The sequence below is a fragment of the Streptomyces sp. NPDC111520 genome (assembly GCF_055635295.1).
The window spans coordinates 265,690-616,313 of record NZ_JBVKBW010000005.1 but is presented as its reverse complement, the minus strand read 5'-3'; the positions used below and the strand labels follow the sequence as shown (position 1 = coordinate 616,313).

The window sequence follows — 350,624 nt, the reverse complement described above, 5'->3', positions numbered from 1 at the left end:
CATCGCGCAGGTGACGACGGCGGTCGCCAACGGCGACCTGTCGCAGAAGGTCACGGTGGACGTCTCCGGCGAGATGCTGGAGCTGAAGAACACCGTCAACACGATGGTGGACCAGCTGTCGGCCTTCGGTGCCGAGGTGACCCGGGTGGCGCGTGAGGTAGGCGTCGAGGGCGAGCTGGGCGGCCAGGCGCAGGTGCCGGGTGCGGCGGGTCTGTGGAAGGACCTCACCGATTCGGTGAACACCGCGTTCCGCAACCTGACCGGCCAGGTCCGCAACATCGCGCAGGTGACGACGGCGGTCGCCAACGGCGACCTGTCGCAGAAGGTCACGGTGGACGTCTCCGGCGAGATGCTGGAGCTGAAGAACACCGTGAACCGCATGGTGGACCAGCTGTCCTCGTTCGCCGGACAGGTCACGCGCATGGCCCGGGACGTGGGCACGGAGGGCCGCCTCGGCGGTCAGGCCCGGGTCGACGGCGTCAGCGGCGTGTGGAAGGAGCTGACGGACTCCGTCAACTTCATGGCGGGCAACCTCACCTCGCAGGTGCGCCAGATCGCCCAGGTGACGACGGCGGTGGCCCGCGGTGACCTCTCCCAGAAGGTCGACGTCGACGCGCGCGGCGAGATCCTGGAGCTGAAGAACACCATCAACACGATGGTCGACCAGCTGTCCTCGTTCGCCGAGCAGGTGACCCGGGTGGCCCGCGAGGTGGGCACCGAGGGCCGGCTCGGCGGCCAGGCGCAGGTGCCGGGCGTCGCCGGCGTGTGGCGGGACCTCACCGACTCCGTGAACGGCATGGCGGGCAACCTGACCGCCCAGGTCCGCAACATCGCCCAGGTGGCGACCGCGGTGGCCCGCGGTGACCTCTCCCAGAAGATCGACGTCGACGCGCGCGGCGAGATCCTGGAGCTCAAGAACGTCCTCAACACGATGGTCGACCAGCTGTCGTCCTTCGCCGAGCAGGTGACCCGGGTGGCCCGCGAGGTGGGCACCGAGGGCATCCTGGGCGGCCAGGCCGAGGTGAAGGGCGTGTCGGGCACCTGGAAGGACCTCACGCAGTCCGTCAACTTCATGGCGAACAACCTCACCATGCAGGTCCGCAACATCGCCGAGGTCACCACCGCGGTCGCCCAGGGCGACCTGTCCAAGAAGATCACCGTCGACGCCAAGGGCGAGATCCTCGCCCTGGTCACCACCGTCAACACGATGGTCGACCAGCTCTCCGCCTTCGGTGACGAGGTGACCCGGGTGGCCCGCGAGGTGGGCACCGAGGGTCAGCTGGGCGGCCAGGCGCGGGTGCGCGACGTCTCCGGCATCTGGAAGGACCTCACCGACAACGTCAACCTGATGGCCAACAACCTGACCAGCCAGGTGCGTTCGATCTCCTCCGTCGCCACCGCCGTCGCCAACGGCGACCTCACCAAGAAGATCACCGTCGAGGCGCGCGGCGAGGTCGCCCAGCTCGCCGAGACCATCAACACGATGGTCGACACGCTCTCCGCCTTCGGTGACGAGGTGACCCGGGTGGCCCGCGAGGTGGGCACCGACGGCATCCTCGGCGGCCAGGCCCGCGTGCCGGGCGTGTCCGGCTCGTGGAAGGACCTGACCGAGTCGGTGAACAACATGGCCTCCAACCTGACCGGCCAGGTCCGCAACATCGCCATGGTCACCACCGCGGTGGCCCGCGGCGACCTGTCCAAGAAGATCGACGTCGACGCGCACGGCGAGATCCTGGAGCTGAAGACGACCATCAACACGATGGTCGACCAGCTGTCGGCCTTCGGTGACCAGGTGACCCGGGTGGCCCGCGAGGTGGGCACCGAGGGCCGCCTGGGCGGCCAGGCGCGCGTGCCGGGCGTCTCGGGCATCTGGAAGGACCTCACCGAATCGGTGAACCTGATGGCGAACAACCTGACCCGTCAGGTGCGCAACATCGCCCAGGTGGCCACCGCGGTGACCCGCGGCGACCTCAACATCCGTACGGACGTGGACGCGGCGGGCGAGATCCTGGAGCTCCAGGACTACATCAACACCATGATCGTCAGGCTCCGCGAGACCACGCTCGCCAACAAGGAGCAGGACTGGCTCAAGGGCAACCTCGCCCGCATCTCCGGTCTGATGCAGGGCCGCCGCGACCTCAACGACGTGGCGGCGCTCATCATGAGCGAGCTGACCCCGGTGGTCTCCGCCCAGCACGGCGCCTTCTTCATCGCGGAGGAGCCCTCCGGCGGGGAGGAGATCGACGAGGGCTACGAGCTGCGGCTGAGCGGCTCGTACGGCTTCTCCAAGCGGACGATGCCGACCGTCTTCCTGCCCGGTGAGGGCCTGATCGGCACGGCCGCGGTCGAGAAGCGCTCCATCCTGGTGGAGGACGTGCCGCCGGGTTACCTGAGGATCTCCTCCGGCCTCGGCGAGGCGCCGCCGGCCCACGTCATCGTGCTTCCGGTGGTGTTCGAGGACCGGGTGCTGGGCGTGATGGAGCTGGCCTCCTTCCAGCCGCTCACGCAGATCCAGAAGGACTTCCTCGGCCAGATCACCGACATGATCGCGGTCAGCGTGAACACCATCAGCGTGAACACCAAGACCGAGTACCTGCTGGAGCAGTCGCAGGAGCTGACCGAGCAGCTGCGGGAGCGGTCGGCGGAGCTGGAGAGTCGGCAGAAGCAGCTGGAGATCTCCAACACGGAGCTGGAGGAGAAGGCGGAGCTGCTGGCCCGCCAGAACCGGGACATCGAGGTGAAGAACACCGAGATCGAGGAGGCCCGGCAGGTCCTGGAGGAGCGCGCCGAGCAGCTGGCGGTCTCGATGCGCTACAAGTCCGAGTTCCTGGCCAACATGTCGCACGAGCTGCGCACCCCGCTCAACTCGCTGCTCATCCTGGCCAAGCTGCTCGCGGACAACGCCGAGGGCAACCTCTCCCCGAAGCAGGTCGAGTTCGCCGAGACGATCCACGGCGCCGGCTCGGACCTGCTGCAGCTCATCAACGACATCCTGGACCTGTCCAAGGTCGAGGCGGGCAAGATGGACGTCAGCCCGACCCGCATCGCCCTCGTGCAGCTGGTCGACTACGTGGAGGCCACCTTCCGCCCGCTCACCGCGGAGAAGGGCCTGGACTTCTCGGTGCGGGTCTCCCCGGAGCTGCCCGCCACGCTCCACACCGACGAGCAGCGGCTGCTGCAGGTGCTGCGCAACCTGCTGTCGAACGCGGTGAAGTTCACCGACAGCGGCTCCGTCGAGCTGGTCATCCGGCCGGCCGGTCCCGACGTGCCGCAGGCGATCCGGGAGCAGTTGCTGGAGTCCGGCTCGCTGCGGGGCGCGGACGAGCCGCTGATCGCCTTCTCGGTGACCGACACGGGCATCGGCATCGCCGCGAGCAAGATGCGGGTCATCTTCGAGGCGTTCAAGCAGGCGGACGGCACCACCAGCCGCAAGTACGGCGGTACGGGCCTGGGCCTGTCCATCAGCCGGGAGATCGCCCGGCTGCTCGGCGGCGAGATCCATGCCGACAGCCAGCCCGGCCGCGGCTCGACCTTCACCCTCTACCTGCCGCTCAACACCACGGAACTGCCGCCCCAGGGCTACCCGCAGCTCCCCGGCGGCGAGGCCGCGGAACTCGAAGGGGCGCCGCCCGAGCCGCTGCACGCCCCCGCCCACGGCCACGTCGCCGTACGCGGGCGGGGCGCGGGCAGCAGCCTGGCGCGGCTGCGCCGGCGTTCGGCGGCGCAGCGGCCCGCGGCGGCCCCGGGGCCGGTCGAGCGCACCGCGCTGCCCGAGTCGTGGGTGGAGGGCGCGCACAGCGACGCGTACACCGGCTTCGCGGGCGGGTTCAGCGGTGAGAAGGTGCTCATCGTCGACGACGACATCCGCAACGTCTTCGCCCTGACCAGCGTGCTGGAACAGCACGGGCTGACCGTGCTGTACGCCGAGAACGGCCGGGAGGGGATCGAGGTCCTGGAGCAGCACGACGACGTCGCGGTGGTCCTGATGGACATCATGATGCCCGAGATGGACGGTTACGCGACCACGGCGGCGATCCGCAGGATGCCCCAGTTCGCCGGGTTGCCGATCATCGCGCTGACGGCGAAGGCGATGAAGGGCGACCGGGAGAAGAGCATCGAGTCCGGGGCGTCCGACTACGTGGCCAAGCCGGTGGACACCGACCACCTCCTCGCGGTGATGGAGCAGTGGATGCAGTCCAGGTGACGCCGCGTCGGCGCCACGTTGGGTGACCGACGGGGCAACGGACGGTGAATGTCCATGACTCGGCGTGTGTGAAGAGGTGTGGGAGTGCGGGATTCTGGGAACCTTCTGGTCTCCGCTTGCGTTTCTGCTACGTGCACAGTGACATGGCGGTGACAGGGTGTGGCGGACAGCGGGGTGCGGCTACCATGACCGGCACAAGGACGGGCGGCACTCAGGAGTCGTCCATGGGGGCGGCGACCGGTGCAGTGCCGGGGCGAGGAGGGCGGGCCATGGTGCAGAAGGCCAAGATCCTCCTGGTCGATGACCGGCCGGAGAATCTGCTGGCGCTGGAGGCCATCCTCTCCGCGCTCGATCAGACCCTGGTGCGGGCATCGTCCGGGGAGGAAGCGCTCAAGGCGCTGCTCACCGACGACTTCGCGGTGATCCTGCTCGACGTCCAGATGCCGGGCATGGACGGCTTCGAGACCGCCGCGCACATCAAGCGGCGCGAGCGCACCCGCGACATCCCGATCATCTTCCTGACCGCCATCAACCACGGGCCGCACCACACCTTCCGCGGTTACGCGGCCGGCGCGGTGGACTACATCTCCAAGCCCTTCGACCCGTGGGTGCTGCGCGCGAAGGTCTCGGTCTTCGTCGAGCTCTACATGAAGAACTGCCAGTTGCGCGAGCAGGCCGCCCTGCTCCGGCTGCAGCTGGAACAGGGCGCCCGCTCCGGCGGCAACGGCGCCAAGGAGCCCGTCGGCCTGCTCGCCGAGCTCTCCGCGCGGCTCGCCGCCGTGGAGGAGCAGGCGGAGGCGCTGTCCAAGCAGCTGGACGAGTCCGCGGACGCCGCGGCGGTGGCCACCGCCGCGCACCTGGAGCGCAAGCTGACCGGGCTGCGCCGCGCGCTGGACGCGCTGGAGCCGGGCACGGGCGGCGGCGACAAGAAGATTCCCCCGCAAGAGTGAAGCGTGTGCGCCAGTTGATGCAGGGTCATCCTTGGCGCACCAGGGGCACGACACGAATGGCGGTATGCGTGGCCACACGTGTCGTGTGCGGGGCGGAACGGTAACCTCACCACCATGGCCTCACGTACGTCCGGCACCGCCAAGAAGGCTGCCGCCAAACCTGCGGCCAAGCCCGCGGCGAAGAAGGCCCCCGCGAAGAAGGCGGCGGCGGCCAAGAAGCCGCCTGCCAAGGCGGCGGCGGCCAAACCCGCGCCGAAGGCCGCGCCGTCCCCGACCGGGGGCGTCTACCGGCTCGCACGGGCGGTGTGGCTCGGCCTGGCGCACACCGTGGGCGCCCTCTTCCGCGGCGTCGGGCGCGGCGCGCGCGGGCTCGACCCGGCGCACCGCAAGGACGGGCTGGCGCTGCTGCTGCTCGGCCTCGCGCTGGTCGTGGCCACCGGTACCTGGTCGGACCTGCGCGGTCCGGTGGGCGACCTCGTCGAAATACTGATCACCGGGCTGTTCGGACGGCTGGACCTGCTCGTGCCGTTCCTCGTCGGGGCCATCGTGTGGCGGTTGATGCGCCATCCGCAGAAGTCCGAGGCCAACGGACGCATCGTCATCGGCCTGACCACCCTCAGCGTCGGCGTGCTGGGGCTGGTGCACATCGGCTGCGGTGCCCCCGGCCGCAGCCAGGGCGCCGACGCGATCCGCGACGCCGGCGGTCTGATCGGCTGGGCGGCGTCCGCGCCGCTGGACTACACCGTCGGCGCGCCGCTCGCGGTGGCGCTGCTGGCGCTGCTCACCTTCTTCGGGCTGCTGGTCACCACCGCGACCCCGGTCAACTCCATTCCCCGGCGGCTGCGCGAACTCGGCATCCGGCTGGGCCTGGTGGAGGAGGAGGGCACCACGCCGGCGGAGGACGACGCCGTGCCCTTCAGCGACCTGCTGGAGGAGGAGACCGGCTCCCGGGACGGCGGGGAGGGGTCGCGCCGCCGCTCCTCCAGGCGCCGCCAGGAGCGGACGGACCTGCCCGATCTCACGCCCGGCGACGGCCTGGACGCGGTCGGCCTCGCCTACGGTGTCGCCGCCGACCTCGACGGTGCCCTCACCTACGGTGTGCCCGGCTCCTCGGTCGTGGCGGACCTCGTCAGCCAGTCCCTGCCGCAACGCCGGGACACCGCGGAGGAAGGCGCCGGCGAGGACACCGCGGGCCCCTCCGTGCCCGACCTCACCAAGGCCGCCGCGCCCGAGCAGGGCGCGCCGCTGCCGCCGCGCGCCGAGCAACTCCAGTTGTCCGGCGACATCACCTACGGCCTGCCCTCCCTGGACCTGCTGGAGCGCGGCGGTCCCGGGCGCACCCGAAGCGCCGCCAACGACGCCGTGGTCGAGTCGCTGACGAGCGTCTTCTCCCAGTTCAAGGTGGACGCCCGGGTCACCGGGTTCACCCGCGGCCCGACGGTGACGCGTTACGAGGTGGAACTCGGCCAGGCCGTCAAGGTCGAGCGGATCACGGCGCTGGCCAAGAACATCGCCTACGCCGTGGCCAGTCCGGACGTGCGGATCATCAGCCCGATCCCCGGCAAGTCGGCGGTCGGCATCGAGATCCCCAACAGCGACCGGGAGATGGTCAACCTCGGCGACGTGCTGCGCTCGGCGGACGCCGCCGGCGAGGAGCACCCGATGACGGTGGGCCTCGGCAAGGACGTCGAGGGCGGCTACGTCATGGCCAACCTCGCGCGCATGCCGCACATCCTCGTCGCGGGGGCCACCGGGTCCGGCAAGTCGTCCTGCATCAACTGCCTGATCACCTCGATCCTGGCGCGTGCCACGCCCGACGAGGTGCGGATGGTCCTGGTGGACCCCAAGCGCGTCGAGCTGACCGCGTACGAGGGCATCCCGCACCTCATCACCCCGATCATCACCAACCCCAAGCGGGCGGCCGAGGCGCTGCAGTGGGTCGTGCGCGAGATGGACCTGCGCTACGACGACCTGGCCGCCTACGGCTTCCGGCACATCGACGACTTCAACGCGGCCGTGCGCAGCGGCAAGGCGAAGCCGCCGGAGGGCAGTGAGCGCGAGCTCTCCCCGTACCCCTACCTGCTGGTGATCGTGGACGAGCTCGCCGACCTGATGATGGTCGCGCCGCGGGACGTGGAGGACGCGATCGTCCGCATCACCCAGCTCGCCCGGGCCGCCGGCATCCACCTGGTGCTCGCCACCCAGCGGCCCAGCGTGGACGTCGTCACGGGTCTCATCAAGGCCAACGTGCCCTCCCGGCTGGCCTTCGCGACCTCCTCCCTCGCCGACAGCCGGGTCATCCTCGACCAGGCCGGCGCCGAGAAGCTGATCGGAAAGGGCGACGGGCTGTTCCTGCCCATGGGCGCGAACAAGCCGGTGCGCATGCAGGGCGCCTTCGTCACCGAGGACGAGATCCACGCCCTCGTCGCCCACTGCAAGGCGCAGTTGACGCCCGCCTACCGCGACGACGTGGTCGTCGGCTCGGGGCCGAAGAAGGAGATCGACGAGGAGATCGGCGACGACCTGGACCTGTTGTGCCAGGCCGCGGAACTCGTCGTCTCCACGCAATTCGGCTCGACTTCGATGCTCCAGCGCAAACTGCGTGTCGGCTTCGCGAAAGCGGGCAGGCTCATGGACCTGATGGAATCGCGCGGGATCGTCGGCCCCAGCGAGGGGTCTAAGGCCCGCGACGTACTGGTCAAGCCGGACGAGATGGACGGAGTGCTCGCCGTGCTCCGCGGCGAGGCCGGTTCGTAGCCATTCCGTGGCTCACTCGTAAGTGGGCTGGACGCAACCGTTGCTCCCGCCCGGACGTCAAGTTAGTGCAGGGGGAAGGCGTATGGCCGACTGTCATCGGCGCCGGGAGAGACGGCAATCCTGATGGCGGACAAACAACGCCCGCCCGCTTGCCCGTCCTTTTGCACACCCCCCTAGACTGAGTCTCCAGCAGGTGGCTACACGCTCGAAAGGCGCCCCCGTGTCCATCGGCAACCCGCCCCCCGACGACCGGATCCCGGTCGGTCGTGCCCTCGCCCAGGCCCGCGTCGCCGCGGGCCTGACCGTCGACGAGGTCAGCAACACCACGCGTGTGCGCGCGCCCATCGTGCACGCGATCGAGCAGGACGATTTCTCCCGCTGCGGCGGCGACGTGTACGCCCGCGGCCACATCCGGGCGATCGCACGCGCCGTGGGCCTCGATCCCGAGGCCCTGATCGAGCAGTTCTCGGCGGAGCACGGCAGTGCGCCCGCCCCGACCCCCGTGGCGCCGCTGTACGAGGCGGAGCGGATGCGTTCCGAGCCGCGTCGCCCCAACTGGACCGCCGCCATGGTGGCGGCGATCGTCGCCGTCGTCGGCTTCGTCGGATTCACCCTCTTCAGCGGGGGCGAGGACGGCGGCAAGGAGCCGGTGGCGGGCAAGCCGAGCGCGGCGAGCCCGGCGGCCACCCCGTCCGGTGACCGCACGAGCACCGCGCCGAGGCCCGAGGAGTCCGACAGCGCGATCGCGGCCGCCCCGGCGGACAAGGTCACCGTCAAGCTCACCGCCCCCGACGCCAAGAGCTGGATCCAGGCGGTGGACAGCAACGGAAGGCAGCTCTTCCAGGGCAGCCTGGAGGCGGGCGACTCCAAGACCTTCACCGACAAGAGCAAGATCAACCTGATCATCGGCAACGCGGGCGCGGTCAACCTCTTCGTCAACGGCAAGGACCTCGGCCCGGCGGGTGACCCCGGTCAGGTCCAGCGCCTCACCTTCACCCCCGGCGACCCGGAAGCAGGGTGACGCCCGGTTCCACGGGCGCGCACGGCACGGCGGCGCCCGGCGCGGGACACCAGTCCCCGCGCCGGGCGCCGCTGCGCGTCGGAGCCCCGTCAGGGACAAAGTAGGCTGAGCCTATGTCCGAACCCCGTACCGTCGCTCTTGTCACGCTCGGCTGCGCCCGTAACGAGGTGGATTCCGAGGAGCTCGCCGGCCGTCTGGCGGCGGACGGGTGGCAGCTCGTCGAGGACGCCGCCGTCGCAGACGTGGCCGTCGTGAACACCTGTGGCTTCGTCGAGGCCGCCAAGAAGGACTCCGTCGACGCCCTGCTGGAGGCCAACGACCTCAAGGGCCGGGGGCGCACCCAGGCCGTCGTCGCGGTCGGCTGCATGGCCGAGCGCTACGGCAAGGAGCTGGCCGAGGCCCTGCCCGAGGCCGACGGCGTGCTCGGCTTCGACGACTACGCGAACATCTCCGACCGCCTGCAGACGATCCTCTCCGGCGGCGTCCACGCCTCGCACACCCCGCGTGACCGCCGCAAGCTGCTGCCGATCAGCCCGGCCGCCCGGCAGGCCGCCGGCGAGGTCGCGCTGCCCGGCCACGCGCAGACCGCCGAGGAGCCCGCTCCCGCCCCCGAGGACCTGCCCGAGGGCGTCGCCCCCGCCTCGGGGCCGCGTGCCCCGCTCCGCCGCCGTCTGGACAGCAGTCCGGTCGCCTCGGTGAAGCTCGCCTCCGGCTGCGACCGCCGCTGCTCCTTCTGCGCCATCCCGTCCTTCCGGGGGTCGTTCATCTCCCGCCGCCCCTCGGACGTCCTCGGCGAGACCCGCTGGCTGGCCGAGCAGGGCGTCAAGGAGGTCATGCTGGTCAGCGAGAACAACACCTCGTACGGCAAGGACCTCGGCGACATCCGGCTGCTGGAGACGCTGCTGCCGGAACTGGCCGCCGTCGACGGCATCGAGCGGATCCGGGTCAGCTACCTGCAGCCGGCAGAGATGCGCCCGGGCCTGATCGACGTGCTGACCTCGACGCCGAAGGTCGCCCCGTACTTCGACCTGTCCTTCCAGCACTCCGCCCCCGGGGTGCTGCGCGCGATGCGCCGCTTCGGCGACACCGGGCGCTTCCTGGAGCTGCTGGACACCATCCGCTCCAAGGCGCCGGAGGCCGGGGTCCGCTCCAACTTCATCGTCGGCTTCCCGGGCGAGTCCGAGGCGGACCTGGAGGAGCTGGAGCGCTTCCTCGGCGCCGCAAGACTGGACGCCATCGGCGTCTTCGGCTACTCCGACGAGGAGGGCACGGAGGCGGCCGGCTACGAGGACAAGCTCGACGAGGACGTGGTCGCCGAGCGGCTGGCCCGGGTGTCCCGGCTGGCCGAGGAGCTGACCGCGCAGCGTGCCGAGGAGCGGCTGGGCTCGACGGTGCAGGTGCTCGTCGAGTCCGTCGACGAGGAGGAGGGGGCGGTCGGCCGGGGCGCCCACCAGGCGCCGGAGACCGACGGCCAGGTCGTCCTGACCTCCCACGCGGGCCTGGCGCCCGGTACGTTCGTCGCGGCGAAGGTGGTGGACACCGAAGGCGTCGACCTCGTCGCGGAGCCGCTCGGCACGACGGAGGAGGCGCGCAGATGACGGGAGTCCCGGCGTCCGCCGCCGGCGACCACCGGTCCGCACCCGCCGTCCCGGCGACCGCGGTCCGGCGGCCGTCGCTGTGGAACATCGCCAACGTCCTGACGATGGTGCGGCTGCTGCTGGTGCCGGGCTTCGTCGCGCTGCTGGTGCACGAGGACGGCCACGACCCGGCCTGGCGCTCCTTCGCGTGGGCCGCGTTCGCCATCGCCATGATCACCGACCTCTTCGACGGCGAGCTGGCCCGCCGCTACGGGCTGGTCACCGACTTCGGCAAGATCGCCGACCCGATCGCCGACAAGGCGATCATGGGTGCGGCGCTGATCGGGCTGTCCACCCTCGGGGACCTGCCGTGGTGGGTCACCGCGGTGATCCTCTTCCGTGAGCTGGGCATCACCCTGATGCGGTTCTGGGTGATCCGCTGGGGTGTCATCCCGGCCAGCCGCGGCGGCAAGCTGAAGACGCTCACCCAGGGCGTCGCCGTCGGCATGTACATCCTGGTCCTCACCGGGCCGCTGGCGACGCTGCGGGCGGTGCTGATGGGCGCCGCGGTGGTGCTCACGGTCGTGACGGGCCTGGACTACGTGCGCCAGGCGGTCGTCATGCGCCGGGCCGGGCTCGCGGCGCAGCGCACGGCCGCCGCGCGCCGGGCGGACGGGACTGCGGACGGGACTGAGGGGGAGCCCGCGGACGACGTCCCGCCGGCGCTCCCGGAGGAGCAGGGACAGGGCGCGTGAACGCCGCCGCCGAGGTCCTGGGACTGCTGGAGACGCGGCAGGAGTGGCTCGCCGTCGCCGAGTCGCTGACCGGCGGCCTGGTGGCGGCGGAGCTGACCTCGGTACCGGGCGCCTCCCGGTCCTTCCGCGGCTCGGTCACCGCCTACGCCACTGAGCTCAAGCGGGACGTGCTGGGCGTGGACGGCACGCTGCTGGCCGAACGCGGAGCCGTCGACCCGGACGTCGCGCGGGGGATGGCGGAGGGCGTGCGGCGCGTGCTGCGCGCCGACTGGGGGCTCGCCACCACCGGTGTCGCGGGCCCCGACCCACAGGACGGGCAGCCGGTGGGGACGGTCTTCGTGGCGGTCGCCGGGCCGACCGGCTCGTGGTGCGAGAGACTGCAGTTGAACGGCGACCGTGCCGCCATCCGTACCACCACCGTGAACGCCGTTCTGACCCTCTTGCAGCAGACGCTTCTGACGGGCCGGGGAACACCCGGCGAATCCCCGGCGGCGAAGGGTAGGGAAGACAGCGGGGGGCAGGGATGTTTGCAGCCCTGAGTGAACACGTCATCGCTCCCCGCACGGCCGGTGTCGGAGGCGGTACGGTGGGGCAAGAAGGTTGCGAATTCGCGGTCCGAGGAGGGAGCCACCGATGATTCTGCTCCGTCGCCTGCTCGGTGACGTGCTGCGTCGGCAGCGCCAGCGTCAGGGCCGCACCCTGCGTGAGGTCTCCTCATCCGCCCGGGTCTCCCTGGGCTATCTGTCGGAGGTCGAACGAGGGCAGAAGGAGGCTTCCTCCGAACTGCTCTCCGCGATCTGTGACGCCTTGGACGTCCCGATGTCCGAGGTGATGCGGGAGGTCAGCGACGATCTGGCGCTTGCCGAACTCGCCGAGTCGGCTGCTGTCGAGTCGGCAGCCGCGCCTATGCGGCCGCTGCTGGGCGCGGTTCCGTCCGTACCGTCCGGTCCGGACGAGCGGGTCACCATCAAGGCGCCGAAGGCGCCCACCGAGGCCGTGGACGTCGTCGCGGCCTGAGCGACACCAAGCAGTTCCCCACCGTGGCCCCGGCCGGTGCGCGAACCGGCCGGGGCCACGGCGTGTCCGCGTGCGGGCTGCGTGGGGGCTGCTGTCGGTCTGCGGCCGGTCCGCGGTCGGTGTGCGTACCCGTCTGCGTTCCGGTCCGCGTTTGGCCCGCTGATCCGGGGAAGGCGCCCTTGTGGCGGGGCCGCCGTGGAGGTGGTCCCGCGACACCAGGCAATTCCCGAGGAGGAGCAGCATGACCGTCGTGAAGAGCACGCTGCCCGAGGCCGACCGCAAGATCGTGGGCGAGGCCCTGCAGCACACCCTCAGCGACCTCATCGACCTGTCGCTCGTCGCCAAGCAGGTGCACTGGAACGTGGTCGGGGCACGGTTCCGGTCGGTCCACCTCCAGCTCGACGACGTGGTCACCACCGCGCGGACCTACGCCGACACCGTCGCGGAACGGGCGGCCGCGATCGGGGTGACGCCGGACGGGCGCGCCGGGACGGTGTCCAAGAGCAGCAGGATCGACGAGGTGCCGGACGGCTGGATCAAGGACGAGAAGGTGGTCGCGGTCATGATCGCCGGGCTCGACGCCGTCATCCGGCGGGTGCGCGAGGGGATCGTGGCGACGGAGAAGCCCGATCCCGTGAGCCAGGACATCCTGATCGGCCTCGCCGCCGAGCTCGAGAAGCACCACTGGATGTTCCAGGCCGAGAACGTCTAGGCGGTCGGGTCCGTCGGCTCCGTCGGGTCTGGCGGGTCCGTCCGTGCCCCGGTGTCCGTCGCCGTGGGTTGCCCTCGGGCCGCGGAATGTCGCAGGTAGTAGCCGTACGTGTACTCCTTCCGGGTGAACGTCGTGCGGGGTGGGGCGGCGGAGGTCTAGAGATCTTGTGGGCAGGGGATCGCACCTGTGTACGGGGAAAGCCCGGGATTGGGTCCCTGGTGATTCCCGCCGCAACCTCGGGGCTCCGAAGGAGGCGGCCATGCTTGTTCTCCGCCTGTTTCACGAGCTGTGGGCCCGGCGGCCGGTCCGCTGGGCGATCGCTTTGGTCGCGGGTGTGGTGTGGTGGTGGGCCCTGGTGAGGCTCGTCGTCCAGCCCGCGCAGGCAGGCTCCTTCGAGGGCCTGGTCGTCGCCGGGGGCTGGGGACTGAGCATCGTCCCCCTGCACACGGCGCGGTGGTCACGGGGATCGTCATCCGCCCGCTCCGCCCGCGGGGCGGCCGTCCGTGAGGTTGAGGGCCCGGTGCCGGGAGGGCTGCCGGGAAGACTCCCAGGACCCCGAAGTCAGTCACTACCAGGGCATGACGACGCCCCCGTTGGGGCGCAGGATCTGGCCGGTCGTGAAGGCTGAGGCGTCGGAGGCCAGGAAGAGCACGGTGTGCGCCACGTCCAGCGGGTCGCCCACGCGGCCCAGGGGCGCGGCGCGCACCAGCGCCTCCTCGGCGCGGGCCTGGGCACGCTCGTCGAAGCGGCCGTCCGGGCCGGTGCCGTAGTGGCTCGTCATCGGCGTGCGGACGAAGCCGGGCGCCACGGCGTTGGCCCGGACCCCGCGGGGCCCCAGCTCCGTGGCCAGGGTCCGGGTGAGCTGGACGACGGCGGCCTTGGAGACGCTGTAGCAGAGCAGCCCGCGGGCGCCGGTGTCGATGGCGCCGGAGGCCATGGTGACGATGCTGCCGGCACCGCGCTCCGCCATCGGGCGGGCGGCCTCGCGGGCGCAGTGCAGTACCCCCTTGAAGTTCACCGACAGCACCCGGTCCAGGTCGGCGTCGTCGGTCTCCAGGACGGTGCTGGAGTGCATGACGCCGGCGATGGCCGCCAGTACGTCCAGCCGGCCGTGGGCGGCCACCGTGGCCGCGACGGCCTCCGCCACCTGCGCGCGGTCGGTGACGTCCACGGTGCGGGCCTCCGCCGCGCCGCCGGCCTTCACGGCCAGCTCGGCGGTGTGCCGGACGCCGGGCCCGTCCACGTCCGCGCAGACGACGGTGGCCCCGGCCTGGGCCAGCAGCAGCGCCGAGGCCCTGCCGATCCCGCCGGCGGCGCCGGTGACCAGGGCGGTGCGCCCGGTGAGGTCGTACGCCGGTACGGTCATGCGGCGACGGTACGACCGGATCTGACGGCCCGTCAATCAGTATGACCGTGGCCCCGGGGCGGGCGCGGGCGCGGGTGCGGGACCGCGCTGGCAGCGCGGGCACCAGTACGTCACCCGGGTCTGGCCGGTCGGCCCCAGTTCGGCGGCGCGGATCGCCGTCCCGCAGCGCAGGCACTCGTGCCGGCCGCGGCCGTACACCCAGTGCGTCCGGCCGCGCCGGGTGTCGCCGGTGGTGATGTGGCCGTGCCGGGTCTTGTTGGCCTGCAGCAGTTTCCTGGCGAGCTCGACCATCCGCTCGGGCTCGGCGACCTCGCCGACCGGCATCCAGGGCGTGACGCCGCGCAGGAAGCACAACTCGCATTTGTAGACGTTGCCTATGCCGGCGAGATTGCGCTGGTCCAGCAGCGCGTCCCCGACCGGCCGCGCCGGGTCGGCGGTCAGCCGGCGCAGCGCCTCCTGCGGATCCCAGTCCGGGCCGAGCAGATCCGGGCCGAGGTGGCCGACCGCCCGGTCCTCCTCGGTGGTGCGCAGCAGCTCCAGGACGGGCAGCCGGTAACCGACCGCGACCCGCTCGGCGTTGGCGAGGACCGCCCTGACCTGGTGGTCGGGGCCGCCCCGCCAGCGCTCACCCGGCGCGTACAACTGCCAGGAACCGTCCATGCGCAGGTGCGAGTGGAGGCTCAGCCCGCCCTCGACCCGGATCAGCAGGTGCTTGCCGCGGGCCACGACCTCCTCCACACGGCGTCCCGACAGGTCGGCCGTCGCCAGCCGGGGCACGCGCAGATCGGCCCGGAGCAGCACGTGCCCCGCCAGCGCCCAGTGCAGCCGGTGCGCGGCCAGCCAGATCGTGTCGCCCTCGGGCACGGATCCCCCTGTTCCTGTCTGTGGTTCCCGGTCAGGCCCGCAGCCGTAGGCCGCGGGGTGTCGCGTGGAAGCCGGCCGCCTCCAGGGCGCGGCCGAGCACCGAGGTGAGAGCGGACTCGCCGTTGGTGCGCTCCACCGTGAGCCGGCCGAGCGCGCCGTCCCGTACGGCCAGGGCGAGCGCGTCGGCGGCCGCCTGCAACCGCTCCGCGTCCGCGCCGCCGCCTCCCCCTCCGTCGCCCTCCGCCCCGGACGGGCCGGGCCAGGCCAGCAGCGTCTTGCCGCCGCGTTCCACGTACAGCGTGAGCTCCCCGTCGACCAGGACGACCAGGGCCCCCGCCTTGCGTCCCGGCCGGTGGGTCACCCCCGCGGGCTGCTCGGGCCAGGGCAGGGCGGCACCGTAGGCGTTGGCCGGGTCGGCGGCGGCCAGCACCACGGTGCGGGCCTTGTCGTGCCGGGCGTCCTCGCGATCCCGCGCGTTGCTGATGGCCCGCAGGCGGTCCACGGCCCCGTCCATCGCGAACTGGGCCGCGCCCAGGCCCTCCACGACGTAGCCGCGGCGCGCCTGGCCGGTCTCCTCGAAGGCCGACAGCACGCGGTACGCGGCCGAGAAGCCGCCCTCCACGCCCTCGGCGGCCACCGCGCCCCGGGTGACGACGCCGTGCCGGTCGAGCAGGGTGTGGGTGAGCGCGTGCGCCCGGTGCGTCGCGTCGGACTCCACGGCCGGCACCAGGGACCAGCGACCGGCGGTCGTCGGCGGGCCGCCCCGCGAGGCCGTCACCCGGGGCGCGGGGCGGCCGGTACGCGCCGTGAAGGCGCCGTAGCGGCCGCGGGGCACCGCGCGCGGCGCCCGGTGCGCGGTGGAGCCCGCCGTACGGCCGGAGCCGAGCAGGGCGCGCAGCGGTGCGAGGGTGTCGTTGGTCAGCCGGCCCGACCAGGCCAGTTCCCAGACCACCTCGGCGAGTTCCGGATCGGACAGCTCGTGCCCGGCGGCGCGGACCTGTTCGGAGAGCTGCCGGAAGAACAGTCCGTAGCCGCCGGAGAGCCCGTCCAGGACGGCGTGGTGCACCGGGGAGAGCTCCAGGGGCTGCGGCTGGGGCAGCAGCAGGGGGGCGGTGTCGGCGAGGTACAGCGCCAGCCAGCCGTCCTTGCCCTGCAGGGCGCCGGCCCCGGCCCACACGATCTCGCCCGCCGAGGTGAGCTCGTCCAGCATCGCCGGGGTGTAGTCCGCCACGCGGGCCGGCAGGACGAGCTTCTCCAGGGCCGAGGCGGGCACCGCGGCGCCCTGGAGCTGCTCCACGGCCCGCACCAGGCCGTCGACGCCGCGCAGGCCGTGCGTGCCCACGTGCTGCCACTGCGGCAGGAAGGTGGCCAGGGTGGTCGGCGGCACGGGTTCCAGTTCGTGCCGCAGCGCCGCCAGCGAGCGCCGCCGCAGCCGCCGCAGCACGCCGGCGTCGCACCACTCGTGGCCCGCGCCGCCCGGCCGGAACTCACCCTGGACGACCCGGCCGGACGCGGCGAGCCGGTGCAGGGTGCCGTCGGCGACGGCGGTGCCCAGACCGAAGCGGTGGGCGGCCTCGGCCGAGGTGAACGGGCCGTGGGTACGGGCGTAGCGGGCCAGCAGATCCGCCAGGGGGTCCTTGACGGGCTCGGTGAAGGCCTCCGGCACCCCGACGGGCAGCGCGGTGCCGAGCGCGTCCCGCAGCCGCCCGGCGTCCTCCACGGCGGCCCAGCGGTCGGCGCCCGCGACACGGACCCTGATCGCCCGGCGCGCGCCCTCCAGCCCGGCCGCCCAGCCCGGCTCCGCTCCCCGCGCCGCCAGCTCGGCGTCGTCCAGCGGGCCCAGCACCCGCAGCAGGTCGGCGACGCCCTCGGGGCCCTTGATCCGCCGGTCCTCGGTGAGCCACTGCAGCTCGCTCTCCAGCTCCACCATGACGTCGGCGTCGAGCAGTTCGCGCAGCTCGGCCTGGCCCAGCAGCTCCGCGAGCAGCCGGGAGTCCAGCGAGAGCGCCGCGGCGCGCCGCTCGGCCAGCGGCGAGTCGCCCTCGTACAGGAACTGCGCGACGTAACCGAAGAGCAGCGACTTGGCGAACGGCGACGGCTCGGGCGTCGTCACCTCGACCAGCCGCACCTTGCGGGACTCGATGTCGCCCATCAGCTCGACCAGCCCGGGGACGTCGAAGACGTCCTGCAGGCACTCGCGGACGGCCTCCAGCACGATCGGGAACGAACCGAACTCCGAGGCCACCTGGAGCAACTGCGCGGCCCGCTGGCGCTGCTGCCACAGCGGGGTGCGCCGGCCCGGGTCGCGGCGGGGCAGCAGCAGCGCCCGGGCCGCGCACTCCCGGAAGCGGGACGCGAACAGCGCGGAACCGCCGACCTGGTCGGTGACCAGCTGCTCCACCTCGCCCTTGTCGAAGGCGACGTCCGCGGCACCGACCGGTGACTGCTCCGTGTCGTACTCGGCGCCCTGCCGGGCCGGGTCCACGTCCAGCAGGTCAAGGCCCATCAGGTCCGCGTCCGGCAGGCGCAGCACGATGCCGTCGTCGGCGTGCATCACCTGCGCGTCGAAGCCGTACCGCTCACCGAGCCGGGCGCCCAGCGCGAGCGCCCACGGAGCGTGGACCTGGGCGCCGAAGGGGGAGTGGACGACCACCCGCCAGTCGCCCAGCTCGTCGCGGAAGCGCTCCACCACGATGGTGCGGTCGTCGGGTACGTGGCCGCAGGCCTTGCGCTGTTCCTCCAGGTAGGCCAGCACATTGTCGACCGCCCACGGGTCGAGGCCCGCCGCGGCCAGCCGTGCCCGGCCCTTCTCCGGCGCCAGGGCGGCGACCTCGCGCAGGAAGGCGCCGAGCGCGCGGCCCAGCTCCAGCGGACGGCCCAGCTGGTCGCCCTTCCAGAACGGCAGCCGCCCCGGCACCCCCGGGGCGGGCGAGACCAGCACCCGGTCGCGGGTGATGTCCTCGATCCGCCACGAGGTCGTGCCCAGGGTGAAGACGTCGCCCACCCGGGACTCGTAGACCATCTCCTCGTCCAGCTCACCGACCCGGCCGCCGCCCTTCTTCGGGTCGGCGCCGGCCAGGAACACCCCGAACAGCCCGCGGTCGGGGATCGTGCCGCCCGAGGTGACCGCCAGACGCTGCGCGCCCGGCCGGCCCGACACGGTGTTCGCCACCCGGTCCCACACCACGCGCGGGCGCAGCTCGGCGAAGGCGTCGGACGGGTAGCGCCCGGCCAGCATGTCCAGCACCGCGGTGAACGCCGAGTGCGGCAGCGCCGCGAAGGGCGCGGCCCGGCGCACCACCGCCAGCAGTTCGTCGACGTCCCACGTGTCCAGCGCCGTCATCGCGACCAGTTGCTGCGCCAGGACGTCCAGGGGGTTGGCCGGGACGCGCAGCGCCTCGATGGCGCCCTCCCGCATCCGCTCCGTGACGACAGCCGACTGCACCAGGTCGCCGCGGTACTTGGGGAAGACCACGCCCGTCGAGACCGCCCCCACCTGATGCCCGGCCCGGCCCACCCGCTGCAGCCCGGACGCCACCGACGGCGGCGACTCCACCTGCACGACCAGGTCGACCGCACCCATGTCGATGCCCAGCTCCAGGCTGGACGTGGCGACGACGGCCGGCAGCCGCCCGGCCTTGAGGTCCTCCTCGACCAGGGCGCGCTGCTCCTTGGAGACCGAGCCGTGGTGCGCCCTGGCCAGCACCGGCGGCGCCCCCTGCGCCGCACCGGACTGCGCCATGATCTCCGCGGGCGGCGCCCCCTCGGGCAGGGGCTCGCCGGTGGCCCGCGCGTACGCGATCTCGTTGAGCCGGTTGCACAACCGCTCGGCCAGGCGGCGCGAGTTGGCGAAGACGATGGTGGAGCGGTGGTCCTGCACCAGGTCGGCGATGCGTTCCTCGACGTGCGGCCAGATCGACGGCCGCGGGTCGTCGCCCTCGGTGGCAGGCGAGCCGCCGAGCTCGCCCAGGTCCTCGACGGGGACGACCACCGACAGGTCGAACTCCTTCTGCGACGGCGGCTGGACGACCGTCACCTTGCGCTGCGGCGACAGGAAGCGCGCCACCTCGTCCACCGGGCGGACCGTCGCCGACAGGCCGATCCGCCGCGCGGGGCGCTCCAGCAACTCGTCCAGCCGCTCCAGCGACAGCGCCAGATGCGCGCCCCGCTTCGTCCCGGCGACGGCGTGCACCTCGTCCAGGATCACGGTCTCGACGCCGCGCAACGACTCCCTCGTCGAGGAGGTCAGCATCAGGAACAGCGACTCGGGGGTCGTGATCAGGATGTCCGGCGGGCGGGTCGCGAGCGCGCGCCGCTCGGCGGCCGGGGTGTCGCCCGAGCGGATCCCCACCCGCACCTCCGGCTCCGGCAGCCCCAGCCGTACGGACTCGTGTCGCAGACCCGTCAGCGGGCTGCGCAGGTTCCGCTCCACGTCGACGGCGAGGGCCTTCAGCGGCGACACGTACAGCACGCGGCAGCGGCGCTTGGCCTCGGCGGGCGGTGGCGTCGACGCCAGCCGGTCCAGGGCGGCGAGGAACGCCGCGAGCGTCTTCCCGGAGCCGGTGGGGGCCACCACGAGCACGTCCGACCCGCCGGCGATCGCCCGCCACGCCCCCGCCTGGGCGGCGGTGGGCGCGTTGAAGGCCCCCGTGAACCACGCACGCGTGGCGGGGGCGAACGCGTCGAGGGCCCCCGCGGGATCCTGCTCCTGCGGGGTGCCTCCGGTGCTCCGTCGCGACATGCCATCCATCCTGCCTCGCCGCACTGACAAACCGCCCCCACTCCGTGCCGGCACCGGCTTTCCGGGCGGGACCGGAGGGGACGGGCGGGGGACGGCGCAGAATGGTGCGATGGGGTCGGACGAGCGGGCGCGGTTCTGGAGGCATCCGGGGTTGCCGGACGTCGACCTCCTGCGGGCGCGCTACGTGCGCAAGACCTTCGTCCGGCACACGCACGAGTCCTTTGTGATCGCCGGCATCACCAGGGGCGTCGAGGCCTTCCACCACCACGGCAGGATCGAGCGGGCGGGACCGGGGGCGGTGGCGCTGATCAACCCCGACACCGCGCACACCGGGCACGCCGGGGTGCCCGAGGGGTGGACGTACAGCGTGCTCTACCCGGGGGCGGACGTCGTGGCCTCCGTCGCGGCGGAGACGACGGCGGTCCGCGGGACGGCGGGCTTCGCCGTGGCCGTCGCCGAGGACCCGTACGCCGTGCACCTGGTCACCCAGGTGCTGCGGGCCACCGACCAGGGCAACGCGCTCGCCGCCGACACCATGATGCGGCTCGCCATCGCGCGGCTGCTGCGCGGCCACGGGGGAGCGCTGCCGGAGCGCGTCCCGCTCACCGCGGGCGCCCGCAACGCCGAGCGCGCCCGGCAGATCCTGGAGGCGCGCCTCACCGACCCACCGCCGCTGGCCGAGCTCGCGGCCGGGCTCGGCACCAGCCCCTTCGCGCTGCTGCGCGGCTTCCGCGACCTGTACGGCATGCCGCCGCACGCCTGGCTCACCGACGCCCGGGTGCGCCGCGCCCGGCGTCTGCTGGACGACGGGACGGCTCCGGCCGAGGCCGCGGTGGCCGTGGGCTTCACCGACCAGCCCCATCTGAACCGCCACTTCACGCGGATCGTGGGGGTGCCGCCGGGCGCGTACCAGCGGGAGCGCAAGAACGTACAAGACGGCGCCGAGGGCGCGGCCTAGCGTCGGACGGGTGACCGCAGCACCCCTGGAAGCCGGAGAGCACCGGCAGCAGCCTCCACCGTCCTCCGCCAGACCGCGTTCCGCGGTGGTCCGCGACGCCCTGGGCGTGGGCGTGGCCGTCGGCCTGTCCGGCTTCGCCTTCGGGGTGACCTCGGCCGGGGCCGGGCTGAGCCTTCTGCAGACCTGCGCGCTCAGCCTGCTGGTGTTCACCGGCGCCTCCCAGTTCGCGCTCGTGGGCGCCCTGGGCGCGGGCGGCAGCCCCCTGGCGGCCGCGGCCGGTGCGTTCTTCCTGGGGGTGCGCAACGCCTTCTACGGGCTGCGGCTGTCCGGGCTGCTGCGCCTGCCGCGCGCCGTGCGGCCCCTGGCGGCGCAATGGGTGATCGACGAGACCTCCGCCGTCGCCCTGGCGCAGCCCGACCGGGCGAGCGCCCGCCTGGGCTTCACGGTCACCGGCGCCAGCCTCTACGTGCTGTGGAACCTGACCACGTTCCTGGGCGCGCTGGGCGCCGCCGCTCTGGGCGACCCGGCGGACTGGGGGCTGGACGCGGCCGGACCCGCGGTCTTCCTCGCGCTGCTCGCGCCGATGCTGCGCGGCCGCCGCGAGCGGGCCACGGCGGCGCTCGCCGTGCCGCTCGCCCTGCTGTGCCTGCCCCTGCTGCCCGCGGGGGTGCCCGTCCTGGTCGCCGCCCTGGCCGCGCCCCTCGTCCTGGCCGTGACCCGCCGCAAGGAGGCCGACCGTTGAGCACGTGGATCGCCGTCGGCGTCACGGCCCTGGGCTGCTACGCCGTCAAGCTGCTGGGCCTGTCCGTCCCCGCCGGCTTCCTGGAGCGTCCCGTCGTACGCAGGCTGGCGGCGCTGCTGCCCATCGCCCTGCTGGCCGCCCTCACCGCACTGCAGACCTTCGGGGACGGCCGCGCCCTGGTGCTCGACGCGCGCGCCGCGGGCCTGGCCGCGGCGGGCGTCGCCCTGCTGCTGCGCGCCCCGTTCCTGGTGGTCGTCGCCGTGGCCGTCGTGGTGACCGGAGCGCTGCGGACCGTCACCGGGTGACGGGTTAATGTGACCCGTCACAACACATGCGGCAAGTGGGGGTGGGACGATGGCGGCCGACGCCCTGCCGGTCCTCTCCGACGCGGCCCGGGCCCTGGCGGCGCGCTGCGAGCACAAGGTGAACGAGATCGCCCGCTCCATGACGACGCGTGCCTTCGCCGACCTCCCCGGCTACGCCGAGCTGCCGGCCGACGTCAAGGACGGGGAACTCGCCGCCACCGCACGCCACGGCCTGCGGCTCTTCCTGCGCCGGGTCGTCCACGGCACCCCCGCGGAACGGCCGGAGCGGGGCGACTTCGACCGCTTCAGGGAACGCGCCGCGCAGCGCGCCGAGGAGGGGCTGCCCCTGCACCTGGTGCTGCGCAGCCACCTGCGCGGCACCGCGGTGCTGTGGCGGGCGCTGCGCGAGGTGGCCCGGCCGGGCGAGGAGGCCGCGCTCGCCGAACTCGCCGACCTCCTCATCGGCCTCCAGGAGGGCATCGTCGGCGCCGTCTCCGAGACGTACCTGGACGAGCAGAGCACGCTCGCCGCCGAACGCCGTGAGGAACGCCGCGCCCTGGTGCGGGCGCTGCTCGACGGCACCCTGCCGCCGGAACGGTTCCCCGCCGGGCGGCTGGGCCTGGCGGACGGCGCCCTGGTGCTGGCCCTCCACTTCCCGCCCGAGGACAGCGCCGGCCGTCCCCCGGGCGCCGCGCACCGCAGGCCCCGCCGCGCCCAGGCCGCGCTCGACCGCGCCTTCGGCACCGAGGTCCCGGCCCTGCTCGACGATACCGGCGGCCACGCCGTCGTCCCCGGCCACCGGGCGCCGCCGGGCGGCGACGAAGCGCTGCTCGCCCCGTTGCGCCGCGCCTGCTCCCCGGACGTACGGCTGGCCGCCGTGACGGCCGACCGGCCGGCGGACATCCCCGGCGCGGCCCGCACGGCCTCGGAGGTGCTGCGGGTGGCCCGCGCGGGCGGGCTGCCGCCGGCGCTGCACCGGCTCGACGACGTGCTGCTGGAGTACCACCTCTCCCGGCGCGACGAGAGCAGCGGGCGCATAGCCGCCCTGCTCGACCCGATTGCGGACCGCCAGGACCTGGTCGAGACGCTGCGGACCTACCTCGGCAGCCGACAGGAACGCCGCAGCACTGCCAGGCAGTTGGGGCTGCACCCCAACACCGTCGACAACCGGCTCGCCCGGATCTGCGAACTCACCGGGCTCGACCTCGCCGCGCCGCACGGTACGGCCCTGGCGCTGGCCGCGCTGCTGCTGCGCGACGCCGCCGGGTGAGCGACCTCAGGCCAGGCGCCCGTACGCCCGCAGGGTGAGCAGCGCGTCGAGGGTGACGAGGGGCCGCCACTCGAGCAGCGTCCCGGGGGCCCACGCGGGCCGGCGGGCGGGCCAGCCGCCGTCGTCCCGCTGCGTGTCCGCCAGGAAGTCCAGCGCGCGGTCCATCTCGGCGTCCGTGAACCACTCTCGCGCCGGGGAGTCCGGGGTGCGCGCGTAGTCGTACGCGAAGCGGTGCTCGCCGTCGGGGGACTCGGACGGCGGCGTCCGCTCCCCGTACCGTCCGGGGTCCAGCACGACGAGCCGCTGCTCGCGCACGATCCGCCCCAGCCGTGCCGCGGCCTCCCGGGCCCGCGCGCGGTCGGGCGCGTGGTCCAGGAACGCCATCGCGGCCACGGCCTCGCCGGGATGCGTCTTGTCGAGCGTCTCGATCGCCGCCCAGCAGAAGTCCGTGGCCCGGAACAGCCAGGCGTGCCACACCTCGTTGCGGTGCAGGGCGCCCACCACGGGCCCGGTGGCCAGCAGGTCGCCGGGCGGGCTGTCCACCACCGGCAGCCAGGGGGCGACCGGGAAGCCGCGCAGCGAGGTGTGGAGCGCGGGCAGGGCTCCCTCCGGGGTCGAGACGGCCGTCACGTAGCGGCAGATCCGCTCGGCGCGCTGACCGGCGCACCTGCCGATCTCGTCGAGCACGCGCAGCGCGTGGGCCACGTGCAGGGGCTGGCTGACCGTCCCGCGCAGATCGGGGTCGAGGGCGTGGCCGTAGCCGTCGTCGGCGTTGCGGTACGCGGACAGCGCGGTCTCCACCGCGTCCGCCGGGCCGTTCCGGAAGTGGTACGCGAACCTGCGCTGCTCGAGCACGCGTGCGGTCAACCACACGAAATGCTCGGCGCGTTCTAGCGGGGTTGCTGGCATGTGCGCACAGTAGGCCTCCGTAAGCGCTCTGCACACAGAAGTGCGCAGGGAGCACCCTGGCGTGCGACCACGCGCCCCCCGGTACGGGTCACGAGCCGCCGGGAGTTGACGGCCCCCGGCGCATCCGGCACCCAATGCGCCGGAAAACGCGGCGGCGGGGAGATCCGGACCCCGGCGCACCCCCGTCGTGACGATGCGCGCGCGGGCCCACCGGGGGGTTGAATGGGAGGGGGCCCCATGACATCGGACGACCGGGTGACTGCACACACCGACCTGGACCACCGCGGCTCGCCGCACGACGGCAGCTGCGCCCTGTTCGTCGTCGACGGGCACGGTGACGTCCTCATGTGCACCGGGTCGGTGCGCGGGCTGACCGGACGGTCCCCCGACACGGTGTGCGGGCGCCCGGTGGCCGCACTCCTGGTGACGCCCGAGGCGTGGGCCCGGCACGTTCCTGCCACGGGCGTCGCCGAGACGGAGTGCGACGCCGAGCTGCGGCACGGCGACGGCACGGCGGTCCCCGTGCGGCTGCGGGTGCAGGCGACGGCCGCGGGCGGCGGCCCGGCCGGGGGCCTGCTGGTGACCGCCACGCGCCGCGCGGTGGCCGAACGCCGCAAGGAGGACGAGGCCTTGATCAGGGCCCTCTTCCTGCAGCGGCACGTGGGCCTCGCGATCCACGACCTGACGCTGGAGACCACCCGCTTCAACCTCGTCCCCGGCATCGACCTGCCCTCTCGAGCCGGCCCACCCATCGATCCCGTGGATTGGCGCATCGAGGACGTGCTGATCCCCAAGGACGCGGCCGCACTCCGGGAACAGCTCCGGCACGTCGCCGAGACCGGGGAGCCGCTCGTGGACTGGGTGCACAGCGCCCGGCGCCAGGAGGCGCCCGACGTGAAGCGGGTGGCGTCCTTCTCCGCCTTCCGGCTGCACGGCGCGAACGACCGGCCCGTCGGGGTCGCCGTCATCTTCACCGACGTCACCCAGGAGCAGGCCGCCCGCCAGCGCATGGAGTTGATGCACGCCGCCGCGGAGCGCATCGGCCGCAGTCTGGACGTCGCCAGGGTCGCGCAGGAGCTCGTGGACGTGCTGGTCTCCCACCGCTTCGCCGACCTGGCCGCGGTGGACCTGACCCACACCGTGCTGATCGGCCAGGAGCCCGGCGAGTTCCGGCTCGGCGCCCCCTTCCGCAGGGTCGCGGTGGCCTCCACCGACGGCTCGTGGCCCGCCGAGATCCACCCCCGGGGCGCCGGTTTCCGGCTGCGCAGCCTGGAGAGCGACCACCTGCGCCGGGGCGCCGCCGTCTTCAGGTCGGACCTGACCTCCTGGCGCGAGGGCCTGGCCGGGGACCTGGAACGCAGCCGGCTGCTGCTGCCCGACGCGGCGGCGTCCTTCCTCAGCGTGCCGCTGATCGCCCGCGGCCTGGTGCTCGGCGTCCTGATGATGTGGCGGACCGCCGACCTCCCGCCGTACGGCACGGGTGACGCCGGACTCGCCGAGGAGCTGGCCTCACGGGCCTCCCTGGGCCTGGACAACGCCCGCCGCTACACGCGGGAGCACCGCACCGTGGAGGCGCTGCAGCGCAGCCTGCTCCCGCCGTCGATCACCGAGACCAGCGGGGTGCTGACCGCGGGCAGCTACGTGCCGGCGGGCACGACCGAGGCGGTCGGCGGCGCCTGGTTCGACGTGATCCCGCTGTCCTCCAGCCGGCTGGCGCTGGTCAGCGGTGACGTCACCGGCCACGGCCTGAACGCCGCGGCCACCATGGGGAGGCTGCGCACGGCGGTGCAGACCCTGGCCGACCTCGATCTGCCGCCCGGCGAGCTCCTGGCCCACATGGACGACCTCGTCGTCAGGCTCGGCGACGTCGCCCCGCCGCACGGCGAGGAGGAGGACGGCTCCGCGCGCGGCGGCGCGGTCGGCGCCACCTGCCTGTACTGCGTCTACGACCCCGTCGAGGGCCGCTGCGAGATGGCGAGCGCCGGGCACCCCCCGCCGGTGTACGCCGCGCCCGGCGCCCCCGCCCAGGTGATCGGGCTCAAGCCCGGGCCCGCGCTGGGCGTGGACAGCCTGCCCTTCGAGCCGGTCGGCTTCGCGGTGCCCCCGGCGAGCGTGCTCGCGTTCTTCAACGAACCGCTCATCTCGCACCCCGACGGCTCCGCGCGGGAACGGCTGGGGCGGCTGTGCTCGGTGCTGGCGGCGGACCCCACCGGGACGCGCACCCCCACCCGCACCGGCCGCGCGATCCTGGAGGAACTCCTCGCCGAGCCGCCCGGCGACGACGTCACGCTGCTGGTGGCCCGTATGCGCCCGCTGCCGCCGGGGTCCGTCGCCACCTGGGAGTTCCCCGCCGATCCCGCCGTCGTGGTGCGAGCCAGGACCGCGGTGGAGAGCCAGCTGCAGATCTGGGACCTCAAGCACCTGTCGTTCACGACCGAACTCATCACCAGCGAGCTGGTCACCAACGCGATCCGCTACGGCGGCGCCCCGGTCGGCCTGCGCCTGATCCGCGACGACACCCTGGTCTGCGAGGTCTCCGACCCGAGCCAGACCCAGCCCCGGCTGCGCCGCGCCCGGCTGTCCGACGAGGGCGGCCGCGGGCTGTTCCTCGTCGCCCAGCTCTCCAGCCGCTGGGGCAGCCGCTACACCGCGGGCGGGAAGACCATCTGGGCCGAGCAGCCGCTGTCCGAGCCCTGAGGCCCGTGTCAGGCGTCCGGGCCGCCCGGGTCGCCGGTTCGGGTGGTTCCCACCGAAGCTGGGAGGACGACCGTAGGCGGCGTCCGTCCGGTGCCCCTCCGGGCGCACGCCGACGGAGGTGGTTTCAGTGGCGCACGGCGGCCCACCCGCCCCCATGGGCGAAGCGGAGGCGGCGATCCTGCGCGCCCTGTTCACCCAGTCGCCGGTGGGGCTGCACGTCCTCGACCCGGACCTGCGTGTCGTCCGCGTCAACATGGGCACTCCGGCCATGCGCGGGGTGCGGCCGGAGGACCTCCTCGGGCGCTATTTCCGCGACGCCTATCCCGTCGTCTCGCCCGACGACGTGGAGATACGCGTCCGCCGCGTGCTGGAGACGGGAGTGCCCCTGATCGAGGACGTCGTCAGGACACGCGCGGTCACCGGGAACGGCGCGGAGCACTCCTACTCGGTGTCCGTCTTCCGTCTGGAGGACCCGGACGGGACGGTCCTCGGCGTCGCGCTCGCCGTCGTCGACGTGACCGAACGGGAGAAGGGCCGGGCCCGGCTGCGCGTGCTGAACAGGGTGCGCGACCGGGTGGGCCGCACCCTGGACGTGGTGGTGACCTGCGAGGAGCTCGTCGGCGCCCTGGTGCCGGCCTTCGCCGACATCGTGGTGGTGGAGGTCGTCGACGACGTGGTGCGCGGTGACGACCCGCCGCTGTCGCCGCTGCCCCGGGGGACCCCGCTGCGGCGGGCCGCGTTCGGCAGCAGCGCGGGGGCGGGGCAGCCCCAGGCGTACCCGGTCGGAGACGTGCGGAGCCTGCCCGACCCGACCCCGTACACCCAGGCGCTGTCCGACCTGCGGCCCCGGGTGCTGCGGCTGCACACCGGACTGCCGTGGCTGGCCACCGACCCCGCCCGCGCCGAGGCGATCCGCGCCTCGGGGGCGCGGACGCTGCTCACGGTGCCGCTGACGCTGCGCGGCACCGTGCTCGGGCTGATCAGCCTCTACCGCACCGAGCGGCTGGAGCCCTTCACGGAGGACGACGTCGAGATCGCCCTGCAACTGGCCGACCACACCGCCCTGTGCGTCGACAACGCCCGCCGCTACACCCGGGAGCACACCGTCGCGGCGACGGTGCAGCGCCAACTGCTGCCCCGGCGCTCGGTGTCGCACACCGCGCTGGAGACCGCCTACCTGTCGACGGCGCGGGAGAGCGCCGCCGGGTCCTGGTACGACACCATCCCGCTGTCCAGCGCCCGCACCGCGCTGGTCGTCGGGGACGTCGCCGGGCAGGGCATCCACGCCACCGCCGGCATGGGCCAGTTGCGCACCGTGATCCGCTCGCTGAGCGCGTTCGACCTGGGGCCCGACGAACTGCTGGCCCGGCTCAACGACATCACGACCCACCTCGCCGCCGAGCGCGCCACCCTGCCGGCGGCCGACCCGCTGCACCGGGAGGCGCTCACCGCGGCCTGCGTGTACGCCGTGTACGACCCGCTGACCCGCCGGTGCACCATGGCCCGCGCCGGGCACCTGGCCCCGGTGATCGTACGGCCGGACGGCAGCGCGCGGATCGCGGAGATCCCGGACGGACCGCGGCTGGGCACCGTCGGCGGCGCGCCGTTCGCCGCCGCGGAACTGGACATCCCCGAGGGCAGCGTCCTGGCCTTCACCAGCTCCCCGGTGCTGTCCCTGCACCTGGCCGGCGGTTCCACCCCTCTCAAGGGCGTCCCGCCGGGGCGGGGACGCCCGCTCCAGGAACTCTGCGACGAGATCATGTACACCCTCCCCGTCGGCATCGACCGGGGCGTGCCCATGCTCCTGCTGGCCCGCACCCACCCCTTCCCGCCGGACCGCGTCGCCGCCTGGCCGCTCGGCGACGGCCTCACGGCGGTCGCCACCGCGCGCAGGCTCGTCCGCGACCGGCTCGCCGTGTGGGGGGCGGACGAGGACACCGCCTTCAACACCGAGCTGATCGTCAGCGAACTGGTCACCAACGCCCTCCGCTACGGCAGTCCACCGATGCGGCTGCGCGTCATCAACGACCGCATGCTGACCTGCGAGGTGCAGGACGCCAGCCCCGCCGCCCCGCACCTGCTGCACGCGCGCACCGTGGACGAGGGCGGCCGCGGGCTGTTCATCATCGCCCAGCTCGCCGACATGTGGGGCACGCGGTACGCGGAGGACGGCAAGACCATCTGGACCGAGCAGGCCCTCCCACCGCCACGGGTCTGAGGACCCCGCCGGCGCACCCGTTCAGGCGAACGGTCCCGGTCCGTTTGACGCACCGTCCGGGGCGGCGGAACGTGGCGGGTACCCCCCGCTCCCAGAAAGGCCGGACGGCGATGGCGGACACCCGGACCAAGCGCATAGCGAAGTTCATCGAGCCGCTGCGTGTCGAGCCGGGGTCCACCGTGGACCTGGCCAGGGACTTCGACCCCCGGTACAAGGGCAGCCTCAGGAAGCGGGACGGCGCCGGCCTGCTGAGCACCGGCGTGTCGCTGCTGGCCGAGTACCAGGCACGGCTGGCCGCCCAGGACACCTACGGGGTGCTGCTCTGCCTCCAGGCACTCGACGCGGGCGGCAAGGACGGCACCATCCGCCACGTCATGAGCGGGGTGAACCCGCAGGGAGTGCGGGTCAGCAGCTTCAAGGTGCCGTCCTCGGAGGAGCTCGACCACGACTACCTGTGGCGCTACGCGCAGCGGTTGCCCGAGCGGGGCGAGATCGCCATCTTCAACCGCTCCCACTACGAGGAGGTCCTCGTCGTCCGGGTGCACCCCGAGGTGCTCCGGCGGCAGAAGCTGCCGGAGCGGCCCAAGGGGGCCGGCATCTGGGAGCGCCGCTACCGGGAGATCAACGACTGGGAGCGCTACCTGACCGACAACGGCTTCAAGGTCGTGAAGGTCTTCCTCAACCTCTCCAAGGAGGAGCAGCGCACCCGCTTCCTGAAGCGGATCGACCTCCCCGAGAAGAACTGGAAGTTCTCCGCCGCCGACGTGCGTGAGCGCCGCCACTGGGACGAGTACCAGGAGGCGTTCTCCGAGATGCTGTCGGCCACCAGCACCAAGCACGCCCCCTGGTACGTCGTCCCGGCGGACCGGAAGTGGTTCGCGCGGATCTGCGCGGCGGCGGTGCTCGTCCACACGCTGATGGAGATCGACCCCCAGTACCCCACGCTCGGTGACGAGGCGCGGCGCGACCTGCTCACCGTCCGGCGGGAGTTGGAGGCCGAGGCCCCCGAAGGGGCGGCGGCCGACCCGTACGCGGCCCGGCGGCGGACGAAGGACGCGCGGCGCCCCTGACCCGGGGGCCGCCGGACGGCGACGGCCGGACGCCGTGACCGGATCGGAGGCATGAAGATGACGGTGCAGCCCACCCCGGAGGGGGAACGGCCCGCGTCCAGCGAAGGCTGGTACGCGCGGTCCCCGCAGGACGTCGCCATGGCGTTCGGGGTCGACCCGGCCGCCGGCCTGCCGGCGGCACGGGTGACCGAACTGCTCGCCGTCCACGGCCCGAACGCGCTGCCCGAGGAGAAGCCGCCGCCCGCCTGGCGGCGCTTCCTCGACCAGTACCGCAGCTACATGCAGATCATCCTGGTCGCCGCGGCCGTCGTCTCCTTCCTGATCGCACAGTGGAGCACCGGCATCCTCCTCGTCCTGCTCACCCTGCTCAACGCCGTCGTCGGGCTGCGCCAGGAGGGCAAGGCCGAGAGCGCCATGAACGCCCTCAAGTCGATGATGAAGGCGACCGCCCGGGTACGGCGCGACGGCACCGAGTCGCAGGTCCCGGCCGAGGGCGTCGTCGTGGGCGACGTCGTGCTCCTCGCCGCGGGCGACCAGGTCCCGGCCGACGGGCGGATCGTCCGGGCCAACGCCCTCCAGATCGACGAGTCCGCGCTGACCGGCGAGAGCGTCCCCGCCGCCAAGGACGCCGGCACCCTGCCCGCCGGCGCCGCCCCCGTCGGGCCCGGCGACCAGACCAACATGGCCTTCATGAACACCCCCGTCACGCACGGGAGCGGCGTCATGGTCGTCACCGGCACGGGCGCCGGCACGGAGCTGGGCAAGATCTCCGGGATGCTGTCGGCCACCGCCAAGGAGCAGTCGCCGCTGACCAAGGAGCTGGACGACCTCACCCTGTGGATCGCCGCGGCCGCGGGCCTGACGATGATCGTGATGTTCGCCCTCGGCCGGGCCCGCGGCCAGGAGTGGGACGCGCTCTTCGTCAGCGCCGTGTCCCTGGCCATCGCCGCCATCCCCGAGGCACTGCCCACGGTGACCCAGGTGATCCTCTCGGTCGGCAGCCTCAACCTGGCCCGGCGCAACGCGATCGTGAAGGAACTGCCCTCGGTCGAGACCCTGGGCTTCACCTCGGCCATCAATTCCGACAAGACCGGCACCCTGACGATGAACCAGATGACGGCCGTCGAGGTGATCAGCCCCACCGACCGCTACACCGTCTCCGGCACCGGCTACGGCCTGGCGGGCCGGATCCACCACGCCGCGGGCTCCTCCGCGGGCATCGAGGACGCGATCCTGCCGTACGTGGTGGCCAGTGACGCGAAGCTGGTGGACGGAACGGTGGTCGGCGACCCCACCGAGGGCGCACTGCTCGTCCTCGGCCACAAGGCCGGGCTGGACGTCGAGGCGACGCGGGAACGGCTGCCGCGGCTGGCCACCCTGCCCTTCGACCCCGACTACAAGCTGATGGCCACCTTCCACTCCGCCACCGACGCCTCGGGCCGCCCCATGGTGCGGTGCTTCGTCAAGGGTGCGGCGCCCGCGGTGATGGCGCGCGCCGCGACCGCCCTGTCCGCCGGAACGATCGTCCCCTGGGACGACGAGCTCAACCGGCGCGCCCATGGTGCCGTCGAACGGATGGGCGGCGAGGGACGCCGCGTCATGGCCGCCGCCACGCGCGACCTGGATCCCGCCGCGTTCGACCCCGCGGGCGATCTCCTCGCCCTCGTCACCGACCTGCGGATGACCAGCCTCGTCGGCATGATCGACCCGCCCCGTGACGAGTCCCGCGACGCCGTGGCCGACGCCCAGGCCGCCCACATCAGGGTCCGCATGGTCACCGGCGACGACGTCACCACCGGCGCGGCCATCGCCCGGCAGCTCGGCATCCCCGGCGAGGCGGTGCTCGGCGCCGACTTCGCAGCGCTGCCGGAGGAGGAGCGGCTCGCCCGGATCGACGGCATCGGCGTGGTCGGACGGGTCGCGCCCGAGCACAAGGTGCTGCTCGCGGACACCCTGAAGAAGAAGGGCGAGGTGGTGGCGATGACCGGCGACGGCGTCAACGACGCCCCCGCCATCAAGGCCGCGGACATCGGCATCGCGATGGGCAGCGGCACCGACGTCGCCAAGAACGCCGGCCGCATGATCCTCTCCGACGACAACTTCGCCACGATCATCCACGCGGTGGAGGAGGGCCGGAAGCTCTACGACAACCTCACCAAGTACATCCGCTTCGTCCTCCTGCTGCTGGTCGCCTTCGTGCTGACCTTCCTCGGCGCCACCCTGTTCAACATCGCCGCCGGCGAGCCCTTCACCCCGGCCCAGGTGCTGTGGGTGCACTTCGTCGTCAACGCACCCTTCGGCTTCGCCCTCGGGTTCGACCGGGAGAGCCCCGGACTGATGCGCCGCACGCCCCGGCCCCGCGGGCAGTCCGTGCTGACCGGGCCCGTGCTGGTCACGGTGGGGCTGAGCGGGCTGGCGATCACCGTCGTCCTGCTGGCGCTGATCAAGGTGGGGGAGAGCCACTTCCACAGCGCCGCCGTGGGCAACTCGATGGCCTTCACCGCCTTCGCGCTCTGCCTGGTCGTGGCCGCGTTCGAGTGCCGCAGCGAGACGGCGTCCGTCCTCACCACGACCACCTTCGACAGCAAGCAGATGAACTGGGCGGCGCTGTCGGAGTTCGTCCTCGCCGTGCTGGTCACCCAGGTGGACGGCTTCCGGCGGATCCTGGGCACCACCGAGATCGACCTGCGGCAGTTCGGCTGGGCCCTGCTGTCCGCCGTCGTCCTGCTGCTCCTGTGGGAGCTCGGGAAGCTGATCGCACGCCGGGCGCGGGCCGCGTCCCGCGCCCGCACGACGCCGCTTCAGCTGCCCGCGGCGGGCAGTTCCAGCCTCAGCTCGTAGCCGCCGTCCGCCGTGGGACCCGAGGTGACGGTGCCGCCGAGCAGCGCGGCGCGCTGCCGCAGGCCGACGAGCCCGTAGTGGGCGCTGGGCAGCGGGAGCGCGGGCCGGGTGGGGGCGGTGTTGGTGACCGTCACCCGGACCTTGCCGCCCTGGTGGCGGATCCGGACCCGCGCCGAGGCCCCGGGCGCGTGCTTGCGCACGTTGGTCAGCGCCTCCTGGACGGTGCGGTAGACCGCGCGCTGCACCGTCGGCGGCAGCCCGTCCGGCAGGTCCGGCTGCAGCTCCGCCTCGATGCCGCTGCCGCTCACCAGCCGTTCCAGGTCGGCGAGGGAGGGCTGCGGGGTGAGCTCGGTGGGCCGCCCGCCGGCGGCGCGCAGCACGCTGACCATGTGCCGCAGCTCGTCCAGGGTCTGCACGCTCAGCCGCCTGATGGTCGCCGCGGCCTCCTTGACCTCGGCGTCCTGCGTGCCGACCTGCAGCGCCCCGGCCCGTACGGCGATCAGGCTGACCTGGTGGGACACCACGTCGTGCATCTCCCGCGCGAGCTGGGCGCGCTCCTTGGCCAGCACGGTCTGCGCGGTGAGCAGCCGCTCGTGGTCGCGGGCCTCCGAGATCTCGGCGAGCCGCAGCGACAGGTCCCGCCGGGCCTGGACCAGCTGGCCCAGGAAGACCGGGGCGGCGGCCGTCGCCGCCGTGTAGCTCAGCGTGATCAGCGTCGAGGGCTCGGACAGGTCGAACTTCGGCGCCGGCCACGGGGCCATGTCCGCGATCGTGAAGGCCAGCGCGCACCCCGCCAGCAGCCACCGGCGCCGGGTGAACGAGGCGAGCGTGTAGAGCGCGGCCAGGGTGGCGAAGGCCGCGTCCGAGACCAGCACGGCGGGCAGCGCCAGCACGAAGGTGGTCAGCGGCAGGCGCCGGCGCAGCATCAGCGCGACCGCGCCCCCGAGGGCGCAGCCCAGGCGCTCCGGCTCCGCGGGGTCGACGTTCACCCAGATGTCGAACAGCGCGACCGCCACGACGACGAGGTCCACCACCGGAGGCGACGGACGCCGGAACCTCATCCGTCCTCACCGTCCTGTGGCCGCTTGAGCAGCCCCGCGCGCTCCGCGAGCAGCGCGGCCTGCACCCGGCTGCCCACCTGCAGCTTGGTCAGGATGGCGCTCACATGGTCCTTCACGGTGCCCGTCCCCAGGTGCATCCGCCCCGCGATGTCCGCGTTCGACAGGCCCTCGGCGACCAGCAGCAGGACGGCGCGCTCGCGGTCGGTCAGCCGGGCCACGCCGCGGGTCGCCGACTCGTGCGGGCCTGCGCCCAGGTACCCGTCGACGACCGTCCGGGTGACCTTGGACGACAGCACCGCGCCGCCGTCGGCCAGGGTCCGCACCAGGAACGGCAGTTCCTCGGGGTCGGTGTCCTTCAGCAGGAAGCCGGCCGCGCCCGAGCGGAGCGCGGTGGCCACGTACTCGTCCATGTCGAAGGTCGTCAGCATCGCCACCACCGGAGGCTGCGGCAGCCGGCGGAGCCCGGCCAGGACGGTCAGCCCGTCCACGTCGGGCATCCGGATGTCCAGCAGGACGACGTCGGGCTGGGACTCCTGCGCGGTGCGGATCGCCTGCCCGCCGGGCACGGCGGCGACGACCTCGATGTCGTCCGCCGCGTCGAGGATGCGCTGGAAGCCCGTACGGATCAGGGCCTCGTCGTCGACCACCAATACCCGGATCACGCGTGCTCCACTCACCACCGGACCCCTGTCCGATTCCTACCACGCCGCGGGCGGTCCGGCGGGGACCCGGGCCGCGTCCGGCCAGGTGACGGGGGAGCGGGGGTCAGGAGGCGGAGGCGGTTCCGGACGACTGCCGGATGGGGCGCCGCGGGCGGTCTGCACAACCCTGGAGCAATGACCAACGTAACACCGGGCGCCCCGCGGGAAGCGGCGCGCGCGGTGGGGCAGGGCCCGACCACGGGCCGTCTGGTGGGACTCGACCTCGCCCGCGGACTGGCGGTGCTCGGCATGTACGCGTCGCACGTGGGTCCCGATCCTCCCGGCGGCGGGCCCGTGGGCTGGGCGGCGGAGATGTCCCGCGGCCGCTCCTCGGCGCTGTTCGCGCTGCTCGCCGGATTCACGCTGGTCATCCTCACCGGCCGGCCCGAGCCGCGGACCGGACGGGCCGGACGGCAGGCCGCCGGCCGGGTGCTCATCCGCTCCGCCGTCCTGGTGGCCCTGGGCGGGGTGCTCACGGCCCTCGACACCTCGGTGAACGTGATCCTCGCCTACTACGGCCTGGCCCTCGCTCTCGCGCTCCCGCTGAGACGGCTGCGGAGCGCACGCGACCTGGCGCTCGTCGCGCTCGTGGCCGCGCTCGTGCTGCCGCAGGTGCTGTACCCGCTGCGCGTGGCGGCCTACGGCGGGGGATGGGCCGACGTCCTCGCCGACCACGACCCGGTGGCCGTGGTCAGCGGCGGGGACGGCCTCCTCGACCTGCTCGTCACCGGCGACTACCCGGTGCTCACCTGGCTGCCGTTCATCGTCGCCGGCATGGCGGTCGCCCGGCTCGACCTCGGCCGCCCCGGCGTACGCGCCAGGCTCGCCGGGTACGGCGGCGTCCTCACCGCGGCCGGCTACGGCGGGTCGTGGCTCGCCCTGCACCTGGTGCCGGGTGCGCTCGGCGCGGTGGGGGCCGCCACGGACGGGGGTCCGGCCGGGGCCGCCTGGTGGTCCGACGCCGTCGGCTCCCCCGGGTACGCCACACCGGCCTGGCTGCTCGTGGCCGCGCCGCACAGCCAGACGACCTTCTCGATCCTGGGCAACACCGGCGTCGCCCTCCTGGTGCTCGCCGGCTGCCTCGCCCTCGTCGACCGCTCGGCGGGCCTGCGGTGTCTGGCCGCGCCCGTCATCGCCGTCGGCTCGGTCTCGCTGACCGCGTACGCCGGGCACATCGTGGCCCTCAGCGCGTTCGACCTCGACGACCAGGACCGGTCCTACACCGGCGCCGTCGCGCTCTGGCTCTGCTTCACGGCGACGGCCGTGCTCGCCGCCCTCCTGTGGACCCGCGTCTTCCGGCGCGGCCCCCTTGAGTACGTGCTCCACTCCGTCACCCTGCCCGCCCGTCTCATCAACTGACGCCGTCCGGGGTTCGAGGGCAGGCATCCGCTCGGCGGGCGTCAGTGGTGGAGGGCCGCCTTGGCGCGTTCCAGGGCGACGCGGACCGCCGCGGAGAGGGTCTCGATGTCGTACGCACGGTAGTGGCGGCGGCCGTTGATGAAGAAGGTCGGTGTGCCCGACACGTGGCTCAGGTCCGCGGACTCGGCGTCCTCGGCGACGCGGACCGCGACGGAGCGGGTCTCCATGTCGTGCCGGAAGCGGTCCATGTCGAGCCCCACCGCCACGGCCAGCCGCTCCAGTCCGCGGACGTCCAGCGCCTGGGGGTGGGCGAAGATCTGGTCGTGCATCTCCCAGAAACGGTCCTGCTCGGCCGCGGCCTCCGCGGCGCGGGCGGTCTGGACGGCGTGCGGGTGCACGTCGGCGAGCGGCAGGTGGCGCCACACGTACCGGACGTCGCCGAAGTCGGCGAGCAGGTCGCGGATGACGGGCTCCGCCTCGCCGCAGTAGGGGCACTCGAAGTCCCCGTACTCGACGACGGTCACCAGGGCGTCGTGCGGGCCGCGGATGTGGTCGCGCTCCGGGTCCACGGGGACGGCCAGGTCCTCCAGTTGCTGCGCCTTGCCGAGCAGCGCCCGCCGCCGCACCGCCCGGGGCAGCCGGGACAGCACGAGCGTCACGCACCAGGTGAGCAGGAAGGAGAGGAGCACCGCGGTGAGGATGCCGACCTTCGCCTCGGCGAGCCGTCCGCCCTGGAACGCGCGGGCCGCGATGAGCAGCGCGATGGTGAAGCCGATGCCGGAGATGGTGCCGCCGGCCGTCACCGCGCCCCAGCCGACCGGCGGGCGCAGCCGGCCGCGGCTGAGCCGTGTGGTCAGCGCCGAGGCGCCCACGACGCCGAGGGGTTTGCCCACCACATAGGCGACGACGATGCCCAAGGTGACGGGAGAGGCGAACGCGGCCGTCAACTGCCGCGCGTCGAGGGTGATGCCCGCATTGGCCAGGGCGAAGGCGGGGACGATCAGATAGCTGGTCCAGGGGCGGAACAGCTCCTGCAGCCTCGAGTTGAGCGACACCGACAGTGCCAGGCCGCGCCGGGCCGTGCGTTCCAGCGCGGGTGTCGGCTGCTCCCTGAAGCGCAGGTAGAGCGTGCTCGCCCGGCGCAGGTCGGCGCCGCGCGCCGGATGGTCGCAGGCCATGAGACCGAGCGCCAGCCCGGTGACGACCGGGTCCACCCCGGAGCCCAGCAGCGCGAACCACACGGCCACGCCGGTCAGCGCGTAGGCGGCGCCGCGGAACTCGCCGCAGGCCCGGACGATGCACGTGGACGCGCCGAGCCCGACGACGAAGATGCCGATGGCGACGAGCAGTTCGGGCCAGGAGATGCCGCTGGTGTAGGCGAACGCGATGACGGCCAGCGCGATGAAGTCGTCGACGACCGACGCGGTCAGGATGAACGCCCGCGTGGCCGCCGGGAGTCTGCGGCCCAGCAGGGCGTACAGCCCGAGGGCGAAGGCGGTGTCCGTGGAGATCACCGTGCCCCAGCCGCGCGCGTCGGGCGTGCCGTGGGTGAAGGCGAGGTAGAGGCCGAGCGGTACGAGCATCCCGGCCAGTCCGGCCGTGGTCGGCAGGGTGATCCGGGTCCGTTCGCGGAACTCCCCGAGGTCGAACTCCCGGCGGGCCTCCAGGCCGACGATGAAGAAGAACAGCGTCATCAGCCCGCTGTTGATCCACTCCCGCAGGTCCAGCGACACCCCCTGCGAGCCCAGGGTGAACGACAGACGGGTGTGCCACACCGACTCGTAGTTCTCCGGCGCCAGGTTGGCCCAGGCCAGGGCGATGACCGTGGCCGCCAGCAGGAAGCCGGCGCCCGCCGTCTCGGTGCGCAGGAAACTCAGGCGCGGAGTGGTCACGCCGGGGCGGCGCGGAGTCTGCCCCGTTGCTTGCAGTGACGAGAACGCACCCACCCGCACATCGTGGCACGACCCCGCGGCGGCGGCCTGTCGCGCGGCCTCCCGGGCGGACCGCCGGTCGGCCCGGAGTGCCGCCACCCTACGCACGGTGACCGCTCCGGCCGTCGCGGGCCCGGCGGTTGGCGCCCCGGCGCGGGACGTCCGAGACTGCAAGGAGACGACTTCTTCCCGTACGGCCGGACACGTGCCCACGACCTCGTGGCAGCGGGCCGCTGGGTGCGCACGGTCGTGGACCCTCAGGGGATCACATGGTGGACAAACCCGCCGACGTCCGTCGGCGTGATCAGGACGAGGCCCCGACCACCGGGGGTGATCGTGCCGGTCCCCGGACCGGCACGGAGAGGATCCTCGCGGAGACCCTGGCCGGTGTCGTCCACGCCGGACAGGTCCGCGTCGACAGCCACTTCGTCGACAGCCATTTCTTCGACGACCTGGGCGCCGACTCGCTGGTGATGGCGCACTTCTGCGCGCGGTTGAGGAAGCGGCCGGACGCCCCCTCGGTGTCGATGAAGGAGATCTACCGCCATCCCACCGTCCGCAGCCTGGCCGCCGCCCTGGACGAGGCCCCTCCGGCCTTCTCCGCGGCTCCCGCGCCCGCCCCTTCCGCGCCCGCGCCGGGGCCGGCGGCGGGACCACCGTCCGGCACCCCGCACTACATGCTCTGCGGGGTGCTGCAGCTCGCCTTCTTCGTGGCGTACTCCTTCGGCGCCGCCCTGGTGCTCACCAAGGGCGTGGACTGGATCGCCGGCGCCTCGGGCCTGGTCGACACCTACCTGCGGGCGATCGCCTTCGGCGCCGTCACCTTCGCCGCGGTGTGCGTGCTCCCCATCGTCGCCAAGTGGGTGCTCGTCGGCCGGTGGCGGCCCCGGCGGATCCGCATCTGGAGCATGGACTACCTGCGCTTCTGGTGCGTCAAGACGCTCATCAGGTCGGACCCGCTGGTCTTCTTCCACGGATCGCCGCTGTACACGCTCTACCTGCGCGCGCTCGGCGCCAGGATCGGGCGGCGGGTCACCGTCCTGTCACGGCGCGTGCCGGTCTGCACCGACCTGCTCACCATCGGCGACGACACGGTCATCCGCAAGGACGTGTTCTTCTCCTGCTACCGCGCCGAGTCGGGGGTGATCCGGACCGGCCCCGTCACGCTCGGCAGGGACGTCCTCGTCGGCGAGGTGACGGTGATCGACATCGACACGGTCATGGGCGACGGGACCCAGCTCGGGCACGCGTCATCGCTCCACGCCGGTCAGCGCGTGCCCGACGGCGAGCACTGGCACGGGTCCCCGGCCCAGCCGGCCGACGTCGACTACCGGGCCGTCGGCCCCGCCCGCTGCGGCGCGGCGCGCAGGGCGGGCTACACGCTCTCGCAGCTGCTCGGAGCGGTCCTGGTCTACGTGCCGCTGGCCGTCGCCAGCACGGTGCTGCTGTTCGCCGCCGTGCCGCAGTTCGCCTCGCTCCTGGAGCCGGGCCCCAGGGCGCTGACGACCTGGGCGTTCTACTCCGACGCCCTGGTCACCTCGGTCGCCCTGTTCTTCGGCGCGGTGGTGCTCGGCCTGCTGTTCACGGTGACGGTCCCGCGCGTGCTGAACCGGGCCGTCAGACCGGACACGGTCTACCCCCTGTTCGGCTTCCGGTACGGGATGCACCGGACCATCGGCTTCGTCACCAACCGGCGCTTCTTCAAGACCCTGTTCGGCGACAGCTCGGCCATCGTCCACTACCTCGGCGGCCTGGGCTACAGGCTCTCGCGGGTGGAGCAGACCGGGTCCAACTTCGGCACGATCATGAAGCAGGACAACCCGTTCCTCAGCACCGTCGGCCGGGGGACGATGGTGGCCGACGGACTGTCGATCATCAACGCCGACTTCTCCAGCTCGTCCTTCTGCGTCTCGCGGGTCACCATCGGGCCGCACAACTTCGTCGGGAACTACGTCGCCTACCCCTCACAGGGCAGGACGGGGGACAACTGCCTCCTGGCGACCAAGGTCATGGTCCCGGTGGACGGGAAGGTGCGGCAGGACGTCGGCCTGCTGGGCTCGCCCAGCTTCGAGATCCCGCGGTCCGTCCTGCGCGACAGCAAGTTCGACCACCTCAAGGACGGCGAGACCTTCCGGAGCCGACTGGCGGCCAAGAACAAGCACAACGTCGCCACCATGGCGCTGCATCTGCTCGTGCGATGGGTGTTCTTCTTCTGGGTAGCACTCGTGGTGTCGGTGGCCGCGGACCTGTACGCCGCGCTCGGGGTGTCGGTGATCGCGCTCGCCAACCTCCTCACGCTCGCCTTCACGGTCGCCGACATGGTGCTGTCCGAACGCATCGCCACCGGTTTCCGGGGACTGAGGCCGCTGTACTGCTCGATCTACGAGCGTCCCTTCTGGCGCCACGAGCGGTACTGGAAGGTCACCAGCGTGAGCGAGGCGATCATGGTCTTCAACGGCACGCCCTTCAAGGGCGTCGTCTGGCGCTGGCTCGGCGTCCGGGTGGGACGGCGCGTCTTCGACGACGGCTGCTACTTCCCGGAGCGCTCCCTGGTCAGCATCGGGGACGAGTGCGTCCTCAACGAGGGCAGCCGGATCCAGTGCCACTCGCAGGAGGACGGCACCTTCAAGTCCGACCACACCGCCCTCGGGGCCGGCTGCACCATCGGTGTCGGCGCCCTCGTCCACTACGGCGTGACGATGGGCGACGGGACGGTCCTCGCGCCCGACTCCTTCCTGATGAAGGGCGAGGAGATGCCGGACGGCGCCCACTGGGCCGGCAACCCCGCACGCGAGATGCCGGACGAGCTGCCGGTGCCCCCGGCGCACCGCGACACCACACCCACCGCCCGGACCGGCTGAGCGCCCCGCCCCCGCCCGGGCCCGCCCGCGCCGACCCTGCTGCCGCCGGGGCGTGTTCCGTGACCGTGCGGCCACTGCGGTGGCAGGTGCGTCCGATCGGGCCAACACTGGTGGGGTACGGGCAATTCGACTACGGCGGGCGCCACTCAGCCGTTGTGTGCCCGCCGGACGGGTGGGCAAGGTGACGACTTCCCCCTTCGGGTCCGGCGACCCGTTCTCCGACCTCTTCAACCGCTTCTTCGGGATGAGCCCGGCGGCATCGCCGCCCGCCGTCCAGCGCGTCCCCATCGGGCGCCTGCTCAGCGACTCCTCGAACGAACTGCTGGCGGCCGCCGCGAGCCGGGCGGCCGCGGACGGCGCCGACCTCGACACCGAGCACCTGCTCTGGGCGGCCACCCGCGTGGCCGCGGGCCGGCAGTTGCTGGAACAGGCGGGGGTGGACCCCGACCGGCTGGCCGAGGACGTGGCCGCGGTCCTGCCCTCGGGCACCGGGAGCGGGGAGCCCGCGCTCACCCCGGCCGTCAAACGCGCCCTGCTCGCCGCGCACGCGCGCTCCCAGGCATCCGGCGCCTCCTACATCGGCCCGGAGCACATCCTCGCCGCGCTCGCCGACGACCCGCACTCCGGCCTGGAGATGCGCTCCGAGGGCGGCGATCCCACGGCCCTCGCGGGCAAGGCCGGCGGCAGCCGGTCGGCGCCGACCGACACCCCGACGCTCGACGAGTACGGCCGCGACCTCACCGAGGAGGCGCGCGGCGGACGGCTGGACCCGGTGGTCGGCCGCGGCGAGGAGATCGAGCAGACCGTCGAGGTGCTCTCCCGGCGGACGAAGAACAACCCAGTGCTCATCGGGGACCCGGGCGTCGGCAAGACCGCCATCGTCGAGGGACTCGCACAGCGGATCGTGGCCGGGGAGGTGCCCAGGTCCCTGCGGGATCGCCGGGTGGTCGGGCTGGACCTGGCCGGACTCGTGGCCGGCTCCAAGTACCGCGGCGAGTTCGAGGAACGCCTGAAGAAGGTGATCGACGAGGTCACCGCCGCGAAGAGCAGCGTCATCCTGTTCATCGACGAACTCCACACCGTCGTCGGCGCCGGGGCGGGCGGCGAGGGTGCCATGGACGCGGGGAACATCCTCAAACCCGCCCTGGCCCGCGGTGATCTGAGCGTCGTCGGCGCCACCACCATCGACGAGTACCGCAAGTACATCGAGAAGGACGCCGCCCTCGAGCGGCGCTTCCAGCCGGTGATGGTGCCCGAGCCCTCCGTCGACGAGACGGTCGAGATCCTGCGCGGGCTCCGCGACGCCTACGAGGCGCACCACCAGGTGCGTTACACCGACGAGGCGCTGGACGCCGCGGCCGCCCTGTCCGACCGCTACATCAGCGACCGTTTCCTGCCCGACAAGGCGATCGACCTCATGGACCAGGCCGGGGCCCGCGTGGGCCTGCGCTCCCTCGGCGGCCCGGGCCCGTCCGACGAGCTGGAGGAGCGCCTGACCAAGCTCCGCCGCGAGAAGGACGAGGCCGTCAGCACCGAGGACTTCGAGCGCGCCGGCAGCCTCAAGGAGCGCATCCGGGACCTGGAGCACGAACGCGCCGCGATGGCCGCGCAGCGGGAGCAGACGCCCGGCGTCACCGCCGAGGACATCGCCGAGGTGCTGTCCGCGCGCACCGGCATCCCGGTCTCCCAGCTGACCGAGACCGAGCGCGAGCGGCTGATGAAGCTGGAGGAGGCCCTCCACAAGCGGGTGATCGGCCAGGACGAGGCGGTCGACGCCGTCGCCCAGGCCGTGCGCCGCGGACGCGCGGGCATGGGCGACCCCGACCGGCCCACCGGCAGCTTCCTCTTCCTCGGCCCGACCGGCGTCGGCAAGACGGAACTCGCCAAGGCCCTCGCCGAACTGCTCTTCGGCGACCCCGAGCGCATGATCCGCTTCGACATGAGCGAGTTCCAGGAGAAGCACACCGTCTCCCGGCTCGTCGGCTCCCCGCCCGGCTACGTGGGGTACGAGGAGGCCGGACAGCTCACCGAGGCGGTCCGCCGCAAGCCGTACAGCGTCGTGCTGTTCGACGAGGTCGAGAAGGCCCACCCGGACGTCTTCAACCTGCTGCTGCAGGTCCTGGACGACGGGCGCCTGACGGACGCCCAGGGACGCACCGTGGACTTCCGGAACACCGTGGTCATCATGACCAGCAACATCGCCTCCAAGCACATCCTCGACCACGAAGGGGCGATCGACGACATCAGGGACGACCTGATGGCCGAGCTCCACGCCCACTTCCGGCCCGAGTTCCTCAACCGCATCGACGAGATCATCGTCTTCCACGCGCTGACCCGGCCGGACCTCGTGCAGATCGTCGACCTCCTGCTGGAGCGCAGCCGCCGCAGGCTCCACGCCCAGCAGGTCGGCCTCGAGGTGACGCAGGCGGCCAAGGAGTGGCTGGCCGACCGGGGCTACCAACCGGAGTTCGGCGCACGGCCGCTCCGCCGCACCATCCAGACCGAACTCGACAACAGGCTCTCCAACATGCTGCTCGACGGCACCCTCAACGCCGGGGACACCGTCGTCGCCGACGTCAAGGACGGGCAGTTGTCCCTCTCCCTCAAGGAGGGCGAGGCGCGGGAGCCGGCCGACGGGGCGGCGCCGTCGGATAGCTGACCCCGGCTCACCGAGCAGCACACGGGCGGGCATCCGCCCCCGGTCCGCGCCCACCCCGCAACCGTACGGGGCGGGCGCCAGGAGGAGACGGAAATGACCGGTCACATGTACCTCGCCTACGACTACCCGGTCCTGGGCGCGTTCTGGACGATGATGTGGATCTTCCTGTGGGTCCTGTGGATCTTCCTCATCGTCCGCGTCGTGATGGACGTCTTCCGCGACGACAGCATGAACGGATGGGCCAAGGCGGCCTGGCTGCTCTTCGTGCTCGTCCTCCCCTTCGTCGGCATCCTGGCGTACCTCCTCTTCCGCGGCTCGGGCATGGGCAAGCGCGAGGCGGAGCAGATGCACGCCCGCCAGAAGGCTTTCGACGACTACGTCCGCGAGACCGCGGGCGGCACCGGAACGGCGGCGGGCGGGGTCGACGCGCTCGCCAAGCTCTCGGAGCTGAAGGCGAAGGGCGACCTGACGGAGGAGGAGTTCCAGCGGTTCAAGGAGAAGGTCCTGCACTGAGCCGTCCTCGTCGCGCGGCGGCGCACGCCGCCGCGCGCAGCGCCGGGAGACACCATGAACGCACCGTACGGACACGCCCCGACGCAGGGGCCGGCCGACCCCGAGGAGGTGCTCGGCAAACTGGGCGGCTCCTGGGGGTGGTCGCTGGGCTTCGCCCTCGCGACGCTCGCCGCCGGGGTGATCGTGCTGGTCTGGCCGGACGAGACGCTGCACGTGCTGGCGGTCGTCATCGGCCTCTACCTGCTGGCCACGGGGGTGTTCCGCTTCGTCACGGCGTTCTCCCGGCCGGACGGCGGCAGCAGGGTGACGGCGGTCGTCGTCGCCGTCGTCGCCGTGCTCGCCGGGGTGCTCTGCCTGCGGCACCCGCTGCAGACCGCGGCCGTGCTCTCCCTCGTCCTCGGCGCGTACTGGCTGGTGTCCGGGCTGCTCGTCGGGTTCGTCGCCGTCACGGGGCGGGACATTGCGCACCGCGGCATGGCGTTCGCCGTGGCCGCGCTCGGGGTCGTCGCCGGTGTCGTCGTGCTCGCCTTCCCGGTGCAGTCGGCGGTGGCGCTCGCCCGCCTGATCGGGCTGTGGCTCGTCCTGCTCGGCCTCGCCGAGGTGGCGGCGGCGCTCGCACTGCGCTCGCTCGCCGCACGGCCGGCGCCGCCGCGCCCGCCCGGCTGATCAGGGCCCGGTGCCGTCAGGGCCCGGTGCCGCCGTCGGCCTGCGCCGGCGCCGGGGTCCGCAGCGTCTGCTCGGCCCAGATGGTCTTGCCCTCGGCGTGGTAGCGGGTGCCCCACTGGTCCGCGCAGCGGGAGATGATGAACAGGCCGCGGCCGCTCTCGTCCAGGGTGCGGGCGTGCTTGAGATGGGGCGCGCTCGCGCCCCCGTCGCTGACCTCGCAGGTCAGCGTGGCGTCCAGGACGAGCCGCAGTTGCAGGGGCGGCGCCCCGTACCGCACCGCGTTGCCGACCAGTTCGCTGACGATCAGCTCCGTGGTGAAGGCCGTCTCCTCGTCGACCCCCCACTGCGCCAGCCGGCGCCGCGCCATCGACCGTGCGATGGGCGCCGCCTCCGTGTCGCTCGGCAGCGGGCAGGTCAGCACCCGGTCGCCGGGGAACCCCCGGGTGCGGGCGAGCAGCATGAGCAGGTCCCCGGGCCGGCTGCCGTCGTTGACGGCGTACGCGAAGGCGTCGCTGAGCTCCTGCAACGGACCCCGGCCGTAGCGCTCCAGCAGGCCGTGCAGCGTCCCGGAGCGCGGGTGCAGCAGGTCCGTCAGCGAGGAGGTGCCGAACAGCAGGGTGGTGCGGTCGGGCAGGGTGACCGTGGTCGCGGTGAAGGGGGCGTTGCCCGACTCGGCCAGCAGCGGTCCGGGGGAGACGGGCAGCGCCTCGATCGCGCCGTCGGGGAAGACGGCGACCGGCTGCGGGTGCCCCGCGAGGGCGATGGTGCAGGTGAGGTCGAGCGGGTCGTAGACGGCGATGACGCACTCCGCGGTCAGCGGCTCGCGGTGCAGCGGGTCCCCGGCAGGGAGCGCCGCCCGTTCCTCCGCGAGCCGGGTCGCCGTGTCGCTCAGCCGTGCCAGCAGTTCCTCGGGCTGCAGGTCGAGCGCGGCGAGGGAGTGGATGACCGTCCGCAACTGCCCCATGGTGGTGGCGGCCTCGACGCCCCGCCCCTTGACGTCACCGGCGACCAGGGCCGTTCGTGCGCCGGGCAGGGGGATCACGTCGAACCACGCCCCGCCGCCCTCCACGCCCGGGAGGTGGAGGTGGGACGTCTCCAGCGCGATCCGCGGCGACGGCCGCTGCGGCAGCAGCCGGCGCTGCACGGTCGCGGCGATGGTGCGCTCGCGGGTGAAGCGCCGGGCGTTCTCGATGCACAGCGCCGCGTGGGTGCACACGTCCAGCGCCAGCCTCACGTCGTCCTCGTCGAAGAGGTCCTCGTCGTCGTGCCGGTAGAAGCTGACCAGGCCCAGCGCCTCACCGCGCACCGCCAGCGGCGCCACGATCAGGGAGTGCACGTTCTGCCGGCGGATCGCGTCGGCGCGGGCCGGGTCCGCCGCCAGCCACATGCTGTCCTCGTCCACCGGGACGAGCCGCGGCTTCAGATCGGCCAGCACACGGGCGAACGGGGTGCCGTACGGCAGGTGCCGGACGTCGCCCACCGGGTACGCCGACACCTTGCCGCGGTAGGCGGCCCTGCGCAGCGGCACGTCCCGGTCGACGGGGACCAGTGGCGGCACCTCGCCCCGCACGACGTCCTCCACGACCTCCACCACCACGATGCCGGCGAACGCCGGGACCACCGCCTCCGCCAGTTCCTCGCAGACCGCCACCACGTCCAGCCGCTGGCCCACCCGTTCGCGCACCGAGTCCAGCACGGCCATCCGCCGGCGGCTCGTCTGCCGCTCGGTGACGTCGGAGGCCGCGGCCACCAGTCCCAGCACCTCGCCGTGCGGGCCCTCCAGACGGAAGACGGAGGAGAGGTACATGCGCCGGTGCGCCCGCCCCTCGCCCAGCGCGCCGCGCACCAGGCGGTTGAGCACCGGTTCCCCCGTCTCCAGCACCCGCCGGGCGACCTCCTCCTCCGTCACCGGGTCGTCCAGCTGGAACACCTCGCCGAAGGGCCGTCCCGGGCTCAGCGGCGTGTCGTGCAGCGCCCGCGTCGCGCTGTTCATCCGCACCAGGCGCAGCTGGTCGTCGAGGACGTGCAGACCCACCGGGGCCTGCGTGAACATCACCTTCAGCAGCGCGGCGTCCCGCTCACCCAGGGTGTCGCCGCCGCCCGCGCGCACCTCCCACACCACGGAGGCGCCGCGTAGGAGCGGCCGGACGAGCAGCTCGCCGCGGGCCAGGGCGGAACCGGGCTCGCGCACGAGGTCGGCGACGGGACGTCCCACGGCGCCCTCGGCGGGCAGGCCGAACAACTCCTCGGCCCCCGGCCGCCACTCCACCACCCGCCCGTCCTCGTCGACGAGCAGGAGCACGTCACCGCCACCCGCCATCCGCACACACCTCCCACCTCACCCTCCTCCACCCCACCAGCCCCCGCACCCCGGCGTTTTCCCCGGGGGACGGCCCGCGGCCGGGTCCGCGTCACGAGGTGAGGAGCCGCTCGTCGGACGGTGCGGGGGAGGGCGAGGGGAACCCGTCGCCGTACCGCACCGCGATCATGGCGATGTCGTCGTCGAGCTTGACGGCGCCGCCGCCCACGTGCAGGGAGAGCCCGTCGAGCACGTGCTGGAGCAGCTCCTCCGGGCGGGAGCCCGGCCAGGCGGCCACGTGCGCCCCCAGGTCGTAGAACTGCCCGGCGTCGTTGCGGGCCTCGATGGCCCCGTCGGTGTAGAGCAGCAGCGTCGCCTCGTGGCCGAAGGGGAAGGTGTCGACGACGTAGTCGTCGGCGTTCAGGCTGCCCAGGCCGAGCGGGGGAGCGGGCACGGCCGGCGACAGCAGCAGGGTGTCGGAACGCTGCGCCATGTAGGGCGGGGGGTGTCCGCAGTTGACCATGTGGATCTCGGCGCAGTCGTCGGGGACCTCCAGGACCAGCGCGGTGATGAACCGTTCCACGGCGTCGCTGTCGGTCCGCCCGGTCTCCTCGAAGTGGCCGCGCACCGCGTGCTCCAGGTCGGCCACCAGCTCCGGGAGCGAGCCGAACTTGCGGGCGGCCCCCCGGAACGCCCCGAGCAGGGCCTCCGCGTCCTCGACCGCCGGCAGCCCCTTGCCCTTGACGTCCCCGATCAGGAAGCGCACCCCCGCGGCGCTCCTGGCCACCGCGTACAGGTCCCCGCCGATCTGCGCGTACGGATGGGAGGCGTGGTACGTCGCCCGTACGAGCAACGGCCCGATGCGCGGGGGCAACGGGCGCAGCAGGACACGCTGGATGGTGTCGGACACGATCCGCACCTCCATCAGCTCCCGGACGCTGCGGTCACGGATGCTGCGGGAGGCGATGACGAAGGCCGAGACGAGGAGGATCTCCAGCTGGTGCACGGCAGGTATGGAGGTGCCGAGCAGGTCGTCGTGCACGTCCAGCACGAAGGCGGCGACACAGGACAGCGCGGCGCTCAGGGTCGTCGTCCCCGGTCCCGCCAGCACGGCCGTGGTGGCGGGGACCACCACCATCAGCGAGGCGAGGTGCTCGGTGGGCGGCAGGATGAAGCCGGTGACGACGATGGAGCCGATCATGAACAGCGCCAGCGCCAGCGGCCCGTGGCCCTGGGTCACCTGCGTCACCCAGGAGGGGCCGGTACCGGAGCCGGGCGGAGCCGCCCGCCGCCCGGGCAGCCGCCGCAGGCGGTGCGTGAGACTGTCCTTCATCGCGGCTCCGGGTCCCCGCCGGGGCCTGGAGCCGGAGCACGAAGGTCGTCCTCCAGCGCTGCCGATCGCATACACCGAATGTACGCCCGCCAAACATCTCGGGTCATCACGGTGCTTAATGGCGCCATTCGGAAAAAGCGGACGAAACGCGGAAGGGCGACGGGCGGTCGGCCCGCGGAGGGGGCCGGGGCGACCGGGTGACGCCCGCCCTGGAAACGGCGTCCGGTGGCGCCGGCCCGGACGCCGGCCCGTGAGCGGCCCGTACGCGGGCCCGTGAGCGCCCGCTGAACCGTCAGCCCGTGAAGGCCTCGACCAGGGTCCAGGCGGCCAGGCCCGCCATGCAGACGCCGCCGACCCGCTGGATGGTCTTCAGCGGGACCTTCTTGGCGATGAACCGGCCCACCACCAGCGCGAGGGCGGAGACCGCCATCAAGGCGGCGGCCGAGCCGATCGCGGTCGGCAGCCAGCCGTTGGTGGCGGCCAGGTTGGCGGTGGTGATCTGCGTGAGGTCGCCCCACTCGCTGATGAACACGGCCGTGAAGGCGGTGGAGTACACCGGCCAGAAGCCGGTCACGGTCCTGCCGGCCTCGTCGTGGTCGTCGTCGCCCCCGCCCCGCAGCAGCACCACGGCGCCGAAGGCGAACAGGGCGGCCGAGACCAGCTTCACCGCCATGTTCGGCAGCATGCCGATCAGGCTGCCGGCGCCGACAGCGATGGCCACGTGCACGATGAAGGCGGTCGAGGTGCCGAACCAGACGTACAGCGGCCGCATGCGCGTGCCCATCGCCAGGGAGGCGAACATCGTCTTGTCCGGGAGCTCGGCGAGGAAGATCAGCCCGAAGGCGGTGACGAGCGCCAGGGGGTCGAAGGTCATTCCGGTGCTTTCTGCTGGGGCCGGACCGCGGACTCGACGGCACCCAGGGGGCGACGGGGAAGCGCCAACGGCCCGGCACGACGGAGCGGCCCGCACGGAGGCGCGGACCACGTCTTGCCTTGGCCGAAGGTCTCGTCCACCCCCGCACCAGGTGCGGCGGCCCGGTGGCCGGGACGTCCACGGACGTCCAGTGTGTCGACCAACCGGTATTGCGGGACTACTCCCCTTCGCTTCACCCAGTGTACCCAACGCTCCGGTCGGCCCCGGGCGGCGGGCGGGTGCGCCGGTGTGCGACGCCCGCACGTTCGGCCCGCGGCGCGGGATACTGGGCGCATGAAGCTGACGGTGTTCTGGGAACGGATGCGCGCGCACTTCGGGGAGGCGTACGCCGACTCCTTCGCGCGCGACCACGTGATGTCCGAGCTCGGCGGCCGGACCGTGCACCAGGCACTGGACGCGGGCTGGGCGACCAAGGACGTGTGGCGGGCGGTGTGCGCGGCCGTCGACGTTCCGGCCTCACGCCGCTGAGCACGGGTGAGACTGGGGCCGTGGCGGGAAGCGACGAGACGATAGCCGGGGCGACCGAGGGGCATCGGTCGCCGGGGGATCCCGGGGAACCGGGAAACGGAACGGGTACGGGGGAGGGGGCGGGGGGTTCGGCGATGCCGCGCTGGCTGCCGAAGGCGATGGTGCTGGCGATCGCGCTGCTGGCCGCCTTCCAGCTGGCGAACTGGGCGTTCCACCAGGTCATCGGATTGCTGGTGAACATCCTGCTGGCCTTCTTCGGCGCGCTGGCGATCGAGCCGGCGGTGGACTGGATGGCCGCGCGCGGCATGCGCAGGGGGTGGGCGACCGGGCTGGTGTTCCTGGTCGTGCTCGCCGCTGGCGGCATCTTCGTGGTGCTGCTCGGCTCCCTGCTGGTGGACCAGATCACCTCGATCGGCCGCAACCTGCCGGAGTACGTCGACGACGTGGTGGTGTGGGTCAACCAGACCTTCGGCACCGACCTGTCCGTCGGCAAGCTGCAGGAGAACGTGCTGCACTCCGACTGGCTGCGCAACTACGTGCAGCGGCAGGCGGGCAACGTGTGGGGGCTGTCGGCGACCGTCCTCGGCGGGGTCTTCCAGTTGCTGACGATCGGCCTGTTCACCTTCTACTTCGCCGCCGACGGGCCCCGGATGCGCCGCGCGGTGTGCTCGGTGCTGCCGCCGGCCCGGCAGGCCGAGGTGCTGCGGGCGTGGGAGATCGCGGTGGCCAAGACCGGCGGCTACCTGTACTCGCGGGCGCTGATGGCGCTGATCTCGGCGGTCGCCCACTACGTGCTGTTCGTGGTCATCGGAGTGCCGTACGCGCCGGCGCTGGCGGTCTGGGTCGGCGTGGTCTCGCAGTTCGTGCCGACGGTCGGCACGTACCTGGCGGGGGCCCTGCCGATGCTGATCGCGTTCACGCAGGACCCGTGGGACGCGGTGTGGGTGCTGGGCTTCGTCGTGGTCTACCAGCAGTTCGAGAACTACGTGCTGCAGCCGCGGATCACCGCGCGCACCGTCGACATCCACCCCGCGGTGGCCTTCGGGTCGGTGATCGCCGGCACCGCGCTGCTGGGGGCGGTGGGCGCGCTGGTGGCGATCCCGGCGACGGCGACGCTGCAGGGCTTCCTCGGGGCGTACGTGAAGCGGTACGCGGTCACGGACCCGCGGGCGCACGGACCGCAGCGCCGGCAGCTGCTCCGGTGGCGGTGGCGCCGGGACGGCGGGGGCAGTGGGGAAGGCGGGGACGGCGGGGACGGCCGGGGTGGTGCGGGCGACGGGGGAGCCTGAGGTTCGCGGGTCGCTTGACACGAAAATCGAACATCCATTCTCATGGATGTCGCGGGCCCGGTTCCCCGGGGGTTCCCACGGACTCCCATGGGGTTGTCCACAGGCCCGGGCGGCGTCGGGACGCATTGTCAGTGGCAGGCAGTAGCGTCATGGACGTGAAGCGAACGACTCAGACACCCAGGGTGGAACCCATGGCAGGAACCGACCGCGAGAAGGCGCTCGACGCCGCGCTCGCACAGATTGAACGGCAGTTCGGCAAGGGTGCCGTCATGCGCCTCGGCGACCGGCCGAACGAGCCCATCGAGGTCATCTCGACGGGATCCACCGCCCTGGACGTCGCGCTCGGCGTCGGCGGTCTCCCGCGCGGCCGCGTGGTGGAGGTGTACGGCCCGGAGTCCTCCGGCAAGACGACCCTGACCCTGCACGCGGTGGCCAACGCCCAGCGGGCCGGCGGCAAGGTCGCCTTCGTGGACGCCGAGCACGCCCTCGACCCCGACTACGCCAAGCGCCTCGGCGTGGACGTGGACTCCCTGCTGCTGTCCCAGCCGGACAACGGTGAGCAGGCCCTCGAGATCACCGACATGCTGATCCGCTCCGGCGCGCTGGACCTCATCGTGATCGACTCCGTGGCGGCCCTCGTGCCGCGGGCCGAGATCGAGGGCGAGATGGGCGACTCCCACGTGGGTCTGCAGGCCCGTCTGATGAGCCAGGCGCTGCGCAAGATCACCGGTGCGCTCAGCCAGTCCAAGACCACCGCGATCTTCATCAACCAGCTCCGCGAGAAGGTCGGCGTGATGTTCGGCTCCCCGGAGACCACCACCGGTGGCCGGGCGCTGAAGTTCTACGCCTCCGTGCGTCTGGACATCCGCCGCATCGAGACCCTCAAGGACGGCACGGACGCGGTCGGCAACCGCACCCGCGTCAAGGTCGTCAAGAACAAGGTCGCGCCGCCGTTCAAGCAGGCCGAGTTCGACATCCTCTACGGCCAGGGCATCAGCCGCGAGGGCGGCCTGATCGACATGGGCGTGGACCACGGCTTCATCCGCAAGTCCGGTGCCTGGTACACCTACGAGGGCGACCAGCTCGGCCAGGGCAAGGAGAACGCGCGCAACTTCCTGCGCGACAACCCCGACCTCGCCGACGAGATCGAGAAGAAGATCAAGGAGAAGCTCGGCATCGGCGTCCGGCCCGAGCCCGCGGGCGAGCAGCCCACCGATGACGCGGCCGCTCCCGCGGCGGTGACCGACCCGGCCAAGGCCGAGGCCGCGACCGTTCCGGCGCCCAAGGCCGCCAAGGCGACCAAGGCCGCGGCCGCCAAGGCCTGACGGTGGCGTCCGGGCACAAGGATCGTGGCGGCTCTTTCTTGTCGAGGGCCGAGCAAGAGCCGCCACCTGACCCCGTGGAGCAGGCGCGGGCGCTCTGCCTGCGCCTGCTCACCGGGACCCCTCGCACCCGCAAGCAGCTCGCCGACGCCATGCGCCGCCGGGAGATCCCGGAGGAAGCGGCGGAGCACGTGCTGGAGCGGTTCGAGGACGTCGGGCTGATCGACGACCAGGCGTTCGCCAACGCCTGGGTGGAGTCCCGGCACCACGGCCGTGGTCTCGCCCGGCGTGCCCTCGCCCGGGAACTGCGCACCCGGGGGGTGGACGCCGAGGCGATCGGCCAGGCCGTGGGGCAGCTCGACGCGGAGCAGGAGGAGGAGACGGCCCGCGCCCTCGTCGACCGCAAACTCCGGGCCACCCGCGGCCTGGAGAGGGAGAAGCGGATCCGCCGGCTCGCCGGGATGCTCGCCCGCAAGGGGTACGCGGAGGGGCTCGCCCTCAGGGTGGTGCGCCGCGCCCTGGAGGAGGAGGGCGAGGACCCGGAGTCGCTCGAGTACTACCTGCCCGACTGAACCTCCGTTGAGGTTCCTTGACCGTGCCTCTGAGTCGACCTAGCCTCACAACGGGTGAGGGATCGCGTCCTCAGAGATACGGGAGTTGGTGCCATGGGCATCGCGCTGGGGACCGAATCCGTGTTCACGGCCGTGGCCGTGGCGGTCACCGTGGTCGTCGCCGTCACCGCGGGCGTGCTGCTCCAGCGGCTCCGCGCCGGACGCGAACAGCTCAGGGCCGCGGCCGAGCGTGAGGCCCGGGAGATCCGGTCCGCCGCCAAGGAGGAAGTCCGCGAGATCCGGGCCGACTTGGAGCGGCGTGAGCAGCGGCTCGCCGACCGGGAGTCCCGCATCGACGCCGAGTCGGAGCAACTCCACCGGCGCCGCCGCGAACTGGCGGAGGAACGCGAGGAACTGGAGCGCCGCCGCGCCGAGCTCAACCGGCTGGAGGAGGAGCGGCGCGAGGTCCTGGAGCGCGTCGCCGCCTACACCGCCGCCGAGGCCCGCGCCGACCTCGTGCGGTCCGCCGAGCAACAGGCCAAGCGTGAGGCGGCGGTGATCGTCCGCGACATCGAGCGGGCGGCCCGCGACCGCGGCGAGGAACGCGCCCGGCGGATCGTCGCCGGGGCCATCCAGCGGGTGGCCACCGAGCAGACCGCCGAGTCCGTGGTCTCGGTGCTGCAGCTGCCGGGCGACGAGATGAAGGGGCGCATCATCGGCCGCGAGGGCCGCAACATCCGTGCCTTCGAGGCCGTCACCGGGGTCAACCTCATCATCGACGACACACCCGAGGCGGTGCTGCTCTCCTGCTTCGACCCGGTGCGCCGCGAGGTCGCCCGGCTTGCCCTCGACGCGCTCGTCACCGACGGCCGCATCCACCCGCACCGCATCGAGGAGGTCTACGAGCGCAAGCAGGCCGAGGTCGAGCAACTGTGCGTGCACCACGGCGAGGACGCCCTCACCGAGATCGGCATCACCGACATGCACCCCGAACTGGTCACGCTGCTCGGGCGGTTGCGCTACCGCACCTCCTACGGTCAGAACGTGCTCGGCCACCTCCTGGAGTCCGCCCACATCGCCGGCATGATGGCCGCCGAGCTCGGCATCGACCCGGCGGTGGCGAAGCGCGGCACGCTGCTGCACGACATCGGCAAGGCCCTCACGCACGAGGTCGAGGGCAGCCACGCCCTCATCGGCGCGGACCTGGCACGACGGCACGGCGAGTGCGAGGACGTCGTCCACTCCATCGAGGCCCATCACAACGAGGTCGACCCGCGGACCGTCGAGGCGGTCCTGACCCAGGCCGCCGACGGGATCTCCGGGGGCCGTCCCGGCGCACGCCGCGAGTCCCTGGAGAGCTACGTCCGCCGGCTCAAGCGACTGGAGCAGATCGCCGCCGCGCACGCGGGCGTCGCCAAGGTCTTCGCCATGCAGGCCGGACGCGAGATCCGGGTGATGGTGCGCCCGGAGGACGTGGACGACATCCAGGCGCAGGTCATCGCCCACGACGTGGCCAAGCAGGTCGAGGAGGAACTCACCTACCCGGGCCAGATCCGCATCACGGTCGTCCGGGAGTCCCGTGCGACGGAGTTCGCCCGCTGAGGCGTCCCCGCCCGACGGCCCGCACGGGACCGGCGGCCACAGCCGTGCGCCCGCTCCGGACCACCGCCCGGCCCCGGCCGGTCAGTGGGGGACGCGGTCCTGGACGGGGCTCGGGGGGCCGCCGCGGGCGAGGTCGGCGTAGGCGTACAGCTCGGTCGGACGGCAGCCGGTCATCACGGTCACCAGGTGGCCGTCCGGGCGGATCAGCAGCACGCTGTGCGCCGTCGACCCCGGATAGGCCTCCGTGACCAGCAGTTCCGCCCGGGTGGGCAGCGCCGCCACCGCCTTGGCCAGCCGCGGCATCAGGCCCGCGGTGAGCCAGTGGCGGCTCTCCCAGACGCCGGTGCCCGGCGCGACCAGGACGACCAGCAGGTCACGCCCGAGGCGCTCGTACAGACGCGCCCGGGAACCGTCCAGCGCCGTGACCGGCACGTCGACCACCGCACCGCCCGGGGGAGTGGCGCAGGACCCGAGCAGCGGCGACGGCGCGGCCGCCGAGGAGGCCGAGGCGGCGGCGCCCGCCCCGCGGGGCGCGGGGAGCGCGAGCGGTGAGCGGGTGTAGACCGGGGGCGCGCCGAGCGGGCCCCGGCCGAGGTGGCCGTCGGTGAGCAGTTCGGCGTACCGCCGGGCGGAGCCCGACAGCACGGAACGTCGTACGGTGTGCCAGACACCGCTGGCCCGCAGCAGCGGCAACACCTGGTCGGTGGCCCGCAGCCGCGCGCCCACCGCGCCGCGCCGCTCGGCCTGGTAGCTGTCGAGCAGGGTGTCCGAGGCCCCGTGGTGCCAGGCAAGGGAGAGCTTCCAGGCGAGGTTGTCGGCGTCGCGCAGGCCCTCCTCCAGGCCCTGCGCGCCCAGCGCGCCCATGAGGTGCGCCGCGTCGCCGGCGAGGAAGACGCGTCCGGCCCGCCAGCGCCGGGCCAGCCGCTGGTGCACCGGGTACTCGGCGGAGCCCAGCAGCTCGTACGGAGGAACGCTTCCGCACCAGGCCGTGAGGGTGCCGCGGATGCGCGAGACGAGCTCGTCGGAGGTGAGCGGCTCACCGCGCGCGGGAAGCAGCCAGTCCAGCCGCCACACTCCGTCCGGCAGCGGACGGGCCGTCACCTCCGGGCCCGCGCCCGGCCCTGGGGGCTCGCGGTGCAGCAGTGCCACGCCCTCGTCGGGCAGCGCGACCCGCAGGGCGGCCACGGCGTGCCGGTCGACCGCCGTGCGGCCGGGGAAGCGCACGCCCAGCAGCTTGCGCACGGTGGACCGCGGGCCGTCGCAGCCGATCAGATGACTCCCGCGCCACCAGGTGGCGTTGGCGCCCTTGGTGCGGACGCTGACGCCGCGCTCGTCCTGCTCGACGGCGTCGACGCGCGCCCCGGGGACGATCCGCGCCAGCGCCTGCTCGGCCAGGGCCGCGCGCAGTCCGTGTTCCAGGCGCTCCTGCCCGATGTGCAGCGGGGAGGGCCCCTGGCCGCCGGAGGCCGGGTCGCCGAACTCCACCCGGACGGTCTCCTGGCGGCGGCGCAGCGTCCGCCACGCGTCCCAGGTGGCGCCGGCCTCGTAGAGACGCCGGTGCCCCAGCCGGACCAGCAGTCCGGCGGTCTCGGGACTGAGGACGGCCGTGCGTTCCGCGGGTAGCGAGGGCGCGTGGTCGTGCTCGTCCAGCACGATGCTCGGCACGTCGTGCCGGGCCAGGCAGAGCGCGAGGGCGAGCCCGACCGGACCCGCCCCCGCGATGATCACCGGGTCCACTGCGCGGTCCCGGGAAGTTGCTCAGTCACATTGCGTATGCAACCTACTGCGCGTGCGTGCGTCAAGTGACGACACCTGCCGCGCGGTGGTGCGCCTGGCGCACCGTCACTCCGCCGCGGCCTCCACCGCCTTGATGTCACCGGCCTTCGGCGGCGCGCCCTTGCGGCTGCGGCGGCCCTGGCGCTCGATCCAGTTGGCCAGGGCGCTGAGCGCCAGGCACATCAGGATGTAGATCGGCGCCACGATGATGATCATCGGGATGAAGGGGAAGCCCGCGCTGTTCTTCGCGATGAGGTTGCCGGTGTAGAGCAGCTCCTCGTACGTGATGATGTAGCCGAGCGAGGTGTCCTTCAGGGTGACCACCAGCTGGCTGATGATCGACGGCAGCATCGCCCGGACCGCCTGGGGGATGAGCACGAAGACCATGACCTGCGTCTTGCGCAGGCCGATGGCGTAGGCGGCCTCGCGCTGCCCCTTCGGCACGGCGTTGATGCCGGCCCGGAAGATCTCGGCCTGCACCGAACCGTTGTAGAGGGTCAGCCCGATCACCAGCGCCCACAGCGGGGCCGAGGTGAAGACACCCACGTACAACGCGAAGATCATGATCAGCAGCGGCATCGCGCGGAAGAACTCCACGACGACGGTCGCCACCCAGCGCACCGGGGCGTGGTCCGACAGCCGGCCCGCCGCCAGCGCCGCGCCCAGCACCAGTGAGAAGACCGCGGAGAGCGCGAAGGCCTTCAGCGTGGCGAGCAGGCCGTCGACGATGCGCTGCTGGATGTCGGTGTACTGGAAGGGTTCCCAGAGGTACGCGGCGAACTGCCCGGAATCGTCGAGCCGCCGGTAGACGAACCACAGCAGGGCGAGGATCGCCAGGGCGGCGACCGCGCCGACGACCAGGTTGCGGACCTTGGCCCGGGGGCCGGGTGCGTCGAAGAGGACGTTCGCGCTCATCGGGCCACCGCCAGCCGGTTCTCGAGCAGTCGGAAGACCGCGCTGATGAGGAGGGTGATGATCAGGTAGGCGACCGCCACCCAGATGAAGATCGCGAAGATGTTGTAGCCCTTCTCACCGAGCGTCTTCTGCACGCTGAACAGCTCGAAGACGCTGAAGCCACCGGCGATCGCGGAGTTCTTGGTGAGCGCGATCAGCAGGCTGCCGATGGGCGGCAGCACGGTCCGGGTGGCCTGCGGCAGGATGATCAGCCGCAGGGTCTGGGTGAAGGTCATCCCGAGGCTGCGGGCGGCCTCGGCCTGCCCGAGCGGGACGGTGTTGATGCCCGAGCGCACGGCCTCGCAGATGAACGCCGAGGTGTAGCAGCTCAGGGCGAGCACGGCGAGCCGGAAGAAGCTCCAGGTGTTCAGCCCCAGGCGGGGCAGCACCAGCGCCGCGATGAAGAAGAGCAGGGTCAGCGGGGTGTTGCGCAGCAGTGTCACCCAGACCGTGCCGAAGGCGCGCAGCGGCGGCACCGGGGACACCCGGAACGCGGCCATGATCACCCCGAGCACCAGGGCGATCGCCCCGCTGAGCGCGGTCAGCTCCACCGTGCCGAGGAACCCCTCGCGGAAGAGCGCGAAGTTGTCCAGCAGTACGTTCATCGATTCTCCGAAAGGGGCGCGCCGGCGGCCGCTCCTGGCCGCCGGCGCATCAGGCTCGGGCCGTGCCGGGGAGGGAGGACGGGACCCGGGTCAGGCCGGGTCCCGGCCGCTTCAGGACTGGAGCTGCGGGATCTCGGCGCTCACGCCGGACTTGCCGAGCGTGGCGTCGTACGCCTTCTTCCAGTCGCCGTTGTCCTCGTGGTTCTTCAGGGCGTTGGTGAGGGCGTCCTGGAAGACCTTGTCGTCCTTGGCCAGGCCGACGCCGTAGGGCTCCTCGGAGAACGGCTTGCCGACGACCTCGAGGTTGGCCGGGTCCTGCGCGGCGTAGCCCTTGAGGATGGCGTCGTCCGTGGTCACCGCGTCCACCTGGCCGGAGGCGAGGTTCTGCACGCACAGGGAGTACGAGTCGTACTCGACCGGCTCGGCGCCGTAGCCGCCGTCCTTGATGCGCTGGATGGAGGTGGAGCCGGTCGCCGAGCAGACCTTCTTGCCCTTGAGGTCGTCCGTGCTCTTGATGTTGCTGCCCTTCTTGACCAGGAGGTCCTGGCCCGCGACGAAGTACGGGCCGGCGAAGGAGACGGACTTCTTGCGCTCGTCGTTGATCGTGTACGTGCCGACGTAGTAGTCGACCTGGCCACCGGACAGGGCGGTCTCGCGGTTGGCCGACTGGATCGTCTTGAACTCGATCTTGCTCTCGTCGAAGCCGAGGTCGGCGGCGATCATCTTGGCGATCTCGATGTCGAAGCCGGAGTACTTCTTGCTGCCCGGGTCCTGGTAGCCCAGGTTCGGCTGGTCGGCCTTGACGCCGACCACGAGCTTGCCGTTCTTCTTGACCCGGTCCCAGGTCTTGGACCCGGCCAGGTCCACCCCGGTCTTGACGGTGTAGGTGGGCAGCTCGGCGGCGGCCGCGCTGCTGGAGCCGCTCTTGTCGGGGGTGCTCGAGGAGGAGGGCGAGCCCTCCTTGCCGCACGCGGTGGCGGTCGCGGTGAGGGCCAGGACGGCCAGACCGGCGGCGGCAGTGGTACGGAACCTCATGGTGATCATCCTTAGGGTCGCAGAACCGTCGGTGTCGGTCTCAGTGGTGAAGGATCTTCGAGAGGAAGTCCTTGGCCCGGTCGCTCCGGGGGTTGCTGAAGAACTGGTCGGGCGTCGCCTGCTCGACGATCCGCCCGTCCGCCATGAAGACGACGCGGTTGGCGGCGGAGCGGGCGAAGCCCATCTCGTGGGTGACGACCACCATCGTCATCCCGTCGCGTGCGAGCTGCTGCATGACCTCCAGCACCTCGTTGATCATCTCCGGGTCGAGCGCCGAGGTCGGCTCGTCGAAGAGCATGACCTTCGGCTCCATGGCCAGTGCGCGGGCGATCGCCACGCGCTGCTGCTGGCCTCCGGAGAGCTGGGCCGGGTACTTGTCCGCCTGGCTGCCCACGCCCACCCGGTCCAGCAGGGCGCGGGCGCGGTCCTCGGCGGCCTTCTTCCCTGCCTTGCGCACCTTGACCTGGCCGAGCGTGACGTTCTCCAGGACCGTCTTGTGCGCGAAGAGGTTGAAGGACTGGAAGACCATGCCGACGTCGGCGCGCAGCCGGGCCAGCTCCCTGCCCTCCTGGGGCAGCGGCTTCCCGTCGATCGTGATCAGGCCCGAGTCGATCGTCTCCAGGCGGTTGACCGCCCGGCACAGCGTCGACTTGCCCGACCCCGAGGGGCCGATGACGACCACCACCTCGCCGCGGCCGATCGTGAGGTTGATGTCCTGGAGCACGTGCAGCGCGCCGAAGTGCTTGTTCACGTCCTTCAGTACGACCAGGTCGTCGGGCGCCGTCACGGCGTCCTCGGTCACCGGCACTTCGGTCATCGGCGTGTGCTCCATCCTCGTCGGTTGACCAGACCTTGGCGATCACCCTATTGACGCCCGGCAAACGGAGTCAGCACATCTGAGGGGAACTTGAGCATCACGATCCGGTCACCGACTGGAACAAATCCGGCACTGTGGGTGAGCCCGGCCGGTTGTGCAGCGTACCGGCTCCGTAACAGTCGCCACACAGGGCCGGGCGGCGCTTGACGCGCACGTGGCCCATCGGCGTGTATTCGATGGTGGAGCATGAAGGCGAAAGACGTCGAGCGCCGGGTCGCGGGAGGTGAACGGATGAGACTGCTGCTCGTGGAGGACGACCACCGGGTCGCCGCCGCGTTGTCGGCCGTACTGGCCAAGCACGGGCTGCAGGTCACCCATGCCCGCAGCGGCGAGGAGGCGCTGCACGCGCTGCTGCCCGACCACGGGCCCGGCTTCGACGTGGTCCTGCTGGACCTCGGCCTGCCCGACCAGGACGGCTTCGAGGTGTGCAGCCGCATCCGGCTGCGCACCGCCATCCCCGTGATCATGGTGACCGCCCGTGCCGACGTGCGGTCCCGGATCCACGGACTCAACCTCGGTGCCGACGACTACGTGGTGAAGCCGTACGACACCGGGGAGCTGCTCGCCCGCATCCACGCCGTCTGCCGCCGCAAGGCGCAGGAGGCGCCCGCGGGTCCGGAGGCGGAGGGCGCGGAGACGCCGGACGTGATCGTGCTCGGCCCGGTCCGGGTGGAGCCGGCCACCCGCAAGGTGACGGTCGGCGACGAGCCCGTGGCGCTGACCCGCAAGGAGTTCGACCTGCTCGCGATGCTCGCGCAGCGGCCCGGAGTGGTCTTCCGCCGTGAGCAGATCATCAGCGAGGTGTGGCGGACGAGTTGGGAGGGGACCGGGCGCACCCTCGAGGTGCACGTGGCGTCCCTGCGGTCCAAACTGCGTCTGCCCTCCCTGATCGAGACCGTCCGCGGGGTCGGCTACCGCCTCGTCGTCCCCTCCGGCTAGGAGGCCGTTCCCCCGTGCATGCCCGGCTGCTGCCGCTGCTCATCGTGCTGATGGCCGGTGTGCTGCTGGCCCTCGGCTTCCCGCTCGCCGCCAGCCTGGCCGCCACCCAGCAGCAGCGGGTCGTCGTCGACCGCATCGACGACACCGCGCGCTTCGCCGCGCTCGCGCAGTACGTCAGCACCGACGGCGGCGGCGAACGGGAGAGCACGCTGCGGGCCGAGATGCTGCAGTACCACGAGGTGTACGGCATCAGGGCCGGCGTCTTCGACCGCGACGGCAAGCCGGTCACCTCGGCCCCGGCCGGCTGGACGCTGCCCACCGGCGGCGAGGCGTACAACGCGTACAGCGAGGCACTCGCCGGGCGGCGCAGCCACGACCCCAAGCAGATCTGGCCCTGGCAGCACCGCTCCCTGCCGGTCGCCTCCCCGGTCGTCCGGGACGGCGACGTCGTCGCGGTGGTGCTCACCGACTCGCCGACCGGCGCGATGCGCTCGCGCATCCTGCGCGGCTGGCTGCTGCTCGCGGCCGGCGAACTGGCCGCCATGATCGTGGCCGTCATGGCCTCGTTCCGGCTCACCGGCTGGGTGCTGCGCCCCGTCCGGGTGCTGGACCGGGTCACCCACGACATCGCCACCGGCCGGATGAAGTCCCGCGTGGCGGTCTCCGGCGGGCCGCCGGAACTGCGTCGCCTTGCCCGGTCGTTCAACGAGATGGCGGACAACGTCGAGGAAGTCCTCGACCAGCAGCGGGCCTTCGTCGCCGACGCCTCCCACCAGCTGCGCAACCCGCTGTCCGCGCTGCTGCTGCGGATCGAGCTGCTCGGCCTGGAACTGCCCGACGGGCACGAGGAGATCGCCTCGGTCCGGGAGGAGGGCAAGCGGCTCGCCTCGGTCCTGGACGACCTGCTGGGCCTGGCCACCGCCGAGCACGCGGAGGCCAACCTCGCCCTCACCGACATCGCCGCCCTCGCCGCGGAACGCGTCGAGGCGTGGCGGCCGGTCGCCGAGCGCGACGGCGTGGAACTCTCCTACGCCGGCGCCGCCGCCGTGACCGGCTGGGCGGACCCGGTGGCGCTGTCCAGCGCCCTCGACGCGGTGATCGACAACGCCGTGAAGTTCACGCCGGACGGTGAGGGCGTCACCGTCACCACCGCGCTGCGGGGCCGCCCCGGTGCCATCGACGTCACCGTCGCCGACGGCGGCCCGGGCCTCACCGAGGACGAACTCGCCCGGATCGGCGACCGCTTCTGGCGCAGCCCGCGGCACCAGAACGTGGACGGCTCGGGCCTCGGGCTGTCCATCGCGCGGGTGCTGCTGGCCCAGGGCGGCGGCAGCATCGCCTACGCCCCGAACGAGCCGCACGGGCTGCGGGTCACCCTCACGGTGCCGCGAACGGCTCCCTGAGCCCGGGACCGGCCTGGCGGGCCAGCGGGTTGGACCCGATCGAGTTGTGGATGCTGAAGTTGACCGCGTCCGAGCGGTAGCGGTCGTCCGACCACTCCACCGGCCGGCCCTTCTGCGTGGTGGTCACCCGGCGCACCCGCAGCAGCGGGCTGCCGCGCCGCACGCCCAGCAGTCCGCTGTCCCGGGTGCCGGCCGCGACCGCGTCGATCAGGTGCTCGCCGTAGGCGAAGACCAGGCCCATGTCGTCGTAGAGCCGCTGGGTGACGGACTCGCAGTCCGGCTCTATGCGCAGCACCGCGGGGGCGATCCAGTCGGCGTAGACCGTGCGCTCCACCAGGACGCGCTCGCCGTCGAGTCCGCGTACCCGCAGCACGTACAGCACGTCCGTGCCCGCGCGCAGGTGCAGGCGCGTGGCGTCCTCCGCGGTGGCCGGCCGGGTCTCGGTGCGGACCACGGTGCCGGAGGCGGCACGGCCCATGGCCCGCGCCCACTGCGCGAAGCTGCGCAGTTCCGCGAAGCTCTGGCTGCGTCGGCTGGCCAGCACGACGCGGCGGGCCCCCTGACGGGAGCCGATCAGCCCCTCCGCGGTCAGTGCGGCGACCGCCTGGCGCACCGTGCCGCGGGAGACGCCGTACCGGGCGGCCAGTTCGGTCTCCGGGGGGAGCAGGGCACCGACCGTGTACTCCTCGTCGTCGATGGCCCGCCGGAGCTCCTCGGCGATCTCCTCGTGCCGCGCCGCCACCGCGTCCCCTTCCGTTCATGCACCGTCTGCGCACAACTTTGCCCAGCGTAGACGAGCTTGCCGCCGATCGCGCGAAGGGGTCGGCCGCTTGCCGGGCTCTTCACGAGGCCCTTGGCCGAAAAGGGACGACTGCCCTCTGCAGGCTTGCCGGGGTTTTCCCGCCGTTTACGGAAAGGCCATTGACGCACGGCCTACTGAAGGCCAACTTGTTCGGACAAGTTGAAGCGCTCCCCGACCTCCCTGCCTTTCAGCACCCACTTCCCTCCAGGAGACCTCCGTGCCCGCGTCCCTCCCGAAGGCGGCCGCACTCGCCGCCGGCCTCGCCGTGACCGCGCTGGCTCTCAGCGCCTGCGGCTCGGCCCCCACCACGCAGACCGCCGCCGACGGCAAGAACGGCAAGAGCGCGGCCACCGCGACCTCCGCCGAGGAATTCGGCGGCATGGACGCCCTGGTCGCCGCCGCCAAGAAGGAGGGCACGCTCAACGCGATCGCCCTGCCCCGCGACTGGGCCAACTACGGCGCGCTGATCGACGGCTTCACCAAGAAGTACGGGATCAAGATCCAGAACGAGACCCCGGACGCCGCCAGCCAGGACGAGATCAACGCCGTCACCTCCCGCAAGGGCCAGGACCGCGCCCCCGACGTCCTCGACCTCGGCGCGTCCTTCGCGATCAGCGGTGCCCAGCAGGGCCTGTTCGCCTCCTACAAGGTCGCCTCCTACGACGACATCCCGGCCGCCCAGAAGGACGCCCAGGCCCGCTGGTACAACGACTACGGCGGCTACGTCTCCATCGGCTGCGACGCCAAGCGCGTCAAGAACTGCCCGACCACCTTCGCCGACCTCCTCAAGCCCGAGTACAAGGGCCAGGTCGCGATGAACGGCAACCCGACCAAGTCCGGCTCCGCGTTCGGCGGCGTCTACGCGGCGGCGCTGGCCAACGGCGGCTCCTTCGACGACATCCAGCCCGGCATCGACTTCTTCGGCAAGCTGAAGAAGAACGGCAACTACAACCCCGTCGAGTCCACCCCGGCCACGGTCGAGAAGGGTGAGACCCCGATCAGCATCGACTGGGACTACCTCAACGCCGGCTACGCCGAGGAGTTCGCCAGCAAGAGCGTGGACTGGAAGGTCTCCGTCCCGAGCGACGGCCAGTACGCCCAGTACTACGCGCAGGCGATCAACAAGGACGCCCCGCACCCGGCGGCCGCCCGCCTGTGGCAGGAGTACCTCTACAGCGCCGAGGGCCAGAACCTGTGGCTCGCCGGCTTCGCCCGCCCCGTCCTGATGCCCGCCATGGACAAGGCCGGCACCCTGGACAAGACCGCCGCCGCCAAGCTCCCCCCGGTCGCCGGCACCCCGTCCTTCCCGACGGACGACCAGCAGAACAAGGCCAAGGAAGTCCTGGCCCAGGGCTGGGGCAAGGCCGTCTCCGGATGACCGACCCGATGACCGCCACCACGGCGCCCGTCGCCGCCGCCGCCGGGGCCACCGCCCCGGCGCGGCGGCGCCCGGCCGGCTGGCTCGCGGTGCTCCCGCTGCTCGTCTTCGTGGCGATCAGCTTCGGGGCCCCCGCGGTCGCCATGGTCAACGGCGCCTTCACCGTCAAGGACCCCGCGAGCGGGACCTCCTCGTACACCACGGCCAACCTGACGGCCTCCTTGCAGGGCGCGTACCTGACCGCCCTGTGGGGCAGCGTGAAGCTCTCCGGGCTCTCCGCCGCCATCGGCGCGGTGCTCGGGTTGCTGCTCGCCCAGGCCGTGGTGACCTCGCGGTTCCGCGCGCTGCGCGAAGCCGTGCTGACCGCGTCCGGCGTGCTCGCCAACTTCGGCGGGGTGCCGCTGGCCTTCGCCTTCGTGGCGACCCTGGGCAACGCCGGTGTCCTCACCCGCCACCTGGGTCTCGACGAACACGGCTGGAGCCTCTACAGCTTCTGGGGCCTGGTCATCGTCTACCTCTACTTCCTCATCCCCCTCATGGTGCTCACCGTGACCCCGGCGCTGGAGGGGCTGCGCGTCCAGTGGCGCGAGGCCGCCCAGAACAACGGCGCCACCGCCGGCCAGTACTGGCGGCACGTCGCCCTGCCCGTGCTGGCCCCCTCGCTCCTCGGTGGCCTGGTCCTGCTCTTCGGCAGCGCCTTCGCCGCCTACGCCACCGCTGCGGCGATGGTCGGCAGCTCGGTGCCGCTGATCACCCTGCAGATCGCCGACGCCATCTCCGGCAACGTCCTGGTCGGACAGGAGAACGTGGCGCTCGCCCTGAGCCTCGACATGATCGTCGTCGCCGGCCTGGTCATGGCGGTCTACCTGCCCCTGCAACGACGGAGCGCGCGATGGCTGGTCTGACGGGCACACGGATCCGGCCCTGGCGCGGTGTCGTCCTCGCCGGTGCCGGCCTCTACTTCCTGGTGCCGCTGGCCGCCTCGGTGCTCTTCACCGTGGACGTCCCCGGCAAGGGCGTCACCTTCGACGCGTACGGGCAGATCCTCAAGGCGGAGGGCTTCACCTCCAGCCTGCTGCTCTCCCTGGAGCTCGCGGCCGCCACCATCGCGGTCGTCCTGCTGCTGATGGTCCCCGCCATGGTCGCGCTGCGCCTGTCCGCGCCCCGGCTGCGCCCGCTGGTCGAGGTGATCTGCTCGCTGCCGCTGGTGGTGCCGCCGATCGCGCTGGTCGCCGGCGTCAGCAGTGTGCTGCGCTGGGGCCCCGAGCACCTGGCCAGCACGCCGTTCTTCCAGACCTTCGTGGCCATCCAGAACCCGTCCTTCCCGGTCGTCCTGGTGCTCACGTACGTCGTCATGGCGCTGCCCTTCGTGTTCCGGGCCCTGGACGCCGGGCTGCGGGCGGTGGACGTCCGCACCCTCGTCGAGGCCGCCCGGTCCTGCGGGGCGAACTGGCCGGCCGCGCTGGTCCGGGTGGTGCTGCCGAACCTGCGCGGGGCGCTGCTCAACGCCTCCTTCCTCACCCTCGCCCTGGTGCTCGGCGAGTTCACCGTCGCACAGCTGCTGGGCTTCCAGCCCTTCGCGGTGTGGATCGTCACGGTCAGCGGCTCGCAGGCCCAGCTGTCGGTGGCCGTCTCGGTGCTCAGCCTGCTGGTCACCTGGCTGCTGCTGCTCGTCCTGGCCGCCGTCGGCGGACGCCGCCCCACCTCACGTACCGCCTCCCGGAAGTGACCGAGACATGACCGACACCGTCCCCGCCCCGGCCGACGCCGCGCCCATCGTGCCCGGCGGTGCCACCGTCGAGTTCCGGGCGCTGCGCCGTGCCTTCGGCGCCACCACCGCCCTGGACGGGCTGGACCTGACCGTCCGGCCCGGCGAACTCCTCGCCCTGCTCGGCCCGTCCGGCTGCGGCAAGACCACCGCGCTGCGGATGCTCGCCGGCTTCGAGCACCCCGACTCCGGTCAGGTGCTGGTCGACGGCAAGGACGTCACCAAGACCCCCGCGCACCGCCGTGACGCGGGCATGGTCTTCCAGTCCTACAGCCTCTTCCCGCACCTGAGCGCCGCCGACAACGTGGCCTTCGGGCTGCGCATGCGCAAGGTCGGCGCCGCCGAGCGGCGCAGTCGCGCCGCCGAACTGCTGGAACTCGTCGGCCTGCCGTCCCAGGGGGACCGCTACCCCCACCAGCTCTCCGGCGGCCAGCAGCAGCGCGTGGCCCTCGCCCGCGCCCTGGCGCTGCGGCCGCGCGTACTGCTCCTGGACGAGCCGCTGAGCGCGCTGGACGCCAAGGTGCGCACCACCCTGCGCGAGGAGATCCGCCGCCTGCAGCGCGAACTCGGCATCACCACCCTGTTCGTGACGCACGACCAGGAGGAGGCGCTGTCCATGGCGGACCGCGTCGCCGTGATGAACGCCGGGCGGATGGAGCAGTGCGCCGCCCCCGCCGAGCTGTACGACCGGCCCGCCACCGCCTTCGTCGCCGAGTTCGTCGGCACCAACAGCCGCCTGCCGGGCCGGCTCTCCGACGGCGGTCAGGTCGAGGTCCTCGGCCGGCGGCTCCCCACCCAGGGCGACGTGCCCGCGGGCACCGAGGTGGACGTCCTGGTCCGCCCCGAAGCGGTACGCGTCCACGCCGACCCCACCGGCGACGCACGCGTCGTGGCGACCGCCTTCCTGGGCGCCGTCACCCGGCTGACCGTGCAACTGGCCGACGGCACCCGCGTCAAGGCCGACCTCGCCAGCGCCGAGGCCGCCGCCCTGCCCCCGGGCGCCACCGTCACCGTGTCCCTGCCCGACCGGCCCGTCCTGGTCACCGCGCGCGCCGCCTGACCCCTCCCGCACCTCCATCCCCCCACACCCCCGATGAAAGAGAGCCCCGTGACCCACCCACCGCACCACCCGCTCCAGGCTGTCCTGTTCGACATGGACGGCACGCTCGTCGAGACCGAGCAACTGTGGTGGGAGGCGGTCGCCGAGGTGGCCGCCGGGCTGGGGCACGTGCTCGGCGACGCGGACGTGACCGAGGTCCTCGGCCGCGCCGTCGAGCACACCGCCACCCACCTGGTGACCACCACCGGGACGGCGACCGGCGCCGACGAGGTGGCCGCCGTCCTGCACCGGGAGTTCGCCGCGCGGGTCCGCGCCCGCACGGTGCCCCGTCCCGGCGCGCTGGAACTGCTCGACGAACTCGCCCGGCACGACATCCCCATCGCGCTGGTCTCGGCGTCCCCGCGCGAGGTCGTCGACGTCGTGCTGGCGGTGCTCGGCCGCGAGCGCTTCGTCGTCTCCCTCACCGCCGACGACACCCCCCGCACCAAGCCGGCCCCCGACCCCTACCTGGCCGCTGCCCGCGCCCTCGGCGTGGACCCGGGCGCCTGTGTCGCCGTCGAGGACACCCCGACCGGCGTCGCCTCCGCCGAGGCCGCCGGCTGCCGGGTGCTCGCCGTGCCGTCCCTGGCGCCCATCGCCCCCGGCGCCGGCCGCGCCGTGCTCGACAGCCTCGAACGGGCCGACGTGGCCCTGCTGCGGGCCCTGGTCGCGCAACCGCCGTCCTTCCTCGTGCCCGCCTTCACCAGCCGCCGCGCCCGCGTCGGGGAGCCGTTCCGGGTCACCGTCGCCGGGCTGCTGCGCGGCGCCCCCGTCACCTGCGCCAAGGCCGCCGGCCCCGGCTGGGCCCGGGTCTCCGCCGACGGCACCGTCACCGGCACCCCCGACGTCGCCGGCGACGTGGAGGTCGCCGTCACCGCCACGGACGCCGAGGGGCGCTCGGCCACCGTCACGGTGCGCGTGCCGGTCGCGGCGGCGGGCGAGCCCATGGTGCGGCGGCTGCGCGTCATGAGCTGGAACCTGTGGCTCGGCGGCAGCCGCGTCGACGACCACCGGGACAAGCAGCTGCGCGTGCTGCTGGACGCCGACGTGGACGTCGTCGGCCTCCAGGAGACGCGCACGCACTCCGCGAAGGAACTCGCCGAGGCACTGGGCTGGGAGCACCACCAGGCGGGCGACAACCTCGGCGTCATCAGCCGCTACCCGGTCGTCTCCCGCCACGGCCTTCCCGCGAGCCCGTTCTACGGCGGCCTCGGCGCCACCGTCCGGCTCGACGAGGGCCGCGACGTCACGCTGTGGAGCGCGCACCTCAACTACACCCCGTACGGCCCCTACGACGCCCTCCACGACGGCCGGCCGGTCGAGGTGCTGGTCGAGCACGAGGCCGCCTCGGGACGCCTGGAGCAGATCCGGGACATCCTGGACGACATGGCCGCCGACCTCGCCGCCCGCGACACCACCCCGGTCGTCCTGGTCGGCGACTTCAACGTCCCCTCCCACCTGGACTGGACCGCCGAGGCGGCGCCCCTGCACGGCGGCTACGGACCCGTGCCCTGGCCCGTCACCCTCGCCGCCGAGGCCCGCGGACTGCGCGACTCCTACCGCGAGGCCCACCCGGACCCCGTGCGCGACCCGGGCACCACCTGGTCACCGGTCAACCCGGAGCCGGAGCCGCAGGACCGGATCGACTACGTCCTGTACGCCGGCCAGGCCCTGCGGGTGCTGGACTCCGCGACCCTGGTCACGGGCGATCCCCGTCCCGAACCGCACGTCGCGGGCAACGACTGGCCCTCCGACCACGCCGCCGTCGTCACCACGTTCGCCGTGTCCTGAACGGTCTCGGCGGAACGTCCGGGCCCGCGCGACCTCATCGGTCGCGCGGGCCTATTCGCACTCGCTCATCTCGTCCGGTCTCGGGCGCTGGTCGGCCACGTCCTGGGAGGCCAGCGGCTTGAGGTGCTTGACGTAGGAGGTGCGCCAGGCCCCGGAGGAGATCTCCTCCTTGATGGCGTCGCATATGGCGTGCTTCAGCTCGGGCTCGTTCTTCTGCAGCCCCACGCCGTACTCCTCCGTGCCGAACGGCACACCCAGCAGCCGCAGTTGCTGGGTGTGCTGGGCGCGGTAGCCGGCCAGGATGATGTCGTCGGTCGACACGGCGTCGACCTTGCCCGCGAGCAGTTCCTTGACGCAGAGCCCGTACGAGGCCTGCTGCTCGGTCTTTATCTGCGGGTACTCCCTGCGGAGCCGTTCCGCGGGCGTCGAGTCCGTGACGGTGCAGACCTCGCGGCCGAACAGGTCCTGCACGCTGTGGACGGGGGCGTCCGTGCGCACGAGGAAGTCCTGGCCGGCCTGGTAGTAGGGGCCCGCGAAGTCGACGTCCTTCTTGCGCGCCTCCGTTATCGAATAGCTGGCCACTATGTAGTCGACGTACCCGGCTCGCAGGAAGTACTCGCGGGACTGGGTGTCCACGACCGTGAACTGCACCTTCTTGAAGCCCAGATGCCTGGCGATGGCCCGTGCCAGGTCGATGTCGAAGCCCGTGTAGCCGTCCTCCGCGCCGCTGGAGGCCTCGCTGAGGCCCGGCTGGTCCTTCTTGACGCCCACGACGAGGTAGCCGCGCTCACGCGCCGTCCTGATGGTCGGCGAGCCGGACAGGTCCGGCCCGTCGTCCCGCATCCGGTCCACGGCGAACCACCCGCCGGCGGCGAGGACGGCCAGGCCCACCCCGCCCGCCAGGAGCGCCCGCCAGCGGCGACGCGGCGTCCGCCGCGCGGGCTCCTGCACCGGGGGCGGGTCGACGCCCGGCTCGGTCGTGCGCGGCTCCGGTACGGCGCCCGCGTCCGTCCGCGTGGCGTCCGGGTCGTAGTCCGGGTGGACGGCCACCGGGAACTGCGGGGTCTCCTGCGCCACGTGCTGCAGCAACTGCTCGGCGCGCTCCGCCGACAGCCGCGCCCCCGGCTCCTTGACCAGCAGCCCGTCGATCAGCGGGCGCAGCGGCCCCGCGTGCGCCGTCGGCGGCGGCTCGGCCGTGCGGACGGCCTCCAGCACCTCGTACGGCGTCGGGCCGCGGAAGGGGGCCCGGCCCTCGACCATCTCGTACAGAGTGACGCCCAGCGACCACAGGTCGGCGGCGGGCGTCGGCGTCAGCCGGTTGGCGAGCTCGGGCGCCAGGTACTGCGGGGTGCCGACCGTCTCGTGCAGCCGCGTCACCTGGGCGGCGCCCTCGAAGGTCGCGATCCCGAAGTCCATGAGCACCGCCCGCCCGTCCCGGCGGAACAGGATGTTGTGCGGCTTCACGTCGCGGTGCAGCACCCCGGCCGCGTGCACCGCGCGCAGCCCGCGCAGCACCTCCAGGCCGATCTGCGCCGCCTGCAGCGCCGGGATCCGGCCCCGCTCGCGCAACTGGTCCGCCAGGGAGTGCGGGTTGACCTGCTCCATGACGATCCAGACCTGGCCGTCGGCCTCGATCACGTCGTGCACGGCGACCACGTGCTCGTGCCCGATCCGGGCGATGGCCTGCGCCTCGCGGCGCGCCCGCTCCACCCACTGGGCCTGCGTCTCCGGGTCCAGCGCGCCTCGGAACAGCAGTTCCTTGACGGCGACCTGACGGCTCAGCCGGTTGTCGTACGCCTCCCACACCACGCCCATGCCGCCGCGCCCCAGTTGCCGGCGCAGCTCGTAGCGGCCGTCGACGAGGGTGTGCGGCATCCCCCCAGAACTCATGCGTGTGCCCCCATCGGTACGTGGTCCGCTACAGGTTAGGGGGCTCTGACGGGGATGAACATCGTCCTCGGGGCGCGGGACGATCACATGTCGGGCGGAATGGTCCGTACCGGCCCGGCGGAGCCTAGGGCTTCACCGAACGGTAGTAGCGCTCGGCGCCCGCGTGCAGCCGCAGCGGGTCGGTGAAGACCGCCGTCCGCAGGTCCATCAACTGGGCGGCGTGCACCTCCTGCCCGATCCGGTCGCGGCTGTCGATCACGGTGCGGGTGAGCCGGTCCACCAGCCCGGTGTCCGTCCGGTCGGTGGTGATCAGCAGGTTGGCCACGGCGATCGTCTGCACCGCGCGCCCGCCCTGGACCATCGGGTAGGCGTCCGCGGGCATGACCGCCTGCCGGTAGTACGCCGACTCCTCGCTCCCGGAGTGCAGCCGGGCCACCAGGTCGCCGAGCTGGACCAGTCTGACGTCGGTGGTCTCCGCCAGGTTCGCGATGGTCCTGGTCGGCAGTCCGCCCGACCAGAAGAACGCGTCCAGCTCCCCCCGGCGCAGCATCTCCGGCGCCCGGTCGATGCCCACCGTCCTGCGCCGCACGTCACCGGGCTCCCCGAGGTCCGCGGCCGCCAGCAGCCGCTGCGCTATCAGGTTCACCCCGGAGCTGGGCTGGCCGATCCCCACCCGCAGCCCGCGCAGGTCCTTCGCCGACCGCACGGGGGAGTCGGCGGGCACCACGAGCTGCATGTAGTCGTCGTACAGCCGGGCGCAGGCACGCAGCCGCCCCGCCCCCGGGCCGTCGTAGTCGGCGACGGCGTCGGCCGCAGCGATGGCGAAGTCGGCCTTGCCGGTCGCCACCCTCCGGACGTTGTCCACCGACCCCTCGGACCGCACCAGGCGCACCGGCACCCCGGGCAGGTCCGTGTGCAGGTAGGGCTGGAGCCGCTTCCCGTACGTGTCGTATACCCCGTTGCGCACGCCGGTGGCGAAGTCGACCCTGTCCTTGGGGTACGAGGGCCCGTCGGAGGGCAGCACCCACCACAGCAGCAGCGCGACCGCCGCCGCCACCGCCAGCACGGCCTGCACGGCCCGGCGTCTGCCGATTCGGGGGAGCTCCATCCCCGTGATGGTGCCAGGCCCGCCGCCGCCGTGGCCAGCACCCGGCCCCGGGCCCCGGCTCCACCGCGCCCCGGCTCCCGCAGGTGCCTCTCCCGCCCCACGGGGAAGACTCCTGCTGGGGCGCACCCTCCGGAGGGAGGCCCGCATGGCAGGCCCGGTGACCTGGACGGCGGGCGACCTGGTCGTCCACCGCGTCGACGAGACCACGCTGCCCCCGGGGACCGGACGGCGGCTGCTGCCCGCCGCCACGCCGCAGGTCGTGGCGGGCACGCCGTGGCTGCGGGGCTTCGCCGCCGCCGACGGCACGCTCCGCCTGGCGACCCACACCTTCGCCGTGGTGGCCGGCGGCCTGCGCGTCCTGGTGGACACCGGGATCGGCAACGGCAAGACCCGCGCCGACCCCGCGTGGGACCGCCTCGCCACCGACTACCCGCGGCGCCTGGCGGAGGCCGGTTTCCCGCCGCACTCGGTGGACCTGGTGATCCTCACCCACCTGCACACCGACCACGTCGGCTGGAACACGCGTGACGACGAGGGCACCTGGGTACCGGCCTTCCCCCACGCCCGCCACCTGGTCTCCCGCGCCGAATGGGAGCACTGGTCCGGCGCGGACCTGGACGAGGACCACCGGCAGGTGTTCCGCGACTCGGTGCTGCCGGTCCGCGACGCGGGACTGCTCGACCTGGCCGACGTCACCGCGGGTCCCGTGGAGGCGGCTCCCGGGATCCGCCTGCTGCCGGTGCCCGGGCACACCCCGGGGCAGGTCGCGGTCGAACTGCGCGGCGGCGGCCGGGCGGCACTGGTCACCGGCGACAGCTTCCACCACCCCGTGCAGATCGCCCACCCCGGGATCACCAGCACCGCCGACACCGACCCGGCTCTGGCCGTACGGACCCGCCGCGCGCTGCTCGGCGCCCTCGCGGGTACGGACACGCTGCTGCTGGGCACCCACTTCCCGCCGCCCACCGCCGGCACCGTCGTGACGTGGGAGGACGGCCACCGCCTCCTGCCCGAGCCGCCGGACACCTGACGCGGCGTACGCCGCCTGGTGCCGTCCGGACCCGCCGGGGGCCTCCGCGCGGGGGCGGGCGGGGGCACGGGCGCGCGTGGGGCGCCCTTACCCTGGATGGGTGCAGCGTGAAGAGCAGGGTGTGAAGAGCTACGAGATCCGCACCTACGGGTGCCAGATGAACGTCCACGACTCCGAGCGGCTGGCAGGCCTCCTGGAGGCGGCCGGCTACGTTCGTGCGCCCAAGGGCGAGGACGGCACGGTGGCAGCCGATGTTGTCGTCTTCAACACCTGCGCGGTCCGGGAGAACGCCGACAACCGCCTGTACGGCAACCTCGGCCGCCTGGCGCCGCAGAAGGCCGCCCGGCCCGGCATGCAGATCGCCGTGGGCGGCTGCCTCGCGCAGAAGGACCGGGACACGATCGTCAAGAAGGCCCCCTGGGTCGACGTCGTCTTCGGCACCCACAACATCGGCAGCCTGCCGGCGCTGCTGGAGCGCGCCCGGATCGCCGAAGAGGCGCAGGTCGAGATCGCGGAGTCACTGGAGACCTTCCCGTCCACGCTGCCGACCCGGCGCGAGTCGGCGTACGCGGCGTGGGTGTCGATCTCGGTCGGCTGCAACAACACCTGCACCTTCTGCATCGTCCCCGCGCTGCGCGGCAAGGAGAAGGACCGCCGCCCCGGCGACATCCTCGCCGAGGTCGAGGCGCTGGTCGCCGAGGGCGTCGTCGAGGTCACCCTGCTCGGCCAGAACGTCAACGCCTACGGCTCGGACATCGGCGACCGCGAGGCCTTCAGCAAGCTGCTGCGCGCCTGCGGGAGGATCGACGGCCTGGAGCGCGTCCGCTTCACCTCGCCCCACCCGCGCGACTTCACCGACGACGTGATCGCGGCCATGGCCGAGACCCCGAACGTGATGCACCAGCTGCACATGCCGCTGCAGTCCGGCTCCGACACCGTGCTGCGCGCGATGCGCCGCTCGTACCGGCAGGACCGCTACCTCGGCATCATCGAGAAGGTGCGCGCCGCCATGCCGGACGCCGCCATCTCCACCGACATCATCGTGGGCTTCCCCGGCGAGACCGAGGAGGACTTCGAGCAGACGCTGCACGTGGTGCGCGAGGCCCGCTTCGCGCAGGCCTACACATTCCAGTACTCCAAGCGCCCGGGCACGCCCGCCGCCGAGATGGACGGGCAGGTGCCGAAGGCCGTCGTCCAGGAGCGCTACGAGCGGCTGGTCGCGCTGCAGGAGGAGATCTCCTGGGAGGAGAACAAGAAGCAGGTCGGCCGCACCCTGGAGGTGCTGGTCGCCGAGGGCGAGGGCCGCAAGGACGACGCCACGCGGCGCCTGTCCGGCCGCGCCCCCGACAACCGCCTGGTGCACTTCGCGCCGCCCGCCGAGCCGGTCCGCCCCGGTGACGTCGTGACGGCGCAGATCAGCTACGCCGCCCCGCACCACCTGCTGGCGGAGAGCCCGGCGTTCGGCGTCCGCCGCACCGCGGCGGGCGACGCCTGGGAGCGGCGCACCTCTGCCGCCGCGGCCAAGCCCGCAGGTGTCATGCTGGGCCTGCCGACGATCGGCGCGCCCGCGCCGGCACCGGTGGCGGTCGCCCCGGGATGCGGCTGCGACTGACGGGACGGGGACACCGCGGGGGACGCGGGGACCGTGGGACGAGGGGGGACACGCAATGGCTCGTTGGGGGCTCTTCGCCGAGGAGACCGTGGGCAGCGGCGACGCCAGGCGCTGGGAGTTCGAGCTCCTCGGCCACGCCGACGGCACACGTGAGGACGCGTTGCGCAAGCTGGAGGAGGCGGCGCTCGCCTACCGTCCCAGCAAGCCCTTCAGCGTGCGCCGCAGCTGGCTGTACCGCTCGGGGGAGGGCTACGTCCAGGTCAACGAGGGTGTGACCACGACGTACATCTGCCGCTTCACGGTGGCCGAGCTGGTCCACGACAGCAAGGACCCGAAGGTCGCCGCCACGGCCGAGCCCTGGGACCGCGTGCCCGAGGGCTTCTGAGACGGCGGACGGTAGGGTTCCGATCATGCTGGTCGCCGCCGCCGTATGCCCCTGTCCGCCGCTGCTCGTGCCCGACGTCGCGTCGGGTGCGGCGCCAGAACTGGACCCGCTGCGCGCCGCCTGCGCGGACGCGCTGGCCGTGCCGGCCGCCGCGCGCCCCGATCTGCTGGTCGTGGTGGGCGCCGCCGAATCCGCCCACGTCTGGGAGGGCGGCGGCACGGGCTCGCTGCGCCCCTACGGCGTGAACCTGGCGGTGCGGCTCGGCGACGGCGGCGACCCCGAGCCCCTCGCCCCCTCGCTCACGCTCGCGGCCTGGCTCCTGGAACGCTCGGGCTCCACCGCGCCGCTGCACGCCTGCGGCGTGCCCGTGCAGGCGCCGGCGGCCCGGATGCTGGAGCTGGGGCGGGGCTTGGCGGAGCTGGCCGACCGGGTGGCGCTGCTGGTCATGGGCGACGGCAGCACCTGCCGGACGCTCAAGGCGCCCGGATACCTCGACGAGCGCGCAGAGCCCTTCGACGCCTCCGTCGCCCGCGCCCTGGGCGCCGCCGACACCGAGGCGCTGGCGGCCCTGGACGTGCCGCTGGCGGCCGAACTGGGGGCGGCGGGTCGCGCCCCCTGGCAGGTGCTCGCCGGCGCCGCCGAGGGCGCCGGGCTCGGCGGCGCGCTGCTGTACGACGAGGCGCCGTACGGCGTCGGTTACTTCGTGGCGGCCTGGTCGTAGCCGCGGCGGGCCCCGGGGCCCGGGGCCGGCCTCAGGGCGTGTCCTTGGGGCCGCTCTCCTTCAGGTGCTCCATGGCGTCCTTGGTCTTGTCCACACCCTTGTGGATCTTTCCGCTGTACTTGTGCTTGGTCTTCTCGTCGACCGTGCGCGCGACCTTGTCCAGCCGGGAGCCGATCGCCTCGCCGTGCTGCTCCATGAAGTCGCCGGCCTTGGCGCCGGCCCTGGCCCTGGCGTGCTCGGCCTTGGCCTTCAGCGTGTCCTTGAGGCTCATGCGTCACCGTCTCCCGTGGATGCCTTTGCCGGAAATGACCCTTTTCCCGTAAAGATCTTACTCGTCCACAGGTAAAACCGCCCCGCCGGAATTTGCGAAACTGTGCACGTGAGAATTGACGTCCCCCATGTGATCGCGGTGGTCGGCCCCACCGCGGCCGGCAAGTCCGACCTCGGAGTCGCCCTCGCCCAGGCCCTCGGCGGCGAGGTGATCAACGCGGATTCCATGCAGCTCTACCGCGGCATGGACATCGGCACCGCCAAGCTCACCGAGGACGAGCGGCAGGGCGTGCCGCACCACCTGCTCGACATGTGGGACGTCACCCAGGCCGCCAGCGTCGCCGAGTACCAGCGCCTCGCCCGCGCCGAGATCGACCGGCTGCTGGCTGCCGGGCGCACCCCCGTGCTCGTCGGCGGCTCGGGGCTCTACGTGCGCGCCGCCATCGACGCCCTGGAGTTCCCCGGCACCGACCCGCAGGTGCGCGCCCGGCTGGAGGCGGAGCTCGACTCGCTCGGTTCCGGCCCGCTGCACGCCCGCCTGGCCGCCGTGGACCCGGAGGCGGCCCGCGCGATCCTGCCCAGCAACGGCCGGCGGATCGTCCGCGCCCTGGAGGTCGTGGAGATCACCGGCCGCCCCTTCACGGCGAACCTGCCCGGTCACGACTCCGTGTACGACACCGTCCAGATCGGCGTCGACGTCCCGCGCCCGGAACTCGACGAGCGGATCACGCTGCGGGTCGACCGCATGTGGGAGGCCGGGCTGGTCGGCGAGGTGGCCGCCCTCGAGACGGCCGGCCTGCGCGAGGGGCGTACGGCCTCCCGGGCCCTCGGCTACCAGCAGGTGCTGGCCGCGCTGGCCGGGGAGTGCACCGACGCCGAGGCGCGCGCGGAGACCGTCCGGGCCACCAAGCGCTTCGCGCGCCGCCAGGACTCGTGGTTCCGCCGGGACGGCCGGGTGCACTGGCTCGCGGGCCGCGGCCAGGAACTCACCGGCCAGGCACTCGCCCTCCTCGGGCCCGCCCGGTCGGGCGGTCACAGCCTGATCACCTGAGGCGCCGCGCGGTCGGCGGGGCCGGGCGGGCGTGCGCTCCTCGGCGGTACGGCCGCCCCCGGCCCAAGGGGGAAGCACGGGCCCGGAGTTGACGGGAGGGGGCGGCGGGGACGGCCCCGAGGGCCGCAGAACATGTGATCCCATGGACGCATGGCGGAGGAAGTCACGTTCTTGGGCCCGTTGGAACTGACCGGCGGCATCTGGGGCGTCGGGGACGCCACACGCCCGGGCACCCATTGGGTGGAGTTCCGCCCGGACGGCCTCCACCAGGACCACGCACTGCGCTTCGACCGGCACGCGCGCCGGTACCGGTCCGTGGACGCCGTACGGCTGGACCGGATGCTGCGGCACCTCGTCGACGTCGGGAGGCTGCCGCTCCTCGGCGATCCGGAATGGGTGGGCCGTGCCGTGGCGGGCCTGGCCGGCGGGAAGCAGAGCTGGTGCACCGCTGCACTGCGGCGGGTGGTGGCGGAGGCCGTGACGGCGGGCGGACCCGGCCGCGCCTGACCGATCCCTCCCGCCGGGGCCCTGTCCGCGCCTGCCGGTCCGCTGCGGCACGCGGGCGACCGGCCGCGACGACGAGCGGCCGCTCCCCGGATGTCCCGGTCGCCGGGGACCCGCGACGCAGGACGGAGACGGCCGCGTAGATCAACAAGCGCAGGCCGGTGCCGAGCCCCGTCGGATCGGCCGGGCGGGGCGGTCACAGCCTGATCACGTGATGGCATCGGGACGCCCCAGCGGCACTTGACGCCTCTTCGAGCGTGCCATCATCGAGCATCGGAGCTACGGTGTCGGACTTCTTGGGAGGGCGCGTGGCGATGGAAGCCGGCCCTCGCAACGGACCGCAGCCGGACCGCGGCGAGCGCGCCTCCGGCGAGGAGCTCGAGTCCCGTGACCGGCTCGTGGTCGACGGCCCCCTCGATGACCCGCTGGACGAGCAGGCCCTCGCCGAGGAGGAGCAGTCCTTCCGCGAGCTGCGTCCCGAGCGGCGCCTGCGCGCCTGGCAGATCGCCCCCATCGTCGCCCTCGGTGTGCTGGGCTCGCTGATGTTCGCCTTCCCGCTGGCCTTCGAGACCGGTGACGGCGGTGCCGTCGTCGCGATGCTCGGCCTCCTGCTCGGCTGCTGCTCCGCGGGCTGGGGGATCATGGCCGCCCGCCGGGTCGGCTACACCTGGCCGGGTCTGCCGGCCCGCGGTTCCGGCCGCCGTCCGGACTGGCGTTTCGTGGCGCTGTACGCGGCGATCACCGTGGTGCTGGCGCTGCTCGCCTTCTGGCGGGTCGCCCGTCTGCGCTGACCCGTAGACTCGGCGCATGACCAGCGCAGCACCGCAGGGCCTGCCCTTCCTCAAGGGGCACGGCACGGAGAACGACTTCGTGATCATCCCCGACCCCGACGGGGTGCTCGACCTGACCCCGGTGGCTGTCGCGCGCATGTGCGACCGCCGCGCCGGGATCGGCGGCGACGGGGTGCTGCGCGTCGTGCGCTCGGCGAAGCACCCGGAGGCCGCCACCATGGCCGCGGAGGCCGAGTGGTTCATGGACTACCGCAACGGTGACGGCAGCGTCGCGGAGATGTGCGGCAACGGCGTACGAGTCTTCGCGCACTACCTCCTGCGCGCCGGGCTCACCGACGCCGGCGACGTCGCCGTGGCGACCCGCGCCGGCGTACGCCGGGTGCACATCGACAAGGACGGCGACATCACGGTCGACATGGGCCGTGCCGCCCTCCCCGCCGGCGAGGTCGAGGTGGCGGCCGGCGAGCGCAGCTGGCCCGCCCGCAACGTGAACATGGGCAACCCGCACGCCGTCGCCTTCGTCGACGACCTCGCCGACGCCGGCAAGCTGCTGGACGCCCCGCGGTGGGCACCCGCGGCGGCCTACCCGCACGGTGTGAACGTGGAGTTCGTCGTCGACCGCGGTGACCGGCACGTCGCCATGCGGGTGCACGAGCGCGGCTCCGGCGAGACCCGCTCCTGCGGCACCGGTGCCTGCGCCGTCATGGTCGCCGCGGCCCGGCGCGACGGCCGCGACCCGGCCGTCACCGGGCGCCCCGAGACGTACCGGGTCGACCTGCCGGGCGGGACCCTGGTGATCACCGAACGTCCCGACGGCACCGTCGAGATGACCGGGCCGGCGGTGATCGTCGCCGAAGGCGTCATCGATCCCGCCTGGCTCGGCGACCGCGGCTGAGGATACCCGCTCCGAGGACCTGGTATTCGCTCGAACGGGTGATGCCGATCACGCTGGGCGAGAGCGTGGCAGCGGCACGTGATGGGCTCGGTAGCATCAAGCACCGGCACGGAAGCCATCCCGCCGGTGGGTGACGCTGCCGGAGGTGCCGCATGAGACCGGACAACGCAGTGGAGACCGCCCCGGGCGCCGCAGGACGCAGGCGCATCCCCCGGGCCGCGGATCTGCGCCGGATGGGACGTGCGGCCCTGCTGGGCGCGGGCGGCCGCGCCGGCCGCATGCCGGAGTCCATCGAGCACATCGCCAAGGTGCACCGCACCCGGCACCCCGGCGCGGACCTCGCCATCCTGCGCCAGGCATACGTGCTCGCCGAGTCCTCGCACCGCGGGCAGATGCGCAAGAGCGGCGAGCCGTACATCACGCACCCGCTCGCGGTGACCCTGATCCTCGCCGAACTCGGCGCGGAGACCACGACGTTGACCGCCTCGCTGCTCCACGACACCGTCGAGGACACCGAGGTGACGCTCGATCAGGTCCGGGAGGAGTTCGGCGAGGAGGTGCGCTTCCTCGTCGACGGCGTCACCAAGCTGGAGAAGGTGGACTACGGCGCCGCCGCCGAGCCGGAGACCTTCCGCAAGATGCTCGTCGCCACCGGCAACGACGTCCGCGTGATGTCCATCAAGCTCGCCGACCGGCTGCACAACATGCGCACCCTCGGCGTCATGCGCCCCGAGAAGCAGGCCCGCATCGCCAAGGTCACCCGGGACGTGCTGATCCCGCTCGCCGAACGCCTCGGCGTCCAGGCGCTGAAGACCGAGCTGGAGGACCTGGTCTTCGCCATCCTCCACCCCGAGGACTACCTCCGCACCACCGAACTGATCCTGGAGCACGCCGCCCTGCCCGATCCGCTGGGCGCCGTCGCGGACGACGTCCGCAAGGTGCTCCGCGAGGCCGGCATCGGCTCCGAGGTCGAGGTGCGGCCCCGGCACGTGGTCTCCGTGCACCGGGTCAGGCTCAAGCGCGGCGGCGCGCTGCCCGGGGGCAGCGACTTCGGGCGGGTGCTGATCCAGGTCGCCGAGGACGCCGACTGCTACGCCGTCCTCGGCGAACTGCACACCTGCTTCACCCCGGTCATCGCGGAGTTCAAGGACTTCATCGCGGCACCCAAGTTCAACCTCTACCAGTCGCTGCACACCGCCATCCGCGACGGCGAGGGACGCGTCGCCGAAGTCCTCATCCGCACCCGGCAGATGCACCACGTCGCCGAGGCCGGCGTCATCGCGCTCGGCAACCCGTACGTCACCGCCGAGACCGCGGACTGCGACGAGGGCGAGCGCGTCGACCCCACGCGCCCCGGCTGGCTCGCCCGGCTGCTGGAGTGGCAGCGCGAGGCTCCTGACCCGGACTTCTTCTGGAGCACCCTGCGCGACGAGCTCGCCCAGGACCGCGAGATCACCGTCTTCTCCGCCGACGGCGGCACCGTGGGTCTGCCCGACGGCGCCACCTGTACCGACGCCGCGTACGCGTTGCACGGCGAGGGCGCCCACTCCTGCGTCGGGGTACGCGTCAACGGGCGGCTCGCGCCCCTCGGCACCGTCCTGCGGGACGGCGACACCGTCCAGCTCCTGATGGCCGGGGCCGGGGCCGGGACGGGCGAAGGGGACGGGAACGGCTACGGCCCCTCGCCCGAGTGGCTGGAGCACGCCCGCACCCCGGCCGCCCGCATCGCCATCGCCCGCTGGCTGGAGGCCAACCCGGGGGCCACCGCCGAGGAGGAGCCGGCCGCCCCCGCGGTCCGTGCCGCCGCCACGGCCGCCCGCAGGGCCGCGGAACCGCTCGCGGACACCGACCCGCCCGGCGCCGCCGTGCGCATGGCCCGCTGCTGCACCCCCGTGCCGCCCGACGGGATCACGGGCTTCCCCATCCGCGGCGGCACCGTCGCCGTGCACCGCGGCGAGTGCCCCGTCGCCGCGCGCATGGCCGCCTCGGGCCGTACCACGGTCGCCGTCCACTGGCGCTCCGACGCCCCCGTCACCGGCCACCGGGCCACCCTCTACGCCGAGGCGCTGGGCCGGCCCCGGCTGCTCGCCGACCTCACCGAGGTGATCGCCACCGAGGGCGTCGCCATCGTCTACGCCGCCGTGGAGCCGCCGCAGGAGCACCGCGTACGCCACACCTACACCGTCGAACTCCCCGACCCGGGCGCGCTGCCCGCGCTCATGCGCGCCATGCGCGCCGTACCCGGGGTGTACGACGTGTACCGCGCCCAGGAGACCGTGGCCGCCGCGCAGCCGTAGAGGAGTACCCGATCGGGTGGGGTACTGACGCGCCGCCGCCGGGCGGGCACGGTGCGCTGATAGCGGTATCCCATGATCGGATCCATTGCGCGCCGTGCCACCGTCACCGCGGCGGCCGTGGTGGCGCTCACCGCGGCCGCACTGCCCGGCGACACGACGCCCGCGGGGCTCGGTGACCGGCTCTACCCGGAACTGGGAAACCCCGGGTACGACGTCTACGACTACGACATCTCGTTCACCTACCGCGGCAACGACCGGCCCCTGGACGCCGTGACCCGGGTCGACGCCCTCGCCACGGACACCCTCGACCGCTTCCACCTCGACTTCCGCGGCGACGTCCGCTCCGTCGAGGTCAACGGCCGCCGGGCGGCGTTCCGCACCCTGCGCGAGGAGCTGGTCGTCACCCCCGCCGTCCCCGTCCCCCGCGGCGACCGCTTGCGGGTGACCGTCGTCCACACCAGCGACCCCGCCGCCAAGGGCGACACCGGCTGGATCCGCACCAAGGACGGCCTGGCCATGGCCAACCAGGCCGCCGCCGCCCACACCGTCTTCCCCTGCAACGACCACCCCTCGGACAAGGCCCGCTTCGCCTTCCACGTCACCGCGCCGAACGACCTCACCGTCGTCGCCAACGGCCTGCCCGAGACGGCGGTCCGCAAGGGCCCGGTGACGACCTGGAACTACCGCACCGTCCACGTGATGGCCACCGAGCTCGCCCAGGTCTCCGTCGGCCGCTCCGCCGTCCTGCGCCGCACCGGCCCCGGCGGCCTCCCGCTGCGCGACGTCCTCCCCCACGCCGACCCCGACCGGGCGGCCCTGGAGAAGCGCCTGGCGATGACCGCCGGGCAGATCGCGTGGATGGAGCGGCAGGTCGGCCCGTTCCCCTTCGAGACGTACGGCATCCTCAGCGCCGACACCGTCACCGGCTTCGAGCTGGAGACCCAGACCCTCTCGCTCTTCGAGCGGCGGGTGCTGCTGGGCCGGGAGGCCGACGCGGCGCCGGTGATGGTGCACGAACTGGCCCACCAATGGTTCGGCGACAGCGTCTCGCCCGCCACCTGGTCCGACCTGTGGCTCAACGAGGGGCATGCCACCTGGTACCAGTGGCGCTACGCCGCCGAGCACTACCGCGAGCTCACCCTGGAGCAGCTCGCCCAAGCCGCCTACGGCGCCGACGCGCGCCTGCGCCGCGACGGCGGCCCGGCCGCCGCCCCCAAACCGCCCGGCGCCGACGGCAAGCTCGGCATCTTCCGCGGCAACGTCTACTTCGGTGGGGCGCTCGTGCTGTACGCGCTGCGGCAGGAGATGGGCGCCGACGCCTTCCAGCGCCTGGAACGGGCCTGGGTCGCCCGCCACCGTGACGGCGTCGCCTCCACCCGGGACTTCATCGCCCTCGCCTCCGAGGTCGCCGGCCGCGACCTGGGCGGCTTCCTGAGTGCCTGGCTCTACGGGCCCACCACGCCCCCGATGCCCGGCCACCCCGACTGGAAGCGCTCCGTGCCCGCCAAACCGGTGCACGGTGACGCACACCGGCGCGAGGCGGGGAAAGTCGCGTGACCCGGCGGTGAAGGGCGTGCGACCATCTACCTACGGCGACGACACGCCCGGGCCGGGGAATCCTCCGGCACCGAGCGGCGTTGTTCCCTGACGAGGGGCCCGGTGCCCCCCGTCCCCGTCGACCATCCGAGCAAAGGATCCAATGACCTCCTCTTCCTCCTCTTCTTCTGCTTCTTCTGCCCGCAGCCGCCAGCGCCTCCCCGAGAGCCTTCGGGCCGACGCCCTGATGGAAGAGGACGTCGCCTGGAGTCACGAGATCGACGGAGAGCGTGACGGCGACCAGTTCGACCGCTCCGAGCGTGCGTCGCTGCGACGGGTCGTCGGCCTCTCCACCGAGCTCGAGGACATCACCGAGGTCGAGTACCGCCAGCTCCGCCTGGAGCGGGTCGTGCTCGTCGGCGTCTGGACGGACGGCACGGTGCAGGACGCGGAGAACTCCCTCGCGGAGCTCGCCGCCCTCGCCGAGACCGCGGGCGCCCTCGTCCTGGACGGTGTCATCCAGCGCCGCGACAAGCCGGACCCGGCCACCTACATCGGTTCCGGCAAGGCCCAGGAGCTGCGCGACATCGTCATGGAGAGCGGTGCCGACACCGTCGTCTGCGACGGTGAGCTCAGCCCCGGTCAGCTCATCCACCTCGAGGACGTCGTCAAGGTCAAGGTCGTCGACCGCACCGCCCTGATCCTCGACATCTTCGCCCAGCACGCCAAGAGCCGTGAGGGCAAGGCGCAGGTCTCGCTCGCGCAGATGCAGTACATGCTGCCGCGGCTGCGGGGCTGGGGCCAGTCGCTCTCCCGGCAGATGGGTGGCGGTGGCTCGGGCTCCTCGGGCGGCGGCATGGCCACCCGTGGTCCCGGTGAGACCAAGATCGAGACGGACCGGCGGCGCATCCGCGAGAAGATGGCCAAGATGCGCCGTGAGATCGCGGAGATGAAGACCAGCCGCGACCTCAAGCGCCAGGAGCGCAAGCGCCACAAGGTGCCCTCGGTGGCGATCGCCGGCTACACCAACGCCGGCAAGTCCTCGCTCCTCAACCGGCTCACCGGAGCGGGCGTCCTGGTGGAGAACGCGCTGTTCGCCACCCTGGACCCGACCGTGCGCCGGGCGGAGACCCCGGGCGGCCGGCTCTACACCCTGGCCGACACCGTCGGCTTTGTGCGGCACCTGCCGCACCACCTGGTCGAGGCGTTCCGCTCCACCATGGAGGAGGTCGCCGAGGCCGACCTCATCCTGCACGTGGTGGACGGCTCGCACCCCAACCCGGACGAGCAGCTCGCCGCCGTGCGCGAGGTCTTCCGCGACGTCGGCGCGCTCGACGTGCCGGAGATCGTGGTGATCAACAAGGCGGACGCCGCCGACCCGGTGCTGCTGCAGTCCCTGCTGCGCCGCGAGAAGCACTCCATCGCCGTCTCCGCCCGCACCGGGCGGGGCATCGCGGAGCTGCTGGCCATGATCGACGACGAGCTGCCGAGGCCCGCCGTCGAGATCGAGGCCCTGGTGCCGTACACGCGCGGCGCGCTCGTCGCCCGCGTCCACGCGGACGGCGAGGTGCTCTCCGAGGAGCACACCGGCGAGGGCACCCTGCTCAAGGCGCGGGTGCACGACGAGCTCGCGGCGGAGCTCGAACCGTTCGCCCTGGCCGCGCGCCACTAGGCCGGATCACGGTACGCACCATGAGGGCCCGCCCCCGGCCGGGGGCGGGCCCTCATGGCGTCCGGCGGCCCGGTCAGCCGCGGACGGCGTCGAAGACCTCCTCGGCCTCGGAACCCAGGTGCGGACCCGCCAGCCAGCGGGGGCTGTCCTGCGGACCGATGGAGGTGTTGCTGACCAGCGCGAGCCCGCCGCCGGGCTCCCGGGCGAACCAGCCGCCGCCGGAGGAGCCCGCCGTCATGGTGCAGCCGAGCCAGTGCATCGTCGGCGCCCCCCTGTCCAGGGCGAGGCGGACCGGATCGCCCGAGCAGTGGTACTGCTGGTAGCCGAAGCCGTCGAAGGGGGCCGCGGCCGGGTAGCCGCGGATGTCCATGGAGTCGATGGCGGCCGAGGTGGGCGCGTCGAACCAGACCGGCGCCGAGGCCCCGACCGTCTCCTCCAGCGAGGTGCCGGAGTCGGGGTTGGTCACCTTCAGCACCGCGAAGTCGTAGGGGTAGGCGGAACTGGTCTCCGAGGACTCCCCGCCCCCGTCGATCCACTGCTGGGAGGTCCCCGCCTTCGTCGCCCACCACGTGCCGTAGGGCGCGAGCTGCTCCTTGCCGGCGCTCCGCAGCGCGGCGCCGGTCAGGCCCGCGTCGTTGAAGGACGGCACGAAGACGATGTTGCGGTACCAGCCGCCCCGGGCGCCCGCGTGCACGCAGTGCCCGGCCGTCCAGACCAGGTTGCTGCGGCCCGGGTTCGCCGGGTCGCTCACCACGGTCGCCGAGCAGACCGCCTGGCCGTCGGGCATGTCGAAGAGCAGCTTGCCCGTGGCCGGGGACGCCTCGTGGTACGGGGTCGGCAGTTGCTGCGCCCGGATCGCGGCCGGCTCCGGGTCGGTGGTGCCGTCGTCCGCCTGTCCGAGGTCGGGCCGTTGCTCGTCGTCCGGGGTCCCGTCGGCGTTGCGGAGCCGGTCGGCGTCCCAGAGGTCCTTGATGATCGGGTTGATGAAGTCGGCCGCGTCGCGCAGCCACTTGTCCTTGTCCCAGTCCTTCCAGCCGCCGTTCTTCAGCGCGTCGGCCCACTTGTCCAGGTCGTCGAGGCTGGTGGGGAGGGCGGTCGGCAGTCGGAGGCCGCCGTCGCCCGCCGTAGCGGTGGGCGTGGGGCTCGGCTTGGCGTCGGCGTTGTCGTCGGACGGGCCGCAGGCCGTCGCGGTCACGGCGAGCAGTGCCGCGGCGACGGCGGCCGCGGCCAACCGGCTTATCGGTGCCATGGGTTGTGGTCCCCCTGTTGTCAACACGTCGTCAACAGTCGTCTGCCCGCTCGAGGGCGACCCCGCACCATGCCCTCACGGGGAGGACGGCGCCGGCCCCACCGACGGTTCCTCGCCACGATCTCCGCCCCAGGCAGTTGCCGGTCAGCGCGTACGTCGTTGGTAGCTCCGGGGACGCAAGCGCCGACACCGAGGAGTGAGCACGTGACCGCCATGCCGAGCGCGAGGAGCCGACCGGCGGTGCACGAGGGCGGACGCGTGGACACCGAGGGCATCCTGCGCCGCCAGTCGTCACGCGAGTCCGCCGCCCGCACGTACGCCCGCTGGCTGCCCGTCGTCCCCGTGCGCGCCCGCGGCATGACCATCGAGGGCGCCGACGGCCGCCGTTACCTCGACTGCCTCTCCGGCGCCGGCACCCTGGCCCTCGGGCACAACCACCCCGTCGTCCTCGAGGCCGTCCGCGCCGTCCTCGACTCCGGCGCCCCGCTCCACGTGCTGGACCTCGCCACCCCCGTCAAGGACGCCTTCACCACGGCCCTCTTCGAGACCCTGCCGCCCGAACTCGCCTACCGCGGACGCGTCCAGTTCTGCGGCCCCGCCGGCACCGACGCCGTCGAGGCCGCCCTCAAACTCGTCCGCGCCGCCACCGGCCGCGACGGACTGCTCGCCTTCTCCGGCGGCTACCACGGCATGACCGCCGGCGCCCTCGCCGCCACGGGCGACACCGCCGTCCGCGGCGCGGCCGCCGCCGACGCGCGGATCACCCGGCTCCCGTACCCGTACGACTACCGCTGCCCGTTCGGCGTCGGCGGGGAGCACGGCGCCGAACTCGCCGCCCGCCTGACGGAGAACCTGCTCGACGACCCCAAGGGCGGCGTCCAGCCCCCGGCGGGGATGCTCCTCGAACCCGTCCAGGGCGAGGGCGGCGTCATCCCCGCCCCCGACGACTGGCTGCGGCGCATGCGCGAACTCACCGCGGCGCGCGGCATCCCCCTCATCGCCGACGAGGTCCAGACCGGCGTGGGGCGCACCGGCGCCTTCTGGGCCGTCGAGCACAGCGGTGTCGTCCCCGACGTGATGGTGCTGTCCAAGGCGATCGGCGGCAGCCTCCCGCTCGCCGTCATCGTCTACCGCGAGGAACTCGACGTCTGGCGGCCCGGCGCCCACGCCGGGACCTTCCGCGGCAACCAGCTCGCCATGGCCGCGGGCACCGCCACGCTCGCCTACGTGCGCCGCAACGGCCTCGCCGAGCGTGCCGCGCTGCTCGGGGCCCGCATGCTCTCGCGCCTGCGGGCGCTGGCGGCGGAGCACCCGTGCGTGGGCGACGTCCGCGGCCGCGGACTCATGCTCGGCGTCGAACTCGTCGACCCGGACGCGGCCGTCGGCCCCGGGGGCGTCCCCCCGACCGCACCGCGCCTGGCCGCGGCCGTCCGGCGGGCCGCCCTGGACCGCGGGCTCATCGTCGAACTCGGCGGCCGCGACGGCAGCGTGATCCGGCTGCTTCCCCCGCTGACGATCACCGAAGAACAGTCAGAAGCCGTCCTCGACCGTCTCGCCGACGCCCTCGTCGCGGCGACCGCGGTCCCGGCGTGACCTCGTGCCCACCGGCCCCGCCCCGGAGCGGACGCCACCGGGCGCCGACCCCCCACGGAGCGAAGCGATGACCGTACGTCCCGGCGAAGAGGCCACCGTGGCCGTCCCCCAGCAGCGCGCCGCCGTGGCCGAACCGCCGGGCCGCAGCGAGCCGGCGGCCCCCGCGGAACCCGCGGAGCCGCCCGTCGCCCCGGCCGGCGCCGACCCGCTGGAGCAGGCGGACCCGTGGGCCGCCGCCGACGCCGCGGGCACGGAGGCGCTGCTGCGCTGCTGGGTCCGCGAGAAGGGGCTGCCGCCGGAGCCTGACGGCCGCACCCTGCGCGTCCCGCTGCCGGCGAGCGGTGCCGAACTCCTGGTCCCGGTACGCCACTGGTCGGCCGTCGGCCACCACCGCTTCGGCGTGCCGCGGCCCGCCTCCGCAGGCGCCCCGCTGGACGCCGTCACCCTCGCCGCGCTGCTGGCCCGCGAGGCCGCCACGACCGGCCCGGACGGTCCCGGCCTCGTCGCGCGCGTCGCCGACTCCGTACGCCAGACCGCCGCGTTCCTCACCGGGCGCCGCGCCCGCCCCGCCGCCCCCCACGGCACCCACCCCTTCCTCGACGCCGAGCAGGCCCTCGTCCTCGGCCACCCGCTGCACCCCGCGCCCAAGGGCCGGGAAGGACTCACCGAGGCCGAGGCCGCGGTGTACGCCCCGGAGCTGCGCGGTTCCTTCGCCCTGCACTGGCTGTCCGTGCACCCCTCGCTCCTGGCCGCCGACTCCGCCTGGACCGAACGCGGCCGCCCCGTCCCCGCCGGGCACCTGCTGGCGGCCCTCGCCGGACCGGAGCTCACCCGGCGGCTCCCCGCGGGCACCGTGCCCCTGCCGCTGCACCCCTGGCAGGCCCGCGAGGTCGCCCACCGCCCGGGGGTGCGCGCCCTGCTGGAGGCCGGACTCCTCCACGACCTCGGTGCCGCCGGCGAGCCCTGGCACCCCACGTCCTCACTGCGCACCGTCTACCGGCCCGGTGCTCCCGCGATGCTCAAGCTCTCGCTGGCCCTGCGGATCACCAACTCCCGCCGTGAGAACCTCCGCAAGGAGCTGCACCGGGGCGTCGAGGTGCACCGGCTGCTCCGGGCCGGCCTCGCCGCGCGCTGGCACGCCGTCCACCCCGGGTTCGACATCGTCCGCGACCCCGCCTGGCTGGCCGTCGGCACCCCCGAGGGCGTCCCCGTGCCCGGCCTCGACGTCGTCCTGCGGCACAACCCCTTCGGCCCCCGCGACGAGGTGCGCTGCCTCGCCGGCATCACGGCCCCCCGCCCCGCGCCGGACGGCGGCGGCGCCCTGCGCTCAGGGCTCGCGGAACTGCTGGGCCGGCTCGCGTCCCGCACCGGACGACCCGTCGCCGCCGTCGCCACCGAGTGGTTCCTGCGCTACCTCGACGCCGTGGTCCGGCCCGTCCTGTGGCTCGACGGCGAGGCGGGCATCGCCCTGGAGGCCCACCAGCAGAACACCCTGGTCGTCCTCGACGCCGGCGGCTGGCCGGCGGGCGGCCGGTACCGCGACAACCAGGGCTACTACTTCCGCGAGTCCGCGCGCGCCGGCCTCACGGCCCTGCTGCCCGGAGCCGGCGAGGACAGCGACACCTTCGTGGCGGATGCCGTCGCCGACGAGCGCTTCGCCTACTACCTCGGGGTCAACAACGTCCTCGGCCTGGTCGGCGCCCTCGGCTCCCAGCGGCTCGCCGACGAACGCGTGCTCCTCGCCGCCCTCCGCCGCTTCCTGGAGCGGGCCGCCCGCACCGGCCGCTCGGGACTGCCCGCGCGGCTGCTGGAGGAACCCCTGCTGCGCTGCAAGGCCAACCTCCTCACCCGGCTGCACGGCATGGACGAGCTGGCGGGCCCGGTCGACACCCAGTCCGTCTACGTCACCGTCCCCAACCCCCTCACCGCCTGACGAGAGGAGGCCGCGACCACCGTGGCGACCGCCGAACCCACCCCCGCCCCCGCAGCCCCGCCCGGGAACGCCGACGACACCCTCGACCTGGAACTTCCCCCCGAGATCCGCGCCCTCTTCGACGAGGACGTCACCGCCGACGACCGCGCCGGCGGCCCGACCCCCCTCGACGACCTCCTCGACGGCGTCGCCGACTGGGGCCCGGTCGGCACCCCCGCGGGCACCTTCCAGCTCGTCCCCGTACGGCCCGAACGCGACCTCCCCGTCATCGCCCACTGGATGAACGACCCCGCCGTGGCGGAGTTCTGGGAACTCGCGGGCCGGCCCGAGGTCGCCGAGCGGCACCTGCGCGCCCAGCTCGACGGCGACGGCCGCAGCATGCCCTGCGTCGGGGTCCTCGACGGGGTGCCCATGAGCTACTGGGAGGTCTACCGCGCCGACCTCGACCCGCTGGCCCGCTACTACCCGGCCCGCCCCCACGACACCGGCCTCCACCTGCTCATCGGCCCCGTCGCCGACCGGGCCCGCGGACTCGGCGGCACCCTGCTGCGGGCGGTCGCCGACCACGCCCTGCGCCGGCGCCCCCGCTGCACCCGGGTGGTCGCCGAGCCGGACCTGCGCAACACCCCGTCCGTCGCCGCCTTCCTCACCGCGGGCTTCCGCTTCTCGGCGGAGGTCGAGCTGCCCGGCAAACGGGCCGCGCTGCTCGTCCGTGACCGCGCGCTGCGTCACCTCCTGTGACCCGCCGGTCCCGCGGGGGGACCGGCGGACGTCCGGCGGCGACCGCGCTGTCGGTCCCGCCCCGTAGGCTGGACCCCCTATGACACAGCCCGCGAAGCCCGCCCTCACCGACCTCCTCCACGCCGCCGTCAGCGCGGTCGGCGGGGTGGAGCGGCCCGGCCAGGTCGCCATGGCCGAAGCCGTCGCCGAAGCCGTCGACAACGGCTCCCACCTGCTCGTCCAGGCCGGCACCGGAACCGGCAAGTCGCTCGGCTACCTGGTGCCCGCACTGGCCCACGGCGAGCGCGTGGTGGTCGCCACGGCGACCCTGGCCCTGCAGCGCCAGCTCGTCGAACGCGACCTGCCGCGCACCGTCACCGCGCTGCATCCCCTGCTGCGCCGCGAGCCGCAGTTCGCGATGCTCAAGGGCCGCTCCAACTACCTGTGCCTGCACCGGCTCCACGAGGGCGTGCCGCAGGACGAGGGTGACGGGCTCTTCGACCAGTTCGAGGCCGCCGCCCCCACCAGCAAGCTCGGCCAGGACCTGTTGCGGCTGCGCGACTGGTCGGACGAGACGGAGAGCGGCGACCGCGACGACCTGACCCCCGGCGTCTCCGACCGCGCCTGGCAGCAGATCTCGGTGACCTCCCGGGAATGCCTGGGCGCCTCGCGCTGCGCCTACGGCGCCGAGTGCTTCGCGGAGGCGGCGCGCGAGCGCGCCAAGCTGGCCGACGTCGTCGTCACCAACCACGCGCTGCTGGCCATCGACGCACTGGAGGGCGCGCCCGTCCTGCCCTCCCACGAGGTGCTCGTGGTCGACGAGGCCCACGAACTGGTCTCGCGCGTCACCGGCGTCGCCACCGGCGAACTCACCCCCGGCCGGGTCAACCGCACGGTGAAGCTCGCGTCCAAGCTGGTCAACGAGAAGGCCGCCGACGCCCTGATGAGCGCGTCGGAGGGCTTCGAACGGTTGATGGAACTCGCCCTCCCCGGGCGCCTCGAAGAGCTGCCCGAGGATCTGCGCTACGCCCTGATGGCACTGCGCGACGCCTGCCGCCAGGTCATCACCTCGCTCGGCGAGACCCGTGACCGCTCGGTGCAGGACGAGGACGCCGTCCGGAAGATGGCGCTGGCCGCCACCGAGAACGTCCACGAGGTCGCCGAGCGCATCGTCGAGGGCTCCGAGTACGACGTCGTCTGGTACGAGCGCCACGACCGCTTCGGCGCCTCGCTGCGGGTCGCCCCGCTCAGCGTCTCCGGGCTGCTGCGGGAGAAGCTGTTCACCGAGCGCTCCGTCGTCCTGACCTCCGCCACGCTCCGGCTCGGCGCCGACTTCAACGGGGTCGCGGCCTCGCTCGGACTGGCCCCGGAGGGCACCGTGGCCGCCGAGGGGGAGGAGGAGCCGCCCGAATGGAAGGGCCTCGACGTCGGCTCGCCGTTCGACTACCCCAAGCAGGGCATCCTCTACGTCGCCCGCCACCTGTCGCAGCCCGGCCGGGACAGCGGCCGGGAGGACATGCTGGACGAGCTCGCCGAGCTGATCGAGGCCGCCGGCGGTCGCACCCTCGGGCTGTTCTCGTCCATGCGTGCGGCCCAGTCCGCCGCCGAGACGCTGCGCGGCCGGATCGACCACCCGATCCTGCTGCAGGGCGAGGAGACCCTCGGCGAGCTGATCCGACGCTTCGCCGCGGACGCCCGGACCTGCCTGTTCGGCACCCTCTCGCTCTGGCAGGGCGTGGACGTGCCCGGGCCGAACTGCCAGTTGGTGGTCATGGACCGGATCCCGTTCCCCCGGCCCGACGACCCGCTGATGAGCGCACGCCAGAAGGCGGTGGAGGAGAAGGGCGGCAACGGCTTCATGGCGGTCGCGGCCACGCACGCGGCGCTGCTGATGGCGCAGGGTGCCGGCCGGCTGGTGCGCGCCTCCGGTGACCGCGGGGTCGTCGCGGTCCTCGACCCCCGGCTGGTCACGGCGCGCTACGGCGGCTTCATCAAGGCCTCCATGCCGGACTTCTGGCAGACGACCGACCGCAACCAGGTCCGCCGCTCGCTGGCCGCCATCGACGCGGCCGCCTCGGCGGCCGAGTGACACCACCGGGGCCGTCCCCGAGGACCGGCCCCCGGAACACACCCCCGGCAGACGTTCCCGGAACACAACAGGGCCCCGGAACCGGCGCAGAGGTCCCGGGGCCCGGTCACGGGCGGGTCCTGGCTCAGACCCGGCGCAGCACCGCCACGACCTTGCCGAGGATGGTCGCCTCGTCACCGGGGATGGGCTGGTACGCGGCGTTGTGCGGCATCAGCCACACGTGCCCGTCCTCGCGCTTGAAGCGCTTGACCGTGGCCTCTCCCTCGATCATCGCCGCGACGATGTCGCCGTTCTCCGCGACCGGCTGACGGCGCACGGTCACCCAGTCGCCGTCACAGATGGCTGCCTCGATCATCGAGTCGCCGACGACCTTGAGGACGAACAGCTCGCCGTCACCCACCAGCTGGCGGGGGAGCGGGAACACGTCCTCCACGGACTCCTCGGCGAGGATGGGGCCACCGGCGGCGATCCGGCCCACCAGGGGCACGTACGACGCGGACGGCTTGCCCGCGGTGTCCGTGGGCTGTGCCTGCGCGGAGTCCGAGGCGCGCACCTCGTACGCGCGGGGCCGGTGCGGGTCGCGCCGGAGGAATCCCTTGCGCTCCAGGGCCATGAGCTGATGGGCGACCGACGACGTGCTCGACAGCCCGACGGCCTGACCGATCTCACGCATGGACGGCGGGTATCCGCGCCGCTGGACGGAATCCCGGATCACCTCGATGACGCGCCTTTGGCGGTCGGTGAGTCCGGAGCTGTCCGCCCGGATTCCTGGAGGTCGTCCGGGTAGCGCTCGCGCGGGCTTTGGCGTCTCGTCGTTCATCGCTTCCATCGGGCGTACCCGGTCCTGGGGGCGGTCATGGGCGGTCAATGCGGCGCTGTCGGCGGTGGTGGTCACGGCGGCCCCTCTCGAGATGTTCTCCCTAGTAGGACAACGGTAGTTGCTTTCGAAAGGTTGCGCCAAACACACGTTCGAGTGAATTTGCACAGATCTACTGACGCGAGCAAGGTGTAGATGGTATTGATCGAATATGAATTCGAATTCACCGTGCATTCGGGATCCGAACGCCGTTTCCCCGGGCGGGTATTGCGGTGCCGCCCCCGTTCCCCTCGCCCGTCTCCATGATGCGCGAGCCGTGACGATCCGTACACCCAGTGTGTCACTCGCGCCCCGGCTCCCCCGGGAGGCGCCGCGTCGCGTAGGCTCCCGTCCCGTCGGCGGGCCGCGACACGCGGTCCGTGCGATGGGCGCATTTGGCCACCACGGCACCAGATCTAGTGGTTGGATGGAGTGCAGCCCCCACAAGTAGTGGTCCCCGGGTCATCAAGCCCTCCTGGATCGCCTATGCTTGTGGCTGCTTCGCGGGGCCGTCACCGGCCCCTCGGGCTCAGAAGTCGTGCGCTCACCGTGGGTGAGGGAGGGAGAGGGAAACGATGCACTGCCCCTTCTGCCGACACCCCGACAGCCGCGTCGTCGACAGCCGGACCACCGACGACGGCACCTCTATCCGCCGTCGCCGGCAGTGCCCCGACTGCGGCCGCCGGTTCACCACCGTGGAGACGGCCTCGCTGATGGTGATCAAGCGCAGCGGGGTCACCGAACCCTTCAGCCGGAACAAGGTCATCGCCGGGGTGCGCAAGGCCTGCCAGGGTCGGCCCGTCACCGAGGACGCCCTCGCCCAGCTCGGGCAGCGCGTCGAGGAGGCGGTCCGCGCCACGGGCAGCGCCGAGCTGTCGACCCACGACGTCGGACTGGCCATACTCGGCCCGCTGAAGGACCTGGACCTGGTCGCCTACCTGCGGTTCGCCTCGGTCTACCGGGCCTTCGACTCGCTCGAGGACTTCGAGGCGGCGATCGCGGAGCTGCGCGACCAGGGGCCGCCGGGCGACACCGGAGGGCGGGGCCGGGACGGAGCCGTCCCCACCGCCGCCCTCGCCGCGGAATAGCGGCGGCGCACCGGCACCGGACTTGCCGGGCACCTGGGGGTGTACCGGCCGTGAGACACATCGACGCGGGAAGACCGCGGCGCTTCAGGGCGTTTTACCTGTAATGCCTGTAATGGGAGGCGGCACATGACAGAGACGACGAGCGGCCCGGCACGGGGTTCCCGCGCCAAGGCCGGCAAGGCGGCCGCGGCGGCCCCGGCCGCCAAGGGCCTGCGCATCGAGCGCATCCACACCACCCCGGGGACGCACCCCTACGACGAGGTGGTCTGGGAACGCCGTGACGTCGTCATGACCAACTGGCGCGACGGCTCGATCAACTTCGAGCAGCGCGGCGTGGAGTTCCCCGACTTCTGGTCGGTGAACGCGGTCAACATCGTCACCAGCAAGTACTTCCGCGGCGCCGTCGGCTCCCCGCAGCGCGAGAGCAGCCTCCGCCAGCTCATCGACCGCGTCGTGACGACGTACCGCAAGGGCGGCGAGGACCACGGCTACTTCGCGTCGGCCGCCGACGCGGAGATCTTCGAGCACGAGCTCACCTGGGCCCTGCTCCACCAGGTCTTCAGCTTCAACTCCCCCGTCTGGTTCAACGTCGGCACCGCCCAGCCGCAGCAGGTCTCGGCGTGCTTCATCCTCTCGGTCGACGACTCCATGGAGTCCATCCTCGACTGGTACAAGGAAGAGGGGATGATCTTCAAGGGCGGTTCCGGCGCGGGCCTGAACCTCTCCCGCATCCGCTCCTCCAAGGAGCTGCTCTCCTCCGGCGGCAACGCCTCCGGCCCGGTCTCCTTCATGCGCGGCGCCGACGCCTCCGCCGGCACCATCAAGTCCGGCGGTGCCACCCGCCGCGCGGCCAAGATGGTCGTCCTGGACGTCGACCACCCGGACGTCGAGGCCTTCATCGAGACCAAGGTGAAGGAGGAGGAGAAGATCCGCGCCCTGCGCGACGCGGGCTTCGACATGGACCTGGGCGGCGACGACATCACGTCCGTCCAGTACCAGAACGCCAACAACTCCGTCCGCGTGAACGAAGAGTTCATGAAGGCGTACGAGAACGGCGAGAAGTTCGGCCTGCGCGCCCGGATGACCGGCGAGGTCATCGAGGAGGTCGACGCCAAGGCCCTCTTCCGCAGGCTGGCCGAGGCCGCCTGGGCCTGCGCCGACCCCGGCATCCAGTACGACGACGTCATCAACCACTGGCACACCACGCCGGAGACCGGCCGCATCACCGCGTCCAACCCCTGCAGCGAGTACATGCACCTGGACAACTCGTCCTGCAACCTCGCCTCGCTCAACCTGATGAAGTTCCTCGACGACGACGGCAAGGGCAGCCAGCGCTTCGACGCCGTGCGCTTCGCCAAGACCGTCGAACTCGTCATCACCGCGATGGACATCTCCATCTCCTTCGCGGACTTCCCCACGCAGAAGATCGGCGAGACCACCCGCGCCTTCCGCCAGCTGGGCATCGGCTACGCCAACCTCGGCGCGCTGCTCATGGCGACCGGCCACGCCTACGACTCCGAGGGCGGCCGTGCGCTCGCCGGTGCCATCACCTCCCTGATGACCGGCACCTCCTACAAGCGTTCCGCGGAGCTCGCCGCGGTCGTCGGCCCGTACGACGGCTACGCCCGCAACGCCACCGCCCACAAGCGCGTCATGAAGCAGCACTCCGACGCCAACGCGGTCGCCACGCGGATGGACGACCTGGACACCCCCGTGTGGGCCGCGGCCACCGAGGCCTGGCAGGACGTCCTGCACCTCGGCGAGAAGAACGGATTCCGCAACGCGCAGGCCTCCCTGCTGGCACCGACCGGCACCATCGGCCTGATGATGGACTGCGACACCACCGGCATCGAGCCGGACCTCGCCCTGGTCAAGTTCAAGAAGCTGGTCGGCGGCGGCTCCATGCAGATCGTGAACAACACGGTCCCGCAGGCCCTGCACCGCCTCGGCTACCAGCAGGAGCAGATCGAGGCGGTCGTCGCCCACATCTCCGAGCACGGCAGCGTCCTCGACGCGCCCGGCTTGAAGCCCGAGCACTACGAGGTCTTCGACTGCGCCATGGGCGAGCGCTCCATCGCGCCGATGGGCCACGTCCGGATGATGGCCGCGACCCAGCCGTTCCTGTCCGGTGCCATCTCCAAGACGGTCAACATGCCGGAGTCGGCGACCGTCGAGGAGATCGAGGAGATCTACTACGAGGGCTGGAAGCTCGGCCTGAAGGCGCTCGCGATCTACCGCGACAACTGCAAGGTCGGCCAGCCGCTCTCCGCCAAGACGAAGGCGGACGAGAAGAAGGCCGAGGCGACGCCGGCCGCCGCCCCCGCAGCGGTCGAGAAGGTCGTCGAGTACCGCCCGGTCCGCCGCCGGCTCCCCAAGGGCCGCCCGGGGATCACCACCTCCTTCACGGTGGGCGGCGCCGAGGGCTACATGACCGCCAACTCCTACCCGGACGACGGTCTCGGCGAGGTCTTCCTGAAGATGTCCAAGCAGGGCTCGACCCTCGCGGGCATGATGGACGCCTTCTCCATCGCCGTCTCGGTGGGCCTGCAGTACGGCGTGCCGCTGGAGACCTACGTCTCGAAGTTCACCAACATGCGCTTCGAGCCGGCCGGCCTCACGGACGACCCGGACGTGCGGATGGCGCAGTCGATCGTCGACTACATCTTCCGCCGCCTGGCGTTGGACTTCCTGCCCTTCGAGACCCGTTCCGCCCTCGGCATCCACTCCGCCGAGGAGCGCCAGCGCCACCTGGACACGGGTTCCTACGAGCCCGCCGCCGAGGAGGTCGACGTCGAGGGCCTGGCGCAGTCCGCCCCGCGCCAGACCGAGGCGCCCAAGCCGGCGGCCACCGTCGTGCCCGAGGTCGAGGCGGTCGCGGTGGCCCCGGCCCCGAAGACCGCGCACAACTCGACGGAGCTGCTGGAGATCCAGCTCGGCCTGAACGCCGACGCCCCGCTCTGCTTCTCCTGCGGCACCAAGATGCGCCGCGCGGGCAGCTGCTACCTCTGCGAGGGCTGCGGCTCCACCAGCGGCTGCAGCTGACCTGAGGCCGCCGGCCTGATCCGGCCGTCGTCCCCCCGCGTGTCCCCCCGAAGCGCTCCGCTCCGGGGGGACACGCTGCGTTGCGGGCCTTCTCCCTGCGTTCCGGAGGTCCGGGCGCCGCCGAAGCCGGCGCGCACCTTCTCTTCCGGTCCTTCCGGGCCCGCATAGGGTCGAGGGGACCGCTGTCGCATTCCCGTGAGGTGAGGCGTTTCCCCTCCCGCGGCGATCGGCGCCTTCTTCCCCGTACGCCAAGGAGTTCCCCCGTTGTCCACCGATCCCCTCGCCGGCACCGTCGCGTCGCTGATCCCGGCGGCACGGGAGGAACTCGCGGAGCTCGTCGCGTTCAGGTCGGTCGCGGACCCGGCCCTCGCGCCCCCCGAGGAATGCCACAAGGCCAGCGCGATCGGACTCCGCGGACCCGGGGCACGGATCCACTCCGTGGACGAAAGCGTGTCCGCCGGCGAATTGCGGCGCCCGGCCGTCGCCGCAGCCCATTTCATGCGCCATTCCGCGGGAACGGTCGACCGCGAACAGCGGGGCGGTGCGGGTCATGGCGGTGCGGGTCATCGGAAGTGACGTGCCCTTCCCGGGGAAGCGTTGTTGCCTTTGAGCCGCCGCGCCGTTCCCCGGTCCGTCGTCGATCCGCGTGCCGCCGCCCGTCCGGCGCCCTGCGCGACTCACCCGCCCTTTGGAGCACCCGGTGCGGAAAGCACTCGTGTCCGCCGTACTCGCCACCGCCGGACTCGGCGTGTTCGTCGTCGGGCAGCCGAGGGGCTCCGACGCGCACGGGGCGGTGGGGGGCGCCGCCTCCGCGGCGGGTCTGCGGGTCGGCGCCGTCTGCTCGTCGGGCATCGGTTACGCCACCGAGGTCTCCTGCGGGCTGGGCGAACTCGGGGACGTGCGCTTCCGGTGCCCCGAGGACACCTCGACCGGCCCCTGCCCGCGAACCCGCACCGTCACCCTGGAGAACACAGGCCGCGCGTCCCTGCGGCTCGTCACCATCAGCGGCTCGGCGCCGGGCGAGCGGCACGAGACGGTCTCCGGCCTCCTGCGTCCCGGGGCCCGGACGGCCCTGGGACCGCGGGCCGGCGACGCGTACCTCTACGACATCGTTCTGCGCTTCGACGCGGGCCCGGCCCGGGCGCGGGTCGTCGCCCTGACCTGAGCCCGGCCCGGCGACGGGCCCCGACCACGGATGACCTAGGAGTATCGCGCGATGTCCGACCTCGGACGCCTGGTGGCGGGCAGGTACCGGCTGGTCGAGCGGATCGGCCGTGGCGGGATGGGCACGGTCTGGCGGGCCGAGGACGAGCTGCTGGGGCGCGCGGTGGCGGTGAAGCGCCTGCACCCGCCGCAGCCGCACCTGCACGAGGACGAGCTGGAGACGCTGTTCGAGCGGACCCGGCGGGAGGCGCGCAGCGCGGCGCGGATCAGCCATCCCAACGTGGTGGTGGTGCACGACGTGGTGGACGACGAGGGTCTGCCGGTGATCGTGATGGAGTACGTGCCGTCGACGACGCTGGGGGATGTGCTGAAGGAGCGGGTTCCGGTGGTGCCGGGGGAGGCGGCGCGGATCGGGCGGGCGATGGTGGCGGCGTTGCGGGCGGCGCATGCGGCGGGGGTGTTGCACCGGGATGTGAAGCCGGGCGATGTGCTGCTGGCGGAGTCGGGCCGGGTGGTGCTGACGGAGGGCGCTTCGGTGACCGCGCCCGTCCCCGCCCCTGTGTCCGCCTCCTCGCCCGGGCCGCGTGCCCGCGGGCGGCGTGCCCCGCTGTGGGCCGCCGCCTTCCTGGTGCCCGCCCTCGCCGGGGGTGGGGTGTACGCCGCGGCGTTCCTGCGCGACGTGGACCGTACAGGGGCGGGCCCGTCCCCTTCCGCGTCCTCGTCCGCCGCGAGCACGCCGGACACGTCCCCCGCGGCCTCCGCCACGACCCGTCCTTCCGTACCGCCGACGCCCGCCCACACCCCGCCCCCGGTCCCCGAGGGCTACCACCTCGCCGAGGAACGGGAGCGCGGCTTCTCCGTCCCTGTGCCGGACGGCTGGAAGCGTCAGGTGAGCGACGACGGGCGGCAGTTCGTCCACGTCGACCCGACGGGGCTCGTGGGCCTGCGGGTCGCCGCGCTCGACTTCGCGGGCCCCAGTCCGCTCCGGCACTTCGAGGACGCCGAGGCACAGACGGTCCCGGACCTGCGCGCCTACGAGCGGCTGCGGATGCAGAGCACCCACTGGCGCGGGAAGCCCGCCGCGACATGGGAGTTCACCTTCCAGGGGAGCGCCCGCGGTTTCCGGGCGATCGACCTCGGCTTCGGGGAGCCCGGCGGGCAGGAGTTCACGGTCTACCTCTCCGCGCCGTCGGACCGCTGGGCCTCCTACCGGGCCGTCTTCGACAACGCCGTCGACGGGTTCCGGCAGGACACTCCCTGAGGCCTCAGCCGTCCGACGGCTCGCCGTCGTGCCCCGTGGCGACGCCGACCCGGCCGGGTCCAGCCGGCACCGAGGGCACGGCCTCCTGCGCGGCGCGGGCCGCCGGACGGCGGTCGCGACGGACGTCCCCGGCGACGAGGGCGACCACGGCCGCGGAACCGACGAGCTCCAGCAGGTCCTGGGAGGTGTCCACCAGGGTCTGCGCCGCCGCGCCCACCGCGTACGCCCACAGCTCGGTGAACGCCGAGGGCATCATGAACAGCGCCAGGCCCACGGAGAACCCGGTCGCGACGGGACGGCGCCGGGCGGCGAAGAGCATTCCGGCCCCGCACAGCACCGTCAGGCAGGCCCACTGGTACGGGGCGGAGACGCCGAGGACCGCTCGTCCCGTCCCCTTGCCCACGAGCAGGTCACCGAGCGTGCCGGGGCCCACCTGGAAGGCCGTCACCGCGTTCCTGCCGATGTAGAAGACGTTCAGCAGGGCGAGGAGCAGCCCCGAGGTGGTGGCCGTGACCTTCACCGGCCGTATCGCGCCGGCGGCCGACGCCTGCGTGGCGGCGGCCTCGTACTCCATCCGCCGGGCCAGGTACAGCAGCGCCCCGAGGACGAGGGCGAGCACCACCGCGAGCGCGGCGGTGCCCCCGACGACGCTCACCGAGGGGCCGCTCAGGCCGCCGAACCAGGGGTCGGAGGGGGAGTCGAGGAGGACGTACCAGACCGTGGGGAGGCGGAAGCCGAGCGTCGCCGCGCACGAGGCGACCAGGAGTCCGCCGGCGCCCCGGGTCCGGTCGAGCGCCGCGAGGCCGGCCGCGAGCTGCAGTGCCGCGAGACCCAGGTCCAGCGAGGTCGTCGCCGCGAGGCCTGGCGCGCTGCCGGTCGTCCACAGCGACCACGCGCCGGGCAGACCGCGAGCGGCGACGTCGTACAGGAGCCAGGAAGCCGTCTGGACGAACAGCGCGAGGCTGAGCACGGCCAGGGCGAGGCGTACCTGGCGGATCGACACAGCCGGATCCATCGTGTGCTGTCCCCTTCGACGTCCATCTGAACCGGGCGCTGATGCAAGCATTTTGAGGGATGCTCAGGCAAGTTACCGCCGTGATTCGATCGAATTGGCGCTCCCCTTCCATTCCTGGCACGGGCATTCCATTTTCCGGCCGGCGGGCGCCGCGGCGACGGCCGCCGGACGCGGACCGACGGCGATGGAATGCGGGTGCCGCGCCCTCGTCACGCGGAGTGCCGGTCCTGGCGCGGCCGTACTATTTCCGGGGACGCCGCATGGGCGACAATGCCGTGGGCCGTGCCTCGCTCCCGGGGCGGGCCGTGGGCGGCGATCCCGGTCGTGGGCGACCGGTGGGCAATGGGGCCCGGATGTCGCGTTCGCCGCAAGGGGAAAAGGAATTGCCTCAAGGGTTTCGATGACCGACCGTGGGTGGCCGTACAGGGCCGGATCCGGGGCTGGATAACGTTGTCATCCGGGTCGCGGCCTCGGTACGCACACCCGGCCGAGAGGGTGCAGGTGAAAGATCAGCGATTGGCGGGAACGGTGGACTGCGCGCAGCATCGCGGGGGCTCCATAGATTATCGGGCCGACATGAGTTTGACGGCCGAACAGGCGCAGGCTTCGGAACGGCACTTCCGGGAGTGGGAGCGCGGCCCGTTCTCGCACCTCATCCGTCTTTCCGTCCCCCATTTCGCCGTTCCCCGCGGATTCCGTTTCGTCGCGAACGGTCATCTCATCGACGGGCTGCTTTCCGCCCGGGTCTACTGCGATTCGCTGACCGGGGTGTCGGGGAACAACCTGGACCAGGACCCGATCGTCGCCGATCTGGTGACCTCGGGCTGGATCGAGTTCCAGGACGGGAAGAAGCGGCATTCCGTCAAGCCCGGGCAGCTATGCATTCGCGACACGAAGGCCTCCTGGGAGTTCTCGTGCGCGCCGGCGACGACCGCGCACGTCGTCTCGATCCCGCGGCACCTCGTGGTCCCCCGGATCGGGTCGCCCCGGGTGCTCGGTCAGGCGTACCTGTCGGACGCCGACGTCCCCGAGGTCCGCTTCCTGCTCAACTTCCTGGACGCGATCAGGAGGAGCAGCGACGACCTCGAGGGGTCGCCGGCCGCGCGGGACATGGCCCGGGAGGCCTCGGCCACACTCTTCTCCCGGATGATCTCCGAACGGCCGGGTCCGGGACTCGGCGACCACCCGCAGGCCGTCGTGGTCGCCGCCAGGAACGTCATCGAGCAGAACCTCGAGAGCGGCGAACTGTCGCCCCCGATGGTCGCCCGCAGCGTCGGGGTGTCCCTCCGGACCCTGCACCGGTGCTTCTCGGCGTCGAACGACTCCGTCATGTCGTTCGCCCGGCGCCGCCGTCTGCAGAAGGCGCACGACGAACTCCTGGTCCGCGGCAGCACGACCGGGATGTCCGAGGTCGCGGCACGCTGGCACTTCTCCGACGCCAGCCACTTCATCAGGCACTTCAAGTCGGTGTACGGGGCCACCCCGGCCGCCTACCTCCGCAGCCACAGGAAGGCGGGTTCCCCGTGACCCCCGTGCACGATCCGCTAGGGCCCATCGCGGCCGCCTACGCCGACCTCGTGGAGGCCCTGGCGACGGTCGCCACCGGGCACGCCCGAAGGGGCCGGGGCGACGCCGTGCTGGCCGTCTCGGGGGCGCCGGTCGCCTCCCTCAACGGCGTGTTCAGCCCCAGCCCCGAACCGCTCGCGGACGACCTTGCCGCGCTGGCGGAGTCCGAGCGGTGGGAGGTCCCGTGGAGCATCCAGGTCCGCGGGGTACCGGGACGGCTCGTCACCCAGGAGGCGGCACGGCACGGCCTCACCGACCTCCACCGCAGCCCGCTCATGGTCAGGTGGCCCGACCACGGCGTGCCGCCGCGGACGCCCGCGGAGTCCCTCGAGGTGCGGGCGCTGGACGCCGCCGAGCTCGGCCTGTACGCCGAGGTCATGGCGGAGGGCTTCGGGGTGCCGCGCGAGGTGTTCGGGCTGTTCGCGGATCCGGCGATGGGCCGGCTGGACGGGGTCACGTTCTACCTGGCGGAAGCCGGCGGCGTGCCGGTCGGGACGGGCATGACGGCGGTCCGCGGTGACCTCAACGGGATCTTCAACGTCTCCACGCTCCCGGGCCACCGGCGCCGCGGCTACGGGCGGGCGGTCACCATGGAGCTGGTCCGCGCGGGCTGTGCCGCCGGCGCCTCCACGGCCTACCTGTACGCGAGCGCGATGGGCGAGGCCGTGTACGCGTCGGCGGGCTTCCGCACCGAGGAGTACCTGTCGATGTTCTCGGCCCCGTCGCAGGAGTGAGGGACGGCGGTCCGGGCCCGCGGAGCCCCGCGGGCCCGGACCCCGCGGGGTCCGGGCCCGGCAGGTCGTCCTCAGGCCTGCGCGGCGGCGTCCGCTGCACGCCGCGGTCGCAGCATCACCAGCGCGAGCACGAAGGCCGCCGCGAGGAGGGCCGCCCCGGTGCCGAAGGCGAGGCGGAAGCCCCCGGTGAGGGCGGACGCCTCCTCGTGCCCCGCGGCCACGAGGTCCTGGGCGCGGGAGCCGGCGAGGGTGGACAGCACGGCGACCCCGAGGGCCCCGCCCACCTGCTGGGTGGTGTTGAACAGGCCCGAGGCGACGCCCGCGTCACGCGGCCCCGCACCCGACATGCCGAGCACGGTCAGCGCCGAGACGGCGAGGCCGAAGCCGGCCGCGAGCAGCATCGTGGGCAGCAGGTCGGCGGCGTAGCCGGCGTGCACCGGCAGCCGGGTGAGCAGGCCGAGCGCGACCACCAGCAGGGCGAGCCCCGCGAGCAGGACGCGGCGCTCGCCGAAGCGCGCGCTGAGCCGGGCGGACAGGAGCAGCGAGACGGCACCGATGGACACGGCGGCGGGCAGCATGGCCAGTCCCGTGGCCGCGGCACCGTAGCCCCGGACGTCCTGCAGGTAGAGCGCCACGAGGATCTGGAACCCGAAGAGCGCGGAGACCATCAGCACCTGGACGAGATTGGCTCCGGAGACCTCCCGCGAGCGGAACATGCGCAGCGGCAGCAGCGGGGCCGCCGCCGTCGCCTGCCGGAGCACGAAGCCCGCGAGGAGCGCGACGGACAGGGCGGCGAGACCGAGGGTGCGGCCGGAGGCCCAGCCGTGGCCACCGGTCTGGACGATCGTGTAGACGCCGGTCATCAGGCCGGTCGTGACGAGGAACGCGCCGAGCGCGTCGGCGCCCCGGGCGGCGGGCCGCGCGGGGTCGGGCTCCAGCACGCGGACGGCCAGCAGCGCCGCGGCCGCCCCGATGGGCAGGTTGATGAAGAAGATCCAGTGCCAGCTGACGGCCTGGGTGAGCACGCCGCCGAGCACCTGCCCGATCGATGCCCCGGCGGCGCCGACGAAGCTGAACCCGCCGATGGCCCGGCCGCGTTCGCGGGGTTCGGGGAAGAGCGTGACGAGCAGGCCGAGGCTGACGGCCGAGGTCATCGCGCCGCCGACGCCCTGGAGGAAGCGCGCCGCGATGAGCACGACCTGGTCGCCGGCGACGCCGCACAGGAACGAGGCGGCGGTGAAGACGGCCAGTCCCGCGACGAACATCCGCTTGCGTCCGAGGAGGTCGCCGAGCCGTCCGGACAGCAGGAGCAGCCCGCCGAAGGCGATCATGTAGGCGTTGACCGTCCAGGTCAGGTCGGCGGGGGAGAAGCGCAGGTCGCGCTGGATGGCGGGGAGCGCGACGGTGACGATGCTGCCGTCCAGCACGATCATCAGCATCCCGGCGCACAGGACCGCGAGGGCCGGCCCGCGGGAGCGGTGGCCGGGGGCGGCTTCCCCGGTTGCCTTGGTTGCCGTGGGCGCCGCGGTTGCGGCCGTGGGCGAGGTGCGTGCGCGTAAGGGCTGCGAGGTGCGTGCGCGTAAAGGCATGGCGTCGTCTCCTGGTCGTCGGGACACCCAGGTATGACGCTAGCAGATTGTTTTGTTGCGGACTATCTCTTTCGGTCTTGCTTTCCGGGGCCCGGTCAGTACGACTGGCCGGTCCTGGGGCCCGGCGAGGACGGCGGCACCGTGGGCGGTCAGCTTGCCCGCGGCCGCCTCGACGTCGTCGACCCGCAGGACGAGCATCGACGCGTCCTGCGCGGGGGCGTGCGCGGGAAGGGCGTCGGTGCCGATGGCCCTGGCGAGCGTGGCGCGGGAGAAGAGCGTGAGAGCCGCCTCACCGCCCAGGTCCCAGTTGGCGTAACCGGCCTGCGGGATCACTTGACGGGTTCCGTACCGAGCAGGTCGCGCAGGGCGGCGGTCCAGAAGCGGACGGCGGTGTCGAAGTCCTCGACGAGCAGGCGCGGGTACAGGGTGTCCATGTCGTGATCGTATTCCGCTCCCTTTCAGGGGAGTTGCTCCTCCGATGGGGCGGAAGCCCCGCCGGCGGGCCGTAGGATGGCGCGGTGCTGGTGAAGTGGATTCGCTGCGGAATCGTCGATCGCGCCGGATTCGAGCGCGGGCAGCGGAAATGGGCCAACGGGCTCATGGGCGAGCCGGGGTTCCGGGGGCAGGGCGGCGGCTGGAGCCGCAGTCAGCCGGGTGTCGCGCACCTCTTCGCGTTCTGGGAGGACCGCGACTACTACGAGGCCTTCATGGCCGGTGCGCACGACCGCCTCGCGGCCGCCCAGGCCGGCACCTACGAGAGCCTCGGCGTCAAGCTCTTCGAGCACCGCCTGGACGTCAAGGTCGGCTTCCGGCCCCGCTTCGCCGACGGCGACCTGCTGCGCCTGGCGCACTGCAAGGTGCGTCCGGACCGCGTCGAGCACTTCGTGCTGATGCAGGAGAAGGTCTGGAACCCGGCCATGGCCGGCTCCCCGGGGATGCTGCGCGGGGTCTTCGCGCAGGGCCCCGAGTCCGACTTCCTGGTGCTGTCGATGTGGGACTCGGCCTCCGAGCACGCCAAGTACCGGGACGGTTCCATCCTGCGACTGTCCGAACGGGCGGATCTCGACGCCGACGTGCTCACCGTCGCCGGGGACGTCGTCGACCTGGAACAGGCCTGGTCGATATGACGCCACGGCGACCGGGGACCGTCCCTGGCGCCGCCCGCCTCAGCCTTCCCCGCCCCGCGCGGACGGACGGGTGATCACCGAGAAGTACGCGCCGTGCGGGTCGTCGAGCACGGCGACCCGTCCGACGTGCTCCAGGTCGAACGGCGGCACGGAGACGCTGCCCCCGAGCTCGGTGGCGCGGGCGGCGGCCGCGTCGGTGTCGGCGACGGAGAAGTAGTGCATCCAGTGCTGGGGTATCTCCGGCGGCCAGGCGTCGTTCATCAGCAGGATGCCGCCGAACTTCCTTCCCGCGCCCTCCACTTCGAGCTCGGTGTAGGAGCTGTCCCCGCCGAACGGATGGGTCTCGCCCGTCCAGCCGAACACCTCGCGGTAGAAGGCGCGGGAGCCGTCCACGTCCCGGGTGTTGAGCTCGATCCAGCACAGCGCGCCCGGCTCGTCGAGCAGGCCCGCCCCGCTGAACCGGCCCGGCTGCCATGCGGCGAACTCCGCGCCGTGCGGGTCCGTGAACTGTGCGAAGCCGCCCTGGTCGAAGACCGTCATCGGCGGTACGCACACCGAGCCGCCCGCGGCCTCGACCGCCTTGGCGGTGTCGGTCACGTCGTTCGTGGCCATGTAGGTGATCCACCGCGGCCGGTCGCCCTCGGCCATCACCGGGCCGACGGCCGCCACGTGCTCGCCGCGCAGGCTGAAGAAGGTGTATCCGCCGGCCTCCGGGGGACCCGCCTGGGAGTCCCAGCCGAACAGGCCGCCGTAGAACGCGCGGGAGGCCTCGATGTCGGGACTGCTCAGATCGGTCCAGCAGGGTGTGCCGGGAACGAACGACGTGGTCTTCATGGCGGCCTCCAACCGTGGCGCGCGAACGCGCCCCCCTCTTCATGCTGAGTCTGCGGTACGCCACTGACAATCGGGGGAGACGGCGGCCGGGCGGCGGGCGGAGCGGGTGCCCGCCGCGACCCTGCTCGCGCGTACGAATTACAGTGAGGCCATGGCCCGACCGCGTCGCATAGTGCTCATCAGGCACGGAGAGTCCCAGGGCAATGCCGACGACACGATCTACGAGCGGGTGCCCGACCACGCGCTGACCCTCACCACCAGGGGCGAGGAGCAGGCCCGCGCGGCGGGCCGGGAGCTGCGCGAGCTGTTCGGCGAGGAGCGCGTGCAGGCCTTCGTCTCGCCATATCGCCGGACGCATCAGACCTTCCACCTGCTCGGCCTCGACCCGTGCCGTACCCGGGCCAAGGAGGAGCCCCGGCTGCGCGAGCAGGACTGGGGGAACTACCAGGACGCCGAGGACGTGCAGCGGCAGCGCAAGGCCAGGGACGCCTACGGCCACTTCTTCTACCGCTTCGCCCAGGGCGAGTCCGGGGCGGACGTCTACGACCGCGTCGGGTCCTTCCTGGAGACGCTCTACCGCGCCTTCGACAAGCCCGAGTTCCCGCCGAACGTCCTGCTCGTCACCCACGGGCTCACCATGCGGCTGTTCTGCATGCGGTGGTTCCACTGGACCGTCGACGAGTTCGAGTGCCTGTCGAACCCCGACAACGGCGAGACACGGATGCTGCTCGCCGAGCCCGACGGCCGGTACGGGCTCGACCGGCCCTTCTCCCGCTGGCGGACCACCGACTCCGACCTGGCGCGATATCACGGGTGAGATTGCGCACAGGACGATTGACCCGGGTGGCACCGGATGTCAGAGTTCTCCCGCCATGACCGCTGACCCGCTTGACCTCCCACGCCGCCGCGCCCTGTCCAGCCTGCGCGGTCTCGCCCTGGGCGACGCCCTCGGCTCCCAGTTCTTCGTGCCGGCCCACTACCCGGCCCTGCAGGGCCGCACGCTGCCGCCGGGAACCTGGCAGTGGACGGACGACACCGAGATGGCGTGCTCGGTCGTCGCGGTCCTGGACTCGCGCGGCACGATCGACCAGGACGCCCTGGCCGCCTCCTTCGCGGCGCACCACGACTTCGACCGCGGTTACGGGCCCGGCGTGAACCGGATGCTGCGGCTGATCCGGCAGGAGGGAGCCGACTGGCGCACGCTGGCCGCCGAGATGTTCAACGGCCAGGGTTCCTGGGGCAACGGCGCCGCCATGCGCGTGGCGCCCCTGGGCGCCTGGTACGCGGGCGAGCCGGAGAAGGCCGCCGAGCAGGCCGAACTGTCGGCGTACACCACCCACCAGCACCGCGAGGCCGTCGTGGGGGCGATGGCCGTGGCCGCCGCCGCCGCGCTCGCCGCGGACCCGGCCGGCCCCGGCGCCCCCGCCGACCTCATCACGCGCGTCGTGGCGCTGCTGCCGCGCAGCGCCGTGCACGCCGGGCTGCGCCGCGCCGTCGACATGCTCGACTACGACGACGTCGCCACCGTCGCGGCCGTGCTCGGCAACGGCCGGCGCACCAGCGCCCACGACACGGTCCCCTTCGCCCTGTGGTCCGCCGCCCGCGGCCTCGGCGACTACGAGGGCGCCTTCTGGACCACCGCCCGCGCCGGCGGGGACGTGGACACCACCTGCGCCATCGTGGGCGGGATCATCGCCGCCGGGGCCGGTGGCGAGCCCCCGCGCGAGTGGCTGGAGCGCTGCGAGGCCCTCCCGGAGTGGCTGCCCGCCGGCTGACCGTCCGCCGGTCCCGCCCCCGAGGTCCCAACCCCCTGCATTGTCACGGGCCTGTCACAGACTCGTTCGTGCGGCCCGCACCGCGTTCGCGCGGCCGGCCGGCGCGCCTAGCCTGTCGGCCACGCCGTCCGGCCGATCTTCACCGGACGGCAGTCGAGTATCCGGTCCCGCGTGCCGCCTCCGGCCGCCGTGCGACCGGCGGGGAGGGGTTCTCATGTCCGACACGCCGTCCGACGCCGCACCGGCGGCGCAGGCGTCCGCACCGCCACACCCGCAGGCACCACCGCGGAAGAACGGTCCACCCGCCCCTCCGGCGGCGCCGTACGCGCGTCCCTGGACGCCGCCACCACCGCCCCCGCCCCCGGCCTGGGTGGTCGCGAGCCGGCCGCGGACCCCGCGTGCCGTGCGGCCCGCCGCGCTGTGGGCGGCGCTGCTCACCGGCGTGCTGACCTCGGCCCTGCTGCGCGGCGGCCTGGGGATCAATCTGCTGCTGGTCACCGTTCCCGCCGTGGCCGCGGCCGCGGTCGCCGCCCGCGACCACGGACGGCGGCTGCGGCCCTGGTCGGCTCTGTGGGCGGTGGCCGGCCTGACGCTGCTGCTCGTCCCGGCGCTGCGGGACGCCTGGTGGCCGTCGTTCCTGGCCGTCGTCGCCGCCGCCTTCCTGGGCTCACTGGCGCTGCACGGCGGCCGCCGCTGGCCGGGCGTCCTGCTCGGCGGTACCGGCCTGTGGTTCGCTCCGGCGTCCTCGATCGGCTGGGCGCTGCGCGGGCTGCGGGAGCGGGCCGGGCGCGGCCGGAGCCGACTGGTGCCGATGCTGAAGACCGTCGGCGTGACCGCCGTGCTCCTGGTCGTCTTCGGCGCGCTCTTCGCGGGGGCCGACGCGGCGTTCGCCGACCTGCTGTCCGACCTCATGCCGGACGTGACCGTCACCGACGCGCCGCTGCGCGTCCTGCTCCTCGCCGTGGGCACGCTGTTCGCGCTCTGCGCCGCGTGGACCGCCGCGGCACCGCGCCGCTGGGACCGCATCGAGGTCACGCCGGGACGCGCCCGCCGGCGCGCCGAGTGGGCGCTCCCGCTGGTCGTCCTCGCCGGGCTGTTCGCCGCCTTCAACGCCGTCCAGCTGGCGGTGCTCTTCGGCGGCTACGAGAAGGTGCTCGCCAAGACCGGCCTGACCTACGCGGAGTACGCGCGGCAGGGCTTCTGGCAACTGCTCGTCGTCACCCTGCTCACCATCGCGGTGATCGGCCTCGCGCTGCGCTGGGCGCCGCGCGGCACCGACCACGACCGCCTGCTCGTGCGCTCCGTGCTCGGCACGATCTGCGTGCTGACCCTGGTCGTGGTCGCGTCCGCGCTGCGCCGCATGGACCTCTACGTGGACGCGTACGGGCTGACCCGGCTGCGGATCTCGGTGGCGGGTGTGGAGCTGTGGCTCGGGCTGCTGATCGTCCTGGTCATGGCGGCCGGGGTGTTCGGCGCGCGCTGGCTCCCGCGTGCCGTGGTGGTGAGCGCCGCGGCGTCCGTCCTGGCCTTCGGGCTGGTCTCGCCCGACGCGCTCATCGCCGGCCAGCAGGTGAGCCGCTTCGAGAGCAGCGGCAAGATCGACCTGGCCTATCTGCGGAACCTCTCCGCGGACGCCGTCCCGGAGCTGGACCGGCTGCCGGAGCCGCAGCGCTCCTGTGCCCTGGAGAAGATCGCCGAGCACCTCTACGAGGACGGCACCGAGGCCTGGTACACCACCAGCCTGGACGAGGTCCGGGCCCGGTCCCTGCTCGACGGGCGCCCGCCGCTGACCGCCGACCAGCCGTGCCGCGAGGCGGGTCTGGACGGGTTCTCCGTCGACTGGCGCGACCCCGCGTACCCGTGACGCGAACGCCGTGTGCCGCCGCCCCGGCCTCCCCTCGGGCCGGGCGGCGGCGCCGGTGTCAGGCCGCGGGCACGCCCGCGCCGCCGCTGAGCGCCTCCAGGTCGCTCCTGCGGACCCGGATCACGAACACCGCGGTGACGAGCGCCAGCGCGACCAGCCCCACGCCCGCGTAGAAGGCGGTCGAGATGCCGTGCGCCAGCACCTCGTGGCCCCACGGCGGCGGCAGTTCGTGCGTCCGCCGGAAGGCTTCCTGCTGCTCGGGCGTGGCGCGCGCGAGGAAGTCCGGGAGGAGACCGGTGGCCTTGTCGCGGCTCGCGGTGCCGAACACCGTCACCAGGATGGACAGCCCGAGCGAACCGCCGACCTGCTGCATCGCGTTGAGCAGCCCGGAGGCGGCCCCCGCCTCGTGCTGGGCGACGCCGGAGACGGCCGTCAGGGTCAGCGTCACGAAGTTGAGGCCCATCCCGAAACCGAAGAGCAGCATCGGGCCGAGGACGCCGCCCACGTAGCTGCTGCCGGGGTCGATCAGCGTCAGCCACGCCATCCCGGAACCGGTCAGCGCCGAGCCGGCGACGAGGAACGGCTTCGGCCCCAGCACCGGCAGGAAGCGGGTCGACAGCCCGGCCCCGGTCACGATCGCGGCCGTGACCGGCAGGAAGGCGAAGCCCGCCGCTATGGGGCTGTAGCCGAGCACGTTCTGCACGAAGAGGACGATGAAGAAGAACATGCCGAACATGGCGGCGGCCAGGCTCAGCATCATCAGGTAGGTGCCCGAGCGGTTGCGGTCGGCGAACATCCGCAGCGGGGTGATCGGTTCCCGGGCCCGCCGCTCGACGACCACGAAGGCGCCCAGCAGCAGGACCGCGGCCGCGAACGAGGAGACGGTGAGGGTGTCCCGCCACCCCGAGTGCGCGGCGCGGATGAAGCCGTAGACGAGCGAGGCCATGCCGAGCGTCGAGGTGACGGCCCCGGTGACGTCGAACCGCCCCGGGTGCCGCTGCGACTCGCCGATGAAGCGTGGCGCCAGGAACGCGATCAGCAGGCCGATCGGCACGTTGACGAAGAACACCCAGCGCCAGTCGAGCCAGTCGGTGAGCATGCCGCCCGCCAGCAGCCCCACGGCACCGCCGCCCGCGGAGACCGCGGCGAACACGCCGAAGGCCCGGTTGCGTGCCGGGCCCTCGGGGAAGTTGGTGGTGATGAGCGCGAGCGAGGTCGGCGAGGCTATCGCGCCGCCGACGCCTTGCAGCGAGCGTGCGGCGAGCAGTTGCCAGGGCTCCTGCGCGAAGCCTCCGAGGAGGGAGGCGAAGGAGAACAGCAGGATGCCGGAGACGAACACCCTGCGCCGTCCCAGGATGTCGCCCGCGCGCCCGCCGAGCAGCAGCAGACCGCCGAAGGTGAGCGTGTAGGCGTTGAGCACCCAGGACAGATCGGTGGTGGAGAAGGAGAGCGCGTCCTGGATGTGCGGGAGCGCGATGTTCACAATGGTGGCGTCCAGCACGACCATGAGCTGGCAGGCCGCGATCACCGCGAGTGCGATGCCCGGCCTGCCATCACGTCGCGCGGCTCCGGGCTTTCGTGGTGAGGTGAGTTGCCCAGTCGTCACGAGGTCCCCCAGTCGGTGACTTAGTGAACGGTCGCGTTCACTGTGTACGACAGTAGGGTGACGGTTGTAGTGAACGCAAGCGTTCACTAGCGAGCGATTGAGAAGGTGGCATGGCCATGTCGCAGGGAGCGGGCACCCGCCGTCGCGGGCCCGTCCTGGAGCGGGCGATCCTCGGGGCCGCCCTGGAGCAGCTGAGCACGGTGGGCTGGCGAGGGCTGACCATGGAGGGCGTCGCCGCCGGCGCGCAGACCGGCAAGGCGGCCGTCTACCGCCGCTGGCCGTCCAAGCAGGCACTCGTCGCGGACGCCCTGCAGACGGCCTTCCCCGAGGTCCCCGACGTCCCGGACCTCGGCGGCCTGCGGGAGGACCTGGTCTTCCTCGTGCTGCGGATGCGCGAGGCGATGTACTCGCGCGGCGGGCTGGCCCTGCGCTCGGTGATCGACGAGTGCGACCAGGAGGCCGCCCACTGCTTCGTCCGGCTGATCATGGAAGGGGTCGTCGAACCCACCAAACAGCGCATCCTCGACGTGGTCCGGCGCGGCATCGAACGCGGGGAGGTACGGCCCGACGCCACCGGCGACATCGTCGCCGACGTCGTGCCCGCGCTCATGATGTACCGGTCGAAGATCGGCGGCCGGGAGATCACCGAGGAGGACCTGACCGAGGTCGTCGACCAGGTGATGCTGCCCCTGCTGCGCCCCTGACGCCGTCGCCGGGTGCTTCCGTCGCCGGGTGCTTCCGTCGCCGGGTGCTTCCGGCGCGGCCACGTCGGGCCGCGTCGGGGCCGCGGCCCGGCGCGGACACCGCCCGGTCGCGGGCGGAGGCGGTTCCCGTGCGCGCTGCGCGGACCTGCTCCGGGACGGCCCAACACGGGAGCGTAGGCTAAGCCTTGCCATGGTCCACGAACCCCCCACCCACACCGTCGAGCGCTCGCTGCGCGCGACCCTCGGCGCCAAGGTCATCGCGGGCGTCGACGAGGTCGGACGGGGCGCCTGGGCCGGGCCCGTCACGGTGTGCGCGGCCGTCACCGGTCTACGACGGCCCCCCGACGGCCTCACCGACTCCAAGCTGCTCACCGTCAAGCGCCGCAGCGCACTCGCCGGTGTGCTCACCGGATGGGTGAACTCCTTCGCGCTCGGCCACGCCTCCCCGGAGGAGATCGACGCGATGGGGATGACCGCCGCGCTGCGGCTCGCCGCCACGCGCGCCCTGGACGCCCTGCCCGTGCGGCCGGACGCGGTGATACTCGACGGCAAGCACGACTACCTCGGCGGCCCCTGGCGCGTGCGCACGGTCATCAAGGGCGACGTCTCCTGCGTGGCCGTGGCGGCCGCGTCCGTGATCGCCAAGGTGCGGCGGGACGCGATGATGGCGGAACTGGGCGTCGACTATGCTCCGTTCGGCTTCGAGGCCAATGCCGGGTACCCTTCGCCGGTGCACCGGGCGGCACTGGAGGAGCTGGGGCCCACCCCGTTCCACCGGCTGTCCTGGGCATACCTCGACGCGCTGCCGCGTTGGCAGCACTTGAAGAAGGTCCGGGAGACCGTGGAGGCGGGGGATACGGGTGAGCAACTCGGGTTCGACTTCTGAGCCGAGTTGTGACCTACCCGCCGCTGCGTTGTTCCGGTGCATTTGATAGACATCAGCACATGCCTCTCACCCCCGAGGAGCCTCAGATTCACGAGAGTGTCCCGGGTCCCCGCGTAGCCCCGGCCGCCGGCCGGCCCGCGCCGACCCCCCGCCCCGTACCGGGCTCCGGCCCGCGTCCCGCGCCTCCGCGCCCCGCGCCGCCGCGTGGCGCTCCGGCGGCGAACGCCCGTCCCGGCCGTCCCGGTCCGGCCCGCGGGCCCGTCGTACCCCCGCAGCAGCGCTCGCCGCGGGACTCCGAGGCCGTCGCCTCTCCCGCCGCCGACACGTCGGCGCAGCTCCAGCTCATCCCCGCCTCGGTGGACGGCGCCCTCGACGCCGCCGACGAGGCCGTCGACCTGCTGCTGGACAGCGGGCGCGCGCCGGGTGAGGTCCTGGTGCTCACCACCGGCGAGGAGCACCCCTGGGCGGCCCACGAGCTGAGCTTCGGCGAGGCGTCGTACTGGGCCCAGCAGGACGCCGGTGACGACGTGTTCTACGCCGCCCACGACGCCGAGCGCGCCAAGGGCCGGCCCGTGGTGGTCGTGGCCGTCAACGGCGGCTCCGACGAGACCGTCGCGAGCATCCTGCCCTCCGCGCTGGCGCGGGCCGGAAAGCTGCTGATCGTCTGCGGCGACCCGCAGCGGATCAACGCGCTGCTCGGTGTCAACGCCTGATCAGCGCGCCGCCGCGCGGCGCAGGGGCGGCGTCCCGCTGGGACGCAGGCTCGCTGCGCCGCGGCTCGTGGCCGCCGACCAGGAGGCCGCGTTCGGGGTCCGTCCGGCGCGGTCCTCGCCCTGCACCCGCCAGCCGTCGTCGGTCACGGTGATGTACGACCCGGGGCGCAGTCCGTAGAGCGAGCAGGCGTCCCGCAGACCCCACATCCAGGCACCGTCCACCTCGGTCCAACCCGCTCCGCCGTCGCGGCAGACGAGCAGGACCGCGGTGCGGACCGGCCTGCGCCGACGCAGGTCGTCGGCGGTGATCCGGCGCAGGTGGACGAGGATCGCGTTGCGCCGCTCCCAGCCGTCGACGACGTGGGGGCGCTGTGCGAAGGACGCGCTGGCCGTCAGCCGTTCGTCCGGGGAGTAGACCGCGACCACGGCGGTGCCCGGTGCCGGGAGGTGCCGCTCGTGGAGGTCGGTGACCACCTCGCGCGGGTTGATCAGCAGGGGGACGCCCGCGGCCGTCCATTCGGCGGGCTCGAGGCTGCGATGGCGTCCGGCACGGCGGGAGGCATTCACGGAAGCGGTTTCCGGAGCGAAGCCGATGGCCACGGTCCTCCCTTCGGGTATGCGTCCGCGACCGGGCGTGCGCGGGCATGCCGGTCGTAGGGCTCCAAGAGCCGATGCGGGGATCCAGGTTCAATTGTTCCTGTCGCACACGCGGGCGGCAACGGTCATTTTGTCGACCTGTCTGTTATCTGACCGTCCGCCGCTTAGATCCCTTCTCTGTCTCACATGGTGACTACCGGTCAGCCCTGCAGGGCCAGGACCAGCGGAAACACCGCCGTAACACCGGCACGGCGCAACAGCCGCGCGGCGACGGCCACCGTCCACCCCGTCTCGGTGAAGTCGTCGACCAGCAGGACCGGTCCCGCGGCCTCGGCGAGGGCGTCGGAAAGGGCCGGCGGAAGCGTGAACGCCCCGTGCAGCGCCCGCAGTCGCTGTGCGCTGTTGCTGCGCGGCACCCGGGAGGGCTCCAGCTCACCGCTGTGCGCCACCTCGCCGAGCAGCGGCATGCGGCCGATCTCGGCGATGCGTGCGCCGAGCGACGCGATGAGCTGCGGCCGGGTGTGCGAGGCGACGGTGACGACACCGACGGGCCGCTGCGGGGCGTCGGGCGCACCGCTCGCCCAGCCGCCCGGGCCCTTCGCCCAGTCGGCCAGCACCTGCACCACGGCCTGTGCCACGTCGTCCGGAACGGGCCCGTCCGCCGCGTTCTCGGCGAAGAGCGGGCGCAGCCGGTTGCCCCAGCCGATGTCGGAGAGCCGTCCCAGGGCCCGGCCGGTGGCGGCCTGTTCGCCTGCCGGGATCTTCCCCTTCAGGTCGATGCCGATCGCGGGCAGGCCCGTCGGCCACATGCGGCGGGGCTCCACCTCGACCCCGGGGCGCCCGAGGGCGGCCCGCGCCGCCTCCAGGGCCTCGCGGGAGACCTCCGCGGTGAACCGGGGCCCGGCGCAGTTGTCGCAGCGGCCGCAGGGGGCGGCCTCCTCGTCGTCGAGCTGACGGCGCAGGTACTCCATGCGGCACATCGACGTCGTGGCGTACTCGCGCATCGCCTGCTGCTCGGCCTTGCGCTGCCGGTCGACCCACGCGTACCGCTCGGTGTCGTACGTCCAGGGCGTGCCCGTGGCCGTCCAGCCGCCACGCACCCGGTGCACGGCGCCGTCCACGTCGAGCACCTTGAGCATGGTCTCCAGCCGGTTGCGGCGCAGGTCCACCCGCGTCTCCAGCGCGGGGACCGACATCGGGCCCCCGGCGGCGGCGAGGGTCTCCAGGGTGCGCCGCACCTGCTCCTCGCGGGGGAAGGCGAGCGAGGCGAAGTAGCGCCAGATCGCCTCGTCCTCGGGCCCGGGGAGCAGCAGCACCTCTGCGTGGTCGACACCGCGCCCGGCGCGGCCGACCTGCTGGTAGTAGGCGATGGGGGAGGAGGGCGAGCCCAGGTGCACCACGAATCCCAGGTCCGGCTTGTCGAAGCCCATGCCCAGCGCCGAGGTGGCGACCAGCGCCTTGACCTCGTTGTTCAGCAGCGCGGATTCGGCGGCCCGGCGGTCGGCGTCCTCGGTGCGCCCCGAGTAGGCCGCGACCCGGTGACCGCGCTGCCGGAGGAAGGCGGTGACCTCCTCCGCCGCCGCCACCGTCAGGGTGTAGACGATGCCCGAGCCCGGGAGGTCGCCGATGTGATCGGCGAGCCAGGCGAGGCGGTGCGCGGCGTCGGGCATGCCCAGCACCCCGAGCGACAGGCTCTCGCGTTCCAGCGGCCCGCGCAGCACCAGGGCGCCCTCGTGGTCGCCGGTGCCCAACTGCTCGGCGACGTCGGCCGTCACGCGCGCGTTGGCCGTGGCGGTCGTCGCCAGCACCGGGACACCCGGGGTGAGGTCGGCGAGCATCGTCCGCAGCCGGCGGTAGTCGGGCCGGAAGTCGTGGCCCCAGTCGGAGATGCAGTGGGCCTCGTCGACGACGAGCAGGCCCGTGGTGGAGGCCAGTTTGGGCAGCACCTGGTCCCGGAAGTCCGGGTTGTTGAGCCGCTCCGGGCTCACCAGCAGGACGTCGACCTCCCCCGAGGCGACCTCGGCCTGCACCGTGTCCCATTCCTCGGGGTTGGCCGAGTTGATTGTGCGGGCACGGATGCCGGCGCGGTCGGCGGCGTCGATCTGGTTCCGCATCAGCGCCAGCAGCGGGGAGACGATCACCGTGGGACCGCTGCCCCGCTCGCGCAGCAGCGCGGTGGCCACGAAGTACACGGCCGACTTGCCCCAGCCCGTGCGCTGCACCACCAGGGCCCGGCGGCCGTGCGCGACCAGCGCCTCGACGGCGCGCCACTGGTCTTCGCGCAGGCGTGCGGTGCCCGTCGGGTCCCCGACGAGCCGGCTGAGGATCGTGTCGGCGGCGGTGCGCAGTGCGGTGGTCATGCCCCCATGCAACCCGATGGCACCGACACGGCGCCAACCGTACGGAGGCGACCTGTGGATAACTCGCCCCCGATGAATGTGATGATATGCGCGAGTTATCCACAGGTTTTGGAGGGGTCTGGCGGAGATCCATGGCGTGCGGGACCTTCGGATCATGACTCAGCCCACCGAATCCCCCCGTCCCTCGGACGACCCGAAGGTCACGCTGCGCAGCCCGGCCGAACTCGCCGCCGCGCTCCCCTACCTGTGCGGCTTCCACCCCGACGACAGCATTCTGATGATCGCCCTGCACGGCGAGCGCGGCCGCTTCGGCGGCCGGGCCCGGCTCGGGATCCCCCGGGACGCCGCCGAGTGGCCCGGCGCCTCCCAGCAGTTGGCGGAGTGCCTGGTGAACGGCAGCGAGCAGCGCGGCGCACGGCCGGACGCGATCGTGCTCTTCCTCGTCCAAGAACCCGCTCCCGGCGAGGAACCCCACCAGGTCATGGAACGGCTGCGCCCGCTGGCGCAGCGGCTGCGGATCGCCTGCGGCACGCTCGACGTGCCCGTCGTCGAGGCGCTGTGCGTCTCCTCCGGCCGCTGGTGGTCCTACTGCTGCCCGGAATCGGAGCGGTTCCCGCGCGAGGGCATCGGCATCACGCAGTCCGGAGACTCCGTGATGGCCGCGGCAGCCGCCTACGCGGGCCTGCGGGTCACCGGCTCCCTCAAGGAGATGGAGGAACGCCTCACCCCGCCACCGCCGGGCGCGCCGGCGTCCGCTGCCCGCGCGGACGCCCTGGACGCGGCGGCCGCCGCACTCGTCCCGCGCATGCTGGAGCGGGACGACTCCGACGAGGTGCGGCGCACCACCCTGCGCCTGCTGCGGGAGGCGCTCGACCGCTTCCGGGCCACCACGCCCGTGGGGGACGGGCCGGAGGCCGACAGCAACGACGACGCGCTGCTGGACGACGACGAGGCCGCGTCGATGATCCTCGGGCTGCAGGACCGCGCCACCCGCGACGAGGCGGCCGAGTGGATGGACCCGCCGCACACCGACCCCGCGGTGCGCCTGTGGCGGGCGCTCGCCCGGCGCTGCGTCGAGCCCTACCACGAGCACGCCGCGGCGCCCCTGACCCTCGCCGGATGGGTGGCCTGGTCCGCCGGGGACGAGGCCACCGCCCGCGTGGCCTTCGGCCGCGCCCTGGACCTCGCCCCCGACTACACCTTCGCCCGGCTGCTCCACGCCGCCGTCAACAACGGCCTCTCACCGGAGCCGCTCCGCCGCTACCTGCGCCGGCAGAGCGTCGCGCGCGCCCGCCGGGCAGCGTTGTTCACAGCTCGCCGCGGGCCAGCCGGATCAGCCGGTCGAGGACCCGGCCGCCGCTCACCCGGAGCCCGTCGTGCTCGTACTCGTCGGTGACCCACGTGCGAAGGCCGTGGACGGAGCGCGCGGTGGCCAGGGAGTCGGCCGTGTCCACGTACATGTCGTCGTGGTAGACGGCCGCGGCCACCGGGACCTCGTTGCGCGCCAGCTGAGCCGGGTCGTACAGGTCGGACCACTGCTCGTGCTGCGCCAGGTGGTGCGCCGTCTCGCGCAGCGGTGCCAGCGCCGGATCCGTGGCGAACATCCAGGGGTAGATCATCTCGCCGGTGAGCAGCACCGGCGCGTCGTCCGCCAGCGGCTTGTCGACGTCGAACTGCGGGAATTCGGCCCGGACCGATTCGGCGGCCCAGCCGGTGGCCCGCGGCGAGACCGACTGCTGGCCGTAGATCGACTCGTGCAGCACCGCGTAGAGCGGATTGCCGGCGAACGACAGATGGCCCTGGACCTCGGAGAGGAAGGAGTCGGAGAGCTGGAGGCCGGAACCCCCGGTCACGAAGGCGTCCTCGAGCAGGTAGTGCAGCGTGTGCGAGCCGGTGCCGGTGCCGAGAAGTATCCCGGTGGCCTGGAAGGCCTCCGCGGTCAGCAGACCCCCGTCCGGGAGCCTGACCTCGCGCTCGCGCAGGTGCCGTACGACCGCGCGGACCGTCTCGACGTCCTCCGGGTAACGCGCGTAGTGCGCCGCGGTCTTCCGCTCCACGCGGGGATAGGCGGCCCGGTAGACGTCCTCGGCCGTGCTGCGCAGGCCCGCGAGCCCGCCGGTCACGAAGGCCTCGCGGACGCCCTCGGGGGCGAACGACAGATAGGTGAGCGTGCAGAACCCGCCGTAACTCTGGCCGAGCAGGCTCCACTGCTCGTCCTCGCCGAGCAGCTCGCGGCGGATGAACTCGCAGTCGCGGACGATCGAGTCGGCCCGGAAGTGCTCCAGGTAGCGGGCCTGTGCCGAGGCGTCCCCGCGCAGCGGCAGGGTCTGCCGGTTCGCCGGGGTGGAACGGCCGGTGCCCCGCTGGTCGAGCAGCAGCACCCGGTAGTCGTCCAGCGCACGGGTGAGCCAGCCGTCGCGGCCCAGCGGCCGCGGCGACCGGCCGCCCGGCCCGCCCTGGAGGAACAGCAGCCACGGCAGCGGATCTCGTTCCTTACCGGCGGCCACGACCTCCCGTGCGTACACCTCGATCCGCTCACCGCCGGGGTCCGCGTGGTCGAGCGGCACCTGGAAGGTGTGGTCGGTGATGACGGTTCCCGGCTGGCGGTAGACGGCCATGGCTCTCTTTCCGGTGATACGGACGGCTTCCCGATCAGGAACGGTAGACGGCGCGTGACCCGAATGCCCACACGGCCGTTCTCGTGGGTAGTGGCGGCAGCGCCCGAGCGACCGATCCGACGTGGAGGTGGCATGAGCCCGCAGCCGGTCAACCGGCCGCCCCGGCAGGACCGGGGGCCGCAGCCGGTGCACGACGCCGTGATGTGCGTCGCAGCCCCGGCCCTCGCGGTCTCGCCGGAGCACGGACAACTGGACGGAGGCGGCCTCGCCGGCTTCTACCAGGGCGGCCGCCGGGTACTGGCCCGTTGCGAGCTGCGCGTCGCGGGGGTGCACCCGGTTCCCGTGCAGGGCGGGCTCGTCACGGCGGGGCGGGCGCGGTTCACCTCCGTCGCCCGCGTCCCCGGCGACACCGCGCCCGACCCGGCCCTCACCGTCGAGAGGCTGCGGACGGCGGGGGGCACCGAGCGCATCACCGTGCACAACACCGGATCCCGCGCCCTGCGTATCCCGTTCGAGGTGGCGCTGGCGACCGACCTCGCCGAACTGGCGGCCATCGCGGCCGGATCCTCCGGGCCGGAGCTGCAGTCCAGCGTGTGCGACGCGGGACTGCAGTGGTCGGCGGAGGGCCTGCGGGCCCGGGTCACCGCCGTACCGGCACCCGAGAGCGCCATGGCCTCCGCCGGGCTGCTGTGCTGGGAGCTGGCGCTGCCGCCCGGTGCCTCCCGCACGATCGAACTGCGCGCGACGCTGGAACCCGCCGTGGCCGGCGTCAACGGTGGATCCGCCCCGGCGGTCCCCGTGCCCTGGTCGGCCCCGGAGATCCGCGGCGGCGACGGCCGGGCGGAGACGCTGCTGCGCGCCGCCCTTGACGACCTGCGGGCGTTGCTGCTGCGTGACCCCGGGCACCCGTTGGACGTCCATGTGGCGGCCGGTGCCCCGTGGCGGCTCGGTCCCGCCCCGGCCGACGCGCTGTGGGCGGCCCGCATGCTGCTCCCGCTGGGCACCCGCCTGGCAGCCGGCACCCTGCGGGCCTTCGCCCGCCGCCAGGACCCGGAGACCGGCGGCCTGCCGGGCCCGCTGCGCCATGCCGGCCCGCATCTGCCGCCGACCTGTTCGGGGGTGGAGGCGGGGCTGCTTTTCGTCACGCTGCTCGCCGAGGCACGCCGCTGGGGTCTTCCGGAGCGGGACACCGAACAACTGCTGCCGGCCGTCGAGCGGAGCCTGTGGTGGCTGCGTTCGGTCGCGGGCGAGGGCGGATTCGTCCCCGACCCCGCGCCGGGCGGGCCGCTGCGCTGCGACGTGCAGGCCCATGCCCACCGGGCCATGCTGCACGGCGCCGATCTGCTCCAGGCCCACGGACGACCGGGCGCGGAGGAGTGGCGGGAGCGGGCCGAGGCCCTGCGCCGGAGGTTCCGGGAGGAGTTCTGGCTGGACGACCCCGCCGGCGGGAGCCCGGCCGCCGCGCTCACCCCCGACGGCAGACCGGTGCCGCATCTGGGCTCGGCCGCCGCCCACCTGCTCGACACCGGCCTGTCGGGCGGCTGCGAACTCGCTCCCGGCCTGCTCGACAAGGTGCAGACCGAACAGCTCGCCCGTCTCCTCGCGGCACCGGAGCTCGACTCGGGGTGGGGGCTGCGGACCCTGTCGGCCAGGGCTCCCGGCCACAACCCCTTCGGCCACCGCGGCGGAGCGGTACGGGTGCACGAGACGGCCGTCGCGGTCGCCGGACTGGCGGCGGCCGGCCACGAGCGCGAGGCCGGGGCACTGCTGCTGGGCGTGCTGGACGCGGCAGCCGCGTTCGGGTACCGGCTGCCTGAGATGTACGCGGGGGAGCAGCGCGACGACTCGCGCCGTCCCGCCCCGCACCCGACGGCCTCCCGGCCCGCCGCGGTGGCCGCCGCGGGCGCCGTCCACCTGCTGATGGCGCTCGCCGGGATCCGCCCCGACGCCCCCGAACGCATGGTGGCCGTACGCCCGCTTGCCGCCGCCCCGCTCGGCGATCTCCACCTCGCCGGGCTGCGGGTGGCCGAGGAGCCCTTCGCCCTGCGGATCGGGGCGTCCGCCACAGCCGTGATCGAGGAGGCGGCCCCCGGGCTCCAGCTCGGTGCCTGAACCCGCCGGGCGGCGGCAGCGGCCGGGCCGCCGCCCTGACGTCGGACAACAGGCCGAGAGCGAGTCGCGTCATCCCGTCAACCCGCTGTTTATCGTCAGGCAGACGACTATGATCGCGGGCATGGCGCCCTACGACCCGTCAGCTTTCCCGCCCTTCGCCGTCACTGTCGATCTCGTCGTGCTCACAGTGCGCAGCCACGCCCTGTGCGCCCTCGCGGTCCGCCGCGGTGAACCGCCCTACCAGGGCCGGTGGGCGCTGCCCGGCGGCTTCGTACGCGGCGACGAAGACCTCTCCGGGGCGGCGGCCCGCGAGCTGGAGGAGGAGACCGGTCTGCGCGCGGGCAGCGGGGTCCACCTCGAGCAGCTGGCCACCTACGGCGACCCCAAGCGCGATCCGCGGATGCGCGTGGTGAGCGTCGCCCACCTGGTGCTCGCCCCGGACCTGCCCGCGCCCCGCGCCGGGGGCGACGCGCGCAGCGCCCGCTGGGCCCCGGTCGAGGAGTTGCTGCGCAACGGGGAGGAGGGCGCCCTCGCCTTCGACCACGCGCGCATCCTGGCCGACGGAGTGGAGCGCGCCCGTTCCAAGCTCGAGTACTCGGCGCTGGCCACCGCCTTCTGCCCGCCCGAGTTCACCGTCGGCGAGCTCCGCCGGGTCTACGAGGCGGTGTGGGGCGTCGCCCTGGATCCGCGCAACTTCCACCGCAAGGTGACGGGGACGGTCGGCTTCCTCGTCCCCTCCGGCGGTACGACGACCCGTCAGGGCGGCCGCCCCGCACAGCTGTTCCGCGCGGGTGGCGCAACCATCCTGAATCCGCCCATGTTGCGACCAGAGGTGTAAATTCCGGGCCAATTGCGCGTTATGGTGCAAGGGTGATCCAGGCCATCGGATTGACCAGTGCGTCCCGGGGTGAAGAGCCCCCTGCCGTCGACGACCTCACCTTCGACGCCCGCCCCGGCGAGATCACCGTCCTGCTCGGCGACAGCGGCGCGGGCAAGTCCACCGTCCTGCGGCTGATGCTCGAACTCGAACCGGGCCGCGGGATCACGCTGTTCGGCGGGCGCCCGTTGCACCGCCACACCCATCCGGCGAACGCGGTGGGCGTACTCCTCGGCGACGTCCCCGGCCATCCCTCCAGGACCGCGCGCGGCCACCTGCGCATGCTCGCCGCCGCGGCCGGGGCCCCGGCCGAACGCGCCGACCACGTCCTGGAGATCGTGGGCCTGGGCGAGACGGCCGGACGCCGGCTGTCGACCTTCTCCCTCGGCATGGACCGCCGCCTGGGCGTCGCCGCGGCCCTGCTCGGGGATCCGCCCGCGCTGCTCCTGGACGACCCCGCCCAGGGGCTTTCACCGCACGACACCGCCTGGTTGTACGGCCTGCTCAAGGCGTACGCGGCCCGCGGCGGCGCCGTCGTGGTCACCTGCGCCGACGCCAAGGTGGCGGGCCGGCTCGGGGACCGCGTCGTCACCCTGGACAAGGGCCGCCTCGTCGCCGACCAGTCCGCCCACGAGTTCGGCCGCCGCCGGCTGCGCCCCTACGTGGCGGTCCAGTCGCCCCAGGCCGAACGCCTGGGCCTGCTGCTGACCGACGACGGGACCGAGATCACCCACGAGAGCGGCAGCCGCATCCGCGTGCACGGCCGGACCACCGCCCAGGTCGGTGAGGCCGCCTTCCGGAACGGCATCCTCCTGCACCGCCTCGCGGACGAGGTCGCCGACACCGGCGCCCCGGAAGCACCCCACGGCGACCGGCCCGCCGCACCCCTGGCGGTCGCGCGCGCCGCCGTGCCGCCCGCCGGTCCCGCCCGGCCCGTGCGCTACGAACTGCGCCGTCTCACGGGCGTCCGCGGCCCCTGGCTGATCGCGCTGGTCTCCGTCCTGGTCTCGGGGCTGGCCACCCTGACCCTGCTGCGCACCGGGCACCACGCCTTCTCCCTGCGCCTGCTGACCGGCTGGTCGCACTCCCTGCCGCTGCCGCCCGCCGCGTTGGGCGGCGGGCTCCTCGGGGCCCTCGCCTACGGCCAGGAGTTCCGCTACCCCGCTCTGGCACCCGCGCACGCGCCCGTGCCGCGCCAACTCCGCCTGCTGCTGACCAAGCTCGTCGTCAACGGCTGCGCGGCGGCGCTGATCTCCCTCCTGGGAGCGGCCCTCGGCCTCGTGGCGATGCACCTCGAACCCCCGGCGGGCGGGCTGCCCTCGCCGTTCGCGCCGGCCTCCGCCGCGGCGGCGTCGGCGGGTCTCGCGCTCGTCTGCTGCTGGGCCGGTGTGCTGGCGGCCGGGGTGTTCCGCACCACGGCGCTCGGGCTGGCCGGTGTTCTGGCGATTCCCCTGCTGATCGCCCCGGTGGTGCGCCGGGCGGCCTCCGCCCCAGCGATCGACGTGACGCGTCTGGCGACCCAACCGGTCCGCTATTCCTTCGCTTTGTCGCTCTTCGCTCTCTTGTGTGCCTATGTGGCAACGGTCTTGCGCCGGAGAAACCCCATTTCCTTCCGATAAAGCGTCAATTATCAGGTGATGAGTGCTCACCCTTTCGTGTGCTTTTCAGGAAAGCCCTCAAGGCCTCGCGCGCCATCGCCGACAAATGATGCGTGAGTACCCTTGCGCACACCATGATGACCGCGGCCCGCCCCGCCGACCCGAGTCTCGGCGGCGGGGACATCGACCGCTATCCGTACGCCGACGCGCCCGCCGGCCTCGACCGCCCGGGCGGCGCACCGTCCTGGGACGGCGGCGAAGCCGACATGGGCCGTGTCGGCCGTCGCGCCGGCGGGAGCCGTGGCCGCGGGCTGCACGGCCAACTCGTCCAGCAACTCGGCCAGATGATCGTCTCCGGCGATCTCGGTGCCGACCGCCCGCTCGTCCCCGAGGAGATCGGCCAGCGTTTCGAGGTCTCCCGCACCGTCGTCCGCGAATCGCTGCGGGTGCTGGAGGCCAAGGGCCTCGTCAGCGCCCGGCCCAACGTCGGCACCCGGGTCCGCCCGGTCAGCGACTGGAACCTGCTCGACCCCGACATCATCGAATGGCGGGCCTTCGGCCCGCAGCGCGACGACCAGCGTCGCGAGCTGTTCGAACTGCGCTGGACCATCGAGCCCCTGGCCGCCCGCCTCGCGGCGGGTCACGGACGCGAGGACGTCCAGCAGCGGCTCATCGACATGACCGACATCATGGCCCACGCCGCGGGGCAGGGCGACGGCCTCACCTTCGCCCGGGCGGACGCCGAGTTCCACGCCCTGCTGCTGCAGGTCGCGGGCAACCGGATGCTGGAGCACCTGTCCGGCATCGTCTCCGCCGCCCTGCAGGTCTCCGGCGGCCCCGTCACCGGCTGCGAGCGCCCCGGTGAGCACTCGGTGGCCCTGCACACGCGGGTCGTCGAGGCGCTGGCCGCCTCCGACGGTGCCGAGGCGGAGACCGCCATGCGCCAGCTGCTCGCCGTCCACCCCGACGCGGGTCCCGGCGGCCCGGCGGACCACGTCGTCCCCGCCCCCCGCGAGCACTGACCCGCCCCGAGCAGCACGAGACGGCACAGACTTCCGCCGCCGGCCCACGCCCTCCGGGCCCGGCGGCGGAGCCGTCCGTCATGTTTGGCGCCCGTATCCGACCGGGCATGGTCGTGGCGTGCACGGGAAGTGTCCTGCTATCGACGCTTTGGCGCCGATCCGGGGTGTGACTCGGACCACGTACGGCCGGGCGTAACGCTCTCGGCGGCAGCGCGATGAGCTTAGAGGTGGCGGCCGTGCGTGGAATATCCGCGACGAACATGACGCTGAGTTGCAGCGCGGTTCCCACCGTAGTCGTTTTCCATCGTTCCGAGAGGTTGTTCGTGTCGGCCAGCACATCCCGTACGCTCCCGCCGGAGATCGCCGAGTCCGAGTCTCTGATGGCGCTCATCGAGCGGGGTAAGGCTCAGGGTCAGATCGCCGGCGACGACGTGCGCCGAGCCTTCGAAGCGGACCAGATCCCGGCAACCCAGTGGAAGAACGTTCTGCGCAGCCTCAACCAGGTCCTCGACGAGGAGGGTGTGACGCTGATGGTGAGTGCCGCCGAGGCGCCCAAGCGCACCCGTAAGAGCGTCGCAGCCAAGAGCCCGGCGAAGCGTACTGCCACCAAGACCGTCGCCACCAAGGCCGCCCCGGTCAAGAAGACCGTCGCTGCCAAGGCCGCCGCGGCCCCCGCCCCCACCGTGGCGGCGGAGTCCGTGGGGGATCCGGAGGACGAGGCCGTGGCACCCGCGAAGAAGGCCGTCGCCAAGAAGACTGCGGCGAAGAAGACCACCGCGACCGCCAAGAAGACCGCCGCCAAGAAGACCACCGCGACCAAGGCCAAGAAGGACGACGAGCTCGTCGAGGGCGAGGAGCTCCTCGAGGACGTCGCCCCCGGCAAGGACGAGGACGTCCCGGCCGCCGAGGCCGAGGCGGAGAGCTTCGTCCTGTCCGACGACGACGAGGACGACGCGCCCGCGCAGCAGGTCGCCGCGGCCGGCGCCACCGCCGACCCGGTGAAGGACTACCTCAAGCAGATCGGCAAGGTCCCGCTGCTCAACGCCGAGCAGGAGGTGGAGCTCGCCAAGCGCATCGAGGCCGGTCTGTTCGCCGAGGACAAGCTGGCCCAGGCCGACAAGCTCGCCCCCAAGCTCAAGCGCGAGCTGGAGATCATCGCCGAGGACGGCCGCTGGGCCAAGAACCACCTCCTGGAGGCCAACCTCCGTCTGGTGGTCTCGCTGGCCAAGCGCTACACCGGGCGCGGCATGCTCTTCCTGGACCTGATCCAGGAGGGCAACCTCGGTCTGATCCGTGCCGTCGAGAAGTTCGACTACACCAAGGGCTTCAAGTTCTCGACGTACGCGACCTGGTGGATCCGCCAGGCGATCACCCGCGCGATGGCCGACCAGGCCCGCACCATCCGCATCCCGGTGCACATGGTCGAGGTCATCAACAAGCTGGCCCGCGTCCAGCGCCAGATGCTCCAGGACCTGGGCCGCGAGCCCACCCCGGAGGAGCTGGCCAAGGAACTCGACATGACCCCCGAGAAGGTCATCGAGGTCCAGAAGTACGGCCGCGAGCCCATCTCGCTGCACACCCCGCTCGGCGAGGACGGCGACAGCGAGTTCGGTGACCTCATCGAGGACTCCGAGGCGGTCGTGCCGGCCGACGCGGTCAGCTTCACGCTGCTGCAGGAGCAGCTGCACTCGGTGCTCGACACGCTCAGTGAGCGCGAGGCGGGCGTGGTCTCCATGCGCTTCGGCCTCACCGACGGCCAGCCGAAGACGCTGGACGAGATCGGCAAGGTGTACGGGGTCACCCGTGAGCGCATCCGCCAGATCGAGTCCAAGACCATGTCCAAGCTGCGTCACCCGTCGCGTTCCCAGGTGCTGCGCGACTACCTGGACTGATCAGGACGGAAGCCCGGACGGGCCCGCGACCGCCACGGCGGTCGCGGGCCCGTCGGCCTTTCCGGACAGTTCTCCGGATGCGGCCCCGGTCCCGTCAGGTCACTGTGGGTGCTCAGGGGAATCCGGACGGTGAGGAGAATGCATGCGTTCCTCGATCCGCACGCTGGTCGGCGGGCTCATAGCCGGGTCCGCGCTCGCGCTGTCGCTACCCGCCTCCGCCACGGCGGCCGCGGCCGCGGTGGGGTACGCACCCGGCGCCCCGGGCGCCGACAACGGTGTCATAGGCGGCACGCCGGTCACTACGGAGCAGTACCCGTGGGCGGTGGTCCTGTCGAGCCGCTCCCGCTACGGAGCGGGCCGCTCGGGGCAGTTCTGCGGCGGCGCGCTCGTCGGGCCGAACACCGTGGTCAGCGCGGCGCACTGCTTCAGCCCGACCGCGCTGGGCGGGTACTGGAACCAGGTGCCCGACCTGCGCATCATCGCCGGGCGGACGGACCTCGCCGGCTCGGCCGGCAGGGAGGTGGCGGTCCGCAAGGTCTGGGTCAACCCCGCGTACGACCCCACGACGAACAGCGGTGACGTGGCGGTCGTCACGACCGCGGAGCCGTTCCCCGCGGGGAGCGCGATACGCATGGCGACACCGGGGGACGTGAACTCCTACGAAGCGGGCACGCCGGCGCAGGTCTTCGGCTGGGGGGACACGGCGGGACTGGGGGCCTACTCGAACGTCCTGATGGCCGCGAACGTCTCGGTGCTCGCCGACTCGGTCTGTGAGCAGGCCTATCCGGGCAGTGCGGAAGGCAAGTACCGGAGGGGCGACATGGTCTGCGCCGGCGACCTTGCCGGCGGGCACGATTCGTGCCAGGGGGACAGCGGCGGTCCGCTGGTGGCGGAGGGGCGGCTGATAGGGCTCGTGTCCTGGGGCGCCGGATGCGCCCAGGCGGGGCATCCCGGTGTGTACACCCGGGTCTCGACGCTGGCGGGACTGGTCGGCCTGCACTCTTCGTGACGTGCGGCGGACAAGCCGACGGGCGGCCTCCCTCGCGGGGGGCCGCCCGTCGTGAGCTCGTCGCAGTGCTACGCGTCAGCGTTCGTCATCGGCCGCGACGGTCGGGGTGGCGGTGAGCCGACCGGTCTCGTCCTGTATTTCCGCAGCGATCTTCTTCAATTCGGGCTCGAACTTACGCCCGTGGTGCGCGCAGAAGAGCAGCTCGCCGCCACTGATGAGTACAACGCGCAGGTAGGCCTGGGCGCCGCAACGGTCGCAGCGGTCCGCCGCAGTCAGCGGGCTCGCGGGGGTCAGAACAGTAGTCACGTCGCCTCTTCTCTAGCTCGACGAGCTGTCGTACCAGGGTCAACATCCAACCAGGCCGAAACTGTTCCCGCTCAGGTCTTTTCCTTGGAAACCGTTGTTGTAGCGGCCGGATGCTACCGATTGGCGGCGAATGATCCTCTGGCGTCTTATCTGTCGGCTTCGGGTCGTTCTGGCAGATCTGGTCAGATTGTTCGGTTATGTCCCCCCGGCCCTGCGGCCGGTTGTTGAGGAGGACGTGCCCCGAGCCTAAATGGTTCATGCCTCCAGGGGAACGTGACATGTGTATCACTCAAACGAGGGATCGAACATGTCTTCGAAAACGGGCTAGCATGGTGCCCAGACCGGGTCGCGGCGAAACGGCCGCGCGCGACCTCGGTACCCTCTCACCGATACGGCTGAAGAACTTCATGAGGAGACGTTCGCGTGACCGCCGAAACATCCGTGCCGTCCACCGCGTTGCTGACCGGTGCAGATCGTGACGGCTCCAACTACACCGCGCGACACCTGCTCGTACTCGAGGGCCTCGAAGCGGTCCGCAAGCGTCCCGGCATGTACATCGGTTCCACCGACAGCCGCGGTCTCATGCACTGCCTCTGGGAGATCATCGACAACTCGGTGGACGAGGCCCTCGGCGGGCACTGCGACCACATCGAGGTCGTCCTCCACGCCGACGCCTCCGTCGAGGTGCGGGACAACGGCCGCGGCATCCCCGTGGACGTCGAGCCCAAGACCGGCCTGTCCGGCGTCGAGGTCGTCATGACCAAGCTGCACGCCGGCGGCAAGTTCGGCGGCGGCTCCTACGCGGCCTCCGGCGGTCTGCACGGCGTCGGCGCCTCCGTCGTCAACGCGCTCTCCGCCCGGCTGGACGTCGAGGTCGACCGCGGCGGCCACACGCACGCGATCAGCTTCCGCCGCGGCGTCCCCGGCGGCTTCGCCAAGGCCGGTCCCGAGGCGCCCTTCGAGCCGGGCAACGGGTTGGACAAGGTCAAGAAGGTGCCGCGGGCCCGCACCGGTACGCGCGTGCGCTACTGGGCGGACCGTCAGATCTTCCTCAAGGACGCCAAGCTCTCCCTGGAGACGCTCCACCAGCGGGCCCGTCAGACCGCGTTCCTCGTCCCCGGGCTCACGATCGTCGTCCGCGACGAGCGCCCCGACAACGGCTCGGAGGACGGGAAGCCGGTCGAGGACACCTTCCACTTCGACGGCGGCATCAGCGAGTTCGCCGAGTACCTCACGCCGGACAAGCCGATCTGCGACGTACTGCGGCTGACCGGCAGCGGCACCTTCAAGGAGACCGTCCCGGTCCTCGACGACCGCGGCCACATGACCCCCACCGAGGTCACCCGGGAGCTCGGGGTCGACGTCGCGCTGCGCTGGGGCACCGGCTACGACAGCACGCTGCGCTCCTTCGTGAACATCATCGCCACCCCCAAGGGCGGCACCCACGTGCGCGGCTTCGAGGGCGCCGTCACCAGGACGTTCAACGAGGTGCTGCGCGCCACCAAGCTGCTGCGCGTCGCCGAGGACGACATCGCCAAGGACGACGCCCTGGAGGGCCTGACGGCGATCGTCACCGTCCGGCTCGCCGAGCCGCAGTTCGAGGGCCAGACCAAGGAGGTGCTGGGCACCTCCGCGGCCAACCGCATCGTGGCCAACGTGGTGTCGCGCGAGCTCAAGGCCTTCCTGACCTCCACCAAGCGGGACGACAAGCAGCAGGCCCGTGCCGTCCTGGAGAAGGCCGTCGCCGCGGCCCGCACCCGGATCGCCGCCCGGCAGCACAAGGAGGCCCAGCGCCGCAAGACCGCGCTGGAGTCCTCGTCGCTGCCGGCGAAGCTGGCCGACTGCCGCAGCGACGACGTCGACCGCAGCGAGCTCTTCATCGTCGAGGGCGACTCGGCGCTGGGTACGGCCAAGCTCGCGCGCAACTCGGAGTTCCAGGCGCTGCTCCCGATCCGGGGCAAGATCCTCAACGTCCAGAAGTCCTCGGTCTCGGACATGCTGAAGAACGCCGAGTGCGGCGCCATCATCCAGGTCATAGGAGCGGGTTCGGGCCGCACCTTCGACATCGACCAGGCCCGCTACGGCAAGATCATCATGATGACGGACGCCGATGTCGACGGCAGCCACATCCGCTGTCTGCTGCTGACGCTCTTCCAGCGCTACATGCGGCCCATGGTCGAGGCGGGCCGGGTCTTCGCCGCCGTGCCGCCGCTGCACCGGGTCGAGCTCAGCAACCCGCGCAAGGGCCAGGACAAGTACGTCTACACGTACTCCGACCGGGAGCTGCGCGAGACGCTGCTGGAGTTCGAGCGCAAGGGCATCCGCTACAAGGAGTCCATCCAGCGCTACAAGGGCCTCGGTGAGATGGACGCCGACCAGCTGGCCGAGACCACGATGGACCCGCGCCACCGCACCCTGCGCCGGATCAACATCAGCGACCTGGAGGGCGCGGAGCTCGCCTTCGACCTGCTGATGGGCAACGAGGTCGCGCCGCGCCGCGAGTTCATCGCCAACTCCGCCGCCACGCTGGACCGTTCGCGGATCGACGCCTGACGCACCGGGCCCCGTCGCCGGAGCTCTCCACGGTCACCCGCCCGTGGAGGGCTCCGGCGCCTCCCCACCCCCAGGAGTGGGGCACCGTCACCCGATGAGGTGAAGGTTTCTGCTTGGAGGCTCCCGGGTCTTCCCGCAATGTCCATGCTTGGGCGCACGGCCGATCGGCCCGTGAAGCGAGGAGAGTTCGTGAAAGAGCACGACCGGGCGGAAACCGGAGGGCTGCGGGTGGACGACCCCTGGTACGACGTCCTGGCCGCGGGGGAGTGGGAGGGCCCCGAACCCACGGCCGTCTCCCTCCCGTCGCAGGCCCGCCCGGCCGACGACCACGCCGGGGTCTACCGGGAGGTGCAGGCCAGCGGCCCCTTCCAGGAGGTGCGTTCCCGGTACCGGCGGTTCGCCTTCCCGGCGGCCGCCGCCTTCCTCACCTGGTACCTGCTCTACGTCGTCCTGGCGACGGCCGCACCGCGGCTGATGGCCCGGCCACTGGTCGGCGAGCTCAACGTGGCCATGGCCCTCGGCCTCGCCCAGTTCGCCACGACCTTCATCCTGACCTGGGCCTACGCCCGGCACGCCCGGCTGCGCCGGGACCGGGCCGCCCTCGACCTGCGCTGGGACACCCAGGAGCGGATGCGGTGACCGGCAACCACCAGGGCCTGGCGCTGGTCCTCTTCACGGTCTTCGTCTCCGTCACCCTCGCGATCACCGCCTGGGCGGGCCGGAGGCGCAGCTCGTCCGTGGAGTTCTTCGCCGGCGGCCGTCTCTTCTCCCCCCTGGAGAACGGATTCGCCATCGCGGGCGACTACATGTCCGCCGCCTCCTTCCTCGGCATCTCCGGGCTCATCGCGCTCTTCGGCTACGACGGCATGCTCTACTCCGTCGGCTTCCTCGTCGCCTGGCTGCTGGTGCTGCTGCTCGTCGCCGAACTGGTCCGCAACTGCGGCCGCTACACCCTCGCCGACGTCCTGACCGCCCGCATGCGCCGGCGCCCGGTCCGGATCGCGGCGGGCACCTCCTCGGTCATCGTCTCCGTGCTCTACCTCGTCGCGCAGATGGTCGGCGCCGGAAGCCTGGTCTCCCTGCTGCTCGGCGGTCAGGGATCGGCCGCCCGCACCTGGACCGTCATCGGCGTCGGCGCACTCATGGTCTTCTACGTGGCCTTCGGCGGCATGCGTGCCACGACCTGGATCCAGATCGTCAAGACCGTGCTCCTCATGGGGGGCACCGTCACCCTCACCGTCCTCGTGCTCCTGCGCTTCCACGGCGACCTCGGGGCCCTGCTGCGCTCGGCCGCCGACGGCAGCGGCCACGGGCGGGAGTTCCTCGGCCCCGGCCTGCTGTACGGGCAGAGCTGGACGGACCGGCTCGACTTCATCAGTCTCGGCCTCGCCCTCGTCCTGGGCACCGCCGGGCTGCCACACATCCTGTCGCGCTTCTACACCGTGCCCACGGCACGGTCGGCACGGCGGTCGGTGGTCTGGGCGATCGGCCTCATCGGCGGCTTCTACCTGATGACGATCGTGCTGGGCTTCGGCGCCGCGGCGCTGGTCGGCTCCCACACCGTGAGCGCCTCCAACGCCGCCGGGAACACGGCGGTGCCGCTGCTCGCCCTCGATCTGGGCGGGGGAGCGGGCTCGACGGGTGGAACGGTGCTGTTCGCGGTCGTCGGGGCGGTCGCCTTCGCCACGATCCTGGCCGTCGTCGCCGGGATCACCCTCGCCTCGTCCGCCTCGGTCGCGCACGACCTCCATGCGACGCTGCGCCGCCGGAGCACCGAGCGGGGCCGCAAGCGCCGGGAGAACCATGACGTCCGGGTGGCCCGGGTGGCCGCGGTCGGCATCGGCGGTGTGGCCATCGCGCTGAGCCTGTTCGCACAGGGCCAGAACGTGGCCTTCCTCGTCGGGCTCGCCTTCGCGGTGGCGGCGTCCGCCAACCTGCCCGCGCTACTGTTCACGCTGTTCTGGCGGAGGTTCACGACCCGCGGCACGGTGTGGGCCATCTACGGCGGGCTGGTCCCGGCGGTCGCACTGGTGGTGCTGTCCCCGGTGGTGTCGGGCAGCCCGCAGTCGCTCTTCCCGGGCGTGGACTTCCAGTACTTCCCGCTGGAGAACCCGGGCCTGGTGTCCATCCCGCTGGGCTTCGCGGCGGGCTGGCTGGGCACGGTCCTGTCGCGCGAGCGCGCCGACGAGGACAAGTTCGCCGAGGTCGAGGTCCGTTCGCTCACCGGGGCCGGGGCGGTGTGACACCCGTTCCGCCGTGCGGAACGTTCTGATTGCCGCGGGCCGACGGCGTCTCCACGCTGTGCGGCATGCCATCGAGCCGTCTGCGTTGGTTGCTGCGCGACGAGACGGGCGTGGCAGCGGTCCTGGTCCTGCCGGTGCCCGTCGTGGGCCCTCGCCGAGCCCGACGTTCTGACCCGGTCGAACCTGACCTGGACCGCCCACCGTGCTTGCCACGTGGGCCTGATGGCGGCCAGCACGATCTTCGCCCTCGCCGTGCGTGACCGTTGGTGTGGTTTGCATGCGTGACGGCTGGTCCCTGTGCACGGCGGCCGACGCCGTTCTGGTGCTGTCGGCGCTCCTCGGGGCGGGCAACGCGATCACCGCGACGTACGTGGGGCTGCCGATTTTCATCGTCCCCCTCGCCACCGCCATGCTGTTCCGCGGCATCGCCCTGGCCGAGGGCCGGCAGGTCAGCAGGATGACTCCGGAGCACGCCTTCTTCCGGGCGCCGGCGGTGACGGGCACCCCTCGTGCGGACGCGGATCAAGGCCATGGCGCTGTCCGGGACGGCCGCGGGTCCGGCGGCCGTCCTGGCCCTGGCGTTCTTCATCTCCGGGGACCCGGCGATCGGCCAGGGGTACGAACTCGCCGCCTTCGCCGCCGACAGCGCCCTGCGCCGTGTACACGGCCGCCAAGCACGCTCAGGTCGGGCTGATGCGCGGCGCGGCACGCGAGTGCGCCGCCGGCGGCATCCGCGTCGACACCCTCCACCCGGGCTCCACCGACGTCCCGTTCGTGCGGCGCATCGAGACCGCCGCCACCGGGCAGCCTTCCGAACATGCGGCCGGGGCGTTCGACGCGATGACCCCCCTGGGCCGGCACGCGGCACCCGAGGAGTTCGCCCGCATCGTGCTCCACCTCGCGGGCGACGACGCGAGCTTCACCACCGGAGCCACCGTCGTGGTCGACGGCGGCATGACCGTACGAGAGGCGTCCCCGCCATGACGACCGCGCTGAAGGCCCTGCTGGAGATCCTCGCCGACGAAGGGGTGGACCGGGTCTTCGGAAACCCGGGCACCACCGAACTGCCCTTCCTGGAGGCGCTGTCCGGGCCGGGGCCGGTGCCCGGGTACGTGCTCGGTGTCCAGGAGGGCTCGGTCGTCGCGATGGCCGACGGGTACGCCCGTGCCACCCGGCGTCCCGCCTTCGCCAGCCTGCACATCGCCGCGGGCACGGCCAACGGCCTGATCGGGATGCTCAACGCCCGGCGTTCCCGTACCCCGCTGGTCGTCATGGCAGGCCAGCAGGACCGGCGGCACCTGCTCCAGGACCCCATGCTCGCCGGGGACCTGGTCGCCCTCGCCTCCGGAGCGGCCAAACGGGCGGAGGAGGTGCACCGGCCCGAGGACCTGCCGCTGGTGTTGCGGCGCGCCTTCGCGCTGGCCCGGCAGCCGCCGCAGGGGCCGGTGTTCCTCTCCGTGCCCATGGACGTGCTGGAGGACGCCTCGCCCGTGGAGGTCCCGGCGCGCTCACCGCTCGCGCCGCCCGGACCGGCCGGGGGACTCGACCGGGCGGCGGCCCTGCTCGCCGCCGCCGAACGGCCCGCGGTCGTCGCCGGTGACGGGGTCGGCAGGGACGGCGCCGTGGCGGCGCTGGTCCGGGTCGCCGAGGCGCTCGGCGCCGTCACGTACCACCAGCCGATGAACGACCACCTGGACTTCCCCGGCTCCCACCCGCTCTACGCCGGGCCGCTGCCGCCCGTCAACGCCCGCATCCACGAGCGGCTGAAGGGCCACGACGCACTGCTCATCGCCGGCTGCCGCGCCTTCACCCCGCACCACTACAGCCCCGGCCCGCCCGTCCCGGAGCACCTGACGGTGGTCCAGATCGACGCCGACCCCGCCGAGCCGGGCCGCAACTTCCCCGTGAGCCTCGGCCTCACGGGCCCGTTGGAGTCCTCGCTCGCCGCGCTCGCCGGCCACGTGGCCCGGCTGGTCCCCGAGGACACCGCACGCGAGCGGGCACGGGAGGCGGGCGCACGGCACTCGGAGGCGCGGGAACGGCTCGCGCGGCGCGCCCGGTCGGCGCGGGGCAGCTCACCGGTCGACCCGCTCGCCGCAGCGCACGCCCTGGCCGGCGCGCTGCCGGAGGAGGCGGTGCTCGTCGAGGAGTCGATCACCGTCGGGGTGCACCTGCGCGGTGTGCTGCACAGGGACCGGCCGGGCGGCTTCGTCCACACCGTCGGCGGAGGCCTCGGCTGGGGCATCGGCGCGGCCGTCGGCCACCGGCTCGGTGCGCCGGAACGCCCGGTGGTGGCCGTGCTGGGGGACGGCTGCGCCATGTTCGGGCTGCAGGGGCTGTGGAGCGCGGCACACCACCGGGTGCCGGTGCTGTTCGTCGTGATGGCCAACGGCCAGTACCGCACCCTGAAGGAGACCCTCGACACCCGGGGCGGCAGCCCCGCCGTCCCCCACCCCGGCCTCGACCTCGGCGAGCTCGATTGGCGCCTCGCGGCACGCTTCTTCGGCATCCCCGCGGTGCGCGTGGCCGGTACGGAGGAACTGGCGGAGACCGTGGCGGCGGTGCGCGGGCTCGACGGCCCGCTGCTGGTCGAGGTCCCCTTGCGCGGGCACGCGTGAACGCCGGCGACGCTAGCCGGTCCGAGAGCCGTTCGACGCCGGCCCGCGGGGCCGCGCGGCTCGACGCCTTCGCCGCGGGCGAGGACGGGATCCCGTTCGGCGAACTCGCCGCCCGCACCGGCCTGCCCGAGTCCACGGTGCACCGACTGCTCGCCGAACCGGCCGCCGTCGGCCTCGTCGAGCGCGGGGTCGGACGGCTACCGGCTCGGCCTCGCCCTCTTCGAACCGGGCCGGCGGGTGCCGCACCGGCCGCCGCTCGATGCAGATCATCTCCCAGGTCGGCGGCCGCATCTCCGCGTACGGGACGCCGCAGGTGCCGGCCGCGGTGGTCGGCGTCTCAGCCGTCGTCGCCGTCTCCGTCACCGCGGCCACGCGGGGGCTGCGGCCCGACCCGTGTCGCGCCCGTGGTGTGCGCTGCGGCGCGAGCGCTGGCCGTGGACTCGCCCGTCGGTGAGCGGTGAACGGGCTCAGCCGGTCCGCGCCCACGCGTAGCGGTGCTCGGGGCGGCCGGTGTCGCCGTACTTGAGGGTGAGGCTGATCCGGCCCTCGCGCTCGAGGAACTTGAGGTAGCGCTGCGCGGTGGAGCGGCTGATGCCGGCGCGTTCGGCGACCTCGTGGGCGGAGAGCGGGCGCGCGGCCTCGGTGAGTACCGTGCGTACCAGGTCGGCGGTGGGCGCCGAGTGGCCCTTGGGCAGCTCCGCCGGGGCCGCACCGGTGGTGCGCAGCGCGCCGAAGATGCGGTCCACCTGCTCCTGGCCTGCCTCGCCGCGGCCCCCGACGCCGTCGAGCGTGCGGCGCAGCGCCGCGTAGGCGTCCAGCTTGCCCCGCAGCCCGGCGAAGCTGAACGGCTTGACCAGGTACTGCAGCGCGCCGGAGCGCATCGCCGCCTGCACGGTCGCAACGTCGCGGGCGGCCGTCACCATGATGACGTCCGCGCTGTGGCCGAACTGCCGCATGCGCCGCACCAGGGTGAGGCCGGTCTCGTCCGGGAGGTAGTGGTCCAGCAGGACGAGGTCGACGTGCGTGCGCTCCAGCGTCGCCAGCGCATGGGCCGCGGTGTGGGCGCGGGCGGTCACCCGGAAACCGGGCACCTTGGCGACGTACGCCGCGTTGATCTCGGCGACGCGGAAGTCGTCGTCCACGACCATGACGTCGATCACCGGGCTCCCCCCAGGGACGCGGCGGACTCGGCGGATGCCGTGGGCGCGGAGGGTGCGGTGGACGCCGTCGTGGTGAGTTCGGTCCCCGCCAGCGCCTCCGGCAGGACGACGGTGAAGACCGCGCCGCCGCCCGCGCGGGCGGTGACCCGGGCCATGCCGCCGTAGCGTTCGGCGAGCCGCCGTACGAGCGCGAGGCCGAGCCCGCGGCCGCGGTGGGCCGGGGACCGCTTCGTCGTCCAGCCCTCGGCGAAGATCCGCTCGCGCGCCTCGGGCGGCACCCCGGGACCGTCGTCGGACACCCGCAGCACGACCGTCGTCCCCTCCGCGCGCAGTTCCACCTCGACGAGCGAACGGGCCGCGTCCAGGGCGTTGTCGATGAGGTTGCCGAGCACGGTGACCAGGTCGCGGGGGTCCACGACCCGGTCGGGCAGCAAGGTGCCGGGGGAGACCGAAAGAGCCGCGCCCCGCTCGGCGGCGATCGCCGACTTGCCGACGAGCAGGGCGGACACCAGCGGGTCCCTGACCCGTTCGGCGACCTGTTCCGCGGAGGCCCGCTGGGCGTCGGCGACCTCGCCGACGAAGTCCACCGCTGCGTCGTACAGGCCGAGTTCGAGCAGCCCGAGCAGGGTGTGCAGCCGGTTGGCGTGCTCGTGGTCCTGGGCGCGCAGCGCGTCCAGCAGGCCGTGCGTGCTGTCCAGCTCCCGGCCCAGCCGTTCCAGTTCGGTGCGGTCGCGCAGGGTGGCCACCGCCCCGCCGTCCCCGGTCGGCATGCGGTTGGCGACGAGCACCCGCGCCCCGCTGACGGTGAGCAGGTCGGTGCCCGCGACCCGGCCGGCCAGCACGTCGGTCGTCCGCCCGGGTGGCAGCACCGCGTCCAGCGCCCGCCCCTCGGCGTCCGGGCCGAGGCCCAGCAGCCGCTGCGCCTCGTCGTTGAGCAGCCGCACCCTGCCGTGGGCGTCCAGGGCGATGACACCCTCCCGGATGCCGTGCAGCATCGCCTCGCGCTCGTCGAGCAGCGCGGAGATGTCGGCGAAGGCCAGCCCGTGCGTCCGGCGCTGCAGCCGCCGCGACACCAGCAGCGCCGCCAGCACCCCGACGCCGAGCGCGGCGCCCGCGTACAGCAGCAGCACGGGAACGGTCGCCAGGAGCCGTTCGCGCACGCTGTCGTACGCGATGCCGACCGACACCGCGCCCACAATGTGCCCGCCGTCGTCGCGCAGCGGCACCTTGGCGCGCGCGGAGCGGCCGAGGGTGCCCCGGTCGATCTGCATGATCTCCCGGCCCGAGAGGGCCACGCTGGGGTCGGTGGAGACGTGCCGGCCGATCTGGGTGACGTCCGTGTGCGACCAGCGCACGCCCCGGGTGTCCATGACGACGATGTACAGGGCGCCGGTGGCACGGCGGATCCGCTCGGCCTCCTCCTGCACGGGCCCGGTGACGCTGGGCCGGGTGCCGAGCAGGTCGCGGGCGAGCCCCGGGGTCGCGGCGGTGGTCTGCGCGATGGACAGCGCCTGCCGCATCGCCTGCTGGTCCAGCTGCGAGCTGAGCGGCGCCAGGAACAGCCCGGTGGCCAGGGTGATCACGCCGGTGGTGAGGACCACCTGGACGAGCAGCACCTGCGCGAAGACACGGCGGGGCCAGCGGATGCGCATGTACGTCACCCCTGTCCTCCCCGGTGTTCCGCGTCCTTGCGGAACCCGCTCGTCCGTTCGCCCGGCTGTGAACGCAACGTAGACGCGGCCGGCACCCGCTGCCCAGCCCCCGTGGCCCTTTCGTTGCCGGAGCGCGAGCAAAACGAGCAGAACAGCGGGTTGTGGGCACAAGGCGGAGTTGTGACCGCAAGGGTGCCGCCGTGACCCGGCCCGCACCTACCGTCCCGGCGCATGAGCACACACACCAGCCCCGCCATCGAACTGCGGGGTGCGAGCAAGGCGTTCCGGACCCCGTCCGGGGCCCTCCACACCGCCGTCCGCGACCTCGACCTGACCATCGGGCGTGGGGAGTTCGTGGCCGTCGTGGGCCCCACGGGCTGCGGCAAGTCCACGACGCTGACCCTGGTCAGCGGGCTGGAGGAGCCCACCGAGGGCGAGGTGCTGGTCGCCGGTGAGCCGGTGCGCGGCATCGGCGGCAAGGTCGGCTTCGTCTTCCAGCAGGACGCCGTCTTCCCCTGGCGGACCGTGCTGTCCAACGTCATGGCCGGCCCGCGCTTCCGCGGCGTGCCCAAGGCCGAGGCGAGGGAACGGGCCCGCGAGTGGCTCGCCCGCGTCGGCCTGTCCGCCTTCGAGGACCGCTACCCGCACCAGCTGTCGGGCGGCCAGCGCAAGCGCGTCGCGCTCGCCGCGACCTTCGTCAACGACCCCGAGATCCTGCTCATGGACGAGCCCTTCTCCGCGCTCGACGTGCAGACCCGCGCGCTGATGTCGGACGAACTGCTGGAGCTGTGGTCCGGCACGGGCGCCTCGGTCGTCTTCGTCACCCACGACCTGGAGGAGTCCATCGCGCTCGCCGACAAGGTCGTCGTCATGACCGCCGGGCCGGCCACGGTCAAGGAGGTCTTCGAGATCGACCTGCCGCGCCCGCGCCGGGTCGAGTCCGTGCGGCTGGAGCCGCGGTTCATCGAGATCTACCGGGAGATCTGGGCCTCGCTCGGCGAAGAGGTCCGCATCACCCGCGAGAGGGGTGCGGCCGATGTCGCCTGAGACCGTGGCGGCCCCCTCGGCCGCGGCCGTCAAGGACCCCGCGGGCGGCGACCGCGCCCGCTCGCGCGCCCGTGCCGCCCGCAACCGCGGCTACCTCGTCCAGGGCAGCCGCGTGCTGCTCCTGGTCGCCGTCCTCGGGCTGTGGGAGTGGCTGGCCAGGGCCGGGGCCGTCGACCCCTTCCACTTCTCGATGCCCTCCCGGATCTGGGAGCAGATCCGCACCTGGGCCGTGGACGGCACCGCGCAGGGCTCGTTGTGGGAGCAGATCTGGTACACGCTCTACGAGGCCCTGCTCGGCTGGGCCATCGGCGTCGTCGCGGGCGTGGTGCTCGGCATCGCCCTCGGGCGGGTCCGCTTCCTCGCCGACGTGCTCGGGCCGTACATCAAGGTGCTCAACGCGCTGCCGCGCATCGTGCTCGCCCCGATCTTCCTGATCTGGTTCGGACTCGGCCCTGCCTCCAAGGTGGCCTCGGCGGTCGTCCTGGTCTTCTTCCCGGTCTTCTTCAACGCCTTCCAGGGCGCCCGCGAGGTCGACCGCGACCTGGTCGCCAACTCCCGCATCCTGGGCGCCCGCGACCGCCAGGTCACCCTCCAGGTCGTCGTACCCTCGGCCACCTCGTGGATCTTCACCAGCCTCCACGTGAGCTTCGGCTTCGCCCTCATCGGCGCGATCGTCGGCGAGTACATCGGCGCCACCAAGGGCCTCGGGCTGCTGGTCGCCGCCTCGCAGGGCACCTTCAACTCCGCCGGCGTGTATGCCGCGATGGCCATCCTCGCGGTCGTCGCGCTGCTCGCCGAGGGCCTGCTGACCTTCCTGGAGAAGCGGCTCTTCCGCTGGAAGCCGGCCGAGGCCGGCTCCGCCCGCTGACCCCGCCACCGCCTCCCGCCCACCCCCTCCACAAGGACGTGAACCAGATGCGCACGCCCCTCAAGGCCGCGGCCGCCCTCGCCGCCTCCACCCTCGCCCTGACCGCGCTCACCGCCTGCGGCGGCGACTCCACCGCCTCCGGCTCCGGGGGCGATGGCGACAAGGTCAAGATCATGGTGGGCGGCCTGGACAAGGTCATCTACCTGCCCGCGATGCTCACCGAGCGGCTCGGCTACTTCGAGGCCGAGGGCCTGGACGTCGAACTGCTCACCGAACCGGCCGGCGTGCAGGCCGAGACCGCGCTCGTCTCCGGCGACGTGCAGGGCACCGTCGGCTTCTACGACCACACGCTCGACCTCCAGGTGAAGGGCAAGCAGGTGGAGTCCGTGGTGCAGTTCTCGCAGGCGCCTGGCGAGGTGGAGATCGTCTCCAACGCGGCGGCCGGCGAGCTGAAGGGCGCCGCGGACTTCAAGGGCAGGAAGCTGGGCGTCACCGGCATCGGCTCGTCCACGGACTTCCTCACCAAGTACCTCGCCGTCAGCAACGGCGTGAAGACCAGCGAGTTCACCCCGGTTGCGGTCGGTGCCGGCCAGACCTTCATCTCCGCGATGGAACAGGGCTCGATCCAGGGCGGCATGACCACGGACCCGACCGTGGCGACGATCCTGGACAAGGGTCTCGGCAAGGTGCTCATCGACATGCGCACGCCGGAGGGCTCGCGGCAGGCGCTCGGCGGGCTCTACCCGTCCTCCAGCCTGTACATGCAGACGGAGTGGGTCGACGGGCACAAGGAGACGGTGCAGAAGCTCGCCAACGCCTTTGTGAAGACGCTGCGCTGGATGTCCACGCACAGCGCCGCGGAGATCGCCGCGAAGATGCCCGCCGACTACGCGCAGGGCGGCGGGCAGGACCTCTACGTCAAGGCGATCGAGAGCACGCTGCCGATGTTCACCAAGGACGGCGTGATGCCCGAGGGCGGACCGGAGACGGTGGAGCGGGTCCTCAAGGCGTTCAACCCCAACCTGCAGAACACCAAGGTGGACCTGGGCAAGACCTACACGACGGAGTTCGTCAAGAGCGCCGGCTGAATGCCGCTGATCTCCATCCGCAGCGGCGCCCCCAGGGCCGCCCCGCAGCTCTCGGGCCGGGGCGGCTCCGCCGCGACCGGCGTCACCTCGACGTCCCAGGCCCGGCCGTCGAGGTGCCGCACGCGGGTGCCGTGCTCACCCTCCACGGTCAGTGCCTCGGCGCGCAGTTCGCCGGTCAGGCGCCGCACGGCCAGTTCGGCGGCCTGGCCCGGACGCTCCCAGGCGGAACGCCCGCGGCAGCCCTCCAGCACCATGTCGCCCTCGCGGGCGGCCGTCAGCACCTGCCGGGCCAGCTCGGCGTCGACGCGGCCGTAGGCGTAGCCGTACGGCAGCACCAGCATCGTCGGTGAGAACCGGTGCCCGCCCAGGTGGGTCACCTCCCACACCTCGCCGAGCCCCGAGGCGGCCAGCTCCGCGGCGAGGGGCCGGCCCTTGAGGGCGCAGCAGCGGTCCCGCTTGCCGTTGGTGCAGACGAGGGCGAGCGGGTCGCCCTCGTACGGCATCCCGAAGCCGCGGTGGTCGCCGCGGCCCAGTGCCCCGAAGTCCAGGCCCAGCAGCGTGCCCGGTTCCTCCACGACGGCCTCCCGCACCCATGTGCCGCCCGGCACGGTGTGCGCCACGTACGCCGTGCGTCGCCGCAGGTCGCGCCGGTCCGCGTGCCGCCCGGGCCGCCGGATCAGCCCGACCCGCACCCCGGTCCCGGCCGCCGCCCGCTCCAGCGCCCTGCCCACCCGCGGGTCCAGATGGCTCCCGGTCAGCGCCTTGGGACCCCAGGGGCCGGGCTGCTCGAGCAGCAGCCAGGTCCGCGCGGTGGCGGCCGTCGCGGCGACGGGCTCCGACAGCGAGCTGGACGCGGAGGTGCAGGTGCTCATGAAGGTAAGCCTAACCTTCCGCATCACCCCCGGCTCTCCAGCCCCACCTGTCGGCGCCGGGAAGGGTCGTGAATCCTGCCATTCAGGACCGGCGGTCGCTGTATTGGGGCAGGTTGGGGACGAGGCGCCGCTTGTGTCCCGGCTGTCCCGGCGGCATGACGGTACCTCCCGGGTCCCGATGGACTTGCGCAAGAGCGCAAACCACTTGCATGTCATGTCGTATGCTTGCGCGCATGACGCGACGGCTTGCCGAAGTAGCGAAGAAGGTCGGGGTCAGTGAGGCCACCGTCAGCCGTGTGCTGAACGGGAAGCCGGGGGTGTCGGAGGGCACCCGGCAGGCGGTGCTCACGGCGCTCGACGTGCTGGGGTACGAGCGGCCGACGCAGCTGCGGGGGAACCGTGCCCGGCTGGTCGGGCTGGTGCTGCCGGAGCTGCAGAACCCGATCTTCCCTGCCTTCGCCGACATCGTGGGCGCGGCCCTCGCCCAGCAGGGCCTGACCCCGGTGCTGTGCACCCAGACCGCGGGCGGGGTGTCGGAGGCGGACTACGTCTCGCTCCTGCTCCAGCAGCACGTCTCCGGCGTGGTCTTCGCCGGTGGCCTGTACGCGCAGGCGGACGCGCCGCACGACCACTACCGCCTGCTGGCGGAGCGGAACCTGCCGGTGGTGCTGATCAACGCCGCCATCGAGGACCTGGGCTTCCCCAGGGTGTCGTGCGACGACGCGGTCGCCGTGGAGCAGGCCTGGCGGCACCTGTCCTCGCTCGGCCACGAGCGGATCGGCCTGCTGCTCGGGCCCACCGATCACATGCCGTCGCGGCGCAAGCTGACCGCGGCGCGGGCCGCCGCGGCGGCGGGCGGCGGGTCGCTGCCGGACGAGCACGTCGGGCGGGCGATGTTCACGCTGGAGGGCGGCCAGGCCGCGGCCGCCAAGCTCTGGGAGCGGGGGGTCACCGGGATCATCTGCGCCAACGACCCCATGGCTCTGGGCGCGGTGCGGGCGGCGCGCCGGCTGGGGCTGTCCGTGCCCGGTGACGTGTCCGTGGTCGGCTACGACGACTCCGCGTTCATGACCTGCACCGACCCGCCGCTGACCACGGTGCGCCAGCCCATCGAGGCGATGGGCCGCACCGCCGTCGAGCTGCTCGCGCTGAAGATCGCGGGCAAGCAGGTGGCCTCCGACGAGCTGCTGTACGAGCCGGAGCTGGTCGTCCGGGGGACGACGGGGCCCGTGCGCGGCTGACGGCCGCACGCCCACCGGACCGGGCGGTTCCGACGACGTCGGAACCGCCCGGTCCGCGTTTGCGGCCTCGGGCTTCGTGCTCCGTCCCCGGCGTTCGCGGCTTCGTTGCCGAGCTGCGCAAGGCGGTCAATGTTTTGCGAAATCTGCGCGAGATATTGCGGTCATCTGTTTGTGGTGCTTGAGTGTGCGACGCCCCCGCTGCGTGTGGTCGGGGGTCTTCCACGCTCATGCCCGAAGGGGACCACCGATGAGAAGCTCCTGGTTCCGCCCCGCCCGCCGTGCCACCGCGGCCACGCTCGTCTCCGCGCTGGCCCTGGCCGCCCTGACCGCCTGCGGTACCAGCAGCAGCGCGGACAACGACAACAACGCGGGCGGCGGTTCGTCCGACCCCACCGCCCCGCTGGACCCCAAGGCCAAGGTCACGCTGACCATCGACTGCATGCCGCCGGCCGCGAAGAAGGCGGAGCTCAAGGAGTGGAAGGAGGACGTCGCCACCTTCAACAAGCAGTACCCGAACGTGACGATCGACGGTAAGTCGACGCCCGGTCAGTGCGAGGAGCCGGCGCGCTTCACGGCCGCGCTGAAGGCCAAGTCGCAACCGGACGTGTTCTACACGTACTTCACCGACCTGCAGCAGGTGCTCGACAACGACGGCGCCGCCGACATCAGCGCGTACGTCACCGACAAGACCGTCCCGGCGCTCGCGGACATCGACTCCAACGTGCTCGACGTGCTGAAGAAGGACGGCAAGCTCTACGGCCTGCCCACCAGCAACTACCGCATGGGCCTGCTGATCAACCGCAAGCTCTTCGGCCAGGCCGGCCTCGACCCCAACAAGCCCCCGGCCACCTGGGACGAGGTGCGCACCGCGGCGAAGGCCATCGCGGGCGTCGGCAAGGGCGTGTCGGGCTACGGCGAGTACAGCGCGCAGAACACCGGCGGCTGGCACTACACCGCGACGATGTACGGCCTGGGCGGCGACGTCGTGTCCGCCGACGGCACCAAGGCGGCCTTCAACACCGACCTCGGCAAGGAGATCGTGCAGAACCTGCACGACATGCGCTGGACCGACAACAGCATGGGCCAGACCCAGCTGCTGAAGTGGGGCGACCTGCAGAAGCAGATGGCCACCGACAAGCTCGGCATGTTCCTGGCCGCGCCCGACGACATCACGTACATGGTCCAGCAGCTCGGCGCCGACTACGCCAACTTCGGCATGGGCCCGATCCCCGGCGGCAAGGCCACCCTCTTCGGCGGCAACGACTACATGATCAAGAAGGGCAGCTCGCCCGACAAGATCAAGGCCGCCATCGCCTGGCTGAACTTCAAGACCCTCACCCCCGGCAAGGGCCAGTTCGACTACGCCCGCAGCAAGACGGACGGCCTCCCCGTCGGCCTGCCGCAGCCGGCCTTCTTCACCGGCGCCAGCAAGACGAAGGACGACCAGCTGAAGGCCGCCAGCGCCACCATGCCGGTCGAGAACTTCCGCGCCTTCATGGACAACCCGGTCCCCGGCAAGGCCGAGCCGCCGAAGGCGCAGGAGATCTACAAGGTCCTGGACAACGTGATGTCCGGCGTCCTGACGAACAAGAACGCGGACGCCGCCAAGCTGCTGTCCACCGCGGAGACCCAGGTCAACCAGGTCCTCGCCAACCAGTAGCCCAGGCCCCCTCGGCCCCCGGCACCCAGGAGCGACGATGTCGGCCCCCAGCGCCCCCACCCTGCCCGCCAGCACTCCCGCGAAGAGCCGGTCGCGCCGTACGGTGCGCCGCCCCGCCCCGGACGGCCGACGTCCGGGGCGGGCCGGCCGCGCCCTGCGCCGCAACCTCACCGCGCACGCGTTCCTGATCGGCGCCGTGCTGTGCTTCGCGTTCTTCTCGTGGTACCCGATGGTGCGGGAGTTCCTGCTGGCCTTCCAGAAGACCGAGGGCGGGCAGGCCACCTGGGTCGGCTGGTCCAACCTGAACTACGTCTTCCACGACCCCGCGTTCTGGCAGGCCTGGCGCAACACCCTGCTCTTCACCGGCCTGGCCCTGCTGCTCGGTTTCGCGGTGCCCTTCTTCGTGGCACTGCTGCTCAACGAGATGCGGCACACGCGGGGTTATCTGCGGCTGCTGGTGTACCTGCCGGTCATGCTGCCGCCGGTGGCCTCGGTGCTGCTCTTCAAGAACTTCTACAACCCCGAGTACGGCCTGTTCAACCGCATCCTGGAGACGCTGCACCTGCCCACCCAGCAGTGGCTGCAGTCCACCGACACCGCCATGCTCTCGGTGGTCATCGCCTCCACCTGGATGAACATGGGCGGCGCCACCCTGATCTACCTGGCCGCCCTCCAGGGCATCCCCGGCGAGCTGTACGAGGCCGCCGAGCTCGACGGCGCCGGACTGCTGCGCAAGATCTGGCACGTGACGATCCCGCAGACCCGGCTCATCCTGTCGCTGATGCTGCTGATGCAGATCATCGCCACGATGCAGGTCTTCACCGAACCCTTCCTGCTGACCGGCGGCTCGGGTCCGGAGGGGTCCACGACCACCGTCGTCTACCTGATCTACCAGTACGCCTTCAGCTTCAACAACTACGGCGGTGCCGCGGCGCTCGGCCTGGTGCTGCTCGTACTGCTGGCGATCTTCTCCGCCGGCTACGTGCGGCTCAGCCGCGCCGCGGACGAGTAGGACGGGACACACCGATGAGCAGCAGCACCCGAACGCTGATATCGCCGACGCAGCTGGCGAGCCGCCGCGGCAAGATCGTCTACCGGACCGTCCTCGCCCTGGTTCTGGTCGCCTTCACGCTCGTCTTCCTCGGCCCGCTGTACTGGATGGCCTCCAACGGCCTGAAGTCCACCCAGGAGTTCGCGCAGATCCCGCCCACCGCCTTCCCGCACGCGATCCAGCCCGAGAACTACAAGAGCGCGTGGGACGTGATGGACCTGTCCCACCTGCTGCTCAACACCCTGTGGTACGCCTTCGGGGCGCTCGCCTTCCAACTCCTGTTCGACGTGGCGGCCGCCTACTCGCTGTCCAAACTCCGTCCGGTGCTCGGCAACGTGATCCTGGGGATGATGCTCGCCACGCTGATGATCCCGGCCACTGTCCTGGTCGTACCGCAGTACCTGACGGTGTACGACGTGCCGATCTTTGAGCGCAACCTGCTCAACTCGCCCTGGGTGATCTGGCTGCCGTCGGTCACCAACGCCTTCAACATCTTCCTGCTGAAGCGGTTCTTCGACTCGGTCCCGCAGGAACTGCTGGACGCCTCCGCCATCGACGGAGCCTCCCCGCTGCGCACCCTGTGGTCGATCGTCCTGCCGATCTCCCGCCCGATCCTCGGAGTGGTCTCCATCTTCGCGATCGTCGGGGTCTGGAAGGACTTCCTCTGGCCGATGCTCACCCTGCCCGACCCGACGAAGCAGACGCTCAACGTCGGCATCTACTCGCTCGCCAGCGGGGTGCCGGAGAACTGGCTGCTCGCGGCCATCGCGATGGCCTCGGTGCCCACCCTGCTGATCTTCCTGATCTTCCAGCGCAACATCATGAGCGGCCTCACCGCCGGCGGCCTCAAGGGCTGAGACCCGGCCCCGGCGGTCTCCGGCCGCACCCGTCCAGTACCACGCCGCCCGCCACGGGGCGGGCGGCGCGGTCCCAGCTGCCCGAAAGGACCAGTCACGTGGCAGACACCCACCCGGCCGAGGCCACCGACGCGTGGTGGCGCGGCGCCGCCATCTACCAGGTGTACGCACGCAGCTTCGCCGACGGAGACGCGGACGGCACCGGCGACCTCGCCGGGGTGCGGTCCAGACTGCCGTACCTGGCCGCGCTGGGCGTGGACGCGCTCTGGTTCAGCCCCTGGTACCCCTCGCCGATGGCCGACGGCGGCTACGACGTCGCCGACTACCGCGCCATCGACCCGGCGTTCGGCACCCTGGCCGACGCCGAGAAGCTGATCGCCGAGGCGCGCGCCCTCGGCATCCGCACCATCGTCGACATCGTCCCCAACCACGTCTCCGACCGGCACGTCTGGTTCCGGGCGGCGCTCGAGGCCGGGCCGGGCAGCGCCGAGCGCAAGCTGTTCCACTTCCGCACCGGCCGCGGCGAGGACGGTGAACTGCCGCCCAACGGCTGGCGTTCGCAGTTCGGCGGCTCCGCCTGGACCCGGCTCCCGGACGGCGACTGGTACCTGCACCTGTTCGCCCCGGAGCAGCCGGACCTCAACTGGGCCCACCCCGCGGTGCAGCGGGAGCACGAGGACGTCCTGCGCTTCTGGTTCGACCGCGGCGTGGCCGGCGTGCGCATCGACTCGGCCGCCATGGTCGCCAAGGACCCGGACCTGCCCGACTTCGTGGAGGGCACCGACCCGCACCCCTACATCGACCGCGACGAGCTGCACGACATCTACCGCTCGTGGCGCGCCGTCGCCGACTCCTACGACGGGGTGCTGATCGGCGAGGTGTGGCTGCCGGACACCGAGCGCTTCGCCCGCTACCTGCGGCCCGACGAGCTGCACACCGCCTTCAACTTCGACTTCCTGGCCTGCCCCTGGGAACCGGAGCGGCTACGTGCCTCCATCGACGGGACGCTCGCCGCGCACGCCCCGGTCGGGGCGCCGGCGACCTGGGTGCTGGCCAACCACGACGTCACCCGTACCGTCACCCGGTACGGACGACGCGACACCGGCTTCGCCTTCGCCACCAAGGCCCACGGCATCCCCACGGACCTGGAGCTGGGCACCCGTCGTGCCCGCGCCGCCGCCCTGCTCACCCTGGCCCTGCCCGGCTCGGTCTACCTCTACCAGGGCGAGGAACTGGGGCTGCCCGAGGTCGAGGACATCCCGGCCGAACTGCTGCAGGACCCGATGTACTTCCGCTCCGGCGGCACCGACCCGGGCCGTGACGGCTGCCGGGTGCCGCTGCCCTGGTCGGGCGACGCGCCGCCGTACGGCTTCGGGGGCGACCGGCCCTGGCTGCCGCAGCCGGCGGACTGGGCGCGCTGCACCGCCGAGACGCAGGAGACGGACGCCGGCTCGATGCTGAGCCTGTACCGGACGGCGCTGCGGCTGCGCCGCGCCGAACCCGGCCTCGGCGAGGGCCCGATGGCATGGCTCGACGGTCCCGGCGACGTGCTCGCCTTCCGCCGCGAGGGCGGCTTCGCCTGCGTGCTCAACCTGTCCGCGGACGCCGTCGGGCTCCCCGCGCACCGGCAGCTCCTGCTGGCCAGCGGACCGCTCGCCGACGACGGCCGGCTGCCCCGGGACACCTGCGTGTGGCTGCGCCTGGACGAACCGGCCTGATCCGGCGGGACGGCGGCGTACGCGCCCTGACACCGCGTACGCCGAGGGGCGCGGCACCCGCACCGGGTGCCGCGCCCCTCACCGCTTCGGGCCGGCCGGTCAGACCGGTCCGGCGACCACCGAGACGCGCTTGGTGAGGGCCACGCCGGAGCCGTCCCGGCGCGGGTCCTTGGGCGGGAGGTCGGCCGGCGCGCCCGTGGAGGTGGCGGCCCGGGCAGGGGTGCCACCGGCCCAGGCGAGCAGCAGCATGTCCTCGCCCTTCAGGAAGCGCTGGCAGCGCACACCGCCGGTCGCCCGTCCCTTGCGCGGGTACTGGTCGAACGGCGTGAGCTTGGCCGTGCCCTCCTCGGCCCCGGCGAGTGCCTCGCGGGTCCCGGCGAGGGTGAACACCACGGCGTCGGCCGAGGGGTCGACCGCGGTGAAGGAGATCACCTTGGCGCCGTCCGTCAGCTTGATGCCGGCCATGCCGCCGGCCGGGCGGCCCTGCGGCCGCACCTGGCCCGCGGGGTAGCGCAGCAGCTGGGCGTCGTCGGTGATGAAGACCAGGTCCTCCTCGCCGGTGCGCAGCTCGACGCCGCCGACGATGCGGTCGCCCTCCCGGAGCGCGATGACCTCCAGGTCGTCCTTGTTGGCCGGGTAGTCCGGCACGACGCGCTTGACCACGCCCTGCTCGGTACCGAGCGCGAGGCCCGGGGAGGACTCGTCGAGCGTGGTCAGACAGACCACCTGCTCGTCCGCCTCCAGCGACAGGAACTCGGCGAGCGGCGCCCCGCCCGCCAGGTTCGGCGCGCCGGAGGGCTCCGGCAGGATCGGCAGGTCGATCACGGCGATCCGCAGCAGGCGCCCGGTGGAGGTGACCACGCCGATGTCGGCCCGTGCCGTCGTCGGGATCGCCGAGACGATCACGTCGTGCTTGACCCGCTTGCCGTCGAGCGGCGCCAGGGCCTCCCCGTTCGCCGTACGGGCCAGCAGCCCGGTGGAGGAGAGCAGCACGCGGCACGGGTCGTCGGCGACCTCCAGCGGCACGGCCGCGACGGGCGCCGCGCCCGGCTCCATCAGCAGGGTGCGGCGTTCGGTGGCGTACTTCTTGGCGACCGCCGCCAGCTCCGCGCCGACCAGCTTGCGCAGCTCGGCGTCGGACTCCAGGATCGCGGTCAGCTCCTCGATCTCCGCGGTGAGCCTGTCCCGCTCGGACTCCAGTTCCATCCGGTCGAAGCGGGTCAGCCGGCGCAGCGGGGTGTCGAGGATGTACTGGGTCTGGATGTCCGACAGCGCGAAGCGCTCGATCAGGCGCTCCTTGGCCTGGGCGGCGTTGTCGCTGGAGCGGATGATCGAGATGACCTCGTCGATGTCGACCAGGGCGACGAGCAGGCCCTCCACCAGGTGGAGGCGGTCGCGGCGCTTGCCGCGGCGGAACTCGCTGCGCCGCCGGACGACCTCGAAGCGGTGGTCGAGGTAGACCTCCAGCAGTTCCTTCAGGCCCAGCGTGAGCGGCTGGCCGTCGACCAGCGCCACGTTGTTGATGCCGAAGGACTCCTCCATGGGGGTCAGCTTGTAGAGCTGCTCCAGGACGGCCTCGGGGTGGAAGCCGTTCTTGATCTCGATCACCAGCCGCAGGCCGTGCTCGCGGTCGGTCAGGTCCTTGACGTCCGCGATGCCCTGCAGCTTCTTGGAGCCGACCAGGTCCTTGATCTTGGAGATGACCTTCTCCGGGCCGACCGTGAACGGCAGCTCGGTCACCACCAGGCCCTTGCGGCGGGCCGTCACGTCCTCCACGGACACCGTGGCGCGGATCTTGAAGGTGCCGCGGCCGGTCTCGTACGCGTCCCGGATGCCGTCCAGGCCCACGATCCGGCCGCCGGTCGGCAAGTCCGGGCCGGGGACGTGGCGCATCAGCGTCTCGAGGTCCGCGTTCGGGTGGCGGATCAGGTGGCGGGCGGCGGCGATGACCTCGCCGAGGTTGTGCGGCGGCATGTTGGTCGCCATGCCGACCGCGATGCCGGAGGCGCCGTTGACCAGCAGGTTCGGGTAGGCGGCCGGCAGGGCCACCGGCTCCCGCTCCTGGCCGTCGTAGTTCGGCGTGAAGTCGACGGTGTCCTCGTCGATCGACTCCACCATCAGCATCGCGGCGGGGGTCGTACGGCACTCCGTGTAACGCATCGCGGCCGGAGGGTCGTCGTTGCCGAGCGAGCCGAAGTTGCCGTGGCCGTCCACCAGCGGCACGCGCATCGAGAACGGCTGCGCCATGCGCACCAGCGCGTCGTAGATCGAGGCGTCGCCGTGCGGGTGGAGCTTGCCCATCACCTCGCCGACGACGCGGGCGCACTTCACGTAGCCGCGCTCAGGGCGCAGCCCCATCTCGTTCATCTGGTACACGATCCGGCGGTGCACCGGCTTGAGCCCGTCGCGGGCGTCGGGGAGCGCACGCGAGTAGATGACCGAGTAGGCGTACTCGAGGAAGGACCCCTGCATCTCGTCGACGACGTCGATGTCGAGGATGCGCTCCTCGAAATCGTCCGGCGGCGGGGTCTTCGTGGTGCGGCGGGCCATCAGGGCGCTGCTCCTTCGGCTGGACCTCATCGGATAAGGACACGGGACTGACGCGGACCATTGTGGACCGCCCCACCGACAGCCCGGACCACCCCCCGGCTCATACGTGGCGGTGACGGGAACTTCGCGGGCCGTTTGTCCGCTGCCTAGAGTGGCAGGTCTCAGCACAAAACAACGAGTACGCGACCGGAAGGACAGCTTGCCCATGGGTCACACGGCCACGCCGGAGGCAGATTCCGGCGGCCTCACCGCGACCGAGCACCGCCTGGCCAACGGCCTGCGCGTCGTGCTCTCCGAGGACCACCTCACCCCGGTCGCCGCGGTCTGCCTCTGGTACGACGTCGGTTCCCGCCACGAGGTGAAGGGCCGTACCGGACTCGCCCACCTCTTCGAGCACTTGATGTTCCAGGGTTCGGAGAACGTCAAGGGCAACGGCCACTTCGAACTGGTCCAGTCCGCCGGCGGCTCCCTCAACGGCACCACCAGCTTCGAGCGCACCAACTACTTCGAGACCATGCCGGCCCACCAGTTGGAGCTCGCGCTCTGGCTGGAGGCCGACCGCATGGGCAGCCTGCTGTCCGCGCTGGACCTGGAGAGCCTGGACAACCAGCGCGACGTGGTCAAGAACGAGCGCCGTCAGCGTTACGACAACGTCCCGTACGGAACCGCCTTCGAGCGCCTGACGGCGATGGCGTACCCGGACGGCCACCCGTACCACCACACCCCCATCGGTTCGATGGCGGACCTGGACGCCGCCTCCCTGGAGGACGCGCGCGCCTTCTTCCGGACGTACTACGCGCCGAACAACGCCGTCCTCTCGGTCGTCGGCGACATCGACCCGGAGCAGACGCTGGCCTGGATCGAGAAGTACTTCGGCACCATCCCGTCCCACGACGGCAAGCCGGCGCCCCGGGACGGTTCACTCCCGGGGGTGATGGGCGGGCAGCTCCGCGAGGTCGTCGAGGAGGACGTCCCCTCGCGCGCGCTGATGGCGGCGTACCGGCTGCCGCACGACGGCACCCGGGAGGCCGACGCCGCGGACCTGGCGCTGACCGTCCTCGGCGGCGGTGAGTCCTCGCGGCTGCACAACCGCCTGGTACGCCGGGACCGCAGCGCCGTCGCGGCCGGGTTCGGGCTGCTGAGGCTGGCCGGGGCGCCGTCGCTCGGCTGGCTCGACGTGAAGACGTCCAGCGGCGTCGAGGTGCCCGCCGTCGAGGCGGCCGTCGACGAGGAACTGGCCCGCTTCGCCGAAGAGGGCCCGACGCCCGAGGAGATGGAGCGAGCCCAGGCCCAGCTCGAGCGCGAGTGGCTGGACCGGCTCGCCACCGTCGGCGGCCGCGCCGACGAACTGTGCCGCTACGCCGTGCTGTTCGGCGACCCGCAGCTGGCGCTGACGGCCGTCAGGCGCATCCTGGACATCACCGCCGACGAGGTGCGCGCGGTCGCCGCGGCCACCCTGCGGCCCGACAACCGCGCCGCGCTGGTCTACGAGCCCACCGGCTCCGCGGCCGCCGCGGGCGAGGACTCCGACGAGGACGAGGAGGGCGCGGACCAGTGACCGACGTCCACACCACCATGACGTTCCACCCGCAGCCCCGGCCGGGGCAGCCCAAGCCCTGGGACTTCCCGGCCCCCGAGCGCTCCACGCTGCCGAGCGGGCTTACGGTGCTGCGCAGCCGGCGGCCCGGCCAGAAGGTCGTCGCCGTGGAGGTGCTGCTCGCGGCGCCGCTCGACGCCGAGCCCGAGGGCCTCGACGGCGTCGCCACGATCATGGCGCGGGCGCTGTCGGAGGGCACCGACAAGCACAGCGCGGAGGAGTTCGCCGCCGAGCTCGAGCGGTGCGGGGCCACCCTCGACGCCCACGCCGACCACGCCGGGGTCCGGGTCTCCCTGGAGGTCCCCGTCTCCCGGCTCGACAAGGCCCTCGGCCTGCTCGCCGACGCGCTGCGCGCCCCGGCGTTCCCGGACGGCGAGGTCGAGCGGCTGGTGAACAACCGCCTCGACGAGATCCCGCACGAGCTGGCCAACCCGGCCCGGCGCGCCGCCATGGCGCTGTCCAAGGAGCTCTTCGCCGCCGAGCTGCGCTGCTCCCGGCCGCGCCAGGGCACCGAGGAGACGGTCGCGCGCATCGACGCGGAGGCCGTCCGCGCCTTCTACGACACGCACGTGCGCCCGTCCACCTCCACGGTCGTCGTGGTCGGCGACCTCGCCGGCATCGATCTGGACGCGCTGCTGGCGGGCACGCTGGGGGAGTGGAGCGGCAAGCCCGGCGAGCGCCGCCCGCTGCCGGCGATCACCGCGGACGACACCGGACGCGTCGTGATCGTCGACCGGCCCGGGTCGGTACAGACCCAGGTGCTCATCGGACGCGCCGGGGCGGACCGCCACGATCCCGTCTGGGCCGCCCAGGTGCTCGGCACGTACTGCCTCGGCGGCACGCTGACCTCGCGCCTGGACCGCGTCCTGCGCGAGGAGAAGGGCTACACCTACGGCGTGCGGGCCTTCGGGCAGGTGCTGCTCTCCACTCCCGAGGGCACCGGGGCCTCCCTGCTGGGCATCAGCGGATCCGTGGCGACCGACGTCACCGCGCCCGCGCTGGCCGACACCTGGCAGGTGCTGCGCACCCTGGCGGCGGAGGGGCTCACCGACGAGGAGCGCGACGCCGCCGTGCAGAACCTGGTGGGCGTCGCCCCACTGCGCTACGAGACCGCGTCGGCGGTGGCCGGCACCTTCGCCGACCAGGTCGAGCAGTCCCTGCCGGACGACTTCCAGGCGCGGCTCTACGAGCGCCTGGCCGTCACCGGCACGGTCGAGGCGACGGCGGCGGCCGTCAACGCGTTCCCCCTCGACCGGCTCGTGGTCGTCCTCGTCGGCGACGCCTCCGTCATCGCGGACCCGATCCGCGAGCTGGGCATCGGCCCGGTCGAGGTCGTCACGGGCGGCTGACCGTTATCGCACACCGCGGCCCCGGGCGCCCTCGCGGCACCCGGGGCCGCGGTGTGCGGGTGGCCGGGGACGGCCGCGCCGGTGGTCCGTGACGCCGGTCACCCGGTCCGCACCGCGTCCCCACCCCTCCTCGCCGCCGCAGCGCGGGGGCCTTCCGCGGGCGCGCGGACCGCCGCGGAGCTGCGGCGTCGCGGTATTGCGGACGGTTGCGACCGGTTGGCGGCCGGTGTGGCATCCCGCACATATTGCCGGATTTTTTTGGAACGGGAAGCAACGCCTGGTTAACGTCCTCGGGTTGCCCGGCGGAAGCAGCCGCCTCCCGCGGCACCGGAGCAACGATCGCCGAGTCCCCGTCGGGCGTGAGCCTGGGGAGCCGGGGACCCACACGAGAAGTCCCTGGGGTGAATCGGGCGGCGTGCCGTCGCCCGTAGGAGACCTTCCTGCTCCGAACCCGTCAGCTAACCCGGTAGGCGAGAAGGAAGGAAAGGATCTCCGCCTGCCCATGGCGTCGTTCTCGATACGTTCCACCCTGGCCGGCGCCGCCGCGCTGACCACCGTCACCACCGGCGCGTTCGTCGTGCCCGCCGCGGCTGCCGACGCCGGCACCGCGGGGTCCGCCTTCGCCCGTTGCGCGGCCGTCGCCGACGACCTCGCCACGCACCTCGCCGACCAGGCCTCGGCCCAGCACCGGGCCGCCGTCGTCGCCCAGAAGCGCCATGACGCCAAGGTCGCCAAGGCCAGGCGCGCCGCCCGTGAGCGTGCCGCCGAGGAGGCCGCCGCCAAGGCGGCCAAGGCCAAGGCGGCGCGGAGCGGCACCGCGCACGCGTCGCGGAGCGCCGCGGCCGGCCGGGGCACGCTCGGTGGCTGGACGCTGCCGGTCGCCGGTTCCATCGGCACGCCGTACCACGCGACCAGCAGCCTGTGGTCCTCCGGCTACCACACCGGCGTCGACTTCGTGGCCTCCGTCGGCACCCCGGTGCACGCCGCCGGTGCGGGCACCGTCGTCGAGGCCGGCTGGGGCGGCTCGTACGGCAACAACATCGTGATCCGCCACGCGGACGGCATGTACACCCAGTACGGCCACCTGTCCTCGCTGGGCGTGTCCGTGGGTCAGACCGTCTCCGCGGGCCAGCGGATCGGCCTGTCGGGCGCCACCGGCAACGTGACCGGGCCGCACCTGCACTTCGAGGCCCGTACGGCCCCGTCCTACGGCTCCGACGTGGACCCGCTGGCGTACCTGCGCTCCAAGGGCGTCCGCGTCTGAGCGACCATCCGACCATTCCCCTCCCCCCACCCGAAGGCCCCGGTCCCCCCGCCGGGGCCTTCGGCATGCCGGCGTTTCCCGGCCGCGGGTGTGTCCGAAAACGCTCCATGAATTCAGGACGCCCGTCGGAATCGACGCCGCGCTGGAATAGAGTCGCGGCAGAAACGCCGGCTCCTCCGTTGCGCGCGGATCAAAAGGACGGCCGTCGGCGCGCACCGGAAGGAATCTGCGATGTGGGGTCGGACGTGAACGGGAGCGGCGCTGCGGGCCGCCGGATTTCCGCCGCAGCCGTGTGCGCGGCGATCCGTGACGACATCGTCAGCGGGTTCTTCGCGCCGGGCAGCCGGCTGACCGAGGAGCAGTTGGCCAAGCGCTACGGGGTGTCCCGGGTCCCGGTGCGCGAGGCGCTGCGCACCCTGGAGTCCGAGGGCTTCGTGCGCACCCGCCGGCACGCCGGGGCGTCCGTCGCCGAGCCCACCGACCAGGAGGCCGCCGACCTGCTGGACATCCGTGCCCTGCTGGAGCCGCTGGGCGCCGCCCGGGCGGCGCAGCGGCGCACCGAGGCCCATGTGAAGGTGCTGCGCGGACTCGTCCGGCTGGGCCAGGAGCGTTCACTGCGGCGCCAGTCGTCGGACCTGCCCGCCCTGGACGGCTGGTTCCACGAGACGCTGGCCCAGGCGTCCGGCAGCCCGACTCTGGTGGCGCTGCTGACCCAGCTGCGGCACAAGATCGCCTGGGTGTACGCGGTGGACACCCCGGACCGCGCCGTGGAGTCCTGGGCGGAGCACGGGGCGGTCGTCGACGCGGTGGCGCGCGGTGACGCGGAGCGGGCCCGGCGGCTGACGGCGGACCATGTGGAGCGGGCGACGGCGGCACACCGGTTGCGCCGTCCGCAGAGCACGGGGCGCGGCGCCGCGGCGCGGTGAGGAATCCGAAACACGCCGTACACATGTCGAGTGGCCGGGTTTAACAGAAGTGCCGTATACAAAGCGGGGAATGGTGTGCGGAGGTATTTCCGCGTTCCCCGCGCAGTGCGCCGCCGGGAATTCCCCCGGAATGACGGAGGGGCGGGTCCCGAACGAAATCCGGCCGGATTTCGTTCGGGACCCGCCCCTTTTGCCGTACCGCGCTGCCGCGCGTGTGTCAGACGGTCTCGGGGAGCTCGTCCAGCCCCTCGGAGACGAGCTTGGCGAGGCTGTCCAGAGCGGCGTCCGCGCCCTCGGCGTCGGAGGCGAGCACGACCTCCTCGCCGCCGGCCACACCCAGGCTCAGCACGGCGAGCATCGAGGCGGCGTTGACGGGGGCGCCGTCCGCCTTCGCGATGGTGACGGGCACACCCACGGCGGTGGCGGCGCGGACGAAGATCGAAGCGGGACGTGCGTGCAGGCCCTCGGCCCAGCCGATGGTGACGCGGCGCTCAGCCATGGTGTTGCCCTTCGGGATCGTTCCTAAGGAGGTCTAGACCAGTCTGCCATGCCTCGGACACCGGTCCGTCCCCACATCGTCGCACCGGTTCCGCGGCGGGCGGCGGCCCGTACGCTGGGGCCATGACGACGCCGTCCGACGCAGAGCGCGACTACCCGGTCCACTGGGAGGCGGACGTGGTCCTGCGCGACGGCGGGATCGCCCACGTCCGGCCCATCGCGCCGGACGACGCGGGACGGCTGGTGAGCTTCTACGAGAAGGTCTCCGACGAGTCCAAGTACTACCGCTTCTTCGCGCCCTACCCCCGGCTCTCCGACCGGGACGTGCACCGCTTCACCCACCACGACTACCGCGACCGCGTCGGCCTGGCGGCCCTGGTCGGGGGCGAGTTCATCGCGACCGTCCGCTACGACCGCACCGACGACCGCGAGGCCGAGGTCGCCTTCCTGGTCCAGGACGCGCACCAGGGCCGCGGCGTGGCCTCCGCCCTGATGGAGCACGTCGCCGCGGTGGCGCAGGAGCGCGGCATCCGCCGCTTCATCGCCGAGGTGCTGCCCGCCAACCGAAAGATGATCAAGGTCTTCACCGACGCGGGCTACACCCAGCAGCGCAGCTTCACCGACGGCGTCGTCCGGCTCGAGTTCGACCTGGAGCCCACCGAGCGGTCCCTCGCCGTCATGCGTGCCCGCGAGCAGCGCGCCGAGGCCCGTTCCGTCCAGCGGCTGCTCGCCCCCGCCTCGGTCGCCGTCATCGGCACCGGACGCCGCCCGGGCGGCGTCGGCCGCGGCATCCTGCGGAACATCCTCGCGGGCGGCTACACCGGGCGCGTCCACGCCGTGAACCGCTCCTTCCCCGAGGACCGGCACACCCTCGAACCCGAGGGCGTCCCCGCGCACCGCTCCGTCGCCGAGATCCCCGACGGCGTCGACCTCGCCGTGATCGCGGTACCCGCCGACGAGGTCGCCGAGGCCGTCGACGCGTGCGGCCGGCACGGCGTCCTCGGCCTGCTGGTGATCTCCTCCGGATACGCCGAGTCCGGCGCCGAGGGCCGCCGCAGGCAGCGCGACCTGGTACGGCTGGCGCTCGCCCACGGCATGCGGGTCATCGGCCCCAACGCGTTCGGCATCCTCAACTCCGCCGAGGACGTCCGGCTCAACGCCTCCCTGTCGCCCGAGACCCCGGACGCCGGCCGGCTCGGGCTGTTCACCCAGTCCGGGGCCATCGGCATCGCCCTGCTGTCCGGGCTGCGCCGCCGCGGCGCCGGGCTGTCGTCCTTCGTCTCGGCGGGCAACCGGGCGGACGTCTCCGGCAACGACATCCTGCAGTTCTGGTACGACGACCCGGCCACCGACGTCGCCCTGCTCTACCTCGAAACCCTCGGCAACCCGCGGAAGTTCTACCGCCTCGCCCGGCGCACCGCCGCTGTCAAACCGGTCGTCGTGGTCAAGGGCGCCCGGCATTCGGCGGCCGCCCCGCCCGGACACGCCGTGCCCCCCGCCCGCATCCCCGACGGCACCGTCTCCGCCCTGCTGCAGCAGGCCGGCGTCATCCGCACCGACACCGTCACCGAGCTCCTCGACACCGGGCTGCTGCTGTCGTGCCGGCCGCTGCCCGCCGGACCCCGCGTCGCGATCCTCGGCAACTCCGAGTCCCTCGGGCTGATCACCTACGACGCCTGCCTCACCGCGGGCCTGGAACCCGGCCTCCCCCTCGACCTCACCACCGCCGCCGGACCGGAGGACTTCCGGGCCGCCCTCGCCGCGGCCCTCGCCGACCCCGCCCACGACGCCGTCGTCGTCACCGCCATCCCGCGCGTCGGCTCCGAGCTCGCCGAGGTCCCCGCCGGCAGCGACGACCCCGCGCTGGCCGAGGCCCTGCACGCCGCCGCGGACGGGCCCGGCGCCGGCAAGCCCGTCGTGATCGTCCACACCGCGCTGGAGGCCCTGGCCACCCGCCTCGCGGCCGTCCGCATCCCCGCCTACGGGGCCGCCGACCGCGCCGTGAAGGCCCTGGCCCGGGCCGCCGCCTACGCCCGGTGGCGCAGGGACGCCCAGGAACCGGGCAGGGTGCCGGAGTTCGAGGACGTCGACGAGGCGGGTGCCTGCCAGGACGTCACCCGGCTGCTCGACGCCGCCGGGGAGCCCGCCGCCGTCAGCCGGGGCGTCACCCTCGACGACCGCGCGGCAGCCGGCCTGCTGGGCCGCTACGGCATCACGGTGCGGCCCACCCTGCCCGCCCCCGGGATCGACGCGGCCCTGGAGGCGGCCCGCCGGCTCGGCTACCCGGTCGCCCTCAAGACCACCGCACCCCACCTGCGGCACCGCGCCGACCTCGGCGGCGTACGCCTGGACATCGCCGACCCCGACGACCTCAGCCGCGCCTTCGGGGAGCTGACCGCACGGCTGGGCAAGCCCGAGGAGCTGCACCTGGTCGTCCAGGCCATGGCACCGCGCGGGGTCGACACGGTCGTGCGCGCCACCGTCGACCCGGCCGCGGGCGCCGTGCTCTCCTTCGGCATCGCCGGGGCCCCTTCCGAGCTCCTGGACGACATGGGGCACCGGCTGGTCCCGGCCACCGACCGGGACGTCGCCGAGCTGGTCCGCTCCATCAAGGCGGCCCCGCTGCTGTTCGGCTGGCGCGGCGCGGAGCCGGTGGACACCGGGGCCCTGGAGGAACTGCTGCTGCGGGTGTCGCTGCTGGTCGACGACCTGCCCGAGGTGGTCTCCGTCGACCTCGAACCGGTCGTGGTGGCCCCCGCGGGCCTCACCGTGCTCGGCGCCTCCGTCCGCCTCGCGCGCCCCCCGGCCCGCACGGACCTCGGACCCCGCGCACTGTCGTCCTTCTGAACACGTGCTCCGCACTAGGATGGTCGCCATGGCGAAGACCGGTACGACGACCCAGGGGCTGCGCGCGGCGATCGAGCGCAGCGGCTACTACCCCGCCCTCGTGGCAGAGGCCGTGGAGGCCTCCGTCGGTGGGGAGCCGGTCGCGTCGTACCTGGTCCACCAGGAGACCACCTTCGACGCGAACGAGGTCCGCCGGCACGTCACCGTCCTGGTCCTGACCAGCACCCGCTTCATCGTCAGCCACACCGACGAGCAGAGCGCCGACGACACCTCCCCGAGCCCCTACGCCACCACTTCCACCGAGTCGGTCAAGCTCGAGCGGATCTCGTCGGTCGTGTTGAGCCGGGTCGTCGCCAACCCCGAGTCGTACACCCCCGGCACCCTGCCCCGCGAGGTCGTGCTCACCATCGGCTGGGGCGCGGTCAGCCGCATCGACCTGGAGCCCGCCGCCTGCGGCGACCCCAACTGCGAGGCCGACCACGGCTACACCGGCTCCTCCACCGCCGACGACCTCAGCCTGCGGGTCAGCGAGGCGGGCGACGGCCCGGAGACCGTCCGCCAGGCCCTCGCCTTCGCGCAGGCGCTCTCCGAGGCGACCGCGAGCACCGCGAGCGCGGCCTCCTGATGGTCCATCCCGCCCCGTCCTACGAACCGCTGGACCCGTACGCCGCCCCCGCCCCGCGCTACGGCACCGGCTCGCTGAGCGACCTGCTGCCCGCGGTCGCCGCCGGGCTCGGCATCACGGGCGTCCCGCCGACGGCGCTCGACCTCGCGCCCGCGGACCGGGTCTGCGTGTTCCTCGTCGACGGCATGGGGTGGGAGCTGATCCGCCGGCATCCGGACGAGGCGCCGTTCCTCACCTCCCTGATGGCCGGCTCCGCCACCGGCAGCGGCCGGCCGATCACCGCGGGCTTCCCCTCCACCACCGCGACCTCGCTCGCCTCCGTCGGCACCGGCCTGCCGCCCGGCGCGCACGGCCTGGCCGGCTACACCGTGCTGAACCCGGACACCGGCGAGCTGATGAACCAGCTGCGCTGGCAGCCGTGGACCTCCCCGGCCGAGTGGCAGCCGCACCCCACCGTCTTCCGGCTGGCCCAGGAGGCCGGCGTGGAGACCTGCCAGGTCACCTCGCCCACCTTCGAGCACACCCCGCTGACCAAGATCGCCCTCAGCGGCGGCACCTTCCACGGGCGGCTCACCGGCGAGGAGCGCATGGACCTCACTGCCGAGCGGCTCGCCGCGTCCGACCGCGCGCTGGTCTACACGTACTACAGCGAGCTGGACTCCATGGGCCACCGGCACGGCGTCGACTCCGACGCCTGGCGCGGCCAGCTGATGATGGCCGACCGGCTCGCCCAGCGGCTCGCCGAGCAGCTCCCGCCGCGCAGCGCCCTCTACGTCACCGCCGACCACGGCATGATCGACATCCCCTTCGACCCCGAGTCGCGGATCGACTTCGACGAGGACTGGGAGCTGCGCGCCGGCGTCGCCGTCCTCGGCGGCGAGGCCCGGGCCCGCCACGTGTACGCCGTGCCCGGCGCCGCCGGCGACGTCCACGCGGTCTGGAGCGAGGTGCTCGGCGAGCAGATGTGGGTGGCCTCCCGCGAAGAGGCGATCGCCGCGGGCTGGTTCGGCCCCGTCGTGGAGGACCGGGTGCGCGGCCGCATCGGCGACGTCGTCGCCGTCGCCCGCGACGACATCGCGATCGTCGCCACCCGCTCCGAGCCGGGGGAGTCCACCATGGTCGGTCTGCACGGTTCGATGACCCCCGTGGAGCAGTTGGTGCCGCTGCTCGAGGTCCGCACCTGACGCGGCGCCGACCGCTCGCACAGCCCCCCTCGCACCACCCACCGCCCCGCCCCGAAAGGCCGCCGCCTCCTCATGCCTGAGCTCGTGTTCTTCTCCGGAACGATGGACTGCGGGAAGAGCACCCTCGCCCTGCAGATCGAGCACAACCGCTCGGCACGCGGCCTGCAGGGCCTGATCTTCACCCGCAACGACCGCGCAGGCGAGGGCGTCCTGTCCTCCCGGCTGGGCCTGGAGACCAAGGCCGTCGAGGCCACCGACGACTTCGACTTCTACGGCTACCTCGTCACGCACCTGTCCGGCGGCGCCCGCGCCGACTACGTCATCGTCGACGAGGCCCAGTTCTTCACCCCCGGCCAGATCGACCAGCTCGCGCGCATCGTCGACGACCTGCGGCTGGACGTCTTCGCCTTCGGGATCACCACCGACTTCCGCACCAAGCTCTTCCCCGGCTCCCAGCGGCTGATGGAGATGGCCGACCGGATAGAGGTGCTCCAGGTCGAGGCCCTGTGCTGGTGCGGCGCCCGCGCCACGCACAACGCCCGTACGGTGGGCGGGAAGATGGTCGTCGAGGGCGAGCAGGTCGTCGTCGGCGACGTCAACCGCCCGGGCACGGAGATCGGCTACGAGGTGCTCTGCCGCCGCCACCACATCCGGCGGATGACCGCGGCCGCGGCGCGTGCGGCGGCGATCTCGCCGGACGTCCTGCCGGTCGACTAGCTCCCGCTGCTCCCGCCGCCCTGCTGCGGCCGGGAGCGGATCACGGTGAAGACGGCGCCCTCGGGGTCCGCCACGGTCGCCAGCCGGCCGTGCTCGGAGTCGCGCGGGGTGCGGAGGACGCTGCCGCCCAGGTCCAGCACACGGCGCGCGGCGGCGTCGGTGTCGGCGACCTCGAAGTACGTCATCCAGTGCGCCCCGCGGTCGCGCGGCAGGGCCCGGCCGACGCCGTGGACACCGGCGACCGGACGGCCGGCGAGGTGGAGCGTCAGGTAGTCGAAGTCGGTGGAGACGACCGCGTCGGTCTCAAGACCGAAGACCACCGAGTAGAACGTACCGACCAGCGAGGTGTCGCGGGTGACCAGCTCGTTCCACACCGGTGCGCCCGGCTCGCCGGTGACCTCGGTCCCGCGGTGCCGCTTGGCCTGCCACACCCCGAACACCGCGCCCATCGGGTCCGACGCGACGGCCAGCCGTCCCGCGTCGTCCGCGTCGAGCGGGCCGACGCCCACCGTGCCGCCGCAGGTCCGGATCAGCTCGGCGGTCTTGTCGGCGTCGTCCGCGGCGAAGTAGGTCGTCCAGGCGACCGGCAGGTGCCGGTCCCCGGGCAGCTCGCCGATGCCGGCCACGCTCCTGCCGCCCAGCGTGGCGCGGACGTACGGGCCCAGGGAATGCGGACCGGGGTGGAACTCCCAGCCGAACAGCCGGCTGTAGAACTCCTGCGTGGCCTCGACGCTGTGGGCCAGCAGGCTGACCCAGCACGGGGTGCCGTGCGGGTGGCGGTTCCCTACCTCGGTCATCAATTCTCTCCTGGGGAGCAACGCTCGGGCTTGCAGGGGAAGTGCCACAGCGATGCTCGCACCACCGGGTGTGCCGCGGAACGGGGCCGTGCCGCGGGTTTCCCGCGCCGGGTGACCACAATGGGCTTATGCATCCTGTCATTACCGTAACCGAATTGGCCGCATTGCCGAAGGGCTCCCCGGGAGGCGCCGTCCTTCTGGACGTCCGCTGGCAACTGGGCGGCCCGCCCGGCCGTCCCGCCTACGAGGCCGGTCACCTGCCCGGCGCGCACTACGTCGACCTGGACACCGAGCTCGCCGGGACGCCCGGCGCGGCCGGCCGCCATCCCCTGCCGGACCTCGCGGTGTTCACCGCCGCCATGCGCCGCGCCGGCGTCGGCCCGGACCGCGACGTGGTGGTCTACGACGGGGGACTCGGCTGGGGCGCGGCGCGCGCGTGGTGGCTGCTGCGGTGGGCCGGCCACGAGCGGGTGCGCGTCCTGGACGGCGGGCTCGCGGCGTGGACGGCGGCGGGGCTGCCCCTGGAGACGGACGTCCCCGCCGACGAGGAGGGCGACTTCACCGCCACGCCGGGCGCGCTCGCCGTGCTGACCGCCGACGAGGCGGCGGCGCTGGCCCGCCGCGGTGTCCTGCTGGACGCCCGGGCGGCGGAGCGCTACCGGGGCGACACCGAGCCCATCGACCCCGTCGCCGGTCACATCCCCGGCGCGGTCAACGCCCCGACCACGGAGAACGTCGTCCCGGGCACCGGTGTCTTCCGCGCCGCCGGCGAACTGGCGGCGCGCTTCGGCGAGGCCGGCGCCACGCCGGAGACCGAGGTCGGGGTCTACTGCGGCTCCGGTGTCTCCGGCGCCCACGAGGTGCTGGCCCTGGCGATCGCCGGCATCCCCGCGGCGCTCTACGTCGGTTCCTGGAGCGAGTGGTCCACGGCGGGCCGCGACGTCGCGACCGGGCCGCAACCGGGCTGACGCGGCGCCGGCGCCCGGCCCGTCCGGAGGAGGGCGTGAGGACGGCGCGGAGGACGATACCGGGGCACCCCCTGCGGGGCGCCGTGCCCCGGTCAGTCCTGCTTCTTGCGCCGGCTCCCGAAGACGATCTCGTCCCAGCTCGGTACCGTCGCCCGCCGCCCCGGCCGCACCCCGTCCGCCTCGGCCTGGCGGTCGGTGGACCCGACCAGCCGGTCGCGGTGGGCGCCGACCGAACGCGGCATCAGGACGTCGGCGTACGCGGAGCCCGCGCCGGCGCTCGCGGCGGGGGCCGGCGGTGCCTCCTCCTCGGCGGGCGCCTCGGGGGCGTCCTCCGCGACCGACGCCGCGGCCGGCGTGTCGGGCGTGGTGGAGGGCGGGCCCGCCTGGGCGGGCACCACCATGTCGCCGCGGAAGCTGGGGACCGCCTCCAGGAGGCTGGTCAGGGAGTCGCGCTCCTCCTCCGCCCGCTCCTCGGCCGTGCGTTCGGCCCGCTCGGGCCGGTCCAGCGCGCGGTCGCGCGGCAGCCGTGCGATCCGCGGGACGAAGGGGTAGCTCGGCTCCTGCGCGGGCTCCTGGGTGGTCTCCCCGATGAGGGCGCGCGCCTCGTCGTCCACGGCCTGCACGAGCCGGCGCGGCGGGTCGTACGTCCAGCTCGCCGAATGCGGCTCACCGGCCACCCGGTAGACGAGGAGCACCTCCCAGGTGCCGTCGTCGCGGCGCCAGGAGTCCCACAGGACGCTGTCCTTCTCGGCGCCGCGCAGCAGCAGCCGTTCGGCGACGGCCTCACCGAGCTGCGGACCGGTGCTCTCGCCCTGCCGCCGCACCGCGGTCTTGCGGGCCCGCTCGGCCATGAAGGCGCGCTCCGCGAGGACGGGGCCCTCGAAGCGCCGGACGCGTTCCACCGGGATCCCGGCGAGCTGGGCGACCTCCTCCGCGGTGGCACCGGCTCGTATCCGCGCCTGGATGTCGCGCGGGCGCAGATGGCTCTCGACCTCGATCTCGATCTGGCCGAGCCGCGCGCGGTCGTTGCGGATGGCGGCACGCAGGCGTTCGTCGATCGGAAGGGTGTACTCCGTGCTGTCGGCAGCCTTGAGCACCAGTCGTGTGCCGTCGTTGCTGACAGCCACGACACGCAGTTCGGGCACGGTTACCTCCCGGGTGGTGCCTGCCGACGTCACGTGCGTCGCTGCTCCCGATGGACGAGTGTGACCTGCCCGGGTGCAGCCTGCCACAACCTTGCTGAGTTTCCCGGCGTGTCGGGCATGTGCCGTGACGCGCCGTTATGGCACGGTTACCTATTTGCAACGCTGAGTGACCGAACGAACCACTCGGCGTCACGTGTCTCCGGTTCGATCGACGGCACCCCGGGACGAGTGCGCCGTCTCCCCCCGGAGCCAGGATTTGTCACAGTACTCCATTTGGGCCACGTCGGTGGGGCGCCGCGCCGTCGAACTTCGCGCACGCCAAGGGAGTTGGGGCGGGATCTTTACAAAAACCCCACAAGTGGAACTATTCGCCCAGCACCCGCCGCAGGTAGTCGTTCCGGAACAACCGGTCCGGGTCGAGCCGGTCGCGCAGGGCGGTGAACTCCGCGAAGCGGGGGTATGCCTTCGCGAAGTAGTCCGCGTCCCGGGTGTGGATCTTCCCCCAGTGCGGCCGCCCCTGATGGTCGGTCATGATCTGCTCGACCGCCGTGAAGTACTCCTGGTACCGGCTGCCGCGGTACATGTGCACCGCGACGTAGGCGGTGTCCCGGCCCGAGGCCGTCGACAGGGCGATGTCGTCCGCCGGGGCGACCCGCACCTCCACGGGGAAGCTGATCCTGAAGCCCGAGGACTCCACCATCGACTTGAGTTCGCGCAGCACCTCCGCCGCGGCCTCGCGCGGCACCGCGTACTCCATCTCCACGAAACGCACACGTCGCGGGTGGGTGAACACCTTGTACGGGACGTCGGTGTAGCTGCGGGCCGACAGCGCCCGGCTGGAGACCTGCGCGATGCCCGGGATGAGGGAGGGGGCCGCCCGGCCCACGGCGCAGGCCGCCTGGAAGACCCCGTTGGAGAGCAACTCGTCGTCGATCCAGCCGCGTACCCCGGGGACCGGTGCCGCGGGACCCTGGCTGCGGTTGTTCCGCTTGGTGTTGCAGCCGTCGGTGTGCGGGAACCAGTAGAACTCGAAGTGCTCGTTCTCCTCGACCAGTTGGTCGAACTCGGCGACCACCCGGTCGAAGCGCATGGGCTCCTCCCGCGCGGTGAGCAGGAAGAGCGGTTCCACCGCGAAGGTGATCGCGCTGACCACGCCGAGCGCGCCGAGCCCGATCCGGGCGGCGGCGAACACCTCGGGGTTCTCCTGCGCCGAGCAGGTGAGCAGTGATCCGTCGGCGAGCACCAGCTCCAGCGCCGTGATCTGGGCGGCTATGGAGCCCGAGTCACGGCCCGTGCCGTGCGTGCCGGTGCTGGTCGCGCCGGCCGCCGTCTGCTCCATGATGTCGCCCATGTTCGTCAGCGACAGGCCCTCGGCGGCGAGCATCGCGTTGAGGTGCTTGAGCTGGACGCCCGCCTCCACCGTGATCGTGCCGGCCTCGCGGTCGATGCCCCGCACCGCGGTCATCCGCTCGGGCCGGATCAGCACGCCCGAGGTCGCCGCCGTCGAGGTGAAGGAGTGCCCGGTGCCCACGGCCTTGGCGGGGAGCCCGTCGGCGGCCGCCCTGCGGAGCGCGGCCGCCAGTTCGTCGGCCGAGGCGGGCGACTCGGTCCGCGCGGGCAGGGCCCGTACGTTGCCCGCCCAGTTACGCCATGTGGTCTTCCCGGTGGTTCTGTTCGTCGTAGCCATGCGCACGCGTCCCCTCCAGCTCCGGCGCCGGCTCCAGCCGGCGGTACCCCAGGAAGGCCGCCACCACGGCGAGCGCCGCGGCGGAGGCGGGTACCGCGAACGCGGCCCGGGCCCCCGCCGCGTCGATCACCCACCCGGCCAGAGAGGCGCCCAGCGCCACGCCGACCGCGAGTCCCGTGCTCGTCCACGTCATGCCCTCGGTCAGCTTCGCGCGCGGTACCAACTGCTCGACGAGGGCCATGGTGGTGACCATCGTCGGTGCGATGGACAGGCCCGCGACGAACAGCGCCACGGCCAGGAACGGCAAGTTCCCGACCAGTAGTGGCGGGATCATACTCACGCCCATGGCCGCCACGCCCAGCAGGAAGCGGCGGGAGGCCGTTCCGGCCGGCTTCATCAGGCCGAAAAGCACCCCCGCGAGGCAGGAACCCGCCGCGTACACCGCCAGCACCACGCTCGCCGCGGCCTTGTGGCCCTGCTCCTCGGCGAAGGCCACGGTGGTCACGTCCACGGCGCCGAAGATCGCCCCGGTCGCGACGAAGATCAGCACGAGGACCTGCAGCCCGCGGGAGCGCAGCGCGGAGCCCGGGGTGTGCTGCTCGCGCGGATGCGGCGCCGGCTCGGTGGCGCGCTGCGCGGTCAGCAGCCACGCCCCGGCCGCCAGGAAGAGCACCGCCAGCAGCGGCCCCGCCTCCGGGAACCAGATCGTGCACAGCCCGATCGACAGGATCGGGCCCACGATGAAGCAGACCTCGTCGACGACGGACTCGAAGGAGTAGGCGGTGTGCAGCAGCGCTGGCGATCCCCGGTGGATCATGGCCCAGCGCGCCCGGACCATGGCGCCCAGGCTCGGCGTCGTCCCCGCCAGCGCGACGCACACGAAGAGCGTCCAGTCCGGGGCCCCGGCTCGTACGCACACCAGCAGCGCCGCCACCGCCAGCACCGTGACCGCGGTGGCCGGGCGCAGCACCCGGCGCTGGCCGTAGCGGTCGACCAGGCGGGACACCTGGGGGCCCAGCGCCGCCGCGGCAAGCGCCAGGGTGGCGGCGAGCCCGCCCGCGATCCCGTAGCGGCCGGTGACCTGGGACATCATCGTCACGATGCCGATGCCGAGCATGGACAGCGGCATCCGGCCGATGAAACCCGCCGCCGAGAAACCCCTGGTCCCGGGAGTGGAGAAGATCGCGCGATAGGGACTGGACACAGGCGCTCCACGGCTTCGTCGCCGACGTCTCAAGGGGCGGGAGTAAGGAATGTGACTGCCCCACACAGCTTACAAAGGGAGCGCAAGCGGTTTTCGCCGGTTCCCCTGCCGTCACCGCCGGGTGGCAGGATCGGAACATGTCCGATCACACCGAGGCCGGCGCCGCTCCGTACGACGCACTGCTCCTGCTGTCCTTCGGGGGCCCCGAGGGGCCCGACGACGTCGTCCCCTTCCTGGAGAACGTCACGCGCGGCCGTGGCATCCCCCGCGAGCGCCTGAAGGAGGTGGGGCAGCACTACTTCCTGTTCGGCGGGGTCAGTCCGATCAACGCGCAGAACCGCGAACTGCTGCAGGCGCTGCGCAAGGACTTCGCCGAGCACGGCCTCGACCTGCCGGTCTACTGGGGCAACCGCAACTGGGCGCCCTACCTGACCGACACCCTGCGAGAGCTGGCCGGGGACGGCCACCGCAGGGTGCTGGTCCTGGCCACCAGCGCGTACGCCTCGTACTCGGGCTGCCGGCAGTACCGCGAGAACCTCGCCGACTCCCTGGCCGCCCTGGAGGCCGAGGGCCGTGAGGTGCCCCGCGTGGACAAGCTGCGGCACTACTTCAACCACCCCGGCTTCGTCCGGCCCATGGCCGATGCGGTGCTAACCGCGCTCGCCACGCTGCCCGAGGACGTCCGCGACGGGGCGCACCTGGCGTTCACCACCCATTCGATCCCCACCGCGGCCGCCGACACCTCCGGCCGGCCCGAGGACCACACCCGGGACGGAGCCGGCGGCGCCTACGTCGCCGAGCACCTCGACACGGCCCGGGTGATCGCCGACGCGGTGCGCGAGGCCACCGGCACCGACCGCCCGTGGAAGCTCGTCTACCAGTCCCGCAGCGGCGCCCCGCACATCCCGTGGCTGGAGCCCGACATCTGCGACCACCTGGAGGAGCTGCACGCCTCCGGCGTCCCGGCCGCCGTCATGGTGCCGATCGGCTTCGTCTCCGACCACATGGAGGTCAGGTACGACCTCGACACCGAGGCGACCGCCAAGGCCGCGGAACTGGGCCTGCCCGTCGCCCGCGCCGCCACCGTGGGCGCCGACCCGCGGTTCGCCGCCGCCGTCCGCGAGCTGGTGCTGGAGCGCGCCGCCACCGAGCGGGGCCTGGCCCCCGAGCGCTGCGCGCTGGGCGCCCTCGGGCCCAGCCACGACGTGTGCCCGGTGGGCTGCTGCCCGGCGCGCAGCCCCCGGCCCGCAGCCGCCGGCGCCGAGTGACCGACCGACCCGAACGCACGAGGAGTGCCGTGACCGACCACCTCAAGGACGAACTCCTGGCCGTGGCCCTCGAGGCCGCCCGCAGGGCCGGTGAGCTGCTGCGCGACGGCCGGCCCGCCGACCTCGGCGTGGCCGCCACCAAGAGCAGCCCCATCGACGTCGTCACCGAGATGGACATCGCCGCGGAGAAGCTGATCGCCTCCTTCATCACCGAGCGCCGCCCCGACGACGGCCTCCTCGGCGAGGAGGGCGTCAGCGTCCCGGGCAGCAGCGGCGTCCGGTGGGTGATCGACCCGCTGGACGGCACCGTGAACTACCTGTACGGCCTGCCGTCGTGGGCCGTGAGCATCGCGGCCGAGCTGGACGGCGAGACGCTCGTCGGGGTCGTCGAGGCCCCGATGCGCGCCGAGAGCTACCGCGCGGTGCTGGGGCGGGGCGCCTGGGTCAACGACCGGCAGGCGGCCGTCCGCCCGGCGCCGCCGCTCGACCAGGCGCTGGTCGGCACCGGCTTCGGCTACCTGAAGGAGCGCCGGGAGGGCCAAGCGAGGGTACTGCGCGAGCTGGTGCCGCAGGTGCGGGACATCCGCCGTGGCGGATCCGCCGCCATCGACCTGTGCGACGTGGGCTGCGGCCGCCTCAACGCCTACTACGAGCGCGGCCTCAACCCGTGGGACTACGCGGCGGGCGCCCTGTTCGCCCGCGAGGCCGGCGCCCTGACCGGCGGCCGTCCGGGAGTGCCGGAGTCCACGGAGCTCACCGTCGCGGCCCCGCCGGGGCTCTTCGAGCCCCTGCAGCGGCGGCTCGACGAACTCGGCGCCTGGCACGACTGAGGTCCGCCACCGCCCCCTCCCCGCGAAGGCCCGCCGCCCGGCACGGATCCGGCGGCGGGCACGCGAACGCCCCGGCACCCGTGCAGGTGTCCGGGGCGCGGCGTTCGGCTGTGCCGCCCGGGGGATCTCAGGCGATCTTGGGCAGCACCTGGACGCCGTGCTCGGCGGCGAGGCGGCGCAGGTCGGCCAGTTCCGCCTCCTCGACCTCGGCCAGGAAGTCGTCCCCGTCCTCGCGGGCGCGCAGAAGGTCGGATTCGGTGCTGTGTATGCGCTGCAGGATTCCAGTGGTGAATGCGTCCATCAGGTGGCGCCCCCTCGTCGTCGTGGGTTGACACAGGGATATTCGTCTTCGTGCGATGTGCGGGGTCGTGCACAGGTCTTGTCGGGGGACCCCTCGGACCGCACAGCGGCTATTGCCACGGGAGTTGCGGACGCCCTGCGGGCGTGATCGGGGGTGTGCAGTCGTCCTCCCCAGGCCCGCCGGAGGGGAAACCTCCGGGACGCGGAGAATTCGGCGCCGGGTCCTCTTACCCCTGTTTTACGGCCGTCCGGTGCAGGATGGAGGGGCGTTCGGCCTGCGCGGGCGGGCCGTGCACGGCTCTTTGAGACACGGCTCTTCGAGAAGTGCCTAGGGAAGGAACAGCGCCTTGCGCGTACTGGTCGTCGAGGACGAGCAACTGCTCGCCGATGCGGTAGCCACCGGACTGCGCCGTGAGGCCATGGCCGTCGACGTCGTCTACGACGGCGGTGCCGCCCTGGAGCGGATCGGGGTCAACGACTACGACGTCGTGGTCCTCGACCGCGACCTGCCGGTCGTCCACGGGGACGACGTGTGCCGCAAGCTCGTGGAACTCGGTCTGCCGGCCCGCGTGCTGATGCTGACCGCCGCCGGCGACGTCAGCGACCGCGTGGAGGGGCTGGAGCTGGGCGCCGACGACTACCTCCCCAAGCCCTTCGCCTTCACCGAGCTGACCGCCCGCGTACGGGCCCTCGGGCGCCGTACGACCGCGCCGCTGCCGCCCGTGCTGGAGCGCTCCGGGATCAAGCTGGACCCCAACCGCCGCGAGGTCACCCGGGAAGGCCGGCAGGTGCAGCTGGCGCCCAAGGAGTTCGCGGTGCTGGAGGTGCTGCTGCGCAGCGAGGGGGCCGTGGTCTCCGCGGAGCAGTTGCTGGAGAAGGCCTGGGACGAGAACACCGACCCCTTCACCAACGTCGTGCGGGTCACGGTGATGACCCTGCGCCGCAAGCTCGGCGAGCCCGCGGTGATCGTCACCGTCCCGGGCTCCGGATACCGGATCTGACCCGCCGTGCCCGCGCCCTCGTCGTCGCCGACGACCCCGCCAACGTCGCAGGCCATCCCGCCCAGGCCCACCTGGGACCCGAAACCGGCCGCCCGGCCGATGCCGCTGCTGCGTCCCACGATCCGGATAAGGCTCACCCTGCTCTACGGCGGCATGTTCCTGATCGCCGGGGTGATACTGCTGTGGATCATCTACATGCTGGCCGCCCAGGCCATCCGCCAGGGCACCGAGGCGCAGTTCCACGTCGAGGCGGGCCGGCTGTCGCTCACCGGGCTGTGTCCGGAGCTGCCCACCGGCCCGACCAACCCGGACGCCTTCAACAAGGCCTACGTCCACTGCCTGGCCGTGCAGCGCGAGACCGCGCTGAACGTCCTGCTGAAGCGCTCCCTCTTCGCGCTCGTCGGCCTCGCGGTGCTCGCCTTCGCCTTCGGCTACCTGCTGGCCGGCCGGGTGCTGGCGCCGCTGGGCCGGATCACCCGCACCGCGCGCGGCGTGGTCAGCTCCGACCTGACCCAGCGGATCCACCTGACCGGCCCGGACGACGAGCTCAAGGAGCTCGCCGACACCTTCGACGACATGCTGGAGCGCCTGGAGCGGTCCTTCGACGCCCAGCGCCGCTTCGTCTCCAACGCCTCCCACGAGCTGAGAACGCCGCTGGCGATCACCCGCACGCTGCTGGAGGTCCAGCTCGCCGACCCCGACGCCTCACCGGACATGGAGCAGCTGGGCAAGAACCTGCTCGCCACCAACACGCGCAGCGAACAGCTGGTGGAGGGTCTGCTGCTGCTCGCCCGCAGCGACAACGAGATCGTCGACCGCAAGCCGGTGGACCTCGCTGAGGCGGCCACCCAGGCGCTGGAACAGACCCGCGCCGAGGCCGACGCCAAGGGCGTGGAGCTGCGCGCCGCGCTGGGCGAGGCCGTCGTGCAGGGCAACGGGGTGCTGCTGGAGCGCATCGCGCTGAACCTGGTGCAGAACGCGGTCCGGTACAACGTCGCCGAGGCGGGCCGGGTGGAGGTCACCACGGGCGTCGAAGCGGGCTCCGCGGTCCTGACGGTCGCCAACACGGGACCTGTCGTCCCCGCGTACGAGATCGACAACCTGTTCGAGCCCTTCCGCCGGCTGGGCACCGAGCGCACCGGCAGTGACAAGGGCGTGGGCCTTGGCCTCTCGATCGCCAAGTCCGTCGCCCGGGCCCACGGAGGCACGATCTCCGCGGTCCCGCGCGAGGGAGGTGGCCTGGTCATGCGGGTTGTCATCCCCGTGTGACCCGTCACACGACACCCCCGGGGGCGTGTTCGCTTTGCGCTGAATTTTGCGGTCTGCGCGCCTCGGGGGCATGCTGTGAGCGATCACACATACGATTCCGGCCTCGGGTACTCTGCGTGATTGCGACCTCCGGGAAAAGACCGGAAAAATCCATGTTTCCGCAGGTCATGATCACGGGAAGTACACGTGGAGGCGCGAGCAAGGTGCGACAAGTGGGCCGTTTCCGGTCATCACCGGCAGCGGATGGGATCACCTCTTCGGGGGTGCGGTTGGGTGTCGATTGAGTAACGGCACTTGATGTAAGGCAAAATCTCCGCTTCGGGCCGGGCACAAGACCGGCCTCCCATGCGTTACGAGCGCTGGAGACACCGCAGACACCCAGAGGGGGAGAGCGATACATGGCTACTGATTACGACACCCCACGCAAGACCGACGATGACGTCAACGAGGACAGCATCGAGGAACTGAAGGCCAGGCGGAACGACAAGTCGACCTCCACGGTCGACGTGGACGAGTACGACCAGGCCGAGTCCCTGGAGCTGCCCGGAGCCGACCTCTCCAACGAGGAGCTGTCGGTCCGGGTGCTGCCCCGGCAGGCGGACGAGTTCACCTGCATGAGCTGCTTCCTCGTGCACCACCGCAGCCAGCTGGCCACGGAGAAGAACGGCAACCCGATCTGCCGCGACTGCGCGGCCTGACGGGCAGCCGGACCGTGGCGAGCGACGACGAGCGAGGCCATGAGGCCTCGCTCGCGGGCGCATCGGAGGGACCGGCGGGCGATCCCGTCCCGTTCCGTCCCCCCGGCCGTGCCGCACGGGCACGGGCACGCGCCAAGGCGGCGCTGAACACCTTCGTCGACGGGCTCGTCGAGACGGCCCCGAGGGTCCCCGTGCGGGACCTGGAGACGCTTCGCCGGCAGTTCCCCGGGCTCGGGCCCGAGGAGCTGGCCGACAAGCTGGTGAACGCCGCCACGGTGGGCACCGCGACGGTCGGCGCCGGCATCGGCGCCGCCGCCATGCTGCCGACCCCGCCGGCCATGCCGGCGGAGCTGGCCTCCGAGACGCTCGGGGTCGCCCTGGTCGAGTACAAGCTCATCGCCGAACTGCACGAGGTCTACGGGCTGCGCGCCCCGGGCACGCTGCGGCAGCGGTCGATGATGTACCTGGCCGAGTGGACCGAGCGGCGCGGCATCGACTTCTCCAAGCCGTCCACCCTGAACATCGCCCTCGGCGGCAGGATGAAGCGGGAGCTGCGCCAGCAGCTGCTGAAGCGCACCATGCGCAACCTGCCGACGCTGACCCCGTTCATGGTCGGCGCGGCCGTCGGTGCCGTGATGAACCGGCGCGACACCAAGAAGCTCGCGGAACAGATCCGCAAGGACCTGCGCCTGCGCCAGGTGCCCTGGGGCCTGCTGTCCGCGGAGGAGGAACCCCCGCCCGCCCTCGGGCCCGGCGGCTGAGCCGCCAGGCCCCGGGCGCCCCGTGCCGGAGCGATCAGGCGCGCACGTCCCGCAGGGCCGCGGCCAGGCGCTCGGGGGAGCGGGTCGACAGGTACAGGTACGGCGTCGGGTCGTCCGGGTCGCTGACCTCGACCTTCAGCGCCGTCGGCACGTAGGCGCGCAGCAGCATGAAGGCCCGCGGATCGGCCTTGTGCGACCGCCAGGCCAGCGCCTCGTCCCGGTCCAGCACGGTGGCCTCGCCGAGCGCCGTCACCGGGATCTTCGCGTCCCCGGCCACCAGCGAGCCGGCGACCACCCGCAGCCGCGGGGAGCCGTAAGCGCTGACCAGGGCCGCCCCGACGGCCGTGCCGCCGACGAGCCCGCCGAGCAGCGCCAGGGGCCCGAGGGGCAGCAGGATCAGCGCCAGCGAGACGCCCGCGCCGACGGCGAGGCCCCACCACGAACGCGGCGCGGTCAGCCGCTCCTCATAGCTCATGACGGTCATGACACCCAGCTTGTCATGCCGCCCTGTCAGCGCCCGCCCCGGGACCGCAGCCTCGTGAGCGCGTGCGCGGCGCGCGGGGGACGCCGCAGTCCCGTGGCGACCTGCTTGGCCCAGTCGGTCGCGGCCGTCGGCAGGGCGGCGTCCAGGACCGCGGAGGACCGGGCGTCGGTGCCCACCAGGTAGCGGGGGAGCGGACGCGGCGCCGAGAGCGCCTTCAGGACGGTGCGCGCCACCGGACGCGGCGAGGGCAGCTCCCGCTTGATCATCTCCTCCGCGGCCTCGTACTGGTGCCGGTAGGCCGAGTTGCGGCGCTGCGGCAGCCGGCTCGCGCCGCGCTGCCAGATGTCCGTGCCGTACGGGCCAGGCTCCACCAGGACGACCTTGACCCCGAACGGGGCCGCCTCCATCCGCAGCGCGTCCGTCATCGCCTCCAGGCCCTGCTTGCTGGCGCAGTACCAGCCGAGCAGCGGCATCGAGACCCGCCCGGAGATCGACGAGATGTTGACGATCCGCCCCGCCCGCCGGGCCCGCATCGTGGGCAGCACCAGCCGGGCGATGCGCGCCGGGGCCACCAGGTTGGTCTCCAGCTGCTGCCGCACCTGCTCGTCGTCCACGTCCTCGATCGCACCGGGCTGGGCGATCCCCGCGTTGTTCACCACCGCCCAGGGGCCGCCGTCCGTCATCGTGGCGATCTCGGTGAACGCCCGGACGGAGGAGGTCGCGTCCGTGACGTCCAGCAGCACGGTGCGCACCGACGCGCCGGTGCGCCCGACCGCCTCCCGCAACGCCTCCGCCTTCTCCTCGCTGCGTACCGTCCCGATGACGTCGAAGCCGGCGTGGGCCAGTTCGAGGGTGGTGGCGAGGCCGATCCCGCACCCGGCTCCTGTGACGACGACGGACCTGGGGGTCATGTGGTGCTCCAAGGGAGGGTGCTCCGGTGATGGGCGGGCCGCGGGGCCGGAAGGACAACGGCCGGGCGGCGGGAAACGATCCCGCAGGAGGGTAGGGTCTCCCGCGTGAGTGGAGCTACGACCGACGCAGGCCCGGACCGTCCGGGCCTGACACCGCCGCGCGACGCCGTCGCGCCGGAGCGGCACCCCGACGCCCCCGCCCCCGGTGAACCGCTGGGCGCGCACTACGACCACTGCTTCGGCTGTGGCGGGGCGCAGCCGCACGGCCTGCACCTGGAGGCCACGGCCGGGGAGGGCGTCAGCGTGACCGCCGAGTTCACCGTCCAGGCCGCCCACCAGGGCGCGCCGGGCCTGGCGCACGGTGGTGTGCTGGCCACGGCCCTCGACGAGACGCTCGGCTCACTCGCCTGGCTGCTGCGCACCATCGCCGTGACCGGCCGCCTCGAGACCGACTTCGTGCAGCCCGTGCCGGTCGGCGCCACCCTCCACCTGGAGGCCCGCTGCACCGCCGTGGCCGGGCGCAAGATCTACTCCACCGCGGTCGGCCGGATCGGCGGCCCGGACGGCCCCGTCGCGGTCCGCGCGGACGCGCTGTTCATCGAGGTCAAGCTGGAGCACTTCACCGACAACGGCCGCCCCGAGGAGATCCGCGCCGCGATGGCGGACCCCGACCAGGTCAAGGTCGCGCGCGCCTTCGAGGTGAACCCGTGACCGGCGGTCCTCGCCCCCCGGTCGACGTCCTCATCCACCGTTTGCACGAGGGCGTCCCGATTCCTTCGTACGGGCACCCGGGCGACGCCGGGGCCGACCTCGTCACCACCGAGGCGGCCGAACTGGCCCCTGGCGAGCGCACCGTACTGCCCACGGGGGTGTCGATCGCGCTGCCGGACGGCTACGCCGCCTTCGTGCACCCCCGCTCGGGCCTCGCCGCGAGGTGCGGAGTGGCCCTCGTGAATGCCCCGGGAACGGTTGATGCCGGGTACCGTGGGGAGATCAAGGTGATCGTGGTCAACCTGGACCCGCGCGAGAGCGTACGGTTCGCAGAAGGGGACCGGATCGCCCAACTGGTCGTCCAGCAGGTCGAGCGGGTCCGCTTCCACGAGGTGGCGGAGCTGCCCGGCTCCGCACGGGCGGCGGGGGGCTTCGGCTCCACGGGGGGTCATGCCGCGGTGGATGGCTCGCCGGTCGGTCCGTCCGGCAATGGATACGCATCGGTCATCGCTGACCGGGAAGGACAGTGACGTGTTCCGTCGTCGTCGCAAGGAGCGCGGAGACGCCCTCGACGAGCTCGAGGCCGAGAGCCCTGACGAGCTGGCCGAAGACGCCGAGGAGTCGGACGACTCCATGGAGTCCCGTCGGTACAACCTTCCGCCCGCCCCCAGGCCGGACGGTCCGTGGGACGTGAGCGAGGTCAGGGACCCGGCCGAGGGCCGGGTCGACCTGGGCGGCCTCTTCGTGCCCGGTGTCCAGGGCATGGAACTGCGCGTCGAGGTGGCCGGGGAGTCCATCGTCGCCGCGACCGTGGTGCTGCGCGAGAGCGCCGTCCAGTTGCAGGGCTTCGCCGCCCCGAAGTCGGAGGGCATCTGGGGCGAGGTCCGCGACGAGATCGCGTCCGGCATCACCAAGCAGGGCGGCATCGTCGACGAGGTCGAGGGCCCGCTGGGCTGGGAACTGCGCGCGCAGGTCCCGGTGCAGCTGCCCAACGGCGCCAACGGCGTGCAGGTCGTGCGCTTCGTCGGCTGTGACGGCCCGCGCTGGTTCCTGCGGGGCGTCATCTCCGGGCAGGGCGCCGTCCAGCCCGAGACCGCCGGTCTGCTGGAGCAGATCTTCCGCGACACCGTGGTCGTCCGCGGGGAGTCGCCGATGGCACCGCGCGACCCGATCGTGCTGAAGCTGCCCAACGACGCCCAGATGGTGCCCGAGGGCATCGCCCAGGAAGAGGCCGGCCGCTTCTCGGACGGCATCGACCCCATGCGCCGCGGACCGGAGATCACCGAGGTGCACTGAGCCCGGGGGCCCAGCGCCCCGGCCACGCCCGACGCCCGTGGGCCGACCTGTGAGAACAGGTCGGCCCACGGGCGTTTTCGCAGGTCAACGGGGGTGAACGTCAAATGCCCGTCAAGGCGCCGCAAGGGCCCGTATGGAAGCCGTCAACGGTGTCCGCGCACGGCGGGAACGGAGGTTTCCTGGGCTTGGTCGACGTTCCGTCAAGAGCTGGGAGCACACGATGGACGACCTGGCCTTCCTGCTCGTCACACTCGCGGTCTTCGCGCTGATCGCGCTCATCGCCAAGGGGGTGGCGAAGCTGTGAGCGCCGAGAACATCACCGGTCTCGTCGTCGCCGCCGGCCTGCTGGTCTACCTGATCGTGGCGCTCGTGCGGCCCGAGAGGTTCTGAGGTACGGCCATGGGCCCCGTCACCGCCGACGTGCTCCAGGTCACCGCCCTCGTCGTGGCCCTGGCCCTGGTGTACCGACCCCTCGGCGACTACATGGCCGCTGTCTACGCCTCCGACCGGCACCTGCGCGTCGAGCGGCTGGTCTACCGCTGTCTCGGCGCCGACCCCGACGCCGAGATGCGCTGGCCGTCCTACCTCAGGGCGGTGCTGGCCTTCTCCTTCGTGGGCGTGCTGTTCCTCTACCTGCTGCTGCGGGTGCAGAACCACCTCCCACTGTCCCTGGGCTTCGCGGCCATCACCCCCGACCAGGCGTTCAACACCGCGGCCTCGTTCGTGACCAACACGAACTGGCAGTCGTACATGGGCGAGAACGCCATGGGCCACGTCGCCCAGACCGCGGGCCTCGCCGTGCAGAACTTCGTCTCGGCGGCGGTCGGCATGGCCGTGGCCGTGGCGCTCGTCCGCGGCTTCGTCCGGTCCCGGACCGGTGAGCTGGGCAACTTCTGGACCGACATGGTCCGCGGCACCGTCCGCATCCTGCTGCCCATGGCGTTCGTCGCCGCGATCGTGCTGGTGGGCTTCGGGGCGATCCAGAACTTCGCCGGCTGGCACGAGATCACCACCCTCGCCGGCGGGCACCAGACGCTGACCGGCGGCGCGGTGGCCTCCCAGGAGGCCATCAAGGAGCTCGGCACCAACGGCGGCGGCTTCTACAACGCCAACTCCGCGCACCCCTTCGAGAACCCGGACGCGTTCACCAACCTCTTCGAGATCTTCCTGATCCTGGTGATCCCGTTCTCGCTGACCCGCACCTTCGGGAAGATGGCCGGCAACCTGAAGCAGGGCTACACGCTCCTGGCCGCGATGGGGCTGATCTGGGTCGGCTTCGTGACGCTGATGACGTGGGTCGAGACGGTGCACCCCGGCTCGGCGAACCAGATCGCGGGTGCCGCGCTGGAGGGCAAGGAGCAGCGCTTCGGCGTGGGCGCGTCGTCGCTGTTCGCGGTGAGCACCACCTTGACCTCGACCGGCGCGGTGGACTCCTTCCACTCGTCCTTCACCGGTCTCGGCGGAGGCATCGCCCTGCTCGGGATGATGCTGGGCGAGATCGCCCCGGGCGGCGTCGGCTCCGGCCTCTACGGCATCCTGATCATGGCGATCATCGCGGTGTTCATCGCGGGCCTGATGGTCGGCCGCACCCCGGAGTACCTGGGCAAGAAGATCGGCACCCGCGAGATCAAGCTCGCCGCCCTGTACATCCTGGTCACCCCCGCCGTCGTGCTGGTCTTCACGGCCCTGGCGATGGCCCTGCCGACCCCGCCGCACTCCATTCTCAACAGCGGGCCGCACGGCTTCTCCGAAGTGCTGTACGCCTACACCTCCGCCGGCAACAACAACGGCTCCGCCTTCGCGGGCCTGAGCGCCAACACGCGGTGGTACAACACCACGCTCGGCCTCGCGATGCTCCTCGGCCGCTTCGTGCCGATGGTCTTCGTCCTGGCCCTCGCCGGCTCGCTCGCCCGCCAGCAGCCGGTGCCCGCCACCGCCGGCACCCTGCGCACCGAGAAACCGCTCTTCGCGAGCCTGCTCGTCGGCGCGATCCTGATCATCACGGGCCTGACGTACTTCCCGGCGCTCGCCCTCGGCCCGCTCGCGGAGGGCCTGTCATGAGGCGTACGACCACCCCTGCCGCCCGTCCCGCGGAGGAAACCATGTCCACCGGCACACCCGTGCGCGCTCCCGGGGGAGGACCGGCACCGCACGCCCCGGACGCGGGCCCCCGCGCCCGTGTCTCGGGCGGCCTCTTCGACCCGGCGCAACTGCTGCGGTCCCTCCCGGACGCACTGCGCAAGCTCGACCCCCGGGTGATGGTCAAGTCGCCCGTCATGTTCGTCGTCCTGATCGGCTCGGTGCTCACCACCGTGCTGGCGGGGCTCTCCCCGGCCGACTGGTTCGGCTGGGCGATCACCGCGTGGCTCTGGCTCACCGTGGTCTTCGCCAACCTGGCGGAGGCCGTCGCCGAGGGCCGCGGCAAGGCGCAGGCCGACACCCTGCGCCGGGCCAAGACCGACACCGTGGCCCGCCGGCTCACGGACGGCGCCGAGGAGCACGTGCCCGGCACCGCGCTGCGCGTCGGCGACCGCGTGGTCTGCGAGGCGGGCGACGTCATCCCCGGTGACGGCGACGTCGTCGAGGGGGTCGCCTCGGTCGACGAGTCGGCGATCACGGGGGAGTCGGCGCCGGTCATCCGGGAGTCCGGCGGTGACCGCAGCGCGGTGACGGGTGGCACGAAGGTGCTGTCGGACCGGATCGTCGTGCGCATCACGACCAGGCCCGGTGAGACCTTCATCGACCGGATGATCGCGCTGGTGGAGGGCGCGGCCCGGCAGAAGACGCCCAACGAGATCGCGCTGAACATCCTGCTGGCCTCGCTGACCATCGTCTTCCTGCTCGCCGTCGTCACCCTGCAGCCCTTCGCCATCTACGCGGGCGCCCGGCAGTCGCTGATCGTCCTCGTGGCGCTGCTGGTCTGCCTCATCCCGACGACGATCGGCGCCCTGCTGTCGGCGATCGGCATCGCGGGCATGGACCGCCTGGTGCAGCGCAACGTGCTGGCCATGTCCGGCCGTGCCGTCGAGGCCGCCGGAGACGTGTCCACGCTGCTGCTCGACAAGACCGGCACCATCACCCTCGGCAACCGCCGGGCCGCGGAGTTCGTGCCGGTCGGCGGGACCGGTGAGGCGGAGCTGGCCGACGCCGCGCAGCTGTCGTCGCTGGCCGACGAGACGCCCGAGGGCCGTTCCGTGGTCGTCCTGGCCAAGGAGATGTACGGGCTGCGCGAGCGTCGCGAAGGGGAGCTGGGCAACGCCGAGTTCGTGCCCTTCACGGCGCAGACCCGCATGTCCGGCGTCGACGCCGACGGCCGCCAGGTCCGCAAGGGTGCGGCCGGCGCGATCGCCGCCTGGGTCACCGGTCACGGCGGCACCGTCGTCCCCGACGCACAGCACGCGGTCGACACGATCGCCGCGGCCGGCGGCACCCCGCTGCTCGTCGCGGTCAAGGACGCGCACGGCGCCCGGGTGCTCGGCGTGATCCACCTCAAGGACGTCGTCAAGGAGGGTATGCGGGAGCGGTTCGACGAGTTGCGGCGGATGGGCATCCGTACGGTCATGATCACGGGTGACAACCCGCTGACGGCCAAGGCGATCGCCGACGAGGCGGGGGTCGACGACTTCCTGGCGGAGGCGACGCCCGAGGACAAGATGGCGCTGATCAAGCGGGAGCAGGCGGGCGGCAAGCTCGTCGCGATGACCGGTGACGGCACCAACGACGCCCCGGCGCTGGCCCAGGCCGACGTGGGCGTGGCCATGAACACCGGCACCTCGGCCGCCAAGGAGGCCGGGAACATGGTGGACCTGGACTCCGACCCCACCAAGCTGATCGAGATCGTGGAGATCGGCAAGCAGCTGCTCATCACCCGCGGCGCGCTGACCACCTTCTCCATCGCCAACGACGTCGCGAAGTACTTCGCGATCATCCCCGCGATGTTCGCGGTCGTGTACCCGGGCCTGGACAGGCTCAACATCATGCAGCTGTCCTCGCCGCAGTCGGCGATCCTGTCCGCGGTCGTCTTCAACGCGCTGATCATCGTCGCCCTGGTGCCGCTCGCGCTGCGCGGCGTGCGCTACCGGCCGACCGGCGCGGGCCGGATGCTCCGCCGCAACCTCGGGATCTACGGACTCGGCGGCCTGGTCGCCCCGTTCCTCGGCATCAAGCTGATCGACATGCTCATCTCCCTGATCCCCGGCATCCACTGACGCGAGGCGTGCACAACCATGAACACTCCCGTACGCAACTCGGCCCGGCTGCTCTGGAGCGCCCTGCGCGCGTTGCTGGTGCTGACCGTCGTCCTCGGCGTCGCCTACCCGCTCGCGGTGTGGGGGGTGGCGCAGACGGCCTTCCACGACCAGGCCAACGGGTCGGAGGTGAAGGTCGGGGGCAAGGTCGTCGGCTCCGCGCTGATCGGCCAGAACTTCACCACCGGCAAGGACTTCGCCCCCGACCCCACATGGTTCCAGCCGCGTCCCTCGGCAGCTGACGCGGGCGCGGGCGCCGGGCCGTACGACCCGACGTACACCGGGGCCTCCAACCTCGCGGTCACCGGCAAGCCCCTCACCGACCTGGTGAAGGAGCGCAAGAAGGAGGTCGCCGCCTTCAACGGCGTCCCGCAGTCCGCGGTCCCCGCGGACGCGGTCACGGCCTCCGGCTCCGGCCTGGACCCGGACATCTCCCCGGCGTACGCGGACATCCAGACCGCACGCGTCGCCAAGGCCAACGGCCTGAGCACCGCCCGCGTCGCCCGGCTGGTGGCGGAGCACACGGACGGACGGCAGTTCGGCATCCTCGGCGAGCCGACGGTCAACGTCCTGGAACTCAACATCGCCCTGAAGCAACTGGCCGGCTGACCCGCCGCCCCGCCTTGCCCCTGGCTCCCCGAGCAGGGGCGATGCCGACCGATTTTCGGTCGCTGACCAGTGAAGATGCCGACATGCGCGGCTCGCTGCGGCGGGGCCCGACCGCGGTCGCCCCTCCGCTGTGCCGTCGGCTCGTGACGGCCTCGGGCATCCGTCGCCCTGAGCGGGGGGCGTCAAAGAGGCGTCAAGCGCCGGGGGCCCGCCGTCAGAGGGCCGCCAACGGTGGGCCCGGAAGCGGCCGGCGGGGAGAGGGTGGAGGCACGGAGGGAGGCCTGCGCAGGCCGCTCGGCGGTGCGGAGGGGGGCGGCGGAATGACGCACACCGTCACCGCTGAGCAGCGGCGGCAGGCGCCATCCCGGTCCGGGCCCGGAAGGCGGTGGGGATCCGGGCCGGGGAGACGGCACCGCGTCGCGCGAAGGCCTCCCTTCCGTGTGGGGGATCACCGGGGTGGCCGTGCCGCACGTTGACGGCGTCGCCGCACGGCCGCCCCGGGACCGTCGCCCTTGACCGCCGTACTGGCGAGTGCGCGCCGGACAGCCTCCGGAACGTGCGGCTCACGGGTCCTGCCCGGCAGACGGGCCGACCGGGCCGTCGTCGACCTGTACCGCCCCGTCCCGAGGGCGACACATTCCGGACCCCAGTGCCCCGCGAGGCCGCCGCCTGCCGCCGCCGCGCACGACACCTCTCCGCCCCGGCGAGGCAGGCGTCAAGGACGCGTCAACGTGTTCCCCGGGGGAACACGGCGCCCGATTTGTCCGCTGCTGGGACCATAGGATTCTTAGTGTCGGACGCGCCCGGAAGGGGCACGCCACGAGGCGGAACGTGGAGCCATGGCACGCGGGACTTTGCGGATATACCTGGGGGCGGCCCCGGGAGTGGGCAAGACCTACGCGATGCTCTCCGAGGCCCACCGGCGCATGGAGCGGGGGACCGACGTCGTCGTCGCCTTCGTCGAGCACCACGACCGCGCCCGGACCGAGGTCATGCTGCACGGCCTGGAGGTCGTGCGGCGCAAGGAGATCGGGTACCGGGACACCGTCTTCACCGAGATGGACGTGGACGAGGTGCTCGCGCGCCGCCCCGAGGTCGCCCTCGTCGACGAGATGGCGCACACCAACATCCCCGGCAGCCGCAACGAGAAGCGCTGGCAGGACATCGAGGAACTGCTCCAGGCCGGCATCAACGTCATATCGACGGTGAACATCCAGCACCTGGAGTCGCTCGGCGACGTCGTCGAGTCGATCACCGGTGTGCGCCAGCGCGAGACCGTGCCCGACGAGGTCGTCCGGCGGGCCGACCAGATCGAGCTGGTCGACATGTCGCCGCAGGCGCTGCGCCGGCGCATGGCGCACGGCAACATCTACGCCTCGGACAAGGTCGACGCGGCCCTGTCCAACTACTTCCGGCCCGGCAACCTCACCGCGCTGCGCGAGCTGGCCCTGCTGTGGGTGGCCGACCGGGCCGACGAGTACCTGCGGCAGTACCGCACCGACCACCGGATCTCCGCCACCTGGCAGGCCCGCGAGCGCATCGTGGTCGGTCTCACCGGCGGCCCTGAGGGGCGGACGCTGATCCGGCGCGCCGCGCGGATGGCCGCCAAGGGGGCGGGCGGGGAGATCCTCGCCGTCCACATCGCGCGCAGCGACGGCCTGACGGCCGGCTCGCCCAAGGAGCTCGCCGTCCAGCGCACCCTCGTCGAGGACCTCGGGGGCTCCTTCCACCACGTCGTCGGCGACGACGTCCCCGGCGCGCTGCTGGACTTCGCACGCGGCGTCAACGCCACCCAGGTCGTGCTCGGCACCAGCCGCCGCCCCGCGTGGCAGTACGTCTTCGGGCCCGGTGTCGGCACGACCGTGGCCCGCGAGTCCGGCCCCGACCTCGACGTGCACATCGTCACCCACGAGCACGCCGCCAAGGGCCGCGGACTGCCCGTGGCGCGTGGCGCGCAGCTCGGCCGCTCCCGGGTGATCGCCGGCTGGCTGACCGGGGTGCTCGGCCCCGCGCTGCTCTGCCTTGTCCTCACCCAGCTGCACCCCTCCCTGGGCATTGCCACCGACATGCTGCTGTTCATGACCCTGACGGTCGCGGCGGCCCTCATCGGCGGCCTCTACCCGGCACTGGTCTCGGCGGTCGGCGGCTCCCTGCTGCTGAACTACTTCTTCGCCCCGCCCCTGCACACCTTCACCATCGCCCAGCCCGAGAACCTGATCGCCATCGTGATCTTCGTGGTGGTCGGCGTCGCGGTGGCCTCCGTGGTGGACCTGGCCGCACGCCGTACCCACCAGGCCGCCAGACTCCAGTCCGAGGCCGAGATCCTGTCGTACCTGGCCGGCAGCGTGCTGCGCGGCGAGCACTCCCTCGACGCCCTGCTGGAGCGGGTCCGGGAGACCTTCGGCATGGAGGCCGTGTCCCTGCTGGAACGGGCCAGCGAGCACGACGCGTGGACCTGCGCCGCCGGCGTCGGCAACCGGCAGTGCCTGCGTCCCGAGGACGCGGACGTGGAGGTGCCGGTCAGCGACAACCTCTCCCTCGCCCTCGTCGGCCGGGTGCTGCCCGCCTCCGACCGCCGGGTGCTGTCCGCCTTCGCGGCCCAGGCCGCCGGCGTCCTGGACCGGCAGCGGCTGGAGGACGAGGCCGCCAGGGCCCACAAACTCGCCGAGGGCAACCGCATCCGCACCGCGCTGCTCGCCGCCGTCTCCCACGACCTGCGCACGCCCCTGGCCGCCATCAAGGCGGCCGTCAGCTCGCTGCGCTCCGACGACGTCGCCTGGTCCGAGGAGGACGAGGCCGAGCTGCTGGAGGCCATCGAGGAGGGCGCGGACCGGCTCGACAACCTGGTCGGCAACCTCCTCGACATGTCGCGCCTGCAGACCGGCACCGTCACCCCGCTGATCCGCGAGGTGGACCTCGACGAGGTCGTCCCCAAGGCCCTGCGCGGCGTCCCGGACGGCAGCGTCGCCCTGGACGTCCCGGAGACCCTCCCGATGGTCTCCGTCGACCCCGGGCTCCTGGAGCGCAGCGTCGCCAACATCGTCGAGAACGCCGTCAAGTACAGCCCGGCCGGCACCCAGGTGCTGGTCGCCGCGAGCGCGCTGGGCGCCCACGTCGACCTGCGCGTCGTCGACCGCGGCCCCGGTGTCCCCGACGCCGCCAAGGAACGGATCTTCGAGCCGTTCCAGCGGTACGGCGACGCCCCCCGCGGCAACGGGGTGGGCCTCGGCCTCGCCGTGGCCCGCGGCTTCGCCGACGCCATGGGCGCCACCCTGCAGCCCGAGGACACCCCGGGAGGCGGTCTGACGATGGTGCTCACCCTCCCGGCCGCGCCCGGCAGCGCTCCCGCCGCCCCGGACCTCCCGGCCGAGGCGACGACCTGACCGTGCCCGCACCGCACCCCCGCTCCACCCCCCTCACCGTGAAGGAAAGGCAGGCTCCATGAACCGGGTGCTCGTGGTCGACGACGAGCCGCAGATCGTGCGCGCTCTCGTGATCAACCTGCGGGCCCGCAAGTACGAGGTCGACGCCGCCCACGACGGCGCGACCGCGCTGCAGCTCGCCGCCGCCCGTCACCCCGACGTCATCGTGCTCGACCTGGGCCTGCCCGACATGGACGGCGTCGAAGTGATCCGCGGGTTGCGCGGCTGGACCCGGGTGCCGATCATCGTGCTCTCCGCCCGCCAGGCCTCCGACGAGAAGGTCGAGGCCCTCGACGCGGGCGCCGACGACTACGTCACCAAGCCCTTCGGCATGGACGAGCTGCTGGCCCGGCTGCGGGCCGCCGTCCGCCGCGCCACGCCCGGCGGCCCCGAGGACGGCGCCGCGACGGTGGAGACCGAGTCCTTCACCGTCGACCTCGCGGCCAAGAAGGTCAACCGCGACGGCGCCGACGTCCGGCTCACCCCCACCGAGTGGCACCTGCTGGAGGTCCTGGTCCGCAACACCGGCCGCCTGGTCAGCCAGAAGCAGCTGCTCCAGGAGGTCTGGGGCCCGTCCTACGGCACCGAGAGCAACTACCTGCGGGTCTACATGGCCCAGTTGCGGCGCAAGCTCGAGGCCGACCCCGCACACCCGCGGCACTTCATCACCGAGCCCGGCATGGGGTACCGCTTCGAGACGTGATCGGTGATCCGTTCACCCGGGCCCGGTACCCTTCCAGGTATGAGTGGTACCACCCGTTCGGACCGGCCGGCCGGCCGCTTCCGCAGGATGCTCGACCGACTGTCCAGTTCCCAGGAGGAACTGCACTCCGACGAGCTGCGGCAGGACACCGCGGACGTCGGGTGCACCCGGATCTGCGACTGCTCCGACCGCGACATAGTGACCGTCACCGGTACACTACGCGCTGTCACCCTGCGGCCGCGGGCCGGAGTGCCCGCCCTGGAGGCCGAGTTGTTCGACGGTTCCGCACCGCTGGACGTGGTGTGGCTCGGCCGGCGCAGCATCGTCGGCATCGAGCCGGGCCGCAGGATCATCGCGTCGGGGCGGATCTCCATGAACCGCGGCCGTCCGGTGCTGTTCAATCCCAAGTACGAGTTGCGTCCGGTCGGACAGGAGTAGCCGGTGGCGTCGATCGACAAGCGGACCGGGGCACAGCCCACGACCGGGGCCGGACAAGGGCCGGAGCACGACGCGGCCGCCTCCAAGGCGGCCGCCGACCACGCGCTCCTGGAGGCCTTCGGCGGCGTCTGGGGCATGATCGACACGACGGTGCCCGGCCTCGTCTTCGTCCTGTTCTACACGATCAACCGGGACATCCACACCTCGGCGATCGCCGCACTGGGCCTCTCCCTGGTGCTGGCGCTGGCCCGCCTGGTGCGCCGGCAGACGCTCAAGCACGCCTTCAGCGGCGTCTTCGGCGTCGCCTTCGGCGCGGTGTTCGCGATGATGTCCGGCGACGCGAAGAACTTCTACCTGCCGGGCATGCTCTACACCCTCGGGCTCGCGGTCGCCTACGTGGTCTCCGCCCTGGCGAAGTACCCGCTGATCGGACTGCTGCTGGGCCCGATCCTCAAGGAGAACCTGTCCTGGCGGACCCGGAACCCGGGCCGGCTCGTCGCGTACACCAAGGCCACCTGGGCCTGGGGCATCATCCTGCTCGTCAAGTCGGCGATCCTCTTCCCGCTCTACTTCTGGGGGAACGCCACCCAGCTCGGCTGGGTCAAGGTCGCCCTCGGCATCCCGCCGTTCCTGCTCTGCGTCTACCTGACCTGGATCTTCCTGGCGAAGGCGCCGCCGCCGATCGACGTGATCGCGGAGATGGAGGAGGCCGAGCGGGCCGAGAAGGCGGAGCACGCCGCCAAGGAGGCCGCCGGCAACTGACCCCGGCGCCCCGCGCCGCCGGCGAACGCATGAGGGGCGGCCGGAACCCACGGGTTCCGGCCGCCCCTCGTCGTACGTCCCGCTACGCCCCGGCCTCGCCGCTGCGCACCGAGAGCAGGTCCTCCAGCTGCTCCTCGCGGTGCGGGGCCGCGACGAACAGCAGCTCGTCGCCCGCCTCCAGCGCGTCGTCCTTGGACGGGGTGAGCACACGGTGGCCACGGATGATCGTGACCAGCGAGGTGTCCTCCGGCCAGGAGACCTCCCCGACCCGGGTGCCCACCAGCGCGGCCTCCTCGGGGAGGGTCAGCTCGACCAGGTTGGCGTCGCCCTGGCTGAAGCGCATCAGCCGGACGAGGTCGCCGACGCTCACCGCCTCCTCCACCAGGGCCGACATCAGACGCGGGGTGGAGACGGCCACGTCCACGCCCCAGGCCTCGTTGAACAGCCACTCGTTCTTGGGGTTGTTCACCCGGGCGACGACGCGCGGGACGCCGTACTCCGTCTTGGCCAGCAGTGACACGACCAGGTTGACCTTGTCGTCACCGGTCGCCGCGATCACCACGTTGCAGCGCTGCAGCGCCGCCTCGTCCAGCGAGGTGATCTCGCAGGCGTCGGCCAGCAGCCACTCCGCCTGGGGGACCCGCTCCACCGAGATGGACGTCGGGTTCTTGTCGATCAGCAGGACCTCGTGGCCGTTCTCCAGCAGCTCGCCCGCGATCGAGCGGCCGACCGCCCCGGCCCCGGCAATGGCGACCCTCACAGCGCTACCTCGTTCTTCCCCGGGGCTGCCGCCCGGGAGGGGCCCCCATCTCCGCCCGCGCGGCGAAGTCGCGCGTCGTCCGTCGTGTGCGGCCCGTCGGCCGTGCGTGCGCCGCTCACCGGTGGGCCTCCTCGGGCCCCTTGGCGAACGCGGCCTCGACCTGCTCGACCTCGCCCGTGCGCATCATCACGTGCACCAGGTCGCCTTCCTGCAGGACGGTCTCCGAGGTGGGGAGCATCGCCTCGCCCAGCCGGGTGAGGAACGCCACGCGCACGCCGGTCTCCTCCTGGAGCCTGCTGATCTTGTGCCCCACCCACGCGGTGTCCGTGTGCACCTCGGCGAGCTGCACACCCCCGCTCGGGTCGCGCCACAGCGGCTCCGCGCCGGACGGCAGCAGACGGCGCAACATCTGGTCGGCCGTCCACCGGACGGTGGCGACGGTGGGGATGCCCAGACGCTGGTAGACCTCGGCACGCCGGGGGTCGTAGATGCGGGCGGCGACGTTCTCGATCCCGAACATCTCCCGGGCCACCCGGGCCGCGATGATGTTGGAATTGTCACCACTGCTGACGGCCGCGAACGCGCCCGCCTCCTCGATGCCGGCCTCGCGCAGCGTGTCCTGGTCGAACCCGACCCCGGTCACGCGGCGCCCGCTGAACCCGGAGCCCAGGCGCCGGAACGCCGTCGGGTCCTGGTCGATCACGGCCACTGTATGACCTTGCTGCTCAAGGGAGTGCGCGAGAGTGGAACCCACTCGCCCACACCCCATAATCACGACGTGCACGACCGTCCTTCCGGCTGCCAACAATTCCGGGCCGATCCCTCTCAGGGTCTCAGACCGCGCCCAAAGCTACACACGCACGTAACCCCTCGATAGGTGGGCGGGGGATCGGAAATCTTGACGATCCTCTAACATCGCGGGGTGTCCAAACTGACCGACCTTCCGAAACGGATCCTGATCGGGCGGGCGCTCCGCAGCGACAGGCTCGGAGAGACGCTCCTCCCCAAGAGGCTGGCGCTCCCCGTCTTCGCCTCCGACCCGCTGTCCTCCGTGGCGTACGCGCCCGGAGAGGTGCTCCTGGTCCTGTCGATCGCGGGAGTGTCGGCCTACCACTTCAGCCCCTGGATCGCGGTCGCGGTCGTCGTGCTGATGTTCACCGTCGTCGCCTCGTACCGGCAGAACGTGCACGCCTACCCCTCCGGCGGCGGCGACTACGAGGTCGCGACGACCAACCTCGGGCCGCGCGCCGGGCTCACCGTCGCCAGCGCCCTGCTGGTCGACTACGTCCTCACCGTGGCCGTGTCGGTCGCCTCCGGCGTGGAGAACCTGGGCTCGGCCGTGCCGTTCTTCGTCGAGCACAAGGTGCTGGGCGCCATCGGCATGATCGTCCTGCTGATGCTGATGAACCTGCGCGGCGTGCGCGAGTCGGGCACGATCTTCGCCATCCCCACCTACGCCTTCGTCTTCGGCGTCTTCTGCATGCTGGTCTGGGGCATCATCCGGATCGCGCTGGGCGACCAGATGCACGCGCCGACCGCCGGCTACACCATCAAGGCCGAGCACACCGGACTGGCGAGCTTCGCGCTCGTCTTCCTCCTCCTGCGGGCCTTCTCCTCCGGCTGCGCCGCGCTCACCGGAGTCGAGGCGATCAGCAACGGCGTGCCCGCCTTCCGCAAGCCGAAGTCGAAGAACGCCGCGACGACCCTCGCGCTGATGGGCGTCCTCGCCGTCACCATGTTCTGCGGCATCATCGCGCTCGCCCTCAACACCAACGTGCGCATGGCCGAGAACCCGGCCGCCGACCTGCTGGTGAACGGCAAGCCGGTGGGCCCCGGCTACACCCAGGACCCGGTGATCGCGCAGGTCGCCTCCGCGGTCTTCGGCGACGGGTCGATCCCCTTCATCTTCCTCGCCGGCGCCACCGCGCTCGTCCTGTTCCTCGCGGCCAACACCGCGTACAACGGCTTCCCCGTGCTCGGCTCGATCCTCGCCCAGGACCGCTACCTGCCGCGCCAGCTGCACACCCGCGGCGACCGGCTGGCCTTCAGCAACGGCATCGTGCTGCTCGCCGCCTTCGCCTGCGTGCTGGTCTACATCTACGGCGCCGACTCGACCCGGCTGATCCAGCTCTACATCGTCGGCGTCTTCGTCTCCTTCACGCTCAGCCAGATCGGCATGGTCCGGCACTGGAACCGGCACCTGGCCACCGAGACCGACCCGGCCGTGCGCCGCCACATGGTCCGCTCCCGCGCCATCAACACCTTCGGCGCCTTCTTCACCGGGCTCGTCCTCGTCGTCGTGCTGCTGACCAAGTTCACGCACGGCGCCTGGGTCGCGGTCCTCGGCATGGTCCTCTTCTACGGCATGATGACGGCCATCCGCCGCCACTACGACCGCGTCTCCAGCGAGCTCGCGGCCGCCGAGGAGCGCAGCGAGGAGGAGGTCAAGCCCTCCCGCGTGCACTCCATCGTCCTGGTCTCCAAGGTGCACAAGCCCACGCTGCGGGCCCTGTCGTACGCCAGGCTCTTCCGGTCGGACACGCTGGAGGCGCTCAGCATCAACGTGGACCCGGCCGACACCAAGGCCCTGCAGGCCGAGTGGCACCGGCGCGGCATCGACGTACCGCTGAAGGTGCTGGACTCCCCGTACCGCGAGATCACCCGGCCGATCATCGACTACGTCAAGGGCCTGCGCCGCAGCAGCCCGCGCGACGTCGTCTCGATCTTCATCCCGGAGTACGTGGTCGGGCACTGGTACGAGCACCTGCTGCACAACCAGAGCGCACTGCGGCTCAAGGGCCGGCTGCTGTTCACCCCCGGCGTGATGGTCACCTCCGTGCCCTGGCAGCTGGAGTCCTCCGAGCGCGCCAAGCAGCGGGCCCGCAAGGGCGCCGAGTGGAACGCGCCGGGCTCCGTGCGGCGCGGCGAGGTGGGCCCGGCCAAGCGGCCCCGGGAGGCCGGCAGCCGGCGGTGAACCGGGGACGGCGGCGGGCCGTAGACTGGTCAGCTGCTCGCTCTTCGCCGTCCCTTCGCCGTCCCCGTGACCCCTCGTGATCCAGGAGCCCTCCCCGCCATGCAGCACCGTACGAAGGCCCCTGAGGCCGACGCCCTTGTCGGCGAGCGCTACGAGGTCGAGGTCGGCCCGGTCGCGCACGGCGGCCACTGCATCGCGCGGACGGTCCTGCCGGGCCACGACCGCCCGCAGGTGATCTTCGTCCGGCACGCGCTGCCCGGTGAGAAGGTCGTCGCCGAGATCACCGAGGGCGGCCCGGACTCGCGCTTCCTGCGCGCCGACGCCGTGGAGGTCCTGGAGGCCTCCCCCGACCGCGTCGAGGCGCCCTGCCCGTTCTCCGGTCCCGGCAAGTGCGGCGGCTGCGACTGGCAGCACGCCGCCCCCGGTGCGCAGCGTCGGCTCAAGGTGCAGGTGATCACCGAGCAGTTGCAGCGGCTCGCCCACCTCACCCCCGAGGAGGCCGGCTGGGACGGCACCGTCGAGCCCGCCCCCGGCGACAAGGTCGCCAAGGGCGAGGTCCCGGCCTGGCGCACCCGCGTCCAGTACGCCGTCGACGCCGAGGGCCACGCGGGCCTGCGCCGCCACCGCTCGCACGAGGTGGAGCGCGTGGACCACTGCCTGATCGCCGCCCCCGGCGTCTCCGAGCTGGGCGTCGAGTCCCGCGACTGGTCCGGCATCGCCACGGTCGAGGCCATCGCGGCCACCGGCTCCTCCGACCGCCAGGTGATCCTCACCCCCCGTCCCGGTGCCCGGCTGCCCATCGTCGAGCTGGACCGTCCGGTCTCCGTGCTGCGCGTCGACGAGCAGGGCGGCGTCCACCGGGTGCACGGCCGTGGATTCGTGCGCGAGCGTGCGATCGACCGCACCTGGCGGGTCGGCTCCGGCGGCTTCTGGCAGGTCCACCCCATGGCCGCCGGACTCCTGGTCGAGGCCGTGATGCAGGGTCTCATGCCGCGCAAGGGCGAGACCGCGCTGGACCTCTACTGCGGCGTGGGCCTGTTCGCGGGCGCGCTGGCCGAGCGGGTCGGCGAGACCGGTGCCGTCCTCGGCATCGAGTCCGGCAAGCGCGCCGTGGAGGACGCCCGGCACAACCTCGGCGACTTCGACCGCGTCCGCATCGAGCAGGGCAAGGTCGAGTCCGTGCTGCCCCGCACCGGGATCACCGAGGCGGACCTCGTCGTCCTCGACCCGCCCCGCACCGGCGCCGGACGCGCCACCGTGGAGCACGTCGCCTCCCTCGGCCCCCGCCGCATCGCCTACGTCGCCTGCGACCCCGCCGCGCTCGCCCGCGACCTCGGCTACTTCGCCACGGCCGGGTACGCGCCGCGGCGGATGCGCGCGTTCGACCTCTTCCCGATGACGCACCACGTGGAGTGCGTGGCGATCCTGGAGCCGGCGAAGCAGGGCGACTGACCCGCGCCCGGCGGGGGACCGACAGGCACTAGAGGTACGCCGTGATCACCGTCACCGAGACGAGCGCACCGGCGGCGTCGCGGCCGAGCCACACCGGCCACGTCCCGTCGCCGCCCGTGCAGAACGCCACCAGGTCGCTTCCGGTCGTCTCGTCGACGGCACGCAGGTGGCCCTCGCCGATGGACTCGCAGGAGACGTCGTCCTGCTCCTCGTAGTGGCGACGGACCTTCCCGGACAGCGTCTCCCAGGCGCCGGCGTCCGCGAAGCCGCCGGTCGCCGTGTCGGTGCCGAAGCCGTAGGCGTGGCCGTCGAGGAGCAGCCGGGGGTCCTCGCCCTCGCCCAGCGCCAACTCCCAGCTGACGGCGGGCTTTTCGCGTATGACGAGGCGCACGGCCGGCTCCTCGGTGACCGGGAACCGTTCCCCGCCGTACTCGCCCTCGCCGACGACCACGGCGGTCTCCAGCGCGTACGCGCCGGGGGGTATGCGCTCGACGAGTTCCCTGGGCTCCCTCGCGAGCGGGTCGCAGACGGCCAGGCGCCCGGTCGGGACCCGCAGCATGGCGATGTGCCGCGGTTCGGCCGTCACCATCTCCTCCCAGGGCTCCACGGGGAAGGGAGTGCCGGGCCGGAACAGGTCGTCGAACGGCACGTCCATGCGCAGGGGCTTCGGAGGGCGCCACAACGACGCGGGCTCTTCGCCGCCGGCGCCGCCGGCCGCGGCGTCCCCCGGTCCGGGCTCCTCCGCCGGCCGGGGCGTACCGGAGGCCCGAACGCCGAACCCGGCCCGGTCGAACCACCGTTGCTCCTCCGGCACATCGGCCGCGGTGTGGGACGAACCGCCGCTTCGGCCGCGTTCCTCCACCACCTGCCTGCCGCTGCGGCCGGGGACGAGCTCCAGCGTGAGCCGCCACGCGTCGGGCGCCAGATCCGGCTGCTCCGGTGAGGCGTACCGCCGCTCCACGTACCGCCGCAGGAACAGCCGGTCGTCCTCCAGCAGCCGCAGGTCGACCTCGTGGGTGCGCCGGCCCGACTCGTCGTGGACCCACCGCCCGACGAAGAGGTCACGCCACGCGACGAGGTGCACCTCCGCGGGGACCGCGCGCCCCGGGACCCGGTGCAGCACCACGTACGGGTCACCGGCGGTGTCCCGCTCCGCCGCCTCCGCCCGCGTCAGCGGTCGGAAGGCCCGGCGGGCGTCGGCGTCCCAGCCCTCGGCGTAGGAAACCGTCACCAAGTCCTCGTCCACGGCCCGCCCCTTCCGACCGGTCCCCGTCACCCGCGGGCGAACCGCACAGGTGTCGATCACATTTCGGACAGCGTAATCCCCGCCTGTGACAACGGCCTTGCCGCGCGCTTCGTGGGCACCGCCGGCGCGGTACGATCGCGCATGGCGTGATGGAAGTCAGCGCCTGTGCAGCACCGTGCGGATCGGGTCCGCGTGCCCCCGCCGGTCCGGCCGCGCGTGCGAGCACTGCCCCGCCGGGTGCGCCCGCTCTCGGGACCTCCAGAGTGCGTCCTTCCGACAGTGCGTGACCGGCCGGCGTCGACCCGCACTGCCCGCACGAGCCCCGCCGGTCCGTCGTTGACCGGTGCGCAGGCTTCTCTCCTGGAGACGACGTGAAGATCCTTCCCGAGATTTCCCGCACCCTCAGCGAGTACCTCCTCATCCCCGGCCTGACCACGGAAGACTGCACGCCGGACACGGTGGATCTCGGGGCGCCGCTGGTGCGTCACCGGGTCGGTGAGGAGCCGCGGATCAAGGTCGCCACCCCCATGGTGAGCGCCATCATGCAGGCGGTGTCGTCGCCGGGGCTGGCGGTGGCGCTCGCGCAGGTCGGCGGGCTGTCGTTCATCCACCAGAACCAGCAGATCGAGGACCAGGCCGCGGACGTGCTGGCGGTGAAGCGCCACAAGGCCGGCTTCCGGACCGGCGACGTCACCGTCGCGCCGAACACGCCGCTCGGGGAGGTCGCCCGGCTGCTCGCCGACACGGAGCAGGGCGTCGCCGTGGTGACGGAGGACGGGGAGGCGGACGGCGGGTTCCTGGGCATCATCAGCCTCGACGACTTCCACCTGGAGCGGCACGGGGCCGACGAGCCCGCCGCCCACCGGATGCGCGGCCGGGACGTACTGGTCACCGCGCCGGCCTCGGTCTCGCTCTCCGAGGCGAACGAGCTGATCTGGCAGCACCACTTGGACGTCCTGCCGGTGGTCGAGGGCGACCGGCTCGTCTCCCTGGTCCTCAAGCGGGACTACCAGGCCCACAAGACGTACCACCGCGCGAGCGTGGACGGCGAGAAGCGCCTGCGGGTGGGCGCCGGCATCAACTCCCGTGACTTCAAGGACCGCATCCCCGCCCTGGTGGAGGCCGGTGCGGACGTGCTGTGCCTGGACTCCTCCGACGGCTACTCCGTCTACCAGGCGAGGACCCTGGAATTCGCCCGGGAGACGTACGGAGGGGACGTCTTCGTCGGCGCGGGCAACGTCGTCGACGGCCGTGCCTTCCGCTATCTCGCCGACGCGGGCGCGGCGTTCGTGAAGGTCGGGATCGGAGGCGGTGCCATCTGCACCACCCGGGAGCAGAAGGGGATCGGCCGCGGGCAGGCCTCCGCACTGCTGGACGTGGTCCAGGAGCGCGACGCCTACGCCGCGGAGACCGGGGTGCACGTCCCGCTGTGCTGCGACGGGGGCCTGCTCAACGACTCGCACATGGCGATGGCGCTGGCGATGGGGGCGGACTTCATCATGCTCGGCCGCTACTTCGCCCGGCTCGACGAGAGCCCGTCGCGGAAGCTGCAGATCGGCGGCCAGTGGTACAAGGAGTACTGGGGCGAGGGCTCGCGGCGGGCGCAGAACGCGGCCCGCTACGGGCAGCGCGGGCAGATGGCCTTCGAGGAGGGCGTCGACGGCTACGTGCCCTACGCCGGCAGCCTGTACGACAACGTGGAGCGGACCCGGGCCAAGATCACCTCGACGATGATCAGTTGCGGGTCGGTCAACCTCCGTGACTTCCACCGCGACGCGGTGCTCGTCCCGGTGTCCGCGGAGTCCTTCAAGCAGACCGGGGCCGAGGTGCAGTTGCGCCGGCCCACCGTCGCCTCGGGAGAGTGATCCGGCGGGGCCGGGCGGGGTTCCGGTGCCGTGCGGCACCCCGCCCGGCCCCCGAAGCGGGGGGCGGGCGAGGGCTGGCCTGAAGCTCTGAACGGTGCTTCACTTGTTGGCATGGCCTACCGGAAGACGCCCGCGGTGCAGGACCGCCTGGCCGCCGCCAGGGAGCACCTGGTGGCGCGGGCCACGGCCGTCGTCGCCGAGGTGGGCTGGGCGAACGCGTCCGTCACGGCGGTGGCGGCCGCGGCCGGCATGTCGGTGGGCACCGTGTACCAGCACTTCCCCTCCAAGGGCGCGCTCGCGGTCGAGGTGTTCCGCCGGGCCTCGGGCCGTGAGGTCGAGGTGCTCGGGGAGGTGCTGCGCGACGGCGGCGGCGATCCGGTGCGGCGGCTGACCCTAGGCGTCACCGTCTTCGCCCGTCGCGCGATGGAGAACCGGGGGCTGGCCCACGCCCTGCTCGCGGCCCCCGCGGAACCCGCGGTCGGCGCGGAGCGGCTGGACTTCCGGCGCCGCTACCGTGCCGTATTCGCCGAGGTGGTCCGCGAGGGGATCGCCGCCGGACTGCTGCCCGCCCAGGACCCCGAGGTCACCGCGGCCGCGCTGACCGGGGCCATCGGCGAGGTCCTGGTGGACCCGCTGTCCGTCCCCGCCGACGACGTCGCCGCCGACCACCTCGTCACCGAGCTGGTGGCGGTGTCCCTGCGCTGCGCGGGCGCCGCGCCCGCCGTCCGCATCCCCACGACCACGAAGGGCCCGACGCCATGACCGCGAGCGCAGATGCCGCGCCCCGCAGCGACCCCGCCGGTCGCACGCACGAGGTGACCAACCAGGCCCCGCCGCTGGTCGGCCACGACGTCGCCGAAGACGCCGTGCTGCTGGAGGGCCTGCGCCGCGAGGGCGCCGGATGGTACGCAGACGACCTGCACCGCCTCGGGCGGCTGGCCGGTTCCGAGCAGGTGCAGCGCTGGGCGGAGGAGGCCAACCGCTACGAGCCGGTGCTGCGCACCCACGACCGGTACGGCAACCGTGTCGACGAGGTGGACTTCCACCCCTCCTACCACGCGCTCATGGAGGTCGCCCTCACCGAGGGCCTCGCCGGAGCGCCCTGGGCCGACGAGCGGCCCGGCGCGCACGTGGCCCGCGCGGCCGGCTTCATGGTGTGGAGCACCGCGGAGGCCGGCCACGGCTGCCCGGTGTCCATGACCTACGCCGTCGTCCCGGCGCTGCGCGCCGCACCCGACCTGGCGGCGGTGTACGAGCCGCTGCTCACCAGCCGCGTCTACGACCCGGGGCTGCGCGCGCCCGCCGGCAAGCGCGGGCTGCTCGCCGGCATGGGGATGACCGAGAAGCAGGGCGGCACCGATGTGCGGGCCAACACCACCACCGCCACCGAGCGGCCGGACGGCACCTGGCGGCTGCGCGGGCACAAGTGGTTCACCAGCGCGCCCATGAACGACCTGTTCCTCGTGCTGGCCCAGGCCCCCGCGGGGCTGTCCTGCTTCCTGGTGCCCCGGGTCCTGCCGGACGGCAGCCGCAACACCTTCCGCATCCAGCGGCTGAAGGACAAGCTCGGCAACCGCAGCAACGCCAGCAGCGAGCCGGAGTTCGACGACACCGTGGCCTGGCTGGTCGGTGCCGAGGGCCAAGGGGTGCGGACCATCATCGAGATGGTCACCATGACCCGGCTGGACTGCATCCTCGGCTCCGCCTCCGGCACCCGCGCCGCACTCGCCCAGGCGGCCCACCACGTCCGGCACCGCTCGGTGTTCGGGGCGCGGCTGATCGACCAGCCCCTGATGCGCAACGTCATCGCCGACCTCGCCCTGGAGTCCGAGGCCGCCACCACCCTCGCGCTGCGCGTCGCCGGAGCCGTCGACCGGGCCCGGGGTGGGGACGAAGGGGAGCGGGCGTTCCTGCGCCTGGCCACCGCCGTCGGCAAGTACTGGGTGTGCAAGCGGCAGCCCGCCGCTGTCGCGGAGGCCCTGGAGTGCCTGGGCGGCAACGGCTACGACGAGGCGTCCGGCATGCCCCGGCTCTACCGCGAGGCTCCCCTGAACGGCATCTGGGAGGGCTCCGGCAACGTCAACGCCCTGGACGTGCTGCGCGCCCTCGCCCGTGAGCCGGAGTCGCTGGAGGCCTTCCGCGCCGAGGTGGAGGCCGCCACGGGCGGCGACGCCCGCTTGGACGACGCCTGGCGCCGGGTACGCGGCGAGCTGGTGCTCACCGAGGACGCCCCGCTGCGCGCCCGCCGCCTGGTCGAGCGCCTGGCGCTGGTCCTGCAGGGCTCGCTGCTCGTCCGCCACGCGCCGCCCGCCGTCGCGGACGCCTTCTGCGCCTCCCGCCTGGCCGGCGACCGGGGCCTGGCCTTCGGCACCCTCCCCGCGGGGACCGACCTGGCCGCGGTCATCGAACGCGCGCCCGGCGCGGCGGGCTGAACGGGCCGGGCGTCCGCGGCCGCCCACGGCGGCCCGCGGCGGCCGCGGAGCCGTGCGGGTCAGGCCGTGCCGCTGATGCTCTCGGCCTCGATCACGAACAGCACACGTACCTGGTCACGGCCGCCGTACCAGGGGTAGGGCGCGCCGGTGTACTTGTGCGCGAGCTTCTCGATGTGGTCCTCCGCGCCCTCCGTGACCACCTCGCGCACCCGCCCGCGGACCTGGAAGTAGCGGGAGGGGTCCTCCGGATCGGAGACGGCGACGGCCACCCGCGGGTCCCGTGCGATGTTCCGCGTCTTCACGTGGCCGCGCACACTGTTGACGAGCACGTGCTCGCCGTCGGTGTCGACCCACGTCTGGGTCAGTTGCGGCGAGCCGTCCGGCATGGTGGTCGCCAGGAAGCACAGGCTCGGGCGGTGCAGGAGGTCGAGCAGGTCGGCGGGCAGTTTCATGATCGTCCCTCGGTCGGCTGGGCGCAGCCTACGCCCCTCGCCGACGGGCCCGGCGACCGGTGTCCGGCGCGAGAAAACCCGGCCCGGGGGTCACGATGGGTGCGACGGGCGCTACGCGCCGCAACCCCTCACACAGCGGACGGGCAATGAACTCCATGCGCGTGGCCCAGGTCTCCGAACCGGGCGGAGAATTCGAGATCGTCGAGCGCGAGTTGCCGGAGCCCGCGCCCGGCCACGTCCGTATCGCGGTGGAGGCCTCGGGCGTCTGCCGCAGCGACGCCGGCTTCGTGCACAACGCCTTCCCCCACATCACCTTCCCCCTGGTGGTGGGCCACGAGGTCGCCGGACGCATCGACGCCCTCGGTGAGGGCGTGCGGCACTGGACGGTGGGCGATCGCGTGGGGGTCGGCTGGTTCGGCGGTCACTGCGGGCACTGCCGGCCCTGCCGCGAGGGCGACTTCGTCGACTGCCGGAACCTCCAGGTGCCCGGCTGGGCGTACGAGGGCGGCTACGCCACCCACATGGTCGCCCCCGTCAACGCGCTGGCGCACGTCCCCGACGCGCTGACCGCGGTCGACGCTGCTCCGCTCGGCTGCGCGGGCGTCACCACGTACAACGCCCTCAGGAAGAGCTCCGCCCGGCCCGGTGACCTCGTCGCGGTGATCGGCATCGGCGGTCTCGGGCACCTGGCGGTGCAGTACGCGGCCAAGTCCGGCTACGAGACGGTCGCCGTCGCGCGCGGCGAGGACAAGCGGGAGCTGGCACGGCAACTCGGCGCCCACCACTACGTCGACAGCTCGGCGAGCGACATCGTCAAGGAGCTGCAGGCACTCGGCGGGGCCAAGGTCGTGCTCGCCACCGCCTCCAATTCGCAGGCCATGGCGGCGGGCGTCGAGGGGCTCCGGACCCGGGGCGAACTGATCGTGGTCGGCATCGCCCCCGACCCCATGCCGATCACGCCGGCGCAGCTGATCCTGACCTCCCGCACCGTCGTCGGCCACCCGTCGGGGACCTCGCGCGACGTCGAGCACACCATGGACTTCAGCGCGCTCGCCGGGATCCGCCCGATGACCGAGACGGTGCCGCTGGAGGAGGTCAACGAGGCCTTCGCCCGCATGATGTCCGGCGCCGCGCGCTTCCGCATGGTGCTCGTCCCCTGAGCCGTGCCGGCGCCGCCGGCCGGGGTCCGGTTGCCCCCGGCCGCCGTCTGCCCGCCCTGACCGGCGGCGAGGGCGCCCTGGAGTACGCCTTCGACCACTACCGGGAGGTCCGCGGCGAACCCCCGGTGCCGCCCGGGTACCGGCGCGGCTGAGCGGTCCGGGGCACCACGCGCGGCCTCCGCGTTGTGGTGCCCCGGGCCATGTCGCGGGCGTCGCGGCGCTCCTACCGTCCGGCGCATGACCTCACTCAGAGCCGCATTCCAACGGGGCCGCCCGCGTGCCGCCCTGCTCGCCGTCCTCGTGGCGCTCCTCGCCGCGCTCGTCCCCGTCCGACCCGCCCACGCCGCCGGGACGATCGAGGAGGTGACCGGCTTCGGCGGCAACCCGGGCGGGCTGCGGATGTACCGCTACGTCCCCGCCGGGCTGCCGCAGGGCAGGCCCGTCGTCGTCGCCCTCCACGGCTGCACCCAGAACGCCCAGGGATACGGCACCCAGAGCGGCTGGACCGCGCTGGCGGACCGCTGGGGCTTCTCCGTGGTGCTGCCCGGGCAGACCGCGGCCAACAACCTCAGCCAGTGCTTCAACTGGTTCCAGACCGGCGACATCGCGCGCGGCCAGGGCGAGGCCGCCTCCATCCGGCAGATGACCGCCCGCCAGGTCGCCGACACCGGTGCCGATCCGTCGCGGGTGTACGTCACCGGGCTCTCCGCGGGCGGCGCCATGACCGCGGTGATGATGGCGGCCTACCCCGACGTCTACGCCGCGGGCGGCGTGGTCGCCGGCCTGCCGTACGGCTGCGCGCAGGCGGCGGGCTCGCCGTACGTGTGCATGTACGTCGGCGCGACCCAGACGCCCGGGCAGTGGGGCGACCGGGTCGCCGCCGCCTTCCCCGGGTACACGGGTCCGTGGCCGCGGCTGACCGTCTTCCAGGGCACCGCCGACTACACGGTCAAGCCCGTCAACATGGACGACCTCGTACGGCAGTGGACGGACGTGCACGGCACCGACCAGACCGCCGACGCCTCCGACACCGTCGCGGGCTTCCCGCACCGGACGTACAGGGACGCCTCCGGCGCCGCGGTCGTCGAGACGTACAGCATCACGGGCATGGGCCACGGCCAGCCCGTCGACCCGGGCAGCGGGGCGGCCCAGTGCGGCACGGCCGCGGCCTACATGCTGGACGTCAACCTGTGCGCGGCGTACCGGCTCGGGACGGGCTGGGGCCTGGGCTGAGTCCGGCGCGGCGGCGCCGGCCGGTACCCGGGCGGCGCCGGGCAGCGGTGGTGACGGGGCGCACGCCGGCCCCGCCCCGTCACTCCGCGGCCATCGCCGCCAGGCGGGTCACGGTGTTCCAGTTGCGGGCGGTGGCCGTCAGCCCCAGGTGCTTCTCCCACAGCGCGTGGGAGAGCCGGGTCTTCTGCACCCCGCCGGGGCAGTGCACGTAGATCTCGCGCTCGCCCGGGCGGAACTCGTCGGGCGCGAAGCCGGCCGGGTCCAGGCCGGCGATCCGGTCGGGCTCGACCGGCCCCGACAGGAAGGTGACCAGGAAGCGCGCGGGGTCGACGCCCGTCATGTCGAAGGGGTTGCGCTCGACGACCCCCGCGAGTCCGGCCGCCTCACGGACGAGGCACGGTACCTTCCGCCCGTCGAACGCGGCGGCGATCCCCGCCTCCAGCGCCTCCGCGAGCTTCCCGGGATCGTCCCGCTCGTGTTCGAACAGGGCGTTGCCGCTCCGCAGATGGGTGCGCACGGACGTGCCGCCGATCTCCTCCAGCAGCCGGCGCAGGTCCTGCATCGGGAGCATGGTCGTCGGCCCGACGTTGATCCCGCGCAGGAGCGCCACGTATCCGGTCACCCCGCCACATTAACCGTCGCCTCGCCGGGCTTACCCACTTTCGGAGGACCGCCGGCCCGGCGGAACGGTTCGGCACCGCGCGCCGCCGCTACGTTCGCGTCCATGAGCACGAAGCGTGACCGGCCGGTCGTCACCGAACTGCGGCTCTCCGCCTTCAAGTCGCACCGCGGCGCGAGCTTCCCGCTCGGGCCGCTCACCCTGCTGGCGGGAGCGAGCGGCACCGGCAAGTCCAGTGTCCTGGAGGGGCTGGGGCTGCTCGGCCGGCTGGCCGCCGGCGAGGAACTGTCCATGGCGTTCGAGGGCGTACGCGGGGGAGTGGCGGCCTGCGTGCCCCACGCGGCCAAGCCCGACGCGGAGGGCCGCCGAGGCTTCCGCATCGGCTGCACGGTCGACGGCGCGATCGGTCCCGTCGTACTCGACGTGGCCGTGCAGACCGAACCGGAACTGCGCATCGTCGGCGAGCGGTTGACCGGCGGCGGGGAGACCCTGCTCGCCACCGCGCTGCGCGACCCGGGACGGCGTACGGTCCAGGCGGCCTGGCACACGGCCGGGCTCGTCCCGGTGACCCGGGCCCCGCTTCCCGACGACCGGCTGGCCACCTCCCTGCTGCCGCTGCGCGTGGCGGGCACCACGGAAGGGCAGCGGCTGGTCCTCGCCGCCGCCGAGCAGGTGGTGCTCGCACTGCGCGGGGTGTTCCCCGTCGACCCCCGTCCGCACACGATGCGGGAGCCGGCGCGCGTCGCGGACGGCCTGCTGCGCGGCAGCTGCGACAACCTCTCGGCGGTGCTGCGGCGCACCCAGGGCGAGTGCCGTACGCGGCACGCGGCGCTGGTCGGTGCGCTGCGGGCGGTGTGCAGCCCGCCCGTCGAGGGCCTGACGGTGATCCCCGCCGGAGAGCCGGGGACGGGGGCCTACGCGGAGTCCGTGGTGGCGGCCGTCGACCGGGGGCCGCTGGGGCTCGTGCCGGTGGACCGGCTCGGCGACGGGGAGTTGCGCTTCCTCGCGCTGGCGCTGGTGCTGCTGACCGGTCCCGGCGTGCTGGAGGTGGACACCAGCGGGGAGGTGCCGGACGCCGTGCAGGTCCTCACCGTGCTCGCGGACGGCCTCGACACCGGCCTGGACCGGGCGCAGTCGCGGCAGTTGCTGGCGCTGGCCGCGCTGGTCGCCGAACGCGGCCACATCAGGCTGCTCGGCACGGTGCACGATTCCGCCGTCGCCGACGGCGCGGAGGGGCTGACCCTGCTGCGCCTGGGGAGCGCCGCGGCCGACCGGGAACGGGTGCCGGCGCAGGGCACCGGCCCGGAGGCGCCGGCCCCTGTGGCCCCGCCGGCCGGGCAGACCCCGCCGCAGCACGCGGCGGCGATGGGGTAGACCTGCGGGTGTGACCGAGGATCTGCACGCGCTGCAGCGCAGGCTGGCCGCCTTCGCGGCCGCACGCCGCTGGGAGCCGTACCACACGCCCAAGAACCTGGCCGTGGCCCTGAGCGTCGAGGCGTCCGAGCTGCTGGAGATCTTCCAGTGGCTCACGCCCGAACAGGCGGCCGGGGTCATGGAGGACCCCGACAGTGCGCACCGGGTGCGGGACGAGGTGGCGGACGTGCTCGCCTACCTGCTGCAGTTCTGCGAAGTGCTCGGTGTGGACGTGCTCGAGGCCCTGTCCGCGAAGATCGACCGCAACGAGCTGCGCTTCCCGCTGCCGGGCGCCGGGGACTGACCCCCCCCGCACGCCGGCGGGCCGAGGGCCGTCGCGCAGGCCTCCGCACGCGGTTCACACGGACAGGTGACCGCGTTGTCCACAGGCGGGAACCGGCCACTTCCCCATCGCGTCACGATCGGTCACTCTGAGTGAGGAACGATCGACGGGGCGAAGACGGGGCGGAGGTGCGTCGTGATGGACGCGGTACGGCTGATCCGGGCCACGCGGGAGGCGCTGAGGGGCGGCGGGACCGAACGTGAGCTGATGGCGGAGGCCTGGCAGGTGCAGGCGCTGACGGAGGCCATCGGCAGCCATCTCGCGCTCCACGGGGCGCCCGAGCTGCGCACACCCGGCTTCTCCGTCTGCGAGGCGGGCGGCCGGGCGTGCGGCGCCACGGGACCTCCGGGGGTGCCGTCCGGGCCGCTGCGCGCGTCCCTGCTCACCGGAGTGCGCGAACCGGCCGGGACCTTGCGTGAGCTGCGCGAACTGCTGTCGGAGCTGGGCATGGCCCTGGTCTCGGTGGCCTGCACCGCCGAGAGCGAGACGGAGTACTGGCAGTGCATCGAGGCGGTCGACGCCGCCGACGAGTCCAAGGACCGGGTGGGTGTGCTCCTGCGCGCGGTCGAGGCACGGCAGCGGGAGGGCGCATGAGGACCAAGCCGACGCAACGGAAGCGGAGTTGGCGGATTGCCGCCGCCCCGGGCCCGCGAGGGGGCCACACAGGGCGGCTTGCCGGTCGATCCGGAGCCGGGAGGTGCAGGATGGAGTCATGGATCTTCGAATCTTCACCGAGCCCCAGCAGGGGGCCTCGTACGACACTCTGCTCTCCGTCGCCAAGGCGACCGAGGAGCTCGGGTTTGACGCCTTCTTCCGCTCCGACCACTACCTCAAGATGGGCGACGTCGACGGTGTGCCGGGGCCGACCGACGCGTGGATCACCCTGGCCGGCCTCGCCCGCGAGACCAAGCGGATCCGGCTCGGCACCCTGATGACGGCGGCCACCTTCCGGCTGCCCGGTGTGCTCGCCATCCAGGTCGCGCAGGTGGACCAGATGTCGGGCGGCCGCGTCGAGCTGGGCCTGGGCGCCGGGTGGTACGCGGAGGAGCACGCCGCCTACGGCATCCCCTTCCCGAAGGAGAAGTTCGCCAGGTTCGAGGAGCAGCTCGCCATCGTCACCGGGCTGTGGGGCACCCCGGTGGGGGAGACCTTCGACTTCAAGGGCACGCACTACACGGTCGAGAACTCCCCGGCCCTGCCCAAGCCCGCCCAGGCGAAGGTCCCCGTCCTCATCGGCGGCAGCGGAGCCAGGCGTACCCCGCGGCTCGCCGCCCGCTACGCGGACGAGTTCAACCTGCCGTTCGGCTCGCTGGAGGACACCGCCACGCAGTTCGCCCGCGTGCGGGAGGCCGCCGAGGAGCACGGCCGGGGCAAGGACGAGATCGTCTACTCCAACGCCCTCATCGCGTGCGTCGGCAAGGACGACGCCGAGGTCGCCCGCAGGGCCGCGGCCATCGGCCGTGAGGTCGACGAGCTCAAGGCCAACGGCCTCGCGGGTTCTCCCGCCGAGGTCGTCGACAAGATCGGCCGCTACGGCGAGCTCGGCGCCACCCGTTTCTACCTGCAGATCCTGGACCTGAGCGACCTCGGGCACCTGGAACTGATCGCCTCCCAGGTCCAGTCGCAGCTCGGCTGAGCCCGGCACACCACACGAGGAGCACCCGCGATGCCCGCACCCGCCCGGCCCCTGGCACAGGCCCTCGCCGAGGGCACCGTCGTCCTCGACGGCGGGCTGTCCAACCAGCTCGCCGACCAGGGCTGCGACCTGGGCGACGCGCTCTGGTCCGCACGGCTGCTCGCCGACGCGCCGGAGCAGATCGAGGCGGCCCACACCGCCTACCTGCGCGCGGGCGCGCGGGTGCTCATCACCGCCAGTTACCAGGCCACCTACGAGGGCTTCGCCGCGCGCGGCATCGGACGGGAGGAGGCGACCGCCCTGCTGCGGCGCAGCGTCGCCCTCGCCCGCTCCGCCGCCCGCGACCGAGACGACGTGTGGGTGGCGGCCTCCGTCGGACCGTACGGCGCGATGCTCGCGGACGGCAGCGAGTACCGGGGCCGCTACGGGCTGGGCGTCGCGGAACTGGAGCGCTTCCACCGGCCCAGGATCGAGACGCTGGCCGGTGCCGGCCCGGACGTCCTCGCGCTGGAGACCGTGCCGGACACCGACGAGGCGGAGGCGATGCTGAGGATCGTCGAGGGCCTCGGGGTGCCGGTCTGGCTGAGCTACACCGTCGCGGGCGGGGGGACCCGGGCCGGGCAGCCGCTGGAGGAGGCCTTCCGGATCGCGGCGGACACGGAGGCGGTGATCGCCGTCGGCGTGAACTGCTGCGACCCGGCGGACGCCGCCCGCGCCGTGGAGACGGCGGCGGCGACCGTGGACCTGCCCGTGGTCGTCTACCCCAACAGCGGTGAGGCCTGGGACGAACGGGCCCGCGCCTGGCGCGGCGGTCCGGCCTTCGACCCGGCCCTGGCCTCCGGGTGGCAACGGGCCGGTGCCCGGCTCATCGGGGGATGCTGCCGGGTCGGTCCCGCGCAGATATCCGCCCTCGCCCGCTCGCTCGCCGCGGGGCCGGGGAAATCCGCTGTTCGGGGCGGTGGCGGTCAGGCGATACTCAGGCGGTGTTCCTGACGATAACGACCACCGGCAGTGGCGGCGTGCCCGCCACGGACCTCGGCTTCCTGCTGCACAAGCATCCGGACAAGGCCCAGGTCTTCTCGACCTCCTACGGCGACGCCCACGTCTTCTACCCCCTGGCGTCCGAGCAACGGTGCACCGCAGCGCTGCTGCTGGAGGTGGATCCGGTGGCGCTGGTCCGGCGCGGCAAGGGCAAGGGCCGGGGCGGAGCTCCCGACTCGGCGCTCGGCCAGTACGTCAACGACCGGCCGTACGCCGCCTCCTCACTGCTGGCGGTCGCCCTCCGTACGGTGTTCGCCAGCGCCCTGAGGGGCGTCTGCGACGCGCGTCCCGAGCGTGCGGCGCAGCCCCTGCCGCTGCGGATCGAGATCCCCGCCGTGCCCGCGCGCGGTGGCGCCGCGCTCGTCCACCGGCTCTTCGAGCCGCTGGGCTGGACGGTAGAGGCCGAACCGGTCGCGCTGGACGAGCAGTTCCCCGCCTGGGGCGACTCGCGCTACGTGCGGCTGGCCCTCGAGGGCGAGCTGCGGCTGTCCGCGGCCCTGCGGCACCTGTACGTGCTGCTCCCGGTCCTGGACGACGCCAAGCACTACTGGGTCTCGCCCGACGAGGTCGACAAGCTGCTGCGCATGGGCGACGGATGGCTCGCCGACCACCCGGAGCAGCGGCTGATCACCAGCCGTTACCTGGCCCGCCGCTGGTCGCTGACCCGGCAGGCCATGGAGCGGCTGGAGCTGGCCCGGCTCGCCGAGGCCGACGACAGCGAGGCCGAGGAACTGGACAACGCCGTCGACGAGGAGGTGGACACCGAGGAGAAGCCGCTGCCGCTGGCGGTGCAGCGCCGCGAGGCGATCCTGGCGGAGCTGCGCGGCGCCGGCGCCAACCGGGTCCTCGACCTCGGCTGCGGACAGGGCCAGCTGGTCGGCGCCCTGCTCAAGGACGTCCGCTTCACCGAGGTCCTCGGCGTCGACGTGTCGTCCCGAGCCCTGGGCGAGGCGGCGCGGCGGCTGCGGCTGGACCGCATGGGCGAGCGGCAGTCCTCCCGCGTCCGGCTGGTGCAGGGTTCCCTGACGTACACCGACGCCCGGCTCAAGGGCTGGGACGCCGCGGTGCTCAGCGAGGTCGTCGAGCACCTCGACCTGCCCCGGCTGCCCGCCCTGGAGTACGCCGTCTTCGGCTCGGCACGCCCCGCGACGGTGGTCGTGACCACGCCGAACGTCGAGTACAACGTGCGCTGGGAGACGCTGCCCGCCGGGCACGTGCGGCACGCGGACCACCGCTTCGAGTGGACCCGCGAGGAGTTCCGCTCGTGGGCCGGGCAGGTCGCCGGACGGCACGGCTACGACGTCCGCTTCGTCCCCGTCGGCCCCGACGACCCCGAGGTCGGCCCACCCACCCAGATGGCCGTCTTCACCCTGACCGCCACGGCCATGACATCCACCACGCCCACCACGACCACCACGACCACCACGTCCACCACCACGACCGCGAAGGAGGTCACGTCCGCATGACCGGCAAGCGCACCCTCCCGGTGACCGACCTGTCCCTCGTCGTCCTGGTCGGCACCACCGGCTCCGGCAAGTCGACGTTCGCCCGGCGCCACTTCAAGCCCACCGAGGTGATCTCCTCGGACTTCTGCCGCGGCCTCGTCAGCGACGACGAGAACGACCAGGCCGCCACCGGTGACGCCTTCGACGTGCTGCACTACATCGCGGGCAAGCGGCTCGCCGCCGGCCGGCTCACCGTCGTCGACGCCACCAGCGTGCAGCAGGAGAGCCGCCGCCAGTTGCTGCGGCTCGCCCGCGAGCACGACGTGCTGCCCATCGCGATCGTCCTCGACGTCCCCGAGCAGGTCTGCATCGAGCGGAACGCCTCCCGCCCCGACCGCGCGCACCTGCCCCGGCACGTCGTGCAGCGCCAGCAGCGCGAGCTGCGCCGCTCGCTGCGGCAGCTGGAGCGCGAGGGCTTCCGCAAGGTGCACATCCTGCGCGGCGCCGAGGAGGTCGACGCGGCCGAGGTCGTGCTGGAACGCCGCTACAACGACAAGCGCGAGCTCACCGGCCCGTTCGACATCATCGGCGACATCCACGGCTGCAGCTCCGAGCTGGAGACCCTGCTCGGCAAGCTGGGCTACGTCGACGGCGCGCACCCCGAGGGCCGCACCGCCGTCTTCGTCGGCGACCTCGTCGACCGCGGCCCCGACAGCCCCGGCGTGCTGCGCCGCGTCATGGCCATGGTCGCCTCCGGCGACGCCCTGTGCGTGCCCGGCAACCACGAGAACAAGCTGGGCCGCTGGCTCAGGGGCAAGCAGGTCCAGCACACCCACGGCCTCGCCGAGACCATCGAGCAGCTGGAGCAGGAGGACGAGAAGGACCCCGCCTTCCGGGAGCAGGTGCGCGAGTTCATCGGCGGACTCGTCAGCCACTACGTGCTCGACGGCGGCAAGCTGGTCGTCTGCCACGCCGGCCTGCCCGAGAAGTACCACGGCCGCACCTCCGGCCGGGTCCGCTCGCACGCCCTGTACGGCGACACCACCGGCGAGACCGACGAGTTCGGCCTGCCCGTGCGCTACCCGTGGGCCGAGGACTACCGCGGCCGCGCCGCCGTCGTCTACGGCCACACGCCGGTGCCGAGCACCTCGTGGATCAACAACACGATCTGCCTGGACACCGGCGCCGTCTTCGGCGGCCGGCTGACGGCACTGCGCTGGCCCGAGCGCGAGATCGTCGACGTGCCCGCCGAGCGGGTCTGGTACGAACCGGCCAAGCCGCTGGCGAGCGAGGCCCCCGGCGGCCACGACGGGCGGCCGCTCGACCTCGCCGACGTCAGCGGCCGCCGTGTCGTGGAGACCGTGCACCACGGCAGGGTCGCCGTCCGCGAGGAGAACGCGGCCGCCGCGCTGGAGGTGATGAGCCGCTTCGCGGTCGACCCGAGGCTGCTGATGTACCTGCCGCCGACGATGTCGCCGTGCGCGACCTCGCAGCTGGAGGGTTACCTGGAGCACCCGCACGAGGCGTTCGCCGCCTACCAGGCGGACGGCGTCGGCCAGGTGCTCTGCGAGGAGAAGCACATGGGCTCCCGGGCCGTGGCGCTGGTGTGCCGCGACGCGGAGGCCGCCGGCGAGCGTTTCGGGGTGACCGGCGGCGTGACGGGCTCCCTGCACACCCGCACGGGCCGTCCGTTCTTCGACGACCCGGCCGTCACCGAGCAGGTCCTGGAGCGGCTGCGGGCCTCCGTCACCGCCGCCGGGCTGTGGGAGGAGCTCGGCACGGACTGGCTGCTGCTCGACGCCGAGCTGATGCCCTGGTCGCTGAAGGCCTCCGGCCTGCTGCGCAAGCAGTACGCCGCGGTGGGCGCCGCCTCCGGCGCGGTCTTCCCCGGCGCGCTCGCCGCCCTGGAGTCCGCCGTCGCGCGGGGCACCGACGTGGCGGCCCTGCTGGAACGGCAGCGCGGGCGGTCCGCGGACGCGGCCGCCTTCACCGAGGCCTACCGGCGCTACTGCTGGACGACGGAGGGCCTGGACGGGGTCCGTCTGGCGCCCTTCCAGATCCTGGCCGCCCAGGGCCGCAGTCTCGCCGCGCTCCCGCACGACGAGCAGCTGGCGCTGATCGACCGTCTGGTGGCGAACGACCCGACGGGGCTGCTCCAGGAGACCCGCAGGCTGGTGGTCGACACCGGCGACGAGGAGTCGGTGGCGGCCGGCACGCGGTGGTGGCTGGAGATGACGGAGGCCGGCGGCGAGGGCATGGTCGTCAAGCCGCTCGGGGCGCTGGTGCGCACCGAGGACGGCAACCGGCTGGTCCAGCCCGGCGTGAAGTGCCGGGGCCGGGAGTACCTGCGGATCATCTACGGTCCCGAGTACACCCGGCCGGACCAGCTGGTCAGGCTCCGTTCCCGGGCCCTGGGCCACAAGCGCTCCCTCGCGCTGCGCGAGTACGCGCTGGGCCTGGAGGCGCTGGACCGGCTCGCCGGCGGCGAGCCCCTGTGGCGCGTCCACGAGGCGGTCTTCGCCGTCCTGGCCCTGGAGTCCGAGCCGGTGGACCCCCGCCTGTGACGGATGAGGGGCGGGCACCCGCGTGCCCGCCCCTCCCTGGCGGTAAACCCCTGCCAAGTGGGAATGTCTAGCTCCATGGCATTCCATGTGGACTCCGAGGCCGGGCGGCTGCACCGCGTCATCCTCCACCGCCCCGACCTGGAGCTGAAAAGGCTCACGCCGTCGAACAAGGACGCCCTGCTCTTCGACGACGTCCTGTGGGTGCGCCGGGCGCGCGCCGAGCACGACGGCTTCGCCGACGTGCTGCGCGACCGGGGCGTGGCCGTGCACCTCTTCGGTGACCTGCTGCGGGAGACGCTGGACCTGCCCGAGGCGCGGCGCATGGTGCTGGACCGGGTGTTCGACGAGAAGGAGTACGGCCCGGTGGTCACCGACCACCTGCGCGCCGCCTTCGACGAGCTGTCCGCGGCCGAGCTGACCGAGGCGCTGGTCGGCGGCATGACCAAGCGGGAGTTCCTGGGCCGGTTCGCCGAGCCCACCTCGGTCCGCTTCCACGTGATGGACCTGGACGACTTCCTGGTCGACCCGCTGCCCAACCACATCTTCACCCGGGACACCTCGGCCTGGGTCTACGACGGGGTCAGCATCAACGCGATGCGCTGGCCGGCCCGCTGGCACGAGACGATCCACTACGAGGCGATCTACCGCCACCACCCGCTCTTCGCGGGCGGCTCCTTCCACGTGTGGTCCGAGGGGCAGGCGGCCTACCCGTCCACCATCGAGGGCGGCGACGTCCTGGTGATCGGCAACGGCGCCGTCCTCATCGGCATGAGCGAGCGCACCACCCCGCAGGCCGTGGAGATGCTGGCCCAGCGGCTGTTCAACGCGGGCTCGGCGACCACGATCGTGGCCCTGGACATGCCCAAGCGCCGTGCCTTCATGCACCTGGACACCGTGATGACCATGGTCGACGGCGACACCTTCACCAAGTACGCGGGCCTGGGGATGCTGCGCTCGTACACCATCGAGCCCGGCGCGGGTGAGCGTGACCTCAAGGTCACCGACCACCCGCCGGAGCACATGCACCGGGCGATCGCCGCGGCCCTCGGCCTGGACGACATCCGCGTGCTCACCGCGACGCAGGACGTCCACTCCGCCGAGCGTGAGCAGTGGGACGACGGCTGCAACGTCCTCGCCCTGGAGCCGGGCGTCGTCCTGGCCTACGAGCGCAACGTCACCACCAACACCTTCCTGCGCAAGCGCGGCATCGAGGTCATAGAGATCCCCGGGAGCGAGCTGGGGCGCGGCCGCGGCGGCCCGCGCTGCATGAGCTGCCCCATCGAGCGGGACCCTGTCTGACGGACGGACGGGGGGCCGGCGGACGGAGGGGGCCGGGACGGGGACGGACGGCCGGGACCGGGGGGCGCTGGGGCCTGTATAAGGATGCGTCGATTCGTATAGACTTCCATGGTCCCGGCGCACTCATGTTCGGCACCCGGCCGACCCCGACCTAGGAGCCCCCATGGCCATCGACCTCACGGGCCGCCACTTCCTCAAGGAGCTGGACTTCGCCCCCGAGGAGTTCCGCGGGCTGGTGGAGCTGGCCGCCGAACTGAAGGCGGCCAAGAAGGCGGGCGCCGAGGTCCGGCGGCTCACGGGCCGGAACATCGCCCTGATCTTCGCCAAGACCTCCACCCGGACCCGGTGCGCCTTCGAGGTCGCCGCGGCCGACCAGGGCGCCTCCACCACCTACCTGGACCCGGCCGGCTCCCAGCTCGGCCACAAGGAGTCGGTGAAGGACACCGCCCGGGTGCTCGGCCGGATGTTCGACGGCATCGAGTACCGCGGAACGGGCCAGGAGGTCGTCGAGGAACTGGCCGCCCACGCCGGGGTGCCGGTGTGGAACGGCCTCACCGACCAGTGGCACCCGACCCAGATGCTCGCCGACGTGCTCACCATGGCCGAGCACTCCGCCGCCCCGCTGGAGGAGACCGCGTACGCCTACCTCGGCGACGCCCGCTCCAACATGGGCAACTCGCTGCTGGTCACCGGCGCCCTCCTCGGCATGGACGTACGCATCGTCGCCCCCGAGCAACTGTGGCCGGACGACTCCGTCGTCGCCGAGGCCCGGCGCCTGGCCGAGGCGAGCGGCGCCCGCGTCACCCTCACCGAGGACGTCACCGAGGGCGTCGCCGGCGCCCGGTTCGTCCACACCGACGTCTGGGTGTCGATGGGCGAGCCCGCCGAGGTCTGGGACGAGCGGATCGCGCTGCTGAAGCCGTACGCCGTGACCGCGGACGTGCTGCGGGCCACCGGCCTCGCCGACGCGAAGTTCATGCACTGCCTGCCCGCCTTCCACGACCTCGGCACGACCCTGGCCCGGGAGATCCACGAACGGCACGGGCTGACTTCGCTGGAGGTCACCGACGAGGTCTTCGAATCGGCGCGGTCCATCGTCTTCGACCAGGCCGAGAACCGGATGCACACCATCAAGGCCGTGCTCGTCGCCACGCTGGGAGGCGCGTGAGGCGCCGCACGTATCGCGCACTCGTGACGGCGGTCACGAAGGAGTGATAACTTCGCGGTGTTGGCAAGCCTGCCTCCCCCGTGAAGGAGGACGTGCCCCATGAGCCCCTACCGAGGCTCCGCAGGCCGTACCGAGGAATGGCGGCACCTGCGGGTCGAGCGCGCGGACGGCGTCGTCACCGTCACCCTCGACCGCCCCGACAAGCTCAACGCGCTCACCTTCGGCGCCTACGCCGACCTGCGCGACCTGCTCACCGAACTGCCGCACCACGGTGACACCCGCGTGCTGGTGCTCGCCGGGGCGGGCCGCGGCTTCTGCTCCGGCGGGGACGTCGACGAGATCATCGGCGCCACCCTCGCCATGGGCGCCGGTCAGCTCCTGGACTTCACGCGCATGACCGGACAGGTCGTCCGTGCCATCCGCGAGGCCCCCTTCCCCGTCGTCGCCGCGGTCCACGGCGTCGCGGCGGGCGCCGGCTCCGTCATCGCGCTCGCCTCCGACTTCCGGATCGTCGAGCGCTCGGCCCGCTTCGCCTTCCTCTTCACCAAGGTCGGCCTCGCCGGCGCCGACATGGGCGCCGCCTACCTGCTGCCGCGCATCGTCGGGCTCGGCCACGCCACCCGGCTGCTGATGCTCGGCGACACCCTGGGCGCCGAGGAGGCCGACCGCATCGGCCTCGTCAGCGAACTCGTCGGCGACGGCACGGCGGACGCGAGCGCCGCCGCCCTCGCCAAACGCCTGGCCGCAGGCCCCGCGCTGGCGTACGCGCAGACCAAGGCGCTGCTCACCGCGGAGCTCGACATGCCGCTCGCCGCCGCCGTGGAGATGGACGCCGCGACCCAGGCGCTCCTGATGACCAGCGAGGACTACGCCGAGTTCCACGCGGCGTTCACCGGGAAGCGCAGCCCCAACTGGAAGGGCCGGTAGCCGTGCGGGTGGCCATCATCGGCGGCGGCCCCGGCGGGCTCTACGCCGCCGCGCTGCTCAAGCGAATCGACCCGGAACGCGAGGTCACCGTCTGGGAGCGCGGCGCGCCCGAGGACACCTTCGGCTTCGGCGTCGTGCTCTCCGACGAGACGCTCGGCGGCATCGAGCACGCCGACCCGGTCGTCTTCCGCGCCCTGCAACGGGAGTTCACCCGCTGGGACGACATCGACGTGCACCACCGCGGGCGTGCCGTCACCTCCGGCGGCCACGGCTTCGCGGCGGTGGACCGGCGCACGCTGCTGGCGATCCTCCACGACCGCTGCCGCGACCTCGGCGTGCGCGTCCGCACCCGCGAACTCGCCCCGGCCGCCGAACGGCTGGCCCGCGACCACGACCTCGTCGTCGCCGCCGACGGCGCGGGCAGCGCCACCCGCGGCGCCCACGCCGCCGTCTTCCGGCCCATCCTCACCGGGCACCGCTGCCGCTACATCTGGCTCGCCACCGACCTCGCCCTGGACGCCTTCCGCTTCGAGATCGCCGAGACCGAACACGGCGTGATGCAGGCCCACGGCTACCCGTTCCGGCCGGACGGGAGCACGTTCATCGTCGAGATGCACGAGGACGTCTGGCGGCGCGCCGGCCTGGACCGGCTGGACGAGGCCGAGTCGATCGCCCGCTGCGAGAAGATCTTCGCCGACGCCCTGCACGGCCACAATCTGCGCGGCAACGGCTCCCGGTGGATCGCCTTCACCACCGTCGTCAACGAGCGCTGGCGCCACGGGAACATCGTGCTGCTCGGCGACGCGGCCCACACCGCGCACTTCTCCATCGGCTCCGGCACCAAGCTCGCCATGGAGGACGCCCTCGCCCTCGCCGCCTGCCTGCACGAACAGCCCGGCGTGCCCGAGGCGCTCGCCGCCTACGAGGCCGAGCGCAAGCCCGTGGTCGCCAGCACGCAGCGCGCCGCGCGGGCCAGCCTGGAGTGGTTCGAGCACCTGGAGCAGTACGCCGCCCAGCCGCCCCGGCAGTTCGCCTTCAACCTGCTCACCCGCAGCCGCCGGGTCACCCACGACAACCTTCGGCTGCGCGACGCGGACTTCACCGCCTCGGTGGAGCGGGAGTTCGGCACCGGTCCCGACACCCCGCCCATGTTCACCCCCTTCACCCTGCGCGGCCTGACGCTGCGCAACCGGGTCGTCGTCTCGCCGATGGACATGTACTCCGCCACCGACGGCACCCCCGGCGACTTCCACCTCGTCCACCTCGGCGCCCGCGCCCTCGGCGGCGCGGGCCTGGTCATGACCGAGATGGTCTGCGTCAGCCCGGAGGGCCGGATCACCCCCGGCTGTGCGGGACTGTGGAACGACGGGCACGAGGCCGCCTGGCGCCGTGTCGCCGACTTCGTGCACGCCCGGCCCGGCGCCGCACTCGGCCTCCAGCTCGGCCACAGCGGCCGCAAGGGCTCCACCCGGCTGATGTGGGAGGGCATCGACCAGCCGCTCCCCGAGGGCAACTGGCCGCTCGCGGCTCCCTCCCCGCTGCCGTACCACCCCCACGTCAGCCAGGTCCCGCACACCCTGGACACCGCCGGGCTCGCCGCGATCCGCGAGCAGTTCGCCGCCTCCGCCGCGCGCGGTGCCCGCGCCGGGTTCGACCTGCTGGAACTGCACTGCGCCCACGGCTACCTGCTGTCGTCCTTCCTCTCGCCGCTCACCAACCGGCGCACCGACGCCTACGGCCGCGACCTGGCCGGACGACTCCGCTTCCCGCTGGAGGTCTTCGACGCCGTCCGCGAGGTCTGGCCCGACGACCGCCCGATGACCGTCCGCATCTCCGCCACCGACTGGGCCGAGGGCGGCACGACCGCCGACGACGCGGTGGAGATCGCCAGGGCCTTCGCCGCCCGCGGCGCCGACGCCATCGACGTCTCCACCGGCCAGGTGGTCCCCGACGAGGCCCCCGACTTCGGCCGCTCCTACCAGACCCCCTACGCCGACCGGATCCGCAACGAACTCGGCGTGCCCGTCATCGCGGTCGGCGCCATCTCCTCCTGGGACGACGTCAACTCCCTGATCCTCGCCGGCCGCGCCGACCTGTGCGCGCTGGCCCGCCCCCACCTCTACGACCCCAACTGGACGCTGCACGCCGCGGCGGAACAGGGCTACTCCGGCCCCGGCGCCCCCTGGCCCCTCCCGTACCAGGCCGGCAGCCGCCGCCCGCCCACGGGCCGCACCGACGCACCCCGGCCCCGGCTCACGCTGGACGTGTGAGGCGCCCCTGGGCGCGGGTCAGCGGAAGGCGGAGGTGTCGAGGGTGAACGCGAACGGCTCCGGGAGGTCGAGCTCCTTGCCGAACAGCACGCGGACGTCCTGCCGGTAGTCCTCGGCGTCCGGCTCGCCGTACAAGGTGACCGTGCCCTCGGTGCGGTCCACCAGCAGGTAGAAGGGGATGCCGGCGGCCGCGTAGCCGCGTCGTCGCGGGCCGCGGTCCCTGGCCGGACGCGCCGTCGTCACCCGGACCGCCATCACCACGCCGGCCGGGTCGGCCCAGGGCGGCTGTCCGCGGAAGTGCCCCTTCGGGGCGACGACGGCGTCGGGGACGAAGCGCCCCAGCGGGCTGACCAGACCCTTGGTGAACGCGACGTACAGATCGGCGGCGGACTCCGCGACGACCGCACGGGCCAGCCGGGCCACCGCGTCCTGGTGGTCGCCGTCGGGTGGCGGCGCGACGACGATCTCCCCGTCGATCAGCTCCGCGCGGTAGCCCTCGGGCAGGGTGAGTTCGAGGAACGCCGCGAGTACGGCCGCCTCGCCCGCCGTGGCGGGGCTCTGCCCGGGCGGAGCCGTCATGTGCGTTCCCCCGGATCGCCGTACGGGCCTGCGTCCTGCCGACGATCACCCGGGGAGGCCGGTCACGCCGCGGGGTCGGCGGAGTACGCGAACTCCGCGCCCGCGTCGCGCAGCCGGGCGTGCAGGCCCTCGAAGACCGCCGCCGCGCGGCCGCCGGGCCAGCCGGAGGGGAGGAGGGCGGGCGGCAGGCCCGGGTCGGCGTAGGGGAGCCGGCGCCAGGAGTCGAGGGCGCGCAGGTAGTCCGCGAAGGCCTCCTGCGGCGGGGTCGTACGGCGGGCCGCCCAGGCGCGCAGCACGGGCTCGTGGGCGTCGAGGAAGGCGAGGTGGCGCTTGGCGACGGCGTCCAGGTCCCACCAGCGGCGCACGGCCGCGACGGTCGGCTCGAAGCCGTCGTGGGTGCCGGTGAAGAGGTCGACGTAGCCCTCCAGGCCGAGCCGGCGCAGGGTGTGCCCGGCCTCCTCGTGGAGGCGGGCGGGCGCGATCCACACGCCTGGCGCGGCCGTTCCGAAGCCCAGGCGGGCCAGGCGGGAGCGGAGCAGGTGCCGCTTGTTGCGCTCGCTCTCCGGTACGGAGAAGACGGCGAGCACCCACTGCCGGTCCTCCGTTGCGCCGGCCGGGTGACCGTAGATGCGCCGGTCGCCGTCGGCGAGCAACTGCCGGGCGTCCTCGGACAGCGCGTAGCCGGCGGCGCCGCCGACCCGGTCGGGCTCCAGCAGGCCGCGGCGCTTGAGCCGGGAGACCGCCGAGCGCACCGACTGCGGGTCCACGTCGACGGCGCCCATCAGCCGGATCAGCCCGGCGACGGGTATCCGCCCGTCCCAGCCGTCGGCCCGGCCGTAGGCGCCGAAGAAGGTCAGGATCAGTGAACTGGGGGTGTGCTCGGTCACGCGATCACTGTAGGTCGCGCAGCCGGAAGCGCTGCAGCTTCCCCGTGGGCGTGCGGGGCAGGGCGTCAAGGAAGACGACCTCGCGCGGGCACTTGTAGCTCGCGATCTCCTCCCGGGTGAAGGAACGCAGCGACTCGACCGTGTGCTCGTCGCGCGGCGGGCCGTCCCGCAGCACGACGAAGGCCCGTACGATCTGGCCGCGCTGCTCGTCCGGCACGCCGATGACCGCCGCCTCCCGCACGTCGGGGTGGCGCAGCAGCGCCTCCTCGACCTCGGGGCCCGCGATGTTGTACCCCGACGAGATGATCATGTCGTCGGCGCGGGCCACGTAGCGGAAGTAGCCGTCGGCCTCGCGCACATAGGTGTCGCCGGTGATGTTCCAGCCGTCCCGCACGTACTCCCGCTGCCGCTCGTCGGCCAGGTAGCGGCAGCCCGTGGGGCCGCGCACCGCCAGCAGCCCCGGTTCGCCGTCCGGTACGGGGGAGAGCGTCAGGGGGTCGACGACCCGGGCCCGGTAGCCCGGCACCGGCAGGCCCGTGGTGCCCGGGCGGATCAGGTCGTCGGCGGCGGAGATGAAGATGTGCAGCAGCTCCGTCGCCCCTATGCCGTTGATGATCCGCAGCCCCGTCGACTCGTACCAGGCGTGCCAGGTCGACTCGGGCAGGTTCTCGCCCGCCGACACGCAGCGGCGCAGCGAGGACAGGTCCCTGGAGCCGTGCGAGGCGAGTATGGCCCGGTACGCGGTGGGCGCGGTGAACAGCACCGTCACCCCGTGCTCCGCGACGGCCCGGGCGAGCTGCTCGGGCCCGGCCTGCTCCAGGAGCAGCGCCGACGCCCCCACGCGCAGTGGGAAGACGACCAGGCCGCCCAGCCCGAAGGTGAAGCCCAGCGGCGGGCTGCCGGCGAACACGTCCGCCGGGGTGGGGCGCAGTATGTGCGCTGAGAAGGTGTCGGCGATCGCCAGCACGTCCCGGTGGAAGTGCATGCAGCCCTTGGGCCGTCCGGTCGTGCCGGAGGTGAAGGCGATCAGCGCGACGTCGTCCGACGAGGTCTCCACCGCGGCGAAGGAGTCCGGCCGGCCGGCCGCGAGCCGCAGCAGGTCGTCCGGCGCCTCGCCGCCGTAGGTGGCGACGCGCAGCCCGGGCGCCTCGCACTTGGCGAGGTCGTCGAGCGCGCGGATGTCGCACAGCGCGTGCCGCACGGAGGCGATCTCGCAGATCGTCGCCAGTTCGTGCGGGCGGTGCGCCGCGAGCACCGTCACCGCGACCGCGCCCGCCTTCATGACGGCGAACCAGCAGGCCACCAGCCACGGTGTGGTGGGCCCGCGCAGCAGCACGCGGTTGCCGGACACCACCCCGAGGTCGTCGGTCAGCACGTGCGCGATGCGGTCGGAGGCGGCACGCAGGTCGGCGTACGACCAGACCTCACCGTCCGGCGTCCGCAGGCAGGGCGCCTCGGGCCGTCCGGCGGCGAGGAGTTCGGTACCGCAGTTGAGCCGGCCCGGATAGGCCAGCTCGGGGAGGTCTTGGGTCAGGACGGGCCACTGGTCACGCGGCGGGAGGTGATCCCGCGGGAAAGTGTCCACGTGTGCTGACGGCAGCAGGTCCATGGCGGGTTCGCCCCTCGTTGGGCCCTGGTTGCGGACGGATTCAGCGTAACGTGTTTGTGACGGCAGTCAACGGTACGCGATACGGGAGGTGCCGCGTGGCATCGTTCGCGCTCGACCCGGAACAACTCAAGTGGTGTGCGCAGGTGCGCGATTGGGCCGCCGAACGGCTCCGGCCGCTGGCGGCGGCCGGTGAACCCGGGCGGGTCAACCGCCCGCTGCTCGCCGCCCTCGGCGAACTCGGCCTGCTGGCCCGCCTCTTCCCCGGCACCGCCCTCGAGCTGTGCCTGCTGAGGGAGTCCCTGGCCCGCGAGTGCACCGAGGCCGAGACCGCGCTCGCCCTGCAGGGGCTGGGCGCCCACCCCCTGCTGGAGTCCCCGGAACTGGCCGCCCGCTGGATCCCGCGGGTCGTCTCCGGAGAGGCCGTCGCGGCCTTCGCGCTCACCGAACCGGGCGCCGGCTCCGACGCCGCCGCCCTCGAACTGGCGGCGGAGCCCGCACCCGGCGGCGGCTGGCGGCTCACCGGCGAGAAGTGCTGGATCTCCAACGCCCCCGAGGCCGACCTCTACACGGTCTTCGCCCGGACCACCCCCGGCGCCGGTGCCCGCGGCGTCACCGCCTTCGCGGTCCCCGCCGACCGCCCGGGCCTGGCCGGCGAACCCCTCGACATGCTCTCCCCGCACCCCATCGGGCGGCTGCGCCTCGACGCCGTACCGGTCGGCGAGCAGGACGTGATCGGCGAGGTCGACCGGGGCTTCCGGGTCGCCATGACCACCCTCAACCGCTTCCGGCCGAGCGTCGGCGCCTTCGCGGTCGGCATGGCGCAGGCCGCCCTCGACGCGGCCACCGCCCACGCCGCCTCCCGTACCGCCTTCGGCGCGCCCCTGAAGGAGCTCCAGGCCGTCTCGCACACCCTCGCCGAGATGGCCACCCGCACCGAGGCCGCCCGCCTGCTGGTCTACGCCGCCGCCGAGGCCTACGACTCCGGCGCCGCGGGGACCGCCCGCAGCTCCGCCATGGCCAAGCTCTTCGCCACCGAGACCGCCCAGTACGCGGTCGACTCCGCCGTCCAGATCCACGGGGCCCGCGCCCTGGAGCGCGGCCACCTCCTCGAGCACCTCTACCGCGAGGTCCGCGCACCGCGTATCTACGAAGGCGCCACCGAAGTCCAGCGGTCGATCATCGCCAAGGAGCTCTTCGCATGACCCTCAACCGGATCAACCCGCCCGAGCTCTCCCCGCCCACCGGTTTCAGCCATGCCGTCACCGCCACCGGCCGCACCCTCGTCCTCCTCGCGGGCCAGACCGCGCTGGACTCCGAGGGCAAGGTCGTCGGGGACACGCTCCCCGCCCAGTTCGAGCACGCGTTGATCAACCTGCTCACCGCCCTCCAGGCCGCCGGCGGCACCCCCGCCGACCTCGCCCGGCTCACCGTCCACACCACGGACGTCGCCGCCTACCGCGACCACGCCCCCGAACTCGGCCGCATCTGGCGCGCCCTGGCCGGCCGCGACTACCCGGCGATGGCGGTCATCGGCATCACCCGCCTGTGGGACGAGGAGGCCATGGTCGAACTCGACGGGCTCGCCATGCTGACCTGATGCACAGTCAGGAGATGTCCGGACTGCGGGGCCCGGACCCTGCGCGCGGCCGTGCGTTCCGGCGCGGCGCCGTGCCGGCGCGGACGGGGCGTTGTGCCGGGCCCGCGCCCCAGCGGCGGGGGTGGACGTCCGCCCGGCCCCCGAAGGCCCCCGCGGGGCCGTCACTTCGGGGTGCCGAGCGCCGCACGTCTGCGCCGCAGGAAGTCGCGTTCGGCCCGGTTCTCGGTGCGGGCGGCCGCGGCGTCGTAGGCCTGCGCGGCCTCGGCCGTACGGCCCAGGCGGCGCAGCAGGTCGGCGCGGACGGCGTGGAACGCGGGGTAGCCCGCCAGGGGGAGGCCGTCGACGGCGGCGAGCGCCGTGGCGGGGCCCTCGACCTCGGCGAGGGCGACGGCGCGGTTGAGGGTGACCACGGGGCCCGGTGCCAGGGCCGTCAACCGGTCGTAGAGGGCGAGGACCTGCCGCCAGTCCGTCGCGGCGGCGGACGGGGCGTCGCTGTGCACGGCGCTGATCGCCGCCTGGACCTGGTACGGCCCGGGCCGGCCCCGACGCAGGCAGCGGCGGACCAGTTCCTGCCCCTCCGCGACCAGGTCCCGGTCCCACAGGGCGCGGTCCTGCTCGGCCAGCGGCACCGCGGCGCCGTCCGGGCCGGTACGGGCCGGGCGGCGCGACTGGGCCAGCAGCATCAGGGCGAGCAGCCCCAGCGCCTCGGGCTCGTCGGGCATGAGCCCGGCCAGCAGCCGGCCCAGGCGGATCGCCTCGGCGCACAGCTCCTCGCGGACCAGCCGGTCCCCGGAACCGGGCAGGTAGCCCTCGTTGAAGACCAGGTACACCACCGCCAGCACCGCGCCGAGCCGTTCCGGCAGGTCGGCCTCGTCCGGGACGCGGTACGGGATCCGGGCGTCGCGGATCTTGCCCTTCGCCCTGACCAGCCGCTGCGCCATGGTGCTCTCCGGGACGAGGAAGGCCCGGGCGATCTCGGCGGTGGTCAGGCCGCCCAGCAGCCGGAGCGTCAGCGCCACGCGCGCGGCCGGGGCCAGCGCGGGATGGCAGCAGGTGAAGAGCAGACGGAGCCGTTCGTCCCGCACGGGGCCCTCCTCGCCGCTTCCGTGGACGTCGTGGACGTCGCCGGCGTCCTGCGGCAGGGCCGCCCGGGCCTGCCGGTCCGCGCGGGACGCCTCGCGGCGCAGCCGGTCGATCGCGCGGTTGCGGGCGGTGGTGACGATCCAGCCGGCCGGGCTCGGCGGCGGGCCCGTCCGCGGCCACCGCTCCACGGCCGTGGTGAAGGCCTCCTGGACCGCCTCCTCCGCGAGGTCGATGTCGCCGAAGCGGCGGACCAGGACGGCGACCGCGCGCCCGTACTCCTCGCGGAAGATCCGTTCGACCTCGGGCGCGCCCGGCTCCGGCACGCCGGCCGTCAGTCCTCGACCTCGTGCGCGAAGGGCCGGACCTCGATGGGCAGCGTGGTCACCCGGGCCAGCCTGCGGCCCCACTCCAGCGCGGCGTCGAGATCGGCCGCCTTCACGATCGTGAAGCCGCCGAGGTACTCCTTGCTCTCCAGGAACGGCCCGTCGGTGACGAGCACGTCCCCGTCCCGCGGCCGCAGCACCGTGGCGGTGTCCGGGGCGTTCAGCCCCGCCCCGAAGACCCAGGCCCCGGCCTCCTTCATCTCCCGGTTGAGGACGTCGAGTTCGGCCATGATCCGGGCCAGGGCCTCGGGCGGCGGTGGGGTCCCCTCGGGCTGGTACACGCTGAGCAGGTAGTGCTTCATGTCGGCCGTCCTCGCTCTCCGGGCCGGTCCTGCGCCGGCGTTCCACCCTCTACACGAACGGCGACCGCCCGGATCGACACCCCGCGCCCCCGGTTCCGGGGGAGGGGGCGCCGAGGGCGGTCGCCACGTTCGTACCACGGGTGTCAGCCCTGGCGGTGTGAGGACACCTCCTCGCCGACCCGGGAGAGGATCGCGACCGCCTGGTCCAGGCCCGCCTCGCGGCAGCGGGTGATCGCGGCGCGCAGCCGTGCGAGGGCCGCGTCCGGTCGCTGCAGTCCGTTCGCCTCGACCAGGGCGGCGACCCGGACGGCCTCGGCGCGCGGCGCCTCGCCCCGCGGCCCGCCCTCGTCGTGGGCGGCGATCGCCCGCTCCAGTTCGGCGAGCGCCTCGGCGAAGCGCCCGGCGCCGGCGTACGCCCGGCCGCGCTGGTAGTGCGTGGCGCCGGTCTCGTACCAGAGGGCGATGTCCTCGTCCTCGCCGGGCACGGCCGCCAGCAGCTCGTCCGCCTCGCGCAGGTGGCCCAGTGCCTTCTCCAGGCCCTCGGCGCCCTCGGCCGACACCGCGTGCGCCGCGAAGTCCCGCATCATCTCCGCCACGGCGTGCGGGTTCGGGCCCTTCCCGTGCGAGGCGACCGCGCGGTCGTAGGCGGAGCGCGCCGCCTCCTCACGGCCGGCCGCCAGCAGGGCGGTGGCGGCCTCGGCTGCGGCGAGCGTGTGCGTGACCTGCTCCTCCCACGACTCGACGGCGTCGGCCAGCAGCAGGAACTGCTCGGCGCTCGCGCGGTGCTCCGCCAGCTCCCGCAGGCCCCGCGCCAGCAGCAACCGGGCCTGGGCCAGGGCGCGTTCGTCCATGCCGGCCGCGGCCTCGTCCGTGACCAGCGACTCCAGCACGGCGACGGCGTCCGCCGGGCGGTCGGCGCGCACGAGGACGTCCGCCAGCTCCACCCGCATCTCGGCGGCGCCGGCGGCCTCGCCCTCGCGGTCCAGCCGCGCCGCGCCGTCGGACAGGTGACGTACGGCGGCGCCCAGGTTGCCCGCGTGGTCGGCGGCGTGGCCGAGCAGCGCGTAGGTGCGCGCCACCGGGAACGCGGTGTCGCCGTGGGCGCGGGCCGAGGCCAGCGCGCCGTGGAACTGCTCCATCGCGTCCTCGGGGCGGTGCTGCTGCAGCAGCACCTGGCCGAGCAGCCCCCGCGGACGCGTCGCACGCCAGGGGGTCCCGGCCGCCTCCACGACCCGCAGCACGCTCCGCAGCTCCTGCTCGGCGCGGTCCAGGTCACCGGTGCGGGCCGCGAGGTCGGCCGCGTACACGCGGGTGTTGACCGTGCGCTCCGGCGCGCCGAGCCGCTCCGACTCGGCCACGGCCTCGGCGACGGCGCTCTCGAAGCGCTCGCGCAGCTCCGCCGGGACGTCCGGCAGCGCGGCCATCGTTTCGGTGTGCGCGAGGTAGGCACGGCACTGCAGCACGACGAACCAGGCACGCAGGACCCCGGGGGTGGCGGTGCTCGCGTCCACCAGCGCACGGGCCTCGGCGAGCACCGCGTCCAGCTCCGCCCGGCCCTCGTCGGCCTCCGGGCCGGGCTCCACGCCGACCGATGCCAGCCGTGCCCGGGCGGTCAGCACGCGCTCGGGCATGCCGGCCACGGCGAACAGCTCCCGTGCCTCGGTGAGCGCGGCCCTGACCGCCGCCTTGTCCTCGTCCTCCATGGCCGCGAAGGCGCGGTGCTCGGCCAGTTCGCCCCGCAGCCGCTCCTCCGGGCCCAGCCGCGGGTCGTGGACGTGGTCCCCGGCCCCGGCGCGCTCGGCGACCAGGCGCCACAGCTCCTCGTCACCGGGACGGCCCGCGTCGGCCAGCTCGCGTGCCCTCTCCACCAGTTCGACGAAGTCCTCGGGCACCTCCCGGGCGGGCACGGCCTGGGCAGGTGCCGTCACCGCGGGCGTGCCCTCCGGGGACGGCACGGTCGCGGTGCGCAGACCCAGCGGCAGCGGCTCGGCGAGCGGTGGGCGCCGGTCCAGCCGGGCCCGGCGTCGCTCGCCCACGGTGCCGGTGCCGTTGCGCCGGTCGAAGGCCGCGGCCAGGGTGTCGCCCTGCTCGTGGACGTGGTCCAGCAGCTCGCGCGCCGTCCAGGTGCGCCCCAGCGGTCCGGCGACGGGGGTCGTGTCGTACCCCTGGTCGACCAGGCGCCGGGCGAGGACCTCGACGCCGGTCAGGAAACCGAGCAGCGACAGCGGGGCCCCGGCGGTGTCGAAGAGCGCGCGGTTCTCGGCGAGGATCTCCAGTGCCCGGCCCTCGTTGCCGGACAGCGCGCAGAACTCGACGTGCAGGCCTGCCTCCTCGGCCATCCCGACGCGGCCCCGGACGTGCCGGTAGCCGGTCAGGTGGTGGGAACGGGCCTCGTCGGTGCGGCCGAGGCGCAGCAGCGGCAGCAGGGCGTGGGCCTGGGTGACCCAGGGCTCCTCCTCGCAGCTCTGGACGCCGCCGAGGACCGGTTCCCAGGTGCGCAGCGCCCCTTCCTCGTCGCCCGCGGCCAGGTGGTGCAGGCCCTGGTGCCTCGTCTCGCAGGCCAGGCAGTCACTGAGCGGCTCCCGGCGCCGGGTCACCCACAGGTCCCAGGCCGTCTCGACGTCCGCGCCGGTGTGTGCGGCGATGCGGTGCCGCATCGCCGCCACCGGCTGCCGGCCCTCACCGGCGGCGCGGTAGCGCTCGCCCATCTGGGAGACCCACCCGTCGACCGCGGCCAGCGGGACGTCCGGCACCTGGAGCAGCGAGGTCGTCACCCACTTGTGGCGCCACAGCACCTGGCGGGCCTCCCACTCGCTGAAGGAGCCGGGCACCTCCTCCCACAGCTTCAGGATCCGGGCGAAGACCACCGGGGACTTGCGATGCTCGGCGGCGTACTCGTACGCCGACATGAGTTCGAGCAGCGCCGTGACGAGGACGTCCTTCTCCTCGAACTGCTCGGCCGCCTCGACCAGTTCCTCGGCGGTCACGGTGCGGGGCGTTCCGTAGGGGCGCTCGTTGTTCTCGCGGAGCGCCTCGAACACGGCCTCGGGGGTGTCCAGCATCAGTGCTCCTTGGCGTCCGGCCCGGACGCGGGGGTGTCCTGGTCGTGCATGGCGTGGGTGAGCAGGCCGATGAAGGCCCGGTTGAGCAGCGCGCTCTCCGAGGACTTCAGCGGCCTCCGGGTGAGCAGCAGCGCCTGCCCGTACAGGGCCTCGGCCGTGGTGAGCGCGAGCCCCCGCTCGGTGATGCCGGCGGCCCGGCGCACCAGCGGGTTGAGGTGGTTGAGGACGAGCTGGGCCCGCGGGGCCTCCGTGCGCAGCGAGCCCAGGATGTCCGCCCACAGCCCGTCGCTGCCCTCCGCGAGGCCGGCCCGGGTGCGCTCGTGGCGTGCCTCGCGGCTGTCCAGGAGCAGCGCGGGCGCCGTGACCGGCTGGAAGGCCCGCAGCACGACGTCGCAGTCGTACTGGCCGACGACCTCACGGGCGACCGCGAGGAACGCGGCGCCGGCGAGTTCGGCGGCCGAGTCGACGGGGTCGAGGTGGGCCGTCACGGTGGCCGGGTCCAGGTCGGTGACCGTGGTCCCGGGACGGATCTCCGGCAGCCGGTGCACCAGGTCCCGGTCGTAGGTGTAGCCGCCGTTGACGACGCCGAGACCCGCCGCCGCGGCGATCGGGGCGACCTGCCGGAACTCGTCGACGTTGCGGGTCACCAGCACCGTGGGGTGGGCGCGGGCGAACTCCTCCAGCGTGACGTTGCCGTCCGTGGTCTCGAAGGGCAGCCACGGCAGCAGCATCCGCAGCAGCGCGTCGTCGTAGCGGGCCAGCGCCTTGACGGCCAGGTGGTGGCTGTCGATGAAGCGCTGCAGCAGCACCGGGTCGCTGGCGGCGAGCCCGGTCAGCCAGTCGCGGATGCGGGCGCCGAGGGCGTCACGGACGGCGGCCAGCGTCTCGTCCTCGTACAGCGCCTCGCGTGAGGCCGTCGGGCGCAGGCTGGTGACGTCCACGACGCAGCGGACGAAGAAGGCCCACTCCGGGAGGAGTTCGGCGGCCCGGTCCGAGAGCAGCATGCCCTTGAGGTGCACCCGGTGCCCGGCCCGCTCCGACGGGTTGACGGCGGTCGGCAGCACGTAGGCCACACCGCGCAGCCCGGCGACGGGCAGGTCGAGGTCGATGGTGTCGAGCGGGGTGAAGCCGAACGTCGCGCGGCAGTACTCGGCGAGCGCCTCGGCGCGGGCCAGCGGGGAACCGTGGCGGCGCTCCCACGGCGGGGTCTCGTTGACGGCGGTGCTCTCACCGCGCGGATCGACGACGGTGACCTCGTGCCGCAGCAGGCTGCCGTAGTGCCGGGCCAGCTGGGTCACCCGCTCGGGCTCCGTCCACTCGCGGGCGTCCGCCCGCGGGGTCAGCGTCACCCGGGTGCCCGGCTCGGGCAGCGCGTCGGCGGGGAGGGTGCGGATGGTGTAGCTGCCGTCCGAGCGGCCGCGCCACTCGACGGCCGGGGCGCCGACCACGACCGCCGGGCGGCTGACGACCGTGATCTCGTCGGCCACCACGAAGCAGGCCAGCAGCCCGATGCCGAACTGGCCGATGAAGTCGCCGCGGGCGGCCTCGATCTCCCCGTCGGCGGCGCGCTTGGAGCTGCGCCCGATGGTGGCGAGGAAGGTGTGCACGTCGGCCTCACTCAGGCCGACACCGGTGTCGGTGATGGTGAGCGTGTCACCGGTGCGCACGGTGATCCGGGCCGGTGCGCCCGGCTGGACCGCCTGCCGGGCGGTGATCGCGTCGACGGCGTTCTGCAGCAGCTCGCGCAGGTACACGCGGGGGCTGGAGTAGAGGTGGTGGGAGAGCAGGTCGACCAGGCCGCGCAGGTCGACCTGGAACGTGTGCGCTGACGGGGACTGGGACACCGAAGGGGCCTTCCGGGCGGTGCGCGGACGGGGAACGGGGCACGGGACGGCTTGGGTCCGCCCTGGGACGGTCAGGGACGCCCCGAGCGGGACCGCAGCGTGCGGTAGGCCGCGACGGGGTCGCCACCGTTGAGGTACTCCCACGGGAACTTGGTGACGAGCCCGCCGGTGGCGGCGAAGGCCTCGGCGGCCGCCTTCTTCTCGCCGGCCAGTGCGAAGGCCATGGCGAAGACGTTGAGCGTCGCGACCGGGTCGATGGCGCCCTGGTAGGCCGGGTTGCGGTAGGAGCGGTCCGCGGCCTCGTACAGCTCCTTCTCGACCTGGAGGCGAAGCATGTACGCGGTGTCGGCGCCGGGGTCCAGGTCGCCCCAGTGCTCCAGGTGCGCGATCGCGACCAGCACCCCCAGCTCGCTGCCCTCCGGGGCGGCGAGCATGGACTCCCGGGCGAAGGCGTGCATCTCCTCGTGCGAACCGCCCCACTTGCGGCACACCTGCTGCAACCGCTGCTGGTGCGCCCCCAGGTGCAGCGGGGAGCGCCGTACGGTGGCCTCGAAACGCAGCCGCGCGAGGTCCGGGCCGACCTGCAGCCCCCGTCCGCTCATCTGCAGGAAGTACCAGGGGGACGCCCACCCGGGTTCGAGCTCCGCGGCCCGGTACAGCAGGTCCTCGGCCACCGCGAGGCGTTCGTGGAACACCTGGAACTGCTCGCGCGAGACGTGCTGGGCGCGCAGCCCGGTCCGGGCCTCCCAGGCCCAGGTCACCTGGCGGGCACCCGCCACCAACTGCGCGAGCCCGGAGTCCGGCTCGGCCTCGACGACGGCGGGCATCCAGCCCTCCCAGCCGTCGACGTCCACCGTGTTCGCCACGAGCCAGCTGCGCTGGCGGTCGTCGTCCACCGCCGAGAGCCGCTCGCGGATCGCCGGCCAGTCCGCGGCGGCGGCGGCCGCGCGCAGGGCCGCGAGCCCCGGGTTCCCCCGTGCCGGGTCGAGCTTGGGCGACGGGCGTGGCGCCCACCGCCTCAGTGAGAACGCGGAGCTGCTCCGCGCCCTTGCGTCCACCGTCCCGTCTGCGGGACCACGTCGGACCGCCACCATGAAGACCCCCTCCTGGCCTGGCCGTTCCTCCCCCGAGGGCCATGATCCGCGGCCCGGAGCATGACTATCACGGCCACCTTGCGGGGGAGTAGCCGGTTTCCCTGCCAGGAGGGGCTGGAGGGGTCAGATGTCGCGGAACGTCTCGATCTGCGCCCCGATGGAGTTGAGCCGCTCGGCCAGCTCCTCGTAGCCGCGGTTGATCACGTACACGTTCCGCAGCACCGAGGTGCCCTCGGCGGCGAGCATCGCCAGCAGCGTCACCACGGCGGGCCGCAGCGCCGGCGGGCACATCATCTCGGCGGTGCGCCAGCGGGTCGGGCCCTCGACCAGCACCCGGTGCGGGTCCAGCAGCTTGACGTTGGCGCCGAGCCGGGTCAGTTCGGTGAGGTAGATGGCGCGGTTGTCGTAGACCCAGTCGTGGATCAGCGTCGAGCCCTGGGCCGTGGCGGCGATGGCCGCGAAGAAGGGCACGTTGTCGATGTTGAGGCCCGGGAAGGGCATCGGGTGGATCTTGTCGATGGGGGAGCGCAGCTTGGAGGGGCGCACGGTGAGGTCGATCAGCCGGGTGCGGCCGTTGTCGGCGGGGTACTCGGCCGAGCGCTCGTGGTCCAGCCCCATCTCCTCCAGGACCGCGAGCTCGATCTCCAGGAACTCCACCGGCACCCGGCGGATGGTCAGCTCGGACTCGGTGACCACGGCCGCGGCCAGCAGGCTCATGGCCTCCACCGGGTCCTCGGAGGGCGCGTAGTCCACGTCCCGGTCGATCTCCTTGACGCCGTGCACGGTCAGCGTGGTGGTGCCGATGCCGTCCACCCGCACCCCCAGCTCCTCCAGGAAGAAGCACAGGTCCTGGACCATGTAGTTCGAGCTGGCGTTGCGGATGACGGTCACGCCTTCGTGCCGGGCGGCCGCCAGGAGCGCGTTCTCGGTCACGGTGTCGCCGCGCTCGGTCAGCACGATCGGCCGCCGCGGGGCCACCGAGGGGGCGACCCGGGCGTGGTACATCCCGCTGGTCGCGGTCACGTCCAGCCCGAAGTGCCGCAGGGCGGTCATGTGCGGCTGGACGGTACGGGTGCCGAGGTCGCAGCCGCCCGCGTACGGGATGCGGAAGCGGTCGGTGCGGTGCATCAGCGGGCCGAGGAACATGATCACGCTGCGGGTGCGGCGGGCGGCGTCGGTGTCCATGGAGTCCAACTCCAGGCGCGCGGGCGGGACGACCTCCAGGTCGTTGCCGTCGTTGATCCAGCGGGTGCGCACGCCGATGCTGTTCAGCACCTCCAGGATGCGGTAGACCTCCTCGATCCGCGCGACGCGGCGCAGGGTGGTCCGCCCGGAGTTCAGCAGGGTGGCGCACAGCAGCGCCACGCACGCGTTCTTGCTGGTCTTGACGTCGATGGAGCCGGAGAGCCGGCGGCCGCCGACCACCCGCAGGTGCATGGGGCCCGCGTAGCCGAGGGAGACGATCTCGCTGTCGAGCGCTTCACCGATTCGGGCGATCATCTCAAGGCTGATGTTCTGGTTCCCGCGTTCAATACGGTTCACCGCGCTCTGACTGGTCCCCAGTGCCTCCGCCAGTTGCGCCTGGGTCCAGCCCCGGTGCTGGCGGGCGTCACGGATGAGCTTGCCGATGCGTGCGAGGTAGTCGTCTCCCATGGGGAGAGACTATCTCACATATGAGATGTCAACCCGAGCTCCAGGTCCAGGAGGTACCGCTTGCGCTCCAGCCCGCCCCCGTACCCGGTGAGGCTGCCGGACGCCCCGACCACCCGGTGGCAGGGCACGATGATGCCGACCGGGTTCCTCCCGTTGGCGAGCCCGACGGCGCGCGAGGCGCCGGGGCTGCCGAGCTCCTCGGCCAGCTGACCGTACGTCACGACCGTGCCGTACGGGATGGCCCGCAGGCCCGCCCAGACGCGCCGCTGGAAGGGGGTGCCGTGCAGGTCCAGCGGCAGGTCGAAGGCGGTCAACCCGCCCGTGAAGTAGGCGTGCAGCTGTTCGGTGGCACGCGCGAACGGGGACCCGGCCCGGTCGCGGCGCTCGCCGAAGGACTCCTCGGTCGGCCGGTGCCGCTGCGCGGTCATGTAGAGACCCGACAGGACGCCGTCCGTCGCGACCAGGGTGAGCGGCCCGACCGGGCTGTCGATCAGGGCGTGTGTGCGAAGGGACATGAGTGCTCCTCAGGCCGGGTCGGCGGGCAGGACGTTCACGGGGTGGTCGCCGGTGGCCCACAGGTGCTGGACGGCGTACGCGCGCCACGGCCGCCAGGCGGCCGCGCGCCGGACGAGGGCCGCGGGTGTGGCCGGGAGGCCCAGTTTTCCCGCGGTCAGCCGTACACCCAAATCGGTGGCGGGGAAGGCGTCCGGGTCGCCCAGCGCCCTCATCGCGAGCACTTCGACCGACCACGGCCCGAGGCCCGGGAGCGCCGCGAGCTGCCGCCGCGCCTTCTCCCAGTCGCTGCCGACGTCCAGGTCGAGGCCGCCTTCGGTGAGCGCGGCGACCAGGGCGGTCAGCGTGGCCCGACGGGTGCGCGGCATCGCCAGGGACTCCGGGTCCAGGCCGGTGAGCGCCCACGGGGAGGGGAAGAGACGGGTCAGCCCGCCCGCGGGGTCGGCGACGGGCTCGCCGTGCGCCGCCACCAGCCGGCCGGCCAGCGTACGCGCCGCGGCGGTCGACACCTGCTGCCCGAGCACCACTCGCACCGCGAACTCGGGGCCGTCCACCGTGCGCGGCACCCGGCGCCCGGGGGCCTTGTCCACGTACGGGGCGAGCAGCGGGTCCTCCCGGAGCAGCGCGTCGACGGCGACCGGGTCGGCGTCCAGGTCGAGCAGCCACCGGCAGCGGCTGATCGCGTGCGACAGGTCCCGCCAGTCGGTGAGGGAGAGCCGGCAGGCGACGTGGTCGGGCTCCGGCCGCAGGGCCACGACGCCGTGGCCGTGCGGGAGCCGCAGCGTGCGCCGGTAGGCGCCCTCCCGCCACTCCTCCACACCCGGTACGCCGGTCGCGGCCAGGTGCCCGAAGAGGTTGCCGGGGCACAGCGGCGCCCGGAAGGGCAGCCGCAGCGTCAGCGAGCCCGAGACGCCGTCGGCGGGGACGGGGTGCCGTCCCCGTGCCGCCCGGGTCCGCAGCTCGCTCGGGGTGAGGGCGAAGACCTCGCGCACGGTCTCGTTGAAGGCGCGGATGCTGCTGAACCCGGCGGCGAAGGCGACGTCGCCCATGGGCAGCGCCGAGGTCTCGATCAGCAGCCGGGCCGTCTGCGCCCGCTGCGCCCGGGCGAGGGCGAGCGGTCCCGCCCCGAGCTCGGCCCGCAGCTGGCGCTCGACCTGCCGGGTGCTGTAGCCGAGGCGCGCCGCCAGACCCGGCACGCCGTCCCGGTCGACGACCCCGTCGGCGATCAGGCGCATGGCGCGTGCCACCAGGTCCGCCCGCTCGTTCCAGCGCGGGGAACCGGGGGCGGCGTCGGGCCGGCAGCGCTTGCAGGCGCGGAAGCCGGCCTGCTGGGCGGCGGCCGCACTCGGGTAGAAGCTCATGTTCTGCGGCTTGGGCGGCACCGCGGGGCAGCCGGGCCGGCAGTAGATGCGCGTGGTCAGCACCGCGGTGAAGAACCACCCGTCGAAACGGGAGTCCTTCGACTGCACGGCGCGCACACAGCGCTCGAAGTCCTCATGCACATCCCCCAGCATCCGCGGCCCGCGCGGGCCGCGGCTAGCGAGAATCCGACATGGACGTACGGGGCGGCGGCCCCTACACGTACGTGTCGGAAATCCGCCGGACCCCGCACCCCGGCGGTGCTGGACTTCTCTGCGTGACCAGCGAACTCAAGGCCAAGGCCGAACTCCTCCACTCCCTCCACGTCCCCGGGCGCCCGCTGCTGCTGGCCAACGCCTGGGACGCCGCGAGCGCCCGCGTCGCCGAGCGCGCCGGGGCAGCCGCCGTCGCCACCACCAGTTCCGGCGTCTCCTGGACCCTGGGCACCGCGGACGGCGACCACGTCGACCCCCGCCTCGCGCTGGAGCTGACCGCGCGGGTCGCGGCGGCCGTCTCCGTCCCGGTCAGCGCCGACGTCGAGGGCGGCTACGCGGCTGACCCCGAGGGCGTCGCGGAGACGGTGCGGGCCGTGCTGGCGGCGGGCGCGGTCGGCATCAACATCGAGGACTCCCACGACGGCGGCCCGGCCCCGCTGCGCGCCGTGGACGAGCAGGCCGCCCGCATCGCCGCCGCCCGCCGTGCGGCCGACGAGGCGGGGGTGCCGCTGTTCGTCCACGCCCGCACCGACACCTTCCTGCGGGGCGCCGGCGACCTGGGGGAGACCCTGGAGCGCGCCGCCGGCTACGTCGCGGCGGGCGCCGACGGCGTCTTCGTGCCCGGCGTCACCGACCCGGCCGTCGTCGCCGCCCTGGCCGAGGGCATCGACGCCCCGCTCGGCATCCTCGCCGGCCCCGGAGCGCCGCCGGTGTCCGTACTGGCCGCGGCCGGCGCCGCGCGCGTCAGCCTCGGCAGCGCCGTAGCCGAGGCCGCCTACGCCCTCGTCGACCGCGCGGCCCGCGAACTGCTCGCCACCGGCACGTACGCCGCCGTCGCGGGCGGCATCCCCTGGGGCGAGCTCAACGCCCTGATGCTCGCGGAGGGCTGACGGCGAGGCCCGCCACGGAACGGCTCCGCCCGGCCGTCCGGCCCCCGGCCCGTGCTCTCCACCCCCGGCGGAATGCCCGGGGGGCGAAGAGCACGGGCCTCACGCGTTCCTCATGGGGTGGACATCGCTCCGCCCCGTGCCGGTCCTCGCCCCGGTGCAGGCTTCAGCCGCTCTCACGGCTCGGCGCCGGCCCAGGGCCCTGCGGCCGGCGGCGTGGCACGCCCGTCCCGGCGGGGAGGGCGTGATGCCGCACACAGGCGGCCCAGCGCATGACCCGGCAGCGGTGATGTATTAGAGTTATCTCGACATCGAGATATCTGCCAAGGCGCACCGCTGCCGCCAGTGGTAAGGCTCGCCTTACTTAGCCTTACCTTAGCGGATCGGCCAGGGGTCGAAGCGGCAGCATTGCGGTGGTACGCGCAAAGTTACGAAGGAGACTGTCGTGTCGGCGAACAGCTTCGACGCCCGCAGCACCCTGCAGGTGGGCGACGAGTCGTACGAGATCTTCCGGCTGGACAAGGTCGAAGGCGCCGCGCGCCTCCCTTACAGCCTGAAGGTGCTGCTGGAGAACCTGCTCCGCACCGAGGACGGCGCGAACATCACCGCCGACCACATCCGCGCGCTCGGCGGCTGGGACTCCCAGGCCCAGCCGAGCCAGGAGATCCAGTTCACGCCGGCCCGTGTGATCATGCAGGACTTCACCGGTGTGCCGTGCGTGGTCGACCTCGCCACCATGCGCGAGGCCGTCAAGGAACTGGGCGGCGACCCGTCCCGCATCAACCCGCTGGCCCCGGCCGAGCTGGTCATCGACCACTCCGTGATCGCCGACAAGTTCGGCACCCCGGACTCCTTCGCGCAGAACGTGGAGCTGGAGTACGGCCGCAACAAGGAGCGCTACCAGTTCCTGCGCTGGGGCCAGACCGCGTTCGACGAGTTCAAGGTCGTCCCGCCGGGCACCGGCATCGTCCACCAGGTCAACATCGAGCACCTGGCCCGCACGGTGATGGTCCGGAACGGCCAGGCGTACCCCGACACCCTCGTCGGCACCGACTCGCACACCACCATGGTCAACGGTCTCGGCGTCCTGGGCTGGGGCGTCGGCGGCATCGAGGCCGAGGCCGCGATGCTCGGCCAGCCGGTCTCCATGCTGATCCCGCGCGTCGTGGGCTTCAAGCTGACCGGCGAGCTCCCCGCCGGCACCACCGCGACCGACCTCGTGCTGACCATCACCGAGATGCTGCGCAAGCACGGTGTCGTCGGCAAGTTCGTCGAGTTCTACGGCGAGGGCGTCGCGGCCACCTCGCTCGCCAACCGCGCCACCATCGGCAACATGTCGCCGGAGTTCGGTTCCACCGCGGCGATCTTCCCGATCGATGCGGAGACCATTAACTACCTGAAGCTGACCGGCCGTTCGGAGCAGCAGCTCGCGCTCGTCGAGGCGTACGCCAAGGAGCAGGGCCTGTGGCTGGACCCGGCCGCCGAGCCGGACTTCTCCGAGAAGCTGGAGCTCGACCTCTCCACGGTCGTCCCCTCCATCGCCGGCCCGAAGCGCCCGCAGGACCGCATCGTCCTCGCCAACGCCGCCGAGCAGTTCAAGAGCGACGTGCGCAACTACGTGGACGACGCCGACGAGGCGGGCAAGGAGTCCTTCCCGGCCTCCGACGCCCCGGCCGCCACCAACGGCGTCCCGACCCGCCCGACCGTGGTCACCGCCCCCGACGGCTCGACCTACGAGATCGACCACGGCGCCGTCACCGTCGCCGCGATCACCTCCTGCACCAACACCTCGAACCCGTACGTGATGGTCGCCGCCGCGCTGGTGGCCAAGAAGGCGGTCGAGAAGGGCCTGAGCCGCAAGCCGTGGGTGAAGACCACCCTCGCCCCGGGCTCCAAGGTCGTCATGGACTACTACGACCGCGCGGGCCTCACCCCGTACCTCGACAAGATGGGCTTCAACCTCGTCGGGTACGGCTGCACCACCTGCATCGGCAACTCCGGCCCGCTGCCGGACGAGGTCTCCAAGGCCGTCAACGACCACGACCTGGCGGTCACTTCGGTCCTGTCGGGCAACCGCAACTTCGAGGGCCGGATCAACCCGGACGTCAAGATGAACTACCTGGCGTCCCCGCCGCTGGTCGTCGCGTACGCCATCGCCGGCTCGATGAAGGTGGACATCACCCGGGACGCCATCGGCACCGACACCGAAGGCAAGCCGGTCTACCTCCAGGACATCTGGCCCTCCGAGCAGGAGGTCAACGAGGTCGTCGCCTCCGCGATCGGCCAGGACATGTTCAGCACCTCCTACCAGGACGTCTTCGCCGGCGACGCCCAGTGGCAGTCGCTGCCGATCCCGACCGGCAACACCTTCGAGTGGGACCCGCAGTCCACCTACGTCCGCAAGCCCCCGTACTTCGAGGGCATGGCCATGGAGCCGGCCCCGGTCACCGACATCGCCGGTGCCCGCGTGCTGGCCAAGCTGGGCGACTCGGTCACCACCGACCACATCTCCCCGGCGGGCGCGATCAAGGCCGACACCCCGGCCGGCACGTACCTCACCGAGCACGGTGTGGAGCGCCGGGACTTCAACTCCTACGGCTCCCGCCGCGGCAACCACGAGGTCATGATCCGCGGTACGTTCGCCAACATCCGCCTGCGCAACCAGATCGCGCCGGGCACCGAGGGCGGCTTCACCCGCGACTTCACGCAGGAGGGCGGCCCGGTCTCGTTCATCTACGACGCGTCGCAGAACTACCAGGCCGCCGGTACCCCGCTGGTCGTCCTGGCGGGCAAGGAGTACGGCTCCGGCTCGTCCCGCGACTGGGCCGCGAAGGGCACCGCGCTGCTGGGCGTCAAGGCGGTCATCGCCGAGTCGTACGAGCGCATCCACCGCTCGAACCTGATCGGCATGGGCGTGCTGCCGCTGCAGTTCCCCGAGGGCGCCTCGGCGGACTCCCTGGGCCTGACCGGTGAGGAGACCTTCTCGTTCTCCGGCGTCACCGAGCTCAACGACGGCACCACCCCGCGCACCGTCAAGGTGACGACCGACACCGGCGTCGAGTTCGACGCCGTGGTCCGCATCGACACCCCCGGTGAGGCGGACTACTACCGCAACGGCGGCATCATGCAGTACGTCCTGCGCTCCCTGATCCGCAAGTAAGGATCACGGCCGCCGGGCACGACGAACGGGCCCGCACCCCTGCCGGGGGTGCGGGCCCGTTCGCGTTACCGGCAGGTCTCAACTAGGGAAAGCTGTCCGTCAAAAGCGCGCATGACCTTGCCCACCTCGCGGGAAGTGGACTATACCTGTCGGCGTCCAGGAGGCCCGCTGAACGCGGGCTTGCGCGGGGGGAACGACGGGTGCGTGGCCCGTGCACAGATTCAACTCCGCACCGCATGGGTCCTGGGGAAGGTGAGGACTTGAGCATGAGATCCGACGTCAACCGGCGCGATCTGATCAAGCGGGCTGCAGCTGTGGGCCTGTTGGCCGCTCCCGCCGCGGGTCTGCTGAGTGCCTGTGCGTCCAGCGGCAGCGGCAACGACAAGGGCACGGCGAAGGGCGAGAAGTCCAAGGACAACCCGTTCGGTGTGGCCAACGACGCCCCTCTGGACGTCGTGATCTTCAAGGGCGGCTACGGCGACGCGTACGCCATCGAGTTCGAGAAGATCTACAAGAAGAGGTTCTCCGGGTCGAAGGTCAGCCACCTCGGCACCCAGGAGATCACCGGCAAGCTCCAGCCCCGCTTCAACGCCGGCAACCCGCCGGACGTCGTCGACGACTCCGGTGCCCAGCAGATCAAGCTGGACGTGCTCTACAAGAGCGGCCAGCTCACCGACCTCACCCCGCTGCTCGACGCGCCCTACATCGACGACCCGAGCAAGAAGATCAGGGACGTCCTGCAGCCCGGCACCGTCGAGATCGGCAGCTTCGACGACGGCAAGATGTACCAGCTCTCCTACATCTACACCGTGTGGGGCCTGTGGTACTCCGGCAAGCTCTTCAAGGAGAAGGGCTGGACCGCGCCGAAGACCTGGGCCGACTTCATGTCCCTCTCCGAGGAGATCAAGAAGTCGGGCATGGCCCCCTTCTGCCACCAGGGCAAGTACCCGTACTACATCAACATCGTGGTCATGGACCTGATCGCCAAGCACGGCGGTGCCGAGCTGGTGAAGCGGATCGACAGCCTCGACCCGACCGTGTGGGACGAGGACGCCGCCAAGGTGGCCGTCGAGTCGGTCTACCAGATCGCCGACAAGGGCTACCTGCTCCCCGGCACCAACGGCATGACCCACATCGAGTCCCAGACCGCCTGGAACGAGGGCAAGGCCGCCTTCATCCCCTGCGGTTCGTGGCTGGAGAACGAGCAGCTGAAGGCCACCCCCTCGGACTTCGAGATGACCTTCCTGCCGATCCCCTCGCTGGACGGCGACAAGCTGCCCTTCGAGTCGATCCGGGCCGGCGCCGGTGAGCCCTTCATCGTCCCGAAGAAGGCCAAGAACCAGGCCGGCGGCCTGGAGTTCCTGCGGATCATGCTCACCAAGGAAGCGTCGAGCAAGTTCGCCCAGACGGCCAACTCGCTGACCGTGCTCAAGGACGGCGTCGGCTCCGACGTCCAGCTGCGCCCGGGCACCAAGTCCACCGTCACGGCGCTCGCGGCGGCCGGCAGCAACGTCTTCAACTACAACTACATCAACACGCAGAGCGCCTTCGACACGGACGTGCAGAACGCCAGCGCCGAGTTGATGGCCAAGCGCATCAAGCCCGCCGACTGGCTCAAGCGGGTCAAGGCGGCGGCCGAGAAGGCCAAGAAGGGCTCTTAGTTCAGACCGGCCCTTGCGCACCGGGGCCCCGGTGCCCCCTGATGGTCCGGGGGGCGTTCGGGGCCCCGGTGCGACGGTCTACCCGATGGCAGGAGCAGCGCCATGCGTTACCGCAAGTACCCGTTCATCGCGGGATTCCTCTTCCTTCCGGTCGTGCTCTACGTCGTCTTCGTGATCTGGCCGTACCTCCAGACGTTCGGGTATTCCCTGACGGACTGGTCCGGGCAGTCCCAGGAGATGAACTTCGTCGGCCTGGAGAACTACACGAAGCTCTTCGGGGACCACGTATTCCTGCAGGCGCTCCAGCACAACGTGCTGCTGCTGGTGTTCCTGCCGGTGATCACGATCCTGCTGGCGCTCTTCTTCGCCTTCATGCTCAACGTGGGTGGCCGCGGCGGCACCACGGGCGTCCGGGGAGTACGCGGATCGGCCTTCTACAAGGTCGTCTTCTTCTTCCCCCAGGTGCTTTCCGTCGCCATTCTCGTGGTGCTCTTCCAGGCGGTGTACCGCAGTGACGGAAGCGGCCTCCTGAACGGCGTCCTGATCAAACTGCACCTCCAGGACCCGAACGCCCCGGTCGAATGGCTGAACAGCCCCAACCTGGTGATGTGGTGCCTGCTCGGCGTGCAGATCTGGGCCGGTGTCGGTTTCTACCTGGTGCTCTTCTCGGCGGCCATGCAGTCCGTTCCGAAGGACATCTACGAGGCCGCGCTGCTGGACGGCGCGGGCCGCCTGCAGACCTTCTTCAAGGTGACGCTCCCGCTGCTGTGGGACAGCGTGCAGACGGCGTGGGTGTACCTCGCGATCGCCGCGATGGACTTCTTCGTACTGGCCTCGGTCCTCACCCCGGGATCGAATTTCGGCGGCGGTCCCGACTACCACGGTGAGGTCATGGCGACCTACCTGATGCGCAACTTCCTCACCTTCGGGAAGAGCGGCTACGCCTGCGCCATGGGCGTCGTCATCCTCTTCCTCACCCTGATCCTTTCCGCCATCGCGCTGCGGGTCTCCCGCCGCGACCGCATCGAGTACTGAGCGGGGAGCGCATCCCATGGCCACTCCCATCAAGCAGCCGACCCCGGTCCCGGTCTTCAAGGGCCGGCCCACCGTCATCGGCAGCAAGAAGACGGACCGGGAACGTTCCGCCGACGGCGGCACGACCCTCAACGTGTTCTCCCACGGATTCCTGGTCCTGTGGGGCGTGATGATCGTCCTGCCGCTGGCGTGGATCGTCCTCGGCTCCTTCAAGAACAACACGGAGATCGGCGCGAGCGCCTGGTCCTGGCCCTCGCAGTGGTCGTTCGACGCGTTCTCCCGGGCCTGGGAGAAGGGCATCGGCGACTTCTTCGTGAACACCGTGATCGTGCTGGTGTTCTCGGTGCCGCTGACCATGCTGCTGGGCTCGATGACGGCGTACGTGCTGGCGCGCTACGAGTTCCCCGGCAACCGGATCATCTTCTACCTGTTCGTCGGCGGGGCGATGTTCCCGGTGTACCTCGCCCTGGTGCCGCTGTTCTTCATGGTCAGCAACCTGGGCATGCTCAACACCTACCAGGGCCTGATCCTGGTCTACGTCGCCTATTCGCTGCCCTTCACCGTCTTCTTCATGCATTCCTTCTTCAGGACCCTGCCCACGGCGGTGCACGAGGCGGCCATGATCGACGGCTGCTCCCATTCCCGGGCCTTCTTCCAGGTCATGCTCCCGATGGCGAAGCCGGGCCTGATCAGCGTGGGCATATTCAACGTGCTGGGGCAGTGGAACCAGTACATCCTGCCGATGACCCTCATGCAGCAGCAGTCCAGCAGCGACCCGGACCGCTCGATGCTGGCCCAGGGCCTGGTCAACCTGGCGCAGCAGCAGGGGTACTCCGGTGACTACCCGGCGCTCTTCGCGGGCATGACCATCGCGATGCTGCCGGTGCTCGTGGTCTACCTCTCCTTCCAGCGGCAGGTGCAGGCGGGTCTGACGGCCGGCACCTTGAAGTAACGGGAAGGTCACTCCACGTCTCCGTCGTCCGGTCGTCCGGACGACGGAGCGGAAGCGGTCCCGCCGTATGCGGGGCCGCTTCTGGATTTTTAGGGCATACCGCCAGCGGTCTGGTTCTGCCCCTTGACGGGAAGCGAGCCTAAAGGCTTGCTTAGAGTTCACATGTTGTAGACGACGGGGTCTCATCGGCGTGGCTCCCGTCCGGTTCGGCAGGAGTGGAATGGTCGTGGAGACTCCGGGATCCCAGTCGTCGCTGCACCGGGCCAACCTCGAGCGGGTGGTCCGGGCCGTACGCCTCGCGGGTTCGCTGACGCAGGCGGAGATCGCCCGTACGACGGGGCTGTCCGCCGCGACGGTCTCCAACATCGTCCGCGAGTTGCGCGACAACGGGACCGTACAGGTCACCCCCACCTCCTCGGGAGGGCGCAGGGCCCGCGCGGTGGCGCTGTCGGGCGACGCGGGCGTCGTCGTCGGCGTCGACTTCGGGCACTCCCACCTGCGGGTCGCGGTCGGCAACCTGGCCCACCAGGTGCTCGCCGAGCAGTCCGAGCCGATCGACGTGGACGCCTCGGCCTCCGAGGGCTTCGACCGGGCCGAGCAGCTGGTCGCGCGGCTGATCGAGTCCAGCGGCATCGACGCCGACAAGGTGATCGGCGTCGGCCTCGGCGTCCCGGGCCCGATCGACGTGGAGACCGGCGCGCTGGGGTCCACCGCCATCCTGCCGGGGTGGGGCGGCATCAACCCGCGCCAGGAACTCGCCGAGCGGCTGCGCATGCCGGTCCAGGTGGACAACGACGCCAACCTCGGCGCCCTCGGCGAGCTGGTCTGGGGCGGCGGCCGCGGCGTGAAGGACCTGGCGTACATCAAGGTGGCCAGCGGCGTGGGCGCCGGGCTGGTGATCGACGGCCGCATCTACCGCGGCCCCGGCGGCACCGCCGGCGAGATCGGCCACATCACGCTGGACGAGTCCGGTCCGGTCTGCCGCTGCGGCAACCGCGGTTGCCTGGAGACCTTCACCGCCGCCCGGTACGTGCTGGACCTGCTGCGTGGCAGCCACGGCCCCGACCTCACCCTGGCGCGCATGGTGCAGCTGGGCCGCGAGGGCGACCCGGGCTGCCGCCGGGTCATCGCGGACGTCGGCCGGCACATCGGCATGGGCGTCGCCAGCCTCGCCAACCTCTTGAACCCGAGCCGCGTGGTGCTCGGCGGTGACCTCGCGGAGGCGGGGGAGCTGGTCCTGGCGCCGATAAGGGAGTCCGTGGCGCGGTACGCGATCCCCAGCGCCGCCCGCCGCCTCTCGGTCGTAGCGGGGGGCCTGGGGGCCCGCGCGGAGGTGCTGGGCGCGCTGGCGCTGGCCCTCAGCGAGGTAGGGGATTCGTCCCTTTTGGATGCTAATGTTCCGGCAGCGGTTGCTGTGCCGTAGAGATCACTCTGCGTTCATCTAGATAACGAAACGCACCGTTGCCATCTCGTTAAGTATTTACTTCTTGACGTCAAGGCTGTAGCCGAGTTGACTCACGCTCACCTCGGCCGCAGTCTCTTGCGGCCCTGTCAGGGAGGCAACCCCACATGAACGCAATGATGCGTCGCGTCGTGATCGGCACCGCGGCCGTCTCCATGGCCCTTTCCGTTGCTGCGTGCGGCAAGGCCGGCGACGACAAGGCGGACGGCGGCAGCAGCAGCACCGGCAGCAAGAGCAAGACCATCGGTCTGCTGCTTCCCGACAGCGTCACCGCGCGTTACGACAAGTTCGACAAGCCGCTGTTCGAGGCGAAGGTCAAGGAGCTGTGCGCCGACTGCGACGTACAGTACGCGAACGCCGCGGGTGACTCCGGCAAGCAGGCCCAGCAGGTCTCCACCATGATCACCAAGGGTGTCAAGGTGATCGTGATCAGCGCGCAGGACGCCGCTGCCATCAAGACCTCGGTCCAGTCCGCCGTCGACAAGGGCATCAAGGTCATCGCCTACGACCGCCTCGCCCAGGGTCCGGTCTCCGCGTACGTCTCCTTCGACAACGAGAAGGTCGGCGAGCTGCAGGGCCAGGCGCTCCTCGACTCGCTCGGCGCCAAGGCCAAGCCGTCGGCGAACGTCGTCATGATCAACGGTGACGACGCCGACCCGAACGCCGCGATGTTCAAGGCGGGCGCCCACAAGGTGCTCGACGGCAAGGTCAAGATCGCCTACGAGCAGAGCGGTCTGTGGAAGGACACCGTCGCCAACCAGAAGATGACGGCGGCCATCACGCAGCTCAAGGCCAAGAACATCGCGGGCGTCTACGCCGCCAACGACGGCATGGCCGGCGGCATCGCCACCGCCCTCAAGGGCGCCGGCATCAGCGGCATCCCGCTGACCGGTCAGGACGCCGAACTCGCGGGCATCCAGCGGATCATCGCGGGCACGCAGTCCAGCACGGTCTACAAGGCGTTCAAGCCCGAGGCCGACGCCGCCGCCCAGCTCGCGGTCAACCTGATCGAGGGCAAGGACATCGCGTCCCTGGCCACGACCTCGCTGACCAGCGGCTCCGGTGACAAGGTCCCGTCGCAGCTGCTGACCCCGGTCTCCGTGACCAAGGCCAACGTCAACGACACGGTCATCGCGGACAAGCTGTACTCCGTCGCCGAGATCTGCACGGCCGAGTTCGCCGACGCCTGCAAGGCCGCCGGCATCCAGTAACACGGCAGGTCCTCCCTCCGGAGGCCGCCACGCGAACCTGTCCGGTGCCCGCCCCGTCCAACAGACCCCGCTGACGGGGCGGGCGCCGGACAGACAGTTCGCTTCCGTTCATGTAAAGCTGTGCAGTTTGCACAAAACTCCGCGCCCCTCCAAGCGCGGCATCCCCGCCGGTCAGGCGGCGAAGGAGATGGTTCACGTGTCCGCTACGCCCGTGCTGGCGTTGCGCGGAGTCTCCAAGCGATTCGGTGCAGTCCAGGCACTCACCGATGTCGACCTGGAGGTCCACGCCGGTGAGGTCGTCGCGCTCGTCGGCGACAACGGCGCAGGTAAGTCGACCCTGGTCAAGACGATCGCGGGTGTCCACCCCATCGATGAAGGCGTCATCGAGTGGGAGGGCAAGCCGGTCAGCATCAACAAGCCGCACGACGCCCAGGGCTTCGGAATCGCGACGGTCTACCAGGACCTCGCGCTCTGCGACAACCTCGACGTCGTCGCCAACCTCTACCTCGGCCGCGAGATCAAGCGTGCCAGCGTGATCGACGAGGTCACCATGGAGGCGCGGTCCAGGGAGCTGCTGAGCACCCTGTCGATCCGCATCCCCAGCGTGCGCATCCCGATCGCCAGCCTCTCGGGTGGTCAGCGACAGGTCGTGGCCATCGCGCGCGCCCTGATCGGCGACCCCAAGCTGGTCATCCTCGACGAGCCGACCGCCGCCCTCGGCGTGGAGCAGACGGCCCAGGTGCTCGACCTGGTGGAGCGGCTGCGTCAGCGCGGCCTCGCCGTCATCCTCATCAGCCACAACATGGTGGACGTCAAGGCCGTCGCCGACAAGGTGGCGGTACTGCGGCTCGGTCGGAACAACGGCGTGTTCGACGTCAAGAGCACGTCCCAGGAAGAAATCATCTCCGCGATCACGGGCGCCACGGACAACGCCGTGACCCGCCGTCAGGCGCGGCGCACGGAGGATGCAAAGTGAGCGACACGTCGAAGACCGTAAAGCAGGACGCGGCGGCAGCGGTCGAGGACGCGTCCTCGGCTGCGGTGCCCGTGGTCGACCCGCGTCTGCTCGTCCGTGAAGAGGGCTTCAAGGGCTACATCACGGAGTTCAAGCGCAAGGTGCGCGGCGGTGAGCTCGGCTCGCTGCCGGTCATCATCGGCCTGATCATCATCTGGACCGTCTTCCAGACCCAGTCCAGCAACTTCCTGACCGCCGGCAACCTGGCCAACATCGGCTTCTTCCTGGCGGCCACCGGCATGCTCGCCGTCGGCCTGGTCTTCGTGCTGCTGCTCGGCGAGATCGACCTGTCGGTGGGCTCGGTCAGCGGTCTGGCGTCCTCGCTCTTCGCGATCCTGGCGACCACCCACGGGATGAACCCGTGGCTCGCCCTGATCCTGACGATCCTGACCGGCATCCTCATCGGTGCCCTGCACGGCTGGTTCTTCGCGAAGATCGGCGTCCCCGCGTTCGTCGTCACCCTCGCCGGCTTCCTCGGCTGGAACGGCCTGATGCTGCAGCTGCTCGGCGACAGCGGAAGCCTCTCCATCCAGGACACGGGCCCGCTGCACATCCTGGGCCAGCAGTCCTTCTTCCTCGACCAGGACATCGCCGGCGCCTACCTGCTGGCGGGCCTCGGCACGGTGGCCATGCTCGCCGGATCGCTCATCGAGCAGCGCCGCCGTCGCGCGGCCGGCGTCCCGTTCCGGCCCACCAGCGAGATCGCGCTCCGCGTCGGCGCCCTCGCGGTGGTCTCGTTCGTCGTCGCCTACGTGCTGAACCAGGCGAGCGGTGTCCCCAACGCGCTGGTCATCTTCCTGGCGGCCCTGGTCATCACCGACTTCGTGCTCCGCCGCACCTCCTACGGCCGCAAGATCTTCGCGGTCGGCGGTGGCATCGAGGCGGCCCGCCGGGCCGGCATCAACGTCGCCATGATCCGCATCTCCGTGTTCGCCATCTCCGGTGCGTTCGCGGCGATCGGCGGTCTGTTCTTCGCCGCCCAGACCTACACCGCCTCGCTCGGCGCGGGTGGCGGCAACTACCTGATGCTGGCCATCGCGGCCGCGGTCATCGGCGGCACCAGCCTCTTCGGCGGCCGCGGCACCGTCTGGTCCGCCCTGCTCGGCATGCTGGTCATCCAGTCCATCCAGACCGGCCTGGACCTGCTCAACATGAACACCGCACTGCAGTACATGATCACCGCCGCGGTGCTCCTCGCCGCCGTGGTCATCGACTCGGTGTCCCGCAAGAGCCAGAAGGCCGCCGGCCGCGGCTGACGGTTCTCATCGCACCAGTGGCGTGACGTGCCCGGCGCAGGGAAGATCATCCCAGCGCCGGGCACAGGTGTGTGCGGAGCTGGAAACGCGAACACATACACTCGGGTAACCGGCAAGCGACAACAAGGAGGCACGGGTGGCGCTGCTGACCCGTATCAAGGGACCGCGCGACCTCGACCGGCTCAGCCCGGAGCAGCTGGTCGAGCTGGCAGGCGAGATCCGTACCTTCCTGGTCGACGAGGTCTCCAAGACGGGCGGGCACCTGGGGCCGAACCTCGGTGTCGTCGAACTCACCGTCGCCCTCCACCGCGTCTTCGACTCGCCGAAGGACAAGGTGCTGTGGGACACCGGACACCAGTCCTACGTCCACAAGCTGCTCACCGGCCGTCAGGACTTCTCCAAGCTCAAGGGCAAGGGCGGCCTGTCCGGCTACCCCTCGCGCGCCGAGTCCGAGCACGACGTCATCGAGAACAGCCACGCCTCCACGGTGCTGGGCTGGGCCGACGGCCTGGCCAAGGCCAACGAGCAGCTCGGCAAGCGCGACCACACCGTCGCCGTCATCGGTGACGGTGCCCTGACGGGCGGCATGGCCTGGGAGGCGCTGAACAACATCGCCGCCGCCAAGGACCGCCCGCTGGTCATCGTCGTCAACGACAACGAGCGCTCCTACGCGCCCACCATCGGCGGCCTCGCCAACCACCTCGCCACGCTGCGCACCACCGACGGCTACGAGCGCTTCCTCACCCGCACCAAGGAGCTGCTGGAGCGCACCCCCGTCATCGGCCAGCCGCTGTACGAGACCCTGCACGGCGCCAAGAAGGGCTTCAAGGACTTCATCGCCCCGCAGGGCATGTTCGAGGACCTGGGCCTGAAGTACGTCGGCCCGATCGACGGCCACGACATCGGCGCCCTGGAGTCCGCGCTGCAGCGCGCCAAGCGCTTCGGCGGCCCGGTCATCGTCCACTGCCTGACGGAGAAGGGCCGCGGCTACACCCCCGCCCTGGAGGACGAGGCCGACCGCTTCCACGCCGTCGGCAAGATCCACCCCGACACCGGCCTGCCCATCGCCGCCTCGGGCGCGGACTGGACCTCGGTCTTCGCCGAGGAGATGGTCAAGCTCGGCAAGGAGCGCAAGGACATCGTCGCCATCACGGCCGCGATGCTCCAGCCCGTCGGTCTCGACAAGTTCGCCAAGGCCTTCCCGGACCGCGTCTACGACGTCGGCATCGCCGAGCAGCACGCCGCCGTGTCGGCGGCGGGCCTGGCCACCGGCGGCCTGCACCCGGTGGTCGCCGTCTACGCGACCTTCCTCAACCGGGCCTTCGACCAGGTGCTGATGGACGTCGCGCTCCACAAGTGCGGCGTCACCTTCGTCCTGGACCGCGCCGGCATCACCGGCACCGACGGCGCCTCGCACAACGGCATGTGGGACCTGTCGATCCTCCAGGTCGTCCCCGGCCTGCGGATCGCCGCCCCCCGCGACGCCGACCAGGTGCGCGCCCAGCTGCGCGAGGCCGTGGCCGTCGAGGACGCCCCGACCGTGGTCCGCTACTCCAAGGGCGCGGTCGGCCCGGCGGTCAAGGCCGTCGGCAAGGTCGGCGGGATGGACGTGCTGCGCGCGGCCAAGCCCCAGGGCGAGGACCGGCCGGACGTCCTGCTGGTCTCCGTCGGCGCGCTCGCCCCGATGTGCCTGGAGATCGCCGACCTGCTCGACGCCCAGGGCATCACCACCGCCGTCGTCGACCCCCGCTGGGTCAAGCCCGTCGACGAGGCACTGCCCGGCCTCGCGGCCGGCCACCGGGTCGTCGTCACGGTCGAGGACAACGGACGGGTGGGAGGTGTCGGCTCCGCCGTCGCCCAGGCCCTGCGCGACGCGAACGTGGACGTGCCGCTGCGCGACTTCGGCATCCCGCAGGAGTTCCTCGACCACGCCGGCCGCAAGGAGGTCATGGCCGAGATCGGCCTGACCGCCCCGGACATCGCGCGTCAGGTGACGGGCCTCGTCAGCCGGCTCGAGGGCCGCTACGCGGACGAGCCGGCGCCGCAGGTCGCGAGCGACTGACGCCCGCCTCCCCGCCTCGGCACCACCGGGCCGGGCGACACCCTTACGGGTGATCGCCCGGCCCTTCTGCTGATGTGTAGGCGCGCCAGATCCGGTCACAAGCATCAGCGGATGCTGTGATGCAGGGACAACTGTGGAGGTGCGCCGGTGGACGTGGGCGGTAACGCTACGAAGGGACGGATCGGCTTCTTCCGTACCAAATCGGTCGAGGATTCCCTGAGGGACACGCAGGAGCCGGAGCACGCGCTCAAGAAGTCGCTGTCCGCCCTCGACCTCACGGTCTTCGGCGTCGGCGTCATCATCGGCACCGGCATCTTCGTCCTCACGGGCAAGGTGGCGAAGGAGAACGCGGGCCCGGCGGTCGCCCTGTCCTTCGTCGCCGCCGGCGTCGTCTGCGCGCTCGCCGCCCTGTGCTACGCCGAGTTCGCCTCCACCGTGCCGGTGGCCGGGTCCGCGTACACCTTCTCCTTCGCGACGCTCGGCGAACTGCCCGCCTGGATCATCGGCTGGGACCTGGTGCTGGAACTGGCGCTGGGCTCAGCCGTGGTCGCGGTCGGATGGTCGGGGTACCTGCGCTCGATCATGGACAACTGGGGCTGGCACCTGCCGTCAGTGCTGTCCGGCGGCCAGCAGGACGGCTTCCACTTCGACCTGCTGGCCTTCCTGCTGGTGGCCGCGCTGACCGCCATCCTGGTCGCCGGGATGAAGCTCTCGGCCCGGGTGACCTCCGTGGTGGTCGCCATCAAGCTGACCGTGGTGCTCATCGTGATCGTCGTGGGCGCGTTCTTCATCAAGGGCCACAACTACACGCCGTTCGTCCCGCCCGCCGTGCGGTCCGAGGGCGCCGAGGCCGGCATCAAGGCCCCGCTCATCCAGCTGATCTCGGGCTTCACGCCGTCCCAGTTCGGCGTCATGGGCATCTTCACCGCCGCGGCCGTGGTCTTCTTCGCCTACATCGGCTTCGACATCGTCGCCACCGCCGCGGAGGAGACCAAGAACCCGCAGCGGGACGTGCCGCGCGGCATCCTCGGCTCGCTGCTGATCTGCACCGTGCTGTACGTCGCCGTCTCCATCGTCGTCACCGGCATGCAGCACTACTCCCAACTCACCGTGGACGCCCCGCTGGCCGACGCGTTCAAGGCCGTGGGCCACCCCTTCTGGGCCGGGCTGATCGCCTTCGGCGCCGTGGTGGGCCTGACGACGGTCTGCATGATCCTGCTGCTGGGGCAGAGCCGGGTCTTCTTCGCGATGAGCCGCGACGGGCTGCTGCCGCGCTTCTTCTCCCAGGTGCACCCCACGCGGGGCACGCCGTACCGCTCGACGATCCTGCTCGGCGGCATCGTCGCGATCGTCGCGGGCTTCACCACCATCGAGGAACTGGCCGAGCTGGTGAACATCGGCACCCTGTTCGCCTTCGTCGTCGTCGCCATCGGCGTCGTCGTGCTCCGCCGCACCCGTCCCGACCTGCCGCGTTCCTTCCGCACCCCCTTCGTGCCGTGGCTGCCCGCGGTGTCGGTGCTCGCAACGCTGTGGCTGATGCTCAACCTGCCGGCCGAGACCTGGCTGCGGTTCGCCGTCTGGATGGCCATCGGCTTCCTCGTCTACTTCCTGTACGGCTACCGGCACAGCCGGGTGCGCGGGCCGGCCCGGCAGGGCTGAGCTGACGCGGCCGGAGGGCGCCCGGTACGTTGGGCGCGTGCCGACCCGCCCCGAGACCGCCCGCGCCGACGCGCCCGCGCTCCCGGAAGAGCGGTCGGGCGCGTCGGCGAACCGGGCGCCCTCGGCCTTCCCCCGGTTCTCCTGGCCCGTGCTGCTCCCGCTGCTGACGCTTCTCGCGGCCCTGGTCCACCTGCCCTCCTTCGTGCGCCCGGTCTGGAACCCCGACGAGGGGTTCCTGGCGACCCAGGCGCGGGTGCTCGCCTCCGGCGGTGTGCTCTACGACACCGTCGTGGACCGCAAGCCGCCCTTCCTGCCCTGGCTGTACCAGGGCGCGTTCGCCCTCTTCGGCGACGGCTCGCTGTGGCCCCTGCGGGTGGCCGCGGTCGCCGCGCACGTCGTGACCGCGGCGCTGCTGGTCTCCCTCGCCCGGCGCCGCTGGGGCGACCGGTGGGGCGCGGCCGCCGGGTTCTGCTACCTGCTGCTGTCCGTCGGGCTGGCGCCCGAGGACACCCAGGCGGCCACCTTCGAGGTCTTCACCCTGCCGTGGACGGCCGCCGCCGTGCTGTGCGCCGACCGCGGCCGCTGGGGCGCGGCCGGGGTGGCGGTGGCCGGGGCGGCGCTGACCAAGCAGACCGGCGCAGTGGTGCTCCTCCCGGTGGCCTGGATGCTGTGGCGGGCCCACCGGGGGAGTCCGGCCGCGCCCGCGGGTGCGTGGGGCCGGCTGGCGGCGGGGTGCGCGCTGCCCGTGGCGGCCGTGGCCGCGGCGACCGGCGTGGGGCGCTTCGTCTTCTGGACGGTCACCGGGTCCGGCGCCTACATCTCGCCCGAGGGCGCCTGGCTGCTCGCGGCCGGGCGCGGGCTTGGCAACGCCGCGATCCTCACGGCGGCCGGGGCGGGGCTCGTCCTGCCGGCCCTCTGGATCGCCGCGCGGCGGCGGGCCGGTGCCGGGGCCGAGCTGTGGGTCTGGTTCGGCGCGTCGGCCGTCGCCGTCGTGGCGGGCTTCCAGTTCTACGGCCACTACTACCTGCAACTGCTGCCCCCGCTCACGCTCGTCGGGATCGCCGCGCTGCGCCGGCTGCCGGCGCGCGGGCCCGCCAGGAAGGCCGCCACCGTCTGGACGGTGCTGGCGGCGGCCGCCTTCACCGGTTGGGGCTTCACGGCCCCGCGCGCCGAACTCGACCACGCCCGGGCCGTCGCCGCCGCGATCCGCGCCCACACCGACGCGGACGGGACCGTCCTGGTCTGGGGCATGCACCCGGAGCACTACTGGCTCTCCGGACGCGCACCGGCCGGCCGCTTCCTCACCGCGGGATTCCTCACCAACTTCAGCGGCGGCCGCGGCGGGGCCCGGGTCGGCGAGGAGTACGCCGTGCCGGGCGCCTGGGCGGACTTCCGCCGGGAGTTCGCCGCCGCGCCCCCGGCCGTCGTCGTCGACGACTCCCGGGGCGCGCCCTACGGCGCGGCGCACGTCCCCGGCCTGCGCGCTCTCCTCGACGGCGGCGGCTACGAGCGCGTCGCCACCGCGGACGGCGCGGTGCTCTACGCCCGGCCCGGGCGCGGCTAGGGGCTGTCCGATGAGTCGTGTGAGCTGATCTGGGCCGTGGCGTACGGGAGCTCGTCACCAATCCGCCAACCGCCCCTTGCGTCGGCCGGTTGAGGAAATTGGTCGCGGTGGATCAGGCGGATGCGGTGACACTCCGGCATGAGTAGAGATGCCGAGGTCATCGTGCTCGCCCGTTGGTCGGGCGAGGTCATGGAACCGCTGACCCGGGACGATCCATAACGCACGTGGCATGGCTGCTTCGTCCCGATAGCGGGGCAGTGGGGCTACGAGTTCGGATGGGCCCTGGAGTTCGAGCGCCCCGGGCTTGCTGCTGCGCACCGACCAAGACACGGCCCTGCCCGAGCAGACCCCGGAGGCACGCCGCGACACCCGCCCACCCTGGTAGAAGTGTTCACCGGGTCTGAGGGAGTGGAACACGGTGTTCGTCGAGATCGTCCTTGCGGGGCTGCCCATCGACCGGGACGAGGTCGAGGAGGCGTTGGAGGCAGAGTTCGGCTCGGACGGGGAGATCACGGGTGCGGGCAGCGGGGAGGGGCGTTGTCATCTCGACCTCGAGATCGAGGGGCACCTCGATCGCGGTGCGGCACTGGAACGGGTTCGTTCCGTGCTGATCGGGCTCGACGTGCTGCAGTACGCGACGTTGAACGTCGGCGACTGATCACGCGGCGAGCGGTCGCCCCCGACGGGGCGGGCCGGACCACGGCGGCCCTGTGCGGTCGGAGCACCGCTCAGGGGCGCACCGACCGGGGCCCGGCGACGGCCGCGCCGTGGGCGGTCACCCTGCGGCGCAGTTCGCGGTCGGCCGTCACGACCAGGCACGGCCGTTCCGGGGCCCGGGCGGCGACGAGTTCGGCGACGAGGTCGTCACCGCTGCCGCGGGCCGCCTCGACCCGTACCCCCGGCACGGGCGCCACGTCCCGGGCCGCGCCCTCGACGACGAGCACGATGTCGAGCGGCGCCCGCCGGGCCCACTCCGGTACGTCCGCGCGTTCGGGCAGCCCGGTCCGGGCCAGGGCGGCCAGGGCGTCCCGTACGCGTTCCGTCGCCCCGTGCCGGTCCCGCCACCACCCGTCGGGCACGGACCCCACGGTGTTGGCGGCGTCGACCACGACCAGGGGCGCTGTCCCACCGTTCACCGGCCCACCCTCCCACAACGGGCCCGGGGCGGGTCGGGCGCCGTCGCGAGGACACCGCCCCGGCGGTGCCCGTCGCCCGAGGCCGTACCCCCCACGGGGCGCGGTCGTACGCGGTGGTAGAAAGTCCCGGTGAAGCAGACGAAGTCCAAGCGCTGGCGGTCCTATGTCGGGACGGTGATCGTCCTGGGTGTGGTGTTCGGGGGCTCCGCCGTCCTCGGGGCGCATGTGCGCAGTGAGAAGCAGCACGAGGTCAAGGCGCCGACCGGCGCCGCGGGCGACGAGCGGCTGGCGGTGCCGGTGCGGCCGTCCGAGCTGCCGGTGACGCTGACCGTGTACGAGGACCTGCGCAGCCCGGAGTCGAAGGCCTTCGCCTCCGAGTACGCGGACACCCTGGCCAAGCTGGTGGCCACGGGCCAGGTCGGCATCGACTACCGCCTGGTGACGCCGACCGACGTCGTGGACGGCGGCACCGGCTCCCTGGCCGCGGCGAACGCGGCCGCGTGCGCGCAGGACGTCGGCCGGTTCCAGGAGTTCGTGGCGCAGGTGTGGGACGCCCAGCCCGTCGACGCCCAGGACGACCCGTTCACCAGCGACACGTTCCTGAAGGGCCTGGCGAAGAAGGCCGGCGGCGTCGACGAGACGCACTTCGTCCCGTGCGTGCAGGGCGGGGACCACGACGGGTGGGTGCGACGCTCGCAGGAGGAGTTCGCCGCGGCCGGATTCACCTCCACGCCCGTCGTGCAGGTGAACGGCGAGACCGTCACCGACGCCGCGGGCGGCGCGTCCGGGCTCACCCCCGAGCGGCTGACGCAGCTGGTCGACAAGGCCGTCGCCGAGGTCGTGGACAGCACCACCGCGAACGGCTGACCACACCGCCCGCTGTCATTCCATCAGATTTACGTGGAAATCGGGTAATAAGGGCATGTGGCACTCGATCGCGAGGAGTGGTGGTGCACATGTCCACACCGGTGTTCGACGAGGTCGGGCCGCAGCCGGGCTGCGTCTGTGAGGACTGCGCCCGGCGGCGGCTGATCCGGTCGGCGATCCGCGGCACGCCCCCGTGCGTGCCACCGGCCGCCGCCCCCGCCGCGCTGGTCGTGCTGGCCACCGCCGGCGCGGCCGTGATGGCGCCCGCCGCCGTGGCCGCCCCCGCGGAGGACGCGGGCCAGGCCGCGTCCGCCGGGCGGACCGAGCAGGCGCAGCCCGACCTGGCCGGCGCCGCGGCACCGCTCCGGCTGACCCGCGATCAGATCCTGGAGCGGGCCCGGGACTGGATCGACGCCGGCGTCCCCTACGACATGCGCCGCCGCTGGCGGGACGGCTACCGGCAGGACTGCTCCGGCTTCGTCTCCATGGCCTGGGGCCTGGGCACCAGCCAGTGGACCGGCACGCTGCCCCGCTACGCCGAACGGATCGGCCGCGACGAGCTCGAACCCGGCGACATCCTGCTCTTCCACAACCCCCGCGACCCCGTCGACGGCTCCCACGTCACGATCTTCGGGGGCTGGGCGAACGCCGCGCACAGCCGCTACGTCGCCTACGAGGAGACCCGGCCGCGCGCCCGCGTGCGCACCACGCCGTACGCCTACTGGGACCACTCCAAGCGCTACGTCCCCTACCGCTACAAGTACCTGCGCGGCGAGGGCCTCGACGACTTGTACGACGACCTCTACGAGGACCTGGACGGCGACCTCGACCTCGGCGACCTGGCCGCCATGGCCTACCCGGGGAGCCGGACCTTCGGTCCCGGCGCCACCAACGGCTACGTCACCCGGCTCGGCAGGATGCTGCGGCAGCGCGGGGCGGGCGGGTACTACCACGACGGGCCGGGTCCCCACTGGAGCGACGCCGACCGCCTCGCCACCCGCGCCTTCCAGCGCGCCCAGGGCTGGAAGGGCGACCAGGCCGACGGCTTCCCCGGCCCCCTGACGTGGCGTTACCTCACCCAGGGCGCGGGATCCGACATCGACGGCGGCCGCCCCGAGGCACCCCCGGCCTACCCCGGACTCGGCGGCTTCCGGCCCGGCCAGTCCGGGCCGCACGTGCTCGCGCTGGGCCGCCGCCTGGTCGCCAAGGGCTTCGGCCGGTTCTACGCCAAGGGGCCCGGCCCCCGCTGGGGCGAGGCCGACCGGCGCGCGGTGGAGGCCTTCCAGCGCGCCCAGGGCTGGTCGGGCAGCCGGGCGGACGGCTACCCCGGACCCGAGACCTGGAGGCGGCTCTTCTCATGACGATCACCGCGCAAGGCGGCCCGGCCGAACTCCCCGTCCCCGCCCGGCCCCCCACCGCCCCCGCCGCCCGCGGTCCGGCCGCCGCGGCACCACTGCCCGAGATCGCCGAGCGTCCGGGGCGCTGTCTGCCCGGCGGCGTCGCCGTGTGCACGGCCCTGGCGGCCGCCGGCGGCACGGCCGCGCTCCTGCTGGGCCCCGCCGGGTCCTCGCCCGCCGTCCGCGGCAGCGCGGTGGCCGTCCTCGCGGCGTTCGTGGCGCTGGCCGCGCTCGGCCTGGCGCGGGGCCGCCCCGGCTCGGTCTGGATGCTGTCCCGGCACGGCGCCTACCGTGGCACCGTCCGCCGTACCGGCCTGCTGTGGTTCAGCCCGCTGCTCGTCCGCCGCCGCGTCGACACCAGCCTGCGCCACTGGCGCAGCAGCCCCATCGAGGTCACCGACGCCAACGGCACCCCGCTGCTCGCCACGGTCCTGGTGGTGTGGCGGGTGCGGGACACCGCCCGGGCCGCCTTCACCGTGCACGACCACGTCCGCTACCTGCGCGAGCAGGTCGAGGCCGCGGTCGCGCGCTGTGCGTCCCGGCTGCCCGCCGACGACTTCCGCGGCCCCGGTCCCACGCTGCGCGACACCGACCGCCTCGCGGACGACCTCACCAGGATCCTCGTCGAGGACCTGCGGCCGGTGGGCGTCGAGGTGTTCTCCGCCCAGCCCGTCCACGTCGACTACGCCCCCTCCGTGGCCGCCGCCATGCGCCGCGCGCACGTCGCGGCACTCGACGCCCGCCACCGCCGGGCCGCCCTGGACGACGCCCTCAACGCCGTGGGCGAGACCGTGCGCGGTCTCCTCGACCGCGGCCTGGTCGACCTCGACGACTACGAACGCAAGGCGCTGGTGCGGGACCTGACGGTCGCCTACTGCGCCGCCCGACCCCAGGAGGGCCCGACACCCGGCGCGTGAGCCTCAGTTGGTGGTCGTGGACTCCAGCACCGACCGCGGGACCGGGGTGTCCTCCCGGATCGCCTTCCACAGGAGGGACGCCTGCGGTTCGGCGGCCACCACGCGGTTGGGGTCGACCTTGTCGTAGGCCACCGGCAGCATGATCGTGCGCAGGTTGCCCGGGTCGAGTCCCTTCAGGCTGCGGCCGAAGTCGGCCAGCTTCACCAGGGAGCCGAGCCCGGAGTCGGTCGTCAGGGACCGGGTGGCCGAGTCCGCGATCCGGTAGGCCTTGGCGGGGCTCCCGAGCAGGTCCTGCTGCTTGATCTCGTCGAGGGTCGCCAGCAGGAACTGCTGCTGCAGCCCGATGCGGCCGAGGTCGCTGCCGTCGCCGATGCCGTGCCGGGTGCGGACGAAGGCGAGGGACTCGGTGCCGTCGAGGCGGTGCGAGCCGGCCGCGAGGTCCAGGCCGCTGGAGGTGTCGTGGATGGTCTTGTCGACGGTGACCGTGACCCCGCCGAGCGAGTCCACCAGGTCCTTGAAACCGGCGAAGTCGACCTCGACGTAGTGGTCGATCCGCACGTCCGAGATCCGCTCGACGGTCTTCACCACGCAGGCCGGACCCGCCGTGGTGTAGACGGAGTTGAACATCACGCGCTTCGCGGACGGCAGCGTGCTCCCGTCGCGGGCGGTGCACTCGGGGCGGGTGACGAGGGTGTCCCGCGGGATGCTGACCGCGACCGCGCTCCTGCGGCCCTCGGGGATGTGGATGACCATGGCGGTGTCCGAGCGCGCGGTGCCCCCGGTGTTTCCGCCCGCCAGGCCCTTGTTGGCGCCGGAGCGGGAGTCGGAGCCGAGCACCAGGATGTCCTTGGCGCCGGTGGCGAGCTTCTCGGGCCTGTCGGGGCCGAGTTCCCGGTCCAGGTCGAGGCTGGTCAGGTTGGAGTTGAGGTGCGCGTAGGCCCACCATGCGCCGCCACCGGCGAGCAGGACGAGGGCGAGGAGCGTCCAGACGACGATCCTGCGGATCCGCTGCCCGCGGGTGCGGGGTCCGCGCGCCTTCGGCGATGCGGTGACCGTGGCGGCCTCGTGGTCGGTGTCGACGGCGTGCGGCATCGCGTGCGTTGTCCTTCGTGGTGCGCGGTCCGGGAACCGGTCGCGACGCACCGCGTCGCAGCCCTTCCCCCTCGTGATCGAGATCCGCGGAAGTGTAGCCTGCATGGATATCATGTGAACAACTGGGGGTTCCGATCCGTGCGGACCCATGGGTCCGGAGGGGTGACCGCACGTCATGAGGGGTGCAGCGGCGCGCGCCGCGCGTGGACGGCGGGCCTCCGGGGGGTCGGACCGGCGCCCGGAAGTCCCGGACGTCCCGGTCGCCGGAGAGGCCGCGACGGGTACGGCCGCCGGCACCTGGCTGGTGCGCGGCACCGATGGAAGGCTCACCGTCTACGCCCCCTGCCGGGACGGACTGCTCCGGTGGACGCAGACCACGGCGGGCGGCGACGGGTGGACGGGCCCGGACGTCATCGCCGCGACCGGCCTCACGCACCTGTCGGTGGCCCAGGGCGGGGACGCCTTCGTGCACTTCGTGGGCCGCCGCGAACGGCCGGGCGGTGACGGCCGCGTGGCGGTGGACGTGGTGTACGCCCTGCAGTACCAGACCGGACGTCCCACGACCGAGTGGGTGTCGGCGGGCAACCCGCACAAGGAGCCCGGGCGGGCCGCGCGGCTGGGCGTCCCGGCGGCCGCCGTCGACGCCTCGGGCACCGTCCACCTCTTCGTGCGCAACGCCGGCGGCGGCGTCATGCTGCGACGCGAGGGCAAGGGCGGTGCGTGGGAGCCCTGGCGTGATCTACGGGGCACCGAGGTCGCGGAGGGGCTCGCGCCGGCGGCCACCGCGTCGGGCCGCGTCGAACTGGTGGCACCGGCCGCGGGTTCGGCCCTGCGCTGGGCCGGACAGGAGCCCGGCGGCGCGATGGAGCGGGCGTCGGACATCCGGCCCGCGCCGGTGCCCGGGTCCGTCGCGGCCCTCGGGACCGCTCCGGACCGGATCACCTGGTTCTGGACCGACGCGGACGGCTCCGGGGTCGTGGCGCACCGGCCGGGCGGTTGGGTCTACCCGCTGGGCGGGGCCCCTGGGGACGGCGCGCACGCGGCGCTGCGCAGCACGCTCGACGGCTACGACTGCACGGTGCTGGCCCACCGGGGGTGGAACGGCAACGCGGTGATCGGCGCGTACGTGACCGAGTCGGAGGGCGACGGGGTGGCGTGGACGGACACCGGTGTCCCGTGCCTGGGCGGACCGGCGCTCGCGCACGACGCGTACGGACGTGTGGTACTCGCCGTGATCGGCACCGACGGCCGGCCGCGCCTCGCCCGGCAGCAGGGGGACGGCGGGCTGACGCTCTCGGAGTGGATCCGGATATGAGTGGTTTTGCGTAGTGGGTTTCGATTACGTGACAGACTTTGCGTTTTCAATAACTCGACCTGGACAGAGTGCGTGGGCCATGTAAACATTCCGTGAGGTCTGCGTTCGTGTGCGAGGGGGCTCGATGGCACGGACGGCCGTCGTGGACTGCGTTCGCGACGGCGTGGGGCCGACGGCAGCGTGTGGAGACGGGTGCGCCCCTCGGGGCGGGGGGTGTGATGACGTCAGCGGTGGTGCGGGCGGTGGGTTCCCGCGTCGGGCGGCGTGGCGTGCTGACGGTGCCCGAGAGTTCCTGGGTGGTGCGGTAGTTCGGTGGTGAGCCTCAACAATCCTGAGGCCAGCGCACTTGTGTCGACATATCGATCGCTCGTGCCTGCCCGCGCGCGCCGCCGGATCGTCCGGGGCATCCCCCAGCCGCTGCGCAACGTGGTGAAGCGTTCGCTCACCCTCGCCGACGACACACGGTCCGCCGTGGTCGTGCGGGCGCTGGGCGGCAGGCGCGGCACCGGCCGGCACAGCCTCGCCGGACTGGCCCGCGTCGTCCGGGTGGACGGCAGGCACGTGCGCGCCGTCGTCGTCCCCGAGGTCACGGCCTGGGCCGCCCGCGCGCGGAACCTGCACCTGCTGGTCGAGGCGTTCGAGGAAGCCGGCATCGACTACTTCTGCGTCCGCGGGACGTCCTCGGCCACGCCCGGCGTCGCGGTGCCGGCGCGCCTGCGCGGCGCCGTCGAGGAGGTGCTGCGGGAGGCCTTCGAGCGCGAGCCCGGATACGTCGGCCCGGTCACCGGGGGCCAGATGCGCACCGGGGGCTCCGCCGGCGTCTGGCGCAGCCTGCGCGGCAACCGCGTCCTGCGCGTCGTGTGGAACGTCTGCGACCCGACCGGGAACCTGGTCTTCGGCCGGGAGTCCGGCTGCGACCTGGAGTTCTGGGCCGAGGAGAACGGCGAGCTGGTCGCGCCGCGGCCCAACCGCGTGATGACCCAGACCCCCGTGACCGCCGAACGCTGCTGGGCCCCGCAGCGGCTGTTCAGCCCGCTGCCGGACGCCTACACCTCGGGCCACGCCCGTACCTTCCCCGAGTTCACCGCTCCGCTGCCCGAGGACCACCCCTTCCCGATCGACGTCGTCTACACCTGGGTCGACGACTCCGACCCCGTCTGGCGCGCGGCCAAGGACCGGGCCCGCCGGGCCCTCGTCTCCCGTTCCGAGCAGGGCCTGCACGAACAGGCCGCCAACGACTCCCGGTACACCAGCCGGGACGAACTGCGCTACTCGCTGCGCTCGCTGCACCAGTACGCGCCCTGGGTGCGCAACATCTACCTGGTCACCGCCGGCCAGCGGCCCGCCTGGCTCGACACCACGTTCCCGGGTCTCAGGGTCGTGGACCACCGGGAGATCTTCTCCGACCCCCGCGCGCTGCCGACGTTCAACTCGCACGCGATCGAGAGCCAGCTGCACCACATCGACGGCCTGTCGGAGCACTTCCTCTACCTGAACGACGACGTCTTCCTCGGCCGCCCCGTGCAGCCCGGGCACTTCTTCCACCCCAACGGGCTGAGCAAGTTCTTCACCTCCAAGGCCCTCATCCCGCCGGGCACGGTCACCTCGCAGGACCTTCCGGTCAATGCGGCGGGCAAGAACAGCCGCGGACTCATCGCCCAGCAGTTCGGCACCGTCATCTCCCAGAAGATGAAGCACACGCCGCACGCGCTGCGGCGCAGCGTGCTGGCCGAGATCGAGCAGGTGTACGCCCAGGCGCACCGCAGCACCCAGAACTCCCGCTTCCGCTCGCCCCACGACGTCCCCATCACGTCGTCCCTGCACCACTACCACGCGTACCACTCGGCCCGCGCGACCGCGGGGGAGCTGCGCTACCTGTACGTGGACCTGGCCGACGAGCTCGCCGGCCGGCGTCTGAACGTCCTGCTGGCCAAGCGGAACTTCGACACGTTCTGCGTCAACGACACCGTGGTGCCCGAGGACCGCGACGCCCAGGCGCGGATGCTCGACACCTTCCTCACCAGTTACTTCCCCGTCCCCAGCCCCTACGAGGACCCCGGATCCGAGGGGCGACCCGCACCGCGGCGCACCGCAGAGTTGGGAACCACCCGCGAATGACCGTCCGACCCCACCGCCAGGGCCTCCGCCGCAGGGCGGCCGCCGTACGCAACACCCTGTACCGCCGCGCCGCGTCCCTGCGCACCTCGCTGATGCTGCGGTTCTTCCTCCCCCTGAGGGCCCGCAGGACCGCGCGCCTGCGCTACGCGGCCGTCCTCGACGGACAGACCGTGAACCTCCACGCCGAGCTCCCCGGCTCCGTCACGGGGACCGGCGAGGCCGAGATCGAGCTGAGCCGCCGGCGGCGGACCCACCGCACCCCGGCCCGGGTGTACGAGGGGCAGGAGGGCCGGCTGCTCATGGACGCCGCGGTCCTGCTCGGTGACGAGGTGGGGGGCGCCCCGGTCGGAAGGGGCCGGTGGAAGATCCGCCTGCGGCTGCGCTCGGGAGGGCGCTCCCGGACGCTGCCCCTGCTGCTCGTCGAGCCGCCGGTGCCCTACGACGGCCCCACGATGCCGATGGCCGCCTCGCCGGTCACCGGCCGCCGGTACCGGATCGGGCGGACGGTGACCGGGAACGCGCGGGTGGTGACCTCGGCCGCGCGGCCGGGCGCCGAGGTCCTCAAGGTGGACCTCTCGCACGCGGGTCTCGCCGTGACCTTCCGGGTCTTCGGCACCGAGGTCGCCGAACCGTGGGCGGAGTTCACCGCGGCGGGCCGCCGGATCCAGCAGCCCGTGACCGCGGGCGGCGACGGTTCCTGGCACGTCGTCGTCCCCCTGGCGCAGATGACGCCGCGCCGGCGGGCGACCGAGCACTGGGACGTCGCCCTCTGCTCCCGGGGGAGGCGGCCGATGCGGCTCGGACGCCGGCTCCACGACGTACGCAATCCGCTGCGCGTGTTCGCCGTCCAGCAGGCCGTGGTCGCGCCGCACGGACAGGACCCGCGGGTCGTCCATCCCCGCTACACCCCCGCGGGCAACTTCCGCGTGACGTGCACCCGCATGCCCGAGGCCGGGGAGCGGACCCGATGAGGATCACCTTCCTGCTGACCACCGCCGACGCGGTGGGCGGCACCGAACGGGCCGTTTTCAACCAGGCCTCCGAACTCGCCGCCCGCCACGACGTGCGCGTGCTCAGCGTGTTCAAGAGCCGTGCCGAACTGTTCTTCACGCCGGACGAGCGGGTCCGCGTCGACTACCTCGTCGACGTGACCGGTCCCGTGCAGCGCCCGCTGCGCGGCACCGGTCTGGACGACCAGGCCTGCGCCGCGCTGGCGGCGCTGCCCAGCGACATCGTCGAACGGGACTGGGAGGCGGCGTTCAACCGGCTCTCGGACGTCGAGCTCGAACTCGCCCTGCAGGACACCGACACCGACATCCTGGTCACCACCACACCGGCGCTGATGGCGCTCGCGGTGCGGCTCGCGCCGTCCCGGGTGATCACCGTGCACCAGGAGCACCGTGTCTCCGAACTGCGCGGCACCAGCGGTGAGCCGCTGCTGCGGCACGCCGCGCGGCTCGACGCGCTGGCCGTGCTGAGCGGCCGCACGGCCGACTGGTTCGCGGAGACCCTGGGCCTGAGCGCCCCCCGGATCGCGGTGATCCCCAACGCGCTGCCCGCCGGGTTCCGTCCCCGGTCGACGCTGGAGAGCAGGACGGTGGTGATCGCCGGCCGTCTCGTGGCGGAGAAGCAGATCGACCAGGCGCTGGAGGCGTGGTCGCTGGTGGCCCCGCACCACCCCACCTGGACCCTGCGGATCTTCGGCGACGGGCCGCTCAGCGGTGCCCTGCGCCGCCAGATCACCCAGCTCGGACTGCACGACAGCGTCCAGCTGAACGGCAACTCCCCGCACCTGACGGAGGAGTGGGCCAAGGCCAGCATCGCCCTGATGACCTCCCGGAACGAGGCCTTCCCGCTGGTCCTGATGGAGGCGCAGGCCGCCGGGGTGCCGGTGGTCTCCTACGACTGCCCCAACGGCCCGCGGGAGATCGTCCTCGACGGGCAGACCGGCGTGCTGGTGCCGCACGGCGACGTCGGGACCCTCGCCGGCCGCCTCGACCAGCTCATGGGCGACGCCGCGCTCCGCCACCAACTGGGCGCCAACGCCCTCGAGGCGATCGCCCGCTTCGCGCCCCCCGTCGTCACCGCGCAGTGGGAGGGCTTCTTCCAGGAGCTCGTCGACCTCCGCGCCCAGGGCGGCCGGGCCTCGGCGAAGGCGGACCGCCAGGCGCTCCACGCCATGTACAGCGGGTCTGACGGTGCCGTGAAGGCGGCCACCCCCGCCCCCGCCACCCAGGTGAGGTCGGGCAGGCAGCGCGGCATCCAGGAGCGGATCGCCAAGAAGCGCCCGTCACTCGTCCACAACGGCGGCCAGCTGTGCCGCGTCACGGACGCGGAGTCGCCCTTCGACATCGTCCAGGCCAACCTCGCCTTCGCCGCCGACGTGCTGGAAGCGGCGTCGATCCCGTACTTCGTGGTGCGCGACAGGATGATCCGCCGCACGGTCGCCGTCCACGCCTCGCACCGCGAGGCGTTCCTGAAGGAACTGGCGGACCGCTACCGGAACGAGGCCGTGTACGCCGCGTTCCTGGACGACCGGCAGAACCCGATCACCACCGTCTTCGCCGAACTCGCCACCGACTTCCTCGGACTGCCGTGCTCCGGCGTCCGCGTGTACCAGAGCGTGGTGTCGGTGTCGCAGACCCTGCGCCTCGGCGAGGTCTACGGGTGCACCGTCTCCTTCTGGGAGGACGACCCCGAGGACGGCACCGTCTTCGTCTCGCCCGCCCGGACCCTGATCGGCGACCGGGTCTCCCAGCGGGCCATGGAACGGGTCCCCCTGACCCTGTCCGGGCGCGCGTACTCCTCCATCGCGCCCTATACCCGGACCCTGCACGACGACGTCACCTTCCCGATCGACGCCGTGTACACCTGGGTCGACGGCTCGGACGTGGCGTGGCTGGAGCGCAAGAACGAGGTGCTGGCCCGGCTGGGGCTGGAGACCGTGGACGCCGCCGCCAGCGCGGCGCGCTTCCGCAGCCGGGACGAGCTGCGCTACTCGCTGCGCTCGGTCGACATGTACGCCCCGTGGATCCGCAACGTCTACATCGTGACGGACCGCCAGGTCCCGGCGTGGCTGGACACCGCGCACCCGCGGGTCCGGGTCGTCGACCACACCGAGATCTTCGGGGACCGGGGCGCCCTGCCCACCTTCAACTCGCACGCGATCGAGAGCCGGCTCCACCACATCGAGGGCCTGGCGGAGCACTTCCTCTACTTCAACGACGACTTCTTCATGGGCCGGACGGTGCAGCCGGGCCTGTTCTTCCACGGCAACGGGCAGGCCAAGCACTTCCTGTCGCCGACCGCGGTGCCGATGGTGCCGGCCACGGAGGCCGACGACTTCAACATCAGCGCCGCGAAGAACAACCGGGAGCTGATCGCCGGCTCCTTCGGACAGTCCCTGACGCACTCCTTCCTGCACGCGCCGTACGCCCTGCGGCGGAGCGTCATGGCCGACCTCGAGGAGGCCTACCCCGAGGTGGTCGCGGCCACGTCGGCCAGCCGGCTGCGCAGTCACAGCGACGTCTCGATCGCCTCGTCGCTGCACCACTACTACGCGTACCACACCGGGCGCGGCGTGCCCGGCTCGATCTCCTGCGGATTCGTGAACGTCGGCCTGAGCGAGCACCGGACCCGCCTCAACCGGCTGCTGACCACACGCCCGAACGACGTGTTCTGCCTCAACGACTTCCACGACGGCGACGTCCCCGAGGAGGAGCAGGACGCCATCCTCGCCGCCTTCCTCCCGAGCTACTTCCCCGTGGCCGGCCAGTTCGAGAAGGGATCGCCCCGCAACGCCCTCCACCACGCCGGCCGGCTCCCGGAATGGCCGTTGTGACCCGCACCGTTCTCCGGGCCGCGGCTCCCACCGGGGCCGCTGAAAGGACGTCAGGATGAAGCTCTGCATCATCGGCAACTCCGTCGCCGCCTCGCGGACGGCGCAGGAGGCGCCGCTGGCCGGATGGGGCCAGAGCCTCGCGGATTTCCTGCAGCCCTCGTGCTCCGTGCGGAACTACGCGCGGGACGCGATGACCCTCCGCGACTACTACCCCACCCGGTTCGTGGCCCTCCTGAACATGCTGGAGCCGGGGGACCTGGTCGCCGTCGAGTTCGGCGCCGTCGACCAGCGGATCAACGTCCCGAAGCGGTACCACAGCCCCCGCGAGTTCAAGGAGTTCCTGTACCTGTACGTGGACGGCATCCGCGGCGAGGGCGCGGTGCCGCTGCTCGTGACGCCGTCCGCGCGCTGCGTCTTCGACCCCCACGGGGCCGTCCTGGACACGCACGACGGCTACCCGCAGCTCGTGCGGGAGGTGGCCGCGGAGACCGGTGCCGCACTCGTCGACCTGAACGCCATCACGACGTCGATGCTGCAGGAACTGGGCTGGAACAGGGCCCGGCAGTACTACAACTGGCTGGACGCGGGGGACCACCCTAACTACCCCGACGGCAACGTCGACTCCTCCCACTTCAACGAGACCGGAGCCCGTGAGGTCGCCAGGCGCTTCGCCGGAGCACTTCAGGACATCCCGGGAATCCCCCCGGGGCTGGTGGACCCGCGCACGCTGACCCCGTCGATGTTCCCTCCCGTCGTGCCGGAGTTCACGGTGGAGAACCCGGAGTCGGCGCTCCACTCGCCCGTTGCGTCCGCGGCGCCGCCGGTCCATGCGTCGCCCTCCCCGTCGGCGCTCGTCAGCCCCCAGGTGAAGTTCACGGGCAAGGCCGACGCGGGCACGTCCTACCTCCTGTTCTTCGAGAACGGGACCTACCTCGGCGGCACCCGGGTGGGGCAGAACGGGGTCTGGCAGTGGCGGCGCCTGGTCGGCTGGGCGGCCGGCGACCACGTCCTGCAGGCCGTGGCGATCACCGCACAGGGTCCCTCGCAGGCGACGGGCCTGCCCTTCACCGTGCTGGACCGGGTCGAACCCCCGGTGGTGGCCGGTCCCGCCGACGGCGCCTGGAGCGGCCCGCGTCCGCGGTTCTCCGGCACCGCCGCCCCCGGGGTGTCCAAGGTCATGGTGCTCGAGGGGGAGCGGCTGATCGCCGAGGCCGCGGTGAAGGACGACGGGACCTGGAGCGTCACCCACCCGCACGACTGGCGGCCCGGGACGTACGCGGTGGAGTTCGTGGCGGTCTTCAGCGCGCTCTCCTCGCCGCCCGCCCGGCACACGCTCAAGGTCCACGGCATCCCCGACGGGAACTGGATCAAGGAGTCGGTGCACGCCCGGGTGAGCTGCGGCGACTCCTGCGACCACCACCCCTTCGCCGGCCGGTGGTGACCCCCTCCTGACACGGGTCCTGACACGGGTCCGCCCCGGCGCCGTGCTCGGCGCCGGGGCGGACCCGTCGATATGGCGGTGCGGCTACGCGGGCACGCTCGCCACGCCCGGGGCCAGGAACGGCTTGCCGTTCACCCGCTCCGAGACGCCCTCGCGGTCCAGGTACGGCGTGATGCCGCCCAGGTGGAAGGGCCAGCCGGCACCCGTGATCAGGCAGAGGTCGATGTCCTGCGCCTCGGCGACGACACCCTCCTCCAGCATGATGCCGATCTCCTGCGCCACCGCGTCCAGGACGCGGGCGCGCACCTGCTCCTCCGTCAGGACGCTGTCGCCCTGCACCAGGAGCGCGGCGACCTCCGGGTCCAGCTCCGGCTTCCCGGAGTCGTAGACGTAGAAGCCGCGCTTGCCCGCCTTGACGACGGCCGCGAGGTTCGCCGAGACCGTGAAGCGGTCCGGGAAGGCGCGGTTGAGCGTCTCGGAGACGTGCAGGCCGATCGCCGGGCCGACCAGCTCCAGCAGCACCAGCGGGGACATCGGCAGACCGAGCGGCTCGATGGCCTTCTCCGCGGTCGCGACCGGGGTGCCCTCGTCGATGACGTTCTGGATCTCGCCCATGAAGCGGGTGAGGATGCGGTTGACGACGAACGCCGGGGCGTCCTTGGTCAGCACCGCGGTCTTCTTCAGCTTCTTCGCCACGGCGAACGCGGTGGCCAGCGACGCGTCGTCGGTCTGCTCGCCGCGCACGATCTCCAGCAGCGGCAGCACCGCGACCGGGTTGAAGAAGTGGAAGCCGACGACCCGCTCCGGGTGCTCCAGCTTCGAGGCCATCTCGCTCACCGACAGCGAGGAGGTGTTGGTGGCCAGGATCGTCTCCGGCTTCACCACCGCCTCGACCTCGGCGAACACCTGCTGCTTGACGCCGATCTCCTCGAAGACCGCCTCGATGACGAAGTCCGCGTCGCCGAAGGCCGCGGCCTTGTCGAGCGAGCCGGAGACCAGGCCCTTGAGGCGGTTCGCCTTGTCCTGGTTGACGCGGCCCTTGAGCAGCAGTTTGTCGATCTCGCCGTGGACGTAGCCGACGCCCTTGTCCACGCGCTCCTGGTCGATGTCGGTGAGGACCACCGGCACCTCCAGGCGGCGCGCGAAGAGCAGCGCCAGCTGCGAGGCCATCAGACCGGCACCGACGACGCCCACCTTGGTGACCGGGCGGGCCAGGTTCCTGTCCGGGGCGCCGGCCGGGCGCTTGGCGCGCTTCTGCACCAGGTTGAAGGCGTAGATGCCGGAGCGCAGTTCGCCGCCCATGATGAGGTCCGCCAGGGCCTCGTCCTCGGCGTCGAAGCCGGCCGACAGGTCACCGTCCTTGGCGGCGGCGATGACGTCCAGCGCCCGGTACGCGGCCGGGGCGGCGCCGTGCACCTTGGAGTCGGCGAAGGCACGGCCCTTGGCGACGGCCTCGTCCCACGCCGCGCCACGGTCCACCTCGGGGCGGACGACCTGGATCTCGCCCTTGAGGACGGCCGCGGTCCAGGAGAGCGACTGCTCCAGGAAGTCCGCGCCGTCGAACAGCGCGTCGGCGATGCCCAGGTCGTAGACCTGACCGCCCTTCAGCTGCTTGTTCTGGTTGAGCGAGTTCTCGATGATCACGCTCACCGCGCGCTCCGCGCCGATCAGGTTCGGCAGCAGCGCGCAGCCGCCCCAGCCCGGGACCAGGCCCAGGAAGACCTCGGGGAGGGAGAACGCCGGGACGGCCGACGAGACGGTGCGGTAGCCGCAGTGCAGGCCCACCTCGACGCCGCCGCCCATGGCCGCGCCGTTGTAGTACGCGAAGGTCGGCACGGCCAGCCCGGACAGCCGGCGGAAGACGTCGTGGCCGCCCTTGCCGATGGCCAGCGCGTCCTCACGGCGCTTCAGCAGCTCGACGCCCTTGAGGTCGGCGCCGACCGCGAAGATGAACGGCTTGCCGGTGAGGCCGACGCCGACGATCTCGCCGTCCGCGGCCTCCTTCTCGACCTGGTCGATGGCGGCGCTCAGGTTCGCCAGCGACTGCGGGCCGAAGGTGGTCGGCTTGGTGTGGTCCAGGCCGTTGTCCAGGGTGATCAGGGCGAAGCGCCCGGCGCCCAGGGGCAGGTCGAGGTGGCGCACGTGCGCCTGCGTCACGACCTCGTCCGGGAACAGCTCGGCGGCTCCCTTGAGGAGCTCGGCGGTGGTGGTCACTTGCTGCCTCCGTCGAAGTGCGGGTTCTCCCAGATCACGGTGCCGCCCATGCCGAAGCCGACGCACATGGTGGTCAGGCCGTAGCGGACGTGCGGCTGGTCCTCGAACTGGCGGGCCAGCTGCGTCATCAGCCGGACGCCGGAGGAGGCGAGCGGGTGGCCGAACGCGATGGCGCCGCCGTACTGGTTGACGCGCGCGTCGTCGTCGGCGATGCCGTAGTGGTCCAGGAAGGCCAGCACCTGGACGGCGAACGCCTCGTTGACCTCGAAGAGGCCGATGTCCGAGATGGACAGGCCCGCCTTGGCCAGCGCCTTCTCGGTCGCCGGGACCGGGCCGATGCCCATCACCTCGGGCTCGACGCCCACGAAGGCGTACGAGACCAGACGCATCTTCACCGGGAGCTCCAGCTCCCGGGCGACGTCCTCGGCGGCGATCAGCGAGGCGGTGGCGCCGTCGTTGAGGCCGGCCGAATTGCCCGCGGTCACGTTGCCGTGGGCGCGGAACGGGGTCTTCAGGCCCGTCAGGCTCTCCAGCGTGGTGCCGGGGCGCATCGGCTCGTCCGCCGTGGCCAGGCCCCAGCCGGTCTCCCCGCCCTCGGGGGAGGTGCGGCGCACCGAGACCGGCACCAGGTCCTGCTGGACCTTGCCGTTCGCGTACGCCTTCGCCGCCTTCTCCTGGCTGCGCACCGCGTACTCGTCGGCGCGCCGCTTCGTCAGGTGCGGGAAGCGGTCGTGCAGGTTCTCCGCCGTCATGCCCATGAACAGCGCGGAGTCGTCGACCAGCTTCTCCGACACGAAGCGCGGGTTCGGGTCCACGCCCTCGCCCATCGGGTGCCGGCCCATGTGCTCCACGCCGCCCGCGAGCGCCACGTCGTACGCACCGAAGGCGACGCCGCCCGCGACGCTGGTGACCGCGGTCATCGCGCCCGCGCACATGCGGTCGATGGAGAAGCCGGGGACGGACTTGGGCAGCCCCGCCAGGATCGCTGCCGTACGGCCCAGGGTCAGGCCCTGGTCGCCGATCTGGGTGGTCGCGGCGATGGCGACCTCGTCGATGCGCTCCGGGGAGAGCGCGGGGTTGCGCCGCAGCAGCTCCCGGATGGACTTGATGACCAGGTCGTCGGCACGGGTCTCGTGGTAGATGCCCTTCGGGCCCGCCTTGCCGAACGGGGTGCGGACGCCGTCGACGAAGACGACGTCCCTAGCGGTACGAGGCACGTTGGCTCTCCTCAAGGTGCGGGTTCGCTTGCCGCGGGCAGAAGACGGCGGCTCCGGCGTACATGCTACTCGTGGGTAACCGATGTGCACAGTGCGGGTGGGGCGCGTCACACGCCGATCTTCCTCCGGCGTTCCCGCGTTCGGGTCGTTCGTGGCTGGGGTTGGGTTTCTCCCCCACCCTCCCTCCCCCAGCCTTCGGCCGGGGGTGCCCCCAACTCCCCCACCCCCTCCGTATAGACGGCGACCAACGGCCGGTGGGAGGTCAGAAGGCAGTACGGGGTCACCGCACCTGCCCGACGCACCCCCAACTGGACACCCTGCGCCCGCACAACAGGGGGTGTGGCGGGGTGCTCCCCCTGGTCGAAGGCCGGGGGAGACGAGCGGTGGAATTCGGTGCCGAATGATGTGGGCGTGAACCGTAGGGCCGTAGGGGGTCACAGGCGGTTCGGGGTGCCTCCGGACTGCCTCCAGACCCCCCACCGGCCGTTGTGCGCCCATACGACGGGAGGGGGTGTGTCGGGGTGCTCCCCCTGGTCGAAGGCTGGGGGAGACGAGCGGTCAAGTGCGGCGCCAGACGATGTAGGGGTAAACCGCGAGCGTTCTGGGGGTCCCCCCGGCCGAAGGTTGGGGGAGTGCGCCGGCGCGGCGCCGACCCCACAACGAGGTGCGAGGCCCGCACCAATCGAGCCGGATGGGGGTCCCCCCGGCCGAAGGCTGGGGGAGGGCGGGAGGGTGGGAGACAGTCCGCCGCAGGCGCAAACAACCCGCACACAACAACCGGCCGCAACCATGGACCCCGGGCAATCGCTACGCGGGCGGCTTCGCCGCCAGCGCGGTCGTCAGGATGGGCGTCGTCAGTTCGACCTGCCAGGGCCGGGCCCCGGCCTCCTGGAGGAAGGCCGACACCGACTCGGAGCTGCGGTCGCGCGGGGGCGCCCAGCACAGGCGGCGGACGGTGTCCGGGGTGATGAGGTTCTCCTGGGGCAGGTTCAGCTGTTCGGCCAGTGCCGAGACCGCCGCCCGCGCCGCGGAGAGCCGGGCCGCCGCGGCCGGGTCCTTGTCGGCCCAGGCGCGCGGCGGCGGGGGGCCGGTGTAGGCGGGGCCGGGCTGCGGCAGGTCGCGCTCGGGGATGCTGCGGGCGTGGTCGATCGCGGCCTGCCACTGCTCCAGCTGGCGCCGTCCCATGCGGTGCCCGAACCCGGGGAGCGCGGCCAGCGCGTGCGCGTTGGGGGTGGCCTCCAGGGACGCGGTGACGATCGCCGCGTCGGTGAGGACCCGCCCGGGGGAGACGTCCCGCTCACGGGCGATCCGGTCGCGGAGGTTCCACAGCTCGCGCACGACCGCCATCTGGCGGCGCCGGCGCACCTTGTGCATGCCGGACGTGCGGCGCCAGGGGTCGACGCGGGGCGGGGGCGGCGGGGCCGCGGCGATGGCCGCGAACTCCTGCATGGCCCACTCCAGCTTGCCCTGGGCGCGCAGCTCCTCCTCCAGCGCGTCGCGCAGGTCGACCAGGAGCTCGACGTCGAGCGCGGCGTACCGCAGCCACGGTTCGGGCAGGGGGCGGGTGGACCAGTCGACGGCGGAGTGGCCCTTCTCCAGGGCGTACCCGAGGACGTTCTCCACCATCGCGCCGAGCCCGACCCGGGCGAACCCGGCGAGGCGGCCGGCCAGCTCGGTGTCGAACAGCCGGGTGGGGCGCATGCCGGCCTCGTCGAGGCACGGCAGGTCCTGCGTGGCGGCGTGCAGCACCCATTCCGTGCCGTCCAGCGCGGCGCTGAGCGCCGACAGGTCCGGACAGGCGACGGGGTCGATCAGCGCGGTCCCTGCCCCGGTGCGGCGCAGCTGGACCAGGTAGGCCCGCTGCCCGTAGCGGTAGCCGGATGCGCGCTCGGCGTCGACGGCGACAGGTCCGGAGCCCGCGGCGAAAGCCGCGACGACGTCGGCGAAGGCCTCCGGGCTGGCGGTCACCGGCGGGATGCCCTCGCGCGGGTCCAGCAGCGGGACCGGCGCCGGGGGTGCTTCTGTTGCGGTCTCTCGGGCGTCGGTCACCAGTCAAGAGTATCTGTGTACAGCAGGGGCCCGCCGACGGAACGTTCCGGCGGCGGGCGCACCCGGGATATGACGTCGATCAGTGGATGATGCCGGTACGCAGCGCGACCGCGACCATGCCGGCCCGGTCACCGGTGCCCAGCTTGCGGGCGATCCGGGCCAGGTGGCTCTTCACGGTCAGCGCGGACAGCCCCATGGAGACCCCGATCGCCTTGTTCGACTGGCCCTCCGCGACCAGCCGGAGCACCTCCACCTCGCGGCCGGACAGCTCGCGGTAGCCGCCGCCGTGGCCGGGGGCTCCCGGTGGGCGGCGCTGCAGCCGCTGGCCGGCGGGGCCCAGGGGCACGGAGCCGGGGCGGCCGGGGATGCCGAGGTTGGTGCGGGTGCCGGTGACGACGTAGCCCTTCACACCGCCCGCGAGGGCGTTGCGCACGGCGCCGATGTCGTCGGCGGCGGACAGGGCGAGGCCGTTGGGCCAGCCGGCGGCCCGGGTCTCGGCGAGCAGGGTCAGCCCGGAACCGTCGGGGAGGTGCACGTCGGCGACGCAGATGTCTCGGGGGGTGCCCACCCGGGGCCTGGCCTCGGCGATGGAGGACGCCTCGATCACGTCGCGCACCCCGAGCGCCCACAAGTGGCGCGTGACGGTGGAACGTACGCGGGGATCGGCGACCACCACCATCGCCGTCGGCTTGTTCGGGCGGTAGGCGACCAGGCTTGTGGGGTGCTCGAGAAGAACCGACACCGGGCCTCCTGGGACATTGGCGGGAAGGGTCACAGGTTCCTTCGGCAGCAACTTCGCCCGGCTTTAGAGAATGATCACGACTTGTTTAGTAACAATTCCGGCAATTCGGACGCGCTGTCGAGCAGGGTCGATCGAAGGTGTGAAGATCGCGGTCACCGGGTGTCAGAGCGTGTTGACGGCGGTAAAGCGAGTGGTCAGCGCGGGCGCGCCGGTCCTCAGCGGGTCTGCTGCGGGCCGCGCCGCTTCGGCAGCGGCACCACCGAGGGGCCGCCCCCCGGCGGGGGGCACGAGGGCTCGGCGGGCACCGGCGGCAGTCCCGCACCGGTGCACAGCAGGTCGCACCAGGCCGCCAGGTGCGAGGCCATGTCCGGAACGCCGCCGCTCACCGCGAGCGGCGTCCACGAGGCACGGATCTCGATACGGGTGGAGTCCTCCCGCCCGGCCAGGGTGCCGAAGTGGTGCGAGGAACTACGCGAGACCGTGCCGCCCGCCTCGGTGAAGGCCGCGCCGCGCCCCTCCAGGGCGCCCGTCAGCCACGACCAGCTCACCTCGGGCAGCAGCGGGTCCCCCGCGATCTCCGGTTCCAGCTCCGCCCGGACCAGGGTGACCAGCCGGAACGTACCGTGCCAGCCCTCCTGGCCGTCGGGGTCGTAGAGCAGCACCAGGCGCCCGTCCCCGAGCTCCTCGTCGTCGACGACGACCGCCGCCTCCAGGGCGTACGCGTGCGGAGCCAGGCGCTTGGGCGGGGGCACGGGATCGAGCTCCACCTCGGGCCGTACCCGGGCGCGCAGCAGTGCGTCGACCGCGTGCTGGAACGGGAGGGGGGCGTCGTTCCCGTCCGAGAGGTGCCCATGAGCCGCTGCCATGCCCGGAAGCGTAGGCCGAAGGGGGCCCGCAGTGAGGGAGGACACCCGGTCGGGCGGGTCGCCCACTTGGCGCATGCGAAGATTCGGGGGTGAGTGCGCACCAGCAGACCGCTGCTTCCCCCTTCATCCTGGCGTGCCGGCGCCGGCCCGTGCCGCACACCCCCGTGTGGTTCATGCGCCAGGCCGGGCGCTCCCTCCCCGAGTACCTCAAGGTGCGCGAGGGGATCCCCATGCTCGAGTCGTGCATGCGGCCCGACCTCGTCACCGAGATCACGCTGCAGCCCGTGCGGCGGCACAAGGTCGACGCGGCGATCTACTTCAGCGACATCGTGGTGCCGCTCAAGGCCATCGGGCTCGACCTCGACATCAAGCCGGGCGTCGGCCCGGTCGTCGAGCAGCCCATCCGCTCCCGCGAGGACCTGCAGCGCCTGCGGCCGCTCGACCCGGACGACGTCAAGTACGTCACCGAGGCGATCGGCATGCTCACGGGTGAACTGGGCGCGACGCCGCTGATCGGCTTCGCGGGTGCGCCCTTCACCCTGGCCAGCTACCTGGTCGAGGGCGGCCCGTCGCGCAACCACGAGCGCACCAAGGCCATGATGTACGGCGAGCCCGGACTGTGGGCGGAGCTCCTGGACCGTCTCGCGGACATCACCTCGGCCTTCCTGAAGGTGCAGATCGAGGCCGGTGCCAGCGCGGTGCAGCTCTTCGACTCCTGGGTCGGCGCGCTCGCCCCCGAGGACTACCGGCGCCACGTCATGCCCGCCTCCGTCAAGGTCTTCCGGGCCGTCGAGGACTACGGCGTCCCCCGCATCCACTTCGGCGTCGGCACCGGCGAGCTGCTCGGGCTGATGGGCGAGGCCGGCGCGGACGTGGTCGGCGTGGACTGGCGGGTCCCGCTGGACGAGGCCGCCCGCAGGGTCGGCCCCGGCAAGGCGCTCCAGGGCAACCTCGACCCCGCGGTGCTCTTCGCCCCCCGCGAGGCGGTCGAGAAGAAGACCCGCGAGGTCCTGTACTCGGCCGGGGCCGCCCCCGGCCACATCTTCAACCTGGGCCACGGCGTCCTGCCCAGCACGGACCCCGACGCCCTGACCCGCCTCGTGGACTTCGTCCACACCGAGACGTCCCGCTGACACCGCCGGCACCGGTGACCCCGCGCCGCACGGCTCGGGGTCGCCGGTGCGCCCGCTACTCCCGCGGCTGGGCCTCGCCGTCGCCCGCCCCCACCGGCGCGGGCACCCGCACCGGCTCCGGGGGCGCGGCGACGGTGCGCCGGGCGGGCAGCACCCGGCGCAGCAGCCGGAAGCCCAGGCAGCCGAGGAGGACCAGCGCGGCGAACGGCGCCACCACGGCCAGGACGACGAGCAGGGTCCGCAGGGTCACGTAGAAGGCGTGCCAGCCGCTGCCGAGGGCGTCGCCCACCGTGGCCCAGAAGCCGTCGTCCTTCTCCGGTGCCTCCTCGGCGGCCGGCTCCTGCACCTCCAGGGTGATCGTCGCCATCCCCGTCCGCGCCTTCAGCGAGGCCTGCTGGGCCTCCAGCGCCTCCAGGTCGGCCTGGCGGGAGCTGAGTTCGCCCTCCAGGGCGACGACGTCGCTGAGCCTGGTCGCCCGGTCCATCAGCTCCCGCACCCGCGCCACGCTCGCCCGCTGCGTCTTGAGCCGGCTCTCCACGTCCACCACCTCGCCGGTGACGTCCTGGGCGTCCACCTTGCGGTTGCGCAGGGTGCCCAGCCCGGAGAGGTCCTGGAGCACCCGGTCGTAGCCCTCCGGGGGCACGCGGAGGGTGATGGTGGAGTACTCCAGGCCGTCCTCGTCCAGGCTGGTGCTCTCGTTGCCGACGTAGCCGCCCGCGGCCTCCACCAGCGTGCGCGCCTTGGCCACGGCTCCGGGGACGTTCCTGGCCTCGACCGTCAGCGCCGCCGTGCGCACGATGTAGGACTGCGCCAGGGTCGGGGTCCTCCCCGCCCCGGTTCCGGTGCCGGACCTGCCGCCGGAGCTCTTGCCGGTGGCGTTCTCCGTGTCGCCGCCCGCGTCGGCGGGTGCCGTGCCCGCGTCGGGCCGCTCGGCCAGACCGGGGGCGGCGGCACCGGCCTTGCCGTCCGCGGTGTCGGCGCTGCTCTCGGTGCCGCCGCCGCTGCCGCAGCCGGTGAGCATGAGGGCGGCGGCCAGCGCCAGGGCGCCCAAGGCCGCGGCAAGTGGTCTGCGGGCTGCGGTGGTTGACGTGCTCACAGGGCATCCCCCCGGGTCCGTTGCGTCTGTTGCCGATTCGACGTGAGGGGCACGGGGCGGGTTTCGGGTCCGTGATCCCGAAGAGGTCACGGTTAGGGCTCGTTCCGGCGTCTGAGACAGTGGAGGCATGAGCAATACGCAGCCCCGGGCCGGGCATGTGGTGGTCGTGGGCGGCGGGGTCTCCGGACTCGCCGCGGCGCATTTCCTGCTGGAGGGCGGGGCGGCACGGGTGACCGTGCTGGAGTCCTCCGGCCGCCTGGGCGGCAAGCTGTACGCGGACGAGATCGCGGGCGTCCCGGTCGACCTGGGCGCCGAGTCGATCCTGGCGCGCCGCCCCGAGGCGGTCGACCTGGCCCGCGCGGTCGGCCTCGGCGACGACCTGGAGTCGCCCGCCACGACGACCGCGGGCCTGTGGACCCGCGGCCGGCTGCGCCCCATGCCCAAGGGCGGCGTCATGGGCGTCCCCGGTGACCTCGGCTCGCTCGCCGCCTCCGGCGTGCTGTCGGCGGCCGGCCTCGCGCGGCTGCCGCTCGACCACGTCCTGCCCCGCACCAAGGTCGGCGAGGACGTGGCGGTGGGCGCCTTCGTCGCGGCCCGGCTGGGGCACGAGGTCGTCGACCGGCTCGTCGAACCGCTGCTCGGCGGGGTGTACGCGGGCAACGCCTACGAGATCTCGCTGCGCGCCGCCATCCCGCAGCTCTACGAGGGCGCGCGCGGCGGCCGGTCCCTGATCGAGGCGGTCCGCGAGAGCCAGCGCAAGGCCGCCGCCGCGCGGCAGGACGGCCCGGTCTTCGCCGGCGTCCGGGGAGGCGTCGGGCGGCTCCCGGTCGCCGTCGCCGAGGCCTGCCGCGCCGCCGGGGCCCGCATCGAGACCGACGCCCCGGTCCGCACGCTGCGCCGTACCCCCGACGGCTGGGAGGTCGCCTTCGACCATGACGGCACCCGCGAGACGCTGGCCGCGGACGCGGTCGTGCTCGCCGTGCCCGCCCCCGCCGCGTCCGCGCTGCTGGCCGCCGAGTCGCCGGGCGCCGCCGCGGAGCTGTCGGCGGTGGAGTACGCGAGCGTCGCCCTGGTCACGATGGCCTTCCGGCGGCGCGAGATCGCCCACGCGCTGCCCGGCAGCGGCTTCCTCGTCCCGCCGGTCGACGGGCGGACGATCAAGGCGTCCACGTTCTCCAGCCAGAAGTGGCACTGGAGCGGCGCCGCCGACTCCGACGTCTACGTGCTGCGCACCTCGATCGGCCGGCACGGCCAGGAGGCCGACCTCGCCTGGGACGACACCGACCTCGTCCGTCTCTCCCGCGAGGACCTCGGCGAGGCCGTCGGGCTCACCGCGGCCCCCGTGGCCGCCCGCGTCACCCGCTGGGACGGCGGCCTGCCGCAGTACCCGGTCGGCCACCTGGCGCGGGTCGCGCGGCTGCGCGAGCACGTCGCGAAGCTGCCCGGCCTCGAGGTGTGCGGCGCCGTCTACGAGGGCGTGGGCATCCCGGCCTGCGTCGCGAGCGCGCGAGGCGCGGCCACGCAGGTGCTGGGCACCCTGCGGCGGGCCGCGGAACCGGACGCGGGACAATAGCCCCATGACCGACTCCACTGCTTCCGCCGCCCCCGCCAAGGCCCCCAACGCCGGCAAAAAGGCCAAGGACCTCAACGAGGTCATCCGCTACACTCTCTGGTCGGTGTTCCGGCTGCGCGACGTCCTCCCCGACGACCGCACCCGCTACGCGGAGGAGGTGGAGGAGCTCTTCGCGCAGCTCGCCGAGAAGGACGTCACGGTCCGCGGCACCTACGACCTGTCCGGTCTGCGCGCCGACGCGGACGTCATGATCTGGTGGCACTCGGAGACCTCCGACGCCCTCCAGGACGCGTACAACCGCTTCCGCCGCACCATGCTGGGGCGCCACCTGGAGCCCGTCTGGTCGAACATGGCCCTGCACCGCCCGGCGGAGTTCAACAAGAGCCACATCCCCGCCTTCCTCGCCGACGAGACGGCCCACGACTACGTCTCCGTCTACCCCTTCGTCCGCTCCTACGACTGGTACCTCCTCCCCGACGAGGACCGCCGCCGCATGCTCGCCGACCACGGCAAGATGGCGCGGGGCTACCCGGACGTGCGGGCGAACACGGTGGCGTCGTTCTCGCTGGGGGACTACGAGTGGATCCTGGCGTTCGAGGCGGACGAGCTGCACCGCATCGTGGACCTGATGCGTCATCTGCGGGCGTCCGAGGCGCGGATGCACGTCCGTGAGGAGGTGCCGTTCTACACCGGGCGCCGCAAGTCGGTGGCGGACCTGGTGTCGGGTCTGGCCTGAGGCCCTGCCCCCGCGCGGCGCGTCAGCTCAGGGCCGCGCGGAGTGCGGGGTCGGGGAGGGCGGAGGGGCCCCGGACGGCGAGGAGCTGCCGGCGGTCGTCGGGGGCCGGGCCGCGGGGGACGTCGACGGCACGCAGCAGCTCCCGGCCCGCAGGGGCGGCCCAGCGGGTGTAGGGGTGGATCTCCAGGCGCGCGACGGCCAGGCAGCCGAGGGTGGCCAGCAGGGGGAGGGCGAACCACGGCAGCAGGGTCCGGCCGGCGGGGCTCAGGGTCGTCGCGGCGACGAGCATCACCAGGATGAGGGCGGAAGCCGCGCGGACCTCACGGATGCCGGTGGAGATCGACTCCCGGGTCGCCGCGGGCACCGCGAGCCCGGCGTCGGTGAGGCGCCGCGCCAGTGCGCGGACCCCGTCGGAGCCGGCGTGGGCCGCGCGTATCGCGGGGACGGGGGCCTGGCCCCCGGGGCCCGTGGCGGCGATCAGGGAGCGCTCGATGGCGTCCCGCCCGTCGGGGTCGACGACCGTCGCCCAGCCCGTCCCGGCGAGCAGCAGGCGGCGCTCGCGGCCCATCGTGACCATCGTCAGCTCGGTCACCCGGCGCGGACCGCCGGCCAGGAAGGCCATCTCGTAGAGCCCGAGGGCGTGGTCGGCGGCCGGTGCGGCGGTCGCATCAGGCAGATCGGCCGCGGCGACCGCCGCCCTGCACAGGCGTGTGCAGGAGGCGATCGCCGCGGCCCAGGCCACGAGGAGGAAGAGCATCCACATGGGGGAGTTGTAGCCGACCCCCGCGGGGGTCCGCCCGTGGTTTCCCGGAACGGGGGCGGGCGGACCGGAGCCGGCGGGGGTCGCGCGGGCTACCGCGTCAGCCGCAGTTGCGGTTGCCGTTGACGCAGCTGACGACCTGGTTCATCAGGCGCGTCGGCATGAAGTTGGCGAAGTCCGCGTGGTCCGTGACCGGCTTGTGCAACTGCTCGGGGAAGCTGTCGAGCGCGAAGTTCGGACCCTGCGGGACCTTGTAGGTGAGCCGCATCTTCAGCTGGGGCACGGCCTTGAAGCCGGCCTGGCACCGTCCCGCGCCGTCGGGGAAGACGACGTGCGTGCGGTGGTTGGCGCTGTCGGCGTTGGTCCCGTCCCAGCAGTTGGGGAAGTTCAGGGTGCGGACCACGCGGCTGCCCTGCGGGCACAGCGGGTACTTGTCGGTGAGCTGGCGGTTCTCGAAGCCGGTGCAGCTCCACGACGCCTTGGCGTTGGCGACGCCGTTGGTGAAGGACTTCGCGTCGCCCATGATGATCCGCATCGTGGACGGCATCGCCACCACCTTGGACGTCGGGCTGCCGCCGAAGACCAGCTGCACCGAGGTCGCCTGCAGGATGGTGCCGGTGTTGCCGTCGGCGTCCGGCGCGTCGTTGGCGGAGCGGGTGCGCAGCACCGGCCAGAAGTACGTCGACTTGTCCCCGCGGGCACAGGTGGTGCCGGCCGCGGCCAGGGACTCGTTGGTCGAGAAGCCGTCGGTGCTCAGGTTGCCGACGTAGTCGTGCACGTGGTGCGCGCCGTTGGCGACGCCGGGGGCCACGATGAAGTTGTCGGGGTTGTGGTGCTTGTTCTCGTTGCGACCGCAGCGGGCCGTGAAGGTGCCGCGCGATGCGCCGCGCTGGTTCGCCGCCCGCTGGACGTTGGGCTTGACGGAGCGGATGTCGGCGAAGTCCTCGGGGGCGGGGCCGTTGGTCTGCGTGCCGCCGCCGGCCGGCGCGGACGCAGAGGCCGGGGCCGAGGGCGCCGGGGAGCCGCTCTGGTCGCCGTTGTTCTGCCCGCCGTTGTTCTGGCCCCCGTTGTCCGCCTTGGTGCTGTTCCCCGGGCTCGGGCTCTGCCAGCCGCCCGAGTGGCCGGAGTTGGACCGCCAGTGGGCCGAGGCCGATCCGGTGACCAGGGCGAAGGTGCCGCCGGAGCCGAGCAGTGCCAGCACGGCTATCAGCACGAGTTGCTTGGTGCTCAACCTGCGCCGGTGGTTCATGTGTTGTCGTGTGGGCATGGGATCGCTCATTTCTACTGCGACGGCTGGGGGGACGAAGCCGCTGGGGGAAGTGAGTACGTGGGGGACGGGGTGACGATGAAGGTCGGCTCACCGGGACCCGGCGAGACCGGCACCGCCGCCGCGGGGTTGGTGGGGCTGGCGGTGGTGTCCACGGCGACCTGGTCGAAGTTGACCATCCCGGTCTTCTCCAGAACGGTGATGTGGTCGAGCACCGTCGCGTTCGCCTGGTCGGCCAGTTCGCGCACCAGCGAATTGCGGGTGGTGGCGCGTACCTGGGCGACGACGGAGAAGACCTGGCCGTGGGCGAGCCTCAGGATGTTCGCGAACTTCTGGTCGAAATCCTGTCCACTCGCCGCGGACATCGTGGCCAGAAAGCCCATTTGCTGCTGTGTGGGCTGGTTGGGCAGGGTGATGCCCAATTGGGGAGCGATCGTGCGGCACGTGGCGTCGAGGCTGGTGTGCCCGTCGATCAGGTGCTGCCCCGCGCGCTTGACCGCGGGCGTCGTCCCCTTCTGCAGGCCCATCTGCCCGGCGGGGAACTCCCACAGGCCGGCCAGTCGGACCTTGGTGACGAAGGTGCGGTCCAGCTGCGTGAGCGGACCGTACTGCGTGGACACGGTCTGGGCGCCGGCCGCGGTCACGGCGGGGCTGTTCAGCCCTGACATGACGGGGTAGGCCAGTGCGGCGAGGGTGACCACGAGAGCCCCGACCACGAGGCTGAGTCCGGTGGCGTAACGGGTGGATCGCATGGGACCGCACGTTAGTGCGTTTGAAGCGTCCAAGGCGAGGAACGGTCACGTATTCGCGAATTCCAGGAATCGGGGCCCGCGCCTTGATACGTTGTTGTCTTTTCGTGCCCGATGGGCCCCGCCGCCATTCTCTTCGCAGGTCGGAGGCCTCTTGGAAAAAGATTATGGCAGCTTTGAACGGAGCCTGTCCCGCATACGTATGAATACGTGTGAGGGCTGTCGCGGCGAAGGGAAAACCCTTCCGCGCAGCCGCGGCCGCCGGGCCCGCAGCGGCGCCGGCCCCGACCGCTCCCGCCACCACGCGGCCAACTGCCGGACGACCGCGGGTTCGTGCGCGCCGCCGGCGCCGTCGAGGACGTGCGCGGCGAAGTCCAGGGCGTCGCGGCGGTACCCGCCCGTGAGCGGCCGCGCGGCGGCGTAGCGCAGGAACGCCGGCCGGTACGCGGCCCCCAGGATCTCCGGCAGCTCCGGCGCCACCTTGGCGACGATCCCGGCGCGCTTGGCGGCGAGGGCGCGGCCCTGCACGCCGATCCGGGTCCGGTCGAAGCCCTCCGGCACCGGTGTCCCGGCCACGAGCGCCGACAGCAGCGCGGTCTGCCGCAGCGCGAGGCGCTGCCGGGCCGCCCCCGACGCCGCGGCGACCCCGGCGGGCACGGAGGGCGGAGCGGGCGGGGTCGCGGGCACGTCCGGGCGCCCGCCCGTGCCGGCGTCCACCACACGCCCTATCGCGGCCAGTTCGCGGGCCAGCTCCTCGTCCGCGGGGAAGTCGTCGTCGCGCTCCAGCAGCACCCCGGGCGGGCAGGCCCGTTCGTACAGCGCCGCCAGCACGTCCAGGACCGCCCCGGGCACGGGGTGCGCGTGGCTGTCGTGCCACACGCCGTCCTTCTCGACGCCGCCCGCCACGTGGACGTAGGCGATCGCGTGCACCGGCAGCGCGTCGAGCGCCGCGAGGGGGTCCTCACCGCGGTTGACGTGGTTGGTGTGCAGGTTGGCGACGTCGACCAGCAGCCGCACCCCGGTCCGCTCGACGAGCTCCGCGAGGAACGCCCCCTCGCTCATCTCCTCGTCCGGCCAGGCCATGAGCGCCGCGATGTTCTCCAGCGCGAGCGGAACCGGCAGCGCGTCCTGCGCGACGCGCACGTTCTCGCACAGGACGTCCAGCGCGTCCCTGGTCCGCGGCACGGGCAGCAGGTGCCCCGCTTCCAGGCGGGCCGAGCCGGTGAGCTCCCCGCCCCCGCGGACGTAGGCGATGTGCTCGGTGACCAGGGGGGCGCCCAGCGCCTGCGCGCGCTGCGCGAGCGCGGCCAGCCGTTCCGCGGCGGGCCGCTCGGCGCCCCCGAGGCCGAGCGAGACACCGTGCGGGACGACCGTGACACCGCGCTCGCGCAGCCGCAGCAGTGAGTCGGGCAGGTGCCCGGGGCAGACGTTCTCCGCGACCGCTTCGACCCAGTCGACGCGCCCGGCCTCCGCGAGCGCCTCGACCGCCGCCGCGATCTCCGGCCGCCAGCCGATGCCCGTGCCCAGATACGAGTGCTCCATGCGCCCCCCTTCCTCCTGCCGGGTTTGTGGCCCGGCGGGAGGCCCGCGAACCCCGTGGGGCGGGTTTCAGAGCTTGATTTGAGCTTGCGGCCGCAGGCTCCGCGGGCGCGGCCTCAGTGGCGCAGCGCGGGATGGTCCGCCACGACGGTGCACGACCCCGGGGCGATCTCGGTGAACCCCGCGTCCCGCACCACGGGCAGCCCGGACGCGGTGAGCGCCTCCCAGCGGGCCTGCGGCGCCGTGCGCACCGCCAGCGGGAAACCGGCGTCGCGCCACTGCGCACGCCCCTCGGGGGACAGCGCCAGCCAGGCCAGCTGGGCGCCGTGGCCGGCCTGCGCCATGGCCTTGCCCGCCGACATCGGCACCCCCGGGTTGAGCCAGAGCACCGGGAGGCCGGCGTCCGGCGCCGTAGGCGGCTCCGGCTCCTCCAGCTCCGTCCCGGACACCTGCAGCCGCGCCAGGTCCTTGGGCCAGCCGTCCAGCGGCACCGGCGGGAAGACCCGCACCTCGGCGGACTTGCCGGTGACCGTGATGCCGGGCAGCGCCTCGGCCCGCCGCCACTCGGCGCCGCGCGCCCGCCGCACGACCTTGCGGATGCGGGCGTCCTCCCAGCCCCGTACCGCCTCGGCCCACTCCCCGTCCACGGCGGTGCTGCGCTCGTCGGAGCGCAGCCGGAGCACGGCACGGGCGGCCGTCTCCAGCGCGTCGGTACGCGACGGCGGGGCGTCCCGCTCGATGCGGACGACCAGGGGGAGCACGAACTGGGGAGCGGCGTCACGAGGATCGGTTGTCACCTCGACAGTCTGCCACCAGCCCGCGGAAGAGCTTGTCGGAGCCGATCCCTCCGGGCCAGGATGCCGGGGTGCACAGCGACCTCTTCGCGACCGAGAACACGGCGCAGCCGGCCACCGAGCCCGGCATGACCCTCCAGAACGCCAAGTCGATCAAGTACGCGGTCAACGGCGAGTGCCTGGCCCGCCAGGGCTCGATGATCGCCTTCCGCGGCAACCTGCAGTTCGAGGTGAAGGGCCAGGGCGTCGGCAAGTTCCTCAAGCGGGCCTTCACCGGCGAGGGCCTGCCGCTGATGGCGGTCCGCGGCCAGGGCGAGGCCTGGTTCGCGCACGAGGCCGCCAACTGCTTCGTCATCGACATCGACCCCGGCGACAGCCTCACCATCAACGGCCGCAACGTGCTGGTCTTCGACTCGACCCTCTCCTACGAGATAAAGGTCGTGAAGGGCGCGGGCATGACCGGCGGCGGCCTGTTCAACAGCGTCTTCACCGGGCACGGCCGCCTCGGCGTCATGTGCGAGGGCAACCCGATCGTCATCCCGGTCACCCCGCAGGCCCCGGTGTACGTCGACACCGACGCCGTCGTGGGCTGGAGCGCCCAGTTGCAGACCTCCCTGCACCGCTCGCAGAGCTTCGGCTCGATGCTGCGCGGCGGGTCGGGCGAGGCCGTGCAGCTGATGCTGCAGGGGGAGGGCTTCGTCATCGTCCGGCCGAGCGAGTCCCAGCCCCACCAGCCGTCCAACTGACGTGCGCCTGGAGGCGGTCGGCCGCCGTTACGGCGCCCGCGGACCCTGGGTGCTGCGCGGCGTCGACCTCGACGTGCCCGCGGGGCAGGTGCTGCGCGTCGAGGGCGCGAACGGCAGCGGCAAGTCCACGGTCCTGCGCATCCTCGCCGGCATCGACCGCCCCACCACGGGCCGGGTCAGCGGGCGCCCGCGCACCGCGTACGTGCCCGAACGGTTCCCGCCGGCGCTGCCCTTCGACGCGTACGGCTACCTCGTGCACCTCGGGCGGGTGCACGGGCTCGGCGGCCGCACCGCCGCCCGGCGGGCCGCGCAGTGGCTGGAGTGCTTCGGCATCGCCGGCCACGCCCGGACCCCGCTCGCCGAGCTGTCCAAGGGCACCTGCCAGAAGGTGGCCGTCGCCCAGGCGCTGGTGGCCGAGCCGGAACTCCTCGTCCTCGACGAGGCGTGGACCGGGCTCGACCGGGAGGCGCGCGCCGTCCTGGACGACGCCGTACGCGCCCGGTGCGCCGCCGGCGGCACCGTCGTCTTCGTCGACCACGACCCGCGCCGGCTGGCCGCCGACACCACGGCGGCCCACCGCGTGGCGGGGGCCCGGCTCGTGCCGGTGCCCCTGGAGGCCGCCGCCGGGCCGCGGGTCGTCATCGAGGCCACCGGTGGCGGGGAGCCGCCGGCCGGCCTCGCCCGAGAGCCCGCCGCGCCCGGCACGCTGCGGGTGACCGTCCCGGCCGCGGAGTCCGACGCCGTCCTGCGGCTGCTGCTGGCCGCCGCCCCGCCCTGGCACATCCGCGCGGTCCGTCCTGCCCGGCCGGCCGCCGAGCCGCCCGCGCGGCCGCCCACGGAGACCTCATGACCGCGACGCTGCACTACCGGACCGCGCTGCTGCTGCGGTCCTTCCGCTGGCTGCCCCCGCTGCTGCTCTACGTCGCCGTCATGGGGATCGGACTCGCCGGCGGACCGCAGCCGCTGCTGGACTCCCTCGGCTGGAGCGCCGCCGCCCTGCTCCCGGCCGCGGCCTGGCTGGTGCGGGTCAGCGTCACCGTCGAGCCGCCGGCCGCCCGCGCCTGCGTGGCGGCCGCCACCGGTCCGGGACGGGCCCACACGGCGGGCGTCCTGGCGGCGCTGCTGTGCTCCGTGGTGCTGAGCTGCGCGGGCACCGCGGTGGTGGCCGCGATCGCCGACCCGCACACCACGGACCACCTCAAAGCCGTCCCGGTCGTCCCGGCGGCCGTGGCGGGTCTCCTCGCCGCCCTGGTCACGGCGCTGCTCGGCACCGCCGTCGGCGCCCTCACCAACCCCCCGGTGCTGCTCCGCCCCGGATGGGCCGTGCCCGTCACGGCGCTCACCGCGGTCCTGGTCCTCGTGGCGGCCGGATCGCCCGCCAACGCGGCGGTCACCGGGCTCGTCAGCGGTTCGCGCACCGGCGCCGTCCCGTTCCCGCTGTTGCCGCTCCTGCCGGCGGCGCTCGCCGCCGCGGGCACCACCTGGCTCGGGGCGGTGCTCAGCGCCCGCCGCGGATGAGGGCCGGGACGGCCCGGCGGGGCGGGTTCAGCCCTCCAGCGCCATCCGGATGCCGAGCGCCACGAGCACACCGCCGGACACCGCCTCCAGGCGGCGGCGCACCGCGGCGCGGCTGAACACCGACCGCAGACGGTCGACGAACCAGACGTACGCCCCGTAGTAGCCGACCTCGTAGACCGCCCACAGCGCCGCGAGCCCGGCCATGGTGGGCAGCTGGGGCGCGCCGGCCGGCACGAACTGCGGCAGGAACGACATCGCGAAGACCGCCGCCTTGGGGTTGGCCAGGTTCATCCCCAGCCCCGCGCGGTAGGCCGCCCACGGGGTCACCGTCGCATCCTCGTCCGCCGCGGCCCGTTCGGGGTCCGGGCCGCGGCGGGCGGCACGCAGCGCCTGGACGCCGAACCAGATCAGGACGGCGGCGCCGACGATCCGTACGACGTCGTAGGCGAGCTGCGAGGCCGCGAGGAGCGCGGTGAGCCCGGCGGCGGCGCACAGGCCCCAGACGAACACACCGGTCTCGTTGCCGAGGACGGTCGCGAAGCCGGCACGGCGGCTGCGCAGGGAGTGCCTGATGATCAGCACCGTGCTCGGCCCGGGAGCCGCGGCGACCAGGGTGCACGCACCGATGAAGGGCAGGAGGACGTTCAGCATCCCGTCATGGTGCTGCGGCGGGCCCCTCGCGCACCAGCCGGTTTCCGGGCGCGGGTCACGTCCTGCCCGCCCTTTTCCGTGCCGTCCGCGCCGTCCCCCGGGCCACCGCCGCCGTACAGCCGCATCGCGACGCAGGCCCCGGCGTACAGCACCGCCACCAGGATCAGCAGCGCCCGGTAGCCGGTGAGCAGCGCCAGGTACTCCAGGGTGCCGCCGGTCAGCGCGCCCAGGAGGTTGGCGCCGAAGGCGGAGGTCGGGTCCGGCGCCTGCGCGAGGCGGTCGGAGAAGATCAGGTTGGCGCAGAAGATCGGCGCGAAGGCGAGGGCGACGGCCGCCGCCAGCCGCGCCGCGAAGGGCAGCGACAGCACGGCCTGCGCGGGGACGAGCCAGCCGACGGCGAGCGTGACGAAGAGCAGGACCTGCAGCGCCGTCTGGTTGAGCCGGCGCATCCGGCGCCGCACCTCGACGGCGGCCAGCACCGCCAGCAGCACCCCGATGAAGACCAGCGCGTTCACCAGCCAGGTGGTGCCGAAATACAGCGCGAAGCCGATGACGTTCTTCGTCTCCAGCAGCATGAAGGCCGCGCCCATCAGGAACATGTCCGTGTAGCGCAGCGTCCCGCGCAGCCGCACCCCGGCCAGCCGCACCGAGATCACGGTGACCAGCAGGATCAGGCCGAGCGCGCCGAGGTACAGGCTCGGCACGGTGCGGTTGAGGAGGTACGGGAAGGGGTGGTCGTCGTCCGCGGGCGGCGGCACCGCTCCGGAGGCCCGCCAGACCGTCCCGCAGGTCTGGTCCGCCGGCGTCAGCCCGGCCACCAGGACCGCGGCGCGCTTGCTGTACTCCGTCATGCACGGCGCGTGGCCGAAGACCTGGTCCAGGCTCCCGGCGAAACGGTCGATCAGCCACTGCTGCCGGTAGTAGTTGTACATGGCGAACGCGCCGCCGGGCGCGAGGTGGTCGCGCGCGGACTCAAAAGCCTGCTTGGTGAAGAGGTAGCTCTCCAGCCGCAGGTTGCTCGCCCCCGACACCAGCGTCAGCGAGTCCGGCAGAGCGAGCACGATCAGGTCGTACCGCGTGTCCGTCCGCTCCAGGAAGGCCCGCCCGTCGTTGATGTGGACGTGCACCCGCGGGTTCTCGTACGGCTTCGCGGGGTGCAGCTTCGCCCCGATCTCCTGCAGCCGCGGGTCGATCTCGACGGCGTCCACGTGCTGCGCCCCGTTGGCGAGCGCCACGGCGACGTCGTTGCCGTTGCCCGCCCCGATCACTAGCACCTTGCGGTGCGGGTTGTCCGGGGTCTCCCGGTAGGCCTGCTCGTACGGCGAGTTGGGCTGCTGCAGCACCTTCAGCGGCGCGATGCTCTGGTGCGGCACGCCGTTCGCTGCGATCTTGTACGTCCGTGAACTGGTGCCCGGCTCGGGGCGGGTCAGCTCGATCTTGTAGTACGGCGACCACGACACCCCCGGCGCCAGCGACTCGAAGAGCAGCGTCATCACCATCGCCGCCAGCGGCAGCGCGTAGCGCAGGACGTTGCGCCGGCCGCCGAGCACCAGCAGCGCCGCCGCGGCGATCAGTCCCCACACCAGGGAGGGCGCGCGCAGCCACGACAGCCCCGCGAAGGCCACCGAACCGGTCAACGAGCCGAGCAGGTCCCAGCGGTACGCCTCCAGCGAGGGCAGTTGCCGGAACAGGTCGGCGGTGATCTTCCCGATCGCCGTCATGGCGAGGGCCACCAGCAGGAAGAGCACCGGCAGCGTCACCCACTGCGGCAGGCCGGTGGTCCTCACGGCGGTGAAGTAGATGATGTCGCCGCTGCTCTGCCGTACCTGGACGGGGAACTCCCGCACCAGCACGACGAGTACGGCCAGCGGCAGCGGCGCCCACCGCTTGAGCCACTGACCGCGTTCCGCGGCGATCAGGAAGCCCAGCCCGATCCCCAGGAACGAGCCGAGCAGGATGAAGTTGGAGAAGTAGCTCAGATGGACGACGTTCGCGCCCGCCCACCGGATCAGCGCCAGTTCGACGAAGAGCATGGTGGCGCTGGCCAGCAGCAATCTGGCCCGTACGTGGTGTTCCATGCCCGGTCACGTTGCCACCCGGTGGGCGGGGAGTCGACGGACGCGCCCCGTGGAGCGCGTGAGCCCCACGCGGGGGGCCTAGCCGTCGGATTTCGTGATCAGTCCCCCACGGGGGCCAGTCGCAGGGAGATCGAGTTGATGCAGTAGCGCTGGTCCGTCGGGGTGTCGTAGCCCTCGCCCTCGAAGACGTGGCCCAGGTGCGAGCCGCAGCGGGAGCAGCGGACCTCGGTGCGGACCATGCCCATCGAGCGGTCCTGGATCAGCTCGACGGCCTTGCTGTCCTTCGGGTCGAAGAAGGACGGCCAGCCGCAGTGCGACTCGAACTTGGTGTCCGAGGTGAACAGTTCGGCGCCGCAGGCCCGGCAGGAGTAGACGCCCTGGGTCTTGGTGTCGGTGTACTCACCCACGAAGGGACGCTCCGTGCCCGCCTGGCGCAGGACCGCGTACTCCTGCGGCGTCAGCTCCTCACGCCACTGCTCCTCGGACTTGTCGACTTCGTACGCCATGGTCTCCCTCTCCTCAGTTCTCCAGGCGGGCGAGGATGCGCGGACCGAGATCGGTCACGTCTCCCGCGCCCATGGTGAGAACAAGGTCACCGGGCCCGGCCATTCCGGCGACGACCTCGGGGACCGCGTCCTTGTCGTGCTCCGCGGCGACGTCGGCGCCCGCGGCGGCGGCCGCGTCGACGATCAGACCGCTGGTGACGCCCGGGATGGGGTCCTCGCGGGCCGGGTAGATGTCCAGCACCACGGAGGCGTCGGCCAGCGCCAGGGCCTGGCCCATCTCCAGGCCCAGCTCCTGGGTGCGGCTGAACAGGTGCGGCTGGAAGACCACGACGATGCGCCGATCGCCCGCCGCCTCCCGCAGGGCCTGCAGGTCGGCGGTCATCTCGGTGGGGTGGTGCGCGTAGGAGTCGATGACCTGCACGCCCCCGGCGGTGCCCTTCAGCTGCAGCCGGCGCTTCACCCCGGTGTACGTGCCGAGCGCCTTGGCCAGGCCCTCCACCGGGACGCCCAGCGCGACGCCGGCGGCGAGGGCCGCGACCGCGTTGTGGGCGTAGTGGCGGCCGGGCACGGAGACGGTGAAGGTGTGCTCCTCGCCGCCGAGGCGGACGGTGACGTCGCCGGCCATGCCGTGCGGGGTGACCCGCAGGATCCGCACGTCGGCCTCCTCGTCCTCGCCGACGCGCACGACGTCCAGTCCGTCGCGGCCCGCCACCCGGGCGGCCAGCTCCCGCGCCCCGGAGTGCTCGCCGACGACCAGGGTGCCGCCCGGCACGATCTTGCCGACGAAGACCTCGAACGACTCGTGGACCTCCTCCACCGACGCGTAGTTCGCGTGGTGGTCGAGCTCCACGTTCAGCACGATCGCGACCTCGGGGTCGTACTTCTGGAAGCTGCGGTCGCTCTCGTCCGCCTCCGCCACGAAGATCTCACCGGTGCCGTGGTGGGCGTTGGAGCCGGGCGCGTCCAGGTCGCCGCCGATGGCGTACGACGGGTCCAGGCCCAGTGCGGACAGGCTCACCGCGAGCATGGAAGTGGTGGTGGTCTTGCCGTGCGTGCCGGCCACCGCGATCGGGCGCGAGCCCCCCATCAGCGCCGCCAGCGCGTCCGAGCGGTGCACCACCGGGATGCCGCGGCCACGGGCCGCGGCCAGCTCCGGGTTGTCGTCCCGGATGGCGCTGGAGACGACCACGCAGGTCGCCTCCGGAGCGAGGTGGGCCGCGGAGTGACCGATGTGGACGGTCGCGCCCAGCTCGCGCAGCGCCTCCGCCGTCTCCGAGTCCTTCGCGTCGCTGCCCGCGACGGCCGCGCCGCGCTGGGTCAGGATCTTCGCGATGCCCGACATCCCGGCCCCGCCGATCCCGATGAAGTGCGGTCGGTCCATGCCGGGGGGAAGGGTGGGGCTCATGCGCGGTGCTCCCTGGAACTCACGGGGTCGGTTGTCGGCCGTCCCCGATTCTTCCACCAGTCGGGGACACGGCGTCCGCTCAGTCCTCCGCGTTGTGGGCGAAGAGCTTCAGCACCGGTACGCCGACCCTGTGCCGGGCCCGGGACGTCCAGTCGCGGTGGAAGAACTCCTCCACCAGGTGCGGGGCGGTCAGGACGATCACCTCGTCGGCGTGGGTCTGCTCGACCACCGACCGCATCAGCTCGATCGGGTGCCGTTCGACCACCTCGCCCACCGCCTCGCAGCCCGCCTCGCGCAGCGCGGTCAGGCTGTGGTTCAGCGCCCGCTCGGCCGGCAGCAGCGCCTGGTCGCCCTCCGGGCGGTCCCGCTCGTGGACGGCCTTGTCCAGTTCACCCAGCGCGACGTCGTCGATGGCCCGCAGCAGCCGGTCCTGGTCGCCGCGGGGCTGCATGAGGACGACGAAGGAGACGGGCTCGTCACCATGGAGCGTGGTGACCAGTTCCACGTCGGCGGGGACGAGCGGCTGCTCGATCATGAGTACGGTCGTGAACACGGACGCGTCCTTCTCTCTCGCGGGCCGTCGGGCCAGCCACGGAAACCATCCTGCCCCGTCGGGGCGCGGGGCACGCGGGGTCATCTGTTCCCGCGCCGCGGCACGCGGACGTCCACGGGCGGGCGGTCGGCGCCATCCGGGTGAGGCCGGTGGCGCGGGGCGGCGGCGGCCGGTCCCGGTCGTGCCGGGGCGGTCAGCCGCGTACGTAGCGGGTGAACAGGAAGCCGTCCTCCTCCAGGATCGACAGCGGGGCGTAACGGACGGGGTCGGCGATGCCGGGGCCGTTCATGATGCGCATGGCGTCGCCGGCGGTCAGCAGCGGCGCGACCGTCAGGCACAGCTCGTCGACCACCCCTGCCGCGGCGAACTGGGCGAGCAGCCGCGGTCCGCCCTCCGTCACCATCCGGCGCAGCCCGAGGGCGGCCAGCTCGCGCACCACGCGCGCCGGCTCCACGCCCGTGCCCCGGCCGGCCCGGACGACCCGCGCCCCGGCCTTCTCGGCCGCCGCGACCCGGTCGGCCGGGGCCTCCTCGCCGGTCAGCAGCAGGGTCGGCACCAGTGGCTCGGTGAACAGGGGCAGCGAGAAGTCCAGGTCGAGCCGGGCGCTGACCACGGCGATCGTGGCGGCCGGGCCCTGCCCCGCCGCGGCGCGGCGCTCCGCGAAGGCCTCCCGGGCCCTCGCCGGGCGGTAGCCCTCCTGCCGCACGGTCTCCGCGCCGACGACGACGACGTCGGCCAGGGCCCGCAGCACCCCGAAGACCCGCATGTCGGCGTCGGAGGACAGCGGCTGGGAGCGGCCGTCGTGCCGGGCCGCGCCGTCGAGCGAGGACACCATGTTCGCCCGCAGCCAGGGCGCGTCACCGGCGGACTCCGGGTACGCGTAGGCGTCCGCCAGCGCCTCCGGGCCGTCCAGGGTCTCGGCGGGTGCGGGGGCGGGGAAGAGGCGGCGCATGGCTGCAGTCTTCCACGCCCCCCGCGCAGTGGTGTCGCCCACACGGCGGCGAGGGGACCTCCGGCGAGGCACTAGGCTGGAGTGCTGTGTCCTCGTCCTTCGCCGCCGCGCAAGAATCCAGCCCGATACCCGGCGGGACGCCGCCCGTGTCGCTGAGCGGACGCGAGCCGCGTGTCCCCGTGGACCGGCTGGTGGCGGAGATGGTGCCCCCGCCACGCTTCGACTCCGTCCGGTTCGACAACTACCTCCCGGACCCCGAGCAGCCGAGCCAGTCCGAGGCCGTCGCCACGCTGCGGGCCTTCGCGGAGGGGCTGGCCGCCCCCGAGGGCGGCGGACGCAAGCGCTGGTTCCGGCGCCGGGCCGCGGCAGCCGCCCCGGCCGGCCCCGGCGGGGTCTACCTCGACGGCGGCTACGGCGTGGGCAAGACCCATCTGCTCGCCTCGCTGTGGCACGCCACGCCCGCGCCGCGCGAGCAGAAGGCCTTCGGCACCTTCGTGGAGCTGACCAACCTCGTCGGCGCCCTCGGCTTCCAGCAGGCCGTGCAGGCGCTCAGCGGGCACCGGCTGGTCTGCATCGACGAATTCGAACTCGACGACCCCGGCGACACCGTGCTGGTCTCCACGCTGCTGGGCAAACTCGCCGACGCCGGGGTGAAGCTGGCCGCGACCTCCAACACCCTGCCCGGGAAGCTCGGCGAGGGCCGGTTCGCGGCCGCCGACTTCATGCGCGAGATCCAGGGCCTGTCCGCCCGCTTCCGTTCGTTGCGCATCGACGGCGAGGACTTCCGCCACCGCGGCCTCCCCGAGGCCCCGGCACCGTACGGCGACGACGAGGTCACCGCCGCCGCGGGACGCACCCCCGGCGCCTCCCTGGACGACTTCGGCGCCCTCCTGGCGCACCTCGCCCGGGTCCACCCCAGCCGCTACGGCGCGCTCTGCGACGGCGTCGAGGGGGTCTTCCTGCGTGGCGTCCGCCCGGTGGAGGACCAGGCCACCGCGCTGCGCCTGGTCGTCCTGGCCGACCGGCTCTACGACCGCGAGGTCCCCGTGATGGCCTCCGGCGAGCCCTTCGACCGCATCTTCGGCGAGGAGATGCTCGCCGGCGGCTACCGCAAGAAGTACTTCCGGGCGATCTCCCGCCTCACCGCCCTCGCCCGCGACGCCGGACGCCTCGCCGCCCCGCACGGTTCCTGAACCGCGGCCCCGGCCGCGCCCCGGGGGACCGCGCAGCCCCCTGACCGGGCGGCCGGGGGCCGAGACGCCGTGTTCCCCCGCGTCCGGAGCCGTGCTAGACACACTCGGGTCAATCGCCTGTCCGCCAGCAGGGAGAGTGACCCATGTCCGTGACCAGACGTCAGATCATCGCCAGGACCAGCGCGTTGGGCGCCGGAATCGCCTTCTCCGGAAGCGTCCCGGAGGTGTTCGCCGGTACGGCGTTCGCCGCGGGAGCCGGGGGGTACGGCCCCCTCGTGCCCGATCCCGACGGCCTCCTCGACCTTCCCCGCGGATTCCGCTACCGCGTGCTGTCCCGCCAGGGCGACGCGCTGAGCTCCGGCGAGGGACCGGTGCCCGGGAACTTCGACGGCATGGCCGCGTTCCCCGCCCGCCGCGGAGACGGGGTGCGCCTCGTCCGCAACCACGAGAACCGCGCCACCGCCACCGCCCCCGTCCCCCTGGTCGACGGGCTGGTCTACGACCCCGCGGCCAAGGGCGGCTGCACCGTCCTCGCGCTCGACCGGGGCGGCGCGGTCACCTCGGAACGGGTGGCCATCGCCGGCACCGCAGTGAACTGCTCGGGCGGACCGACCCCGTGGCGTACCTGGCTGACCTGCGAGGAGAACGAGGACAAGGCCGGCACCGGCGGCTACGCCAAGGACCACGGCTTCATCTTCGAGGTGGACCCCCACGACCCCCGGAGCACGGGCGCCGAGCCGCTGACGGCCATGGGCCGCTTCCAGCACGAGGCCGTCGCCGTCGACCCCCGCGACGGCACCGTGTACGAGACGGAGGACGCCTTCCAGGCGCCATTCGGCATGTTCTACCGCTTCCACCCGCGCAAACCCCTGGGCGGCCGCGGCTCCCTGCGGGCCGGCGGCACCCTGGAGGCCATGCGTGTGCCGGGGGTGCCCGACCTGTCGGCGGTGCAGGAGACCGGTGCCTGCTTCGACGGGATCGAATGGGCGCGCGTGCCCGATCCCCTGGCGAAGCAGACCCCGCTGCGGCAGCAGGACTTCGGTCCCCGCGGGATCACGCACGCCCAGAAGCTGGAGGGCTGCTACTGGGGCGGCACCAGCGTCTACTTCGTCTCCAGCTTCGCGCGTGCCGCCGAGGGCTCGGCGGCCACCCACTTCGGCCAGGTCTGGCGCTACGACCCGGCCAGGCGGCGGCTGACCCTCGTCGTGGTCTTCGGGCCCGCGACCGACGTACAGCTGCCGGGCGAGTCCCCGGACAACATCGCCCTCGCCCCGCAGGGCGGCCTGATGGTCTGCGAGGACGGCGAGGGCGCCCAGCACGTCTACGGCGTCTCCCGGCGCGGCGAGGTGTACGCGATGGCGCGCGGCCGCCAGAACATCGGCACCGCCGACGCCCCCGAATGGGGCGAGTTCGCCGGCGTCACCTTCGCGCCGGACGGCCGGACCATGTACGTGAACTGCTACAACCCCGGGACCACCTTCGCCGTCACGGGCCCCTGGGGCCGCGCTGGCGGCCACGGCTGATCCGTCGCACCATCGGACCAACCACCCAGGCGCCCGCGCGGGCCGTCGTCACGGAGGGAGGCGCGGTGACGAGGAACAGCCCGAAGTCCGGATCCGGCAGCACGGCAGGGCTGCGCGCGAAGCTGCGCGTCCCGTCGGGAGGACCCGTGCGGCTGCGGTCGGTCGACCCGCGCGCGACGCCGGGCGGCCCCGCTCACAAGGCCGAGGCCCTGGCGGGCGTGCCGTACGCAAGGGACCGGATCACGGCGCTGCAGGAGCGGCTCTTCGCGCAGAGCACGGCGGGCGACCCGCGTTCCGTCCTGGTCGTCCTCCAGGGCCTGGACACCTCGGGCAAGGGCGGCTCGGTGCGGCACCTGGCGAGCCTGCTCGACCCCGCGGGGTGCCGCATCACCGCCTTCAAGGCCCCGACCGCGGAGGAGAAGGCGCACCACTTCCTCCGGCGCATCGAACGGGCCCTGCCCGGCCCCGGGCGGATAGGCGTCTTCGACCGCTCCCACTACGAGGACGTCCTCGTCCCCCGGGTCCGCGGCGGGGCGCCGCGCTCGATGTGGGAGGAGCGCTGCGAGACCATCAACTCCTTCGAGGCCTCGCTCGCCGACGACGGCGTCAGCGTCGTCAAGGTCTTCCTGCACATCAGCCGCGACGAGCAGCGCACCCGTCTGCTGGCCCGGCTGGACAACCCCTGCAAGCACTGGAAGTTCGGCCCCGCCGACCTGGAGGACCGGGCCAGGTGGGGCTCCTTCCAGCAGGCGTACGAGGACGTGCTCGGCCGCTGCTCCACGGAGGCCGCGCCCTGGTACGTCGTCCCCGCGGACCGCAAGTGGTACCGGAACTGGGCCGTCGGGCGGCTGCTGATGGAGCACCTCGACCTGATCGACCCGGTGTGCCCGCCGGCCTCCTTCGACGTCGAGGCCGCCCGCAAGCAGCTGCTGGAGGACTGACCCGGTGCCGCCCGGCGGCTCAGCCGCTGCAGGCGGTGCGCTGGGCCTCGTGCCAGGCGCAGACCGGGCAGAGGGTCGCACCCGGCTGCGAGTCGGGGTGCTCGGTCGGCTCGCCGCAGTGGACGCAGATCGCGCGGGGTTCCTCGTCGGTCGTCACCCGGACAGGGTAATCAGCGCTCACGGAGCACGGCGACCGAGTGCCCGGGCAGGTGGAGGCACCCGGTGGCGGTGGGCGGAGGGCAGGGACGCCAGGCGGCGACCTGGACGTACCCCGGCGGGTCGGCGCGGCCCGGGTGGTGGAGGGGGACCAGCGCCTCGTCGCCGGAGAGGTTGACGGCGATCCGGAAGCGCCCGCGGTCCAGCCGCAGGGTGTGCTCGCCCACGGTGACGTGGACGGCGTCCAGGGCCGGGTCGGTCAGTTCGGGCTCGGCGTGGCGCAGCGCGATCAGCCGCCGGTACCAGGCGAGCAGCTCCGCGTGCGGCTCCCGGGCCGGTTCGGACCAGTCCAGGCAGGAGCGCAGCCGGGTCGCCGGGTCCTGGGGGTCGGGGATGTCCTCGGCCTTCCAGCCGTGCTCGGCGAACTCGCGGCGGCGGCCGCGCGTGATGGCGGCCGCGAGCTCGGGGTCGTCGTGGTCGGTGAAGAACTGCCAGGGCGTGCGGGCCCCCCACTCCTCGCCCATGAAGAGCATCGGCGTGTACGGGGAGGTGAGCACGAGCGCGGCGGCCGCGGCGAGCAGCCCCGCAGGGACGCTCGCGCCGAGGCGGTCGCCGGTGGCCCGGTTGCCGACCTGGTCGTGGGTCTGGGTGTACGCCAGGAAACGGTGGCCCGGGGTGCCCGTCAGGTCCACGGGGCGGCCGTGGGCCCGGCCGCGGAAGCTCGAGTGGGTGCCGTCGTGGAAGAAGACCCGGCGCAGCGCCTTGGCCACGGCGGCCACCGGGGCGACGGCGAAGTCCGCGTAGTAGGCCTGGGACTCGCCGGTGACGGCGGCGTGCAGGGCGTGGTGGAAGTCGTCGTTCCACTGGGCGTGCACGCCCAGGCCCCCCGCCTCGCGCGGGTCGGTGGTGCGCGGGTCGTTGCGGTCGGACTCGGCGATCAGGAAGAGCGGCCGGCCCACCGCCGCGGCCAGCGCGTCGACGGCGGTGGACAGCTCCTCGAGCAGGTGCACCGCACGGGTGTCGACGAGGGCGTGGACGGCGTCGAGCCGCAGCCCGTCGAGGCGGTAGTCGCGCAGCCACGCCAGGGCGCTGCCGACCAGGAAGGCGCGCACCTCGTCCGAGCCGGGGGCGTCGAGGTTGACGGCGTCGCCCCACGGGGTGTGGTGGCGGTCGGTGAAGTACGGGCCGTAGGCAGGCAGGTGGTTGCCCGAGGGCCCGAGGTGGTTGTGGACGACGTCCAGCACCACCCCGAGGCCCTGCCCGTGCGCGGCGTCCACGAAGCGCTTCAGCCCGTCGGGGCCTCCGTAGGGCTCGTGCACCGCCCACAGCGACACCCCCTCGTACCCCCAGCCGTGCGTGCCGGGGAACGGGCAGAGCGGCATCAGTTCGATGTGCGTGATGCCCAACCCGGCCAGGTACGGCAGGTGTTCGACCGCCGCGTCGAAGGTGCCGGCGGTGGTGAAGGTGCCGACGTGCAGCTCGTACAGGACCGCGCCCGGCAGCGGGCGGCCCGCCCACTCGTGGGTCCAGGCGAACCGCCCGTGGTCGACGACCGCGCTCGGGCCCTCGGGTCCTTCGGGCTGGCGGCGGGAGCGGGGGTCGGGCCGCGGCGGGCCCCCGTCCAGCGCGAAGGAGTAGCGCGCACCGTGCCCGGCGGGCACGTCCGCGTACCACCAGCCCTGGCGTTCGGGGTCGCGCTCCATGTCGTGAGCCCGGCCGTCGACCCGTACCTCCACCTCACCGGCGTCCGGTGCCCACACGTCGAAGCGCATGGGCACCATGCTGCCCGCCGTCCGGGGGTCACACCAGGTTGACGCGCTCCTGGGAGACCGGATAACCCGCCTTGGCGAAGTGCGCCGCCATGGGCGCGTTGGTCTGGTCGGTGGCGGCGGCGATCTTCTCCGCGCCGTGACCGACCAGGTCGTGCGTGCACTCGACCAGCAGGTCGTAGGCGTAGCCGTGGCCGCGGTGCTCCGGCAGGACGCCGATGAAGCCGACGCAGAACGCGCCCGGATTGCGCCCCGGCACCTGGATGCCGGCGAGGTCGCCCTGCGGGGTGTACGCCAGGCGCCACCATTCGCGGGGCGACTGGAGCCAGTTGAGGAACTCCAGTTCCTCGCGGGCCGCCGCGTCCGGGCCGTGCAGCCGCACCGTGCGGCGGGTGTGCGCGTCGAGGCTGCCGACCCCGATGCGCCTCAGCACGTCCAGGATCACGCCGTCGTCCGGCTCCGGCCGGTACTCCAGGCGTCCGGTGCGCTCCGGCAGCCCGCACTCGGGCGTCCAGGTGTAGCGGTAGCGCTCGACGACCATTTCCATGCCGGAGACGATCGCCGCGTCGATGCGGGTCTGGGCGGCCTCGCGCACCTCGCGCCGGTCCCGCCAGCCAGGCGGTACCAGCAGTTCGTACTCGGCCTTCAGCGGTGCCGTGCGCAGCAGCCGTACGGCCGCGTCGGCGTCGGTGAAGTCGAACCAGTCCAGGGCGATGGGCTTGTCGTCGGTGGGGGCCGCCCACCACGCCGCGCGGGCGACCACGGTGCCGTCGCGCAGGGCCACCCAGGTCCAGTCGGGGCGGTACTCGCCGCCCTCGTCGGTCATGGCGTAGGTGTGGCCCAGCAGGGAACGGCCGACCAGGCCGTCGTCCTCGAGGGCAAGGGAGTGGAACAGGTGGGATTCGCCCGCGGCGAGCGGGCGGAAGACCAGATCGGTCATGAAGGTGAAGTCCTCACGGGAGAGTGGTGCGCTCCCGGTCAGACGGAGTACGCCCTGCGGATCTCGGGGCGGGAGCGCGGAACGCTGAACAGGCACATGGCTTCCGCCTCCTTCCTCGGTCAAGGGCGTGCGCCCACCGTAGTCGGGCCGCCCCGGCGGCGTCCACGCAATTAAGCGCGGCCCCCAGGGCCGCACCTTCTGGACACCCCGGCCTCCCCGGCCCGACAATCACGCAGGTGAGCTACGAGTTCCCGACGCACCCGCCGCGTCCCACCGACGCCGAACGCGAGCGTGCCATCGAGGTGCTCCGCGAGGGCGCCGTCGACGGACGGCTCTCCCACGACACGTTCGTGCGCCGCATGGGACTCGCCCTCAAGGCCCGCCACGCCGACGAGTTGGCCGCCCTCATCGCCGACCTGCCGCCGGAGCAGGGCCGTTGGGCCCGGCTGACCGGCTCGATCGTCCGCGCCGTCACCAAGACCTCGGCCTTCCGGGCCCGCATGCGGCTCGCCTGGGCCGTCCAGCAGCTGCCGCCCCTGCTGCTGCCCGCCCCCGGGCCCTTCCCGGTGCGGATCGGCCGGGACCTGTCGTGCACCTTCCGGCTCAGCCACTCCTCGACCTCGCGCTTCCACGCGGAGCTCAGCCACGAGGGCGGTCTGTGGGTGCTGCGCGACCTCGGCTCGATGAACGGCACCTGGGTCAACGGCCACCGCGTCATGGGCGCGGCCGCCGTCCGCCCCGGCGACCAGGTCACCTTCGGGGCGATGAGCTTCCGTCTCACCACCGCCTGAGCCCGGGCCGGGCCCGGCTCAGGGCCCGAACATCGGCTCGTACGCCCCGTGGTCGGCGTCGTCCACGTACGGCAGGAAGTCCGGCGCCGTGCGGGCCGCGGTCGCCAGCAGCCGGGCGACGACCTCCTCGACCGGAGGGGGCGTCAGGCCGAGGGCGGCGGCCACCTCTTCGCGTCGGCGGTCCAGGTCGGGGTGGTCCTCGCGCACCTCGGCCTCCAGTTCCTCCAGGGGGAGGCCTGAGTCCACGTCCCGCCACCACATCGGGCAGGACACGATCAGCTCGACCGCCTCCGCCAGGTCCGCGCCGATCAGCGCCGCCTGCCCCTCGGAGTCCGCGTACACCACGGGCCGCTCGGCGTCACCGGGTTCCCCGCACAGGTAGAACGTGCCGCCGGCGCCGTCGCCGGCTATCGGGCGCATCGCGAGGCCCGAGGGCAGGCGCACGTCCTCGACCGGGTCGCGGCGGGTGATGTCGAAGTCACCGGGCCAGGCGAGGTGCTGTGCCGCGACCGGGTCGTTCTCGATGCGGGCGAGCAGGGCTTCCGAGGCGTCCATGGCAGGACGTTAACAGCGGGGTCCGACAGTCCGGCCCGCGTCGCTCAGGCGGTGCGGGACCGGAGCACCGGCTCGCGGCCGCCGGCCAGGCGGAGCACCTGCCCGCGGCAGGGCGGCGGTCCCTCGTCGACGGTGGCGAAGCGCAGCTCGTGGCCGTCCGGGTCGCGCAACTGCGGCAGCAGCCAGCCGCGGGTGGTGCGGACGACGGCGCCGTGCGGCTCGCCGAGGGCGTCCAGCCGGGCCGCCAGCGCCTCCAGGGCGGGGAGGTCGGGGACGCCGAGGGAGAACCACGCGAAGCCCGCGGAGGCGGCCGCGAGGGCGGGGTCGTGGCGCAGGCACAGCACGGGTCCGCCGCCGGGGTGGGCCATGGCGACGCCGGCGAAGGCGCCGCCCTCCGTGAACTCCGCGATCCGGTGGTGCCCGAGGACCCGCTCGTACCACGCCTCCGACCGGGCCGGATCGCTGACGGGCAGCGTCACGTGGTGCACTCCGGCGAGACGCGGGATGAAGGGAATATCGGTATACATGCCGCATACCGTACAGTGTGCCCGGTCGTGCGGCTCCGGCGCAGGGGCGGCGTGCCGCACGGTGGTTGACGGACCGTCAGGGGATGTGGCCGATGGGTCAGGCCGTGGTCCCGGGGTCGACCGGCACGTCGTAGGCCGGGGTGGTCAGCGAGTGCAGGGGCGAGTCCAGCTTCTCCGGCGCAGGATGTACGTCCCCGGCGCCAGGTCGGGAATCGGCTGATACCGGCCGGTGGACCAGGGCTCGGTGCCGGCCCAGTAGCCGGACCCCAGGCTGTTCTTGAGGACCCAGCCGCCCGGCAGCACGACGGCCGGGTACACCGGTCCGAGCGCGTCCGGGGTGATGGTGAAGGACGGCCCGGTGTGGGCGTCCGGGCCGGGCGCCCCGGGCAGGGTGAACGAGAAGTGCCGCGCGTTGAAGGGCGCGCCCGCGGTCAGCGGGGCGCAGCCCTCGGCGACGACGGGACCGTCGGCGACGCCGAGCTGCAGCGGGTCGGTGAAGGTGCCGCTGCCGGGCAGGGCGCCGCAGCTCGTCGTCCGCGGTCCGCCGCCGGACGCCGGCGTTCCCGTCGCGCCGCCGGGCGGATCGCCGCCGTCCCAGGGGGCGGCGGCCGGTGTGGCGTCCACGGTCACCGCCGTCCCGGACGGCTCCGCGGCGGCCGGGGACGGCGGGCTGCTCTCCGGGACGGAGGGGAGCTGTCCACGGCGGTCGCCGAGGCAACCGCGGACGGTGATCCCGCGGCCGCCGTACGGACGGGCGCGGACCCGCCGCAGCCGCTCACCGGCAGCACGGCGGCGAGCGCCGGGGCACACCTGCGCAGCATGGACGTCCCTCCCCCCGCGCCGCCGGGAGGGTCCCCGGCGACGCTCAACGGGCGGGACATTACCGGCTTTCACCCCGTATCCCCCCGTACCGGATTTCTCCTCCGCCCACCGGGGCCTCATTCGTCCACGTCGCGCACCAGCAGACCCACCGGCAGCCGGTCCAGCAGCTCCGCCAGCGGCACCACCGCCTGGAACGGGCGGCCCGTCAGCACCTCCGTCCAGACCCCCGCCGGCAGCACCAGTTCCGTGCCGCGCCACCCGCCGGTGTCCGCGAGCCGCCGGGACAGCCGGGTGACGACCGTCAGCGCCCGTCCGCCGCGGACGAAGGCCACGCAGTGCTCCCCGGCCGGACCGCGCGCGTACAGCGGCTCGTACGAGCCCTCCGGGCCGGTGAACCACTGCGGGCGGGCCCGGCGCAGCCGCAGCGCGAACTCCGTCACCCGCCGCTTCTCGCTCACCTCGCCGCCGGCCGTGCCCGGGTCGTACGGACGGCGGTTGGCGGGGTCGACGAGGAGCAACTGCCGTTCCTCCTCGCCCTGGTAGAGGTCGGGCACGCCAGGCATGGTCAGGTGCGCCAGGTGCGCGCCGAGCACGTTGACGCGTTCCGGCCCGCGCAGCGCCCGGTCGATGCGCTCGGTGGCGAAGACGGCGGGCCCGCCGACGAGTTCGCGGACGAAGCCGGTCATGTCCCGCTCGTACTCCGGCCGCTGGTCGGTCCACGAGGTGCGCAGGCCCGCCTCGCGTTCCGACTTGAGCATGGTGTCGGCCACGAGCCCGGCCGCTCCGGCGTCGCAGAAGACCGCCGCGTACTGCCAGGCCTGGTACTCCACATGACGCTCGGGCAGCGGGATCCCGCGGTGCTCCAGGTACTCCCGCAGGTCCGCCGAGGCCTCGCCGAGCCAGTCCGCCCACTCGCCGGGTAGCTCGCTCAGCGCGGCCAGCCGGGCGCGCACGTCGCCGCCGCGCTTGGTGTCGTGGGTGGAGCGCACGGTCCCGGTCAGCGGCCAGTCGCGCCGCAGCCGCTCGCAGAAGGCGTGGAACTCCTCGGGCGAGGTGGCGGGACGGTCCGGCTCGCGGCCGACCTCGTTGAGGCAGAGCAGCGGGTGGTAGCGGTAGAACGCGGTGTCCTCGGCGGACTTGGCGCGCAGCGCGGAGGAGACCTGGGCGAAGCGCACCGCGAAGTCCGCCGCGGCCTCCCCGCCGCCCTTGTGCCGGCCCAGGGCCAGGTCGCACACCGCGCCGGCCGCCGGGAGCCCGGTGGCGCCGGCCGCGGCCTCCAGCAGTGCGGTGTCCTCCGCGTCCGCCGGCTCGCCGGGGACGACGTACGGGCGGTAGCGCGGCAGCCGGACCAGCGTCGCCTCGACGGCCTCGCGCAGCGCCGTGTGCTCCAGCCCGGTGGCGCGGACGGCGGAGCGGGTCAGCCGGTCCACCTCGGCGGCCAGGTCGTGCATGACGATGCGTTCGGCGGCGGCCCGTACGGTCGGCTGCCACTCGCCGCCCGCGTCGGCGGGAGCGGCGGTGAACGCGCGGTAGCCGCGGACGATCTCCTCGACGCCCACGGGGTCGGTGAACAGCCCGTCGAGCCGGTCCAGGGCGTCGTAGCCGGTCGTTCCGGCGCAGGCCCAGCCGGCCGGCAGCCGCTCGTCGCCGGTGAGGATCTTCTCCACGACCGTCCAGCGGCCGCCCGAGGCGTCCGCGAGCCGCCGCAGGTAGCCGGCCGGGTCGGCGAGGCCGTCGGGGTGGTCGATGCGCAGGCCGTCGGCGACGCCCTCGTCGAGCAGGCGCAGCAAGGTGGCGTGCGTGGCGGCGAAGACCTCGTCGTCCTCGACACGGACCGCGATGAGCTCGGAGATGGTGAAGAAGCGCCGGTAGTTCAGTTCGGTACGGGCCTGCCGCCACCAGGCGAGCCGGTACCACTGGGCGTCGACCAGCGCGCGCAGCGGCAGTTCCTCGGTGCCGGGGCGCAGCGGGAACGCGTGGTCGTGGTAGCGCAGCACGCGCTCCCCGGCGGCCCGGTCGCGTTCGACGCGCAGGTCGGGCAGCACCTCCTCCAGCGGGCCGCCCAGCACCGGCAGCAGCAGCCGGTCGCCCTGCGCCGCCCAGTCGACGTCGAACCAGCGTGCGTACGGGGAGTCCGGCCCGTCCCGCAGCACCTCCCACAGCGGCCGGGCCAGGTGCTCGGGCGCGGGCACGGCCATGTGGTTGGGCACCACGTCCAGCACGAGCCCGAGGCCGTGCGCGCGGGCGGTGCGCGCCAGGGCGCGCAGCCCCTTCTCGCCGCCGAGCTCCTCGCGGACCCGGGTGTGGTCGACGACGTCGTAGCCGTGCGTGGAGCCGGGCACGGCCTGCAGGACGGGAGAGAGGTGCAGGTGGGAGACGCCGAGCGCCGCCAGATGGGGGACGACGGCCTCGGCCGCGGCGAAGGGGAAGTCGGGCTGGAGCTGGAGCCGGTAGGTGGCGCTCGGTACGGAGGGGACGACAGCGGTCGGCGGGCTCGCGGCGCTTTCTGTCATGGAGGACTGACTACCCCGCCGACCGGTAGGCCCATCACATCGGACGGGCGGTTACGCCGGGCGCTGCAGGACCACCATGCTCCGGTCGGCCAGCCGCAGCCGGTCGCCCTGGGTCACCTTGCGCCCCGAGCCGGGGGGCACGCCCTCCGGCCGCTGGGTGTCCACGACCACCTGCCACTCCTTGCCGTGGTTCACCGGGACGACGAAGTCCAGCGGCTCGTACCAGGCGTTGAACATCAGCAGGAAGGAGTCGTCGCCGATCCGCTCCCCGCGGTCGCCGGGCTCGGAGATCGCACTGCCGTTGAGGAAGACCACCAGGGCGTTGGCCTGCGCCTCCTGCCAGTCGTCCTGGGCCATCTCCTCACCCTCAGGGGTGAACCAGGCGATGTCCGAGAGGTCGTCGTGCGTCCCCTCGACCGGCCGGCCGTGGAAGAAGCGGCGGCGCCGGAAGACGGGGTGGTCGCGGCGGAGCCACACCATCTGGCGGGTGAACTCGTGCAGCCGCTCGGTGTCCGCGTCGCCCTCCTTGGGCCACGGCACCCAGGCCAGTTCGTTGTCCTGGCAGTAGGCGTTGTTGTTGCCCTGCTGGGTGCGGCCGAACTCGTCGCCGTGGGCGAGCATCGGCACGCCCTGGGAGAGCATCAGGGTGGCGATGAAGTTGCGCATCTGGCGCTCGCGCAGGGCGAGCACCTCCTCGTCCTCGGTATCGCCCTCGGCGCCGCAGTTCCACGAGCGGTTGTGGCTCTCGCCGTCCCGGTTGTTCTCGCCGTTCGCCTCGTTGTGCTTGTCGTTGTACGACACCAGGTCCCGCAGGGTGAACCCGTCGTGGCACGTCACGAAGTTGATGGAGGCGAGCGGCCGGCGGCCGTCGTCCTGGTAGAGGTCGGAGGAGCCGGTCAGCCGGGAGCCGAACTCGGCCAGCGTGGCCGGCTCGCCGCGCCACAGGTCGCGCACGGTGTCGCGGAACTTGCCGTTCCACTCCGTCCACAGCGGAGGGAAGTTGCCCACCTGGTAGCCGCCCTCACCGACGTCCCAGGGCTCCGCGATCAGCTTCACCTGGCTGACCACCGGGTCCTGCTGCACCAGGTCGAAGAACGAGGACAGCCGGTCCACCTCGTGGAACTGCCGCGCCAGGGTCGCCGCGAGGTCGAAGCGGAAGCCGTCGACGTGCATCTCGGTGACCCAGTAGCGCAGCGAGTCCATGATCATCTGCAGCACGTGGGGGCTGCGCATCAGCAGCGAGTTCCCCGTGCCGGTGGTGTCCGTGTAGTAGCGCGGGTCGTCGGCCAGCCGGTAGTACGAGGCGTTGTCGATGCCCCGGAAGCACAGCGTCGGCCCCAGGTGGCTGCCCTCGGCCGTGTGGTTGTACACCACGTCGAGGATGACCTCGATGCCCGCCCGGTGCAGTTCGCGCACCGCCGTCTTGAACTCCAGCACCTGCTGGCCGCGGTCGCCCATCGAGGCGTAGGCGTTGTGCGGGGCGAAGAAGCCGATCGTGTTGTAGCCCCAGTAGTTGCGCATCCCCGCGTCCACCAGCCGGTGGTCGTGGACGAACTGGTGGACCGGCATCAGTTCCAGCGTCGTGACGCCCAGCTCCGTCAGGTGCGAGATCACCGCGGGGTGGGCGAGCGCCGCATAGGTGCCGCGGATCTCCTCCGGCAGCTCCGGGTGGAGCATCGTCAGGCCCCTGACGTGCGCCTCGTAGATGACGGTGCGGTGGTAGTCGATGCGGGGGCTGCGGTCCTCCGCCCAGTCGAAGTACGGGTTCACCACCACCGACGTCATGGTGTGCGGCGCCGAGTCCAGGTCGTTGCGGGACTCCGGCTCCCCGAAGCGGTAGCCGTACACCGCCTCGTCCCAGTCGATCGTCCCGCTTATCGCCTTCGTGTACGGGTCCAGCAGCAGCTTCGCGGAGTTGCAGCGGTGGCCCCTGGTGGGTTCGTGGGGGCCGTGGACCCGGAAGCCGTAGCGCTGACCGGGCATGATGCCCGGCACGTAGGCGTGGCGCACGAAGGCGTCCGCCTCGCGCAGCTCGACGGCGGTCTCCGAGCCGTCGTCGTGCAGCAGACACAACTCGATCCGGTCCGCGGCCTCGGAGAAGACCGCGAAATTGGTGCCGGCGCCGTCGTACGTGGCGCCGAGGGGATATGCCTGACCCGGCCAGACCTGCATGTCGTCGACTCTTCCACTTCTCCGCCGGGTGCCGGTAGGCCGCACCCCGGCCACATCGGTGCCGAAAGGGCATCCTCACGCAAACGGGCCCCTGCGGGCGTGGAATCGCCAAGATCTTCCCCGTTACGGGTGGCCCAATTCCCCTGCCTGCCGCAAGAATCCACCGCCCCGGGGCAACCTGTGCCGTTGAGGTTCCGTCGATAAGAGTGACCATACGACACAGGGGAGACCTACGTGACAGATCAGGGGGAAAGCCGTTCCTTACCGCGTAAGGGACGGTTCGGGCGCGGTCTCAGGCGCGCCCTGTGGGGCGGCGGCACCGCCGTCGCCGCCACCGTCGTGATGATCGGCATCACCCTGCCGCGCGACGCCTCAGGTGACGACCACTCCACGACGGGCGGCCCGGCCGCCGCGCCGGGAGCGCCGGGGCGGCAGGACGCGGGCAGCGGTGGGACGACGGAGGACGAGGCGCCCACCGGCGCGCGGCAGAGCGGTCGCGGGCCCCTGACCAAGGCCGAGGTCGACCGCGCGAAGTCCATAGCCCTGCGCCGCGACGCGCTGCGCAGCGCCGAGGACGTGGCGGGCGGCCGCGGCCCGGAGTACCTCGACACCGACCTCGCCGAACCGGCCGACGCCACGGGGGCGCGGACCGAAGGGGCCCGCCGGGTCGAGGTGCTCTTCTACGACTACGGGCACGACCGGCTCGTGAAGAGGACCGTCGACCTCACCGCCGGCACCGTCGAGCGCACCGACACCGCCACCGGCCTGCAGCCGCCGCCGTCGCCGGACGAGACCCGGCAGGCGGCGGCACTGCTCATCGGTGACGCCCTCGGTGCGGGGCTCCGCGCCGACTTCACGGCCGCCACCAAGGGCCGGGAACTCACCTCGCCCGGCCAGCTGCGGCTGCGCGGCATCTCGTTCAACACCGCTGAGCAGTCCGCCCCCGCCGGTCTGGCCAAGTGCGGTCGTCACCGGTGCGTACGGCTGTTCACACAGGTGAAGGGCGGGCCGTGGATCGACACGACCCAACTCGTCGTCGACCTCAGCGACCGCACCGTCGGCCGGATCCACTAAGAGCGGAGACCCAGACACGATGCGCACCACCCTTGTGCGCCGGGCCCTCGGTACGGCCCCGGCGCTCCTCCTCCTGCCCGCGCTCGCCGTGGGCCCCACCGCCGGACGGGCCGAAGCGACCCCCCGGGCCGACACCGCCGCCGCGGCGGACTGCGGCACCGCCACCGCCCTCACCAGGACGCTGCCGAACGGCACCGGCTGGACCATGTGCTGGCGCATGAGCGGCACCAAGGGCCTGGTCCTGGAGAAGATCGCGTACCAGCCCCGGAAGGAGCCGCAGCCCCTCAAGGTGCTGAACTCCGCCACACTCGCGCAGGTCAACGTCCCGTACGACTCCGGGCTCACCGAGTACAACGACCTGTCCGACATCGGATTCGGCAACACCGCGGTCGACATCGGCCCCGAGGAGTGCCCCGGCGGCACCATCGCCTCGGCCTACGTCCCGCAGCAGGAACGCACCGTCAAGGCGCTGTGCGTCACCACCGCGCCGCACGGCTACGCCTACCGCAGCGACCTCTACGACGAGGACGGCACCGCGAGGAAGTACACCCGGCAGGGCAGCGACCTGGTCGTCTTCTCCGTCTCCCAGCTCGGCTGGTACGAGTACGTCACCCAGTGGAACTTCTCCGACGACGGCACCATCACCGCCAAGGTGGGCGCCACCGGCGACCTCTCGCCCGGCGACTACAGCGGCGAGGGCACCGGCTGGCCCATCGGCACGGGCGGCCACGACCACGCCACCAGCCACTACCACTCGGTCTTCTGGCGGCTGGACTTCGGCCTGGACGGCTCGAACCGGGCGAAGGTCGAGCAGTACGACACCAAGAAGGCCGGCCGCGGCTCCGGCTCCGCCGTCCTGAAGACCACCAGGACCGCCGTCACCAAGGAGCTCGCCGCCAACTCCGCGCTGCGCCGCTGGTGGCGCGTGGTCTCCACGGCCGGGAGGAACGCCGACCGGCACCCGCGCTCCTGGGAGCTGGTCCAGCAGCACTCCGACCGCTACGACGCCCACGCCTACACCTCCAAGGACCTGTACGTCACCCAGTACCGGGCCTGCGAGCAACTAGCCAGCGGCAACAGCGACCCCGCCTGCGCCGGCCGCGGCACCTCGGTGGACAAGTGGGCGAACGGCGAGAACCTCGCGCACCCGGTGATGTGGGTGAACGTCGGCTTCCACCACATCCCGCGCGACGAGGACCAGACGCCCATGCCGATCCACTGGCAGGGCTTCCAGCTCGCGCCGCGCGACGTGACCGCCATGAGCCCGCTCACACCGGACGAGCTGTCGGGCGGCAACGGGCAGGGACACTGACCGTCCCGCGCCGTCGGGCCCGGTAAGCATGTGGTGAAGTAGCGTCGTTACGGCTGCACCGCCTCCCGCCCCGCAGTACCCTTCCTTGATCGTGGACGGGGGCGGGAAGGCGGGTGCAGTCGTGATGTCGGGAGGTCTGGTGCTCCCCGGTGGTGGTGATCAGGGGGACCCGGGCGGCGGCATCGGCGAGGGAGGCACCGGTACGGCCGCCCTGGCACTGCCGTTGGAGATCGGAGCGGAACTGGACTGGGGCGCCGACGAGTGGGCCGAGGTGCGCACCCGCGCCCGGCGCGCGGGACGGGCGTACGTGTGGCTCAACCTCGTCGAACAGCGCCTGCGCGCCGTTGTCAACGCCGTGCTGCGCCCGATCTACGAACCCGTGCACGGCGACGAGTGGGTGGTCGCGGCCGCGGGCCCGGCCGGTCACGAGTGGGTGCAGCGGGCGGCGGCCGTGCGCGAGGTCAGCCGCCGCAAGGGATTCCTGCTGGACCCGGCCGACGACAACATCCTCAGCTTCCTGACGCTGCCGCAGCTGCGCGAGCTCGCCGTGCAGCACTGGCCGTGCTTCGAGCCCTACCTCGACGACCGCCGGGAACTCGAACTCGCCCTGGACGAATTGGAGGTGGCCCGGCACGTCGTCTCCCGCAACCGCGCCCTGTCCCGCACCGTCCTGGACCAGGCCGAGCGGGCCGCCGCCCGCCTGCTGGACATGCTCGGCTCCGGCCCCGGCTACCCCTCCGCCGAGCGGCTGCCCGTGGACGCCGTCGAGGAGCTCGTCGCCGACCGCTACGCCGACGTCGTCGGCGTCTACCCCGACCGGGTGCGGCTGCAGCGGCAGCTGCCCGCCGAGGACCTGTTCGGGAACGCCCGCCGCCTGGACGCGGTGGGCATCGGCCTCAACCTGCTGGTGCAGAACTACTCCGGCAAGCGGCTGGTGCGGCTCGCCGAGTCCGGCTGCCGGGTGCGGCTGCTCTTCCTCAACCCGGCGAGCAGTGCCGTCCGCCGGCGCGAGCGCGAACTCGGCCTCGGCCGCGGGGAGCTCAGCCGCTCCGTCGAGATGAACATCATGCACATGCGGCGGGTGCGGGCCCGGCTGCGGGACACCGCCGCGTTCGAGATCCGGGTCTTCGACGAGACCCCGCGCTTCACCGCCTACCTCGTGGACGGCGACACCGCGGACGGCATCGCGGTCGTCCAGCCCTACCTGCGCAGGGCCCGCGGCATGGAGGCGCCCGTCCTCATCCTGCGCGGCGGGCCGCGGGACCTCGTGCAGACCAGGGCCGACGGCGCGCCCGAGGCCGAGCACGGCCTGTTCGAGACCTACCGCGAGGAGTTCGAGGGCGTCTGGGTCGACTCCCGTCCGGTCTCCTGACGGGTCTCCTGACGGCCCGGCGGGCCCCCGGCCGTACGCCCCCGCACAGCCCGGCCGCGGGACTGTCAGTGGCGCACGGGATGATGGAGGCGAACACGGGGGAACCGCGGGAAGGACGTACGTCAATGCGCATGGGACGAGGCCGGACACGGCCGGCCGATTCCGCACGGGGGAGGAGCGCGGGCAGCCGCCCGCGCTGCGCGGTGCACGCCGCGGGTACGAGGGCCGCGCGATGAGCTGGATCAGCGACGCACTGGTCGCCTTCGACCTGGAGACCACCGGCACCGACGTCGAGACCGACCACATCGTCACCGCGGCGGTCGTCAGGCTGGAGGCCGACGGGGCCGTCTCGCGGGAGCGCACCTGGCTGCTCGACCCGGGCGTGGCCATACCCGAGCAGGCCTCGGCGATCCACGGCATCTCGACCGCGCACGCCCGTGCGCACGGCGCCCCGGCCGCCTCGGCGGTCGAGGAGATCGCCCAGGCCGTCACCGAAGTGCTGCGCTCGGGCACCCCGCTGGTGGTGATGAACGCCCGCTACGACCTCTCGCTGCTGGACCGCGAGTGCCGGCGGCACGGCGTCGCCTCGGTCAGCGAACGGCTGGGCGGCGGGCCCGAGCCCGTCATCGACCCGCTGGTCATCGACAAGCACGTCGACAAGTACCGCAAGGGCAGAAGGGCCCTGCAGGCGCTGTGCGCCCACTACGGGGTCCAGTTGGAGGGCGCCCACGACGCGCGGGCCGACGCGCTGGCCGCGGCCCGCGTCGTACGCCGCCTGGGGGAGCGGCACGAGCCCGTCGGCCTGATGCCGCTCGCGGACCTGCACGCCCTTCAGATCCGGGCGGCGGCCGAGCAGTCGGCCTCCCTCCAGGCGTACCTGCGGCGCACCGCCGACCCGGCGGCCGTCGTCGAGCAGGCCTGGCCGGTCATCCCCCGGCCGAGGTGACCGCGGGGCCCCGGCGCGCACGGATGCGCCGGGGCGGCCCGGACGCGTGGCCGGGCGGCCGGGTGGCCGGGTGGCCGGGTGGCCGCCCGCGGGTGCGCGGCGCGGACATCGCCCGTGGGCGGTGCCGTGTTGCCGGAAGGCGATATGGGGTCAGAAGGGGTACCAGCGTACGGACGGGTCGCCGTCGCGCAGCGAGGTCACCCGGCGGCGGAACTCCGCGAGTGCGGCCGGGTTGCCCGGTGCGTGCTGGGCCACCCAGGCGCAGCTCGCGGTCTCCCTCGCCCCGCGCAGCACCGCGCAGCCGTCCCACTCGCGCACGTCCCAGCCGTAGGCGTCGGTGAAGGCGGCGTAGGCGTCCGGACCGAGCCCGTAGCGGTCCCGGCTGAGCGCCATGACGACGAGGTCGTGCTCGCGCAGGTCGGCCGAGAAGGTCTCCAGGTCCACCAGGACCGGGCCCTGCGGGCCGACGTGCACATTGCGCGGCAGCGCGTCGCCGTGGACGGGGCCCGGGACCAGGTGCGGGGTCAGCGCGGCCGCGGCGACGGCGAAGCCGTCCCGGCGCTCGCGCAGGTACGCGGCGTCCGCGGGGTCGACCGCGTCACCGGCCAGCCGCAGCCACCGTTCCACCCCGTCCAGCAGGTCGCGGGGCGGAAGGGCGAAGTCCGGCTCGGGCAGGGCGTGCACGAGCCGCAGCAGCGCGGCGAGGTCGGCGGGCCCTGCGGGCCGGACCGGGTCCGGCAGCCGCTCCCAGTACGTCACCGGATGCCCCTCCACCAGCCGGGCCTCCGGCGCCGCCGCCCGTACGGCGGGGACGCCGTGCGCCGCCAGCCAGGACGCCGTGCGCACCTCGCGGGCGGCCCGCTCCAGCAGTTCGGGACCGCGGCCGACCTTCGCGACGGTCATGCCGTCCGCGAGGTCGAACACCGCGTTCTCGCCGAGCGCGAGCAGCTTCGCGCCGTCCTGCCCGTCCGCCGCGAGCACGGCCCGGGCGAGCTCTTCGGTGAACGCCATACGGCAATGATCGCAGATCAGTAGGCTGGGCCGGTGACCGAGGAAGACGTCATGGCCTTCTGCGAGATGCTGCCGCTGCTGCGCGGCGCCGCGAGCGACCCGGGCGAGGCGGCCGAGGTCGAGGCCGCCGCCGAGGCCGTACGGCGGGGCGCCGGCGACGTCGAGACCGTGACCGACCTGGGCCACCGGCTCGGCGTCCGGGTCGTCGGCCCCCGCACGGACCCGGGCGGCTACACCCAGCTGCCGGGCATGACCGGCGGGGGCGCCGGCATCCTGCGCCACCGCTGCCCGCGCGGCCTTTGTGCCCGCAGCGAGGACCCCACGGCGTCCGTCACCGCCCCGCGCTGCGCGGTCTGGGACGCCGAACTGCGGCCCGTCTGGTACTAGGCCGTGCCGTCGAAGGAGCTCCGGCCGCCCGGAGGGCGGGCCCCGCAGGTCCCCGGCTCGCGCTGGGAGATCCCCCCGGTGCGGTGCATCGCAAGGCGGAGAGTCGTCCCCGTAGTGGGCTGCTCGGACGATTCGACAACACAGCGTTGGGGGCACTTCCCGGCGGAGCGCCGTGCCGGATCGCGCGGGCAGGAGGGACTTGTGACGACACGGCCTGGACCTGTCCTTCCGGCCCCCGGGGAGAAGGAGGGTCGTCCGGTGCGCGCAGCCGTACGGCGGAGGGAGCAGCAGACACCGGTGGCCGCGGCGCGAAGGCCCCGGGGCCGTTGCGCCCGCCGTGTAGTCGAGCAGGTCGCGGAAGGCGGGGCGTAGCGCGGTGGCGGGTCTGCTGGACGAGATCGGCGGGAAGCTCGCCGAACGCTGGGTCTCCCTGCTCGCGCTGCCCGGTGCGCTCTTCCTGGGCACCGCCTGGGCCGCCCATGTGCTCGGCGGCAGGCGTCCGTTCGACGCCGGCCGCCTGCTGCGCGAGGTCGAGCGCGCCGCGGACTGGACCGACGCGCACGGCGCGGCCGGTTACCTCCTGGCCCTGGTCGCCGTGCTGTTGCTCGCCGTCGTCCCGGGCCTGGCGGTGCAGGTCCTGGCCCGCGCGGTCCAGGTGCTCTGGGCCGGGCCCTGGCCGGGCGGGTCGGGGCAGTGGCTCGTGCGCCGGCGCCGGGCCCGTCGCGAACGCGCCGACGCCGACGTCGCGGCCCGTCTGCGCAACCACGAACGCGACGGCGACCCGGCCGAACTGGCCGCCGCCCGCGCGGCCGAGGCCCGCCGGGACCGGATCGCGCCCGTGCCCCCGGCCCGCCCCACCCGCATGGGCGACCGGATGCACGCCCTGGAGCACCGCGTCGGCGCCTACTACGCGGTGCCCTTCACGGCGGTCTGGCCACGCCTGTGGCTGGCGGCGACGGAGGCCGACCGCAAGGAGATCCGTACCGCGGCCGGTGCCTTCGAGGCGTCCACCCGGCTGTGCGGATGGGGCCTGCTCTACGTGGCGCTGGGCTGCGCCACCGCGTGGTGGCCCGCCTTCGTCGCGGGCGCCGTGGTCGTGTTCGCCGCCTGGTGGCTCGGACGCGAACGGCTCTTCGCCCTCGCGGACCTCGTCGACGCCGTCGTGGACCTGCGGCTGCGCTCCGTCGCCCGCGCCGTCGGGATCCCCGTTCCGCCGGGCTCCGTCGCCCCGGCGACCTGGCGGGAGCTCGACATGGTGCTGCGCCGCCGCCGGTGAGCGCGCCTGAAAATGACGGACCGGGCCGCCCGGGCCGCGAGGAGATCGGACGGGGATGCTGCACCTGCTGTTCCTGACGTACACCGGATCCGAGGAGGACGCCGGGCCGTTCGTCGCCGCCCACGTCGCGTTCCTGGAACGCCACCACCGCGCCGGCACCTTCCTGCTCTCCGGGCAGACCGTGCCCTCGTCCGAGGGCGGCGTGATCCTCGCCCGCGGGACGGACCGCCGGACGATCGAGCGGATCGCCGCGGAGGACCCCCTCGTGGTCTCGGGGGTCGCCGTGTACACCGTCACCACCGTCGACCCGGCCCGCGTGCACCCGGTCCTGGCCGGACTGCTCGGAGGCGACTGACGTCCCGTCGCGGCGCTCAGCGGCCGATGTGGACGAAGGGCGCCCACACCGCGGGGGAGCGGGCGTAGCGGGTGCGCAGGGCGCGCACGACGTGGTTGAGGGCGCGGCCCGTGTCCGCCGGGGCGACGGCGCCCGGCGCCGGGGCGCGGAGCGCCGCGTACAGGCGGGCGGCAAGGAGCGCGGAGACCGCGTCGTCGGCCTCCCACAGGGCGCCGACGACCTGCGGGTAGCCCGCGGTCTGGAAGGCCGAGGCGAGGTGGACCGCCTCGTCGGGCAGCTGCCCGGTGTGCGCGGTGTGGCAGGCCAGCAGCACCGCCAGCTCCGCGTAGAGCGGTTCCTGCCGGGCGACGTCCGCGGCGCTCAGCGGCCCGCCGTGCAGCAGCAGGTGGCTGGCGGACGGGTCCAGGGGGTCGCTGACGCCGTGGCAGGCGAAGTGCACCCAGCGGGCCGTGCGCAGCGCCGACAGCACGCGTTCCGGCGTGGCCTGCTCGCCCTCGAGGGCGCGTACGCCGCCCAGCGCGTCCGCGATCGCGGCGATCTCACGGGCCGAGGCGCCCGCGGAGCCCGCCGTGCCGGTGGGGCGGCCGACCGCCAGCAGCCGGCCACCGGTGCGGCCCGAGGACGCCCGCCGGGCGTGCTCCAGGGCGCGCAGGGTGGGGGTGTAGGACGAGGCCACCCGGTCCAGGACGGTCCGTCCGTCGCGCAGTTGGTGCTTGCGCTGCAGCCCTGCGGCGTGCAGCGGTAGGTACGCCAGCGGTCCCGACGCCGACCACCACAGCCGGGGCGCCGCCGAGGCGGGGGCGTCCTCGGGGAGCGCCCTGGTCAGGCCGAGGGCGGTGAGCACGGGCTCGGCCACCGTGCGCCACAGCCAGGCGAGGGTGTCCAGCACCAGTTCGCGGGCCCGGTCGTGCTCCTCGGCGGGCGCGGTCCGCGGAAGGCCCACGGCCGCCAGGAACTCCTGCGCCCGCAGGGCGAGCCGGCCCTCCGTCAGCTCGCGCAGCGGCACCGAGAAGATCCGCTCCCGCGTCACGACGACCGCGTCGCACCGCAGCCGGTCCACGTTGACCGCCACGACCGGCCCCTGGGCCGCCACGGCCCGCATCTCCCGTTCCGTGGGCGGCATCAGGAACCGCTCGAACCCCGCCCTGCCGCGGACGCGCGTCAGCAGCGCCTCCCACTCGGCGGCCGCGACGTGCCGTTCCATGACGTCCTCGCCCGCCTCGGCCCGCCGCAGCCGGGCCCCGAGCGCGGCGAGCTCCCGGGCCAGCACGGGATGCGCCGCGGACAGCGCCGTCAGATCGGCCCGGGCCTCCAGGTCCTGCCCCATCAACACGGCCCGGCTCTGCTCCAGCAGCGCCAGCGCCTGAGCGGGCCGCCCGGCGGCGAGCGCCGCGGCGCAGCCGGTGCGGCCCAGGCTCGTGCCCGTCAGCGGATCGGGCCGGCCCGCGTCCGCCGGGTCGCCGCCGTCCGTCCGCAGGTGCGCCAGGGGGTAGCGGCGGCCCAGCAGAGCCCCGCCGACGAAGGCCCGGCGGTCCTCCCGGGCCAGGGCGCGCGAGGCCACCGCCGGCAGCGTCTCCAGGGCCCGCGCCGCCGCGTCGGCGGCGGCCGCCCAGTCGTGGTGCTCCAGCGCGTCGGCCATCGCGATGCGCGCCACCTCGAAGCGCAGCGCCGGCATCTCGCCCCCGGGCTCCGCCGCCAACGCGACCTCGGCCGCCCGCGCCGCCCGCAGGTCCCCGCGGACCGTGGCGACGGTGTAGTCCGCCCAGTGGCCGTACGAGGTGACCATCCCGCCCAGCAGGTCCGTCAGGCCCGGGCTCCGCTCCACGCGCAGCGAGGCGTCGGCGATCCGGCGGCGCGCCTCGGCGGCGAGCACGGGGTCCTGGGTGAGCCCGGCGAGGTTGGTGAGCGCGTTGGCGTACTCGACCTCACCGGCGGCCCGTTCCGGCGCGTCGTCGGGCAGCAGGTCGAGCGCCGCGCGCAGTTCCCGGCAGCAGGCGCGCAGTGCGCCGGTGTCCATGGCGAGCACCGCCCGCATGTGCTGCCAGGGCGCCGAGGCGAGGACCAGACGGGCGTGCTCCGGTGAGCCGTGGGTGAGTTCGGCCAGGACGCGGTCGCCGAGCGCGGCCGCCTCCTCGATCACGGCGGCGTCCTGGTCGGCCATGTAGCGCATCCCGGTGACTGCCATCAACAGCGCCGCGGTCTGGGTGCGTTCCGGGCTGCCGGGCTCCGTCCGTTCCAGTGCCTCGCGCAACTGCCGCTCGGCGTCGGCGACGAAGGCCGGATCCAGGCCCTGGGGCGTGCCGGGGCCCTTGGCCAGGGCGGCGAGCAGCGGCCGCATGTCGGGAGGCACGGGGAAGGCGGAGGTGAAGCGCGTGTACAGGTCGTCGCCTGTCCCTGTCCCTGCCTCCGCCTCGCCGCCGGGTTCCGGACGGGGGCCGGGCACTGGCTGTGGCTGCGGCTGTGGCTGTTCGGCAGGGGCGGGGCCGGGGCCGGGCTCGGGGCGGAAGCCGTCCGGCGGCAGGGCCGTCCGTAACTGCATCGGCGGCAGCGCGGGCGCGAAGCGCACCATCAGCGGCAGGAAGCGGGTCACCATCGACCCCAGGGACCGCGGCAGGAGCCGCATCCTGCCGCGGAGTTCGCCCACCGCGGCGGCCTTCGCCGCGATGTGCGGCTGCAGCGGATGGCCCGGCGGCAGCCGCTCCATGAGCGCGCGCAGCATCCGTTCCGCCTCCGCGGCGTCCGCGGCCTCCCACGCGACGACCGCGCGGGCGGCCAGCAGCGAGGCCGTGTTCACCTCGTACGACCCGTCGTCGTCCGGCAGCCCCTCGGCCCGGTACGCCTCCAGGTGACCCATCGCCTCGTCGATCGTCGCGCGGGACGGCGCCCAGGGCAGCGTGCACATCAGCGCCACCGCCAGCGCGAAGTGGACGCTGCGCATCTCGTGCCGGTCCCGCAGCCCGCCCATGGTGCGTCCGCTCGCCGCGGCCAGCGCCAGCCGCCCGCCCCGCACGGCGACGTCCACCGCCTCCCGGTCCCGCGGATGCGCCCGGACCCAGGCGACTCCGGCCAGCACCGCCACCCGGCCCGCGTCCGGGGCGTCGACGTGGCCGGGGACGACCGTCCCGAAGGCCTCCCGGGCACGCGCCCACAGGGCGGGCAACTCCCCGGTGGCTCCGCACTCGTAGCGGACCAGAGCGGAGTGCGCGAGCCGGGCGAGCAGCCCGGGGCGGCTCAGGTCGTCCGGCGGCAGCGTCGCCAGCAACTCCACCACCCTGGGCTCCGCGGGGTCCGCGGGCCGGAACGGCCGCTGCGCGGGGCCCGAGGGGTAGAGAGCGGCGACCGCCACGAGGTCGTCGGGCGGACGGTGCTGGGTCTGCGCGCCCAGGTGGTGCCGGACCTCGGGCCCGGTGCGGAAGTCGCCGTGCACGTGCGCCAGGGTGCGGTCGGCCAGCTGCAGGTGCAGGACGAGCCGGGCGCGCGACGGATCGTCGCGGCCCGCCGTGTCCAGCCCCAGCACGGTCAGCGCGAGCGCGGCGGCGGCCGGGGCCCGCCCGTCCTCGCTCCCCCAGGACTCGCGCAGCAGGCTCTCCGCCGCGGCGAGCAGACCTGCGGGCGTCGAGCCGGCACCGTCGACTAGGCGGGCGGTCCCCGGCGGTTCCGCCAGCCCGAAGCGCGTCAGCATGCGGTCCACGGCCGCCCGCGCGTCCGTCATCAGCCGCCCCCGATCCCCGTCGCCGACGTCGCGCGGCAGAATAGCGCGCCCCGGGTGACCGACCGGTCACTCCAGGACACGAGGACACCCCGAGGCGTGCGCGCGCCGGTATGCGGTCGCCCTCCGGCCTGCCCGCGCGTGTCCCACGGCGCAGCCCCCACCGGCCGGCTGCTCCGGGGCGGGATCCGGCGGCGCGTGAGTCGCGCCGTCCTGCTGTCCCGGAGGGACTCGCGGTCCGCCCGGCCCCGCGCGAACAGGGCTGGGGCGGGCCATGGGCTCCGGGCTTCCTCACGATGTCCCGGGCCGGGCTCGGCGGAGGCGGCTGCGCGCCGCCTGCGGGGGCTGTCGAGGCCCGGACGCCACTGGATCGGGCCCTGCCTGGATGCTTGCGGCCCGGCCTCGGCGCAGAAGGACAGGCCCGCGGGACTGTGTCCTGCGTGCTTGTCGGACCCGGTCACGCTGTGCGCGTTCCCACCCGCCCGCGGGGGCCGGCAAGGCACTGGCCCGGCACGAGTGCCCGTCGTGGACGGGGCACCCGGCGGCCTGCCGCGGCACTGGGCTTCCGGCGGCCTCGGTGGACGGATGGCGACCCCGGTCACGCTGCGCGGCACGGCTTCGCGCTGCCCGCGGGACTGTCAGGAACCGGGCGCCACGGGACCGCACCCTGCCCGGCCGCATCGTGGCGCCAGGGGGCAGGCCCGCCTCTCACGGAGGCCGGTCAGCCCCGGTCACGTCGCGCCGCAACGGCACCGCAGCGCCCGCACGGCCTGGCGGGGCCCGCCACCGTGCCGCCGTGGACAGGGCAGGTCACGCCGCCGTGCGGCGGACCGCGTCGCGGAGGACCGCGGGGGCGCCGCCCTGGGCGTACATCTCGCGTTGCCGGCGGGCGCCGGAGCCCCGCGAGGTCAGGCGGTCGACGCCGGCGCGGACGGTGTAGAGGTCGCCCGCGTCCTTCAGGGCGTCCTCGACGTGGGCGACCAGGGTCTCGACGACGTCGTGCGCGCTCGCCGGGCGGAAGGTGCGCGGATCGAGGAGGGCGCCGTCCAGGCCGGAGCGGCTGGCCCGCCAGGAGGCGAGCCGGAGCAGCGCGAGGTCGTCGTCGGGCGCGGGGTGCCCGTCGGCCCACTCGCGGGCGGCGGTCTCGACCAGGCCGCGCACCAGCGCGGCCAGCACCACCGAGTCCTGGTACTCCGGGCACACGTCGCAGACGCGCACCTCGACGGTGGGGAACTTCGCCGACAGCCGGGCGTCGAAGTAGAGCATGCCCTGGTCGATCAGGACCCCCGTGGCCAGCAGCCGGGACACCGCGGCGCGGTACCCCTCGGCGGAGCCGAAGCCGCGGGTAGGCCCCGCGGTGGGCCAGCGGCCGAAGACCTGGTAGCGGTAGCTCGCGTACCCCGTGTCGGTGTCCTGCCAGAGCGGCGAATTGGAGCTGAGCGCCAGCAGCGGCGGCAGCCAGGGGCGGATGCGGTCGACGACGGCCACGCCCTCCTCGTCCGACTCCACCCCCACGTGGACGTGGCAGCCGCAGGTCAGCGTCTCCTGCGCGGTGAGGCCGAAGGACTGGGCCATCCTGCGGTAGCGGCCCCTGGGGGTGAGCCGGGGCGGCACCGCCACGGGGGAGGTCCCGAGCGCCGCCACCGCGACGCCTTCGGGGCGGGCGAGGTCGGCCGCCCTCCGGCGCCAGGAGCGCAGTTCCTCCCTGAGCTGGTCGAGGGTGACGCAGGGGGAGCTGTTCAGTTCGAGCTGCTGTTGCTGCAGCTCGGCCACGAGTTCCCGGGGCCAGGGCCCGCCGTCCAGCACCGCGTCCGCGACCGCACGCGGTTCCCCGGACCGTGCGTCCACCAGGAGAAGCTCTTCTTCCACTCCCACGGTGCGTGCCACCCTCTTCGGATACCCGCTGAGGGCGCCGCTATCCGTCGTCCGGCCTCACCCGGGGGAGAGCAGGTGGTCCATGGCGCGCCGGCACAGGTCCGCGGCCTCGTTCCCCGCCGTGGAGGTCACGCTGAGGAACAGCCGCCCCCCGTGCCCCACCACGATCACCAGCGGCGCCCCGGACAGGCTGGTGTGCGCGGCGCCGTGGACGGCGGCCAGCCGCAGCGGTCCGTACGTCTCGGGGAGGTCCAGGCGCGTGTTGCTCACGGACACGTCGAAGCGGGGCCCGCGCGACTCGCCGCGCCGCAGCAGGGCGCCGACGGCACGGTGCGGCAGGAACGAGGTCAGCCGGAAGACGCGGACGAGCGGCCGCAGCTCCTCGGGGGTGAGCCGGGCGTGGATCCCGGTCCTCGCCTCGCGCGCGGCCGCCCACAGGTCGTCGGTCGCGCCGTCCACGGGGACGACGAAACTCGCGGCGTACAGGCCCATGGCCTCCCCGGGCGACGGTTCGAGCACCCGGCGCAGGTCGGCGGCGACCGCGATCCGGGCCGGGCGGCCGGGCGCGGCGGCCCGTGCGAAGGCCGCGCACAGGGCGGCCTGCAGCGTCGCGCCGCGCGCCCGGCACCGCTTGAGCAGCAGCTCCGTCTCCTCGCGCTCCAGCGACCACGCCCGGTAGGCGAGCCGCCCGTCCGGCGGGTACGGGGGCCGTACGGGCCCGCCCAGGGCGCGGGCGGTCTTGAGCAGGTCCCCGGGGCGGGTGCGCGGGCCGGGGATCAGCTCGTCCGCGGGCGCCGCCCGCACCGGTACCGTGCCCGCGCCGGACCCGTCCGGCCCGCCGAGGTGGGTGAGCAGGTCGCGCAGGACGACGCCTGCGGAGACGGCGTCGGCGACCAGGTGGTGGTAGACGGTGACCAGGTCGAAGGCCTCGCCCGCGTCGACGAGCACGAAGCGGGCGAGCGGACCGGTGCGGGTGTCGAAGGGCCGCGGGAGCTCCTCCTCCACCACCCGGGACCAGGCGCCCGCGCCAGCGTCCGGGACCACCCGCACCTCGGGGTCCGGCACCCCGGCCGTCGTGAGCCGCCCCTGCCACGGCCCGGGGTCGGCGACGCGGACCCCGAGCAGGGGGTGGCGGCCGCGTACGGCGGCCACGGCCGCACGGAGGCGCCCCCGCGTGGTGCGGCCCTCGACCCGGGCCACGGCGGCGATGTTGACGGGGAGCCGCTCGCCGGCGGCCCAGATGACGCGTTCGTACGGGGACAGTCGGCGGCGCACGGGGTGCTCCCCCTTCCTCGCGGGGCGGTCAGCGGTTGGGGGTCAGGGAGCCGCGCAGCCCCTCGGGGAGCGTGACGGCGGGGCGGTACGGGAGCCGCCCGCCGGGGGCGCAGGTCCACGCGGGGTGCAGCGCCTCGACGACCTTGTCGGGGTTGAGCGCCGACGTACGGCCGAAGAGCCGTGCCGCCGCCATCGCCAGCGGCCCGGGGATGTGCACCACCCGCGGCGCGCGGCGGCCGAGCGCCGCCGCGACGGCGGCGCCGATGTCCTCCCAGCGGTGCTCGGTGCCGTCGCACACGTGGTACGTGCCGACCTCCGTGGTGGCGGGGTCGGCGGCGGTGATCAGCGCCCGGCACAGGTCGTCGACGTGGATCAGGGAGTAGTGCCGCGGCCCGGGCCGGCCGACCGCGGGCAGCAGGCCCGTGCGCACCGCCGCGACCAGCCGCGGCAGGAACTCCCGGTCGCCGGGGCCGTAGACGATCGGCGGCCGGACCACGACGGCCGGCAGCCGGTCCGCGGCGTCCCGCACCGCCCACTCCCCGCCGAGCTTGCTGCGCCCGTACGCGGAGACCGGTTCCGGCGGCGCGTCCTCGTGGCGTCGCCGTCCCGGGCCGGAGGCGGCCAGCGACGAGCAGTACACCAGGCGGGGCGGCACCGCGAGCGCCGCCGCCGCGTCGCACAGCCGCCGTGTCCCGGCGGCGTTCACGGCCGCGTAGGCCCGTGGGTCGCCCGCCTTGGTGACCCCCGCCAGGTGCACCACGCGGTCCACGCCGCGCAGCGCGAAGGTCAGCCCGGCGCCGGTGGCGAGGTCACCGGGCACGCTGCGGGCCCCGGGCACCTCGCGGCCGCCGCGCACCAGCGCCGTCACCTCGTGGCCGTGGGCGGTGAGGTGGCGTACGAGGTGCCCGCCGATGAAGCCGGTGGCGCCGGTCACGAGGTACCTCACCGCAGGCCCCCGCCGTCGCGCTCGTACAGCCGGTGCGTCCTGAAGTGCACCCCGCCCATGGCTTGCGCGTGCCGGTTGGAGCCCCGGTTGTCCTCCAGGATCCAGGACAGGTCCGTCTCGGTGTAGCCGAGCCGGAACGCCGCGCGCTGCGCGTCGGCGAGCAGCACGGCCACCAGCCCGCGACTGCGGTGCTCCTTGCGGACGCCCGAAGTGCCGCCCCTGACGCGGGTGATGCGGCCCATCGCCCGGCTGACCCGCAGCATGCCGACCGGCAGCCCCCAGGTGGTGAGCCGGCCCCGCACGGTGCGCAGCGCCTGGTTCACGTCGGGCACCCACAGGGTGAAGGCGGCGGGCTCGCCGTCCACCTCGGCGATCCGCACCAGCTCCGGGTGGACGACCGACCTCAACTGGGCAGCCATGTGCAGGAACTCGGCGTCGCTCAGTGGGACGGACGCGTAGTTCTCGGCCCAGGCGTCGTTGTAGATGTCCTTCACGACGGCCATGTCGGCCTCGTAGCGGTCGGCGTCGAGCGGCCGCACCCGTACGGCCGGGTCCGCCAGGGTGCGCGCGGCGACCCGGGCGATCGCGGCGGGCGGCTCGCCGTCCGGCGGCATCGGCACCAGCCAGGACAGCAGGTCCTTCGCCTTGTTGAAGCCGCAGCCGGTCAGCAACTCCGCGTAGTACGGCGGGTTGTACGGGATGCCCACGCTGGGCGGCCCGTCGAAACCGTCCACGAGCAGCCCGCACTCGTCGTTGACGGAGAAGCTGAGCGGGCCCAGCACCCGCGTCAGGCCGCGCCCGGCCAGCCAGGCGGCGGCCGCCTCGAAGAGGGCCCCGGCGGCCTCGAGGTCGTCGGCGCACTCGAAGAGCCCGAAGTGGCCGCACTTGTAGTCGTGCCGCTCCTGGAAGCGCGGGTCGGCGACGGCCGCGATCCGGCCGACCGTCCTGCGCCCCCGGCGGGCGAGGAAGAGCCGTGCCTCGGCCGTGCCGAAGAAGGGGTTGCGGCGCGGGTCGAGGAAGGCGCGCATCTCGCGTTCCAGCGGGGCGACCCAGTGCGGGTCGTCGCGGTAGAGCGCGTACGGCAGCCGGATGAAGTCCGTCGTGGCGGCGCGGTCCTCGACGGGGGTGACGGTGACCGCGTTCACCGGGCCACCGCCTGGGCGGGCAGGCCCGGGACCGGACCGACGCGGCGGCCGGCGGTCGCGAAGGCGTCCAGGATCCGCCGCAGGTGGGTGTCGGAGTGGGTGGCCTGCACGGTCACCCGGATCACGCACCGGCCCTCGGGGACGGCGGGGGCCCCGACGGCGTTGGTGAACACCCCTTCGTCGAGCAGGGCCTGCCACATCAGGGCGCACGCGGTGGCGTCCCCGATGAGGACGGGGACGACCGGGGTGACCGAGTCCCCCGTGTCGTAGCCGAGCGCGCGCAGCCCCGCCCGCAGTTCCTCGGCGAGGGCGAGCACGCGCCGCCGCCGCCAGGGCTCGGCCGCGGCGATGCCGAGCGCGGCGATCCCGGCGGCGAGGGCGGCCGGCGGCATCGACGCGGAGAAGAGGACGGAACGGGCGCTGTAGCGCAGGTAGTCGATGACGTGCGCGGGTCCCGCCAGGAAGCCGCCGGTGGAGCCGAAGCACTTGGACAGGGTGCCGGTGAACAGGTCGACCCGGTCCATGAGACCGAAGTGGTCCGCGACCCCGCGCCCGCCCGGGCCGAGCAGCCCGATGTCATGGGCGCCGTCCACGATGAGGCGGGCGGCGTGCCGGGCAGTGAGCTCCGTCAGTTCGGGGAGCCGGCACAGGTCGCCGTCCATGGAGAACATCCCGTCGGTGACGACGACCTTGCCGGCGGCCGGTTCCGCGGCCGTGGCCTGCTCCAGCAGCGTGTCCAGCCGTGCGGTGTCCGAGTGCGGGTACAGCACGCGGCGGGCCGACCCGAGCCGGATGCCGTCGACCAGGGAGGCGTGGTTGGACATGTCGCTGAAGACGATGTCGCCGCGGCCGAGCAGCGCGGCCACGGCCAGGTTCGCCTGGAAGCCGGTGGTGACTACGGCGGCCGCCTCGGTGCCCATGAAGTCCGCGATCCGCTCCTCCAGTTCGCCGTGGAGGGGCAGGGTGCCGTTGAGGGTGCGCGCGCCCGAGCAGGACGCGCCGTAGCGCGTCAGCGCCTCGGCCGCGGCCGCTGTCACCCGGGGGTCCGTGGACAGCCCCAGGTAGTCGTTGCAGCCCGCCATGACGACGTCCCGGCCCTCGACGACGGCCTCCCCGTCGCCCGTCATGTGCAGGGTGCGGTAGAAGGGCCGGACGCCTGTCTCCGCCATGGCCCGCACGAAGGTCGACGACGACAGGTCCTTGCGGAACGCGTCCGTGGCGTCCTGGATTTCGGTCACTGGCCTGCGGTCTCCCTTAGGTGAGGGGCGAGTGGATGGTCAGCCGGGCGATGTCGGCCATGCTCGGCCCGGCGTGCCGCACCGGAGGTGCGGCGGCCCGGGCGCCGGGCAGCTCGCGGGCGAACGCCCGGGCGAACGCGAGCGCCTGCGCGCGGGCCAGGTGGGACCCGAGGCAGTAGTGCAGGCCGCCGCCGAAGGCGAGCAGCCGCTGCGCCGGCCGGTCCGGGTCGAAGACGTGCGGGGCGGGGAAGCGCGCCGGGTCGCGGTGCGCGGCGCCGATGAGCGCGTGGACGACCCGCCCCGCGGGCACCGGCCGGCCGCCCAGTTCGGTGCCGGCGCCCGCCACGCGGGTCACCACCCGGCCCGGCGGGTCCAAGCGCAGCAGTTCGTCGGTGAGCGGCCCCGCGAACCCCGGGTCCTGGCGGATCCTTTCGGCAAGGGCGGGGTCGCCGGCCAGCGCCAGCGCGGTGCCGGCCAGCAGCGCGGCCGTGGTGGGCACCCCGGCCGAGAACAACGTCAGCAGCAGGTAGCGGGCCCCCGCCGGGTCCTCGGCGGCCCACTGCGACAGCAGGTCGTCCGCGGGGTGCCGCAGGCGCTCTGCCAGCGCGCGGTCGTACGCGTCGAGCAGGGCCAGTGCGGCGGCGTCCGCCCGCCGTACGACACTCGGCGGCGCGGCGAGTTCCTCCACCCGCACCATGGCGGCGCTCTCGGCGGCGAGCCACCCCCGGTCGATCCACTCCGGCAGCCCGGCCATCTCCGCCAGGACCGCGGTGGGCAGCGGCCGGCAGACCCGGGTCACGACGTCGGCCGTGCCCTCGCGGCGCACGGCCGCGGCGAAGTCCGCGACGTGGCGCTCGGTGAGCGGCTCCACGAGCCGTTCCGCCGCCTCCCGCACGACCCGGGGCGCCAGCACCGCGTTGAGGGGGCGTCGGCGCGCGGTGTGCTCCGGCGGATCCTGCTGCAGAGGGGTCTCGCACAGCCCGACCGTGCTCGCGCTCCGCCGCCACCCGGGGCGGTGCGCGTCGCGCCACCGGGCCCCGAGCGTGAGCCATTCCCGCCCGGTCAGCACCTGCCGGCACTCCTCGTACCCGGTGACCAGGAGCGCGCCCCACGGCGTCGGCACCAGCGGCCCCGCCACGGCCAGCGCGTCGTACGCCGCCGCGAGCGCCTCCGGCTCCACGGCCCTGCGCCACTGCCGGACGAGGCCCGCCGCGGAGCGCGCGTCAAGGGCGGTGGGCTTCGTGGGCAGCATCACGTGGCTCATGTGTCAGGAACGGACTTCGGCTCGGAGGCGGGCGGGGGAGCGTGGCGGGACCGGCGCGGCGCACAAGGCGGCGTCCGCGGGATCGGCGCCCCTGAGAGTGCTCTGCCGGAGCCGTTCCGATCCAGTCACATAGGCACTTTTCACCCACCCGTGAACGTAATTCGCCTTTCCCTCACGCGGTCCGCTACGGTCGACCGTCCGTGTCCCAACCGCCCCGCGTCCCTCGTAGGTGACGCCGACGGGGGCGGTGCGCTCGCGGTGCGCCCGCCGTCCGTGGCCCTTCGGCGGTGCCCCTTACCGCGGCGGGTGAATGCGTGCGCGGGGCCCGCGCCCCTGGTGACGTCTTCATCGCGTCCGGGATGATCTCCGGCGCTCGGCTGCCCGGCGAGGGCCCAGGGGAGGCGGCACCTGGTGAGGAATAGCCCGGTCGGGCATCCCGTTGCGTAGGGTGGTTGAATACTCAACAAACATCGCGAGACGACGGAGGAGGGTGAAGCCGGTGCAGTTCGGGATCTTCACCGTGGGTGACGTGACCATGGACCCCACGACCGGCAGGACGCCGACCGAGCACGAGCGGATCAAGGCCATGACGGCGATCGCGCTCAAGGCCGAGGAGGTGGGGCTGGACGTCTTCGCCACCGGCGAGCACCACAACCCGCCGTTCGTGCCCTCGTCACCGACGACGATGCTCGGCTGGATAGCCGCCCGTACCGAGAGGCTGGTCCTCTCGACCGCGACCACGCTGATCACCACGAACGACCCGGTGAAGATCGCCGAGGACTTCGCGATGCTGCAGCACCTGGCCGGCGGGCGCGTCGACCTGATGATGGGCCGCGGCAACACCGGCCCGGTCTACCCCTGGTTCGGGCAGGACATCCGGCAGGGCATCCCGCTGGCGGTCGAGAACTACGCGCTGCTGCACCGGATGTGGCGTGAGGACGTCGTCGACTGGGCCGGCCGCTTCCGCAGCCCGCTGCAGGGCTTCACCTCGACGCCCCGGCCGCTCGACGGCGTGCCGCCCTTCGTGTGGCACGGCTCCATCCGCTCGCCGGAGATCGCCGAGCAGGCCGCGTACTACGGTGACGGCTTCTTCCACAACAACATCTTCTGGCCGGCCGACCACACCAAGCGGATGGTCGAGCTGTACCGCACGCGCTACGCGCACTACGGCCACGGCACCCCCGAGCAGGCCATCGTCGGCCTCGGCGGCCAGGTGTTCATGCGGAAGAACTCGCAGGACGCCGTCCGGGAGTTCCGGCCGTACTTCGACAACGCGCCGGTCTACGGGCACGGCCCGTCGCTGGAGGACTTCACCGAGCAGACCCCGCTGACCGTCGGCTCGCCGCAGCAGGTCATCGAGAGGACGCTGGGCTTCCGCGAGTACGCAGGCGACTACCAGCGCCAGCTGTTCCTGATGGACCACGCGGGACTGCCGCTGAAGACCGTGCTGGAGCAGCTCGACCTGCTCGGCGAGGAGGTCGTCCCGGTGCTGCGGGAGGAGTTCGCCAAGGGCCGTCCCGCCGACCTGCCGGACGCCCCGACGCACGCCTCGCTGCTCGCGCGCCGTGACGCGCGGGCCGCGGAGGAGAAGGACAAGGAGAAGGAGGCCGCGAAGTGACCGTCGCACCCCTGAAGCTGGTGGTCGTCTCGGCGGGCCTGAGCACGCCGTCGTCCACCCGGCTGCTCGGCGACCGGCTTGCCGAGGCCGTACGGCGGGCCGTCGCGGACGCCGGCCGCGCGGTCGACGTTCGCGTGGTGGAACTGCGCGACCTGGCCGTGGACATCGCCAACAACCTGGTCACCGGCTTCCCCGGCCGCGCCCTGGCGGAGGCCGTCGCGGCCGTGACGGCGGCGGACGGCCTGATCGCCGTGACGCCGGTCTTCTCGGCCTCGTTCAGCGGGCTGTTCAAGTCGTTCTTCGACGTCATCGACAACGACGCGCTGTCCGGCAAGCCCGTGCTGATCGCCGCCACCGGGGGCACGGCCCGGCACTCGCTGGCGCTGGAGCACGCCCTGCGGCCGCTCTTCGCCTTCCTGCGGGCCGTGGTCGTGCCAACCGCCGTCTACGCGGCGTCGGAGGACTGGGGCGGCAGCGGGGACGCGCTCACCGACACCCTGCCGACCCGTATCGCCCGCGCCGCGGGCGAGCTGGCGGCGCTGCTGGGGACGCGGCCGTCGGCCCCCGTGACCGCGGCGGATACGGTCGTTCCGTTCGAGCAGCAATTGGCCGCCCTGCGGCCCGAGTAGGAGAGACGATGGCACTGCGCGTCGCCGACAACCCCGGCACGTCCCGTTTCGAGATCTTCGACGCGGCTGAGGAGGGCGGTGCCGAGGAGGTGGCCGGCTTCGCCGAGTACCACCTGTACCGGGACCAGATCGCGTTCATCCACACCGAGGTCGACCCTCGTTTCGGCGGTCGCGGCCTCGGCGGGGCCCTCGCCCGGGCCGCCCTGGACGAGGCCCGTGAGCGCGGTCTCGCGGTGCTGCCCTTCTGCCCGTTCATCCGCGCGTGGATCGGCAAGCACCCCGAGTACGTGGAGCTGGTGCCGGAGGGCGAGCGCCCGCGCTTCGGCTTCTGAGGGCCCGGGGGTACCGGGGTGCACCGGCGTGCACCGGTGCGTCCCGGGCGGGAACGGGGGGCGGGAATGGACGCGGTTGGTTGAAGGTTAAACCGACCGTGCGAGGCCCGGACCGGGCCCGCCGGGACTGCCGAGGAGGGCGTCATGCCTGCCGTGACCGTGGAGAACACCCTGCTGCTGCCCCGCGTCGCCGAGCCCGACCCGGTGACCGCGGAGCAGCGCCCCGTCCGCCGGGTGACCGCCGCCCCGCAGGGCTTCGAGGGCGAGGGCTTCCCGGTGTACCGCGCCTTCGCGGGCGTGCCGACGCGCGAGCTCGACCCCTTCATCCACATGGACCAGATGGGCGAGGTCGAGTACGCCCCGGGCGAGCCCAAGGGCACCGCCTGGCACCCGCACCGCGGCTTCGAGACCGTCACGTACATGATCGACGGCCGCATGGAGCACCAGGACTCGCACGGCGGCGGAGGCACGATCACCGACGGCGCCACGCAGTGGATGACGGCCGGCAGCGGCATCCTCCACATCGAGGCGCCGCCGGAGGAGCTGGTCGTCTCCGGCGGGCTCTTCCACGGCGTCCAGCTGTGGGTGAACCTGCCGCGGGCGAACAAGTGGAACGTGCCCCGCTACCAGAGCATCGAGGGCCCCGAGTCGGCACTGCTGTCCTCGTTCGACGGAGGCGCGCTGGTGCGCGTCATCGCCGGCGAGGTCGGGGGGCACGCGGGACCGGGGAGCACCTTCACCCCGATCACGCTGGTCCACGCCACCCTCAGCCCCGGCGCGCGACTGGTCCTGCCCTGGCGGCCGGACTTCAACGCCCTGGCCTACGTGCTGTCCGGGCGCGGCAGCGCCGGCGCCGAACGGCGCCCGCTCGACGCGCACCAGTTGGCCGTCTTCGGCGCCGGCGACACCCTGACCCTCGAGGCCACCGACCACCCCGACAGCCGCACCCCCGCCCTGGACGTGCTGATCCTGGGCGGCCGCCCGATCCGCGAACCGGTCGCGCACTTCGGCCCGTTCGTCATGAACACCAAGGCCGAGGTCGTGCAGGCCGTCGAGGACTTCGAGCGGGGCCGGTTCGGACTGGAGCCGGCCGGCCGCATGCCGCACACCGCACCCGGAGAGGAGCTCACGTGAACACCCCCACCACCCACGGGTCCTACGCCTCCCACGAGGAGACCACGGCGGAGCGCTGGGCGCGCGCCGGACTCTACTTCGAGGCCAAGGAGTACACCGAGGCGGCCCGGCTGCTGACGGCCGTGGTCGACGAGGTGCCCGGGCACGTCGCCCCGCGCCTGCTGCTCGCCCGCGCCTACTACCACTCCGCCCAGCTCGGCCGCGCCGAGGAGCAGTTGCGCGTGATCGTCGAGCACGACCCCGTCGAGCACTACGCGCACCTGCTGCTGGGCCGCACCCTCCAGCGGCAGGGCCGCGAGGCCGAGGCCGCCCCCTGGCTGCGGCTCGCCGCCGCCTTCGCGGGGGAGCTGCCGCCGGAGGAGTGAGCCGGTGCCGGGCCCCGGCCCGGGGCCCGGCGCCGCCTTGTGGCGCCGCCGTCCTAAAACCTGGGCAAAGTGCCTGGCCGGGACGGCGGCGCCGCGCATATGTTCCCCTGCGGCTTCGGCAACTACTACGGGGGGAAAGCCGTGTCCGAACGATCAGGCACGTCGTCACAGCCAGGCACGTCGTCACCGTCAGGCCCGGACGCATCGTCGGCGCCGGGGCCGGCTGCGTCGTCACGGTCGGGTCTGTCGTCCGCGCTCGGCTGGGCACTCACCCTCACCTTCAACATCGTCCTGCCCGTCGTCACCTACGGCCGGCTCACCGACGCCGGATGGAGCGAGTTCTCCGCCCTGCTCCTCTCCGGCGTCTGGCCGGTGCTCGACACGGCCATCACGCTCGCCTGGCGCCGCAAGGTGGACGAGTTCGCCGTCATCACCCTCGTCTTCCTGGTGATCACGGTGGTCGTCACCGTCGTGGGGCCGCACTCCACGCGCCTGCTGCTGGTCAAGGACTCCGCGGTCACCGGCCTGTTCGGAGTGGTCTGCCTGGCCAGCCTGTTCGCGCCGCGGCCGCTGATGTTCTACTTCGGCCGCAAGTTCGGCACCGACGGCACCAAGGAGGACGCCGAGCGCTTCGACGGCCTGTGGCAGTACGAGGGCTTCCGGCACGTCATCCGCACCATGACGGTCGTCTGGGGGCTCGGCTACGTCCTGGAGGCCCTCACCAGGATCGGCCTTTCGTACGAGCTGTCGACCGCCACCATGGTGACGGTCAACTCGGTCATGGCGTACGCCGTCACCGGCGTCCTCGTCGCCTGGACGATTCTCTACGGCCGGCGCGCCGCAGCCCGCGGCAAGGAGCGGGAACGGCAGGCGGAGGAGGCGGCAGCCGAGGCCGCCCGGGCCGAGGCACCGGGCACGGCGGGTACCTGACGGGGAGGTGCCCGATGGGAAGGCGCCCGACGGGAGCGGCGGCGCGGGCCGGGCGTTCGGCAGTCCGGGCGGCTTCGGGCGCCCTCGCCGCCGCGTCGCCCCGGCAGGTCGGGCCGCCGGGGGGCCGGCGGCGGTAGACCGGCTGCCATGGACAGCGAGCGCGGGACCGAAGGACAGCGGCGGCCGGTGGCCGTCACGGAACGGGGCTCCGTACGCGGGGTGACCGGGGAGCACGGGGTGGCGGCCTTCCGCGGCATCCCTTACGCGGCGTCGCCGGTGGGGCCGTTGCGGTTCGCCCCGCCCGCACCGCCCCCGGGCTGGTCCGGCGTGCGCGACGCGGCCCTCCCCGGCCCCGACGTGCCGCAGGCGCCGTCCCGGCTGGCGGTCGTCACGGGCCCGCACGCGTCGCGCGGGGACGAGGAGGGCTGCCTCACCCTGAACGTGTGGGCGCCAGAAGGGGCGCTCGACGTCGGCGCGGTGCCCCGGGGGGTGCTGGTGTGGTTCCACGGCGGCGGCTTCACCACGGGTTCGGGCGGCTGGGACTGGTTCGACGGTGCCCGGCTCGCCGCCCTCGGCGGCATCGTGGTCGTCACGGCGAACTACCGCGTCGGCCCGCTGGGCTGGCTCTATCTGCCGGAACTCGGCGCGACCAACCTGGGGAGCCGGGACCAGGCCGCGGTGCTGCACTGGGTGCGCGACAACATCGCGTCCTTCGGCGGCGACCCCGCGCTGATCACGGTGGGAGGGCAGTCGGCCGGCGCCTACAGCGCGCTCTGCCTCGCCGTCGACCCCGCCACGCGGCCCCTCGTGCGGCGGGTGATCGCCGAGAGCGGGCCGTGGGGCCTGGCACCGCAGGAGCCCGCGGAGGCGGCCGAGGTCACCGACGCCTATCTGCGCCTGCGGGGCGTCGGGCACCCGCAGGAGCTGCGGGAGATGCCCGCGGAGCGGCTGGTGTCGGCGTACGGGCGGCTGGCGGCCGAGCGCGCCAGGCCGGGTGACGTCGCGCCGCCGATGTACCCGGTGCTGGGCGGGGCCGGGGTGCCCCGGGCGCCCATGGCGGCGGTGGCCGCGGGCGGTCTGGACGGGACGGACGTCCTGCTGGGCAGCGCGCAGGACGAGATGACGGCCTTCCACGCCGCCTCGCCCGCCATGTTCCCCACGGTGGACGGGACCGAGCGGGTCTTCGGGGCCGGGGTCACCGAGATCGCCTCCCACTGCGCGGAGCGCGGCCGTCCCGCGTACGTCTACCGCTTCACGCGGCGCCCGCCCGGGGACGACGGCATTCTGGGCGCCACGCACTGCTCCGAACTGCCCTTCCTCTTCGGCACCTTCGCGGCGTTCGCCGACGCGCCAATGCTGGGCGCGGTGGACGACGCCGACCGCGCCCTCGCCCGGTCGTTCGGCGGTGCGCTCGCCGCGTTCGTGGCCGGCGGCCGCCCGGACGCCGGGGGCGACGGGGGTGACAGGGGCGACGGCGACGAAGGGGACACCGAGGGGCGCGGGCCGTGGCGGCCCTACGAGCCGGGGGCGGGCGCCGAGGTGCGGAGGTTCGGGCCGCCGGTTCGTTAACCCTTTCGGGGGATCGCACATATATTCGAACACGGGATACGCTGCGGGCATGTCGACTTCAGACGATGAGCGAGACCTCTTCTCGGATCCCGACCGGACGGCGCCACTGACGATGCGCGGTCCGGCCCCCGTCCTCGACCCGTTCCGGACCCCCGGCTCCGCGGGCGCGTCCACGGCCCCGGCCGCGCACGCGGTGGAGGGCCCGGGGCGCGGGGCCATATCCCCGCGCCCCGGCGCCGGACGCTGACCACGGCTCGTTCGGAACGCCCGGCGCCGGGGTCCCCGGGCGGGGAGGGCGTACGCCGCGGCCCGGCCCCCGTGGCGTCGGGGGCCGGGCCGGAGCGTCCTGGCGGTGTCCGCGGCGTCAGCGGCCCACGCCCGAGGGCTCGGCCGGTGCCGGGGCGGCGGGCGGCCGTACCGGGGCCGGCGCGAGGCCCGCCTCGTCGTGGGTCATGTCCGGCAGCCAGCCGAGCCACTTGGGCAGGTACCAGTTGCGCTCGCCCAGCAGGGCCATCACCGCGGGGAGCAGCACACCGCGGATGACGGTGGCGTCGATGAGCACCGCCGCCGCCAGGCCCACGCCCATCTGCTTCATGCTCTGCATGGACAGCGTGCCGAAGATCGCGAAGACCGCCACCATGATGACCGCGGCGCTGGTGACCACACCTGCGGTCGTCGTGATGCCGTGCCGGATCGCGCCCTGCGTGGTCAGCCCCCGCATCCGTGCCTCACGGATCCGGGAGACCACGAAGACGTGGTAGTCCATGCTCAGCCCGAAGAGGATCACGAACAGGAACAGCGGCAGCCAGGCCACGATGGCGCCCACGCCCTCGGCGCCCACCAGCCCGGCGCCCCAGCCGTGCTGGAAGACGATGGTGAGGATGCCGTAGGCGGCGCCCACCGACAGCAGGTTGAGCACGATCGAGGTGACCGCGATGGTCAGCGACCGGAAGGAGAGCAGCATCAGCAGGAAGGCGAAGGCCACGACGAAGGCGAACACCGGGGGCACCGCGTCGCCGATCTTGTCGGTGAAGTCCATCGACGCCGCCGTCGAGCCGCCGATCGGCGCGGTGAGGCCGGCGACCTCGCCCAGCGTGCCGGGGCGCACCTCGTCACGCAGGACCTTCAGCGAGGCCTCGGCCCGCTCCTCGTCGGTGCCGCCGGTCAGCGGAACCTTCAGGACGGCGACGCCCGCCTTCTCGTGGACCTCGGTCTCCACCGGCCCGGGGGAGACGCCCTTGGCCACGGCCTCCCGGGAGAAGGCATCGATGGCCTGACGCACCTCGGGCGAGGTGATGTCGGAGGCCTTGACGACCACCTGGGCCGGGTCGGGGCCGCCGGGGAAGGCCTTGCTGATGTCCTCGTACGCCCGGACGATCGGCAGTCCGTCGCCGAGCTCCTGGCTCAGCGTCAGGTTCGCGGTGTTCAGGCCGACGGCCGGGACGGCCAGTGCGACCAGCGCCCCGCCGGCGACCACCACGGACACCACCGGGCGGCGCAGCACGCCCCCGAGGATCGTCCGCCAGACGCGGGACTCCCCGCTCGGCCCGCCGCCCCGGCGGCGCAGGAAGGGGATCCGGCCCTTCTCGACCCGCTCGCCCAGCAGGGACAGCAGCGCGGGCAGCACCGTCACCGAGCCGAACATCGCCACGGCCACCACCATCATCGTGGCCAGGCCCATCGCCTTGAAGTCGCCGATGCCGGTGAAGAGCATGCCCGCCATCGCGACGATCACCGTCACACCGGAGACCAGCACCGCGCGCCCGCTGGTGGCCGCCGCGATCCGCAGCGCGGTCTGCGCGTCGTGGCCCGCCTCCCGCTCCTCGCGTTCACGCCGCAGGTAGAACAGGCAGTAGTCGACACCGACGGCCAGGCCGACCAGCAGCATCACGGAGTTGGCGGTGTCGCTCATGTGGACCGCGTGGCTCACCACGGCGACCAGGCCGGTCGTCGCGAGGAAGGCCGTCATCGCCAGCGCCACCGGCAGCAGCGCCGCGACCAGCGCCCCGAAGGCGATCAGCAGGATGCCGAGCGCGACCGGCAGCGCCGAGTACTCGGCACGCTGGAAGTCGCTGCCGAAGGCGTCGTTGAAGACCTTCTCCGAGCTGGCCTCGCCGAACTGCTCGACCTTCAGGTCCTTGTGCTTGCCCTGGACGCCCGCCACGGCGTCGACGACCGGCTCGACCCGGTCGGGCGCCGTCTGCGGGTCGCCCCGCATGTCGAACCGCACCAGTGCGGACCGGCCGTCCTCGGAGACCGCCCCGGCGTCGTACGGGGACTGGACGGAAGCGACCTCACCGGTGCCCTCCACCGCGGCGACGACCTCCGCGACCACCGCCCGGAACGCCGGGTCCGTGGCCTTGAGGGACCCCCCGGCCGCCTGGACCAGCACCATCTCGCCGGCCGGTCCGTCGTTCAGCCCGGCGTCGTCCAGGATGGCCACGGCCTGCCCGAACTCCCCGGGCACCTCCTCCCGGTCCGTCAGGTCGACCCGCCCCGCCATCGAGCCGATGGCCAGCGCGAGTACGACGAAGAGCAGCCAGCTCCCGACCGCCGTCCAGCGGTGCCGGGCACTCCAGCCGCCCATGGCGGCGGCGATGCCCTGCCCGCGCACCGTCCCCGCGGTACGTGTCCTGCCGTGTGCGCTTGCCACGGTTGCGAACCCCCTCGAAGCCGGGCGGTGGAACCTCTCCTCCGCCTCGTCCACGACGCTAGGGGTCCGCGGGACACCGCCCCATCCGGCTGACAGGTGAACCGCCGGAGGGTTTCTCCTCCCCAGGGAGTGGGGAAAACCCCCGCCCACGGGAGTGTTGCCCCCTACACCGACCGCCGCCGCCGCGCCCCGCCGTACGGGGACGGGGAAGCGCCGGCCCCGTACCTCCCCTTCCGGGACGCGGCCGGCGCCTCGGGGCTACTGCCGGTAGCCCGCCAGGAAGCGGCCGATGCGGCTGATGGCGGCGTCCAGGTCGTCGGCACGGGGGAGCGTCAGGATGCGGAAGTGGTCCGGGCGCGGCCAGCTGAAGCCGGTGCCCTGGACGACCTGGATCTTCTCGCGGAGCAGCAGGTCGAGCACGAACCTCTCGTCGTCGTGGATCCGGTGCACCTTCGGGTCCAGCCGGGGGAAGGCGTAGAGCGCGCCCTTGGGCTTGACGCAGCTGACGCCGGGGATCTCGTTCAGCTTCTCCCACGCCATGTCGCGCTGCTCGTGCAGCCGCCCTCCGGGCAGGATCAGGTCCTTGATGCTCTGCCGGCCGCCGAGCGCGGCCTGGATCGCCTGCTGGGCCGGGACGTTGGGGCACAGCCGCATCGAGGCGAGCATCGTCAGGCCCTCGAGGTAGCTCTTGGCGTGCTGCCGGGGCCCGGTGACGACGAGCCAGCCGGAGCGGAAGCCCGCCACGCGGTAGGCCTTGGACAGCCCGCTGAAGGTCAGGCACAGCACGTCGGGGGCGAGCTGGGCCGCCGAGTGGTGCACCGCGTCGTCGTAGAGGATCTTGTCGTAGACCTCGTCGGCGAAGACGACCAGATGGTGCCGCCGCGCCAGGTCGAGCATCCCCTCGAGCAGTTCGCGCGGGTAGACGGCGCCCGTCGGGTTGTTGGGGTTGATGATGACCAGTGCCCGCGTACGGCTGGTGATCTTGGAGGCGATGTCGTCGAGGTCGGGGAACCAGTCCGCCTGCTCGTCGCAGAGGTAGTGCACCGCCTTGCCGCCGGCCAGGTTCGTCACGGCCGTCCACAGCGGGAAGTCGGGGGCCGGGATCAGCACCTCGTCCCCGTCGTCGACGAGGGCCTGGACGGCCATCTGCACCAGCTCCGACACCCCGTTGCCGAGGAAGACGTCGTCCACGCCGACGTCGGCGAGGCCGCGCTCCTGGTAGTGCTGGGCCACCGCGCGGCGGGCCGACAGGATGCCGCGCGAGTCGCTGTAGCCGTGCGACGCGGGGAGCGTGCGGATGATGTCCTGCAGGATCTCCTCGGGCGCCTCGAACCCGAACAGCGCCGGATTGCCCGTGTTGAGCCGCAGGACGCTGTGCCCCGCCTCCTCCAGCGCGTTGGCGTGCTCGATCACCGGCCCCCGGATCTCGTAACAGACGTCGGCCAGCTTGCCCGACTGCTTGTACTCCATGCGACGGCCTCCCGATCCGGTCCCGCGGTCCTGCCCGGTACGCTGCTCCACTTGGTTTTACCAAGTACGCGCTTGGAAAGTCCAACTCCTTGTCTACACTGGGGATCATGCCGCGCCGAAGTTACGACCAGTACTGCGCCGTCGCCCGCGCCCTGGACACCGTCGGGGAGCGCTGGACGCTCCTGATCGTCCGGGAGCTCCTGGCGGGCCCCCGCCGGTACACCGACCTCCACGCCGACCTGCCCGGCGTCAGCACCGACGTCCTCGCCTCGCGACTCAAGGAGATGGAGCGCGACGGCCTGGTCACCCGCCGCCGCCTCGCGCCCCCCGGCGCCGCGTACGTCTACGAACTCACCCCGCGCGGCAGTGGGCTGCTCGCCGTTCTCGGCGCCCTCGCCGAGTGGGGCGCGCCGGAACTGCAGGAGCCCCGGCCCACCGACGCCGTCCGCGCGCACTGGGCCGCCGTGCCCCTCATGCGGCACCTCGCCGCGCTGCCCGGCGCCCCCGCGGGGGTGGTCGAGGTCCGCCTCGACGAGGGCGCCTTCCACATCGAACTCGGCGGCGGCTCCCCGTCGTACGCCGACGGCCCCGCCGAACGCCCCGACGCGGTCGTGGCGCTGCCCCCGGGGGCCGTCCGCGGCGTCGCCGGCGCCCTGCGGGACGGCGGCGCGGCGGTCACCGGCGACGGCCCCCTCGCGGACGCCCTGCGCGGCGCCTGAACCGCGGTACGGTGCCCGGATGGAGCGTCGCCGCGTGGAACTCGGCCGGGTCCAGGAGACCCTGCTCATACCGCTGCGGGCACGGGCGGCCGAGACCCGCCGCAGGCGTCCGCTGACCCGCGACCCCCGCTCGGTGGAGGTGGCCGAGGCACTCGACCGCGACCTCACGCGCGTCGGCGGCAGGCTGCGGCTGCTCGGGCCCGTCTTCCGCGGGGTCGTCCTCGACGACTGGGTGCGGGAGTTCCTCGACGAACACCCCGCGGGCACCGTCGTCGAGATCGGCGTCGGCCTCAACACCCGTTACGAGCGGCTCGACAACGGCACCGCCACCTGGGTCGAGATCGACCTGCCGGACGTCGTCGCGCTGCGCCGGGAGCTCTTCGCGGAGCACGAGCGCCGCCGCATCGTCGCGGGCTCGGCGGCCGAACCGGACTGGGCGGCAGCGGTGGCGGCCGCCCCCGGTCCCCACCTCTTCGTCTCCGAGGCCGTGCTCATCTACCTCGACGAGGCGGGCGCCCGCTCCGCCGTGGACGTCATCCGCGACCGGTTCCCCGGCTCGGTGCTCCTGATGGACACCGTCGGCTCCGCGGAGGCCCGCAGGCCGCGCGCCGTCGACGTCGGCTGGAGCTGCGACGACCCGCGCGAACTGGCCGCCTGGGGGCTGCGGTTGCGCGACTCCCGCACCCTGTGGGACCTCCCGCCACAGGCGCGTGCCCGGCTCACCACGGGGCGCCGCCTGCTGAGCGCCCTGCTCGACCGCGCCTCACGCGGCGCGGGCTCGCGGCTGTCCCGCTTCGACGTCGACGGGCGGTAGGCGCAGGGGTGTTGGGCGGGCGGCGTCGTCGTCGGCGGTGGCGGCGGTCGTTCGGCTGTCGCGCCGTCTCGCGCCCTGCGGGCGCGAGACGAACCCGCACCCGCCCACCGGCGCGCGCACCCCACCCCCGTCAGTGCGTCTACGGCACCGGCGGCGCGGCACCCCAGACCGGCGGCAGGACCGGGCGCTGCTCGCGGCGACGGGCGGCCCGGGCCACGAGGCCCAGCACCAGTCCCGTGACGGCCGACGCGAAGCCGAGCAGCGCCGCCAGGGCCAGCAGCAGGGGGCCGGTGCGGTCCTCCAGCACGCGGGCCCGGACGCCGGCGGCGGGGAGGGTGCCGGACTGTTCCCGGACGAAGTAGCGGGAGTCCATGGAGTCCGCGCGGTGGTCGCCCAGCAGGAACAGCCGTCCCCGGGGCACCGTGACGTCGAACGCCGGGGCCCCGCCGGACGGATCCCCGTCCTTCACGTACGGCTCAGACAGTTCCTTGCCGTTCACCGTCACCGGCCCGCCGCGCCGCTCCGCGACGCGGTCGCCGCCCTCGCCGATCACGCGCTCGAGCACCGGCCCGCCGCCGTAGCGGTCGCCGCCGTCGATCAGGACGACGTCGCCGCGCCGGACGTCGTCCGCGCCGATCCGCTCGAACAGCAGCCGCTCACCGGGGGAGTAGCCCGGTTCCATGGACGCGCTGGCGACCGTGCCCGTCGTGTAGTCCGTCCGCGACGTCACCACCGCGCCGACCACGAGCACCAGTCCCACCGGCCCGAGCACCCACGCCGCGACGCGCCGCCGTCTTCCCGCCTCTGCCATGGCCCCTCTGCCCCTCTCGCATTCCGGTAGGCCGACACTAGGACACGGCCCTCCGGCCGGAACCGTGGCCCCCGGGGCAGCGCGCCGGTACCGTCGACTGGGATCACCGGGGGGTGGGGGATGTCCGCTACGCACGTCCGCGCGCAGGTGGCGTCGTTCGCCACCGTGCCGGTGCTCGGGGTCGCGGCCGCCCTCGCGGCCGTGCTGACGGCGCTGTCCGGCCGCTACGGCTTCCACCGCGACGAGTTGTACTTCCTCGTCGCCGGTGACCACCCCGCCTGGGGCTACGTCGACCAGCCCCCGCTCACCCCGCTCGCCGCCCGCCTGTCCACCGCGGTCCTCGGCGACTCGCCCGCAGGGCTGCGGGCGGTCGCCACCCTCGCCTGTGCCGCGACCGTCGTGGTCGTGGCAGCCGTCGCCAGGGAACTGGGCGGCGGTCGGTCGGCCCAGGTGCTCGCGGCGGTGTGCACGGCGGTCTCCGGATTCGTCGTCGCCGTCGGCCACATGGTCTCCACCGCCACCTTCGACGTCCTGGTGTGGGTGGTCGTCTGCTGGCTCGCGCTGCGGCTGCTGCGCACCGGCGACCGCCGCCTGTGGCTCTCGGTGGGCGCGGCGCTCGGCATCGGCATGGAGAACAAGTACCTGGTCGCCCTGCTGGCCTTCGCCCTGCTCGCGGCGCTGCTCGCCACCGGCCCACGGGACGTGCTGCGCGGCTGGTGGCCGCCGGCCGCAGTCGTCGTCGCGCTGGCGCTGGCCGCCCCCAACCTGTGGTGGCAGGCGGCGCACGGCTGGCCCCAGTTGACCGTCGCGGGCGGCATCAGCAGTGACGACGGCGCCGAGAACCGTGTCCTGTTCGTGCCCCAGCAGATCGTCTTCCTCTCACCGGCGTTCGTCCCGGTGTGGATCGCGGGCGGCCTGCGGTTGTGGCGCGATCCGGAGCTGCGCTGGGCGCGCGCGATCACCCCGGCGTACCTGCTCCTGGCCGTCGTCGTCCTCGCCTCCGGCGGCAAGGCCTACTACTGCCTGCCGCTGCTGCTCGTCCTGCTCGCCGCGGGTTGCGTCACGGCCGTCTCCCGGCCGCGCGCCATGTGGCCGGCCGTCGCGGTGACGGCGGCCGTCACCGCCCTGATCTCGCTGCCGGTGCTCCCGCCGGGCGCGGTGTCCGCGGTGAACGCCGTCAACAAGGAGCAGGGCGAGCAGATCGGCTGGCCGCGGCTCGCCGACGCCGTCGCCGACGCCTGGTCGGGCGTCCCCGCCACCGACCGGCCCCGCGCGGTCGTCCTCGCCCAGAACTACGGCGAGGCCGGCGCACTGGCCCACTACGGCCCCGCCCGCGGCCTGCCCGCCCCCTACTCGGCGCACATGAGCTTCGCCGACTGGGGCCCGCCGCCCGACTCCGCCACCGGCCCCGTGCTGCTGGTCCGCCAGGAGGACGCCGACGGCATCGAACGGCACTTCACCGGATGCCGGCAGGTCGGCCGGGTCGACAACGGCCACGGAGTCGACAACGAGGAACAGCACGCCGCGATCGTCCTGTGCGCCGCCCCAAAGGCGCCGTGGTCGCGGCTGTGGCCGTCGCTGCGCCACTACTACTAGCGCCGGGGACGTCCGCGGCACCCGTGCGTGCCCGCGGTGTCGCGGCCGCCGCGACACGGGGAAATGAGTCGCCGCTGCCTGCGGCGGAGCGTTACGGTGGACGGACTCGATGATCACGCTCCCCTGAAGGACGCCGCAGAACGGGAGCGGCCCGCACGGCAGGTGCGTGGTGACGGAGGGGCGGCACCACATGTCCGTGCCCTTCCCGAGGAGTTCCCCATGAAGATCGGTCTCGGCCTTCCCGTCGACGACCCCGCCGTGCTGACGACCTGGGCCCGCCGCGCCGACGACGGCCCCTTCAGCAGTCTCGGCCTGCTCGACCGTCTCGTGTACGACAACCCCGAGCCCCTGGTCACCCTCGCCGTGCTCGCCGGGGCGACCCGCCGGATCCGGCTGCAGACCGAGGTGCTCATCTCCCCGTTCCGTGACGGCGCCGTCCTGGCCAAGCAGGCGGCCACGCTCGACCGCCTCTCCGGAGGCCGCTTCACCCTCGGCCTCGGGGTGGGCGCGCGCGAGGACGACTTCCGTGCGGCCGGTGCCGACTTCCGCCGCCGCGGCCGTCTGCTCGACGAGCAGCTGGCCGTGCTGCGCCGCCTCTGGGCGGGCGACCCGTACGGCGACGGGGCCGGGCCCATCGGACCCGCCCCGGCGACCCCGGGCGGGCCGGAGGTGCTGTTCGGCGGCTTCGTCCCGGCGGCGCTCGACAGGGTCGGCCGTCACGGCGACGGCTTCCTCGGCGCCGGGATGCCGCCCAAGTCGATGGACCGGCTCTTCCGCGAGGCGGAGCGCAGCTGGGAGCGGTACGCGCGGCCCGGCCGGCCGCGGCTCGTCGCCCAGGCCAACGTCGCGCTCGGACCCGACGAGGTGGTCACCGCGGCCCGCGACAACATCCGCGCCTACTACGCCTTCAGCGGGTTCGCCGACCGTGTCGCCGAAGGCCTGCTGACCACCCCGGAGCAGATCCGTGACGCGGTCGCCGGCTACGGCGGCATCGGCGCCGACGAAGTGATGCTCTACTGCTGGGCGTCGGACCCCGGCCAGGTGGAACGCCTGGCGGACGCCGTGTCCTGACGCCGTGTCCCGCCGCCGTCCGGGGGCCGGACGGCGGCGGCCCCGCGCCTCAGGCCAGGGCCAGCGACAGGCGCGGCTGAAGTGCCTCGTCGAAGCGGCGCAGCAGCAGGCGGGCGACCTCCGGGGCGTCGCCGAGGACGCCGGCGAGGACGTCTGCCCCGGAGGCCAGGGCGCCACGGGCGATGCGGTCGGGCAGGAAGCCCGGCGCGATGACGTACGGCGCGACGGCGACGTGCCGTACGCCCTCGGCGCGCAGTCCGCGCACCGCCTCGTCCGTGGTGGGAAGGGATGCGGAGGCGAACGCAGGCCGCACGGCGCACCAACCGGTACGCCGCCACTCCCGCGCGATTTCTGCGATCACTGCGATCGCCTCCGGGTCGGAGGAGCCCGCCGAGGCCAGGACGATCCCGGTCGAGGGGCGGTCGCCGGGCCCGAGCCCGGCCCCGCGCAGCCGCCGCTCCAGCGCGGCGAGCAGCAGCGGTGAGGGGCCGAGCACGTCGGCCCGGCGTACGCGCATCCGGGCGTGGCGCGCCGCGGACTCGCGCAGCACCGCGGGGATGTCCGCCTTGGCGTGGAAGGCCCGGGTCAGCAGCAGCGGCAACGCCACCACGTCGCGCACGCCCTCCGCGGCCAGCCGGTCCACGACCTGCGGCACGTTCGGCGCGCAGTGGTCGAGGAAGGCCGTCTCCACCCGCAGTCCGGGACGGGCCGCGCGGACCCGCCCGGTCAGGGCGTGGACGGTCGCGGCGTGCCGCGGGTCGCGGCTGCCGTGGGCGATGACGAGGAGGACGGGCTGCGCGGTCATGGTCAGCCCCGTGCGAACAGGCCGCGGCTGCGGAGCACCGTGCGCTCCAGCGGCGCGAACACCAGCAGTTCGATGCCGATGCCGACGACCAGGATCAGCAGGATCGCGGCCAGCACGCTCGGCATGTCGGACAGTTCGCGCCCCTGCTCCAGCAACTGGCCCAGGCCCACGCCGAGGTCGGGGGAGGTGGCGATGAGCTCGGCGGCCATCAGGGAGCGCCAGGAGAAGGCCCAGCCCTGCTTGAGGCCGGCGAGGTAGCCCGGCAGGGCGGCGGGCAGCAGCACGTGCCGCACCGCGTGGACACCGGTGGCGCCGATGGTGCGGCCGGCCCGCAGGAACAGCGGCGGGATCTGGTCGACGCCCGCGACCAGGCCGTTGGCGATCGAGGGCACCGCGCCCAGCAGCACCACGCAGTAGATCGTGGCGTCCGAGAGGCCGAACCAGATGATCGACGCGGGCACCCATGCCACCGACGGCAGGGACTGCAGGCCCGACAGGATCGGCCCGATCGCGGCCCGTACCACCCGGACCCGCGCCACGAGCAGGCCGAGCGGCGTGCCGATCGCGACGGAGGCCACGAAGCCCAGCGCGCCGCGCGACAGGCTGGTCCAGACGTACCCGAGGAGGGTGCCGTCGAGCCACTTGTCCTGCAATGCGCGTCCGACCTCCGCCGGACTGGGCAGCTGGTAGTGCGGCTTGACCTCGAAGTGGTAGGCGAGCTGCCACACCACCAGCACCAGGGCGATGGCGACGAGCGGCGGAACGGCCTTCTGCAGCAGCGTACGGGCCAGCGGCACCCGCGCGGCCGAGCGCGTCTCCAAGGCGTCGAGGCCGGCCTCGAGCCCCGCGAGGTCCCCGCCGTGCCCGCTGTGCGCCTTCGTGTCAGTGCTGGCCATGTCGGCGGATCTCCCCCCGGAGGTGTTCGGTGATCTCCACGGAGAGCTCGGCGACCGCCGAGTCCTCGATGCGGCGCGGCTGCGGGATGTCGACCGTCCACTCCCGGGCGATCCGTCCCGGCCGCGAGGAGAGCAGCACGACCCGCTGCGCGAGCCGCACCGCCTCGCGGACGTTGTGGGTCACGAAGAGCACCGACAGGCGGGTCTCGGCCCAGATGCGGGTGAGTTCCTCGTGGAGGACGTCGCGGGTGATGGCGTCGAGGGCCGCGAACGGCTCGTCCATCAGCAGCAGCTGGCTGTCCTGGGCCAGGGCCCGGGCGAGCGCGACGCGCTGCCGCATGCCGCCGGACAGTTCGTGCACCCGCTTGCCGTACGCGCCCTTCAGGCGGACGAGCTCCAGCAGGCGCTCGGCCTCCGGGCGCCGCTCGGCGCGCGGCACGCCGCGCATGCGCAGGGCGAGTTCGATGTTCCTGCCCGCGGTGAGCCACGGGAACAGGGCGTGCTCCTGGAACATCAGGGCCGGGCGGCCGCCGGGGGTCTCGATGCCCCCGGCGGTCGGCCGGTCGAGGCCCGCGACCAGGTTGAGCAGTGTGGACTTGCCGCAGCCCGAGGCCCCCAGGAGGCAGACGAACTCGCCGGGGGCGACGTCGAGGCTGATGTCGTCCAGCACGTGCGTCTCCGCACCGGGACGGCCGAAGGACTTCGAGACGTGCTCGAGCCGTGCGGCGTACGGGGCCGCTTCGACCGTTACGGCGGGCTGGTTGGTGAGTGCGGTGGCCATGGCGTCACCTCCTGGGGGCTGGGGCTGCGGGCTTCATCGGGTGCTGCCGGGGTTCAGCCGCCGAGACCGGCGTCGTCGATCCCGGTCTTGCCCTCGCCCTTGAGGACCTTGTTGAGGAGCGACAGGTCGTAGATCCCCTTGAGGGAGGGCTTCTCCAGCAGGCCGGCGGTGACGGCGTGGTCGGCCTCGGTCTGCAGCGTGGACGCCAGCGGGTCGTCGATGACCTGGATGCTCTGCCACGCCGGGTCGATGACGTCGGCGGGCAGCGGCTTCCCGGAGAGCTTCTCCAGTTGGGCGTTGGCGTCGGCCTTCGCCTTGTCCGGGTTGGCGTTGATCCAGGCGTTGGTCTTCACCGAGCCGCGCAGGACGGCCTCGACGACGTCCGGGTGGGCCGTGAGGAACGCCTGGGAGACGATCACGTTGGTGATGACGAACTTCTTGTCCGGCCACAGGTCGCGCTCGTCCAGCAGCACCTTCGCGCCCTCGGCGACCAGCTTGGACGCGGTGGGCTCGGGGACCCAGGCGCCGTCGATCGACCCGGTCTTGTAGGCGTCGGGCGTCACCTTGTTGTCCGTGCGGACCACGGAGACGTCGCCCTTGCCGCTGGTGGCGTCGACCTTCCAGCCCTGCTCGGCGATCCAGTTGAGGAAGGCCACGTCCTGGGTGTTGCCGAGCTGCGGGGTGGCGATCTTCTTGCCCTTGACGTCCTTCAGGGACTTGATCTTGTCCGGGTTGACGACCAGTTTGACGCCGCCGGAGGCCGAACCGGAGATGATCTTCAGGCTCTTGCCGCCCGACTTCGTCCAGCCGTTGACCGCCGGGGAGGGGCCGATCCAGCCGATGTCGATGGAACCGGCGTTGAGGGCCTCGATCTCGGCGGGCCCGGCGTTGAAGACCGACTCCTTGATCGTGGTGCCCGAGCCCAGTTCGTCCGCGAAGAAGCCCTCCTTCAGACCCACCAGCGGGGTGGCGTGGGTGAGGTTCGCGAAGTAGCCGATCTTCACCGTCGAGGCGGACAGCTTCTTGCTGGTGCCGCTGCTCGCGGCCGCGTTGGTGGTGTCGTCCTTCTTCTCGGAGCCGTAGCCGCAGGCGGCGAGGGCCAGCAGCGGCAGAAGGACGGCGCCCGCCATGAGGCGGCGACGGGCGGACGTTCTCGGGGCGGTGGTGCGATCGGCAGTCACGGGAGGTGGTCCTCTCGGTGGCCCCGGCTCGCGCCCTCTAGGGCGCGCCGGGGTGGTGGCTGTCTGGATGTCGGTGGTGCGGTGCCGCCTGCGCGGCGCGGGTACGGTGCTCGGGCGGGGTCAGCGCGCACATCGCGTCACACCGCCCGTGCCGCTGCCCAGACAGCCGCTGCCGACCCGACCGCCCTCCTTGGCGAATCCCGCGAAGGCGTCGTCGAACGCCATCAGAAGTCCCACCCCTCCTCGTCACCGGCCGCGTCCGCGGCGGCCGTGGCGGTACGGACGGCGAAGGCCTCGCCCGCCATGCCGGCGGTCAGCGTGGTGCCGTCCGCCGGGTCGATCAGCAGGAAGGACCCGGTGAGCCGCGAGTCGGCGTACGCGTCGAGCGGCAGCGGCTCCGCGGTGCGCAGCACCACCGTGCCGATGTCGTTGACGCCGAACTCGCCCGGCTCGTCCTGGTGCTCCAGGCCCCGGGTCAGGTCGACCCGGTACGGGAGCCGCTTCACGATCGCCTTGACCGTGCGCGTGCTGTGCTTGAGCAGGACGCGGGCGCCGACCGCCAGTGGACGCTCGTGCAGGTGGCACACGGTCGCCTCGACGTCCTGGGTGGTCTCCGGGGCGGCGGCGGACGGCGCGATCAGGTCGCCCCGCGAGACGTCCAGGTCGTCGGCGAGCAGCAGCGTCACCGATTGCGGCGCCCACGCCACGTCGACCGGGGTGCCGAGCAGGTCGATGCCGCTGATCGTGCTGGTCAGCCCGGACGGCAGCACCGTCACCGGGTCGCCGACGCGGAGCACGCCCGAGGCGATCCGGCCCGCGTAGCCGCGGTAGTCCGGGTGCTCGGCGGTCTGCGGGCGGATCACGTACTGCACGGGGAAGCGCGCCGGGTGCCCGCCGGGGTCGCTGCCGACGGGGACGGTCTCCAGGTGCTCCAGGACCGTCGGGCCGCCGTACCAGTCCATGTTCGCCGACGGGGTCACGACGTTGTCGCCGGCCAGGGCCGAGATGGGGATCGCGGTGATCTCCGGGACGCCGATCGACGCCGCGTAGGCGGTGAACTCCTCGGCGACGGCCGCGAAGACCGGCTCCGACCAGTCGACCAAATCCATCTTGTTGACCGCGAGCACCACGTGCGGAACCCGCAGCAGCGCGGCCACCGCCGCGTGCCGGCGGGTCTGCTCCACCACGCCGTTGCGGGCGTCCACCAGGATCACGGTCAGCTCGGCGGTCGAGGCGCCCGTCACCATGTTCCGCGTGTACTGCACGTGCCCCGGTGTGTCCGCCAGGATGAACCGCCGCCTCGGCGTGGCGAAGTAGCGGTACGCCACGTCGATGGTGATGCCCTGCTCGCGTTCGGCGCGCAGGCCGTCGGTGAGCAGCGCCAGGTCGGGCGCGTCCTGCCCGCGGCGCGCGGAGGCCAGCTCGACGGCCTCCAGCTGGTCGGCGAGCACCGACTTGGAGTCGTGCAGCAACCGGCCGACCAGGGTGGACTTGCCGTCGTCGACGGAGCCCGCGGTGGCGAAGCGCAGCAGGGAGGTGGCCGAGAGCTGCTCGGCGGTGGTGCCGGTGGTCATGGCTAGAAGTACCCCTCGCGCTTGCGGTCTTCCATCGCGGCCTCGGAGAGCTTGTCGTCGGCCCGGGTGGCCCCGCGCTCGGTGAGCCGGGACGCGGCGATCTCGGCGATGACGGCGTCGATGCCGGCGGCGTCGGAGTCCACCGCCCCGGTGCACGACATGTCGCCCACCGTGCGGTAGCGGACCAGCCGGGTCTCCACCGTCTCGCCGTCCTTCGGGCCGCCCCAGTCGCCCGCGGTCAGCCACATGCCGCTGCGCCGGAACACCTCGCGCTCGTGGGCGTAGTAGATCTCCGGCAGCTCGATGCCCTCGCGGGCGATGTACTGCCACACGTCCAGCTCGGTCCAGTTGGACAGCGGGAAGACACGCACGTGCTCACCGGGGGCGTGCCGGCCGTTGTAGAGCTGCCACAGCTCGGGGCGCTGGCGCCGCGGGTCCCACTGGGAGAACTCGTCGCGCAGCGAGAACACCCGCTCCTTGGCCCGGGCCTTCTCCTCGTCGCGGCGGCCGCCGCCGAAGACCGCGTCGAAGCGGTGCTCCTGGATGGCCTCGGTGAGCGGCACCGTCTGCAGCGGGTTGCGGGTGCCGTCGGGGCGCTCGCGCAGCCGGCCGTCGTCGATGTAGTCCTGCACCGAGGCGACGTGCAGCCGCAGCGAGTGCTCCGCCACGGTGCGGTCGCGGTACTCCAGCACCTCGGGGAAGTTGTGGCCCGTGTCGACGTGCAGCAGCGAGAAGGGGACCGCCGCGGGGGCGAAGGCCTTCAGCGCCAGGTGGAGCATGACGATGGAGTCCTTGCCGCCGGAGAAGAGGATCACCGGCCGCTCGAACTCGCCCGCGACCTCGCGGAAGATGTGCACCGCCTCCGACTCCAGCGCGTCCAGGTGCGACAGCGCGAAGGGGTTCGCGGTGCTCTCGTCGACGGCGACGACCGTGGTCATGCCGTTCCCCTTTCACTCGGTCCGCTCGCTCGTCCGGCCGCCCCTGCCGCCCGGGCCGCCGGGAGGTGTCCACGGTTCACGCCAGTCCCCTCTCCACGAGAAGCGCGTCGACCAGCGCCGCCGAGTCCTCGACGGTGTGGTCCTGGGTCTCGATCCGCAGGTCGGGGGTCTCGGGCGCCTCGTACGGGTCGTCGACACCGGTCAGCCCCGATATCTCGCCCGCGGCCTGCTTGGCGTACAGGCCCTTCACGTCGCGCGTGGAGCAGACCTCCACGGGGGTGGCGACGTGCACCTCCAGGTACGTCGTGCCGCGCGCCTCGTGGCGCTTGCGGACGGCCTCCCGGCTGTCGGCGTACGGCGCGATGACCGGGACGAGCACGGTGACGCCGTGGGAGGCGAGCAGCTCCGCCACGAAGCCGATGCGCTGCACGTTGGTGTGCCGGTCCTCGCGGCCGAAGCCGAGGCCCGCGGAGAGGAACTCGCGGATCTCGTCCCCGTCCAGGACCTCGACCCGGCGCCCGTCACCGCGCAGCCGCGCGGCCAGCGCCCGCGCGATCGTGGTCTTGCCCGCACTCGGCAGACCGGTGAGCCACACCGTGGCGCCCGCGTCCGTCACGCTCATCCGCCCCTCCCGGGAGGTCCGTTCCGTCGTCATCAGCCGTGCAGCCCGCACTCGGTCTTCGCCCGGCCCGCCCACCGGCCGGCCCGGGCGTCCTCGCCCGCCAGCACCCGGCGGGTGCAGGGGGCGCAGCCGACCGAGGCGTAGCCGTCCATGAGCAACGGATTCGTGAGTACCCCGTGATCGGCGACGTAGGAGTCCACGTCGTCTTGCGTCCAGCGGGCGATGGGGGAAACTTTGACCTTGCCGCGCCGGGCGTCCCAGCCGACGACCGGGGTGTCCGCCCGGGTAGGGGACTCGTCGCGGCGCAGTCCGGTCGCCCAGGCGTCGTAGCCGGTCAGTCCCTCCTCCAGCGGCTCGACCTTCCGCAGCGCGCAGCACAGGTCGGGGTCGCGGTCGTGGAGCCGGGGCCCGTGCTCGGCGTCCTGCTCGGCCACCGTCCGTCGCGGCGTCAGCGTGATGACCCGTACGTCCATGACGGCCGCGACCGCGTCGCGGGTGCCGATGGTCTCGGGGAAGTGGTAGCCGGTGTCGAGGAAGACGACGTCGACGCCCGGGGCGGCGCGTGCGGCCAGGTGCGCCACGACCGCGTCCTCCATCGAGGAGGTGACGCAGAACCGGGAGCCGAAGGTGCCGGTGGCCCAGCGCAGGATGTCCAGCGCCGGGGCGTCCTCCAGGTCGCGTCCCGCCTGCTCGGCCAGCGTCCGCAGTTCGTCCGCGGTGTGCCGCTGCACGGTGCTCACGAAGGGCCTCCCTCACGGGTGTCGGTCCGCAGCCCCCGGGCCAGCAGGCCCAGGAACTTCAGCTGGAACGCGCGGTTGCAGGCCCGGCACTCCCAGGCGCCGTGGCCCTGCTCCGCCGGGTGCAGGTCCTCCTCACCGCAGTAGGGGCAGTGGAAGGGCGCGGCACGCTCGCTCACGACAGCGCCTCCTCGTCCGCCCGGGTCACCCACTGCGCGAAGCGCTCGCCTTCCGCCCGCCCGTCCTGGAAGCGCTTCAGGACGCGCTCGACGTAGTCGGGCAGTTCGTCCGCGGTGACCTTCAGGCCGCGGACCTTGCGGCCGAAACCGGCCTCCAGGCCCAGCGCGCCGCCCAGGTGCACCTGGTAGCCCTCCACCTGACGGCCCTCGTCGTCCAGCACCAGCTGGCCCTTGAGGCCGATGTCGGCGACCTGGATGCGGGCGCAGGCGTTGGGGCAGCCGTTGATGTTGATCGTGATCGGTTCGTCGAACTCCGGGAGCCGGCGCTCGAGTTCGTCGATCAGCGAGGAGCCGCGCGCCTTGGTCTCGACGATCGCCAGCTTGCAGAACTCGATGCCGGTGCAGGCCATCGTGCCGCGCCGGAACGGGGAGGGCCGCACCTGCAGGTCCAGTGCCTCCAGGCCCGAGACGAGCGAGTCGACCCGGTCCTGCTCGACGTCCAGCACGATCATCTTCTGCTCGACGGTCGTCCGCAGCCGCCCCGAGCCGTGCGCCTCCGCCAGCTCCGCGATCTTGCTGAGGGTGGCGCCGTCCACCCGGCCGACGCGCGGCGCGAAACCGACGTAGAAGCGGCCGTCCTTCTGGCGGTGCACGCCCACGTGGTCCCGCCAGCGCTCGACCGGCTGGTCGGGCGCGGGGCCGTCGGCGAGCTTCCGCCCCAGGTACTCGTCCTGGAGCACCAGCCGGAACTTCTCCGCGCCCCAGTCGGCGACCAGGAACTTCAGCCGCGCGCGGTTGCGCAGCCGCCGGTAGCCGTAGTCGCGGAAGATCGAGATGACGCCCTCGAAGACGTCCGGGACCTCCTCCAGCGGCACCCACGCGCCAAGCCGGACGCCGATCTTCGGGTTGGTGGACAGGCCGCCGCCGACCCACACGTCGAAGCCCGGGCCGTGCTCGGGGTGGCGGACGCCGACGAAGGCGACGTCGTTGATCTCGTGGGCCACGTCCAGCAGCGGAGAGCCGGAGATCGCCGACTTGAACTTGCGCGGGAGGTTCGAGAACTCCTTGTTGCCGACGATGCGGCGGTGCGCCTCGTCCACGGCCCACGTGCCGTCGACGATCTCGTCCTCGGCGATCCCGGCGACCGGCGAGCCGAGGATGACGCGCGGGGTGTCGCCGCACGCCTCGGTGGTGGACAGGCCCACGGCCTCCAGCCGCTCCCAGATCTCGGCGACGTCCTCGATGCGGATCCAGTGCAGCTGGATGTTCTGCCGGTCGGTGATGTCGGCGGTGCCGCGGGCGAACTCCTGGGAGACCTCGCCGATGACCCGCAGCTGCTCCGTGGTGAGCCGGCCGCCGTCGACGCGGATCCGGAGCATGAAGAACTTGTCGTCCAGCTCCTCCGGTTCCAGGATCGCGGTCTTCCCGCCGTCGATCCCGGGCTTGCGCTGGGTGTACAGGCCCCACCAGCGCATGCGGCCGCGCAGGTCTGCCCCGTCGATCGCGTCGAAGCCGCGGTAGCGGTAGATCGTCTCAATGCGTGTCCGCACGTTGAGACCGTCGTCGTCCCGCTTGAACTGCTCGTTGGCGTTGAGCGGCGTCATGTGACCGACCGCCCACTGGCCCTCGCCGCGGTGGCGGCTCACCTTGCGGCGCGGCGCGGCGGCGTTCGGCTGGTCAGGGGTGGATGCCATGGCGATGCAGTCCTTCTGGCAGGCTGGAAAGAGTCGGTCGTAGCGCAAATGGTCCCCTTGGCCTGCGGATACGCCGGAACGCCGGGAAAGGCGCAGGGCGTGGGCGCGTCATTGCGCCCGCGAGACCGGGGACGGCCGGATCAGTCCTGAACGGGACGGCGGCGAGTGCTCAGCACGCCTGACAGATGGCGCTGGACATGCGTCCGAGATCGACGTGCAGCCGACCTACCAAGGCGATTCCAGTGCGAGACATGTCGAAAGCGTGTCACGCGCATCTCGGGCCAGTCCACCGTTATCCATATGGTGGACGCGATCATCCCGCATGGCGAGACGTCCGAGTTGTCCGTCACCTGACAGGGGTCACCGGCCTCAGGAAATCCGCCGCGATGGCCCGGAATCCACCGTGCCCCCCGGTCCCCACGTGCCGCAGCTTGTGGCCCGCCAGCGCGGAACCCAGCCGCACGCCGGTGCCGAGCAGCGTGCGGCCCGCGACCAGGGCCGCCAGCAGCCCCGCCGCGAAGACGTCGCCCGCCCCGGTCGCGTCCTCGACCTCGCCGTCGGGCAGCGGACGGTGCGCGTAGCGCTCCACGGTGCCCGGCCGGTGCACCTCCACCCGGTCCGGGTACTTCACCACGGCCGCGCCCTCCCGCCGCGTCCGCACATGGCCCAGCCGCTCGAACTCCCGCCCGTTGACCAGCAGGAAGTCGCTCATCGCCGCCATGGCCAGCACATCGGCCGTCGGCTCCGCCGACCAGGCGTGGCCCGGGTCGAAGCTGATCAGCGTCCTCGGTGAACGCCGCCGCACCTCCACCAGCAGCCGGTGCAGCACAGCCCCGCCGTCCGGGTCCAGGAAGGAGGTGACGTGGACCGCCCGGGACGCCGCCAGGTAGCCGGCGATCTCCTCGAAGCGCTCCCGCACGTGGACGGCGATCCGCGTGTTGGCCCCGGTGTGGGTCAGCAGGGTGCGCTCCCCGCCGTCGTGCACGGACAGGCAGATCCCGCACAGCCGGTCCGGGTCCCGGGCCACCAGCCGCCGGTCGATGCCGAGCCCGTCCAGGACCGCCAGCGGGCCGGCCGCCCCCAGCGGGTCGCGGCCCGCGACGCCCACGTAGCCGAGCCGCAGCCCGCGGCCCAGGCGGCCCAGGGCATGCAGGGTGTTGAACGCCGAGCCGCCCGGCTCCGGCGTCAACGGCACGCCCTCGTCCCGCAGCCACTCCAGCCCGGCCCGGACCGCGCGCTCGTCGACCATGCGTTCGCCGCCGCTCTCCGGCGGGTGCCGCAGCCGCATGTGCGCGCCCAGCCGGGCCAGCACCGGGCCGCCGTTCAGGGCGGACGCCCCGGTGATGAGGTCCAGGTTGAGTGCCCCGACCCCGACGACGTCCATGCCCGCCCCTTCCCTCCGGCCGGTCCCTACCGGGCTCCGGGCCAGGGCCCGGTCACGGGCCTCTCCTCCTCTTCCCCCGTCTCGGTGCGGAAGATGCGGAAGCCGCGCCTCTCGTAGTTGGCGAGTGCGTGCGGCCCGTCCAGGCTGCAGGTGTGCACCCACACCCGCTTGGTGGGGGCGCGGTCCGGCAGGCGCTCCGCCAGGTCCCAGGCGCGGGCGATGCCGACGGACAGCAGGTGCCCGCCGATCCGCCGCCCCCGGAAGGCGGGCAGCAGCCCGAAGTACGCGATCTCGACCTGGCCGTCGTCCTGCGGGTCCAGTTCGATGTAACCGGCCGGGGTGTCCCGGTCGTACGCCACCCACGTCTCGACGCCCGGGCGCTCCAGGAAGGACCGCCACTGCTCGTACGACCACGGCAACCGGTCCGTCCAGGCGCAGTCCGCGCCCACCGAGGTGTAGAGGAAGCGGCTGAACTCCGGGGACGGCACCTCGGCCCGCGCGATGCGGACGCCCGCGGCCGCGGGGTCCGGCTCCAGGGAGGGCCGCAGGTCGGCGTGGGAGGTCTGCTCCAGGGACCACGTGGTCACCGTGACGCTAGTGCTCATGCGCCACATTCTGCGGCCTCGCGGGCCCGGCGGGCCCCCGGCTCGCTGCCGCCGCCCGTCCGGGTCCCGGGCCTCACTCCCCGAAGCGCGCCGCGCGCACCGCCGGCGCCGTCGAGTGCGGCAGCAGGTCCGCGGGGTGGGCGGGGCGCACCACCTCGACCTCGACGCCGTCGGCGAAGCGGTAGGGACGGTGGCCGAGTACCCCGGCCAGGGTGCGGCGCAGCCGGGACATCTCGGCCCGCACCGTCACCGTGCGCGAGGGGTCGCCGAACAGGTCGCCGGCCAGCTCCGCGGCGCTGCGGCCGTCCCGGTGCAGGGCCAGCACGAAGAGCAGTTCGGCGTGGCGCGGGCTGAGCTCCTGCGACCAGCCGCCGCCCGCGCCGGAGACGCTCACCGTCCACGTGCGGGGACGGGCGAGGTCCAGCACCACGTGCCCGGACGCGGGCACCTCGTCCTCCGGCGCGGCGACCCGCACCAGCCAGCCGCCCGGCAGCGGCTCCAGGGTGCACGTGCCCAGCGCGGGCACCCAGGTGCGCCCGGCGCTCGGCGCGG

General features: G+C 73.2%; 289 protein-coding genes, 3 pseudogenes and 1 riboswitch (1 of these 293 running past the window's edge). Of the genes and pseudogenes, 182 read left to right on the top strand and 110 right to left on the bottom strand.

The features are described from left to right. The 9 genes from ACZ7MY_RS14960 to ACZ7MY_RS14920 form a co-directional block, all read left to right on the top strand. Window positions 1-4,204: HAMP domain-containing protein (locus ACZ7MY_RS14960; protein WP_499601981.1), on the top strand; the 4,204-nt coding region annotated here is incomplete at its 5' end. A 269-nt stretch (window positions 4,205-4,473) separates the two neighbouring features. After that, on the top strand, window positions 4,474-5,154 hold the full coding sequence (locus ACZ7MY_RS14955; protein ID WP_499601980.1) for a response regulator: 681 nt from the start codon (window positions 4,474-4,476) through the stop codon (window positions 5,152-5,154). A gap of 114 nt (window positions 5,155-5,268) precedes the next feature. Beyond that, a complete protein-coding gene (locus tag ACZ7MY_RS14950) occupies window positions 5,269-7,911 on the top strand; it encodes a DNA translocase FtsK (protein ID WP_499601979.1) in 2,643 nt (880 codons plus the stop codon). Between the two features lie 220 nt (window positions 7,912-8,131). Beyond that, a complete protein-coding gene (locus ACZ7MY_RS14945; protein WP_499601978.1) occupies window positions 8,132-8,932 on the top strand; it encodes a helix-turn-helix domain-containing protein in 801 nt (266 codons plus the stop codon). Window positions 8,933-9,045: 113 nt separating this feature from the next. Then, window positions 9,046-10,530, top strand: a complete 1,485-nt coding sequence (gene rimO / locus ACZ7MY_RS14940) for a 30S ribosomal protein S12 methylthiotransferase RimO (protein ID WP_499601977.1) — start codon at window positions 9,046-9,048, stop codon at window positions 10,528-10,530. Then, window positions 10,527-11,264 (top strand): CDP-diacylglycerol--glycerol-3-phosphate 3-phosphatidyltransferase, encoded by a 738-nt coding sequence (gene pgsA / locus ACZ7MY_RS14935; RefSeq protein ID WP_499601976.1) that lies wholly within the window; start codon window positions 10,527-10,529, stop codon window positions 11,262-11,264. Before rimO ends, pgsA begins: the two co-directional genes overlap by 4 nt. Next, window positions 11,261-11,803 (top strand): CinA family protein, encoded by a 543-nt coding sequence (locus tag ACZ7MY_RS14930; protein WP_499601975.1) that lies wholly within the window; start codon window positions 11,261-11,263, stop codon window positions 11,801-11,803. Before pgsA ends, ACZ7MY_RS14930 begins: the two co-directional genes overlap by 4 nt. A gap of 94 nt (window positions 11,804-11,897) precedes the next feature. Beyond that, window positions 11,898-12,281, top strand: coding sequence for a helix-turn-helix domain-containing protein (locus tag ACZ7MY_RS14925; protein WP_089228334.1), 384 nt, complete (start codon window positions 11,898-11,900; stop codon window positions 12,279-12,281). Window positions 12,282-12,522: 241 nt separating this feature from the next. After that, on the top strand, window positions 12,523-12,993 hold the full coding sequence (locus ACZ7MY_RS14920) for a Dps family protein (RefSeq protein WP_499601974.1): 471 nt from the start codon (window positions 12,523-12,525) through the stop codon (window positions 12,991-12,993). Between the two features lie 568 nt (window positions 12,994-13,561). On the opposite strand, the gene ACZ7MY_RS14915 is transcribed toward ACZ7MY_RS14920, so the two are convergent. From ACZ7MY_RS14915 to ACZ7MY_RS14905, 3 genes are read right to left on the bottom strand one after another with little or no spacing between them, the layout of a single operon-like run. After that, window positions 13,562-14,359 carry an SDR family NAD(P)-dependent oxidoreductase gene (locus ACZ7MY_RS14915; RefSeq protein ID WP_499601973.1) on the bottom strand — a complete coding sequence of 266 codons (798 nt, stop codon included), beginning with the start codon at window positions 14,357-14,359 and terminating at the stop codon, window positions 13,562-13,564. 36 nt (window positions 14,360-14,395) lie between these two features. Then, the gene (locus tag ACZ7MY_RS14910; RefSeq protein WP_499601972.1) at window positions 14,396-15,223 is read right to left on the bottom strand and encodes a DNA-formamidopyrimidine glycosylase family protein; all 828 of its coding nucleotides are present in this window, start codon (window positions 15,221-15,223) and stop codon (window positions 14,396-14,398) included. A 31-nt stretch (window positions 15,224-15,254) separates the two neighbouring features. After that, entirely contained in the window at window positions 15,255-19,964 is a 4,710-nt protein-coding gene (locus tag ACZ7MY_RS14905) for an ATP-dependent helicase (protein ID WP_499601971.1), read from the bottom strand. Between the two features lie 109 nt (window positions 19,965-20,073). Here ACZ7MY_RS14905 and ACZ7MY_RS14900 point away from each other — a divergent pair, with 109 nt between their 5' ends. The 4 genes from ACZ7MY_RS14900 to ACZ7MY_RS14885 are packed head-to-tail and all read left to right on the top strand — an operon-like array spanning window position 20,074 to window position 23,239. After that, the gene (locus tag ACZ7MY_RS14900) at window positions 20,074-20,922 is read left to right on the top strand and encodes an AraC family transcriptional regulator (RefSeq protein WP_499601970.1); all 849 of its coding nucleotides are present in this window, start codon (window positions 20,074-20,076) and stop codon (window positions 20,920-20,922) included. Between the two features lie 25 nt (window positions 20,923-20,947). Then, window positions 20,948-21,664, top strand: coding sequence for an AzlC family ABC transporter permease (locus tag ACZ7MY_RS14895; protein ID WP_499602015.1), 717 nt, complete (start codon window positions 20,948-20,950; stop codon window positions 21,662-21,664). Further along, entirely contained in the window at window positions 21,661-21,969 is a 309-nt protein-coding gene (locus tag ACZ7MY_RS14890; protein WP_499601969.1) for an AzlD domain-containing protein, read from the top strand. Before ACZ7MY_RS14895 ends, ACZ7MY_RS14890 begins: the two co-directional genes overlap by 4 nt. A gap of 49 nt (window positions 21,970-22,018) precedes the next feature. Next, a complete protein-coding gene (locus ACZ7MY_RS14885; protein WP_499601968.1) occupies window positions 22,019-23,239 on the top strand; it encodes a PucR family transcriptional regulator in 1,221 nt (406 codons plus the stop codon). A 6-nt stretch (window positions 23,240-23,245) separates the two neighbouring features. Here the strand turns inward: ACZ7MY_RS14885 and ACZ7MY_RS14880 are convergent, their stop codons facing one another. After that, the gene (locus tag ACZ7MY_RS14880; RefSeq protein WP_499601967.1) at window positions 23,246-24,148 is read right to left on the bottom strand and encodes a hypothetical protein; all 903 of its coding nucleotides are present in this window, start codon (window positions 24,146-24,148) and stop codon (window positions 23,246-23,248) included. A gap of 237 nt (window positions 24,149-24,385) precedes the next feature. Between ACZ7MY_RS14880 and ACZ7MY_RS14875 the strand changes: the two genes are divergently transcribed. The 4 genes from ACZ7MY_RS14875 (at window position 24,386) to ACZ7MY_RS14860 (ending at window position 32,974) form a co-directional block, all read left to right on the top strand. Beyond that, a complete protein-coding gene (locus tag ACZ7MY_RS14875; RefSeq protein WP_499601965.1) occupies window positions 24,386-26,845 on the top strand; it encodes an ATP-binding SpoIIE family protein phosphatase in 2,460 nt (819 codons plus the stop codon). Between the two features lie 127 nt (window positions 26,846-26,972). Further along, window positions 26,973-29,063 (top strand): SpoIIE family protein phosphatase, encoded by a 2,091-nt coding sequence (locus tag ACZ7MY_RS14870; protein ID WP_499601964.1) that lies wholly within the window; start codon window positions 26,973-26,975, stop codon window positions 29,061-29,063. 110 nt (window positions 29,064-29,173) lie between these two features. Then, window positions 29,174-30,133 (top strand): polyphosphate kinase 2 family protein, encoded by a 960-nt coding sequence (locus ACZ7MY_RS14865; protein ID WP_499601962.1) that lies wholly within the window; start codon window positions 29,174-29,176, stop codon window positions 30,131-30,133. A 57-nt stretch (window positions 30,134-30,190) separates the two neighbouring features. After that, window positions 30,191-32,974 (top strand): cation-translocating P-type ATPase, encoded by a 2,784-nt coding sequence (locus ACZ7MY_RS14860; RefSeq protein WP_499602013.1) that lies wholly within the window; start codon window positions 30,191-30,193, stop codon window positions 32,972-32,974. Here ACZ7MY_RS14860 and ACZ7MY_RS14855 read toward each other — a convergent pair. Both ACZ7MY_RS14855 and ACZ7MY_RS14850 read right to left on the bottom strand, forming a co-directional pair. Beyond that, window positions 32,935-34,035: a sensor histidine kinase gene (locus tag ACZ7MY_RS14855; RefSeq protein ID WP_499601961.1), complete on the bottom strand. Its 1,101-nt coding sequence runs from the start codon at window positions 34,033-34,035 to the stop codon at window positions 32,935-32,937. The two genes, ACZ7MY_RS14860 and ACZ7MY_RS14855, sit on opposite strands and share 40 nt — an antisense overlap. Continuing rightward, the gene (locus tag ACZ7MY_RS14850) at window positions 34,032-34,697 is read right to left on the bottom strand and encodes a response regulator (protein WP_499601960.1); all 666 of its coding nucleotides are present in this window, start codon (window positions 34,695-34,697) and stop codon (window positions 34,032-34,034) included. Before ACZ7MY_RS14850 ends, ACZ7MY_RS14855 begins: the two co-directional genes overlap by 4 nt. Window positions 34,698-34,871: 174 nt before the next feature. On the opposite strand from ACZ7MY_RS14850, the gene ACZ7MY_RS14845 reads away from it, so the two are divergent. Continuing rightward, entirely contained in the window at window positions 34,872-36,095 is a 1,224-nt protein-coding gene (locus ACZ7MY_RS14845; RefSeq protein WP_499601958.1) for a DUF418 domain-containing protein, read from the top strand. A gap of 41 nt (window positions 36,096-36,136) precedes the next feature. On the opposite strand, the gene ACZ7MY_RS14840 is transcribed toward ACZ7MY_RS14845, so the two are convergent. Further along, window positions 36,137-37,987, bottom strand: a complete 1,851-nt coding sequence (locus ACZ7MY_RS14840) for a Na+/H+ antiporter NhaA (RefSeq protein WP_499601956.1) — start codon at window positions 37,985-37,987, stop codon at window positions 36,137-36,139. A 308-nt stretch (window positions 37,988-38,295) separates the two neighbouring features. Here ACZ7MY_RS14840 and ACZ7MY_RS14835 point away from each other — a divergent pair, with 308 nt between their 5' ends. From ACZ7MY_RS14835 to ACZ7MY_RS14820, 4 genes are all read left to right on the top strand, one after another. Further along, window positions 38,296-40,887: a Pls/PosA family non-ribosomal peptide synthetase gene (locus ACZ7MY_RS14835; RefSeq protein ID WP_499601955.1), complete on the top strand. Its 2,592-nt coding sequence runs from the start codon at window positions 38,296-38,298 to the stop codon at window positions 40,885-40,887. A gap of 181 nt (window positions 40,888-41,068) precedes the next feature. Continuing rightward, on the top strand, window positions 41,069-43,546 hold the full coding sequence (locus tag ACZ7MY_RS14830; protein ID WP_499601954.1) for an ATP-dependent Clp protease ATP-binding subunit: 2,478 nt from the start codon (window positions 41,069-41,071) through the stop codon (window positions 43,544-43,546). Between the two features lie 93 nt (window positions 43,547-43,639). After that, on the top strand, window positions 43,640-44,059 hold the full coding sequence (locus ACZ7MY_RS14825) for an SHOCT domain-containing protein (protein WP_499601952.1): 420 nt from the start codon (window positions 43,640-43,642) through the stop codon (window positions 44,057-44,059). A gap of 54 nt (window positions 44,060-44,113) precedes the next feature. Further along, window positions 44,114-44,725 carry an HdeD family acid-resistance protein gene (locus ACZ7MY_RS14820; RefSeq protein ID WP_499601951.1) on the top strand — a complete coding sequence of 204 codons (612 nt, stop codon included), beginning with the start codon at window positions 44,114-44,116 and terminating at the stop codon, window positions 44,723-44,725. A 16-nt stretch (window positions 44,726-44,741) separates the two neighbouring features. Here the strand turns inward: ACZ7MY_RS14820 and ACZ7MY_RS14815 are convergent, their stop codons facing one another. From ACZ7MY_RS14815 to ACZ7MY_RS14805, 3 genes are all read right to left on the bottom strand, one after another. Beyond that, window positions 44,742-47,045 carry a SpoIIE family protein phosphatase gene (locus tag ACZ7MY_RS14815; RefSeq protein ID WP_499601950.1) on the bottom strand — a complete coding sequence of 768 codons (2,304 nt, stop codon included), beginning with the start codon at window positions 47,043-47,045 and terminating at the stop codon, window positions 44,742-44,744. Between the two features lie 91 nt (window positions 47,046-47,136). Further along, entirely contained in the window at window positions 47,137-48,357 is a 1,221-nt protein-coding gene (locus tag ACZ7MY_RS14810) for a PP2C family protein-serine/threonine phosphatase (RefSeq protein ID WP_499601948.1), read from the bottom strand. A gap of 292 nt (window positions 48,358-48,649) precedes the next feature. Further along, complete coding sequence (locus tag ACZ7MY_RS14805) at window positions 48,650-49,231, bottom strand: TMEM165/GDT1 family protein (RefSeq protein WP_499601947.1); 582 nt, start codon at window positions 49,229-49,231, stop codon at window positions 48,650-48,652. Between the two features lie 333 nt (window positions 49,232-49,564). Between ACZ7MY_RS14805 and ACZ7MY_RS14800 the strand changes: the two genes are divergently transcribed. From ACZ7MY_RS14800 to rny, 5 genes and pseudogenes are all read left to right on the top strand, one after another. Next, a complete protein-coding gene (locus ACZ7MY_RS14800) occupies window positions 49,565-49,759 on the top strand; it encodes a DUF3046 domain-containing protein (protein ID WP_499601946.1) in 195 nt (64 codons plus the stop codon). A gap of 134 nt (window positions 49,760-49,893) precedes the next feature. Continuing rightward, complete coding sequence (locus ACZ7MY_RS14795; RefSeq protein ID WP_499601944.1) at window positions 49,894-51,048, top strand: AI-2E family transporter; 1,155 nt, start codon at window positions 49,894-49,896, stop codon at window positions 51,046-51,048. Between the two features lie 191 nt (window positions 51,049-51,239). Continuing rightward, the gene (recA, locus tag ACZ7MY_RS14790) at window positions 51,240-52,373 is read left to right on the top strand and encodes a recombinase RecA (protein ID WP_499601943.1); all 1,134 of its coding nucleotides are present in this window, start codon (window positions 51,240-51,242) and stop codon (window positions 52,371-52,373) included. Next, window positions 52,283-52,942 (top strand): annotated as a pseudogene (gene recX / locus ACZ7MY_RS14785) (recombination regulator RecX); the annotation flags it as partial. The gene recA and the pseudogene recX, both read left to right, overlap by 91 nt. 93 nt (window positions 52,943-53,035) lie before the next feature. After that, window positions 53,036-54,523: a ribonuclease Y gene (gene rny / locus ACZ7MY_RS14780; RefSeq protein ID WP_499601941.1), complete on the top strand. Its 1,488-nt coding sequence runs from the start codon at window positions 53,036-53,038 to the stop codon at window positions 54,521-54,523. Window positions 54,524-54,604: 81 nt separating this feature from the next. Here the strand turns inward: rny and ACZ7MY_RS14775 are convergent, their stop codons facing one another. The 5 genes from ACZ7MY_RS14775 to ACZ7MY_RS14755 all read right to left on the bottom strand — a co-directional run bounded on the left by ACZ7MY_RS14775 (window position 54,605) and on the right by ACZ7MY_RS14755 (window position 59,710). Next, window positions 54,605-56,260, bottom strand: coding sequence for an FAD-dependent monooxygenase (locus ACZ7MY_RS14775; RefSeq protein ID WP_499601940.1), 1,656 nt, complete (start codon window positions 56,258-56,260; stop codon window positions 54,605-54,607). A gap of 105 nt (window positions 56,261-56,365) precedes the next feature. Beyond that, complete coding sequence (locus ACZ7MY_RS14770) at window positions 56,366-57,214, bottom strand: amino acid ABC transporter permease (protein WP_499601939.1); 849 nt, start codon at window positions 57,212-57,214, stop codon at window positions 56,366-56,368. Then, window positions 57,211-57,858, bottom strand: coding sequence for an amino acid ABC transporter permease (locus ACZ7MY_RS14765; protein WP_499601938.1), 648 nt, complete (start codon window positions 57,856-57,858; stop codon window positions 57,211-57,213). The genes ACZ7MY_RS14770 and ACZ7MY_RS14765 overlap by 4 nt, the downstream gene beginning before the upstream one ends. A gap of 111 nt (window positions 57,859-57,969) precedes the next feature. Further along, complete coding sequence (locus ACZ7MY_RS14760; protein ID WP_499601937.1) at window positions 57,970-58,893, bottom strand: glutamate ABC transporter substrate-binding protein; 924 nt, start codon at window positions 58,891-58,893, stop codon at window positions 57,970-57,972. A gap of 40 nt (window positions 58,894-58,933) precedes the next feature. Beyond that, window positions 58,934-59,710 (bottom strand): amino acid ABC transporter ATP-binding protein, encoded by a 777-nt coding sequence (locus ACZ7MY_RS14755; protein ID WP_499601936.1) that lies wholly within the window; start codon window positions 59,708-59,710, stop codon window positions 58,934-58,936. Between the two features lie 291 nt (window positions 59,711-60,001). On the opposite strand from ACZ7MY_RS14755, the gene ACZ7MY_RS14750 reads away from it, so the two are divergent. Together ACZ7MY_RS14750 and ACZ7MY_RS14745 are read left to right on the top strand one after the other, a co-directional pair. After that, a complete protein-coding gene (locus ACZ7MY_RS14750; RefSeq protein WP_499601934.1) occupies window positions 60,002-60,709 on the top strand; it encodes a response regulator transcription factor in 708 nt (235 codons plus the stop codon). A 14-nt stretch (window positions 60,710-60,723) separates the two neighbouring features. Next, on the top strand, window positions 60,724-62,112 hold the full coding sequence (locus tag ACZ7MY_RS14745; protein ID WP_499601933.1) for a sensor histidine kinase: 1,389 nt from the start codon (window positions 60,724-60,726) through the stop codon (window positions 62,110-62,112). Here ACZ7MY_RS14745 and ACZ7MY_RS14740 read toward each other — a convergent pair. After that, window positions 62,087-62,854 (bottom strand): GntR family transcriptional regulator, encoded by a 768-nt coding sequence (locus tag ACZ7MY_RS14740; RefSeq protein ID WP_499601932.1) that lies wholly within the window; start codon window positions 62,852-62,854, stop codon window positions 62,087-62,089. The genes ACZ7MY_RS14745 and ACZ7MY_RS14740 overlap by 26 nt on opposite strands. A 277-nt stretch (window positions 62,855-63,131) precedes the next feature. Here ACZ7MY_RS14740 and ACZ7MY_RS14735 point away from each other — a divergent pair, with 277 nt between their 5' ends. The 5 genes from ACZ7MY_RS14735 to ACZ7MY_RS14715 are packed head-to-tail and all read left to right on the top strand — an operon-like array spanning window position 63,132 to window position 68,950. Continuing rightward, window positions 63,132-64,292: an ABC transporter substrate-binding protein gene (locus ACZ7MY_RS14735; protein ID WP_499601931.1), complete on the top strand. Its 1,161-nt coding sequence runs from the start codon at window positions 63,132-63,134 to the stop codon at window positions 64,290-64,292. Further along, window positions 64,289-65,197: an ABC transporter permease gene (locus ACZ7MY_RS14730; RefSeq protein WP_499601929.1), complete on the top strand. Its 909-nt coding sequence runs from the start codon at window positions 64,289-64,291 to the stop codon at window positions 65,195-65,197. Before ACZ7MY_RS14735 ends, ACZ7MY_RS14730 begins: the two co-directional genes overlap by 4 nt. Beyond that, complete coding sequence (locus ACZ7MY_RS14725) at window positions 65,185-66,021, top strand: ABC transporter permease (RefSeq protein WP_499601928.1); 837 nt, start codon at window positions 65,185-65,187, stop codon at window positions 66,019-66,021. The genes ACZ7MY_RS14730 and ACZ7MY_RS14725 overlap by 13 nt, the downstream gene beginning before the upstream one ends. A gap of 7 nt (window positions 66,022-66,028) precedes the next feature. Beyond that, window positions 66,029-67,120, top strand: a complete 1,092-nt coding sequence (locus ACZ7MY_RS14720; protein WP_499601926.1) for an ABC transporter ATP-binding protein — start codon at window positions 66,029-66,031, stop codon at window positions 67,118-67,120. Window positions 67,121-67,168: 48 nt separating this feature from the next. Beyond that, window positions 67,169-68,950, top strand: a complete 1,782-nt coding sequence (locus ACZ7MY_RS14715) for an HAD-IA family hydrolase (protein WP_499601925.1) — start codon at window positions 67,169-67,171, stop codon at window positions 68,948-68,950. 51 nt (window positions 68,951-69,001) lie between these two features. Here ACZ7MY_RS14715 and ACZ7MY_RS14710 read toward each other — a convergent pair whose 3' ends face one another. Further along, window positions 69,002-70,840, bottom strand: coding sequence for a bifunctional serine/threonine-protein kinase/glutamate ABC transporter substrate-binding protein (locus ACZ7MY_RS14710; RefSeq protein WP_499601924.1), 1,839 nt, complete (start codon window positions 70,838-70,840; stop codon window positions 69,002-69,004). A gap of 124 nt (window positions 70,841-70,964) precedes the next feature. Further along, the gene (locus ACZ7MY_RS14705) at window positions 70,965-71,948 is read right to left on the bottom strand and encodes a TAXI family TRAP transporter solute-binding subunit (RefSeq protein ID WP_499601922.1); all 984 of its coding nucleotides are present in this window, start codon (window positions 71,946-71,948) and stop codon (window positions 70,965-70,967) included. A 145-nt stretch (window positions 71,949-72,093) separates the two neighbouring features. On the opposite strand from ACZ7MY_RS14705, the gene ACZ7MY_RS14700 reads away from it, so the two are divergent. The 4 genes from ACZ7MY_RS14700 to ACZ7MY_RS14685 all read left to right on the top strand — a co-directional run bounded on the left by ACZ7MY_RS14700 (window position 72,094) and on the right by ACZ7MY_RS14685 (window position 75,696). After that, entirely contained in the window at window positions 72,094-72,978 is an 885-nt protein-coding gene (locus tag ACZ7MY_RS14700; protein WP_499601920.1) for an MBL fold metallo-hydrolase, read from the top strand. Window positions 72,979-73,099: 121 nt separating this feature from the next. Next, window positions 73,100-74,590, top strand: coding sequence for a tRNA (N6-isopentenyl adenosine(37)-C2)-methylthiotransferase MiaB (gene miaB / locus ACZ7MY_RS14695; RefSeq protein WP_499602011.1), 1,491 nt, complete (start codon window positions 73,100-73,102; stop codon window positions 74,588-74,590). A gap of 55 nt (window positions 74,591-74,645) precedes the next feature. After that, window positions 74,646-74,975 (top strand): hypothetical protein, encoded by a 330-nt coding sequence (locus ACZ7MY_RS14690; RefSeq protein WP_499601919.1) that lies wholly within the window; start codon window positions 74,646-74,648, stop codon window positions 74,973-74,975. 25 nt (window positions 74,976-75,000) lie between these two features. After that, complete coding sequence (locus tag ACZ7MY_RS14685) at window positions 75,001-75,696, top strand: class III extradiol dioxygenase subunit B-like domain-containing protein (protein WP_499601917.1); 696 nt, start codon at window positions 75,001-75,003, stop codon at window positions 75,694-75,696. Between the two features lie 31 nt (window positions 75,697-75,727). Here ACZ7MY_RS14685 and ACZ7MY_RS14680 read toward each other — a convergent pair whose 3' ends face one another. Next, complete coding sequence (locus ACZ7MY_RS14680) at window positions 75,728-75,967, bottom strand: antitoxin (protein WP_499601916.1); 240 nt, start codon at window positions 75,965-75,967, stop codon at window positions 75,728-75,730. Between the two features lie 108 nt (window positions 75,968-76,075). Between ACZ7MY_RS14680 and miaA the strand changes: the two genes are divergently transcribed. From miaA to hflX, 7 genes are all read left to right on the top strand, one after another. Next, on the top strand, window positions 76,076-77,017 hold the full coding sequence (gene miaA, locus ACZ7MY_RS14675; RefSeq protein ID WP_499601914.1) for a tRNA (adenosine(37)-N6)-dimethylallyltransferase MiaA: 942 nt from the start codon (window positions 76,076-76,078) through the stop codon (window positions 77,015-77,017). 150 nt (window positions 77,018-77,167) lie between these two features. Further along, complete coding sequence (locus tag ACZ7MY_RS14670; RefSeq protein WP_499601912.1) at window positions 77,168-77,524, top strand: hypothetical protein; 357 nt, start codon at window positions 77,168-77,170, stop codon at window positions 77,522-77,524. Between the two features lie 311 nt (window positions 77,525-77,835). Then, a complete protein-coding gene (locus ACZ7MY_RS14665; RefSeq protein ID WP_499601911.1) occupies window positions 77,836-78,312 on the top strand; it encodes a hypothetical protein in 477 nt (158 codons plus the stop codon). Window positions 78,313-78,328: 16 nt separating this feature from the next. After that, entirely contained in the window at window positions 78,329-79,207 is an 879-nt protein-coding gene (gene dapF, locus ACZ7MY_RS14660) for a diaminopimelate epimerase (protein WP_499601910.1), read from the top strand. A 152-nt stretch (window positions 79,208-79,359) separates the two neighbouring features. Then, window positions 79,360-81,504 (top strand): RelA/SpoT family protein, encoded by a 2,145-nt coding sequence (locus ACZ7MY_RS14655; protein WP_499601909.1) that lies wholly within the window; start codon window positions 79,360-79,362, stop codon window positions 81,502-81,504. Between the two features lie 72 nt (window positions 81,505-81,576). Next, window positions 81,577-83,061, top strand: a complete 1,485-nt coding sequence (locus ACZ7MY_RS14650) for a M1 family metallopeptidase (protein WP_499601908.1) — start codon at window positions 81,577-81,579, stop codon at window positions 83,059-83,061. Window positions 83,062-83,203: 142 nt separating this feature from the next. Continuing rightward, window positions 83,204-84,712 carry a GTPase HflX gene (hflX, locus tag ACZ7MY_RS14645; RefSeq protein ID WP_499601907.1) on the top strand — a complete coding sequence of 503 codons (1,509 nt, stop codon included), beginning with the start codon at window positions 83,204-83,206 and terminating at the stop codon, window positions 84,710-84,712. A 73-nt stretch (window positions 84,713-84,785) separates the two neighbouring features. Here hflX and ACZ7MY_RS14640 read toward each other — a convergent pair whose 3' ends face one another. Then, complete coding sequence (locus tag ACZ7MY_RS14640) at window positions 84,786-85,961, bottom strand: trypsin-like serine peptidase (protein WP_499601906.1); 1,176 nt, start codon at window positions 85,959-85,961, stop codon at window positions 84,786-84,788. A gap of 213 nt (window positions 85,962-86,174) precedes the next feature. Here ACZ7MY_RS14640 and ACZ7MY_RS14635 point away from each other — a divergent pair, with 213 nt between their 5' ends. The 4 genes from ACZ7MY_RS14635 to ACZ7MY_RS14620 all read left to right on the top strand — a co-directional run bounded on the left by ACZ7MY_RS14635 (window position 86,175) and on the right by ACZ7MY_RS14620 (window position 92,296). Further along, window positions 86,175-87,554: a diaminobutyrate--2-oxoglutarate transaminase family protein gene (locus tag ACZ7MY_RS14635; protein ID WP_499602010.1), complete on the top strand. Its 1,380-nt coding sequence runs from the start codon at window positions 86,175-86,177 to the stop codon at window positions 87,552-87,554. A gap of 67 nt (window positions 87,555-87,621) precedes the next feature. Continuing rightward, on the top strand, window positions 87,622-89,487 hold the full coding sequence (locus ACZ7MY_RS14630) for an IucA/IucC family protein (RefSeq protein ID WP_499601905.1): 1,866 nt from the start codon (window positions 87,622-87,624) through the stop codon (window positions 89,485-89,487). 21 nt (window positions 89,488-89,508) lie between these two features. Next, complete coding sequence (locus ACZ7MY_RS14625; RefSeq protein ID WP_499601903.1) at window positions 89,509-90,228, top strand: GNAT family N-acetyltransferase; 720 nt, start codon at window positions 89,509-89,511, stop codon at window positions 90,226-90,228. Between the two features lie 79 nt (window positions 90,229-90,307). Then, window positions 90,308-92,296, top strand: coding sequence for an ATP-dependent DNA helicase (locus tag ACZ7MY_RS14620; RefSeq protein WP_499601901.1), 1,989 nt, complete (start codon window positions 90,308-90,310; stop codon window positions 92,294-92,296). 124 nt (window positions 92,297-92,420) lie between these two features. On the opposite strand, the gene lexA is transcribed toward ACZ7MY_RS14620, so the two are convergent. Next, entirely contained in the window at window positions 92,421-93,191 is a 771-nt protein-coding gene (gene lexA, locus ACZ7MY_RS14615; RefSeq protein ID WP_499601900.1) for a transcriptional repressor LexA, read from the bottom strand. A gap of 536 nt (window positions 93,192-93,727) precedes the next feature. On the opposite strand from lexA, the gene nrdR reads away from it, so the two are divergent. The 6 genes and pseudogenes from nrdR (at window position 93,728) to ACZ7MY_RS14585 (ending at window position 99,707) form a co-directional block, all read left to right on the top strand. Further along, the gene (gene nrdR / locus ACZ7MY_RS14610) at window positions 93,728-94,240 is read left to right on the top strand and encodes a transcriptional regulator NrdR (protein ID WP_499601899.1); all 513 of its coding nucleotides are present in this window, start codon (window positions 93,728-93,730) and stop codon (window positions 94,238-94,240) included. A 126-nt stretch (window positions 94,241-94,366) separates the two neighbouring features. Beyond that, complete coding sequence (locus ACZ7MY_RS14605) at window positions 94,367-97,282, top strand: vitamin B12-dependent ribonucleotide reductase (protein WP_499601898.1); 2,916 nt, start codon at window positions 94,367-94,369, stop codon at window positions 97,280-97,282. A 264-nt stretch (window positions 97,283-97,546) separates the two neighbouring features. Then, window positions 97,547-97,681 (top strand): annotated as a pseudogene (locus tag ACZ7MY_RS14600) (dipeptidase); the annotation flags it as partial. A gap of 301 nt (window positions 97,682-97,982) precedes the next feature. Continuing rightward, window positions 97,983-98,447, top strand: coding sequence for a hypothetical protein (locus ACZ7MY_RS14595; RefSeq protein WP_499601897.1), 465 nt, complete (start codon window positions 97,983-97,985; stop codon window positions 98,445-98,447). 51 nt (window positions 98,448-98,498) lie between these two features. Next, window positions 98,499-98,990: pseudogene (locus ACZ7MY_RS14590) on the top strand (serine/threonine-protein kinase); the annotation flags it as partial. Then, on the top strand, window positions 98,982-99,707 hold the full coding sequence (locus tag ACZ7MY_RS14585) for a serine/threonine kinase C-terminal domain-containing protein (RefSeq protein ID WP_499602008.1): 726 nt from the start codon (window positions 98,982-98,984) through the stop codon (window positions 99,705-99,707). The pseudogene ACZ7MY_RS14590 and the gene ACZ7MY_RS14585, both read left to right, overlap by 9 nt. Before the next feature lie 4 nt (window positions 99,708-99,711). Here ACZ7MY_RS14585 and ACZ7MY_RS14580 read toward each other — a convergent pair whose 3' ends face one another. Next, entirely contained in the window at window positions 99,712-100,710 is a 999-nt protein-coding gene (locus ACZ7MY_RS14580) for a hypothetical protein (protein ID WP_499601896.1), read from the bottom strand. 588 nt (window positions 100,711-101,298) lie between these two features. On the opposite strand from ACZ7MY_RS14580, the gene ACZ7MY_RS14575 reads away from it, so the two are divergent. Both ACZ7MY_RS14575 and ACZ7MY_RS14570 read left to right on the top strand, forming a co-directional pair. Then, the gene (locus tag ACZ7MY_RS14575) at window positions 101,299-102,249 is read left to right on the top strand and encodes a helix-turn-helix domain-containing protein (RefSeq protein WP_499601895.1); all 951 of its coding nucleotides are present in this window, start codon (window positions 101,299-101,301) and stop codon (window positions 102,247-102,249) included. Further along, window positions 102,246-103,022 (top strand): GNAT family N-acetyltransferase, encoded by a 777-nt coding sequence (locus ACZ7MY_RS14570; protein ID WP_499601894.1) that lies wholly within the window; start codon window positions 102,246-102,248, stop codon window positions 103,020-103,022. The genes ACZ7MY_RS14575 and ACZ7MY_RS14570 overlap by 4 nt, the downstream gene beginning before the upstream one ends. Before the next feature lie 71 nt (window positions 103,023-103,093). Here the strand turns inward: ACZ7MY_RS14570 and ACZ7MY_RS14565 are convergent, their stop codons facing one another. Both ACZ7MY_RS14565 and ACZ7MY_RS14560 read right to left on the bottom strand, forming a co-directional pair. Continuing rightward, the gene (locus tag ACZ7MY_RS14565) at window positions 103,094-104,461 is read right to left on the bottom strand and encodes an MFS transporter (RefSeq protein ID WP_499601893.1); all 1,368 of its coding nucleotides are present in this window, start codon (window positions 104,459-104,461) and stop codon (window positions 103,094-103,096) included. 189 nt (window positions 104,462-104,650) lie between these two features. Beyond that, window positions 104,651-104,944: a VOC family protein gene (locus ACZ7MY_RS14560; RefSeq protein ID WP_499601891.1), complete on the bottom strand. Its 294-nt coding sequence runs from the start codon at window positions 104,942-104,944 to the stop codon at window positions 104,651-104,653. A 185-nt stretch (window positions 104,945-105,129) separates the two neighbouring features. On the opposite strand from ACZ7MY_RS14560, the gene ACZ7MY_RS14555 reads away from it, so the two are divergent. Beyond that, window positions 105,130-105,738, top strand: a complete 609-nt coding sequence (locus ACZ7MY_RS14555; protein ID WP_499601890.1) for a YdbC family protein — start codon at window positions 105,130-105,132, stop codon at window positions 105,736-105,738. Between the two features lie 39 nt (window positions 105,739-105,777). Here ACZ7MY_RS14555 and ACZ7MY_RS14550 read toward each other — a convergent pair whose 3' ends face one another. Continuing rightward, window positions 105,778-106,572, bottom strand: a complete 795-nt coding sequence (locus ACZ7MY_RS14550; protein WP_499601889.1) for a VOC family protein — start codon at window positions 106,570-106,572, stop codon at window positions 105,778-105,780. Window positions 106,573-106,723: 151 nt separating this feature from the next. On the opposite strand from ACZ7MY_RS14550, the gene ACZ7MY_RS14545 reads away from it, so the two are divergent. The 3 genes from ACZ7MY_RS14545 to ACZ7MY_RS14535 all read left to right on the top strand — a co-directional run bounded on the left by ACZ7MY_RS14545 (window position 106,724) and on the right by ACZ7MY_RS14535 (window position 110,211). Continuing rightward, complete coding sequence (locus ACZ7MY_RS14545; RefSeq protein ID WP_499601888.1) at window positions 106,724-107,389, top strand: phosphoglycerate mutase family protein; 666 nt, start codon at window positions 106,724-106,726, stop codon at window positions 107,387-107,389. A 55-nt stretch (window positions 107,390-107,444) separates the two neighbouring features. Beyond that, a complete protein-coding gene (locus ACZ7MY_RS14540; RefSeq protein WP_499601887.1) occupies window positions 107,445-108,347 on the top strand; it encodes an ADP-ribosylglycohydrolase family protein in 903 nt (300 codons plus the stop codon). A gap of 214 nt (window positions 108,348-108,561) precedes the next feature. Then, on the top strand, window positions 108,562-110,211 hold the full coding sequence (locus tag ACZ7MY_RS14535) for a DUF4153 domain-containing protein (RefSeq protein WP_499601885.1): 1,650 nt from the start codon (window positions 108,562-108,564) through the stop codon (window positions 110,209-110,211). Between the two features lie 58 nt (window positions 110,212-110,269). On the opposite strand, the gene ACZ7MY_RS14530 is transcribed toward ACZ7MY_RS14535, so the two are convergent. Then, window positions 110,270-111,817: an MFS transporter gene (locus ACZ7MY_RS14530; protein ID WP_499601883.1), complete on the bottom strand. Its 1,548-nt coding sequence runs from the start codon at window positions 111,815-111,817 to the stop codon at window positions 110,270-110,272. Between the two features lie 110 nt (window positions 111,818-111,927). Between ACZ7MY_RS14530 and ACZ7MY_RS14525 the strand changes: the two genes are divergently transcribed. From ACZ7MY_RS14525 to ACZ7MY_RS14515, 3 genes are all read left to right on the top strand, one after another. Next, on the top strand, window positions 111,928-112,521 hold the full coding sequence (locus ACZ7MY_RS14525; RefSeq protein WP_499601882.1) for a TetR/AcrR family transcriptional regulator: 594 nt from the start codon (window positions 111,928-111,930) through the stop codon (window positions 112,519-112,521). A 190-nt stretch (window positions 112,522-112,711) separates the two neighbouring features. After that, window positions 112,712-113,407 (top strand): ribonuclease HII, encoded by a 696-nt coding sequence (gene rnhB, locus ACZ7MY_RS14520; protein WP_499601880.1) that lies wholly within the window; start codon window positions 112,712-112,714, stop codon window positions 113,405-113,407. A gap of 59 nt (window positions 113,408-113,466) precedes the next feature. Then, complete coding sequence (locus ACZ7MY_RS14515; protein WP_499601878.1) at window positions 113,467-114,120, top strand: hypothetical protein; 654 nt, start codon at window positions 113,467-113,469, stop codon at window positions 114,118-114,120. Here ACZ7MY_RS14515 and ACZ7MY_RS14510 read toward each other — a convergent pair whose 3' ends face one another. Together ACZ7MY_RS14510 and ACZ7MY_RS14505 are read right to left on the bottom strand one after the other, a co-directional pair. Next, window positions 114,121-114,720 (bottom strand): hypothetical protein, encoded by a 600-nt coding sequence (locus ACZ7MY_RS14510; protein WP_499601876.1) that lies wholly within the window; start codon window positions 114,718-114,720, stop codon window positions 114,121-114,123. Between the two features lie 197 nt (window positions 114,721-114,917). Continuing rightward, window positions 114,918-117,077, bottom strand: coding sequence for a RecQ family ATP-dependent DNA helicase (locus ACZ7MY_RS14505; RefSeq protein WP_499601875.1), 2,160 nt, complete (start codon window positions 117,075-117,077; stop codon window positions 114,918-114,920). A 154-nt stretch (window positions 117,078-117,231) separates the two neighbouring features. Here ACZ7MY_RS14505 and ACZ7MY_RS14500 point away from each other — a divergent pair, with 154 nt between their 5' ends. Beyond that, window positions 117,232-118,473 carry a DUF4192 domain-containing protein gene (locus tag ACZ7MY_RS14500; RefSeq protein ID WP_499601874.1) on the top strand — a complete coding sequence of 414 codons (1,242 nt, stop codon included), beginning with the start codon at window positions 117,232-117,234 and terminating at the stop codon, window positions 118,471-118,473. On the opposite strand, the gene ACZ7MY_RS14495 is transcribed toward ACZ7MY_RS14500, so the two are convergent. Then, entirely contained in the window at window positions 118,385-119,695 is a 1,311-nt protein-coding gene (locus ACZ7MY_RS14495; RefSeq protein WP_499601872.1) for an alpha/beta fold hydrolase, read from the bottom strand. The genes ACZ7MY_RS14500 and ACZ7MY_RS14495 overlap by 89 nt on opposite strands. Before the next feature lie 132 nt (window positions 119,696-119,827). Here ACZ7MY_RS14495 and ACZ7MY_RS14490 point away from each other — a divergent pair, with 132 nt between their 5' ends. The 6 genes from ACZ7MY_RS14490 to ACZ7MY_RS14465 all read left to right on the top strand — a co-directional run bounded on the left by ACZ7MY_RS14490 (window position 119,828) and on the right by ACZ7MY_RS14465 (window position 128,205). Beyond that, window positions 119,828-121,807 carry a glycogen debranching N-terminal domain-containing protein gene (locus tag ACZ7MY_RS14490; protein ID WP_499601870.1) on the top strand — a complete coding sequence of 660 codons (1,980 nt, stop codon included), beginning with the start codon at window positions 119,828-119,830 and terminating at the stop codon, window positions 121,805-121,807. 121 nt (window positions 121,808-121,928) lie between these two features. Next, entirely contained in the window at window positions 121,929-122,645 is a 717-nt protein-coding gene (locus ACZ7MY_RS14485; protein WP_499601869.1) for an NUDIX hydrolase, read from the top strand. Window positions 122,646-122,677: 32 nt separating this feature from the next. After that, the gene (locus tag ACZ7MY_RS14480) at window positions 122,678-124,303 is read left to right on the top strand and encodes an ATP-binding cassette domain-containing protein (protein ID WP_499601867.1); all 1,626 of its coding nucleotides are present in this window, start codon (window positions 122,678-122,680) and stop codon (window positions 124,301-124,303) included. 92 nt (window positions 124,304-124,395) lie between these two features. Beyond that, window positions 124,396-125,304 (top strand): FadR/GntR family transcriptional regulator, encoded by a 909-nt coding sequence (locus ACZ7MY_RS14475; protein ID WP_499601866.1) that lies wholly within the window; start codon window positions 124,396-124,398, stop codon window positions 125,302-125,304. 323 nt (window positions 125,305-125,627) lie between these two features. Continuing rightward, entirely contained in the window at window positions 125,628-127,196 is a 1,569-nt protein-coding gene (locus ACZ7MY_RS14470) for an RNA polymerase sigma factor (protein ID WP_499601865.1), read from the top strand. 142 nt (window positions 127,197-127,338) lie between these two features. Then, complete coding sequence (locus ACZ7MY_RS14465) at window positions 127,339-128,205, top strand: S1 family peptidase (RefSeq protein WP_499601864.1); 867 nt, start codon at window positions 127,339-127,341, stop codon at window positions 128,203-128,205. Between the two features lie 75 nt (window positions 128,206-128,280). Here the strand turns inward: ACZ7MY_RS14465 and ACZ7MY_RS14460 are convergent, their stop codons facing one another. Beyond that, window positions 128,281-128,511, bottom strand: coding sequence for a DUF7455 domain-containing protein (locus tag ACZ7MY_RS14460; protein ID WP_354796799.1), 231 nt, complete (start codon window positions 128,509-128,511; stop codon window positions 128,281-128,283). A 423-nt stretch (window positions 128,512-128,934) separates the two neighbouring features. Between ACZ7MY_RS14460 and ACZ7MY_RS14455 the strand changes: the two genes are divergently transcribed. From ACZ7MY_RS14455 to ACZ7MY_RS14430, 6 genes are all read left to right on the top strand, one after another. Next, window positions 128,935-131,064, top strand: a complete 2,130-nt coding sequence (locus ACZ7MY_RS14455; protein ID WP_499601862.1) for a DNA gyrase/topoisomerase IV subunit B — start codon at window positions 128,935-128,937, stop codon at window positions 131,062-131,064. Between the two features lie 189 nt (window positions 131,065-131,253). Then, on the top strand, window positions 131,254-131,703 hold the full coding sequence (locus tag ACZ7MY_RS14450) for a DUF485 domain-containing protein (RefSeq protein WP_499601861.1): 450 nt from the start codon (window positions 131,254-131,256) through the stop codon (window positions 131,701-131,703). Beyond that, window positions 131,700-133,307 (top strand): monocarboxylic acid transporter, encoded by a 1,608-nt coding sequence (locus ACZ7MY_RS14445; protein ID WP_499601860.1) that lies wholly within the window; start codon window positions 131,700-131,702, stop codon window positions 133,305-133,307. The genes ACZ7MY_RS14450 and ACZ7MY_RS14445 overlap by 4 nt, the downstream gene beginning before the upstream one ends. Before the next feature lie 297 nt (window positions 133,308-133,604). Then, on the top strand, window positions 133,605-134,291 hold the full coding sequence (locus tag ACZ7MY_RS14440) for an SDR family NAD(P)-dependent oxidoreductase (RefSeq protein ID WP_499601859.1): 687 nt from the start codon (window positions 133,605-133,607) through the stop codon (window positions 134,289-134,291). After that, a complete protein-coding gene (locus ACZ7MY_RS14435) occupies window positions 134,288-135,925 on the top strand; it encodes a thiamine pyrophosphate-binding protein (RefSeq protein ID WP_499601857.1) in 1,638 nt (545 codons plus the stop codon). Before ACZ7MY_RS14440 ends, ACZ7MY_RS14435 begins: the two co-directional genes overlap by 4 nt. Then, a complete protein-coding gene (locus ACZ7MY_RS14430; protein ID WP_499601856.1) occupies window positions 135,922-136,386 on the top strand; it encodes a helix-turn-helix domain-containing protein in 465 nt (154 codons plus the stop codon). Before ACZ7MY_RS14435 ends, ACZ7MY_RS14430 begins: the two co-directional genes overlap by 4 nt. Window positions 136,387-136,392: 6 nt before the next feature. Here ACZ7MY_RS14430 and ACZ7MY_RS14425 read toward each other — a convergent pair whose 3' ends face one another. Then, the gene (locus ACZ7MY_RS14425) at window positions 136,393-137,085 is read right to left on the bottom strand and encodes a response regulator (protein WP_499601854.1); all 693 of its coding nucleotides are present in this window, start codon (window positions 137,083-137,085) and stop codon (window positions 136,393-136,395) included. Then, window positions 137,082-138,737: an ATP-binding protein gene (locus tag ACZ7MY_RS14420; protein WP_499602006.1), complete on the bottom strand. Its 1,656-nt coding sequence runs from the start codon at window positions 138,735-138,737 to the stop codon at window positions 137,082-137,084. Before ACZ7MY_RS14420 ends, ACZ7MY_RS14425 begins: the two co-directional genes overlap by 4 nt. Before the next feature lie 231 nt (window positions 138,738-138,968). On the opposite strand from ACZ7MY_RS14420, the gene ACZ7MY_RS14415 reads away from it, so the two are divergent. The 3 genes from ACZ7MY_RS14415 to ACZ7MY_RS14405 are packed head-to-tail and all read left to right on the top strand — an operon-like array spanning window position 138,969 to window position 141,740. Next, window positions 138,969-139,784 carry an ABC transporter ATP-binding protein gene (locus tag ACZ7MY_RS14415; RefSeq protein ID WP_499601852.1) on the top strand — a complete coding sequence of 272 codons (816 nt, stop codon included), beginning with the start codon at window positions 138,969-138,971 and terminating at the stop codon, window positions 139,782-139,784. Next, window positions 139,774-140,652 (top strand): ABC transporter permease, encoded by an 879-nt coding sequence (locus ACZ7MY_RS14410; RefSeq protein WP_499601851.1) that lies wholly within the window; start codon window positions 139,774-139,776, stop codon window positions 140,650-140,652. The genes ACZ7MY_RS14415 and ACZ7MY_RS14410 overlap by 11 nt, the downstream gene beginning before the upstream one ends. Before the next feature lie 47 nt (window positions 140,653-140,699). Continuing rightward, on the top strand, window positions 140,700-141,740 hold the full coding sequence (locus ACZ7MY_RS14405) for an ABC transporter substrate-binding protein (RefSeq protein ID WP_499601850.1): 1,041 nt from the start codon (window positions 140,700-140,702) through the stop codon (window positions 141,738-141,740). Here the strand turns inward: ACZ7MY_RS14405 and ACZ7MY_RS14400 are convergent. After that, entirely contained in the window at window positions 141,707-142,612 is a 906-nt protein-coding gene (locus tag ACZ7MY_RS14400; protein WP_499601848.1) for a ferredoxin family protein, read from the bottom strand. The genes ACZ7MY_RS14405 and ACZ7MY_RS14400 overlap by 34 nt on opposite strands. Window positions 142,613-142,845: 233 nt before the next feature. Between ACZ7MY_RS14400 and ACZ7MY_RS14395 the strand changes: the two genes are divergently transcribed. The 5 genes from ACZ7MY_RS14395 to ACZ7MY_RS14375 all read left to right on the top strand — a co-directional run bounded on the left by ACZ7MY_RS14395 (window position 142,846) and on the right by ACZ7MY_RS14375 (window position 149,139). After that, a complete protein-coding gene (locus tag ACZ7MY_RS14395; RefSeq protein WP_354796787.1) occupies window positions 142,846-143,853 on the top strand; it encodes a LacI family DNA-binding transcriptional regulator in 1,008 nt (335 codons plus the stop codon). Between the two features lie 247 nt (window positions 143,854-144,100). Continuing rightward, window positions 144,101-145,513, top strand: a complete 1,413-nt coding sequence (locus ACZ7MY_RS14390) for an extracellular solute-binding protein (protein ID WP_329185275.1) — start codon at window positions 144,101-144,103, stop codon at window positions 145,511-145,513. A 37-nt stretch (window positions 145,514-145,550) separates the two neighbouring features. Continuing rightward, a complete protein-coding gene (locus tag ACZ7MY_RS14385; protein ID WP_499601847.1) occupies window positions 145,551-146,525 on the top strand; it encodes a carbohydrate ABC transporter permease in 975 nt (324 codons plus the stop codon). Window positions 146,526-146,539: 14 nt separating this feature from the next. Then, on the top strand, window positions 146,540-147,421 hold the full coding sequence (locus tag ACZ7MY_RS14380) for a carbohydrate ABC transporter permease (RefSeq protein ID WP_499601846.1): 882 nt from the start codon (window positions 146,540-146,542) through the stop codon (window positions 147,419-147,421). A gap of 98 nt (window positions 147,422-147,519) precedes the next feature. Then, window positions 147,520-149,139: a glycoside hydrolase family 13 protein gene (locus ACZ7MY_RS14375; protein WP_499601845.1), complete on the top strand. Its 1,620-nt coding sequence runs from the start codon at window positions 147,520-147,522 to the stop codon at window positions 149,137-149,139. 99 nt (window positions 149,140-149,238) lie between these two features. Here ACZ7MY_RS14375 and ACZ7MY_RS14370 read toward each other — a convergent pair whose 3' ends face one another. Beyond that, window positions 149,239-151,689 (bottom strand): DNA gyrase/topoisomerase IV subunit A, encoded by a 2,451-nt coding sequence (locus tag ACZ7MY_RS14370; protein ID WP_499602005.1) that lies wholly within the window; start codon window positions 151,687-151,689, stop codon window positions 149,239-149,241. Between the two features lie 205 nt (window positions 151,690-151,894). Between ACZ7MY_RS14370 and ACZ7MY_RS14365 the strand changes: the two genes are divergently transcribed. The 4 genes from ACZ7MY_RS14365 to ACZ7MY_RS14350 all read left to right on the top strand — a co-directional run bounded on the left by ACZ7MY_RS14365 (window position 151,895) and on the right by ACZ7MY_RS14350 (window position 156,825). After that, window positions 151,895-153,247, top strand: coding sequence for a M16 family metallopeptidase (locus ACZ7MY_RS14365; protein ID WP_499601844.1), 1,353 nt, complete (start codon window positions 151,895-151,897; stop codon window positions 153,245-153,247). Between the two features lie 17 nt (window positions 153,248-153,264). Beyond that, on the top strand, window positions 153,265-154,635 hold the full coding sequence (locus ACZ7MY_RS14360) for a M16 family metallopeptidase (RefSeq protein ID WP_499602004.1): 1,371 nt from the start codon (window positions 153,265-153,267) through the stop codon (window positions 154,633-154,635). 330 nt (window positions 154,636-154,965) lie between these two features. After that, window positions 154,966-155,122, top strand: a riboswitch (cyclic di-AMP (ydaO/yuaA leader). 15 nt (window positions 155,123-155,137) lie between these two features. Next, window positions 155,138-155,899, top strand: coding sequence for a M23 family metallopeptidase (locus tag ACZ7MY_RS14355; RefSeq protein WP_499601843.1), 762 nt, complete (start codon window positions 155,138-155,140; stop codon window positions 155,897-155,899). A 233-nt stretch (window positions 155,900-156,132) separates the two neighbouring features. Beyond that, window positions 156,133-156,825 carry a GntR family transcriptional regulator gene (locus ACZ7MY_RS14350; protein WP_499601842.1) on the top strand — a complete coding sequence of 231 codons (693 nt, stop codon included), beginning with the start codon at window positions 156,133-156,135 and terminating at the stop codon, window positions 156,823-156,825. 217 nt (window positions 156,826-157,042) lie between these two features. Here the strand turns inward: ACZ7MY_RS14350 and ACZ7MY_RS14345 are convergent, their stop codons facing one another. Beyond that, window positions 157,043-157,324, bottom strand: coding sequence for an HPr family phosphocarrier protein (locus ACZ7MY_RS14345; protein ID WP_499601841.1), 282 nt, complete (start codon window positions 157,322-157,324; stop codon window positions 157,043-157,045). A gap of 122 nt (window positions 157,325-157,446) precedes the next feature. On the opposite strand from ACZ7MY_RS14345, the gene ACZ7MY_RS14340 reads away from it, so the two are divergent. The 4 genes from ACZ7MY_RS14340 to ACZ7MY_RS14325 all read left to right on the top strand — a co-directional run bounded on the left by ACZ7MY_RS14340 (window position 157,447) and on the right by ACZ7MY_RS14325 (window position 162,696). Continuing rightward, a complete protein-coding gene (locus tag ACZ7MY_RS14340) occupies window positions 157,447-160,170 on the top strand; it encodes a bifunctional acetate--CoA ligase family protein/GNAT family N-acetyltransferase (RefSeq protein ID WP_499601840.1) in 2,724 nt (907 codons plus the stop codon). 28 nt (window positions 160,171-160,198) lie between these two features. Beyond that, on the top strand, window positions 160,199-160,795 hold the full coding sequence (locus ACZ7MY_RS14335; protein ID WP_499601838.1) for a DUF5998 family protein: 597 nt from the start codon (window positions 160,199-160,201) through the stop codon (window positions 160,793-160,795). Then, window positions 160,795-161,979 carry an alkaline phosphatase family protein gene (locus ACZ7MY_RS14330; RefSeq protein ID WP_499601837.1) on the top strand — a complete coding sequence of 395 codons (1,185 nt, stop codon included), beginning with the start codon at window positions 160,795-160,797 and terminating at the stop codon, window positions 161,977-161,979. The genes ACZ7MY_RS14335 and ACZ7MY_RS14330 overlap by 1 nt, the downstream gene beginning before the upstream one ends. 72 nt (window positions 161,980-162,051) lie before the next feature. Continuing rightward, window positions 162,052-162,696 (top strand): thymidine kinase, encoded by a 645-nt coding sequence (locus tag ACZ7MY_RS14325; protein ID WP_499601836.1) that lies wholly within the window; start codon window positions 162,052-162,054, stop codon window positions 162,694-162,696. On the opposite strand, the gene ACZ7MY_RS14320 is transcribed toward ACZ7MY_RS14325, so the two are convergent. Continuing rightward, window positions 162,693-163,493, bottom strand: a complete 801-nt coding sequence (locus tag ACZ7MY_RS14320; RefSeq protein ID WP_499601835.1) for a VOC family protein — start codon at window positions 163,491-163,493, stop codon at window positions 162,693-162,695. The two genes, ACZ7MY_RS14325 and ACZ7MY_RS14320, sit on opposite strands and share 4 nt — an antisense overlap. 128 nt (window positions 163,494-163,621) lie before the next feature. On the opposite strand from ACZ7MY_RS14320, the gene ACZ7MY_RS14315 reads away from it, so the two are divergent. Next, window positions 163,622-164,461 carry a sulfurtransferase gene (locus ACZ7MY_RS14315; RefSeq protein WP_499601833.1) on the top strand — a complete coding sequence of 280 codons (840 nt, stop codon included), beginning with the start codon at window positions 163,622-163,624 and terminating at the stop codon, window positions 164,459-164,461. Window positions 164,462-164,553: 92 nt separating this feature from the next. Here the strand turns inward: ACZ7MY_RS14315 and sepH are convergent, their stop codons facing one another. The 3 genes from sepH to ACZ7MY_RS14300 all read right to left on the bottom strand — a co-directional run bounded on the left by sepH (window position 164,554) and on the right by ACZ7MY_RS14300 (window position 168,497). Then, the gene (gene sepH / locus ACZ7MY_RS14310; protein WP_499601832.1) at window positions 164,554-165,639 is read right to left on the bottom strand and encodes a septation protein SepH; all 1,086 of its coding nucleotides are present in this window, start codon (window positions 165,637-165,639) and stop codon (window positions 164,554-164,556) included. A gap of 331 nt (window positions 165,640-165,970) precedes the next feature. Beyond that, on the bottom strand, window positions 165,971-167,293 hold the full coding sequence (locus ACZ7MY_RS14305) for a D-arabinono-1,4-lactone oxidase (protein ID WP_499601831.1): 1,323 nt from the start codon (window positions 167,291-167,293) through the stop codon (window positions 165,971-165,973). After that, window positions 167,250-168,497 carry an MFS transporter gene (locus ACZ7MY_RS14300; protein WP_499601830.1) on the bottom strand — a complete coding sequence of 416 codons (1,248 nt, stop codon included), beginning with the start codon at window positions 168,495-168,497 and terminating at the stop codon, window positions 167,250-167,252. Before ACZ7MY_RS14300 ends, ACZ7MY_RS14305 begins: the two co-directional genes overlap by 44 nt. A 137-nt stretch (window positions 168,498-168,634) precedes the next feature. Between ACZ7MY_RS14300 and ACZ7MY_RS14295 the strand changes: the two genes are divergently transcribed. Together ACZ7MY_RS14295 and ACZ7MY_RS14290 are read left to right on the top strand one after the other, a co-directional pair. Next, the gene (locus ACZ7MY_RS14295; RefSeq protein ID WP_499601828.1) at window positions 168,635-169,765 is read left to right on the top strand and encodes a ferrochelatase; all 1,131 of its coding nucleotides are present in this window, start codon (window positions 168,635-168,637) and stop codon (window positions 169,763-169,765) included. 29 nt (window positions 169,766-169,794) lie between these two features. Then, complete coding sequence (locus ACZ7MY_RS14290) at window positions 169,795-170,595, top strand: inositol monophosphatase family protein (RefSeq protein ID WP_499601827.1); 801 nt, start codon at window positions 169,795-169,797, stop codon at window positions 170,593-170,595. A 127-nt stretch (window positions 170,596-170,722) separates the two neighbouring features. Here the strand turns inward: ACZ7MY_RS14290 and ACZ7MY_RS14285 are convergent, their stop codons facing one another. Continuing rightward, on the bottom strand, window positions 170,723-170,896 hold the full coding sequence (locus ACZ7MY_RS14285) for a hypothetical protein (protein WP_319132283.1): 174 nt from the start codon (window positions 170,894-170,896) through the stop codon (window positions 170,723-170,725). 346 nt (window positions 170,897-171,242) lie between these two features. Between ACZ7MY_RS14285 and ACZ7MY_RS14280 the strand changes: the two genes are divergently transcribed. The 4 genes from ACZ7MY_RS14280 (at window position 171,243) to ACZ7MY_RS14265 (ending at window position 174,624) form a co-directional block, all read left to right on the top strand. Further along, entirely contained in the window at window positions 171,243-171,896 is a 654-nt protein-coding gene (locus ACZ7MY_RS14280; RefSeq protein WP_499601826.1) for a response regulator transcription factor, read from the top strand. Between the two features lie 99 nt (window positions 171,897-171,995). Further along, window positions 171,996-173,165: a sensor histidine kinase gene (locus tag ACZ7MY_RS14275; RefSeq protein ID WP_499601825.1), complete on the top strand. Its 1,170-nt coding sequence runs from the start codon at window positions 171,996-171,998 to the stop codon at window positions 173,163-173,165. Between the two features lie 398 nt (window positions 173,166-173,563). Then, a complete protein-coding gene (locus ACZ7MY_RS14270) occupies window positions 173,564-173,863 on the top strand; it encodes a DUF4193 family protein (protein WP_450393077.1) in 300 nt (99 codons plus the stop codon). A 14-nt stretch (window positions 173,864-173,877) separates the two neighbouring features. Beyond that, entirely contained in the window at window positions 173,878-174,624 is a 747-nt protein-coding gene (locus ACZ7MY_RS14265) for a hypothetical protein (RefSeq protein WP_499601824.1), read from the top strand. Between the two features lie 34 nt (window positions 174,625-174,658). Here the strand turns inward: ACZ7MY_RS14265 and ACZ7MY_RS14260 are convergent, their stop codons facing one another. Together ACZ7MY_RS14260 and ACZ7MY_RS14255 are read right to left on the bottom strand one after the other, a co-directional pair. Next, a complete protein-coding gene (locus tag ACZ7MY_RS14260; RefSeq protein WP_499601823.1) occupies window positions 174,659-175,108 on the bottom strand; it encodes a DUF3093 domain-containing protein in 450 nt (149 codons plus the stop codon). A 26-nt stretch (window positions 175,109-175,134) separates the two neighbouring features. Further along, window positions 175,135-176,019, bottom strand: a complete 885-nt coding sequence (locus tag ACZ7MY_RS14255) for an SDR family oxidoreductase (RefSeq protein WP_499601821.1) — start codon at window positions 176,017-176,019, stop codon at window positions 175,135-175,137. A gap of 105 nt (window positions 176,020-176,124) precedes the next feature. On the opposite strand from ACZ7MY_RS14255, the gene ACZ7MY_RS14250 reads away from it, so the two are divergent. The 12 genes from ACZ7MY_RS14250 to ACZ7MY_RS14195 all read left to right on the top strand — a co-directional run bounded on the left by ACZ7MY_RS14250 (window position 176,125) and on the right by ACZ7MY_RS14195 (window position 188,207). After that, window positions 176,125-176,730, top strand: a complete 606-nt coding sequence (locus ACZ7MY_RS14250; RefSeq protein WP_499601820.1) for a PaaI family thioesterase — start codon at window positions 176,125-176,127, stop codon at window positions 176,728-176,730. Further along, the gene (dut, locus tag ACZ7MY_RS14245; RefSeq protein ID WP_499601818.1) at window positions 176,727-177,260 is read left to right on the top strand and encodes a dUTP diphosphatase; all 534 of its coding nucleotides are present in this window, start codon (window positions 176,727-176,729) and stop codon (window positions 177,258-177,260) included. Before ACZ7MY_RS14250 ends, dut begins: the two co-directional genes overlap by 4 nt. Before the next feature lies 1 nt (window position 177,261). After that, entirely contained in the window at window positions 177,262-178,026 is a 765-nt protein-coding gene (locus ACZ7MY_RS14240) for a DUF3710 domain-containing protein (protein WP_499601817.1), read from the top strand. A gap of 133 nt (window positions 178,027-178,159) precedes the next feature. Then, window positions 178,160-178,330, top strand: coding sequence for a hypothetical protein (locus ACZ7MY_RS14235; protein WP_499601816.1), 171 nt, complete (start codon window positions 178,160-178,162; stop codon window positions 178,328-178,330). After that, the gene (kdpF, locus tag ACZ7MY_RS14230) at window positions 178,327-178,416 is read left to right on the top strand and encodes a K(+)-transporting ATPase subunit F (protein WP_499601814.1); all 90 of its coding nucleotides are present in this window, start codon (window positions 178,327-178,329) and stop codon (window positions 178,414-178,416) included. The genes ACZ7MY_RS14235 and kdpF overlap by 4 nt, the downstream gene beginning before the upstream one ends. A 9-nt stretch (window positions 178,417-178,425) precedes the next feature. After that, window positions 178,426-180,087 carry a potassium-transporting ATPase subunit KdpA gene (gene kdpA, locus ACZ7MY_RS14225; RefSeq protein ID WP_499601812.1) on the top strand — a complete coding sequence of 554 codons (1,662 nt, stop codon included), beginning with the start codon at window positions 178,426-178,428 and terminating at the stop codon, window positions 180,085-180,087. A gap of 41 nt (window positions 180,088-180,128) precedes the next feature. After that, window positions 180,129-182,234: a potassium-transporting ATPase subunit KdpB gene (kdpB, locus tag ACZ7MY_RS14220; RefSeq protein ID WP_499601811.1), complete on the top strand. Its 2,106-nt coding sequence runs from the start codon at window positions 180,129-180,131 to the stop codon at window positions 182,232-182,234. Between the two features lie 18 nt (window positions 182,235-182,252). Next, window positions 182,253-182,882, top strand: a complete 630-nt coding sequence (kdpC, locus tag ACZ7MY_RS14215; RefSeq protein WP_499601809.1) for a potassium-transporting ATPase subunit KdpC — start codon at window positions 182,253-182,255, stop codon at window positions 182,880-182,882. Window positions 182,883-183,721: 839 nt separating this feature from the next. Then, complete coding sequence (locus ACZ7MY_RS14210; RefSeq protein ID WP_499601808.1) at window positions 183,722-186,265, top strand: sensor histidine kinase; 2,544 nt, start codon at window positions 183,722-183,724, stop codon at window positions 186,263-186,265. Window positions 186,266-186,323: 58 nt separating this feature from the next. Further along, on the top strand, window positions 186,324-187,007 hold the full coding sequence (locus tag ACZ7MY_RS14205) for a response regulator (RefSeq protein ID WP_499601806.1): 684 nt from the start codon (window positions 186,324-186,326) through the stop codon (window positions 187,005-187,007). 39 nt (window positions 187,008-187,046) lie between these two features. After that, window positions 187,047-187,445 carry an OB-fold nucleic acid binding domain-containing protein gene (locus ACZ7MY_RS14200; protein WP_499514517.1) on the top strand — a complete coding sequence of 133 codons (399 nt, stop codon included), beginning with the start codon at window positions 187,047-187,049 and terminating at the stop codon, window positions 187,443-187,445. A 3-nt stretch (window positions 187,446-187,448) separates the two neighbouring features. Beyond that, window positions 187,449-188,207: a DUF3159 domain-containing protein gene (locus tag ACZ7MY_RS14195; RefSeq protein ID WP_499601805.1), complete on the top strand. Its 759-nt coding sequence runs from the start codon at window positions 187,449-187,451 to the stop codon at window positions 188,205-188,207. An 82-nt stretch (window positions 188,208-188,289) separates the two neighbouring features. Here the strand turns inward: ACZ7MY_RS14195 and ACZ7MY_RS14190 are convergent, their stop codons facing one another. Then, on the bottom strand, window positions 188,290-188,967 hold the full coding sequence (locus ACZ7MY_RS14190) for a potassium channel family protein (RefSeq protein ID WP_499601803.1): 678 nt from the start codon (window positions 188,965-188,967) through the stop codon (window positions 188,290-188,292). Window positions 188,968-189,082: 115 nt separating this feature from the next. Next, window positions 189,083-189,751: a potassium channel family protein gene (locus ACZ7MY_RS14185; protein ID WP_026251763.1), complete on the bottom strand. Its 669-nt coding sequence runs from the start codon at window positions 189,749-189,751 to the stop codon at window positions 189,083-189,085. 138 nt (window positions 189,752-189,889) lie between these two features. Here ACZ7MY_RS14185 and ACZ7MY_RS14180 point away from each other — a divergent pair, with 138 nt between their 5' ends. Together ACZ7MY_RS14180 and ACZ7MY_RS14175 are read left to right on the top strand one after the other, a co-directional pair. Further along, window positions 189,890-191,941 carry an APC family permease gene (locus ACZ7MY_RS14180; RefSeq protein ID WP_499601802.1) on the top strand — a complete coding sequence of 684 codons (2,052 nt, stop codon included), beginning with the start codon at window positions 189,890-189,892 and terminating at the stop codon, window positions 191,939-191,941. 99 nt (window positions 191,942-192,040) lie between these two features. Next, a complete protein-coding gene (locus ACZ7MY_RS14175) occupies window positions 192,041-193,393 on the top strand; it encodes a class I SAM-dependent RNA methyltransferase (RefSeq protein ID WP_499601801.1) in 1,353 nt (450 codons plus the stop codon). Between the two features lie 28 nt (window positions 193,394-193,421). On the opposite strand, the gene ACZ7MY_RS14170 is transcribed toward ACZ7MY_RS14175, so the two are convergent. Further along, window positions 193,422-194,639, bottom strand: coding sequence for a DUF4241 domain-containing protein (locus ACZ7MY_RS14170; protein ID WP_499601800.1), 1,218 nt, complete (start codon window positions 194,637-194,639; stop codon window positions 193,422-193,424). 371 nt (window positions 194,640-195,010) lie between these two features. Here ACZ7MY_RS14170 and ACZ7MY_RS14165 point away from each other — a divergent pair, with 371 nt between their 5' ends. The 3 genes from ACZ7MY_RS14165 to ACZ7MY_RS14155 all read left to right on the top strand — a co-directional run bounded on the left by ACZ7MY_RS14165 (window position 195,011) and on the right by ACZ7MY_RS14155 (window position 198,936). Next, a complete protein-coding gene (locus tag ACZ7MY_RS14165; protein WP_499601799.1) occupies window positions 195,011-196,504 on the top strand; it encodes an IMP dehydrogenase in 1,494 nt (497 codons plus the stop codon). Window positions 196,505-196,615: 111 nt separating this feature from the next. After that, complete coding sequence (locus tag ACZ7MY_RS14160) at window positions 196,616-197,266, top strand: TetR/AcrR family transcriptional regulator (protein ID WP_499601798.1); 651 nt, start codon at window positions 196,616-196,618, stop codon at window positions 197,264-197,266. Beyond that, window positions 197,263-198,936, top strand: a complete 1,674-nt coding sequence (locus ACZ7MY_RS14155; protein WP_499601796.1) for an acyl-CoA dehydrogenase family protein — start codon at window positions 197,263-197,265, stop codon at window positions 198,934-198,936. The genes ACZ7MY_RS14160 and ACZ7MY_RS14155 overlap by 4 nt, the downstream gene beginning before the upstream one ends. 59 nt (window positions 198,937-198,995) lie before the next feature. Here ACZ7MY_RS14155 and ACZ7MY_RS14150 read toward each other — a convergent pair whose 3' ends face one another. Further along, complete coding sequence (locus ACZ7MY_RS14150) at window positions 198,996-199,388, bottom strand: PPOX class F420-dependent oxidoreductase (protein ID WP_499601795.1); 393 nt, start codon at window positions 199,386-199,388, stop codon at window positions 198,996-198,998. Between the two features lie 146 nt (window positions 199,389-199,534). On the opposite strand from ACZ7MY_RS14150, the gene ACZ7MY_RS14145 reads away from it, so the two are divergent. Together ACZ7MY_RS14145 and ACZ7MY_RS14140 are read left to right on the top strand one after the other, a co-directional pair. Next, window positions 199,535-200,548, top strand: coding sequence for an alcohol dehydrogenase (locus ACZ7MY_RS14145; protein ID WP_499601793.1), 1,014 nt, complete (start codon window positions 199,535-199,537; stop codon window positions 200,546-200,548). Between the two features lie 237 nt (window positions 200,549-200,785). Further along, window positions 200,786-201,781 (top strand): extracellular catalytic domain type 1 short-chain-length polyhydroxyalkanoate depolymerase, encoded by a 996-nt coding sequence (locus ACZ7MY_RS14140; protein ID WP_499601792.1) that lies wholly within the window; start codon window positions 200,786-200,788, stop codon window positions 201,779-201,781. Between the two features lie 79 nt (window positions 201,782-201,860). Here ACZ7MY_RS14140 and ACZ7MY_RS14135 read toward each other — a convergent pair whose 3' ends face one another. Beyond that, window positions 201,861-202,403, bottom strand: a complete 543-nt coding sequence (locus ACZ7MY_RS14135) for a DUF1697 domain-containing protein (RefSeq protein WP_499601791.1) — start codon at window positions 202,401-202,403, stop codon at window positions 201,861-201,863. A 102-nt stretch (window positions 202,404-202,505) separates the two neighbouring features. Here ACZ7MY_RS14135 and ACZ7MY_RS14130 point away from each other — a divergent pair, with 102 nt between their 5' ends. From ACZ7MY_RS14130 to ACZ7MY_RS14080, 11 genes are all read left to right on the top strand, one after another. Then, window positions 202,506-203,774, top strand: a complete 1,269-nt coding sequence (locus ACZ7MY_RS14130) for an AAA family ATPase (protein WP_499601789.1) — start codon at window positions 202,506-202,508, stop codon at window positions 203,772-203,774. A 10-nt stretch (window positions 203,775-203,784) separates the two neighbouring features. Further along, complete coding sequence (locus tag ACZ7MY_RS14125; RefSeq protein ID WP_018563257.1) at window positions 203,785-204,117, top strand: nucleotide pyrophosphohydrolase; 333 nt, start codon at window positions 203,785-203,787, stop codon at window positions 204,115-204,117. Window positions 204,118-204,294: 177 nt separating this feature from the next. Continuing rightward, on the top strand, window positions 204,295-204,750 hold the full coding sequence (locus ACZ7MY_RS14120; RefSeq protein ID WP_499601788.1) for a DUF6099 family protein: 456 nt from the start codon (window positions 204,295-204,297) through the stop codon (window positions 204,748-204,750). A 118-nt stretch (window positions 204,751-204,868) separates the two neighbouring features. After that, entirely contained in the window at window positions 204,869-205,792 is a 924-nt protein-coding gene (locus ACZ7MY_RS14115; RefSeq protein WP_499601786.1) for an LLM class F420-dependent oxidoreductase, read from the top strand. A 30-nt stretch (window positions 205,793-205,822) separates the two neighbouring features. Then, on the top strand, window positions 205,823-206,785 hold the full coding sequence (mmuM, locus tag ACZ7MY_RS14110; protein ID WP_499601785.1) for a homocysteine S-methyltransferase: 963 nt from the start codon (window positions 205,823-205,825) through the stop codon (window positions 206,783-206,785). Beyond that, window positions 206,776-208,299: a 3' terminal RNA ribose 2'-O-methyltransferase Hen1 gene (locus ACZ7MY_RS14105; RefSeq protein ID WP_499601784.1), complete on the top strand. Its 1,524-nt coding sequence runs from the start codon at window positions 206,776-206,778 to the stop codon at window positions 208,297-208,299. Before mmuM ends, ACZ7MY_RS14105 begins: the two co-directional genes overlap by 10 nt. Then, window positions 208,296-210,842 carry a polynucleotide kinase-phosphatase gene (locus ACZ7MY_RS14100; protein WP_499601782.1) on the top strand — a complete coding sequence of 849 codons (2,547 nt, stop codon included), beginning with the start codon at window positions 208,296-208,298 and terminating at the stop codon, window positions 210,840-210,842. Before ACZ7MY_RS14105 ends, ACZ7MY_RS14100 begins: the two co-directional genes overlap by 4 nt. 75 nt (window positions 210,843-210,917) lie before the next feature. Then, window positions 210,918-212,141, top strand: coding sequence for an arginine deiminase (locus ACZ7MY_RS14095; protein WP_499601780.1), 1,224 nt, complete (start codon window positions 210,918-210,920; stop codon window positions 212,139-212,141). A gap of 163 nt (window positions 212,142-212,304) precedes the next feature. Next, on the top strand, window positions 212,305-213,309 hold the full coding sequence (argF, locus tag ACZ7MY_RS14090) for an ornithine carbamoyltransferase (RefSeq protein ID WP_499601779.1): 1,005 nt from the start codon (window positions 212,305-212,307) through the stop codon (window positions 213,307-213,309). Between the two features lie 99 nt (window positions 213,310-213,408). Beyond that, entirely contained in the window at window positions 213,409-214,236 is an 828-nt protein-coding gene (locus tag ACZ7MY_RS14085) for an enoyl-CoA hydratase family protein (RefSeq protein WP_499601778.1), read from the top strand. A 2-nt stretch (window positions 214,237-214,238) separates the two neighbouring features. After that, the gene (locus ACZ7MY_RS14080; RefSeq protein WP_499601776.1) at window positions 214,239-216,506 is read left to right on the top strand and encodes a bifunctional salicylyl-CoA 5-hydroxylase/oxidoreductase; all 2,268 of its coding nucleotides are present in this window, start codon (window positions 214,239-214,241) and stop codon (window positions 216,504-216,506) included. Between the two features lie 18 nt (window positions 216,507-216,524). On the opposite strand, the gene ACZ7MY_RS14075 is transcribed toward ACZ7MY_RS14080, so the two are convergent. The 3 genes from ACZ7MY_RS14075 to ACZ7MY_RS14065 all read right to left on the bottom strand — a co-directional run bounded on the left by ACZ7MY_RS14075 (window position 216,525) and on the right by ACZ7MY_RS14065 (window position 219,581). Next, window positions 216,525-217,085, bottom strand: a complete 561-nt coding sequence (locus ACZ7MY_RS14075; protein WP_499601774.1) for a Uma2 family endonuclease — start codon at window positions 217,083-217,085, stop codon at window positions 216,525-216,527. 62 nt (window positions 217,086-217,147) lie between these two features. Next, window positions 217,148-217,972 carry a PaaX family transcriptional regulator gene (locus tag ACZ7MY_RS14070; protein ID WP_499601773.1) on the bottom strand — a complete coding sequence of 275 codons (825 nt, stop codon included), beginning with the start codon at window positions 217,970-217,972 and terminating at the stop codon, window positions 217,148-217,150. Window positions 217,973-217,976: 4 nt separating this feature from the next. Further along, a complete protein-coding gene (locus ACZ7MY_RS14065; RefSeq protein ID WP_499601771.1) occupies window positions 217,977-219,581 on the bottom strand; it encodes an AMP-binding protein in 1,605 nt (534 codons plus the stop codon). Between the two features lie 95 nt (window positions 219,582-219,676). On the opposite strand from ACZ7MY_RS14065, the gene ACZ7MY_RS14060 reads away from it, so the two are divergent. Further along, on the top strand, window positions 219,677-220,783 hold the full coding sequence (locus tag ACZ7MY_RS14060; RefSeq protein ID WP_499601770.1) for an acyl-CoA dehydrogenase family protein: 1,107 nt from the start codon (window positions 219,677-219,679) through the stop codon (window positions 220,781-220,783). Continuing rightward, a complete protein-coding gene (locus tag ACZ7MY_RS14055; protein ID WP_499601768.1) occupies window positions 220,780-221,178 on the top strand; it encodes a RidA family protein in 399 nt (132 codons plus the stop codon). Before ACZ7MY_RS14060 ends, ACZ7MY_RS14055 begins: the two co-directional genes overlap by 4 nt. A 161-nt stretch (window positions 221,179-221,339) precedes the next feature. On the opposite strand, the gene ACZ7MY_RS14050 is transcribed toward ACZ7MY_RS14055, so the two are convergent. From ACZ7MY_RS14050 to ACZ7MY_RS14015, 8 genes are all read right to left on the bottom strand, one after another. Beyond that, complete coding sequence (locus ACZ7MY_RS14050; RefSeq protein ID WP_499601766.1) at window positions 221,340-222,584, bottom strand: RNA polymerase sigma factor; 1,245 nt, start codon at window positions 222,582-222,584, stop codon at window positions 221,340-221,342. A gap of 8 nt (window positions 222,585-222,592) precedes the next feature. Beyond that, the gene (locus ACZ7MY_RS14045) at window positions 222,593-222,946 is read right to left on the bottom strand and encodes a YciI family protein (protein ID WP_499601764.1); all 354 of its coding nucleotides are present in this window, start codon (window positions 222,944-222,946) and stop codon (window positions 222,593-222,595) included. 143 nt (window positions 222,947-223,089) lie between these two features. Next, window positions 223,090-226,008 (bottom strand): hypothetical protein, encoded by a 2,919-nt coding sequence (locus ACZ7MY_RS14040; protein WP_499601762.1) that lies wholly within the window; start codon window positions 226,006-226,008, stop codon window positions 223,090-223,092. Beyond that, the gene (locus ACZ7MY_RS14035; protein ID WP_499601760.1) at window positions 226,008-227,852 is read right to left on the bottom strand and encodes an HSP90 family protein; all 1,845 of its coding nucleotides are present in this window, start codon (window positions 227,850-227,852) and stop codon (window positions 226,008-226,010) included. The genes ACZ7MY_RS14040 and ACZ7MY_RS14035 overlap by 1 nt, the downstream gene beginning before the upstream one ends. 71 nt (window positions 227,853-227,923) lie before the next feature. After that, window positions 227,924-228,946 (bottom strand): hypothetical protein, encoded by a 1,023-nt coding sequence (locus ACZ7MY_RS14030; RefSeq protein WP_499601758.1) that lies wholly within the window; start codon window positions 228,944-228,946, stop codon window positions 227,924-227,926. Between the two features lie 123 nt (window positions 228,947-229,069). Next, window positions 229,070-230,599 (bottom strand): UDP-N-acetylglucosamine 1-carboxyvinyltransferase, encoded by a 1,530-nt coding sequence (locus tag ACZ7MY_RS14025; RefSeq protein WP_499601757.1) that lies wholly within the window; start codon window positions 230,597-230,599, stop codon window positions 229,070-229,072. 14 nt (window positions 230,600-230,613) lie between these two features. Further along, entirely contained in the window at window positions 230,614-231,114 is a 501-nt protein-coding gene (locus ACZ7MY_RS14020) for a methylated-DNA--[protein]-cysteine S-methyltransferase (protein ID WP_499601755.1), read from the bottom strand. Window positions 231,115-231,123: 9 nt separating this feature from the next. Beyond that, a complete protein-coding gene (locus tag ACZ7MY_RS14015; protein WP_499601753.1) occupies window positions 231,124-232,614 on the bottom strand; it encodes an AlkA N-terminal domain-containing protein in 1,491 nt (496 codons plus the stop codon). A 134-nt stretch (window positions 232,615-232,748) separates the two neighbouring features. Here ACZ7MY_RS14015 and ACZ7MY_RS14010 point away from each other — a divergent pair, with 134 nt between their 5' ends. The 13 genes from ACZ7MY_RS14010 (at window position 232,749) to ACZ7MY_RS13950 (ending at window position 251,268) form a co-directional block, all read left to right on the top strand. Next, window positions 232,749-233,576 (top strand): isocitrate lyase/PEP mutase family protein, encoded by an 828-nt coding sequence (locus ACZ7MY_RS14010; RefSeq protein ID WP_499601751.1) that lies wholly within the window; start codon window positions 232,749-232,751, stop codon window positions 233,574-233,576. Between the two features lie 442 nt (window positions 233,577-234,018). Further along, complete coding sequence (acnA, locus tag ACZ7MY_RS14005; RefSeq protein WP_499601749.1) at window positions 234,019-236,733, top strand: aconitate hydratase AcnA; 2,715 nt, start codon at window positions 234,019-234,021, stop codon at window positions 236,731-236,733. Window positions 236,734-236,999: 266 nt separating this feature from the next. Then, window positions 237,000-238,394 (top strand): N-acetylglucosamine/diacetylchitobiose ABC transporter substrate-binding protein, encoded by a 1,395-nt coding sequence (ngcE, locus tag ACZ7MY_RS14000; protein ID WP_499602003.1) that lies wholly within the window; start codon window positions 237,000-237,002, stop codon window positions 238,392-238,394. A 102-nt stretch (window positions 238,395-238,496) separates the two neighbouring features. Further along, on the top strand, window positions 238,497-239,429 hold the full coding sequence (locus ACZ7MY_RS13995; RefSeq protein ID WP_499601747.1) for a carbohydrate ABC transporter permease: 933 nt from the start codon (window positions 238,497-238,499) through the stop codon (window positions 239,427-239,429). A 16-nt stretch (window positions 239,430-239,445) separates the two neighbouring features. After that, entirely contained in the window at window positions 239,446-240,381 is a 936-nt protein-coding gene (locus ACZ7MY_RS13990; protein WP_499601745.1) for a carbohydrate ABC transporter permease, read from the top strand. Window positions 240,382-240,607: 226 nt separating this feature from the next. Beyond that, window positions 240,608-241,804, top strand: coding sequence for an ROK family transcriptional regulator (locus tag ACZ7MY_RS13985; RefSeq protein ID WP_499601743.1), 1,197 nt, complete (start codon window positions 240,608-240,610; stop codon window positions 241,802-241,804). 146 nt (window positions 241,805-241,950) lie between these two features. After that, window positions 241,951-243,054 carry a sugar ABC transporter substrate-binding protein gene (locus ACZ7MY_RS13980; protein WP_499601741.1) on the top strand — a complete coding sequence of 368 codons (1,104 nt, stop codon included), beginning with the start codon at window positions 241,951-241,953 and terminating at the stop codon, window positions 243,052-243,054. Window positions 243,055-243,241: 187 nt separating this feature from the next. After that, complete coding sequence (locus ACZ7MY_RS13975) at window positions 243,242-244,030, top strand: ATP-binding cassette domain-containing protein (protein WP_037733039.1); 789 nt, start codon at window positions 243,242-243,244, stop codon at window positions 244,028-244,030. Then, complete coding sequence (locus ACZ7MY_RS13970; RefSeq protein ID WP_499601739.1) at window positions 244,027-245,325, top strand: sugar ABC transporter permease; 1,299 nt, start codon at window positions 244,027-244,029, stop codon at window positions 245,323-245,325. The genes ACZ7MY_RS13975 and ACZ7MY_RS13970 overlap by 4 nt, the downstream gene beginning before the upstream one ends. 136 nt (window positions 245,326-245,461) lie before the next feature. Then, window positions 245,462-247,387 (top strand): 1-deoxy-D-xylulose-5-phosphate synthase, encoded by a 1,926-nt coding sequence (gene dxs / locus ACZ7MY_RS13965; RefSeq protein WP_499601737.1) that lies wholly within the window; start codon window positions 245,462-245,464, stop codon window positions 247,385-247,387. 147 nt (window positions 247,388-247,534) lie between these two features. After that, window positions 247,535-249,046 (top strand): amino acid permease, encoded by a 1,512-nt coding sequence (locus ACZ7MY_RS13960; protein ID WP_499601735.1) that lies wholly within the window; start codon window positions 247,535-247,537, stop codon window positions 249,044-249,046. 37 nt (window positions 249,047-249,083) lie between these two features. Further along, window positions 249,084-250,610 carry a glycosyltransferase family 39 protein gene (locus tag ACZ7MY_RS13955; RefSeq protein ID WP_499601734.1) on the top strand — a complete coding sequence of 509 codons (1,527 nt, stop codon included), beginning with the start codon at window positions 249,084-249,086 and terminating at the stop codon, window positions 250,608-250,610. A 418-nt stretch (window positions 250,611-251,028) separates the two neighbouring features. After that, window positions 251,029-251,268, top strand: a complete 240-nt coding sequence (locus ACZ7MY_RS13950; protein WP_499601732.1) for a hypothetical protein — start codon at window positions 251,029-251,031, stop codon at window positions 251,266-251,268. A 70-nt stretch (window positions 251,269-251,338) separates the two neighbouring features. On the opposite strand, the gene ACZ7MY_RS13945 is transcribed toward ACZ7MY_RS13950, so the two are convergent. Beyond that, complete coding sequence (locus ACZ7MY_RS13945) at window positions 251,339-251,746, bottom strand: NTP pyrophosphohydrolase (protein WP_499601731.1); 408 nt, start codon at window positions 251,744-251,746, stop codon at window positions 251,339-251,341. 129 nt (window positions 251,747-251,875) lie between these two features. Here ACZ7MY_RS13945 and ACZ7MY_RS13940 point away from each other — a divergent pair, with 129 nt between their 5' ends. From ACZ7MY_RS13940 to ACZ7MY_RS13930, 3 genes are all read left to right on the top strand, one after another. Then, complete coding sequence (locus ACZ7MY_RS13940; protein WP_499601730.1) at window positions 251,876-252,613, top strand: DsbA family protein; 738 nt, start codon at window positions 251,876-251,878, stop codon at window positions 252,611-252,613. Between the two features lie 89 nt (window positions 252,614-252,702). Beyond that, entirely contained in the window at window positions 252,703-253,974 is a 1,272-nt protein-coding gene (locus tag ACZ7MY_RS13935) for a peptidoglycan-binding protein (RefSeq protein WP_499601729.1), read from the top strand. After that, the gene (locus ACZ7MY_RS13930; RefSeq protein WP_499601727.1) at window positions 253,971-254,927 is read left to right on the top strand and encodes an SPFH domain-containing protein; all 957 of its coding nucleotides are present in this window, start codon (window positions 253,971-253,973) and stop codon (window positions 254,925-254,927) included. The genes ACZ7MY_RS13935 and ACZ7MY_RS13930 overlap by 4 nt, the downstream gene beginning before the upstream one ends. A 3-nt stretch (window positions 254,928-254,930) precedes the next feature. Here the strand turns inward: ACZ7MY_RS13930 and ACZ7MY_RS13925 are convergent, their stop codons facing one another. After that, window positions 254,931-256,019: an LCP family protein gene (locus tag ACZ7MY_RS13925; protein ID WP_499601726.1), complete on the bottom strand. Its 1,089-nt coding sequence runs from the start codon at window positions 256,017-256,019 to the stop codon at window positions 254,931-254,933. 175 nt (window positions 256,020-256,194) lie between these two features. Between ACZ7MY_RS13925 and ACZ7MY_RS13920 the strand changes: the two genes are divergently transcribed. The 5 genes from ACZ7MY_RS13920 (at window position 256,195) to ACZ7MY_RS13900 (ending at window position 264,734) form a co-directional block, all read left to right on the top strand. After that, a complete protein-coding gene (locus ACZ7MY_RS13920) occupies window positions 256,195-257,334 on the top strand; it encodes a PLL family lectin (protein ID WP_499601725.1) in 1,140 nt (379 codons plus the stop codon). A gap of 369 nt (window positions 257,335-257,703) precedes the next feature. Continuing rightward, a complete protein-coding gene (locus ACZ7MY_RS13915) occupies window positions 257,704-259,452 on the top strand; it encodes a stealth family protein (protein WP_499601723.1) in 1,749 nt (582 codons plus the stop codon). Continuing rightward, window positions 259,449-260,423: a hypothetical protein gene (locus ACZ7MY_RS13910; RefSeq protein ID WP_499601722.1), complete on the top strand. Its 975-nt coding sequence runs from the start codon at window positions 259,449-259,451 to the stop codon at window positions 260,421-260,423. The genes ACZ7MY_RS13915 and ACZ7MY_RS13910 overlap by 4 nt, the downstream gene beginning before the upstream one ends. Next, complete coding sequence (locus ACZ7MY_RS13905) at window positions 260,420-263,293, top strand: stealth conserved region 3 domain-containing protein (protein WP_499601720.1); 2,874 nt, start codon at window positions 260,420-260,422, stop codon at window positions 263,291-263,293. The genes ACZ7MY_RS13910 and ACZ7MY_RS13905 overlap by 4 nt, the downstream gene beginning before the upstream one ends. Before the next feature lie 55 nt (window positions 263,294-263,348). Then, window positions 263,349-264,734: a hypothetical protein gene (locus tag ACZ7MY_RS13900; RefSeq protein ID WP_499601718.1), complete on the top strand. Its 1,386-nt coding sequence runs from the start codon at window positions 263,349-263,351 to the stop codon at window positions 264,732-264,734. A gap of 84 nt (window positions 264,735-264,818) precedes the next feature. On the opposite strand, the gene ACZ7MY_RS13895 is transcribed toward ACZ7MY_RS13900, so the two are convergent. The 5 genes from ACZ7MY_RS13895 to ACZ7MY_RS13875 form a co-directional block, all read right to left on the bottom strand. Next, complete coding sequence (locus ACZ7MY_RS13895; RefSeq protein WP_499601717.1) at window positions 264,819-266,948, bottom strand: 3-hydroxyacyl-CoA dehydrogenase NAD-binding domain-containing protein; 2,130 nt, start codon at window positions 266,946-266,948, stop codon at window positions 264,819-264,821. Then, entirely contained in the window at window positions 266,945-268,165 is a 1,221-nt protein-coding gene (locus ACZ7MY_RS13890) for a thiolase family protein (RefSeq protein ID WP_499601715.1), read from the bottom strand. Before ACZ7MY_RS13890 ends, ACZ7MY_RS13895 begins: the two co-directional genes overlap by 4 nt. Before the next feature lie 807 nt (window positions 268,166-268,972). Then, window positions 268,973-270,214, bottom strand: a complete 1,242-nt coding sequence (locus tag ACZ7MY_RS13885) for an HRDC domain-containing protein (protein ID WP_499601713.1) — start codon at window positions 270,212-270,214, stop codon at window positions 268,973-268,975. Window positions 270,215-270,293: 79 nt separating this feature from the next. Continuing rightward, the gene (locus ACZ7MY_RS13880) at window positions 270,294-270,956 is read right to left on the bottom strand and encodes a LuxR C-terminal-related transcriptional regulator (RefSeq protein ID WP_499601712.1); all 663 of its coding nucleotides are present in this window, start codon (window positions 270,954-270,956) and stop codon (window positions 270,294-270,296) included. A 215-nt stretch (window positions 270,957-271,171) separates the two neighbouring features. Continuing rightward, window positions 271,172-271,822, bottom strand: a complete 651-nt coding sequence (locus ACZ7MY_RS13875) for a DUF3000 domain-containing protein (RefSeq protein ID WP_499601710.1) — start codon at window positions 271,820-271,822, stop codon at window positions 271,172-271,174. An 89-nt stretch (window positions 271,823-271,911) separates the two neighbouring features. Between ACZ7MY_RS13875 and hemE the strand changes: the two genes are divergently transcribed. After that, entirely contained in the window at window positions 271,912-272,955 is a 1,044-nt protein-coding gene (gene hemE, locus ACZ7MY_RS13870; RefSeq protein ID WP_499601709.1) for a uroporphyrinogen decarboxylase, read from the top strand. Between the two features lie 55 nt (window positions 272,956-273,010). Here hemE and ACZ7MY_RS13865 read toward each other — a convergent pair whose 3' ends face one another. After that, window positions 273,011-274,051: a DUF4349 domain-containing protein gene (locus ACZ7MY_RS13865; RefSeq protein ID WP_499601708.1), complete on the bottom strand. Its 1,041-nt coding sequence runs from the start codon at window positions 274,049-274,051 to the stop codon at window positions 273,011-273,013. A gap of 127 nt (window positions 274,052-274,178) precedes the next feature. Between ACZ7MY_RS13865 and hemG the strand changes: the two genes are divergently transcribed. Both hemG and hemQ read left to right on the top strand, forming a co-directional pair. Beyond that, window positions 274,179-275,624 carry a protoporphyrinogen oxidase gene (gene hemG, locus ACZ7MY_RS13860; protein WP_499601707.1) on the top strand — a complete coding sequence of 482 codons (1,446 nt, stop codon included), beginning with the start codon at window positions 274,179-274,181 and terminating at the stop codon, window positions 275,622-275,624. Between the two features lie 4 nt (window positions 275,625-275,628). Further along, entirely contained in the window at window positions 275,629-276,360 is a 732-nt protein-coding gene (hemQ, locus tag ACZ7MY_RS13855) for a hydrogen peroxide-dependent heme synthase (RefSeq protein WP_499601705.1), read from the top strand. Window positions 276,361-276,382: 22 nt separating this feature from the next. Here hemQ and ACZ7MY_RS13850 read toward each other — a convergent pair whose 3' ends face one another. The 5 genes from ACZ7MY_RS13850 to ACZ7MY_RS13830 all read right to left on the bottom strand — a co-directional run bounded on the left by ACZ7MY_RS13850 (window position 276,383) and on the right by ACZ7MY_RS13830 (window position 281,472). After that, window positions 276,383-277,123 (bottom strand): TIGR04222 domain-containing membrane protein, encoded by a 741-nt coding sequence (locus ACZ7MY_RS13850; RefSeq protein WP_499601704.1) that lies wholly within the window; start codon window positions 277,121-277,123, stop codon window positions 276,383-276,385. Between the two features lie 97 nt (window positions 277,124-277,220). Further along, window positions 277,221-278,387, bottom strand: a complete 1,167-nt coding sequence (locus ACZ7MY_RS13845) for a DUF1996 domain-containing protein (RefSeq protein ID WP_499601702.1) — start codon at window positions 278,385-278,387, stop codon at window positions 277,221-277,223. 14 nt (window positions 278,388-278,401) lie between these two features. Beyond that, window positions 278,402-279,139, bottom strand: a complete 738-nt coding sequence (locus ACZ7MY_RS13840; protein WP_499601701.1) for a DUF4142 domain-containing protein — start codon at window positions 279,137-279,139, stop codon at window positions 278,402-278,404. 162 nt (window positions 279,140-279,301) lie between these two features. Then, complete coding sequence (locus ACZ7MY_RS13835) at window positions 279,302-280,678, bottom strand: MbnB/TglH/ChrH family RiPP precursor modification enzyme (RefSeq protein ID WP_499601699.1); 1,377 nt, start codon at window positions 280,676-280,678, stop codon at window positions 279,302-279,304. A 113-nt stretch (window positions 280,679-280,791) separates the two neighbouring features. Further along, window positions 280,792-281,472: a peptidyl-tRNA hydrolase gene (locus ACZ7MY_RS13830; protein ID WP_499601698.1), complete on the bottom strand. Its 681-nt coding sequence runs from the start codon at window positions 281,470-281,472 to the stop codon at window positions 280,792-280,794. 68 nt (window positions 281,473-281,540) lie between these two features. On the opposite strand from ACZ7MY_RS13830, the gene ACZ7MY_RS13825 reads away from it, so the two are divergent. Genes ACZ7MY_RS13825 through ACZ7MY_RS13815 form a run of 3 tightly spaced genes read left to right on the top strand, consistent with a single transcriptional unit; the run spans window position 281,541 to window position 283,733 of the window. Next, window positions 281,541-282,215, top strand: a complete 675-nt coding sequence (locus ACZ7MY_RS13825) for an AIM24 family protein (RefSeq protein ID WP_499601696.1) — start codon at window positions 281,541-281,543, stop codon at window positions 282,213-282,215. Window position 282,216: 1 nt separating this feature from the next. After that, entirely contained in the window at window positions 282,217-283,065 is an 849-nt protein-coding gene (locus ACZ7MY_RS13820) for an ABC transporter ATP-binding protein (RefSeq protein ID WP_499601695.1), read from the top strand. Next, window positions 283,062-283,733 (top strand): ABC transporter, encoded by a 672-nt coding sequence (locus ACZ7MY_RS13815; RefSeq protein WP_499601694.1) that lies wholly within the window; start codon window positions 283,062-283,064, stop codon window positions 283,731-283,733. Before ACZ7MY_RS13820 ends, ACZ7MY_RS13815 begins: the two co-directional genes overlap by 4 nt. A gap of 27 nt (window positions 283,734-283,760) precedes the next feature. On the opposite strand, the gene ACZ7MY_RS13810 is transcribed toward ACZ7MY_RS13815, so the two are convergent. The 6 genes from ACZ7MY_RS13810 to ACZ7MY_RS13785 form a co-directional block, all read right to left on the bottom strand. Further along, on the bottom strand, window positions 283,761-284,384 hold the full coding sequence (locus ACZ7MY_RS13810) for a LysE family translocator (protein WP_499601693.1): 624 nt from the start codon (window positions 284,382-284,384) through the stop codon (window positions 283,761-283,763). Then, window positions 284,378-286,462, bottom strand: coding sequence for a spermine/spermidine synthase domain-containing protein (locus ACZ7MY_RS13805; protein WP_499601691.1), 2,085 nt, complete (start codon window positions 286,460-286,462; stop codon window positions 284,378-284,380). The genes ACZ7MY_RS13810 and ACZ7MY_RS13805 overlap by 7 nt, the downstream gene beginning before the upstream one ends. A 98-nt stretch (window positions 286,463-286,560) precedes the next feature. Continuing rightward, window positions 286,561-286,968, bottom strand: a complete 408-nt coding sequence (gene msrB / locus ACZ7MY_RS13800) for a peptide-methionine (R)-S-oxide reductase MsrB (protein WP_499601690.1) — start codon at window positions 286,966-286,968, stop codon at window positions 286,561-286,563. Between the two features lie 13 nt (window positions 286,969-286,981). Continuing rightward, on the bottom strand, window positions 286,982-288,373 hold the full coding sequence (gene murC / locus ACZ7MY_RS13795) for a UDP-N-acetylmuramate--L-alanine ligase (protein WP_499601689.1): 1,392 nt from the start codon (window positions 288,371-288,373) through the stop codon (window positions 286,982-286,984). A gap of 79 nt (window positions 288,374-288,452) precedes the next feature. After that, entirely contained in the window at window positions 288,453-288,926 is a 474-nt protein-coding gene (locus ACZ7MY_RS13790) for an indole-3-glycerol phosphate synthase (RefSeq protein WP_499601687.1), read from the bottom strand. Between the two features lie 193 nt (window positions 288,927-289,119). Continuing rightward, complete coding sequence (locus ACZ7MY_RS13785) at window positions 289,120-289,878, bottom strand: pyrimidine reductase family protein (protein ID WP_499601686.1); 759 nt, start codon at window positions 289,876-289,878, stop codon at window positions 289,120-289,122. Window positions 289,879-290,024: 146 nt separating this feature from the next. Here ACZ7MY_RS13785 and zapE point away from each other — a divergent pair, with 146 nt between their 5' ends. From zapE to ACZ7MY_RS13770, 3 genes are all read left to right on the top strand, one after another. Further along, window positions 290,025-291,071, top strand: a complete 1,047-nt coding sequence (zapE, locus tag ACZ7MY_RS13780; RefSeq protein ID WP_499601685.1) for a cell division protein ZapE — start codon at window positions 290,025-290,027, stop codon at window positions 291,069-291,071. A gap of 143 nt (window positions 291,072-291,214) precedes the next feature. Continuing rightward, complete coding sequence (locus ACZ7MY_RS13775; RefSeq protein WP_499601684.1) at window positions 291,215-292,594, top strand: alkaline phosphatase PhoX; 1,380 nt, start codon at window positions 291,215-291,217, stop codon at window positions 292,592-292,594. Between the two features lie 65 nt (window positions 292,595-292,659). Next, complete coding sequence (locus ACZ7MY_RS13770; RefSeq protein WP_499601683.1) at window positions 292,660-293,535, top strand: PPK2 family polyphosphate kinase; 876 nt, start codon at window positions 292,660-292,662, stop codon at window positions 293,533-293,535. Window positions 293,536-293,554: 19 nt separating this feature from the next. Here the strand turns inward: ACZ7MY_RS13770 and ACZ7MY_RS13765 are convergent, their stop codons facing one another. The 3 genes from ACZ7MY_RS13765 to ACZ7MY_RS13755 are packed head-to-tail and all read right to left on the bottom strand — an operon-like array spanning window position 293,555 to window position 296,400. Beyond that, window positions 293,555-293,692, bottom strand: a complete 138-nt coding sequence (locus ACZ7MY_RS13765; protein WP_499602017.1) for a hypothetical protein — start codon at window positions 293,690-293,692, stop codon at window positions 293,555-293,557. A 13-nt stretch (window positions 293,693-293,705) separates the two neighbouring features. Then, window positions 293,706-295,463: a malto-oligosyltrehalose trehalohydrolase gene (gene treZ, locus ACZ7MY_RS13760; RefSeq protein ID WP_499601681.1), complete on the bottom strand. Its 1,758-nt coding sequence runs from the start codon at window positions 295,461-295,463 to the stop codon at window positions 293,706-293,708. Between the two features lie 28 nt (window positions 295,464-295,491). Further along, a complete protein-coding gene (locus ACZ7MY_RS13755; protein WP_499601679.1) occupies window positions 295,492-296,400 on the bottom strand; it encodes a GNAT family N-acetyltransferase in 909 nt (302 codons plus the stop codon). A 236-nt stretch (window positions 296,401-296,636) separates the two neighbouring features. Here ACZ7MY_RS13755 and ACZ7MY_RS13750 point away from each other — a divergent pair, with 236 nt between their 5' ends. Next, on the top strand, window positions 296,637-297,191 hold the full coding sequence (locus tag ACZ7MY_RS13750) for an FHA domain-containing protein (RefSeq protein WP_499601678.1): 555 nt from the start codon (window positions 296,637-296,639) through the stop codon (window positions 297,189-297,191). Window positions 297,192-297,209: 18 nt separating this feature from the next. Here the strand turns inward: ACZ7MY_RS13750 and ACZ7MY_RS13745 are convergent, their stop codons facing one another. From ACZ7MY_RS13745 to glgX, 5 genes are all read right to left on the bottom strand, one after another. Continuing rightward, window positions 297,210-297,746, bottom strand: a complete 537-nt coding sequence (locus ACZ7MY_RS13745; protein ID WP_499601676.1) for a hypothetical protein — start codon at window positions 297,744-297,746, stop codon at window positions 297,210-297,212. A gap of 44 nt (window positions 297,747-297,790) precedes the next feature. Continuing rightward, entirely contained in the window at window positions 297,791-298,273 is a 483-nt protein-coding gene (locus ACZ7MY_RS13740) for a VOC family protein (RefSeq protein ID WP_499601675.1), read from the bottom strand. 144 nt (window positions 298,274-298,417) lie between these two features. Then, a complete protein-coding gene (locus ACZ7MY_RS13735) occupies window positions 298,418-299,083 on the bottom strand; it encodes a hypothetical protein (RefSeq protein ID WP_499601674.1) in 666 nt (221 codons plus the stop codon). Window positions 299,084-299,211: 128 nt separating this feature from the next. Further along, entirely contained in the window at window positions 299,212-301,608 is a 2,397-nt protein-coding gene (gene treY / locus ACZ7MY_RS13730) for a malto-oligosyltrehalose synthase (RefSeq protein ID WP_499601673.1), read from the bottom strand. Window positions 301,609-301,659: 51 nt separating this feature from the next. Beyond that, window positions 301,660-303,780, bottom strand: coding sequence for a glycogen debranching protein GlgX (glgX, locus tag ACZ7MY_RS13725; RefSeq protein ID WP_499601672.1), 2,121 nt, complete (start codon window positions 303,778-303,780; stop codon window positions 301,660-301,662). Window positions 303,781-304,122: 342 nt separating this feature from the next. Between glgX and ACZ7MY_RS13720 the strand changes: the two genes are divergently transcribed. The 4 genes from ACZ7MY_RS13720 (at window position 304,123) to ACZ7MY_RS13705 (ending at window position 308,484) form a co-directional block, all read left to right on the top strand. After that, window positions 304,123-304,854, top strand: a complete 732-nt coding sequence (locus ACZ7MY_RS13720; protein WP_499601670.1) for a Tat pathway signal sequence domain protein — start codon at window positions 304,123-304,125, stop codon at window positions 304,852-304,854. Window positions 304,855-304,873: 19 nt separating this feature from the next. Beyond that, complete coding sequence (locus ACZ7MY_RS13715; RefSeq protein WP_499601669.1) at window positions 304,874-306,166, top strand: copper amine oxidase; 1,293 nt, start codon at window positions 304,874-304,876, stop codon at window positions 306,164-306,166. Between the two features lie 124 nt (window positions 306,167-306,290). Beyond that, on the top strand, window positions 306,291-307,538 hold the full coding sequence (locus tag ACZ7MY_RS13710; RefSeq protein ID WP_499601668.1) for a DUF5919 domain-containing protein: 1,248 nt from the start codon (window positions 306,291-306,293) through the stop codon (window positions 307,536-307,538). A gap of 232 nt (window positions 307,539-307,770) precedes the next feature. Further along, a complete protein-coding gene (locus ACZ7MY_RS13705; RefSeq protein WP_499601666.1) occupies window positions 307,771-308,484 on the top strand; it encodes a 3'-5' exonuclease in 714 nt (237 codons plus the stop codon). 150 nt (window positions 308,485-308,634) lie between these two features. On the opposite strand, the gene ACZ7MY_RS13700 is transcribed toward ACZ7MY_RS13705, so the two are convergent. Next, on the bottom strand, window positions 308,635-309,495 hold the full coding sequence (locus ACZ7MY_RS13700; RefSeq protein ID WP_499601665.1) for a phosphotransferase enzyme family protein: 861 nt from the start codon (window positions 309,493-309,495) through the stop codon (window positions 308,635-308,637). Between the two features lie 33 nt (window positions 309,496-309,528). On the opposite strand from ACZ7MY_RS13700, the gene ACZ7MY_RS13695 reads away from it, so the two are divergent. The 3 genes from ACZ7MY_RS13695 to ACZ7MY_RS13685 all read left to right on the top strand — a co-directional run bounded on the left by ACZ7MY_RS13695 (window position 309,529) and on the right by ACZ7MY_RS13685 (window position 311,513). Then, window positions 309,529-309,882 (top strand): hypothetical protein, encoded by a 354-nt coding sequence (locus ACZ7MY_RS13695; protein ID WP_499601663.1) that lies wholly within the window; start codon window positions 309,529-309,531, stop codon window positions 309,880-309,882. A gap of 376 nt (window positions 309,883-310,258) precedes the next feature. Continuing rightward, window positions 310,259-311,158, top strand: a complete 900-nt coding sequence (locus ACZ7MY_RS13690) for a hypothetical protein (protein WP_499601662.1) — start codon at window positions 310,259-310,261, stop codon at window positions 311,156-311,158. A gap of 55 nt (window positions 311,159-311,213) precedes the next feature. After that, the gene (locus ACZ7MY_RS13685; RefSeq protein WP_499601660.1) at window positions 311,214-311,513 is read left to right on the top strand and encodes a YciI family protein; all 300 of its coding nucleotides are present in this window, start codon (window positions 311,214-311,216) and stop codon (window positions 311,511-311,513) included. A gap of 16 nt (window positions 311,514-311,529) precedes the next feature. Here ACZ7MY_RS13685 and ACZ7MY_RS13680 read toward each other — a convergent pair whose 3' ends face one another. From ACZ7MY_RS13680 to ACZ7MY_RS13650, 7 genes are all read right to left on the bottom strand, one after another. Next, window positions 311,530-315,225, bottom strand: coding sequence for a CHAT domain-containing protein (locus ACZ7MY_RS13680; protein WP_499601658.1), 3,696 nt, complete (start codon window positions 315,223-315,225; stop codon window positions 311,530-311,532). 807 nt (window positions 315,226-316,032) lie between these two features. Beyond that, complete coding sequence (locus ACZ7MY_RS13675) at window positions 316,033-317,097, bottom strand: carboxylate-amine ligase (protein ID WP_499602001.1); 1,065 nt, start codon at window positions 317,095-317,097, stop codon at window positions 316,033-316,035. A 57-nt stretch (window positions 317,098-317,154) separates the two neighbouring features. Continuing rightward, the gene (locus ACZ7MY_RS13670) at window positions 317,155-318,372 is read right to left on the bottom strand and encodes a condensation domain-containing protein (protein WP_499601656.1); all 1,218 of its coding nucleotides are present in this window, start codon (window positions 318,370-318,372) and stop codon (window positions 317,155-317,157) included. 28 nt (window positions 318,373-318,400) lie between these two features. Continuing rightward, window positions 318,401-319,318 (bottom strand): NAD-dependent epimerase/dehydratase family protein, encoded by a 918-nt coding sequence (locus tag ACZ7MY_RS13665; RefSeq protein WP_499601655.1) that lies wholly within the window; start codon window positions 319,316-319,318, stop codon window positions 318,401-318,403. Next, on the bottom strand, window positions 319,315-320,463 hold the full coding sequence (locus ACZ7MY_RS13660; protein WP_499601653.1) for a GNAT family N-acetyltransferase: 1,149 nt from the start codon (window positions 320,461-320,463) through the stop codon (window positions 319,315-319,317). Before ACZ7MY_RS13660 ends, ACZ7MY_RS13665 begins: the two co-directional genes overlap by 4 nt. Continuing rightward, window positions 320,460-321,701 carry an aminotransferase class I/II-fold pyridoxal phosphate-dependent enzyme gene (locus ACZ7MY_RS13655; RefSeq protein ID WP_499601652.1) on the bottom strand — a complete coding sequence of 414 codons (1,242 nt, stop codon included), beginning with the start codon at window positions 321,699-321,701 and terminating at the stop codon, window positions 320,460-320,462. Before ACZ7MY_RS13655 ends, ACZ7MY_RS13660 begins: the two co-directional genes overlap by 4 nt. Window positions 321,702-321,717: 16 nt before the next feature. Continuing rightward, on the bottom strand, window positions 321,718-322,953 hold the full coding sequence (locus ACZ7MY_RS13650; RefSeq protein WP_499601651.1) for a cytochrome P450: 1,236 nt from the start codon (window positions 322,951-322,953) through the stop codon (window positions 321,718-321,720). 511 nt (window positions 322,954-323,464) lie between these two features. Here ACZ7MY_RS13650 and ACZ7MY_RS13645 point away from each other — a divergent pair. The 8 genes from ACZ7MY_RS13645 to ACZ7MY_RS13610 all read left to right on the top strand — a co-directional run bounded on the left by ACZ7MY_RS13645 (window position 323,465) and on the right by ACZ7MY_RS13610 (window position 329,789). Continuing rightward, entirely contained in the window at window positions 323,465-324,583 is a 1,119-nt protein-coding gene (locus ACZ7MY_RS13645) for an LLM class flavin-dependent oxidoreductase (RefSeq protein ID WP_499601650.1), read from the top strand. Beyond that, window positions 324,580-325,212 carry an FMN reductase gene (locus ACZ7MY_RS13640; protein WP_499601649.1) on the top strand — a complete coding sequence of 211 codons (633 nt, stop codon included), beginning with the start codon at window positions 324,580-324,582 and terminating at the stop codon, window positions 325,210-325,212. The genes ACZ7MY_RS13645 and ACZ7MY_RS13640 overlap by 4 nt, the downstream gene beginning before the upstream one ends. An 8-nt stretch (window positions 325,213-325,220) precedes the next feature. Continuing rightward, complete coding sequence (locus tag ACZ7MY_RS13635; RefSeq protein ID WP_499601648.1) at window positions 325,221-325,544, top strand: GNAT family N-acetyltransferase; 324 nt, start codon at window positions 325,221-325,223, stop codon at window positions 325,542-325,544. Window positions 325,545-325,688: 144 nt separating this feature from the next. Next, complete coding sequence (locus ACZ7MY_RS13630; RefSeq protein WP_499601647.1) at window positions 325,689-326,678, top strand: pirin family protein; 990 nt, start codon at window positions 325,689-325,691, stop codon at window positions 326,676-326,678. Beyond that, window positions 326,675-327,043 carry a tetratricopeptide repeat protein gene (locus tag ACZ7MY_RS13625; protein ID WP_499601645.1) on the top strand — a complete coding sequence of 123 codons (369 nt, stop codon included), beginning with the start codon at window positions 326,675-326,677 and terminating at the stop codon, window positions 327,041-327,043. Before ACZ7MY_RS13630 ends, ACZ7MY_RS13625 begins: the two co-directional genes overlap by 4 nt. Window positions 327,044-327,184: 141 nt before the next feature. After that, window positions 327,185-327,973, top strand: a complete 789-nt coding sequence (locus ACZ7MY_RS13620; RefSeq protein ID WP_499601642.1) for a VC0807 family protein — start codon at window positions 327,185-327,187, stop codon at window positions 327,971-327,973. A gap of 147 nt (window positions 327,974-328,120) precedes the next feature. Beyond that, a complete protein-coding gene (locus tag ACZ7MY_RS13615) occupies window positions 328,121-329,542 on the top strand; it encodes a carboxylesterase family protein (RefSeq protein WP_499601639.1) in 1,422 nt (473 codons plus the stop codon). 49 nt (window positions 329,543-329,591) lie between these two features. Further along, the gene (locus ACZ7MY_RS13610) at window positions 329,592-329,789 is read left to right on the top strand and encodes a hypothetical protein (RefSeq protein ID WP_499601637.1); all 198 of its coding nucleotides are present in this window, start codon (window positions 329,592-329,594) and stop codon (window positions 329,787-329,789) included. A 117-nt stretch (window positions 329,790-329,906) separates the two neighbouring features. Here the strand turns inward: ACZ7MY_RS13610 and ACZ7MY_RS13605 are convergent, their stop codons facing one another. Both ACZ7MY_RS13605 and ACZ7MY_RS13600 read right to left on the bottom strand, forming a co-directional pair. Continuing rightward, entirely contained in the window at window positions 329,907-332,129 is a 2,223-nt protein-coding gene (locus ACZ7MY_RS13605; protein WP_499601999.1) for an MMPL family transporter, read from the bottom strand. 324 nt (window positions 332,130-332,453) lie between these two features. Then, on the bottom strand, window positions 332,454-333,665 hold the full coding sequence (locus ACZ7MY_RS13600; protein WP_499601634.1) for a pyridoxal phosphate-dependent aminotransferase: 1,212 nt from the start codon (window positions 333,663-333,665) through the stop codon (window positions 332,454-332,456). Between the two features lie 107 nt (window positions 333,666-333,772). Here ACZ7MY_RS13600 and ACZ7MY_RS13595 point away from each other — a divergent pair, with 107 nt between their 5' ends. Together ACZ7MY_RS13595 and ACZ7MY_RS13590 are read left to right on the top strand one after the other, a co-directional pair. Next, complete coding sequence (locus ACZ7MY_RS13595) at window positions 333,773-334,384, top strand: winged helix-turn-helix transcriptional regulator (protein WP_499601631.1); 612 nt, start codon at window positions 333,773-333,775, stop codon at window positions 334,382-334,384. A gap of 19 nt (window positions 334,385-334,403) precedes the next feature. Then, entirely contained in the window at window positions 334,404-335,198 is a 795-nt protein-coding gene (locus ACZ7MY_RS13590; RefSeq protein ID WP_499601629.1) for a class I SAM-dependent methyltransferase, read from the top strand. 139 nt (window positions 335,199-335,337) lie between these two features. Here the strand turns inward: ACZ7MY_RS13590 and lepB are convergent, their stop codons facing one another. After that, entirely contained in the window at window positions 335,338-336,009 is a 672-nt protein-coding gene (gene lepB / locus ACZ7MY_RS13585; protein ID WP_499601626.1) for a signal peptidase I, read from the bottom strand. A 120-nt stretch (window positions 336,010-336,129) separates the two neighbouring features. Between lepB and ACZ7MY_RS13580 the strand changes: the two genes are divergently transcribed. Further along, window positions 336,130-337,605 (top strand): ArnT family glycosyltransferase, encoded by a 1,476-nt coding sequence (locus ACZ7MY_RS13580; protein WP_499601625.1) that lies wholly within the window; start codon window positions 336,130-336,132, stop codon window positions 337,603-337,605. 219 nt (window positions 337,606-337,824) lie between these two features. Beyond that, window positions 337,825-338,676 (top strand): LLM class flavin-dependent oxidoreductase, encoded by an 852-nt coding sequence (locus ACZ7MY_RS13575; protein WP_499601622.1) that lies wholly within the window; start codon window positions 337,825-337,827, stop codon window positions 338,674-338,676. Between the two features lie 49 nt (window positions 338,677-338,725). Here ACZ7MY_RS13575 and ACZ7MY_RS13570 read toward each other — a convergent pair whose 3' ends face one another. The 14 genes from ACZ7MY_RS13570 to ACZ7MY_RS13505 all read right to left on the bottom strand — a co-directional run. After that, window positions 338,726-339,481, bottom strand: a complete 756-nt coding sequence (locus tag ACZ7MY_RS13570; RefSeq protein ID WP_499601619.1) for a sirohydrochlorin chelatase — start codon at window positions 339,479-339,481, stop codon at window positions 338,726-338,728. 2 nt (window positions 339,482-339,483) lie between these two features. Further along, window positions 339,484-340,377 carry an ABC transporter permease gene (locus ACZ7MY_RS13565; protein ID WP_499601617.1) on the bottom strand — a complete coding sequence of 298 codons (894 nt, stop codon included), beginning with the start codon at window positions 340,375-340,377 and terminating at the stop codon, window positions 339,484-339,486. Next, window positions 340,364-341,158 carry an ABC transporter ATP-binding protein gene (locus ACZ7MY_RS13560; RefSeq protein WP_499601614.1) on the bottom strand — a complete coding sequence of 265 codons (795 nt, stop codon included), beginning with the start codon at window positions 341,156-341,158 and terminating at the stop codon, window positions 340,364-340,366. The genes ACZ7MY_RS13565 and ACZ7MY_RS13560 overlap by 14 nt, the downstream gene beginning before the upstream one ends. 53 nt (window positions 341,159-341,211) lie before the next feature. Further along, complete coding sequence (locus ACZ7MY_RS13555; protein WP_499601998.1) at window positions 341,212-342,288, bottom strand: ABC transporter substrate-binding protein; 1,077 nt, start codon at window positions 342,286-342,288, stop codon at window positions 341,212-341,214. Between the two features lie 275 nt (window positions 342,289-342,563). After that, complete coding sequence (locus ACZ7MY_RS13550; RefSeq protein ID WP_499601612.1) at window positions 342,564-343,913, bottom strand: sulfate adenylyltransferase subunit 1; 1,350 nt, start codon at window positions 343,911-343,913, stop codon at window positions 342,564-342,566. A 2-nt stretch (window positions 343,914-343,915) separates the two neighbouring features. Next, entirely contained in the window at window positions 343,916-344,851 is a 936-nt protein-coding gene (cysD, locus tag ACZ7MY_RS13545) for a sulfate adenylyltransferase subunit CysD (protein WP_499601611.1), read from the bottom strand. A gap of 76 nt (window positions 344,852-344,927) precedes the next feature. Further along, a complete protein-coding gene (gene cysC, locus ACZ7MY_RS13540; protein WP_499601610.1) occupies window positions 344,928-345,473 on the bottom strand; it encodes an adenylyl-sulfate kinase in 546 nt (181 codons plus the stop codon). A 32-nt stretch (window positions 345,474-345,505) separates the two neighbouring features. Continuing rightward, complete coding sequence (locus ACZ7MY_RS13535; RefSeq protein WP_499601608.1) at window positions 345,506-346,213, bottom strand: phosphoadenylyl-sulfate reductase; 708 nt, start codon at window positions 346,211-346,213, stop codon at window positions 345,506-345,508. After that, window positions 346,210-346,389, bottom strand: a complete 180-nt coding sequence (locus ACZ7MY_RS13530) for a hypothetical protein (RefSeq protein ID WP_499601605.1) — start codon at window positions 346,387-346,389, stop codon at window positions 346,210-346,212. Before ACZ7MY_RS13530 ends, ACZ7MY_RS13535 begins: the two co-directional genes overlap by 4 nt. Further along, window positions 346,386-348,083: a nitrite/sulfite reductase gene (locus tag ACZ7MY_RS13525; RefSeq protein ID WP_499601604.1), complete on the bottom strand. Its 1,698-nt coding sequence runs from the start codon at window positions 348,081-348,083 to the stop codon at window positions 346,386-346,388. Before ACZ7MY_RS13525 ends, ACZ7MY_RS13530 begins: the two co-directional genes overlap by 4 nt. Before the next feature lie 169 nt (window positions 348,084-348,252). Beyond that, the gene (locus tag ACZ7MY_RS13520) at window positions 348,253-348,336 is read right to left on the bottom strand and encodes a putative leader peptide (protein ID WP_322975673.1); all 84 of its coding nucleotides are present in this window, start codon (window positions 348,334-348,336) and stop codon (window positions 348,253-348,255) included. Between the two features lie 93 nt (window positions 348,337-348,429). Further along, window positions 348,430-349,467 carry a carbohydrate kinase family protein gene (locus tag ACZ7MY_RS13515; protein WP_499601602.1) on the bottom strand — a complete coding sequence of 346 codons (1,038 nt, stop codon included), beginning with the start codon at window positions 349,465-349,467 and terminating at the stop codon, window positions 348,430-348,432. 26 nt (window positions 349,468-349,493) lie between these two features. Next, window positions 349,494-350,072, bottom strand: coding sequence for a GNAT family N-acetyltransferase (locus tag ACZ7MY_RS13510; protein ID WP_499601601.1), 579 nt, complete (start codon window positions 350,070-350,072; stop codon window positions 349,494-349,496). A gap of 73 nt (window positions 350,073-350,145) precedes the next feature. Beyond that, on the bottom strand, window positions 350,146-350,624 hold the 3' end of the coding sequence (locus ACZ7MY_RS13505) for a helix-turn-helix domain-containing protein (protein ID WP_499601598.1). 814 nt of this gene lie beyond the right edge of the window; only the last 479 of its 1,293 coding nucleotides appear in the window; the start codon falls outside the window, past its right edge; it ends in the stop codon at window positions 350,146-350,148.

Excerpts from the sequence above, each read along its gene's own strand:
- ACZ7MY_RS14100 (WP_499601782.1), top strand. The coding sequence starts at position 208,296 with ATGACCGGCAAGCGCACCCTCCCGGTGACCGACCTGTCCCTCGTCGTC.
- ACZ7MY_RS14550 (WP_499601889.1), bottom strand. The coding sequence starts at position 106,572 with ATGAAGACCACGTCGTTCGTTCCCGGCACACCCTGCTGGACCGATCTG.
- ACZ7MY_RS13600 (WP_499601634.1), bottom strand. The coding sequence starts at position 333,665 with ATGGAGTACAAGCAGTCGGGCAAGCTGGCCGACGTCTGTTACGAGATC.
- nrdR (WP_499601899.1), top strand. The coding sequence starts at position 93,728 with ATGCACTGCCCCTTCTGCCGACACCCCGACAGCCGCGTCGTCGACAGC.
- ACZ7MY_RS14205 (WP_499601806.1), top strand. The coding sequence starts at position 186,324 with ATGAACCGGGTGCTCGTGGTCGACGACGAGCCGCAGATCGTGCGCGCT.
- ACZ7MY_RS13515 (WP_499601602.1), bottom strand. The coding sequence starts at position 349,467 with ATGGACGTCGTCGGGGTCGGGGCACTCAACCTGGACCTCATCACCGGG.
- ACZ7MY_RS13525 (WP_499601604.1), bottom strand. The coding sequence starts at position 348,083 with ATGGCATCCACCCCTGACCAGCCGAACGCCGCCGCGCCGCGCCGCAAG.
- treZ (WP_499601681.1), bottom strand. The coding sequence starts at position 295,463 with ATGCGCTTCGACGTGTGGGCACCGGACGCCGGTGAGGTGGAGGTACGG.
- ACZ7MY_RS14320 (WP_499601835.1), bottom strand. The coding sequence starts at position 163,493 with ATGACCGAGGTAGGGAACCGCCACCCGCACGGCACCCCGTGCTGGGTC.
- ACZ7MY_RS14140 (WP_499601792.1), top strand. The coding sequence starts at position 200,786 with ATGACCTCACTCAGAGCCGCATTCCAACGGGGCCGCCCGCGTGCCGCC.
- ACZ7MY_RS14655 (WP_499601909.1), top strand. The coding sequence starts at position 79,360 with ATGAGACCGGACAACGCAGTGGAGACCGCCCCGGGCGCCGCAGGACGC.
- ACZ7MY_RS14665 (WP_499601911.1), top strand. The coding sequence starts at position 77,836 with ATGGAAGCCGGCCCTCGCAACGGACCGCAGCCGGACCGCGGCGAGCGC.
- ACZ7MY_RS13635 (WP_499601648.1), top strand. The coding sequence starts at position 325,221 with ATGGCACTGCGCGTCGCCGACAACCCCGGCACGTCCCGTTTCGAGATC.
- ACZ7MY_RS13710 (WP_499601668.1), top strand. The coding sequence starts at position 306,291 with ATGTCGGGAGGTCTGGTGCTCCCCGGTGGTGGTGATCAGGGGGACCCG.
- argF (WP_499601779.1), top strand. The coding sequence starts at position 212,305 with ATGGCCATCGACCTCACGGGCCGCCACTTCCTCAAGGAGCTGGACTTC.
- ACZ7MY_RS13995 (WP_499601747.1), top strand. The coding sequence starts at position 238,497 with ATGCGTTACCGCAAGTACCCGTTCATCGCGGGATTCCTCTTCCTTCCG.
- ACZ7MY_RS14200 (WP_499514517.1), top strand. The coding sequence starts at position 187,047 with ATGAGTGGTACCACCCGTTCGGACCGGCCGGCCGGCCGCTTCCGCAGG.
- ACZ7MY_RS14360 (WP_499602004.1), top strand. The coding sequence starts at position 153,265 with ATGACGTTCCACCCGCAGCCCCGGCCGGGGCAGCCCAAGCCCTGGGAC.
- ACZ7MY_RS14835 (WP_499601955.1), top strand. The coding sequence starts at position 38,296 with ATGGTGGACAAACCCGCCGACGTCCGTCGGCGTGATCAGGACGAGGCC.
- ACZ7MY_RS13630 (WP_499601647.1), top strand. The coding sequence starts at position 325,689 with ATGCCTGCCGTGACCGTGGAGAACACCCTGCTGCTGCCCCGCGTCGCC.
- ACZ7MY_RS14025 (WP_499601757.1), bottom strand. The coding sequence starts at position 230,599 with ATGGGAGACGACTACCTCGCACGCATCGGCAAGCTCATCCGTGACGCC.
- ACZ7MY_RS14905 (WP_499601971.1), bottom strand. The coding sequence starts at position 19,964 with ATGTCGCGACGGAGCACCGGAGGCACCCCGCAGGAGCAGGATCCCGCG.
- ACZ7MY_RS14315 (WP_499601833.1), top strand. The coding sequence starts at position 163,622 with ATGCATCCTGTCATTACCGTAACCGAATTGGCCGCATTGCCGAAGGGC.
- ACZ7MY_RS14275 (WP_499601825.1), top strand. The coding sequence starts at position 171,996 with ATGCCGCTGCTGCGTCCCACGATCCGGATAAGGCTCACCCTGCTCTAC.
- ACZ7MY_RS14160 (WP_499601798.1), top strand. The coding sequence starts at position 196,616 with ATGGCCTACCGGAAGACGCCCGCGGTGCAGGACCGCCTGGCCGCCGCC.
- cysD (WP_499601611.1), bottom strand. The coding sequence starts at position 344,851 with ATGACCACGGTCGTCGCCGTCGACGAGAGCACCGCGAACCCCTTCGCG.
- ACZ7MY_RS14540 (WP_499601887.1), top strand. The coding sequence starts at position 107,445 with ATGACCGCTGACCCGCTTGACCTCCCACGCCGCCGCGCCCTGTCCAGC.
- ACZ7MY_RS14575 (WP_499601895.1), top strand. The coding sequence starts at position 101,299 with ATGAGTTTGACGGCCGAACAGGCGCAGGCTTCGGAACGGCACTTCCGG.
- hemG (WP_499601707.1), top strand. The coding sequence starts at position 274,179 with ATGAGCAATACGCAGCCCCGGGCCGGGCATGTGGTGGTCGTGGGCGGC.
- ACZ7MY_RS13715 (WP_499601669.1), top strand. The coding sequence starts at position 304,874 with ATGCGCACCACCCTTGTGCGCCGGGCCCTCGGTACGGCCCCGGCGCTC.
- ngcE (WP_499602003.1), top strand. The coding sequence starts at position 237,000 with ATGAGATCCGACGTCAACCGGCGCGATCTGATCAAGCGGGCTGCAGCT.
- ACZ7MY_RS14420 (WP_499602006.1), bottom strand. The coding sequence starts at position 138,737 with ATGCGCATCCGCTGGCCCCGCCGTGTCTTCGCGCAGGTGCTGCTCGTC.
- ACZ7MY_RS14820 (WP_499601951.1), top strand. The coding sequence starts at position 44,114 with ATGAACGCACCGTACGGACACGCCCCGACGCAGGGGCCGGCCGACCCC.
- ACZ7MY_RS14525 (WP_499601882.1), top strand. The coding sequence starts at position 111,928 with ATGGCCATGTCGCAGGGAGCGGGCACCCGCCGTCGCGGGCCCGTCCTG.
- ACZ7MY_RS14345 (WP_499601841.1), bottom strand. The coding sequence starts at position 157,324 with ATGGCTGAGCGCCGCGTCACCATCGGCTGGGCCGAGGGCCTGCACGCA.
- ACZ7MY_RS13590 (WP_499601629.1), top strand. The coding sequence starts at position 334,404 with ATGGAGCGTCGCCGCGTGGAACTCGGCCGGGTCCAGGAGACCCTGCTC.
- ACZ7MY_RS14285 (WP_319132283.1), bottom strand. The coding sequence starts at position 170,896 with ATGGACGCATTCACCACTGGAATCCTGCAGCGCATACACAGCACCGAA.
- ACZ7MY_RS13990 (WP_499601745.1), top strand. The coding sequence starts at position 239,446 with ATGGCCACTCCCATCAAGCAGCCGACCCCGGTCCCGGTCTTCAAGGGC.
- ACZ7MY_RS14175 (WP_499601801.1), top strand. The coding sequence starts at position 192,041 with ATGCAGCACCGTACGAAGGCCCCTGAGGCCGACGCCCTTGTCGGCGAG.
- ACZ7MY_RS14055 (WP_499601768.1), top strand. The coding sequence starts at position 220,780 with ATGACCCTCAACCGGATCAACCCGCCCGAGCTCTCCCCGCCCACCGGT.
- ACZ7MY_RS14635 (WP_499602010.1), top strand. The coding sequence starts at position 86,175 with ATGCCGAGCGCGAGGAGCCGACCGGCGGTGCACGAGGGCGGACGCGTG.
- ACZ7MY_RS14710 (WP_499601924.1), bottom strand. The coding sequence starts at position 70,840 with ATGAGTTCTGGGGGGATGCCGCACACCCTCGTCGACGGCCGCTACGAG.
- rnhB (WP_499601880.1), top strand. The coding sequence starts at position 112,712 with ATGGTCCACGAACCCCCCACCCACACCGTCGAGCGCTCGCTGCGCGCG.
- ACZ7MY_RS14435 (WP_499601857.1), top strand. The coding sequence starts at position 134,288 with ATGACGACCGCGCTGAAGGCCCTGCTGGAGATCCTCGCCGACGAAGGG.
- dapF (WP_499601910.1), top strand. The coding sequence starts at position 78,329 with ATGACCAGCGCAGCACCGCAGGGCCTGCCCTTCCTCAAGGGGCACGGC.
- msrB (WP_499601690.1), bottom strand. The coding sequence starts at position 286,968 with ATGGCGTACGAAGTCGACAAGTCCGAGGAGCAGTGGCGTGAGGAGCTG.
- ACZ7MY_RS14415 (WP_499601852.1), top strand. The coding sequence starts at position 138,969 with ATGAGCACACACACCAGCCCCGCCATCGAACTGCGGGGTGCGAGCAAG.
- ACZ7MY_RS14885 (WP_499601968.1), top strand. The coding sequence starts at position 22,019 with ATGGCGGCCGACGCCCTGCCGGTCCTCTCCGACGCGGCCCGGGCCCTG.
- ACZ7MY_RS14755 (WP_499601936.1), bottom strand. The coding sequence starts at position 59,710 with ATGACCGAAGTGCCGGTGACCGAGGACGCCGTGACGGCGCCCGACGAC.
- ACZ7MY_RS13900 (WP_499601718.1), top strand. The coding sequence starts at position 263,349 with ATGAAGCTCTGCATCATCGGCAACTCCGTCGCCGCCTCGCGGACGGCG.
- ACZ7MY_RS14880 (WP_499601967.1), bottom strand. The coding sequence starts at position 24,148 with ATGCCAGCAACCCCGCTAGAACGCGCCGAGCATTTCGTGTGGTTGACC.
- ACZ7MY_RS14500 (WP_499601874.1), top strand. The coding sequence starts at position 117,232 with ATGACTCAGCCCACCGAATCCCCCCGTCCCTCGGACGACCCGAAGGTC.
- ACZ7MY_RS14765 (WP_499601938.1), bottom strand. The coding sequence starts at position 57,858 with ATGAACGTACTGCTGGACAACTTCGCGCTCTTCCGCGAGGGGTTCCTC.
- ACZ7MY_RS14630 (WP_499601905.1), top strand. The coding sequence starts at position 87,622 with ATGACCGTACGTCCCGGCGAAGAGGCCACCGTGGCCGTCCCCCAGCAG.
- ACZ7MY_RS14390 (WP_329185275.1), top strand. The coding sequence starts at position 144,101 with ATGAGAAGCTCCTGGTTCCGCCCCGCCCGCCGTGCCACCGCGGCCACG.
- ACZ7MY_RS14535 (WP_499601885.1), top strand. The coding sequence starts at position 108,562 with ATGTCCGACACGCCGTCCGACGCCGCACCGGCGGCGCAGGCGTCCGCA.
- ACZ7MY_RS13845 (WP_499601702.1), bottom strand. The coding sequence starts at position 278,387 with ATGCCCACACGACAACACATGAACCACCGGCGCAGGTTGAGCACCAAG.
- ACZ7MY_RS14705 (WP_499601922.1), bottom strand. The coding sequence starts at position 71,948 with ATGGAGCTCCCCCGAATCGGCAGACGCCGGGCCGTGCAGGCCGTGCTG.
- ACZ7MY_RS13520 (WP_322975673.1), bottom strand. The coding sequence starts at position 348,336 with ATGTCTCGCACTGGAATCGCCTTGGTAGGTCGGCTGCACGTCGATCTC.
- murC (WP_499601689.1), bottom strand. The coding sequence starts at position 288,373 with ATGAGCCCCACCCTTCCCCCCGGCATGGACCGACCGCACTTCATCGGG.
- ACZ7MY_RS13720 (WP_499601670.1), top strand. The coding sequence starts at position 304,123 with ATGATCGGCATCACCCTGCCGCGCGACGCCTCAGGTGACGACCACTCC.
- ACZ7MY_RS13565 (WP_499601617.1), bottom strand. The coding sequence starts at position 340,377 with ATGGCCAGCACTGACACGAAGGCGCACAGCGGGCACGGCGGGGACCTC.
- ACZ7MY_RS13935 (WP_499601729.1), top strand. The coding sequence starts at position 252,703 with ATGTCCACACCGGTGTTCGACGAGGTCGGGCCGCAGCCGGGCTGCGTC.
- ACZ7MY_RS14700 (WP_499601920.1), top strand. The coding sequence starts at position 72,094 with ATGGCAGGCCCGGTGACCTGGACGGCGGGCGACCTGGTCGTCCACCGC.
- ACZ7MY_RS14605 (WP_499601898.1), top strand. The coding sequence starts at position 94,367 with ATGACAGAGACGACGAGCGGCCCGGCACGGGGTTCCCGCGCCAAGGCC.
- ACZ7MY_RS14720 (WP_499601926.1), top strand. The coding sequence starts at position 66,029 with ATGACCGACACCGTCCCCGCCCCGGCCGACGCCGCGCCCATCGTGCCC.
- rimO (WP_499601977.1), top strand. The coding sequence starts at position 9,046 with ATGTCCGAACCCCGTACCGTCGCTCTTGTCACGCTCGGCTGCGCCCGT.
- ACZ7MY_RS14685 (WP_499601917.1), top strand. The coding sequence starts at position 75,001 with ATGCTGGTCGCCGCCGCCGTATGCCCCTGTCCGCCGCTGCTCGTGCCC.
- ACZ7MY_RS13570 (WP_499601619.1), bottom strand. The coding sequence starts at position 339,481 with ATGACCGCGCAGCCCGTCCTCCTCGTCATCGCCCACGGCAGCCGCGAC.
- ACZ7MY_RS14385 (WP_499601847.1), top strand. The coding sequence starts at position 145,551 with ATGTCGGCCCCCAGCGCCCCCACCCTGCCCGCCAGCACTCCCGCGAAG.
- ACZ7MY_RS13755 (WP_499601679.1), bottom strand. The coding sequence starts at position 296,400 with ATGACCGATCTGGTCTTCCGCCCGCTCGCCGCGGGCGAATCCCACCTG.
- glgX (WP_499601672.1), bottom strand. The coding sequence starts at position 303,780 with ATGCAGGTCTGGCCGGGTCAGGCATATCCCCTCGGCGCCACGTACGAC.
- ACZ7MY_RS14805 (WP_499601947.1), bottom strand. The coding sequence starts at position 49,231 with ATGACCTTCGACCCCCTGGCGCTCGTCACCGCCTTCGGGCTGATCTTC.
- ACZ7MY_RS14355 (WP_499601843.1), top strand. The coding sequence starts at position 155,138 with ATGGCGTCGTTCTCGATACGTTCCACCCTGGCCGGCGCCGCCGCGCTG.
- recA (WP_499601943.1), top strand. The coding sequence starts at position 51,240 with ATGGCAGGAACCGACCGCGAGAAGGCGCTCGACGCCGCGCTCGCACAG.
- ACZ7MY_RS14065 (WP_499601771.1), bottom strand. The coding sequence starts at position 219,581 with ATGGACCTGCTGCCGTCAGCACACGTGGACACTTTCCCGCGGGATCAC.
- ACZ7MY_RS14650 (WP_499601908.1), top strand. The coding sequence starts at position 81,577 with ATGATCGGATCCATTGCGCGCCGTGCCACCGTCACCGCGGCGGCCGTG.
- ACZ7MY_RS13925 (WP_499601726.1), bottom strand. The coding sequence starts at position 256,019 with ATGCCGCACGCCGTCGACACCGACCACGAGGCCGCCACGGTCACCGCA.
- ACZ7MY_RS14325 (WP_499601836.1), top strand. The coding sequence starts at position 162,052 with ATGCCTGAGCTCGTGTTCTTCTCCGGAACGATGGACTGCGGGAAGAGC.
- ACZ7MY_RS13615 (WP_499601639.1), top strand. The coding sequence starts at position 328,121 with ATGGACAGCGAGCGCGGGACCGAAGGACAGCGGCGGCCGGTGGCCGTC.
- ACZ7MY_RS13610 (WP_499601637.1), top strand. The coding sequence starts at position 329,592 with ATGTCGACTTCAGACGATGAGCGAGACCTCTTCTCGGATCCCGACCGG.
- mmuM (WP_499601785.1), top strand. The coding sequence starts at position 205,823 with ATGCCCGCACCCGCCCGGCCCCTGGCACAGGCCCTCGCCGAGGGCACC.
- ACZ7MY_RS14515 (WP_499601878.1), top strand. The coding sequence starts at position 113,467 with ATGCCTCTCACCCCCGAGGAGCCTCAGATTCACGAGAGTGTCCCGGGT.
- ACZ7MY_RS13810 (WP_499601693.1), bottom strand. The coding sequence starts at position 284,384 with ATGCTGAACGTCCTCCTGCCCTTCATCGGTGCGTGCACCCTGGTCGCC.
- ACZ7MY_RS13835 (WP_499601699.1), bottom strand. The coding sequence starts at position 280,678 with ATGGAGCACTCGTATCTGGGCACGGGCATCGGCTGGCGGCCGGAGATC.
- ACZ7MY_RS14045 (WP_499601764.1), bottom strand. The coding sequence starts at position 222,946 with ATGAAGCACTACCTGCTCAGCGTGTACCAGCCCGAGGGGACCCCACCG.
- ACZ7MY_RS14545 (WP_499601888.1), top strand. The coding sequence starts at position 106,724 with ATGGCCCGACCGCGTCGCATAGTGCTCATCAGGCACGGAGAGTCCCAG.
- ACZ7MY_RS14955 (WP_499601980.1), top strand. The coding sequence starts at position 4,474 with ATGGTGCAGAAGGCCAAGATCCTCCTGGTCGATGACCGGCCGGAGAAT.
- ACZ7MY_RS13550 (WP_499601612.1), bottom strand. The coding sequence starts at position 343,913 with ATGACCACCGGCACCACCGCCGAGCAGCTCTCGGCCACCTCCCTGCTG.
- ACZ7MY_RS14925 (WP_089228334.1), top strand. The coding sequence starts at position 11,898 with ATGATTCTGCTCCGTCGCCTGCTCGGTGACGTGCTGCGTCGGCAGCGC.
- ACZ7MY_RS14030 (WP_499601758.1), bottom strand. The coding sequence starts at position 228,946 with ATGGTGGCGGTCCGACGTGGTCCCGCAGACGGGACGGTGGACGCAAGG.
- ACZ7MY_RS13975 (WP_037733039.1), top strand. The coding sequence starts at position 243,242 with ATGGTTCACGTGTCCGCTACGCCCGTGCTGGCGTTGCGCGGAGTCTCC.
- ACZ7MY_RS13805 (WP_499601691.1), bottom strand. The coding sequence starts at position 286,462 with ATGGAACACCACGTACGGGCCAGATTGCTGCTGGCCAGCGCCACCATG.
- ACZ7MY_RS13910 (WP_499601722.1), top strand. The coding sequence starts at position 259,449 with ATGACCGTCCGACCCCACCGCCAGGGCCTCCGCCGCAGGGCGGCCGCC.
- ACZ7MY_RS13685 (WP_499601660.1), top strand. The coding sequence starts at position 311,214 with ATGCTGCACCTGCTGTTCCTGACGTACACCGGATCCGAGGAGGACGCC.
- ACZ7MY_RS13775 (WP_499601684.1), top strand. The coding sequence starts at position 291,215 with ATGTCCGTGACCAGACGTCAGATCATCGCCAGGACCAGCGCGTTGGGC.
- ACZ7MY_RS14920 (WP_499601974.1), top strand. The coding sequence starts at position 12,523 with ATGACCGTCGTGAAGAGCACGCTGCCCGAGGCCGACCGCAAGATCGTG.
- ACZ7MY_RS14680 (WP_499601916.1), bottom strand. The coding sequence starts at position 75,967 with ATGAGCCTCAAGGACACGCTGAAGGCCAAGGCCGAGCACGCCAGGGCC.
- ACZ7MY_RS14380 (WP_499601846.1), top strand. The coding sequence starts at position 146,540 with ATGAGCAGCAGCACCCGAACGCTGATATCGCCGACGCAGCTGGCGAGC.
- ACZ7MY_RS13905 (WP_499601720.1), top strand. The coding sequence starts at position 260,420 with ATGAGGATCACCTTCCTGCTGACCACCGCCGACGCGGTGGGCGGCACC.
- ACZ7MY_RS13980 (WP_499601741.1), top strand. The coding sequence starts at position 241,951 with ATGAACGCAATGATGCGTCGCGTCGTGATCGGCACCGCGGCCGTCTCC.
- cysC (WP_499601610.1), bottom strand. The coding sequence starts at position 345,473 with ATGAGCGTGACGGACGCGGGCGCCACGGTGTGGCTCACCGGTCTGCCG.
- ACZ7MY_RS14825 (WP_499601952.1), top strand. The coding sequence starts at position 43,640 with ATGACCGGTCACATGTACCTCGCCTACGACTACCCGGTCCTGGGCGCG.
- ACZ7MY_RS14670 (WP_499601912.1), top strand. The coding sequence starts at position 77,168 with ATGGCGGAGGAAGTCACGTTCTTGGGCCCGTTGGAACTGACCGGCGGC.
- ACZ7MY_RS14335 (WP_499601838.1), top strand. The coding sequence starts at position 160,199 with ATGGCGAAGACCGGTACGACGACCCAGGGGCTGCGCGCGGCGATCGAG.
- ACZ7MY_RS14770 (WP_499601939.1), bottom strand. The coding sequence starts at position 57,214 with ATGAGCGCGAACGTCCTCTTCGACGCACCCGGCCCCCGGGCCAAGGTC.
- ACZ7MY_RS14155 (WP_499601796.1), top strand. The coding sequence starts at position 197,263 with ATGACCGCGAGCGCAGATGCCGCGCCCCGCAGCGACCCCGCCGGTCGC.
- ACZ7MY_RS14120 (WP_499601788.1), top strand. The coding sequence starts at position 204,295 with ATGGACGCGGTACGGCTGATCCGGGCCACGCGGGAGGCGCTGAGGGGC.
- ACZ7MY_RS14395 (WP_354796787.1), top strand. The coding sequence starts at position 142,846 with ATGACGCGACGGCTTGCCGAAGTAGCGAAGAAGGTCGGGGTCAGTGAG.
- ACZ7MY_RS14855 (WP_499601961.1), bottom strand. The coding sequence starts at position 34,035 with ATGAGGTTCCGGCGTCCGTCGCCTCCGGTGGTGGACCTCGTCGTCGTG.
- ACZ7MY_RS14330 (WP_499601837.1), top strand. The coding sequence starts at position 160,795 with ATGGTCCATCCCGCCCCGTCCTACGAACCGCTGGACCCGTACGCCGCC.
- ACZ7MY_RS13680 (WP_499601658.1), bottom strand. The coding sequence starts at position 315,225 with ATGACGGACGCGCGGGCGGCCGTGGACCGCATGCTGACGCGCTTCGGG.
- ACZ7MY_RS14465 (WP_499601864.1), top strand. The coding sequence starts at position 127,339 with ATGCGTTCCTCGATCCGCACGCTGGTCGGCGGGCTCATAGCCGGGTCC.
- ACZ7MY_RS14875 (WP_499601965.1), top strand. The coding sequence starts at position 24,386 with ATGACATCGGACGACCGGGTGACTGCACACACCGACCTGGACCACCGC.
- ACZ7MY_RS13510 (WP_499601601.1), bottom strand. The coding sequence starts at position 350,072 with ATGAGCACTAGCGTCACGGTGACCACGTGGTCCCTGGAGCAGACCTCC.
- ACZ7MY_RS14495 (WP_499601872.1), bottom strand. The coding sequence starts at position 119,695 with ATGGCCGTCTACCGCCAGCCGGGAACCGTCATCACCGACCACACCTTC.
- ACZ7MY_RS13700 (WP_499601665.1), bottom strand. The coding sequence starts at position 309,495 with ATGGCGTTCACCGAAGAGCTCGCCCGGGCCGTGCTCGCGGCGGACGGG.
- ACZ7MY_RS14305 (WP_499601831.1), bottom strand. The coding sequence starts at position 167,293 with ATGGCTACGACGAACAGAACCACCGGGAAGACCACATGGCGTAACTGG.
- ACZ7MY_RS14095 (WP_499601780.1), top strand. The coding sequence starts at position 210,918 with ATGGCATTCCATGTGGACTCCGAGGCCGGGCGGCTGCACCGCGTCATC.
- ACZ7MY_RS14490 (WP_499601870.1), top strand. The coding sequence starts at position 119,828 with ATGAGCCCGCAGCCGGTCAACCGGCCGCCCCGGCAGGACCGGGGGCCG.
- lepB (WP_499601626.1), bottom strand. The coding sequence starts at position 336,009 with ATGGCAGAGGCGGGAAGACGGCGGCGCGTCGCGGCGTGGGTGCTCGGG.
- ACZ7MY_RS14295 (WP_499601828.1), top strand. The coding sequence starts at position 168,635 with ATGTCCGATCACACCGAGGCCGGCGCCGCTCCGTACGACGCACTGCTC.
- ACZ7MY_RS13555 (WP_499601998.1), bottom strand. The coding sequence starts at position 342,288 with ATGGCGGGCGCCGTCCTTCTGCCGCTGCTGGCCCTCGCCGCCTGCGGC.
- ACZ7MY_RS14115 (WP_499601786.1), top strand. The coding sequence starts at position 204,869 with ATGGATCTTCGAATCTTCACCGAGCCCCAGCAGGGGGCCTCGTACGAC.
- ACZ7MY_RS14270 (WP_450393077.1), top strand. The coding sequence starts at position 173,564 with ATGGCTACTGATTACGACACCCCACGCAAGACCGACGATGACGTCAAC.
- ACZ7MY_RS14810 (WP_499601948.1), bottom strand. The coding sequence starts at position 48,357 with ATGAAGGACAGTCTCACGCACCGCCTGCGGCGGCTGCCCGGGCGGCGG.
- ACZ7MY_RS14795 (WP_499601944.1), top strand. The coding sequence starts at position 49,894 with ATGCCGCGCTGGCTGCCGAAGGCGATGGTGCTGGCGATCGCGCTGCTG.
- ACZ7MY_RS13745 (WP_499601676.1), bottom strand. The coding sequence starts at position 297,746 with ATGGACGCCTCGGAAGCCCTGCTCGCCCGCATCGAGAACGACCCGGTC.
- ACZ7MY_RS14075 (WP_499601774.1), bottom strand. The coding sequence starts at position 217,085 with ATGACGGCTCCGCCCGGGCAGAGCCCCGCCACGGCGGGCGAGGCGGCC.
- ACZ7MY_RS14410 (WP_499601851.1), top strand. The coding sequence starts at position 139,774 with ATGTCGCCTGAGACCGTGGCGGCCCCCTCGGCCGCGGCCGTCAAGGAC.
- ACZ7MY_RS13740 (WP_499601675.1), bottom strand. The coding sequence starts at position 298,273 with ATGTATACCGATATTCCCTTCATCCCGCGTCTCGCCGGAGTGCACCAC.
- ACZ7MY_RS14235 (WP_499601816.1), top strand. The coding sequence starts at position 178,160 with ATGGAAGCCGTCAACGGTGTCCGCGCACGGCGGGAACGGAGGTTTCCT.
- ACZ7MY_RS14040 (WP_499601762.1), bottom strand. The coding sequence starts at position 226,008 with ATGCTGGACACCCCCGAGGCCGTGTTCGAGGCGCTCCGCGAGAACAAC.
- treY (WP_499601673.1), bottom strand. The coding sequence starts at position 301,608 with ATGACAGAAAGCGCCGCGAGCCCGCCGACCGCTGTCGTCCCCTCCGTA.
- ACZ7MY_RS14640 (WP_499601906.1), bottom strand. The coding sequence starts at position 85,961 with ATGGCACCGATAAGCCGGTTGGCCGCGGCCGCCGTCGCCGCGGCACTG.
- ACZ7MY_RS14845 (WP_499601958.1), top strand. The coding sequence starts at position 34,872 with ATGACCAACGTAACACCGGGCGCCCCGCGGGAAGCGGCGCGCGCGGTG.
- ACZ7MY_RS13580 (WP_499601625.1), top strand. The coding sequence starts at position 336,130 with ATGTCCGCTACGCACGTCCGCGCGCAGGTGGCGTCGTTCGCCACCGTG.
- hflX (WP_499601907.1), top strand. The coding sequence starts at position 83,204 with ATGACCTCCTCTTCCTCCTCTTCTTCTGCTTCTTCTGCCCGCAGCCGC.
- ACZ7MY_RS14260 (WP_499601823.1), bottom strand. The coding sequence starts at position 175,108 with ATGACCGTCATGAGCTATGAGGAGCGGCTGACCGCGCCGCGTTCGTGG.
- ACZ7MY_RS14505 (WP_499601875.1), bottom strand. The coding sequence starts at position 117,077 with ATGACCACCGCACTGCGCACCGCCGCCGACACGATCCTCAGCCGGCTC.
- kdpB (WP_499601811.1), top strand. The coding sequence starts at position 180,129 with ATGTCCACCGGCACACCCGTGCGCGCTCCCGGGGGAGGACCGGCACCG.
- ACZ7MY_RS14210 (WP_499601808.1), top strand. The coding sequence starts at position 183,722 with ATGGCACGCGGGACTTTGCGGATATACCTGGGGGCGGCCCCGGGAGTG.
- ACZ7MY_RS14020 (WP_499601755.1), bottom strand. The coding sequence starts at position 231,114 with ATGTCCCTTCGCACACACGCCCTGATCGACAGCCCGGTCGGGCCGCTC.
- ACZ7MY_RS14150 (WP_499601795.1), bottom strand. The coding sequence starts at position 199,388 with ATGAAACTGCCCGCCGACCTGCTCGACCTCCTGCACCGCCCGAGCCTG.
- ACZ7MY_RS14900 (WP_499601970.1), top strand. The coding sequence starts at position 20,074 with ATGGGGTCGGACGAGCGGGCGCGGTTCTGGAGGCATCCGGGGTTGCCG.
- ACZ7MY_RS13650 (WP_499601651.1), bottom strand. The coding sequence starts at position 322,953 with ATGCTGCCCACGAAGCCCACCGCCCTTGACGCGCGCTCCGCGGCGGGC.
- ACZ7MY_RS14690 (WP_499601919.1), top strand. The coding sequence starts at position 74,646 with ATGGCTCGTTGGGGGCTCTTCGCCGAGGAGACCGTGGGCAGCGGCGAC.
- pgsA (WP_499601976.1), top strand. The coding sequence starts at position 10,527 with ATGACGGGAGTCCCGGCGTCCGCCGCCGGCGACCACCGGTCCGCACCC.
- ACZ7MY_RS14085 (WP_499601778.1), top strand. The coding sequence starts at position 213,409 with ATGAGCCCCTACCGAGGCTCCGCAGGCCGTACCGAGGAATGGCGGCAC.
- ACZ7MY_RS14365 (WP_499601844.1), top strand. The coding sequence starts at position 151,895 with ATGGGTCACACGGCCACGCCGGAGGCAGATTCCGGCGGCCTCACCGCG.
- ACZ7MY_RS13560 (WP_499601614.1), bottom strand. The coding sequence starts at position 341,158 with ATGGCCACCGCACTCACCAACCAGCCCGCCGTAACGGTCGAAGCGGCC.
- ACZ7MY_RS14565 (WP_499601893.1), bottom strand. The coding sequence starts at position 104,461 with ATGCTGATGATCGTGCTGGACGGCAGCATCGTCACCGTCGCGCTCCCC.
- ACZ7MY_RS14255 (WP_499601821.1), bottom strand. The coding sequence starts at position 176,019 with ATGACCCCCAGGTCCGTCGTCGTCACAGGAGCCGGGTGCGGGATCGGC.
- ACZ7MY_RS13705 (WP_499601666.1), top strand. The coding sequence starts at position 307,771 with ATGAGCTGGATCAGCGACGCACTGGTCGCCTTCGACCTGGAGACCACC.
- ACZ7MY_RS14340 (WP_499601840.1), top strand. The coding sequence starts at position 157,447 with ATGACGACGCCGTCCGACGCAGAGCGCGACTACCCGGTCCACTGGGAG.
- ACZ7MY_RS14485 (WP_499601869.1), top strand. The coding sequence starts at position 121,929 with ATGGCGCCCTACGACCCGTCAGCTTTCCCGCCCTTCGCCGTCACTGTC.
- kdpA (WP_499601812.1), top strand. The coding sequence starts at position 178,426 with ATGGGCCCCGTCACCGCCGACGTGCTCCAGGTCACCGCCCTCGTCGTG.
- ACZ7MY_RS14370 (WP_499602005.1), bottom strand. The coding sequence starts at position 151,689 with ATGGCCCGCCGCACCACGAAGACCCCGCCGCCGGACGATTTCGAGGAG.
- ACZ7MY_RS14145 (WP_499601793.1), top strand. The coding sequence starts at position 199,535 with ATGAACTCCATGCGCGTGGCCCAGGTCTCCGAACCGGGCGGAGAATTC.
- ACZ7MY_RS13595 (WP_499601631.1), top strand. The coding sequence starts at position 333,773 with ATGCCGCGCCGAAGTTACGACCAGTACTGCGCCGTCGCCCGCGCCCTG.
- ACZ7MY_RS13850 (WP_499601704.1), bottom strand. The coding sequence starts at position 277,123 with ATGTGGATGCTCTTCCTCCTCGTGGCCTGGGCCGCGGCGATCGCCTCC.
- ACZ7MY_RS13815 (WP_499601694.1), top strand. The coding sequence starts at position 283,062 with ATGACCGCGACGCTGCACTACCGGACCGCGCTGCTGCTGCGGTCCTTC.
- ACZ7MY_RS14750 (WP_499601934.1), top strand. The coding sequence starts at position 60,002 with ATGAGACTGCTGCTCGTGGAGGACGACCACCGGGTCGCCGCCGCGTTG.
- ACZ7MY_RS14400 (WP_499601848.1), bottom strand. The coding sequence starts at position 142,612 with ATGAGCACCTGCACCTCCGCGTCCAGCTCGCTGTCGGAGCCCGTCGCC.
- ACZ7MY_RS13920 (WP_499601725.1), top strand. The coding sequence starts at position 256,195 with ATGAGGGGTGCAGCGGCGCGCGCCGCGCGTGGACGGCGGGCCTCCGGG.
- rny (WP_499601941.1), top strand. The coding sequence starts at position 53,036 with ATGGGCATCGCGCTGGGGACCGAATCCGTGTTCACGGCCGTGGCCGTG.
- ACZ7MY_RS13875 (WP_499601710.1), bottom strand. The coding sequence starts at position 271,822 with ATGGCAGCGGCTCATGGGCACCTCTCGGACGGGAACGACGCCCCCCTC.
- ACZ7MY_RS13605 (WP_499601999.1), bottom strand. The coding sequence starts at position 332,129 with ATGGGCGGCTGGAGTGCCCGGCACCGCTGGACGGCGGTCGGGAGCTGG.
- ACZ7MY_RS14620 (WP_499601901.1), top strand. The coding sequence starts at position 90,308 with ATGACACAGCCCGCGAAGCCCGCCCTCACCGACCTCCTCCACGCCGCC.
- ACZ7MY_RS13930 (WP_499601727.1), top strand. The coding sequence starts at position 253,971 with ATGACGATCACCGCGCAAGGCGGCCCGGCCGAACTCCCCGTCCCCGCC.
- ACZ7MY_RS14860 (WP_499602013.1), top strand. The coding sequence starts at position 30,191 with ATGACGGTGCAGCCCACCCCGGAGGGGGAACGGCCCGCGTCCAGCGAA.
- ACZ7MY_RS14800 (WP_499601946.1), top strand. The coding sequence starts at position 49,565 with ATGAAGCTGACGGTGTTCTGGGAACGGATGCGCGCGCACTTCGGGGAG.
- ACZ7MY_RS14915 (WP_499601973.1), bottom strand. The coding sequence starts at position 14,359 with ATGACCGTACCGGCGTACGACCTCACCGGGCGCACCGCCCTGGTCACC.
- ACZ7MY_RS14950 (WP_499601979.1), top strand. The coding sequence starts at position 5,269 with ATGGCCTCACGTACGTCCGGCACCGCCAAGAAGGCTGCCGCCAAACCT.
- ACZ7MY_RS14760 (WP_499601937.1), bottom strand. The coding sequence starts at position 58,893 with ATGAGGTTCCGTACCACTGCCGCCGCCGGTCTGGCCGTCCTGGCCCTC.
- ACZ7MY_RS14405 (WP_499601850.1), top strand. The coding sequence starts at position 140,700 with ATGCGCACGCCCCTCAAGGCCGCGGCCGCCCTCGCCGCCTCCACCCTC.
- ACZ7MY_RS13840 (WP_499601701.1), bottom strand. The coding sequence starts at position 279,139 with ATGCGATCCACCCGTTACGCCACCGGACTCAGCCTCGTGGTCGGGGCT.
- ACZ7MY_RS14725 (WP_499601928.1), top strand. The coding sequence starts at position 65,185 with ATGGCTGGTCTGACGGGCACACGGATCCGGCCCTGGCGCGGTGTCGTC.
- ACZ7MY_RS13785 (WP_499601686.1), bottom strand. The coding sequence starts at position 289,878 with ATGCGCCGCCTCTTCCCCGCCCCCGCACCCGCCGAGACCCTGGACGGC.
- ACZ7MY_RS14865 (WP_499601962.1), top strand. The coding sequence starts at position 29,174 with ATGGCGGACACCCGGACCAAGCGCATAGCGAAGTTCATCGAGCCGCTG.
- ACZ7MY_RS13575 (WP_499601622.1), top strand. The coding sequence starts at position 337,825 with ATGAAGATCGGTCTCGGCCTTCCCGTCGACGACCCCGCCGTGCTGACG.
- ACZ7MY_RS14815 (WP_499601950.1), bottom strand. The coding sequence starts at position 47,045 with ATGGCGGGTGGCGGTGACGTGCTCCTGCTCGTCGACGAGGACGGGCGG.
- kdpC (WP_499601809.1), top strand. The coding sequence starts at position 182,253 with ATGAACACTCCCGTACGCAACTCGGCCCGGCTGCTCTGGAGCGCCCTG.
- ACZ7MY_RS14730 (WP_499601929.1), top strand. The coding sequence starts at position 64,289 with ATGACCGACCCGATGACCGCCACCACGGCGCCCGTCGCCGCCGCCGCC.
- ACZ7MY_RS14130 (WP_499601789.1), top strand. The coding sequence starts at position 202,506 with ATGAGCACGAAGCGTGACCGGCCGGTCGTCACCGAACTGCGGCTCTCC.
- hemQ (WP_499601705.1), top strand. The coding sequence starts at position 275,629 with ATGACCGACTCCACTGCTTCCGCCGCCCCCGCCAAGGCCCCCAACGCC.